The organism is Variovorax sp. 54 (genome assembly GCF_002754375.1).
Taxonomy (GTDB): domain Bacteria; phylum Pseudomonadota; class Gammaproteobacteria; order Burkholderiales; family Burkholderiaceae_C; genus Variovorax.
On record NZ_PEFF01000001.1, the window covers coordinates 5,922,359 to 6,372,518 of the forward strand.

403 protein-coding genes, 9 tRNA genes, 3 pseudogenes and 2 riboswitches (2 of these 417 cut by a window edge) are annotated in these 450,160 nt (G+C 68.1%); of the genes and pseudogenes, 248 read left to right on the plus strand and 167 right to left on the minus strand.

What is annotated here, in order from left to right:
- Positions 1-446: the 5' end (the start) of a D-erythronate dehydrogenase gene (gene denD / locus CLU95_RS27160; protein ID WP_099796462.1), read on the minus strand. Its footprint begins 571 nt before the window's first position; 446 of the gene's 1,017 nt are visible here — the first part of the coding sequence; the start codon lies at positions 444-446; its stop codon lies off the left edge, out of view.
- A 307-nt stretch (positions 447-753) separates the two neighbouring features.
- Between denD and CLU95_RS27165 the strand changes: the two genes are divergently transcribed.
- Positions 754-1,002, plus strand: a complete 249-nt coding sequence (locus CLU95_RS27165; protein WP_099796463.1) for a hypothetical protein — start codon at positions 754-756, stop codon at positions 1,000-1,002.
- Positions 1,003-1,051: 49 nt separating this feature from the next.
- Here CLU95_RS27165 and CLU95_RS27170 read toward each other — a convergent pair whose 3' ends face one another.
- Together CLU95_RS27170 and CLU95_RS27175 are read right to left on the minus strand one after the other, a co-directional pair.
- The gene (locus tag CLU95_RS27170; RefSeq protein WP_099796464.1) at positions 1,052-1,537 is read right to left on the minus strand and encodes a tetratricopeptide repeat protein; all 486 of its coding nucleotides are present in this window, start codon (positions 1,535-1,537) and stop codon (positions 1,052-1,054) included.
- Between the two features lie 161 nt (positions 1,538-1,698).
- On the minus strand, positions 1,699-3,402 hold the full coding sequence (locus tag CLU95_RS27175) for an electron transfer flavoprotein-ubiquinone oxidoreductase (RefSeq protein WP_099796465.1): 1,704 nt from the start codon (positions 3,400-3,402) through the stop codon (positions 1,699-1,701).
- Between the two features lie 141 nt (positions 3,403-3,543).
- On the opposite strand from CLU95_RS27175, the gene CLU95_RS27180 reads away from it, so the two are divergent.
- The 3 genes from CLU95_RS27180 to CLU95_RS27190 all read left to right on the plus strand — a co-directional run bounded on the left by CLU95_RS27180 (position 3,544) and on the right by CLU95_RS27190 (position 5,653).
- The gene (locus tag CLU95_RS27180) at positions 3,544-4,326 is read left to right on the plus strand and encodes an SDR family oxidoreductase (protein ID WP_099796466.1); all 783 of its coding nucleotides are present in this window, start codon (positions 3,544-3,546) and stop codon (positions 4,324-4,326) included.
- A gap of 77 nt (positions 4,327-4,403) precedes the next feature.
- Positions 4,404-5,234 (plus strand): DMT family transporter, encoded by an 831-nt coding sequence (locus CLU95_RS27185; RefSeq protein ID WP_441351514.1) that lies wholly within the window; start codon positions 4,404-4,406, stop codon positions 5,232-5,234.
- Complete coding sequence (locus tag CLU95_RS27190; protein WP_070059373.1) at positions 5,231-5,653, plus strand: acyl-CoA thioesterase; 423 nt, start codon at positions 5,231-5,233, stop codon at positions 5,651-5,653. The genes CLU95_RS27185 and CLU95_RS27190 overlap by 4 nt, the downstream gene beginning before the upstream one ends.
- 25 nt (positions 5,654-5,678) lie before the next feature.
- Here the strand turns inward: CLU95_RS27190 and CLU95_RS27195 are convergent, their stop codons facing one another.
- Positions 5,679-7,073: a sensor histidine kinase gene (locus tag CLU95_RS27195; RefSeq protein WP_099796468.1), complete on the minus strand. Its 1,395-nt coding sequence runs from the start codon at positions 7,071-7,073 to the stop codon at positions 5,679-5,681.
- Positions 7,073-7,747 carry a response regulator gene (locus tag CLU95_RS27200; RefSeq protein WP_099796469.1) on the minus strand — a complete coding sequence of 225 codons (675 nt, stop codon included), beginning with the start codon at positions 7,745-7,747 and terminating at the stop codon, positions 7,073-7,075. The genes CLU95_RS27195 and CLU95_RS27200 overlap by 1 nt, the downstream gene beginning before the upstream one ends.
- Before the next feature lie 144 nt (positions 7,748-7,891).
- Between CLU95_RS27200 and CLU95_RS27205 the strand changes: the two genes are divergently transcribed.
- From CLU95_RS27205 to CLU95_RS27215, 3 genes are all read left to right on the plus strand, one after another.
- Positions 7,892-8,605 (plus strand): phosphatase PAP2 family protein, encoded by a 714-nt coding sequence (locus tag CLU95_RS27205; RefSeq protein ID WP_099796470.1) that lies wholly within the window; start codon positions 7,892-7,894, stop codon positions 8,603-8,605.
- Positions 8,592-9,179 carry a phosphatase PAP2 family protein gene (locus CLU95_RS27210; protein ID WP_099796471.1) on the plus strand — a complete coding sequence of 196 codons (588 nt, stop codon included), beginning with the start codon at positions 8,592-8,594 and terminating at the stop codon, positions 9,177-9,179. Before CLU95_RS27205 ends, CLU95_RS27210 begins: the two co-directional genes overlap by 14 nt.
- A gap of 68 nt (positions 9,180-9,247) precedes the next feature.
- Positions 9,248-11,011: a phosphoethanolamine transferase gene (locus tag CLU95_RS27215; RefSeq protein ID WP_099796472.1), complete on the plus strand. Its 1,764-nt coding sequence runs from the start codon at positions 9,248-9,250 to the stop codon at positions 11,009-11,011.
- Positions 11,012-11,018: 7 nt separating this feature from the next.
- Here CLU95_RS27215 and CLU95_RS27220 read toward each other — a convergent pair whose 3' ends face one another.
- The 6 genes and pseudogenes from CLU95_RS27220 to eat form a co-directional block, all read right to left on the minus strand.
- Positions 11,019-11,600: a peroxidase-related enzyme gene (locus CLU95_RS27220; RefSeq protein WP_099796473.1), complete on the minus strand. Its 582-nt coding sequence runs from the start codon at positions 11,598-11,600 to the stop codon at positions 11,019-11,021.
- A gap of 55 nt (positions 11,601-11,655) precedes the next feature.
- Positions 11,656-12,909, minus strand: a complete 1,254-nt coding sequence (locus CLU95_RS27225) for a type II toxin-antitoxin system HipA family toxin (protein WP_099796474.1) — start codon at positions 12,907-12,909, stop codon at positions 11,656-11,658.
- Complete coding sequence (locus tag CLU95_RS27230; protein WP_099796475.1) at positions 12,899-13,243, minus strand: helix-turn-helix domain-containing protein; 345 nt, start codon at positions 13,241-13,243, stop codon at positions 12,899-12,901. The genes CLU95_RS27225 and CLU95_RS27230 overlap by 11 nt, the downstream gene beginning before the upstream one ends.
- Positions 13,244-13,311: 68 nt before the next feature.
- On the minus strand, positions 13,312-14,103 hold the full coding sequence (gene eutC / locus CLU95_RS27235) for an ethanolamine ammonia-lyase subunit EutC (protein WP_099796476.1): 792 nt from the start codon (positions 14,101-14,103) through the stop codon (positions 13,312-13,314).
- Positions 14,100-15,494, minus strand: coding sequence for an ethanolamine ammonia-lyase subunit EutB (locus tag CLU95_RS27240; RefSeq protein WP_099796477.1), 1,395 nt, complete (start codon positions 15,492-15,494; stop codon positions 14,100-14,102). Before CLU95_RS27240 ends, eutC begins: the two co-directional genes overlap by 4 nt.
- Positions 15,495-15,512: 18 nt before the next feature.
- Positions 15,513-16,920: pseudogene (eat, locus tag CLU95_RS27245) on the minus strand (ethanolamine permease).
- Between the two features lie 135 nt (positions 16,921-17,055).
- Here eat and CLU95_RS27250 point away from each other — a divergent pair.
- Both CLU95_RS27250 and CLU95_RS27255 read left to right on the plus strand, forming a co-directional pair.
- On the plus strand, positions 17,056-17,466 hold the full coding sequence (locus CLU95_RS27250; protein WP_099796478.1) for an FKBP-type peptidyl-prolyl cis-trans isomerase: 411 nt from the start codon (positions 17,056-17,058) through the stop codon (positions 17,464-17,466).
- Positions 17,467-17,752: 286 nt separating this feature from the next.
- Complete coding sequence (locus tag CLU95_RS27255) at positions 17,753-18,247, plus strand: pentapeptide repeat-containing protein (RefSeq protein ID WP_099796479.1); 495 nt, start codon at positions 17,753-17,755, stop codon at positions 18,245-18,247.
- Between the two features lie 28 nt (positions 18,248-18,275).
- Here the strand turns inward: CLU95_RS27255 and CLU95_RS27260 are convergent, their stop codons facing one another.
- Positions 18,276-19,874, minus strand: coding sequence for a glucan biosynthesis protein (locus CLU95_RS27260; protein WP_099796480.1), 1,599 nt, complete (start codon positions 19,872-19,874; stop codon positions 18,276-18,278).
- 237 nt (positions 19,875-20,111) lie between these two features.
- On the opposite strand from CLU95_RS27260, the gene CLU95_RS27265 reads away from it, so the two are divergent.
- Complete coding sequence (locus CLU95_RS27265) at positions 20,112-20,864, plus strand: alpha/beta fold hydrolase (RefSeq protein WP_099796481.1); 753 nt, start codon at positions 20,112-20,114, stop codon at positions 20,862-20,864.
- On the opposite strand, the gene CLU95_RS27270 is transcribed toward CLU95_RS27265, so the two are convergent.
- The 3 genes from CLU95_RS27270 to CLU95_RS27280 form a co-directional block, all read right to left on the minus strand.
- Positions 20,857-21,900: an RNA methyltransferase gene (locus CLU95_RS27270; protein WP_099796482.1), complete on the minus strand. Its 1,044-nt coding sequence runs from the start codon at positions 21,898-21,900 to the stop codon at positions 20,857-20,859. The genes CLU95_RS27265 and CLU95_RS27270 overlap by 8 nt on opposite strands.
- Positions 21,901-22,067: 167 nt before the next feature.
- A complete protein-coding gene (locus tag CLU95_RS27275) occupies positions 22,068-25,238 on the minus strand; it encodes a hypothetical protein (protein WP_099796483.1) in 3,171 nt (1,056 codons plus the stop codon).
- Between the two features lie 220 nt (positions 25,239-25,458).
- Positions 25,459-25,845 (minus strand): DUF4259 domain-containing protein, encoded by a 387-nt coding sequence (locus tag CLU95_RS27280; RefSeq protein WP_099796484.1) that lies wholly within the window; start codon positions 25,843-25,845, stop codon positions 25,459-25,461.
- A 319-nt stretch (positions 25,846-26,164) separates the two neighbouring features.
- Between CLU95_RS27280 and CLU95_RS27285 the strand changes: the two genes are divergently transcribed.
- On the plus strand, positions 26,165-27,166 hold the full coding sequence (locus CLU95_RS27285; protein ID WP_099796485.1) for a hypothetical protein: 1,002 nt from the start codon (positions 26,165-26,167) through the stop codon (positions 27,164-27,166).
- A gap of 12 nt (positions 27,167-27,178) precedes the next feature.
- Here CLU95_RS27285 and CLU95_RS27290 read toward each other — a convergent pair whose 3' ends face one another.
- Both CLU95_RS27290 and CLU95_RS27295 read right to left on the minus strand, forming a co-directional pair.
- Positions 27,179-28,009 carry a class I SAM-dependent methyltransferase gene (locus CLU95_RS27290; protein ID WP_099796486.1) on the minus strand — a complete coding sequence of 277 codons (831 nt, stop codon included), beginning with the start codon at positions 28,007-28,009 and terminating at the stop codon, positions 27,179-27,181.
- Positions 28,010-28,065: 56 nt separating this feature from the next.
- On the minus strand, positions 28,066-29,964 hold the full coding sequence (locus CLU95_RS27295; RefSeq protein WP_099796487.1) for a sigma-54-dependent Fis family transcriptional regulator: 1,899 nt from the start codon (positions 29,962-29,964) through the stop codon (positions 28,066-28,068).
- Between the two features lie 238 nt (positions 29,965-30,202).
- On the opposite strand from CLU95_RS27295, the gene adh reads away from it, so the two are divergent.
- The 3 genes from adh (at position 30,203) to CLU95_RS27310 (ending at position 32,372) form a co-directional block, all read left to right on the plus strand.
- Positions 30,203-31,723, plus strand: coding sequence for an aldehyde dehydrogenase (gene adh, locus CLU95_RS27300; protein ID WP_099796488.1), 1,521 nt, complete (start codon positions 30,203-30,205; stop codon positions 31,721-31,723).
- On the plus strand, positions 31,723-32,100 hold the full coding sequence (locus tag CLU95_RS27305) for a DUF779 domain-containing protein (protein ID WP_099796489.1): 378 nt from the start codon (positions 31,723-31,725) through the stop codon (positions 32,098-32,100). The genes adh and CLU95_RS27305 overlap by 1 nt, the downstream gene beginning before the upstream one ends.
- A 62-nt stretch (positions 32,101-32,162) precedes the next feature.
- Positions 32,163-32,372, plus strand: coding sequence for a TOBE domain-containing protein (locus tag CLU95_RS27310; RefSeq protein ID WP_099796490.1), 210 nt, complete (start codon positions 32,163-32,165; stop codon positions 32,370-32,372).
- A 16-nt stretch (positions 32,373-32,388) separates the two neighbouring features.
- Here the strand turns inward: CLU95_RS27310 and CLU95_RS27315 are convergent, their stop codons facing one another.
- Together CLU95_RS27315 and CLU95_RS27320 are read right to left on the minus strand one after the other, a co-directional pair.
- Complete coding sequence (locus tag CLU95_RS27315) at positions 32,389-32,724, minus strand: hypothetical protein (protein ID WP_099796491.1); 336 nt, start codon at positions 32,722-32,724, stop codon at positions 32,389-32,391.
- Positions 32,725-32,767: 43 nt separating this feature from the next.
- Entirely contained in the window at positions 32,768-33,688 is a 921-nt protein-coding gene (locus CLU95_RS27320; protein WP_099796492.1) for a LysR family transcriptional regulator, read from the minus strand.
- Positions 33,689-33,829: 141 nt separating this feature from the next.
- On the opposite strand from CLU95_RS27320, the gene CLU95_RS27325 reads away from it, so the two are divergent.
- From CLU95_RS27325 to CLU95_RS27385, 13 genes are all read left to right on the plus strand, one after another.
- Positions 33,830-34,246 (plus strand): YjfI family protein, encoded by a 417-nt coding sequence (locus CLU95_RS27325; RefSeq protein WP_099796493.1) that lies wholly within the window; start codon positions 33,830-33,832, stop codon positions 34,244-34,246.
- A 12-nt stretch (positions 34,247-34,258) separates the two neighbouring features.
- The gene (locus CLU95_RS27330; protein ID WP_099796494.1) at positions 34,259-34,972 is read left to right on the plus strand and encodes a PspA/IM30 family protein; all 714 of its coding nucleotides are present in this window, start codon (positions 34,259-34,261) and stop codon (positions 34,970-34,972) included.
- Positions 34,973-34,974: 2 nt separating this feature from the next.
- Positions 34,975-35,334: a hypothetical protein gene (locus tag CLU95_RS27335; protein ID WP_180288682.1), complete on the plus strand. Its 360-nt coding sequence runs from the start codon at positions 34,975-34,977 to the stop codon at positions 35,332-35,334.
- A gap of 42 nt (positions 35,335-35,376) precedes the next feature.
- A complete protein-coding gene (locus CLU95_RS27340; RefSeq protein WP_099796495.1) occupies positions 35,377-36,021 on the plus strand; it encodes an OB-fold-containig protein in 645 nt (214 codons plus the stop codon).
- Positions 36,022-36,088: 67 nt separating this feature from the next.
- On the plus strand, positions 36,089-38,257 hold the full coding sequence (locus CLU95_RS27345; protein WP_099796496.1) for a hypothetical protein: 2,169 nt from the start codon (positions 36,089-36,091) through the stop codon (positions 38,255-38,257).
- Between the two features lie 14 nt (positions 38,258-38,271).
- Positions 38,272-38,817, plus strand: coding sequence for a zf-TFIIB domain-containing protein (locus CLU95_RS27350; protein ID WP_099796497.1), 546 nt, complete (start codon positions 38,272-38,274; stop codon positions 38,815-38,817).
- A 12-nt stretch (positions 38,818-38,829) separates the two neighbouring features.
- Positions 38,830-44,109 (plus strand): DNA repair ATPase, encoded by a 5,280-nt coding sequence (locus tag CLU95_RS27355; RefSeq protein ID WP_099796498.1) that lies wholly within the window; start codon positions 38,830-38,832, stop codon positions 44,107-44,109.
- Positions 44,109-44,807 (plus strand): phospholipase D-like domain-containing protein, encoded by a 699-nt coding sequence (locus tag CLU95_RS27360; RefSeq protein WP_099796499.1) that lies wholly within the window; start codon positions 44,109-44,111, stop codon positions 44,805-44,807. The genes CLU95_RS27355 and CLU95_RS27360 overlap by 1 nt, the downstream gene beginning before the upstream one ends.
- Positions 44,807-45,580, plus strand: a complete 774-nt coding sequence (locus CLU95_RS27365) for a hypothetical protein (protein ID WP_099796500.1) — start codon at positions 44,807-44,809, stop codon at positions 45,578-45,580. Before CLU95_RS27360 ends, CLU95_RS27365 begins: the two co-directional genes overlap by 1 nt.
- A gap of 117 nt (positions 45,581-45,697) precedes the next feature.
- Positions 45,698-46,870 (plus strand): CaiB/BaiF CoA transferase family protein, encoded by a 1,173-nt coding sequence (locus CLU95_RS27370; protein WP_099796501.1) that lies wholly within the window; start codon positions 45,698-45,700, stop codon positions 46,868-46,870.
- Complete coding sequence (locus tag CLU95_RS27375) at positions 46,867-47,850, plus strand: hydroxymethylglutaryl-CoA lyase (RefSeq protein ID WP_099796502.1); 984 nt, start codon at positions 46,867-46,869, stop codon at positions 47,848-47,850. Before CLU95_RS27370 ends, CLU95_RS27375 begins: the two co-directional genes overlap by 4 nt.
- Positions 47,847-48,227 carry a VOC family protein gene (locus tag CLU95_RS27380; RefSeq protein WP_099796503.1) on the plus strand — a complete coding sequence of 127 codons (381 nt, stop codon included), beginning with the start codon at positions 47,847-47,849 and terminating at the stop codon, positions 48,225-48,227. Before CLU95_RS27375 ends, CLU95_RS27380 begins: the two co-directional genes overlap by 4 nt.
- Positions 48,228-48,273: 46 nt before the next feature.
- Positions 48,274-49,242, plus strand: coding sequence for a Bug family tripartite tricarboxylate transporter substrate binding protein (locus CLU95_RS27385; RefSeq protein WP_099796504.1), 969 nt, complete (start codon positions 48,274-48,276; stop codon positions 49,240-49,242).
- Positions 49,243-49,257: 15 nt separating this feature from the next.
- Here CLU95_RS27385 and CLU95_RS30960 read toward each other — a convergent pair whose 3' ends face one another.
- Positions 49,258-49,404, minus strand: a complete 147-nt coding sequence (locus CLU95_RS30960; RefSeq protein WP_172438277.1) for a hypothetical protein — start codon at positions 49,402-49,404, stop codon at positions 49,258-49,260.
- A gap of 204 nt (positions 49,405-49,608) precedes the next feature.
- Between CLU95_RS30960 and CLU95_RS27390 the strand changes: the two genes are divergently transcribed.
- On the plus strand, positions 49,609-50,067 hold the full coding sequence (locus tag CLU95_RS27390) for a GNAT family N-acetyltransferase (RefSeq protein WP_180288683.1): 459 nt from the start codon (positions 49,609-49,611) through the stop codon (positions 50,065-50,067).
- Between the two features lie 279 nt (positions 50,068-50,346).
- On the opposite strand, the gene CLU95_RS27395 is transcribed toward CLU95_RS27390, so the two are convergent.
- A complete protein-coding gene (locus CLU95_RS27395) occupies positions 50,347-50,913 on the minus strand; it encodes a LuxR C-terminal-related transcriptional regulator (protein ID WP_062476432.1) in 567 nt (188 codons plus the stop codon).
- Positions 50,914-51,006: 93 nt separating this feature from the next.
- On the opposite strand from CLU95_RS27395, the gene CLU95_RS27400 reads away from it, so the two are divergent.
- The 4 genes from CLU95_RS27400 (at position 51,007) to CLU95_RS27415 (ending at position 55,028) form a co-directional block, all read left to right on the plus strand.
- Positions 51,007-51,810 (plus strand): CoA transferase subunit A, encoded by an 804-nt coding sequence (locus tag CLU95_RS27400; RefSeq protein WP_099796506.1) that lies wholly within the window; start codon positions 51,007-51,009, stop codon positions 51,808-51,810.
- A gap of 1 nt (position 51,811) precedes the next feature.
- Positions 51,812-52,450: a 3-oxoacid CoA-transferase subunit B gene (locus CLU95_RS27405; protein ID WP_095744909.1), complete on the plus strand. Its 639-nt coding sequence runs from the start codon at positions 51,812-51,814 to the stop codon at positions 52,448-52,450.
- Between the two features lie 106 nt (positions 52,451-52,556).
- Entirely contained in the window at positions 52,557-53,954 is a 1,398-nt protein-coding gene (locus tag CLU95_RS27410; RefSeq protein ID WP_099796507.1) for a CoA transferase, read from the plus strand.
- 12 nt (positions 53,955-53,966) lie between these two features.
- Positions 53,967-55,028, plus strand: a complete 1,062-nt coding sequence (locus tag CLU95_RS27415; protein ID WP_099796508.1) for a DUF4241 domain-containing protein — start codon at positions 53,967-53,969, stop codon at positions 55,026-55,028.
- Between the two features lie 59 nt (positions 55,029-55,087).
- On the opposite strand, the gene CLU95_RS27420 is transcribed toward CLU95_RS27415, so the two are convergent.
- Positions 55,088-55,996, minus strand: a complete 909-nt coding sequence (locus CLU95_RS27420) for a LysR family transcriptional regulator (RefSeq protein ID WP_099796509.1) — start codon at positions 55,994-55,996, stop codon at positions 55,088-55,090.
- Between the two features lie 160 nt (positions 55,997-56,156).
- On the opposite strand from CLU95_RS27420, the gene CLU95_RS27425 reads away from it, so the two are divergent.
- The 5 genes from CLU95_RS27425 to mmsB are packed head-to-tail and all read left to right on the plus strand — an operon-like array spanning position 56,157 to position 61,318.
- Entirely contained in the window at positions 56,157-57,680 is a 1,524-nt protein-coding gene (locus CLU95_RS27425; RefSeq protein ID WP_099796510.1) for a CoA-acylating methylmalonate-semialdehyde dehydrogenase, read from the plus strand.
- A 32-nt stretch (positions 57,681-57,712) separates the two neighbouring features.
- Complete coding sequence (locus tag CLU95_RS27430) at positions 57,713-58,075, plus strand: lysozyme inhibitor LprI family protein (protein WP_099796511.1); 363 nt, start codon at positions 57,713-57,715, stop codon at positions 58,073-58,075.
- Positions 58,072-59,226 (plus strand): acyl-CoA dehydrogenase family protein, encoded by a 1,155-nt coding sequence (locus CLU95_RS27435; protein WP_099796512.1) that lies wholly within the window; start codon positions 58,072-58,074, stop codon positions 59,224-59,226. Before CLU95_RS27430 ends, CLU95_RS27435 begins: the two co-directional genes overlap by 4 nt.
- 36 nt (positions 59,227-59,262) lie before the next feature.
- A complete protein-coding gene (locus CLU95_RS27440; protein ID WP_099796513.1) occupies positions 59,263-60,381 on the plus strand; it encodes an enoyl-CoA hydratase/isomerase family protein in 1,119 nt (372 codons plus the stop codon).
- A 40-nt stretch (positions 60,382-60,421) separates the two neighbouring features.
- Positions 60,422-61,318: a 3-hydroxyisobutyrate dehydrogenase gene (gene mmsB / locus CLU95_RS27445; RefSeq protein ID WP_099796514.1), complete on the plus strand. Its 897-nt coding sequence runs from the start codon at positions 60,422-60,424 to the stop codon at positions 61,316-61,318.
- On the opposite strand, the gene CLU95_RS27450 is transcribed toward mmsB, so the two are convergent.
- Positions 61,303-62,568 carry an MFS transporter gene (locus CLU95_RS27450; protein ID WP_099796515.1) on the minus strand — a complete coding sequence of 422 codons (1,266 nt, stop codon included), beginning with the start codon at positions 62,566-62,568 and terminating at the stop codon, positions 61,303-61,305. The genes mmsB and CLU95_RS27450 overlap by 16 nt on opposite strands.
- 86 nt (positions 62,569-62,654) lie before the next feature.
- Entirely contained in the window at positions 62,655-63,581 is a 927-nt protein-coding gene (locus CLU95_RS27455) for a LysR family transcriptional regulator (RefSeq protein ID WP_099796516.1), read from the minus strand.
- 99 nt (positions 63,582-63,680) lie between these two features.
- Here CLU95_RS27455 and metE point away from each other — a divergent pair, with 99 nt between their 5' ends.
- From metE to CLU95_RS27470, 3 genes are all read left to right on the plus strand, one after another.
- A complete protein-coding gene (gene metE / locus CLU95_RS27460) occupies positions 63,681-66,026 on the plus strand; it encodes a 5-methyltetrahydropteroyltriglutamate--homocysteine S-methyltransferase (RefSeq protein ID WP_099796517.1) in 2,346 nt (781 codons plus the stop codon).
- Between the two features lie 44 nt (positions 66,027-66,070).
- The gene (locus CLU95_RS27465; protein WP_257214746.1) at positions 66,071-66,934 is read left to right on the plus strand and encodes a hypothetical protein; all 864 of its coding nucleotides are present in this window, start codon (positions 66,071-66,073) and stop codon (positions 66,932-66,934) included.
- 201 nt (positions 66,935-67,135) lie between these two features.
- The gene (locus CLU95_RS27470) at positions 67,136-67,480 is read left to right on the plus strand and encodes a hypothetical protein (protein WP_056573774.1); all 345 of its coding nucleotides are present in this window, start codon (positions 67,136-67,138) and stop codon (positions 67,478-67,480) included.
- 98 nt (positions 67,481-67,578) lie between these two features.
- Here CLU95_RS27470 and CLU95_RS27475 read toward each other — a convergent pair whose 3' ends face one another.
- Complete coding sequence (locus CLU95_RS27475) at positions 67,579-68,163, minus strand: DNA-3-methyladenine glycosylase I (protein ID WP_099796519.1); 585 nt, start codon at positions 68,161-68,163, stop codon at positions 67,579-67,581.
- Between the two features lie 48 nt (positions 68,164-68,211).
- On the opposite strand from CLU95_RS27475, the gene CLU95_RS27480 reads away from it, so the two are divergent.
- Entirely contained in the window at positions 68,212-69,951 is a 1,740-nt protein-coding gene (locus CLU95_RS27480) for a dipeptidase (protein ID WP_099797499.1), read from the plus strand.
- 27 nt (positions 69,952-69,978) lie between these two features.
- Here CLU95_RS27480 and CLU95_RS27485 read toward each other — a convergent pair whose 3' ends face one another.
- The 9 genes from CLU95_RS27485 to CLU95_RS27525 all read right to left on the minus strand — a co-directional run bounded on the left by CLU95_RS27485 (position 69,979) and on the right by CLU95_RS27525 (position 78,847).
- Positions 69,979-71,055: a M48 family metalloprotease gene (locus tag CLU95_RS27485; protein ID WP_099796520.1), complete on the minus strand. Its 1,077-nt coding sequence runs from the start codon at positions 71,053-71,055 to the stop codon at positions 69,979-69,981.
- Between the two features lie 252 nt (positions 71,056-71,307).
- Complete coding sequence (locus CLU95_RS27490) at positions 71,308-71,628, minus strand: chaperone modulator CbpM (RefSeq protein ID WP_099796521.1); 321 nt, start codon at positions 71,626-71,628, stop codon at positions 71,308-71,310.
- 2 nt (positions 71,629-71,630) lie between these two features.
- Positions 71,631-72,593, minus strand: coding sequence for a DnaJ C-terminal domain-containing protein (locus CLU95_RS27495; protein WP_099796522.1), 963 nt, complete (start codon positions 72,591-72,593; stop codon positions 71,631-71,633).
- Positions 72,594-72,645: 52 nt separating this feature from the next.
- Positions 72,646-73,302, minus strand: coding sequence for a histidine phosphatase family protein (locus tag CLU95_RS27500; RefSeq protein WP_099796523.1), 657 nt, complete (start codon positions 73,300-73,302; stop codon positions 72,646-72,648).
- Between the two features lie 20 nt (positions 73,303-73,322).
- On the minus strand, positions 73,323-75,719 hold the full coding sequence (locus CLU95_RS27505; RefSeq protein WP_099796524.1) for a penicillin acylase family protein: 2,397 nt from the start codon (positions 75,717-75,719) through the stop codon (positions 73,323-73,325).
- A gap of 101 nt (positions 75,720-75,820) precedes the next feature.
- Complete coding sequence (locus tag CLU95_RS27510; RefSeq protein WP_099796525.1) at positions 75,821-76,402, minus strand: glutathione S-transferase family protein; 582 nt, start codon at positions 76,400-76,402, stop codon at positions 75,821-75,823.
- Between the two features lie 29 nt (positions 76,403-76,431).
- The gene (locus CLU95_RS27515) at positions 76,432-77,070 is read right to left on the minus strand and encodes a CDP-alcohol phosphatidyltransferase family protein (RefSeq protein ID WP_099796526.1); all 639 of its coding nucleotides are present in this window, start codon (positions 77,068-77,070) and stop codon (positions 76,432-76,434) included.
- 88 nt (positions 77,071-77,158) lie between these two features.
- Positions 77,159-77,911: a glutamine amidotransferase gene (locus CLU95_RS27520; RefSeq protein ID WP_099796527.1), complete on the minus strand. Its 753-nt coding sequence runs from the start codon at positions 77,909-77,911 to the stop codon at positions 77,159-77,161.
- A 33-nt stretch (positions 77,912-77,944) separates the two neighbouring features.
- Positions 77,945-78,847: a LysR family transcriptional regulator gene (locus CLU95_RS27525; protein ID WP_180288684.1), complete on the minus strand. Its 903-nt coding sequence runs from the start codon at positions 78,845-78,847 to the stop codon at positions 77,945-77,947.
- Between the two features lie 143 nt (positions 78,848-78,990).
- Between CLU95_RS27525 and CLU95_RS27530 the strand changes: the two genes are divergently transcribed.
- The 6 genes from CLU95_RS27530 (at position 78,991) to CLU95_RS27555 (ending at position 89,215) form a co-directional block, all read left to right on the plus strand.
- Entirely contained in the window at positions 78,991-80,145 is a 1,155-nt protein-coding gene (locus CLU95_RS27530; protein ID WP_099796529.1) for a CaiB/BaiF CoA transferase family protein, read from the plus strand.
- A gap of 54 nt (positions 80,146-80,199) precedes the next feature.
- Positions 80,200-81,171, plus strand: coding sequence for a Bug family tripartite tricarboxylate transporter substrate binding protein (locus tag CLU95_RS27535; RefSeq protein ID WP_099796530.1), 972 nt, complete (start codon positions 80,200-80,202; stop codon positions 81,169-81,171).
- A gap of 8 nt (positions 81,172-81,179) precedes the next feature.
- Entirely contained in the window at positions 81,180-82,979 is a 1,800-nt protein-coding gene (locus tag CLU95_RS27540) for an acyclic terpene utilization AtuA family protein (RefSeq protein ID WP_099796531.1), read from the plus strand.
- A gap of 286 nt (positions 82,980-83,265) precedes the next feature.
- Positions 83,266-85,476 (plus strand): Ig-like domain-containing protein, encoded by a 2,211-nt coding sequence (locus CLU95_RS27545; protein WP_099796532.1) that lies wholly within the window; start codon positions 83,266-83,268, stop codon positions 85,474-85,476.
- Positions 85,470-88,418: an Ig-like domain-containing protein gene (locus tag CLU95_RS27550; protein ID WP_099796533.1), complete on the plus strand. Its 2,949-nt coding sequence runs from the start codon at positions 85,470-85,472 to the stop codon at positions 88,416-88,418. The genes CLU95_RS27545 and CLU95_RS27550 overlap by 7 nt, the downstream gene beginning before the upstream one ends.
- Before the next feature lie 323 nt (positions 88,419-88,741).
- Entirely contained in the window at positions 88,742-89,215 is a 474-nt protein-coding gene (locus tag CLU95_RS27555) for a hypothetical protein (protein WP_143606064.1), read from the plus strand.
- A gap of 39 nt (positions 89,216-89,254) precedes the next feature.
- On the opposite strand, the gene CLU95_RS27560 is transcribed toward CLU95_RS27555, so the two are convergent.
- Positions 89,255-89,800 carry an SRPBCC family protein gene (locus CLU95_RS27560; RefSeq protein WP_373669806.1) on the minus strand — a complete coding sequence of 182 codons (546 nt, stop codon included), beginning with the start codon at positions 89,798-89,800 and terminating at the stop codon, positions 89,255-89,257.
- 42 nt (positions 89,801-89,842) lie between these two features.
- Positions 89,843-90,196 carry an ArsR/SmtB family transcription factor gene (locus CLU95_RS27565; protein ID WP_099796535.1) on the minus strand — a complete coding sequence of 118 codons (354 nt, stop codon included), beginning with the start codon at positions 90,194-90,196 and terminating at the stop codon, positions 89,843-89,845.
- A gap of 175 nt (positions 90,197-90,371) precedes the next feature.
- Here CLU95_RS27565 and bla point away from each other — a divergent pair, with 175 nt between their 5' ends.
- The 5 genes from bla (at position 90,372) to CLU95_RS27590 (ending at position 96,285) form a co-directional block, all read left to right on the plus strand.
- On the plus strand, positions 90,372-91,259 hold the full coding sequence (bla, locus tag CLU95_RS27570; RefSeq protein ID WP_099796536.1) for a class A beta-lactamase: 888 nt from the start codon (positions 90,372-90,374) through the stop codon (positions 91,257-91,259).
- Positions 91,260-91,298: 39 nt separating this feature from the next.
- Positions 91,299-92,294: a LysR family transcriptional regulator gene (locus CLU95_RS27575; RefSeq protein ID WP_099796537.1), complete on the plus strand. Its 996-nt coding sequence runs from the start codon at positions 91,299-91,301 to the stop codon at positions 92,292-92,294.
- 135 nt (positions 92,295-92,429) lie between these two features.
- Positions 92,430-94,001, plus strand: a complete 1,572-nt coding sequence (locus CLU95_RS27580) for an AMP-binding protein (RefSeq protein ID WP_257214747.1) — start codon at positions 92,430-92,432, stop codon at positions 93,999-94,001.
- An 11-nt stretch (positions 94,002-94,012) separates the two neighbouring features.
- Positions 94,013-95,251, plus strand: coding sequence for an acyl-CoA dehydrogenase family protein (locus tag CLU95_RS27585; RefSeq protein ID WP_099796538.1), 1,239 nt, complete (start codon positions 94,013-94,015; stop codon positions 95,249-95,251).
- A 35-nt stretch (positions 95,252-95,286) separates the two neighbouring features.
- Entirely contained in the window at positions 95,287-96,285 is a 999-nt protein-coding gene (locus tag CLU95_RS27590; protein WP_099796539.1) for a tripartite tricarboxylate transporter substrate binding protein, read from the plus strand.
- Between the two features lie 13 nt (positions 96,286-96,298).
- Here the strand turns inward: CLU95_RS27590 and trhA are convergent, their stop codons facing one another.
- Complete coding sequence (gene trhA, locus CLU95_RS27595) at positions 96,299-96,922, minus strand: PAQR family membrane homeostasis protein TrhA (RefSeq protein WP_099796540.1); 624 nt, start codon at positions 96,920-96,922, stop codon at positions 96,299-96,301.
- 200 nt (positions 96,923-97,122) lie between these two features.
- On the opposite strand from trhA, the gene CLU95_RS27600 reads away from it, so the two are divergent.
- Entirely contained in the window at positions 97,123-98,118 is a 996-nt protein-coding gene (locus CLU95_RS27600; RefSeq protein ID WP_099796541.1) for a sialic acid TRAP transporter substrate-binding protein SiaP, read from the plus strand.
- Between the two features lie 7 nt (positions 98,119-98,125).
- Here CLU95_RS27600 and CLU95_RS27605 read toward each other — a convergent pair whose 3' ends face one another.
- Positions 98,126-99,145 (minus strand): AraC family transcriptional regulator, encoded by a 1,020-nt coding sequence (locus CLU95_RS27605; protein ID WP_099796542.1) that lies wholly within the window; start codon positions 99,143-99,145, stop codon positions 98,126-98,128.
- Positions 99,146-99,285: 140 nt separating this feature from the next.
- Here CLU95_RS27605 and CLU95_RS27610 point away from each other — a divergent pair, with 140 nt between their 5' ends.
- A complete protein-coding gene (locus CLU95_RS27610; RefSeq protein WP_257214748.1) occupies positions 99,286-100,077 on the plus strand; it encodes a crotonase/enoyl-CoA hydratase family protein in 792 nt (263 codons plus the stop codon).
- Positions 100,078-100,086: 9 nt separating this feature from the next.
- Here CLU95_RS27610 and CLU95_RS27615 read toward each other — a convergent pair whose 3' ends face one another.
- From CLU95_RS27615 to CLU95_RS30765, 3 genes are all read right to left on the minus strand, one after another.
- Positions 100,087-101,505 (minus strand): GTPase/DUF3482 domain-containing protein, encoded by a 1,419-nt coding sequence (locus CLU95_RS27615; RefSeq protein ID WP_099796544.1) that lies wholly within the window; start codon positions 101,503-101,505, stop codon positions 100,087-100,089.
- Complete coding sequence (locus tag CLU95_RS27620) at positions 101,502-102,887, minus strand: DUF2868 domain-containing protein (RefSeq protein ID WP_099796545.1); 1,386 nt, start codon at positions 102,885-102,887, stop codon at positions 101,502-101,504. The genes CLU95_RS27615 and CLU95_RS27620 overlap by 4 nt, the downstream gene beginning before the upstream one ends.
- Positions 102,888-103,054: 167 nt before the next feature.
- Positions 103,055-103,354 (minus strand): hypothetical protein, encoded by a 300-nt coding sequence (locus tag CLU95_RS30765; RefSeq protein ID WP_143606065.1) that lies wholly within the window; start codon positions 103,352-103,354, stop codon positions 103,055-103,057.
- Between CLU95_RS30765 and tssE the strand changes: the two genes are divergently transcribed.
- The gene (gene tssE / locus CLU95_RS27625) at positions 103,353-103,943 is read left to right on the plus strand and encodes a type VI secretion system baseplate subunit TssE (protein ID WP_099796546.1); all 591 of its coding nucleotides are present in this window, start codon (positions 103,353-103,355) and stop codon (positions 103,941-103,943) included. The genes CLU95_RS30765 and tssE overlap by 2 nt on opposite strands.
- A 65-nt stretch (positions 103,944-104,008) precedes the next feature.
- On the plus strand, positions 104,009-105,889 hold the full coding sequence (gene tssF / locus CLU95_RS27630) for a type VI secretion system baseplate subunit TssF (RefSeq protein WP_099796547.1): 1,881 nt from the start codon (positions 104,009-104,011) through the stop codon (positions 105,887-105,889).
- On the opposite strand, the gene CLU95_RS27635 is transcribed toward tssF, so the two are convergent.
- Positions 105,886-106,479: a TetR/AcrR family transcriptional regulator gene (locus CLU95_RS27635; protein ID WP_099796548.1), complete on the minus strand. Its 594-nt coding sequence runs from the start codon at positions 106,477-106,479 to the stop codon at positions 105,886-105,888. The two genes, tssF and CLU95_RS27635, sit on opposite strands and share 4 nt — an antisense overlap.
- Positions 106,480-106,564: 85 nt before the next feature.
- Here CLU95_RS27635 and CLU95_RS27640 point away from each other — a divergent pair, with 85 nt between their 5' ends.
- On the plus strand, positions 106,565-106,993 hold the full coding sequence (locus CLU95_RS27640) for a VOC family protein (protein WP_099796549.1): 429 nt from the start codon (positions 106,565-106,567) through the stop codon (positions 106,991-106,993).
- A 7-nt stretch (positions 106,994-107,000) separates the two neighbouring features.
- On the opposite strand, the gene CLU95_RS27645 is transcribed toward CLU95_RS27640, so the two are convergent.
- The gene (locus tag CLU95_RS27645; RefSeq protein WP_099797502.1) at positions 107,001-108,902 is read right to left on the minus strand and encodes an ABC transporter ATP-binding protein; all 1,902 of its coding nucleotides are present in this window, start codon (positions 108,900-108,902) and stop codon (positions 107,001-107,003) included.
- A gap of 49 nt (positions 108,903-108,951) precedes the next feature.
- A complete protein-coding gene (locus CLU95_RS27650) occupies positions 108,952-109,887 on the minus strand; it encodes a LysR family transcriptional regulator (protein ID WP_099796550.1) in 936 nt (311 codons plus the stop codon).
- 100 nt (positions 109,888-109,987) lie between these two features.
- Here CLU95_RS27650 and CLU95_RS27655 point away from each other — a divergent pair, with 100 nt between their 5' ends.
- Entirely contained in the window at positions 109,988-110,812 is an 825-nt protein-coding gene (locus CLU95_RS27655; RefSeq protein ID WP_099796551.1) for a DODA-type extradiol aromatic ring-opening family dioxygenase, read from the plus strand.
- Positions 110,813-110,841: 29 nt separating this feature from the next.
- Positions 110,842-111,720, plus strand: a complete 879-nt coding sequence (locus CLU95_RS27660) for an alpha/beta fold hydrolase (RefSeq protein ID WP_099796552.1) — start codon at positions 110,842-110,844, stop codon at positions 111,718-111,720.
- Positions 111,721-111,732: 12 nt separating this feature from the next.
- Here the strand turns inward: CLU95_RS27660 and CLU95_RS27665 are convergent, their stop codons facing one another.
- A complete protein-coding gene (locus CLU95_RS27665) occupies positions 111,733-112,863 on the minus strand; it encodes an ABC transporter substrate-binding protein (RefSeq protein ID WP_099796553.1) in 1,131 nt (376 codons plus the stop codon).
- Between the two features lie 111 nt (positions 112,864-112,974).
- On the opposite strand from CLU95_RS27665, the gene imuA reads away from it, so the two are divergent.
- From imuA to CLU95_RS27685, 4 genes are all read left to right on the plus strand, one after another.
- Positions 112,975-113,775: a translesion DNA synthesis-associated protein ImuA gene (imuA, locus tag CLU95_RS27670; RefSeq protein ID WP_099796554.1), complete on the plus strand. Its 801-nt coding sequence runs from the start codon at positions 112,975-112,977 to the stop codon at positions 113,773-113,775.
- Positions 113,747-115,087 (plus strand): Y-family DNA polymerase, encoded by a 1,341-nt coding sequence (locus CLU95_RS27675; RefSeq protein ID WP_099796555.1) that lies wholly within the window; start codon positions 113,747-113,749, stop codon positions 115,085-115,087. The genes imuA and CLU95_RS27675 overlap by 29 nt, the downstream gene beginning before the upstream one ends.
- The gene (locus tag CLU95_RS27680) at positions 115,080-118,430 is read left to right on the plus strand and encodes an error-prone DNA polymerase (RefSeq protein WP_099796556.1); all 3,351 of its coding nucleotides are present in this window, start codon (positions 115,080-115,082) and stop codon (positions 118,428-118,430) included. Before CLU95_RS27675 ends, CLU95_RS27680 begins: the two co-directional genes overlap by 8 nt.
- Positions 118,431-118,499: 69 nt before the next feature.
- Positions 118,500-119,417, plus strand: coding sequence for a hypothetical protein (locus CLU95_RS27685; protein ID WP_099796557.1), 918 nt, complete (start codon positions 118,500-118,502; stop codon positions 119,415-119,417).
- A 15-nt stretch (positions 119,418-119,432) separates the two neighbouring features.
- On the opposite strand, the gene CLU95_RS27690 is transcribed toward CLU95_RS27685, so the two are convergent.
- From CLU95_RS27690 to CLU95_RS27705, 5 genes are all read right to left on the minus strand, one after another.
- Positions 119,433-120,449, minus strand: a complete 1,017-nt coding sequence (locus CLU95_RS27690) for an aminoglycoside phosphotransferase family protein (RefSeq protein ID WP_099796558.1) — start codon at positions 120,447-120,449, stop codon at positions 119,433-119,435.
- A 78-nt stretch (positions 120,450-120,527) separates the two neighbouring features.
- Entirely contained in the window at positions 120,528-120,935 is a 408-nt protein-coding gene (locus tag CLU95_RS27695; RefSeq protein ID WP_257214750.1) for a 2'-5' RNA ligase family protein, read from the minus strand.
- A 9-nt stretch (positions 120,936-120,944) separates the two neighbouring features.
- Positions 120,945-121,124 carry a hypothetical protein gene (locus tag CLU95_RS31225; RefSeq protein WP_257214751.1) on the minus strand — a complete coding sequence of 60 codons (180 nt, stop codon included), beginning with the start codon at positions 121,122-121,124 and terminating at the stop codon, positions 120,945-120,947.
- A 38-nt stretch (positions 121,125-121,162) separates the two neighbouring features.
- Positions 121,163-121,399 (minus strand): hypothetical protein, encoded by a 237-nt coding sequence (locus tag CLU95_RS27700; protein WP_099796559.1) that lies wholly within the window; start codon positions 121,397-121,399, stop codon positions 121,163-121,165.
- Positions 121,400-121,477: 78 nt separating this feature from the next.
- Positions 121,478-122,746, minus strand: coding sequence for an SGNH/GDSL hydrolase family protein (locus tag CLU95_RS27705; RefSeq protein ID WP_099796560.1), 1,269 nt, complete (start codon positions 122,744-122,746; stop codon positions 121,478-121,480).
- Positions 122,747-122,861: 115 nt separating this feature from the next.
- On the opposite strand from CLU95_RS27705, the gene CLU95_RS27710 reads away from it, so the two are divergent.
- The 4 genes from CLU95_RS27710 (at position 122,862) to CLU95_RS27725 (ending at position 125,275) form a co-directional block, all read left to right on the plus strand.
- On the plus strand, positions 122,862-123,779 hold the full coding sequence (locus CLU95_RS27710) for a LysR family transcriptional regulator (protein WP_099797503.1): 918 nt from the start codon (positions 122,862-122,864) through the stop codon (positions 123,777-123,779).
- Positions 123,780-123,942: 163 nt separating this feature from the next.
- Positions 123,943-124,167, plus strand: a complete 225-nt coding sequence (locus tag CLU95_RS27715; protein WP_099796561.1) for a hypothetical protein — start codon at positions 123,943-123,945, stop codon at positions 124,165-124,167.
- 46 nt (positions 124,168-124,213) lie between these two features.
- A tRNA-Gly gene (locus CLU95_RS27720) sits at positions 124,214-124,287 on the plus strand.
- A gap of 778 nt (positions 124,288-125,065) precedes the next feature.
- Entirely contained in the window at positions 125,066-125,275 is a 210-nt protein-coding gene (locus tag CLU95_RS27725; RefSeq protein ID WP_257214752.1) for a GIY-YIG nuclease family protein, read from the plus strand.
- Between the two features lie 32 nt (positions 125,276-125,307).
- Here the strand turns inward: CLU95_RS27725 and CLU95_RS27730 are convergent, their stop codons facing one another.
- A complete protein-coding gene (locus CLU95_RS27730) occupies positions 125,308-126,114 on the minus strand; it encodes a transglutaminase-like domain-containing protein (RefSeq protein WP_099796563.1) in 807 nt (268 codons plus the stop codon).
- 110 nt (positions 126,115-126,224) lie between these two features.
- Positions 126,225-126,515: a hypothetical protein gene (locus tag CLU95_RS27735; protein ID WP_099797504.1), complete on the minus strand. Its 291-nt coding sequence runs from the start codon at positions 126,513-126,515 to the stop codon at positions 126,225-126,227.
- Between the two features lie 119 nt (positions 126,516-126,634).
- Between CLU95_RS27735 and CLU95_RS27740 the strand changes: the two genes are divergently transcribed.
- Positions 126,635-128,092 carry a GntP family permease gene (locus CLU95_RS27740; protein ID WP_099796564.1) on the plus strand — a complete coding sequence of 486 codons (1,458 nt, stop codon included), beginning with the start codon at positions 126,635-126,637 and terminating at the stop codon, positions 128,090-128,092.
- A 181-nt stretch (positions 128,093-128,273) separates the two neighbouring features.
- On the opposite strand, the gene CLU95_RS27745 is transcribed toward CLU95_RS27740, so the two are convergent.
- Genes CLU95_RS27745 through CLU95_RS27755 form a run of 3 tightly spaced genes read right to left on the minus strand, consistent with a single transcriptional unit; the run spans position 128,274 to position 132,675 of the window.
- On the minus strand, positions 128,274-130,622 hold the full coding sequence (locus tag CLU95_RS27745; RefSeq protein WP_099796565.1) for a CHASE2 domain-containing protein: 2,349 nt from the start codon (positions 130,620-130,622) through the stop codon (positions 128,274-128,276).
- Positions 130,623-130,636: 14 nt separating this feature from the next.
- Positions 130,637-131,932 carry a FecR domain-containing protein gene (locus tag CLU95_RS27750; RefSeq protein WP_099796566.1) on the minus strand — a complete coding sequence of 432 codons (1,296 nt, stop codon included), beginning with the start codon at positions 131,930-131,932 and terminating at the stop codon, positions 130,637-130,639.
- Complete coding sequence (locus CLU95_RS27755; RefSeq protein ID WP_099796567.1) at positions 131,932-132,675, minus strand: response regulator transcription factor; 744 nt, start codon at positions 132,673-132,675, stop codon at positions 131,932-131,934. Before CLU95_RS27755 ends, CLU95_RS27750 begins: the two co-directional genes overlap by 1 nt.
- 313 nt (positions 132,676-132,988) lie before the next feature.
- On the opposite strand from CLU95_RS27755, the gene CLU95_RS27760 reads away from it, so the two are divergent.
- From CLU95_RS27760 to CLU95_RS27770, 3 genes are read left to right on the plus strand one after another with little or no spacing between them, the layout of a single operon-like run.
- Positions 132,989-144,421, plus strand: coding sequence for an ESPR-type extended signal peptide-containing protein (locus CLU95_RS27760; RefSeq protein ID WP_099796568.1), 11,433 nt, complete (start codon positions 132,989-132,991; stop codon positions 144,419-144,421).
- A 26-nt stretch (positions 144,422-144,447) separates the two neighbouring features.
- Complete coding sequence (locus CLU95_RS27765; RefSeq protein ID WP_099797505.1) at positions 144,448-145,308, plus strand: OmpA family protein; 861 nt, start codon at positions 144,448-144,450, stop codon at positions 145,306-145,308.
- Positions 145,309-145,310: 2 nt separating this feature from the next.
- A complete protein-coding gene (locus CLU95_RS27770; protein ID WP_099796569.1) occupies positions 145,311-145,748 on the plus strand; it encodes a hypothetical protein in 438 nt (145 codons plus the stop codon).
- A gap of 39 nt (positions 145,749-145,787) precedes the next feature.
- Here the strand turns inward: CLU95_RS27770 and CLU95_RS27775 are convergent, their stop codons facing one another.
- Positions 145,788-146,582, minus strand: coding sequence for a winged helix-turn-helix domain-containing protein (locus CLU95_RS27775; protein ID WP_099796570.1), 795 nt, complete (start codon positions 146,580-146,582; stop codon positions 145,788-145,790).
- A 3-nt stretch (positions 146,583-146,585) separates the two neighbouring features.
- The gene (locus CLU95_RS27780) at positions 146,586-146,822 is read right to left on the minus strand and encodes a hypothetical protein (RefSeq protein ID WP_099796571.1); all 237 of its coding nucleotides are present in this window, start codon (positions 146,820-146,822) and stop codon (positions 146,586-146,588) included.
- An 88-nt stretch (positions 146,823-146,910) separates the two neighbouring features.
- On the opposite strand from CLU95_RS27780, the gene CLU95_RS30965 reads away from it, so the two are divergent.
- Positions 146,911-147,288 (plus strand): hypothetical protein, encoded by a 378-nt coding sequence (locus CLU95_RS30965; protein WP_180288686.1) that lies wholly within the window; start codon positions 146,911-146,913, stop codon positions 147,286-147,288.
- Positions 147,289-147,625: 337 nt separating this feature from the next.
- On the opposite strand, the gene CLU95_RS27790 is transcribed toward CLU95_RS30965, so the two are convergent.
- Positions 147,626-148,450, minus strand: coding sequence for a ferritin-like domain-containing protein (locus CLU95_RS27790; RefSeq protein ID WP_099796573.1), 825 nt, complete (start codon positions 148,448-148,450; stop codon positions 147,626-147,628).
- 260 nt (positions 148,451-148,710) lie between these two features.
- On the opposite strand from CLU95_RS27790, the gene alaS reads away from it, so the two are divergent.
- From alaS to CLU95_RS27905, 23 genes are all read left to right on the plus strand, one after another.
- Entirely contained in the window at positions 148,711-151,359 is a 2,649-nt protein-coding gene (gene alaS / locus CLU95_RS27795; protein ID WP_099796574.1) for an alanine--tRNA ligase, read from the plus strand.
- A 32-nt stretch (positions 151,360-151,391) separates the two neighbouring features.
- Entirely contained in the window at positions 151,392-152,408 is a 1,017-nt protein-coding gene (locus CLU95_RS27800; protein WP_099796575.1) for a 2-dehydropantoate 2-reductase, read from the plus strand.
- Positions 152,409-152,448: 40 nt separating this feature from the next.
- Entirely contained in the window at positions 152,449-152,979 is a 531-nt protein-coding gene (locus CLU95_RS27805) for a MolR family transcriptional regulator (protein ID WP_099796576.1), read from the plus strand.
- 134 nt (positions 152,980-153,113) lie between these two features.
- Positions 153,114-154,373, plus strand: a complete 1,260-nt coding sequence (locus CLU95_RS27810) for a D-amino acid dehydrogenase (RefSeq protein ID WP_099796577.1) — start codon at positions 153,114-153,116, stop codon at positions 154,371-154,373.
- Positions 154,374-154,565: 192 nt separating this feature from the next.
- The gene (locus tag CLU95_RS27815; RefSeq protein ID WP_099796578.1) at positions 154,566-155,549 is read left to right on the plus strand and encodes a Bug family tripartite tricarboxylate transporter substrate binding protein; all 984 of its coding nucleotides are present in this window, start codon (positions 154,566-154,568) and stop codon (positions 155,547-155,549) included.
- Between the two features lie 29 nt (positions 155,550-155,578).
- Complete coding sequence (locus tag CLU95_RS27820) at positions 155,579-156,394, plus strand: SDR family oxidoreductase (RefSeq protein ID WP_099796579.1); 816 nt, start codon at positions 155,579-155,581, stop codon at positions 156,392-156,394.
- 53 nt (positions 156,395-156,447) lie between these two features.
- Entirely contained in the window at positions 156,448-157,011 is a 564-nt protein-coding gene (locus CLU95_RS27825) for a cupin domain-containing protein (RefSeq protein WP_257214753.1), read from the plus strand.
- A gap of 27 nt (positions 157,012-157,038) precedes the next feature.
- Entirely contained in the window at positions 157,039-157,908 is an 870-nt protein-coding gene (locus CLU95_RS27830; RefSeq protein ID WP_099796580.1) for an alpha/beta fold hydrolase, read from the plus strand.
- A gap of 36 nt (positions 157,909-157,944) precedes the next feature.
- Positions 157,945-158,784 carry an IclR family transcriptional regulator gene (locus CLU95_RS27835; protein ID WP_099796581.1) on the plus strand — a complete coding sequence of 280 codons (840 nt, stop codon included), beginning with the start codon at positions 157,945-157,947 and terminating at the stop codon, positions 158,782-158,784.
- A 16-nt stretch (positions 158,785-158,800) separates the two neighbouring features.
- Positions 158,801-159,640, plus strand: coding sequence for an SDR family oxidoreductase (locus CLU95_RS27840; protein ID WP_099796582.1), 840 nt, complete (start codon positions 158,801-158,803; stop codon positions 159,638-159,640).
- Entirely contained in the window at positions 159,633-161,330 is a 1,698-nt protein-coding gene (locus tag CLU95_RS27845) for a thiamine pyrophosphate-binding protein (RefSeq protein WP_099796583.1), read from the plus strand. The genes CLU95_RS27840 and CLU95_RS27845 overlap by 8 nt, the downstream gene beginning before the upstream one ends.
- A 20-nt stretch (positions 161,331-161,350) precedes the next feature.
- Complete coding sequence (locus tag CLU95_RS27850; protein ID WP_099796584.1) at positions 161,351-162,151, plus strand: aspartate dehydrogenase; 801 nt, start codon at positions 161,351-161,353, stop codon at positions 162,149-162,151.
- A gap of 16 nt (positions 162,152-162,167) precedes the next feature.
- The gene (locus CLU95_RS27855) at positions 162,168-163,643 is read left to right on the plus strand and encodes an aldehyde dehydrogenase (RefSeq protein WP_099796585.1); all 1,476 of its coding nucleotides are present in this window, start codon (positions 162,168-162,170) and stop codon (positions 163,641-163,643) included.
- 16 nt (positions 163,644-163,659) lie between these two features.
- Complete coding sequence (locus CLU95_RS27860; protein WP_099796586.1) at positions 163,660-164,631, plus strand: VOC family protein; 972 nt, start codon at positions 163,660-163,662, stop codon at positions 164,629-164,631.
- Between the two features lie 14 nt (positions 164,632-164,645).
- Positions 164,646-165,632: a Bug family tripartite tricarboxylate transporter substrate binding protein gene (locus CLU95_RS27865; RefSeq protein ID WP_099797507.1), complete on the plus strand. Its 987-nt coding sequence runs from the start codon at positions 164,646-164,648 to the stop codon at positions 165,630-165,632.
- Between the two features lie 28 nt (positions 165,633-165,660).
- On the plus strand, positions 165,661-166,830 hold the full coding sequence (locus CLU95_RS27870) for an FAD-dependent monooxygenase (RefSeq protein WP_099796587.1): 1,170 nt from the start codon (positions 165,661-165,663) through the stop codon (positions 166,828-166,830).
- Between the two features lie 34 nt (positions 166,831-166,864).
- Complete coding sequence (locus tag CLU95_RS27875) at positions 166,865-167,086, plus strand: recombinase-like helix-turn-helix domain-containing protein (RefSeq protein WP_099796588.1); 222 nt, start codon at positions 166,865-166,867, stop codon at positions 167,084-167,086.
- An 11-nt stretch (positions 167,087-167,097) separates the two neighbouring features.
- Positions 167,098-168,120 carry an aromatic ring-hydroxylating oxygenase subunit alpha gene (locus tag CLU95_RS27880; protein WP_099796589.1) on the plus strand — a complete coding sequence of 341 codons (1,023 nt, stop codon included), beginning with the start codon at positions 167,098-167,100 and terminating at the stop codon, positions 168,118-168,120.
- Positions 168,121-168,244: 124 nt separating this feature from the next.
- A complete protein-coding gene (locus CLU95_RS27885) occupies positions 168,245-169,213 on the plus strand; it encodes a PDR/VanB family oxidoreductase (RefSeq protein ID WP_099796590.1) in 969 nt (322 codons plus the stop codon).
- 214 nt (positions 169,214-169,427) lie between these two features.
- A complete protein-coding gene (locus tag CLU95_RS27890) occupies positions 169,428-170,534 on the plus strand; it encodes a porin (protein WP_099796591.1) in 1,107 nt (368 codons plus the stop codon).
- A gap of 47 nt (positions 170,535-170,581) precedes the next feature.
- Positions 170,582-171,898: an MFS transporter gene (locus CLU95_RS27895; RefSeq protein WP_099796592.1), complete on the plus strand. Its 1,317-nt coding sequence runs from the start codon at positions 170,582-170,584 to the stop codon at positions 171,896-171,898.
- A 656-nt stretch (positions 171,899-172,554) separates the two neighbouring features.
- Entirely contained in the window at positions 172,555-174,789 is a 2,235-nt protein-coding gene (locus CLU95_RS27900) for a M1 family metallopeptidase (protein ID WP_099796593.1), read from the plus strand.
- A gap of 92 nt (positions 174,790-174,881) precedes the next feature.
- Positions 174,882-175,289, plus strand: coding sequence for a hypothetical protein (locus CLU95_RS27905; protein WP_099796594.1), 408 nt, complete (start codon positions 174,882-174,884; stop codon positions 175,287-175,289).
- Positions 175,290-175,575: 286 nt separating this feature from the next.
- On the opposite strand, the gene CLU95_RS27910 is transcribed toward CLU95_RS27905, so the two are convergent.
- The 5 genes from CLU95_RS27910 to CLU95_RS27930 form a co-directional block, all read right to left on the minus strand.
- Positions 175,576-176,310 carry a transporter substrate-binding domain-containing protein gene (locus CLU95_RS27910; RefSeq protein WP_099796595.1) on the minus strand — a complete coding sequence of 245 codons (735 nt, stop codon included), beginning with the start codon at positions 176,308-176,310 and terminating at the stop codon, positions 175,576-175,578.
- A gap of 70 nt (positions 176,311-176,380) precedes the next feature.
- Positions 176,381-177,193, minus strand: coding sequence for a substrate-binding domain-containing protein (locus tag CLU95_RS27915; RefSeq protein WP_099796596.1), 813 nt, complete (start codon positions 177,191-177,193; stop codon positions 176,381-176,383).
- An 88-nt stretch (positions 177,194-177,281) separates the two neighbouring features.
- Positions 177,282-177,485, minus strand: a complete 204-nt coding sequence (locus tag CLU95_RS27920; RefSeq protein ID WP_099796597.1) for a hypothetical protein — start codon at positions 177,483-177,485, stop codon at positions 177,282-177,284.
- Between the two features lie 51 nt (positions 177,486-177,536).
- Positions 177,537-178,433, minus strand: coding sequence for an SPFH domain-containing protein (locus CLU95_RS27925; RefSeq protein WP_099796598.1), 897 nt, complete (start codon positions 178,431-178,433; stop codon positions 177,537-177,539).
- 24 nt (positions 178,434-178,457) lie between these two features.
- On the minus strand, positions 178,458-179,378 hold the full coding sequence (locus tag CLU95_RS27930; RefSeq protein WP_099796599.1) for a LysR family transcriptional regulator: 921 nt from the start codon (positions 179,376-179,378) through the stop codon (positions 178,458-178,460).
- Between the two features lie 109 nt (positions 179,379-179,487).
- Between CLU95_RS27930 and CLU95_RS27935 the strand changes: the two genes are divergently transcribed.
- Together CLU95_RS27935 and CLU95_RS27940 are read left to right on the plus strand one after the other, a co-directional pair.
- Positions 179,488-179,919 carry a VOC family protein gene (locus CLU95_RS27935; RefSeq protein ID WP_099796600.1) on the plus strand — a complete coding sequence of 144 codons (432 nt, stop codon included), beginning with the start codon at positions 179,488-179,490 and terminating at the stop codon, positions 179,917-179,919.
- A 10-nt stretch (positions 179,920-179,929) separates the two neighbouring features.
- On the plus strand, positions 179,930-180,844 hold the full coding sequence (locus CLU95_RS27940) for an amino acid ABC transporter substrate-binding protein (RefSeq protein WP_099796601.1): 915 nt from the start codon (positions 179,930-179,932) through the stop codon (positions 180,842-180,844).
- 29 nt (positions 180,845-180,873) lie between these two features.
- Here the strand turns inward: CLU95_RS27940 and CLU95_RS27945 are convergent, their stop codons facing one another.
- The 3 genes from CLU95_RS27945 to CLU95_RS27955 form a co-directional block, all read right to left on the minus strand.
- Entirely contained in the window at positions 180,874-181,644 is a 771-nt protein-coding gene (locus CLU95_RS27945; RefSeq protein WP_099796602.1) for a TIGR04325 family methyltransferase, read from the minus strand.
- A gap of 90 nt (positions 181,645-181,734) precedes the next feature.
- Positions 181,735-182,634, minus strand: coding sequence for a response regulator transcription factor (locus tag CLU95_RS27950; RefSeq protein ID WP_099796603.1), 900 nt, complete (start codon positions 182,632-182,634; stop codon positions 181,735-181,737).
- On the minus strand, positions 182,606-186,001 hold the full coding sequence (locus CLU95_RS27955) for a hybrid sensor histidine kinase/response regulator (protein ID WP_099797508.1): 3,396 nt from the start codon (positions 185,999-186,001) through the stop codon (positions 182,606-182,608). The genes CLU95_RS27950 and CLU95_RS27955 overlap by 29 nt, the downstream gene beginning before the upstream one ends.
- Before the next feature lie 245 nt (positions 186,002-186,246).
- On the opposite strand from CLU95_RS27955, the gene urtA reads away from it, so the two are divergent.
- From urtA to CLU95_RS27995, 8 genes are all read left to right on the plus strand, one after another.
- Complete coding sequence (gene urtA / locus CLU95_RS27960) at positions 186,247-187,515, plus strand: urea ABC transporter substrate-binding protein (protein WP_056582156.1); 1,269 nt, start codon at positions 186,247-186,249, stop codon at positions 187,513-187,515.
- 77 nt (positions 187,516-187,592) lie between these two features.
- Complete coding sequence (gene urtB, locus CLU95_RS27965) at positions 187,593-188,507, plus strand: urea ABC transporter permease subunit UrtB (RefSeq protein ID WP_099796604.1); 915 nt, start codon at positions 187,593-187,595, stop codon at positions 188,505-188,507.
- 31 nt (positions 188,508-188,538) lie between these two features.
- Positions 188,539-189,735 carry an urea ABC transporter permease subunit UrtC gene (gene urtC, locus CLU95_RS27970; protein ID WP_099796605.1) on the plus strand — a complete coding sequence of 399 codons (1,197 nt, stop codon included), beginning with the start codon at positions 188,539-188,541 and terminating at the stop codon, positions 189,733-189,735.
- 22 nt (positions 189,736-189,757) lie between these two features.
- On the plus strand, positions 189,758-190,501 hold the full coding sequence (urtD, locus tag CLU95_RS27975) for an urea ABC transporter ATP-binding protein UrtD (RefSeq protein ID WP_099796606.1): 744 nt from the start codon (positions 189,758-189,760) through the stop codon (positions 190,499-190,501).
- A 186-nt stretch (positions 190,502-190,687) separates the two neighbouring features.
- Complete coding sequence (gene urtE / locus CLU95_RS27980; RefSeq protein WP_099797509.1) at positions 190,688-191,377, plus strand: urea ABC transporter ATP-binding subunit UrtE; 690 nt, start codon at positions 190,688-190,690, stop codon at positions 191,375-191,377.
- Between the two features lie 24 nt (positions 191,378-191,401).
- Positions 191,402-192,634, plus strand: coding sequence for a formamidase (fmdA, locus tag CLU95_RS27985; protein ID WP_099796607.1), 1,233 nt, complete (start codon positions 191,402-191,404; stop codon positions 192,632-192,634).
- 19 nt (positions 192,635-192,653) lie between these two features.
- Positions 192,654-192,998, plus strand: coding sequence for a zinc ribbon domain-containing protein (locus CLU95_RS27990; RefSeq protein WP_062478321.1), 345 nt, complete (start codon positions 192,654-192,656; stop codon positions 192,996-192,998).
- A 231-nt stretch (positions 192,999-193,229) separates the two neighbouring features.
- The gene (locus tag CLU95_RS27995; RefSeq protein WP_099796608.1) at positions 193,230-193,580 is read left to right on the plus strand and encodes an alpha/beta hydrolase; all 351 of its coding nucleotides are present in this window, start codon (positions 193,230-193,232) and stop codon (positions 193,578-193,580) included.
- A gap of 61 nt (positions 193,581-193,641) precedes the next feature.
- Here CLU95_RS27995 and CLU95_RS28000 read toward each other — a convergent pair whose 3' ends face one another.
- The 4 genes from CLU95_RS28000 to CLU95_RS28015 are packed head-to-tail and all read right to left on the minus strand — an operon-like array spanning position 193,642 to position 197,481.
- Positions 193,642-194,766 carry an NAD(P)/FAD-dependent oxidoreductase gene (locus tag CLU95_RS28000; protein ID WP_099796609.1) on the minus strand — a complete coding sequence of 375 codons (1,125 nt, stop codon included), beginning with the start codon at positions 194,764-194,766 and terminating at the stop codon, positions 193,642-193,644.
- Positions 194,767-194,771: 5 nt separating this feature from the next.
- Positions 194,772-195,749 (minus strand): Bug family tripartite tricarboxylate transporter substrate binding protein, encoded by a 978-nt coding sequence (locus CLU95_RS28005; protein ID WP_099796610.1) that lies wholly within the window; start codon positions 195,747-195,749, stop codon positions 194,772-194,774.
- A gap of 41 nt (positions 195,750-195,790) precedes the next feature.
- Positions 195,791-196,483, minus strand: coding sequence for an RraA family protein (locus tag CLU95_RS28010; RefSeq protein ID WP_099796611.1), 693 nt, complete (start codon positions 196,481-196,483; stop codon positions 195,791-195,793).
- On the minus strand, positions 196,480-197,481 hold the full coding sequence (locus CLU95_RS28015; RefSeq protein ID WP_099796612.1) for a hydroxyacid dehydrogenase: 1,002 nt from the start codon (positions 197,479-197,481) through the stop codon (positions 196,480-196,482). The genes CLU95_RS28010 and CLU95_RS28015 overlap by 4 nt, the downstream gene beginning before the upstream one ends.
- A 107-nt stretch (positions 197,482-197,588) precedes the next feature.
- Between CLU95_RS28015 and CLU95_RS28020 the strand changes: the two genes are divergently transcribed.
- Positions 197,589-198,518: a LysR family transcriptional regulator gene (locus tag CLU95_RS28020; RefSeq protein WP_099796613.1), complete on the plus strand. Its 930-nt coding sequence runs from the start codon at positions 197,589-197,591 to the stop codon at positions 198,516-198,518.
- Positions 198,519-198,566: 48 nt separating this feature from the next.
- On the opposite strand, the gene CLU95_RS28025 is transcribed toward CLU95_RS28020, so the two are convergent.
- From CLU95_RS28025 to CLU95_RS28060, 8 genes are all read right to left on the minus strand, one after another.
- Positions 198,567-200,846 carry a glycoside hydrolase family 3 N-terminal domain-containing protein gene (locus CLU95_RS28025; RefSeq protein ID WP_099796614.1) on the minus strand — a complete coding sequence of 760 codons (2,280 nt, stop codon included), beginning with the start codon at positions 200,844-200,846 and terminating at the stop codon, positions 198,567-198,569.
- Between the two features lie 85 nt (positions 200,847-200,931).
- Entirely contained in the window at positions 200,932-201,900 is a 969-nt protein-coding gene (locus tag CLU95_RS28030) for a Bug family tripartite tricarboxylate transporter substrate binding protein (RefSeq protein ID WP_099796615.1), read from the minus strand.
- Between the two features lie 47 nt (positions 201,901-201,947).
- Complete coding sequence (tcuB, locus tag CLU95_RS28035) at positions 201,948-203,186, minus strand: tricarballylate utilization 4Fe-4S protein TcuB (RefSeq protein WP_099796616.1); 1,239 nt, start codon at positions 203,184-203,186, stop codon at positions 201,948-201,950.
- Positions 203,170-204,597: an FAD-dependent tricarballylate dehydrogenase TcuA gene (tcuA, locus tag CLU95_RS28040; protein ID WP_099796617.1), complete on the minus strand. Its 1,428-nt coding sequence runs from the start codon at positions 204,595-204,597 to the stop codon at positions 203,170-203,172. The genes tcuB and tcuA overlap by 17 nt, the downstream gene beginning before the upstream one ends.
- Positions 204,598-204,674: 77 nt before the next feature.
- Positions 204,675-205,601 carry a LysR family transcriptional regulator gene (locus CLU95_RS28045; protein WP_099796618.1) on the minus strand — a complete coding sequence of 309 codons (927 nt, stop codon included), beginning with the start codon at positions 205,599-205,601 and terminating at the stop codon, positions 204,675-204,677.
- Positions 205,602-205,608: 7 nt separating this feature from the next.
- Positions 205,609-206,487 carry a bile acid:sodium symporter family protein gene (locus tag CLU95_RS28050; RefSeq protein WP_099796619.1) on the minus strand — a complete coding sequence of 293 codons (879 nt, stop codon included), beginning with the start codon at positions 206,485-206,487 and terminating at the stop codon, positions 205,609-205,611.
- A gap of 108 nt (positions 206,488-206,595) precedes the next feature.
- Entirely contained in the window at positions 206,596-207,363 is a 768-nt protein-coding gene (locus CLU95_RS28055) for a class II aldolase/adducin family protein (protein ID WP_099796620.1), read from the minus strand.
- 23 nt (positions 207,364-207,386) lie between these two features.
- On the minus strand, positions 207,387-207,977 hold the full coding sequence (locus tag CLU95_RS28060) for an HD domain-containing protein (protein WP_099796621.1): 591 nt from the start codon (positions 207,975-207,977) through the stop codon (positions 207,387-207,389).
- Between the two features lie 131 nt (positions 207,978-208,108).
- Here CLU95_RS28060 and CLU95_RS28065 point away from each other — a divergent pair, with 131 nt between their 5' ends.
- The gene (locus tag CLU95_RS28065) at positions 208,109-208,831 is read left to right on the plus strand and encodes a Crp/Fnr family transcriptional regulator (protein ID WP_099796622.1); all 723 of its coding nucleotides are present in this window, start codon (positions 208,109-208,111) and stop codon (positions 208,829-208,831) included.
- A gap of 110 nt (positions 208,832-208,941) precedes the next feature.
- Positions 208,942-209,631, plus strand: coding sequence for an alpha/beta hydrolase (locus tag CLU95_RS28070; RefSeq protein ID WP_099796623.1), 690 nt, complete (start codon positions 208,942-208,944; stop codon positions 209,629-209,631).
- Positions 209,632-209,637: 6 nt separating this feature from the next.
- Here CLU95_RS28070 and CLU95_RS28075 read toward each other — a convergent pair whose 3' ends face one another.
- Both CLU95_RS28075 and CLU95_RS28080 read right to left on the minus strand, forming a co-directional pair.
- Positions 209,638-211,161, minus strand: coding sequence for an MFS transporter (locus CLU95_RS28075; protein WP_099796624.1), 1,524 nt, complete (start codon positions 211,159-211,161; stop codon positions 209,638-209,640).
- Complete coding sequence (locus CLU95_RS28080; protein ID WP_180288687.1) at positions 211,158-211,733, minus strand: GNAT family N-acetyltransferase; 576 nt, start codon at positions 211,731-211,733, stop codon at positions 211,158-211,160. Before CLU95_RS28080 ends, CLU95_RS28075 begins: the two co-directional genes overlap by 4 nt.
- Before the next feature lie 71 nt (positions 211,734-211,804).
- Here CLU95_RS28080 and CLU95_RS28085 point away from each other — a divergent pair, with 71 nt between their 5' ends.
- Positions 211,805-212,683, plus strand: a complete 879-nt coding sequence (locus CLU95_RS28085; RefSeq protein ID WP_099796626.1) for a LysR family transcriptional regulator — start codon at positions 211,805-211,807, stop codon at positions 212,681-212,683.
- A 6-nt stretch (positions 212,684-212,689) separates the two neighbouring features.
- Here the strand turns inward: CLU95_RS28085 and CLU95_RS28090 are convergent, their stop codons facing one another.
- Positions 212,690-213,862: an ABC transporter substrate-binding protein gene (locus tag CLU95_RS28090; protein ID WP_099796627.1), complete on the minus strand. Its 1,173-nt coding sequence runs from the start codon at positions 213,860-213,862 to the stop codon at positions 212,690-212,692.
- 144 nt (positions 213,863-214,006) lie between these two features.
- On the opposite strand from CLU95_RS28090, the gene CLU95_RS28095 reads away from it, so the two are divergent.
- On the plus strand, positions 214,007-214,507 hold the full coding sequence (locus CLU95_RS28095) for an energy transducer TonB (RefSeq protein WP_180288688.1): 501 nt from the start codon (positions 214,007-214,009) through the stop codon (positions 214,505-214,507).
- 21 nt (positions 214,508-214,528) lie between these two features.
- Here the strand turns inward: CLU95_RS28095 and trmB are convergent, their stop codons facing one another.
- The 4 genes from trmB to CLU95_RS28115 all read right to left on the minus strand — a co-directional run bounded on the left by trmB (position 214,529) and on the right by CLU95_RS28115 (position 218,357).
- Positions 214,529-215,287 carry a tRNA (guanosine(46)-N7)-methyltransferase TrmB gene (gene trmB / locus CLU95_RS28100; RefSeq protein ID WP_099796629.1) on the minus strand — a complete coding sequence of 253 codons (759 nt, stop codon included), beginning with the start codon at positions 215,285-215,287 and terminating at the stop codon, positions 214,529-214,531.
- Entirely contained in the window at positions 215,284-216,189 is a 906-nt protein-coding gene (gene gluQRS, locus CLU95_RS28105; RefSeq protein ID WP_099796630.1) for a tRNA glutamyl-Q(34) synthetase GluQRS, read from the minus strand. The genes trmB and gluQRS overlap by 4 nt, the downstream gene beginning before the upstream one ends.
- Before the next feature lie 6 nt (positions 216,190-216,195).
- Positions 216,196-217,278 carry an NAD(P)/FAD-dependent oxidoreductase gene (locus CLU95_RS28110; RefSeq protein ID WP_099796631.1) on the minus strand — a complete coding sequence of 361 codons (1,083 nt, stop codon included), beginning with the start codon at positions 217,276-217,278 and terminating at the stop codon, positions 216,196-216,198.
- 125 nt (positions 217,279-217,403) lie between these two features.
- Positions 217,404-218,357, minus strand: coding sequence for a LysR substrate-binding domain-containing protein (locus CLU95_RS28115; RefSeq protein WP_099796632.1), 954 nt, complete (start codon positions 218,355-218,357; stop codon positions 217,404-217,406).
- Between the two features lie 163 nt (positions 218,358-218,520).
- On the opposite strand from CLU95_RS28115, the gene CLU95_RS28120 reads away from it, so the two are divergent.
- From CLU95_RS28120 to CLU95_RS28135, 4 genes are all read left to right on the plus strand, one after another.
- Positions 218,521-219,222 carry a pirin family protein gene (locus CLU95_RS28120; protein WP_099796633.1) on the plus strand — a complete coding sequence of 234 codons (702 nt, stop codon included), beginning with the start codon at positions 218,521-218,523 and terminating at the stop codon, positions 219,220-219,222.
- 61 nt (positions 219,223-219,283) lie between these two features.
- On the plus strand, positions 219,284-219,709 hold the full coding sequence (locus CLU95_RS28125) for a DoxX family protein (RefSeq protein ID WP_180288689.1): 426 nt from the start codon (positions 219,284-219,286) through the stop codon (positions 219,707-219,709).
- A 74-nt stretch (positions 219,710-219,783) separates the two neighbouring features.
- On the plus strand, positions 219,784-220,335 hold the full coding sequence (locus CLU95_RS28130) for a flavodoxin family protein (RefSeq protein ID WP_099796634.1): 552 nt from the start codon (positions 219,784-219,786) through the stop codon (positions 220,333-220,335).
- Between the two features lie 34 nt (positions 220,336-220,369).
- Positions 220,370-221,293, plus strand: coding sequence for a pirin family protein (locus tag CLU95_RS28135; RefSeq protein ID WP_099796635.1), 924 nt, complete (start codon positions 220,370-220,372; stop codon positions 221,291-221,293).
- Between the two features lie 9 nt (positions 221,294-221,302).
- Here the strand turns inward: CLU95_RS28135 and CLU95_RS28140 are convergent, their stop codons facing one another.
- Entirely contained in the window at positions 221,303-222,088 is a 786-nt protein-coding gene (locus tag CLU95_RS28140) for a sulfurtransferase (RefSeq protein ID WP_099796636.1), read from the minus strand.
- 61 nt (positions 222,089-222,149) lie between these two features.
- Here CLU95_RS28140 and dnaE point away from each other — a divergent pair, with 61 nt between their 5' ends.
- Complete coding sequence (gene dnaE / locus CLU95_RS28145) at positions 222,150-225,668, plus strand: DNA polymerase III subunit alpha (RefSeq protein ID WP_099796637.1); 3,519 nt, start codon at positions 222,150-222,152, stop codon at positions 225,666-225,668.
- A 97-nt stretch (positions 225,669-225,765) separates the two neighbouring features.
- Positions 225,766-226,137 carry a YgiW/YdeI family stress tolerance OB fold protein gene (locus CLU95_RS28150; RefSeq protein ID WP_099796638.1) on the plus strand — a complete coding sequence of 124 codons (372 nt, stop codon included), beginning with the start codon at positions 225,766-225,768 and terminating at the stop codon, positions 226,135-226,137.
- On the opposite strand, the gene CLU95_RS28155 is transcribed toward CLU95_RS28150, so the two are convergent.
- The 15 genes from CLU95_RS28155 to CLU95_RS28225 form a co-directional block, all read right to left on the minus strand.
- Positions 226,121-231,340, minus strand: coding sequence for an AAA domain-containing protein (locus tag CLU95_RS28155; protein WP_099796639.1), 5,220 nt, complete (start codon positions 231,338-231,340; stop codon positions 226,121-226,123). The two genes, CLU95_RS28150 and CLU95_RS28155, sit on opposite strands and share 17 nt — an antisense overlap.
- Entirely contained in the window at positions 231,337-232,575 is a 1,239-nt protein-coding gene (locus CLU95_RS28160; RefSeq protein WP_099796640.1) for a M48 family metalloprotease, read from the minus strand. The genes CLU95_RS28155 and CLU95_RS28160 overlap by 4 nt, the downstream gene beginning before the upstream one ends.
- A gap of 103 nt (positions 232,576-232,678) precedes the next feature.
- Positions 232,679-233,602: a cell envelope integrity protein TolA gene (gene tolA, locus CLU95_RS28165; protein ID WP_099796641.1), complete on the minus strand. Its 924-nt coding sequence runs from the start codon at positions 233,600-233,602 to the stop codon at positions 232,679-232,681.
- A gap of 3 nt (positions 233,603-233,605) precedes the next feature.
- Complete coding sequence (locus CLU95_RS28170; protein ID WP_070060386.1) at positions 233,606-234,043, minus strand: ExbD/TolR family protein; 438 nt, start codon at positions 234,041-234,043, stop codon at positions 233,606-233,608.
- 34 nt (positions 234,044-234,077) lie between these two features.
- On the minus strand, positions 234,078-234,800 hold the full coding sequence (gene tolQ / locus CLU95_RS28175; protein WP_099796642.1) for a protein TolQ: 723 nt from the start codon (positions 234,798-234,800) through the stop codon (positions 234,078-234,080).
- Positions 234,797-235,255 (minus strand): tol-pal system-associated acyl-CoA thioesterase, encoded by a 459-nt coding sequence (ybgC, locus tag CLU95_RS28180; protein ID WP_099796643.1) that lies wholly within the window; start codon positions 235,253-235,255, stop codon positions 234,797-234,799. Before ybgC ends, tolQ begins: the two co-directional genes overlap by 4 nt.
- Before the next feature lie 61 nt (positions 235,256-235,316).
- Positions 235,317-236,504, minus strand: a complete 1,188-nt coding sequence (locus tag CLU95_RS28185; protein WP_099796644.1) for a pyridoxal phosphate-dependent aminotransferase — start codon at positions 236,502-236,504, stop codon at positions 235,317-235,319.
- The gene (gene nusB / locus CLU95_RS28190) at positions 236,501-237,031 is read right to left on the minus strand and encodes a transcription antitermination factor NusB (protein WP_099796645.1); all 531 of its coding nucleotides are present in this window, start codon (positions 237,029-237,031) and stop codon (positions 236,501-236,503) included. Before nusB ends, CLU95_RS28185 begins: the two co-directional genes overlap by 4 nt.
- Positions 237,028-237,489, minus strand: coding sequence for a 6,7-dimethyl-8-ribityllumazine synthase (gene ribH / locus CLU95_RS28195; RefSeq protein ID WP_099796646.1), 462 nt, complete (start codon positions 237,487-237,489; stop codon positions 237,028-237,030). Before ribH ends, nusB begins: the two co-directional genes overlap by 4 nt.
- Positions 237,490-237,495: 6 nt before the next feature.
- Complete coding sequence (ribBA, locus tag CLU95_RS28200; RefSeq protein ID WP_099796647.1) at positions 237,496-238,650, minus strand: bifunctional 3,4-dihydroxy-2-butanone-4-phosphate synthase/GTP cyclohydrolase II; 1,155 nt, start codon at positions 238,648-238,650, stop codon at positions 237,496-237,498.
- Entirely contained in the window at positions 238,647-239,318 is a 672-nt protein-coding gene (locus CLU95_RS28205) for a riboflavin synthase (protein ID WP_099796648.1), read from the minus strand. The genes ribBA and CLU95_RS28205 overlap by 4 nt, the downstream gene beginning before the upstream one ends.
- A gap of 89 nt (positions 239,319-239,407) precedes the next feature.
- Complete coding sequence (gene ribD / locus CLU95_RS28210; protein WP_099796649.1) at positions 239,408-240,526, minus strand: bifunctional diaminohydroxyphosphoribosylaminopyrimidine deaminase/5-amino-6-(5-phosphoribosylamino)uracil reductase RibD; 1,119 nt, start codon at positions 240,524-240,526, stop codon at positions 239,408-239,410.
- A gap of 49 nt (positions 240,527-240,575) precedes the next feature.
- Positions 240,576-241,019 (minus strand): transcriptional regulator NrdR, encoded by a 444-nt coding sequence (gene nrdR / locus CLU95_RS28215; RefSeq protein ID WP_007836918.1) that lies wholly within the window; start codon positions 241,017-241,019, stop codon positions 240,576-240,578.
- Between the two features lie 39 nt (positions 241,020-241,058).
- Positions 241,059-242,303: a serine hydroxymethyltransferase gene (gene glyA / locus CLU95_RS28220; RefSeq protein WP_099796650.1), complete on the minus strand. Its 1,245-nt coding sequence runs from the start codon at positions 242,301-242,303 to the stop codon at positions 241,059-241,061.
- Between the two features lie 38 nt (positions 242,304-242,341).
- Positions 242,342-242,468: riboswitch (ZMP/ZTP riboswitch) on the minus strand.
- Between the two features lie 39 nt (positions 242,469-242,507).
- A complete protein-coding gene (locus CLU95_RS28225) occupies positions 242,508-243,368 on the minus strand; it encodes a lytic transglycosylase domain-containing protein (RefSeq protein ID WP_099796651.1) in 861 nt (286 codons plus the stop codon).
- Between the two features lie 713 nt (positions 243,369-244,081).
- Between CLU95_RS28225 and CLU95_RS28230 the strand changes: the two genes are divergently transcribed.
- Positions 244,082-247,900: a DUF748 domain-containing protein gene (locus tag CLU95_RS28230; RefSeq protein ID WP_099796652.1), complete on the plus strand. Its 3,819-nt coding sequence runs from the start codon at positions 244,082-244,084 to the stop codon at positions 247,898-247,900.
- Positions 247,901-248,089: 189 nt separating this feature from the next.
- Complete coding sequence (locus CLU95_RS28235) at positions 248,090-250,939, plus strand: DUF349 domain-containing protein (RefSeq protein ID WP_099796653.1); 2,850 nt, start codon at positions 248,090-248,092, stop codon at positions 250,937-250,939.
- 84 nt (positions 250,940-251,023) lie between these two features.
- Here the strand turns inward: CLU95_RS28235 and CLU95_RS28240 are convergent, their stop codons facing one another.
- The 5 genes from CLU95_RS28240 to CLU95_RS28260 all read right to left on the minus strand — a co-directional run bounded on the left by CLU95_RS28240 (position 251,024) and on the right by CLU95_RS28260 (position 254,562).
- Positions 251,024-251,815: a zinc-dependent peptidase gene (locus CLU95_RS28240; protein WP_099796654.1), complete on the minus strand. Its 792-nt coding sequence runs from the start codon at positions 251,813-251,815 to the stop codon at positions 251,024-251,026.
- Positions 251,816-251,830: 15 nt separating this feature from the next.
- Complete coding sequence (locus tag CLU95_RS28245) at positions 251,831-252,607, minus strand: UDP-2,3-diacylglucosamine diphosphatase (protein ID WP_373669850.1); 777 nt, start codon at positions 252,605-252,607, stop codon at positions 251,831-251,833.
- Between the two features lie 112 nt (positions 252,608-252,719).
- A complete protein-coding gene (locus CLU95_RS28250) occupies positions 252,720-253,232 on the minus strand; it encodes a peptidylprolyl isomerase (RefSeq protein ID WP_099796656.1) in 513 nt (170 codons plus the stop codon).
- 27 nt (positions 253,233-253,259) lie between these two features.
- On the minus strand, positions 253,260-253,856 hold the full coding sequence (locus CLU95_RS28255) for a peptidylprolyl isomerase (RefSeq protein WP_099796657.1): 597 nt from the start codon (positions 253,854-253,856) through the stop codon (positions 253,260-253,262).
- 115 nt (positions 253,857-253,971) lie between these two features.
- Complete coding sequence (locus tag CLU95_RS28260) at positions 253,972-254,562, minus strand: tetratricopeptide repeat protein (protein ID WP_099796658.1); 591 nt, start codon at positions 254,560-254,562, stop codon at positions 253,972-253,974.
- A gap of 192 nt (positions 254,563-254,754) precedes the next feature.
- Between CLU95_RS28260 and cysS the strand changes: the two genes are divergently transcribed.
- The 6 genes from cysS (at position 254,755) to CLU95_RS28290 (ending at position 260,241) form a co-directional block, all read left to right on the plus strand.
- Positions 254,755-256,131 carry a cysteine--tRNA ligase gene (cysS, locus tag CLU95_RS28265; RefSeq protein ID WP_099796659.1) on the plus strand — a complete coding sequence of 459 codons (1,377 nt, stop codon included), beginning with the start codon at positions 254,755-254,757 and terminating at the stop codon, positions 256,129-256,131.
- The gene (locus CLU95_RS28270; protein ID WP_099796660.1) at positions 256,128-256,799 is read left to right on the plus strand and encodes a DNA-3-methyladenine glycosylase family protein; all 672 of its coding nucleotides are present in this window, start codon (positions 256,128-256,130) and stop codon (positions 256,797-256,799) included. The genes cysS and CLU95_RS28270 overlap by 4 nt, the downstream gene beginning before the upstream one ends.
- 18 nt (positions 256,800-256,817) lie before the next feature.
- On the plus strand, positions 256,818-257,798 hold the full coding sequence (locus CLU95_RS28275; RefSeq protein ID WP_056582036.1) for an acetyl-CoA carboxylase carboxyltransferase subunit alpha: 981 nt from the start codon (positions 256,818-256,820) through the stop codon (positions 257,796-257,798).
- A 21-nt stretch (positions 257,799-257,819) separates the two neighbouring features.
- Complete coding sequence (gene tilS, locus CLU95_RS28280) at positions 257,820-258,797, plus strand: tRNA lysidine(34) synthetase TilS (RefSeq protein ID WP_099796661.1); 978 nt, start codon at positions 257,820-257,822, stop codon at positions 258,795-258,797.
- Positions 258,798-258,852: 55 nt separating this feature from the next.
- On the plus strand, positions 258,853-260,121 hold the full coding sequence (locus CLU95_RS28285) for an aspartate kinase (protein ID WP_099796662.1): 1,269 nt from the start codon (positions 258,853-258,855) through the stop codon (positions 260,119-260,121).
- Positions 260,122-260,148: 27 nt separating this feature from the next.
- A tRNA-Ser gene (locus tag CLU95_RS28290) sits at positions 260,149-260,241 on the plus strand.
- Positions 260,242-260,361: 120 nt separating this feature from the next.
- On the opposite strand, the gene CLU95_RS28295 is transcribed toward CLU95_RS28290, so the two are convergent.
- From CLU95_RS28295 to CLU95_RS28310, 4 genes and pseudogenes are all read right to left on the minus strand, one after another.
- Positions 260,362-260,583: a hypothetical protein gene (locus CLU95_RS28295; protein WP_099796663.1), complete on the minus strand. Its 222-nt coding sequence runs from the start codon at positions 260,581-260,583 to the stop codon at positions 260,362-260,364.
- 29 nt (positions 260,584-260,612) lie between these two features.
- Positions 260,613-260,888 (minus strand): hypothetical protein, encoded by a 276-nt coding sequence (locus tag CLU95_RS28300; protein WP_099796664.1) that lies wholly within the window; start codon positions 260,886-260,888, stop codon positions 260,613-260,615.
- Between the two features lie 131 nt (positions 260,889-261,019).
- Positions 261,020-261,553, minus strand: a complete 534-nt coding sequence (locus CLU95_RS28305) for a nucleoside 2-deoxyribosyltransferase (protein WP_099796665.1) — start codon at positions 261,551-261,553, stop codon at positions 261,020-261,022.
- 92 nt (positions 261,554-261,645) lie between these two features.
- Positions 261,646-261,831, minus strand: a pseudogene (locus tag CLU95_RS28310) (hypothetical protein); the annotation flags it as partial.
- A gap of 162 nt (positions 261,832-261,993) precedes the next feature.
- Here CLU95_RS28310 and CLU95_RS28315 point away from each other — a divergent pair.
- Together CLU95_RS28315 and CLU95_RS28320 are read left to right on the plus strand one after the other, a co-directional pair.
- On the plus strand, positions 261,994-262,710 hold the full coding sequence (locus tag CLU95_RS28315) for a LuxR C-terminal-related transcriptional regulator (protein WP_257214755.1): 717 nt from the start codon (positions 261,994-261,996) through the stop codon (positions 262,708-262,710).
- Between the two features lie 83 nt (positions 262,711-262,793).
- Entirely contained in the window at positions 262,794-264,578 is a 1,785-nt protein-coding gene (locus CLU95_RS28320; RefSeq protein ID WP_180288690.1) for a sensor histidine kinase, read from the plus strand.
- 18 nt (positions 264,579-264,596) lie between these two features.
- On the opposite strand, the gene CLU95_RS28325 is transcribed toward CLU95_RS28320, so the two are convergent.
- Entirely contained in the window at positions 264,597-265,526 is a 930-nt protein-coding gene (locus CLU95_RS28325) for a LysR family transcriptional regulator (RefSeq protein WP_099796669.1), read from the minus strand.
- A 103-nt stretch (positions 265,527-265,629) separates the two neighbouring features.
- Between CLU95_RS28325 and CLU95_RS28330 the strand changes: the two genes are divergently transcribed.
- The 9 genes from CLU95_RS28330 (at position 265,630) to CLU95_RS30770 (ending at position 272,844) form a co-directional block, all read left to right on the plus strand.
- Entirely contained in the window at positions 265,630-266,625 is a 996-nt protein-coding gene (locus CLU95_RS28330; protein ID WP_180288691.1) for a Bug family tripartite tricarboxylate transporter substrate binding protein, read from the plus strand.
- A gap of 61 nt (positions 266,626-266,686) precedes the next feature.
- Positions 266,687-267,907: a helix-turn-helix domain-containing protein gene (locus CLU95_RS28335; protein WP_099796670.1), complete on the plus strand. Its 1,221-nt coding sequence runs from the start codon at positions 266,687-266,689 to the stop codon at positions 267,905-267,907.
- Positions 267,908-267,955: 48 nt separating this feature from the next.
- Positions 267,956-268,651, plus strand: coding sequence for a Vgb family protein (locus tag CLU95_RS28340; protein ID WP_099796671.1), 696 nt, complete (start codon positions 267,956-267,958; stop codon positions 268,649-268,651).
- A 28-nt stretch (positions 268,652-268,679) separates the two neighbouring features.
- Entirely contained in the window at positions 268,680-269,438 is a 759-nt protein-coding gene (locus CLU95_RS28345) for a DUF899 domain-containing protein (RefSeq protein WP_099796672.1), read from the plus strand.
- A 40-nt stretch (positions 269,439-269,478) separates the two neighbouring features.
- Positions 269,479-270,048: a hypothetical protein gene (locus CLU95_RS28350; RefSeq protein WP_099796673.1), complete on the plus strand. Its 570-nt coding sequence runs from the start codon at positions 269,479-269,481 to the stop codon at positions 270,046-270,048.
- Between the two features lie 104 nt (positions 270,049-270,152).
- Positions 270,153-271,223, plus strand: a complete 1,071-nt coding sequence (locus tag CLU95_RS28355; protein ID WP_099796674.1) for a putative FMN-dependent luciferase-like monooxygenase — start codon at positions 270,153-270,155, stop codon at positions 271,221-271,223.
- Positions 271,224-271,233: 10 nt separating this feature from the next.
- Entirely contained in the window at positions 271,234-271,857 is a 624-nt protein-coding gene (locus CLU95_RS28360) for a CMD domain protein (protein WP_099796675.1), read from the plus strand.
- Positions 271,854-272,477: an alkylhydroperoxidase domain protein gene (locus CLU95_RS28365; protein WP_373669859.1), complete on the plus strand. Its 624-nt coding sequence runs from the start codon at positions 271,854-271,856 to the stop codon at positions 272,475-272,477. The genes CLU95_RS28360 and CLU95_RS28365 overlap by 4 nt, the downstream gene beginning before the upstream one ends.
- A gap of 85 nt (positions 272,478-272,562) precedes the next feature.
- A complete protein-coding gene (locus CLU95_RS30770) occupies positions 272,563-272,844 on the plus strand; it encodes a hypothetical protein (protein ID WP_143606067.1) in 282 nt (93 codons plus the stop codon).
- On the opposite strand, the gene CLU95_RS28370 is transcribed toward CLU95_RS30770, so the two are convergent.
- The gene (locus CLU95_RS28370) at positions 272,841-273,542 is read right to left on the minus strand and encodes a TetR/AcrR family transcriptional regulator (protein ID WP_180288692.1); all 702 of its coding nucleotides are present in this window, start codon (positions 273,540-273,542) and stop codon (positions 272,841-272,843) included. The genes CLU95_RS30770 and CLU95_RS28370 overlap by 4 nt on opposite strands.
- Positions 273,543-273,731: 189 nt before the next feature.
- Here CLU95_RS28370 and CLU95_RS28375 point away from each other — a divergent pair, with 189 nt between their 5' ends.
- The 4 genes from CLU95_RS28375 to CLU95_RS28390 are packed head-to-tail and all read left to right on the plus strand — an operon-like array spanning position 273,732 to position 278,437.
- Positions 273,732-275,579 (plus strand): FAD-dependent monooxygenase, encoded by a 1,848-nt coding sequence (locus tag CLU95_RS28375; protein ID WP_099796677.1) that lies wholly within the window; start codon positions 273,732-273,734, stop codon positions 275,577-275,579.
- A complete protein-coding gene (locus CLU95_RS28380; protein WP_099796678.1) occupies positions 275,576-276,109 on the plus strand; it encodes a VOC family protein in 534 nt (177 codons plus the stop codon). Before CLU95_RS28375 ends, CLU95_RS28380 begins: the two co-directional genes overlap by 4 nt.
- Before the next feature lie 24 nt (positions 276,110-276,133).
- Positions 276,134-277,084, plus strand: coding sequence for a fumarylacetoacetate hydrolase family protein (locus CLU95_RS28385; RefSeq protein ID WP_099796679.1), 951 nt, complete (start codon positions 276,134-276,136; stop codon positions 277,082-277,084).
- Positions 277,085-277,123: 39 nt separating this feature from the next.
- A complete protein-coding gene (locus CLU95_RS28390) occupies positions 277,124-278,437 on the plus strand; it encodes an OmpP1/FadL family transporter (protein WP_099796680.1) in 1,314 nt (437 codons plus the stop codon).
- Between the two features lie 10 nt (positions 278,438-278,447).
- Here CLU95_RS28390 and CLU95_RS28395 read toward each other — a convergent pair whose 3' ends face one another.
- The 3 genes from CLU95_RS28395 to CLU95_RS28405 form a co-directional block, all read right to left on the minus strand.
- Positions 278,448-279,182 carry an AP2 domain-containing protein gene (locus tag CLU95_RS28395; RefSeq protein ID WP_257214756.1) on the minus strand — a complete coding sequence of 245 codons (735 nt, stop codon included), beginning with the start codon at positions 279,180-279,182 and terminating at the stop codon, positions 278,448-278,450.
- A 13-nt stretch (positions 279,183-279,195) separates the two neighbouring features.
- Positions 279,196-279,912, minus strand: a complete 717-nt coding sequence (locus tag CLU95_RS28400) for a Crp/Fnr family transcriptional regulator (RefSeq protein WP_257214757.1) — start codon at positions 279,910-279,912, stop codon at positions 279,196-279,198.
- Positions 279,913-280,064: 152 nt separating this feature from the next.
- Positions 280,065-280,715 (minus strand): hypothetical protein, encoded by a 651-nt coding sequence (locus CLU95_RS28405; protein ID WP_257214758.1) that lies wholly within the window; start codon positions 280,713-280,715, stop codon positions 280,065-280,067.
- A gap of 409 nt (positions 280,716-281,124) precedes the next feature.
- On the opposite strand from CLU95_RS28405, the gene CLU95_RS28410 reads away from it, so the two are divergent.
- A complete protein-coding gene (locus CLU95_RS28410; RefSeq protein WP_099796682.1) occupies positions 281,125-282,156 on the plus strand; it encodes a helix-turn-helix domain-containing protein in 1,032 nt (343 codons plus the stop codon).
- A gap of 274 nt (positions 282,157-282,430) precedes the next feature.
- A complete protein-coding gene (locus tag CLU95_RS28415; protein ID WP_099796683.1) occupies positions 282,431-283,219 on the plus strand; it encodes a winged helix-turn-helix transcriptional regulator in 789 nt (262 codons plus the stop codon).
- 8 nt (positions 283,220-283,227) lie between these two features.
- On the opposite strand, the gene CLU95_RS28420 is transcribed toward CLU95_RS28415, so the two are convergent.
- The gene (locus tag CLU95_RS28420) at positions 283,228-283,536 is read right to left on the minus strand and encodes a c-type cytochrome (protein ID WP_099796684.1); all 309 of its coding nucleotides are present in this window, start codon (positions 283,534-283,536) and stop codon (positions 283,228-283,230) included.
- Between the two features lie 237 nt (positions 283,537-283,773).
- Here CLU95_RS28420 and CLU95_RS28425 point away from each other — a divergent pair, with 237 nt between their 5' ends.
- Entirely contained in the window at positions 283,774-284,454 is a 681-nt protein-coding gene (locus tag CLU95_RS28425) for a hypothetical protein (RefSeq protein WP_099796685.1), read from the plus strand.
- Between the two features lie 28 nt (positions 284,455-284,482).
- Here CLU95_RS28425 and CLU95_RS28430 read toward each other — a convergent pair whose 3' ends face one another.
- Genes CLU95_RS28430 through CLU95_RS28445 form a run of 4 tightly spaced genes read right to left on the minus strand, consistent with a single transcriptional unit; the run spans position 284,483 to position 287,947 of the window.
- On the minus strand, positions 284,483-285,289 hold the full coding sequence (locus CLU95_RS28430) for a PPK2 family polyphosphate kinase (protein ID WP_099796686.1): 807 nt from the start codon (positions 285,287-285,289) through the stop codon (positions 284,483-284,485).
- 48 nt (positions 285,290-285,337) lie between these two features.
- Positions 285,338-285,805 (minus strand): RNA-binding S4 domain-containing protein, encoded by a 468-nt coding sequence (locus CLU95_RS28435; RefSeq protein ID WP_099796687.1) that lies wholly within the window; start codon positions 285,803-285,805, stop codon positions 285,338-285,340.
- 19 nt (positions 285,806-285,824) lie between these two features.
- Positions 285,825-287,246, minus strand: coding sequence for a sensor histidine kinase (locus tag CLU95_RS28440; protein WP_373669868.1), 1,422 nt, complete (start codon positions 287,244-287,246; stop codon positions 285,825-285,827).
- Between the two features lie 17 nt (positions 287,247-287,263).
- Positions 287,264-287,947, minus strand: coding sequence for a response regulator transcription factor (locus CLU95_RS28445; protein WP_099796689.1), 684 nt, complete (start codon positions 287,945-287,947; stop codon positions 287,264-287,266).
- Positions 287,948-288,099: 152 nt separating this feature from the next.
- On the opposite strand from CLU95_RS28445, the gene CLU95_RS28450 reads away from it, so the two are divergent.
- The 6 genes from CLU95_RS28450 (at position 288,100) to CLU95_RS28475 (ending at position 295,483) form a co-directional block, all read left to right on the plus strand.
- Positions 288,100-289,059 carry a tripartite tricarboxylate transporter substrate binding protein gene (locus tag CLU95_RS28450; protein WP_099796690.1) on the plus strand — a complete coding sequence of 320 codons (960 nt, stop codon included), beginning with the start codon at positions 288,100-288,102 and terminating at the stop codon, positions 289,057-289,059.
- 99 nt (positions 289,060-289,158) lie between these two features.
- Positions 289,159-289,710: a tripartite tricarboxylate transporter TctB family protein gene (locus CLU95_RS28455; RefSeq protein ID WP_099796691.1), complete on the plus strand. Its 552-nt coding sequence runs from the start codon at positions 289,159-289,161 to the stop codon at positions 289,708-289,710.
- Position 289,711: 1 nt separating this feature from the next.
- Positions 289,712-291,235 (plus strand): tripartite tricarboxylate transporter permease, encoded by a 1,524-nt coding sequence (locus tag CLU95_RS28460; protein ID WP_099796692.1) that lies wholly within the window; start codon positions 289,712-289,714, stop codon positions 291,233-291,235.
- Positions 291,236-291,391: 156 nt separating this feature from the next.
- Complete coding sequence (locus CLU95_RS28465; RefSeq protein ID WP_099796693.1) at positions 291,392-291,904, plus strand: sigma-70 family RNA polymerase sigma factor; 513 nt, start codon at positions 291,392-291,394, stop codon at positions 291,902-291,904.
- Positions 291,901-292,944 carry a FecR domain-containing protein gene (locus CLU95_RS28470; protein WP_099796694.1) on the plus strand — a complete coding sequence of 348 codons (1,044 nt, stop codon included), beginning with the start codon at positions 291,901-291,903 and terminating at the stop codon, positions 292,942-292,944. Before CLU95_RS28465 ends, CLU95_RS28470 begins: the two co-directional genes overlap by 4 nt.
- Positions 292,945-293,059: 115 nt before the next feature.
- On the plus strand, positions 293,060-295,483 hold the full coding sequence (locus CLU95_RS28475; RefSeq protein WP_099796695.1) for a TonB-dependent receptor: 2,424 nt from the start codon (positions 293,060-293,062) through the stop codon (positions 295,481-295,483).
- A gap of 4 nt (positions 295,484-295,487) precedes the next feature.
- Here the strand turns inward: CLU95_RS28475 and CLU95_RS28480 are convergent, their stop codons facing one another.
- The 4 genes from CLU95_RS28480 to CLU95_RS28495 are packed head-to-tail and all read right to left on the minus strand — an operon-like array spanning position 295,488 to position 302,006.
- The gene (locus CLU95_RS28480; protein ID WP_099796696.1) at positions 295,488-298,610 is read right to left on the minus strand and encodes an efflux RND transporter permease subunit; all 3,123 of its coding nucleotides are present in this window, start codon (positions 298,608-298,610) and stop codon (positions 295,488-295,490) included.
- 20 nt (positions 298,611-298,630) lie between these two features.
- A complete protein-coding gene (locus CLU95_RS28485; RefSeq protein ID WP_099796697.1) occupies positions 298,631-299,803 on the minus strand; it encodes an efflux RND transporter periplasmic adaptor subunit in 1,173 nt (390 codons plus the stop codon).
- Positions 299,800-301,293 (minus strand): efflux transporter outer membrane subunit, encoded by a 1,494-nt coding sequence (locus CLU95_RS28490; protein ID WP_099796698.1) that lies wholly within the window; start codon positions 301,291-301,293, stop codon positions 299,800-299,802. The genes CLU95_RS28485 and CLU95_RS28490 overlap by 4 nt, the downstream gene beginning before the upstream one ends.
- On the minus strand, positions 301,290-302,006 hold the full coding sequence (locus tag CLU95_RS28495) for a TetR/AcrR family transcriptional regulator (protein ID WP_099796699.1): 717 nt from the start codon (positions 302,004-302,006) through the stop codon (positions 301,290-301,292). The genes CLU95_RS28490 and CLU95_RS28495 overlap by 4 nt, the downstream gene beginning before the upstream one ends.
- 138 nt (positions 302,007-302,144) lie before the next feature.
- Between CLU95_RS28495 and CLU95_RS28500 the strand changes: the two genes are divergently transcribed.
- The 10 genes from CLU95_RS28500 (at position 302,145) to CLU95_RS28545 (ending at position 312,297) form a co-directional block, all read left to right on the plus strand.
- Positions 302,145-303,689, plus strand: a complete 1,545-nt coding sequence (locus CLU95_RS28500; RefSeq protein WP_099796700.1) for a sigma-54 interaction domain-containing protein — start codon at positions 302,145-302,147, stop codon at positions 303,687-303,689.
- A complete protein-coding gene (locus tag CLU95_RS28505) occupies positions 303,686-303,952 on the plus strand; it encodes a hypothetical protein (RefSeq protein WP_099796701.1) in 267 nt (88 codons plus the stop codon). The genes CLU95_RS28500 and CLU95_RS28505 overlap by 4 nt, the downstream gene beginning before the upstream one ends.
- Positions 303,953-304,108: 156 nt before the next feature.
- Positions 304,109-305,296 (plus strand): substrate-binding domain-containing protein, encoded by a 1,188-nt coding sequence (locus CLU95_RS28510; protein WP_099796702.1) that lies wholly within the window; start codon positions 304,109-304,111, stop codon positions 305,294-305,296.
- A gap of 175 nt (positions 305,297-305,471) precedes the next feature.
- Positions 305,472-306,929 carry an extracellular catalytic domain type 2 short-chain-length polyhydroxyalkanoate depolymerase gene (locus CLU95_RS28515; protein WP_099796703.1) on the plus strand — a complete coding sequence of 486 codons (1,458 nt, stop codon included), beginning with the start codon at positions 305,472-305,474 and terminating at the stop codon, positions 306,927-306,929.
- 49 nt (positions 306,930-306,978) lie between these two features.
- On the plus strand, positions 306,979-307,746 hold the full coding sequence (locus CLU95_RS28520) for an ABC transporter ATP-binding protein (protein ID WP_099796704.1): 768 nt from the start codon (positions 306,979-306,981) through the stop codon (positions 307,744-307,746).
- Positions 307,747-307,891: 145 nt separating this feature from the next.
- Positions 307,892-308,620 carry an ABC transporter ATP-binding protein gene (locus CLU95_RS28525; RefSeq protein ID WP_099796705.1) on the plus strand — a complete coding sequence of 243 codons (729 nt, stop codon included), beginning with the start codon at positions 307,892-307,894 and terminating at the stop codon, positions 308,618-308,620.
- Positions 308,621-308,777: 157 nt separating this feature from the next.
- On the plus strand, positions 308,778-309,761 hold the full coding sequence (locus tag CLU95_RS28530; RefSeq protein WP_099796706.1) for a branched-chain amino acid ABC transporter permease: 984 nt from the start codon (positions 308,778-308,780) through the stop codon (positions 309,759-309,761).
- 13 nt (positions 309,762-309,774) lie between these two features.
- Positions 309,775-310,842 carry a branched-chain amino acid ABC transporter permease gene (locus CLU95_RS28535; protein WP_099796707.1) on the plus strand — a complete coding sequence of 356 codons (1,068 nt, stop codon included), beginning with the start codon at positions 309,775-309,777 and terminating at the stop codon, positions 310,840-310,842.
- A gap of 23 nt (positions 310,843-310,865) precedes the next feature.
- Positions 310,866-311,738: an alpha/beta fold hydrolase gene (locus CLU95_RS28540; RefSeq protein WP_099797515.1), complete on the plus strand. Its 873-nt coding sequence runs from the start codon at positions 310,866-310,868 to the stop codon at positions 311,736-311,738.
- A gap of 52 nt (positions 311,739-311,790) precedes the next feature.
- Positions 311,791-312,297 (plus strand): DUF1993 domain-containing protein, encoded by a 507-nt coding sequence (locus tag CLU95_RS28545; RefSeq protein WP_099796708.1) that lies wholly within the window; start codon positions 311,791-311,793, stop codon positions 312,295-312,297.
- A 6-nt stretch (positions 312,298-312,303) separates the two neighbouring features.
- On the opposite strand, the gene CLU95_RS28550 is transcribed toward CLU95_RS28545, so the two are convergent.
- Together CLU95_RS28550 and hemH are read right to left on the minus strand one after the other, a co-directional pair.
- Positions 312,304-313,155: a class I SAM-dependent methyltransferase gene (locus CLU95_RS28550; protein WP_099796709.1), complete on the minus strand. Its 852-nt coding sequence runs from the start codon at positions 313,153-313,155 to the stop codon at positions 312,304-312,306.
- The gene (gene hemH / locus CLU95_RS28555) at positions 313,152-314,192 is read right to left on the minus strand and encodes a ferrochelatase (RefSeq protein ID WP_099796710.1); all 1,041 of its coding nucleotides are present in this window, start codon (positions 314,190-314,192) and stop codon (positions 313,152-313,154) included. Before hemH ends, CLU95_RS28550 begins: the two co-directional genes overlap by 4 nt.
- Positions 314,193-314,207: 15 nt before the next feature.
- Between hemH and CLU95_RS28560 the strand changes: the two genes are divergently transcribed.
- Positions 314,208-314,939, plus strand: a complete 732-nt coding sequence (locus CLU95_RS28560; RefSeq protein WP_099796711.1) for an HAD family hydrolase — start codon at positions 314,208-314,210, stop codon at positions 314,937-314,939.
- Positions 314,940-314,951: 12 nt separating this feature from the next.
- Here CLU95_RS28560 and CLU95_RS28565 read toward each other — a convergent pair whose 3' ends face one another.
- Positions 314,952-315,257, minus strand: coding sequence for an NIPSNAP family protein (locus tag CLU95_RS28565; protein WP_062475864.1), 306 nt, complete (start codon positions 315,255-315,257; stop codon positions 314,952-314,954).
- A 108-nt stretch (positions 315,258-315,365) separates the two neighbouring features.
- On the opposite strand from CLU95_RS28565, the gene CLU95_RS28570 reads away from it, so the two are divergent.
- Entirely contained in the window at positions 315,366-316,007 is a 642-nt protein-coding gene (locus CLU95_RS28570; RefSeq protein WP_099796712.1) for a LysE family translocator, read from the plus strand.
- Between the two features lie 15 nt (positions 316,008-316,022).
- On the opposite strand, the gene CLU95_RS28575 is transcribed toward CLU95_RS28570, so the two are convergent.
- The 4 genes from CLU95_RS28575 to hpnC are packed head-to-tail and all read right to left on the minus strand — an operon-like array spanning position 316,023 to position 319,383.
- Positions 316,023-316,331, minus strand: coding sequence for a hypothetical protein (locus CLU95_RS28575; RefSeq protein ID WP_099796713.1), 309 nt, complete (start codon positions 316,329-316,331; stop codon positions 316,023-316,025).
- Between the two features lie 4 nt (positions 316,332-316,335).
- Positions 316,336-317,601, minus strand: a complete 1,266-nt coding sequence (gene hpnE / locus CLU95_RS28580; protein WP_099796714.1) for a hydroxysqualene dehydroxylase HpnE — start codon at positions 317,599-317,601, stop codon at positions 316,336-316,338.
- A 19-nt stretch (positions 317,602-317,620) separates the two neighbouring features.
- Entirely contained in the window at positions 317,621-318,460 is an 840-nt protein-coding gene (gene hpnD, locus CLU95_RS28585; RefSeq protein WP_099796715.1) for a presqualene diphosphate synthase HpnD, read from the minus strand.
- Positions 318,457-319,383: a squalene synthase HpnC gene (gene hpnC / locus CLU95_RS28590; RefSeq protein WP_257214759.1), complete on the minus strand. Its 927-nt coding sequence runs from the start codon at positions 319,381-319,383 to the stop codon at positions 318,457-318,459. The genes hpnD and hpnC overlap by 4 nt, the downstream gene beginning before the upstream one ends.
- A gap of 79 nt (positions 319,384-319,462) precedes the next feature.
- On the opposite strand from hpnC, the gene CLU95_RS28595 reads away from it, so the two are divergent.
- From CLU95_RS28595 to CLU95_RS28655, 13 genes are all read left to right on the plus strand, one after another.
- Positions 319,463-321,385: a potassium transporter Kup gene (locus CLU95_RS28595; RefSeq protein ID WP_441351515.1), complete on the plus strand. Its 1,923-nt coding sequence runs from the start codon at positions 319,463-319,465 to the stop codon at positions 321,383-321,385.
- 121 nt (positions 321,386-321,506) lie between these two features.
- Positions 321,507-322,709 carry an efflux RND transporter periplasmic adaptor subunit gene (locus CLU95_RS28600; protein WP_099796717.1) on the plus strand — a complete coding sequence of 401 codons (1,203 nt, stop codon included), beginning with the start codon at positions 321,507-321,509 and terminating at the stop codon, positions 322,707-322,709.
- On the plus strand, positions 322,706-325,870 hold the full coding sequence (locus CLU95_RS28605; protein WP_099796718.1) for an efflux RND transporter permease subunit: 3,165 nt from the start codon (positions 322,706-322,708) through the stop codon (positions 325,868-325,870). Before CLU95_RS28600 ends, CLU95_RS28605 begins: the two co-directional genes overlap by 4 nt.
- A gap of 205 nt (positions 325,871-326,075) precedes the next feature.
- A tRNA-Leu gene (locus tag CLU95_RS28610) sits at positions 326,076-326,162 on the plus strand.
- Between the two features lie 26 nt (positions 326,163-326,188).
- Positions 326,189-327,502, plus strand: a complete 1,314-nt coding sequence (tig, locus tag CLU95_RS28615) for a trigger factor (RefSeq protein ID WP_099796719.1) — start codon at positions 326,189-326,191, stop codon at positions 327,500-327,502.
- Positions 327,503-327,625: 123 nt separating this feature from the next.
- Complete coding sequence (gene clpP / locus CLU95_RS28620) at positions 327,626-328,234, plus strand: ATP-dependent Clp endopeptidase proteolytic subunit ClpP (protein ID WP_062475843.1); 609 nt, start codon at positions 327,626-327,628, stop codon at positions 328,232-328,234.
- A 110-nt stretch (positions 328,235-328,344) separates the two neighbouring features.
- Complete coding sequence (clpX, locus tag CLU95_RS28625) at positions 328,345-329,613, plus strand: ATP-dependent Clp protease ATP-binding subunit ClpX (RefSeq protein ID WP_099796720.1); 1,269 nt, start codon at positions 328,345-328,347, stop codon at positions 329,611-329,613.
- 15 nt (positions 329,614-329,628) lie between these two features.
- Positions 329,629-332,070: an endopeptidase La gene (gene lon, locus CLU95_RS28630; protein ID WP_099796721.1), complete on the plus strand. Its 2,442-nt coding sequence runs from the start codon at positions 329,629-329,631 to the stop codon at positions 332,068-332,070.
- A 61-nt stretch (positions 332,071-332,131) separates the two neighbouring features.
- Positions 332,132-332,207, plus strand: a tRNA-Gly gene (locus tag CLU95_RS28635).
- 64 nt (positions 332,208-332,271) lie between these two features.
- Positions 332,272-332,345, plus strand: a tRNA-Cys gene (locus tag CLU95_RS28640).
- Positions 332,346-332,443: 98 nt separating this feature from the next.
- A tRNA-Leu gene (locus CLU95_RS28645) sits at positions 332,444-332,535 on the plus strand.
- A 23-nt stretch (positions 332,536-332,558) separates the two neighbouring features.
- Positions 332,559-333,200 carry a DUF6806 family protein gene (locus tag CLU95_RS28650; protein WP_099796722.1) on the plus strand — a complete coding sequence of 214 codons (642 nt, stop codon included), beginning with the start codon at positions 332,559-332,561 and terminating at the stop codon, positions 333,198-333,200.
- A 29-nt stretch (positions 333,201-333,229) separates the two neighbouring features.
- Positions 333,230-334,534: an MFS transporter gene (locus CLU95_RS28655; protein ID WP_099796723.1), complete on the plus strand. Its 1,305-nt coding sequence runs from the start codon at positions 333,230-333,232 to the stop codon at positions 334,532-334,534.
- Between the two features lie 10 nt (positions 334,535-334,544).
- Here CLU95_RS28655 and CLU95_RS28660 read toward each other — a convergent pair whose 3' ends face one another.
- The 7 genes from CLU95_RS28660 to proV form a co-directional block, all read right to left on the minus strand.
- On the minus strand, positions 334,545-336,740 hold the full coding sequence (locus CLU95_RS28660; protein ID WP_099796724.1) for an Ig-like domain-containing protein: 2,196 nt from the start codon (positions 336,738-336,740) through the stop codon (positions 334,545-334,547).
- Positions 336,741-336,829: 89 nt separating this feature from the next.
- Positions 336,830-337,618, minus strand: a complete 789-nt coding sequence (locus CLU95_RS28665) for a hypothetical protein (protein ID WP_099796725.1) — start codon at positions 337,616-337,618, stop codon at positions 336,830-336,832.
- 14 nt (positions 337,619-337,632) lie between these two features.
- Entirely contained in the window at positions 337,633-338,445 is an 813-nt protein-coding gene (gene murI, locus CLU95_RS28670) for a glutamate racemase (RefSeq protein ID WP_099796726.1), read from the minus strand.
- On the minus strand, positions 338,442-339,995 hold the full coding sequence (locus CLU95_RS28675; RefSeq protein ID WP_099796727.1) for a fumarate hydratase: 1,554 nt from the start codon (positions 339,993-339,995) through the stop codon (positions 338,442-338,444). Before CLU95_RS28675 ends, murI begins: the two co-directional genes overlap by 4 nt.
- Before the next feature lie 102 nt (positions 339,996-340,097).
- Complete coding sequence (gene proX, locus CLU95_RS28680) at positions 340,098-341,108, minus strand: glycine betaine/L-proline ABC transporter substrate-binding protein ProX (protein ID WP_099796728.1); 1,011 nt, start codon at positions 341,106-341,108, stop codon at positions 340,098-340,100.
- A gap of 22 nt (positions 341,109-341,130) precedes the next feature.
- Positions 341,131-342,321, minus strand: coding sequence for a glycine betaine/L-proline ABC transporter permease ProW (proW, locus tag CLU95_RS28685; RefSeq protein ID WP_099796729.1), 1,191 nt, complete (start codon positions 342,319-342,321; stop codon positions 341,131-341,133).
- A gap of 21 nt (positions 342,322-342,342) precedes the next feature.
- Entirely contained in the window at positions 342,343-343,596 is a 1,254-nt protein-coding gene (gene proV / locus CLU95_RS28690) for a glycine betaine/L-proline ABC transporter ATP-binding protein ProV (protein WP_099796730.1), read from the minus strand.
- Between the two features lie 557 nt (positions 343,597-344,153).
- Between proV and fumC the strand changes: the two genes are divergently transcribed.
- Positions 344,154-345,551, plus strand: a complete 1,398-nt coding sequence (gene fumC / locus CLU95_RS28695; RefSeq protein ID WP_099796731.1) for a class II fumarate hydratase — start codon at positions 344,154-344,156, stop codon at positions 345,549-345,551.
- A 70-nt stretch (positions 345,552-345,621) separates the two neighbouring features.
- Here fumC and CLU95_RS28700 read toward each other — a convergent pair whose 3' ends face one another.
- Positions 345,622-346,239, minus strand: coding sequence for an NAD(P)-dependent oxidoreductase (locus CLU95_RS28700; protein WP_099796732.1), 618 nt, complete (start codon positions 346,237-346,239; stop codon positions 345,622-345,624).
- Positions 346,240-346,347: 108 nt separating this feature from the next.
- Here CLU95_RS28700 and CLU95_RS28705 point away from each other — a divergent pair, with 108 nt between their 5' ends.
- Positions 346,348-347,259 (plus strand): LysR family transcriptional regulator, encoded by a 912-nt coding sequence (locus tag CLU95_RS28705; protein ID WP_099796733.1) that lies wholly within the window; start codon positions 346,348-346,350, stop codon positions 347,257-347,259.
- Here CLU95_RS28705 and CLU95_RS28710 read toward each other — a convergent pair.
- Entirely contained in the window at positions 347,256-347,891 is a 636-nt protein-coding gene (locus tag CLU95_RS28710) for a YqhA family protein (protein WP_099796734.1), read from the minus strand. The genes CLU95_RS28705 and CLU95_RS28710 overlap by 4 nt on opposite strands.
- 151 nt (positions 347,892-348,042) lie before the next feature.
- On the opposite strand from CLU95_RS28710, the gene acs reads away from it, so the two are divergent.
- Positions 348,043-350,040 (plus strand): acetate--CoA ligase, encoded by a 1,998-nt coding sequence (gene acs, locus CLU95_RS28715; RefSeq protein WP_099796735.1) that lies wholly within the window; start codon positions 348,043-348,045, stop codon positions 350,038-350,040.
- Positions 350,041-350,238: 198 nt separating this feature from the next.
- The gene (locus CLU95_RS28720; protein ID WP_099796736.1) at positions 350,239-350,739 is read left to right on the plus strand and encodes a Signal transduction histidine kinase; all 501 of its coding nucleotides are present in this window, start codon (positions 350,239-350,241) and stop codon (positions 350,737-350,739) included.
- A 25-nt stretch (positions 350,740-350,764) separates the two neighbouring features.
- Here the strand turns inward: CLU95_RS28720 and CLU95_RS28725 are convergent, their stop codons facing one another.
- Entirely contained in the window at positions 350,765-351,070 is a 306-nt protein-coding gene (locus CLU95_RS28725) for a c-type cytochrome (protein WP_062482639.1), read from the minus strand.
- 107 nt (positions 351,071-351,177) lie between these two features.
- On the opposite strand from CLU95_RS28725, the gene CLU95_RS28730 reads away from it, so the two are divergent.
- On the plus strand, positions 351,178-351,435 hold the full coding sequence (locus tag CLU95_RS28730) for a TIGR04438 family Trp-rich protein (protein ID WP_099796737.1): 258 nt from the start codon (positions 351,178-351,180) through the stop codon (positions 351,433-351,435).
- A 49-nt stretch (positions 351,436-351,484) separates the two neighbouring features.
- On the plus strand, positions 351,485-352,303 hold the full coding sequence (locus CLU95_RS28735) for a DUF3592 domain-containing protein (protein ID WP_099796738.1): 819 nt from the start codon (positions 351,485-351,487) through the stop codon (positions 352,301-352,303).
- 7 nt (positions 352,304-352,310) lie between these two features.
- Here CLU95_RS28735 and ilvD read toward each other — a convergent pair whose 3' ends face one another.
- Complete coding sequence (gene ilvD, locus CLU95_RS28740; protein WP_099796739.1) at positions 352,311-354,005, minus strand: dihydroxy-acid dehydratase; 1,695 nt, start codon at positions 354,003-354,005, stop codon at positions 352,311-352,313.
- A gap of 106 nt (positions 354,006-354,111) precedes the next feature.
- On the opposite strand from ilvD, the gene CLU95_RS28745 reads away from it, so the two are divergent.
- The gene (locus tag CLU95_RS28745) at positions 354,112-355,053 is read left to right on the plus strand and encodes a LysR family transcriptional regulator (protein WP_099796740.1); all 942 of its coding nucleotides are present in this window, start codon (positions 354,112-354,114) and stop codon (positions 355,051-355,053) included.
- Positions 355,054-355,056: 3 nt separating this feature from the next.
- On the opposite strand, the gene CLU95_RS28750 is transcribed toward CLU95_RS28745, so the two are convergent.
- Positions 355,057-356,001, minus strand: coding sequence for a LysR family transcriptional regulator (locus CLU95_RS28750; RefSeq protein ID WP_099796741.1), 945 nt, complete (start codon positions 355,999-356,001; stop codon positions 355,057-355,059).
- A 149-nt stretch (positions 356,002-356,150) separates the two neighbouring features.
- Between CLU95_RS28750 and CLU95_RS28755 the strand changes: the two genes are divergently transcribed.
- The 8 genes from CLU95_RS28755 (at position 356,151) to CLU95_RS28790 (ending at position 363,938) form a co-directional block, all read left to right on the plus strand.
- Positions 356,151-356,924, plus strand: a complete 774-nt coding sequence (locus CLU95_RS28755) for an SDR family oxidoreductase (RefSeq protein ID WP_099796742.1) — start codon at positions 356,151-356,153, stop codon at positions 356,922-356,924.
- A gap of 42 nt (positions 356,925-356,966) precedes the next feature.
- Positions 356,967-357,236, plus strand: coding sequence for a hypothetical protein (locus CLU95_RS28760; RefSeq protein WP_099796743.1), 270 nt, complete (start codon positions 356,967-356,969; stop codon positions 357,234-357,236).
- Positions 357,237-357,293: 57 nt separating this feature from the next.
- Positions 357,294-358,124: a prolipoprotein diacylglyceryl transferase gene (gene lgt, locus CLU95_RS28765; protein WP_099796744.1), complete on the plus strand. Its 831-nt coding sequence runs from the start codon at positions 357,294-357,296 to the stop codon at positions 358,122-358,124.
- 201 nt (positions 358,125-358,325) lie between these two features.
- Positions 358,326-358,994 carry a GntR family transcriptional regulator gene (locus CLU95_RS28770; RefSeq protein WP_099796745.1) on the plus strand — a complete coding sequence of 223 codons (669 nt, stop codon included), beginning with the start codon at positions 358,326-358,328 and terminating at the stop codon, positions 358,992-358,994.
- Positions 358,995-359,034: 40 nt separating this feature from the next.
- Entirely contained in the window at positions 359,035-360,501 is a 1,467-nt protein-coding gene (locus CLU95_RS28775; RefSeq protein WP_099796746.1) for a malonyl-CoA decarboxylase, read from the plus strand.
- A 93-nt stretch (positions 360,502-360,594) separates the two neighbouring features.
- Entirely contained in the window at positions 360,595-361,584 is a 990-nt protein-coding gene (locus tag CLU95_RS28780) for a Bug family tripartite tricarboxylate transporter substrate binding protein (protein WP_099796747.1), read from the plus strand.
- Positions 361,581-362,366 carry an enoyl-CoA hydratase/isomerase family protein gene (locus CLU95_RS28785; RefSeq protein ID WP_099796748.1) on the plus strand — a complete coding sequence of 262 codons (786 nt, stop codon included), beginning with the start codon at positions 361,581-361,583 and terminating at the stop codon, positions 362,364-362,366. Before CLU95_RS28780 ends, CLU95_RS28785 begins: the two co-directional genes overlap by 4 nt.
- A gap of 27 nt (positions 362,367-362,393) precedes the next feature.
- Entirely contained in the window at positions 362,394-363,938 is a 1,545-nt protein-coding gene (locus CLU95_RS28790) for a malonate--CoA ligase (protein WP_099797517.1), read from the plus strand.
- Here CLU95_RS28790 and CLU95_RS28795 read toward each other — a convergent pair.
- Entirely contained in the window at positions 363,935-364,945 is a 1,011-nt protein-coding gene (locus CLU95_RS28795; protein ID WP_099796749.1) for a carbon-nitrogen hydrolase family protein, read from the minus strand. The two genes, CLU95_RS28790 and CLU95_RS28795, sit on opposite strands and share 4 nt — an antisense overlap.
- Positions 364,946-365,123: 178 nt before the next feature.
- On the opposite strand from CLU95_RS28795, the gene CLU95_RS28800 reads away from it, so the two are divergent.
- Positions 365,124-366,089, plus strand: coding sequence for a helix-turn-helix domain-containing protein (locus tag CLU95_RS28800; protein ID WP_099796750.1), 966 nt, complete (start codon positions 365,124-365,126; stop codon positions 366,087-366,089).
- A 45-nt stretch (positions 366,090-366,134) separates the two neighbouring features.
- Here the strand turns inward: CLU95_RS28800 and CLU95_RS28805 are convergent, their stop codons facing one another.
- The 4 genes from CLU95_RS28805 to CLU95_RS28820 all read right to left on the minus strand — a co-directional run bounded on the left by CLU95_RS28805 (position 366,135) and on the right by CLU95_RS28820 (position 368,322).
- Complete coding sequence (locus CLU95_RS28805) at positions 366,135-366,560, minus strand: universal stress protein (protein ID WP_099796751.1); 426 nt, start codon at positions 366,558-366,560, stop codon at positions 366,135-366,137.
- Between the two features lie 73 nt (positions 366,561-366,633).
- Positions 366,634-367,461 (minus strand): sulfite exporter TauE/SafE family protein, encoded by an 828-nt coding sequence (locus CLU95_RS28810; RefSeq protein WP_099796752.1) that lies wholly within the window; start codon positions 367,459-367,461, stop codon positions 366,634-366,636.
- A gap of 289 nt (positions 367,462-367,750) precedes the next feature.
- Positions 367,751-368,098 carry a cell division protein ZapA gene (locus CLU95_RS28815; protein ID WP_099796753.1) on the minus strand — a complete coding sequence of 116 codons (348 nt, stop codon included), beginning with the start codon at positions 368,096-368,098 and terminating at the stop codon, positions 367,751-367,753.
- Entirely contained in the window at positions 368,095-368,322 is a 228-nt protein-coding gene (locus tag CLU95_RS28820; RefSeq protein WP_056581479.1) for a hypothetical protein, read from the minus strand. Before CLU95_RS28820 ends, CLU95_RS28815 begins: the two co-directional genes overlap by 4 nt.
- A 131-nt stretch (positions 368,323-368,453) precedes the next feature.
- Positions 368,454-368,694: riboswitch (cobalamin riboswitch) on the plus strand.
- A gap of 72 nt (positions 368,695-368,766) precedes the next feature.
- On the opposite strand from CLU95_RS28820, the gene CLU95_RS28825 reads away from it, so the two are divergent.
- The 17 genes from CLU95_RS28825 to CLU95_RS28905 all read left to right on the plus strand — a co-directional run bounded on the left by CLU95_RS28825 (position 368,767) and on the right by CLU95_RS28905 (position 386,095).
- Positions 368,767-370,719 carry a TonB-dependent receptor domain-containing protein gene (locus CLU95_RS28825; protein WP_099796754.1) on the plus strand — a complete coding sequence of 651 codons (1,953 nt, stop codon included), beginning with the start codon at positions 368,767-368,769 and terminating at the stop codon, positions 370,717-370,719.
- Positions 370,704-372,101 carry a cobyrinate a,c-diamide synthase gene (locus tag CLU95_RS28830; protein WP_099796755.1) on the plus strand — a complete coding sequence of 466 codons (1,398 nt, stop codon included), beginning with the start codon at positions 370,704-370,706 and terminating at the stop codon, positions 372,099-372,101. The genes CLU95_RS28825 and CLU95_RS28830 overlap by 16 nt, the downstream gene beginning before the upstream one ends.
- Positions 372,088-372,669 (plus strand): bifunctional adenosylcobinamide kinase/adenosylcobinamide-phosphate guanylyltransferase, encoded by a 582-nt coding sequence (locus CLU95_RS28835; protein WP_099796756.1) that lies wholly within the window; start codon positions 372,088-372,090, stop codon positions 372,667-372,669. The genes CLU95_RS28830 and CLU95_RS28835 overlap by 14 nt, the downstream gene beginning before the upstream one ends.
- A gap of 11 nt (positions 372,670-372,680) precedes the next feature.
- Positions 372,681-373,547 carry an ABC transporter substrate-binding protein gene (locus CLU95_RS28840; RefSeq protein WP_099796757.1) on the plus strand — a complete coding sequence of 289 codons (867 nt, stop codon included), beginning with the start codon at positions 372,681-372,683 and terminating at the stop codon, positions 373,545-373,547.
- A gap of 5 nt (positions 373,548-373,552) precedes the next feature.
- Positions 373,553-374,563, plus strand: a complete 1,011-nt coding sequence (locus CLU95_RS28845) for a FecCD family ABC transporter permease (RefSeq protein WP_099797518.1) — start codon at positions 373,553-373,555, stop codon at positions 374,561-374,563.
- Complete coding sequence (locus CLU95_RS28850; protein WP_099796758.1) at positions 374,560-375,342, plus strand: ABC transporter ATP-binding protein; 783 nt, start codon at positions 374,560-374,562, stop codon at positions 375,340-375,342. Before CLU95_RS28845 ends, CLU95_RS28850 begins: the two co-directional genes overlap by 4 nt.
- A gap of 309 nt (positions 375,343-375,651) precedes the next feature.
- The gene (gene cobO / locus CLU95_RS28855) at positions 375,652-376,221 is read left to right on the plus strand and encodes a cob(I)yrinic acid a,c-diamide adenosyltransferase (RefSeq protein ID WP_099796759.1); all 570 of its coding nucleotides are present in this window, start codon (positions 375,652-375,654) and stop codon (positions 376,219-376,221) included.
- Positions 376,222-376,226: 5 nt separating this feature from the next.
- Positions 376,227-376,925 (plus strand): 5,6-dimethylbenzimidazole synthase, encoded by a 699-nt coding sequence (bluB, locus tag CLU95_RS28860; RefSeq protein WP_099796760.1) that lies wholly within the window; start codon positions 376,227-376,229, stop codon positions 376,923-376,925.
- Positions 376,925-377,398 carry a MotA/TolQ/ExbB proton channel family protein gene (locus CLU95_RS28865; protein ID WP_095745109.1) on the plus strand — a complete coding sequence of 158 codons (474 nt, stop codon included), beginning with the start codon at positions 376,925-376,927 and terminating at the stop codon, positions 377,396-377,398. The genes bluB and CLU95_RS28865 overlap by 1 nt, the downstream gene beginning before the upstream one ends.
- Positions 377,395-377,748, plus strand: a complete 354-nt coding sequence (locus CLU95_RS28870; protein ID WP_099796761.1) for a DUF2149 domain-containing protein — start codon at positions 377,395-377,397, stop codon at positions 377,746-377,748. Before CLU95_RS28865 ends, CLU95_RS28870 begins: the two co-directional genes overlap by 4 nt.
- Positions 377,745-381,737 (plus strand): cobaltochelatase subunit CobN, encoded by a 3,993-nt coding sequence (cobN, locus tag CLU95_RS28875; RefSeq protein ID WP_306513208.1) that lies wholly within the window; start codon positions 377,745-377,747, stop codon positions 381,735-381,737. The genes CLU95_RS28870 and cobN overlap by 4 nt, the downstream gene beginning before the upstream one ends.
- Positions 381,738-381,755: 18 nt before the next feature.
- On the plus strand, positions 381,756-382,736 hold the full coding sequence (gene cbiB, locus CLU95_RS28880; RefSeq protein WP_099796762.1) for an adenosylcobinamide-phosphate synthase CbiB: 981 nt from the start codon (positions 381,756-381,758) through the stop codon (positions 382,734-382,736).
- A complete protein-coding gene (locus tag CLU95_RS28885) occupies positions 382,733-383,749 on the plus strand; it encodes an aminotransferase class I/II-fold pyridoxal phosphate-dependent enzyme (protein WP_099796763.1) in 1,017 nt (338 codons plus the stop codon). Before cbiB ends, CLU95_RS28885 begins: the two co-directional genes overlap by 4 nt.
- A gap of 53 nt (positions 383,750-383,802) precedes the next feature.
- Entirely contained in the window at positions 383,803-384,156 is a 354-nt protein-coding gene (locus tag CLU95_RS28890; protein WP_099796764.1) for a CidA/LrgA family protein, read from the plus strand.
- Positions 384,153-384,881: an LrgB family protein gene (locus CLU95_RS28895; protein WP_099796765.1), complete on the plus strand. Its 729-nt coding sequence runs from the start codon at positions 384,153-384,155 to the stop codon at positions 384,879-384,881. Before CLU95_RS28890 ends, CLU95_RS28895 begins: the two co-directional genes overlap by 4 nt.
- 39 nt (positions 384,882-384,920) lie before the next feature.
- The gene (locus tag CLU95_RS28900; RefSeq protein WP_099796766.1) at positions 384,921-385,385 is read left to right on the plus strand and encodes an OsmC family protein; all 465 of its coding nucleotides are present in this window, start codon (positions 384,921-384,923) and stop codon (positions 385,383-385,385) included.
- Between the two features lie 83 nt (positions 385,386-385,468).
- Complete coding sequence (locus tag CLU95_RS28905) at positions 385,469-386,095, plus strand: FMN-binding negative transcriptional regulator (protein WP_099796767.1); 627 nt, start codon at positions 385,469-385,471, stop codon at positions 386,093-386,095.
- A 19-nt stretch (positions 386,096-386,114) separates the two neighbouring features.
- Here the strand turns inward: CLU95_RS28905 and CLU95_RS28910 are convergent, their stop codons facing one another.
- Positions 386,115-387,029 (minus strand): LysR family transcriptional regulator, encoded by a 915-nt coding sequence (locus tag CLU95_RS28910; protein WP_099796768.1) that lies wholly within the window; start codon positions 387,027-387,029, stop codon positions 386,115-386,117.
- A 181-nt stretch (positions 387,030-387,210) separates the two neighbouring features.
- Between CLU95_RS28910 and CLU95_RS28915 the strand changes: the two genes are divergently transcribed.
- The 4 genes from CLU95_RS28915 to CLU95_RS28930 all read left to right on the plus strand — a co-directional run bounded on the left by CLU95_RS28915 (position 387,211) and on the right by CLU95_RS28930 (position 394,336).
- Entirely contained in the window at positions 387,211-388,092 is an 882-nt protein-coding gene (locus CLU95_RS28915; RefSeq protein ID WP_099796769.1) for an alpha/beta hydrolase, read from the plus strand.
- 155 nt (positions 388,093-388,247) lie between these two features.
- Entirely contained in the window at positions 388,248-389,504 is a 1,257-nt protein-coding gene (locus CLU95_RS28920) for an efflux RND transporter periplasmic adaptor subunit (protein ID WP_099796770.1), read from the plus strand.
- Between the two features lie 40 nt (positions 389,505-389,544).
- Entirely contained in the window at positions 389,545-392,817 is a 3,273-nt protein-coding gene (locus CLU95_RS28925; RefSeq protein ID WP_099796771.1) for an efflux RND transporter permease subunit, read from the plus strand.
- Positions 392,818-392,842: 25 nt separating this feature from the next.
- Positions 392,843-394,336 carry an efflux transporter outer membrane subunit gene (locus tag CLU95_RS28930; RefSeq protein ID WP_099796772.1) on the plus strand — a complete coding sequence of 498 codons (1,494 nt, stop codon included), beginning with the start codon at positions 392,843-392,845 and terminating at the stop codon, positions 394,334-394,336.
- A 15-nt stretch (positions 394,337-394,351) separates the two neighbouring features.
- On the opposite strand, the gene CLU95_RS28935 is transcribed toward CLU95_RS28930, so the two are convergent.
- A complete protein-coding gene (locus CLU95_RS28935) occupies positions 394,352-394,897 on the minus strand; it encodes a MarR family winged helix-turn-helix transcriptional regulator (protein WP_099796773.1) in 546 nt (181 codons plus the stop codon).
- Between the two features lie 133 nt (positions 394,898-395,030).
- On the opposite strand from CLU95_RS28935, the gene CLU95_RS28940 reads away from it, so the two are divergent.
- Complete coding sequence (locus CLU95_RS28940; RefSeq protein WP_099796774.1) at positions 395,031-396,020, plus strand: tripartite tricarboxylate transporter substrate-binding protein; 990 nt, start codon at positions 395,031-395,033, stop codon at positions 396,018-396,020.
- Positions 396,021-396,030: 10 nt separating this feature from the next.
- Here CLU95_RS28940 and CLU95_RS28945 read toward each other — a convergent pair whose 3' ends face one another.
- The gene (locus CLU95_RS28945; protein WP_099796775.1) at positions 396,031-396,255 is read right to left on the minus strand and encodes a hypothetical protein; all 225 of its coding nucleotides are present in this window, start codon (positions 396,253-396,255) and stop codon (positions 396,031-396,033) included.
- Positions 396,256-396,348: 93 nt separating this feature from the next.
- On the opposite strand from CLU95_RS28945, the gene CLU95_RS28950 reads away from it, so the two are divergent.
- From CLU95_RS28950 to CLU95_RS28965, 4 genes are read left to right on the plus strand one after another with little or no spacing between them, the layout of a single operon-like run.
- Complete coding sequence (locus tag CLU95_RS28950; RefSeq protein ID WP_099796776.1) at positions 396,349-397,815, plus strand: cobyric acid synthase; 1,467 nt, start codon at positions 396,349-396,351, stop codon at positions 397,813-397,815.
- On the plus strand, positions 397,812-398,855 hold the full coding sequence (gene cobT, locus CLU95_RS28955; protein ID WP_099796777.1) for a nicotinate-nucleotide--dimethylbenzimidazole phosphoribosyltransferase: 1,044 nt from the start codon (positions 397,812-397,814) through the stop codon (positions 398,853-398,855). Before CLU95_RS28950 ends, cobT begins: the two co-directional genes overlap by 4 nt.
- A complete protein-coding gene (locus tag CLU95_RS28960; RefSeq protein WP_099796778.1) occupies positions 398,852-399,646 on the plus strand; it encodes an adenosylcobinamide-GDP ribazoletransferase in 795 nt (264 codons plus the stop codon). The genes cobT and CLU95_RS28960 overlap by 4 nt, the downstream gene beginning before the upstream one ends.
- Positions 399,643-400,218 carry a histidine phosphatase family protein gene (locus tag CLU95_RS28965; RefSeq protein ID WP_099796779.1) on the plus strand — a complete coding sequence of 192 codons (576 nt, stop codon included), beginning with the start codon at positions 399,643-399,645 and terminating at the stop codon, positions 400,216-400,218. Before CLU95_RS28960 ends, CLU95_RS28965 begins: the two co-directional genes overlap by 4 nt.
- Before the next feature lie 10 nt (positions 400,219-400,228).
- Here the strand turns inward: CLU95_RS28965 and CLU95_RS28970 are convergent, their stop codons facing one another.
- Genes CLU95_RS28970 through CLU95_RS28985 form a run of 4 tightly spaced genes read right to left on the minus strand, consistent with a single transcriptional unit; the run spans position 400,229 to position 403,368 of the window.
- The gene (locus tag CLU95_RS28970; RefSeq protein ID WP_099796780.1) at positions 400,229-401,083 is read right to left on the minus strand and encodes an Ivy family c-type lysozyme inhibitor; all 855 of its coding nucleotides are present in this window, start codon (positions 401,081-401,083) and stop codon (positions 400,229-400,231) included.
- A 21-nt stretch (positions 401,084-401,104) separates the two neighbouring features.
- Positions 401,105-401,752 (minus strand): endonuclease III, encoded by a 648-nt coding sequence (gene nth, locus CLU95_RS28975; protein WP_099796781.1) that lies wholly within the window; start codon positions 401,750-401,752, stop codon positions 401,105-401,107.
- Positions 401,749-403,101, minus strand: coding sequence for a type II toxin-antitoxin system HipA family toxin (locus CLU95_RS28980; protein WP_099796782.1), 1,353 nt, complete (start codon positions 403,099-403,101; stop codon positions 401,749-401,751). Before CLU95_RS28980 ends, nth begins: the two co-directional genes overlap by 4 nt.
- A gap of 9 nt (positions 403,102-403,110) precedes the next feature.
- Positions 403,111-403,368, minus strand: a complete 258-nt coding sequence (locus tag CLU95_RS28985; protein WP_099796783.1) for a helix-turn-helix domain-containing protein — start codon at positions 403,366-403,368, stop codon at positions 403,111-403,113.
- Positions 403,369-403,510: 142 nt separating this feature from the next.
- Here CLU95_RS28985 and CLU95_RS28990 point away from each other — a divergent pair, with 142 nt between their 5' ends.
- Complete coding sequence (locus CLU95_RS28990) at positions 403,511-404,698, plus strand: aminotransferase-like domain-containing protein (RefSeq protein WP_099796784.1); 1,188 nt, start codon at positions 403,511-403,513, stop codon at positions 404,696-404,698.
- Between the two features lie 10 nt (positions 404,699-404,708).
- Here the strand turns inward: CLU95_RS28990 and CLU95_RS28995 are convergent, their stop codons facing one another.
- A complete protein-coding gene (locus CLU95_RS28995) occupies positions 404,709-404,936 on the minus strand; it encodes a hypothetical protein (protein ID WP_056581383.1) in 228 nt (75 codons plus the stop codon).
- A gap of 111 nt (positions 404,937-405,047) precedes the next feature.
- Here CLU95_RS28995 and CLU95_RS29000 point away from each other — a divergent pair, with 111 nt between their 5' ends.
- Positions 405,048-405,374: a DUF6172 family protein gene (locus tag CLU95_RS29000; RefSeq protein ID WP_099796785.1), complete on the plus strand. Its 327-nt coding sequence runs from the start codon at positions 405,048-405,050 to the stop codon at positions 405,372-405,374.
- Positions 405,375-405,380: 6 nt separating this feature from the next.
- On the opposite strand, the gene CLU95_RS29005 is transcribed toward CLU95_RS29000, so the two are convergent.
- From CLU95_RS29005 to mfd, 3 genes are read right to left on the minus strand one after another with little or no spacing between them, the layout of a single operon-like run.
- Positions 405,381-406,448 carry an Ldh family oxidoreductase gene (locus CLU95_RS29005; protein WP_099796786.1) on the minus strand — a complete coding sequence of 356 codons (1,068 nt, stop codon included), beginning with the start codon at positions 406,446-406,448 and terminating at the stop codon, positions 405,381-405,383.
- A complete protein-coding gene (serB, locus tag CLU95_RS29010; RefSeq protein WP_099796787.1) occupies positions 406,445-407,155 on the minus strand; it encodes a phosphoserine phosphatase SerB in 711 nt (236 codons plus the stop codon). The genes CLU95_RS29005 and serB overlap by 4 nt, the downstream gene beginning before the upstream one ends.
- The gene (gene mfd, locus CLU95_RS29015; RefSeq protein ID WP_099796788.1) at positions 407,152-410,634 is read right to left on the minus strand and encodes a transcription-repair coupling factor; all 3,483 of its coding nucleotides are present in this window, start codon (positions 410,632-410,634) and stop codon (positions 407,152-407,154) included. Before mfd ends, serB begins: the two co-directional genes overlap by 4 nt.
- 129 nt (positions 410,635-410,763) lie before the next feature.
- Between mfd and ispD the strand changes: the two genes are divergently transcribed.
- Both ispD and ispF read left to right on the plus strand, forming a co-directional pair.
- Complete coding sequence (gene ispD, locus CLU95_RS29020) at positions 410,764-411,477, plus strand: 2-C-methyl-D-erythritol 4-phosphate cytidylyltransferase (RefSeq protein ID WP_099796789.1); 714 nt, start codon at positions 410,764-410,766, stop codon at positions 411,475-411,477.
- Positions 411,474-411,965 carry a 2-C-methyl-D-erythritol 2,4-cyclodiphosphate synthase gene (ispF, locus tag CLU95_RS29025; RefSeq protein WP_099796790.1) on the plus strand — a complete coding sequence of 164 codons (492 nt, stop codon included), beginning with the start codon at positions 411,474-411,476 and terminating at the stop codon, positions 411,963-411,965. The genes ispD and ispF overlap by 4 nt, the downstream gene beginning before the upstream one ends.
- A 15-nt stretch (positions 411,966-411,980) precedes the next feature.
- On the opposite strand, the gene CLU95_RS29030 is transcribed toward ispF, so the two are convergent.
- Together CLU95_RS29030 and ompR are read right to left on the minus strand one after the other, a co-directional pair.
- The gene (locus CLU95_RS29030) at positions 411,981-413,405 is read right to left on the minus strand and encodes a sensor histidine kinase (protein WP_099796791.1); all 1,425 of its coding nucleotides are present in this window, start codon (positions 413,403-413,405) and stop codon (positions 411,981-411,983) included.
- A 77-nt stretch (positions 413,406-413,482) separates the two neighbouring features.
- Positions 413,483-414,214 carry an osmolarity response regulator transcription factor OmpR gene (gene ompR, locus CLU95_RS29035; protein WP_007837017.1) on the minus strand — a complete coding sequence of 244 codons (732 nt, stop codon included), beginning with the start codon at positions 414,212-414,214 and terminating at the stop codon, positions 413,483-413,485.
- 95 nt (positions 414,215-414,309) lie between these two features.
- Here ompR and CLU95_RS29040 point away from each other — a divergent pair, with 95 nt between their 5' ends.
- Entirely contained in the window at positions 414,310-414,747 is a 438-nt protein-coding gene (locus CLU95_RS29040; protein WP_257214760.1) for a hypothetical protein, read from the plus strand.
- A 54-nt stretch (positions 414,748-414,801) separates the two neighbouring features.
- The gene (locus CLU95_RS29045) at positions 414,802-415,509 is read left to right on the plus strand and encodes an SIMPL domain-containing protein (protein ID WP_099796793.1); all 708 of its coding nucleotides are present in this window, start codon (positions 414,802-414,804) and stop codon (positions 415,507-415,509) included.
- 58 nt (positions 415,510-415,567) lie between these two features.
- Here CLU95_RS29045 and CLU95_RS29050 read toward each other — a convergent pair whose 3' ends face one another.
- Positions 415,568-416,338, minus strand: coding sequence for a 3-hydroxybutyrate dehydrogenase (locus CLU95_RS29050; protein WP_099797520.1), 771 nt, complete (start codon positions 416,336-416,338; stop codon positions 415,568-415,570).
- Between the two features lie 68 nt (positions 416,339-416,406).
- On the opposite strand from CLU95_RS29050, the gene CLU95_RS29055 reads away from it, so the two are divergent.
- The 6 genes from CLU95_RS29055 (at position 416,407) to rimO (ending at position 422,432) form a co-directional block, all read left to right on the plus strand.
- Positions 416,407-417,360 carry an alpha/beta fold hydrolase gene (locus CLU95_RS29055; RefSeq protein WP_257214761.1) on the plus strand — a complete coding sequence of 318 codons (954 nt, stop codon included), beginning with the start codon at positions 416,407-416,409 and terminating at the stop codon, positions 417,358-417,360.
- A 58-nt stretch (positions 417,361-417,418) separates the two neighbouring features.
- A complete protein-coding gene (locus tag CLU95_RS29060) occupies positions 417,419-419,608 on the plus strand; it encodes a RelA/SpoT family protein (protein ID WP_257214762.1) in 2,190 nt (729 codons plus the stop codon).
- A 38-nt stretch (positions 419,609-419,646) separates the two neighbouring features.
- Positions 419,647-419,723: transfer RNA gene (locus tag CLU95_RS29065), tRNA-Val, on the plus strand.
- Positions 419,724-419,989: 266 nt separating this feature from the next.
- The gene (locus CLU95_RS29070; RefSeq protein ID WP_257214763.1) at positions 419,990-420,313 is read left to right on the plus strand and encodes a hypothetical protein; all 324 of its coding nucleotides are present in this window, start codon (positions 419,990-419,992) and stop codon (positions 420,311-420,313) included.
- Between the two features lie 69 nt (positions 420,314-420,382).
- Positions 420,383-420,943 carry a polyhydroxyalkanoate synthesis repressor PhaR gene (gene phaR, locus CLU95_RS29075; protein WP_099796797.1) on the plus strand — a complete coding sequence of 187 codons (561 nt, stop codon included), beginning with the start codon at positions 420,383-420,385 and terminating at the stop codon, positions 420,941-420,943.
- Between the two features lie 82 nt (positions 420,944-421,025).
- Positions 421,026-422,432 carry a 30S ribosomal protein S12 methylthiotransferase RimO gene (rimO, locus tag CLU95_RS29080; RefSeq protein WP_099796798.1) on the plus strand — a complete coding sequence of 469 codons (1,407 nt, stop codon included), beginning with the start codon at positions 421,026-421,028 and terminating at the stop codon, positions 422,430-422,432.
- 84 nt (positions 422,433-422,516) lie between these two features.
- On the opposite strand, the gene CLU95_RS29085 is transcribed toward rimO, so the two are convergent.
- Both CLU95_RS29085 and CLU95_RS29090 read right to left on the minus strand, forming a co-directional pair.
- Positions 422,517-422,601 (minus strand) — tRNA-Leu (locus CLU95_RS29085).
- Between the two features lie 271 nt (positions 422,602-422,872).
- Positions 422,873-422,957 (minus strand) — tRNA-Leu (locus CLU95_RS29090).
- Positions 422,958-423,038: 81 nt separating this feature from the next.
- On the opposite strand from CLU95_RS29090, the gene rnr reads away from it, so the two are divergent.
- Positions 423,039-425,309 carry a ribonuclease R gene (gene rnr, locus CLU95_RS29095; RefSeq protein WP_373669908.1) on the plus strand — a complete coding sequence of 757 codons (2,271 nt, stop codon included), beginning with the start codon at positions 423,039-423,041 and terminating at the stop codon, positions 425,307-425,309.
- 63 nt (positions 425,310-425,372) lie between these two features.
- The gene (locus CLU95_RS29100; RefSeq protein WP_099796799.1) at positions 425,373-426,137 is read left to right on the plus strand and encodes an SDR family oxidoreductase; all 765 of its coding nucleotides are present in this window, start codon (positions 425,373-425,375) and stop codon (positions 426,135-426,137) included.
- 16 nt (positions 426,138-426,153) lie between these two features.
- On the opposite strand, the gene CLU95_RS29105 is transcribed toward CLU95_RS29100, so the two are convergent.
- Entirely contained in the window at positions 426,154-427,617 is a 1,464-nt protein-coding gene (locus CLU95_RS29105; protein WP_099796800.1) for an NAD(P)H-hydrate dehydratase, read from the minus strand.
- 43 nt (positions 427,618-427,660) lie between these two features.
- Here CLU95_RS29105 and CLU95_RS29110 point away from each other — a divergent pair, with 43 nt between their 5' ends.
- Complete coding sequence (locus tag CLU95_RS29110; RefSeq protein ID WP_099796801.1) at positions 427,661-428,080, plus strand: hypothetical protein; 420 nt, start codon at positions 427,661-427,663, stop codon at positions 428,078-428,080.
- On the opposite strand, the gene CLU95_RS29115 is transcribed toward CLU95_RS29110, so the two are convergent.
- Together CLU95_RS29115 and CLU95_RS29120 are read right to left on the minus strand one after the other, a co-directional pair.
- Positions 428,070-429,323, minus strand: coding sequence for a D-amino acid dehydrogenase (locus tag CLU95_RS29115; protein WP_099796802.1), 1,254 nt, complete (start codon positions 429,321-429,323; stop codon positions 428,070-428,072). The genes CLU95_RS29110 and CLU95_RS29115 overlap by 11 nt on opposite strands.
- 57 nt (positions 429,324-429,380) lie before the next feature.
- A complete protein-coding gene (locus tag CLU95_RS29120; RefSeq protein ID WP_099796803.1) occupies positions 429,381-430,703 on the minus strand; it encodes an amidase in 1,323 nt (440 codons plus the stop codon).
- Between the two features lie 205 nt (positions 430,704-430,908).
- Here CLU95_RS29120 and rpsB point away from each other — a divergent pair, with 205 nt between their 5' ends.
- The 18 genes and pseudogenes from rpsB to carB all read left to right on the plus strand — a co-directional run.
- A complete protein-coding gene (rpsB, locus tag CLU95_RS29125; RefSeq protein WP_095745188.1) occupies positions 430,909-431,664 on the plus strand; it encodes a 30S ribosomal protein S2 in 756 nt (251 codons plus the stop codon).
- A gap of 80 nt (positions 431,665-431,744) precedes the next feature.
- On the plus strand, positions 431,745-432,668 hold the full coding sequence (gene tsf, locus CLU95_RS29130) for a translation elongation factor Ts (RefSeq protein ID WP_099796804.1): 924 nt from the start codon (positions 431,745-431,747) through the stop codon (positions 432,666-432,668).
- A 99-nt stretch (positions 432,669-432,767) separates the two neighbouring features.
- A complete protein-coding gene (pyrH, locus tag CLU95_RS29135) occupies positions 432,768-433,490 on the plus strand; it encodes a UMP kinase (protein ID WP_099796805.1) in 723 nt (240 codons plus the stop codon).
- 11 nt (positions 433,491-433,501) lie between these two features.
- On the plus strand, positions 433,502-434,062 hold the full coding sequence (frr, locus tag CLU95_RS29140) for a ribosome recycling factor (RefSeq protein WP_099796806.1): 561 nt from the start codon (positions 433,502-433,504) through the stop codon (positions 434,060-434,062).
- An 8-nt stretch (positions 434,063-434,070) separates the two neighbouring features.
- The gene (gene uppS / locus CLU95_RS29145; protein WP_099796807.1) at positions 434,071-434,796 is read left to right on the plus strand and encodes a polyprenyl diphosphate synthase; all 726 of its coding nucleotides are present in this window, start codon (positions 434,071-434,073) and stop codon (positions 434,794-434,796) included.
- Between the two features lie 23 nt (positions 434,797-434,819).
- Complete coding sequence (locus CLU95_RS29150) at positions 434,820-435,665, plus strand: phosphatidate cytidylyltransferase (protein ID WP_099796808.1); 846 nt, start codon at positions 434,820-434,822, stop codon at positions 435,663-435,665.
- On the plus strand, positions 435,662-436,849 hold the full coding sequence (ispC, locus tag CLU95_RS29155) for a 1-deoxy-D-xylulose-5-phosphate reductoisomerase (RefSeq protein WP_099796809.1): 1,188 nt from the start codon (positions 435,662-435,664) through the stop codon (positions 436,847-436,849). The genes CLU95_RS29150 and ispC overlap by 4 nt, the downstream gene beginning before the upstream one ends.
- 21 nt (positions 436,850-436,870) lie before the next feature.
- Complete coding sequence (gene rseP / locus CLU95_RS29160; RefSeq protein ID WP_099796810.1) at positions 436,871-438,247, plus strand: RIP metalloprotease RseP; 1,377 nt, start codon at positions 436,871-436,873, stop codon at positions 438,245-438,247.
- A 38-nt stretch (positions 438,248-438,285) separates the two neighbouring features.
- Positions 438,286-440,718, plus strand: a complete 2,433-nt coding sequence (bamA, locus tag CLU95_RS29165; RefSeq protein ID WP_099796811.1) for an outer membrane protein assembly factor BamA — start codon at positions 438,286-438,288, stop codon at positions 440,716-440,718.
- Positions 440,719-441,264 (plus strand): OmpH family outer membrane protein, encoded by a 546-nt coding sequence (locus CLU95_RS29170; protein WP_099796812.1) that lies wholly within the window; start codon positions 440,719-440,721, stop codon positions 441,262-441,264.
- A gap of 14 nt (positions 441,265-441,278) precedes the next feature.
- Positions 441,279-442,256, plus strand: a complete 978-nt coding sequence (gene lpxD / locus CLU95_RS29175; protein ID WP_099796813.1) for a UDP-3-O-(3-hydroxymyristoyl)glucosamine N-acyltransferase — start codon at positions 441,279-441,281, stop codon at positions 442,254-442,256.
- 23 nt (positions 442,257-442,279) lie between these two features.
- Positions 442,280-442,735, plus strand: coding sequence for a 3-hydroxyacyl-ACP dehydratase FabZ (fabZ, locus tag CLU95_RS29180; protein ID WP_099797522.1), 456 nt, complete (start codon positions 442,280-442,282; stop codon positions 442,733-442,735).
- Between the two features lie 25 nt (positions 442,736-442,760).
- Positions 442,761-443,548: pseudogene (gene lpxA / locus CLU95_RS29185) on the plus strand (acyl-ACP--UDP-N-acetylglucosamine O-acyltransferase).
- A 10-nt stretch (positions 443,549-443,558) separates the two neighbouring features.
- Positions 443,559-444,707, plus strand: a complete 1,149-nt coding sequence (gene lpxB / locus CLU95_RS29190) for a lipid-A-disaccharide synthase (RefSeq protein WP_099797524.1) — start codon at positions 443,559-443,561, stop codon at positions 444,705-444,707.
- On the plus strand, positions 444,679-445,410 hold the full coding sequence (gene rnhB, locus CLU95_RS29195) for a ribonuclease HII (RefSeq protein WP_099797523.1): 732 nt from the start codon (positions 444,679-444,681) through the stop codon (positions 445,408-445,410). Before lpxB ends, rnhB begins: the two co-directional genes overlap by 29 nt.
- A gap of 7 nt (positions 445,411-445,417) precedes the next feature.
- Positions 445,418-446,203 (plus strand): TrmH family RNA methyltransferase, encoded by a 786-nt coding sequence (locus CLU95_RS29200; protein ID WP_099796814.1) that lies wholly within the window; start codon positions 445,418-445,420, stop codon positions 446,201-446,203.
- 142 nt (positions 446,204-446,345) lie between these two features.
- Positions 446,346-447,530, plus strand: a complete 1,185-nt coding sequence (gene carA / locus CLU95_RS29205) for a glutamine-hydrolyzing carbamoyl-phosphate synthase small subunit (protein WP_099796815.1) — start codon at positions 446,346-446,348, stop codon at positions 447,528-447,530.
- Positions 447,523-450,160 carry the 5' portion of a carbamoyl-phosphate synthase large subunit gene (carB, locus tag CLU95_RS29210; protein ID WP_099796816.1) on the plus strand. The gene runs 611 nt beyond the window's last position, so 2,638 of the gene's 3,249 nt are visible here — the first part of the coding sequence; it begins with the start codon at positions 447,523-447,525; the stop codon falls past the right edge of the window. The genes carA and carB overlap by 8 nt, the downstream gene beginning before the upstream one ends.

A 450,160-nucleotide genomic window follows, 5' to 3' on the forward strand; every position in this document is an offset into this window, starting at 1 on the left:
GTGTGGTCGTCGATGAGTGCGGGCAGCGGCTGCTCGGGCGAATCGCCGAACACGGCGAGCGAGCTGGAGAACACCAGCACCGGCCGCGTGCCCAGCGCGCGCAGCTTCTCGAGCAGGCCGTGCGTGGCGGCGAAGTTGCTGCGCATGCCGAGGTCGAAGTCGGCCTCGCATTCGCCGCTGACGGCGGCCGCCAGATGGAACACCGCATCGGCCTCGCGCCAGAAGGTGGCGCCGTCGTCGGCCAGCTGGGCGTTGAGGTCGCCGGTGGCGGCTGCGATGCGCGCGTTGGCTGCGAGGTCGGGCGGCGGCGGTGCGCGGTCGACCAGCGTGATGCGTGCGATGTCGCGGGCGGGGGCGCCGGCGAGCGACAGTGGGCCGAGGGCCAGCAGGGTGCGCGCCAGGCGCGCGCCGAGGAAGCCGGCGCCGCCGGTGATGACGATGTGCATGGGGGATGTCTCCTGTGAACGGCGAGGATACGTGCGACCGCGGATCGTGGCTCTTCGGCGCCGGCGCGACCGCTCCGCATCGAATAACCGGTTCTGGGGATAGACGCCATTTGCCACTGAGCGACACTGCGGCCGCTCCACGCCGGCACTGGCCATGCGCCTGCGTGCCCTCGAAGAGCGGACGCGGAACGCTGGCGTTGCAGGACGCCGAAGACGCCGGGCCTCGGACCGCAGTCCCGCTCACCCCCTCCGCGATACAACCATAAGGACATCAGTACCCGTGCTCGGCCCACCCAGGAGCGATGAAATGCCGAGCCCGCCCGCCGCGGCGGCCCTGTCGGTCGATCTCCAGGGCGGCTGGTCATGCGCGTTCCACTTCAGGCAAACGGCCAGCGGCGACTACGCGGGTGTCGCGGAGATCCTGCACCGTGGCGGCCGGCAGGGCGTGCTCGTGATCATGCAGCAGCCCTCGCTGGACGCGGCGGTTGCGCGCACGAGGCTGCGCGCCCGGCAGTTCGTCGGCATGCGCTCACCGGTGGATTCGCAGGCCCCGTAGTTCGGGCAGGTGCTGAAGACGCATCAGGTCACTGCCGTCCGCTGCGGTGTCAGCTCTTCTTGCCGCCGTTGGCCTTGAAGCGCTCAACCGAGGCCTTCAGGTCGCCGTACTCCGGGCAGTTCATGGCACAGGCCTGGCCGAGTGCGGCCAGTCGTTGTTCGGCGCGCGGCAGGTCGCCCAGCGACAGGTACAGCTCGCCCGAGTATTCGAGCGCGCCGCGGTGCTTGGGATCGATGCGCAGCGCGGCGTCGTAGTACTTCTCGGAGGCCGACCACTTGCCCGCGCCCGACTTGCGCAGGCTGTAGCCCATGAGGTTGTTCCAGTCGGCATTGCCGGTGTCGTTGACGCGCTCCAGCTCACTGATGGCGGCGGTCCACTTGCTGTCGGCGATCAGGGCGCGGGCGGCGGCCAGGCTGTTGGCGGGTGCAGCGGTGGCCTTGGGGGCCGGCGCGGGCGCCGGGTCGGCGGCCAGCGCGTGGCCTGCGGTCAAAGCCAGAAGGGCGGCGATCGCGACACGGTGAAGCAGGGTGTTCATGGTGCAAGGTCCTCTGTGAAAAAGGTCGAAAGGGTGGACGGAAGGCGACGCACATCACCATCCTGTTCGCACTTACGCTGCGGCTCCCCGATCGGACGCATCGTCGCAAAAAAAAGGCCCTCCGCGAAGGGAGGGCCTGGTGTCGACACGGGACCGGTGGCTTACATGCCCACGTAGTTCGGACCGCCGCCGCCTTCGGGCGTCACCCAGACGATGTTCTGCGTCGGGTCCTTGATGTCGCAGGTCTTGCAATGCACGCAGTTCTGCGCGTTGATCTGCAGGCGCTCCTTGCCGGCGCTGGCTTCGTCGGGCACGAACTCGTACACGCCGGCCGGGCAGTAGCGGCTTTCGGGGCCGGCGAACTTGGTGAGGTTCACGTTGACCGGCACCGACGCGTCTTTCAGCGTCAGGTGGGCGGGTTGCTGCTCTTCATGGTTCGTGTTGCTGATGAACACGCTCGACAGGCGGTCGAAGGTGAGCTTGCCGTCCGGCTTCGGATAGACGATGGGCTTGCACTCGGCAGCCGGCTTCAGGTACTGGTGGTCGGGCTTGTTGCGGCGCAGGGTCCATGGGATGTGGCCCTTGAGCAGCCACTGCTCGACGCCGTTCATGACGGTCGCGATGCCCAGGCCCTTCTTGAACCAGGCCTTGAAGTTGCGCGCCTTGTTCAGCTCGGTGTAGAGCCAGCTCTTCTCGAACGCGGCCGGGTAGGCCGTGAGTTCGTCGTGCTGGCGGCCGGCCATGACCGCGTCGAATGCGGCCTCGGCGCACAGCATGCCGGTCTTGATGGCGGCGTGGCTGCCCTTGATGCGGCTCACGTTGAGGTAGCCGGCTTCGCAGCCGACCAGCGCGCCGCCAGGGAACACCGTCTTGGGCAGCGACATCAGGCCGCCGGCCGTGATGGCGCGCGCGCCGTAGCCGATGCGCTTGGCGGGCTTGATGCCCTTGGCTTCGTCGCCTTCGAGGTACCAGCGGATGTTGGGGTGCAGCTTCCAGCGCTGCATTTCCTCGAACGGGCTCAGGTACGGGTTGCTGTAGTCCAGACCCGTGATGAAGCCCATCGTGACCTTGTTGTCCTCCATGTGATAGAGGAACGCGCCGCCGTAGGTGTTGTTGTCCATCGGCCAGCCGGCCGTGTGCAACACGAAGCCGGGCTGGTGGCGCTTGGGGTCGATTTCCCAGACTTCCTTGACGCCCAGGCCGTAGGTCTGCGGGTCGCGGCCTTCGTCGAGCTTGAACTTCGCGATGAGCTGGCGGCCCAGGTGGCCGCGTGCGCCTTCGGCGAACACCGTGTACTTGCCCAGCAGCTCCATGCCGAGCTGGAAGTTCTCGGTGGGTTCGCCGTCCTTGCCGACGCCCATGTTGCCGGTGGCGACGCCGCGCACCGAGCCGTTCTCGTTGTAGAGCACTTCGGCGGCCGGGAAGCCCGGGAAGATTTCCACGCCGAGGTTCTCGGCCTGCTGCGCCAGCCACTTGGTGAAGGCACCCAGGCTGATGATGTAGTTGCCGTGGTTCTGGAAGCACGCCGGCAGGAACGCGTTGGGCGTGCGCAGGCCCGACTTTTCGCCGAGGAACACCATGGCGTCGTCGGTCACGGGCTGGTTCAGCGGCGCGCCGAGTTCCTGCCAGTCGGGCAGCAGTTCGTTGAGCGCGCGCGGGTCCATGATGGCGCCCGACAGGATGTGCGCGCCGGGCTCGGAACCCTTCTCGAGCACCACGACGGAGATTTCCTTCTCCTGCTGGGCGGCGAGCTGCTTGAGGCGGATCGCGGTCGAGAGGCCGGCGGGGCCGCCGCCGACCACGACCACGTCGTATTCCATGGCTTCGCGAGGGCCGAACTGGGCGAGGATTTCGTCGTGCGTCATGTGGGTTGGGTCGATAATGATTTTTAGAGGCGCGGGGGCGTCCCGGTTCGCCGGGCATTTTATGCGGCGTCCGGCGGTGGTCCTTGTCACTCGCGGGCGAGGCGCCCTGCGTCACCTGCGCGACTCCACAGGATTCCGTTCATGGCTTACAGCATCGATCTCTCCGGCCGCGTGGCTTTCGTCACCGGCGCCTCCAGCGGACTGGGCGCCCAGTTCGCGAAAACACTGGCCCGTGCCGGCGCCGCCGTGGTGCTGGCCAGCCGCCGCGTCGACAAGCTCAAGGAACTGCGCGCGCGCATCGAAGGCGAGGGCGGCGACGCCCACGTGGTCGAACTCGACGTGACCAATTTCGGCAGCATCAAGGCCGCCGTGGCGCGCGCCGAAACCGAAGTGGGCCCCATCGACGTCCTGGTCAACAACTCGGGCGTGAGCACCACGCAGCGCCTGCAGGACGTCACGCCCGACGACTACGACTACATCTTCGACACCAACGTGAAGGGCTCTTTCTTCGTGGCGCAAGAGGTCGGCAAGCGCATGCTGGCGCGCGCCCAGGGCAAGGCGCCGGGCACCTACATCGGCGGACGCATCATCAACATCGCGTCGTCAGCGGCGCTGAAGGTCATGCCGCAGATCGGCACCTACTGCATGAGCAAGGCCGCGGTGGTGCAGATGACCAAGGCCATGGCGCTCGAGTGGGGCCGCTTCGGCATCAACGTGAATGCGCTGTGCCCGGGCTACATCACGACCGAGCTCAACGAGGAACACTGGAGCACCGAGGGCGGCGCCAAGCTGGTCAGCATGCTGCCACGCAAGCGCGTGGGCAAGCCCGAAGACCTCGACGGCCTGATCGTGCTGCTGGCCAGCGGCGAGAGCCATTTCGTGAACGGCGCGGTCATCGCGGCCGACGACGGGTTCGCGATCTGAGTCCGCGGGCGTGGATCGGCATCGCAGCCGGGCTGGCTGCGGGTGCGCTCTGGGGCCTGGTGTTCGTGGCGCCGCGCATGGTGGGCCACTTCGGCATGGTCGACATCACGGCGGCGCGCTTCGCGGTGTTCGGCGCGGTGTCGGCGCTGGCGGTGTTCGCGCGGCCCGCAGCGGTGCGTTGGCCCACGGGCCGGCAGGCGCTGGCGGCACTCGGGCTCAGCGTGCTCGGCTTCAGCGGCTACTACCTGCTGCTGGCCTTCGGCATTGAAGCGGCTGGTACCGAGGTGCCCAGCCTCATCATCGGCACCATTCCCGTCTGGATGATGCTGCTGGGCCGGCCCGCGGGCCTGCACATGCGGGCCTTGCTGCCCGGCCTGCTGCTCACGGGCGCGGGCATCGCACTCATGATCTGGGGCGCGTGGTCGGCGCACCACGGCGCGGGCGGCGGCGGCGCCCGCTTCGGCTGGGGCATTGCGCTGGCGCTGTGTTCGATGGTGAGCTGGACGGTCTACGGCCTGCTCAATGCCGCCTGGCTGCAACGGCACCGCGAGGTGCACGCGGCCGACTGGGCCAACTGGCTCGGCATTGCCACCGGCCTGGGCGCCTTGCTGCTGTGGGCGGTGGCGGGCAGCGATGCCGCCACGCTGCAGTCGCAGCCCGACGGCATGCTCTTCATCTGGATTGCGCTGGCGAGCGGCTTCGGCTCGTCGTGGCTCGCAACCATTCTCTGGAACATCGCAAGCCAGCGCCTTTCGGCCAGCCTCTGCGGCCAACTGATCGTGAGCGAGACGCTGTTCGCCTTGCTCTATTCCTTCCTCTGGGACGGCCGCTGGCCGCAGGCCACCGAATGGCTGGCGGCGGCGCTGTTCGTCCTGGGCATCCTCGCATCCATCAAGGCCCACCGATGAGAATCGAAATCCCCGAAAAGAAGAAGCTCGTGTATGAAATGTCGATCCCCATCCGCTGGGGCGACATGGACGCCATGGGCCACCTGAACAACGGCACCTACTTTCGCTACCTCGAGACCGCGCGCATCGACTGGATCCGCTCGCTCGGCGTCGAGCCCACGCCGGGCGGCGAGGGCATGGTGATCGTCAACGCCTTTTGCAACTTCTACCGCCAGATCGAGTACCCGGGCAACGTGCGGATCAAGATGTACGTGAGCGACCCGGGGCGCACCACCTTCGAAAGCTGGGCCACCATGGTCCGCGAAGACGCGCCCGACGTGCTCTGCGCGGCCGGCGGCGCCACCACCATCTGGGTCGACTTTCCGAAGCAGAAGGCGCTGGCGCTGCCCGACTGGCTGCGCGAGATCGTCAGCGACTGAAGATGCGCTGACCTCACGGAAAAGCTCAGGCCGGCCGCAGCACGATCCGCGCCTCGAAGCCGCGCGCCGCACCGGGCGGCGGCGAGGCGAGCTCCAGCGTTGCGTTGTGCTTCTCGACGATGGTGCCCACGATCGACATGCCCAGGCCGTAGCCGGCGCGGTCCGAGCTGTGGCGCACATGGCGCTGGCGCAGTGATTGCAACTGCTCGGGGCTGACACCCGGGCCGGCATCGCGCACCACCAGCACGCACGGCGCCGCCACCTCGATGGTCACGCGGCCGTCAACGCTGTAACGCAGCGCGTTTTCGACGAGGTTGCGCAGCGCGATCGCCAGCGCATCGACGTCGCCGAAAGCCACGGGCGCCGCGCTGTCGGGCACCTTGAGCTTCAGGCGCCCGCTGATCTTCGGGTCTTCCCAGAACTCCTGCGCCACCGCGCCCGCCAGCTGCACCAGGTCGACCCGCGCCCGCGTGAGCGAGGCACCCGATTCGGCGCGCGACAGCTGCAGCAGCTTTTCGGCGCGGTGGCTGAGCATCTGCAGCGCCTGCAGCGCGCCTTCGACGTCGGCGCGCTTCAGGTCGTGGTCGAGCGCGGTCTGCAGCCGCAGGCGCGCGGCGGCCAGCGGCGTGCGCAGCTCGTGCGCGGCGTTGGCGGCCAGCGCGCGCTCCACGTCGAGCGATTGCGACAGCCGCTCGAGCAGGCGGTTGACGTGGTCGCCCACCGCGCGCAGTTCCTGCGGCAGGCCGGGCAGGGCGATCGGGCGCAGGTCGGCGCCGTTGCGCTTCTCGATCTCGGCGGCGAGCCGCTGCAGCAGCTGCAGTTCGGTGCGGGCCACGTTGCGCAACACCAGCGCCAGCAGCGGCAGCACCGCGCCCAGCGGAATGATCAGCCCGAACAGGGTCCGGTTCAGTGCCTCGCGGCGTTCGTCGAGCGGGTCGGCCACCTGGATGTACAGCCCGAGCGACGGATGGCGCACGGTGTAGATGCGCCAGTTCTGGTTGCTGGCGAAGCCGGCGGCCAGCGGCACATCGAAGGCATCGATGGGCGCTTCGGCCGAGCGCAGCAGCACGTGCTCGTGGATGTCCACGATCTGGTACATCACCGCGTCTTCCGAGAACAGCTGCTTGGGGGCGATCAGCGGCGCGCTGCTGGCCGACACGCTGCTGACACCGCTGCCGTCGTTGCCGCTGTTGCCCACGCCCGGATGCTGCAGCCTGTCGAGCTCATGCAGCGCCAGCTCGAACATGCGGTGCGACACCTCCACGAGTTCGTTGTCGAAGTTGTGGTTGATCTCGCGGTCCACATACCAGACCACGGCGAACACGCACACCAGCCACACGCCGCCGACCCACAGGATCAGCGTGCGGGTGAGGCGCCCGGCCAGCGAATCGCGGCGGTCGCGCCGCAACGGGCCGCTCATCATTCCTCGTCGTCCGCCGAGAACGACAGCCGGTAGCCCAGGCCGCGCAGCGTCTGGATGTGGCTGCGCCCGAGCTTGCGCCGCAGCCGGCTGATGAACACCTCGAGCGTGTTGCTGTCGGCTTCGTCGCCGAAGCCGTAGAGCGCATCGGCCAGGTTGTCGCGCGTGTGGATGCGCTCGGGCCGCGTGGCCATCACGCGCAGCAGCGCCCATTCCTTCTGCGTGAGCACGACGGGCACGCCGTCCTTGCGCACGCGGTCGTGGGCCAGGTCGATCTCCAGCGTGCCCAGCTGCAGCACCGGCGAGGTGTTGGCGCTGCGCCGGCGCTCCACGGCGCGCAGCCGCGCGAGCAGTTCGGCCGGGTCGTAGGGCTTGATGAGGTAGTCGTCGGCGCCCGCATCGAGGCCGCGGATGCGGTCGGTGACCTGGTCGCGGGCCGTGAGCACGATGACGATGGGCGGCTCGCGCAGCGCGCGCACCTGCGGCAGCAGCGAGAGGCCGTCGCCGTCGCCCAGGTGCAGGTCGAGCAGCACCGCAGCGTACTGCACCGAGAGCAGCGCGCCGCGCGCGTCGGCCAGGCTGGGGGCCACGTCGACCACGAACGCCTTGGCGACCAGGTAGCTGCAGACCGCGTCTGCCAACGAACTGTCATCTTCGACCAGCAAGATTCGCACGCGGTGGCCCTTACAAAAACTCGAAGTCTATAGCGCCGCCCCTGGCCGGAAAACCGAGTCAGGAATCGTTCAGGTCCCTTCAGACTGGGTTCATCCCGCCTGCGTAGGCTCGCGCCAGTCTGTTCAGAGGCCTGTTTCTTCTTCATGACCCGTACCCCGAACCTCCGTCTCGGAGCCTTGACCTTGCTTGCCCTGGCCCTGTTGATGACCTGGGACGCCCTTGGCGGCGACCTGCCGCTGGCGCGTCTGGCCGGCACGCCGATGGGTTTCCCCTGGCGCGAGAACCCTTTCCTGGTCCACGTGATGCACGAGGGCGCGCGAAACCTCAGCTGGTTGCTGGTGATCGGCCTGTTCGCCGCCATCCGCTGGCCCGTGGGCCTGCTGCGGCGCCTGAGCCGGGGTGCCCGGGCGCAGCTCGCGCTGAGCGTGCTGGCCTCGGTGCTGGCCGTGAGCCTGGTCAAGCATGCGAGCGACACCAGCTGCCCCTGGGACCTGAAGGAGTTCGGCGGCGTGGCGCGCTACGTGTCGCATTGGTCCTGGGGCGTGGGCGACGGCGGGCCCGGCGGCTGCTTCCCGGCCGGCCATGCCTCGGCCGCCTTCGCTTACCTCGGCGGGTATTTCGTGCTGCGGCACGTGTCGGCGCGCGCGGCGGCCCTTTGGTTCGGCGTGGCGCTGGTCGCGGGCCTCATGCTGGGCGTGGCGCAGCAGATGCGCGGCGCGCACTACATGAGCCACACGCTGTGGACCGCCTGGGTCTGCTGGACGGTCGGGTTCGTCATCGAACTGGTGGTGACGCGCCGCAAGTCTCGGTCCTCCCTTCCTGTCGAGCGCAGCGCGCCCCTGCATGCAAGCCCTTGATTTCGCACTGTTCGGCTGGATCAACGCCTCGGCCTCGGCGCCGGCGTGGAGCATCCGGTTCGCGGTGTTCGCGTCCAACGTGCTGCCGACGCTGCTGGCACTGTCCATCGCGCTGGCTGCCGCCTTCGACCGCCGCTGGCGCCACGCCTTCTTCACCGCGTTGATCAGCGTGCTCGTGGTGTGGCTGGTGGTGAACACCTTCCGTTCCCTGCTGCCGTTTCCGCGGCCCGCGTTTTATGGCCTGGGCATCCAGTGGGTGCCGCAGGGCGCGCGGCCGGGCTTTCCGAGCCTGCATGCGGCCGGCACCTTTGCCGCGGCCTTCTCGTTGCTGTGGTGCCTGCCATGGCGCGCGCCGGCATGTGCCGCGATCGCGATGGCGGCGCTGGTGGCGTGGAGCCGCCTGTACCTGGGCCTGCACTTTCCGTCCGATGTCGCCGGGGCCGCGATCCTCGGGGCGCTCGTGTCGATGGCCGTGGCACATGCCGGCGCGATCCGGCCGTTCGTGCGATCGTTGCGTGCGTCGCGCTGGGCTCGCCAGGCCCGCTGGCGTGCACGTGCACGGCGCGGCATCTAGGGCGATTTCTTCCCGGTGCGAGGGAGGCGGTTCAGACTCCCTTCAGATGCGTTTTTTACAGTAGGCGGATGCCTCTTTCGCGTATAGAGTCCGCGCCTGTGCCGGGCCACCTCCTGTCTGAAAACTCCTCGTCCGCGTCTCCCGACGCGCGCAGCACTTCCGACTCCTTGTGGGCACGCGTCGATCGCTGGATCTCGCGACCCCGCTCGACGCGGCAGGTGATCCTCTGGCTCAGTGTGTACCTCGGCCTCACGGCCAACTGGCCGCTGCTGAACGACCTGGCCCGCCTGGGCGGGGCGCCCAGCACCTACATGCCGACCGTCTTCGGCCTGGGGATGCTCACCTTCTGCGGCACCGTCGCGATGCTGTCGCTCACGGCCTGGTCGCGCTGGATGAAGCCGCTGTGGCTGGCCGTGGTCGTCATCGCCGCGGTGGCGCAGCACTACATGCTCCAGTACCGCGTGGTGATGGACCCGAGCATGATCGCCAACGCGTTCCAGACCGACCCCAACGAAGCGCGCGACCTCCTGAGTTGGCGCATGGCCTTCAACGTGCTCGTGGTGGTGCTGCCGGCAGCCTGGGCGATCTGGCGCGTGCGCATCGTGCGGATGGGGCTGCTGTCGCACTTCTGGCGCAACGCGCTGCTGCTGGCGCTGGCTGCCATCGTGGCCGTGGGCACGGCCGTGGCCATGAACCGGCAGCTCGCGCCGCTCATGCGCAACAACGTGCAGCTGCGCTACATGATGAACCCGATCGCCAGCCTGTACTCGGCCGGCGCCGTGGTGCTCAAGCCGATGTTCAAACGCAGCAGCAAGCTGATTCCGATCACCGCCGGCACCGCGTTGGGCGCGAGCTACGCGGCGCAGACGCGGCCGCCGCTGTTCATCGTGGTGGTGGGCGAGACCGCGCGCGCCGATCACTTTGGCCTGAACGGCTACGTCCGCGACACCACGCCCGACCTCGCCAAGCGCAACGTGCTGAGCTACCGCGAGGTGCGCTCGTGCGGCACCAACACGCTGGCCTCGGTGCCGTGCATGTTCTCCCCGCTGGGCAAGGACGGCTACGAGTCGCGCAAGGACGAGTACGAGAACCTCATGGACGTGCTGCAGGCCTCGGGTCTGGCGGTGTTTTGGCTCGACAACCAGGCCGGCTGCAAGGGCGTGTGCGCGCGCATCCCGAACGCCTCGGCCTTCGACGGCCTCGACGCCGCCACCAAGAAGGCGCTGTGCGACGGCGAGGAGTGCCTCGACAACGTGATGCTCAAGGGCCTGGACGAACGCATCGCCGCGCTGCCCGCTGAGCGCCGCGCCAAGGGCGTCGTGCTCGTGATGCACCAGATGGGCAGCCATGGCCCGGCCTACTACAAGCGCTCGGCGCCCGAACTGAAGCGCTTCACGCCCGAGTGCAAGACCAACGCGCTGGCCGAGTGCGCGCATGCCGAGCTGATGAACGTCTACGACAACTCGATCGCCCAGACCGACCATTTCCTCGGCCAGACCATCGACTGGCTCAAGACCCAATCGAAGCAGTACGACCCGGCGCTGCTCTACATCAGCGACCACGGCGAGTCGCTGGGCGAGTACGGCCTGTTCCTGCACGGCGTGCCGTACAGCTTCGCGCCCGATGCGCAGAAGCACGTGCCCATGGTCACGTGGTTCGGCGACGGCATGAGCGAGCGCCGCAAGCTCTCGCGCTCGTGCATGGAAGCGGGCCTGGATGCGCCACTCACGCACGACAACCTCTATCACACGGTGCTGGGCCTCATGGACGTGACCACGCCCACCTACAAGCCCGCACTCGACGCGCTGGCCTCGTGCCGCGGCAAGGGTTGAGTCCGTCTTACTTTTTCTCGCGCGGCAGCCGGCCCATCAGGAAGAACTCCGGGTTCGGCTGCATGCCGCTGAAGCTGGCCAGCCGGTTGCTCAGGCCGAAGAAGGCCGTGATGGCCGCGATGTCCCAGATGTCCTCGTCGTCGAAGCCGTGCGCATGCAGCGGCCCGAAGTCGCGGTCGTCGATCTCGTGCGAGCGTTCGCAGACCTTCATCGCAAAGTCGAGCATCGCGCGCTGGCGCTGCGTGATGTCGGCCTTGCGGTAGTTCACCGCCACCTGGTCGGCCACCAGCGGTTTCTTCTCGTAGATGCGCAGCAGCGCGCCGTGCGCCACCACGCAGTACAGGCATTGATTGACCGCGCTGGTGGCGGTGACGATCATCTCGCGGTCGCCCTTGGTGAGCGAGCCTTCTTCCTTCAGCATCAGCGCGTCGTGGTACGCGAAGAAGGCGCGCCATTCGGCAGGGCGGCGCGCAAGGCCGAGGAACACGTTGGGCACGAAGCCGGCCTTTTCCTGCACGGCGAGGATCGCGGTGCGGATGTCGTCGGGCAGGTCTTTCAGTTCGGCAAGGGGGTAGCGGGGGGCGGTCATCTCTTTGTCTCCTGGGTGGAATGACAAGATCATAGGCAAGCGTCCGCCCCTGCGCCTAGGTGCGGATGCGGTCGTGCTGCTGCGCGATGAACGTTGCGACCCGGCGCACCAGATCGCGATTGCCTCCGGCGGCCTCGACACTTGCCGCGGCTTGCACACCGACGGTTTCTTCGATGGTGCGGATGACTTCGTCCGCCTGCGCCGTTGACAGGCCGAAATGAGGCGCCGCGGCGCGCGCCAATCCGAGGCTCGAGGCGTGCTGTCCCGGGAGGATGGCGAGTTCCTGGTAGCCGGTGTGGCCGCCCAGTTGCATGACGAGATCGAAGGCCGGGGCCAGCTGCCAGAGGCCGTCTTCGCCCCGTAGTGCGCCATGGTTCTTGACGTGGTCGTCGCTGTTGCCCACCGCCAGGTTGAACACCAGGCGCCGGAACAGCTCGGCCAGGTCTTCCTGCGGCTGCCGCGAGAGGCGCCGCAGCAGTTGCGCCAGCTCGACGTAGCTGCCCCGGCTGGATTCGTAAGGAACATCGAGCAGTGCCGCGGCCGAGAGGTAGTGAAAGCGCTGCTCGTCGGTGACCGGCCCGGACCGGTCGAAGCGTTCGACCAGCAAGGCGTGCCCGGCGGCAAGAGGTTGCAGCAGGAACGGAGGCACCGCGATGCCACAGGCATCGGCCAGCCAGAGCGTGGCCGCTTCGATCACCTCCACGTCATGGTCGTCGCCGCGCGATGCGAACTTGGCGATGCAGCGCCGGCCTTCGTGCACGAAGGCAGCCTTGGGGCGCGCACCGCCCAGGCTTCCGCCGCGCAGCAGCAGGTGCATGTCGGGACCGATGTCCCTGCCGTCTTCGACCCGGCGCGAGGCCTCGGCAAGCGCCTGCAGCGACCAGAGCGTGACGGGCGGTTCGTCGCTGTGGATGGGCAGCGCTTCGGCGAACACCATCGCGCCGACACGGTCCTCGTTGGTCAGCAGCAGCGCGTCGATGTCGGACAGCGGCTTGCCTTGGCGTATTTCGAGCACCTTGCGGCCCCAGCTGTCGGGCAGGGCATCGCGCAGCGTGAGCGGCATGGCGCCACCGTCGCGGATGCGTTGCTCGGTCAGCACGAACGCCGCGTCGCGCAGCGGCAGGGTCTCGGGGTTCAGCGGCGCAGCCGCCGGGTCTTCGAGGTAGCGCCGGCCGTAGGCGAACTCGCCGGACTCCACGACCCCGCGGCGGACCACCTTCATCAGGCCGGCCGGTTGCACCGGTTCGCCCGTGCGGTGTGCGAGACCGACGTAGATGCGCCGTTCGGCATCGAGCTGATCAGAAGTCACGTTCGCCCTCCGCGATCACGCCCGCAGCGCCGTGTGCGGCCGATCGGCGCACACGGCGCTTCGCCGCCAGTTCAGCGGGAGCCGGCGCCACGCCGTCGAGCGAATCGATCTGGCCCAGCAGCCACAGCGCATGGGCGAGCAGGCCGATGCTGGTGCCTGGCTTACCGGATTCGAGGGCCCGCAGCGTGTTGGGGGAACACATCAGCCGTTCGGCCATTTCGGCGACCGTCCATGCGCGGTGCACCCGGTGCGCGCGCAGGCGCAGGCCCAGGCCCTCAAGAGGCTTGACGGTCTGCGACGGCAGGGCTGAAAGGCTTCGGCTGCTCTTTGGCATCAATAAAGTGACTCTTAAACGGCTTAAAAGTCATTTTATTGCGTATTTATGGATTTTGGAAGCCTGGCCTAACCGGTCAGTCCCGGCGGCTTTGCTTCGGGCGGCTCCAGCACGGCCAGATCGCTCTCGTCCTTGAGCCCCACACCGCTCAGCCCCCGGCGCAGCGATTCGCGCACCAGCCACGCCAGCTTGAAGGCCGCGTGTGCATACGACAGCCCCTCGGGCCGCACGTTCGAGATGCAGTTGCGTTCGGCATCGTGCCTGCCGCGCCGTGGCGCGTGGGTCAGGTAGATGCCGAGGCTGTCGGGGGAGCTCAGGCCCGGGCGTTCGCCGATCAGCATGACCGACAGCGTCGCACCGACCGCTTCGCCCAGTTCGTCGGCCAGCGCGACGCGCGCCTGCGTGGCGATGAACACGGGTGACAGGCGCGTGCCGGGCGGCAGCTGCGGGCGCAGCGCAGCGAGCAGCGGCACGGCGTGGCGCGCCACGGCGAGCGAGGAGAGGCCGTCGCCGATCACGAGGCAGACATCGCAGCCGCCTGCAGGCCGCTCGTCGCGCAGGCGCGCGGCGTCTTCGGCGTCGAGCTGGCGGCCGAGGTCGGGGCGGCGCAGGTAGGTGGTGCGGTCGGGCGCGCGGCTGTGCACGCGGTTCACGTCCCATTGGTCGGCGCGCAGTGCGGTGTCGAGTGCGTCGACGTCGAGCGCCGCATGGATCGCGTCGCGCGCCATCGCGTGGGCCCAGCCGAAGCGCAGCGTTTCGTCGGTGGGCATGCCGGCACCGGCGCGGCCGAGTGCGAGCCGCGCGGGCGTGGCGGCGCGCCATTGGGCCCAGGGGTTGGGGGTGACGGGTGAATCGCTCATGGCGCCAGCGCGGACAGCCCGCCCATGTCGCTCAGCAGCCGGTTGGCCGACGGCGGTGCAAGCCGCCCGGCGGTGTCGGTGATCTGCATGCGCTGCAGCCAGGCCTCGAATTCGGGGGCGCGCTTCAGGCCCAGCGTCTCGCGCAGGAAGAGCGCGTCGTGGAACGAGGTGCTCTGGTAGTTGAGCATCACGTCGTCGGCGCCCGGGATGCCCATGATGAAGTTGATGCCCGCCGTGCCCAGCAGCACGAGCAGCGTGTCCATGTCGTCCTGGTCGGCTTCGGCGTGGTTGGTGTAGCAGATGTCGCAGCCGATCGGCAGTCCCATCAGCTTGCCGCTGAAATGATCTTCGAGCCCGGCGCGGATGATCTGCTTGCCGTCGTACAGGTACTCGGGGCCGATGAAGCCGACCACGGTATTGATGAGCAGCGGCTGGTAGCGCCGCGCGAGCGCATAGGCACGCACCTCGCAGGTCTGCTGGTCGACCCCGAAGTTGGCGTTGGCCGAGAGCGCACTGCCCTGGCCGGTCTCGAAGTACATGAGGTTGTTGCCGACGGTGCCGCGTGCGAGCGATTGCGCAGCGGCGTGCGCCTCGTCGAGCAGCGCGGGCGTCACGCCGAACGACAGGTTCGCCTGCTCGGTGCCGGCAATCGACTGGAATACCAGGTCCACCGGCGCGCCGGCCTCGGCGAGCTTCAGCGTGTTGGTCACATGCGTGAGCACGCAGCTCTGCGTGGGAATCTCGAAGCGCTGGATCACCTCGTCGAGCATGTGCAGCAGGCGCCCGAGCACCGGCAGGCTGTCGGACACGGGGTTGATGCCGATCACCGCATCGCCCGCGCCGTAGAGCAGGCCGTCGAGCGTGGAAGCGGCCACGCCGCGCAGGTCGTCGGTCGGGTGGTTGGGTTGCAGGCGCACGGCCAGATGGCCGGGCAGGCCGATGGTGTCGCGAAAGCGCGTGACCACGTGGCACTTCTTCGCGACCGCGACCAGGTCCTGGTTACGCATGAGCTTGGACACCGCCGCGACCATCTCGGGCGTGAGGCCAGGCGCGAGCGCGGCGAGTGTGGCGGTGGTGGCCTGCTCGGACAGCAGCCAGTTGCGGAAATCGCCGACCGTGAGGTGCGCGACCGGCGCGAAGGCCTGCGCGTCGTGCGTGTCGATGATGAGCCGTGTGATGTTGTCCTGCTCGTAGGGAATCAGCGCCTCGGTGAGGAACTGCTTGAGCGGCGTGTCGGCCAGCACGTGGCGCGCGGCCATGCGTTGCTGCGCGGTGGCCGCGCCGAGGCCCGCGAGGTAGTCGCCCGAGCGCGCGGGGCTGGCGCAGGCGAGCACCTGTCGCAGATCGTCGAAGGTGAAGCCCTGGCCGGCGATGGTGGTGCGATAGCGCATCTTGTCGTTGGATTCTTTTCAGGGCGTGGACGACAGCATCTCGTCCGGCGCGGCGGCATCGCGCTGCGCCGAGGTGAGCAGGAAGTAGCCGTAGGCGGCCGCCATCAGCAGGAGGAAGAGCACCGTCAGCATGGTGTTGAACCAGACCATCGCGCCCAGGCACACCAGGCCCAGGCCGAGTGCGACGGCCGGGAACACCGGGTAGAAGGGCGCGCGGTAGGTGCGCAGCAGGTTCGGTTCGGTGCGCCGCAGCTTGAACAGCGCGGCCATCGAGATCAGGTACATCACGATCGCGCCGAGCACGGCCATGGTCACGATGTTGGCCGTGAGCGTCTGGCCGCCGAACTGCACCCACTCGTCGCTGAAGATGGCGGCGATGCCGATCACGCCGCCGGCCAGCAGCGCGCGGTGCGGCGTGTCGAAGCGCGGGCTCAGGCCGGCGAAGTAGCGCGGCAGGTAGCCGGCGCGCGCGAGCGCAAAAAATCTGGCGCGAGTAGCCCATGAGGATGCCGTGGAACGAGGCGATGAGCCCGAACAGCCCGATCCACACCAGCATGTGCAGCCAGCCGCTGTCGCCGCCCACCACCGCTTTCATGGCCTGTGGCAGCGGGTCGTTGATGTTCGCGAGCTGGCGCCAGTCGCCCACGCCGCCCGCGAAGATCATCACGCCGAAGGCCAGCAGCACCAGCGTGACGATGCCGGTGGTGTAGGCCAGCGGAATAGTGCGGTGCGGGTCGCGCGCCTCTTCGGCCGCCATGGCCGCGCCTTCGATGGCCAGGAAGAACCAGATTGCGAACGGGATCGACGCGAAGATGCCCGACAACGCCGCGCCGTTCAGCACATTGCCCCCGGCCCATCCGTTGGCCACGAAGTTCGCCATCGACCAGCCCGGTGCGACCACGCCCATGAACACCAGCAACTCGAAGATTGCGAGCACCGTGACGAACAGCTCGAACGCCGCCGCAATGCCGATACCGATCCAGTTGAGCCCGATGAAGATCACATACGCGCCCACCGCGAACCACTTCGGATTGATGCCCGGGAACTGCACGTTGAGGTAGGCGCCGATCGCCAGCGCGATGGCCGGCGGCGCGAAGACGAATTCGATCAGCGTCGCAAAGCCCGCCACGAAACCGCCGCGCGGCCCGAAGGCGCGCCGCGCATAGGCGAAGGGGCCGCCCGCGTGGGGGATGGCGGTCGAGAGCTCGGTGAAGCTGAAGATGAAGGTGGTGTACATCGTCGCCACCAGCACCGTGGCGACCAGGAAGCCGAGCGTGCCGGCCGTGTTCCAGCCGTAGCTCCAACCAAAGTACTCACCCGAGATGACGAGGCCGACGGCAATGCCCCACAACTGGATGGGACCGAGGACTTTCTTGAGATGGCCGGTGCCGGCGACGGGGGCCGGCGAAGCGTCGTTGGAGCGCATGGGGCTTCCTCTCTGGGTGGATGGTGACAGTGCGTCTGTCCCAAAGCAAGGGCCGTTCCATCGGATACATCGGCGTACAGGCGGCTTCACGGGGGCTGTCCATAATCGGCAGCTTTTCAACCACCGAGGTGTTTCGTGAAGTCATTTGTCTGTGCCGCGCTCGTGTCCGTCTTTGCCATCCCCGCAGCCTTTGCGCAATCCGCCGCGGTGACCACGCCCAGCGGCCTGATCTACCAGTCGCTCAAGGAAGGCTCCGGCGCATCGCCCGCCGCCACCGACGTGGTCAAGGTGCACTACCGCGGCACCTTCCCCGACACCGGCAAGGAGTTCGACAGCTCGTACAAGCGCGGTGAACCCACCGAGTTCCCGCTCAACGGCGTGATCCCGTGCTGGACGGAAGGCGTGCAGAAGATGAAGCCGGGCGGCAAGGCCAAGCTGACCTGCCCGCCTTCGATTGCCTATGGTGCGCGCGGTGCGGGCGGTGTGATTCCGCCGAATGCAACGCTGAATTTCGAAGTCGAGCTGGTGTCGGTCACGAAGAAATAGTGATCGTGGCCGGTTGGGGCCGGCCCGGGCAATGGGCGGTGCGTGCAGTCCATCACGCTGCTCGCTTCGCAATAGTTGCCCGATTCTTTCCTCTCGTTTTTGCGCACATGGGCCTCCCACAATCCGCCGCCTGACTCCTGATCCACAGGAGCGGGCTCTGGGAGGAACACATGTCCGCATTCAGTGCTGCGCCGACGCGCACGCTTCAAATCACTGGCACCGCCACTCTGGTGTTTCCGGGGCCGCGTGGTGCCCTCATGTGCAGTCGCATTTGTCGAGGTGCACCATGAGCACTAAACAAACCATCGAGGACCACGACAAATGGCGAAAAGGCGCAGGCGGTGCGCTAGCGGGTCTTTCCGGCCAGAGTGACGGCAATGCCTACGCTGGCCTCGACCTCAACCTGATCACCTTCTCGTCCAGCGCTTTCAGTGGCAGCAGCTTCACATCGATCACTTTTCAAGACGCCGTCTGGACCGCATGCCAGTTCAGCGGCTGCACCTTCAGCCAGTGCGACATGGCACGGATCGCGATCAGCGGATGCACCTTCATCGACTGCACTTTCAGCGCCTCACAGTTGAAAGCCAGCACGCTCAGCGATTGCACCTTCACCCGGTGCAACTGGACCGCGCTGAATTTCGACGCGAGCCAGTGGTCGCGTTTGAAGTTGCTCGAATGCCGAGGCACGCAGGTGAGTGCGACCAAGCTGCAGGGCGAGCAGGTCGACTTCACGGGCAGTCAGTTCGAAGACATGCAACTGACCAACGCGCGAATCAACTGAGGAGGCTGCAAGATGCAGCCGCTCCCGCTCACCCCGGCTGGTACTGATACAGCCAGGTCTCCGTCAACGTCTGATCCCCGTTCTTCAGGTACAGCCGCATGTCGACCGGCTCCGTGCCTTCAGGCGTGAAGTCGAACTGCGCGCGCCAGTGGCCTGGCACGCCGTTGGGCACGGCCTCGGCGAATACGTAAGAGAACTTGCCGCGCGGTGCGGTGAGCACCAGTTCGGGCTTCACGCCGAAGGGCACCGTGGTGAGCGGCTGCCCGATGAACTCCACCATGAACTTGCGCACGCCCTGCGGGCGCGGCTGGCCTGGCTGGCCACCGCGGCCGATGCGGGTGGCGACGCAGCGCGCGAGCGGTGACGGAAAGGGTTCCTGGTCGGTCCAGTGCAGCCGGTATTGCAGGCTGTAGCTCGACCCGGCCTTGGCATCGGCCTTGGGCACCCAGAAGGCGACGGTGTTGTCGTGGATCTCGTCGTCGGTCGGGATCTCGATGAGTTGCACCGAGCCTTCGCCCCAGTCGCCGAGCGGTTCGATCCACAGGCTCGGGCGCTTCTCGTAGTTGACGCCGTCCTGGTAGTGGTCGAAGTTGCGGTCGCGCTGCAGCAGGCCGAAGCCGCGCGGTCGGGTGTCGGCGAACGCGGAGGCGCGTGTCTGCGTGGGGTTGTTGAGTGGTCGCCAGATGCGCTCGCCTGCGCCGTTCCAGATCGCGAGGCCGTCGGAGTCGTGCACCTCGGGGCGCCAGTCGATGGCGGTGGGCTTGATGGTTTCCGAATACCAGTACATCGACGTGAGCGGCACCAGGCCCAGGCGCGACACGTCGCGGCGCAGGAACACGCGCGCGTCGATGTCCATTATCACGGCCTTGCCGCGCTGCATGATGAACTTGAACACGCCCGTGACGCTCGGCCCTTCGAGCAGCGCGTAGACGGTCATCGAGGTGGTGTTGCCCGCGGCGGGCGTTTCGAAATAGAAGCGCGTGAAGTTCGGAAACTCCTCGGGCTTGTCGGGCACCGCGACGTCGATCGCAATGCCGCGCGCCGACAGGCCGTACTGGTAGAGCTCGCCGATGGCGCGGAAGTACGAGGCGCCGAGAAAGGCGACCCAGTCGTTCTTCTGCCAGTCGAGCTTGCTTTGATCGCCCAGGCGGCTTTCCTGCAGGCGAAAGCCCGCGAAGCCGGCGCCCTCGGGCAGCGCGCGTGCGGGGCTGTCGGCGGGCATCGAGAAGTACGACGGGCTGTAGAGCACCTCGCGCGCAAAACTGTCGCCGCCGGCGTTCTCCAGCACGTGCATGCGCACCGGGGTCTGGAAGAAGCGGCCGAGGTGAAAGAAGGTGACCGGAAAGGCGCCGGGCCCGTCGCGGAAGAGGGCGTTGGCGGGGTCGAAGCGGATCTTGCCGTGCGCGTCGTAGTCGATGCGCTCCAGCACCTGCGGCGCCAACGGCGCGGCGGCGGTGTAGGGGCGGGCCGCGAGGCGCTTGGCCTGCGCGACGAGTGCATCGAAAGAGAAGGGCGCCGGCTGGCTCAGTTGCAGGCCGTTGGCGGCCAGCGCCTCTTCGGGCAGTCCCAGGGCAGCGAGGGCGGCGGCGGCACTGCCGGCGGCGAGGAAGGATCGGCGATCAAGCATGTGTTCTTGAGGGGCGGCGAAAGCCTTTGGAGGGGAAGGGAAAGGAAGGAGCCAGAGGGGCGACGGGGAAAAACGTCAAGCATGCCCCGAATGAGAGGGTACGGCGCGTCAGCCATTCTGCGCAAACGGGGCCGGACAAGGCCTCGCGCTGTCTTGCGGCAACGGGTGCCGACCAGGCCCTTTTCGGGGCGTCGCCGGGTATTCTCGCGCCATCGGAAGTGCCAGGAGACCACGGACATGTACACGGAACAAGGCGGCGAAGGCCCGGACCTGCTGGTGCTGCTGCACGGCATGGGCGCGACAGGCGCGGTGTGGTCGCCGCTGTGCGCGCAGGCCAGCGCGCAATGGCGCGGTCGTTGGCTGGCGCTCGACCTGCCCGGGCATGGCGCATCGGACCGGCAACCTTCGTATGCCATCGGCCAGCATGCCGCGACCGTGGCGCGTGCGGTGCTGCCGCATCTTCAGCCCGAAGGCCGGCTCGTGGTGCTCGGACATTCGCTGGGCGGTGTGATCGGTCTGGCGCTTGCAACGGGATGGTTCGGCGTCGTGCCGCATGCGGTGTTCGCGGCCGGCATCAAGGTCGCATGGAGCGATGAGGAGGTCCGCCGCATGGAGACACTGGCGACGCAGCCCGCCAAGAAATTCGCGACAGAAGAAGAGGCACGGGACCGCTACCTGAAGGTTTCCGGTCTCGCGGGGATCGTCGATGTGACGGCGCCTGTCGTGGCGCGCGGCGTTGCGCAAGATGCCGAGGGCTGGCGCCTCGCGATGGACCCACGTGCCAATGCTGTGGGCAAGCCGCCGCTGTCCGAACTCGTCGGGTTGGCGCGCTGCCCGATCCGCCTCGGCCAGGGCCGCCACGATGCGCTGGTCACCCTCGAGCAGACCCGCTCCCTCGATCCCGAAGCCCGCGACCTGGGCCCGCACGGCCACAACGTGATGGTCGAGGCGCCCGCTGCGGTCTGGGACTGGATAGCCTCGCTCAGCTGAGCCGGTCGTCGGCGCGGCGGATCGGCACGGTCACCCGCACCTCGGCGGCGCGCGCCCGCAGTTGGCCGCAGCCGCCGTCGACGTCCTGGCCGGCCGAGTAGCGCAGCTTCGTCAGGATGCCGCGCTCGTGCAGCGTGCGGGCCATCTGCTCGCAGCGTTCGCGCGACGGGCGGCCGAAGTCCACGCCCTCCACCGTGTTGAACGGGATCATGTTCAGCACGCCGTACTTGCCGGAGAGCAGCCGCACGATGCCTTCGACTTCATCGGGCCCGTCGTTCACGCCTTCGAGCAGCGTCCACTGGTACTGGATCGGGTAGCCGGTGGCGCGGGCATAGTGCTCGCCCGCGTCGATGAGGGCTTCGGGCGTCAGGTTCGGTGCGCGCGGCAGGAGCTTGCGGCGCAGCGCCGCATCGGTCGTGTGCAGCGAGAGCGCCAGTGCGGGCCGCACGCGCGCCTGCAGCAGCCGCTCGAACACGCGCGGATCGCCCACGGTGGAGAACACCAGGTTCTTGTGGCCGATGTTGCCGACCGTGCCAAGCAGCTCGATGGCTTCGATCACGTTGTCCAGGTTGTGGGCCGGTTCGCCCATTCCCATGAACACCACCTTGCGCACCGGCCGGCGCAGGCGTGCGAGCGCCACCTGGGCAATGATCTCGGCGCTTTCGACCTGGCGCAGCAGGCCGTCGCGGCCCGTCATGCAGAACTGGCACCCGACAGCGCAGCCGACCTGCGACGAGACGCACAGTCCGTCGCGCGGCAGCAGCACGCTTTCCACCGTTTGACCATCGGCCAGCGCAACGAGCAGCCGCTCGGAGCCGTCGGCGCCGGGATGAATCGCGTGGATGCGCGCCAGGCCCGCCAGTTCGGCCTCGATGGCCGGCAGGGCCTCCATCAGCGACGACGGGAAGAAGGTGGCCGGCAGGCGCCTGCCGCTGTTGCGTGGCAGCGCATGCGACCACAGCCGCAGGATGCGCTGCTCGTGGCTGGGGCCGGCCCCGGCCTCGCGGAGTCGTCGTTTCAGTTCGTGGATTCGCATGCGCGGCGTGGGGCAGAAGGGCTCGGAGCTCAGGGACTCGGGGAGCGCCGATTGTGCATGGCAGGCGTGCGAAGGCGCAGCGCGCCGGGGCCGGTGCGCTGCGCCTGCGTGTGCGCGAAAAGGAACAAGAGGGGGAAGGGGCCGTCGCCAGCCCCTCCCGTCCTGGATCAGCCCAGCAGGCCGTGCAGGATGTTCGTCACGGGCGCGAGCGTGGAGCCGCCGGTGCCGTGATCGAGCAGGCTGGTGATCGGGGCCACGACCTCGCACACGAGCGGCGTGACCGCGTGTTCGACGGTGCTCACCACCTGTGCGACCACCGGGGCGACCGCCGCGCCGGCACCGGCCAGGATGTCGGTGGCGGGCGCTGTGGCACCGGACGCGGCTTGCGTGGCCTCGGCCGCGACCGGCTCGATGGCGCCGGTCACATGGCCGAGCACCGACGACACCGGCTCCAGGATGTCCGCGGCCGGGCCCTTGCCTCCCAGCAGGCCGCCGAGCAGGCTGCCGACCAGGCCGTCTTCGCCCACGATGCCGCCGAGCAGGCCGCCTTCGCCACCGCCGAGGACACCGCCCAGCACGCCGTCTTCACCGAGCACACCGCCGAGCAGGCCGCCGTCGCCGCCGAGGACGCCGCCCAGAAGGCCATCGTCGCCCAGCACACCGCCGAGCAAACCGCCATCGCCACCGAGGACTCCACCCAGGAGGCCGTCGTCACCCAACACACCGCCGAGCAAACCGCCATCGCCACCGAGGACGCCACCGAGAAGGCCGTCATCGCCCAGTACGCCGCCGAGCAAGCCACCGTCGCCGCCGAGAACGCCACCCAGCAGGCCGTCATTGCCCAGCACACCGCCGAGCAGACCGCCGTCACCGCCGAGGACGCCACCCAGCAGACCGTCGTCGCCCAGCACACCACCGAGCAAACCGCCATCGCCGCCGAGGACGCCACCGAGGAGGCCGTCGTCACCGAGCACGCCGCCAAGCAAGCCACCGTCGCCGCCGCCAAGAAGGCTGCCCAGCAGGCCTTCATCACCCAGCAAGCCGCCCAGCAGACCGCCCTCACCGCCGAGGACGCCACCCAGCAGGCCGTCGTCACCCAACACGCCGCCCAGCAGGCCGCCTTCACCGCCAAGGACACCGCCCAGCAGGCCGTCATCACCCAGCAATCCACCCAGAAGACCACCGTCACCACCGAGCAGACCGCCTAGCAAACCGTCGTCACCCAGCACACCGCCGAGCAGGCCGCCACCGTCGCCGCCAAGGACGCCATTCAACAGACCGCCGACCGGACCCTCGGCACCGAGGATGCCGTCGTCGCCGAGAACACCGCCCAGCAGACCGTCGTCGCCGAGGAGCCCGCCCAGCAGACCGTCGTCGCCCAACACGCCGCTGAGCAGCCCGTCTTCGCCGCCGAGCAAGCCGGCCAGCGGGGTTGCGCTCAGCAGGGAGCCGACCGCGCCGTCCGGGCCGAGCAGGCTGTCCACGAGCCCATCGCCGCCGAGCAGTCCGCCGGTGAGGCCTTCGCTGCCGAGCAGGCCGGACAGTGCGCCGTCGCCGCCGAGCACGCCACCCAGGATGCCTTCGTCGCCGACGAGGCCGTTGACCAGGCCGCCATCGCCCAGCACGCCGCCGAGCAAGCCACCGTCGCCACCGAGCAAGCCGCCCAGCAGGCCGTCGTCGCCCAGCACACCGCCGAGCAGGCCACCGTCGCCACCGAGGACGCCACCCAGCAGACCGTTGTCACCCAGCACACCGCCAAGCAGGCCACCATCGCCACCGAGCAAGCCGCCCAGCAGGCCGTCGTCGCCCAGCACGCCGCCGAGCAGGCCGCCGTCGCCGCCGAGGACGCCACCCAGCAGGCCATCGTCACCCAGCACACCACCCAACAGGCCGCCGTCGCCACCGAGCAAGCCGCCCAGCAAACCGTCGTCGCCGAGCAGGCCACCGTCGCCACCGAGGACGCCACCCAGCAAGCCACCGTCGCCCAGCACGCCGCCCAGCAGGCCATCGTCTCCCAGCAGCTGTCCGATCAATCCGTCTTCGCCGAGCATGCTGCCCAGCAGGCTGCCGTCACCCAGCAGTCCGTCGAGCACCTGGCCGACGACGCCATCCGTGCCGAGCAGGTCGTCCACGAGGCCGTCCAGGCCCAGCGGAACGGTGACGCCGCCGAGCAGGCCTTCGCTGCCCAGCACGTTCTCGAGCGCATTGCCCAGTGCATCGGTCAGGTAGTCGACCTGGCCGATCAGCGAGCCGACCAGCGCATCGGTCAATCCGTTGCCGAGCAGGCCGTCGACCACCGGGGTCAGCACGCCGCCGACGTGGATGGCGATGTTCCCGACCGCGTTGTCCACGGCCTCGAACTCGTTCGGATCGTTGGGCCGGAACTCCTCGCCGGTAACCGGCGAGAGCAGGTTGTCGACCAGGTCGGTGAGGCCGTCGGCCACGGGCATCAGCGAGGCCAGCGTGCCCGACGAGTCGGACGCGCCGCGTGTGGCCGGGCCGTTCCCGCCGCCCAGGCCCAGGGCGTTGTCGAGCGCGCCGAGCAGGTGGCCGGCGAGGCCGTCGCCCGGGTCGAGCAGGTGGTCGGCGTCGGCATCGGCGTCCGCATCGGCGTCCGCATCAGCGTCTGCATCCGAGTCGGCATCGGCATCCGCATCTGCGTCGGTATCGGCGTCTGCATCCGCATCGGCATCCGCGTCTGCATCGGTGTCCGAGTCGGCGTCCGCATCGCTGTCGCCGATGCCCGAGACGAACAGCGGGAACCCGCCGCCGTCGCCACCGCCACCCCCGCTCAGTGCGGCGCCCAGGCCGATGGCGCCCAGTGCGCCGAGTGCGAATTCACCCAGGCCGATGCCGCTGCCGGCCGCGGTCTTCTTGCTCACGGCGAGTGCCGCGGCTTCCGCGTCGCTGTCGGGCGAGGTGACATCGAGGTTGCCCGAGGCCACGTCGACGTTCACCTGCTCCAGGCCGCTGGACAGCTTGGTCGAGGTGATGGTGGCGTCGGTGCCGCTGGCGAACACGCCGGCCAGTGGTGCCTTGTTGGTGGCCGAGCCGGGGAACAGCACGTTGGCCTGGCCGCCGTCGGGCACGATCACGCGGTCGCCTGCAATGAGGGTCTGGTTGCCGTCCACCGGCATGCGAAATCCGTCGCGCATGACGACCGTGCCGGGCGTGGCGTTGGACAGCGTGCCCAGGCTGGTCGGCGCGGCGGGCGCGGCCATGGGGGCGCTCGAGCCGACGGGGCCCAGGGGCGTGACGCTGGCCTGCGCGAGCACCACGGGAGCACCGCTTTCGGCGGCGGCGGGGATCGAAGCGATCGGCGATACGGTGGTGGTCATGCGGCCTCCTCGTCAAATAAATGACTACAGAGGGCAACATGCGTGCCGCCTTTGTTTTCAGCCGTCAGTGCGTGGCCGAAAACGCCGTATCTCGTTGATTCGAAAAGACTTTTGTACGAATGGCCTCATCGGCCCCGTGGTGCAAAAGAGGCAGCTGTCGCCACTCGTTACGTAACACGGCGCAATTTTTTATCGGAACGTCCGCGGCGTTCAGGGGGGCTCAGCTGCGCAGCCGAGCCTGCAGGCTTTTCAGGTTCGCGAGCCACGCGAGGTAGTCCTCGTCGTCCTCGCCCAGCTCGGCCCAGGTGTCGTGGCCGTCGGCATCAGGGTCGTCGAGGATGGCCAGCAGGGCGTCGGCGGCGGCATGGCGCAAGGCGGCGGGCGGTGCGGCCTTGCCGGCGCACCAGTCGACCGCGTCCGGGTGCGCATCGGCGCTGCCTTGGCCGGCGAGCAGTGCCAGCACTTCGCTCGCGGCGACGGTGCCTTCCGTCGAACCTGAATCCAGCGTCTCCTGGATGAATGCGAGCGCGTCATCGGCTTCCTGCAGTTCAGCCAGCCAATCGAGTGCGTCGTCGTTGCCGAAGCCTGCCGTGGACCATGTACCCATTCGTTTGACTCCCGTGTGTGGCGTGGCCACGGTTTGCAGATTCAGTGATGCTAGCGGCCCGATGGAGTGATCGCGCGCCCTCTCAGAATTCGTCAGAATGCCAAACGACGCTTCCAAGTAGCATGGCCGCGCCTCTGAACAAGGGGCGCGTGATCATCCAGTCCGTGAGCCGCCGGAGCCCTCTCTTGGGGCCGGCATTGCGGCGATGTCCTTGCAGGGCATACCGCGGTCACGACCGATCTGCCGTGCATTGCCAACGGAAGCAGAGGTCGGGCCGCATACCAATTCACATGTCCACGGTTTCAGGGAGAGATTCAGCATGTCATTCGTTTTTTCGTCCTTCAACGATCACCTGGGCGCGCTGCCGCCCGAACGCTCGCGCCACGGCGATGCGTTGCGTGCGCGCGTTCAACAACAGGTGCAGGCACCGCTCCATGCCGACCTGTCGGGCTTCGCCTTCCTGCCTGACCAGACCGACCACCCCGACCATGTCGACGCGCCGCAGGTGTTCGCGCAGGCGGTCGAGCAGATGTACCTGCCAAAGCCTTGGCTGGGCGACGAGATTCCGCTGTTCTTTCTCGGCTACCACGCCATGAACCGGCTCAGCGGCAAGCGCACGTCGCAAGGGCTGCTGCTGACCGACCAGGCCGTGTACGTGCAGGACGACTTCACCGTGCTGTCGGCCGCGCCACCGCCGGCGCAAGGCCACGCCTTGCCGGCACGCGCGGACGACGCGCCTTCGTTCGTCTCGATGCTGCTCACGCGCTACAAGGCGTGGAAAGACTGGTCCGGCGTGGCCGACGAACCCGAGCCGGTGCTGCTCAAGCGTTGCGGCGAGCTGTTGACGCCGGCGGTGGCGGCGGTGCTCGCGTACCACGCGGAGAACGGCAGCCAGCGGCAGGCGCAGCAGCGCGTGTGGACGCTGGCCGAGCTGGTGGCCGACTACGACGCGGCCGACACCTTGCTCGACCCCGCCAACCCGAAGCTGGCCAAGAAGCTCGGCAAGGTGAGCGACAAGTTCCAGATCTCTGCGGGCGAGACGCTGCAGTTTGCGCTGGCCGACTTCCCGCTGTTTGGCGGTCCCTACGGCGTGGCGCTCTCGGCGCAGGCGCTGTACGGCAAGGACCTGATGGAGTCGCCGCTGCGCATCGCGCTGGAGCGCGTGGAGGCGCGTGCGCTGCAGATCGGGGAGAAGGGCGACCAGCTGCTGACCGGCTCGACGCCGCCGATGGCACTGCCCGCGCACATGAAGGAAGCGCTGCGCGCGCCGTTCCTCGCGTTCCTGCAGCAGGAAGTCGTGCGCCTGCAATCGCGGGCCTGATCGGCCTGCATTTCAGTCCGCCACGCTCAGCGCATACACCGCATAGATCGGCACACCAAGAAAGAACAGCACCATCGGCGCAAACAGCGTGTAGGGCAGGCCCATGCCCTCCATCACGCGGTAGGTGCCGTCCAGCTGCAGGCGCGGATGCGGCCGTGTGAGGTCGTCGTAGCGGCGCAGGCCCCATTGGAACTCCGCACCCGTCGCGCGCACCGACGGGTGCTGGCGCGCGCGGCCCACGGCCAGCCAGCACATCGCATCGAAGGCCAGCACCGAACCCGGGGGCGCGCGTTCGCCGAAGGTGGCGAGCACGGCGTTCACCTGCTCGGGCGTGAGGTACATCAGCACGCCCTCGGTGAACAGGAAGACCGGCTGCGCCTGGCGCTTGCGCGGCAGGCCGAGCTGGTCCCACCAGCCGGGCGCTGTCAGGTCGAGTTCGCGAAGGTCGTGGCGCGGATGGGTTTCGGGAATCAACTCGCGGCGCAGCTCGAGCACTTCGGGCAGGTCGGCGTCGGTCATGCGCGACTTGCCGTCGTCCAGCCACTGGAAGTAGTGGCTCAGGCCGCAGCCCATGTTCACGACGCGCGCGCCCGGGTGCAGCTTGAGGAAGTCTTGCGCCAGGCTGCGAAAGCGCCGTGTGCGCGCGAGGATGCCGTAGATGGTCGTGCGGTCGTCGGGCAGGGCGTGGTCGTCGTCCCGGATCTGCTCGAGGATGCCGGCGGCGTAGGCGTCGCGCACGGCCATCTGCGGAAAAAGCGCATCGCCCGAGGCCCGCGCGGCCAGCGGAATCCGCAAGGTGGACGGTACGGCCGAGAGCTTGCGTGCGGGTTTGCCGGTGGTCATGAATGCGGGAACAGGGCCATGCGCAAAGTCTGGCCGGTCCCGCGCGTGCGGGCAAGTCAGTCTTTGGTGTTGCCCGTGGGCGGGCGCTGGCGCGCGAGGTGGCGGTACACGGTGGCGCGGTGCACGCCGAGCCGGCGGGCCGCGCGCGCCACGTCGTGGTCGCAAGCCCGCAGCGCTTCGTCGATGGCGTGACGCGTGATGGTCTGCAGGGGGGCGTTGGGTTGCGACGCGGTGGCTTCGCTGAAGTCGGCAACGGGCGCAGCGTCGTGCAGGTGCGCGGGCAGTGCGTCGGCCGTCACCGCATCGCCCGGGTCGGCCAGCGCGACGAGCGCACGCAGCACGCTGCGCAGCTCGCGCACGTTGCCGGGCCAGCGGTAGGCGGCCAGGCGTTCGAGCGCGTCGTTCTCCAGGCACAGGTGCTTGGCGGCGCCGCCCGATTCGAGAAACAGCCGCGCGATCAGCGCGCGCCGGTCGGCGCGCTCGTGCAGCGCGGGCAGGGCGACGGTGAAGCCGGCCACGCGGTACATCAGGTCGGCGCGGAAACGCCCGGCCTCGACCAGCGCGGGCAGGCCGGCGTGCGTGGCGCAGACCAGGTCGAAATCGACTGCCACGCCCTGGCCACCGCCCAGCGGTGTGACCACGCGGCCTTCGAGCACGCGCAGCAAGCGCGTCTGCAGCGCGAGTGGAATCTCGGCGATCTCGTCGAGAAACAGCACACCGCCGTGCGCCTCACGGATGCGGCCCGGCATGCCCTTGCGGCGCGCGCCGGTGAAGGCGCCTTCTTCGTAGCCGAACAGCTCGGCCTCGATCAGTGTCTCGGGCAACGAGGCGCAATCGACCGCCACGAAGGGGCCCGCGCTGCGGCGGCTGGCCGCGTGCAGGCGGCGCGAGAACACCTCCTTGCCGCTGCCGGTCTCGCCGTTCACCAGCACCGGCACGCCTTCGTTGAGCACGCGCACGGCGCGCGCCAGCAGCGGACGCACCACGTCGTCGTTGTCGACCGGGGCAGCGTTGGCGGCCATCGCCTGCCGCGCACCACCGGTGCGGCCCGTGCCGCTGTTCGTCGTGCCGGTGCGCTCCATGACGGTCGCGATCTGCCGTCCGCCCGGCAGCGTGAGCAGGCTGCGCCGGTGCTCCATGCGCGGCCATTGCGCGCCCAGGAATTCTTCGGCATCGAGGTCGAGCAGGCCCTCCCACGAGCGGCCGAACAGGTCGAGCGCCACGCGGTTGGCCGCGACGATGCGCCCGCCCTCGATCACCATCAGCCCTTCGCGCGCGGTGCCGATCAGCGCGGGCCGCGCATGGAAGCGCAGCACATGGCCCGAGGCCTCGGCCAGCAGCATGCGGTGCTCGACCTGCTGCGCCGCCATGCGCACGAGGCCGAGCGCGTGGTGGTTCACGCGCGCGGTCTCGCCCGAGATGTCGAGCGCGCCGGCCAGTTCGCCGCGTCCGCTGAAGATGGGCGCCGCCGCGCAGCCCAGCCGGCCGTTCTGCGCCAGGTAGTGCTCGCCGCCCAGCACCATCAGCGCCACACGCTCGGCCAGCGCGGTGCCGATGGCGTTGGTGCCGCGGTGACTCTCCGACCATTCCACGCCGGGCTGCAGCGCCACGCGCTGGGCCTTGGGCAGGAAGTCGGGGCTGCCGATTTCTTCGAGGATGAGGCCGCTCGCGTCCGACAGCGCCACGATGCAGCCGTTGCCAACCGCATGCTCGGCGAGCCCGTCGAGCTCGGGCTGCGCGCAGCTGAGCAGGCGCATCGCCTGCTCGCGCCGTTCGTTGAGCAGCGACGGCGCCATCGGCGTGGGGTCGATGCATTGCGGGTCGACCGGCCGGCTGCGCTGCCACGAGCGCGAGATGTGCGGCGCGATCCACGGCGCCGGGTCGCGGCCCTGTGCAAAGAACAGCTCGCGGGCCTGCGCGACGCTGGTCGATGGTGCGGAAGCTTCACTCGTCATGCGTGACTCCGTTGGCGGGATTCCCGGCGATTCGCCTTGTGCGACATGGTAGTCGCCGTATTCGCGCAAACATGTCGCAGATTGCGAATGGAAACCCTCTGCGCAGGCCGCGCCCCTCTGGCGCGGGGCTTGGGGATTGTCCCGATCCCGACGGGTATGCCGCTTGCGGTGCCTGTGCGGGCCGCCGCATGTCGCGGTGCCGCCTGTTCACACCTTACCTACCCAACGGAGACAACCCATGGACATGCTCGAACCGGGCAAATTCGGTACCGCAGTGCCTTTCAAGGCGCGCTACGGCAACTACATCGGCGGCGAATGGGTCGCGCCGGTGGAGAACCAGTATTTCGGCAACATCACGCCCGTCACCGGCAAGGTCTTCTGCGAAGTGCCGCGCTCCAGCGCCGCCGACATCGACCGCGCGCTCGACGCCGCCCACAAGGCCAAGGCCGCCTGGGGCCGCACTTCGACCACCGAGCGCGCCAACATCCTGAACCGCATCGCCGACCGCATGCAGGAAAACCTGGCCATGCTGGCTGCCGCCGAGACCTGGGACAACGGCAAACCCATTCGCGAGACCATGGCCGCCGACCTGCCGCTGGCCATTGACCACTTTCGCTACTTCGCCTCGTGCATCCGCTCGCAGGAAGGCGGCATCAGCGAGATCGACCACGAAACCTTCGCGTACCACTTTCACGAGCCTATCGGCGTGGTCGGCCAGATCATTCCGTGGAACTTTCCGATCCTCATGGCCGTGTGGAAGCTCGCGCCCGCGCTGGCGGCCGGCAACTGCGTGGTGCTCAAGCCGGCCGAGCAGACGCCGGTGTCGATCCTGGTGCTGATGGAGGTCATCGGCGACCTGCTGCCCCCGGGCGTGCTCAACGTGGTCAACGGCTTCGGTGTGGAAGCGGGCAAGCCGCTGGCGTCGAGCAATCGCATCGGCAAGATCGCCTTCACCGGCGAGACCACCACGGGCCGACTGATCTCGCAGTACGCGAGCCAGAACCTCATTCCGGTCACGCTGGAGCTTGGCGGCAAGTCGCCCAACATCTTCTTTGCTGACGTGATGGAGCGCGACGACGCCTTCTTCGACAAGGCGCTCGAAGGCTTCACGATGTTCGCGTTGAACCAGGGCGAGGTCTGCACCTGTCCGAGTCGTGCGCTCATTCAGGAATCGATCTACGACCGCTTCATGGAACGCGCACTGAAGCGCGTGGCCGCGATCAAGCAAGGCAGCCCGCTCGACGCGGCCACCATGATCGGCGCGCAGGCTTCGAGCGAGCAGCTGGAAAAAATCCTGTCGTACCTCGACATCGGCCGGCAGGAGGGCGCGCAGGTGCTGATCGGTGGCGAGCGCCAGCAACTCGAAGGCGACCTGGCCGACGGCTATTACGTGAAGCCGACCGTGTTCCGTGGCCACAACAAGATGCGCATCTTCCAGGAAGAAATCTTCGGCCCGGTCGTGTCGGTCACCACCTTCAAGGACGAGGAAGAAGCACTGTCCATTGCCAACGATACGCTCTACGGCCTGGGCGCCGGCGTGTGGAGCCGCGACATGAACCGCGCCTTCCGTATGGGCCGTGGCATCCAGGCCGGTCGCGTGTGGACCAACTGCTACCACCAGTACCCGGCGCATGCGGCCTTCGGCGGCTACAAGCAGTCGGGCATCGGGCGCGAGAACCACAAGATGATGCTCGACCACTACCAGCAGACCAAGAACCTGCTCGTGAGCTACAGCGAGAACAAGCTGGGCTTCTTCTGATGACCGGCGAGGTCCTGCGCGTGACCGCGACCGACGCGGCGCTCGCGCTCATCGACGACCTCGCCGCCAGGCACGGCCCGCTGATGTTCCATCAGTCGGGCGGCTGCTGCGATGGCAGCGCGCCCATGTGCTACGCGCAGGGCGAGTTCATCGTGGGCGACTACGACCGGCTGCTGGGCCACATCGGCGGCATGCCGTTCTACATCAGCGGGCCGCAGTTCGAGTACTGGCAGCACACGCAGCTGATCATCGACGTGGTGCCGGGGCGCGGCGGCATGTTCTCGCTGGAAGGGCCGCTGGGCGTGCGCTTCCTGACGCGCTCGCGACTGTTCACGGACGCGGAGTGGGCCGTGCTCGAGGCCGAGGCGGCGAAGTAGATCGGCGAGGGCGTTGCGTCGATAAACTGGAGCGCTCGATTCCCCACCCTCAGGAGCATTCCATGAAGATCAGCGCACGCAACGTCCTCTCCGGCAAGGTCATCGCCATCGTTCGCGGCCCCGTCACCACCGAAGTCACGCTGGAGATCGCGCCCGGCGTGCAGATCGTCTCGACCATCACCAGCAGCTCGGCCGAATCGCTGAAGCTCAGCGAAGGCGCGAATGCCTATGCGGTGATCAAGGCGTCGAGTGTGATGGTGGGGACTGATTGAACCTGGGCGTTGGCGCCTAGCGCGGCGAGAGCCTTGACAGCGCCGTGAGCAGAAGCCAGCCGATTACGCTGACGACCGGAATGGCGACTGCGTAGACATTGAGCACCTGCCGCCAGTTCAGTGGGACAGGCTGCTCGTGAAAGACCTGACCGGTGTGTGTGACGTCCCGGCTGTGGAAATGGCTGTGATCGACGGTCTGCTGCTCGGTCATCGGATACACGCGCCATGAGCTCAAGGGCACGAGAGGGATTCCAAAGAGCACGATCCATTTGGTCGTGATGTAGGTCCCGCCGATGTCATGTTCGCGTGCGCCGTAGTAGCGCGTTCCGGTGCCGTTCAATGTGTGTGGCATTTTTCTTTTCCTCCGCCCGGCAGCATACCGGCTCCGTGTGGCGCTACGGTCCGGCTTGCTGCAGCAGCTGTCGCACCAGCAGTTGCGCCGCCGGCGAGAGCGCCGCGCCCGTCTTCGTCGCCATCAACAAGCGCCGTGTGGCCCACGCGTCCTTCAGGTGCACCACCTTCAGATCGAGCGCGGCCACCTGCGCCTTACAGGCGGCCAGCGGCACCACGCCGATGCCGAGGTTGGCCGCGATCATGTGGCACATCGCATCGAAGCTGCGCACCTGCACGCGCAAGCGCATCGGAATGCCGGCTTGCTCGGCGGCACGCGAAGTCAGCTCGAGCAGCGAGCTGCTGCGGTTCAACCCCACGAACTCGTGCGCCAGGCAGGTCTTGAAGTCGACCTTCTTCACGCGCAGGCGGGCCAGCGGGTGTGGTTTGGCGCACAGCACCACGAGCTCGTCGGTCTGGAAGGGCGCGACGTCGAGGCCGTAGGCGGGTGTGTTCTCGGCGAACACGCCCACGTCGGCGAGGCCGTCGACCAGCGCGCGCACGATGTCGCCGCTCAGTTGTTCCTCGACCTCGACGCGGATATCGGGATGCTGCCCGAGGAAGGTCGCCAGCGTGGTCGGCAGGAACTCCGTCAGCGCCGACATGTTGGCCCACAACCGCACATGGCCGCGCACGCCGCTGGCGTAGTCGCCCAGCTCGTTGCTGAACTGCTCGAAGCCCTGGAACAGCCGCATCGCATGCTGCATAGCCACGTGGCCCGCTGGCGTGAGCGCGATGCCCTGGGCGCTGCGTTCGAGCAGCTTCGAGCCTGTGGCGGCTTCGAAGTCGGACAGGCGCCGGCTCGCCGCCGAGAGCGCGAGGTGACACGCCCCCGCGCCCTTGGTGATGCTGCCCGACTGGGCCACTGCGCAGAAGAGGCGCAGCGTCACGAAATCGACACGCGCGGGGTTGATGGTGGGGGGCATCGGCGGATTCTAGAGAGCGCGCCAGTGCCGAAAGTCATGCGCATGGACTAAAAGAATTTTTGACATGTTATGTCGCTGCACCTATAGTGAATCCAGCGAAGCATCGCGCGCTTCCAACGGCAGACAACCCAAAGGAGAGGTATGCAATCACTGCTCGATCAACTCAAGGGGCTCGATGTGCTGGCCGGTGCGGCGATGGGTGGGCTGCCCGTGCAGCTGCAGCCCATTCCGGGCAGCACGCCCGTGGTCCAGGTGAGCATCGAAGGGCGCGATGAGCTGCCGATCTTCGTCACCAGTTCCGACATGCAGATCATCTGCATCTGCTACCTCTGGACCGAGGAAGAGGTGAAGCCCGAGCGGCGCACCGAGCTGCTCGAATCGCTGCTCGACCTCAACCCGTCGGTGCCGCTGTCGTCCTTCGGGCGCGTCGGCGGGCGCTACGTGCTCACCGGGGCGCTCGGGCGCAATGCGAGCGTGGAAGACATCGCACGCGAAGTGGCCGTGCTCAGCGACAACGCGCTCGATGCACTCGACGCCTTGTCCGAATTCCTGAACTAAGCGGAGATCACCATGACAGTCATCAAGAAGCTGGTCACCTTGCTGCGCGGCAGCGCCCGCGAAATCGGCGAGAGCGTGATCGACAGCAACGCCACGCGCATCTACGAGCAGGAAATCATCGACGCCAAGCACAGCATCGAAAAGGCCAAGGGCGACCTCACCGGCGTGATGGCCAAGGAGATGCAGTCGGCCCGCGAAATCGAACGCCTGAAGGGCGAGGTCATGCGCTACGAAGGCCTGGCGCTCGAGGCGCTCAACAAGACGCAAGAAGGCCTGGCGCTCGACGTGGCGTCCAAGGTCGGCACGCTCGAGCAGGAACTCGACGAGCAGGCCAAGGCCCACGCTGCGTATGCGCTGCAGGTGTCGCGGCTCAAGGACCTGATCAAGTCGGCCGAGGCGCGCATCCGCGAGCACGAGCGCGAGATCGGCATCGCCAAGACCACCGAGAGCGTCTACCGCGCCACGCAGTCGATCTCCGAGAACATCGGCAGCGGCGGTTCGCGCCTGGCCAGCGCACGCGAGTCGCTGGAGCGCATCCGCTCGCGTCACGAAGACCTGTCCGACCGCATGACGGCGGGCCAGCAGCTCGAAGACGAGTTCGGTCACAGCGCGCTCGAAAAGAAGCTGGCCGCGGCGGGCATCGGCAACGACGTCGACCGCACCGGCAAGGTGATGGAGCGCATCCGCGCCCGGCAAGCCAAGCCGTCCGAACCGGCTCAGGAGTGACGATGGTGCGGGTCAAGCCGGTTCGCTGGCAGGGCTCGGACGAGGCGATCCGCGCGGTCCAGGTGGCCTTCGACGTGGAGGAGGCCGTGCTCGAGGCCGTGCGCACCGCGGCCTTCGAGCAGCATGTGTCCACGCCCGACCAGATCCGGCAGGTGCTGGGCCTGGCGACCACCTCGAAGCCGAAGCGGCCGCGCCTCACGGTGTCGCTGAACGCGGCCGACTACGAATTTCTGGCAGCGCGTTATGGTCTGGCACCCGACGACCGCCTGGCCATCAAGGAAAAGGCCACGCGCGAACTGATTGCCTTTGCGGGCAAGGCGAACAAGAAGAACACCGGCACAAAGAAGCCGGGCGGCAGGTAAGAAGAAAAGAGAACAACAACCAACCCGCACGCGGGAGGATCAATGGGCGATTTCATGGGAGCGGTGACGGGGTACCCCACCGCGATCTACACGGTGCTGCTCGGCGTCGTGGTGATCTATTGGGTGCTCGCGGTGGTCGGCATGGTCGACTTCGAGAGCAGCGGGATCGACGTCGACCTGCACACGCATGCCGACGGCGACACCAGCGACATGGGCCAGATCGCGAGCTACGTGGTCGCCTTCGGCCTGAACGGCGTGCCGTTCTCGGTGGCCGTGAGCCTGCTGGTGCTGGTGGCCTGGACGCTCTCGTGCCTGGGGGGCGAGTGGCTGCTGCCGCTGGTGCCGACGATGGTGCTCAAGCTGCTGGCCGGCACGGTGCTGCTGGTGGTCAGCGCGGCGCTTGCCATTCCGGTGACGGCGGTGGCGATTCGCCCGCTCAAGGGCCTCTTCGTGAGCCACACGGCCGTGAGCAATGCGGCGCTGGTGGGTCAGGTCTGCCGCGTCGTCACCGGCGTGGTGAACGAGAAGGACGGCCGCGCCGAAGTGGCGCGCCGCGGCGCCAGCCTCAACATCCGCGTCTGGGCGCCCACGCCCAACCCCCTCAAGCGCGGCTCGCACGCGCTCATCCTCGAATACGACGAGGTGGCCGCGCGCTACCTCATCGCGGCGCACGAAGACATCGTCTGAGAAGTTCTGACGGCGCGCATCCCTCACCCAAGTTCGTTCGCTCGCTCTTAAAGCATCTGGAGAAAAAATGGAGCCCATCATCTTTGCCGTGGTCATACTGGCCGTGGTCATCCTCGGCCTGTTCGCGATGTTCGCCAAGTTTTATCGAAAGATCGAACAGGGCCACGCACTCATCGTGAACACGCTGCGCGCCGAGCCCGAGGTCACTTTCACCGGCCGCATGGTCTACCCGATCATCCACAAGGCCGAGCTGATGGACATCTCGGTCAAGACCATCGAGATCGACCGCTCCGGCAACGAAGGCCTCATCTGCCGCGACAACATCCGTGCGGACATCAAGGTGAAGTTCTTCGTGCGCGTCAACAAGACGGCCGACGACGTGCTGAAGGTGGCGCAGGGCATCGGCTGTGCGCGGGCTTCGAACCACGAGACGCTCGAAGAGCTGTTCTCGGCCAAGTTCTCCGAAGCACTGAAGACGGTCGGCAAGTCGATGGACTTCGTCGACCTGTACCAGGCGCGCGACGGCTTCCGTGACCAGATCATCAGCCAGATCGGCAACGACCTCTCGGGCTACGTGCTCGAAGACGCCGCCATCGACTACCTCGAGCAGACCCCGCTGTCGGAGCTCGACGCCAACAACATCCTCGATGCGCAGGGCATCAAGAAGATCACCGAGCTGACGGCGGTCGAGCACGTGCGCACCAACGAGCTGCGCCGCAACGAGGAAATGCAGATCAAGAAGAAGAACGTCGAGACGCAAGAAGCGCTGCTCGAACTCGAGCGCCAGCAGGCCGACGCCACCTCGCGCCAGCATCGCGAAATTGCCAGCGTGCGCGCCCGCGAGGAAGCCGAGACCTCCAAGATCCAGTCCGAAGAACGCACCAAGTCCGAAACTGCGCGCCTGCTCTCGGAGCAGACCGTGGCCGTGCAGCAGGAAAACGTGCAGCGCGAAAAGGAAGTGGCCGAAAACAACCGCAAGCGCGCGGTGGCCGTCGAAGAAGAAAAGGTCACGCGTGCCCGCGACCTCGAAATTGTCGATCGCGAAAAGGAAGTGACCCTGCAGCGCATCGAGAAGGACAAGGCCGTCGAAGTGCAGAAGAAGGCCATTGCCGACGTGATCCGCGAGCGCATCGTGGTCGAGCGCACGGTGGCCGAGCAGGAAGAAGCCATCAAGGAACTGCGCGTCGTGGCCGAGGCCGAGCGCACCAAGAAGTCGGTCGTGATCATGGCCGAGGGCCAGGCCGACGAGAAGATGGTGATCGACGTGAAGGCCGCTGAAACGCAGGAAAAGCGCGCGCGCCACAAGGCGGCCGAAGAACTGACGCTGGCCGATGCCAAGTTGAAGGTGGCCGAGCGCGACGCCGAATCGAAGAAGCGCGAAGCCGAGGGCATGGAAGCCATCTCCGCCGCACCGGGCCTGGCGGCCGCCAAGGTCGAGATCGCCACCGCGCAGGCGCGCCTGGCCACCTTCGAGGCCGAAGCCTCGGGCAAGGAAAAGCTGGGTCTGGCCGACGTGCACGTGCGTCAGGCCGATGCCGACGCCATCCTCAAGGCCGGTCAGGCCGATGCGCAGGTCATCGAAGCCCGCTCGCAGGCCGAAGCCGCCGGCATGCGCGCCAAGTTCGACGCCGAAGCCTCGGGCAAGGAAAAGCTCGGCCTCGCCGATGTGAACGTGCGCACGGCCGATGCCGAAGCCACGCTCAAGTCGGGCCAGGCCGATGCACAGGTGATCGAAGCGCGCTTCAACGCCGAGGCGAAGGGCCTGCACGAGAAGTTCGAGGCCATGAAGTCCATGAGCCCCGAAACCCGCGACCACGAAGAGTTCCGCATGCGCCTGGAAAAGTCGCACATCGAGACCATGAAGGGCATCGACGCGCAGACCTCCATTGCCAAGGAACAGGCCGACGTGCTGGGCACCGCGCTGGCCAACGCCAAGATCGACATCGTCGGCGGCTCGGGCGACTACTTCGACAGCTTCGTGCGCTCGCTGTCGGTGGGCAAGGGCATTGACGGCGTCATCTCCAAGAGCCAGGCGGTGCAGGTCGCCTTCAAGGAACAGCTTTCGGGCGAGCGCGACGTGGTGAAAGACCTGCGCGACATCGTCGGCGCGCTGGGCAACTCGTCGGGCGAAATCCAGAACCTCAGCGTTGCCTCGCTGATGAGCAAGATCGCCAACGACGGCACCGAAAGCCAGAAGTCGGCGCTGCAGAACCTGATCTCCTCCTTCCGCAACTGAGCCGGGAGCGCGCGATGAACCCGAACCTGAAGTGCAGCTGCGTCGCCCATGCCGCGATGCAGCCCGTCGCACTCGCCGCAGCCTTGCTCGGCGTGCAGTGCGGCGACTGCCACGGCATGGTGATGGACATGGACGACTGGCGCGGCTGGAAAGCCGCCGACCCGAAGCGCGTGCCGCATGAGGTCGACGACGAGGTGATCGAGGTGTTCGACCTCGCCGCCGTGCGCCACTGCCCCGAGTGCGAGCGGCTGATGCAGCGCCTGCGCGTGAGCGCCGGGCCCGACTTCCGCATCGACCGCTGCGTGGCCTGCCAGAACCTCTGGTTCGACCAGGGCGAATGGCGCGCCCTCGTGAGCCGCGGCCTGGCCGGCCGGCTCGACGAGCTGCTGTCCGATGGCTGGCAGCGCCGGCTGCAGACCGAGGAGGTGCGCGAGGCGCGCCTTGCCGCGCTGCGCCGCCGCTACGGCGACGACTGCATCGACGAGCTGGACCGCATCCGCACCTGGCTCGACACCCAGCCTCACCGCGACGAATTGCTCGCACTGCTGCGCGCGGACTGACCGCGCCGATCCATGCAACCCACTGACGACACCGGCGCGCCGCCCGGCGCCCAGGCCCCCATCGATGCCACCGAAGCGCTGGTCTCCGGCAGCGGCAGCTACGACCTGCTGAAGAAGCGGCTCGAGACCCAGGGCGAGGGCCTGCTCAAGAAGACGCAGGCGCTCAACGAGCAGCGGCTCGCCGAGTTCGGCCGCTCCGACCAGACGCTGATTCTGCGCACCCGTGCGCGCACCGAGAACAACGCCGTGGCGCGCGACATCGTGCGCATCGGCGACCTGCTGCTGTTCGGCTACAACGTCTTCATCGGCCTGCGCAAGGAAACGGCCGTGGGCGACGTGTTCGGCCTGTACCGGCTCGCGTCGCCGGGCGAGGCGGCCACCGAGAACGACGAGCTGCAGCCCGTGCCGCTGGCCGGCACCTTCCTGGAAGACACGCGCTTCGTCTCCGACTTCCGCGAGCTCTACGCCTACTACAAGCAGGCCACGCTGCTGCAGCTGCGCGTGACGCAGGACAAGCTGCTCGCCTCGTTCCAGATCGGCCAGCAACTGAGCGACGTGCGCGTGTTTCGCTGGGCCATCGAGCGCGACGGCAGCATCCACTACGTCGACAACCGCGGCGAGCGCGACATTGCGCTGCCCGCGAGCCACGACTTCGAGTGGACCGTGGCCACCCGCGAAGACCACGTGGGCGGCAAGCACCCGCACGTGAACGTGCTCGACACCGTGTTCGTCGAGACGCTGGGCGGCGACCTCACGGTCAAGATCGAGAACAACACCGAAACTGGGCTGGGCATCTACAGCGAGCCGGTGGAAGACAAGAGCCAGTCGCTCACCGATGCGGAGATCGCCTGGGCCAAGCTCGGCATGCTGATATTGCTGCGCGTGAAGCCGTACCGCGAGCAGACCACGCGCTACCTGGTGTTCAACATCCGCACGCAGAAGGTCGAGCGCATCGACGCCATCGGCGGCTCCTGTGTGCAGCTGCCCGAAGACCACGGCATCATCTTTCCCGGTGGCTACTACCTGCAGTCGGGCGAGCACAAGCGCTTCGATTTGCCGGCCGAGGTGGTCGAAAGCCTGCGCTTCAAGCGCATGCTGCGCTCGCCCAACGGCGAAGACGTGGCCTATGTGTTCTACGACCGCAAGCCGGGGCGCTACGCGCTCTTCAACTACAACCTGATCGACAAGAAGCTCGCCACGCCGATCATCGCCAACGGCTACGCGCGCTTTGCCGACGGCCGCATCCTGGTGTTCAACGGCGACAACGGCGAGCCCACGCGCGTGCATCCGATGCAGCTGTGGCAGACGCCCTTCGCCAGCGAAGAGCACGTGAGCGCGCAACCGCCCGCCACCGGCTTCTTCGGCAAGATCGGCAATGCCGAGCTGGTGCGCGGCGTGTCCGACCTCATGGGCATTGCCCGCGCGGTGCGCGAGCAGGCGCCCACGCGCGCGGCCTACGACGACCTCATTCGCCAGTGCACCCGCGTGAGCGACGCCTACTTCTGGCTCGACGCGCCTGAGGCCGCCGGCCTCATGGGCGAGCTGCGCAGCATCGCCGAGGTGGCGCGCAGCACGTTGGCCGAGTTCGAAAAGGTCGACACCATCCGCCGCGAAACCGCGCGCGCGCTGGCCCGTGCGGAAGACGAGCAGCACGCGCTGATGGTCGACATTGCCAGCACGCTCTGGCGCGCCCCCGACGATTTCGTGAAGGCGCTGGGCCGCCTGCGCGAACGGCGCGGCGCGCTGCAGATGCTCAAGGAGCTGCGCTACGCCGACCTGCCGCGCATCGCGGCCATGGACGCCGCGCTCGAGGCCGAGCAGCAGCGCATCGGCGAGCGCGCCATGCAGTTCCTGGCGGCCGACACCGCCTTCAACGGCCAGCGCCAGGCACTCGACAAGCTCGCGCTCGAACTGCCCAACCTGGCCACGTCGCCGGCGCTCGGCCAGATGCTGGCCACGCTCGACGAGCAGGCGGCCGGCCTCGACCTGCTGACCGAGCAACTGGGCAGCCTGCCGGGCGGCGATGCGGTGATCCGCACCTCGATCCTGGACCGCATCTCGCTGATCTACGCCGACATCAACCGCATGCGTGCAGATGCACGCATGCGGCGCAAGTCGCTGGGCGCGACCGAGGCGCGTGCCGAGTTCGGCGCGCAGTTCAAGCTCTTCAGCCAGGCGGTCGAAAACGCGCTGGAGTTCGCCGACACGCCCGAGAAGTGCGACGACGCGCTGACGCGCCTGCTGGCCCAGCTCGAAGAGATCGAAGGCCGTTTCGCCGAGCAGGAAGACTTCCTGGCCGACATCGCCGAGAAGCGCGAGACCGTCTACGAAGCGCTGTCCGCGCGCCGCCAGAGCCAGGTGGAAGCACGCCAGCGCCGCGCGCAGGGCGTGGTCGATGCGGCAGGGCGCATCCTCGACGGCATTCCGCGCCGCATTGCGCAGTTCGGCGACCTGACGCAGGTCCACAGCTACTTCGCGGCCGATCCGATGATCGGCAAGCTGCACACGCTGATCGCCGACCTGCGCACGCTGGGCGCCGCGGTGCAGGCCGACGAACTCGACACGCGCCTCAAGACCGCGCGCGACCAGGCCCTGCGCTCCATCCGCGACAAGCGCGAGCTGGTGAGCGAGGGCGGCGACACGCTGCGCCTCGGTCGCCACGCCTTCACCGTGCACCGCCAGCCGGTCGACCTGACGCTCGTGGCCCGCGACGAGGGCATGGCCTACCAGGTCACCGGCACCGACTACCAGAGCCCGGTCGATGAACCGCGGCTGCTGCCGCTGCAGCGCTACTGGAACCAGTCGCTGGTGTCGGAAACGCCCGAGCTGTCGCGCGCCGAGTACCTGGCCGGCCGCCTGCTGGAGGCCTTGCTCGACGGCAAGACCGAGCGCAGCTGGGCCGAGGTGCTCACGCTGCTGGCCGAAGACCCACTGCACCCGCAGCTGCTCGACATGGTCCGCCGCTTTGCCGCGGCGCGGTACCAAGAGGGCTACCAGAAGGGCATCCACGACGACGATGCGATGCGCCTGCTGGGGGCGCTCGTCGGCATGCAGGACCAGGCCGGTCTGCTCGCCTGGGGCCCGACTGAACGTGCGCTGGCCTTGCTCTACTGGCAGCACGGCCACCTGATCGCGCACCGCGAATCGATGCTGCGCCGCGCGCGCGCGGCGATGCAGATGCTGGCGCTGTTTGGCCGGCGCGATGCGTTGGAGCAGCTCGAAGCCGACATCGCACGCGCACTGAACCACTTCGCGCGCGACGTGGTGCCCGACCTGCTGCCTGTGGCCGACACCGCGAGCGACGAAACACGCGACGCGCACGACGGCCGCGTGACCACGCTGTGCGACCAGGCCGCCGCGTACCTCGTGCGCGAACTGGCCAGCGAACATGGCGGCGACACCTGGGCCGTGTCCGGCGCGGGCGAAGACCTGGCGGCCGCGCTGCTGCGCGAGCTGGAACGCGGCGGCCGGCGCGACGCGTGGCAGCACGACCTCGACGCCGCACCGCCGGCCGAACGCTGGCGCCTGGCGCGCGACTGGGTGCGCGCCTACGCGACGCACCAGGCGCCGCAATCGATCGACTGGATCGACGACGCGGCCAGCGTGCTGGCGATGCCGTTGCAGCGCACCCGCGTCAACGCGGCGCTCGACCGCACCGTCGAAGGCCTGCGCGGCGAGCACCCGCGTGTGACTGAGGGCCGGCTCACGCTGAACCTCAACGACTTCTGGCGCCGCTTTCTGTTCCACACCCTGCACGCGGTGCCGGGCTACGAGGCGCTGCACAGCCTGCGCCACGAACTGCTCGAACGCGAGAAGGCGCGGCTCAAGCTCGGCCAGTTCCAGGCCAAGCCGCTGTCGACCTTCGTGCGGAACCAGCTGATCGACGAGCTCTATTTGCCCCTCATCGGCGACAACCTTGCCAAACAGATCGGCTCGGCGGGCGAGGGCAGCCGCACCGACCGCATGGGTTTGCTGCTGTTGATCTCACCGCCCGGCTACGGTAAGACGACGCTGATGGAGTACGTGGCCGACCGCCTCGGCCTGATCTTCGTGCGCATCAACTGTCCGGCGCTGGGCCATGGCGTCACGGCCATCGACCCGGCCAACGCGCCCAACAGTGCCGCGCGGCAGGAGCTGGAGAAGCTCAACCTCGGCCTGGCGATGGGCAGCAACGTGATGCTGTACCTGGACGACATCCAGCACACCAGCCCCGAGTTTCTGCAGAAGTTCATCGCGCTGGCCGACGGCACGCGGCGCATCGAGGGTGTGTGGAACGGCGAGCCGCGCAGCTACGACATGCGCGGCAAGCGCTTCGCGATCGTGATGGCGGGCAACCCCTACACCGAGTCGGGCGACGTGTTCAAGATCCCGGACATGCTGGCCAACCGCGCCGACATCTACAACCTGGGCGACGTGCTCTCGGGCCGCGAGGCGGCGTTCGCGCTCTCGTACATCGAGAACAGCCTGACCTCCAACCCCACGTTGATGCCGCTCGCCTCGCGCGACCCGAAGGACGTGCAGCTGCTGGTGAAGATGGCGCAGGGCCACGACGTGCCGAGCAGCGCGCTGTCACACGCCTACAGCGCGGTCGAGCTGGAAGAGATCAAGGCGCTGCTGCAGCGCCTGTTCCGTGCGCGCGACCTGCTGCTGAAGGTCAACCTGGCCTACATCGCCTCGGCTGCGCAGCAGGAGAACTACCGCACCGCGCCGCCGTTCAAGCTGCAGGGCAGTTACCGCAACATGACCAAGCTCGCGGGCAAGATCACGCCGCTGATGCGCGACGACGAGCTCGACGCGCTGCTGCGCGACCACTACCGCGGCGAGGCCCAGACGCTGACCACGGGCGCCGAAGAAAACCTGTTGCGCCTCGCGCAACTGCTCGGCAGCCCCACGCCGGAAGAAAGCGCGCGCTGGACGGCCATCTGCGACGAGTTCGTGCGCCAGCGCAAGCTCGGCGGTGCCGATGTCGACGGCAGCCAGCGCATCGCGAGCAGCATGCTCGACGTGGCGCGCGCGGTCGATGCGCTCAAGCCCGAGCCCGCGCCGCCAGTTGAAGGCCCGAGCGAAGGCCAGCGCCTGGCCGACGCCATGCTGCAGATCGCCGTGACCTACCGCGAACTGATCCTGCCGCTGGTGACGGCCACCGAGCGCCGGCTCGAACTCGACCGCTCGATCAAGCAGGACATGGAGCGCCTCGCCGCCGAGGTGCAGGCCACGCGGGCGGTGCCCAAACGCGCGCCCCCGCCGCCATCCCCGTCATCGCCGCCCAAAAAAGCAGACAAGGATCACTGATGTCCGCATTGCCCGAACTGCTGGCCCAGCTCGACGCGACGATGGCCGACGCGCGCCTGAGCGACGACGAACGCCGCGTGCTGGTCCACACCCTGCGCGAAGCCTCGCCCCCCGAAGATGGCCTGCGCCAGCTGCGCAACCGCGCTTTCGACCTCGTGCGCTCGCGCACCGCCGACCCCGAGCAGCTGTCGCTTCTCAAGTGGCTCGAGGGCGTGGTGCGCGCGATCGATACCGGCCGCTCGCCCGACAGCGTCACGGTGCGCTCGCAGGCCTACTTCAGCCCCGGCACCGCCTGCTTGCAGGCGATCAACCAACAACTGCGAACGGCCAAGCGCGCGGTCGACCTGTGCGTGTTCACGCTGTCGGACGACCGCATCACCGCCGAGGTGCTGGCGGCGCACCGGCGCGGCGTGACGGTGCGCTTCGTCACCGACAACGACAAGGAGTTCGACCGCGGCAGCGACGTCGGCCAGTTGCGCGCGGCGGGCATTCCGGTGGCGGTGGACCGCACCGAGGCCCACATGCACCACAAGTTCGCGCTCTTCGACGGCGCGCGGCTGCTCAACGGCAGCTACAACTGGACCCGCAGTGCCTGCGAGTACAACGAAGAAAACCTGGTGCTGAGCAACGACCCGCCGCTGGTGCGCCGCTTCGCGGATGAATTCGACACCTTGTGGAAAGAACTGCAGGCCTCCTGATGCCAAGAAGAATCGACTACGACTGGGAACTGCCCGCCGCCATGCAGCAGCGGCTGGGCGGCAGCACCTACGGCGCGCAGCGCATCATCCATGAGCAGGAGCACCTGATGGTGATCCTGCACGAGCCGCCCTCGGGCTCCGGCGCCGAGCGCAAGCCCGTGGTGTTCCTGCGCAAGCCCGACGGCGCGTGGCTGCACAAGGGCAACAACCCCGGCGAGCGCGCGCTCGCCAAGCTGCTCGAAAGCTACCGCGCGGCGTTCAGCACCTTCGAGATCCGCCACCAGGCCGCAGAGACCTCGGAAGACCTGTTCCAGATCCTCGGCCCGCTGATCCCGCTCACCCGCGCTGCGCGGAACATGCAGGACGCCCTGCAGGCCGCGCGCGACGCCGTGAAGGGCGACCTGATGCTCATCGACCAGCGCGACCTCGCGGTCGAAATTGCACGCGGCTTCGAGCTGCTGCTGGCCGACACGCGCATGTCGCTCGACTACCGGCTCGCACGCGCCGCCGAGGCGCAGGCGCACTCGGCCCTCGACATGAGCCGCGCGCAGCACAAGCTCAACACCATCGCTGCGCTGACCTTTCCGCTGATGGCCATCGGCGCGGCCTTCGGCATGAACTTGCACAGCGGCGTGGAGAACCTGCCGTCGTGGGTGTACTGGCTGATCTTCGCGGCCGGCATCTGCCTGGGCGTGATGCTGCGCGGCTGGGTGAAGACGCCGGCCGAGCTGCCGGTTGTTGCCAAGCCTGCGTCCACGCTGAAGAAGAAGTAGCAGCAGGGCGCAGGCATGGCCTTCGCGTTTCGCGAAGGCCTGCTGCCATCAGAGCAATTCCGTTCGTCGCCATCTGTTTCTAGAGTCGGGGCAACCCACTTGGAGACAGAGACAGACATGAACGCACTCGAAGGCCTGAAGGTGCTGGAGCTCGGCCAGCTCATCGCCGGCCCCTTCGCCGGCAAGACGCTCGCCGAGTTCGGCGCCGACGTGATCAAGGTCGAGCCCGCCGGCGTCGGCGACCCGCTGCGCAAGTGGCGGCTGCTGCGCGACGGCACCTCGGTGTGGTGGGAGGTGCAGTCGCGCAACAAGCGCTCGGTGTGCCTCGATCTGCGCAGCGCCGAAGGGCAGGAGGCCGTGCGCGCCCTGGCGCTCGAAGCCGATGTGCTCATCGAGAACTTCAAGCCCGGCACGCTCGAAGGCTGGGGCCTGGGCTGGGAGCAGCTGCATGCGCTGAACCCGCGCCTCATCATGCTGCGCATCTCGGGCTACGGGCAGACCGGCCCCTACCGCGACAAGCCGGGTTTCGGCGTGCTCGGCGAATCGATGGGCGGGCTGCGCTACCTCAGCGGCGAGCCGGGCCGGGTGCCGGTGCGCGTGGGCGTCTCGCTGGGCGACACGCTGGCCGCGCTGCATGGCGTGATCGGCGTGCTCACGGCGCTGCACCACCGCACCGCGCACGGCGGCGAGGGGCAGTTCATCGACGTCGCGCTGTACGAGTCGGTCTTCAACGTGATGGAAAGCCTGCTGCCCGAGTACGACGCCTTCGGTGCCGTGCGCGAGCGGGCCGGCAGCGCATTGCCGGGCATCGCGCCGACCAATGCCTACCGCTGCAGCGACGGCCACTACGTGCTGGTGGCGGGCAACGGCGACAGCATCTTCCGCCGGCTGATGCGCGCCATCGACCGCGCGGACCTGGAGAACGACCCCGGCCTCGCGCACAACGACGGCCGCGTGCTGCGCGTGGAAGAGATCGACGCCGCCATCGAAGCCTGGACCCTGCAGCGCAGCCGCGATGACGTGCTGGCCGTGCTCGACGCGGCGGGCGTGCCGGTCGGGCGCATCTACACGGTGGCCGACATCGCCACCGATCCGCAGTACCTGGCGCGCGAGATGATCGTCGAAGCGCGCGGCTCCGACGGTGCGCTGCTCAAGGTGCCGGGCGTGGTGCCCAAGCTCAGCGCGACACCGGGGCGCATCGCGCATGCGGCGCCGCTGCTGGGTGAACACACGGCGGACCTGAAGGGCGCGGGCTGGCCGGTGCGTGGCGCCGAAAGCGAGGCCGTATGAAAATCGGCAACGGCACGCGGCTGTTCATCAACGAAGTCGCCACGCGTGACGGCTTCCAGATGGAAAGCCGCTTCATTCCCACCGACGACAAGGTCGCGCTGATCGACCGGCTCAGCACACTCGGCTACGCCAAGATCGAGGTCACCTCGTTCACCTCGGCCAAGGCGATCCCTGCGCTGCGCGATGGCGAAGAAGTGATGCAGCGCATCGCACGCCGGCCGGGGGTGGTCTACACCGCGCTCGTGCCCAATGTGCGCGGCGCCGAGCGCGCGCTGGAAAGCCGCATCGACGAGTTCAACATCGTCATGTCGGTCAGCGAGACGCACAACCTCAGCAACCTGCGGATGACGCGCGAGCAGTCGTTTGCGCAGCTGACCGACGTGATCGCGTTGGCGAAGCAGGCGAGGGTGCCGGTGAACGTGTCGCTCTCCTGCGTGTTCGGCTGCCCGATGGAAGGCGATGTGCCGCTTGAGGCAGTGCAGGGCTGGATCGATCGCTTCGCTGCGCTGGGCGTACAGGGCATCACGCTGTGCGACACCACCGGCATGGCGCATCCGACCCAGGTGCAGGCGGTGTGCGAGGCCGTGCGCGCGCGGCATCCGGCGCTGGAATGGACGGCGCACTTTCACAACACGAGGGGCATGGGCCTGGCGAACACCATTGCCGCGGTCGAAGCGGGCATCGAGCGGCTCGACATGTCGCTCGGCGGCATCGGCGGCTGCCCCTATGCGCCGGGCGCGACAGGCAATGTCGCGACCGAGGACGTGGTCCACATGCTGCAGTGCATGGGCTACGACACCGGCATGGACCTCGACGGCCTGATCGGCGCAGCGACCGAACTCGAATCGCTCGTGCAGCACGAGCTATCGAGCCAGGTCTCGCGCGCCGGTCACCGGCTCACGCGGCATGCGCCGCCGGCCGATTTCAACGAGATCGTCGAGCGCGCGAAGGCACGTTCGGCCCAGAAGGAGAACGCATGATCGACCACCTGGATCACCTGGTGCTCACGACCGCGAACGAAGAGGCTTGCGTGCGCTTCTACGTGGAGACGATGGGCATGACGCTGGAAGTCTTCGGCGCCGGCCGCAAGGCCTTTCGCTTCGGTCACCAGAAGATCAACCTGCATGTGAAGGGCCATGAATTCGAGCCGAAGGCCGACGTGCCCACGCCCGGCTCGCTCGACCTGTGCTTCATCGCCAGCGTGCCGCTCGAAGCTGCCATCGCGCGGTTGATCGCGCAGGGCGTGCCGATCATCGAAGGCCCCGTGATGCGCACGGGCGCCACCTCGCGCATCCGCTCGGTCTACGTGCGCGACCCCGACCTGAATCTCATCGAGATTTCGGAGCTGACGCCCTGACGCGCGGCCCGAAGACAGTCCACAAAAAACCACCGGAGACAAATTCATGAACCCCGTTCACCGCCTGCTCGCGGTCGGCCTCGCGCTGGCCGCCACCGCCTCGCATGCCGCAGACACTTGGCCTGCCAGACCCCTGACCTTCGTGGTGCCGACCGCACCCGCGGGCTCGACCGACATCATGGCGCGGCTGGTCGCCGACCCGCTGCAGCGTGCGCTGGGCCAGCCGATCGTCGTCGACAACAAACCCGGCGCCAGCGGCAACATCGGCACCGAGGCCGTGGCCCGCGCCACGCCCGATGGCTACACGCTGTTGATGCAGTACTCGGGCTACCACGTCGGCAACCCGTCGCTGTACCCGAACCTGCGCTGGAGCCCGACCAAAGACTTCGTGCCGGTGGCGATGGTGATGCGCGCGCCGCACGTGGTCGCGGTGAGCGGCAAGCTGCCGGTGACGTCGATGAAGGAACTCATCGAGTACGGCAAGAAGAAGGAGGGCGGCCTGTTCTATGCCTCGTCGGGCAACGGCTCGATCCAGCACATCGCGGGCGAGCTGCTGTCGCGCCAGACGAAGCAGCCGGCCACGCACGTGCCCTACAAGGGCTCGGGGCCGGCCATCAACGACCTGGTGGCGGGCAATGTCGATATCTTCATCACCACGCCGCCCTCGGTCATCGGCCACTTCGCGGGCGGGCGCATCAAGCCGCTCGCGTACACGGGCAGCAAGCGGCACGCATCGATGCCGAACGTGCCGACCTCGGCCGAGGCGGGGTTGCCGGGCTACGAGGTCGAGTCGTGGTTCGCGGTGTTCGCGCCTGCGAAGACGCCGCCCGAGGTGGTGAACAAGCTCAGCGCCGAGATCAAGAAGATCGTCGAGAGCGAGGCCTTCCGCAAGAAGGTGGACGACCAGGGCGCCTTCGCGACCTACATGGACCCGCCGACGCTCGGCAAGTTCGTCGACCAGGAACTCGCGGCCTGGTCGAAGGTGATCAAGGGCGCCGACATCAAGCCGGACTGAGCGAGCTGCTCAGCCTCAGGGCTTGACGCCCAGCACCGACAGGATCACCGCCGCGAGGCCGAGTGCCACGGGCACCTGGTGCCCGGCCAGCGCGCGGGCCTGGGCCACGGACAGCTTGGTCTGCTGAAGGAGGTTCTTTTCCGAATGAAGGGGTGTGGACATGGTGTCTGCTCCTGTGTGGGGCGAACGGTGTGTTCGCGTGGGTTCCACGATAGGCCTCTCAACCTGCGATGACGCACAGGTTTTGTCGACACGGCGTTTCCGTTTTCGCAACGATCCGGCGGCTCTGGCAGGGAACTTCTGCTCAGAACTCAGAATAGGGTCATGCAACGGAGCGCACGCAACACACACACGACGGGTTTGAAGATGCGCAGGGCCACCCCGGCCGATGCGGTGCCCTGGACGCTCCTGTTCGACGCGGACGGCCCGCGCCCCGAAATCGAAAAGTACCTGCTGCGCGGTGAGCAATGGCTGGCCGAACAGGCCGGCGAGGTCGTCGGCCAGATGGTGCTCATGACCACGCGCGTCGACACCTGGGAGATCATGAACATCGCCGTGGCCGAGTCGCACAAGGGCCAGGGCATCGGCACCGCCATGCTGAAGAAGGCGAAGCTGCTCGCCACGCAACGCGGCGCCCACCGGCTCGAAGTCGGCACCGGCAACAGCAGCCTGCGCGAGCTGGCCTTCTACCAGCGCTTCGGCTTTCGCATCGTCGGCGTCGACGTCGACTACTTCGTGCGCCGTTGGGGCAGGGCGACGAAGCAGAACGGCATCCCGCTGCGGGACCTGGTCCGGATGGAGATGGTGCTGTCGCGCGCCTCGTAGTCGGTGCCTGGTTCTTTCAGGGAGCGATCACGCCGACGGGGCACCTTGCTCCGCGAATGTCCCCCGCCTGCGGCTCCTCCTTGATTTCGCTGCGCAAGGCACCCCATCAGCGTGATCGTTGTCAGCGGCAGTCGTTGATCGGCGAGCACCAGCAGCGTGCCCAGGTGCGCAGGGCACTGGGTGCTCCCCGCAGCGAAATCAAGGAGGAGCGAAGCGGGGGACATTTGCGGAGGGGAGTACCCGGTGTCCTGTGCACGCGCCCCGAAAAGAATCGTGCAGCTACCCCGCGATCAGCTTCTGCACCAGCTCCGCAGTCGTAGCCGCCGCGTACTTGCGCATCAACCGCGCCCGATGCAGCTCGACTGTCCGATGGCTGATGCCCAGCGCCTTCCCGATCTCCTTCGACGTCAGCCCGCGCATCACCTGCGCCGCCACCTCGCGCTCGCGCGGCGTGAGCTCGGCCTTCACCGCGCGACGCGAGCCCAGGTCCTCGAAAGTCCAGATACCGGCCTCGTGCGGCGCCGCACGGTTCATCGCGTGGCCGGTGACGTGACACCAGAAGGTCTCGCCGGCCAGCGCGCCGTGCAGGCCACCCAGGCGCTTCATCATGCGGTTGTCGGCATAGTGGCCGCTGGCGTTCAGAAAGGGCTCCATGCGCTTGCCGATGCGCTCGAACTCGGCCACGCTCGGGTACAGGATGCTGAACGAATGCCCGACCAGCGCGGAGGGCTCCGCGCCGAAGATCTCGCACACGCGCTGGTTGCAGGCGACGATGGTGCGGTTGCTCGACACCACCATGCCGACGGGTGCATGCTCAAAAGCCAGCCGGTAATCGATCTCGGGCATCAGGTGTCACCATTACGAAATACTACGTATACGAGTAGGTAGTATCGTTGAAGCCTTTCCCACCCACTCTCCACCACCCATCAAGGAGCCCGAGTGAACAAGATTTTTCCCTCCGCAGAAGCGGCACTCAAGGGGGTCGTGGCCGACGGGCAGACGCTCGCGGTCGGCGGCTTCGGCCTGTGCGGCATTCCCGAAGCGCTGATTGACGCGCTGAAGGATTCCGGCGTGCAGAACCTCACCGTCATCTCGAACAACGCGGGCGTCGACGGTTTCGGCCTCGGCAAGCTGCTCGAGACGCGCCAGATCAAGAAGATGATCGCGTCGTACGTGGGCGAGAACAAGGAGTTCGAGCGCCAGTACCTGGCCGGTGAACTGGCCCTCGAATTCACGCCCCAGGGCACGCTGGCCGAGAAGCTGCGCGCCGGTGGCGCGGGCATTCCGGCCTTCTTCACGAAGACCGGCGTGGGCACGCAAGTGGCCGAAGGCAAGGAACTGCGCGAGTTCGACGGCGAGACCTACGTCATGGAGCACTCGCTGGTGCCCGACGTGGCGCTGGTCAAGGCCGACGTGGCCGACAAGGCCGGCAACCTGCGCTTTCGCCTCACGGCGCGCAACTTCAACCCGGCCGCCGCCATGGCCGGCAAGGTCTGCATCGTTGAGGTCGAGAAGATCGTCGAAGTGGGCGAGCTGGCCCCCGACGACATCCACCTGCCGGGCATCTACGTGCACCGCCTGGTGCTCAACGCCACGCCCGAGAAGCGCATCGAGAAGCGCACCCTGAGCGCATCGGTCGATGCCGCCGCCGCCAAGGTCGAGGCCCAGACCGCCATCGCCCAGGCCGCAGCAACAGGCAGCGAATCGCCCGTGAAGGCCGTCAACAAGAAAGAAGGAGCCTGAGATGCCCTGGACCCAAGACCAGATGGCGGCCCGTGCCGCGCAAGAACTCGAAGACGGCTTCTACGTCAACCTCGGCATCGGCATTCCGACCCTGGTGGCCAACCATACCGGCACCAAGGAAGTGTGGCTGCAGAGCGAAAACGGCATGCTCGGCATCGGCCCGTTCCCGACCGAAGACAACGTCGACGCCGACCTCATCAACGCCGGCAAGCAGACCGTGACCACGCTGCCCGGCTCGGCCATCTTCGGCAGCCATGACAGCTTCGCGATGATCCGCGGCGGCAAGATCAACCTGTCGATCCTCGGTGCGATGCAGGTCAGCGCCAAGGGCGACCTCGCCAACTGGATGATCCCCGGCAAGATGGTCAAGGGCATGGGCGGCGCCATGGACCTCGTGGCCGGCGTGAAGCGCGTGATCGTGCTGATGGAACACGTGGCCAAGAAGAAGGACGGCACCGAAGACCTGAAGATCCTCGAGCAGTGCTCGCTGCCGCTGACCGGCGTGGGTGTGGTCGACCGCATCATCACCGACCTGGCCGTGATGGACGTCGTGCCCGAAGGCCTCAAGGTCGTCGAGCTGGCGCCGGGCGTGAGCTTCGATGCGTTGCAGGCCAAGACCGGTGCGAAGCTGATCCAGTAAGCCATCGGCACAAGGTCGCGAACGCAACGACACACAACACAGGCAGGGCCGCGCAAGCGGACCCTGCCTTTTTCATTGTTTCCTCTTTCCCCTGAAGGGTTGACGCATGGCAACGAGTGAAGAAGTCCTGGCCGGTCTCTGGCAACTGGCGGGGCTGCCCGCCGAAGCGCTGGCTTTCACGCGGCTCACGGGCGCCGACCCGGTGCTGCCGTCGTCCTTCGCGGTCGGCCTCGCGGCGCAGGCCAGCATCGCGGCCGCGGCGCTCGCCGCCTGCGAGCTGGGGCACCGGCGCGGCGTGGCGCGGCAGGAGGTGGCGGTCGACACGCTGCATGCCGCGCTCGACTGCACGGGCTGGTTCAGCCTCGACGGCCGCGTGCCCGAGTTGTGGGACACCTTCTCGGGCATGTACCGCTGCGTCGACGGCTGGGTGCGCATTCACGCCAACTTCAAGCACCACCGCGAAGGCGCGCTGCGCCTCATGAAGCTGGACCCTGCCATCGCCACGCGTGCCGACGCCGAGGCCGCGATGGCCGGCTGGCGCGCGATCGATTTCGAATCGGCCGCCGCCGCGCAAGGCCTGGTGGCCACCGCGCTGCGCCGCTTCGACGCGTGGGACGCCACGCCGCAGGGGCAGGCGGTCGCGGCGCAGCCGCTCTTCACCATCGAGCGCATCGGTGACGCACCGCCGCGCGCGCTGCCACCGTTGCGCGACGACCAGCGCCCGCTCGAAGGCCTGCGCGTGCTCGATCTCACGCGCATCCTCGCAGGGCCGGTCGGTGGAAGGGCGCTGGCCGCCTATGGCGCCGACGTGATGCTGGTCAATTCACCCAACCTGCCGAACATCGAATCCATCGCCGACACCAGCCGCGGCAAGCTCTCGACGCATGTCGACCTGTGCACCGACGCAGGCCGCGCCGTGCTGCACGGCCTCGTCGCCGATGCACACGTCTTCGTACAGGGCTACCGCCCCGGCGGCATCGCAGCACTGGGCTTCGGCCCCGAGGCGCTGGCGCGCGAGCGGCCGGGCATCGTCTGCGTGTCGCTCACGGCCTATGGCACGCAGGGGCCGTGGGCCGATCGGCGTGGCTTCGATTCGCTGGTGCAGACCGCCATGGGCTTCAACGAGGCCGAAGGCGAAGCGGCGGGTGATGGCAAGCCGCGCCCGATGCCGATGCAGATCCTCGATGAGGCCAGCGGCTACCTGATCGCCCTCGGCGCCGCCGCGGCGCTGTGGCGCCAGCAGCAGGAGGGCGGCAGCTGGCATGTGCAGGTGTCGCTGGCGCAGACGGGGCAGTGGTTGCGCGGGCTGGGCCGCGTGGACGGCGGGCTGTCGATCGCGCGGGCCGGTGTCGAGTCGTATGTCGAGACCTCGTCTTCGGGCTTCGGCGAACTGACGGCGGTGCGCCACAGCGCGCAGCTCTCGCGCACGCCGGCCACTTGGCCACGGCCTTCGATGCCGCCGGGCAGCCATCCGCCGGTGTGGCCCCCCGCTGCCGGGGAATGAGAAACTGGGCGCATGGCTTACCTAGACATCGACAACCTCCAGAGCATTTTTCTTGACGACGAGGCGCTGCGCGCACGGCATCTGCAGCGCCAGCCTTGCGGCGCCCTGCACCTCACGAGCGGCCGCATCGTGGCCTGCGATCCGCTGGTGCAGCCCGAGCGCGAGCCTTTTGTTCGCAGCGTGAGCGGGCGCGGCGCATTCCCCGTCGAGGTGCTGCAAGGCGGAGGCCGCCATGCGCTGGCCGTGCTGTGGCTGCGCGAGCGCGGAAGCCTGCAGGCAAGCGATCTGCACTGGGAGGCAGCACTGCTCGAAGGGCAGTCGCAGGACGAACTCGGCAGCAACGAGTTTTACGGCTACCCGGTCGATGCCGGCGTCGGCTGCTTCATGGATGCCGACGGCGCCAAGGCCATGGCCGAGCGCGAGGCGCGCGAGTCCGCCACCAACCCCGAGTACGTCAGCTACTACGACGACGTGCTCGGCGCCGACCTCGCCTCGGCCGACATCGCCGACCACTACCCGTTGGGCGCGGGCAGCGCGAACAACGTGCTGATCTTCAGCGCGGGCTGGGGCGACGGCAGCTACCCGAGCTTCTGGGCGCTCGACGCCGCAGGCGAACCTGTGGCGCTCGTGACCGACTTCATGGTCATGCAGGGCGGCGACGCGCGCGACGAGGACGACAAGCGCAGCGACGCCTACCTGGCCAGCCTTTCGCCCGAGAAACTGGCGGCGCTCGAGGCGCTGGGCGCGGCAGCGGTCGCAGGCGATGCGGCGGCGATCCAGCCCCTGCTCGACGGCGGGCTCGCGCAGCCCAACGAGATCATTCCTTCGCTCGGCGAGACCGCCATCATGAGCGCCATCCGCATGAACCAGCTCGACGCGCTGCGCGTGCTGCTGGCAGCAGTGCCAGGCCCGCTGCCGATGCCGCCGCAGTTCTATCGCATGGACACGGAAGAGAGCTACATCGACTACGCGCGCCGGCTCAAGAAGCCGCGCGTGGAGGGGCTGATCGAGCTGCTGGAAGCGGCTGCGGTGCCGGCGGCCAAGCCTGGATTTCTGAAGCGCCTTTTCTCCTGAACGCGCGAACTTGAACCGTCAATGATTCCTTGACGGTTGCTTCTTCGCTCGCGAACCGGTCATGGGGTGTTCGCCACGCTGTCAGGCAACAGCACCTGCTGTTGCGCCGCAGCCGTCGCGCGCAGAAACTCCCACACCGTCTGCATGCGCGCCAGGTGCTTCGTTTCCGCCGGCATCGACATCCAGAAGGTCCGCGTGAAGTTCGCCGCGTCCGGCAGCACCGGCTTGAGCGCGCGGTCGTCCTGCGCAATGAACGCCGGCAACACCGCAATCCCCGCACCCGCCGCCACTGCCCGGTGCTGCGCCAGCACGCTGGTGCTGCGCAGCGCAAAGCTGTCGGGGCGATGCAGTTCATCGAGGTACTGCAGTTCCTTGCTGAACAGCAGGTCGTCCACGTAGCTGATGAAGGTGTGGCCGCGCAGGTCTTCGCGGGTCTTGATGGGCTTGTGCGCGGCCAGGTATTGCTTCGACGCGTAGAGGCGCAGCGTGTAGTCGGTGAGCTTGGTCACCACCACCGGCCCGCGCGCCGGGCGCTCGAGCGAGATGACGATGTCGGCCTCGCGCCGCGACAGGTGCACCAGCCGTGGCATGGCGAGCAGATCGATCGTGAGCTTGGGGTGCTGCACCGCGAACAGCGCGAGCTGCGGCGCGAGCACCACGGTGCCGAAGCCCTCGGTGGCGCCGATGCGCACCAGCCCCGACAGGCCTTCCTGCGAGGCCGGCGCGGTGCTCTCCACGGCCTGGAAGGCGCTTTCCATCGCCTCGACCTGCGGCTGCAATCGGCGGCCCGCTTCGGTGAGCCGGTGGCCGCCGGATTCGCGCGAGAACAGGGGCGCGCCCACCTCCTTTTCGAGCGCCTGGATGCGCCGCGCGACGGTGGTGTGGTCGACCTCCAGCCGGCGCGCCGCGCTCATCAGCGTGCCCGAGCGGGCGAGTTCGAGAAAGTAGCGCAGGTTGTCCCAGTCCATGTGCGTCCGGCCTTGTGTGCGGTGGGATGCGGCGCTTTGCATTTTTGCAAAGCGATGACGCATATTTGTCTATTGTCATGGCAAATCTGCAAAGCTAGGATGCGGGCTGCACCGGCTCGCGCTGGTACCGAATTTCACAGGATCACAGGAGACAAACCCCATGGACGCCACCACCACCCCCTCGACGCAAGTCGCCACCGTCAAGCTGCTGATCGGCGGCAAGTTCGTCGAATCGAAGACCACCGAATGGCGCGACGTCGTCAACCCGGCCACGCAGCAGGTGCTGGCCCGCGTGCCCTTCGCCACCCAGGCCGAACTCGACGCCGCCGTGGCCTCCGCCAAGGAAGCCTTCAAGACCTGGCGCAAGACTCCCCTGGGCGCGCGCGCCCGCATCTTCCTGAAGCTGCAGCAGCTCATCCGCGAGAACATGGGCGAGCTGGCCGCGATCCTCACGGCCGAGCAGGGCAAGACGCTGCCGGACGCCGAAGGCGACGTGTTCCGCGGCCTCGAAGTGGTCGAGCACGCCTCGAACATCGGCAACCTGCAACTGGGCGAGCTGGCCAACAACGTGGCCAACGGCGTCGACACCTACACGCTGCTGCAGCCGCTGGGCGTGTGCGCCGGCATCACGCCGTTCAACTTCCCCGCCATGATCCCGCTGTGGATGTTCCCGATGGCCATCGTCACCGGCAACACCTTCGTGCTCAAGCCCTCCGAACAAGACCCGATGGTCACGATGCGCCTGTGCGAACTCGCGCTCGAAGCCGGCGTGCCGCCGGGCGTGCTGAACGTGATTCATGGCGGCGAAGCCATCGTCAACGGCATCTGCGACCACGCCGACATCAAGGCGATCAGCTTCGTCGGCTCGACCAAGGTCGGCACGCACGTCTACAACCGCGCCACGCTGGCCGGCAAGCGCGCGCAATGCATGATGGGCGCGAAGAACCACGCCATCGTGATGCCCGACGCCAACAAGGAGCAGACGCTCAACGCACTGGCCGGCGCGAGCTTCGGCGCAGCCGGTCAGCGCTGCATGGCGGTGTCGGTCGCGGTGCTGGTGGGCGAGGCGCGCAACTGGGTGCCCGAGCTGATCGCCAAGGCCAAGACGCTGAAGATTGGCGCCGGTACTGAAAAGGGCGTGGACGTGGGCCCGCTGGTGTCATGCGCCGCCTTCGACCGCGTGAACAGCCTCATCGAACGCGGCGAAGCCGACGGCGCCAAGCTGGCGCTCGACGGTCGCAAGCCGACTGTGCCCGGCTACGAGAAGGGCAACTTCGTCGGCCCGACGATCTTCACCGGCGTGAAGCCCGGCATGACGATTTATGACCAGGAAGTGTTCGGCCCCGTGCTGTGCATTGCCGACGCCGAGACCATCGACGAAGCCATCGAGCTGATCAACAGCAACCCGAACGGCAACGGCACGGCGATCTTCACGCAGTCGGGCGCCGCGGCGCGCCGCTTCCAGGAAGACATCGACGTGGGCCAGGTCGGCATCAACGTGCCGATCCCGGTGCCGGTCCCGATGTTCTCGTTCACCGGTTCGCGCGCCTCGAAGCTCGGCGACCTGGGCCCGTACGGCAAGCAGGTCATCATGTTCTACACGCAGACCAAGACGGTCACGGCGCGCTGGTTCGACGACAGCACTGTGAGCCAGGGCGTCAACACGACGATCAGCCTCAAGTGAGGCAGGGGCTTCGCGTCGCAGCCTGGGCCGCCATGGCGGCGCTTGCCTTGCTGGCCGGCGGGGCGCAGGCGGCCGGCTCTGATGAGCCGGTCGACTGCAACCCCAACGGTAACCAGCAGCAGATGAACGACTGCGCGCTGCGCGATTTCCGCGCGGCCGACGCCGAGCTCAACATCCGCTACGGCGAGGTGATGAAGACGCTCTCACCGCAGATGCGCGTCGCGCTGCGCACCGAACAGCGGACCTGGCTCAAGGGCCGCGACCCCGGTTGCAAGCGGGCCGCGAAGGCGAACGAAGGCGGATCGATCTGGCCGCTGGTGTTCAACGCGTGCCTGGAAAAATCGACCCGCAAACGCACCGCCGAACTGGACCTCTGGAAGGGTCGTCAACAATGAATTTCGAACTGTCCGAAGAACAGAACGCCTTTGCGCAGACCGCACGCGACTTTGCGCAGGCCGAGTTCGCGCCGCACGCCGCGCAGTGGGACGCTGAAGCCATCTTTCCGAAGGAGGCCATCGCCAAGGCGGGCGAGTTGGGCTTCTGCGGCCTGTACGCGCCCGAGCGCATCGGCGGCCTGGGCCTGCCGCGGCTCGACTCGGCGCTGGTGTTCGAGGAAATGGCCGCGGTCGATCCCTCGACCACGGCCTTCATCACGATCCACAACATGGCGACGTGGATGCTCGGCACCTGGGCCACCGACGCGGTGGCGCAGCAGTGGGGCGAAGACCTCACGAGCGGGCGCAAGCTGGCGTCGTACTGCCTGACAGAACCGGGTGCGGGCTCCGACGCCGGCTCGCTGAAGACGCGGGCTGAACTGCAGGGCGCCGAGTACGTCATCAATGGCAACAAGGCCTTCATCTCCGGCGCCGGCTCGACCGACGTGCTGGTGCTCATGGCGCGCACGGGCGGCGCAGGCGCGAGTGGCATCTCGGCCTTCGCGGTGCCGGCCGACGCGCCGGGCGTGAGCTACGGCAAGAAGGAGCACAAGATGGGCTGGAACAGCCAGCCCACGCGCACCATCAACTTCGACAACGTGCGCGTGCCCGCGCAGAACCTGCTGGGCAAGGAAGGCGAGGGCTTTCGCATCGCCATGAAGGGCCTGGACGGCGGGCGCATCAACATCGCGACCTGCTCGGTGGGCGCGGCGCAAGGTGCGCTCGACGCGGCGCGCCGCTACCTGCACGAGCGCCAGCAGTTCGGCAAGCCGATCGCGAGTTTCCAGGCGCTGCAGTTCAAGCTGGCCGACATGGCGACCGAGCTGGTCGCCGCGCGGCAGATGGTGCGGCTGGCTGCGAGCAAGCTCGACGCGGGCCATGTGGATGCGAGCACCTATTGCGCCATGGCCAAGCGCTTCGCGACCGATGCGGGCTTCAACGTCTGCAACGACGCGTTGCAACTGCACGGCGGCTACGGCTACCTGAGCGAGTTCCCGCTCGAGCGTCTGGTGCGCGACACGCGCGTGCACCAGATCCTCGAAGGCACCAACGAAATCATGCGCGTCATCGTTGCGCGAAAATTGCTGGAAGGCGACAGCGACATCCGCTGAACACGCCGTGAACCCGCTCTCCAGGACCTGAAAACAATGACCGACAACGTAGTTCTCTTCAACGAAATCAAGACCGCCGGCGGCCAGCGCTTTGCCGTCGCCACGCTCAATGCACCGGCTTCGCTCAACGCGCTGTCCGTGGACATGGTGCGCCTGCTCACGCCCAAGCTGCGCGAGTGGGCGGCCGACGCCGGCATCGTCGGTGTGCTGCTGGACGCGGCGGGCGAGAAGGCCTTCTGCGCCGGCGGCGACCTGCGCCAGCTCTACCAGACGCTGCTCGACTGCGGCCCCGAGCGCAACACCTACGCCGAAGACTTCTTCCGCGAAGAGTACGAGCTCGACCACCTGATCCACACCTTCCCCAAGCCCTTCCTGTGCTGGGGTCACGGCATCGTGATGGGCGGCGGCGTGGGCCTGCTGGCAGGTGCCTCGCACCGCGTGATGACGCTGCAAAGCCGCATCGCCATGCCCGAGATCAACATCGGCCTGTACCCCGACGTGGGCGGCAGCTGGTTCCTGCGCCGCACGCCGGGCCGCACGGGCCTCTTCCTGGCGCTCACGGCCGCCAACATCAACGCGCACGACACCATCTTCTGCGGCCTGGCCGACGTGCTGGTGCCGCAGGAGCGCAAGGCCGACGTGCTCGCCGCCATCGCGTCCACGCAGTGGGCCGGCGGCGACGCGCGGGCCGACCGCGCCACGCTGTCGCGCATCCTCGCCAAGGCGGGCGAGGGCACCGAGATGCCCGCGTCGAAGGTGCGCGAGCACTACGACACCATCAACGCGCTGATGGCCGGCGACGACCTGCTCGACATCGCGAAACGTCTGCGCGACGTGCAGAGCGACGACGCGTGGCTGCAGACCGCATCGAAGACTTTCACCAAGGGCGCGCCGAGCTCCATCGCGCTGAGCTTCGAGCTCTGGCAGCGCGTGCCGCGCATGTCGCTGGCCGAAGTGTTCCGCCTCGAATACTGGGCCTCGCTGGGCTTCTGCGCGAACAAGGATTTCGCCGAAGGCATCCGCGCCGTGCTGGTCGACAAGGACCGCAACCCGCGCTGGAACCCCGCCACGCTTGAAGAGATCACGCCCGCTTTCGTCGAAGACCACCTGCGCCCGCGCGGCGAGATGCCGGCCGAGCTGGCGTCGTTGACCTGATCCGACCTATTCCCTGCACAGAACAACGGAGACAAGACACATGAAGATCGCATTCATCGGCCTGGGCAACATGGGCGGCCCGATGGCCCTGAACCTGCACAAGGCCGGCCACACGCTCAGCGCCTTCGACCTCTCGGCCGAGGCCTGCAAGAAGTTCGGCGCCGAGGGCCTGCCGATCGCGACCTCGGCCGCCGAGACGGTGGCCGGTGCCGAAGTGGTGATCAGCATGCTGCCCGCCAGCGCGCACGTCGAGGGCCTGTTCCTCGGCGGCGCCGGCAAGCCCGGCCTGCTCGACAGCATCCAGGCCGGCACGCTGGTGATCGACAGCAGCACCATTGCCGCTGCCACCTCGCGCAAGGTGGCCGAGGCCGCCGCTGCCAAGGGCATTGCGATGATCGATGCGCCCGTGTCGGGCGGCACCGGCGGTGCGATTGCCGGCACGCTGACCTTCATGGTCGGCGGTGAAACGGCAGACCTGGAGCGCGCGCGCCCGGTGCTCGAGAAGATGGGCGCCAACATCTTCCACGCCGGCGCGGCCGGTGCGGGCCAGACTGCCAAGATCTGCAACAACATGCTGCTCGGCATCCTGATGATCGGCACCTCGGAAGCGCTCGCGCTGGGCGTGGCCAATGGGCTCGATCCGAAGGTGCTGTCGGAAATCATGCGCCGCAGCTCGGGCGGCAACTGGGCGCTCGAGAAGTACAACCCGATGCCGGGCGTGATGGAGACGTCGCCCGCCTCGAAGAACTACGCGGGCGGTTTCGGCACCGACCTGATGCTCAAGGACCTGGGGCTGGCCCAGGAAAACGCGAGCGCAGTGCGTGCTTCCACGCCGCTGGGCGGCCTGGCGCGCAGCCTGTACGCGGCACACAGCCTTGCGGGCCACGGCGCGCTCGATTTCTCGAGCGTGCTGAAGCTGGTTCAGAAGGCCGGCTGAGCGGCGCGCCGGCCGCGCCGCGCCATCGCGAGCAGCAGGCCGGCCGCCACGAGGTTGGCGCCGATCGCCACGAGGATCGGCAGCAGGTAGCTGCGCGTGAGGTCGAAGGCGAAACCCGCGGCGCTCGGCCCGATCAGCGTGCCGATCGCCACGCTGGTGTACAGGATGCCGATGATCGCGCCGATGTGGCGCCCGCCGAACCAGTCCATCACCAGCGCGGGCAGCAACGCCACGAAGCCACCGTAGAACACGCCGTAGGCGAAGGCGAACAGGGCCAACCCCCAGAACCCGCCTGACACGGCCCACACCACCAGCGACAGCGCCATGCCCGCCGACATCAGCGGCAGCGCGTAGTGCCGGCCCATGCGGTCGGCCAGTCCGCCGAGGAAGAAGCGGCCCGCCGTGCTGCCGACGCCGATCGCACCGAGCAGCAGCACCGCCGATGACGCAGCCACGCCGTGGTCGAGCGCGTAGGGCACCAGGTGCACGAAGGGCACGAACAAGCCGAACGAGCTGATGAGGCAGGCCGCGTACAGCCCGGCGAAACGGCCGGAGCCGATGGCCTCGCGCACCGAGGCGCCGGACGGCAGCGCGGCGGATGCTTGCGCCTTCGGCGGATCGCCGTCAGGGCCGAGGCCGCGTGCGCGCGGATCGTTCTCCACCAGCAGCGCCAGGCCCACGCCGACCACGGCCGCGAGCACGCCGAGCGCCAGGTAGGCATCGCGCCAGCCCAGCGTGTCGATGAGCCACGAGGCCAGCGGCGGCATCGCCAGCGTGCCCACGCCGATGCCGCTCACCGCGAGCCCCGAGGCGAAGCCGCGCTGGCGCACGAACCAGCGCTGCACCGCGCCCAGCACCGGCACGTACGAGGCCCCCACGCCGAGGCCGACACCGAGCCCATACGCCCAGAAGATCTGCGTCAGGCTGCGCGCCTGGCTCGCGAGCGCCAGCCCGAGGCCGACCAGCACCATGCCCGCGACCGCGAGCCGCCGTGCGCCCCAGCGGTCGGCGAGCGGGCCGCTGAACACGCCGAGGCCGAAGTACAGGAAACCCGCGAGCGAGAACACCAGCGACACCTCACCGCGCGACGCGCCGAAGTCGCGCTGCAGTGCGTCGAGGAACGCGCTGAAGGTGTAGGCGCAGCCGAAGCCCACGAACATCACGGCGAAGGCGCCGGCGACCACGAGCCAGCCGTGGAAGAAGCGGGGGCGCGGAATGGCAGGGGTGTCGAGCGTTTTCGGAGATGTCATGGAGCGGTCCGTGGTGGTGGTCGATCTTCAGGCCGTGCACCACCACGCACTGGCCGGATTCGGACGTGATCCTCCCACCCTCGGGCTCACAGCAATTCGATCCCCGGCAGGCTCTTGAAGCAACTCTCGCGCGTGACGCGCACGAAGTCGTCCAGCCAGGGCCGTGCCGACGTCGCCTGCGTGCAGGCCATGTAGAGCCGCCCCGTCAGGCCCTTGGCGCCCACGCGGCGTGCCGTGACGTAGCCGCGGTCGAGGTAATTCTGCACCGCCCACAGCGGCAGCGTTGCCACGCCGCGCCCGCTCGCCACCAGCTGCAGCATCGCCACCGTGAGCTCGGTCGTGCGCCGGTGCGCGGGCTCGACGCCGGCGGGCGCCAGCACCTGCCGCACGATGTCGAGCATCTCGTCGGGCACGGGGTAGGTGATGAGCGTCTGGTCGGCGAAGTGGCGCGCCGTGAGGTGCGGCCTGGCCGTCAGCGCGTGGTCGTTGGCCAGCAGCGCCACGATCTCGAAGCGGAACAGCGCGTGGTAGTCGACCGTTTCATCGGGGTCTTCCTCGGAGACGATCGCCACCTCGGCGCGGTTCTGCATCACGAGCGCGATCGGGTCGGGGTGGAAGCCCGAGACGATGTCGAGTTCGATCTCGGGCCAGCGCTGGCGAAAGGCGTCCATCGCGGGCATCAGCCAGTCGAAGCAGGTGTGGCACTCGACCACGATGCGCAGTTGCCCGCTGCGCCCCAGCGCCAGCCGCGCCACGTCGCGCTCGGCCTCTTCGATGAGCGGCAGCGCGGTGTCGGCCAGCTGCAGCAGCCGCAGCCCCGTGGTGCTGAACTGCGGCGGCACCGACTTGCGCTCGAACAGCTGGGCGCCGTAGCGGTCTTCGAGCAGCTTGATCTGGTGCGACAGCGCCGACTGCGTGAGGTTGAGCAGCTGCGCCGCGCGCACCAGGCTGCCGGTGTCGCGCAACGCGGCCAGCGTGCGCAGGTGGCGGATTTCGAGGATGGACTGCATCATGAAAATGATTCAAGCGAATGGGCAAAAGGTTTCGTTTGAATCATATGCGCCAAACGCCGACCATCATCGGTTTCCAAGATCAGCGACCGGACCACCTGCATGACCACCCGTACCCACATCCTCGGCTTTCCGCGCATGGGCGCCCGCCGGGAACTCAAGTTCGCCCTCGAAAAGCACTGGCGCGGCGAGACCGACCATGCCGCACTCGAAGCCGTCGGCGACACCTTGCGCGCGCGCCACTGGCAGGCGCAGCGCGATGCGGGGCTCGACTTCGTGACCGTGGGCGACTTCGCCTTCTACGACCACGTGGCCAACCACATCCAGCTGCTCGGCTGCGAGCCGGCGCGTTTCGACTTCAGCGGCGACGAGCCCGAGCTGTCGCGCTACTTCAAGATGGCGCGCGGCGTGGAAGACGAGGCGGGCCACGTGCACGGCGACAGCTGCACCCACGGCGCCGAAGGCACCTTCGCGCTCGAGATGACCAAGTGGTTCGACACCAACTACCACTACCTTGTGCCCGAGTTCAAGGCCGACACGCAGTTCAAGCTCGCATCGACGCGCCTGTTCGACGAGGTCGCGCAGGCGCAGCAGGCCGGCCACGCGGTCAAGGCCGTGCTGCTGGGGCCGCTGAGCTTCCTGTACCTGGGCAAGGAGAAGACCGCCGGCTTCGACCGCTTCTCGCTGCTCGATGCGCTGCTGCCGGTGTACGAGCAAGTGCTGAACCGCCTGAAGCAGCAGGGCGTGGAATGGGTGCAGATCGACGAGCCCATCCTCGGCCTGGACCTGCCCGAGGCCTGGCGCAACGCCTTCGAGCGCGCGTACTGGCAACTGGCCCGCAGCGCGCCCAAGCTGATGCTGGCCACGTACTTCTCGCCGCTGTCCGAGAACCTGCGCCTGGCCTGCCAGTTGCCGGTGGCCGGCCTGCACGTCGATGCCGTGCGCGCACCGCAGGAGCTGACCGGCGTGGCCGACTGGCTGCCGGCGCACAAGGTGCTGTCGGTCGGCGTGGTCGATGGTCGCAACATCTGGCGCACCGACGTTGATGTGGCGCTGGGCAAGCTCAGGCCCGTGGCCGAGAAGCACCAAGGCGAGTTGTGGATCGCGCCGTCGTGTTCGTTGCTGCATGTGCCGTTCAGCCTCGCGGCCGAGACGAAGCTCGACACCGAATTGACCTCGTGGCTCGCCTTTGCGATCGAGAAGCTCGATGAGTTGCGCGTGCTGCGCGCCGCCGTCGATGGCGACGAGGCCTCGGTGGCCGCCGAACTCAAGGCCGCGCGTGCTGCCGTGGCCGCGCGCCGCGCCAGCCCGCGCGTGCACCGTGCCGACGTGGCGCTGCGCCTGGCGCGCAGCGTGGTCGGCGACGACCGCCGCGTCTCGGCCTTCCCATTGCGCCAGCAGCTGCAGCGCACGCGCTTCGCATTGCCCGCGCTGCCGACCACCACCATCGGCTCGTTCCCGCAGACCGCCGACATCCGCGCCGCCCGCGCCGCCTTCAAGCGCGGCGAACTCGACGCCGCCGGCTACCGCGAGAAGATGCGCGCGGAGATCGCCCTCGCCGTGCGCAAGCAGGAAGAACTTGGCATCGACGTGCTGGTGCATGGCGAGGCCGAGCGCAACGACATGGTCGAGTACTTCGGCGAGCAGCTCGACGGCTTCGCCTTCACGGCCAACGGCTGGGTGCAGTCGTACGGCTCGCGCTGCGTGAAGCCGCCGGTGATCTTCGGCGACGTGGCACGCCCGGCGCCGATGACGGTCGAATGGACTGCGTATGCGCAGAGCCTCACGAAGCTGCCGATGAAGGGCATGCTGACCGGCCCCGTGACCATCCTGCAGTGGTCCTTCGTGCGCGACGACCAGCCGCGCGCCACCACCTGCGAGCAGATCGCGTGGGCGATCCGCGACGAGGTGAACGACCTCGAGGGCGCGGGCATCGGCATCATCCAGATCGACGAGCCCGCCATCCGCGAAGGCCTGCCGCTGCGCCGCGCGGGCTGGCCGGCGTACCTGAAGGCGGCCACGCGCGCCTTCCGCATCAGCGCCTCGGGCGTGCGCGACCAGACGCAGATCCACACGCACATGTGCTATTCGGAATTCAACGACATCCTGCCGGAGATCGCGGCGATGGACGCCGACGTGATCACCATCGAGACCAGCCGCTCGGACATGGAGCTGCTGCGCGGCTTCGGCGGGGAGAACAATTCAGGGGGCTTCCGCTACCCGAACGAGATCGGCCCCGGCGTGTACGACATCCACTCGCCGCGCGTGCCCTCGGTCGACGAGATCGTGCGCCTCATGCGCAAGGCCGCGCAGGTGGTGCCGGGCGAGAACCTCTGGATCAACCCCGACTGCGGCCTTAAGACCCGTGGCTGGCCCGAGACCGAGGCGGCGCTGTCGAACATGGTGGCGGCTGCGAAGCTGCTGCGCGAGGAGCTGGCGCAGGCCTAAGAACGCGGGAAGGGCGGGGAATGCGGCGGGCCAATAATGGCGCCATGCTGTTGTTCCCCCGCCTGTCTTCGTCTCGTTGCCTCTTGTTGCTGTCGTTGCTGTCATTGCTCCTGGCCCCCTTGACGGGGTGGGCGCAGGACCGCGCGCAAACCCTGCTCCAGTTCGAGGGCGTGCAGGCGCGCTATCAGGCCGCCTATGGCCCGGGCGCCGTGTCGCGCGGTGCGCGCGAGCTGCTGGAGCCGCCGGACCTGGCCATCGCCGACAAGGCCTTGCAGTCGCTCGACGTGGCAGCAGGTCGTGCCTTCGACGTGAACGCCTCGGTGGCCGCGATCCGGCAGGACGTGGCGGCGGCCGGGCAGGGCGCCGCTGCGCCGACGCCTCCGGTGCTGGAAGCCGTGGCGCGCTTTGCCAAGCTGCGCGCCGATTACGCCGCGATGGACGAGCCCGGCAAGGTGACCTTCTTCCATCAGCAGCACGCGCGGCCGGCCGACCCGGCGCGCGTCGAACTGCTGTCGCGCATGACGGTGGCCGAGGCGCGCGAGGTCGATTTTTCGAGCCAGCTGCTCATGAGCGCGGTGGTCAAGCAGCTGGCGCGTGGCAATGCCGCGCAGTTCAGTTCGCTGCCCGATCGCACGCTCGACACGGCGCTCGATTCGCTGTGGTCGCGCGGCGTGACGTCGCCGCGTCCGCGCAACCTGATGACCGTGGCGCGCGAGTTCGAAAAGCTGGTCACGCAGGCGCTGCTTCTGGCCCTGTCCGACGCCGACGTGGCCGCCTTGCTCGCCTGGCGCAACGAACCGCAGGCTGCCGCCGAGCGCGAGGCGCTGCTCGGCAGCTACCGCGCCGAGGTCAAGGGCAGCGGCGCGGTCGCGATCCGCACGCTGGTGCGTACCTGGGGTCGGTCCTGAGGCTTGACGAAAGAGCCCCAAAGTTCCCAAAATCTCTGGGACTTGTACGAAAAAGTTTCGCGCAGAGCCTGCATGTCGGAAAGTTCCCCGTGATTGTTTCAATTCCGTGAACACTGCGATTCAGAATGACTGGGGTTTACCCTAGGAATCTGGCGCACACTTCAGGCCATCCAAAGCCTGAACACACAAGAAGGAATTGAAATGAAGACCTCGAACATCCTCGCCGCCGCCGCTCTCTCCCTGCTCGCCGCCGCTGGCGCCGCCCACGCAGAGACCTACGAAGGCGTTCACGCCGTGACCTCCGGCTACAGCCGTGCCGACGTGGCACCGCAAGCCGTGGCCGCCGCCCGTGCCGGCAATGAATACAGCGACGCCGTGTCGGCCAGCGTGGCCCCCGTGCTGGCCTCGTCGGTGGACCGCGCCACCGTCCGCAACGAAGCCGTGGCCGCTGCCCACGCCCCGGGCCAGAACCTGCGCCGCGAATCCTTCGCTGGCAGCGTGATCCCCTCGCAGGCACGCAGCTTCACGCGTCAAGCCGGCCTGTGATCGACGGCGGCGTGAGCCGCCTCGGTTAGCAAGACCACCACCCGAAAAGACCGGACCGTGCAAAAGCACCGTCCGGTTTTTTCACGTCTGTGCTGCGCTCAGGCGCGGTGGTTGCTGCGGTGGCAGTGGCAGTCGGGCGCATGGTCGTCGACGATGCCCGTGGCCTGCATCCAGGCATAGACGATCACCGGGCCGACGAACTTGAAGCCGCGCTGCTTCAGCGCCTTCGACATCGCTTCGGACAGCGGCGTCTGCGTGGGCACGGTGCCCGTGGTGTTGACGACCGGCTGGCCGCCCGCCAGGCCCCAGACGAAATCGGAAAAATCTTCGCCCGCCGCCTGCATCGCGAGGTAGGCCTTGGCATTGCCGATGGCGGCTTCGATCTTGGCGCGCGAGCGCACGATGCCCGCGTCCTGCATGAGGCGCTCGACGTCGGTCGGCGTGAAGCGCGCCACCGTTTCGGGCACGAAACCCTCGAAGGCCGCGCGGAAGGCGTCGCGCTTGCGCAGGATGGTGAGCCACGACAGGCCGGCCTGGAAGCCGTCGAGCATCAGCTTCTCCCACAGCGCGCGGCTGTCGCGTTCGGGCACGCCCCATTCGGCGTCGTGGTAGCTGGCCAGCAGCGGATCGGTGCGGGCCCAGGCGCATCGCTGGGTCGAAGAATGGCTGTCGTCGTGGGGCATGGCTCGGCTATCGTCGGGGGATGTTTTCGGAATGAGGGGGTGACCCTGATGCAGCAGTTTCGTTTTTCATTGTCGGCGCTTTCGCTGGCCCTCGCGGCGCTCGCCGTCGCTGTTCCGGCCGGTGCCGAGACCCTGAAGAAGCCCGCGCTCGACCAACTCGCCGCCGCCTGGAAGGGCGGTCGCACGGCGCCCGATTTCAAGGCCTTCCTGGCGCAGGCGGCCCAGGCCCAGCCCGCGCTGCAGCCCAGCGTGGCGGCCTACACCGGCGGCAAGGCGCTGGCGGGCGACGACCTCGTCAACATCGCGCGCCTGCTCGGCCTTTACAACCGGCTGCAGAACCAGCAGGCCGTGATCGCCAGCATCGGCACCATGGTGGCGCTGCCCACCGTGCGCAACGTGCAGGTGCCGCCGCACGAGAGCCCGCCGATGGTCGCGTTCGGCCAGCTGGTCGAGAAGATGGCGAAAGATTTCGGGCTCGGCTACCGCAACGTCGACGGCCGCATCTTCGAAGTGAGCCTCAAGGGCCGGGGCAGCGAAGAGTTCGGCATCCTCACGCACGCCGACGTGGTGCCGGCCGTGCTGTCCGAATGGGTGCTCGACGACGGCACGCGCCTCGATCCCTTTGCGATGACGCGCGTGGGCGACTTCCTCTACGGGCGCGGCACCATCGACGACAAGGGCTCCATTGCCGCCGTGCTCTACGCCATGAAGGCCGTGAAGGACAGCGGCCTGCCGGTGGAGCGTGGCGTGCGCCTGATGATCGAGACCACCGAGGAAACCGGCGGCGACGCGATGCAGTACTACCGCAACAAGACGCCGCTGCCGGCGTACAACATCGTGCTCGACAGCAAGTACCCCGCGGTCGTGGCCGAGAAGGGTTCGGGCGCGCTCAAGGTGCTCTTCCCCGCGGAAGCGGCCGACCCCGCTGCAACCGCCATCACCGCGATGAGCGGCGCGGCGTCGGCCAATGCGATTCCGCAGACCGCGACCGCCACGCTCAAGGGCGGTGACCTTGCGGCCGTGGCCGCGAAGCTCGAAGCTGCCAAGGCCGCCTTCGTGCGCAAGTACGAAGGCCAGGGCGGCAAGTTCGCGATCGATATCGCAAGCGGCGCCGAAGCCGTCGAGCTGAAGGTCACAGGCACTTCGGCCCACGGTTCGCGACCGGAAGAGGGCGTGAACCCCGTGCCGCGCCTGGCGCTGTTCCTGAAGGAATCGGGCGTGCCGCTGGCCGCCAACCCCTACCTGCGGGCCGTGCAGTACATCGATGCGCTCTACGGCACCGGCTACCTCGGCGAGAAGATGGGGCTGGGCTACGCGGACGACTTCATGGGTCCGCTCACGATGTCGCCCACGCTGGTGCGCATGGGCGCCGATGGGCGCCTCGAGGTGACGGCCAACGTGCGCATGCCGCGCGGCCGCACGCCCGACGAACTGAAGGCGCAGGTGGCGGCCAAGGTGAACGGCTGGGCCACGGCCAGCCAGGTGAAGCTCGAGCTGGCCTACGACCAAGGCAACTGGATGGCGCGCGACCCGAAGGGCGCGTGGCTCTCGACCCTGCTCAACATCTTCGGCGACACCACCGGCCTCGAGGCCAAGCCCGTGCCCACCGCCGGCAGCACCACGGCCAAGCTGATGCCCAACGCCATCAACTTCGGCCCCGCGATGCCCGGCAAGAAGTACACGGCGCACAACGCCAAGGAATACAAGGAAGTGCCCGACCTCGACGCCGACATGCAGATGTTCACCGAGATGCTGGTGCGCATCGGCAACCTGCAGCAGATGCAGTAGCGGCCGGCGCTGCGCTGCTGCCGCGCGTCAGGACTTCGATTTCGCAAGGGGCACCAACGGTGCCCCGTTCTTCTTCTTGGCCTGGATCTCCGCGATGGTGCGCCGCATCGCGACAAAGCGCCTGGCGGAGGTCGGCGCGGCGCTCACGAAGCTCTTCTTCTTCGTGCCGGCCGTGTGCACCCCGAACTCGCGCCAGATCCGTTCGGCGCCCTCGATGTCGTAGCCCGCGGCGGCCACCATGTAGAGGCCGAGGTAGTCGGCCTCGGCGTCGAACTGCTGCGAGAACGGCGACGACAGCGCCTCTTCCGCCATCCCGGTGCCACCCAGCGCGCCGTCCACGATACCGGCCGCGATGCCCACCGCGCGGCTCTTCCCGCCATGGGACAGCACGCCATTGGCCAGCTCGTGCCCCAGCACGATCGCGAGGTCGCGGTTGTCGGGAAAGAAAGTCATCAGCGCCGAGTTGACGAAAATCTCGTGGCCGTCGTTCTCCGCATGGACCTCGTTCTTCATCCGGGTGATGGCCGTGTAGTTGCACGCCGCGGCATAGGGCAGGCGCAGCGCCGTCGACTGGCCCTCGCGCTGCACCACGGCATCGAGCCAGCCCTCGCGCTTCATGGGCTTGGCGCGCGCGGCATCGAGCAGCACATCGTTGAGCCGATCGATCCCCTTCTCGCCGGCGGGCAGCGGCTTGCCGCCGACAGAGAGCAGGACGTCCCCGGCGCGCAGCGGTGTGGCCGGCGCCTGCTTCCTGTCGAGCGTCCACAGCACGGCCAACCGGTCGTCCAGGTGCAGGGTCTGCTTCACTGTGATGCGCTCCTCCTTCTCGAAGCTCCACACGCTGGCAATGTGCGCACCCAGGCTGGCCCGCACATCGCCGTCGCAGAACGGCGCGCTGTGCTCCATGAGCGGGATCGCCACGTCGTCGAGCCGGCGCTGCAGGGCCATGCGCTGATTCAGCGACATCGACTGCTGCAGGGCCTGTTCCTGGACGACGTCGGGGTCGTCGCTGGACGGCCGGATCGACGTGGCGCAAGCCGTGAGGACAAAGGTGGCTGCGATCGACGCGCAGGCCGGGAAGAAGGAAAAGCGAGGTGTGTTCATCCGCTCAAGAGGTGCTTGAAACCGGTCGCATCCATGCCTGAACGCGATGCCGGATTCGATTCGACCGGGGGAAGAGGGATGTCCCGGCGCCGCTGGCGGCCGGGATTCCCAGGCAAGGCGCGGTGTCACGCCCGGCTGGAATTGTGGGAGCGCAGGCGCGCTCCAAGCTGAAGAGCAAATGAAGGCGGAGGAGGGCGCGGGCTCGGCGAGCGGATCTGGCCGTCACTGCACGGGAGGCCCGCGCGGCGCGTTTCAGCCCACGCTGTGCGCCTGCAGCACCGCCTTGAGCCGCCGCACCTCGTGCTGCAGATCGAGGATCAGCGCGGCAGCGTCGAGGTTCACGCCGAAGTCGCGTTCGAGCCGGCGCGCTTCGAGCGCGTGTTGCAGGTCGGTGCTGGAAAACGCCCAGCGCTCGGGCGGTGCGTCGGCGGTGCCGACCTGCACGATGCCCACCTCGACCAACTGCACGACCCAGGCGGTGTCGGCGCCGCAGGCGTGCGCCAGTTCGTTCGCGGCCAGCGGGTGCGAGACGCCGATGGCCGTGGTGGTGGTGACGGAAGAATAGTTCGCCATGCTCAGACTCCCAGGTGCTGGCGGGGGTTGAACGAGGAGGTTGCCTGCGCGAGCCGTTCGTAGGCCTTGCGTGCCTCGTCGCTGTCGGCGGGCGGCAATGCGATCTCGAGCAGCAGGTACAGGTCGCCGGGCGTCTTGCCCGCGAAGCCGCGGCCCTTGAGCCGCAGCTTCATGCCGCCGCGCGCGTTGGGCGGCACGGTGACCTCGACCACGCCGCCGGTGGGCGTCGGCACCTCCACCTGCGCGCCCAGCGCGGCTTCGGCGGGGGTGATGGGCAGCGTCATGTACAGGTCGCGCTCTTCCACGCGGTACAGCGTGTGCGGCGCGATGCGCACCTCGAGGTACAGGTCGCCGGCCGGCTCCCCGCCGTGGCCGGGCATGCCTTGCCCCGCGAGGCGGATGAACTGGCCGGGGTGCACGCCGGGCGGGATCTTCACGGCGAGCGTGCGGTTCTCCCACTGTGGGCGGCCTTGTGCATCGAGCGTCTGGGCGCGCAGCGTGAGCTCGCGCTCGATGCCGTTCAGCGCGTCTTCGAGCGTGATCTCGATGGCCGCATGGTGGTCTTCGCCGCGTGCGCGGTAGTTCTGCCGCGCGGCCCCGCGCCGCTCGGCGTCGCCGAACATCGACGAGAAGAACTCGCTGAAGTCGGCGTGGTCGGCCGGGCCCTGGCGCGGGCCGCGGTGAAACTCGTAGCCGGTGTCCCAGTCGGGCGGCGGCTGAAAGTTGCCGTCGGGCCGGCCACCGCGTGCGACACGGTCGGCCAGCGCGTCGTAGGCGGCGCGCTTCTCCTTGTCGCCGAGCACGTCCTTGGCCTCGTTGATGTCGCGCATGCGCTGCTCGGCGTCGGGCTCCTTGCTGACGTCGGGGTGGTACTTGCGGGCGAGCTTGCGGTAGGCCTTGCGCACCTCGTCGTCGGACGCGGTGCGTTCGACGCCCAGTGCGCTGTAGTAGTCCTTGAATTCCATGGTGGGTGGGGATTCCTTTCGGGGACGGCGTACAGAGCAACTGGGGCCTGACTCAGGCCAGGGCTGCCCCGCCGCCGTCGGCTGGCCGCTGTTGCAGCGGCGTCACGGCCCATGTGGGGCCGGCACGTGAAAAACGCAACGGCTGGGCGTTGCCGAAGATGCTCGCATCGACCGCCACACCGAGCAGCGCGGCCAGCGCATAGAGCGTGCCGCCGTGCGCCACCACGAGCACCGGCGCGGGCTGCGCGGCGAGCGCGGCGGCCAGCGCCTCGCGCTTGCGGTCGACGAACTGCGCCAGCGTCTCGCCGCCTTCGGGCTCGCAGGCCCAGTCGATGTTCGCCGACGAGGTGCCGATGAGCGCGCCGAAGTTGCGCTCGCGCAGGTTCTCGTGCGCGGTGGGCACGAGGCTCAGCGCGCGTGCCACGGTGTGGGCGGTGTCGAAGGCGCGGCGCGCGTCGCTGCAGACGATGGCGCCGATCGGCTCACCGGCCAGCAGCTCGGCCGCCTGCACGGCTTGCTGCTCGCCGAGTGCGCTCAGGGGCTCGTCGGGCGCCTGGAAGACGCGCAGCGCGTTGCGCCCGGTCTGGCCGTGGCGCAGGAAGTAGAAGTGATCGCAGGCCGGGGCGAGCAGCTGCTCGGCGGCCAGGCGGTTCAGCAGGTCGATGCCTGGGGCGGCGTGGGCGGGGAAGGGGACGGTGGTCGGGGGCATGGGGCCTCGGGGTTCGTTCTTCAGTACGCCAGCTGCAGCGGTTGGCCTTCGCGCTGCGCCTGCACGTCGGCCGGGTGGAACGGCAGCGGGTGCCATTGCTTGGCCGCGAACAGCGGCAGTTGGTCGTAGGCGCGCGGCGAGGCGAGGTCGCTGCTCTGGCCGTAGGTGAGCAGGCCCTGCGCCACCGGACCGCGCGCGTCGAAGGTCACGACCTGCATGTAGCTGCTGCCGTAGTTGACGGCGTAGCCCTTCGGATCGATCTGCGGCTGGCCCTGCGATTCGAGTTTGTTGAGCACGCCTTCGAATTCGTCGCCGCCGTGCAGCGCGATCTTCTGGCCGCGCACGGTGCGCGACTGCGGCACGCCCAGCGCGACGTCGGCCGCGAAGCCCGCGGTGCGGACGATGCCGACCGCGTCGCCCAGCGCCTTGAACACCGCGTCGCGCGTGGCGGCCGTGGCCATGTCCAGGCCGGTCGGCGTGCTCACCGGCTGTGCCGGGTCGAAGGGCACGCGCCACACCTTGGGCAGGTCCTTGGCCTTGCGCCAGAACTCGCGGAACAGCACCGCGCCCTTGGCGTCGGCGTTGCTGGTGCGGTCCCAGGCGGAGAGCACGCGGCAGCCGAGGGCCTGATCGGCATTCAGCGTGGCGCCGGCGGCCGTGCAGGCGGCTTGCAGGTCGTCCATCACCAGCATGCCGGCGAGGTTCCTGTCGCGGAAGATCACGCTGCGCAGCTCGGCCGCGCCCATGCGGTTGCCGGGCATGCCGTCGCTGCCCGCGAGACGGCCGCGGATTTCCATGATCGCGCTGCGCGTGCGCAGCCGCTGCGGCACGCCGACAGGGCCGACCAGCGGCGAGACGCCCGCCATCGGCGCCGTCTCGGGGTTGCTGAGCCAGAAGCTGTCGTTGCTGTTCTGCACGTAGTCGGGCGTGACCACGACCGGCATGCGGGCCGGAGCGATGATGCCGGGCGCGGCGGCGCCGGGGTCGCGGTGCCAGGCGCAGGCGCTGCGCGAGCCGTCGAGCACCGGCAGGCCGGCCGCGTTGAGCAGCGCGGCGGCGGCCGGCGAGGGCGCGCAGGCCTTGAGCATCTCGGCCGACACGTCGGGCACCACCGACAGGTCGGCGTACATCGCGTTGCCGTCGCGGTCGGCCGCAAGGGTGTTGATCCACGGGATGCCCTGGTTGCCCATGGCGGCGCGCAGCTCGCCGACGTTGCGGGCCAGGCCCATCTTCATCCAGCTCTCGGCCGAGCGCACGTTGAGCGTGTTGGCGTCGCGGATCGCATAGGCCTTCTGGGCGGTCCAGCCCAGGCCGGCGCGCGGCAGCGAGACCACGGGGCCCCAGTCGGTGGCATAGAAGGTGTGCTGCACCGGTGCGCCGCCTGCCGTGGCGGCGGCCGGCAGCACCACGGTGCGCGCGACCATCTTGCGGGGCTGGCCGTCGACCCAGTACACGGTCGGGTCGTTGGGGTCGAGCTTGAGTTCGTACAGCGTGAAGCGCTTGCCGGTCGACACGGTGTGGGTCCAGGCCACGTCCTTGTTGAAGCCGATCGACACCACCGGGCTCAGGCCGCCGGTGGCGCCCATCACGTCGAGCTGGCCGGGAATGGTCAGGTGCATCTGCCAGAAGCGGTTGGTGCCGTTCCAGGGGAAATGCGGGTTGCCCAGCAGCAGGCCCTTGCCGTCGGGCGTGGCGTTGCGCCCGAAGGCCCAGCCGTTGGAGCCCAGCTCGCCGCCTTCGGGGTTGGCGTTGAAGCTGTGGCGGCCGATCTCGGCCACGGCGTCATTCAGCGCGACCGGCGCCGCCCCGGTCTTGCTGCCCGGGGCCGGCGGAACGGCGGCCAGCACGGCGCCGGCCAGTGCGCCCAGGCCGCCCTGGATCATCGATTGCTCGGTGGCGCGCGCCAGGTCGGCGGCCGTCATCGGGCGCACCCAGGGCTTGCCGCGGCAGGCCTCGGGCAGGCCGTTGGGGCCCACATCCTGCAGATAGCGGTTGTAGCCCGCCACGTAGCCGCGCAGCGAGGCCTGCACGTCGGCGCTGGTGGTGGCCGCCGCGCGGGCGAGCGCCGCATCGTCCATGTGATAGCGCACGAACAGGTCGATCTGCGTGTTGGGCATGCGGCCCAGGCCGAAGTCGCCGGTGTTCTGCGCGCCGAGGAACTGTGCGCGGTCGCCGCGCAGGGTCAGCAGGTGCTCGGCGGTCTGGCAGACGTTGTCCTGCGCATGTGCGTAGGCGGTGCCGTAGGCCAGGCCTTCGTAGTCGGGCGCCGTGATGTGCGCGATGCCGAAGGTGGTGCGTTCGACCGTCACGCTGCGGCTGCCGGGCGGCGGCGCGCTGGCGCAGGCCGTGAGCAGGGCGACCAGCCCCAGCGAGAGGGCCGTCAACGAGAACCGGGAGCGCGGGGTGTTCGATGTCATGGGGCGGGCGTGGTGGGGAAAAGGGTCGAAAAAGAGGGACCGATTAGAGGATGAACCTCCGCCGCGCACTGTCGCCAGCGCGGCACGCCTTGCCGCCCGCCTCAGCCGAACTTCATGCCTTTGGGCCGCGCCTGCAGCCGGTGGATGTAGGCGTCGAGCTTCGGGCGGTTGCTGCGGCCGCCGAAGGCGCGGTGCCAGATGAGCATCGAGCCGATCATCACGTCGGCCGCCGTGAACTGCGCGCCGAACAGGTAGGGGCCGTCGCCGAGTTCGCGCTCGACGGCGTCCTTGGCGTGTTCGAAATTCGTCCAGCCGCGTGCGCTGTTGTTGCTCTTGATCTTCAGCAGGCTGTCGCCCATCGACGGCTCGAGCTGCGCGGTCGAATAGACCATGAGCGACAGGTAGCGCCCGCGCTCGGGCGTGCCCACGGCCGGTGCCAGGCGCTTGCCGGGGTACTTCTCTGCGATGTACATGCAGATGGCCGCGTTCTCGAAAATGCGCGTGCGGCCGTCGACCAGCGCGGGCAGCTTGCCGGCGGGGTTGATCTTCAGGAACTCGGGGCGCTTGTGGGCGCCCTCCTTGATGAGCGTGGGCACGATCTCATAGTCGACCCCGGCCTCGTCGAGCATCCACTTGGCGACCTGCGCACGGCTGTGCGGGTCGAAATACAGCTTCATCGTCATGCGGGTCTCCTTTGCCTCGGGAGGAACGGTCAGAACTTGGGAATGCGCAGGGTCTTGCTGATCATCAGCGTGCCCGAGAGCGCGAACAGCAGCACCAGCGGGTGCAGCTGCCACGGGCCGAGCACCCACGCGCCGCCCCACAGGTTGGCGCCAAGGGTACCCTTCGAGGCCGCGTAGGCCAGCACACCCACGAGCACCACGCTGGTCGGGATCGGCGTGCCTTCGAAATACTTGACCTTGTCGGCGCCGGCCGAGAGCGCCTCGGCCGTCACGTTGTAGCGTGCGAGCCGGCTCACGCCGCAGCCGACGAAGTAGATGAGCACCGCGCAGTCCCAGCCGCCGTCCATGCCGGCCGCGAAAGCGAGTGCGGCGGGGAGCACGCCGAACGAAATCACGTCGGCCAGCGAATCAAGCTCGCGCCCGAGCGCCGACTGGGTCTGGCGCCAGCGCGCGATGCGGCCGTCGAGCACGTCGAAGATGAAGGCGGCCGGGGCGAGCGCCGCGGCCCAGTAGAAGTGGGCGAGCGACTGGCTGCGCATGAAGGCCATCGCGAAGAACACCGCCCCGACGCCGCAGGCCGCGTTGCCGAGCGTGAACACATCGGCCAAATGAAAGCCGCGGATCATCGAAAAATGCTTGCGGGCCGGCGGGGACGAAGGCGTGGTCATGAGGCGGGGAAAGCTGCGAAAGGAACCGCACCTTAACCCAAGCGCGGCCCGCTCTTTGTAGTCGCGCGCCGACGCCCCGTCGGCAGGGTCAGGCGCCTTGTTGTGCCTGGGCTTTCGCCTCGACGATCCGTGCGAAGCGCCCGAGCAGGCCTGCCGCCGCGCCCGTGGGGCGCACGCCGTCGCGCAGCGCCGCGGCATCGAGGCCGTCCGAGGCGAGGTCGCGGGCCAGCAGGTCGATGTAGCCGCCCATGGTCTCGGCGTCGAACTCGGGGTGGAACTGCAGGCCCCAGGCCTGCGCGCCCACGCGGAAGGCATGAACGGGCTCATGCGCGCTGTGGGCCAGTCGCACGGCGCCCTCGGGCAGGCGCAGCGCGCTCTGCCAGTGGATCGCCTGCGCCGGGAACTGCGCAGGCAGATCGCCCAGCAGGGCGTCGCCGGCGGCAGCTGCGTCGAGCGTGACAGTGACGGTACCGACCTCCGGGCCTTGCGGGTGGTGGCCGGCCTCGCCGCCGAGCGCGTGCGCCAGCAGCTGGTGGCCGTAGCAGATGCCGAGCACGGGCGTGTCGCGCGCGACCAGCTCGGCCAGCCAGACGGCGGTGGTTTCGCTCCAGGGTTCGCGGTGCGACACCATTGCGTGCGAGCCGGTGACGACCACGCCGGCCACCTGGCCGGGCGCGGGCAGCGTGTCGCCGCGGCGCGGGTCGACCACGACGAGGGGCAGGGTCTGCGTGCCGAGGCCGTCGGCGATCCAGTGCTCGAAGTCGCCGCGGCCTTCGCGCAGCGCGTCATGGGTGTCACCGACCTTGACGATGACCAGGGGATACGGGGGCGTGCTGTGCATGGCGTCGATGATGCCGCAGCCGGCGCGCCGAAGTCAGCGCGGGGACGATTCCCGACGGTGCAGCAGGTCCATGAACGCGCGACCCACCGGCGAGGGCGAACGCCCCGCACGCGTGACCAACCCGATGGGCCGCGACATCACCGGTCGCTGCAGCGGCACGGTGGTCAGCTCGTCGTTCTGCGACAGCTGCAGCGCGAGCCGGGGCAGGGCGGTGAGCCCCAGCCCGGCCGCGACCAGCGCACCCGCCACGGCCACGCTCGGGTACTCGAGCGCAGGCTGCACCTGCAGGCCGCGCTGCAGAAAGGCGGCGTCGGTGATCGGCCGGATGCTGCTCTGGAAGCTGCTCGCAATGAAGGGTCGCGTCGCGAACACCGACCACGACACCGAGGCGCGCGCGGCCAGCGGGTCGTCGCGCCGGCACAGCAGCACGAAGGGGTCGTCGCGCAGGTGCCGATAGAGCAAAGGCTCGTGCGGGCCGGGACGCACGCTGAGGCCGAAGTCGGCGCGGCCTTCGTCCACCGCGGCGCGCACCGCGTCGGCCGGCCCTTCGATCAGCGAGAACTCCACCTGCGGATGCTGCTCGCGAAATTCGGCGATGGCACCGGGCAGCAGCGCCACCCCGGTCGAGGGCAGCGCCGCGATCGTCAGGTGGCCGCTGCGGCCTTCGAGGAACTGCGACAGCTCGCTGAACGAGCTGTTGAAGTTTTCCAGGATGCGCAGCGCAATCGGCAGCAACTCGCGCCCGGCCGGCGTGAGTTCCACATGCCGCGTGTCGCGGTCGAACAGGCGCGCGCCCACCAGGTCTTCGACGATGCGCACCGTGCGGCTCAGCGCCGGCTGCGACACATGCAAGGCTTGCGCGGCCGCGCGGAAGTTGGTGGTCTTCGCGACTTCGACGAAGGCCTCGAGCTGCTGCAGCGTGATGTCGACTCGCACGGACGCGGCTCCTCGGGTGGCGGTGGATTGATCCATCCAAGTTATCACAGATATAGGAATATTGTTCTTCACAGATCAATGCGTGGCGCCCAGACTGGCGCCTTCAACGCAACGGAGACAAGGGGCCCCCGAGCCCTCGAGACATGAACCCCCAAATTCTGGAAGGCATCCGGGTGCTCGAACTCGGGCAGGTGCTGGCGGGGCCCTTCGCGGGCGCGATCCTGGCCGACCTCGGCGCCGACGTCGTGAAGCTCGAACGCATCGAAGGCGGCGACGACGCGCGCCACATGGGCCCGGCATTCCGCCACGGCGACGCGCTCAACTTCCACGTGTTCAACCGCGGCAAGCGCTCGGTCGCCATCGACCTGAAGAGCGACGAAGGCATGGCGGCTTTCGAGGTGCTCGCGGCCGGCGCCGACATCCTCATCCACAACCTGCGCCCCGGCGTCACGCAGTCGATGGGCATCGACGGCCCCTCGCTGTGCGCGCGCCATCCGCGGCTCATCTACTGCGAAATCTCGGCCTTCGGCCACACCGGTCCGCTGCGCATGCAACCGGGCTACGAGCCGCTGATCCAGGCCTTCAGCGGGCTGTCGAGCATCAACGGCGGGCCCGACGATCCGCCGATGCGCACCGGCGCCTCGGTCTGCGACCAGGGCACCGGCATGTGGGCCGTGATCGGCGCGCTGGCGCTGCTGCAGCGCCGCCATCTCACGGGCCGGGGCGGCGTGGTGAGCACCTCGCTGCTCGAGACCGCGCTGGTCTGGACCGGGCAGAAGGCCGATGCCTACGTCAACGAAGGGCGGCTGCCCGACCGCCACCGCTCGGGCCACCCGGGCTTCGTGCCCTACGAATCTTTCGATACCGCCGATGCGCCGCTGCTGATCTGCTGCGGCAACGACCGCCTCTTCGCCAAGTTCGCGCACGAACTCGGTCGCGACGACTGGACCACCGACGCGCGCTTTGCCAACAACCGCCAGCGGCTGCAGCACAAGGCCGCGCTGTTCGAACAGATCGGCCCGCTGCTGCGCGCACGCACCCGCGCCGACTGGATGGCGCGCTTCACCGCGGCCGGCGTGCCCTGCGCGCCGGTGCACACCGTGCCCGAAGCCGTCGCGCATCCGCAGGTCGAAGCGCTCGGCATGCTGCAGCCCGTGCCGGGCGAAGACTTCCGCCTGACCGCGCTGCCGATGTCCATCGATGGCGTGCGGCCCGCGCATCGCGCGGTCGCGCCCCGGCTGGGCGAGCACAACGCGGCGCTCGGTGCGCCGCCGGTGCCGCAGCGCGACAGCGCTTGAGCGACCGCACCGATTTCCTTTTCTAAAAACGACAGACCACCGGAGACATCACCCATGCGCACTTCCATCTTCCGCCTCGGCGCGGTCCTGGCCTTCGCTGCGGCAGCGGCGGCAGCACCTGCCCACGCGCAGGACTATCCCGCCAAGCCGCTCACCGTCGTCGTGCCCTTCGCGGCCGGCAGCGGCACCGACCAGCAGGCGCGCAGCTTCGCGCAGGCCTTGACCACCGAATACAAGGTGCCGGTGATCGTGGAAAACCGCGCGGGCGCCAGCGGCTTCCTGGCCGCGCAGTACGTCGCCAAGGCCGCGCCCGACGGCTACACGCTGCTGATGACCACCAACACCACGCACGCCGCCAACGAGCACCTGTACAAGAAGCTGCCCTACGACCCGGTGAAAGACTTCACGCCGGTCGGCCTGCTGTCCAAGGGCCACATGCTGCTGCTGGTGGGCGCCGAATCGCCGATCAAGTCGGTGGCCGACCTCGTGGCGGCGGCGAAGAAGTCGCCGGGCAAGCTCAACTTCGGCAGCGGCAGTTCGTCCAGCCGCGTGGCGAGCGAACTGCTCAAGCAGATGGCGGGCATCGACATGATGAACGTGCCCTACAAGAGCAACCCGATGGCCATCACCGACCTGCTGGGCGGGCAGGTCGACTTCATGTTCGCCGACGCGCCCACCGCGTTGCCGCACGTCAAGAGCGGCAAGCTGCGCGCGCTGGCCGTGAGCGGCGACAAGCGCCTGGCCGCCGTGCCCGCGCTGCCGACCGTGGCCGAGGCCGGCGTGAAGGGCTACGACATGTCGTACTGGACGGCGGTCTATCTGCCGTCGGGCGCGCCCGCGGCCGTCACGCGCAAGCTCAACGAGATGCTGAACAAGGTGTCGGCCTCGCCCGCCATCGTCGCCTACCAGGCCATCTCCAGTGGCGAGGCTGCCACCGGCACGCCCGAGGCGCTCGCGCAGTTCCAGGCTGCTGAATCGCAGAAGTGGGGCCGCGTAATCCGCGCGGCCGGCATCGAGCCCGAGTGAGCCGCGCGATGAGCACCACGGACACACAGACGAAGACCGTGCGCATCGGCGGCGCCTCGGGCTTCTGGGGCGACAGCAGCACCGGCGCGCCGCAGCTCGTGCAGAAGGGCGATATCGACTACCTCGTGTTCGACTACCTCGCCGAACTCACGATGTCGCTGCTGGCCGGCGCGAAGCTGAAGAACCCCGACGCCGGCTACGCCACCGACTTCGTCACCACCGCGATGGCCGCCGTGCTGCCCGACGTGATGCGCCAGGGCATCCGCGTGATCGCCAACGCGGGCGGTGTGAACCCGCGCGCCTGCGCCGCCGCGCTCACGCAGCTGGCGGCCGGCATGGGGCTCGCGCCGCGCATCGCCGTGGTCACCGGCGACGACGCGCTGCCGCATGCCGGCGCGTTGCGCGCGCAGGGCATCGGCCACATGAGCACGGGCGCACCGCTGCCCGAACGCCTCGTGAGCGCCAACGCCTACCTGGGCGCCGTGCCGATCGCGCGGGCGCTCGACGCCGGCGCGCAGATCGTCATTACCGGCCGCTGCGTCGACAGCGCCGTCACGCTCGGCGCGTTGATGCACGAATTCGGCTGGGCCGACAACGACTGGGACCGCCTCGCGGGCGGCAGCCTGGCCGGCCACATCATCGAATGCGGCGCGCAGGCCACCGGCGGCTTGCACACCGACTGGGAACAGGTGCCCGACTGGGCGCACATCGGTTACCCGGTGGTCGAATGCGCGGCCGATGGCAGCTTCATCGTCGGCAAGCCGCCCGGCACCGGCGGGCTCGTGAGCCGGGCCACCGTGGGCGAACAGCTGCTGTACGAAATCGGCGACCCGGCGGCCTACCTGCTGCCCGACGTGACCTGCGACTTTCGCGAGGTGCGCACCGAGAACGTGGGCGTCGACGCGGTGCGCGTCTCGGGCGCACGCGGGCGCGCCCCGTCGGGCCGCTACAAGGTCACGGCCACCTACGCCGCGGGCTACCGCTGCAACGCCGAGCTGCTGATCGTCGGCTTCGATGCCGCCGCCAAGGCGCAGCGCAGCGGCGAGGCCATGCTGCGCCGCACGCGCGACCTGTTCGCGCAGCGCGGCTGGGCCGACTTCTCGGCCACGCACATCGACGTGCTCGGCGCCGAGCAGTGCTACGGCCCGCACGCCACCGACCGGCCGCCGCGCCAGGCGGTGCTGCGCGTGGCCGTGACGCACGCGGACAAGGCGCCGCTCGAACTTTTCGCACGCGAAATTTCCGCGGCTGGCACCTCGTGGGCGCCCGGCACCACGGGCCTGGGCGGCGGGCGGCCGTCGGTGGCGCTGTCGATTCGGCAGTTTCCGCTGCTGGTAGACAAAGCGCTGTTCACGCCCATGGTCGAGATGGCCGGCGAGTCGTGGCCCGTGGCGGTGGCGACGCAGGCGGCGGAGGTTGCGACGGCCGATGACGTGATGCCGCAGGTCGAGACTGCCGACGTGGACGCAGACGACGAATGGCTCGAAGTGCCACTGATCCGCCTGGCCTACGCCCGCAGCGGCGACAAGGGCGATGTCTCCAACATCGGCATCCTCGCCCGCGAACCGCGCTACTTGCCCGTGCTGCGCGAGCAACTCACTGCGCAGGCCGTGCGCGCCTACATGGCGCACCTGGTCGAGGGCGCGGTCACGCGCTACGAACTCCCCGGCATCGGCGCCTTCAACTTCGTCTGTGAAGAAGCGCTGGGCGGTGGCGGCATGGCCTCGCTGCGCACCGACCCACTGGGCAAGAGCATGGCGCAGATCCTGTTGTCGATGCCGGTGCGCATCGCGTCCCGCAGCGTGTAGGCGGGCACAACCGGCGCGCTGCAGCGCTTCGCCGGACCTCTTCATCCTTCCAAGGCCCTCGCGAGTCATCGATTCGCGAGGGCCTTTGCGCTTTGTGTCCTTGCTGCAGGGCTTTGTTCACAGTTTCGCCTTTGGCCTAGTCCTACGGCTTTGGGTTTCAGACTCGTCCGATGGCTCCTTCCAGGTGTTCTTCCTAGAGTGTCCCCATCCCCCCACCGTTTGATCTGGCGCAACGTCTGCGTGCGGCTGCACGGTCCCATTTTTATCTAGCGAGCACAGGAATTCCATGGCATCCAAGAAGACGAAGGTCGTTGTCAACAGCAACGGAAAGAACATTGACCAAGCAGTGGCAGCAGCCGGTCAGGCGCCGCTCAAGATCAAGGTCCAGAAGGGTGCCAAGTACCTGCTCAAGGGCGACGACGGCTTCGCGCCCGAGAACGTGACCCTCACGCGCGTGGGCGCCGACCTGCACGTCACGCTTGAAGGCGAGACGAGCCCGAGCCTGGTGCTCGAGGGCTACTACGCGCAATCGGAGCCCGTGGGCCTGTACGGCGTGGCCGAAGACGGCCAGCTGTATGCGTACACGCCCACCGACGCGTCGAGCGACATCTACGCGCTGACCGAAGGCCAGTCGACGCCCGTGGCGCTCGGCGGCGATTCGTACGGCCCGGGTGCGCCGTACCTTGCGGGCGCCGAAGCCGGCGGCAACGACTTTCTCGGCGGCATGCTGCCGCTGCTGCTGACCGGCGGCCTCGCCGCGCTCGGCGTCGGCCTGATTGCCGCCGCCAGCGGCAGCGACGGCGATCCCCAGCCCGTCGGGCCCGTGGTCCCCGAGCCGCTGCCTCCCGGCAAGCCCGGCTTCGACAGCCTGAGCGCGTACGACGACGTCGGCAAGGTGCAGGGCCCGATCCCGCACAACGGCAAGACCGACGACAAGCGCCCCGATTTCTCGGGCACCGGCGCGACGCCCGGCAACACCGTCACGATCTACGACAACGGCAAGGAAATCGGCAAGGTCGTCGTGGACGGCAACGGCGCGTGGTCCCTCACGCCCTCGAAGGACCTGGGTGAAGGCCAGCATTCGATCACCATCACCGAAAGCGACGCCGGTGGCAAGACGGGTGCGCTGAACAACGGCGACATCACCGACGACAACAAGCCCACCTTCAACGGCAAGGCCGAGCCCGGCAGCACCGTGAACGTGTACGACAACGGCAAGCTGCTCGGCACCGCACCGGTCGGCCCCGATGGCAACTGGAGCTTCACGCCCGGCACGCCGCTGCCGGACGGCGCACACAGCTTCACCACCGAGGTCATCGACCCGGCAGGCAACGGCAGCGGCAAGAGCGACCCGCTGAACGTGACCGTGAACACCGAAGACCTGCTCGTGTCGATCGACACGCTGGTCGACGACCAGGGCGCGATCAAGGGCACCATCGTTCCCGGCGGCGTCACCGACGACACCCGTCCCGAGATCAAGGGCACGGGCAAGGTCGACAGCACCATCCATGTGTACGACGGCGAAGGCGCAGGCAAGACCCTGCTGGGCACCGCGCTGGTTGGTGCGGACGGCAAGTGGAGCTTCACGCCCACGGCCGACCTGAGCCAGGGCGAGCACACCATCACCGCCACGGCCACCGACCTGAGCGGCAACGTGAGCACGCCCACGCCGGTGGTCGGCTTCACCGTGGACACCGCCGCACCGGCGGCCCCCACCATCGTGGCAGCCGAAGACGACGTGGGCGCCAAGCAGGGCGCGCTGGTCAACGGCGGCGTCACCGACGACCCGTCGCCCACCCTGTCGGGCAAGGCTGAAGCCAACAGCACCGTCACCGTGTACGACAACGGCAGGCCGCTGGGCACGGCCACGGCCGACGCCGCCGGCAACTGGGCCTACACCCCCACCACGCCGCTGAACGAAGGCGTGCACAGCTTCACCGTCACCGCCACCGACAAGGCGGGCAACACCAGCGCGCCTTCGGCCGAGTTCGTGCTGACCGCCGACTTCACGCCGCCCGCAGCTTCGGCTGCGGTGCTCAGCGACAACGTGGGTGCCATCCAGGGCGAAATCGCCAGCGGCAGCATCACCGACGACAACACCCCCACCTACGCCGGCAAGACCGAGCCGAACGCCACCGTCGTCATCTACAACGAAGGCAAGGAGATCGGCCGCGTGCCGGCCGATGCCCAGGGCAACTGGAGTTTCACGCCGGCCCCGCTGGACAACGGCAGCTACAGCTTCAGCAACGCCGTGATCGACGCGGCCGGCAATGCCGGCGCGCGCGGCCCGGTGACCGCCTTCACGGTCGCGGGTGAACCCGTGGTCATCCGCATCGACGGCGCAAGCGACGACGTGGGCAAGATCACCGGTGCCATCGCCAAGGGCGGTGTCACCGACGACGCCACCCCGACGCTCACGGGCAAGGCCACCGCCGACGGCATCGTCAAGGTGTACGACGGCGCCACGCTGCTGGGTCAGCCGGCACGGCATTGCTGAGCGACGACGCCGGTGACATCACCGGCCCGATCAACAGCGGCAGCACCACCGACGACAGCACCCCGACCTACACGGGCAAGACCGAGCCGAACGCCACCGTGGTCATCTACGACCACGGCACCGAAATCGGCCGCGTGCCGGCCGACGCCCAGGGCAACTGGAGCTTCACGCCGACCACGCCGCTGCTGGACGGCGCGCACGAACTCGCGCATGCCGTCATCGACGTGGCGGGCAACCTGGGCGCCAAGAGCCCGGCCATCGACTTCACGCTCGACACCCGCGACGTCACGGTGTCCATCACCGGCGCCGAGGACAACGTGGGCAGCGTCATCGGCGCCATCGCCAAGGACGGCGTCACCGACGACACCACCCCGACGCTCAACGGCAAGGCCACGGCCGACGGCATCGTGAAGATCTACAACGGCAAGGTGCTGCTGGGCCAGACCGTGGCCGATGCCAACGGCGACTGGAGCTTCACCCCGTCGACCGAGCTGGGCGATGGCCTGTACAAGCTGAACGCCACCGTGACCACGCAAGCCGGTGGCGAGAGCAAGCCCACGGCGGACTTCGCCCTGACCGTGGACACGCAGGCGCCTACCCGGCCGACCATCGAGTTGGTGGAAGACGACGTGGGCGACATCCGCGGGCCGCTGGCCCATGGCGCATCGACCGACGACTTCACCCCGACCCTGTCGGGCAAGGCCGAGGCCAACAGCACCGTGTCCATCTACAGCGACGGCGGCAACCTGCTGGGCAAGGTCACGGCCGACACCACGGGCAACTGGAGCTTCACGACCACGCAGCTCAACAGCGGCACCTACAACTTCACCGTGGTGAGCGAAGACAAGGCGGGCAACCGCAGCGAGCCCTCGAACCCGTGGGAGGTGACGGTGGACCTGACGCCGCCGGCCAAGCCGACCATCGTGTCGGTGGTCGACGACGTGGGCGGCGTGACCGGCAACCTGACCAGTGGCAGCACCATTCCCACCGACGACACCCAGCCCGACTTCAAGGGCACGGCCGAAGCCAACAGCACCGTGGTCATCCATGACAAGGGTGTGGAGGTTGCACGCGTGCAGGCCGATGCTTCGGGCAACTGGGCGTACACGCCGGCCGCAGGGCTGAACAACGGCGCACACAGCTTCACCGTGACCGCCGTCGACAAGGCGGGCAACGTCAGTGCACCGTCCGCGCCGTTCGACTTCACCGTGGACACCGTGCCGCCGCCCAAGCCGACCATCGTGATGGTGATGGACGACGTGGGCAGCGTGCAGGGCGAGCTGTACAGCGGCGGCGTCACCGACGACACCAAGCCCGTCGTCACGGGCAAGGCCGAGGCGAACAGCACCGTGATCGTCTATGACAACGGGGTGGAAGTGACCCGCGTGCAGGCCAATGCCTCGGGCGACTGGACCTACACGCCGGCTGCGGCACTGGTCGACGGCGGCCACAGCTTCAGCGCGGTGGCGGTGAACAAGGCCGGCACGGCCAGCGTGCCGTCCGCTTCGTTCGGGTTCACGGTGGATACGGTGGCGCCGGCGGCGCCAGCGATCACTGATGCGTACGACGATGTTGGGAACAGTCAGGGGAGCATTGGCAATGGGGCTGTAACCGATGACAAGCGCCCCGTGCTGAACGGCACGGGCGAACCCGGTGCGACGATTGCGCTCAAGGACGGAAGCGCTGTCATCGGCACCACGACTGTGGGCAGCGACGGGAAGTGGTCGTTCCTGCCAAACGGTGATTTGGCTCTAGGCAACCACAGTCTTACGGCGACGCAGACCGATCGGGCGGGGAATCAAAGCTTGAGTTCGAATCCGTTTGAGCTTGGAATCGGGAGTGTTGGAAACCGGTTTGAGGGTTTCGAGTCGATGGCTCTGCAAGTGTTTTCGGAAGGAGTCCAAGTCACCACACCCAACGGGCTTCAGATCACGCCTGTGAAGAGCGGGACATTGGGTGATATGCAGATCCTTGCAACTTCCCCGAGTAACCCTGGGGATGGTAGGCAAGCCCTGGTGTTGAGCACGAACTCAATTACGCGGTTCGACTTCGCGGAAGGAAGTGGCGTGCAGTACAACCTCTTTGCGGTTCATAGCCTTGGAAGCGCCAAGTACTACGACGCACAGGGAGCTCTACTGGGTTCAAGCGATATTAAAACTGGTGTGTCCTCCACCCCCTATTCGTTCACGGCACCCGCCGGCAAGGCCGTGGCCTACATGACTATCACGGTCGGGCCGGAAGGCGTGGGGGATCACGGCATCATGATTGACAGCATCAGCTGGCTCGGAATTGTCGTTCCAAGTACCGTCGTCCTCAACGCGATGTCGACCGAAATCCATGACCAACAGCCGTTCACGGCATTTGGGGCTGTGTCGGAGGATGGGGATCAGACGCACGTCGCGTCCGGAGTTCATGCGGACGACACCGTCATTGCCCGATTCGGCTTCGCAGATCGACTCGAAGGCGGTGCCGGCAACGACACCTTCCTGAATGTCGGCACGGGTGACGTGGTGCATGGCGGCGCAGGCAACGACACCGTCCATGTCAACAGCGGCGACTTCGAACGCATCGACGGCGGCCTGGGCATCGACACCCTGGTGATGGACGGCAAGTCGATGCACATCGACCTGTCGGCCCTCGGCCTGAAGGTGCAGGGCTTTGAGAAGTTCGACCTGGGTGCGGGCGGCAACACGCTGGCGCTGAGCGCGCACGACGTGCTGGCTGGCGGTGCGCGTGACATGGCGATGGCCGACGGCAAGGTGCAGATGCTGGTCAACGGCGCCAACGGCGAAGTCGACCTGCTCGGCGGCACCCATGGCGACGACGGCTGGACCCAGGGCGGCAATGCCACAGTGGGCGGTATGACGTACCACGTCTACACCAACCTCGCCGGCACGGCCGAGCTGCTGGTCGAGGACAAGGTCCACGTGACCATCCTCTAAGCCGGCAGGCCTGCAAGGCGGCGCGACCCCCGCGCCGCCCAGGACGCGACAGCCGCCTGGTGCGGCTGTCGCGCGTTGCCGTGGGGTCCACGGCTTCCACTCTTTTCCTTGTCTCGATTTTTTTGAACGATGCTTCCTTTGGCGGAAGCGTCTGGAGCCTTTCATGTCTTTGTCCCGATTCTTTTCCTTTCACCAGCGCCTGCGTCCGGGTCGCTGGGTGCTCTCGCTGTCGATGGTGGTTGCGGGCTGCGGGCTGCGGGCCCGCCGGGGTCACGGCTTCTGCGCCGCTGCCTGCGCTGCCGCCGCCCTCCGAGCCGATGCTCGTGGCCGCACCGACCGTGGCGCCCGCGCCGGCCTCGCGCAAGGGCGGGGTGTACCGGCCGGCGCCGGCCGTCGTGCCCGAACTGGCGCAGGTGGTGTTCTTCCGCAGTGCCACGTCCACGCCCACCGTGGGCGCCGCGCACGTGTATGTCGACGGCGAGTTCCATGCCGCGCTGATGCCCAACGGCTTCACGCGCCTGTGCGTGAAGCCGGGCGTGCATTCGCTGGAGGCCTATATCGACGATGCGCCGCTGTATGCGGGCAAGTCGCAGCCGAAGACGCAGGCCGTGCTCGAGGGCGGCGCGACGGTCTTCGTGGCGGTGTCGGAGCAGGGCGCCGGCGCGCCCGTGCCGCACGTTCGGGCCGAGGCCGAGCGCATGCTCAAGGGCGCCCGCGAGCAGCGGCACATGATCAGCCGTGCGATCCAGGTGCAGGCCTGCCGCGATCCGGCGCAGGGCGCTGCGCCCAGGGCCTGACGGCCCCCGGCGGCCCTTGCGCCGCCGCCCTTGTCGCTGCTAGCGGATGTGTGTCGCGTAGGCTGCCTCGGCGGCCTCCAGCAGCGTCCAGAAGCCTTGCGGCTGGCGCCCTTGCAGCACCTCGTCGAGCACGCCGAGGTGCGCGTGCCAGCCACTGGCCACGCTCAGCGTTTCCTTGCGGTCGGGCAGTCGGCGGTGCGTGAGCACCAGGTGCGTGGCGTGCTCGCCCTGCGGCGACAGTTCGAAGGTGACTTCGGACGCGTCGTCGTGTTCGTTGCCCCAGCTGATGACGAGCAGGGTCGGTGCTTCGATGCGCAGCACGCGCGAGTTCTGCACGTGGGTCTGGCGGTACGCCGCGAAGCGCTCGGGCGCGACTTCGCCCGACAGCTCGGTGTGCTGGAAGCGCAGCTCGAACACTGCGCCGGGTGCCTGCGTCATCGTGCCGCCGGCCAGCCAGGTGCGGCGCTTCTCGGGATCGACGAGGTAGGTCCACACGCGCTCGACGGGCGCGGGCAGGGTGCGCTCGATGCGCAGCGTGCCGGGCTCGGTCTGCGTGCCCAGGTCGTGTTTCAGGGTCATGGTCATGGGTCGGTGCTCCTTGGATGGATGAAGAGGAGAGAGAAGGGGTCAAGCACGGCCGTTGTCGTCGGCCTCGCGCTGCAGCGCCTGCGCCAATGCGTCCAGGCGGTGGTTCCAGAAGACTTCATACGCGCGCAGCCACGCATCGGCCGTGGCGAGCGCCGCCGGTTCGAGCCGGCACACGTGCGCCCGGCCCTGCACGGTGCGCGACACCAGCCCCGCGCGCTCCAGCGTCTTCACGTGCTTGGAGGCGCCCGCGAAGGACATGCGGAACGGCGCGCCCAGTTCGCCCACGCTGCATTCGCCCTGCGCGAGCAGCTGCAGCATGGTGCGCCGCGTGCTGTCGGCCAGGGCGTGGAACACGGCGTCGAGCCGTTCGTCTTCGATTTCAAGTTCAACCATGAAGTTGAATATAGACCGATGCCAAATTAAATTCAACCGAAAAGTTGAATGAAAAAAATGGCGTTACAGCTGATACACCCGAGACGCCGTGCGCGCACCGGGCGCTGGCAGGCCGGGTGCTGCGCTCCTACGATGCCTTTCATTCCACTCACTCGCGAACGAAAGACACAACCCAATGAACACCCTCATCCAGCGCCGCACCCTGTTGCTCGCCGTCGCCGTGACCCCGCTGGCGGGCGCCTGCAGCGCCTGGCCGAAGAAGGGCGCACAAGCCGACGCCGAAGCACAGCTCGCCGAACTCGAGCGCGCCTGCGGTGGCCGGCTCGGCGTGGCAGGCTTTCACACGGGCAGCGGCACACGCCTGCAGCACCGCGCGCACGAGCGCTTTCCGCTGTGCAGCACCTTCAAGCTGATGCTCGCCGCGGCCGTGCTCGAACGCAGCGCGACCGATGCCAGCCTGCTCGGGCGCCGCATCAGCGTCGGCAAGGGCGACCTGGTGTCGCACTCGCCGGTCGCCGAGAAGCACCTCGCCACCGGCATGACCGTGAACGAGATGTGCGCCGCCACCATGCAGTACAGCGACAACGCCGCGGCCAACCTGCTGCTGAAGGTGCTGGGCGGGCCGGCCGCCGTCACCGCGTTCGCACGGCGCATCGGCGACACCACCTTCCGCCTCGACCGCACCGAGCCCGAGCTGAACACCGCCATCCCCGGCGATCCGCGCGACACGACCACGCCCGCGGCCATGAGCGACACCGTGCAGCGGCTGGCGCTGGGCGATGCGCTCGGTGCCCCGCAGCGTGAGCAGATGCGCGACTGGCTGCTCGGCAACACGACCAGCACCGAGCGCTTCCTGGCCGGTGTGCCCGCCGGCTGGCGTGTGGGCGACAAGACCGGCGCGGGCTCGTACGGCACCACCAACGACGTCGGCGTGCTGTGGCCGCCGTCGGGTGCGCCGCTGGTGCTGTCGGTCTACCTGACCTTCCCCGACAAGGACGCGAAGGGTCGCAACGACGTGGTCGCCTCGGCCACGCGCATCGCGGTGAAGGCCCTCGCGGGCTGAGGCCACAATGGGCGGCTCCCATCTTTCCCTTGCCGCCCCATGGACCTGAGGTCTCTTCGCTATTTCATCGCGGTGCTCGAAGCCGGCAGCCTGTCGCGCGCGGCCGCGTCGCTGTACGTGGCGCAGCCCGCGCTGACCGCGCAGATCAAGAAGCTCGAGGCCGAACTCGGCACGCAGCTGTTCGACCGCTCGCATGTGGGCGTGACGCCGACGGCCGCCGGGCTGCAGCTGTACCAGGATGCGCGGCGCCTGCTGTCGGATGCCGCGGCCATGCGCGAGCGGCTGCAGCGCACGCCCGACGGGCCCGAGGGCTCGGTCACGGTGGCGGTGCCGTTCCTGCTGGCCTCGCTGCTGCTCGGGCCGGTGCTCGCGCGGCTGAAGCAGTCGCACCCGCGCATCCGCGTGTTCGTGATCGACGACCTGAGCCTGATGGTGCGCAAGGCCATGGTCGATCGCCGTGCCGACATCGGCCTGCTGGTCGACACCGCGAGCGTCGAAGGGCTCGATGTGCGTCCCTTCGTGCGCGAAGGCATGTTCCTCTGCGGCTTCGATGCGAAGGGCGAGGTGACGGCACTGCTCGGAAAAAGTGCGAAGGGCGGGCGTGCGAAGAAGGGTGCACCAGTTCGCCCCACAGTGCCTTTCGCGCGCGCCGCGGGCCTGCCGCTGGTGCTGCAGTCGCGCCGCTTCAGCATCCGCCAGCGCGTGGAGGCGGCGGCCGAGGCCGTGGGCGTGGAACTCAACGTGGTGCACGAGCACGATTCGGCGCGCGTGCTGCGCTCGCTCTACCTCGCGGGCGCGGGCTTCACGGTCTCGCCCGCCTGCGCGCTCGCGGACGGGCCGGGCGAACAGCCGAACTGGCTGGTCGCGCGCATCGTCGAGCCCGAGTTGCTGCGCACGTACCACCTGGCCACGCCGGCCGGCAAGGCGCCCGATGCGGCCACGCAGGTCGTGATGCAGGTGCTGGCCGACGAGGCGCGATCGATGATCGCCTCGGGCCGCTGGGACGCGCAGTTCCTGGCTGACGGCAAGCCATAGCGCGCAGACGGATCGCGCGAAGGAGCCATCAACTTTTGTGATGGCCGCGCATCAGCAATCGGTATTTGTTGTGTAGCGGCGTTGCCTGCGACAGTTCTCCCGAAGGTGCACAGGCACCTGCCACAAGGAGACAACTTGCCCTCACTCTCGCCCGAGATCGCCAACGTTGGCGAACTCGCATCCCGCGCCGCCCGCCTGCATGCCCGGCAGGTCGCCGTGACCACGCCGCAGCGCGCCTGCACCTACGAACAGCTCGACCGGCGCGCGAACCGCCTGGCCAATGCCCTGCGCGGGCTCGGCCTGCAGCGCGGCGACCGCGTGGGCGTGTACCTGCCCAACTGCATCGAGATCGTCGAGCTGGAGCTGGCCTGCTACAAGGCCGCGCTGGTGAAGGCGCCGATGAACGCGCGGCTCGCGCCCGTCGAGGTGGCCGAGGTCATCGTGAACAGCGACGCCACGCTGATCGTCACCACCGCCGCGCGCGCCGAGACCTTCCTGCCGTTGCTGAAAGGCGCGGCCCCGAAGCTGCTGCTGCTCGATGCGGCCGAAGGCACGCCCGCTTCGTACGAAGGCCAGCTGGCGCTCGCAAGCGACGCCTTCACCACGGAGCGCGTGCGCGCCGACGAGCTGGCCGTGCTGCACTACACCTCGGGCTCCAGCGGCGTGCTCAAGGCCGCGATGCAGACCTTCGGCAACCGGCTGGCCCAGCTGCGCAAGTTTCTCTCGCGCTCGGAGGGCATGCGCCCCGGTGACCTGCTGGGGCTGGTGGGGCCGATCACGCACGCCTCGGGCATGCAGATCGTGCCGGCGCTGTGCAGCGGCGCGACGATCCGTTTGTTCACCGGCTTCGAGCCCGCGCGCTTCCTGAGCGACATGAAGACAGAGCGCGTGACCCACACCTTCATGGTGCCCACCATGATCAACATGCTGCTGGCCGAGCTGCAGGGCCGCTACCGGCCGTTGCCGGACCTGCAACGCCTGGGCTACGGCGCCGCACCGATGGCGCCCGCGCGGATCATGCAGGCGATGGACGTGTTCGGCCCCGTGCTGTCGCAGGGCTACGGCGCGGGCGAGACCACGTCGGGCGTGTGCGGCCTCTCGGTGGAAGACCACCTGTTCGCGCGCGCCGCCATGCCCGACCGGCTGGCCTCGTGCGGCCGGCCGTTTCTCGAATCGGTGGTGGAGATCGTCGACGACGAAGGCCAACTGGTCGCGCCCGGCGAGGTGGGCGAGATCGTGGTGGGCGGCGAGGACATCTTCGCCGGCTACTGGCGCGCGCCCGAACTCACGGCCGAGGTGCTGAAAGACGGGCGCTATCACACGGGCGACCTCGCGCGCGCCGACGACGAGGGCTACATCTACATCGTCGATCGCAAGAAGGACATGGTCATCAGCGGCGGCTTCAACGTGTACCCCTCGGAGGTCGAGGCCGTGCTGTACCAGCACGCGGCCGTGGCCGAGGCCTGCGTGTTCAGCGTGCCCGACGACAAGTGGGGCGAGGCGGTGGCCGCGCACATCGTGCTGAAGCCAGGCGCCTCGCCCGACACGGCCGGGCTCGACGACTTCTGCGCCGCACGGCTCGCGGGCTTCAAGCGGCCACGCCGCATCGAGTTCGTCGATTCGCTGCTGAAGAACGCCAACGGCAAGGTCGCACGCAAGGCGATCCAGACGCCGTACTGGGCCGGCCACGCGCGCCGCGTCAACTGAAAGAGAACGACATGGACACCACGCTGACACCTTCCGCTGCTGCCACCGAGGCCTCGGCCATCCGCGCGCCATTGTTCGACGGCCCCTTCGAGGGCTCGCCGCGCGCGGCCGAACTGATCGCCCGCATCGGCGATTTTTTGAACGGCGAGCTGGCCGACCTGGTGCGCGAGAAGGGCATCGACCACGAGCACGGCCCCGACCGGGAGACGCTGCGCCATGTCTGGCGCCGCTCGCACGCGATGGGCTTCTACGGCATGACGCTGCCCCAGGCGATGGGCGGGCTGGGCCTGTCGCTGCTCGACCATGTGCTGGTGAAGGAATCGATCTACGCCAGCGGCTCGCCGCTCGCGCCGCATGTGTTCGGCGAACTCAGCGGTCCGCCGCGTGTCGGCGCACTCGCCAAGTTCGCGACGCCGGAGCAGATGGCGAATTTCATCCGTCCCGTGGCGCAGGCCGAGAAGGCGATCTGCTTCGCGCTCACCGAAGCCGAGGCCGGCTCCGATGCCGGCGCGGTGCAGACGACGGCGCGGCGCGAGGGCGATGTGTACGTGCTCGACGGGCGCAAGCGCTTCATCTCGGGCTCGCCGTTCGCGGATTTCGCAGTGCTCATGGCGTCCACTTCGGACGACCCGGCGCGCCGCGAGGTGACGGCCTTCTTCGTCGACCTGACGCAGCCGGGCGTCGAGGTGCAGTCCGGCTACAAGACCATGGCGGGCCAGTCGACCACGGGCGACATCGTGCTCACCGGCTGCCGCGTGCCGGCCGCGAACCTCATCGGCGAACCCGGCAAGGGGCTGGCATTGGCGCTGGGGCGCATCACGGTCAACCGGCTGCTGCATTGCCCGGGCATGGTGGGGCTGGCGACCGTGGCGCTGAAGGACGCGCGCGACTACGCGCGCACCCGCCGCCAGTTCGGCCGCGCCATCGCGCAGTTCCAGGCGATCCAGCATTCGCTGGCCGACATGGCGACCCAGCTGTGCGCGGCGCGCGCGCTGATGCTGTCGACCGCGCGGCAGATCGACGCCGGCGGCGACCCGCGCGCCGAGGCCTCGATGGCCAAGCTGTTCTGCTCGGAGGCCGCGTTCCGCGTGGCCGACGCGGCGGTGCAGATCCACGGCGGCGAAGGCATCGTGCAGGGGCGGCGCGTGGAGTTCCTGTTCCGCATGCTGCGCATGTACCGCGTGCTCACGGGCACCAGCGAGATCCAGAAGAACATCATCGCGCGCGAACTGATCGGCGACGTGGCCTGAAGCCGAACCAAAAAAATCAGGAGACAAGACAAACCATGACGCTCATCAATGCCCATCGCCGCGCGCTGTGCGGCGCGATCGCTGCCTCGGCGCTGCTGCCGGCCGTAGCTCGCGCAGCCGGAGCGACCGCCGCCCCCTGGCGGCCGACCCGCCCGGTCAAGTGGGTCGTACCGTACCTCGCCGGCACCGGCCCGGACAACGGCGCGCGCATCCTCGCGGAAGCACTCGGGCCCTTGCTGGGGCAGCCGGTCGTCATCGAAAACCGCGGCGGCGCGGCCGGCAACATCGGCGCGCGCCAGGTCGCGCGCGCCGCGCCCGACGGCTACACCTGGATCTACTCCAGCGCGCCCATGGCCGCCAACATGCGCATGCAGCAGAACCCGGGCTACGACGCCGTGAAGGACTTCCGCCACATCATGCGGCTCACCACCTCCGACGTGCTGCTGGTGGTGAACGCGGCTTCGGGCATCCAGACGCTGCAGGAACTCGTGGCGCGCGCGCGGGCCAACCCCGGCAAGCTCGACTACGCCTCGGGCGGCGTGGGCACGCCCTCGCACCTGGGCGTGGAGCTGTTCCTGCAGGCGGCGGGCGTGCAGGCCACGCACGTACCGTACAAGGGCGCGTCGGAAATCGTCAACGCGGTGCTGGGCAGCCAGGTGAACTTCGGCATGCCGATCTTCTCGGTGGCGCTGCCGCACGTGCAGGGCGGCAAGCTGCGCGCGCTCGGCGTGGCGGGCAGCAAGCGCAACGCGGCCTTGCCGCAGGTGCAGACGCTGGCCGAGCTGGGGCTGCGCGGCGTCGAGCTCACGTCGTGGGGCGGCGTGTCGGTGCCGGCCGGCACGCCCGACGCCATCGCTGCGCGCATCTACGAGGTGTTCGGCCAGGCGCTGAAGCAGCCGTCGGTGATCACCGCGCTGACGGAGCTGGGCAGCGAGGTGAGCCCGTCGACGCCCGAGGCCTACGTGCAGGGCTTCGCGAGCGAGATGGAACTGACCGAGCGGATGATGAAGACGGCGAAGCTGCAGCCGCTGTAAGGCGCGGGCTTCGTCAGAGAACGAACCAGCCCACGGCCACGTAGTGGCTCGCGGTGCCCGCCAGCACGAACAGGTGCCAAGCGCCGTGCGCGTGGCGCAGCCCCAGCCGGTTGCGATAGAACACCGTGCCCACCGTGTAGAGCACGCCGCCCGCGACCAGCCAGGCCAGGCCCGTGGCGTGCAGCTTGGCCGCCAGCGGCGCGGCGGCCAGCACGCCGAGCCAGCCCATGCCGATGTACAGCGGCAGCGAAGGCTTCTTCGCTGCGCCCGCATCGGCGGGTTTCAGCTCGCGCCAGATGCCGAAGCACGCCGCGCTCCAGATCGCCGCGAGCAGCAGCCAGCCCCAGGGGCCTTGCAGCGTGACGAGCGCGAAGGGCGTGTAGGTGCCCGCGATGAGCAGGTAGATCGCGCAGTGGTCGGCGCGCTCCCACAGGCGCTTGCTTCGGCCGCGCGTGCTGTGAAAGAGCGTGGAGGCCGCGTACAGCGCCACGGCCGAGAGCGAGAACACCAGGCCCCCCGCGATGCGCGCCGGATCGCCGGTGGGCAGCGTCTTGGCGAGCAGCAGCGCGGCGGCCGGCAGCGCGAGCAGCAGGCCGAACAAGTGGCTGTAGCCGTTGAGTCGTTCGCCGGGGTACATGAGGTGCGATGAGGATGGAGGAGGGCGCGTCGGGCGCCCGCGATCCTAGGGAGACGCCATGACGCCGCCGTGACCGGGCAAACCCTCTCTGGCTTCTGGTTGCAAATGTTTACATTCAGCGGCCGGGATGCGTTCCCGACACCCGCCGCGTGCTTTGGCGCACCAGCGCCGGCGGGCCTTCTCACCGTGAGGGACTGCCGATGAAAAAACGTTTGATGTCGTGGCGCCGGGCTACCGCCTTGTGCATTGCCATGGGGTGCGCGGTCACTGCTTCCGCGCAAGTGCAGCAGTTCAAGTGGGGCCACATCTACGAGCCCGCGAGCATCTTTCACCAGCAGGCCGAACTGGCGGCGCGCAAGATCGCCGAGCAGTCGGGCGGCAAGATCAAGATCGAGGTGGTGCCCGCGTCCAAGCTGGGGCAGGAGCGCGACTATGCGCTGATGCTCGCCAACGACTCCATGCAGATCGCCTACGTCGGCCAGGCCACGCTGGCCGAGGGCTATCCGCCGCTGGGCCTAGGCAGCTACCCCTTCGCCTTCAAGGACCTGGACCACGTGCGCAAGTACCTCGCAAGCCCGCTGCTCGCGGACCTGATGAAGGGCTACAACGAGCGCAGCGGCAACCGCATGGTCGCGTCGGTTTATTACGGCGCGCGGCAGGTGACCTCGGGCAAGCCGCTGCAGCGCCCCGAAGACTTTCGCGACCTGCGCCTGTACGTGCCCGACGCCGCGGCCTACCAGCTCTTTGCCACCGCGCTCGACGCCAAGCCCGTGTCGCTGCCGTTCAACAGCCTGTACGGCGCGCTCAAGAAGAACGAGGTCGAGGCGCAGGAGCATCCGCTGGGCACGGTGCGCGCCAAGCAGCTCTACGAAGTGCAGAAGTACGTGCAGCTCACGGGCCATATCTACGACACGCTGGGCATCGTGATCGGCAAGGCCGCCTGGGCTCGCCTTACGCCGCCGCAGCAGGCGATGGTGGAGAAGACCCTGGCCGACACGGCCAAGTGGACCAACGTCGGCGTGATCGCCAGCGAGCTGGAAGACGAGCAGTTCCTGCGCAGCAAGGGCATGACGGTGCAGCCGGTCAACCGGCTGCCGCTGCTGGAGCGCGTGGCGAAACGGTCCACGCCCGAGCAGATGGGCGCGCGGCCGGGTGACTTTGCCAAGTTGCAGGCGCTGGCAGGGGCGGCGAACTGAAGAGGCACTAACCAGCCCGCTGCCGGTAGCCCCGCGGCGTGCTGCCGGTCCAGGTGCGAAAGGCGCGGTGAAAGGCCGGCGTGTTGTCGAAGCCCACCGAGGCGGCAATGCGATCGATGGGCTCGCGCGTCTTCACGAGGCGCTGGATCGCGAGGTCGCGGCGCACTTCTTCCTTCAGCGCACGAAAGCTCGTGCCCTCGGCCGCGAGCTGGCGCGACAGCGCGCGCTCCGACATGTGCACCGCGCGCGCCGCCGCGCCCAGCGTGGCGTCCGAGGCGAGGTGTGCGGCAACGAACTCGCGCACCGTGGCGCTGGTGGTGTCGTGGTCGAAGGTGACAAAAATCCAGTCGTCGGGCGCGCGGCGCACGAAGTCGAGCAGTTCGGCGCGCGTGCGCTGGAAGGTCTGGCGCAGCACCGGTTCGGCAAAGCGCACGGAAGACGTGTCTTGCTCGAACTGCAGCGGGCCGGGGAACAGGTTCGCGTACTCGTCGAAGCGCGCCGGGCGCGGGAACGCAAAGCCGACACCCAGCACCGGCAACTGCCGCCCCATGAGCCACGAGGCGACGCCATGGATCAGCTTGACCATCAGCGCATGGCCGAAGGGCGTGGTGGGCCGCGCGGCGGCTTCGGGGTGCGGCGCGATGGTGATCGTGGCCACGCCGTGGGCGCGCGTCATGCGCAGGCGGTGGTCGTCCAGCAGCAGGTTCCAGAAGCGCGTGAAGCGGTACATGGCGACCATGAGCGAGGGCGCGTCGAGCAGGCTGAGCCCGAGGTACTTGAGCGCGCCCGCGCGGATCGGGCGCGACCACAGGCCCAGCATCTCGTCGCCCATGAAGAGCGACACGCACTCGTACATGCGAACGAACTGCTCGCGCGTGACGCGCGCGCCTTCCTGGCGCAGCAGCTGCGGCGAGAGGCCGGCCTGCGCGGCGAGCGCGTCGATGTCGCGGGGACTGAGCTGGCGGCGCGCACCGCTCAGCAGGTGCTGCAGGAAGCTGACGGCGACGGTGGCGCGTTCGGGCGGCATGGCGGATTCAAAAGACGGTTGGCGGAATCTGCAAATGAATGGGCGCGATCTGCAAGCAATGGCGCGATACCCAAGGCTATCGTAGCCCTGAGCCGCCACATTCTCGTGGCGGAACCCGCAACAACCCAAGGAGCCCTGCCGTGATCGAACGGAACGTCACTCTGCACATGGACGAAGAGGTCGCCGTCGTGACCCTGAACCGTCCCGCCAAGCGCAACGCCATCGACGAGGCCACGCTGGCCGCGCTGGACGCCGTGTTCTCCGCACTCCCGCGCGAGGCCAAGGCCGTGGTGCTGACCGGCGCGGGGCCGCATTTCTGTGCCGGGCTCGACCTCAAGGAGCACCACGACAAGGAACGCACGGCGGTCGACTTCATGCGCGTGTGCCAGCGCTGGCACAGCACCTTCGACAAGATCCAGTACGGCGGCATTCCGGTGGTCGCGGCGCTGCACGGCGCGGTGGTCGGCGGCGGGCTCGAACTGGCGGCGGCCACGCACGTGCGCGTGGCCGACCCGTCGACCTACTTCGCGCTGCCCGAGGGGCAGAAGGGCATCTTCACCGGCGGCGGTGCGACGGTGCGCGTGGCGCGCATCATCACGCCGGGCCGCATGGTCGAGATGATGCTCACCGGCCGCGTGCTCGACGCCCGCGCCGGGAAGACGCTGGGCCTGGCGCACGAGATCGCCGCACCCGGCGAGAGCCTGCGTGCCGCGATGGTGCTGGCCAAGCGCGTGGCGAAGAACGCGGCGCTGTCGAACTACGCGATGGTGACGTCGATCAGCCGCATCGCCGACATGTCGGCCACCGACGGCATGTTCGCCGAGTCGCTGATGGCGGCGGTGGTGCAGACCGGCGGGGAAGTGCAGACGCGGTTGGGGGCGTTCGTCGACAAATCGCTCGCGAAAGTGACCCCCGAGCACGTGTCGGGCTGAGGCCTGGTTTCAAGCGTCGAAGGCGCGCTGCAGTTCGAGCGAGAGCGTGCCGGCCAGCGCCTCGCGCTGCGGCGCGGGGCGCCAGAAGCTGCGCGTGAGGGCGCCGGTCGATTCCCACTCGGGATGGCTGCGCGCGGGTTGCACGGCACGCACGGCGCCTGCGGCGGCGCGCATGAGCGTGTCGTCCTCGTCCGCCGATGGGGCCTCGGCCCGGATGCGTTCCACCGCCGCATGGCCGCGCCGTTCCAGCGCCTGCGCGAGCTGCAGCTGCCACGCGGCGAGCGTGAACAGCACGCTGTCTTCCACCGTGAGTTCGTGCATGTCGCGCAGCTTGTTGGCCAGCTTGCGCCCGAGCGGGCCCCAGCCTTGCGACACCGCACCGCCGATGGCGCCGCCCAGCGCGGCGCCCGCGCCCAGCGACAACCCTGCCAGCGCGAGGTCGGCCACCACGCCCACGGCGGCGCCGATGACTGCGCCCTTGCCCAGGCGCAGGCCCGCGTCCTTCATCGCCTCGGGGTTGAAGAAGTCGAGCGTCCAGCGGCCTTCGATGATCGGCAGCGGCGCTTCGTCGGCGTCGTCCTGGCGAAAGCCGTAGAGGGCGAGCAGGTCGTCGGTGCAGCGCTGGGCCTTGTCGAACACGTCCTTCTGCACGCCGGCGATGAGCGCCTGGCGGTGCGTGGCGTCGGCGAACTCGGCGGCGGGCACGGTGCGGCGGACGGAGGCGGCATCGACCAGCAGGTCCGCGATGCGCGTGCAGGCCGACTGGCGGCGCGCGTCGGCCTCGGCATCGAGCGCGTCGACCACGCCACGCAGCACGTCGCGGCGATCGCGCAGCAGCGTGGCGAGGTCGTTGTAGAGGTCGTGCTCGGCACCCACGAACGGCGCCGCCGCATCGAAGCGCACCTGCACGTGCAGGCCGTAGGCCGAGAGCAGTTCTTTCCAGGCCGGCTCGCGGCTGGCGCCGTCGCGCACGAAGTTGAGCACCGGCAGCACCGGGCGCGCGCAGGAGTTCAAGAGCTCGATCTCGTCACGGAACTTGGGCAGCACCGGCTCGCGCACGTCGATCACGAGAAAGGCGGCGTCGATGTCGAGCATCGCGCGCAGCACCTTGGCTTCCTGCTCGAACACGCCATGCGCCTCGGGGCCCTGCAGAAAGCGGCGGATGCGCTCGGGCGGCGTGGCTTGCGCGGCAGTGTCGAGGCCGGCCAGGTGCTCGCGCAGCGCAACCGCGTCTTCGAGGCCCGGCGTGTCGAAGAAGCGCACGGCCGGCTGGCCGTTCACCTCGAGATCGACCGACTCGACATGGCGCGTGGTGCCCGGGCGCTGCGACACCTCGCCGAAGCTCACGCGCCGCGTGAGCGTGCGCAGCAGCGAGGTCTTGCCCGCGTTGGTGTGGCCGACGACGGCGATGCGGATCGGGGAGGTCATGCGGTGGCGGTGCCTTGGGGGAAGACGGCATCGAGCTGGTCGCTCGCGACCACGTGGGCCAGCCCGGCGTCGTGCAGCCAGTCGCGCCAGCGTTGCGCGGCGGCAGCGTTGGGCGCATCGGCCAGCCAGAGTCGACATTCGCCGCAATGCATCAGCACCTCGCGCAGGAAGCGCTCGGTGCCGCGGTCGGGGCTCGACGCCGCATGGCAGACCAGCAGCACGGTGCGCGGGTGGACCTGCGCGAGCTGGTCGAGCAACGCGCGGCGCGCCGGGGCGCTGCCGTCGATGCGGGCCGCAGAGGTCGGCAGGCCGGCGGGCGGCCAGGGCATGTCGGGCGGCAGTTCGAAGCCGACGACGAACAGGCCGTCGTGCTGCTCGGAGGCCGGCAGGCCGGTGGGCGCGGCGGGGTGCGCGCGGCCCGGGTCGGCATCGACGATGGCGGGCGGCGCCAGTGCGGCGAAGCGGGCCAGCAGCTTGCGGTAGTAGGGCGCCTGCCAATCGGGCTGCAGGGCCGGACGGCGGTGTCGGCAGACGGCGGCGCTGAGCAGCACCAACGCGAGGCGCGGCAGCAGGCCGTAGACCGCGATGCAGCCGGTGAGCCACAGCGCCCAGGTGCGCTGGGCCGCAGCAACCGGCACCGCCGATTGCACCGTCGCCGCATCGGGCACCGGAAACCCGAACTGCGCCGGCAACCAGCCCAGCGCCTGCACCGCGCGCACGAAGAAGGCGGGCTCGAGGATCGTCGTTTCCCAGCTCAGCGTGTAGCTGCGAAAGGCAAGGGCGAACAGCATCGCGGCCAGCACCACGGCGAACGAGAGCGCCCAGATGCCGTGGCTCACGAGCCCGAAGGCCCAGGGCAGCAGGCGGGCACGGGTCAGCAGCCCCGTGGCCGCGCGCACCAGCAGCGGCGCCTGCCCGCGCTGGCCGCCCGCCACGCGCGCCGTGAGCGACAGCCACAGCCAGCCCAGCGAGGCCGTGCCGAAGGTGCCCGAGGGCAGCCACAGGCCAATCAGCCACAGCGCCAGCGTGAGCACATGCAGGCCCAGCAGACTGACGAGCGCGACGATCACGTTGATGTGGCGGTCGTTGCCGCCGACCACCTGGCCCGCGAGGCCCAGCCCCGCGATCACGACCAGCGCCACGAGCGCCAGCAGCACCCACGGCGCCCAGTGCCGGCCACGCGCGAGTTCGGCCTGCAGGCCCATGCGCTCGCCGAGCTGGCGGGCGCGTTCAATGATTCGGGAGTGGCCGTCGGCGCTGCGCGAGGCCGCGGTGCGAAGGGCCGACGCGTCGTCGAGCGGGCCGTTCTGTTCGGTCCATCGGACCGCTTCGGTGATCACCGCATCCGGAAAAGCAGGTTCGCGCAGCGCGGTGGTGGTCAACAGGGTCCCTTCTTCTTCGCCAATGACGCCCCGGCGCAGGAAAGCGGTGGCGGGGCGCGCAAATTATGCCCGGCGCTTCGCGAGGCCCGGCGCACGGCCAACGGGGCCGCGAACGGCCCCGTTGCGCTGCGCGTGCAGCAAAAGAAAGGACGCGCGGTCGGCGGGTTTCAGCGCAGGCCGAAGAACGACAGCACGGCCACGACGACCACGACCAGACCGACGATGTAGATGATGGAATTCACGCGAGGGCTCCTAGTGGTTGGCGATGACCCAGCATCGGCCGCCAATCGGCACGCGGGTGTCGGCAAGGGACGGTGCGTGCTGTAGGACTTGCGAAGCGCGGACGCGACGACAAATGCCCGTTGCGGGCGTGCGCGTGCGCGCCCGACCCGCTGTGTGACCATTGTTTGCAATGAGCGGCGGGCATCCACGCAAGACTCTGCCCCTTCCAGAAAAGGCAAGGTCATGCGGCTCACCGAGCATTCCCCGTTCACAGGTTCCCACCCCGCGCATCCCGGCGCCCGCGCCCCGCGCGGCCCCGATGCACCCGTCCCGCCGCGCGTCAACGCGCAGTTGTTGCCCACGCTGTTCGACCGCCTGCGCGACGAAGCGCCCAGCCGAACCACCGAGCTGCCGTCGGAGTACACGGCCACGCCGGCCCAGATGCGCGAGATCATCCAGCGCGACCTGGCCCTGCTGTTCAACACCACCAATGCCGAAGACCTGATCGACCGCGTGCGCCATGCCGACGCGGCGTCGTCCACCGTGAACTACGGCGTGCCGCCGTTGGCCGGCAGCTACCTGTCGGAGCGCAAGTGGGCGGACATCGAACGCATCATCCGTCGCGCCATCCGCGACTACGAGCCGCGGCTGATTCCCGACAGCGTGCAGGTCGTGCCGCTCATGAAGGAAGACGGTGCGGCCGAGGCCTACAACGTGCTGCTGTTCGAGATCCGCGCGCTCATCCACCTGAAGCCGTACCCGCTGGCGTTCACGGTGCAGAGCGCGGTCGATCTCGAGACCAACCGCATGCGCATCGTCGGCGCGGCGGATTGACGCCACCGCCCATCTTTCGTTTTTCTTCATTTCACTTCACACCACGCCAGGGAAGGCTCACCGTCATGGACCCGCAACTCCTCGAGTACTACAACCGGGAACTCGTCTACATGCGCGAGGCGGCGAGCGAGTTCGCCGCCTCGCACCCCAAGATCGCCCGCCGCCTGGGCATGCACGGCATCGAGGTGGCCGACCCGTATGTGGAGCGGCTCATCGAGTCGTTCAGCTTCATGTCGGCGCGCATGCAGATCAAGCTCGACGCCGAATTTCCGCGCTTCACGCAGCGCCTGCTCGAGGTGCTGTATCCCAACTACCTGAGCCCCACGCCGTCGATGGCCGTGGCGCAGCTGCACCCCAGCGTGAAGGAGGGCGACTTCACGCGCGGCTTCGTGGTGCCGCGCGGCACGGCCTTTCATGCGCGCGTGCCCGCGGGCGAGCAGACGCCGTGCGAGTTCCGCTCCAGCCAGGACGTGACGCTGTGGCCCTTCGAGATCGCCGAGGCGCGGCTCACCGGCGCGCCGCCCGACATCCCGGCGCTGGAGCGCTACGTGCCGCCGCACGTGCAGGTGACGGGCGCGCTGCGCCTGCGGCTGCGCATCGTGGGCGAGATGGGTTTTTCGGCACTGTCGGGGCTCGACCGGCTGCCGATCTACCTGCGCGGCAACGAGCAGGTGGCGTCGCACCTGTTCGAGCTGCTGCACACCTCGGCGGTCGCGACCTTCGTCGGCGAGCCGGGCCAGCTGATGGACCGGCCGCACGTGGTGACCGAAGGCGCGCTGGTGCACGAGGGGCTGGCACCGAGCGAAGGCCTGCTGCCGCTGGCGTGGAACACCTTCCACGGCCACAACCTGCTGCACGAGTACTTCGCGTGCCCCGAGCGCTTTTATTTCTTCACGCTCACGCAGCTCGCGCCGGGGCTGGCGCGCATTCCCGGCAAGGAGGTCGAGATCGTCGTGCTGCTGAGCAAGCCGCCCGGCGCCTTGGGTGCGCTGGTCGATGCGGCGCAGTTCGCGCTGTTCAGCACGCCGGTGGTCAACCTGTTCGAGCGGCGCACCGACCGCATTGAACTCGACAGCGCGCAGACCGAGTTCCACCTCGTGCCCGACCGTTCGCGGCCGATGGATTTCGAGGTGTATTCGGTGCAGCGAATCGCCGGCCAGCAGGCGCGCACCACGGCCGAGATCGACTTTCGCCCGCTCTACCAGACGCTCAACGAAGACGAGGGCAACCACGGCCGTTACTTCTCGGTGCGGCGCGAGCCGCGGCTGGTGTCCGAAACGGCGCGCAAGTACGGCACGCGCACGCCGTACATCGGCACCGAGGTGTTCCTGTCGCTCGTCGACCAGCAGGAGGCGCCGTACCCCGAGAGCCTGCGCTACCTGTCGGTGAAAGCGATGCTCACCAACCGCGACCTGCCGTGCCTCGTGCCGCGCAACGGGCAGTCCGACCTCGCGGTGGCCGATTCGATTCCGGTGTCGGCCGTGGGCCTCATCCGCCCGCCAAGCACGCCCAAGTCGCCGTTCGCGCAGCGCGAGATCGCGTGGCGGTTGATCCGCCAGCTGGGCTTCAACCACCTGCCGCTGGCCGACATGCCGCACCGCGAGGGCGCGCAGGCGCTGCGCGACATGCTGCGGCTGTTTGTCACGGCCGACAACGACGTGCTGCGCCGGCAGATCGACTGCCTCGTCGGCTCGCGCATCGAGCCCGTGACGCGGCGCCTGCCGGGCGCGGGGCCGCTGATCTACGGGCGCGGCGTGCAATGCACGCTGAGCGTCGATGAAGAAGGGTTCTCGGGCACGAGCCCGTACCTGCTGGGGTTGGTGCTGGAGCACTACCTCGCGCGGCACGTGAGCATCAACGTGTTCACGCAGACCACGCTCGAATCGATGCAGCGCGGCACCGTCGCCAAGTGGCCCGTGCGCATGGGCGGACGCGGGGCGGTCTAGCTTCTCTTCGGCGGGAGCGCTTGCTCGAGCAGCCACAGCATGGCGGCCCGCACCTTGGCGGCATCGCCGCCGGCATCGATCTCCAAAGCCGCGCGGTCGAAGGCGGCCGACAGCAGGCGGGCGAGGGCGTCGAGCGACACCTCGCCCCGGCCCATCCCGGCGCGCGCCAGCCCCTGGCGCAACGAGTTCGCCGACGTGGCGTCGTCCATCGACATCATTTCCGCCATGCCCAGCACGGCCGGCCCGTCGATCAGCAGCAGCCGGGTGCGGCCCGGCACCGTCATCGCTTTCAGGTAGGCCTCGCTGCCCACGAGCAGGGCGTCGCGCGGGCCGAGTTCGTCGGGCGTGGCCGCGTCGATGTCGGCTGCGACCGCCTGCGCCTCGAGCAGCAGCACCTGGCGGAACAGGTCGCGCTTGTCGTTGAAGTGGTGGTACAGCGCGCCGCGCGTGATGCCCGCGGCCATGGCGATCTCGGGCGTGGAGGTGTCGCCGTAGCCCTTGCCGACGAAGAGCGTGCGGGCCGCCTCGGTCAGCGCGAGGCGGGTGGTTTCGGTGCGTTCGCGGTTGGTGCGTGCCGGGGTTTTGGCCATGACCCTAATTTACATGCAGTCTGTTTGTGGATTAATATTTAACCTACATGCAGTTTGTATGTTTAATCCATGAAGGAGCCACCCCATGAAAGTGACGAGCTATTACCCGGTGATCATGACCCACGACGTGGCCGGCACCGCGGCCTTCTATCAGGCGCATTTCGGGTTTGCGTCGCTGTTCACGACCGACTGGTACGTGCATCTGCAGCTGGCGGACGATGCCTCGGTGAACCTCGCCGTGCTCGACGGCACGCACAAGACCATTCCTGCCGAAGCGCGCGGGCAGGTGGCGGGCGGGTTGCTGCTGAACTTCGAGGTGGAAGACCCAGACGCAGTGCATGAGCGCCTGAAGGCGGCCGGCCTGCCGATCCTGCTGTCGCTGCGCGACGAGGCCTTCGGCCAGCGCCACTTCATCACGCGCGACCCGAACGGCGTGCTGATCGACATCATCAAGCCGATCCCGCCGTCGGGCGAATTTGTGCAGCAGTACGAAGCCGGCGCGTTGCCGACCTGAAGTCCGCTCAGGCGCGCAGGGCTTCGTCTTCTTCCAGCCCGTCACCCAGGAAGCCGCCGCTCTGGTGCGCCCACAGACGCGCATACAGGCCGCCTTGCGCCATCAGCGTGCGGTGGTCGCCTTCTTCGACCACGCGGCCTTCGTCGAGCACGATGAGCCGGTCCATCGCCGCGATGGTCGACAGCCGGTGCGCGATGGCGATCACGGTCTTGCCTTCCATCAGCGTGTACAGGCTTTGCTGGATCGCGGCCTCGACCTCGGAGTCGAGCGCGCTCGTGGCTTCGTCGAGCAGCAGGATGGGCGCGTCTTTCAGCATCACGCGCGCAATGGCCACGCGCTGGCGCTGGCCGCCCGACAGCTTCACGCCGCGCTCGCCCACGTGCGCCTCGTAGCCGCGCCGACCGCCCGCATCGCCCAGCGTCTGGATGAAGTCGTGCGCTTCGGCGCGCCTGGCGGCGGCTTCGATCTGCGCCAGCGTGGCGTCGGGCCGGCCGTAGGCGATGTTGTCGGCCACCGAGCGGTGCATCAGCGACGTGTCTTGCGTGACCATGCCGATGTGCATGCGCAGTGAATCCTGCGTGACCTTCGAGATGTCTTGGCCGTCGATGAGGATGCGGCCGCTTTCCAGGTCATGGAAGCGCAGCAGCAGGTTCACCAGCGTCGATTTTCCGGCGCCCGAACGGCCGACCAGGCCGATCTTCTCGCCGGGCTTCACCACGAGGTTCAGGTCGTCGATCACGCGGCGGCCCGCGTCGCCGTAGCGGAAGCTCGCATGCTCGAAGCGCACCTCGCCGCGCGGCACGTCGAGCACCGTGGCATCGACCGCGTCGAGCACCGTGCGGGGGCGCGACAGCGTCTTCATGCCGTCCTGCACCGTGCCGATGTTCTCGAACAGGCTGGTCATCTCCCACATGATCCAGTGCGACATGCCCTGCAACCGCAGCGCCATCGCCGTGGCGGCGGCCACCGCGCCCACGCCCACCGTGCCGTGCGACCACAGCCACAGCGCCATGCCCGCCATGCCGGCCGTGAGGCCCATGCTCAGCGTGTGGTTGACGATCTCGAAGGCGCTCACCAGCCGCATCTGGCCGTAGCCGGTGTGCATGAACTCGCGCATCGCGTCGCGCGCAAAGCCCGCCTCGCGCTGCGTGTGCGAGAACAGCTTGACGGTCGCGATGTTGGTGTAGGCGTCGGTCACGCGGCCCGTCATGAGCGCGCGCGCGTCGGCCTGCGCCTTGCCGATCTTGCCCAGGCGCGGCACGAAGTAGACGAGGGCGCAGATGTACAGCGCCAGCCAGATCACGAAGGGCCACACCAGCTGCGCGTCGAGCACGCCCACCAGGATGATCATGGTGGCCACGTACACGCCCATGGCGACCAGCACGTCGGCCAGCACGAACACGGTTTCGCGCACCGCGAGTGCGGTCTGCATCACCTTGGCCGTGATGCGGCCCGCGAACTCGTCCTGGTAGAAGGCCATGCTCTGGCCTAGCATCAGGCGGTGGAAGTTCCAGCGCAGGCGCATCGGCAGGTTCACCGCGAGCGTCTGGTGCTTCACGATCGTCTGCAGCGCCACCACGCCGATGCTGATCACGAGGAACGCGGCCAGCCACATGAGCGTGTCGCCGCGCTCGGCCCACAGCTTGGACGGCACCTGGCCGCCCAGCCAGTCGACGATGCGCCCGAGGATCGCGAACAGCGCGGCCTCGAAGATCGACATCACCGCGGTGAGCGCCGCCATCGCGGCGATCTTGCCGCGCACGCCATGCGTGCAGGCCCACAGGAAGGCAAAGAAGCCCTGGGGCGGCAGCGCGGGTTCGGCGGCGGGATAAGGGGTAAGAAGTTTTTCGAAAAAGCGGAACAAGGAATCGGTCTCCAGGAGAGCCTTCGACTGTAGCCCTGCATGCATGACCTTGCCCCGAAAAGGTGCGTTCGCGGCCGGTGCCTTCAGCAAGCCTTCAGCTGCGTCGTGCCTTGGCGTCGTCGGCGCGTCCTGCCTTTGTTTCCATGCCGCCCAATCGCTCGCTCAGGAAGTCGATGAAAGTTCGCAGCTTGGGCGACATGTACTGCCGGCTCGTGTACACGGCGAACAGCGTGACCGGCATCGCTTCGAACGCGGGCAGCAGCTGCACCAGCCGGCCCTGCGCCAGGTCGTCGTCGATCAGCCACACGGGCAGGTACGCAATGCCCATGTCGGCGCGCACCGCGTGCAGCGTGAGCGTGGTGTCGTCCGAGCGCATCGCGGGCGTGAGCCGCAGCGGAAACATGCGCCCGCCCGGCCCCTTGAGCGCGAGGTTGTCCAGGTTCACGTAGCTCGGCACGATGGCGCCCAGCTTCGCCAGGTCGGCCGGCACCGCGGGGGTGCCGCCGTGGCGCTCCAGGCAGGCCGGCGTGCCGACGAGGTGAAAGGGCACGCGGCACAGCGGCCGTGCGATGAGCGCGGGCGAGGGCTCCTGTGTGGCGCGCAAGGCCAGGTCGTAGCCGTCGGCCGCGAGATCGACCTTGCGGTTTTCGAGGTGCATGTCGACCAGCACCTCGGGATAGGTCTCGCGGTAGTCGGCCAGCACGCGCGCAAAGCGCGGCGTGGCGCACCACACGGGCGCGCTCACCTTGAGCTGGCCGCGCGGCGTGTCGCGCGTCTGGCCGATGGCGGCCTCGGCCGCGTCGAGCAGGTCGAGTGCGCGGCGGCTTTGCTCGTACCAGGCGGTGCCGGCTTCGGTCAGGCTCAGGTGGCGGCTCGAGCGGTGCAGCAGCCGCGCGCCCAGCGATTTTTCGAGCTGCGCCACGTGCTTGCTGGCCATCGGCGCCGACAGGCCCAGGCGCTCGGCCGCGGCCACGAAACTGCCGGCCTCGACGACTTCGCGGAACACGCGCAGGCTGGTCATGCGGTCCATCGATGATTTCCTGTGAAGAAATGATTCGATGCATCGTAGCCTGTCGATTTCCTGAAAGGAAATGTCTACAGTCGATCCAACGCCTTCAAGGAGCATCGACTTGACCCACGACACCACGCTTTCTCGCCTGCCCACGTACTTCATCTCGCACGGCGGCGGCCCCTGGCCCTGGATGAAGAAGGAGATGGGCGCCACCTACGACCAACTCGCCGCTTCGCTGGCCGACATGCCGCGCCAGATCGGCCGCACGCCGAGCGCCATCCTCATGGTCTCGGCGCATTGGGAGGCGCCTGCCTTCACGGTGCAGGGCAACCCCAAGCCGCCCATGATCTACGACTACGGCGGCTTCCCGGCCCACACCTACGAGGTGCGCTACGCCTCGCCCGGCTCGCCCGAACTCGCGCAGCGCGTGCAATCGCTGATCGCCGCGGCCGGCCTGCCGGCGCAGATCGACCCCGAGCGCGGCTACGACCACGGCATGTTCGCGCCGATGGCCGCGATCTACCCGAACGCCGAGGTGCCGGTGGTGCAGCTGTCGCTGCGGCGCGGGCTCGACCCGGCCGAGCACCTCGCGCTGGGCCGCGCCATCGCGCCGCTGCGCGACGAAAACGTGCTCATCGTCGGCAGCGGCTTGAGCTATCACAACCTGCGCAACTTCGGCCCGCAGGCGCACGGCGTGTCGAAGGCCTTCGGCGACTGGCTCGATGAGACCGCTGTGCAGGCCACGCCGCAAGCGCGCGTGCAGCGCCTGCAGGACTGGGCCTCCGCCCCCTCGGCGCGCGTGGCGCATCCGCGCGAGGAGCACCTGATTCCGCTGATGGTTGCTGTCGGCGCGGCCGAAGGCGAGGCCGGCGAACGCGTCTACCACGAGGACGCCTTCATGGGCGGGCTCGTGGTGTCGAGCTACCGCTTCGGCGCGATGTGAAGGGAAAGGGCGCGCGGCAAAATGAAGCCATGCCCACGCCCGCTCTTCCCTCTCCCACCGAATCCGCCGAAGCGCGGCGCCTGATCGCCCGCATCGAAGCCCTGTCCACCTCGCACGACCCCGTGCACGACGGCGTGCGTGTGCGCTGGCGCCGCTTCGGCACCGACACGACGAAGCCGCCCATCGTGCTGCTGCACGGCGGCCACGGCAGCTGGATGCACTGGCTGCGCAATGCCGAGGCCTTGTCGGCCGAACGCACGCTGCTTCTGCCCGACATGCCGGGCTTTCACGATTCCGATGCGCTGCCGCGCGTGGCACCCGGCGAAGACGCGCTGGTGCCGCTGCTGGCTGCGCTTGGCGGCACGCTCGATGCGCTCATCGGCGCCGGCACGCCCATCGACCTCGGTGGTTTCTCTTTCGGCGGACTCACCGCGGCGCGCTTCGCGGTGCGGCGCGGCGCCATCCGCCGGCTGGCGCTGATGGGCAGCGGCGGCCACGGCACCTTGCGCCGCATGACGGTCGAGATGATCAACTGGCGCGCCGCCCCTGACCGCGAGACCGAGCGCGCCGCGCTCATGCACAACCTGGGCGCGCTGATGCTGCACGAGGCGGCGGCCATCGACCCGCTGGCCTTCGAGATCCACGACCTCTCGTGCCACGGCACGCGCTTTCGCAGCAAGGAGGTGTCGCTCTCGGGCGGGCTGCAAACCGCGATCGACACGCTGGCCGTGCCGACGCTGCTGCTGTGGGGCGAGTTCGATGTCACCGCCGATTCGCGTCCGCTGACGGCGCAGCTGGCCAGCGAAGGCCCCGGCCGCGAAGGCGTGGTGATCGACGGCGCGGGGCACTGGGTGCAGTACGAGCGCGCCGACGAGGTCAACGCGCAGCTGCTGCGCTTCCTGGACTGAAGCGGTTCAGCCTCAGCGCAGGTAGCGCCCGTCGGCCTTGAGCATCGACAGCTCGGAGAAGGTCAGCCCGCGGTGCTCGCCGGGCCGGTACGACACGGCGATGCCGCCGAGGTCCAGCGTCTTGAACGACTCCAGGCCCTTCTGCAGCGACTCCGGCGTGGGGTTCGCTCCTGCGCGCTTCAGGCCTTCGACCATGACCTTGGCTGTGACGTAGCCCTCCAGGCTCGCGTAGCTGAACTCGGTCGCGCCGATCTTCTTCATCGCCGCCTGGTACTCGGCGATGACGGGCATCGCGCTGTTCCACGGGTAGGGCACGACCTGCGAAATGACCACGCCGGCCGCGTCCTTCTTGATGTCCTGGAAGAGCTTCTGCCCGTTCAGGAAGGAGAACGAATAGAACGCCGTCTCGCCGCCGGCCGCGCGGTAGGCCGAGATGAACTTGGCCGCCACGTCGTTGGTGGCCGACAGCACCACGGCCTTGGGCTTGAGCTTGGCCAGCTCCGCGGCGCGCTCGGCCGCATCGGAGCCGTCGTTCTTGATGGCCACGCTGCCGACCATCTTGTCGCCGCGTTCGGCAATGAACTTCTGCGTGCTCTCCATCGCCGAGCGCGCGCCGGGGTTGTCGTTGTGCGCGAAGGCGATGCGCGACAGGCCGATCGTGAAGAGGTGGTTCACGATGCGGCTGTATTCCTCGTCGAAGCTGATGCGCACCGGAAAGCCGAATTCGCTGAACTTCACCACCGGGCCCGCGCCCGTGTACGGACCGACGACGGGAATCTTCAGCTCGTTGGCCGCCTTCAGCGCGCCGACCGCCGACGAGGTGCCGATGGGCATCAGCACGCCGACAGCGCCGTCGCGCGCGAAGGCCTTGACGTTCTCGGCGCCCTTGGCGGGGTCGTAGGCGTCGTCGAGCTGGCGCAGCTCGACGGGCCGGCCGTTGATGCCGCCGCTGGCGTTCAGCGCGGTGAACATGGCACGGATGCCGACCAGCGGCTCGGTCGACAGCGACGCGAGCGGGCCGGTCTGCACGTAGGTCTGGCCGATCAGCAGCGGCTTGGCGGTCTGCGCCTGGGCGGCGGGAGCCACCGTGAAGGCGAGGGCGGCGAAGGCCGAAGCCAGCAATTGAATCTTTTTGTGGATCATGGTCACAAATTGTTAACAAAGCGATCTTAAGGCGCTGGCCTTCGCAGGTAAATCGATCTCTGGTTGCGACCCGGGAAATACTGTATAAAAATACAGTTAACAGTTGCAATCATGGGCCTCCCTTTCCTCGACTCCTTTTCCACCGCCGCGGGCCGCGGCGTCTGGCATGCCGACGAACTCGGCCTGGCGGATGCACAGGTCGTGGCCACCGGCCATGCCGCGCTCGACGCCGAGCTGCCCGGCGGCGGCTGGCCCGTGGGCGCGATGACGGAGCTGCTGCAGGCCACGCCCGAGGCCCATGTCTGGCGCCTGCTGCTGCCCGCGCTGGCGCAGGCCGTGGAAGCGCGGGGCGGGCCGGTGGTGCTGGTCGGCGCGCCCTATGAACCCTGCGGTGCCGCGCTGGCGGCGCAGGGCCTGCCGGTGGAAGCGCTGATGTGCGTGCGCAGCGACGCCCCGGCCGCGCGGCTGTGGGCCTGCGAGCAGGCGCTGCGCTGCGCCGAGGTTGCGGCCGTTGTCGCCTGGCTGCCGCAGGCCCGCGTGGGCGAGCTGCGGCGGCTGCAGTTGGCCGCCGCGCAGCACGAGGTGCTGCTGTTCGTGTGCCGGCCCGAGTCGGTGGCGCTGTCGGCCTCGCCCGCGCGCCTGCGCCTGCGCGCCGAACGCTGCGCGGACGACCCGGCGCAGATCGCGCTGCACATCCTCAAGCGCCGGGGGCCGCCGCTGGCCGCGCCGGTGCGGGTGCCGGCGCGCAACGCCCGCATGAGCGCGCTGCTGGCCGCCGCCCGCGTGCGGCGCCAGTTGCGCCTGCAGCCGCAGGCGTCCGTGACACCGGCCGCCGCGCCGTCGGCCACGGTGGTGCGCATCGATGCGTGGAAAGGAGGCCCGGATGCACTGGATCGCCTTGCAGTGGTCTGAGACGGGAGAAGACGACGCACCCGCCATGCCCCCGCCCGAGGCCCTGGGCTGGTGGGCGCTGCGGTTCACGCCGCACGTCGCCTGGCAGGACGAGGCGCTGATGCTCGAAGTCTCGGCCTGCGAACGCCTCTGGGGCGGGCGCGCGCCGCTGATGCGCCAGCTGCTGGCCCTCAACCCCGTGCCCGACGCGCGCATGCTCGGCGCACAGGGCGCCACCAGCCTGATCGCGCTGGCGCGGCTGCGCCTGTTCGCGCGCAACGAGCACCGGCCCGCCGAGGTGCCCGCCGGCCTGCCGCTGGACACGCTGACGGCCGCGCGCGGCCACCTCGATCTGCTTGCGCGCCTGGGCTGCCGCACCTGGGGCGATGTGGCCGCCTTGCCGCGCGGCGGCCTCACGCGGCGCTTCGGCGTGGGGTTGCGAGAGGCGCTCGACACCGCCTGGGGCCTGCGCCCCGAAAGCCACGCCTGGCTCACGCTGCCCGACGTGTTCGAGCAGAAGCTCGAACTGCCCGCGCTGGCCGAGACCGGGCCCGAACTCATGTGGTCGGCCAACCGCCTGCTCTCGGCGCTGCAGATCTGGCTGCGCGCACGCCAGCGCGGCGCGCGTGCGCTCGAGCTGCAATGGACGCTCGACCTGCGGCGCCTCAACGGCGTGACCCTGCCGCCGCACCAGCAGCTCACCGTGCGCACGGCCGAGCCCACGCAGGACATGGCGCACCTGCGCCGCCTGCTGTCCGAAAAACTCGCGCTCACCACGCTGGCCGCGCCCGTGAGCTGGCTGAAGCTGCGCACGCTCGAAACCGATCCGCTGGCCGGCGCCAGCACCAGCTTCCTGCCGGAAGACAACCGCAAGGGCGACAAGCTGCACGAGATGGTCGAACGGCTCAGCGTGCGGCTCGGCGCCGACCAGGTGCGGGTGCCGGTCGCGCAGGCCGACCACCGGCCCGAGCGCCAGCAGCAGTGGCGGCCCGCGCTGCAGAAAGAGAAAACGCCTGCGCCCGACAAGGCCCGCAAAGAAGCGGCCTCGCAACCCGATGCGATCTATCCGCCCTGGCTGCTGCCCGAGCCCTTGCGGCTCGAAATGGATGGCGAGCGCCCGTGCTACTGCGGGCCGCTGCGCAAGCTGGTCGGGCCGCAGCGTGTCGAGGCCGGCTGGTGGGGCGGCGAGGAAGACGGCGGCCAGCCCGCGATGCGCGACTACTACGTGGCCGAAAGCCCCGAGGCCGGTCTGGTGTGGATCTTTCGCGAGCGGCCCGCCACGCGCTTTTCGTCGGGCGAGGTGCGCTGGTACCTGCAAGGCTTCTATGCCTGAGCTGAGCGGCAAGGAGGAGCGCAAGCGCCTGCCCGCCAAGGTGCATGTGCTGCCGCAGCGGCTGCGGCCGGCGCCGGGCCTGCCCGGCTATGCCGAGCTGCACTGCCTCACGAACTTCAGCTTCCAGCGCGGCGCCTCGACGCCCGAAGAGGTGGTCGAGCGCGCCTACCACCTCGGCTACGCGGCGCTGGCCATCACCGACGAGTGCTCGGTGGCCGGCATCGTGCGTGCGCATGTCGCGTTGCGCGACCTGCCGGCGAAGCTGGACGCGCACGAAAGCGAGCACCCGGGCGAACCGCCGATCCCGCGCAACCCCGCCTTCCGCCTGCTGTTCGGCAGCGAGTTCCACTTCGAGCGCTTCAAGCTCGTGGTGATCGCGAACGACACCGAGGGCTGGGGCAACCTCTGCGAGTTCATCACCGCCGCGCGCAACACCGAGCTGCCCAAGGGCGAGTACCGCGTCGATTGGGACACGAGCGACGTCGCCTCGCTGCAGCGCTGCCAGGTGCTTTTCGTGCCGCACCGCCCGCCGGGCGGCATGCCCGATGCGGCCACCGTGCAGGAAGACCTGGCGGCGGCCAGGGCGCTGTACGGCGACAACCTCTGGCTGGCCGTGGAGCTGTTCAACGAACGCGACGACGACCTCTGGTTCGTCACGCTGATGCAGGCGGGCGAGCAGGCCGATGTGCCGCTGGTCGCGGCCGGCGACGTGCACATGCACGCACGCGGCCGCAAGCCGCTGCACGACGTGCTCACGGCAGTGCGCGAAGGCCGCACGGTCGCCGACTGCGGCTTCGCGTTGCAGTCGAATGCCGAGCGGCATCTGCGCCAGCGGGTTCGCTTGGCCCAGCTGTATCTGCCCGCGATGCTGGCGAACACGCTGGAGGTGGCGCAGCGGTGCCGCTTCGATCCCGAGGTGATCCGCGAGACCTACAAGTACCCGCTGGAAACTGTGGGCAGCAGCGAGACGGCGGCGCAGACGCTGGTGCGCAAGACGTGGGACGGCGCGCGGGTGCGCTACCCCGACGGCATTCCCGAGAAGGTGCGCGCGCAGGTGCAGAAAGAGCTCGACCTGATCACCGAGCTCGAGTACGAGATGTTCTTCCTCACGGTGGAAGACATCGTGCGCTATGCACGCTCCCAGGACATCCTCTGCCAGGGCCGCGGTTCGTCGGCCAATTCGGCGGTCTGCTACTGCCTCGGCATCACCGCGATCGCCCCCGACAAAGGCCACCTGCTGTTCGAGCGCTTCCTGAGTCGCTATCGCAAGGAACCGCCCGACATCGACGTCGACTTCGAGCACCAGCGGCGCGAAGAAGTCATCCAGTACATCTACGAAAAGTACGGCCGCGAGCGCGCCGCCATCGCCGCTGTCGTCATCTGCTACCGCTCGCGCAGTGCCTTGCGCGACGTCGGCAAGGCCATCGGCATCGACGAGCGACTGGTCAACGAGTTCGCCAAGGACCACTACTGGTTCGACGACACCGCGCTCGGCGAACAGCTCGACAAGGCCGCCGCGCGCGTCGGCGTGAAGGAAGACCGGCTCAAGCTGGTGCAGTGGATCGAGATGACACAGCGGCTCAAGGGCTTTCCGCGCCACCTGAGCCAGCACGTCGGCGGCTTCGTGCTCACGCACACCAGGCTCACGCGGCTGGTGCCGGTCGAAAAAGCGTCGATGAAAGACCGCTCCGTCATCCAGTGGGAAAAGGACGACCTCGAAGCCATGGGCATGCTCAAGGTCGACGTGCTCGCGCTCGGCATGCTCAGCGCGATCCGCCGCGGGCTCGACCACATGAACCGCTGGCGGGGCTCGATGGTGGCGATGCACCACATCCCCAACGACGACCCCAAAGTGTTCGACATGATCTGCGACGCCGACACCATCGGCGTGTTCCAGATCGAGAGCCGCGCGCAGATGTCGATGCTGCCGCGCCTGAAGCCGCGCACCTACGAAGACCTGGTGATCGAGGTGGCGATCGTGCGGCCCGGACCCATCCAGGGCGGCATGGTGCATCCGTACCTCAAGCAGCGCGAGCGGGTGGCCAAGGGCTTGGAGATCCACTACGAGAAGGAGGCGCTTCGCCCCGCACTGGAGCGCACGCTGGGCATCCCGATCTTTCAGGAGCAGGTGATGCAGATCGCGATGATCGCGGCCGGATTTTCTGCCGACGAAGCCGACCAGCTGCGCCGCGCCATGGCCGCGTGGAAGCGCAAGGGCGGCCTCGGCAAGTTCCACGACAAGCTCGTCAAGGGCATGACCGCCAACGACTACAAGGAAGCCTTCGCCGAAGCCATCTTCAAGCAGATCCTCGGCTTCGGCGACTACGGCTTCCCCGAAAGCCATGCCGCGAGCTTTGCGCTGCTGGTCACCATCAGCAGCTGGCTCAAGAACTACGAGCCCGCCTGCTTCCTCGCCGCGCTGCTCGACTCGCAGCCGATGGGCTTCTACAGCCCCTCGCAGCTGGTGCAGGACGCACGCCGCCATGGCGTCGAGGTGCGGCCGGTCGACGTCACGTGCAGCGAGATCGACACGACGCTCGAAGCCCGCGCGCCCGATGCACCGCGCATGCCCGCAGGCACCGACACGCGCTATGCCGAGCGCCTCGGTAACGACAACCAGCCCGCGGTTCGGCTGGGCCTGAACCGGGTCTTGGGCCTCAGCGACGCCGGCGCCGAGCGCCTGCTGAAAGCCCGCGCGCAAGCGCCTTTCACCAGCACCGAAGACCTGGCCTTGCGTGCCGAACTCGAAGGCAAGGACATGGCGGCGCTCGCCGCAGCCGATGCCTTGATGTCGCTCTCAGGCCATCGACGACAGCAGGTGTGGGACGCTACCGCGCAGCATCGCTCGTCGGCGCTGCTCAAGGGCGTGCCGATCCACGAGCAGGCCTTGCTGCTGCCCGCCGCGCCCGAGGGCGAGGAAATCGTCGGCGACTACGCGGCGCTCGGCCTCACGCTGCGCCGCCATCCACTCGCACTGCTGCGCCCGCGACTGGCGCGCATGCAGCTCATGAGCGCGGTGGAGCTGCGCGCCGCGCGCAGCGGACAGACCGTGCGCGCCTGCGGCATCGTCAAGGGCCGGCAGCGGCCCGGCACCGCCAACGGCACCATCTTCGTCACACTGGAAGACGAGACCGGCAACGTCAACGTGATCGTCTGGAACCACGTCATCGAGGCCTGGCGCGAGCCGCTGCTCAAGTCGCACCTGCTCGCGGTGCAGGGCACCTGGCAGCGCGACGACGACAGCGGCGGCAAGGTGCAGCACCTGATCGCCACCGGCTTCAAGGACCTCACGCCGCTCCTGGGCCGGCTGGCGCAGAGCAACACCAGCCGCGACTTCCACTGACACCGCCGAATGCAACCGATCGTTCCATGCCTCGCGCCGCTCCTCACTTTTCGCTAACCTGTTCCTCCCATGTCCGCACTCGCCGCATTCGCTCCTGCCGATGACGTGGTCGCCACGCCGATCGGCCCGCCGCCGCCCGCGCCCGATGTGCCCATGCCGCCACCGCCGCCGCCCGTGCTGCCGCCCGAAGGCGATCCGCCGCCCGTCGTGCCGCCGGTGACGGACCCCGGTTTTCCACCGCCGGTGACCGACCCGCCACCGCTGCAGACGGCCGTGCCCTTCGGCAAGCTGCACGCACGGCGCCTGCGCGAGATCTACCGCTCGGCCGGCTGGCCCTGCTGCGATCCCATCGAGGTCGAACTGCTCGCGGGCGGCTTCCTGGAACGCGTGCGCAGCGAGCTGGGCCACGAGACGCTGCGCGTGACCGACGCCGGCATTGCGCGTATCGCCACCACGCTCACCGTCAACCGCGCGGCGCTGTCGCCGCACGAGGCGCTGGTGGAGCGCGTGGCGCGCGAGATGACGCGCGGCGGCCGCATCGCCTGGCGCGGCCTCGGCCTGCGCGCCCGCCTGCCGCCGCTCGAAGAGGGTGGCAAGCCGCGCTGGTGCATGGCGCGACCCGACGTGTTCTCGATCCGCAACACCAGCGTCGAGGCCTATGCGCATCCCATCGTGCACGAGGTGAAGGTGAGCCGCGCCGACCTGTTGGGCGACCTGCGCAAGCCCGACAAGCGCGCGGCCTACCTCGACCTGGGCGGCGAGTGCTGGTACGTGCTGGGCAACGACGCCAAGGGCCGCTGCATCGCGTCACCCGACGAAATTCCGGCCGGGTGCGGCGTGATGGTGCTCGAGGGCGAACGCCTCGTGGTGGCGCGCGCCGCGGTGCACCGCGCCTTCGAGCGCATTCCTTTTTCGGTGTGGCTGGCGCTGGCCAAGGCGCAGCCCGTGGCGGGCTTCGAGGACGACGCGCAAGACCTGCTGATCTGACGTCGTCGGTGCCCGTCAGGTGATGGCGTCGTAGTCCCGGTGCGCGACGGCGACCACGTTGCCCGGCTCGAACTGGCTCGCCATCTGACGCAGGCCTTCCTCGCGGTCGTCGCGGCTGGCCTGCGGGTCGAACATCTGGTCGCAGAACTCGAGCAGGTCTCGCACGATGCGCTCGTGGCGGTAGTAGGCGAGGGCGAGCGCATCAATCGCCTGCGCCGTTCCGTAGCCCTGGAAGAAGAGCGCTTCTTCGCGCGGCTGGTTCCACACGCCGCCGACACCGCCGCCGATGAACATCAGGTCGCGCTCCTTCGGCGCGAGGATCAGCGTGTCCCAGTCGACGATGCACAGGCGGTCGTCGTCGCCCAGCAGCACGTTGCCCGCGTGCAGGTCCGAGTGGCACAGCACCTGCGGCAGTGACTTCTCGAGCAGGATCGAGGCGAGCTGTTCGCTGCGGTAGATGAGCGAATCGATCTCTTCGTCGTGCGCGTCCCAGAAGGCCAGGAAGTGCGCCACCAGATCGTCGCCGGCCACGCCGTTGATGAAGCGGCGCTGGTAGCCGCGTACGCCTTCGCGCCCCTGGTGCGAATAGCTTTCACGCGGCAGGCCCGCGCGCAGAGATTCGGGCAGTTCGGCGCGGTGGATGGCGTTCAGTGCCATGCCGAGCGCGGTCCATTGCCGGTCAGTTGGTGTGCGTGTGAAGCCGTCGGCGCCGTTGAAGAAGGGATGGAGGGCCCAGTCGAAATCGTGCGCTTGCACGCTGAGCTGCTGCGTGAGCGTGGGCAGCGGCGCCATCACGGCGTTGATGCCTTGCGTGTGGTGCAAGAAGGCCGGCACATCGACCACGGCCGCACTGAAGCCGCCACGGCGTAGCTTCAGAAAGTACGCGCCGCCGTCCGGTGCCTCGATGCGGAACGCGGCCGAATCGACGTCAGCGCCCAGTGGCAGGAACTCGGCGCGGGTGGCTTCAAGGCCCCAGTGGCTGGCGAGGCAGGAAGGGATGGCGTCGTTCGGCAGGGTGGGTGGTGTCAGCATGCGAGGTGGGCGGTGTCAGGTCGATGGACGCTGAAAATTGTCTCACCCGATGAGGCCACGGAACCCACCCGGCGCGTGTCAGACGTGAGCGTCTTCTTGTGCCTCGTACGAAGCCAGCACTTCGTGCCGGAAGGAGGCTCCGGTGAACGAGCGGACAAGAAGAAATTTCTTCACGCACCAAGGAATCGGCGGCATGTGCCTCGGGTAGGCAGCGCTTGCGGCCTTTCGGGCGATGGTGATGTGGGGCGTGAACTTTGGGGTGCCCGTGAGGATGCCGGCCTGCTGCACCGCGTGGCTGATGTGCTTGTACAGAGCGTGCAGCCCTGCATGCTCGGCGGGTTGGACCACCGCGATGTGGTTGTTCCAGGTGCATGAACGGTCCAGCATGAGTTCCATGGGCTGCACAGGAACCCGGGCGAGCGCATCGCGCAGGCGCTTCTCGACGGGTTGTGTCTGATCGCCGAAGCAATGCAGCGTCAGATGCATTCGCGGGCCTCACGGAAAGTAGTGTCCCTCCGGCCAGAGCCAGTCCTTGCGATGCGCCTCGATCGCAGCCTGCACGGCAGGATCGGGAAACAGTGCAATCAGGAGATGCGAATCTCCCACTGGAGGTGCGGATTCCCATTCTGGTTCGGGGTGATCCGGATAAGCCGAGTCTCGGTTGAAGTCGTCCATTGCTGCACTCCTTGGAAAAGGTGAAGCTGAAAGGCGGTTCAGGGCTCCGGCGGCCACCAATGCGCGGCCGTCGTCCGGATGACGCGCGCCGCCTGAACGCGGATGTCATCCTGTTCGTTGCTGTCGTCGTGGCCGTGCTCGCGGGTCACGCGGAAGGGCCAAGTCGAAATCCGGCCTGTCTTGCCGGTGGTGCGTGGACGCGACTGCAACGGGTGCTGCCGCGAGGAGAAAAAAAGCACCTGCGCGGAGGGCGCAGGCGGGTTGGCGGTGGTCATGGCGTCGCCTCGAATGTTGTTCTTGGAGACGAGCCATTCTAGAGAAAAGACTGTATTTATGTACAGTATATTTGCAGTCTATCGACCATCGATGCCCAGCAAGGCGTCGAGGTCGATGGCTGCGGCCATGGCCTTGTAGCCAGCATCGCCGGGATGCAGGTGATCGCCCGAATCCATGGCGGCCTTCAGGCGGGTCGGCCGGGCCGGGTCGCGCAGCAGTGCGTCGACATCGACCACCGCGTCGAACGCGCCGCTTTCGCGAATCCAGCGGTTCACGGCCTGGCGCACGGTGTCTTTCTCGGGCGAGTGGTGGCCGGCCAGCGGCGTGCCTTCGAGCGCGCGTTCGTTGGATGGAATCGTCGCGCCCACGATGCGCACGTTGTGGGCGTGAGCCATCTCGATCAGCTGACGAAAGCCCTGGATCACGGCGTCGGCGCGCACCGCGGGTTCCTGCGGCGCGAAGGGGCCGCCGGGCCAGCCGATGTCGTTGGTGCCGAGCAGCACGACCATCGCGCGCACGCCGGGCTGCGCGAACACGTCGCGACCCGCGCGTTCGAGCGCCGCGCGGCCCATGCCGTCCTTCAGCAGCCGGCCGCCCGAGATGCCGGCGTTGAGCACGCCCACGCCGCGCGGCGCGAGCCGCTCGGCCAGTGCGTCGGGCCAGCGCGTGTGGGCGCCGGGGGTCGAACCGTTGCCGTCGGTGATCGAGTCGCCCAGCGCGACGACGGTGACGGGCGCCTGGGGCGTCTCGACGATCAGGCCGCTCACGTAGACGCGCGTGCTCCACGAGGTGGCCGCGGCAGGCAGCCGCGCGGCGGCGCTCAGGTCGCCGTCGGCGATGTACAGCGTCTGCCGCGCATCGAAGTGAAAGCCCGCGGGCTGGCTGGGCGTGGGCAGGTAGAGCGACACGGCCACCTCGCTCAGCGCGGGCAGCGCCAGGTCGACGGGGTCGCTCACGAGGCGTGCGCCGGGTGGCACGGTCACGTCGCTGCGGCCGCCGAAGCGCAGCACGCGATCGGTGCCTTCGACGACCGCCGAGCCGCTTGCATGGCGCGCCACGTGGGCGGCGCCGATGTGCAGCGGCGCGGTGCCGCCTTCGTTGCTGATCACCACGCGCAGCCGCGTGCCGCCGATGCTCAGGCGCGCCACCTGGCGCAGCGTCTGCCGCTCGAAGCGGGCGGGAATGCCGAGGGGCAGCACGAAATGCTCGTCCCACAGCGGCTGGGTGGCGGCCATCCAGCTGGGGCTCCAGTGCGTGGGCGCTGCCACGGAAGCGGTGGCGGCAGCGGCGAAGGAGAGGGCGAGTGCGCCCTGGCGCAGGAGGGAGGTGAGTCGCGAAGCGGTCATGTGAAATGTCCTCAGGTGAAAGAAAGAAGCGTCGATGGACGAACTTTCTTTCATTCGAATCGCGAGGGGTAGAAGGCAGAATGGCATGCATCACATTCCCGATTCGAATGACCCGATGGACACCCTTCGCGCACTCTCCGCCTTCGTGCACAGCGTCGAACTCGGCAGCCTCTCGGGCGCGGCCCGCGCGCTCGACACCACGCAGCCCACCGTGAGCAAGCTGGTCGCGGGTCTGGAGCGTTCGCTCGGCGTGCGGCTGCTGCGGCGCGCGGCCACCGGCCTGAGCCTCACGGAGGAGGGCCAGCGCTTTCATGAACGCGCGCGCCGCATGCTCGAGGACTACGGCGACGCCGTGGCCGATGCGCGCGCGCAGGTGCAACAGCCGCGCGGCCTGCTGCGCCTGAGCGCGCCGGTCACGCTGGGGCAGCGGCATCTCAACGCGATGGCGGTCGCGTTCCTGCGGCTGTACCCCGACATCGAACTCGAGCTGGTGCTCGATGACCGCTTCGTCGACCCGCGCGAGGAGCGCATCGACGTCTCGCTGCGCGTCGGCGGCGCGCTGCCGCCCGACCTCGTCGCGCGCCACCTCGGCAGCTGGCCGCGCGTGCTCGTCGCCTCGCCCGACTACGTGGCCGCACGCGGCAAGCCGCGCACGCCGCACGACCTGCTGGCCCACGACTACCTGCGCTATGCCGCAGGCGACGACGGCGTGCTGCTCACGGGCCCCGACGGCCCGGTGACCGTGCCGGTGCGCAGCCGCTACCGCGTCAACAACGCGGTGGCACTGCTCGACAGCGTGTTGGCGGGCGCGGGGGTGTCGCTGCAACCCACGTGGATGGTTGCGGACCTGCTGGCGCAGGGGCGGCTGGTGCGCGTGCTCGCGCGGCACACGGGGCCCGCGCAGGAGCTGCACCTGCTCTACGCGCCGCGCCGCCAGTTGCCGCTGCGGGTGCAGGTGCTGGTCGACTTCCTGGCGCAGCGTGTGGCGGCATTACCAGGGGCGGCGCGAGGGCGGGTGAACGGCGGTCGATGAACGCGCCGCATGAGGGCCCCAGGTGCAAGACGGTGGTGTGTTGTCGTGCGAAAGTTCTCGCGCGGGACGACCTGTTGAATTGGTTACAACAGCAACCCGTCCGGACCGCATTTTCAGGGTCGCAACGACCTAGACTGCGCCTCGTTTCCTGAGGAGCTTTCCCATGCCCATGGACTTTCTGGAGCGCATCGAAGACGCGTCGTTCCCGATGGCGGTCCGCGACGAAGCCGACATCCACTGCGCGACCATGCTGGTCGCCGCACATCTCATCGAAGCCGTCCTGCCACCGGCAGCGAGCGGCACGGGCGGGCGCGTCGCGGTCCTCTTGCTCATCACGCCGAAAGGGCGCGCGGCACTGCGGCTGCGACGGGACGAACTGCAGACCTGATCCCGGGCGGAGCACAAGGGAACTGACGTTAGAATCCGCGCCTGCTGCGGGTGTAGTTCAATGGTAGAACGGCAGCTTCCCAAGCTTCATACGAGGGTTCGATTCCCTTCACCCGCTCCAGCCCCCATTCCCAGGCGTTCCTTGTGACCTCCATGAAGGTCCATCCGAAGGACGCCTGCGCGATCTAGCGAAGCCGGTGCCTCCACGGGGCACAGCACGGGGAACACCGGTGCGTTGGGCTCAGACTCCAAGCCTTGTCCCCCTGCGCTCACAGAACGCACCTGCAAAAACGCTTCGGGTCACTGCGGCAGAAGCGCGCGCGTCATCCGTGATGACGGCAATCTCTTCCTGGAAGTCGCTCCCGTCGAATCAAGGCACAGCTTCGCACCAGCGTGGTGACAACCTGCGCGAAGGTCGCTCGTGAAGCTCACGCACGCAAAGTCCTGATCCGGGCATGGCCGTTGCGTGAGACCATCGCGCGCAAGCCGCGCATCCCGTACGGGAAAACCGGGCTTTCGATTCAGCCCGGTATGGGCAGACTGGAAACATGAGGGCACTGCAGCAAATGCAGGTGGCATTGGGACGAGGGGCCACGTGAGATTTTTCGTTAGCAGTCGGCGGAACAAGGATGGTGTGTGCCGCAGGTTGTACGTTGCGAACCCGTGGCGCCATCGGGGCTGTTGGCATCTCTCGATTCCAGCGGGCTGGTCGCAAGTCAGGCGTAGCCGTTGCCTGGCTGGATTCACGCCGCCTCGCTCACCACCAACTGCACCAACTGCACCGGCGCATCCGCCAGCGGCGCGCGGGCCATGTCGCGGCACAATCCCGCGTGCCTCGAACCTTGCCCGCGCCACCGCCCACCCCCTACTGGCTCTACCTCCTGGAATGCGAGGGGGGCGTGTACTACGCCGGCACCGCCATCGATGTGGAGCAGCGTTTCTTTCAGCATCTCTTCGGTCTGGGCGCCAAGTTCACGCGCGCGCGTCCGCCGGTGCGCGTGCTGGCTGCCCGCTGCTATGCGGACAAGGGCGCGGCGCTGCGGGCGGAAATCAGGGTGAAGGCGTTGCCGCGTGCGCGCAAGCTGTCGTTCTTCGACGCGGAGGACTGACCCGACCGTGTGCGTGCGACAAGCGGTTCAGCTCACTGAACTTCGTCGCACCACACCCTGAACCCATCCAGCTCGTTGGGCCCGAAGGTGCTGGACAACGCGACGTCGCTGGCGTCGCGGCCTTGCGCGATCAGCACACGGCCGATGCGGGGCACGTTGTTGCGGGCATCGAAGGTGTACCAGCGGTCGCCCAGGAAGGCCTCGAACCAGCCCGCGAAGTCCATCGTGCCGTACGGCGGGAGGGTCCCGACATCGCCGAGGTAGCCGGTGCAATAGCGGGCCGGAATGTTCAGGCAGCGGCACAGCGTGAGCGCCAGGTGTGCATAGTCGCGGCATACGCCTTGCCCTTCGTTGAAGGCTTCAAAGGCCGAACGCGTGCGCCGTGCGTGCTGGTAGCCGAACTCGATGTGGTGATGCACGAAATCGCACACCGCCTGCACGCGACCCCAGCCGGTCGGGCCGTTGCCGAAGCGCTGCCAGGCAAAGTCGGACAGCAGATCGGTCTCGCAATAACGGCTGCCCAGCAGGTAGAGCAGGGTGGACTCGGGCAGGTACTCCACCGGCACCTGCGGCGCTGAGGGCACGACAACGTCGGTTGCGCCACTGTCGCGAACCACGGTGTCCGTGCTCAGCACGAAGCGGCCGGTGGGTGCGACCAGGCGTGTACACCAGTTCCCGAACAGGTCGCGGTACGCGGTGGTGGGAACGGCCGGCTGCGTGAGCAGGTGGTCCGGGCGCACGAGGTCCGAGGCGCGCGAGTAGTGAATGCTGAGAGCCAGGATCATCGGCGTCGGCCGGGGAAACTGGTACGCGATCTCAAAGCCGAGGTGGATGTTCATCGGCCCATGATGCGCCTGGATTCGCGGGTGCGCGGGGATTCGCAGTGAGCTTCGCAAACTCTTCTTGCACCTGACCATGGGCAGTCGACCGAGCCAGCGAGCGGTGGGTTTCACGGAGTGTCGCTGGGCACCGACGGGTTGTGGCGTTGCTCGGCATAGGCTTTCAGCGACAGCATGGTCCGAGGAGGCCCCGCCCGAACCTGTTTGGCGACGCCCGGCCCGAACAGAAAGGCAATGCCTTTCTGGGGAACGATCCGGCCTTTTGTGCCCACCGCGAAGGGCCCGTCGAGCCGGGCTTGCCTGGTGTCCGGGTCCCACAGGTGCCATCGGTCGACCTCGCTCCAGACGGTGTCGATGACCCCGGGCGGGACCACGATGTGGACGCGTTCTTCGATGTGCATGGAGTGAAGGGGGGAACGGATCGCGAAGCCCAACGCAGGCGGCGCGCCGCTTTGGCCGACACAGGGATCACCGAGCCATGCCCGGCTGCTAGAGTGACCGCTCCACCACGGGAGCAAGAATGGGCTTGTCGGGCATCCTCGTCGCACTCCTGCTGCTGATCTGGCTGGCGTTTCGCAGCTGGAGCGTGCTGCTGCTGGCACCCGCGGCCGCGGCGCTGGTGGCGCTGCTGAGCGGCGAGCCGGTGCTCGCACACTGGACCCACACCTTCATGGGCAGCGCGGCGCATTTCCTGGCGCAGTACTTTCCGCTGTTCCTGCTGGGCGCCGTGTTCGGCAAGCTCATGGAAGACAGCGGCTCGATCGGCGTCATCGCCGACGTGCTGATGCGTCGCCTCGGCCCGCGCCATGCGGTGCTGGCCGTGGTGCTCGCCGGCGCGCTCGTGACCTACGGCGGGGTGAGTTTGTTCGTCGCCTTCTTCGTGCTCGCGCCGATGGCGCAGCAGCTGTTCCGCGAGGCGGGCGTGCCGCGCCGCCTGATGCCCGCGGCCATCGCGCTGGGCACGTCGACCTTCACGATGTCGGCGCTGCCCGGCACGCCGGCGATCCAGAACGCGATCCCGATGCCGTTCTTCGGCACCACGCCGTTCGCCGCACCGGGGCTGGGGCTCATCGCGTCGGCGGTGATGCTGGCCTTCGGCCTGGCGTGGTTGGGGCGACAGGAGGCAAGGGCGCGCCGTGCGAACGAGGGCTTCGGTGCCGAGGGCGCGCGCGCGGCGCCGGCCGCGCTCGAGAACGACGCCACGCTGCGCGAGCGTGCCAGCGCAGCGCGCGAGTTCGACCCGGCCGAGATGGCGCACAGCCGGCGTGCCGAGGTGGCGCCGCGCGCACTGCTGGCCTTCCTGCCGCTGGCGGTGGTCATTGGCGTGAACCTGCTGATGTCGCTGGTCGTGCTGCCGCGCGCTAACCTGGGCTACCTGGCCGCGCCCGAATGGGGCGGGCTGTCGTTGTCGGCGGTGGGCGGGGTCTGGTCGGTGCTGGTCGCGCTGGCCTGTGCGATTGCGGTGGTGATCGCCACCCAGTGGCGCCGGCTCGATTCGCTGCGCGCCACGCTCGGCGCAGGCGCCAATGCCGCGGCACTGCCGGTGCTCAGCGTGGCGAGCCTCGTCGGCTTCGGCGCGGTGGTGGCGGCGATGCCGGCTTTCGGCGTGGTGCGCGATGCCGTGCTGGGCATCGGCGGCGGGCCGCTGGTGTCGCTGGCGGTGTCGACCAACGTGCTGGCCGCGCTCACGGGCTCGGCCTCGGGCGGGCTGACGATCGCGCTCGATGCGCTGGGCGGTACCTACCTGGCGCGGGCCGCGGCCATCGGGCTCGATCCGGCCCTGTTGCACCGCGTGGCGGTGATCGCCTCGGGCACGCTCGACAGCCTGCCGCACAACGGCGCCGTCGTCACGATGCTGACGGTGTGCGGCTGCACGCACCGCGAGAGCTACCGCGACATCGTGATGGTCAGCATCGTCGGCGCCTTGCTGGCGCTGGCGGCGGTGATCGGGCTGGGCACGGTGTTCGGATCGTTCTGATTCGCCGCCGAAACTGTGGCGGAAACACCGAGAAAAATATTTCCCCGGGTTTTTTGCCTTCGCTGCCTCTTTCGCAGGCACCGTGTTGCAGGCCCCGCCAGGCAAGGGTTTTGAGCGCTGCACACAAGGTTTTCCACAACGTTGTCCCCGTCGGATTGGGAAAACCCGTCACTTCGGTGTGCTAATGCGTAGCGGGCAGAGGCAGCAGCAGCCAGACGGTCGTGCCGGCGCCGGGCGTGCTCTGCGCGCCGAGGGTGCCGTGGTGTTTCTGGACCACTGCGCGTACGACCGAAAAGCCCAGGCCCATGCGCCGTGTGCCCGTTTCCTTCGTGCCGCCGGCAGCGGGTTCCGGGGTGCTCGGTGCGCGTCGGCCGCGCGGGGCATGGAGCAGGGCGTCGAGTTGTTCGGGCGTCATGCCCGAGCCCTGGTCGCCCACGGAAATTCGCACGCGGGCTGCGTCGGTGGCTGCGGCGCCGGGCTCGAGGTCCAGGCGCAGTTCCACGCTGCCTCCGGACGGGCTGTGGCGGATGGCGTTGTTCAGCAGGTTGACGATGGCGCGGGTCAGCAGGGCGCCGTCGGCGTGCAGGAGGGTGTCGCCGGCGGCGTCGTCGATGCGGGCGTCGACGCGCACGCCGTGGGACTGCGCGTAGTGCCAGACCTGGTCTCTTGCATCGAGCAGCACGGCGCCGATGTGCGTGTCCGCAAAGCGGTAGTCGTCCGATTCGGCGAGCGCGAAATCCATGAAACCCTCGGCCATCGCGAGCGTGCGCTCGGCTTCGCGGCCAATGGCCGCGCGCATCCCGGCATCGGCGGCGGCATGCATCGACAGGATGCTGAGGATCGTGACCTGCGGGCTGCGCAGGTCGTGCGACAAAAACTGCCGCCATTCGTCGCGCTGGCGCTGCGCCTCGCGCTCGGCCGTGAGCTCGGGCAGCATCACGACCCAGCCGCGGTCTTCGGGCGCGTCGCCGCTGAAGGCCGCGGCCTCCAGGCGGAACACGCGGGCGTCGGGGGTGGTGTATTCGCCGTGCAGCCGATCGGTCCAGTGGGCGGCGTCGGTGCGTGCCGGCGCGCCGTTGGCGGGCGGCACGGCCAGCGGCGCGATCAGCTCGGGCAGCCGCATGCCGCGCAGTGCGACGGGGGTTCGTTCGTCGTCGTGCGACGGCATGGCACCGCCGCCCAGCAGCCGGAAGGCCGCCGCGTTGCCCGACCCGATGCCCCCGTCTTCGTCGCAGATCAGCATGGCCACGGGCATCGCCTGCATGGCCTTGTCCATGAGCTGCTGCATGCGCCGCAGGCGTGCAATGGCGCGATCGAGCGCCTGCTTGGGATGCTCCGCCGGGTCCGCAGGCGCGGGCACACGGGCCGGCACGACTTCAAAGGTGCCGCCCGGGAGCGCATCGAGCACCTGTGCGCGCTTGCGCAGGTAGATGAACTGCGACTCCAGGCGGCGCCAGCTCCACAGCAGGTAGAGGATGGCCAGGCCGAGCATCGGTGCGGCGGGCGGCAGCCAGTGGTGGCACGCCAGCATGGCAACGCCGCTGATCAGCAGGCACGCGCTCGCCAGGCCGACGGCGATCGGCAGCGCATGCCGGCCCCTGCGCACCAGCAGCCACAGCGCGATCCACAGCGGCACGACGGTCCAGGCCGCATGCCACAGCGGGGGCGACACGCTCACATTGCGCCCGTGCATCAGGTTGTCGATGGCATTGGCGTGCACTTCCACCCCGGGCAGCACGCCGCGGATGCCGGCGTTGGGCGTGAGCGTCTGGTCGCCGAGGCCGGGCGCGGTGGCGCCCACGAGCAGCAGCTTGTCGCGCAGCAGCTCGGCGGGCACTTCGCCCCGCAGCACGCTGGCGTAAGGCACGGTGCGGTAGCTGCCGCGCGGGCCGGCGAACAGCAGGCGCAGCGGGCTCTGGCGCAGCCAGTCGAGCGGCGTCGCGTCGGGGTCGGTCACGGGCGGCGGAACGCGTTGCGCCATCAACGCGCCGACGTAGGGCTGCAGGTGGTCTGGATAGCCCTCGCGCAGGTACAGCGTGCGCGCCACGCCGTCGGAATCGGGCGCGAGGCCGGCGTGTCCCACGCCGCGGGCCCGCGCGGCGAAGTCCGGCAGGGGCGGCAGGAAGCCCGGCCAGTCGTGGCTCGAGAACGCCAGGGGGCTCGCGTGCAGCAGCGGCAGGTACACGGGCAGCAGGCCCATGGCCTGCGCCAGGCGCGCGTCCTCGCGCGGGTCGGCGCTCGGCTCGGTCAAGAAGAGGTCGAGCAGCACCGCGCGCGGCGCCGCCGGTGCGAGCCGTTCGAGCAGGCGCGCGTGGGTCTCGCGGCTCCACGGCCAGCGCCCGAGTTCGCGCAGGCTGTGCTCGTCGATGGCGATGATCAGGATGTCGGGCGACGCCCGGTGCGAGGCCAGGATCAGCAGGCGGTCGTGGATGTACGCATCCAGCTGCAGCAGGCCCGGGCGGTGCGCGAGGCCGAGCATGGCCAGCGGCAGCAGCAGCGCCATCAGCAACCGTTCGAGGACGAGGCGCATGCGCGTGCCCCGCTTCAGCGCACCGGAATGTCGAAGCTTCCGCCGAAGCCAGCCGGGGAGGGCGCGGCGCCGTCGGTGGTGGTGGCCTGGCGCGCACGCCAGTGGTAGCGCCCGCCGAGCGCAAAGGGGCCGACCGTCATGCCGGTGGCGTACACCGAGGGCTCGTTGACCAGCAACACGGCGAAGTCAGGGCTGCGCGAGAGTTCGAAGGTGTAGCGTTGCCCGGAGACGCCCGGCCAGCGGACCTCCACGCGCCCGTCCGAAAGCACGGACGATGTGCCCTGGCCGCCCGCGCCGCCTTCGACCGTGGGCAGGTAGACCGTGCCGTCGCCCGGCAGCCCTTCGAGCCGCGCGGCATCGAAGGCCGTGAGGCGCAGCTGGTAGAGGCCCGATGGCAGTTCTGCCGGCACCGTGAAAGAAGGCCCCGGGCCGCGTTGTTCGTGCACCGGCAGCAGAAAGCGCTCGTCGCGCGCCAGCTGCAGGCGGTAGGTTTGCGCGCCCGCAACGGGCGTGAAGCGGAACGTGCGGTCGTTGCGCGCCGTTGTTTCAGGCACCAGCTGGGGCGCCGGCAGCAGGCCCTTCGCCTCCGACGGGCCGCTCTCCAGCAGCACCGCGCCGCGGCCTTCGCGCAGCACGAGCGGCGGTTCGGACTGCGCCGCTCCCTGCACGACCACTTCGCCCGAAATCACTTCGCCGGTCAGCAGGCCGTCTTCGTCGCGCACGCGGAAGTGCGTGCCCCGCACGCCCAGGCCCATCGACCGCGCGCGGATCTCGAACTGCTGGTTCGGCTGCTGCTTGTGCACCTGCGATTCGACGCGGCCCTCGATCAGCCGCAGTCGCACCGTCGTCGCGTCGATGGCCAGCACCTCGAGCGCGCTGCGCGAGGGCAGCACGACGCGGCTGCCACCCGTCACCCCGAGGGTCACGAAGGCGTCGGTGCCGGTGATGAGCGTGTCGCCGGCCTGGATGGGCATGCCGGGCGTGAGCGCCTGTTCGGGGACGCCCGCGCGCTTGCGCGAGGCCCGGCCTTCGATCGCGGTGACCACCGCCGCGCCCTCGGGCACGAGCCGCCCGTCGGCAAAGTAAAGCACCGTGCCCGGCTGCAGCAGGCGCGGCTCGCCCACCTGGTTGCGCTGCTGCACTTCGGGCCAGCGCAGCGGCGTGTCCAGCTGCTGGCCCGAGATGCCCCACAAGGTCTCGCCGGGCTTCACCACGTGCGGCGACTGCGCGTTCGCGGCCATCGCGGCGACGAGCAGTGCGGCACCGGCCACGAGGCGATGCAGGCGAGGCCTGGTGTCGCGCGTCGCCATCACGCATCCACCTGCGGTTGTTGCGTGGCTTCGAGCCGGTAGCCGCGGCCATAGACCGTGCGCAGGCTCAGCCCGCTTTCGGCTTCGAGGCCGAGCTTGCTGCGCAGCCGGTAGATGTGGCTGTCCAGCGTGCGCGAAGGCAGCTCTTCGGTGCTGTAGCCGGCGCTTTCGAGCAGATGGGCGCGCGACACCACGTCGCCCATGTGCTGGAACAGCGTCAGCGCCAGCTTGAATTCACGGTCGGTGAGGGCATGCCGCTGCGGCGGGGCGTCGTCGCCCGGCGCGGGATGGATCAAGACGCTTTGCGACACCCGTTCGAACTCCCAGCGGCCGAAGCGCTCGCCGTCGGACGGCGCCACCGGCACGCGCCGGGCCATCAGGCGCTGCACGCGCGCACGCAATTCCAGCGGTCGGAAGGGTTTGACGATGTAGTCGTCGGCGCCGAGGGTGAGGGCCTCCACCACGTCGTGCTCGGAGGCACGCGAACTCAGCATGAGCACCGGCACCTTGTCGGTCTGCCACTTGCGCAGCCATTGCAGCAATTCGACGCCCGCCAGCCCCGGCACGTTCCAGTCCAGCACCAGCAGGTCGAAGCTTTCCCGTCGCAGCGCCTGCTGCAAGGTCGACCCATTTGAAAACGTGATGCAAGTCACATTCGTCTCGCCAATTGTTAACAGCTGCTCCAGTGTGCGCACGAGGTGCGAGAGCTGATTCGGGTCGTCTTCAAGGATGGCGATGCGCATGGACTCCAGAGGTGGCGGGGACAATTTTGACAGTGAATCCGCGCCCGAAATCTGACGAATTCCGCAGCGTGAATGTCAGCAACATTGTTGGCGATGGTTATGAAGTAGTAAAGAAATTCACAAATGCAGACAAAAGCTGGCTGCAATTCTGACCAAACCTCACGCGGGCCCCTTGGCCTTCGGAGGCCCCCGACATCATCCGCCCCCTGTAGCGCCACCCGGCGCTCCGATCACTCCACATCTCCGGTTATCTCCGCCCGCCATGTCGCGTTCATGCGGAGCAGTGCCGGGCTGAATTCGAGGAACTGGGGAAATGAACAAGTCTTATCGGTCCATCTGGAATGAGGCGCTTGGCGCCTGGGTTGCCGCGTCGGAAATCGCCTCCGCGCGAGGTAAGAAAAGCCGCAGCGCGCAACGCCAGCTCGCGGCGCTGGGCCTGGGCATGCTCCTGCTGGGCGGACCGGCGCTTGCGCAGGTGGGGGTCATGACGCCGGACCCGGATCCCAGTGCGTGGTTGACGATCGGCCCGGAGCCGGGTGCGGGTGTGCCGAACAAGGGCGTTCTGATGCCGCGTGCCGCCTTGACCGACGCCACGACCTGGGGGCTCGTCGCGCCCACGCCGATCGAAGGCATGGTGGTCTTCAACACCACCGCCGGGACCTCGGCCAATGGCCTCGGCGAGGGGCTGATGACCTGGAAGGGCGGGCGCTGGGTGAATGTCGACGAGACGCCGTACCTGCATGTGAACTCGACCGCAGTCGGCAATTCGACGCAGGCCAATTCGGGCGCCATCGGCGTCAACAGTGTGGCGATCGGGCCGGATGCGAAGGCGATCGCGGACGACACCGTGGCCATGGGCAACGGTGCCGAAGCACACAAGCTGGGCGACATCGCCATCGGCCGTGCTGCGATTGCGAACGGCGGCGACCGCCTGACCGGCCCCACCGAAAACTGGAGTTCCGTGGCGGTGGGCACCTATGCCTCCGCCACCGAAGGCAATTCCGTGGCCCTGGGCGGCTCTGCCAAGGCCGAGGGACGCGGCACCGCGCTGGGTTCGCGCGCCGAAGCCGGCTACGACGCCGTCGCAATCGGCACGTATGCAGGCATGGGCCGCCCCGCCAAGACCGACCCCAACGATTTCAGCAACGGGCTCAACACCTTCGTAGGCAGCGGCTCGGGTGCGAGTGGCAATGGCGCCCGCAATTCGTACGTCGGCAACCAGGCGGGCGTCAATGTCCGAGGCGACGAGAACGCCGGCATGGGCTACGGCGCGGGCGGCCTTTCGGTCGGCAGCCGCAACGTTGCGGTGGGTCAACGCGCGGGCCAGTTCGTGACGGGTGACCAGAACATCAACCAAGGCACGATGGCGGGCCTGCAGTCCAAGGGCAGCAACAACATCGCGCTCGGGACCCTTGCCAGTGCCAACCTGGCGCTGGCCTCGCAAGACCCGAACAGCCCCGTCTCCGCGGCCGCCGTGCAGGCGGCGAGCCTGGCGGCGCAGACCGAGTACATGGGCTTTCTTGCCACGCGCGGCGTGACGGAGGCGGGCCTGGCCGACGGTACCTACACCCTGGACGCCAGCGGCAACGTCATCGAAGCCAGCAGCGGCAACGTCCTGGTCACCGCCACCGAACTGCAGGCCTCGGTCACCAAGGCGTTTCAGCGCAACGGCGTGGCCGGCATCGATGCCAGCCGCACGACGGCCATCGGCCATCAGTCGCGCGCCACCAGCGACGATGCCGTGGCGCTGGGCTCGTCGGCCGTCGCCGGCGACCAGGCCGCCGTGGCCATCGGCAACGCGAGCAAGGCCTTCGGTGTTTCGAGCGTGGCTGTGGGCGACAGCGCCTTCGCACAAGGCGAAACCTCCATTGCCGTCGGCAAGGGCGCGCAGGCCAACGGCGCGCAATCGATCAGCATCGGCACCGGCAACGTCGTCAACGGCAACAACAGCGGCGCCATCGGCGACCCGAGCGTGATCGACGGGGCCAACAGCTACAGCGTGGGCAACAACAACACGCTGGGCGCGGCAGCGACCAATACCTTCGTGCTGGGCAACAACGTGAACGTGAACGTGGCCAATGCCACGGCGCTGGGCGACTCGACCAGCGTGACCGTGGCCGACGGCGTAGCGCTGGGCAGCAAGTCGGTGGCGAGTACGGACAAGGGTGTGGCGGGTTTCGACCCGGCCACAGGCACGGCTTCGACGGACACGTCGGCCACGTGGAAGAGCACGCTGGGCGCGGTGAGCGTGGGCGGGAACGGCCAGACGCGGCAGATCACGAACGTGGCGGCGGGCACGGCGCCCACCGACGCGGTGAACGTGGCCCAACTGAAGGCGGGACAAACGCACTACTACAGCGTGAACTCCACGGTGACTGGCGCTGGCAGTAACTACAACAACGATGGCGCCACGGGCGCGGGCGCCCTCGCCGCAGGTGTTGGAGCCCAGGCCACCGGCACTGATGCCGTCGCCATTGGCGCGGGTGCGGTCTCGTCGGGTGCCAACGGGGCGACGTCCGGCAGCACCGTGGCTGTCGGCGTGAAGTCCAACGCGAATGGTTTCTCGTCGGTGGCGGTGGGCGATCGCGCGATTGCAGCCAATTTTGCCGATGTCTCTCTGGGCTCTGAAGCGGGCTTTTCGGCGGGCACCGGCCAATACAACACGGCCCTGGGTGCCGGGGCCGGCAAGAATGCCTCTGGCGATCACGCTACGGCCGTGGGCAATGGCGCTCTGTCGGACTCGAGCGGTGTCTTCAACACGGCGACGGGTAGCGGGGCGGGCGCGGGCACCGCGGGCGATGCCAACGCCGCGTTCGGCGCGCTTGCCGGAAGCGGCGTCACGGGCAACAACAATGTCGCCGTCGGTGCAGCTGCCGGGTTCGGCGTGACGGCCAGTGACACAGTGAGCGTCGGCGGCGGCGCGTTGGCCGGGAAGGACCGCGCGGTTGCTCTCGGGTACGAAGCCAAGGCCAGCGCGGTCAACAGTGTGGCGCTAGGTGCGGAATCACAGGCTACGCAGGACGCGGCGGCCTTGCAGGCCAAGGCGGCCTACGCACCGCTGACCGCCACCGGCACGCCGGCGGCCGTGGCCGGCACCATGCCGGTGGGCGAGGTGTCAGTAGGCAGCGCGGGCAAGGAACGCCGCATCACCAACCTAGCGGCGGGCGCGGACAACACCGATGCGGTAAACGTGGCACAACTACAGGCTGTATCCAGTACAGCGGCTGCGGGCGCCGTGCATTACTACAGCATCAACTCCACCTCTACCGGCGCGGGGAGCAACTACGATAACAGCGGCGCGACAGGACCTAACGCGATTGCAGCTGGCGTGAATGCCACGTCATCGGGCAGCGGTTCCACGGCGATGGGCTACAACAGCAATGCAACGGGCGCTGGTGCCGTGGCAATTGGTCAAGGCGCTGTTGCGGCCGTAGCTTCGGTGGGAGGTACCGGCGGCGTGGCCGTTGGTAATGGCGCGCAGACCGTCGATGGAGTGGCCCTGGGCGCCAATGCGGTGTCAAAAAGTGGCGTTGCTATCGGCTCCAGCGCGCAGGCACAGACGTCCAATACGGTGTCTATCGGCACACAAGCTGGCACGGGTTCGACCAGCGCGGGTGGCGATATCAACATCGGCATCTTGGCGGGCCAGAATTCTTCTGGCAATGGTCAGAACACGAGCATCGGTGCGGGCGCAGGCAGTGGCTTGAGCGGCCAGCTCAACGTCAGCATCGGCAGCCTGGCGGGACAGGGAATGGTGGGCAACAGCAACACCAACTTCGGTAGCCAAGCGGGCGCGGCATCCAAGGGCAATGTCAACACCAATCTCGGGCTGAACGCCGGTGTGTTGGGCAGTGGCAATCTGAACGTCAATCAAGGCGCGGCGGCGGGCGCTGGGGTGATCGGCAACGGCAATGTGGCAATTGGTGCGGGTGCCAATGCACCTCAATACAGCGTTGATCCGACCACGGGTGCGGCGACACCGGTCAGCGGCAAATCGGCGTTGACGGTCAGCAACACCGTGGCTGTGGGCAATGGCACGGTGGCTGGGGCGAACAACGCCATCGCCATTGGTCAAAACGCACAGGCCACGGGCGCAAGCAGCATCAGCATCGGCACTGGCAACACCGTCAACGGCAACAACAGCGGCGCCATCGGCGACCCGAGCACCATCGACGGCGCCAACAGCTACAGCGTGGGCAATAACAACACGCTGGGTGCGGCGGCCACCAACACCTTCGTGTTGGGCAACAACGTCAACATCAACGTGGCCAATGCCACGGCACTCGGCGACTCGACCAGCGTGACCGTGGCCGACGGCGTGGCACTGGGCAGCCAGTCGGTGGCCAGCACGGACAAGGGCATGGCAGGCTTCGACCCGGCTAAGGGCGCAGCCTCGACGGACTCCTCGGCCACGTGGAAGAGCACGCTGGGCGCCGTGAGCGTGGGCGGCAACGGCCAGACGCGGCAGATCACGAACGTAGCGGCGGGCACGGTAGCAACCGACGCGGTCAATGTGGCCCAACTGCAAGCAGCGCAGACGCACTACTACAGCGTGAACGACAACGGCACGCCAGGTGGAAACTACGCCAACGACGGCGCCACCGGCGTCAACGCACTGGCGGCGGGCGTGGGCACCCAGGCGAACGGCGAGCGCAGTGTGTCCATCGGCTATCTGGCAGGCGAGGGCGCCAGCGCCGGCCTGGCCGGCCAGAACAACGTCAGCGTCGGCAACGAAGCGGGTCGCGGTGTCGTGGGCTCCAGCAACACCGCCGTCGGTTCCGCCGCGGGCAAGGATGTCGTCGGCAGCTCGAATGCGGCGTTCGGCATCGCGGCGGGCCAGAGCGTCCAGGGCGACTACAACCTGGCGATGGGCGTCTACAGTGGCATCGGGACCAAGGGCACCTACAACACCGCGATCGGCGGCAGCGCGGGCCAGTCAGTGACCGGCAACGACAACATCGCCATGGGCGACCTGTCGGGCGCCTCCGTCTCAGGCGATACGAACATCGGCATCGGCGCGGTGGCCGGCGCGGGCACCACAGGCAGCAGCAACATCGCCATCGGCACCTTCGCGGGCATCGTCGATACGACGACGCTTGCCGGCATCACCGCCGACAACACGGTGAGCATCGGCAACAGCGCTGTGGCCAGCAAGAACGATGGCGTTGCCATCGGCCGCCAGGCGCAGGCCAGCGCGGTCAACAGCGTGGCACTAGGGGCCGAATCGCAAGCCACGCAAGATGCGGCTGCCTTGCAGGCCAAGGCGGCGTACGCACCACTCACTGCGGCCGGCACGCCAGCCACGGTGGCCGGCACTGTGCCAGTGGGTGAAGTGTCCGTGGGCAGCGCGGGCAAGGAACGGCGCATTACCAATCTGGCAGCCGGTTCAGACGACACCGATGCGGTGAACGTGAGCCAGCTCAAGGCCGTCGATGCGACCGCCAATGCGGGCTGGAGCGTGGCCGCCAACGGCGAGGCTACGGGTGGCAATGTCGCTCCAGGCGCGAAGGTCGATTTCAGCAACTCGGACAGCAACATCGCGATTACGCGCACGGGCACGGATCTCGACTTCAAGCTGGCGGATGACGTGAAGGTCAACAACAGCGTGACCGTGGGCCAGAGCGTGCTCAACACCACGGGTCTGACCGTGAATGACGGCGCAGGCAGCGTAACGAAGACGTCGGCAACGGGAACCACCGTGACCAACGGCACGACGACCACGGCGGTTGCTGCCGGCGGCGTGACCAGTGGAACGCTCAACCTGAGCGGGGTGACGAACGACCTTCAAGGCCTGAGCAACAAGACGCTGACCGATCCGAGCTTTGCTACGGTGGGGCGTGCAGCTACTGAAGAGCAGCTCAAGATCGTCAACGACACAGCCAGCGCGGGTTGGAACGTGGCCGCAAACGGCGAAGCCACAGGCGGCAATGTCGCACCGGGCGGCAAGGTCGACTTCAGCAACTCCGACAACAACGTCACGATCACGCGAAGCGGCACGAACCTCGACTTCAAGTTGGCTGACGACGTGAAGGTCAACAACAGCGTGACGGTGGGCCAGAGCGTGCTCAACACGACGGGACTGACAGTCAACAACGGCACGACCACCACCGTGGTCGCAGCCGGCGGCGTGACCAGCGGCAACGTGAATCTCAGCGGCGTCACCAACGACATCAAGGGCCTGAGTAACACCACGCTCACTGACTCGAGCTTCGCCACGGTGGGCCGTGGGGCTACCGAAGAACAGCTCAAGATCGTCAACGACACGGCCAGCGCGGGCTGGAATGTCGCGGCCAACGGCGAAGCCACCGGTGGCAACGTCGCGCCGGGCGGCAAGGTCGACTTCAGCAACTCCGACAGCAACATCGCCATCACGCGAAGCGGTACGAACCTGGACTTCAAGCTCGCTGACGACGTCAAGGTCAACAACAGCGTGACGGTGGGGCAGAGCGTGCTCAGCACTACCGGCCTGACCGTCAACAACGGCACCACGACCACGGCTGTTGCGGCCACTGGCGTGACCAGCGGCAACGTGAATCTCAGCGGCGTCACCAACGACATCAAGGGCCTGAGTAACACCACGCTCACTGACCCGAGCTTCGCGACGGTCGGCCGGGGGGCTACCGAAGAGCAACTGAAGGTCGTCAACGACACGGCCAGTGCAGGCTGGAATGTCGCGGCCAACGGCGAAGCCACGGGCGGCAACGTCGCTCCTGGCGGCAAGGTCGACTTCAGCAACTCCGACAGCAACATCGCGATCACGCGCACAGGCACGAATCTCGACGTCAAGCTGGCCGACGACGTGAAGGTCAACAACAGCGTGACGGTGGGGCAGAGCGTGCTCAACACGACGGGCCTCACGGTCAACAACGGCACGACGACCACCTCGGTGGCGGCGGGCGGCGTGACCAGCGGCAATGTGAACCTCAGCGGTGTCACCAACGACATCCAGGGCCTGAGCAACACGACGCTGAGCGATCCGACGTTCGCGACGGTGGGCCGTGGCGCCACCGAAGAGCAACTCAAGCTGGTCAACGACACGGCCAGCGCAGGCTGGAACGTCGCAGCCAACGGCGAAGCCACGGGCGGCAATGTTGCATCGGGCGGCAAGGTCGACTTCAGCAACTCCGACAGCAACATCGCCATCACGCGCACCGGCACGAATCTCGACTTCAAGCTGGCGGACGACGTGAAGGTCAACAACAGCGTGACGGTGGGTCAGAGCGTGCTCAACACCACGGGCCTGACGGTCAACAACGGCACGACGACCACGGCTGTGGCCGCTGGCGGCGTGACCAGTGGGACGGTCAACCTGAGTGGCGTGACGAACGACATCCAAGGTCTGAGCAACAAGACGCTGACCGATCCGACGTTCGCGACCGTGGGCCGTGGCGCCACCGAAGAGCAGCTCAAGCTGGTCAACGACACCGCCAGCGCGGGCTGGAATGTCGCGGCCAACGGCGAAGCCACGGGCGGCAATGTGGCGCCGGGCGGCAAGGTCGACTTCAGCAACTCGGACAGCAATATCGCGATCACGCGCACGGGAACGAACCTGGACTTCAAGCTCGCTGACGACGTCAAGGTCAACAACAGCGTGACGGTGGGGCAGAGCGTGCTCAATACCACCGGCCTGACGGTCAACAACGGCACCACGACCACCGCCGTGGCCGCCGGCGGCGTGACCAGCGGGACAGTCAACCTGAGTGGCGTGACGAACGACATCAAGGGTCTGAGCAACAAGACATTGACCGATCCGAGCTTTGCAACAGTAGGCCGCGCAGCCAGCGAAGAGCAGCTCAAGCTGGTCAACGACACCGCCAGCGCGGGCTGGAATGTCGCGGCCAACGGCGAGGCAACCGGCGGCAACGTCGCACCGGGCGGCAAGGTCGACTTCAGCAATTCGGACAGCAATATCGCGATCACGCGAAGCGGCACGAACCTGGACTTCAAGCTGGCTGACGACGTGAAGGTCAACAACAGCGTGACGGTGGGCCAAAGCGTGCTCAACACCACAGGCCTCACGGTCAACAACGGCACGACGACCACCGCAGTGGCCGCCGGTGGCGTGACCAGCGGCAGCGTGAACCTCAGCGGTGTCACCAATGACATCAAGGGTTTGAGCAACAAGACGCTGACCGATCCGACGTTCGCGACCGTGGGCCGTGGGGCCACCGAAGAGCAGCTCAAGCTGGTCAACGACACGGCCAGCGCAGGTTGGAACGTGGCCGCCAACGGCGAAGCCACGGGCGGCAATGTCGCTCCAGGCGGCAAGGTCGATCTCAGCAACTCCGACAGCAACATCGCCATCACGCGCAACGGCACGGACCTCGACTTCAAGCTGGCTGACGACGTGAAGGTCAACAACAGCGTGACGGTCGGCCAGAGTGTGCTCAACACGACGGGGCTGACGGTGAATGACGGTGCGGGCAACGTCACGAAGACAACGGCCGCCGGTACCACGGTGACCAACGGCACGACGACCACGGTCGTCGCGGCGGGCGGCGTGACCAGCGGCAACGTGAAGCTCAGCGGTGTCACCAATGACATCCAGGGCCTGAGCAACACGACGCTGACCGATCCGAGCTTTGCCACCGTGGGCCGCGCAGCGACCGAAGAGCAGCTCAAGCTGGTCGACACTACGGCCAGCAAGGGCTGGAATGTCGCCGCCAACGGCGAAGCCACAGGCGGCAACGTCGCCCCAGGCGGCAAGGTCGACTTCAGCAACTCGGACAGCAACATCGCGATCACGCGCAGCGGCACGGATCTCGACTTCAAGCTGGCCGACGACGTGAAGGTCAACAACAGCGTGACGGTGGGGCAGAGCGTGCTCAACACCACGGGCCTGACGGTGAACGACGGCGCGGGCAATGTCACGAAGACGTCGGCGGCGGGCACCACGGTGACGAACGGCACGACGACCACGGTCGTCGCAGCGAGCGGCGTGACCAGCGGCACTGTGAACCTCAGTGGCGTCACCAACGACATCCGAGGCCTGAGCAACAAGACGCTGACCGATCCGACTTTCGCAACCGTCGGCCGTGGGGCCACGGAAGAGCAGCTCAAGCTGGTCAATGACACGGCCAGCGCAGGTTGGAACGTGGCGGCCAACGGAGAGGCAACCGGCGGCAATGTCGCTCCAGGCGGCAAGGTCGATTTCAGCAACTCCGACAGCAACATCGCCATCACGCGCAATGGCACGGGCCTCGACTTCAAGCTGGCTGACGACGTGAAGGTCAACAACAGCCTGACCGTGGGCCAGAGCGTGCTCAACACCACAGGCCTGACGGTGAACGACGGCACGGGCAACATCACGAAGACGTCGGCCGCAGGCACCACGGTGACCAATGGCACCACGACCACGGCGGTCGCAGCTGGTGGCGTGACCAGCGGCAGCGTGAACCTCAGCGGTGTCAGCAACGACATCAAGGGCCTGAGCAACAAGACGCTGACCGACCCGAGCTTTGCGACCGTGGGCCGCGCAGCGACCGAAGAGCAGCTCAAGCTGGTCGACGTCACGGCCAGCAAGGGCTGGAACCTGAGCGCGAACGGCGAGGCGAGCCCGCAGAACATCGCACCGGGCGGCACGGCCAACTTCGCCAACGGCGACAACATGGTGGTCACCCGCAACGGCAACACGCTGACCGTGGCGACCGCCAAGGACGTGAAGTTCGACAGCGTGACGACCGGCGACACGGTGATGAACAACGCCGGCGTGACCGTCGGCCCGAACGTCACCCTCGGCGCGACCGGCCTGACCATCGTCGGCGGTCCGAGCGTGACCACGGCGGGCGTCAATGCGGGCGGCAAGGTGATCACCAACGTGGCGCCGGGCGTGGCCAACACCGATGCGGTGAACGTCAGCCAGCTCAAGGACACGGTCGCCGAGAGCAAGACCAAGTACTACAGCGTGAACTCGACCGGCGGCGGCAACGAGAACAACGACGGTGCCACGGGCGCCGACGCAATCGCTGCGGGCAAGGACGCACAGGCGACGGCCGTCAACGCGGTGGCGATGGGCACGGCGGCGCAGGCCGCGGGCATCAGCGCCACGTCGATCGGCAATGCCGCCTGGGCGATGGGCGACCGCAGCACGGCGGTGGGCTACTTCTCGACCGCTAACGGCATCGACAGCGCGGCCTTCGGCGCCTGGGCGCGGGCCATGGGCAACGGCAGCCTGGCCGCAGGTGCGGGTGCCAACGCCGCGGGCGTGGCGAGCCTGGCGGTGGGTGCAGGCAGCACGGCCGTCGCAGACGGCGGCGCGGCATTGGGCGCAGGCTCGGTGGCCGACCGCGCGGCCGGTGCGAAGGGCTACGTGCCGCCGGACGCGACCGCGGCGCAATCGGACGCCATCGCCAAGACCACCAGCACCACGGGTGCAGTGGGCGTGGGCGACGTGGCCAACGGCGTGTTCCGCCAGATCACCGGCGTGGCCGCGGGCTCCGCACCGAGCGACGCGGTCAACGTGGCACAGCTGCAGGCCGTGGCCAGCCAGGCCGCGGCAGCGGGCAACAAGTGGATCACCGGTTCGCCGACGACCTACGTGGCGCCCACGTCCAAGGGCGCCGACAGCACGGCGGTGGGCTCGGGCGCGGTCGTCAACGCCGACAAGGGCGTGGCGGTCGGCACCGGCGCCGTGGTCACGACGAAGAACAGCGTCGCGCTGGGCAACGACTCGAAAACGTCGGACGCCAAGCCCACGGAGAGCGTCACGATCAGGGGCACGACCTACGAGTTCGCCGGCACCAAGCCGGTGGGCGTGGTCAGCGTCGGCGACAAGGGCGCGGAGCGCCAGATCACCAACGTCGCGGCCGGCGAGATCAGCGCCACCAGCACCGATGCGGTGAACGGCAGCCAGCTCAACGCCACGAACCAGGCGATCAACAACCTGACCACGGGCGGCACCGGCATCAAGTACTTCCACGCCAATTCGAAGGAGGCCGACTCGAGCGCCATCGGCGCGGAGAGTGTGGCCATCGGACCGAAGGCGGTCGCCACGGGCAACAACGCCATCGCCACCGGCAACGGTGCGCAGGCCAAGGCGGCCGGCAGCATCGCGCTGGGTGCCAACAGCACGGCCAGCTCGGCCAACAGCGTGGCGCTGGGCGACGGCGCGGTGGCCAACCGCGCCGGCATGAACGGCCAGCGCGAGATGTTCTCGAACACCGTGGTGCAGTCGGCGCAGGGTGCGGTGTCGGTCGGCTCGGCCGGCAACGAGCGCCAGATCACCAACGTGGCCGGCGGCACGCAGGCCACCGACGCGGTGAACGTGCGCCAGCTGCAGGCCGTGCAGCAAAGCGCGGTGCGCTACGACACGAACGTGGACGGCAGCGTCAACTACAACAGCGTGACCATGGGCAACGGCGCCTCCACCGGCCCGGTGACGATGCAGAACGTGGCACCGGGCGTGGCACCGACCGATGCCGTGAACGTGCAGCAGCTCAACCAGTCCGGCGCCGCCAACATGGCCTACACCGACGCGCGTGCCAACGCGCTGGGCGGCGAGATCCGCAACGTGGCGAAGAACGCGTATGCCGGCGTGGCCGCCGCCATGGCCGTGCAGATGCCGGGCACCTCGGTGCCGGGCAAGACGGTGATGCGTGTGGGCTACGGCACCTTCAAGGGCGAGAGCGCGGTGGGCATCAGCTTCCGTCGCACGGCCGAGAACAACGGCTGGAGCATGACCGGCGGCGTGGGCATGAGCCGCGCCGGAGCCGCGGCCACGGTCGGCGCCGAGTGGGTCTTCAATTGAAGCGGGAGAGCAAAAGAATGAACAAGATGAACCGAACCCTGTCCGTCGTCGCCCTGGCGGCGGTGCTTGCGTCCCTTCAAGGCTGCGCCTCGCCCGGCGCCGCCATCGACAAGGACGCGCAGGCGCGCGCCGCGGCCGAGAAGCCGGCGCCGCCCAAGCCCGAGGAGTTTCCCGACCTGGGCAGCGCCAAGTGGAAGCAGGGTGCCTTCCCCGGCGTCGACAAGTTCCAGCGCGTGCGTCCCGGCATGGGCAAGGACCAGCTGCGCGAGCTGCTGGGCTGGCCGCACTTCAGCGAAGGGCTGTGGGGCGTGCGCGAGTGGAACTACATCTTTCACTTCTACACGGGCAAGGGCAGCGACTACACCACCTGCCAGTACATGGTGCGTTTCAACGGCAGCGAGCTGATGACCGGCGGCTGGTGGAAGAACCCCGACTGCGCCTTGCTCGCGCAACCGCCGCTGGCCACGCCGATCCCGGCCAGCACGAAGCTGGCACCGCCGCAGAAGGTCACGCTCAGCGCCGACGGGCTGTTCCGCTTCGACGGCGCCTCGCTCACCGACCTGCAGCCCGCCGGGCGCGCGCGGCTGGAGCACCTGGCCGGCGAGCTGCGCAACAACTTCCGGTCGCTGCACTACATCGTGGTGACGGGCCACACCGACCGGCTGGGCGGCGACGCCTACAACGAGGCGCTGTCGCTGGAGCGCGCCAACACCGTGCGCGATCTGCTGGTGCAGCAGGGCCTGGACCGCAAGCTGATCCGCACCGCGGGCATGGGCAAGCGCCAACCGGTGGTGTCCGATTGCGAAGGCACCCAACGCACGCCGGCGCTGCTGCAATGCCTGCAGCCCAACCGACGGGTCGAGCTCGACATCGCAGGGGAGCAGTGACGATGAACGCGCCCGCTCCTTCGGGGTACCGGATCGCGCTGGTCGATTCCGACGCCCTGCAGCGCGCCTGCACCGGCAACTCGCTGACTGCATTGGGGGCCGACTTCATCCCGTTCGTGCGCATCGCCGACCTGATCCAGGCGCTGGAGGTGGGCCAGCGCTTCGACGGGGTGATCGTCGGGCTGCATGCCGATGCGCAGAAGACGGTGGCGCGCGTGCCCGCCATGCACCAGGCGGCCGACTGGATGCTGCCGCTGCTGTACCTCACGCACCGCTCGGAGCTGCCGAGCGTGGAGGCGGTGCCGGTCGCGGTGCGCGCGCAGCGCTCTTTCGAGCTGCTGCTGACGCCCGTGTCGAACGAGGATCTGGGCGTCTGGCTGGGGTCGCTGGACGGCCGGCTGAAGCCGGCGCGGCTGATTCGCGTGGGGGCGGACGCCTGACGCGTGCCCGGGGCCCGGCCCGATGCAGGGCCGGGCCTGTCAGAAATTCACGGCAAGGGCGGCATGGCGTGGCCGGCCTCGTCGCGTGAACTCCCTCTCCTTGACGGGTTTGGACACGGGCCACACCGGCACCAGCCGGTAGCCCTGCTTGTAGACCGCGCGCAGCTCGTACCCGTTCTCGGCGCACAGGTCCAGGCGCTTGCGGATGTTGGCCGCGCACACGTCGAGCACGCGCGTGCCTTCATAGGGCGTGGTCTTGTCCCATATCGATTGCCACAGCCAGTCGCGCGTGATCACCTGCCCGGCGTTGCGGAACAGGGTGACGGCGAAAGCGTACTGGCGCGGCTGCAGGCGGATGCGCTGGTCGTGCAGCAGCACGGTGTGGGCCATGTCGAGAAAGCGGTAGGGGCCCCAGGTCGGTGGGCCGAGGCTGGCGCTCTGTGCGGCATGTCGGGCGCGCAGCAGCAGGGTGCGCATGCGCCAGGCCAGCTCATTCATCGTGTCTTCGATGCCGGCGCCGTGCAGCTCGATGAAGTCGTCCCAGCCCGGCGCGTCGCGCCAGGGCAGGAGCTGTTCCCAGCGCTTGTCGCGCACGATGAGCAGCGTCTGGATGTTCAGCGCCCGGCAGGCGGCAAAGAGGCTGCGGGAGGCCAGTTCGTTGTCGACCACCACGAGCAGCAGATCGACCTGTCGGCCGCTGTCCAGCGACGCAAAGAAGTCGGCCAGGCTCGAGAACTGGAAGGCGTCGTAGCCCAGGAGGGGCAGGTTGTGCAGCAGCTGCCCGCCGGTCACGCCCTGCTCGTCGAGCAAGGCCACGCGCGTGGTGAGCGGCATGGCTCAGGCCGCCTTCTTGCCGTCCCGGGCCGCCAGGACGACGATGCCCACGGCGCACACCGCGAACAGGATGCCTGTCGGAACGGCGCCGATGCTGCCCAGCAGCCCGCTGTACAGGTCGGTCAGCATGGCGATGAGCCGGTTGCCGCTGGACTGGCGGCTCAGGTCGTTGGCAATGAATGCGTTGAACGACAGCACGGCGAACACCAGTGCCACAAAGCCAGCCACGATCCACTTCACGATGTTTTGCTCCCTTTGGTCCCCGGCGCGGCGCAGGCTGGCCGCCCGGGTCTTTCGATGCTAGTGGCGGCTTCGAGGGAGGAGTCTGATGAATTCTTTCAGCGCCGCGAGCGGCGGCGGCGGCGGCGGCGGCGACGGCGGCGACGACGACGACGACGACGACGACGACGACGACGACGACGACGACGACGGGCGGCTGGCGGACGGCAGGGGTGTGGGGAAACAGCCCGGAAAGATATTTTTCCGGATTTTTTCTGCCCGCTGCCTGTTTCGCAGGCACTGCGTTGCAGGCCCCGCCAGGCAACGGTTTCGCGCGCTGCACACACGGTTTTCCACAACGTTGTCCCCATCGGATTGGGAAAACCCGTCACTTCGGTGTGGTAGCGCGATGGGCGGCCCGGCTGCAGGCAAAAAAATACCCGCCGGAGCGGGTATCTCGAGGGGCCCCCGAAGGGGCGCGCTCTAAGGCAAACAGAGAGCTCTTCTTTTGCGGCCCTGTTGCGTGACAGCAGGTGCATCCTCGGTGAGGACACGCGCTCAGCGTGTCAGCTGAAAAATGTCGTAACCGTAGGACAAGTTAAAAAGTGTGAAGAATTTGGCAGTTTTTCGAACTAGAAGGGATGGCCCCGGCCCGCACGATCGTGCAGAACTGTCGGTGTTGTCTGACAACCCGGCGGCGGCGCTGGCCCTAAATTTTGCGGACTCGCTTCAAGTGCGGGTTCTCTGTGCGTGACAGCAATCCAGAGATTCAGCCCAGCATCGTGCTGGGTTTTTTTTGCCTGTTTTCTGGCGTTTTCGGCCCTTCAGCGCAGGAAGACGTGTTCCATGAACTGCCGGATCGGGTATTGGATCACCGTCTGCAACCGCGCCGGCAGCTCCAGCGGGCGCATCAGCATCTTGAGCGTGGCGCCGGCGCTCAGGTGGGTGCGGATGGTGCTGTTCATGCGCGCGCTGAGCTGCTGCACGTAGGCCGTGTCGCCGGCCCGGTGCGGGGCGCGGGCCTTCACCACGTGGCGGATGGCGCAGTCGGCGTCTTCGCTTTTCAGCTCCAAGGTGCGCCGGCCGATGGTGCCCATCACGCGGAAGCGGTTCAGCCGCTCCTGCGCGCGGTAGCGGCGGAAGAACCGGAAGAAGTGCTTGTAGTGGTTGACCTCGTCGGTCGCGATGCGGGTGGCCAGGTCGCGCAGCACCGGTTCGGTGGTGCTGCGGGCCATGGCGCGGTAGTAGGTGGCGGTGCCGGTCTCGACCACGCAGCGGGCGGTCATTTCCAGGGCGCGGGTCGGAGCCAGCAGCTCGACCTTGCAGTAGGTGGCGTATTCCGCCAGGAAGCCGCGGTAGGCGGTGTCCCAGTCGAACTCGGGCCACACGTGGCGCACGTAGGCGCGCAGGGCCTGGCCGTGCTGCAGCTCTTCCTGCTCCCAATGGTTCGACAGCCACTCGGTGACCTCGTCGTCGCCGCGGAAGAAATCGACCAGGTTCTGCGTGTACAGGTCGGAGCCGCTCTCGATGAAGGAGGCCGACGCCACCAGGTAGAAGAGGTTTTCGTCCGAGCGCACCTGCTCGCGTGCGATGCGGGAGAAATCGAGGTCTTCGATCTTCCAGTGAGGTTCCAACGCCTGACCCGCCATGCGTGCTCCTTGATTCATGTTGCCGATGAAAACAGGGGCGAAACAGGCTGCAGCCGGGGAGGGCGCGCACCGCTTCAGCCGTCCATGTTAGCCCTGGCTTGCGGATCGCGTGCGCGCATGGCCCGCGGCGGGCCCGGGCCCCATGCGCAAACCTATAATCGATTGTTCAAGCAAATCAAGCAGTTAGGCCGGTTCAACGCAGTGGTTTCGACGCAGGGTCGCCATCGCCAGGCCGCCCCGACAGAAGACGAAATCCAAAGATGAGCCAGCCCACATTCACGGTCGCGGACATCCGCAAGACCTTTCTCGATTTCTTCGCCTCCAAGGGCCACACGGTGGTGCCTTCGAGCTCGCTGGTGCCGGGCAACGACCCGACGCTCATGTTCACGAACTCGGGCATGGTCCAGTTCAAGGACGTGTTCCTCGGCGAAGACAAGCGCCCCTACGTGCGCGCCGCCTCGGTGCAGGCCTGCCTGCGTGCCGGCGGCAAGCACAACGACCTCGAGAACGTGGGCTACACCGCACGCCACCACACCTTCTTCGAGATGCTGGGCAACTGGAGCTTCGGCGACTACTTCAAGCGCGATTCGCTGAAGTGGGCCTTCGAGCTGCTGACCCAGGTCTACAAGCTGCCGGCCGAAAAGCTCTGGGCCACCGTCTACATCGAGGACGACGAGGCCTACGACATCTGGACGAAAGAGATCGGCCTGCCGCCCGAGCGCGTGGTGCGCATCGGCGACAACAAGGGCGGCCGCTACATGTCCGACAACTTCTGGATGATGGCCGACACGGGCCCCTGCGGCCCGTGCTCCGAAATCTTCTTCGACCACGGCCCCGAGATCGCCGGCGGCCCGCCCGGCTCGCCCGATGAAGACGGCGACCGCTACATCGAGATCTGGAACAACGTGTTCATGCAGTTCGACATGCAGCCCGACGGCTCGGTCAAGAAACTGCCTGCGCCCTGCGTCGACACCGGCATGGGCCTGGAGCGCCTGGCGGCGATCCTGCAGCACGTGCACAGCAACTACGAAATCGACATCTTCGACGCGCTCATCAAGGCCGCGGCCCGTGAAACGGGTGAGAAAGACCTGTCGAACAACTCGCTGCGCGTGATCGCCGACCACATCCGCGCCACCTCGTTCCTGGTGGCCGACGGCGTCATCCCGTCGAACGAAGGCCGCGGCTACGTGCAGCGCCGCATCATTCGCCGCGCCATCCGCCACGGCTACAAGCTGGGCCAGAAGAAGCCCTTCTTCCACAAGCTGGTGCCCGACCTCGTGAAGCTCATGGGCGACGCGTACCCCAAGCTGGTGGCCGACGAGAAACGCATCATCGACACGCTCAAGGCTGAGGAAGAGCGCTTCTTCGAGACGCTCGCCAACGGCATGGAGATTCTCGAGCGGGAAATGGCTGATCCGAAGGGCGTTGTTGTCTACAACCGGCGTGAAGTTCTGAACGGCGATGTCGCGTTCAAGCTGCACGACACTTTTGGCTTTCCACTGGACCTCACGGCTGATGTGTGTCGGGAGCGCGGCTGGACGGTCGACGAGGCCGGCTTCACCGCCGCCATGGAGAAGCAGAAGGCCGCGGGCCGTGCCGCCGGCAAGTTCAAGATGGACCGCAACGTCGAGTACGCCGGCGCGGGCAACACCTTCACCGGCTACGACCACCTGGAAGAAAACGCCAAGGTCGTCGCGCTGTACCTCGAAGGCGTGGCCGTCAACGAGCTGAAGGAAGGCCAGAGCGGCATCGTGGTGCTCGACACCACGCCGTTCTATTCGGAGAGCGGCGGTCAGGTCGGCGACCAGGGCGTGCTCGTGGCCGAAGGCGTGCAGTTCGGCGTCGACGACACGCAGAAGATCAAGGCCGACGTGTTCGGCCACCACGGCACGCAGACGCAAGGCACGCTGAAGGTCGGCGACGCGGTCAAGGCCGCGGTCGACACCGCGCGCCGCGCCGCCACCATGCGCAACCACTCGGTCACCCACCTGATGCACAAGGCCTTGCGCGAAGTGCTCGGCGACCACGTGCAGCAGAAGGGCTCGCTGGTCGACGCCGACAAGACGCGCTTCGACTTCGCGCACAACGCGCCCGTCACGCGCGATCAGATTCTCGAGATCGAGAAGCGCGTCAACGCCGAGATCCTGGACAACGCGCCGACGCAAGCGCGCGTGATGGACCTCGAATCGGCCCAGAAGACCGGCGCCATGATGCTGTTCGGCGAGAAGTACGGCGAGACCGTGCGCGTGCTCGACATCGGCACCAGTCGCGAACTGTGTGGCGGCACCCACGTGGGCCGCACGGGTGACATCGGCCTGTTCAAGATCGTCAGCGAAGGCGGCGTGGCCGCCGGCGTGCGCCGCATCGAAGCCGTCACGGGCGCCAATGCGCTGTCGTACCTGCAGGACCTCGAATCGACCGTGCACAGCGTGGCCGCCACGCTCAAGTCGCCGGCCGCCGAGCTGCAGGGCCGCCTCTCGCAGGTGCTCGAGCAGGTCAAGACGCTCGAACGCGAAGTGGGTGCGCTCAAGGGCAAGCTCGCGTCGTCCAAGGGTGACGAGCTCATCGCGCAGGCGGTGGACGTCAACGGCATCAAGGTGCTCGCGGCCAAGCTCGACGGCGCCGACGCCAAGACGCTGCGCGACACCATGGACAAGCTCAAGGACAAGCTGAAAACCGCCGCCATCGTGCTGGCTGCTGTCGACGGCGACAAGGTGCAGATCGCAGCCGGCGTCACGGCCGACAGCATCGGCAAGGTCAAGGCCGGCGAGCTGGTCAACTTCGTGGCCCAGCAGGTCGGTGGCAAGGGCGGCGGCAAGGCCGACATGGCCATGGCCGGCGGCACCGATGCCGCGGGCCTGCCGGCTGCGCTGCAATCGGTGCAGGCCTGGGTCGCCCAGCGCACCTGAGTCTTTTCCGCTCACTACCCACACAGCACTTCATGTCCGACACGATCCCCGGTGAAGTGCTCGTGATGGGGGCGGGCACCATCGGCTGTTTCATCGGCGGCAGCCTTGCGGCGGCGGGCGTGCCCGTCACCTTCGTCGGCCGCCCGCGCGTGCTCGACAAGCTCGCACGTCACGGCCTCACGCTCACCGACCTCGACGGCTCCAAACACAAGCTGGCGGCGCCCACGCTGCGCCTGTGCGAGCAGGTGCCGGTGGGGGCGCGGCCCGCGTTGGTGCTGCTGTGCGTGAAGAGCGGTGCCACGGCCGAGGCGGCGCGCGAGCTGGCCTTTGCGCTGCCGGCCGGCACCACGGTCGTTTCGCTGCAGAACGGCATCTCGAACTGCGCCGCCGCGGGGCAGGCCGGCCCCTCGCTCAACATCCGCGCCGGCATGGTGCCGTACAACGTGGCCGAGATCGACGACGGCGCCTTCCATCGCGGCACCCCCGGCCGTCTGGCCGCGGAAGACGATCCCGCACTGCGCGACTGGCTGCCCGTGTTCGAGCGCGCCGGCGTGCCGCTCGACCTGCATGCCGACCTGCTGCCCGTGCAGTGGGGCAAGCTGCTGCTCAACCTCAACAACCCGGTCAACGCACTGTCGGGCCTGCCGCTGCGCGACGAGCTCATGCAGCGCGGCTACCGCCGCTGCTTCGCGGCGCTCATCGATGAAACGCTGGGCGTGCTGCGCACCGGCGGCATCGTGCCCGCGCAGGTAGCGGCCGTGCCGGCGCGGCGGCTGCCGGGGCTGCTGCGCTTGCCCGACTGGCTGTTTCACATCGTCGCAGCACGCATGCTGCGCATCGACGCGAAGGCCCGCTCCAGCATGGCCGACGACCTCGCACTGGGGCGCCGCACCGAGATCGACGCGCTCAGCGGCGAGGTGGTGCGACTCGCGCAGGAGCACGGCTTGAGTGCGCCGCGCAACGCGCGCATGGTCGCGCTGCTCGAGGCCTGGCCGCAAAGCCCCAAGCGCTGGACGGCACGCCAGCTGCAGGACGCACTGGGCCTTTAGGGCCTGTTCATCCGCACCTTCATTCCCCCGGAGCCACCCGATGCCCCACCATTTCGACGACCCCGAAGAAGGCCTTGCCCGCGAGACCAGTCACCCGCGCTTCGTGGCGCTCGCCACCGACGATTTTTACTACGACCTGGCCGATGACTTCAGCCCCTTCGGCAGCGACGACGGCAGCGACACGCTCTCGTTGCTCGAAGACTGGTATCGCGACGGCGGCAAGAACGGCAAGGTCGCGGGCTTTCTCCAAGAGATGCTCGCCGACTGGGACTTCGGCGTGCCGAAATCCATGCACCGAGCCGATGCCGACGTGCGCGAGAAATGGCTGGCAAAGGAAGACATGCACGAGACCTTCCTGCAGTCCGAATGCCGCGCGCGCGTCGCGACGGCCTTCGGGCAGCTCAAGATCACGGGCGAGGTCGATCCTGCGATGCGCGACGAGGCACTGGCCGCCATTGCATGCCAGCTGGCGCTGAACCAGCGCGCCCGCACGCGCCATCCCGCCTGGCCGCACGCCGACGAGAACGAGGCGCGCCTGACCTCGATGCAGGCCGTGTTGAACGCCCTCTGACGCGCGGCATCGGCCCGACTGCCTTCCCCTTTGGGTGAGGCCGTAGACGCGCAAGACCAACGCGATGTTCTGCGCACCGGGTCGCCGACCCTGTACCCTCGGCCCGTGGCGGCTTTCAAGAGGGAGGGGTTGTCATGCAGGTCCTGATTCTCGGCAGCGGTGTCATCGGCACCTCGGTGGCGTACTACCTGGCGCGCGCCGGGCACGCGGTGACGGTGCTGGAGCGCCAGCCGGCGCCCGCGCTCGAAACCAGCTTCGGCAATGCGGGCGAGGTGTCGCCCGGCTATTCGGCGCCCTGGGCCGGGCCCGGCGTGCCGGTCAAGGCGATCAAGTGGATGCTCATGCAGCACAGCCCGCTGGTCATCAAGCCGATGCTCGATCCGGCCATGTGGCGCTGGGGCTTGTCGATGCTGCGCAACTGCACGCAGGCGCGCTACGAACTCAACAAGGGCCGCATGGTGCGGCTCGCCGAATACAGCCGCGACTGCCTGAAGACGCTGCGCGCCGACACCGGCATCCGCTACGACGAGCGCATGCAGGGCACGCTCCAACTCTTTCGCACGCAGGCACAGCTCGACGGCACCGCGAAAGACGTCGAAGTGCTGAAGGCGTCCGGCGTGCCCTACCAGGTGCTCGACCGCGACGGCTGCGTTGTGTATGAGCCCGCGCTCGGCGCCGTGAAGGACAAGTTCGTCGGCGGCCTGCGCCTGCCGGGCGACGAGACCGGCGACTGCTTCAAGTTCACGCAGGCGCTGGCCAAGCTGGCCGAGGCCGAGGGCGTGCAGTTCCGGTTCGGCGTGACCATCGAGGCCCTCGAACACGAAGCGGGGAAGGGCGTGACGGCGGTGCGCACCGACCAAGGCAATTTCACCGCCGACCGCTACGTCGTCGCGCTCGGCAGCTACTCGCCCGCGCTGGTGCGGCCGTTGGGCATCGACCTGCCTGTGTACCCGGTCAAGGGCTTCTCGATCACCGTGCCCATCACCGACGCGAGCGGCGCGCCCGAATCGACCGTGATGGACGAGACCTTCAAGGTCGCCGTCACGCGCCTGGGCGATCGCATCCGCGTGGGCGGCACGGCGCAGCTCTCGGGCTTCGACCTCGCGCTCGATGCGCGGCGACGCGACACGCTCGAACACGTCGTGACCGACCTGTTCCCGCGCGGCGGTTCGGTGCGCGACGCCTCCTTCTGGACCGGCCTGCGCCCCATGACGCCCGACGGCACGCCGGTGATCGGTGCCACCCGCGTGCCCAACCTGCTGCTGAGCACGGGCCACGGCACGCTCGGCTGGACCATGGCGGCCGGCACGGGCCGCGTGATGGCCGACCTGATCGGGGGCAGGGCGCCCGAGATCGACATGGAAGGCCTGACCGTCGCGCGCTACGGCGGGTAGCCAAACCCTGCTCCCACCCTCGAAGGGCGGCCCGAAACGGCCGCCCTTTTTCGTGGGGCGTACACGCCCGGTTGCACGTTGGCTAGGGTTTTTACCTAGTCATGAAGTTGTCTTCCTCGGTATTCTTGCGGCGTTCCATTAATAAATCGTTGTTTCTTTGGTGAAACAAACCACCGATTCCACGGACCCTCGATGACACACACTCGCCGCCTCGCCATCGCCGCTGCCGTCTCCCTGGCCGCCGCTTGCGCTTCCGGACTCGCCTGGGCAGACACCTACCCCAGCAAGCCGATCACGCTGGTCGTTGCCTATCCGGCGGGTGGCGACACCGACGCCCTGGCGCGCCTGTACGCCGAGAAGCTCTCGGCCCGCGTCGGCCAGCCCGTGGTGGTCGACAACCGTCCCGGCGCCAGCGGCATCATCGGCAGCGCGTTCGTGTCGAAGGCCGCGCCCGACGGCTACACGCTGCTGCTCGCGCCCAGCACTTTCTCGATCGCGCAGCTGGTGCTCAAGACCGGCAGCGCCTCGGGCTACGACGTGCTCAATGGCTTCACGCCGATCGTGCAGACCGGCAATCTGCCGCTCTTCCTCGTGGCCAGCGGCGCCAAGGGCTACACCGGCCTGAAGGACGCGGTGGCCGCGGCCAAGGGCGGCAAGTCGCTGAGCTACGCCAGCCCGGGCAGCGGTTCGCCGATGCACATCCTGGGCGAGATGTTCGCCCGCGCCTCGGGCACCAGCCTGGCGCACGTGCCGTACAAGGGCGTGGCGCCCGCCGTCAACGACGTGCTCGGCGGCCACGTGCCGGTGACCTTCATCACCCTCGGCCCGGTGGCGCCCTACATGCCCAACGGCAAGATGGTTCCGCTGGCCGTGGCCTCGCGCGAGCGTTCGCCGCTCGCGCCCAAGGTGCCGACCTTCGCCGAGCTGGGCTACAAGGACGTCGAGCTGACCGCCTGGAACGGCCTGTGGGGCCCGCGCAACCTGCCGCCCGAAATCGTGAAGACGCTCAACGGCCACTTCAACGAGATCCTGAAGATGCCCGACATCGTGTCGCGCATGGCCGTGCTGGGCACCACGCCCGTGGGCGGCGACGCCGACGTGCTCGCCAAGACCAACGCCGCCGACTTCGCGCGCTTCGGCAAGGTCATCAAGGAACTCGGCATCCAGGCCGACTGAACCTCACCCAACCCGACGTGACGCCCGCCATGACCGACCTCAAAGCCATCGCCGATCCCTCCAGCCTGCAGTCGCTGCTGGCCGAGATGCCCGCCAACCTGCTGGCCGGCCGCCGCGTGCTCGTGACCGGTGGCGCGCGCGGGCTGGGCCTGGCGTTTGCGCAGTGCGTGGCCGCGGCGGGTGCGAGCGTGGTGCTGGCCGACATCCTCGGCGAGCTGGCCGAAACTGAGGCGAAGGCGCTGCGCGATGCCGGCCGCACGGCGCACGCGCTGGCGATCGACCTGTCGGACCCGGCCTCCATCGAGGCGGGCGCCGCCGAGGCGGTGCGCCTGCTGGGTGGGCTCGACGGCCTGGTCAACAACGCCGCCATCACCAACTCGGGCGGGCGCGACGCGCACCAGCTCGAGATCGACATGTGGGACCGCGTGATGAACGTCAACGTGCGCGGCAGCTGGCTCATGGGCCGCGCCTGCCGCCCTGCGCTGGCGGCCAGCGGCCGTGGCGCCATCGTCAACCTTGCGTCCGACACGGCGCTGTGGGGCGCACCCAACCTGCTGGCCTATGCATCGAGCAAGGGCGCGGTCATTTCCATGACGCGCTCGCTGGCGCGCGAGTGGGGCGGCGACAACATCACGGTGAACGCCGTGGCGCCCGGCCTCACGCTGGTCGAGGCCACCGAGTACGTGCCGATGGCGCGTCACCAGAAATACCTCGAAGGTCGCGCCATCCCGCGCGAGCAGCAGGCGGCCGACGTCTGCGGCGCCACCGTGTTCCTGCTGTCCGGCCTGGCGCGCTTCGTCACCGGCCAGCTGCTTGCCGTCAACGGCGGCTTCGCGATGCACTGAGCGAATCAGCAAGCGCATCACTGAACGAATTTTCCCGACCAAGGAGTACACCCATGAGCGATTTGTCCGAACAGCAAAAGATCAACAACAACACCGCCGCTGCCGATGTCGGCAGCACCCTGGTGCAGCCCGAGGGCAGCAGCCTGGCCGAGTGGATGAACACCCGCATCGCGCGCTACGAAACGCGCACGTACGACTGGGACGCGCTGAAGTTCCAGGCCGACTTCGACCCCAAGTTCCGCCGCGCGCAGATGCGCTACGTGGGCACCGGCGGCACCGGTGTCGCGGCCGACACCAACACCGTGCCTTCGGAGAACTTCACCTTCTCGACCATGGTGATCCCCGCCGGCCACGAAGGCCCGCCGCACCTGCACACCGACGTGGAAGAAGTGTTCTTCCTCATCCGCGGCAAGCTCAAGGTCGTCATCGAGAAAGACGGCGAGCGCTTCGAAACCATCATGACCGACCGCGACCTGATCTCGGTGCCGCCCGGCGTGTACCGCGAAGAGATCAACATCGGCGACGAAGACGCGCTGATGTGCGTGATGCTCGGCGCACAGAAGCCGATCAAGCCGACGTACCCGGCCGACCATCCGCTGGCCAAGATCAAGCGCTGAGCGAGCGAACGAGCGAGCGAACAGGCCATGGGCACCATCGACATCCCCGCGCAGACCCTGCCGGCTTCCGAGCTGGCGCGGCTCGACGCGCGCTTTCCGGCCCGCGATGTCGCGGTCGGCGGCGGCGCGGTGGTGTCGGTGCGCGAATGCGGACAGGGCCCGGTGATCGTGTGTCTGCATGGCATCGGCTCGGGCGCGGCCTCGTGGCTCGACACCGCGGCGCTGCTGGCGCCGCAGGCCTGCCTCATCGCGTGGGACGCACCGGGCTATGGCCGCTCGACGCCGCTGGCCTCGGCCGCGCCGACCGCTGCCGACTACGCCGCGCGTCTTGAAGAAATGCTCGACGCGCTCTCGATCCGTTCCTGCGTGCTCGTCGGCCATTCGCTGGGCGCCATCACCGCCGCGTCGGCTGCGCGCGAAGACTCGAGCACCAGTGCCCGCATCCGCCGCCTCGTGCTCGTGAGCCCCGCCATCGGTTACGGCGCCCCCGAGCGCATCGACGCCCGCGCCAAGGTGCGCGCCGAACGCCTGGCCACGCTCGACGACCTCGGCATCGCCGGCATGGCCGCCAAGCGCGCGGGCCGGCTCGTGTCCGACGGTGCCTCCGAGCACGCCCGCCAGTGGGTGCGCTGGAACATGGCGCGCCTGAACGACCACGGCTACAGGCAGGCCGTCGAGCTGCTGTGCAACGCCGACCTGCTGGCCGACCTGCCGCCGCCGATGCCCGTGCGCGTGGCCTGCGGCGCGCTCGACGTCGTCACGCCGCCGGCCGCCTGCGAAGAAGTCGCGCGCCGCTGCGGCGTGCCGCTTGAATTGGTGGACGATGCGGGTCACGCCGGCTATGTGGAACAACCGCAGGCCGTCGCCGCCTTGCTGCGCGAATCGCTCGCCGGCTGACCCGACACGAACAAGAGAACCGAGAGGAATCCAGACATGGCCACCGACAACGAAGTGATGGAAGAGGGCGCAGACCGCTACAACGTGCCCGCGCTGGAGCGCGGCCTGCGCGTGCTGTGCGAGTTCAGCCGCGAGAGCCGCACGCTCTCCGCGCCCGAGCTGGCGCGCCGCTTCGACCTGCCGCGCTCGACCGTCTTCCGCCTGCTCACCACGCTGGAGAACATGGGTTTCCTCGAGCGCGCCGAGGGCGGCCGCGACTACCGCCTGGGCCTGGCCGTGCTGCGCCTGGGCTTCGAATACCTGGCCTCGCTGGAACTCACGCAACTGGGCACGCCGCTGCTCAACCGCCTGTGCGACGAACTGCGCACGCCCTGCAACCTCGTGGTGCGCGACGGCCGCTCGATCGTCTACGTCGCCAAGGTGGCGCCGGCCACGCCGTTCGCCAGCTCGGTCACGGTGGGCACGCGCCTGCCGGCCCACGCCACGGTGCTGGGCCGCATCCTGCTGGAAGACCTCACGCTGCCGCAGTTGCGCGCGCTGTACCCCGAAGACAAGCTCGAGACCTTCTCGCCGAGCACGCCCAAGACCGTGAACGAACTGTTCGACATGGTGCAGGCCGACCGCCAGCGCGGCTACGTGCTGGGCGAAGGCTTCTTCGAATCGAACATCTCGACCATTGCCGCGCCGGTGCGCGACCACAGCGGCCACATCGTGGCGGCGCTGGGCGCCACCATCACCTCGGGCCACATCGACGAGAACCGCATGGACGAGATGGTGCTGCGCGTGCGCGGCACGGCCGACGAGATCTCGGGCCTGCTCAATTACTCGCCAGCACGAAACAGCACCGCCAAGGTGGTTCCGCTGCGCAGCGCCTGACACGCTTTTTTCGACCATGACGACCTTCGCCCCTTCCTCCTCTTTCTTCGCCGCCGACGCACTGGCCGGCCGCGTGGCCGTGGTCACGGGCGGCTCGTCGGGCATCGGCCTGGCCACGGTCGAGCTGCTGCTCGGCTGCGGCGCCGCCGTGGCGCTGTGCGGCCGCAACGCCGAACGGCTCGATGCCGCGGTGGCCGGCCTGCGCGCGCAGTACCCCGACGCGAAGCTGTTCGCGCAGACCTGCGACGTCCTCGATGCCGCCTCGGTGCGCGCCTTTGCCGCCGCCAGCGAGGCCGCGCTCGGCCCGGCGTCGATGCTGGTCAACAACGCAGGGCAGGGGCGTGTGTCCACGTTCGCCGACACCGACGATGCGGCCTGGATGGAAGAGCTGCACCTGAAGTTCTTCTCGGTCATCCACCCCACGCGCGCCTTCTTGCCGCAGCTCGCCGCGCAGCGCGCCGCGCTCGGCGATGCCGCCATCGTCTGCGCCAACTCGCTGCTGGCGCGCCAGCCCGAGCCGCACATGGTCGCCACCTCGGCCGCGCGCGCCGGCCTCTTGAACCTCGTGCGCTCCATGGCCACCGAGTTCGCGCCGCAGGGCGTGCGCGTCAACGGCATCCTCATCGGCCTGGTCGAGTCGGGCCAGTGGCGCCGCCGCTTCGAAGCGCGCGAAGACAAGTCGCAGGACTGGGCCGCCTGGAGCCGCCAGCTCGCCACCACCAAACACATCCCGCTGGGTCGCCTGGGGCTTCCGACCGAAGCCGCGCGCGCGATCCTTTTCCTCGCTTCACCGCTCGCGTCGTACACGACCGGCAGCCACATCGATATTTCCGGAGGCCATTCCCGCCATGCATAACCCCAACAACACCGTCACGGTCGGCGCCGTCGTCGCCGCCTTTCTCGAGCAGTGCGGCGTCAAGGCAGCCTTCGGCGTCATCTCGATCCACAACATGCCGATCCTCGATGCCTTCGCGCAGCGCGGCACGGTGCGCTTCATCTCGGCGCGCGGCGAGGCCGGCGCGGGCAACATGGCCGACGCCTATGCGCGCTCCACCGCCAGCCTGGGCGTGTGCATCACCAGCACCGGTCCGGCCGCGGGCAACATCGCTGGCAGCATGGTCGAGGCGCTGACGGCCGGCGCGCCGCTCTTGCACATCACGGGCCAGATCGAGACGCCGTACCTGGACAAGGGCATGTCGTACATCCACGAAGCGCCCGACCAGCTCACGATGCTCAAGGCCGTGTCGAAGGCCGCGCTGCGCGTGCGCAGCGTCGAGACGGTGCTCGGCACGCTCAAGCGCGCGGTGCAACTCGCGATGACGGCGCCGACCGGTCCGGTCAGCGTGGAGATTCCGATCGACATCCAGTCGGCGCTCACGACCATGCCGGCCGACCTGTCGCCGCTGCCCATCGAGCGCCCCGTGCCGTCGGCGGCCGGCCTCGATGCACTGGCCGCACGCCTGGCCACCGCCAAGCGTCCGATGCTGTGGGTCGGCGGCGGTGCCCGCCACGCCCGTTCGGCCATCCAGCGCCTGCAGAAGCTGGGCTTCGGCGTGGTCACGACCACGCAGGGCCGCGGCACGGTGCCGGAAGACGACGCCGGTTCGCTCGGCGCCTACAACATCCAGAAGCCCGTCGAGGCCTTCTATCAGACCTGCGACGCGATGCTCGTGGTCGGTTCGCGCCTGCGCGGCAACGAAACGCTCAAGTACGAACTGAAGCTGCCGCGCACGCTGTACCGCATCGACGCCGATGCGGCTGCCGAAGGCCGCTGCTACGCATCAGAAGCCTTTGTCTGCGGCGATTCCGCGCTGGCCCTCGACGGCCTCGCCGACCGCCTCGAAGCCGCGAAGTACAAGGCCGACCCGCAGTTGCTGGTCGACCTGCGCGCCACGCACGACCAGGCCGTGGCCACGCTGCGCGACGGCCTCGGCCCGTATGCCGAACTCGTGCGCCAGCTGCAGTCGGTGGCCGGCCGCCAGTTCAACTGGGTGCGCGACGTCACGGTGTCCAACAGCACCTGGGGCAACCGCGAGCTGCGCGTGTTCGAACCCAGCGCCGGCGTGCACGCCACGGGCGGCGGCATCGGCCAGGGCATGCCCATGGCCATCGGCGCGGCCATCGGCGCGGCGGTGACGGGCTCGGGCCGCAAGACCTTCTGCCTGGCCGGCGACGGCGGCTTCATCCTGAACCTGGGCGAGCTGGCCTGCATGGTGCAGGAGAAGGCGCCCATGGTCATCGTGCTCATGAACGACAAGAGCTACGGCGTCATCAAGAACATCCAGGACGCGCAGTACGGCGGCCGCCAGTGCTACGCCGAGCTGCACACGCCCGACTACGACCTGCTGTGCCAGTCGATCGCGCTGCCGCATGCCCGCGTGAAAGACCTGGCCGACCTGCCGGCGCACCTGGACAAGGCGCTCGCCGCCAACGGCCCGTTCCTGCTGGAGATCGACATGCTGTCGATCGGCGGTTTCAAGACCACCTTCGCCGGCCCGCCGACCAACACGGTCACGCAGATTCCCGCGCTCGGCGCGGCCCAGTGAGCGAACGCGGAGCCCCACGCATGACCACTGCCATCACGCGCATTGCACTCGTCGGCTGCGGAGCCATCGGCACCTCGGTGCTCGAACTGCTGCGCGGCGATCCCGCCCTGAAGGTGGTGGCCATCGTCGTGCCGGCCGAAGGCGTTGCCGCCGCGCAGAGGGTCGCGCCCGACGTGCAAGTGGGCAGCGCCGTGCCCGCCGACGGCATCGACCTCGTGGTCGAGACCGCCGGCCATGCGGCCATCGAAGAGCACGTGCTGCCCGCGCTGGCACGCGGCACGCCCTGCGTGGTCGCATCGGTCGGCGCGCTGTCGGCCACGGGCTTCGCCGAGAAGCTCGAAGCCGCCGCCGTCGCCGGCCACACGCAGGTGCAACTGATTCCCGGCGCCATCGGCGGCATCGACGCGCTGGCCGCGGCCCGCATCGGCGGCTTGAGCAGCGTGCGCTACACCGGCCGCAAGCCGCCGCAGGCCTGGAAGGGCACGCCGGCCGAGCAGGGCCGCAACCTCGACACGCTGGCCCACGAAACCGTCATCTTCGAAGGCAGCGCGCGCGAAGCGGCCTTGCTCTATCCGAAGAACGCCAACGTGGCGGCCACCGTGTCGCTCGCGGGCCTGGGCCTGGACCAGACGCTGGTGCGCCTCATTGCCGACCCGGCCACCACCGAGAACGTGCACACCGTCGAAGCCGAAGGCGCCTTCGGCAGCTTCGCGCTGACCATGCGCAACAAGCCGCTTGCGGCCAACCCCAAGACCTCGGCCCTGACCGTGTACAGCGCCGTGCGCGCGCTGCGCAACCGCGTCGCGCCCCTTGCTATCTGACCTTTCGAGTCATCCCATGATCTCCACCGAACTCCTTCCGATCTGCATCGCCGGCGAATGGCGCCTGGGCGGCGGCGACGTCTACGAAAGCCTGTACCCGGCCACCGGCGAGCCCATTGCGCGCCTGAAGGCCGCGAGCCTGGCCGACGTCGAAGAAGCCATCACGCGCGCCGACCACGCCTTCCGCACCAGCGGCTGGGCCCAGCGCCTGCCGCACGAGCGCGCCGCCGTGCTGCACCGCGTGGCACAGCTCATTCGCGAAGAGGGCGAGTCGCTCGCGCAGAAGCAGCGCCTGGACAACGGCAAGCCGATCAGCGAAACGCGCAACCTCGTGGCCAGCGCCGCGGCCACCTTCCAGTTCTTTGCCGCCGCGCTCGAGACGCTCGAAGAAACCATCACCCCCTCGCGCGGCGCTTTCGTCACGATGAGCGTGCACGAGCCCATGGGCGTGGTCGCGGCCATCACGCCGTGGAACTCGCCCATCGCGAGCGAAGCCCAGAAGCTGGCGCCCGCGCTGGCGGCCGGCAACGCGGTGGTCGTGAAGCCCGCCGAAGTCACGCCGCTCATGGCGCTGGAACTGGCGCGCATCTGCGAAGCGGCCGGCGTGCCCAAGGGCATCGTGAGCGTGCTGCCGGGCAAGGGCTCGGTGATCGGCGACGCGATCACCAAGCACCCGCTGGTCAAGCGCGTGTCGTTCACCGGCGGCACCACCACCGGCAAGCACATCGCCCACATCGCGGCCGACAAGATGATGCCGGTGTCGCTCGAACTCGGCGGCAAGTCGCCGACCATGGTGCTCGACGACGCCGACCTCGACCACGCGGTGAACGGCGTGCTGTACGGCATCTTCAGTTCGTCGGGCGAGTCGTGCATTGCGGGCTCGCGCCTGTTTGTCGCACGCAGCATCTACGACGAGTTCCTGACGCGGCTGGCCGAAGGCGCCAATGCATTGCGCGTGGGCGACCCGGCCTCGGAGCGCACGCAGATGGGCCCGCTCATCACGGCCAAGCACCGCGAAGGCATCGAGCGTTATGTGGACCTGGGCGTGTCCGAAGGCGGCCGCATCCGCACGGGCGGCGTGCGCCCGCACGGCGCGGACTACGACAAGGGCTACTTCTACCAGCCGACGATTCTCGAAGGCCTGACCAACAGTGCCCGCATCAGCCAGGAAGAAATCTTCGGCCCGGTGCTGGTCGCGATGCCTTTCGACAACGAGGAAGAACTGATCGCGCAGGCCAACGACAGCATCTATGCGCTGGCCGCCGGCGTGTGGAGCCGCGACTTCAAGCGCGCCTGGAAGCTGGGCCGCGCGGTGCAGGCCGGCACGGTCTGGGTCAACACCTACAAGCAGTTCTCCGTCTCGACGCCGTTCGGCGGCTGGCGCGACAGTGGCCTGGGCCGCGAGAAGGGCCGCGAAGGCATCTTCCAGTACATGGAGCAGAAGAGCATGTACTGGGGCACGAACGAACAACCCCTGCCTTGGGCGAACTGAACGAGAGCGAAAAATCATGAGCGTACTTGGCATCGACCAGATCACTTACGGCGCGGACGACCTGCCCGCCTGCCGCCAGTTCTTCCAGGACTGGGGCCTTTCACTCGTGTCCGAAGCCGCCGACGAACTCGTCTTCGAGTGCCTCAACGGCTGCAAAGTGGTCGTTGCGGCGTTGGGCAACGCGAACCTGCCGCCCGCGATGGAAGAGGGCCCGACGCTGCGCGAAGTGGTGTGGGGCGTGGAAAGCGACGCCGACCTGGACCGCTACGCCGCCGCCATCGCGCAAGACCCGGCCTTCGTCGACACCACGGTCGACGGCGCACGCCGCATCGGCTGCACCGACCCCAACGGCCTGGCCGTGCGCCTGCAGGTGAGCCGCAAGCGCGCGGTCGAGGTCGACTGCGGCGCCATGAACACCTGGAACGCCAAGCCGCGCGTGAACCAGCCCGCGCCCATCTACGAACGCGCCACGCCGATCGAGGTGGGCCATGTCGTGTTCTTCGTGAGCGACGTGAAGGGCACGAGCGCGTTCTACGCGCAGCGCTTCGGCTTCGTGTCGTCCGACGGCTATCCGAACCGCGGTGCCTTCATGCGCTGCGCACCCGAGGGCGGCCACCACGACCTGTTCCTGCTGCAGATTCCTTCGGGCAAGCGCGGGCTCAACCACGTGGCCTTCACCGTGCGCGACATCCACGAAGTGTTCGGCGGCGGCCTGCATTTCTCGCGCTGCGGCTGGGACACGCAACTGGGCCCGGGCCGCCACCCGGTGTCGTCCGCGTACTTCTGGTACTTCAAGAACCCGGCCGGCGGCCTCATCGAGTACTACGCCGACGAAGACCAACTGACTGCCGACTGGCAGCCGCGCGAGTTCGAACCCGGCCCGACCGTGTTCGCCGAATGGGCGGTCGATGGCGGCCTCGACGGCCACACGCGCCGCCAGAAGAACGCGGAAGGCCCGAAAGGTGCTTTCCTGACCGAGAAAAAGTGAACCCGGTGAACCTCATGCAACGACGTTTTTCTTTCTCCCTGATGGCTGCCGCCGCGCTGGCCATCGCCTTGCCCGCGCACGCACAGAGCGACGTGCACAAGCAGCTGTCGAGCGATCGCTTCACCATCGTCTCGCCGTTCCCGCCCGGCGGCCCGGTGGACACGCTGGCCCGCGTGCTGTCCGACGGCCTGGCCAAGCGCTACGGTCAGGCGGCCGTGGTCGAAAACCTCGTGGGCGCGGCCGGCAACATCGGCATCGACAAGGTCAAGCGCGCCAAGGGCGACGGCCACACGCTGCTCGTGGTGCCGGCTGGCAACCTCACGATCAACCCGACGCTGATGCCGAACTTCCCGTTCAACATCGAGAAAGACTTCGTGCCCGTCACCATGCTCGCCAAGGCGCCCAACGTGCTGGTGGCGTCGCCGGCCTCGGGCATCAAGAGCGCGAAGGAGCTGGTGGCCATGGCCAAGGCCAAGCCCAACACGCTGTCGTATGCCTCGCCGGGCGTGGGCAGCGGCCTGCACCTGGCGGGCGAGCTGTTCAAGCAGCAGGCCGGCATCGACCTGCTGCACGTGCCCTACAAGGGCACGGCGCCCGCGCTCAACGACGTGCTCGGCGGCTCGGTGCCGCTGATGTTCAGCAACCTGCCCGCGACGATGCCCTTCATCAAGAACGGCAAGCTCATCGCGCTGGGCGTGACCGAAGCCAAGCGCAGCCCCGCCGCACCCGACATTCCCACGCTGGCGGAGCAGGGCATCCAGGGCGTGGCCGTGACCTCGTGGTATGGCCTGCTGGCCCCCAAGGGCACGCCACCCGCCGTGGTCGAGCAGCTCGCGAAAGACGCGGCCGAGATGCTGGCCCAGCCCGATGTGCGCGAACGCCTGAAGGCGCAAGGCATGACCGACGCGGCCATGAAGCCCGCCGAGTTCGCCACCCACATCCGCGATGAGACGGCCGTCTGGGCCCGGATCATCAAGGCCCGCAACATCGTGGCCGAGTGAGCCGCACGCAAGAACAAAGAGAGACAGCATGCAGACAAACGAATCCACCATCGGCATCGTCGGAGCCGGCATCGGCGGCCTGGTCGCCGCCATCGCACTGCGCCGCGCCGGGCACGACGTGGTCGTGTTCGAACAGGCCAGGCAGTTCGCCCGCGTCGGCGCCGACATCAACCTCACGCCGAACGCCGTGCGCGCACTCGACGGCCTGGGCGTGGGCGAAGCGGCCCGCGTGACGGCGGCGCGCCCGTCGCACCGCATCAGCCGCACCTACGACAGCGGCGAAGAAACCTCGCGCCTCGAAATGGCCGACTCGGCCGAACAGCGCTACGGCGCGCCGCAGCTCACCATCCACCGCGCCGACCTGCTGGCTGCGCTGGCCGACATGTTCCCCGCCGAGCGCGTGGCGCTCGGCAAGCGCGCCGAGAGCATCGCGGCCGACGACCAGGGCGTGACCCTGTCGTTCAGCGACGGCACCAGCGCCCGCGTGGGCGTGCTCCTTGGTGCCGATGGCATCCACTCGGGCGTGCGCACCGCGATGTTCGGCGCCGAGAGCCCGCGCTTCACGGGCATCGTCGCCTACCGCGCCGTGGTGCCCGCCGAGCGCGTGGCCGGCGTGCCCAACCTGGGCGCCTTCACCAAGTGGTGGGGCCCGAACCCGCAGAGCCAGATCGTCACGTTCCCGCTGAACCGCGGCAAGGACACCTTCATCTTCGCCACCACGCCGCAGGACACCTGGCACCTCGAATCGTGGACCGCGCCGGGCAGCGTCGACGAGCTGCGCGAGCAGTACGTGGCCTACCACCCCGAGGCGCGCGCGCTGCTCGACGCCTGCGACACGGTGCTGAAGACCGCGCTGTACGAGCGCGAGCCCATGCCCGCCTGGGCGCAGGGCCGCCTGGCGCTGCTGGGCGATGCCGCGCACCCGATGCTGCCCTTCATGGCGCAGGGCGCCGGCATGGCCATCGAAGACGCCGTGGTGCTGTCGCGCCACCTCGACGGCGTGGCGATGGCCGACATTCCCGATGCGCTGCAGGCTTACCAGACGGCCCGCATCGAGCGCGCCAGCCAGGTGCAGCTTGGCTCGCGCGGCAACAACTGGCTGCGCGAAGGCGGCAATGCCGACTGGGTGTACGCCTACGACGCTTGGGCCGTGCCGCTGGGCGTGCCGGCGCAAGGCGCTGTCGCCGCTACTGCCTGACCCCTTTTTCTCCCTCGCTCCACGGAGGCTCACGATGCAACAAGACCGCTTTCTCCAACCGCACCAGGCGCGCCAGCGCCCCGCGACCACCTACGAAGACCTGCTGGGCGACGTGATCGAACGCGCCTATGGCGACGGCATCCATGACCTGCCGGGCCTCGTGCAGCGCCTGAACGACAGCGGCCTGGCCACGCCGGGCGGCCTCGCATGGACCGAGGCGCTGTACCGCAAGGAAATGGCCACGCTGGCCGCCTGAGGAGAACCACCATGACCATCGCCATCACCCCCGTTCCCGCCGATCCGGTCGACCACCTGCTCGAGATCGGCCTGAAAGACCTCTGGTACCCGATCTGCCCCTCGCACTTCGTCAAGGAGAACCCGATCTCCCTGCGCCGCCTCGGCCGCAAGATTGCGCTGTGGCGCGACAGCGAAGGCGTGCTGCACGCGCTGGAAGACCGCTGCCCGCACCGCGGCGCGCCGCTGTCGCAAGGCGTGATCCTGGGTGACCGCCTCTCGTGCCCGTACCACGGCGTCGAAGTGCGCCACGACGGCGTGGTCACGCGCGTGCCCGGCAGCCCGGGCTGCAAGCTCGAAGGCTCGCGCGCCACGCGCCACTTCCACGTGCAGGAGCGCGCGGGCGCCGTGTTTCTCTACAACTCGAAGGAGCCGGTCGATGTGCCGCCGCCGCTGGTGCTGCCCGAGCAGCTGACCGACGAAGCGGAGTATTCCAACTTCCTTTGCTACACGGAGTGGAAGGGCGACTACCGCTACGTGCTGGACAACGTGATGGACCCGATGCACGGCACGTACCTGCACAAGCAGTCGCACTCGATGGCCGAGGGCGACTCGAGCGCCAAGTTCGGCGTTCGCCCGACCGACATCGGCTTCGTGTTCGAGAAGGAAGGCCAGCGCAACGTCAACTTCGACTGGACCGAGTGGGCCGACACCGGCATCCACTGGATGCGCCTGGAAATTCCGTACCCGAAGACCGGCGGCCCCGGCGGCAACTTCATCATCATCGGCGCCTTCTCGCCCATGGCCAACGGCATGACCGCCACCTTCTTCTGGCGCGCGCGCAAGCTGTCGCCGGGCTGGGAGCGCGACACCTGGCGCTTCCTTTACAAGAACCGCCTCGAGGCGCGCCACTGGCACGTGCTGGAACAAGACCGCGTGATGCTCGAAGAGATGGAAGCCGACGCCAACCAGCACGAGAACCTGTACCAGCACGACCTGGGCATCGTCCGCCTGCGCCGCCACATGCGCAACCTCGCGCAGGCACAAATTGGCTAACCCCCAGGCTTGCCCACTTCGTGTGGCCTCCAACCCCCTTGCAGGGGGCAACACCAGCGGCCCGGCAAAGCCGGTTCCGCGGTGTTTCTGGAATGAATCCGGGTCTTTGAAGAGGTAGTTACCAATGTCTTCTCCCACGCTGAACGCCCTCGTGCACACCATGCGCTACGAGGCCGAAGGCATCGTCAGCGTCGAGTTCCGGCCGGCCACGCCGGCGGTGGACTTTCCCGCCTTCGAGGCCGGCTCCCACATCGACCTGCACCTGCCCAACGGGCTGGTGCGCAGCTACTCGCTGTGCAACCCGTCGAGCGACCGCCAGCGCTACGTGGTGGGCGTGCTCAACGACCGCAAGAGCCGCGGCGGTTCGCGCTACGTGCACCAGCAGCTGCGCGTGGGCATGACGCTGCCCATCTCGGCACCGCGCAACAACTTCAAGCTGGAAGAGGGCGCCGAACGCTCGGTGCTCGTGGCCGGGGGCATCGGCGTGACGCCCATCTGGTGCATGCTGCAGCGGCTCATTGCCATCGGCAAGCCGGTCGAAATCGTCTACTGCGCGCGCACCCGCAAAGAGGCCGCCTTCTGCGACGCCATCGAAGCGCTGGCCACCGAAAAATCGGTGCAGCTCACCTGGCACTTCGATGACGAGAAGGGCGCACCGCCCGACCTCGCGGCGTTGCTGGGCGGCAAGGGCGCCACCAGCCATTACTACTGCTGCGGCCCCACGCCGATGCTCGACGCTTTTGAAAAGAGCTGCGAGCAACTGGGCTACGCCAACGCACACATCGAGCGCTTCGCCGCCGTGCATGTGGAGGCGCCCAGCGCCACACAGACCTGCGTGGTGCAGTGCGCCAAGAGCGGCAAGAGCGTCGAGGTGCCTCCGGGCAAATCGATTCTCGACAGCCTGATCGACGCTGGCCTCACCCCCGACCACAGCTGCAAGGAAGGCGTCTGCGGCGCCTGCGAAACAGCGGTGCTCGAGGGCGAAGTCGATCACCACGACGGCATCCTCACCAAGATCGAACGTGCGTCCAACAAAACCATGATGATCTGCGTCTCTCGCTGCAAGGGCGAGCGGCTGGTGCTGGACATCTAAGAAGGTATGAAAGAACCCACCATGCCCGCTCATCCCGCCCAGACACACCCACTCTGCGTTGCAAATGCTCGCCATAGCCCGAGCTATGGCTGCGCTTTGCGCCTTGATTGGGCGCGCCTGGGCGGGCTGCTCGGGCACGTCGGATTCATTCATACCTTCTGACCAAGGCCACACCCCACAAGACGGCCGAGAGAAAAACCAACCGAGACATTCAATGAAAAAGTACTTGATCGCGATGGCTGCGGCCACCGCGGCTGGCGGAGCGCTGGCCCAATCTTCCGTGACGCTGTTCGGCGTGGTCGATGCCTCCGTGATCTACACGCGCGGCAGCGGCGACGGATCGGCCCACAAGACGCAGCTGGGCAACAGCGGCAACATGTTCAGCCGCCTCGGTTTCCGCGGCACCGAAGACCTCGGCGGCGGGCTCTCGGCCAGCTTCTGGCTCGAGATGGGCCTGCAGAACGACAGCGGCACTGGCTTTCCGTCGAACTCGAACAACCAGGCCAGCGGCAACGGCACGCCCGGCGTGATGAGCTTCAACCGCCGCTCGACCGTCAGCCTGGCCGGCCCCTTCGGTGAAGTGCGCCTGGGCCGCGACTACGTGCCCGCCTTCTGGAACACCGCGATCTTCGACCCCTTCGGCACCGGCGGCGGCATCGGCGCCAACCAGATCTACTTCTCGGGCCTGGGCGGTCTCGTGGCCCCCACCGGCACGCGCGCCTCGAACAGCATCGGCTACTTCCTGCCGGCCAACCTGGGCGGCTTCTACGGCCAGGTGATGTACGCAATGGGCGAGAACGACTCGACCTCGGTGCTGCCCGGCACGCAGGTGTCGAACAAGCGCGACGGCCAGCACACGGGCGCGCGCTTCGGCTACCAGAGCGGCGGCCTCAACGTGGCGATTGCCACCGGCCGCACGCGTTATGCGAGCGGCGACCTGCGCGTGACCAACCTCGGCGCGGCCTACACCTTCGGCCCCTCGCTCATGAACCTCAAGCTCACGAGCGAGCTGTACAAGGAGTCGAAGGGCAGCACCGATGCCAAGGGCGTGCTGGTCGGCTTCCAGCTGCCCATCGGTCCGGGCGAGATCAAGGCCTCGTACGCGCGCTACAAGCTGGAGCCGCTCAATGCGGTGCGTGAGCCCACGACGTCGAAGCTGGCCATCGGCTACGTGCACAACCTTTCGAAGCGCACGGCGGTGTACGGAACGATCGCCCGCATCAGCAACAAGAACGGCGCCACGCAGGCGTTGGCCGGCGCCATCACCATGCCCAACCGCGCCTCCAGCGGCGTCGAGTTCGGCATGCGGCACATGTTCTAGGCGCGGCAACATAGCGCGCACCACCCCAGCAAGAGAGAGCACCGGTCATGCAGAGCAAGAACTTCCGTTGGTACGGCGTGATCACGCTGTTCGTGATCGTGGCGATCTCTTACGTGGACCGCATCAACATCGCGGTGCTCATCACCGATGCGGCCTTTCTGAAACACGTGGGCATCGACGCCTCCGACCGCGTGAGCCAGGGCCTGCTGGCCACGGCCTTCATGCTCGGCTACGGCGTGTCGGCCTTCGTGCTCACGCCGTTCTGCTCGGCGCTGTTCGGCGTGCGGCGCAGCCTGATCTACGGCCTCGTCCTGTGGGGCGTGGTGACCTGGGCCTCGCCGATGTTCCACAGCTACGGCCTGCTGCTGGCCTCGCGCGTGCTGCTGGGCGTGTCGGAAGGGCCGCTGTTCTCGCTGGCCTCGTCGTACATCAAGGCGCACTTCAAGAGCGACGAGAACGGCAAGCCCAACGCGCTGGTGAACATGGGCACGGGCCTGGGCCTAGCGGTGGGTTATCCGCTGGTGGGCTACCTGCTCACGCAGTTCGATTGGGACAGCTCGTTCCATGTGCTCGGCGTGCTCAACATCGTGCTGGGCATTCCGCTGGTGCTGGCCTTCGTGCGCATGCCCGCAGGGCACGGCGACGGCATCAAGCCCTCGTCGTTCGGCGATGCGATGTCGCGCGTGGCGGGCATCGTGAAAGGCGCGCTGCACACGCGGCACCTGTTCCTCATCACGCTGCTCACGTCGGCGGCGCTGGCCTACCTCTGGGGCAGCAGCAACTGGCTGCCGACCTACCTGCGCGAAGCGCGCGGCTTCTCGCTGCGCGAGATGGGCTGGATCGCCTCGCTGCCGCAGTACGCCACCGTGCTCGCGGTGTTCACGGGCGGTGTGCTCATCGACAAGCTCGGGCGTGACCGCGTGCCCTTCATCTTCATGGGCGCGAGCGCGGGCGTGGCACTGTCGGTGCTGCTGGCCATCAATGCGCGCGACCCGTACATGGCCGCGACCTGCCTCGTGGCGGCCAACTTCTTCTGGGGCCTGCAGAGCCCGGCCATTCCGAGCACCGTGCAGCACTGCGCGCGGCCCGAGCACACGGCCAGCGCCTTCGGCGTGACCAATGGCGTGGGAAGCCTCGTGGCGGGCTTCATGCCGGCACTGATGGGTGGTGTGATCACCGCGGTGTCGCACAGTGGCGGTGCAGCACACACAACGGTGACAGCGGCCTCGTCCGCGGCAGGTTTCTTCGCGGGCTTTGCGCTGCTCATCGGCACACAGGTCGTCGTGTTCGCGTGCGGCTTTTTGCTGTGGTGGCGCGAGCGCGCGCAACGCACCGCTGCAGTCTCTGGTTCACAGCTTTCGTAGCGTTCGCCGCGGCTTGAACCTTCGTACTGTGGCCGCTTCGTCACAGTGAACGGCCTTCGTTTTTGTCATCTGCGTGAGCAGGTGTTTCGGCCGCAGAACCATCTTCGTATTGCATGGCACGCGTCGCGTGCCATGACGCCATTCGGCCTATCGCGCGCGAACAATTGGAGAGAGAAAAGTTCCGCGAATCGTTGAGCTCATTGCATCGATCAGCTACAACTGCGAGCACTTCAACGGACGAGGGAATGCGCGTGAAATCAACCACAAGAGCCGCAGCCAGTCTTGCCGTCGCCATCGCTTTCGCCATGGCCCCGGCCGTTCACCTGACGGGTGAACGCATCGCGTCGATGCACGGGCACTGAGCCCGGCCCGCGACACCCCACCGCGTTCACACGCTCCCCCCACACCCCCGCGTCTTGACGGGAATGGCGCCGCTCGCCCCGCGCATCCTGGGACCACCGCTGCACACGCGGTGCGGTCCGGCCTGAGCCTGCGTTCCTGACGAACTGGTTGTTCGCCGGGAGGGCGTTGTGCTGCCCGCATTTCCTGTTGATCTGTCGTTCCACTCATCCCGCGCGCGTCACGTGCATCACCGGCTATCCGCCGGTGCCTGCGGTGCGGCGCATGTTCCTTACCAAGAGTACCCAGAGGCGATCATGAAATCACTGAATACACCTGTCGTTCATCGTCTGGCCCTCACGGCCGTGACCCTCGCTGCACTGACGGCCTGCGGCGGCGGCGGAGACAGCGGCGGTGGCGCATCCTTCGGCGGCTCCGGCCTGAACGCACCATCGCTGGCCACGGCGCCCGCGGCCGACAGCGGCGACACCACCAAGAAGACGCCCGACGACGGCGTGCCCGCCGCACCCGAATCGGCAGTGGCTGCGGTCGATCGTTCGGCCCGGCCGATGGAGTTGCCCGACACCGTCTGGCCCGTGAACTACAAGCTGTGGTTCCGCCCCGATGCGGCGCTCAAGACCTTCGTGGGCCGCGCCGATGTGGAGATCGATGTGCGCGAGCCGGTCGATGCCATCGTCGTCGCCGCGCACGACCTCAACTTTGCGCGCGGGCGCACCACGCTGCGCAAGGTGTCCAAGCCGGGCGAAGCGATCCCGCTGATTCCCACGCCGCAGACGCGCGGCGACTTCGTGCAACTGCGCCTGAACGACGGCCAGATCGCCAAGGGCAAGTACTTGCTGCACATGGAGTGGGACGGCAAGATCCAGTTCTCCGATGCCGAGTACTGCACGCCCGACGTGCTGGCGAAGAACCCGCTGTGCTCGGCCGCGTCGGGCATCTTCAAGGTGGGCCTCTCCACGCCCGAGGGCGTGAGCAGCGATGCCATCGTGACGCAGGGCGAAACCAACTTCGCACGCCAGTGGTTCCCCGGCTGGGATGAGCCGGCCTTCCGCCACACCTTCGAGATTTCGGCCGAGGTGCCGGGCGACTGGAAGACCGTGTCGAACGGTGCACAGACCGAGGCCGTGAAACTGCCCGACGGCTACCAGCGCGTGGCCTTCGAGAAGACACCCTCGATGCCGATGTACCTGGCCTTCTTCGGCGGCGGCAAGTTCGACATCCTGGCCGACAAATTCAAGAACCCGCTCGACGGCAGCGACATGGCGCTGCGCTGGTTCACGCCGCCGGGCCGCTCCGACTGGGCCAAGTTCGCGATGGAGTGGACCAAGGTGTCGATGGACTACTACTACAAGTACACCGGCATCCCGTTGCCCTTCAAGAAGTTCGACACCGTGGCCGCCAACGACAGCTACGACAACAAGCCCAACACCGGCTTCGGCGGCATGGAGAACTGGGGCGCGATCTTCGAGTTTGCCGATGCGGTGCTCACCAAGCCCGGCGACAAGCCTTCGCTGTATTCGGTGACCGTGGTCACGCACGAGGTGGCGCACCAGTGGTTCGGCGACCTGGTCACGCTCGACTGGTGGGACAACGTGTGGCTCAACGAGTCGTTTGCGCGCTGGTTCGAACGGCGCACCACGATCAAGTTCCACCCCGAGTACTACAGCTTCTCCGACTACGTGCTCGACAAGCACAACGTGATCGTGGCCGACCTGAAGCCCTCGGCCGTGCCGGTGCAGCGCAACCTGAACGACGCGGGATCGTTCGGCTTCATCAGCCCGTCGATCTTTGTCTACAACAAGGGCAGCCACGTGCTGGAGACGATCCAGAACTACATCGGCGAAGAGGCGATGCAGAAGGGCCTGCAGATCTATCTGAAGGACTATGCGTACGGCAACGTCACGCCCACGCGCTTGTGGACCTCGCTGGAAAAGGCCACGAACAAGAAGGTCGCCGACATCGGCGACAGCCTCATCCGCCAGACGGGCGTGCCGCTGCTCACGGTCGATGCGCAATGCGCCGGCGACCGCACTTACGTCAACATCACGCAGGAGTCGTTCCCCAACCAGAACCAGTTCCCGGCCTCGACGTGGACCATTCCCGTCACGCTGGCGTACGGTGACGCAATGGACAAGCGCGAGACCTTCGTGATGTCGAACAACGCCACGCAGGTCGAGCTGCCGGGCTGCACCGCGGTGCTCGCCGGGCCGACGGGGCAGGACTACTACGTGAGCAACTACAGCGCGCCGTCGTGGAGCAACCTGCTGGCCAAGGTGCAGAACTTCGCGGGCAACAAGCCCTTGCTGCTGAACATCGAGCGCGATGCCTTCCGCCTGCTGGGCGTGGGGCGCATCACGCAGGCGCAGTACGACCAGATCAAGGGCGTGCTCAATCTGCCGGCACCGCTGCTCGCCAAGACGCAGCTGAGCCAGCAGAAGATGGCGGCGGTGGATGCGGGGGGCAAGGAAGAGTACCCGCACGCACTGCGCTTCCAGGGCAAGCTGCCGCTGCGCGAGAACCAGAAGCGTTGAGTCGGGCTGAGTTGAACTGAGCCTTCTTTCGTGAACCCCGCATGCGTCGCCGGGCGTGCCTGGCGGCGCATGCGTCACCTCATTCGAATCCCATGAAAACACTTCTGAATTCTTTGCTGGCAGTGGCCTGCGTGGCACTGCTCTCGGCCTGCGGCGCACGCGGCGGGCCCGAGACCGAACTGGTCGGTGTCTACGCCGTCGAACGCAACGGCGTGCTCAAGGAGGTCGTCAAGATCGAGCGAGACGGCGACCGCTACGTCATGCGCGACAAGGTGCGTACGCCCGAATGGAGCGAACCCAAGATGCAGATGCAGCCTGTGTCACGCGAGCGCTGGAGCCGCATCACCACCGACACGGAGAACACGTCCTTCGTCGGCATCTCGAGCGACCAGCTCGGCATCTTCAAGGTGCCGCCCGGGTGGCAGAAGAACGGCTTCAAGACGCAGACGGGGTACTTCCTGTTTTATTCGCAGGGGCCTGTGGAGGCGCACAAGTTGTGATTCGTGCCGCTGCTGTTCAGGGCGCGATCGTGCCGACGGGGCACCTCGCTCCGCGAATGTCCTCCGCCCTTCGGGCTCCCCCTTGATTTCGCTGCGCAAGGCACCCCATCCGCACGATCGTTGTCGGCTGCGGTCGTTGATCGGTCGCAAGCGCAGAGCGTGCCCAGGTGCGCAGGGCACTGGGTGCTCCTCGCAGCGAAATCAAGGAGGAGGGCGAAGCCCGGGGGACATTCGCGGAGGGGAGTACCCGGTGTCCTGTGCACGCGCCCCGAACGAGAGGACCTGGCTAAGGCGCAACGATCGCGCCTTCGATGCGATGGCGCTTCAACGCATCGGCCACAAAGCCAGAAGCCTTCATCTCCTCGACGAAGGCAGCAAGCAGCGCCTGCGCCTCGGGCCCCCGACTGGCCGGCGTGCCCATGGCTTGCTGGATCACCATGAAGCGCCCCGGCAGCACACGCACGCCCGGCGCACGGGCAGCCTCGCCTTCGAGCAGCTGGCGAATGCCCGCCGCCACCTCGACCTCGCCCGCCCGCAATGCAGCGAGCGCAGGCCCCGCACCCTGAAGGCGCACGATCTCCGCCGCCTTGATCTCGCGTGTGAGAAACAAATCGTAGGCGCTCCCAGAGCCGACCGAGATGCGATGGCCTTCGGCATCGACCTGCGCGTTGTCGGTCAGCGCCGACGATTCAGACACGAGGTAGCTGCCTTCGATCAGCACATAAGGCGCCGTGAAGCGCAGCCCTTCGCTGCGCGCGGGGTCGACCGCGAAGAAGCCGATGTCGGCCTTCTCGTTCTTCACCGCGTCCACCGAAGCCGCGGCCTTCTCGAACACCACCAGCTCGATGCCCACGCCAACGCGCCGCGCGAACTCGCGAGCGAGGTCGATCGACACGCCGACAGGCTCGCCCGTGGCGGCGTCCTTGTTGGCAAGGATCGGGTTGCCGAGGTTGATCGAGGCGCGCAGCGTGCCGCTGGGGGCGAAGGCGGTCACGAGGGCGGAAGAGGGCGATGTGGTCATGGCGTCCGTTCGTCGGAAAGAGGAAGGAGGGGATGAAGGCCGCCAGTTTACGGGCCGTGAGGCCGCTGCTTCAGCGCGCGGAGAGCGGCTCCAGCCCCGTCTTCGCAATCGTCGGCGCCGCGGCCGGCGCGTTGAGATAGCGAATCAGCTGCCGCGCCGCCTCGGGCTGCTTCGATGCTGTGGCAACGCCGGCCGAGAACACCGTCACGCGCTGCACCTCGGCGGGCAGCGGGCCGATGTAGTCGATGCCTTCGATGGGCAGCAGCTCGCTCACTTGTTGCAGGCCCAGCGCCGCATCGCCGCGCGCCACGACTGTGCCCACGCGCTCGCTGAGGATGCGTTTGCTCTTGGGCTTCACCAGGTCTTCGATGCCCAGCTTCTTGAGCAGCTCGGTTTCGTAGTAGGTGCCGCTCGCGCTCGCCGAGTAGGCAATCGACGGTGCCGCGAGCAGCGTGCGCTTGAGCGCATCGACCGTGCCGATGTCCGGCTTGGGCGCGCCCTTGCGCACCGCAAAGCCGATCGACGAACGCACCAGGTCGACCTGGCTGCCCGCCACCACCTGGCCCTGCGCCACCAGCGCATCGAGCGCGGGGCGCGCGAGGATCACGACGTCGGCCGGTTCGTTGCGGCCCAGGCGGCTGGGAATCGAATCGCTGGCGGCGCCCATCGACGCGCCGTAGGCCGTCTTCACGCTGCGGCCACTGCTGCGCTCGAAGCCGGGGCGCAGCTCGTTGTAGGCGGCGGTGAAGCCGCCGGAGGTCATGACGTGGATGTCGCCGGTGGCGGCGGGTGGGGTGCTGACGCAACCGGCGAGGGCGAAGGAGGCGGCCAGCGCCAGGGCGGCGCGGCGGGTCAGGGCGGAACGGAGGGCAAAGGTGGTCACGGCGTGTGTCTCCTGATGAAGGGTGCCGTCCCATCGTAGAGGCCGAGGCTGTCAATCGGCCTTCAGGAAATTCGGGGTTACTACCAGCCTAGCGCGGCGGCTTGGGCGGGGCTGCGTCCTTGGCGGGCGCATCGGCAGCCGGCAGCCGCCCCCGCTTCGCAAGCCCTTCGCGCAGCAGGAACTCGACCTGCGCGTTCGCGCTGCGCAACTCCTGGGCCGCCAGCCGCTCGATCTCGGCCCACAGGGCCGGATCGATGCGCAGCGGATAGGACTTCTTACCGGGACTGGCCATCAGAATCAGAGGAAAACGTGGCGGCGGCAGCAGGGAGGTGCCGTGGATGCATCAGGTGTAGAGCGTGCCCGTGTTGACCACGGGCTGGGTTTCGCGGTCCGAGCACAGTACCACCAGCAGGTTCGACACCATCGAGGCCTTGCGCTCGTCGTCGAGCACGACGAGGTTGCGTTCCGACAGGCCCTTGAGGGCCGCCTCGACCATGCCGACCGCGCCCGCCACGATCTGGTGCCGCGCGCTCACGATGGCCACCGCCTGCTGGCGCCGCAGCATCACCTGGGCAATTTCCGGCGCGTAGGCCAGGTGCGTGAGCTTGGCATCGAGCACCTCGACACCCGCGCTGGCAAAGCGCTGGTTCAGCTCGGCCTTGAGCGCATCAGCCACCACGTCGAGCCCGGCGCGCAGCGTGACCTCGTCGCTTTGCAGATCGTCGCCGCTGTCGTACGCGTAGAGCGTGGCCAGGTGGCGAATCGCGGCTTCAGACTGGATGGCGACGAACTTGTTGTAGTCGTCGATCTCGAACACGGCCTGCGCCGTGTCGTGCACGCGCCAGACCACGGCCGCGCCGATCTCCACCGGGTTGCCGCGCTTGTCGTTCACCTTCAGCGGCGGCGTGTTGAGGTTGCGCGCGCGCAGCGAGATCTTCTGGCCCGACTGGAACGGGTTGGTCCAGCGCAGGCCCTCGCTGCGGTCGGTGCCCTGGTACTTGCCGAAGAGCGTGAGGATGATGCCCTCGTTGGGCTTGAGCATGTACAGCCCCGGCAGCAGCGTGACGCCGACGACGATCAGCAAGATGCTCAGGGGCAGCGGCATCATCCGCCGCACGAGCACCCAGGCGCCGACCGCAAGGATCAGCAGCGCCACGGCGACGATGCCGTATCCGTTGACGGACCGATAGGGCCGCTCCCTGCGAACCTGGCGGGGGATGGACGGGGTCTGCTCGTGCATGAAGGCCTCCTGTTGAAAGTGATATCACTTTAATATCTTTTTGGAGGTCGTCAAGACTTTCTTTCGGCCTGCCTTCGCCGGTTCGGCCGCTTCGCGCAGGCACTGCGCAAACTGCGCGACGAGGGGCGGGCTGGCCCGCGGCTTGCGCTGCAGCAGCCCGACCTCGCGATGGAACGTGGACTCGCCCAGCGACAGCATGCGCACGCCCGGCGGCAGCGGAAGGTGGGCCTCGACCCACGGCACGAGCGCGACGCCCAGGCCTTTCGAGGCCAGGTGGATGAGCCCGGAGATTTCGTCGACCTCGATGGCGTCGCTCACCGCGATGTCTTCGCGCCGCAGGAACCGTTCGACCATGCGCCCGCCGAACGACGCGCGGTCGTAGCGCAGGAACGGCTGTTCGCGCAGCAGGGTGCGCCAGTTCCTGCCCGGCACGTTCGCGGGAGCAATGAGCACATAGGGCTCGCGCACCAGGGTCTGCCACGTCAGCTCCGGAAGAATGCCGAAGGGTGGCCGGATGATCACGGCCGCATCGATGTTGCCGGCGTCCAGGTCGTCCATGAGCCGCATCGACACGCCGGGCGAGATGTGGACGCGCAGCAGCGGGAAGCCGGCGCGCAGTTTCTCGAGTGCGCGCGCCACCAGCGTCGGCTGCGCGGACGCAATGGCGCCGATGCGCAGCAGCCCGGCGTTGGCCGCGTCGTCGGGCAGCTCGCCGAGCTTGGCGTAGAGCGCGCAGATTTCTTCCGCCCGCCCCAGCGTGGTCTCGCCCGCCGTATTCAAGGTGGCGGAGCGGCCCGTGCGATCGAAGAGCGGGAAGCCCAGCGATTCCTCGAGGCGCTTGATCTGGCTGCTGACGGCCGACTGCGTGAGGCCGATGCGCTCTCCCGCCGCGGCAAAGGTGCCGTGGCGGCACACGGCGATGAAGGTGCGAAGCTCAGTGATCATTCTGAATTCATCGAAATTGGTGGTGCTCAGCGATCAAATATATCGTTTTCGGTTATGTGAGTCGCTGCTTAGAGTTCGCTCACCCTGAACTCCTTGAACGATGAACCCCATGAACACGCCCACTGCACGCATCCCGTTCCACCTGGCCTTTCCCGTGCGCGACATCGCCGAGGCACGCGCCTTCTACGGCGAGTTGCTCGAATGTCCCGAAGGCCGCAGCTCGGCCGAGTGGGTCGACTTCAACTTCCACGGCCACCAGATCGTGGCGCACCTGGCACCCGACGAATGCGGCCACAAGACGAACAGCGCCGTGGACGGCCACGACGTGCCCGTGCGCCATTTCGGCGCCGTGCTGCCGATGGACCTGTGGCAGGCAATGGCCGACAAGCTCATCGCACGCCAGACGCAATTCGTGATCGATCCCTACATCCGGTTCAAGGGCGAGCCCGGCGAACAGGCGACGATGTTCTTTCTCGACCCGTCGGGCAACGCCATCGAGCTGAAGTCTTTTGCGGATCTGGATTCGCTGTTCGCCGTCTGAAAGCGCCGACGTGAAAACCCCCCAATGCCTTCTGGCGGCCGCAACGGCCGCCGCGCTCCTGCTGTGCGCCGGGCGTGCATCCGCCCAAACCGACGTGCTGAAGAAGATCAGGGAGTCCGGCGCCATCACCATGGGCGTGCGCGACGCCTCGGGCGCCATGTCCTTCACCCTGGGGCCCGGCAGCTACACGGGCTTTCACGTCGAGGTTTGCGAACGTGTCATTGCCGACATCGGGAAGGCGTTGCAGATCGGCAAGATCCATGTGAAGTACCAGCTCGTCACCCCGCAGAACCGCATGCCGCTCGTGCAGAACGGAACGGTCGACATCGAGTGCGGCACCACGACCAACAATGCGGCGCGCCAGAAAGACGTCGCGTTCGCCCCGACGCTCTATGTCGAAGGGGTTCGCATCGCCGTCAAGGCGACATCCGGCGTTGCTTCTGCGGCCCAGCTTGCCGGCAAGGCAGTGGCCGTGACCACGGGGAGCACCTCCGTCCAGCTGCTGAGAAAACTCAAGCGCGACAACGCCCCTGAGATCGCGGAGGTGTACGCCAAGGACAACAGCGAAGGCTTCCTGCTGCTCGAATCGGGCCGCGCAGAGGGCTTCGTCGCCGACGGCCAGATCCTTGCGACCTTGATTTCAAAGAGCAAGGCGCCGGCGCAATACAGGTTGCTCGACCAGGTGCTCAGCGTCGAGCCGATCGCGATCATGATTCCCAAGGGGGATGCCGCGTTCAAGAAGCTGGTCGATCAAAGCGTCCTGGCGTTGGTAAGGAGCGGGGACGCTGCGCGGATCTACGACAAGTGGTTCATGCAGCCCATTGCGCCGCACGGCGCGAAGGTGGGGCTGCCGGCCAGCGCCCTGACCAAGGCCGCCTGGGCCCACCCCAGCGACAAGCCGATGGAAGACTACGAGGTGCGATAGGGCGGCACCCGCAAGGCGACGAGGTCGAATCAGACGATCAGGTCGAAGCAGCAGCCCGCGTAGTAAGGCTTGTCCCCGCCATCGACGAAGGGCACCTCGATCGGCTTGCCCTCGTTGCGCCACACATCCCGCTTTCGGTAGCCGGAGCGTGCCAGGTCGGCGAGCAGCTCGTCGTGATGCTGGATGCGGTAGGCGCACACGGCCACGCCGATGCTGTTGAGCGTGTAGATCGTGCGCTCGGGGTGCACGGCCGTGGTGTTCATGACGATGCGCCGGGGCTTCACGGCCAGCGAGGAAAGAATCGCGTCCATGCGTGTCGGCAGGTACTGCAGGCTGCCCGAGACATACAGCACGTCGCAGCCGCTCGCATCGCAGTAGTCGGTGGTGAAGCTCAGTTGCGCAGTCGCCTCGCGCTTGACCGCCATCGCGCGGCCGCTCTCGACCACGCCGGGCACGTCGCACACCGTCCAGCGCAGGGTGTCGGGGTAGGTCAGCACGCGGCGGAAGGCGTAGTACTTGATGCCGACATGCCCGCCCAGGTCGAACACGCGCGTCAGGCCCGCATCGATGGAGCGGCCCAGCCAGAAGAGGCCGGGATAGTCGTAGAAATAGATCTGAGGGCTGTAAAGCTCGCCCGCGTCGGCATTGGCATAGCCGACGGCCTTGGTGGGCGGTGCGCCGGCCTCGGCCGCCTCGAAGCTCTCGAACGACCCCATGAAGAGGTTCTCGTCCGTGTTGTTCAGGAACTTGCGCTTGTAGGCGCTTTCGCGGGGCGGGAAGGCCAGCAGGCTTGAAAGCATCTCTGTCTCCGGTGGCATGCCCATTCTGAGCGCATCCGGGGCTTTCGAGGGCGATAGCCCGGCGCCGTTGGGGCGGTTACCCCATGGAGGTTACATACCGCTCGCCAGTGCCGCCGCCGCCGCCCGCGTCTCCACGCCCAGCTTCTCGAAGATGTGCTCCAGGTGCTTGTTCACCGTGCGCGGGCTGGTGCCCAAAATCTCGCCGATGTCGCGGTTGGTCTTGCCCTTGGCGAGCCACGACAGCACCTCGGTCTCGCGCGGCGTGAGGGCCGCGTCGGCCAGGCGTGCGGCCGGGCCTTCGCGCTGGATGGCGAACAGCAGCATGGTCTCGCCGAGCGCCGCCGCACCCAGGTTGCGCACCGACAGGCGCATGGCCGTGGCGGTGCCGATGGCGATCGACGCGCCCGGCGCCAGCGCAGGTTCTACCGAGGCGGGCAGGCGGCCCGGCGCCACCGGGTCTTCGAGCGCATGCAGCCACAGCGCGGCCTGCGGCGAGCGCCAGGCGATGCGCCCGCGCGTGTCGACGAACACGACGCCCATGCCCGCCACGTCGACCGCGTCGCGCGCCATGCGCGTGATGCGGGCGTTGCGCGTGTGGGTGTGCAGGCGCGCCAACACCTCCTGCGCGCGGATCGGCTTCACCACGTAGTCGACGCCGCCGCACTCGAAGCCCTCGACGACGTGCGCGGTTTCCGACAGGCCGGTCATGAACAGCACCGGGATGTGCGCGAGCGCCGGGTTGGCCTTGATGCGCCGGCAGGTCTCGAAGCCCGAGAGGCCGGGCATGAGGCCGTCGAGCAATATCGCGTCGGGCACCACGAGTTCGAGCCGCTGCAGGGCCGACTCGCCGTCGGCCGCCACCAGCACGGTGTAGCCGCTGGCCTCGAGCGTGTCGCACAGCATGCCCAGGCTGCTGGGGGCGTCGTCGACCACCAGCACGACGGGGCGTTCGGACATGGATTCAGTAGGAGGCGAGGGGGGTGTCTGCATCTTCTGCCAGTGCGTTGCGGAGCGTGTCGAGTTCGAAGCGCGTGACCATGCCGCGCAGCCAGGTGCAGGTGGCGGCCGCGGCGGGCGAGGCCGCGGCCAGCCGGTCGAGCGCGGTGTGCAGGCCGCGCACGTGGCCCATCTGCACCAGGCGCATCAGGTCGGCGCGGTCGTCTTCGCTGAGTGCGAGCAGGGGCGGGCGCTGCGGCGTCGCGTCGGGGTCGGCCGGCGGCGGCAGGGCGTCGCCGATGGCCAGCCATTCGAGGCCCAGGTGCCGCTCCAGCGTGGCGATGAGTTCCGACTCGATCACCGGCTTGCCCACGAAGGCCTGACAGCCCGCGGCGCGCAGCCGGTCGGCCTGGTTCTCGAACATGTTGGCCGAGACGATGATGATCGGCAGCTCGGCGAAGCCCGAGGCCCGCACCGAGCGCGCGGTCTGCCAGCCGTCCATGTCGTCCATCGTCAGGTCGAGCAGGATGGCCGAGGGCAGCTCTTCGCGCAGGCTGTCCAGGCACTCGGTGCCGCTGGCCGCCTCGCGCACCGTGAAGCCCAGCGGCGCGAGCATGCCGGCGAGCATCTGGCGCTGCACCGGCTGGTCGTCCACCACCAGCAGCGTGCGGCGCTCGCCCAGGTAGCCCGACACCGGCTCGCGAGAGCCCGCCTGCGGGCCGGGATCGGCCACCTCACGCAGGTACACGCGCACGCTGAAGGTGCTGCCCGCCGACGAGGTCGACGCCAGCTTGAGCTCGCCGCCCATGAGCGAGGTGAGCAGCCCGGTGATGGTCAGGCCCAGCCCCGTGCCCGGCTCGCCGCGCCGGCGGCCCGCAGCGCCGCGCTCGAAAGGCAGGAAGATGCGCTGGCGGTCTTGCGGCGCCACGCCGATGCCGGTGTCGACCACGTCGAAGCGCAGCACCTCGCGCCGCGCGTCCACATGCAGCGTGACAGTGCCGCTGTCGGTGAAGCGCACGGCGTTGGTCAGCAGGTTGATGAGGATCTGCCGCAGCCACTTCACGTCGGCATGCACCCACGGCGGCAGCCGGCCCGCATGCGTGTAGACAAAGGCCAGGCCCTTGGCCTCGGCCTGCGGTCGCACCATCTGCACCACCTGGTCGAGAAAGGCCGGCAGCGCCAGTGGCGAGGGCTCCAGCTGCAGCCGGCCGGCCTCGATGCGCGCGAGGTCGAGCAGGCCGTCGATGAGGCCCAGCATGTGCTCGCCGCTGCGGTGGATGGTCTGCACCGCCTCGCGCGGCGGCAGGGCCGCATCGCCACCCTTGAGCAGGATCTGCGAGTAGCCCAGGATGCTGTTGAGCGGCGTGCGCAATTCGTGCGTCATGCCGGCCACGTAGCGCGTCTTGGCCTGGTTCGCGGCTTCGGCGGCTTCCTTGGCGGTCTGCAGTGCGGCGTCGGTGCGGCGGTGCGCTTCGATTTCGAGCGCGAGCAGGTTGTTGTGGCGGTTCGATTCCTCTTGTGCCATCTGGCGGCTCTCGCTGCCCAGCACCACCCACCATGCGGCCACGGCGGCGATCACCGAGAGCAGCGCGAACACTTTCAGGAATGCTGTCGCCATCGCCGAATCGATGGTGCCGGCGATGGCCTCCTGCGCGTAGACCACGCCCACCACCGTGGCGAGCAGCGCGATCAGCGAAGTGGCGACCAGCAGGTAGTGCGCGACGCGGAAGTTCAGCCGTGCCGACAGGGCAGGCGGCAGCAGCGCCTGCAGCCAGCCGCTCATCTGCTCGGCGGCGCGCGAGTCGGTCTTGCAGCGGTCGTGGCAGCGCGATTCGAGCGTGCAGCACAGCGAGCAGATCGGCGCGCTGTAGGCCGGGCAGTGGGCCATGTCTTCCGACTCGAAGCTGTTGTCGCACACCGAGCATTTCACGCTCTGGCCCGGCGTCCAGCGGTCGATGTCGGTGCGCGCCAGGTAGTAGCGCCCGCGCGTCTTCCACGCCAGCAGCGGCGACACGAGCATCGCCGTGGCGAGCGCGATGAAGGGCGAGAAGGCCCGCGCCCACTGGCCGAGCGCGCCCGAGTAGGCCAGCATCGCCAGCGCCGCCGCCACCAGCATCGCGACCAGGCCCACGGGGTTGATGTCGTACAGGTGCGCGCGCTTGAACTCGATGGTCTTCGGGCTCCAGCCCAGCGGCTTGTTGATGACCAGGTCGGCCACCAGCGCGCCGACCCAGGCGATGGCGATGTTGCTGTAGAAGCCCAGCACGTGCTCCAGCGCCGCGAACACGCCCAGCGCCATCAGCAAGATCGCGATGGCCACGTTGAACACCAGCCACACCACGCGCCCCGGGTGGCTGTGCGTGAGCCGCGCAAAGAAGTTCGACCACGCCAGCGAGCCCGCATAGGCGTTGGTCAGGTTGATCTTCATCTGCGAGACCACGACGAACAGCACCGTGATGCCCAGCACCCACGCCGGGTCGCGCAGCACGTACGAAAAACCCGTGAGGTACATCTGCGTGGGCTCGATCGCATGGTTCGCTGGAATCTCGTGCTGCAGCGCCAGGAACGCGAGGAACGCGCCGCCCATCATCTTCAGCATGCCCGGCACGATCCAGCCCGGGCCCGCAACCAGCACGGCCGTCCACCAGCGCCCACGGTTGGCGGCGGTCTTCTCGGGCAGAAAGCGCAGGTAGTCGACCTGCTCGCCGATCTGCACCACGAGCGAGAAGGCCACCGTGGCCGCCGCACCGAACATCAGCGGATCGAAGCCGCTGCTGTCCGACGTGCGGCCCACCAGGCCGGTGAAGTCGGCATACAGCTCGGGCTTCTTCACCATCACCGCGATGAAGGGGCAGACGAACAGCACGATCCAGATCGGCTGCGTCCACAGCTGCAGCCCCGAAATCAGCGTGATGCCGCGTGCCACCAGCGGAATGATCACGATCGACGACACCAGGTACAGCAGCCACAGCGGCCAGTCCAGGTACATCTGCAGCGCCAGCGCGAGGATGGCCGCCTCGAGCGCGAAGAAGATGAAGGTGAAGCTCGCGTAGATCAGCGAGGTGAGCGTGGAGCCCAGGTAGCCGAAGCCCGCGCCGCGCGTGAGCAGGTCCATGTCGACGCCGTGCCGTGCGGCGTAGTACGAGATGGGCAGGCCCGTGAGGAAGGTGATGAGCCCCACCACCAGGATCGCCCACAGCGCGTTCGAGAAACCGTAGCTCAGCGCGATCGCGCCGCCGATGGCCTCCAGCGCCAGGAACGAGGTGGCGCCGAAGGCCGCGTTGGCCACGCGGAACTCCGACCACTTGCGAAAGCTGCGCGGCGTGTAGCGCAGCGCGTAGTCCTCCAGCGTTTCGTTCGCGACCCAGGCGTTGTAGTCGCGGCGGATGCGAAAGATCTTCTGTCCGGAGACGGATGTCATGGCGGGTTCTCGCGGCGGCGGCAACGGTGGCATGCGGCAGGTACAGCAAGAAGCGCTCCCTGCTGTCTCCTGCGTTGTCTGGCTCGGGAGTCTGCGGGTGGGGCGGGGCACCGCCGCTACGTTGAATGACGTATTCGCGCAGAGGCAAGTGATTTCTAAAGTACCAGCCATGGTGCTAGCGGCACCGTCCGATGCACTGCGATGGTGCGCGGATCTTCTTTTCAACCACCTGCCTGGAGTTCCTGATGTCGCGTGATTCCGATCCTTCCTCTCTCGATGCCATGGCACTGCGCCGCCGCCGCCTGCTGCAGGGCGCCGCCGCGCTGCCCGTGATGGGCCTGAGCGGCCTGAGCTTCGGCCAGGGGCAGTTCCCCACGGCCAAGGTCAACACCACCAAGCTCGCGGTGACCGACACCGAAGTCACGGTGGGCCAGCTGCATTCGTCCACCGGCACCATGGCCATCTCGGAGACCGGCTCCATCCAGGCCGAGCAACTGGCCATCGACCAGATCAACGCCATGGGCGGCATCCTGGGTCGCAAGATCAAGGTCATCAAGGAAGACGGCGCCTCCGACTGGCCCACCTTCGCCGAGAAGTCGAAGAAGCTGTTGGTCAACGACAAGGTCGCCGCCGTGTTCGGCTGCTGGACCAGCGCCTCGCGCAAGGCCGTGCTGCCGGTGTTCGAGAAGGAAAACGGCCTGCTGTACTACCCGACCTTCTACGAAGGCCTGGAGCAGAGCAAGAACGTGATCTACACGGGCCAGGAGGCCACGCAGCAGATCATCTGGGGCCTGGACTGGGGCGCGAAGGAGAAGAAGGCGAAGACCTTCTTCCTGGTCGGCTCCGACTACATCTGGCCGCGCACCTCGATGAAGATCGCGCGCAAGCACATCGAGAATTTCCAGAAGGGCTCGGTCAAGGGCGAGGAGTACTACCCGCTGGGTCACACCAACTTCAACTCGCTGATCAACAAGATCAAGGTCGCCAAGCCCGACTGCATTTTTGCGGCGGTGGTGGGCGGCTCGAACGTGGCGTTCTACAAGCAGCTCAAGGCCGCGGGCATCACCGGCGACAAGCAGTTCCTGCTGACGCTGGCCGTGACCGAAGACGAAATGACCGGCGTGGGCGGCGAGAACTTCGCGGGCTTCTACTCGTCGATGAAGTACTTCCAGTCGCTGGACAACGAGAACAACAAGAAGTTCGTGGCGGCCTTCAAGGCCAAGTACGGCAAGGACGCGGTGATCGGCGACGTGACGCAGGCGGGCTACCTCGGCCCATGGCTGTGGAAGGCCGCGGTGGAGAAGGCGGGCAGCTTCGACATCGACAAGGTCGTGGCCGGTTCGCCGGGCATCGAGCTGAAGACGGCGCCTGAAGGCTACGTGAAGCTGGATGCGAACCACCATCTGTGGAGCAAGGCGCGCATCGGGCAGGGGCAGCTGGATGGCTCCTTCAAGGTGGTCGCTGAATCGGCCGAGCTGATCAAGCCTGATCCGTTCCCGAAGGGCTACCAGTAAACCGGCCGTAGGCCCTCACCCCAACCCTCTCCCGCGTGCGGGAGAGGGAGCAAATCCAACTCTCCGGAACTTCCGCCATGACTTTGTCGGACATGATGAACATCGGCCTGATGCAGGGCTTCGCGGGGCTGAGCCTCTTCGCGGTGCTGCTGCTCATGGGCCTCGGGCTCGCGATCATCTTCGGGCAGATGGGCGTGATCAACATGGCGCATGGCGAGTTCATGACCATCGGCGCCTACTCGATCTTCCTGGCCGCGCAGGTGACCGAGCGCATGGTGCCCTCGTTCATGCCGTACTACTTTCCGATCGCCATCGGGCTGGCCTTCGTGTTCGCCTTCATCGCGGGCTGGCTTGTGGAATGGGCGCTGATCCGCCACCTGTACAAGCGACCGCTCGACACGCTGCTCGCCACCTGGGGCGTGAGCCTGGGCCTGCAGCAGGTTTTTCGCACCTTCATCGGCCCGAAGGAAGTGAGCCCCACGTTGCCCGAGTGGCTCATGGGTTCGTGGACGCCGCACGAAGGCCTCGACATTCCGATCAACGGCCTGTTCGTGCTGGCGCTCACCGCGCTGGCCACGGGCGGCGTGCTCATCGCGTTGCACAAGAGCCGCTGGGGCCTGCGGGTGCGCGCCACCGTGGCCAACCGCACGATGGCCAACGCCACCGGCATCGACACCCAGAAGACCGACCGCCTCACGTTTGCCATCGGCTGCGGCATTGCCGGCGTGGCGGGCGCGGCCTTCACCACCATCGGCTCGACCGGGCCGACCTCGGGCTCGCTGTACATCGTCGACGCCTTCCTGGTCGTCACCTTCGGCGGCGCGGCCAGCCTGCTGGGTACCGTGGTCTCGGCCTTCGGCATTGCGCAGACGCAGTCGATCTCGGAGTTCTTCATGACCGGCTCGATGGCCAAGGTGCTGACGCTGTCGCTGATTGTTCTCATCTTGATGATGCGACCGCAGGGATTGTTCGCCGTCAAGGTCCGCCGCTGATGAACCCGATTTCTTCCTGGAGAACGTTCCGATGAATTTCATCAAGGCCTCGATCCAGCGCTACCAGCTCGGCAGCCTCCTGCTGCTGGTGCTGCTGCTCGCGGTGGTGCTGCCGCTGTCGCTCGACATCTTTCGCCTCAACCTCGTGGGCAAGTACCTTACCTACGCCTTCGTGGCCGTGGGGCTCGTCATGGTGTGGGGCTACGGCGGCGTGCTGAGCCTGGGGCAGGGCGTGTTCTTCGGCATCGGCGGCTATGCGATGGCGATGTTCCTCAAGCTCGAAGCGTCGGACCCCATCACGACCAAGATCCAGTCGACGCCCGGCATCCCGGACTTCATGGACTGGAACCAGATCACCGAGCTGCCCGCGCTGTGGCTGCCGTTCAAGAGCCTGCCGCTGAGCCTCGCGCTGGTGGTGCTCGCACCGATGGCGCTGGCCTGGCTCGTGAGCTTTGCGATGTTCAAGCGCCGCGTGGGCGGCGTGTACTTCGCGATCATCACGCAGGCGGTGGCGCTCATCTGCACCGTGCTCATCATCGGCCAGCAGGGGTATACGGGCGGCGTGAACGGCATGACCGACCTGAAGACCATGCTGGGTTGGGACACGCGCACCGACAGCGCCAAGTACATCCTCTACTACGTCTGCGTGGGCTTGCTGGTGCTGAGCATCCTGCTGTGCCGCTGGGTGCAGACCAGCAAGCTGGGCACGCTGCTGCTCGCCATGCGCGACAAGGAAGACCGCGTGCGCTTCTCGGGCTACGACGTGTCGAACTTCAAGGTCTTCACCTTCTGCCTGGCGGCCGGGCTCTCGGGCATCGGCGGTGCGATGTTCGCGCTGCAGGTGGGCTTCATGTCGCCGAGCTTCGTGGGCATCGTGCCCTCGATCGAGATGGTGATCTTCTGCGCCGTCGGTGGCCGCATGAGCCTGGTGGGCGCGGTGTATGGCGCGCTGCTGGTGAATGCGGGCAAGACGCTGTTCTCCGAAAGCTTCCCTGACCTGTGGCTCTTTTTGATGGCCGCGCTTTTCATCGGCGTGACCATGGCTTTCCCGATGGGCCTGGCGGGCCTGTGGGAAGACACGATCAAGCCCTGGTGGGCCTCGCGCCGCCAGGCCCTGCGCGACGCCGCGGTGAAGCCGCCGCCCGCCGCCGTGTCGGCCCCTTCCCCTGTCGCCGCGCCGCAGGCCGAGCCCGCCTTGCCCGAAGGCATCGGCCGCCAGCGCGCCTGATCGAACCCGGAGCCCCCACCCCATGAGCAACACCGACTTCGCGCTCGCCGTGGAAGACCTCACCGTCTCCTTCGACGGCTTCAAGGCCATCGACGACCTGACGCTGTACATCGACAAGAGCGAGCTGCGCGTGATCATCGGCCCCAACGGCGCCGGCAAGACCACGCTGCTCGACCTGATCTGCGGCAAGACGCGCGCCAGCGCCGGCAGCATCAAGTTCAAGAACACCGAGCTCACGAAGATGGCCGAGCACAAGCGCGTGCGGCTGGGCATCGGCCGCAAGTTCCAGACGCCGTCGATCTACGAGAACCTCAGCGTGTTCCAGAACCTGGAGGTGTCGTTTCCGAAAGGCCGATCGGTGTTCGGCGCGCTGGCGTTCAAGTGCGACGACGAGGTCAAGTCGAAGGTGCAGGCCGTGGCCGAAGACATCGGCCTGGCCGACAAGCTGCGCACCGAAGCGGGCCTCCTGAGCCACGGCCAGAAGCAATGGCTCGAAATCGGCATGCTGCTGATGCAGGAGCCCGAGCTGCTGATGCTCGACGAACCCATTGCGGGCATGAGCGCGCGCGAACGCGAACTCACGGCCGATCTGCTCAAGCGCATCTGCCAGAACCGCGCCGTGATCGTCATCGAGCACGACATGGCCTTCGTGAAGCAGATTGCGCACAAGGTCACGGTGATGCACCAGGGAAAGATCCTGGCCGAAGGGCCGATGGAGAAGGTGCAGGCCGATCCGAAAGTCATCGATGTCTATCTGGGGCACTAGGGTGAAGCCGAGCTTGTGTTGTCCCCTCTCCCGCTTGCGGGAGAGGGCTAGGGTGAGGGTCGCGGGCCTTCGTCACAGCCAGACCTTTTCCACCGCCCAAAGCCCTCACCCCAGCCCTCTCCCGCAAGCGGGAGAGGGAGCAAGACAGATCAACCCCGCGCTGGAGCCTTTGAAATGAGCACCGTCATGCTGAAGGTCGAAGACCTGCACGTCGCCTACGGCCAGAGCGAGGCCTTGCACGGCCTCTCGTTCGAAGGCCATGCGAACGAAACCATCGCCATCATGGGCCGCAACGGCATGGGCAAGACCACGCTGTTCAAGAGCCTCATGGGCATCCTGCCGCTGAAGAGCGGCCGCATCGAGGTGGCGGGGCAGGACGTGTCGCGCGACGAGAGCTTCAGGCGCGTGGCCAAGGGCATCGCCTACGTGCCGCAGGGCCGGATGATCTTCCCGACGCTGACCGTGGAAGAGAACATCCAGACCGGTCTGGAGAACTCGAAGACCCGGCGCATTCCCGAAGAAATCTACGCGTTGTTCCCCGTGCTGTGGGACATGAAAAGCCGCAAGGGCGGCAACCTCTCAGGCGGCCAGCAGCAGCAGCTTGCGATTGCGCGCGCGCTCGTCACCGACCCCAAGGTGCTGCTGCTCGACGAGCCCACCGAGGGCATCCAGCCTTCGATCATCAAGGACATCGCCAAGGCGCTCAACGAGATCCGCAAGCTGCGCGGCATCACCATCGTCGTGTCCGAACAGGTGCTGAGCTTCGCGATGGACGTGGCCGACCGGCTCTTCGTGATCGAAGGCGGCCGGCTCGTGCACGAGACCGCGCGCGACAAGACCGATGTGGAACACATCAAAGCCTATCTCTCTGTCTAACCACAACCCCAGGAGCCACTGCACATGACGGACACGCTGATCAAGGTCGACCTGACCCAATCGCCCACCGAGAACGAGAACATCCACAACCGCTGGCACCCGGACATTCCGATGGCCTGCTGGGTCAACCCGGGTGACGACTTCATCCTCGAGACCTTCGACTGGACCGGCGGCTTCATCAAGAACAACGACAGCGCCGACGACGTGCGCGACATCGACCTGAGCACCGTGCACTACCTCTCGGGCCCGGTGGGCGTGAAGGGCGCCGAGCCCGGTGACCTGCTGGTGGTCGACCTGCTCGATATCGGCGCCAAGCAGGACAGCCTCTGGGGCTTCAACGGCTTCTTCTCGAAGAAGAACGGCGGCGGCTTTCTGACCGATCACTTTCCCGAAGCGCAGAAATCGATCTGGGACTTCAAGGGCATGTTCACGAGTTCGCGCCACATTCCGGGCGTCAACTTCGCGGGGTTGATCCATCCGGGCCTGATCGGCTGCCTGCCCGACAAGCCCATGCTCGATATGTGGAACGAGCGCGAAGGCAAGCTCATCGCCACCGACCCGGACCGCGTGCCCGGCCTCGCGAACCCGCCGTTCGCCGGCACCGCCCACATGGGCAAGATGACCGGTGAAGCACGCGCTAAGGCCGCGGCCGAAGGTGCCCGCACCGTGCCGCCACGCGAGCATGGTGGCAACTGCGACATCAAGGATCTGTCGCGCGGTTCGAAGGTGTTCTTCCCCGTGTACGTCGAGGGCGCGGGCCTCAGCGTGGGCGACCTGCATTTCAGTCAGGGCGACGGCGAGATCACCTTCTGCGGCGCCATCGAGATGGCCGGCTGGGTGCACATGAAGGTCACGCTCATCAAGGGCGGCATGGCCAAGTACGGCATCAAGAACCCGATCTTCAAGCCCAGCCCGATCACGCCGCAGTACAACGACTACCTGATCTTCGAAGGCATCTCGGTCGACGAGAGCGGCAAGCAGCACTACCTGGACGTGAACGTGGCCTACCGCCAGGCGTGCCTGAACGCCATCGAGTACCTGAAGAAGTTCGGCTACTCGGGCGCGCAGGCCTATTCGATTTTGGGCACCGCGCCCGTGCAGGGCCACATCAGTGGCGTGGTCGACGTGCCCAACTCGTGCGCCACGCTGTGGCTGCCCACGGGCATCTTCGACTTCGACATCAACCCGAACGCCTCGGGGCCGGTGAAGTTCATCGACGGCAGCATCGACATGCCGCTGTCGCACGACCTGCGCTGAAGAAGAGAAGGCCCCACGCATGCCGACCTACGACTACGCCTGCGGGCAGTGCGGTGGCTTCGAATCGCTGCGGCCTTCGGGCCAGCGCGACGAGCCCGCCGCATGCCCCGATTGCGGCACGGCCTCGCCGCGCGTGTTCACCGCCGCGCCGCGCCTGGCGCTGATGGCTGCCGACACGCGCCACGCGATGGCCACCAACGAACGCGCGCGGCACGAGCCGTCGAGCTCGCGCGACTATGCGCGGCTGCGGCATCCCTCGGGCTGCGGCTGCTGCTCGGGATCGTCGCGACGCAGTGCCACGCAGACCGCGCCGAACGGTGCGAAATCGGCCCCGTCGCGGCGGCCCTGGATGATCTCGCACTGAGGCTTCGGTGTGCATTCCTTGCATGCGCTGAGCGCATGCAAGGAATGCCGGTGACGAGAACTTTCTCGCGTGTTCCCTCTGGAGGGCAGGGTTCCGGCCACCGCATCGCATGCGCGAGCGGCGCGCGATTGTTTCAATCCCGTGAACGCCGCGATTCCTTTTGCTGCCGTTTTTTTGGGCGCTTCAGGTTCAAACTTCATTCCATCGACACACCACCTGAAGGAGATTGAAATGAATGCCTCGAAGACCCTCGCCGCCGTTGCCCTCTCGCTCCTGGCTGCTGCCGGTGCCCACGCTGAAACCTATGACGGCGTGCACACCGTGAACTCGACGCTCTCGCGTTCGGAAGTCGCGTCGCAAGCCGTGGCTGCCGCCCGTGCCGGCAACGAGTACAGCGACGGCGCCACCGCCGGCGCACAGACCTTCACCTCGACCGCCGACCGCTCGTCGGTCCGCGCTGAAGCCGTCGCCAAGGCCCACGACCCGCTCGCCAGCCTCGACCGCCGCGCGTTCTACCGCGACGAAGTGCCGGCTGCGTACAAGAAGCCCAGCGTGTCGTTCACGCGCCAGGCTGGCCTGTAATTGGTCGACCGCAGTCCCTTCGGGGGCTGACAAGAACGAACGGGCCCTCGGGCCCGTTTTTTCATGCCTGCATCTTCGCGACCAAGTCTGCGACGTGCGCGCCCAGCGCGAGCGACGCTGTCAGCCCCGGCGACTCGATGCCGAACAGGTTGACCAGCCCCGCGATGCCGTGGTCCCGAGACGTCTGGATCACGAAATCCGTCGCCGTGTTGTGCATCGACGAGCCCGGGCCCGCCAATCGTGGGCGGATGCCGGTATAGCCCGGCTGCAACTCACCGTCCTGCAAGGCGGGGTAATAGCGGCGCACCGACTGGTAGAAGGCCGCTTCGCGTGAGGCGTCGAAGCTGTAGTCGATGCCGTCGCGCCAGCTCAGGTCGGGCCCGAACTTGCATTGGCCGCCGAGGTCGAGCGTCACGTGGGCGCGCAAGGCGCCTTCGCGCCCGGTCGGGTACACGAGGTGACGGAAGGGCGATTTGCGCGCGAGCGAGAAATAGTGGCCGATCGCGTAGTACAGCGGCGGCACCTTGTCTGCGGGCATGCCTTCCACGCGTGCGGCGATTTCCTGCGCGCCGAGTCCGGCCGCGTTCACCACCGTGTTGCACAGCACGCTCGTTGCTTCCGCGCCGCCCACCTCGACCACGAGGCCGTCCACCGTAGGCCTCACGGCCTGCACGCGGCTTTGCAGCGCCAGCGAGGCACCCGCACGTTCCGCGTCGCCCAGGTACGACAGCATCAGCGCGTGGCTGTCGACGATGCTCGTCGAGGGCGAATGCAGCGCGCCGACGCAGGCCACCTCGGGCTCCATGTCGCGCGCTTCGGCGGCGCCGAGGAGGCGCAGGTCGGTCACGCCGTGGGCCGCGCCGAGCGCGATGTACTTGTCGAGCTCGGGCAGCTCCGCGTCCTGCACCGCCACGATGAGCTTGCCGATGCGCTGGTGGCCGATGCCGCGTTCGGCGCAGTAGGCGTACAGCGCGGCCTTGCCCGCCACGCACAGCCGGCCCTTGAGCGAGCCGGGTGCGTACGAGATGCCCGCGTGGATCACCTCCGAATTGCGCGCGCTGGTGTGCGTGCCGATGGCGTGCTCGGCTTCGAGGATCACGACCTCGCGCCCGGCCATCGCGAGCGATCGCGCGATGGCCAGGCCCACCACGCCGGCGCCGATCACGACGCAGTCGATCCGGTCCATGCGGCTCAGTCCAGCCGGATGTCGGCTTCGCGGATCAGCGCGCCCCACTTGGCGTGCTCGGCGCGGATGTAGGCGTCGAACTGCTGCGGCGTGCCGCTGGCGGGCACGCTGCCTTCCTGCGCGAGCTTGTCCTGCACGTCCTTGCGCGCCACCGTCTTCACGACGGCCGCGTTGATGCGGTTGATCACGTCGGCGGGCAGGCCGGCCGGGCCGACGAGGCCGACCCAGGTCGTGGCCTCGAAGCCTGCGAAACCCTGTTCGGCCACGGTGGGCACGTTCGGCAGCGCGGGCAGGCGCTTGGCCGAGGTGACGGCCAGCGCGCGGGCGCGGCCGTTCGACAGCTGCGACATCACCGACACGCTGCTGCCGAAGTACAGCGCGATCTGCCCGCTGATCAGGTCGTTCATGGCCGGGCCTGCGCCCTTGTAGGGCACCTGCATGACCTTGATGCCCGCGCGGCGCGCCAGCATTTCGCCGGCCAGGTGCCCCACGGTGCCGTTGCCGGCCTGCGCGATGCTGAACTCGCCCGGCTTCGCCTTCGCAGCTTTGATGAAGTCGGCCAGCGTGCGCAGCGGCGAGTCCGCGCGCACGGCGAGCACGACGGGCTGCGAGGCCACTTCGGCGATGGGCGAAAAATCTTTCAGCGCCTCGAAGGGCATCTTCGAATAGAGCCAGGGGTTGATCGTGAGGTTCGAGGTCTGTCCCATGCCGATCGTGTAGCCGTCGGGCGTGGCCTTGGCCACGGCATCGAGGCCGATGTTGCCGGCCGCGCCGGGCTTGTTGTCGACGACGACGGTCCAGCGCTCGAGCGAGGTGAGGCGCTCTGCAATCAGGCGCGAGGTCGCGTCGGTGCCGCCACCGGGCGTGAAGGGCACCACCAGCTTCACGGGCCGCTGCGGCCAGTCGCCTTGGGCGTAGGCCATGCCCGCCGCTTGGGCGATCGATACGAAGGCGGTGGTCTGCAGAAAGTCTCTACGGTTCATGTCTTGTCTCCTGGGGGTTCTTGTGTTTTCGTGGCTGCCGTTCAGACCGGCAGGCCCTTGGCGCGCAGCACGGCGTCGAAGCGCTCGGGGTCGGCGGTGCCGGTGCGGTTGGTCTCGCGGATCTTGGCTTCGCGGGCCAGGTGGGCCCGCGTCTTGAGGAGCACGTCGGCCGCTTCGGCGGCGGGCACGGCGATGACGCCGTCGGCGTCGCCCACCACCAGGTCGCCCGGCATCACGACCAGGCCCGCGCACGAGACCGGCACGTTCACCTCGCCGGGGCCGTCCTTGCTGGGCCCGCGGTGCGTGTGGCCGCGCGCGAAGATCGGCATGCCGTCTTCGGCCCACTCGCACAGGTCGCGCACCGCGCCGTCGATGACGAGGCCGGCCAGCTGGCGCGCGATGCAGGTGGTGCGCATCAGGCCGCCGACCAGCGCCTGCGTGACGTCGCCGCCGCCATCGATCACGAGCACGTCGCCCGGCGCGACCATCATCAGCGCCTTGTGGATCATCAGGTTGTCGCCGGGCCGCACACGCACGGTGACGGCGGGGCCGCACAGCACGGTGTCGAGCCGCGCGTGGTACTGGCGCAGCCCGACGGTGCCGACATTGCGGCTCATCGCATCGCCGATGGCGGCGACGGGCAGCGTGCGAAAGGCGTCGACGAGGGCGGCGTCGGGGCCGGGCGCGCGCGGGTTGATGCGGTAGCCGGGCGGCCAGGAGAGGGGGGCGGTCATGCGGTGATTCCGTGCAGAAGGGGTGAAGACAAAACCTGCGGGTTCACGCAAGCCGAAGGATCGACCGGGCGGCCTTGCAGCCAGCCCAGCACGTTGCGGGCGGCGCCGCTGGCCATGCCTGCGAGCGCGGCGGGCGTGGAGCCGCCGACATGCGGCGTGAGCACCACGTTGGGCAAGGAAGCCAGCAGGCTGCCGGCGGGCAGGGGTTCGTCGGCCATGGTGTCGAGGCCGGCCGCGTGCAACTGACCGCTTTGCAGCGCGGCGACGAGCGCGGGCTCGTCGATCACCTCGCCGCGCGCCGTGTTGACGACGATCGCGCCGCGCGGCAGTGCCGCGAGTTGCGCGGCGCCGAGCATCTGGCGCGTGTGGCGGTTGAGCGGCACGTGCAGGCTGAGCACATCGCTCAGCGGCAGCAGCGCATCGAACGAAGGCAGCAGGCGCACGCCGGCCACCGGGCTCGGGCCGTTTCCGAGGGCCGGGTCGAACGCGGCCACCTGCATGCCGAGCGCGAGGCCCACCCGGGCGACGCGCTGGCCGATCTGGCCGAAGCCGACCAGGCCCAGCGTCTTGCCATGCAGTTCCACGCCGTCTTGCGCGCGCGACCAGCGGCCGTCGTGCAGTTCGCGGTCCATCCAGCCGATGCGGCGGGCGGCGGCGAGCATCAGGCCGAGCGTCATCTCGGCGACCGATTGCGCATTGGCGCCGGGCGTGACATAGACCGGAATGCCGCGCGCGGTGGCCGCTTCGACGTCGATGTTGCTCACGCCCACGCCGTGCTTGGAGATCACCTTCAGCGTCGGGCATGCGGCGATGGCGCGGGCCGACAGCTGCACGGTGCGCGAGATGACGGCGTCGATGGGTTCGCTCGCCATCAGCTGCTCGACTTCTTCAACGCCGTCTGCGTTGGCAAGGTAGATGACGCGGGCGCCGGCTTCGGCGAGAAGGTCGGCGCCGGCGGTGGCAAGCCGTGGCGCGGTGACCAGGACGGTGGGGTGCATGGAGAAAGAAGAAGGTCGTTCGAGGGTCTGTGTGGGCTGGATTGTGGAAATCGCCATTCATTCCGTCCAATCGATAATGTTCATTCAACGATTCCTCGGAGCTATGAATGGACATCCAGCTGCGCGACCTGAAATATTTCGAGGTGGTCGCCGACACCGGCCACCTGGGCCAGGCTGCCGACAAGCTGGGCCGCACGCAGCCCGCGCTGACCAAGGCGGTGCAGCGGCTCGAGGAGGCCTTCGGCAGCGCGCTGTTCGAGCGCAAGGGCCGGGGCATCCAGCTCACGGCGGTGGGCGAGGTGCTGCTGGCGCGCGCCCGGCTGCTGCGCGGCGCCACCGAAGAGGCGCTGCGCGAGGTGAGCGATTTCGCCAAGGGCAACGCGGGCCACGTGCGCATCGGCAGCGGGCCCATTGCGGCCGACCACGTGCTGCCCGAGGTGTGCAACCTGCTGCTGGCCGAGGCCGGCGACACGCGCATCGACATCACCGTCGCGCCCAGCATGGCGCTGCGCGAGCGGCTGCGTGAAGGCGCCATCGACCTCTTGATCGGCCTCATGCCCGCGCACGACCCGGCCTTCGTCACGCATTCGATCGTCGAGGACGTGGTGGTGGTCGCCGCCAGCCCGCAGCACCCCGTGTTCGACCTGCCGAAGATCACGATGAAGTCGCTGTTGCAATGGCGCTGGGTGCTGCCCGCCGACCCCATTCCCAGCCGCCAGTGGCTCGATGCGGCGTTTCAGTCGCGCGGGCTGCCGTTGCCTGCGGTGCAGGTCAACGCGAACTCGATCCCGCTGCTGCCGCGCCTCATCTCGCGCTCCGACATGTTGAGCTTCCTGTCGCGCCACACGCTCGGTGCGGCCGGGCGCGAAGGCACGCTGCGCGAGGTGCCGCTCAAGGAGACCACGCTGCGCCGCCACCTGGGCGTCACATACCGCAAGGAGGGCTACCTGTCGCCGGCGGCGCGGCGCCTCGTGACCTTGCTGCGCAATGAAGGGGCGCAGCTTTTTTCGTCGGCGTTGGCGCAGCGCGTGCTGTGACCGGTGTGGTGCGACGTCTGCGGCAAGCGAGCTAGCTCGCGCGTCAGCTCACTCCCGCGTCAACACGAAGCGCTTCTGAATCCCGCCCGCAGCAGAAGGCGCCACCCACAGATCGATCTCACCCGGCTCGACCACAGGCTTCATGTCCCGCCCCAGAAACTGCAGATCGTCATCGCCGACAGTGAACTCGACCACCTCCGACGCACCCGGCGCAATCCGCACCTTGCGGAAATTCTTCAGCTCACGCACCGGCCGCGTCACGCTCGCCGCGCGCTGGGCCAGGTACAGCTGCACCACTTCTTCCGCCTCGCGTGTGCCCGTGTTGGTGACCGTGGCGCGCACGCGCAGCGTGTTGCCGATGGCAAGCCGGTCGCTGCTCAGCTCGACCTGGTCGTAGCGCACCGGCGCATAGCCGATGCCGAAACCGAAGGGGTACAGCGCCTCGTTCGTCGCGTCCAGGTAGCGCGTCTTGAAGGCCGTGCCCGGCGCGCTCTCGGGCGAGGGGCGGCCGGTGCGCTTGTGGGCGTAGTAGTAGGGCACCTGGCCAGCAGTCTGAGGAAAGCTCACGGGCAGGCGGCCCGAAGGGTTGGCGTCGCCGAACACCACATCCGCGATCGCGTGGCCGGTCTGCACGCCGAGGAACCAGGTCACGACGATGGCGCGCGCGTTGCGCACCGCACCCTTGAGTGCCATTGCGCGGCCGTTGCTCAGCAGCACGACCACCGGCTTGCCCGTGGCGGCCACGGCCTCGGCCAGGTCTTGCTGCGCCTGCGGCAGGCCGATGTCGCTGCGTGAGCGCGACTCGCCCGACATCTTCTGGCTCTCGCCGATGGCCAGCACCACCACGTCGGCGTCGCGTGCGGCGGCCACGGCGGTTTCGATGCCGCCGGGCAGGGGCGCCTCGACGTTCGTGCCGCGCGTGACGGTCAGCCGCGAGGCCTCGATGCCCAGCGCGGCGTGCAGGCCTTCGTCGATGCCCACGGGCGCGGACTGGCCCGGGAACAGGCTCCAGGAGCCCATCAGGTCCTTGGTGCCTTCGGCGAAGGGGCCGATCAGCGCGATCTTCTGCGGACCGGTCTTGGCCAGCGGCAGCAGCTGGCCCTCGTTCTTCAGCATCACGATCGAGCGACGCGCGCTCTCGCGGGCCAGGGCGATGAACTCGGGGTTCTCCACGCGCTGTTCGGCCGGAGGACCATCGAGGCCGCGCATCGGGTCGTCGAAGAGGCCGAGCTTGAGCTTGACACGCAGCACGCGCCGCACGGCCTCGTCGAGCCGCGCCATCGGCACCTCGCCCGAGGCCACGAGGTCGGGCAGGTGGCGGATGTACAGGCCGCTTTGCATGCTCACGTCGGTGCCAGCCATGAAGGCCAGCTTGGCGGCCTCGCGGCTGTTGGCGGCGTGGCCGTGTTCGATGAGTTCTTCGTCGGCCGTGTAGTCGGACACCACGAAGCCCTTGAACTTCCATTCGTCGCGCAGCACGCCGGTGAGCAGCGCGGGGTTGGCGGTCGAGGGAACGCCGCCGATCTCGTTGAACGCGCTCATGACCGAGAGCGCGCCCGCATCGAGCGCCGCGCGGAACGGAGGCAGGTAGACCTCGCGCAGCGTGCGTTCAGAGATTTCGCTCGTGTTGTAGTCGAGCCCGCCCTCGGCCGCGCCGTAGGCCGCGAAGTGCTTGGGCGTGGCGAGCATCGAATCGGCATTCGAAAGGTTGCTGCCCTGGAAGCCGCGCACGCGCGCCGCTGCGAACTGGCGTGCGAGGTACGGGTCTTCGCCCACGCCTTCGAGGCCGCGGCCCCAGCGCGCGTCGCGCGCGATGTCGACCATCGGCGCGAAGGTCCAGCGAAAGCCGTCGGCCGTGGCCTCGACCGCCGCCGCGCGCGCGGTGCGCTCGGCCAGCGCGGGCTCCCAGCTCGAAGCTTCGGCCAGCGGCATCGGGAAGATGGTGCGAAAGCCGTGGATCACGTCGGCGCCGAAGATCAGCGGAATGCCCAACCGCGATTCGCGCACCGCCACCTGCTGCAACCGCCGCTTGCCTTCGAGGCCGGCGTTGTTGAACAGGCCCGTGAGCCGCCCGTTGCGCACGTCCTCGGTCTCCTGCTGCCCGTTGCGCCAGCCGGCCTGCGGGTTGTTCGGGATGTTGATGTCGGCGGGGCCGTAGAGGCTGAGCTGGCCCGCCTTTTCCTGCGGCGTCATGCGCGCGATCAGCGATTCGATGCGGGCTTCGGCTGCGTCGGAGGGCTTCAGGTCTTTGGGAATGGACGCCGCGATGGCGGGGAGGGAGAGGGTGGACAGGACGAGGGCGAGAGCGGCGGCTTTTCGAACATGCATGGCCGCCTATTCTGCAGACAACACGCGTTGGCCCCGGCCAGCGGGTTTCCGCCCTGGGCGTAGGGCCTTGTCCGACCCGGGCCGCTTACTCGGCGGTGGCGCCGGCGTCCTTCGCCACCTTGACCCACTTGGTCGTCTCGGTGCCGATGAAGGTCGCGAGTTCGGCGGGCTTCATGTTGCCGGCGGTCACGCCCTGTTCTTCGAAGCGCTTGACCACATCGGGCTGCTGCACCGCGCGGGCCAGCTCGGTGTTCAGGCGCTGCACGATCTCGGGCGGCGTGCCGTGCGGCGCCATGAGCGCGAACCACGTCGTCATGTCATAGCCCTTGAGGCCCGCCTCGTCGAGCGTGGGCACGCCGGGGTAGGCGGGCGCGCGCGTCTTCGTCGTCACGGCCAGCGCGTGCACCTTGCCGGCGCGGATGTGCGGCGAGGCCGAGGGGCTGGTCTCGATCGCCATCTGGATCTGCCCGCCCATGAGGTCGGCCATCATCGGCGCGCCGCCCTTGTAGGGCACATGCACGATGTCGGTCTTGGTCATCGAGCGGAACAGCTCGCCCGAAATGTGCTCGGTGCTGCCGCTGCCGGCCGAGCCGAAGTTGACCTTGCCGGGGTTGGCCTTGATGTACGCCACGAGTTCGGCCATCGTCTTCGCGGGCACCTTCTCGTTGACGATCAGCACGTTAGGCGTGGAGGCCGCGAGCGCCACCGGATCGAAGTCGCGCTGGAAGTCGTAGGGCAGCTTCTTGTACAGGCCCGGTGCGATCGCATGCGCGATGGTGGCCAGGAACAGCGTGTAGCCGTCGGCCGGTGCCTTCGCGGCGATGGTCGCGCCCACGGTGCCGCCTGCGCCGCCGCGGTTGTCGACGATCACCGGCTGCTTGAGCGCTTCGGAGAGCTTCTGGCCGATGGTGCGCGCGACGATGTCGGTGGTGCCGCCCGCCACGAAGGGCACGACAAGGGTGATGGGTTTCGCGGGCCAGTCGGCGGCAGAGGCCATGCCTGCGGCGAGCATCAGCATGGCGACGGCGGTGCGAAGAAAGGTGTGGCGTTTCATGGTCGTGAGGTCTCCGTGTCGTTGTGAAAGTGCAGGATTCGGTGCATTCAATCGGCGCCCAGCCGAAGCCGGCTGGGCAGTCGCTTCTCGATGGCGAACTTCAGGAGCGCCGCGCAGCGGAAGATGCCGTGCGCGAACTTGCCGTAGGGCAGCGTGAGAAAGAGCGCCATCACCACGCCCAGGTGCACGGCGAGCAGCAGCGCCATGAAGCGCGTGTCGCGCCACGCGAGCAGTGCCAGGCCGGTGAGGCTGGTGAGCAGCAGCAGCGCGATGAAGCCGCGGTCCATCGGCCGCTGCGCCGCATCGCCGTGCGCGGCGTGGCGACGCAGGTTCAGCCACAGCAAGCCGACGGGGCCGAGCACGAGGCCGATGCCACCCGCGGTGCCCAAGAGCACGGGCAGGCTCGTGAGCGCATAGGGCGCATGCAGGTCGAACAGGTAGTGGTACAGCGTCGCCACGCAGGTGGAGGCGAAGCACAGCATGAAGCCGTAGAAGGTGAAGTGATGAAAACGCCGGCGCCACAGCGTGAAGCGGTCGTCGGCGTTGTTGCAGCCTTCGCCGTGGCCACCGTCCAGGTAGGTCAGGTGCAACGCGTCGTGCGCGGCTTCGGCGCTCGCTGCGCGGCGCACGCCCGGCAGGTCGGGGGCGTTGCCGGGGTCGTTCGCGGGCGACACCTCGCGCCAGAAGCGGCGCGTGCCCATGGCCAAAGCAAACATCACGAACAGGAACACCGTACCGAACACCAGCGCGAGGAAGTTGTGCGGAAAGATCGCGTAGAAGTTGCCCGCGAGCGGCTCGTGCAGCAGCGAGCCCGACATCGTCACGGCCAGCACGAGGAACAGCGCGAGCCCGCCCGCCAGTGCGAGTGCCACGGTGAGCCCGGCCTTCTTGTAGAGCGCGCCCATCGCGGGCGGCCAGGCGTAGTCGTGGTACGTCTGCAGGCGCACCTGCGCCATCGCCTGCGGCACGTTGACCGCGAACTCGTGCGGCGGTGCGTACTGGCAGGCATGCAGGCACGCGCCGCAGTTGTGGCACAGGTTGGCGAGGTAGTGCGTGTCGGCCTTGCCGAATTCGAGCCGGCGCGTCATCGCGGGGAACACGGCGCAGAAGCCTTCGCAGTAGCGGCAGGCGTTGCAGATCTGCAGGATGCGCGCGACCTCGCCCTCGCTGGCGGTCAACGGCAGCGCGGGCTGGATCGGGATCACGCGCTGCGATGGAGACGGGGTGCTGCCGATGCCGTCGGCATCCGCACGGGCGCGTGCGACGAGGTCAGTGAGCTGCTGCAAGGGCGGTCTCCGGGGAATTCTTCGAATGGTTCTTGGCGGCCTTCGCAGCCTGTGTCCCGGCGATGCGCCCGAAGGCCGTGCCGATGCTCATGCCCACGCCGGCCGTGTAGCCCTTGCCCAGCACATTGCCGGCCATCATTTCGCCGGCCACGAACAAGTTGGGGCTCGGCCGTCCGCCGAAGCGCACGGCCGCGGTCTCGTCGACCTTCAGGCCGAGGTAGGTGAAGGTGATGCCGGGGCGCAGCGGGTAGGCGTAGAAGGGCGCCGTGTCGATCGGCCGCGCCCAGTGCGTCTTGGCGGGCGCGAGGCCTTCGGTGTGGCAGTCGTCCAGCGCGGTGTGGTCGAAACGGCCGACGCGGCAGGCGGCGTTGTAGTCCTGCACGGTGCGCACGAAGGTGGCTTCGTCCAGGCCGATCTTCTGCGCGAGTTCGCCGAGCGTGTTCGCCTGCGTGCCGGTGAACACGGGCGGCATGAAGCGGCCCACCGCCTGCTGGTCGATGACCGACCAGGCGATCTGCCCCGGCTGCTGCGCCACGAGCCGGCCCCAGATCGCATAGCGCTTGGGCCAGAAGTCTTCGCCCTCGTCGTAGAAGCGCTGCGCGTCGCGGTTGACCACCACGCCGAGCGACACGCAATCGATGCGCGTGCAGATGCCGCCGTCGTACAGCGGTGCGCGCGCGTCGATGGCGACCATGTGACCCTGCGACGGATCGCCGATGCTGTCGGCGCCCGCGGCGATCATGTGTTTGAGCAGCACGCCCTGGTTGAAGCGCGTGCCGCGAATGAGGAAGTTGTCGGCCGGCCACTCGCCGCGTTCGTTCTGGCCCCAGGCTTCGCGCAGCCATTCGCGGTTCGATTCGAAACCGCCCGAGGCCAGCACGCAGCTCCTGGCTTCGATGCGCTCGCCGGCCTCGGTGCGCACGGCGACGAAGCGGTCGCCGTCGAGTTCGACCGAGGCCACGGGCGTGTCGTAGCGAATCTGCACGCCGAGCGTTTCGGCGCTGCGAAAGTAGGCGTTGACGAGCGCCTTGCCGCCGCCCATGAAGAAGGCGTTGGTGCGCGCCACGTGCAGCGCACCCGACAGTGGCGGCTGGAAGCGCACGCCGTGGCGGCGCATCCAGTCGCGGCAGTTCGACGAAGCGCGGATCACGAGGCGGGCCAGGTGCTCGTCGGTCAGGCCGCCGGTCACCTTCAAGAGGTCTTGCCAGTACTCCTCTTCAGGGTAGGCCTCGACCAGCACGTCCTGCGGCGCGTCGTGCATGCAGCGCAGGTTGCGGGTGTGCTGCGAATTGCCGCCGCGCCATGCTTTCGGCGAGGCCTCCAGCAGCAGCACCGAAGCGCCGGCCTCGCGCGCCATCAGCGCGGCGCACAGCGCGGCATTGCCGCCACCGACAACCAGTACATCTATCACTCGTGGGTCTCCTTGGAATGCAGGAGACTTTAGGGCGCATGGCCTTCACGCGAAAGGCCGAAAGACGCAACAGGTGTTCAGCTTTCGAGAAGACTTGCGCCGGCCCAGCGGCCTTCGCTGACCAGCGTGCGGGCCGTTTCGGTGACCACCACGCGCGCGGCCAGCGCGGCGGGCGAAAGCTCATCGTCCGACAGGCTCACGAGCAGGTTGCGGCGCCCCACGTGGGCGTCGGAAATCTGCGTGAGCTCGAGGTCGTCGCGGTCGTGCCGCGCGGTGGCGGCGCCGGGCTGGATGGTGGCGCCGTGGCCGGCGCGCACCGCGTCCATCAGCAGCGCCAGGCCGTCGACTTCGGCCACGATGCGCGGCGCCACGCGCGCCCGTGCGAAGGCCGCCATCAGCGTGGCGCGCAGGCCGTGGCTGCCGCTGGGCAGGATCAGCGGCACCTCGGCCAGTTGCGACAGCCGCACCTTCGCACCTTTGGGGCGCGGCGTCAGCGTGGGCGAGGCGATCACGAAGAGCTTTTCGGCCAGCAGCGGCGCCACGCTCCAGCGCCGCGGCGTGTCGGTCTGGAACAGCACGGCCAGGTCGAGCTGGCGCGCATGCAGCATCGTCGTGAGGTGGCCCGACAGCGCCTCGACCATGTGCAGCCGCACCTCGGGGTAGCGCGCCTGCATGGCCTGCATGAGCGGCACGCCCAGCACGGTGGCGGTGGTGGGCGCCAGGCCCACGCTCACATGGCCCGACAGGCGCGCTTGCTGCGCCGCACGCACCGCGTCGTCGGCGTGGCGCAAGGTGAGTTGCGCCTGGTGCAGGAAGGCCAGGCCCGCATCGGTGGGCATGACGCCGGTCGAATGGCGGCGCAGCAGCCGTGTCGAGAGTTCGCTCTCGAGCCGGCTGATCTGCTGGCTCAGCGCAGAGGTCACCACCCCCAGCTCCACGGCCGCGCGGCCCATGCTGCGCAGTTCGCAGACCTTGACGAAGTAGCGCAGTTGTCTCAGTTCCATGCGCGCATCATGGCGCAGGCACGACCGCCGGTTGGCCGCGTCGCAGCAGCAACCATCCGAACAGCGGGGCCGTGATGTACATCACCACCGAGTAGATCGCGGCCGGCAGCGCGAGCGGAAAGCTCCCGAGCACGCTCACCGCGATGAAGATGGCGAGCGTGGAGTTGTGGATGCCGATCTCGTAGCTGATGGCGGTGGCCAGCGGCTTGTCCAGGCCGGCCGCGCGGCTCAGGTAGTAGCCCGCCAGCAGGCTCACGAGATTGAACAGCAGCACCGGCACGCCGATCTCGGCGAAGGTGGAGGTGATGGTCTTCCACTCGTTGGCGATGGCGAGCACCGTGACCACCGCGAGCACGACGCCGCTGAAGATCTTGGTCGGCTTTTCCATGCGCGCCGCGAAGCCGGGCTTGCGCGATGCGACGAACATGCCGATGGCCACCGGCACCAGCACGATGGCGATCACCTCGACCAGCTTGCGCGTCTGCAGCGGCACCACCTGGCCGCTCGGCGCGAAGTGGTTGATGGCCCAGTTGGCGATGAGCGGCAGCGTGACGATCGACAGCAGCGTGTTCACGGCGGTGAGCGAAATGTTCATCGCCACGTTGCCGCCGAACAGGTGCGAGAACAGGTTGGCCGAGATGCCGCCCGGCGAGGCCGCCAGCAGCATGAGCCCGATGGCGAACACCGGCGACAGGCCGAAGCCCACGATGATGGCGTAGCAGGCCAGCGGCAGGCCGATGACCTGCAGCACGAGCGCGAGGGTCACGGCCTTCGGGTGCTTGAACAGGCGCCGGAAGTCTTCGAGTGAGAGCGACAGCCCCAGCCCGAACATCACGAGCGCGAGCGCGCCGAACAGGAACCGGGTCACGATGAGCGTGGTGTCCATGGGGTGGTGTCTCCTCTGTCGTTCTTCTTGAACGCGCTTAAAAAAAAGGCTGCCGGCACCCGTCGCGCGGGCGCTGGCAGCCGTGGAAACCGGGACCGACGCGTGGTCTTATTGTTTGTAGCTGTCGTCGATGCGGTCGAGTTTGCGAATCAGCGAAGGCCAGACGAACATGCCGCCGAGGCCGCCGCTTTGCACCTTCATCGCCTGGCCCACGCCCTCGATGATCTTCGGATTCACGTGCGTGAGTTCGCCGCCACCGGCCTGCGCGGCGATCTGGATCTGGCAGGTGTTCTCGAAGGTGTACATCGAAAGGAAGGCGTCGGCAATGGTCTTGCCGCAGGTCAGCAGTCCGTGGTTGCGCAGCATGAGGAAGTTCGCATGGCCCATGTCGGCCTGCAGGCGCGGCTTCTCGTCGTCGCGGAAGGCCACGCCTTCGTAGTCGTGGTAGGCCAGCGAGGCCAGCACGAAGGTCGATTGCTGGCTGATGGGCAGCACGCCGTTCTTCTGCGCGCTCACCGCGATGCCGGCCTTGGTGTGGGTGTGCAGCACGCACTGGATGTCTTCGCGCGCGGCATGCACGGCGCTGTGGATCACGAAGCCGGCCGGGTTCACCGGGTAGGGCGACTCGATGATCTTGTTGCACTGCTGGTCGACCTTGACCAGGCTCGACGCCGTGATCTCGTCGAACATCAAACCGTAGGGGTTGATCAGGAAGTGGTGCTCGGGGCCGGGCACGCGCGCGCTGATGTGCGTGAACACCAGGTCGCTCCAGCCGTACAGCGCCACGAGGCGGTAGCAGGCGGCGAGGTCGACGCGCAGTTGCCATTCTTCGGCGGAGACGAGCTTCTGGATTTCGGAGGCGGAGGTTGCGTTCATGGTCGTGTGTCCTTTGTCGGGGATCAGGCGGTGGCCTGCTCGGTGAGCACGGTCTTGTAGATGCTCTGCTTGGGCTGCGCCATCAGGCGGCGCAGCATGGGTTCGAATTCGCTGATGGGCAGGGTCTCGGCCTTGGGGTTGAAGGCCGGGTTGTCGTAGAGCGCGCAGAACTCGGCGGTGCGCTCGTAGTGCGGGTGGTCCTTGAAGTTGTCGCGCATGTCGCGGTCCAGCCCGATGTGGTGAAAGAAGTAGTGGCCCTGGAAGATGCCGTGGTTCTGCACCATCCAGTGGTTGGCCTCGCTCACGAAGGGCTTGAGGATGGCGGCGGCAATGTCGGGGTGGTTGAAGGTGCCGAGCGTGTCGCCGATGTCGTGCAGCAGCGCGCACACCACGTACTCCTCGTCGCGGCCGTCGCGCAGCGCGCGCGTGGCGGTCTGCAGCGAGTGCGTGTAGCGGTCGACCGGAAAGCCGCCGTAGTCGCCTTCGAGGATCTGCAGGTGCTTGATCACGCGTGCGGGCAGGCCGCCCGTGAACTGCATGAACTCGCCGCCGATCAGTTGCCAGTCTTCGCGCGTGCTTTCCTGCATGCTCTTGAAACTTGCCCGTGCATTCATCGTGTGCGTCTCCGTTCTTGGGGAATGGCGGTCACTGTAGACCTGCGCTTGACCTTCAACTGTCAAGAATTTGACAATGCAGGCTTCTGGTAAACCCGCCTCGGGTGCCCTTCCTCTCCCTTTCCTCCTCCATGGCCACCTCGACCAAGCCGCGCCTTTCGGCCGCGCACCGCACCGCGCTCGACGGCAACCCGTGGTTCACCAGCATGCCGCGCGCGCAGCGCGACGCGCTGGTGGGCGCGGCCGAATTGCTGCACGTGCGGCGCGGCACGATGGTGTTCCGCCAGGGCGACCCGATCCATGCCGCGGGCGGCGGCTTCTACGGGCTGGTGGCGGGCACCATCAAGATCTCGTCGCTGCGCCAGGACGGGCGCGAGGCCATCCTCGCGGTGCTGGAGCCGGGCAACTGGTTCGGCGAGATCACGCTCATCGACGGCTCGCCGCGCACGCACGACGCCACCGCGCTCGAAGCACTCGACCTGCTGGTGGTGTCGCCCGATGCCTTTGCGCGGCAGATGCGCGACGTGGCGTTTTCGAACGCCATCGCCGCCATGCTGGCCGCGCGCGTGCGCATGCTCTACGGCCTGGCCGAAGACGCCACCTTGCGCAGCCTGCGCGCGCGCGTGGCGCACCGGCTGCTGGTGCTGGCGCGCGGCGACGCCACGCAGTCGGTGCACCTGCGGCACGAACTCATGCTGTCGCAGGAGGCGCTGGCCATGATGCTCGGCGTGACGCGCCAGACGCTGTCGAAGGAACTCAACGCGCTGGCGACCGAGGGCGTGGTGTCGCTGGGCTACGGGCGCATCGAGCTGCTGTCGCTCGACGCGCTGCAGGGGCTGGTGCGCACGGGGTGATGGGCTGATGGTCTTGTCACAACGCGGGCAGGGCGCAGGCGTATAAGACCTTCCCGGCCCGCCATTCCGGCGGCTCGGTGTCTTATTTCTTCACTGGAAGGTGGCGAATCATGAGCAACAACCAACCGACGGTCGTGCTGGTCCATGGTTTCTGGGGCGGCGCGGCGCACTGGCACAACGTCATCGTTGAACTCTTGCGCAAGGGCCACACGGCCATCCGCGCGGTCGAGCTGCCGCTGACCTCGCTGGCCGACGACGCCGAGCGCACACGCAAGATGGTGGCGCAGGTTCAGGGGCCGGTGCTGCTGGTCGGCCACTCGTACGGCGGCGCGGTGATCACGCAGGCCGGCGACATGCCCAACGTGGTCGGGCTGGTCTACATCGCCGCCTTCGCACCCGACGCCGGCGAAAGCCCCGGCGGCATCACGCAGGAGCATCCGCCGGTGGCCGTGCCCAACCTGGCGCCCGACAGCGACGGCTATTTGTGGGTGATCCCCGAGAAATACCACGAGAGCTTCTGCCAGGACCTGAGCGCCGAAGAAGGCCTGGTGATGGGCCTCACGCAGAAGGCGCCGCTGGCCAGCACCTTCGGCGACACCATCACGGCGCCGGCCTGGAAGAAGAAGCCGTCGTGGTACCAGATCTCGAGCGAGGACCGCATGATCTCGCCCGTCAATCAGGAGCGCATGTCGGCGCGGCTGGGCGCGAAGAAGGTCATCACGCTGGCAGCCAGCCATGCCTCGCTGGCCTCGCAGCCGCAGGCCGTGGCGGCGCTCATCGACGAAGCCGCGAGCGCCTGAGGCCGGTTAGGCGCAGCGCTCGGTGCGCTGCGCAGCCGTCGGGCGGGCCCGCCAGCCGAGGAAGGCCACGGCGCAGGCCGCCGCAATCACGATCGCCACGGCCACGCCCATCACCGAGAAAAAAGCCTGGTCGAAGGCCGTGTGCGCGAGCGCCACGAGCTGCGTGGCAATCGGCGCGGGCAGCGTCTCTGCGGCCAGCAGCGCGGCGTCGATGCTGTCGCTCGCCGAGGCCGGCACGGCCAGGCCTTCGGGAATGACCAGCGCGGCCGTGTAGCTCGACGAGAGCACGCTGCCCAGCAGCGCGATGCCCAGCACGCCGCCGAGTTCGTACGACACCTCTTCGATCGACGCCGCCATGCCGGCGTGTTCCACGGGCGCGTTGTTCATGACCGCGTTGGACGCCGCCGTGATGGTCGCCCCCACGCCCAGCCCCAGCAGCACCAGGATGGCCGGCTTGAGCAGGCCTGCGGCATCGACCGCCAGTGCCAGCGCGCACAGCGCCAGCGCCGTGGTGACGAGGCCGCCCAGGATGACGGGGCGCGAGCCGATGCGCGCCAGCAGCAGGCCCGCGAGAGGCCCCGACACGAAGGCTGCCAGCGGCAGCGGCAGCAGGGTGAGACCGGCCTGCAGCGGCGTGAGGCCGACCACCAGCTGCAGCCGCTGGCTGAACACCAGCTCGACACCGATCAGCGCCACCGAGGCCACGATGGCCGCGATCACGCCGCCCGAGAAGTACGCGTTGCGGAACAGGCGGAAGTCGATCAGCGGCGCGCTGCTGCGCCGCTGGCGCCGCACGAAGAGGGCCATGGCCACCACGGCGAGCACGCCGGTGATGGCGGCTGTCGTGACCGAGGGAGCGAACTTCGTGAGCTCCTTGATGGTCAGCACGAGGAAGACCAGCCCGACCAGCACCTGCACCGAGCCGATGAAGTCCCACGGGCGCGTGCCGGTGTTCTTCTGCGTCGGCAGCAGCCACAGGGCCAGCACCAGCGCGAGCACCACCACGGGCACGTTGATGAGAAACACCGAACCCCACCAGAAGTATTCGAGCAGCACGCCGCCCACGACCGGCCCGAGCGCCGCGCCGCCCGAGGCCACCGAGGCCCACACGCCGATGGCCACGGCGCGCTCGCGCTCGTCGGTGAACACCAGCCGCAGGATCGCCAGCGTGGCCGGCATCATCATCGACGCGCCCACGCCCAACAGGGCGCGCGCGGCGATGAGGACGGCCGGGTTCGGCGCGTAGGCCGCGCACAGCGAGGCCACGCCGAACACGGCCAGGCCCGCGACGAACATGCGCCGGTAGCCCACGCGGTCGCCCAGCGCGCCCATGCCCAGCAGGAAGCCGGAGACGACCACGGTGTACGCGTTGAGGATCCACAACTTCTCGGTGGCCGATGCGGCCAGGTCGTGCGTGAGCGTGGGCAGCGCCGTGTAGAGCACGGTCATGTCGACCACGATCAGCAACAGCGCCATCGAGACGATGCCGAGCGTGATCCATTTCTTTGCGGTGGGGTTCAAGCCGTTCATAACGTGGCCCTCCGGTCGTGCGACTGTGCGGTGGTGCCGTCCAGTTCCTTGAGCATCGTGACGGAGACGGTCGTGCAGCCGCGTGCGTGGAAGAAGTCGTGCGCGCGGGTGTTGCCGATGCCGCTTTCGAGAAAGAGGCGCTGGATGCCGCGGCGCTGCAGCTCGGCGCAGACCCAGTCGAACAGCTGCCCGCCCAAGCCCATGCCCTGGAAGCGCGCGTCGACGACGAGGTCGTCGAGCGTCGCGAAGCTGCGCGCGGCGCGGCGGGCGTCGTCGATCGAGACCAGCGCGAAGCCGGCCAGTGCGCCGTCGATTCGCGCGACGGCCACACGCGCGGTGGCCGTGGACGGGTCGAGCGCCAGTGTCTCGCGCAGCTGGGTTTCAAAGAGGCTGGGCAGGTCGGGGCGCCATTCGCCGACGGCCACGGCGCGCTGCTCCTGCAGCTCGGCGTGCGAGATGTAGGCGGGAGAAAGTTGCTGCAGGAACAGGGCGGTCATCGCCTGGGCCTGGGAAGGATCGCTGCACCAGCTCAGTTCGAACGCCGGTGTCGTCTTGTTGTTCACATTCGTCATGGCGCCATCTTGCGTCATTGAAATGAATGAATAAAGATGGAATCGATCTGAAAAATAGATGGGTGACCGAAATGGAATGGACCGTCGATCAATTGCGCCAGTTCGTGACGACCGCCGAATGCGGCTCGTTTTCGGCCGCGGCGCGCCATCTGGGCAAGGCCCAGTCGGCCGTGAGCACCGCCATCGGGCTGCTCGAGGTCGACCTCGGCGTGGCGCTGTTCGACCGCTCGCGCCGCAACGCGCAGTTGTCCGACGCGGGCCGGGTGTTGCTGCTCGAGGCGCGCGAGCTGCTGCGGCAGGCCGAGCAACTCGACCAGCGCGCCCGCTCGCTGCACGAGGGCGACGAGGCCGCGCTGTCGCTGGCGCTGGACGAAGCCCTGCCGTACACCGCCATCGGCACGCTGATGCGCGAGATTTCGGCGAAGTTTCCGAGCCTCGAACTCACGCTGCTGAACGGCACCGCGACCGAGGTGGCCGACTATGTCGAGCAGGAGCGCGCCAGCGCGGCCTTTCACTTCGACCGCGGCCCGGTGCACGCCAGCTTCGACCAGCGCCACATCGGCAGCGTGCGCCAGGGCGTGTTCGTGGCCAGCGACCATCCGTTGGCCGACGGCCGCACGGTGCGGCGCCAGGACCTGGCCCGGCAACGGCAGCTGCTGATGCATGCGGACGACGTGCACGAGGTGGCCTACAGCCCGCGCGTGTGGCGCTCCGACAGCTTCTACAGCACGGCGGAGATGGTGGCCGACAACCTGGGCTGGGCCGTGCTGCCCATCAACATCGCGCGCTACGAGGGCTTCAGCAAGGCGCTGAAGGAAGTGCCTTGCCCCTCGCTGGCGTTGCCGCGGCTGTCGGTGCGCATGCTGTGGCTGCCGGGGCGGCCGCTTGGGGCCACGGCGCTGTATGTGCAGCAGCGCTTTACCGAGCTGCTGGGTGACGGTGCTGTGTGAGGTGCTTCAGCGCAGCACGCGGCCGTCGGCCGAGATGCTGATCAGGTCGATGCTGCGCACGTTGTCGCGCAGGCCCGGGCGCAGGTTGATGCGGAAGCCACCCACGTCGTAGTCGGTCATCGCCGTCATCGTGCGCTGCAGCGTTGCGGTGTTGAAGCCACGGCCCGCGCGGCGCACCGCCTCGCCCGCGGCCTTGGCGGCGATGAAGCCTTCGAGCCCTTCGTACGACGCGGTCTGGTCGGAGTTGTCGACCGCCGCGAGGTACTCCTTGACGATCGGAATGGCCGAGGGGCGCGGCGAGGGCACGACCTGCGAGATCACGATGCCGCCGATGTCCTTGCCCAGCTCGGCGTAGAGCGGGTCGATGCCGACGATCGAGAAGGCCATGAAGTTGCCCGTGTAGCCGCTCTTGCGCAGCGTGCGGATGGCGCTGGCCGTGGTGCCCGAGAGCGACACCAGCACGATGGCCTGGGGCGTCTGCTGCTGCACGGTCTTCAGCGCGGCGTCGAGCTTGTCGGCGCCCGCCGGCACCAGCGCGCTCGCAACCAGCGGCGGCAGCTTGAGTTCGGTGACGGCCTGCTGCACGGCGGCCAGGCCGGCGCGGCCCATGGCGTCGTCGTCGCCCACCAGCGCGATGCGCTTTTGCCCCACGGTGGCGCATTGGCGCACGATCTTGAGGGCCTCGTCGATCATGCCGGGGCGCACATGGAACACGTTCGGGTGCTCGGGGCCGCGCAGCGTGTCGGACGCGGCAAAGGGCGCAAACAGCAGGCTGCCCTGCTGCGTGGCGACCTTGGCGCCGGCCTCGCTGCTGGCGGTGCCGACAAAGCCGAACAGCATGTCGGCCTTGTTCGCACCCAGCAGCGTGCGTGCGTTGGTGGTGGCGCGTGCGGCGTCGTAGCCGTCGTCGAGCTGCAGCAGCTTGAGTTGCAGGCCGGTGGCGGCGTTGCGCGTGTTGAAGTCGCTCACGGCAAGGCGGCTGCCCGCCGCGAAGGCGTTGCCGATCTCGTTGGCGCTGCCCGTGAGGGGCACCGACTGGCCGAGCAAAACGACGCGGGCCCCGGCGCCGCCGGCAGGGCGCGGTGTCTGTGCCAGCAGGGGACGGGTGATACCGAGGCCGCTTCCCAGAAGCAGCGTTGCACAGGCCTTGCCCAGCCATGTCCTGCGAGACGCGTTCATTGGCTTCCCTTTGCTAACAATAGTAAAAAAGTGTAGCAATTTCGGGGCCAGGGCGGAAGGCGCGGGTGCTCCAGAATTGCCCTTATGAAAATGACTGTGTCCTGGGTTCTTGGGGGGGTGTGCGTGGTGCTCGCCGGTTGCGTTGTGTCGCCCCCATCGGAGGTGGTGGAAAAGGCGCTGCCCGCGCCGGCGGTCTTCGTGCCCGTGGCTGCACCGCAGCCGCCGCAACCGATGATCGACCCGCCACCCCTGCCGCCGCCATCGATGATCGAGCCGCCACCGCTGCCACTGGCGGGGCCGCCGATGGCATTGCCGTCGGGGCCGACCCTCATGGCAGCGCCGCGCACCGATCGGCAGGAGGCGGCGGACGCGGTCGTGAAAGACCCGGTGATCCGCCAGCGCCGCTATCCCAAGTACCCGTCCGCACTGGCGGAAGAGGGCATCGAGGGCGTGGTGGTCACCACCTTCTTCGTCGGCGTGGACGGCAAGCCCGAAGACATCCGCGTCGAACGCTCGCCGCACCCGCTGTTGTCGCGGGCGGCGACCGATGCGATCAAGGAGTGGCGCTTCGACCCGGCGCGCACGGCGGACGGGCGTGCGGTGCGCGGCGCGATGCGGCTGCCGTTCCGCTTCCAGCTCGAGTGAGCGGGCGGAGATGACGCGCGCTCAGGCGCGTTTTTCGAACACCAGGTCCCACACGCCGTGGCCCAACTTGAGGCCGCGGTTCTCGAACTTGGTGAGCGGGCGATACGCCGGCTTGTCCGCGTAGCCGGTGTCCGGCGCGGTGTTGCGCAGCAGCGGCTCGGCGCCCAGCACTTCGAGCATCTGCTCGGCGTAGGGCTGCCAGTCGGTGGCGCAGTGGATGTAGCCGCCCGGGCGCAGGTGCTGCGCCAGCTTGGTCACGAACTCGGGCTGGATCAGCCGGCGCTTGTTGTGGCGCTTCTTGTGCCACGGATCGGGAAAGAACACATGCACGCCGGCCAGCGTGCCGGGCTGCAGCATGTGGTCGAGCACGTCGACCGCGTCGTGCGCGCAGATGCGGATGTTCGAAATCGACTGCTCGCCGATGCGCTTGAGCAGCGCACCCACGCCGGGCTCGTGCACTTCGCAGCACAGGAAGTTGGTCTCGGGCAGCACGGTGGCGATGTGCGCCGTGGCCTCGCCCATGCCGAAGCCGATCTCCAGCACCGTCGGGCCGGCGCGGCCGCCGAAGGCCGCCGTGAGGTCGAGCGGTTCGGGCGTGTAGGGAATGAGGAACAGCGGGCCCAGCTCGGCGAAGGCGCGGGCCTGGCCGTCGGTGGTGCGGCCGGCGCGCTTCACGAAGCTCTTGAGGCGGCGATGCAGCGGATGCGGCTTGCCGTCGGTGGCGTCGTCTTCGGGAGGCACGGGCGGAAGGTCGTTGGACACGGTGTCGGGAATGTTCATGAGGGCCGCGAATTGTAGAGATCGCGCCATTCGGGCACCCAGCCGGCCAATGCGGCGGTGCAACCGTCGGCTGCCGTGGGGCGCAGGCCGAGGGCGCGCGCGGCGGTGTCGAGCGCGGTCAATGCGGCTTGCGGCGTGGCGGTGTCGATGGCTGTGGCGCCGTTCTGCTTGGAGAGCTTGTCGCCGTCGGCGCCGCGCACCAGCGGCGTGTGCAGGTAGCTCGGCGTGGGCAGGCCGAGCGCCTGCTGCAGCAGGATCTGGCGCGCGGTGTTGTCGGCCAGGTCTTCGCCGCGCACCACGTCGGTCACGCCCTGTTCGGCGTCGTCGACCACGACGGCGAGCTGATAGGCCCAGGGACCGTCGGCGCGTCGCAGCACGAAGTCGCCGACCTCGCGTTGCACGTCCTGTTGCTGCGGGCCGAGGCGGCGGTCGGTCCAGTGCAGATCGCCGGCCGGCATGCGGTGTGCGGCAAAGCGCCAGGCGCGCGCGGGCTTGCCGTGCAGGCCGTCGCGGCAGGTGCCGGGGTAGACGCGCTCGCCGTGGCGTTCATGCGCATGGCCGAGCCGGGCCAGGGCGAGGTCGATGTCCTTGCGCGAGCAGCCGCAGGGATAGGCGAGGCCACACGCCTGCAGCGCGGTCAGCGCCGCCTCGTAGCGGGCGGCGCGCTGCGTCTGCCACTCGGGCGGTTCGTCGGGGAGCAGGGCGCAATCGGCGAGCTGGCGCAGGATGTGCTCGCCCATGCCGGGCAGGCAGCGCTCGGTGTCGGCGTCCTCGATGCGGATCAGCCAGCGCGCCTGGTCGCCGCGCGCGCGCACATCGAGCCAGCTCGCGAGCGCGGCCACCAGCGAGCCGGCATGCAGCGGGCCGGTGGGCGAGGGCGCAAAGCGGCCGGTGGCGCGCATCCTTTCTTAGAGAGCGGCGAGGGCCAGCGAGAGGCCCGAAACAAAGCCATCTTCCACGCGATGGCCGATGCACCAGTCACCGGCAATGCCGATGCGCGCCTTGGCGTCCCACAGGTGGGTCTGGCCGACCGGCACCTGTGTCTGCGCCTCGGGCCAGCAACGCGCCTGCGCATGGCTGGGCGTGGCGTGGATGCCGGTGATCTCCGAGAAGGCGCGCAGCAGCTTGGCCTCGATGCGCGCGGGCGTGTCGCGCAGGTGTTCTTCCGACCAGGTGGCGCTGGCCTGCAGGGTCCAGCGTTCGACGCGCTCGCGGCCGGGCTTGGACGATTCACGCGCCAGCCATGCCACGCGGTGGTGGGTGCTGCGCGCCACGTTCCATTGCGGGCCGAGGTGCGACATGTTGGCCTGGTTGGCCTGGGGGAAGGCGATCATCAGCGTCCAGCAGGGCGCGATGCGCACGCGGTCGATCTTGCGGCTCAGCGTGGCCGAGCGTTCGCCGTCGGCCAGCAGTTCGCGGGTGCGTGCGGGCGGCACGGCCAGCAGCACGGCGTCGAAGCCGGAGTACACGTGCTGCGAATCGTCGGCACCGGCGGTGCGCAGCTGCCAGCGGGTGGCGTCGAGCGCGTCGGGCTCGATGCGGGTGACCTGGGTGCCGGTGACGAGGTGCTCGCCGAGCGGTGCGGCCCAGTGGGCCACGAGGGCGTCCATGCCGGGCTGGGCGACCCAGTGCGGCTCCAGCGAAGGCAACGCCGCTTCGGCCACGCGGCCGTGGGCGTCGAGCACGCGCACGAGGTTGGCGCTCCAGGGGCGGCACAGCGCGGGCGTGGTGGCCAGCACCTGCGCAAAGCGCGGGTCGCGCACGGTGAAGTATTGGGCGCCGCTGTCGAAGCGGCCGAAGGCGGTGTCGATGCTCGCCATCCGCCCGCCCGTCGTGGCCTCGCGTTCGAACACCGTGACACGGTGCCCGGCCTGCATCAGTGTGCGGGCGCAGGCCACGCCGGCAATGCCGGCGCCGATGACGGCGTAGTGGCGGGCGGCGGCGGGAGTTCGGTGGCGGTCGGCGGTGGCGCGGGCTTTGGCTTTGGGCATGGCGGACTCTTTTCTTTTGACAGGGTGATGACGGAGGAGGCCGTACAGACTCTACCTCGGTCTGCGCACGTCGCCGGGCTGGGGCCGACCCTTACGAGGCCCCGCCCTTGCGTTGCATCAGGCGCTCAACGGCCCCGGTGCCGTTCGAGCAGCGCCTTGCGCGTGCCCTCGTGCTCGAACTGCGCGAGCCACCATTCGAGCGCGCGCCCCGGCTTGCCCGCGCTGCGCACGCGCCATGCGCAATGCATGGTGCCGAGCGGCGGCTGACGTTCGGTCTGCAGTTCGACGAGGTGGCCGGCCTCGATGTACGGCCGCGCCATCGGCTCGGGCAAGAAGCCGCCGCCCAGTCCGTGCAACTGCGCGGCGATCTTGGCCTGCATGCTGGGCACGGTGAGCACGTCCTGTCCGCCGACGAGGTTCACCGTCATGCTCGGCCCGCTGCGCACCGAGTCGGCCGCAGCCACCGCGCGGTGCTGGCGCAGCACCGCATCGCTGATCGGCTGCGGCAGGCGCGCGAGCGGATGGTGCGGCGCCACGGCGAACACGAAGCGCAGCTCGCCGATGGGGCGGCTGCGGATGCCGGTGGCGGTGAAGGCCAGGCTCGCGGCATCGAGCACCGCGCCAATCGCCAGGTCGGCCTCGCCGCTGGTCAGCGCCTCAATGGTGCCGAGCAGGGTTTCGTCGCGCAGCTTCAGGCGCGTGGGCGGGTCGAGCGCGAAGAAGGCGGTGCACAGGTCGAGCAGCGGGTCGCGCGCGATCACGCTGTCCACCGCGATGGTCAGCATCGGCTCCCAGCCGGTGGCCACGCGCTTCACGCGGTTGGCCACGGCGTCGATCTCGCCGAGCAGGCGCGCGGCCTCGCGCAGCAGTTCGGCGCCGGCCTCGGTGAGGCGGGCCTGGCGCGCGCTGCGGTCGAACAGCAGCACGTCGAGCGCGTCTTCGATCTGCCGCACGCGGTAGCTCAGCGCGCTGGGCACGAGGCCGAGCGCGCGCGCGGCGGCGGCAAAGCTGCCGGCGGCCGCCACCGTCTGCAGCATGGCCAGCGCGTCGGGGGTCAGTACGTCTCGGGCGCTGGGCATGGGGCGGGCTCCATCGTTCAAATAATTTGAATGATGCCATCAAAACCCAGCGTCTTTCAGCGGGGGATGGAAGCCCAAAATTCTTCTCATCCGCTGCGCATCCGGCGCGGCCCACGACGAAAGCCCCGGCGCCCGAACCGGGTGGGGCAGCAAGGAGTTCGATATGTTGAAGGTACGCAAATCTCAGGAACGCGGTTATGCCGACCATGGCTGGCTGCGTTCGTTCCACAGCTTTTCCTTCGCGGGGTACTACGATCCGGCCTTCATGGGCTTCGGCAACCTGCGGGTGATCAACGAAGACCGCGTGGCGGCGGGCGCCGGCTTCGGCACCCACGGCCACCGCGACATGGAGATCATCAGCTACGTGCTCTCGGGCGAACTCGCGCACAAGGACAGCATGGGCAACATCGAATCCATTCCGCCGGGTGACGTGCAGCGCATGAGCGCCGGGCGCGGCGTGATGCACAGCGAGTTCAACCACAAGGCCGACGAGACCACGCACTTCCTGCAGATCTGGATCGAGCCCAAGGAACGCGGCATTGCCCCCGGCTACGAGCAGAAGCAGTTCAGCGACGCCGAGAAGCGCGGCAACCTGCGCCTCGTGGCCTCGCCCGACGGCCGCGACGGCTCGGTGACGGTGAACGCCGACGCCCGCCTGTTCGCCGGCCTGTTCGACGGCAGCGAGACCGCAAGCCTGGCGCTCGACCCGCAACGCAAGAGCTACGTGCACCTGGTGCGCGGCGAACTCGAAGTCAACGGCCAGAAGCTCGTGGGCGGCGACGCCGCGATGCTCGAAGGCGAATCGCAGCTCACGCTCGGCGCGGGCACGGATGCCGAAGTGCTGGTGTTCGACCTGGCGGCCTGAGACGGCGTCTTTTTCCTTTCTTTGTTCCTTTCGCTTCAATAACCACCGAGGAGTTTTCACCATGGCCATTTCCACCACAACCACCGCCCCCAACGCCGCCCAGGACACGCTGGCACTCATCGGCCGCGTGCTGCTCGCCGCGCTGTTCGTGCCCGCCGGCTTCGGCAAGCTCATGGGCTTTGCCGGCACCGTGGGGTACATCTCCTCGGTGGGCGCACCGCTGCCGCAGGTGGCGGCGGTCATCGCGATCGTCGTGGAGCTGGGGCTCGGCCTGCTGCTGCTGGTCGGCTTCAAGACGCGCGTGTCGGCGATCGTGCTGGCGATCTTCACCGTGGCCGCGGCCGTGCTGTTCCACAACTACTGGGCAATGCCCGCCGACAAGGCCTTCGTGAACCAGCTGATGTTCTTCAAGAACATCGCGATCGCCGGCGGTCTGCTCGCCTTCGCCGCCTTCGGCGCCGGTCGCTTCAGCATCGATAAGAAATAAGCTCGCCCCCTGGCCGCGCGCACTTCGTGGGCGCGGCCTGCTGAATTCATCGCTTCTTTGAGGAAATCCGTTTCATGGCAAACATCGTCGTTGTCTTCCATTCCGGCTACGGCCACACCCAGCGCGTGGCCCAGGCCGTGGCCGACGGGGCGGGCGCGCAGCTGCTCGCCATCGACGCCGACGGCAACCTGACCGCCGATGGCTGGGAGACGCTGGCCGCGGCCGACACCATCATCTTCGGCTCACCGACCTACATGGGCGGCGTGAGCTGGCAGTTCAAGAAATTCGCCGACGCGTCGTCGAAGGTCTGGTACACGCAAGGCTGGAAAGACAAGCTCTTCGCCGGCTTCACCAACAGCGCCACGATGAACGGCGACAAGGTCACGACCATGACCTACCTGTGGACGCTGGCGATGCAGCACAGCGGCATCTGGGTCAGCATGGGCATCCTGCCGACCAACAACAAGGCGGCCACGCGCGACGCGATGAACTACGTCGGCGGCTACGGCGGCCTGCTCACGCAATCGCCTTCGGATGCGAGCCCGGCCGAGATGCCCAAGGGTGACCTCGAGACGGCACGCGCCTTCGGCGAGCGCATCGGCACGGTGGCAAGATCGCGCGCATAACGCCCCCACCGAACCTCGCCCTCAGGAGAACACGATGACCGACACGATCCCCGAAATTCAATTGCTGCGACCCCACGACAAGGACCTGGGCGGTGGCTTCAACGTGCGCCGTGTGCTGCCGGCGGCGCAGCGTCGCTCGGTCGGGCCCTTCGTGTTCTTCGACCACTTCGGTCCGGCCACCGAGCAGCCCGGCAACGCGCACGACGTGCGGCCGCATCCGCACATCGGGCTGGCGACGGTCACCTATCTGTTCGAGGGCGCGATGATGCACCGCGACAGCCTCGGCAGCGTGCAGGAAATCCAGCCCGGCGCCATCAACTGGATGACCGCGGGGCGCGGCATCGTGCACTCCGAGCGCAAGCCCGAGCGCCTGCTGGCCGATACCTTCGTGAACCACGGCCTGCAGCTGTGGGCCGCGCTGCCGCAGGCCCATGAAGAGGTCGAGCCCAGCTTCGAGCACACGCCGGCCGAGGCGATTCCCGAGCTGACGGTGCAGGGCGTGCCGGTGCGCGTGCTGGTGGGCGAGGCCTTCGGCGTGCGCTCGCCGGTGAAGACGCTGGCGCAGACGGTCTACCTCGATATCGCGCTGCCGGCTGGCGGCCGTTTCGAGCTGCCCGTGTTGGCGCCCGAGCTGGCGGTCTACATGGTGGACGGCGATGCGCTGGTGAACGGTGAGCTGGCGCCCGCCCACACGATGGCGGTGCTGCCTGACGGGCAGGGCGCGGTGCTGAGTGCCGACACGGCGGTGCGCCTGATGGTGATCGGCGGCGAGCCGCTCGACGGCCCGCGCTACATCACCTGGAATTTCGTTTCGAGCCGGCGTGAGCGCATCCTCGAGGCCGGTGCCGACTGGGCCGCGCAGCGCATGGGCCAGGTGCCCGGCGAGACCGAGTTCATTCCGCTGCCGGGCAAGCCCTTCGGCGTGCGCGAGCCCGACACGGGCACCACGCCGGTCTGACCCCGCTGTTTACTGCTTGATGCCGATGTCCGGGTCTTCCGAGGCCCGGGCACTGGCATCGGAGGCGCGCGCGCTGAGGTCGGGTGCCAGGGCCCGGCGGCCGTCGAACACGAAGCAGTCGCCGTGGTAGTGCGCGCCGCCGACGTCCTCGAAGTACTTGAGGATGCCGCCTTCGAGCTGCAGCACGTGCTCCACGCCTTCCTCGCGCATGAGGATGGCCGCCTTCTCGCAGCGGATGCCGCCGGTGCAGAAGCTCACCACCGTCTTGCCTTCGAAGTCGGCGCGGTGCGCTTTCAATGCGGGCGGGAACTCGGTGAACTTGGTGATGCGCCAGTCGACCGCGCCGTCGAAGGTGCCTTCGTCGACTTCGAAGTCGTTGCGCGTGTCCAGCATCACGATCTCGCGGCCCTCGTCGTCGTGGCCCTGGTCGAGCCAGCGCTTGAGCGTGGGCGCGTCCACGCCGGGCGCACGGCCGGCGGCGGGCTGGATGGCCGGGTGGTCCATGCGGATGATCTCGCGCTTGAGCTTCACCAGCATGCGCCGGAAGGGCTGCGTGGCCGACCAGCTTTCCTTGGTTTCGAGGTCGGCAAAGCGCGCATCGGCACGCAGGTCGGCCAGGAAGGCGTGGATGGCCTGCGCCGTCCCCGCCAGAAACAGGTTGATACCTTCGGGCGCCAGCAGGATGGTGCCCATGAGGCCCAGGGCCTGCGCGCGGTCGCGCAGGGTCTCACGCAGCACGGGGCTGTCGTTGATGCCCACGAACTTGTAGGCGGCGATATTCAAAATCTCTTGCACGGGGCGGGATTGTAGGGATCACCGCACCACATGGTGGGGTGGCGCTTCCTACAATCGACGGATGTTTGTTCACCTGCGTCTGCACACCGAGTTTTCCGTCGTCGATGGCACGAATCGAATCGACGAAGTCATCAAGGTCGCCGCTGCCGACAAGCAGCCCGCGCTGGCCATCACCGACCTGAACAACCTGTTCGGGACGGTCAAGTTCTACAAGCAGGGCCGGGGCAAGGGCGTCAAGCCCGTCATCGGCGCTGAAATCTTCATCGACGGGCTGGGCAAGGAGCCCGGCGCGCTGACCCGCCTCATCCTGCTGGTGCAGAGCATCGAGGGCTACCTCAACCTGTCGGAGCTGCTGGCCCGCGCCTGGACACAGAACGTGAGCCGCGGCCAGTCGCAGGCGGCCTGCAAGCTCGAATGGCTGCAGGAACTGCAGGGCGGGCTGATCGCGCTGTCGGGCGCACAGGCCGGGCCGCTGGGCCAGCCGCTGCTGCAAGGCCAGGAAGAGCGCGCCGCCGAGCTGGCGCTGCAGCTCGCGGGCATGTTCCCGCACCGTTTCTACATCGAGCTGCAACGCGCCGGCCGCCCTGAAGACGAACCGCACGTGATTGCCGCAGTGAAGCTCGCCGCCCGCCTGAAGCTGCCGGTGGTCGCCACGCACCCGGTGCAGTTCGCCGAACGCCAGGACTACGAAGCGCATGAGGCGCGCGTGTGCATTTCCGAAGGCGAAATTCTGGGCAACCCGCGCCGCGTGCGCAAGTTCACCGAAGAGCAGTACTTCAAGTCGAGCGCCGAGATGCAGGCGCTGTTCGCCGACGTGCCGAGCGCGCTGGCCAACACGGTCGAGATCGCCAAGCGCTGCAACCTGACGCTGGTGCTCGGCAAGCCGCAACTGCCCGACTTCCCGACGCCCTTCATCAGCGAAGGCGTGCGCATGCCGATCGGCGAGTTCTTCCGCCAGGAGTCGTTCGACGGGCTGGAGGTGCGGCTGAAGCACCTGTTCCCCGACGAAGCCAAGCGTGAGGCTGAGCGGGCGCGCTACGTGGAGCGCCTCGAGTTCGAGATCAACACGATCCTGAACATGGGCTTCCCCGGCTACTTCCTGATCGTGGGCGACTTCATCAAGTGGGCCAAGGAAAACGGCTGCCCCGTGGGGCCGGGCCGGGGCTCGGGTGCAGGCTCGCTCGTGGCCTACGCGCTGAAGATCACCGACCTCGACCCGCTCGAATACAAGCTGCTGTTCGAACGTTTCCTGAACCCCGAACGCGTCTCGATGCCCGACTTCGACATCGACTTCTGCCAGGGCAACCGGGACCGCGTGATCGACTACGTGAAGGACAAGTACGGCCGCAACGCCGTGAGCCAGATCGCCACCTTCGGCACCATGGCCGCGCGCGCGGCCATCCGCGACGTGGGCCGCGTGCTCGACATGAGCTACATGTTCTGCGACGGCATCAGCAAGCTGATTCCGAACAAGCCGGGCATGTCGGTCACGCTGCAGTACCCGCCCGCGACCAAGATCGAAGGCGACAAGAACAACTACGCCATCGAGATGGAGCCGCAACTGGCGGAGCGCATCGAGAAGGAAGAAGAAGTCCGCATGCTGGTCGAGCTCGCGCAGAAGCTCGAAGGCATGACCCGCAACATCGGCATGCACGCCGGCGGCGTGCTCATTGCGCCGGGCAAGCTCACCGACTTCTGCCCGCTGTACCAGCAGCCCGGCAGCGAATCGGCCGTGAGCCAGTACGACAAGGACGACGTCGAAGCCATCGGCCTCGTGAAGTTCGACTTCTTGGGTCTTGCGACGCTCACCATCCTGGAGATTGCGCGCGAGTTCATCATGAAGCGCCACAAGAGCCAGGAGAACTTCGCGTTCGAGAACATCCCGCTGAACGACGGACCGACCTACCGCCTGTTCTCCGACGGCAAGACCGAGGCCGTGTTCCAGTTCGAATCCCGCGGCATGCAGGGCATGCTGAAAGATGCGCGGCCCACGCGCCTGGAAGATCTGATCGCGCTGAACGCGCTGTACCGTCCGGGCCCGATGGACCTGATTCCCAGCTTCGTGGCGCGCAAGCACGGCCGCGAAGACGTGGAGTACCCGCACCCGGCCGTGGCCGAAATGCTCTCCGAGACCTACGGGATCATGGTCTACCAGGAGCAGGTGATGCAGACCGCGCAGATCCTGGGCGGTTACTCGCTCGGCGGCGCCGACTTGCTTCGCCGCGCGATGGGCAAGAAGAAGCTCGAGGAAATGGCCGAGCACCGCGAGAAGTTCCGCGCGGGCGCCCTGGCCACGCACGGCATCGTGCAGGACAAGGCCGACGAAATCTTCGACTTGATGGAGAAGTTCGCGGGCTACGGCTTCAACAAGTCGCACGCCGCCGCCTACTCGCTGCTGGCGTACCACACGGGCTGGCTCAAGGTCCATTACACGGCCGAGTTCTTCTGCGCCAATATGACCGTGGAAATGGACGACACGGACAAGCTGAAGCTCTTGTTCGAAGACGCCCAGAAGAACTTCAACATCACCTTCGAGCCGCCGGACGTGAACCGCGGCAACTACCGCTTCGAGCCGGTCACCAACCGGATCATCCGCTACGGCCTGGGCGCCGTGAAGGGCACGGGCCAGCTCGCGGTCGAGGCCGTGGTGCGCGCGCGCGAAGAGGGCGGGCCGTTCAAGAGCCTGTACGACTTCTGCGTGCGCATCGACCGCCAGCGCATCAACAAGCGCACGGTCGAAGCGCTCATCAAGGCCGGCGCGTTCGACGCGATCCAGCAGAACCGCGCGTCGCTCATCGCCTCGGTCGATCGTGCCTTCGAGTTCGCCATTGCCACCGCGGCCAACGCCTCGCAGGTCGATATCTTCGGCGACTGCGAGCACGGTTCGGCCACGCAGGAACCCGACCTGGTCGATGCCACGCCCTGGGGCGTGAAGGAGCGCCTGACCTTCGAGAAGACCGCCGTCGGCTTCTACCTGTCGGGCCACCTGTTCGACGAGGTCTCGCACGAGGTGCGGCGCTTCTGCAAGCGCGAGATCGGCGACCTGCTCGACAGCCGCGACCCGCAGGTCATTGCCGGCATCGTGAGCGACTTCCGCGTCATCAACGGCCAGCGCGGCCGGCTGGCGATCTTCAAGCTCGACGACAAGTCGGAGTCCATCGACGCCACGGCCGACGAGGCGCTCATCAACGCCAACCGCAACACGCTGAAGGACGACGAGCTCGTCATCGTGAGCGGCAAGCTGCAGCCCGCGCGCGGCGGCTTCGAGGCGCGCTTCCAGGTGCAGCAGGTGTGGGACCTGGCTTCGGCGCGCTGCCGCTTCGGCAAGTTCCTGCGCGTGGCGGTCAACGGCAAGGTGCCCGAGATCGCGCGCCTCCTGAAAGACTTTCCGGCGCGCACCGAGCAGACCGAGGTCGGTGACCTGGTGCACGGCCTGCCCGTGCGCCTGTCGATGGCGCGGGGCGGGGCACAGGTCGAGTTGCAACTGGGCGAGCGCGCGAAGTTCTTCCCGACCGATGCGGCGCTCGCGAGCTGGACCGCGCAGGCGGAAGCCGGCAAGGCGCAGGTCATCTACGATTGATCGGATCGCGCGGGCCGGCGGGGAACCTCGGGGCCTTCGTGCGGTCCATCAGTCTGTTGCAACCTGGCCTTGGGCCACTCACAGGAGGAACGACCGCATGCATTTCAAGAAGATCCTCAAGACCACCGCATTGACGTTCGGCCTGGCGCTGCCCATGGCTGCGGCCTGGGCCCAGTACGCCGGCCCGAGTTCGGTGCCCAACCTCACGGTCAAGCAGCTGCTCGAAACCGGGCAGGACGACCAGCACGCCACGGTGCGCGGCTTCATCGTCTCGCACGACGGCGGCGAGCACTACACCTTCGCCGACGACACGGGCCGCCTGAAGGTCGAGATCGACGCCAAGTACTTCCCGCCGGGCGTGAAGATCGATGACAAGGTGCGCGTCGAGCTCAGCGGCGAGTTCGACAAGGACCGGCTCACCGGCAAGACCGAACTCGACGTCAAGCGCGTCATCACCGTCCTGCGCTGACCCCTGCCTTTTTTTCGAGCGCCTGTTCGACCTGGTCGAGCACGGCCTCGGGGGCGTGCAGCCAGTCCTTGGCCAGCACCTGCATCACCTGCCAGCCGAAGGCATCGAGGATGCGCGGACGCGAGACGTAGCGCTCCAGCACGTTGTGGCGGCGGCCGTCCTGCGCCGCGCCGTCCACCAGGATGCCCAGCGCATAGTGGCCCTGGCCCGACGCGCGCACCGCGAGGTCGCAGCGAAAACGCGACTGACCCACCTGTTCGTCCACCGCATGCCCGCGTGCGCGCAGCGCCTGCGCGATCTGCGCCGTGACGTCGTCCGTGCGCGCCTGCCGCGCCACGTGGCCACGGGCGAGCGGGTTCATGCCTTCGAGCACGCGCCGCGCCGTGTCCTCGTCGCCGCGTGACAGGCACTCGGCATAGCGCAGGAAGTTCTTCAGCGCCGCCGCGCCCTCGTTGTGGTCGTTGGTGATCGCCTCGTGGCGGATGGTCGAGACCACCGCCATGTGGTGCTTGGCGCGGCTGAAGATCACGTTCAGCCGCTTCTCGCCGCCGCGCTGGTTGATCGGGCCGAAGTTCATCAGCATGCGGCCCTCGGGGTTGGGGCCGTAGCAGATGCTGAGGATGATGATGTCGCGCTCGTCGCCCTGCACGTTCTCCAGGTTCTTGATGAAGAGGCCGCAGAACTGGTCGTCTTCCTCGCGCACGTACTCGGCCTCGAGCCGCGCCGCAAAGTCGGCATCGACCGCGCCGAGCGCGTTCAGCTCTTCCTCGATCTCGCCCTGTTGCGCCTCGGAGAACGCCACGATGCCCAGGCTGCGCCCGGTCTCGCGCTGGAGCAGTTCGCGCACCAGCTGCGCGATGTGGCGCGCCTCGCCGTCGTTGATGCGGTTCTCGTACACGGCGTCGGCCACGCGGTGGAAGCTGATGGCGCGCGAGAGCAGGGCGTCGACCTGCGCCTTCACGGATTCGTCGGTCGGGCTGCGCGACTGCACCACGATCTCGGCGCGCTCGGGCGCGGGCAGGCTGCGGTCGGGAATGGTGTACAGGTTGCCCGCGTAGAAGGCCGCGTTCGAAAAGCCGATGAGCGACTCGTAGCGGCTGCGGTAGTGCCAGGCCAGCAGCGTGGCCGGCAGGTTGCGCGCACCCTGGTTCAAGAGGCTGTCGGCGTCGAGCACCACGGCGATGCGTTCGGCTTCTTCGCCGTTCTCTGCATCGTCGCCCTCCACGGTGACGGTGTCTTCCTCGGCATCGCGGCCCGACGAGAAGAAGCTGGTCGGCGGCAGCTGCATCTCGTCGCCCACCACGATGATCTGCGACGCGCGGTACAGCGCGGGCACGGCTTCTTCCACTGGAATCTGGCTGGCCTCGTCGAAGATCACCACGTCGAACAGGTCGGCCGCAAGCGGCAGCGTGTCGGACACCGACAGCGGGCTCATGAGCCAGATCGGTTTCATGTCGCGCACCACGCGGCCGGTGTCGCCGCTGGCGAGTTCGCGGATCGCCTTGTAGCGCATGGTCTTGCCGAACTCGTGCTCGAGCTCGCGGCGGCCCGCGTTGTAGCTCTTCTTGAAGACCTTGCCGTCGGCGTCGAGCTGGCTGGCGGGCAGCGCGCTCTTTTGCACATGGTCGCGGAAGCGCTGGCGCACCGCGGCGGCGAGCGTGCGTGCGTTGCGTTCGAGCAGCTTGCGTTCGCCTTCGCCCAGGCGCTGCGCATGGCGCGCGAGCTTGGCGCCGTCGAAGCGCGGCAGCCAGCGTTCGGTGCGGTAGACGCGCTCCAGCCCTTCGCGTGCGACGGCGTACTCGATCGCTTCGGGCGGCAGCGGCAGGGTGCGCAGCGCGGCGGCCACGGCAGGGTCGGCATCGGCCAGTTCCTGCAGCGGCTGCAGCACCGACGGCAGCGCATCGGCCTGGTCGCGCAGCGTGCGGGCCAGCGCGTCGAACGCGTCCAGCGGTTGCGCGCCGGCGTCATGCAGCAGGTCGTGCCAGAGGGCGTCGAGCGTGTCGACGCGCGGCGCGGCGGCGACAAGCTGTTCGACGCTGCGGCGGGCCGCATCGGTGCGCAGGTGGGCCTGGAAGGCCGCGCGCAGGCCGGCGCCGCCGTCGATGCCGCGCATGGCCTGCAGCTGCTGCGCGAAGGCGTCGGCATCGGTGCAGCCGTAGTCGGCTTCGATGCGTGCTGCTTGCTGGTCGAGCGCGGTGCGCGCGGCCTGTTCGGCGCGCAGGTCTTCGAGGATCTGGCTGGGCTGCGGGCGCACGGCATGCGCGGCGAAGTCGTAGCGGCGCTTGAGTTCGCCCGACAGGCGCCACCACGAGGGCTGCAGCCAGCGCAACAGCGAGCCTTGCTGCGTGCGGGCCTGCGCGAGTGCGGCTTCGGTATCGCCGGGCGAGAGCTTGTCGCGCCAGTGGGCGGTGCGTTGCAGCTGCGCGTCGAGCGCTTGTTGCAGCGTGCGCTTCTCGTTCAAGGTGGCGCCGAGCGCGAGGCTGCTCGGGTGCGCGGCGTCGAGCAGCGCCAGCTGGCCGCGCGCGGCCAGCGAGGCGACGCTGCGCGCATCGGCCACCACGGCCCGCGCATCGCGCCACAGCACGCCGGCCTCGGCCAGCGGCGGCCAGGCGTCGACCAGCGCATCGCGGCAAGGCGCGCTCAGGTCGATGGCGCGTTCGCTGCGTTCGACCAGCCGCGCCAGTGGCTTCTCCTGCGCCAGCAGCGACGGTGCGAGCTGCGCGAACACATGCTGCGCGAAGCTGGGCGCACCCAGGCTTTCGGTCACGGCCAGGTGCAGGCGCGACACCAGCTCCGCATGCCGGCGCCAGGCCGCGAAGGCGGGCAATGCTTCGGCCTGCAGCGGCGTGAGCGACGGGTCGCTGGCCTTGAGTGCCACGAGCCGCGAGAGCAGCTCGCGCAGCGTCACCGCGATGTGCTCGGGCACGTCGTGCATGGCGGCGTCGAAGCGTTCGAGGGCGCGCAGGTCGAGGTCCATCGCGTCGAGCACCTGTGTGCGCTCCGTGCTTTCCTGTGCCAGCGTGCCGGGGGCTTCGAGCCACAGCTCGTAGGTCTTGCGCAGGTTCTGCACGAAGGCCTTCTTGTCGCCCTGCGAGTCGTGAATCATGCAGCACAGCTCGTCCAGCCCCTGCTGGCGCAGGCGGTGAAACACGACGTCGATGGCGGCGCGCTTCTCGCAGACGAACAGCACGCGCTGGCCGCGGCCCACGTAGTCGGCGATCAGGTTGGTGATGGTCTGCGACTTCCCCGTGCCCGGTGGGCCCTGGATGATGTAGCTGGTGCCCGTGCGCGCCAGCGCCACCGCAGCGGTCTGCGTGGCGTCGGCCTGCACCACGGGCCACTGGTCGGCCAGCGGCAGGGCGGGCGGCGTCTCGGCGTCGACGCGGCGCGGCTGCAGCGAGAACACGCGGTCGAAGGCCTCGCTCGCCAGGTCGGATTCGGCCAGCCCCGAGTAGTCGCGTACCAGCGACATCTTGCGGTGGTTGAAATTGCCCAGCGTCACGGCCGTGAGGTCGATGTCCCACTGGTAGGGGTTGCCGCTGCTGTCGCGCAGCGCGAAGGTCTTGCGCTCGGTGTCATCGGCAGCCGTGGCCGCCATCTGCGGCGCGCGCGGCTGTGGCGCGCCGCCGACGGCTTCGCGCACCGGCAGCGGCACGGGGCGCACGCGCGCATGGAACAGCTGCAGCCCGCGCGGGCGGAAGTCGTCCTGTGCGTAGCTGAAGTCTTGCGAGGCCACCGGCACCGCCGAGGGCGAGCGCACGCGGGTGCGGCGCTTGAACTGTTCGAGCCGCTGGCGCGCGCGCTGGTGCATCACGGCGATTTCGGGCTGCTTCACGAGCCGCAGCTGCACGCCAGGCTCGCTCTGCGCGATCTGCGCCGACAGCTGCGCGTGGAACTGTTCGAGCGAGGTTTCGCGCAGGTCCACCGTCTCGGGCAGCGCGATGCCGTACAGCTGGCGCAGGTGGTGGCGCAGCGTGGGGTTCACCTGCGCCTCGCTGGCCGAGGCTTCGAGCAGGTACTGGTCGCGCACGCCTTTCTTGCGCGTCAGCTCCACCGGCAGCATCAGCAGCGGTGAGGCGATGCGTTCGGCGCGTTCGGCCTCGCCCTCCTTGAGGTTGTGCCAGCGCAGGAAGGCGACCACCAGCGACAGCTGCGAGAAGCCGTACTCGGCCCGGTCGCGCCGTGCCTCCTGCAGGATGCGGTCGAGCGCGCCCGGCAGGTAGGGCTGGTCTTCGAAGCGCAGCCAGCGCGCCAGCGGCACGGGGTCGCAGCTGGCGATGTCGGCGGCAAAGCGGCTGTCCCATACGCACAGTTGGTCGGTGCGGATGCTGTTCAGGTCGACCACCAGCGGCACGCTGGCGACGGTGAGGTTCACATGCGCCTGCGTCGGCTTGAAGTACAGCAGGCGGTTGCGCCGCGACAGATCGAACAGCCGGTCGCGCAGGTGCAGCTGGATCGCCTGGCGGCGCTGGCCTGCGCCGTCTCTTGCGGGTGCGATGCGGTCCAGGCCGAGGTCGACGGGCTGGTCGCGGTAGGTCTCGAGCCGGCGGATGACCGAGGGCAGGTCGCGCGCACGCTCGTGGCGGTCGAGCGCGGTCATCTCGAAGATCACGGCGGCCACCACCGGGTGCAGCCGGCGGTTCAGTTCGAACAGGTTGCCGCGGTGCGTGGCAAAGCGGGTCAGGTCGTCGCCATCGGTGAAGTCGAGCCCGCACGACAGGCTGGCCAGCACCTGGCCCAGGCAGAGGATGTCGCCGAGCGCGTCGTGGTGGCCCAGGCGCAGTTCCCACGCGGTGTAGCCGGGCAGGTAGACGGGTCGCGTGGGCACCGTGTCGGGCCCGGCATCGGCCATGACCGCGAGGTTTTCGAGCGCGACGCCGGCCTCGGCATCGACGGTCAGGCGCGTTTCGCCGACCACGCGCAGCACGGAGGCGGCGGGTTGTTCGAGCGGCGCGATCGCCTCGGGGTGGCGGCGCGGCGCGGTGCCGTCGGGCTGGGCCAGTGCCAGCGCGGGTTCGGCGGGTGCGTCGGTCACGCGGTAGGCAAACGCGCTGCCGAGCGCGGCAACGTTGCCGAGTTCGTGCAGGGCCGAGACCTCGCGCAGCAGCGGCAGCACGAGCTTGAGCACGTCGTCGGTCTGCAGGCCACCGTGGGCCTCGGCGGTGGCTAGCAGTTGCAGGAGCGGGGCGGGGGCGAGGGTCATGCGGCGGCGGCTTGCGAAGGCGGGTTGGCGGCCTTGTCGAGCAGGGCGGCGGCGTCGCGTTTGACGCGGGTGAAGTTGCGCTTGGACAGACCCAGGTCTTTCAGCACGCGCTGTTCGAAGGGCGTGGCGCAGTCCAGCGCATCGGCCAGGCCCAGCGCGGCGGCGAGGGTGACGTCGTCCATCTCGGGGTCGGCGGCGACGAAGTCGACCAGCACGCTGGCCAGGTAGTCGTGCAGGCCGGCGGGCGCGGGCTCGGGCGGCGGCATCGCCGACGTGGGCGGCACGAAGTCGGGGAAGAAACGGCGCGCATGCGCCAGCAGCGCTTCCGACTGCAGCACGGGCCGTTGCAGCAGCTGCGCGAGGGTGCCGCGCGTGAGCGCGCTCACGCGCTGCTGGCCGAGCATGTCGAGCGTGCCCAGGTCGAGCGGGCCTTCGAGCGCGGCGGCCAGCCATTCGTCGGCGTCGTGCTCGCGGCCGGTCCACAGGCGCAGCGCGCGGGCGCGCACGAACACCTCGGGGTGGCTCACGCCGCGCGTCTGCAGCGCCTTGTTGTTGGGGTCGGCGCAGATCTCCTCGGCCTGCGCCAGGTAGCTCGCCACGTTGACCTGCGTGAGGCCGGTCTCGATCTTGATGAGCGCGCTCACGGCGGGTTCGAGCGCGCCACAGGCCACGCAGCCGCCGCGGTCGGCAAAGGCCTCGGTGTACAGCGCATGGCGCCGCGCGGCCTGCAGGTGGCTCGCATCGGCGCGCGGGTCGGCCGCCGTGGCGTGCAGCAGGCGGTCGACGACGTGGTGCCTGCCGCCGTCGCGTTCCCACAGCAGGTAGTGCGCGAGCTCGTGGCCGAGCACGGCCTGGCGCTCCGGGCCCTGCAGCCGTTCGAGCAGCGGGCCCGAGAGCACGATGTGCGCCTCGCCCGGCACGACGTAGATGGCGGCATTCATGGCCGCGCCGTCGCCGGACGGGGCCTGGTAGAGCGTGATGCGCGCCGTGACGCCCAGCCGCTGCGCGGCCAGGGTCGCATCGGCATGCAGGTCGGGGTGTGCGTCGGCGTCGAGGCGGTAGGCGCTGCGCAGCAGCTCGGCGCGCATGGCGGCCGTGTGTTCTTCGCGCGCTTCGGCGGAGGCGGCCCAGCGCCAGGCCTCGGGTTCGTTCGCCTGGAGGTGAGCGGCCAGTGCCTGCTGGTAGGGCAGCGGCGTCAGGTCTTGGAGGCGAACGGCAGGGAAAGAGTCGACCATGTCAGGAGCGCCAGCAACATTGAGTTGCCGACGATCCTAAACGAGCGGGTGACGTCGCTTGCAATCACCCACGATGTGGGTGATTGCGGCCCCAGCGCTTGGATCAGCGCTTGGGCTTGAGCGTGACGATGAGCGACGGGAAGATGCGCCCGTCGTTGTCGCGCGGCAGCTTGTCGGTCTTGCGCAGGCCGCGTTCGGCGGCTTCGTCCCAGGCCGGCAGGCCGCTGGACTTGGCGAGCTTGACGCCGACGATGGTGCCGTCGGGTGCCAGGTTGACCAGGAACTCGGCCTCGGGGTTGCCGTTCACGCTGTCGGCATCGGGGAAGGTGATGTTCGGGCGCACCTTCTCGGCGATGCGCGCACCGTAGCCACTCGACGGGCCGGTGGTGCGCAGGGCATTGCCCTTCGCGTCTTCGTTGCCGCTGGCGCCGGCCATGCCCTGCATGCGCTTGAGCGTTGCGGCGCGATCCGCGGCCGCCTGCTTGGTGGCCGCTTCAGCCTTCTTCGCTTCAGCCTGCTTGGCCTCGGCCTCCTGCTGCTTTTTCTGGTCGGCCAGTTTCTTCTGTTGCTCTTTCTTGCGCTCGGCTTCGTCTTCGGCGCGCTCCTTGGCCTCGAGCTCTTTCTTCTTTTGCTGCTGGCGCTGCTGTTCGAGCTCGCGCTCTTTTTGCGCTTTCTGTTCCTTGAGCTTCTTCTCGCGCTCCAGCGCGATGTCGGGCGCAGGGGCAGGCGCCGGCTCGGGCGGCTTGACGGCCGGGGGAGGCGGTGGGGGCGGCGCGGGCGCAGGCGGCGGCGGTGCGGGCACGGGGGCCGGCGGCTCCGGCACCGACAGGCGCGGAGCGGCCTGCATCACCGTGGTCGACCACAGCTCGGCATCGACCGCGCCGTCGTCGGCTTCGCTGCGCCAGCGCACCCCCCACGTGAGGGCGGCGATCAGCAGCGCGTGGGCAATGAGCGCGAGCACCACCGCGCGGGGCGTGCCGCGCTGCGGCGGCGGCGCGAACTCGGGGCGATCCAGGGCGAGCGACATGCCTTATTTGCCGCCCGTGGTCGTGACCGACAGCCCCACGCGCTCGATGCCGCTGCGCTTGAGCTGGTTCATCGCCTTCACGACGGTTTCGTACTTCACCGACTTGTCGGCGCTGATGACCACGGGGCGCTGGGCGTCGCCGCCTTGCGCGGCCTTGGCCGCAGAGCCGATTTGCGTCATGGGAATCGACGCGCCGCCGGTGCCGGTGGACGGGTCTTTCTTGATCTGCACTTCGTCGTCGCTCTTGATGACGATCTCGATGGGCTTGTCGGGCTGCTTGTTGGCACGATCGACCGTCGGCAGGTTGATCACGCTCGGCGTGATGAGCGGTGCCGTGACCATGAAGATGATCAGCAGCACCAGCATCACGTCGATGAACGGGACCATGTTGATCTCGTTGATCGTGCGGCGGCCGCGGCCCCGGGATGAAACGGCAGGCATGTCGTCGCGTCCTTTGTCTTGTGCGCGCCGCTCTTCAGCGGTTCGCGGCGGTGACCGAGGCGGCGGGCGTCACGGCGCCGGGGTTGGCCGAGAGGTTGCGCTGCAGGATGTTGGAGAACTCTTCGATGTAGGTCTCCAGGGCGATGGCGATCTTGTCGATCTCGCGCGCGAAGCGGTTGTAGCCGACCACCGCGGGAATGGCGGCGAACAGGCCGATGGCCGTGGCCACCAGCGCTTCGGCAATGCCGGGCGCCACGGTGGCCAGCGTCACCTGCGTGAGGGCGGCCAGGCCGGTGAAGGCATGCATGATCCCCCAGACCGTGCCGAACAGGCCCACGTACGGCGACACCGAACCGACGGTGGCCAGGAACGACAGGTTCTGCTCGGCCGCATCCAGCTCGCGCTGGAAGCTCGCGCGCATGGCGCGGCGGGCGCCGTCGAGCAACGTGGGCGCATCGGTCACGTGGCGCTCGCGCAGCTTCTGGTACTCGCGCATGCCGGAGGCAAAGATGCGCTCCATGGGGCCGGCGAACTTGGCGTTTTGTGCGGCCGAGGCGAACAGCTCGTTCAGGCTGGTGCCCGACCAGAACTCGCGCTCGAAGTCTTCATTGAGCACACGGATGCGCTTGAGGGAAAAGTACTTGCGGATGATGGCGGCCCAGCTGGCGACCGACACGATCACCAGCAGCAGCACGACCAGTTGCACCACGAAGCTGGCGTGGAGCAGGAGATTGATGATGGAGAGATCTTGGTTCATGGCTTGAAAGGTTGAATCATGGAGCCGCTGGAGTGCTCGAGGGTTCCCGAAACTTGGGCCGGAATGCGCGCAGGGCGCAAGGTGGCGGCGTCCACCCAGCCGATGCGGATCGTGCCTTCGCACAGCAAGACCGGTGCCGCAGCGCCGGTGCGCTCTTGCTCTGTCTTTGATAGCACGCGCTGACCGATTGTCAACGACGCAGTGCCCAATTGTCGGAGTTCGGCTGTAACCAGCAGTTCGTCGTCCAGCCGCGAGGGCCGATGGTATTTGAGCTGCGTTTCGCTCACCACGAACTGGCCGCCGGTGGCTTCCTTGAGCTTGCGCTGCTCGACGCCCAGGGAGCGCAGCCACTCGGTGCGCCCGCGCTCCATGAACTTCAGGTAGTTGGCATAGAACACGATGCCGCCGGCGTCGGTGTCTTCCCAGTAAACGCGAATGGGAAACTCGAAAGTCACTGGCATGCCTCCGTGCTTCGCACTGCGGGGCGAGCTTGCTTGGGGCGGCCCGGCGCTACGCTCATTGCGCGATCATGGCCCGCAGGCGCTCGACCGCTTCCTGCAGGTGCGCCATCGAACTGGCGGTGGAGAAGCGCACGAACTTCGCGGTCTCTGCCGTGCCGAAGTCGCGGCCGGGTGTCACGGCCAGGTGGGCGCGCTTCATGGTTTCGAAGGCGAAGTCCCAGCTGCCCGAGATGCCGAGCTTGTCGGCCACGCTGGTGCAGTCGGCCCAGGCGTAGAACGCACCGTCGGGCACCACGGGCACGTTCAGGCCCAGGGCGTTCAGTTGCGGAATGAACCAGTCGCGGCGCGCCTTGAACTCGGCGCGGCGGCGTTCGTACTCGGCGATGCTCTCGGCCTCGAAGCAGGCCAGCGCGGCGTACTGCGACACCGTGCTCGCGCAGATGAAGAGGTTCTGCGCCAGGCGCTCGACCACCGGCACCAGCACTTCGGGCACCACCAGCCAGCCGAGGCGCCAGCCGGTCATGTTGAAGTACTTGCTGAAGCTGTTGATGCTGATGACGTTGTCGTCGATGGCCAGTGCGGTCTGCCCGAAGGCGTCGTCGTACGAGAGGCCAAGGTAGATCTCGTCGATCAGCGTGATGCCGCCGCGCTGCGACACCACCTCGTGGATGCGGCGCAGCTCGTCGGGCGCAATCGAGGTGCCGGTCGGGTTCGAGGGCGAGGCCAGCAACACGCCGCGTGTCTTGTCGGTCCACGCGGCCTCGACCTTGGCGGCGGTGAGCTGAAAGCGCTCTTCGGCCGTGGTCGGCACCAGCACGGCCTTGCCGTCTGCAGCGCTCACGAAGTGGCGGTTGCAGGGGTAGCTCGGGTCGGGCAGCAGGATCTCGTCGCCCGATTCGATGAGCGCGAGGCAGGCCAGCTGCAGCGCAGCCGAGGCGCCGGCCGTGACGACGATGCGGCGGGCCGGCACGTCGACGTTGAAGCGCTGCTTGTACCAGCCGCTGATGCGTTCGCGCAGGTGGTCCAGGCCGGTGGCCTGCGTGTACTGCGTGGCGCCGGCGCGCACGGCGCGGGCGGCGGCTTCCTGCACGAGCGGCGGGGCGGTGAAGTCAGGCTCGCCGATGTTCAGGAAGATCATCGGACGGTCGGTGTGGGCCACTTCGCGGGCGAGCACACCGGCGGCTTTCGCCACCTCCATCACGTAAAACGGTTCGATGCGCTGCGCGCGCGTCGAGATCCTCATGGACGCGCCTTGCCCGACGCCCGGTCGGCTTCCACTTCGAGCGGACGCAGCTGCGGCGCCAGGCCGTTGAGCACCGCGTTCACGTACTTGTGGCCGTCGGTGCCGCCGAATTCCTTGGCGAGTTCGATGCACTCGTTCAGCACCACGCGCCACGGCACGTCGGGGCAGTTCTGGAACTCGTACACGCCGATCCACATCACGGCGTGTTCGATGGGCGAGATTTCGGTGAACTTGCGGTCCAGCAGCGGCAGGATCAGCGCGTCGAGCTGCTCGGCGCCGTTGATCGAGCCGTGCAGCAGCGCGTCGTAGTGCGCCGCGTCGGCCTTGTGGAAGCCCGCGAGGTCGCGCGTGAAGTGGTCGATGTCGGTCGGGTCGTTGCGGCCCACCAGGTGCTGGTAGAGCGCCTGCAGCGCGAACTCGCGCGCGCGGCTGCGGTTTGACTTGGCCGCGGCCTTGCGAACGCCCGTGCTCGTGAGGCCGGTGCGCGACTGGCGGGATTTGGCGGACTTGGAGGTGTCTTCGGTCATGAAAGGGTGGCCAGCAGTTGTGCCATCTCGACCGCCACCTGGGCTGCGTCGCGGCCCTTGTCGGTCTGGCGGGCGACGGCCTGTTCGAGGTTTTCGGTCGTGAGGATCGCGTTGGCGATGGGCAGGCGGTAGTCGAGTGCGACGCGGCTCACGCTCGCGCCCGATTCGTTGGCCACCAGTTCGAAGTGGTAGGTCTCGCCGCGGATGATGCAGCCCAGCGCCACGAGCGCGTGGTAGCCGCCGCGCTCGGCAAGCGCCTGCAGCGCCACCGGCACTTCGAGCGCACCGGGCACCTGCACGTGATGGATGTCGGACGCGGTCACGCCGAGCGCTTCGAGCTCCGACAGGCAGGCCGTGGCCAGTGCGTCTGTGATGTCGGCGTTGAAGCGCGCCTGCACGATGCCGATGCGCAGACCCTTGCCGTTGAGCGTGGTCGCGCCCTTGTTTGAACCTTGCATGGTCGTTCAGTCTTTCGTGAGGTAACCGGCGATTTCGAGGCCGAAGCCGGCGGCCATGCTCGGCATGCGACGCGGCGCGCCGAGCAGGTTCATCTTGTGCACACCGCATTCGCGCAGGATCTGCGCGCCGATGCCGTAGTTGCGCAGGTCCATGCGGCCGCGCTCGGGGGCTTGCGCCGGGCGCGCGGTGCCGTCGAACTGCGACAGCAGCTCGGCCGCGCTTTCGCCGCAGTTCAGCAGCACGGCCACGCCCTTGCCTTCGTTCGCGATGTGCGAAAGGCTGGCGTCCAGGCTCCAGGAGTGCATCGGGCGGTTGACCTCGAGCGCGTCGAGCACCGACAGCGGCTCGTGCACGCGCACCGACACCGTGTCTTCGGGCGCCCACTGGCCGCGCACCAGCGCCAGGTGCACGCCGCGGCTGGGCTTGTCGATGAAGGCGTGGGCCGTGAAGGTGCCCCAGTTGGTCTGGATCTCGCGGCAACCGACTTTTTCGACCAGCGATTCGACGCGGCTGCGGTGCTCGATGAGCGCGGCGATGGTGCCGATCTTGAGGCCGTGCTCGGCCGCGAAGATCTGCAGGTCGGGCAGGCGGGCCATCGTGCCGTCTTCGTTCATCACTTCGCAGATCACCGAGGCGGGCGAGCAGCCGGCCATGGCGGCGAGGTCGCAGCCGGCTTCGGTGTGGCCGGCGCGCATGAGCACGCCGCCGTCCACCGCCTGCAGCGGGAAGATGTGGCCGGGCTGCACGAGGTCGGCGGCCACGGCGTTGCGCGCCACGGCGGCCTGCACGGTGCGCGCGCGGTCGGCGGCCGAGATGCCGGTGGTCACGCCTTCGGCCGCCTCGATGGAGACGGTGAAGGCGGTCGAGTGCTTGGCGCCGTTGCGCTGGACCATCGGCGGCAGCTGCAGCCGCTCGCACATCTCGCGCGAGAGCGTGAGGCAGATCAGGCCGCGCGCGTGGCGTGCCATGAAGTTGATGGATTCGGCGGTGATGTGATCGGCGGCGATGACGATGTCGCCTTCGTTCTCGCGGTCTTCCTCGTCCACGAGGATGACCATGCGGCCGGCGGCCAGTTCGGCCACGATGTCTTCGACCGGGGAGATCGGTGCGGGTGCACGGTCGGCGCGCGAGGCGCCGATCGGCGTGACGGAGGCGTTCATTTCGAAGTGTCCTTGGGAGACGTGGGAGACGTCAAAGAGGGGGTGAGCATGCCGGCCTGAAGCATGCGCTCCACGTAGCGCGCCACGGTGTCGATTTCGAGGTTGACCTTCGAGCCGGTTTTCAGGCCGCCGAGGGAGGTGTTTTCCACGGTGTGCGGGATCAGGTTGATGCTGACCTCGGCGCCGTCGGCAATGTCGGCCACGGTGTTGACCGTGAGACTCACGCCGTTGATGGTGATGGAGCCTTTGTAGGCCAGGAAGCGTGCGAGCGCGGGCGGTGCGACCACGCGCAGCTCCCAGCTTTCGCCGACCGGCGCGAAGAAGCTCACGTGGCCGATGCCGTCCACGTGGCCCGAGACGATGTGGCCGCCGAGGCGGTCGCTCGCTCGCAGGGCCTTCTCGAGGTTGATGCGGCTGCCTTCGTCGGTCAGGCCGGCCGTCTTGTCGAGGGACTCCGCGGAAATGTCGATGGTGAATTGCCCGCGTTCAGGTGCGAGCGTGGTGACCGTCATGCAGGCGCCGTTGAGCGCGATGCTGTCGCCGAGCCCGACGTCGTCGAGGTAGCCGTCGGGCACCTCGATGCTGAGTCGCTTGCCGTAGGAGGAGGAGGTGCCGAGGTCGTGGATGGCGGCGATGCGCCCCACGCCGGTGATGATTCCGGTGAACATTCGCACATTTTCGCAGACATCGAGGGGTCTTCGGCCCGAAGGGCCGGTTTGTTGCGGCGGCGAATGTGCCGCGCCGCCGCGGCGGCGGCTCAGAAGCGGTCGCGGCCGGCAACGCGTGCGACGATGCGCAGGTCGGGCCCGAGCATGTCCACCGACTGGAATTCGAGCGGCAGAGCGCCGGTCAGCGAGGTGAGCGGGCCGTCGGCATGCAGGTGGCTGGCGATGTCGAGCCCGCTGCCGATCAGCTTGGGGGCCAGGTACACCAGCAGCTCGTCCACGCAGCCTTCGCGCAGCAGCGAGCCGTTGAGCTTGTGGCCCGATTCGACGTGCAGCTCATTGACGCCGCGCGCCGCGAGGTCCTGGAGCATCGCGGGCAGGTCGACCTTGCCGTGCAGGTTGGGCAGGCAGGTGATGGTGGCGCCGCGGGCTTCGAGCGCGGCCGCCTTTTCTTCGTTGTGCCGGCTGGCAGCGTAGATCCAGACAGCGCGGCCAGCTATGAAAATGTGAGCGTCGGGCGAGGTCTGGAGGTGGCTGTCGACCACGACGAGGTGCGGCTGGCGCGGCGTGTCGACCAGGCGCACGTCCAGGCGCGGGTTGTCTTCGAGCAGCGTGCCGACACCGGTCAGCATGGCGCCGGTGCGGGCCCGCCAGGCATGGCCGTCGGTGCGCGCGGCCTCGCCGGTGATCCACTGGCTCACGCCGTTCTGCAGGCCGGTGCGGCCGTCGAGCGAGGCCGCAATCTTCATGCGAACCCAGGGCTGCTTGCGGACCATGCGGCTGAAGAAGCCGATGTTGAGCTCGCGGGATTCCTCCGCGCCCGGTCCGACTTCGACCTCGACGCCCGCCGCACGCAGTCGCGCGAAGCCCTGTCCCGCCACGAGCGGATTCGGATCGGCCAGCGAGGCCACGACGCGACGCACGCCGGCGGCGACGAGTGCGTCGCAGCAGGGGCCGGTGCGGCCGTGGTGGGAGCAGGGTTCGAGCGTGACGTAGGCGGTGGCGCCCGCGGTCGAATGGCCCTGGGCCTGCGCGTCGCGCAGCGCCATCACCTCGGCGTGTGGGCCGCCGGCTTGTTGGGTGTGGCCCTGGCCGATCACACGGCCTTCGGCGTCGCAGAGCACGCACCCGACGCGCGGGTTCGGGTCGGTCAGGCGGATCGCGGAGGCGGCGAGCCGCAGAGCGGTTGCGATGTGTTCGGAGGAGGGCATGGGAGCGAAGCGGGAAAAAGGGCGAGGGCGGCGCGAGGCGGCGCCCCGCTCAGATGTCGCGCAGCAGCTGCCGGAACTCGTCCACGTCCTCGAAGCTGCGGTACACCGAGGCAAAGCGCACGTAGGCGACCTTGTCGAGTTTCTTGAGTTCACGCATCACGAGTTCGCCGACCTTGGTCGAATCGATTTCGCGCAGGCCGCTGGCCAGCAGCTTCTGCTCGATGCGCAGCAGGGCGTTGTCGATCTGCTCGATGCTCACGGGGCGCTTGCGCAGCGCTAGCATCATCGAGGCGCGGACCTTGGTCGAGTCGAAGTCGGCGCGGCTGCCGTCCTTCTTGACCACGACGGGGAAGTTGACGTCCGGGCGCTCATACGTGGTGAAGCGCTTGTCGCAGGCGCTGCACTGGCGGCGCCTGCGGACGAAGTCGGCGTCTTCCGAAACGCGGGTCTCGACGACCTGCGTTTCGAGATGACCGCAAAAAGGGCATTTCATGCGGCCAGTGCTTCTCTTCTTCTGTTATTTGCTACGAAATCAACGGTAGACAGGGAAGCGGCTCGTCAAGGCGTGAACCTTGGCGCGCACCGCGTCGATGTTCGCCGCGTCGCGCGGGTTCTCGAGCACGTCGGCCACCAGGTTCGCCGTGATGCGGGCCTCTTCGTCCTTGAAACCGCGCGTGGTCATGGCGGGGGTGCCGATGCGCACGCCGCTGGTGACCATCGGCTTTTCCGGGTCGTTGGGGATCGCGTTCTTGTTGATCGTCATGTGGGCGGCGCCCAGCACGGCTTCGGCTTCCTTGCCGGTGATGCCCTTGGCGCGCAGGTCGACCAGCATGACGTGGCTTTCGGTGCGTCCGCTCACGATGCGCAGGCCGCGCTCAATGAGGGTGTCGGCCACGATCTGGGCGTTCTTGACCACCTGTTGCTGGTAGGCCTTGAACTCGGGCGTCATGGCTTCCTTGAACGCGACGGCCTTGGCGGCAATCACGTGCATCAGCGGGCCGCCTTGCAGGCCGGGGAAGATGGCGCTGTTGATCGCCTTCTCGTGCTGCGACTTCATCAAAATGATGCCGCCGCGCGGGCCGCGCAGGCTCTTGTGCGTGGTCGAGGTCACGATGTCGGCGTGCGGCACCGGGTTGGGGTACACGCCCGCAGCCACGAGGCCTGCGTAATGGGCGATGTCGACCATGAAGATCGCGCCGACGTCCTTGGCCACCTTGGCGAAGCGCTCGAAGTCGATGTGCAGCGAGTAGGCCGAGGCGCCTGCAATGATCAGCTTGGGCATGTGCTCATGCGCCTTGCGTTCCATTGCGTCGTAGTCGATGGCTTCGTTGGCGTCCAGGCCGTAGCTCACCACGTTGAACCACTTGCCGCTCATGTTGAGAGGCATGCCGTGGGTCAGGTGGCCGCCTTCGGCCAGGCTCATGCCCATGATGGTGTCGCCGGGCTTCAGGAAGGCGAGCATCACGGCTTCGTTGGCCGAGGCGCCGCAATGCGGCTGCACGTTGGCGGCATCGGCACCGAATATCTGCTTGACGCGGTCGATGGCCAGTTGCTCGGCCACGTCGACGTGTTCACAGCCGCCGTAGTAGCGCTTGCCCGGGTAGCCTTCGGCGTACTTGTTGGTGAGCTGCGAGCCCTGGGCCTGCATGACGGCCGGCGAGGCGTAGTTCTCGCTGGCGATCAGCTCGATGTGGTGTTCCTGGCGCGCGTTTTCGGCTTGAATCGCGGCCCAGATTTCGGGATCGGTCTGTTCGACCAGGATGTTGCGTTGGTACATGGCAGTCCTTTGAAGACGAGGTCCTTGTTCAACCAAACAAGGGCTGCCCAGGCGAACGGCTGAACGCCTGTTGTGGTCAGGCGGCACGCTTCCCAGTGGTATTCCACGTCAGCGCGTGGCACCTTTTTCAGGGTGCTGCGCCTATCGCCAGTCGCGTACAGGCCGAGTGTAGCGCAGGCCCGGAGGCTTCCGGGCCGCAGGGCTTCAGGAAACTGCGGAGAGCAGGGCGACCTTGGCCGGCTCGCTGCCGGTGGCGGGTTCTTCACGCGCCGGCTTGGCAGGTGCCACGACCGGGATCGGCTGTGCGCGCGCCGTGGTCGGCGGCGGCACGACCATCGTCGACGGCGCACGGCCGGCTGCAACCTGACGCAGGCGCTCGTGCTCGGCCAGCACCTTGGCGGCATAGCCGCCGTCGTCGTCGAGGTTGGCGGCGCCCACGTAGTAGCGCAGGCCGCCTTCGAGCGAGCCGGCGCGGGCGATGCATTCCTGCAGCACCTTCACGCCGACGCGCATGTTGGTCACGGGGTCGAAGGCGGTGAGCGTGCCGCCCGCGCTTTCGTACTTGTCGCCGTGCACGCGAGTCATGACCTGCATCAGGCCCTGGGCGCCGACGTGGCTTTGCGCGAACGGGTTGAAGCTGGACTCGATGGCCATGATGGCCAGGATCAGCGTCGGGTCGAGCTTGGTGCGCTTGCCGATTTGGTAGGCCTCGGAGACCAGCACGCTCAGCGGCTCGGCCGCGACGCGGTACTTCTTGCTGAGCCAGTAAGCCACCGCCGCCTGCTGCTTGGGCAGCTCGTCGGGGCTCGCGGCCGTGGTGCGCTCGATGGCGGTCGGCTCGAGGTCGGTGGCTTCGGGCGCGGGCTTGCGCGACTGCAGCCAGCCCATCAGTTGTTCCTCGCCGGTCTTGCGCAGATCGGGCCGCGCCACGAGGGCGAGGGCCGCGAACACGATGGCCAGACCGACCAGTGCAAACCCGTTGTGGGTGATTTCAAAAAAGCCGTCTGCCACATCGGACACGAAGGTCCGTAGCCCGCGGGCTGTGGCATCAAACGCCTTGCTCATCGCTTTTTTTCCTTTCTGTGCGGCACCTGGCATGCAGCGCCGGAAAGGGCGATGGATGAAGGCAACGGCGCTTGGATTGGTATGTACGAATCAGGCTCCGCGCATGGAGGTTGTGGGGGTAAGGAGCGCGGCGGCCTGATCACGCCGGTGGAATTCGGCAGCGGATTCAGGGAGGCCCTGCTGCGTCCAGCAGCGAGGGCAGGCGGATTCTAGCGTGGCTAAATACACGGTCAAGCATAAGGATTTGGTTTCATATGTTAATAAGTGCTTGAAGAATCCCCTCGTCCGAGGGGGCTCCAGGGGGCACACGCCTACGGGAAATCCCTTGGAAAAAGACATTTGCAAAGGAAGGGAGGGACGCCTAATCTGAACGGGCCTGAGGTTTCAGGCGTTTTTCCGAAGTCAGGCAGTCCGAGGTGCAAGTCAAGGACTCGAACGATGGAGGACTCCACGGCGGCAATCTCTTGCTGCCAGCACGGCGGGAACCATTACTTCCGGTCGCGCGAATCGATGGCATGGGTTTTGAGCCCGCCATCAAGCCCGGTGACAAGACACTTCCGTCGACTCACCGGGCTTTCTTGTTTGTGGCGTTCACACTTTCGGCCTACCGATCCTGTCGAGGGCCGCGCGGGCCTCGCAATGCCTCGCCAAAAGAGAACGCATTCACGTTTCCTTAGACTTTGTTGGCATCTGTTTGCGGCACACTTCTGCGGATGGATGCTGCTTCGATCAAACAAAACAAATGGGTGCGGCGTGGGGTTGTCGCGTTGCTGGTGTTGTTGGCCTTGTGGGTCATCGCCTGGCTGGCGGTGCCGCCAATTGCCAAGAGCCAGCTCCAGAAGATCGCGAGCGAAAAATTGGGCCGGCAGGTCACTGTCGGCAAGATCGACTTCAAGCCCTGGACGCTCGAACTCGCACTGAATGACCTGCGCATTGCCACCGCCGACGGCAAGCAGCCGCAGGTGGCCATCAAGCGCATCTATGCCGATGCCGAACTGCAGTCGCTGTTCCGCCTCGCGCCGGTGATCGACGCGGTGACGGTCGAGGCGCCCGCGGTGCTGCTCACGCACCAGGCCGACGGCAAGTACGACATCGACGACATCCTGGCCAAGCTGTCCTCGGGCCCACCGCCCGACCCGAAGGCCGAGCCCGCGCGCTTTGCGATCTACAACATCTCGATCAAGGACGGCGCGGTCGATTTCGACGACCAGACCGTCAAGCGCCGGCACGAGCTGCTCGGCTTCATGCTGAATGTGCCGTTCCTGAGCAACCTCGCGTCCCAGCGCGAGATCAAGACCGAGCCCAAGCTGGCCTTCATGCTCAACGGCAGCCAGTTCGACTCGGCCGCCTTCACGACCCCGTTCGCACAAAGCCGCAAGACCGACGCCCACGTGCAGTTCAAGGGGCTCGACCTCGTGCCGTACCTGGGCTACATCCCGGGCGGCCTGCCGGTGAAGCTGCAGGCCGGCAGCCTCGACGCCGACCTGAAGATCGATTTCCAGCAGACCGGCACCATCGGCCTGAAGATCACCGGCACCGTCGAGGCCCACGGCGCCAAGCTGGGCGACGCCCGCGGACGTGACCTGTTGGCTTTCGACTCGCTCAAGCTGGCACTGGCCGACGTGCGACCACTGGAGTCCGTGTTCCACCTGAGCGAGGTCGCGCTGACCAAGCCGCAGCTGGTGGTGGCGCGCGATGCCGCCGGCCAGCTCAACCTGATGGCCACGAACCCCGCGACCGGCGCGGCCGAAAAGGCGGCGCCGCTGCCCACGCCCGCGGCCAGTGCCCCGGGCGGCAAGCCGGCGGCCGAGAAGCCCAAGCTCAAGGTGCAGGTCGACAAGATCGCGCTCGGCGGCGGACGCATCGGCTGGCGCGACGAGACCGTCAAGCCCGGCGCGTCCATCGACCTCACCGACCTCGGGATCAACCTCACGGCCGTCACCTGGCCCATGGAAAAGCCCGCGCAGTTCGACGGCAGCACCGCCGTTGCCGGTGCCACGCTGAAGTTCAAGGGCACCGCGACCGACAAGGTCGCCGACGTGCAGACCGAGGTCGAGGCGCTGCCGCTGTCGCTGGCCGCGCCGTACCTGGCGCAGAGCCTGGAGCCCACGCTCGACGGCAAGCTCAGCGGCCAGATCGACGTGTCCTGGGCCCAGCCCGACCTGAAGTTCAAGGCGCGCCGCCTGGCCGCCGATGGCCTGGCGCTGACCCAGGCCAAGACCGCGCTGGCCAGCGTCGGCCGTTTCGAGCTGGTCGATGCCGAGGTCGACATGACCAGGCACACCTTGAACATCGCGTCGTTCACCGCGACCAACCCCAAGGTGAGCGTCGAGCGCGACAACGAGAAGCGCTGGATGTTCGAGCGCTGGCTCAAGACCCCGGCCGGCGGCGCCAAGGTGGCGGCGCCCAAGCCGGCCGACGCCGGCGCGGCGCGCCCCAACAGCGCCAACACCAAGCCCTGGGCGCTGACCCTGGGCACGCTGGCCGTGGACAACGGCAGCCTGTCGTATGCGGACAAGGCCGGCTCGGCGCCGGTGGCGATCGAGGTCACGGCCTTCAAGCTGCACGCCCAGAAGATCGCACCCGACACCAACACCGTCTCGCCGCTGCAGGTGTCGGGCCGCATCGGTGCGGGCCGCCGCGCGGACCCGGGGCGCTTCGACTACAAGGGCACCGTCGTGCTCAAGCCGCTGGCGGCCGAGGGCCGGCTCGAGGTGGCGTCGTTCCCGGCGCATGCCTTCAAGGCCTACTACGCCGACGCGCTCAATGTCGACATCCGCCGCGCCTTCGCGAGCTATCGCGGCACGGTGCGCTATGCGACCGCGCCGGCCGGCATGAGCGTCAAGCTGGCGGGCGACACCGCACTGGACGACTTCCGCGCCAACAGCGTCTCGCTGACCCAGTCGCCGGGCTTCGACCGCAGCAACAGCCAGTTGCTGAGCTGGAAGACGCTGAGCCTGCGCGGTCTGCAGGTCAGCCTGGCGCCCAACGCCGCCCCGACCGTGGATGTGCGCGAAACCACGCTGACCGACTTTTTCGCCCGCGTGATCGTCGACCCCACCGGCCGCCTCAACCTGCTGAGCCTGACCAAGAAGGGCGAGGAAGCGTCGAAGGCCGCCGCTGCTGCCGCCACCGAAGCCAGTACGAAGAAGGGCCCGGGCGGCACGACCACCACGACCCGCGCGCCGGCCTCGGCGCCGCAGCGGGCTTCGGGCGGCGCGCCGGTGTCGGCCGAGGCCATGGTCGGCGGCGCACCCGACGCCGCGCCGGCCGCACCCGCCCCGGTGGTGGCTGCCGCGCCCGCGGCCGACAGCGGCCCCACGCCGGTCATCAACTTCGGTCCGATGAGCCTGGTCAACGGCAAGATCGACTTCACCGACCTGTTCGTCAAGCCCAACTATTCGGCCGACCTGAGCGAGCTGACCGGCAAGCTCAGTTCGTTCTCGTCGAACCCGCCGAACGGGCAGGGCGGCCGTCCGGCGCTGGCCGACCTCGAACTGCGCGGCAAGGCGCAGCAGACCGCGGCGCTCGAAATCACCGGCAAGCTCAACCCGCTGGCCAAGCCGCTCGAACTCGACATCACCGCCAAGATGCGCGACCTCGACCTCGCGCCGCTGTCGCCGTACTCGGTGCGCTACGCGGGCCACGGCATCGAGCGCGGCAAGATGAGCATGGACGTCAACTACAAGATCGCGCCCGACGGCCAGCTCACCGCCACCAACAAGCTGGTGCTCAACCAGCTGAAGTTCGGCGACGAAGTGGCCGGCGCACCCAACAGCCTGCCTGTGCGCCTGGCCGTGACCCTGCTGGCCGACCGCAACGGCGTGATCGACGTCGACCTGCCCCTCAGCGGCTCGCTCAACGACCCGCAATTCAGCATCGGCCCGCTGATCTTCAAGGCCGTGGTCAACCTGATCGTCAAGGCCGTGACCGCGCCGTTCAGCCTGCTGACCGGCGGCCTGGGCGGTGGCGGCAGCGGAGATTCGAGCGCCATCACCTTCGAGTCCGGCAGCTCGGCGCTCAGCACCGGCGCCAAGGAAAGCCTGGACAAGGTCGTGAAGGCCCTGACCGATCGGCCGACCCTGCAGATGACCGTGGTGGGCACTTCCAGCCTCGAAAAGGAACGCGACGCCTACCAGCGCCAGCGCCTGCGCCAGCTGACCCAGGCCGAGAAGCGCCGCGTCGCCGTGCGCGGCGGCGGGACCGGCACCGAGGTGCCGCCGGTGACCGATGCCGAGTACCCGGAGTTGCTGACGGCCGTCTACAAGCGCTCCGACATCACCAAGCCGCGCAACATGGTCGGCCTTGCCAAGGACCTGCCGGTGAAGGAAATGGAAAACCTGCTCCTGGCCAGCGTGCCGGTCGACGAGGAGTCGATGCGCCAGCTCGCGGTGGAGCGTGGCGCCGTGGTGCGCGACTACCTGCTGGCGCAGAAGCTGCCGAGCGAGCGCCTGTTCCTGGGGGCCGTGCGCACGACGGCCAGCGGTGCCGACTGGAAGCCCGGCGCCGAGCTGAGCCTGACCATGAAATAGCCGGCAGGGCTTGGCTTTTCGCCTTGCCTTGCCATATATCTAGCGGGCCCTTTCCAGCCCGCCGAACGGTGCACGCCGCGGTTCCGATACGGAATTCGGCGGGCTGTTCGCCAACTGGGTGAAAATGTCGATGTGCGCCGGCCTTTGCCGGCGCCTTCGCTTTCTCTACCAAGACAACGATTTCGCGCAGTGACCTCTACTTCTTCCAAGCCACACGACCTCCAGGCCCTCGATACGCTCACCGGTGGCGCCTTCACCGCGCCAACCTCGGGCGAGCGTTCCGCGCGCATCCGCGACTGGCTCGCGGGCAACCCCACGTCCGAGCAGATGCAAGAGGTCTTCAAGGAGTTGAGCGGCCGCGACAAGGGCGCCGCGCGCCTGCTGCGCGAAAAGCTCGACGAAATCAAGCGCGCCAAGGGCCAGGAAGCCATCGCCGCCGAATGGGCGCAGAAGGCCGAGACGCTGCTGGCGCAGTCCAAGCTCAACATCGCCGACGCACTGGCCTGGCAGCGTGACGCCGCCAAGGCCGGCGCGCCGCTGTCGCGCGAACCGCTGGCGGGGCTGAAGGCCCAGCTGGCCGAGCGCGTCAAGGGCATCGAAGACCTGCAGCACCGTGCGCAGGTCCACCGCGAAGCCGCCGTCTTGCTGGCACAGCGCTTTGAAGTGCTGTCCACCAAGGGCTGGAAAGACGCCCAGGCCGCCGAGGAATCGCTGCGTGCCGACGTGACCCACTGGCAGCAGCAGGCCGCGGACATCGTGGCCGATGCCAACTGGAACAGCCTCGACGCCAAGTTCGCACCGCAGCTCGATGCTTCCAAGTCGCAGCTGCTCGTGGTGTCCGACTCGTTCCACGGCGCGCTGGCGCAGGCGATTGCCGCCGCGGCCGATGCCGCCGCGCCGCTGCCGCCCGTGCCCGTCTGGGCCGACGAGCTGCGTGCCGCACGCGGCGAAGTGGTGGCCCCCAAGGCTGCCGCACCCGCCCGTCCCGCCGCACCCAAGGTCGACCCGGCCATTCGCGCCGCGGCGCAAGACGCCGTGCAGGCCGCCCTCGCCAAGCTCGAACAGGAAACCGCGGAAGGCCACGGCAAGGCCAGTGCCGGTGCTGCCGCCGCGCTGCGCGCCGTGCTCAAGGAGCATGGCAAGCTGGTCGACGCACCGCTCGAAGCCCGCGTGCATGCCGCATTGGTCGCCGCCGGCGAACTCGAAGGCTGGCAGCGCTGGAGCGCCGACAAGGTCCGCGAAGACCTCGTCGCCAAGGCCGAAGGCCTGCTCAAGCGCCCCGAAGGCCAGGCCCTCGGCGGCCGCAAGATGCAGGAAACCCTGCGCGCCCTGCGCGACCAGTGGAAGCAGGCCGACCAGGGCGGCGTGCCGAACCACGCGCTGTGGAAGCGTTTCGACGAAGCCTGCAACGAAGCCCACAAGGTGGTCGAAGCCTGGCTCGAGAAGGTGCGCGCCGATGCCGCCGAGCACCGCGGCTTGCGCGTTGCGCTGATCGAAGAGGTCAAGGCCTGGGCTGCCGAACATGCCGGCGCCACCGACCTGAAGGCGCACAACCGCGCGCTGCACCAGTTCGCCGACCGCTGGCGCGATGCCGGCCACGTGGGCGAGAAGGTGTTCGCCGAGCTGCAACCGCTGTGGAACGAAGCCTTCGGCGCCGCCCGTGCCCCGTTCGAAACCGCGCAGAAGGCCAGCGTCGAACGTCGCCAGGCCATGATCGCCGAAGCCGCCGAGCTGGGTGCCCAGCCTATGCTGCGCATCGACGCCGTCAAGGCGCTGCAGCAGCGCTGGCAGGCCGAGGCGCAGGGCGTGCCGCTCGATCGCCGCCACGAACAGAAGCTGTGGGACGCCTTCCGCGCGCCCATCGACGAAGCCTTCAACCGCAAGACCGCCGAGCGCGAAAAGGCGTCGTCGGCCATGAGCGAGCACGACCGCTACGTGCTCGATGCGTCCAAGGCGCTCGACGCGGCCAATGCCGGCGGCGACGCACAGAAGATCCGCGCCGCCATCGCCGGCCTCGAAGCCGCGCTGCGCGGTGAAGCACCGGCGCCCGCTCCGGCACCCGCCACCACGAGCGACGGCCCCTCGGTCGGCGCGACCGGTGTCGAAGCCCCCGGCCAGGCCGCCGCCGAGTTCGGCGAAAGCGCCGAGCAGACGCCGGGTTCGAGCGATGCCGAAGCCACGCCGTCCGCACCCGCGGCGGCATCGGCCGACGCGCCCGATCTGGTCGCCCCCGCAGACGGTGCCGATGCATCGGCCCGCAGCGACAGCGCCGCGCACGAAGCGGGTGAGGCTGCAAGCGTCGCACCGGCCGCGCCGCCGAAGCCCGCACCCAAGCCCGTGGTCGCCATGCGTGGCGACGACCGGCCCAGCAGCAAGAAGGGCGAAGCCGCACCGGCCGCTCGCGGCACGGGCCGTTTCGGCGACCGCCGCGACGCCGGCCGTCCCGGTGCCGGTGGCCCCGGTCGTCCGAACGACCGTGGTGGCCCGCGTCCCGATGCACGCGGTGGCGACCGCGGCGCACCGGGCGGAGGTGGCCGTTTCGGCGACCGTCCGCCGCGTGAAGACCGCGGCCCGCGTCTGGGCGATGCCGCCTTCCGCGCGCAGCGCGAAGCGCTTGAGCGCGCCGACTTTGCGCTGCGCAAGCTGGCCGCGCAGGCCCACGGCGAAGCCCTCACGCAGGTGCTCGGCGCCTGGGAGCAGCGCGACGCCGCCCGTCTGCCGAGCGTGCAGGAATTGGGCCGTGCCGTGACGCCGGCCGTGCGCAGCCAGTGGTCGCAAGCCGTGGGTACCGCACCGACGGCCGCTGTGGGTGATGCCGCCGAAGCGCTGCTGCGCCTCGAGATGGCCGCCGAAGTGCCGACGCCCGCCGAGCAGCTCGACGCACGCCGCGCGCTGCAGCTCAAGCTGCTGACGAAGCGCGGCGACCCGACGCCGGCCCAGACCTGGGGCCAGGACGCCGGCAAGGTGCTGGCCGCCGCGCACGACGCCACCACGGCGCGCCGTCTGCAGAACGCGCTGAAGGCGCTGCTGCGCAAGTAAGAGAAGGCAGGGCGGCAATGCGCCGCTCATGTGAAAAAGGGCGCCTCGCTAGGCGCCCTTTTCTTTGCCTGCGCCGATGGCTGCTCAGGGCTTCGCTGGAAGAAAGAAGGCGTCGAACAGCGCCACGACCTGCGGAAAGTCGCGCGCGAAGTTCGGCCGGTTCACGAAGTAGGCCTCGCAGGCCACCGCGAAGAATTCGCTGATCGAGGTCGCACCGTAGTCGTCGAGCCAGGGCGGCTCGGCGCCGAAGCGCTCGGCGAGGATGGTCTTTTCGCGAAAGTCGTCGTAGGCCGACTGCAGCACCGCCCTCCAGGCTGCGCGAGCCTCGCGCGCACTGCGCCGGCCCATGAAGCCCGTCGGCAGCGGCGGGCAGCCGTCGGCGATGCCGTTGCGCATGTCGATCTTGTGGGCGAACTCGTGGATCACGACGTTGTAGCCGCCCTCGCTGGTCACGCTGCTCGCGAGCACGTCCTGCCAGCTCAGCATCACGGGGCCCTGGTCCATCGCCTCGCCGGCGACGACTTCCTCGTACTCGTGCACGACCAGCGCGTCATCGACGACCTTGCGCTGTGCCACCACTTCGGACGGGTGCACCACGATGCCGACGAAATCGTCGTACCAGTCGAGCCCGTCCTTCAGGTGCAGCACCGGCAGCACGGCCTGCGCCGCGACGGCCAGCGCCACCTCGTCGGTGATGGCGAAGCCCTGCGTGCCATGGAATTCCTTGTCACGCAGGAACTCGGCCGCGAGTATGCGCAGCCGTTGTTGCTCCGCGGGCGGCAGTTCGCCCAGGAAGGCGTAGCGCGCAAGCGTGGCGCGCCAGGCGGCATCGGGAATCGGGGGCAGGGTGCGCAGACGGCGCAGCCACTTGAACATCGGCGGACGGTGCGCCTAGCGCAGGTCGACGCGCTGCGCGCCGGCGGCCGACAGGCACAGCAGCTGCGCACGCGGCGGATGGGCGGCGGCATCCCAGTCGCTCAGCACGATGCGACGCAGGCCATGGCCCAGGTCGTGGACGGCGGGGCGATGGGTATGGCCGTGGATCAGCGCACTGGCGCCTGCGTGTTGCAGCCATTGGCGGGCAGCGTCCGCGTCCACGTCGGCCCAGAGGGTGGAAGGATCGCGCTTGCGGTCTTCGCTCTGTGTGCGGATGGCGCGGGCGAGGGCGCGGCGCTCTTCCAGCGGGCGCGCGAGGAACGCGGCCTGCCATTCGGGCGTGCGCACCTGGGCGCGAAACTGGAGGTACTCGGTGTCTTCGAGGCAGAGGGCGTCGCCATGGCTCAGCAGCCAGCGTTCGCCATGCAGCACCAGCACCGTGGGGTCGTCGAGCAGCGTGAGGCCGCATTGCGCCGCAAAGGCCTTGCCGACGAGGAAGTCGCGGTTGCCGTGCATGAAGAACACCGGCATGCGCTGCGCCGTGCGCTGCAGCAACTCGACGCACTGCGCCTCGAAGCCGGGCTGGTCGGCGGCATCGTCGCCCACCCACACCTCGAACAGGTCGCCGAGGATCACCAGCGCATCGGCCGGCGTGGTCTGCAGGTAACCCTGCCAGGCCTCGAAGGTGGCCAGTTCGCTGGCCTGCAGGTGCAGGTCGGAGATCAGGTCGACGGTGCGCCACGCGGGCGGCGCCACCAGCTCGGAGAAAGCCGGGTTCGCCATCGGGGTCATGCCGCGCCGCCGTGCCTGAGATGCGGCGGCTGCCGCCGGGCCGCCCCAAGGCGAGCCGCGCCTCCCCCTTGGGGGTGGCGAAGCACACGAAGTGGCAAGCCGGGGGGCTCATTTACTCGGCGGTGACGACAGCCTTTTCGATCACGACGTCTTCGAGAGGCACGTCGTCATGGAAGCCCTTGCGGCCCGTCTTCACGGCCTTGATCTTGTCGACGACATCGGCGCCGCCCGTGACCTTGCCGAACACCGCGTAGCCCCAGCCTTGGGCCGAAGGCGCCGTGTGGTTCAGGAAGCCGTTGTCGGCCACGTTGATGAAGAACTGGGCGGTGGCCGAGTGCGGTGCGCTCGTGCGGGCCATGGCCACGGTGTAGTTGGCGTTCTTGAGGCCGTTGTTGGCTTCGTTCTCGATCTCCGCGCCGGTGGGCTTTTGCTTCATGCCGGGCTCGAAACCGCCGCCTTGCACCATGAAGCCAGGGATCACGCGGTGGAACACCGTGTTGTCGTAGTGGCCCTTCTTCACGTACTCGATGAAGTTGGCGGCCGACTTCGGCGCCTTCTCGGCGTCGAGTTCGAGCGTGATGACGCCGTAGTTCTTGATGTGCAGTTCGACTTGGGGGTTGCTCATGGGATAGCTCCTTCTACGGAAATGAGATTACTTCGCCAGCGTGGCGGATTGGATGGTGAGGGTTTCGACGGGCACGTTCTGCATGCCGCCCTTGTTGCCGGTCTGCACGGCGCGGATCTTGTCGACCACGTCGGTGCCGGCGACGACCTTGCCGAACACGGTGTAGCCGTAGCCGTCGGGATTGGGGGCGTTGAGCGAGTCGTTGTTCTTCACGTTGATGAAGAACTGCGAGGTGGCCGAGTTCGGGTTGCCGGTGCGGGCCATCGCGATCGTGTACTTGTCGTTCTTCAGGCCGTTGTTGGCCTCGAGCGGGATCGGCGGGCGCGTGGGCTTTTGCTGCAGGTCGGCCGTGAAGCCGCCGCCCTGGATCATGAAGCCGTCGATGACGCGGTGGAACACCGTGCCGTCGTAGTGCTTGTCCTTGACGTACTGCAGGAAGTTTTCGACCGTCTTGGGGGCCTTGGCCGCATCGAGCTCGACCACGATGTCGCCCGCCGAGGTGGCGAGCTTGACGCGTGGTGCGGCCTGCTGGGCGTGCGCGCCGGCGGCAGCGCCAAAGGCCAGGGCCGCAGCCAGCGTGAGGGCGCCGCGGCGGCTGAAGCGGGAAAGTGCAGAGGTCGTCAAATGAGGCTCCGTGTGCGGGTGGAGGAGAGGGCGATGGACCTGCAGTTGCGCAGGTTGGGAGGCAACTGTGTGCGCACCGCCGGATTGCAAGGGGCTGTTGGCCGGAACTTGGCCGCTACTTGGTCGTGCGGCCCACGGGCTTGCGCACTTCGGCAGGCGCCGCAGGCAGCACGGCCGCATCGGCCGTGGCCTTGGGTGTGAAAATCTGGCGGATCAGCGAAAGCTTGGGCGCCACGCTCGCGTTGGTGGTCGCGAACTGCTGGGCGCGCATGTATTCCTGGGCCGCCAGGCGCGCGTACACGTCGCCGAGGTTCTCGTGTGCGGTGGCGTAGTTGGGGCTGAGCTTGAGCGCCGTTTCGAGCGCGGCGCGGGCCTGGTCGAACTTGCTTTGCGAGGCGTACAGCGCCGCGAGGTTGTTGTAGGGCTCGGGCAGTTCCGGGAAGTCTTGCGTGAGCTGCGTGAACGCGGTGATGGCCTCGGCGGTCTTGTTCTGCTCGGTGAGGATCACGCCGCGCAGGAAGCGCATCTGCGGGTCGCGCGGCTTGCCGGCGATGTAGGTGTCGGCCTTGGCCAGCGCCTCGGCGGACTTGCCCTGGCGCAGCAGAAGGTTGACGTCGTCGTAGTCGTTGGCGTGCGCGGCAATGCCCCACAGACCGAACAGCAGTGCAAAGGTAATGGGGAGTTTGGAGAACACGGCGTGCTTCATGAAGTCTCGGCAGGATGGGGGGAGCGGGCCTGGAGAACACCCGGATGCTGCGCGGCGGCAGCCGTTTATACTGCGTCGCATTGTAGCCGAGGGGCCACGTCGAACCCCTCGTAGCCACGCCCCCCGTCACCCCTGAAATACACCGTTGTTCGCCCGTGCCGCACGTGCGCGAATCAACGCTTTCCGAGTCCCATGAGTCTGCGCATCTACAACACGCTGTCGCGTGAATTGGAGGAATTCTCCCCCCTGCAACCTGGGCAGGTTCGCATGTACGTGTGCGGCATGACGGTCTACGACCTGTGCCACATCGGCCACGCCCGCATGATGATGGCGTTCGACGTGGTGCAGCGCTGGCTGCGCGCCAGCGGCTATGCCGTGACCTACGTGCGCAACATCACCGACATCGACGACAAGATCATCGCCCGCGCGGTCCAGCGCGGCATCACCATCCGCGCGCTGACCGACGAGGTGATCGCGGCCATGCACGAGGACATCGGTGCACTGCGCATCGAGCCGCCCACCATCGAGCCGCGCGCCACCGAATACGTGCCGCAGATGCTCGGCATCATCGAGACGCTGGAGCGCAAGGGCCTGGCCTACCGTTCGGACAACGGCGACGTGAACTACGCGGTGCGCAAGTTCCCCGGTTACGGCAAGCTCTCGGGCAAGTCGCTCGACGAACTGCACGCCGGTGAACGCGTCGCGGTGCTCGACGGCAAGCAAGACCCGCTCGACTTCGTGCTCTGGAAATCCGCCAAGCCGACCGAACCCGATGATGCCAAATGGGAAAGCTCCTTCGGCACCGGCCGCCCGGGCTGGCACATCGAGTGCTCGGCCATGAGCTGCGCCACGCTCGGCGAGACCTTCGACATCCACGGTGGCGGCGCCGACCTGCAGTTCCCGCACCACGAGAACGAAATTGCGCAAAGCGAAGGCGCCAACGGCAAGCCGCTCTCGCGCTTCTGGGTGCACAACGGCTTCGTGCGCGTGGACAACGAGAAGATGTCCAAGAGCCTGGGCAACTTCTTCACCATCCGCGAAGTGCTGCAGAAGTACGACGCCGAAAGCCTGCGTTTCTTCCTGGTGCGCACGCATTACCGCAGCGCGCTCAACTACAGCGACGCGCACCTCGACGACGCGCGCAACTCGCTCAAGCGCCTGTACACCGCGCTCGACCTGGTGGCGCCGGTGGCCGTGGCCATCGACTGGACGCAGCCCCACGCCGCACGCTTCAAGGCAGCGATGGACGAAGACTTCGGCACGCCCGAAGCCATTGCCGTGCTGTTCGAGCTGGCTGGCGAGGTCAATCGCACCAAGTCTGCAGAGACCGCGGGCCTTCTCAAGGCGCTGGCCGGAACGCTGGGGTTGCTGCAAGGCGACCCGAAAGCTTTTTTGCAAGCCGGCACCACGCTCGACGAAGCCACCATCCAGTCGAAGATCGATGCACGCGCGGCGGCCAAGGCGGCGAAGAATTTCGCCGAAGCCGATCGCATTCGCCAGGAACTCCTCGAGCAGGGCATCGTGCTCAAGGATTCGCCCACGGGAACGACCTGGGCGGCTGCACAGTGAACGGAACGACGAACCCCGTACCTGCAACCCAGCAGACCAGCGTGCGCATCTACACGCCGGACTATTGGGAGGAAGCCTGCAAGCACCTGGCCAAGAAAGACCGCGTGATGAAGCGGCTCATTCCGAAGTTCGGCGAAGCCTGCCTCGAATCGCGCGGCGACGCTTTCACCACGCTGGCGCGCAGCATCGTGGGCCAGCAGATCTCGGTGAAGGCCGCGCAGTCGACCTGGGACAAGTTCGCGACGCTGCCGCGCAAGCTGACGCCGGCCAACGTGCTCAAGCTCAAGGTCGATGACATGCGCGGCGCCGGGCTGTCGGCACGCAAGATCGAATACCTGGTCGACCTGGCCCTGAATTTCGATTCGGGCACCGTGCATGTCGACCGCTGGCAAGACATGTCGGACGAGCTCATCATCGAAGAGCTCGTGGCCATCCGCGGCATCAGCCGCTGGACCGCCGAGATGTTCCTCATCTTCCACCTGATGCGCCCGAACGTGCTGCCGGTCGACGACCAGGGCCTGCTCAACGGCATCAGCGTGAACTATTTTTCGGGCGATCCGGTCAGCCGCAGCGATGCCCGCGACGTCGCCGTGGCCTGGGCGCCGTATTGCAGCGTGGCGACTTGGTATATTTGGCGATCGCTGGACCCCGTGCCGGTCGCATATTGAACAAAACAGGAGAAGACGTTGGCGAAACGAACCTTCCTCGACTTCGAGCAGCCCATTGCTGAACTCGAAACCAAAATCGAAGAACTGCGCTATGTACAGACCGAATCGGCGGTCGACATCTCGGAAGAAATCGATCAGCTCGGCAAGAAAAGCCAGCAGCTCACCAAGGACATCTACAGCGACCTGACGCCCTGGCAGATCACCAAGATCGCGCGGCATCCGGAGCGCCCGTACACGCTCGACTACGTCAACGAAATCTTCACGGACTTCGTCGAGCTGCATGGCGATCGTCATTTCTCGGACGACCTGTCGATCGTCGGTGGCCTGGCGCGCTTCAACGGTGTGCCCTGCATGGTGCTCGGCCACCAGAAGGGCCGCGACACGAAGGAGCGCACCGCGCGCAACTTCGGCATGAGCAAGCCCGAGGGCTACCGCAAGGCGCTGCGTCTCATGAAGACGGCCGAGAAATTCAAGCTGCCGGTGTTCACCTTCGTGGACACGCCCGGTGCCTACCCCGGCATCGACGCGGAAGAACGCGGCCAGTCGGAAGCCATCGGCCGCAACATCTTCGAGATGGCGCAGCTCGAGGTACCCATCATCGTCACCATCATCGGTGAGGGTGGTTCGGGCGGCGCGCTGGCCATTTCGGTCGGCGACCAGCTCGTGATGCTGCAGTACTCGATCTACTCCGTGATCAGCCCCGAAGGCTGTGCCTCCATTCTCTGGAAGACCAGCGACAAGGCGCAGGAAGCCGCAGATGCACTGGGCATCACGGCGCACCGCCTGAAGGCGCTGGGCCTGGTCGACAAGATCGTCAACGAACCCGTCGGCGGCGCGCACCGCGACCATCGCCAGATGGCCGCGTTTCTCAAGCGCGCGCTCAACGATGCCTTCCGCCAGGTCAGCGACCTGAAGACGAAGGAACTGCTGGACCGCCGCTACGAGCGCCTGCAGAGCTACGGCCGGTTCAACGACACCAAGGCCGACAACAGCCGCTGAGCGGCTTTTCCTTTTTCGATCATGAGCGAAGCCTTCGAACGCGCCATGGCCGCGTTCGAACCGGCGAGCCTGCCACTGGCCGTCGGCTTCAGCGGCGGTGCGGATTCGACCGCCTTGCTCGCGGCCTGCGCGGCGCGATGGCCGGGGCGGGTGATTGCCTTTCACGTGCATCACGGCTTGCAGGCGGCGGCTGACGACTTCGAACGGCAGTGCGCGCAACTCTGCGAACGGCTCGGTGTGCCGTTGGTGACGCACCGGGTCGATGCGCGGCATGCCTCAGGCGACAGTCCCGAAGATGCGGCACGCCGCGCACGCTATCACGCGTATGCAGCCATGGCGCAAGCCGATGGGGCGCGGCCTGCGGTGTCGTCCATCGCGCTCGGGCATCACGCCGATGACCAGGTCGAAACGCTGCTGCTGGCGCTGTCCCGCGGTGCCGGCCTGCCGGGCCTGGCTGCCATGCCCGCGCATGCCGTGCGCGACGGATTGAACATCCACCGGCCGCTGCTCGCGGTGCCCGCGGCCGATATCCGAGACTGGCTTGCGCACAAGCAGTTGCCATGGATCGAAGACCCGAGCAACGCCGACGCGCGCTACTCCCGCAACCGCATTCGCGCCGTGCTGCTCCCCGCATTGGCGGAGGCTTTCCCGCAGTTCCGCGCCACCTTCGCCCGCAGCGTCGGCCACGCGGCGCAGGCGCAGCAACTGCTGGGCGAATTGGCGGCGCAGGACCTCGCTGCAGTGGGCGAGCCGCCGCAGATCCGGCCGTTGCAGGCGCTGTCCCGCGCGCGGCAGGCCAACGTGCTGCGCCACTGGCTGATGCAGGCACACGGCTGCGCACCGAGTGCAGCGCAGCTTGACCAGCTGCTGGACCAGGTCCATGCCTGCACCACGCGCGGGCACCGCATCCACCTCAAGGTGGGCGCAGGCTTCGCCGAGCGCAGGGGAGAGCGGCTGCATTGGTACAATGCCCCGCCCTCGCTGAAGACTTCGCTCTGACGGCTTGCAGGGCGCCGCTTTCCAGGCGGCCCTTTATCTTTCTCTGATTTCATCCATGGCATTGATCGTTCACAAATATGGCGGCACGTCGATGGGCTCGACCGAGCGCATCCGCAATGTCGCCAAGCGCGTCGCCAAATGGGCGCGTGCGGGCCACCAGATGATCGTGGTGCCCAGCGCCATGAGCGGCGAAACCAACCGCCTGCTCGGTCTTGCCAAGGAGCTCTCGCCGGGCAAACCCGGCGTGGCCTATCACCGCGAACTCGACATGCTCGCCGCCACCGGCGAACAGGCCTCGTCGGCGCTGCTGGCGATGGCGCTGCAGGCCGAAGGCGCTGAGTCCGTGAGCTACGCGGGCTGGCAGGTGTCGGTGCGCACCGACAACTCGTACACCAAGGCCCGCATCGAGAGCATCGACGACGCCAAGGTGCGCGCCGACCTCGAGGCCGGCCGCGTCGTGGTCATCACCGGCTTCCAGGGCGTGGACGACGAGGGCAACATCACCACGCTCGGCCGTGGCGGCAGCGACACCTCGGCCGTGGCCATCGCAGCGGCCATGAAGGCCAGCGAGTGCCTGATCTTCACCGACGTCGACGGCGTCTACACCACCGACCCGCGCGTCGAGCCCGATGCGCGTCGCCTGAACACCGTGAGCTTCGAAGAGATGCTCGAGATGGCCAGCTTGGGCTCCAAGGTGCTGCAAATCCGCTCGGTGGAATTCGCCGGCAAGTACAAGGTGCCGCTGCGCGTGCTTTCGAGCTTCACGCCGTGGGACATCGACATCAATGAAGAGGCCAAGTCCGGCACGCTGATCACTTTCGAGGAAGACGAAAACATGGAACAAGCCGTCGTATCCGGCATCGCATTCAATCGCGACGAAGCCAAGATCTCGGTGCTCGGCGTGCCCGACAAGCCGGGCATCGCGTATCACATCCTCGGTGCCGTGGCAGACGCCAACATCGAAGTCGACGTGATCATCCAGAACCTCAGCAAGGACGGCAAGACCGACTTCAGCTTCACCGTGCATCGCAACGAGTTCGCGCGCACGGTCGAGCTGCTCGAGTCGAAGGTGATGCCTTCGCTGGGCGCCACCGAAATCGTGGGCGACACCAAGATCTGCAAGGTCAGCATCGTGGGCATCGGCATGCGCAGCCACGTGGGTGTGGCGAGCAAGATGTTCCGTGTGTTGAGCGAAGAGGGCATCAACATCCAGATGATCTCGACCAGCGAAATCAAGACCTCGGTCGTGATCGACGAAAAATATATGGAATTGGCCGTGCGCGCGCTGCATAAAGCGTTCGATCTGGACCAACCGACCGCTTAAGTAATGGCATAATTGCGGTTGCTTTCAGGAACTGTGACCGAGTGGCCGAAGGTGCTCCCCTGCTAAGGGAGTATGGGGTGTAGAGCCTCATCGAGGGTTCGAATCCCTCCGGTTCCGCCAGGATTGGCTTCCTGATCACTTTGCAGTGATCAAACAGCCCTTAAGAGCCCCGCCAGTCGGGGCTTTTTTGCGTCTGCTCGCAACGCACGGCAGTTCCGCCGAAAAGGCGAGGCGATGTCTTCAGGACGGCTGCGGTCCGAGCGTGGACAGCGTCGCGATCGGCGCTGCGTCCACATGCAATTCGTAAGGATCGCAAGGCACGGAAATCTGCCGCCCGTCGAAGCGCACCCTCACGTGCGGATAGGTCGTTCCGGTGATGATGCCGGGCCGGCCTTCACAGACGACGCGATCCCCGCGGCGGAACGACCGACCGAACCGAAGCCTGATTTTTTCAAAGCTCATTTCAGAGTCTCCTGGAGTGCATCCGATGCTCAGCGCACCGGGTCGGATTCGATCGGTGGCCGGACCAGGGTCGCGGCCGTGTCTTGAAGGATCAGCGCGTGATCCGGGTCGTGGCTGAGGTAGGGGCTGGTCAGCAACTGGCCGATCAGCCGGTCGAAGTGGTAGCGGACCTTCGCCGGCTCGGGGTGCGCGGCGTACAGCGCGCGCAGCATCGAGACGACGGCGCTGGTCTGCGTGGCCAGGACCTCCATGGGGCCCAGGCGGCCTGCCGCTTCGAAAACTGCTTGTGGGTCTGTGGGGGGCATCCTGGCCTCCTTTTTTGGGGCGTTGGGATGCTTAACGAAAAAAGAAGCTTAAAGGACTACTTGTGGAAACATCATCCCCGAAACGGGTGACGTCACGCCCTTTAAATGTGATTTATGTCACGAAAAATTGCCTATTGCTTCCTCTCGGGTACTGACCCCAGCAGTCTGGACAGCATCTGCAGCGCATCGGTCGCCAGGTCCGAAAAGCGCACGGAGCACGCGAGCATGAGGTTCAGCGGCAGCCCGAAGTCTTCGATCAGCGTGCCCTCGGGGTCGCGCAAGGTGCCGTCCGGGCCGCGGCCGACGAGGCCTGCCGTGCCGGCGCGCTGTGCGTAGGTGCCCGGCGGGACGCCGTAGGCGGCCACCGGCAGGCCCAGGGCGATGGCCACGCCGACCTCGAACACCGTGCCCGAGTCCGGCTCCAGGCCGCGAAACGGCGCAAGGTTGGCAATGACGCCATCCACCGACCGCAGCAGCTTCATGTTTTCCTCGTAGATCCGGCGCGCCGGGTCGGGGCCGGCGTGCGTGCCGTCGAACGGTGGCACGGCCGTCATGCCGAGCGCGTCGCAGGCCAGCGCCAGCGCGGCAAAGTACTGCGCGGCGTCTGGCCGGAACACGTCGGGGCCCGCGAGATAGACCCGCGGACGCGTGGGGGAGGAGGGCATCTGTCAAGTATGCGGCCGCCCCCGCGAAGCGCCCACGGGAAGGGCTGCGGCCCGGTGGGTTACTTCTTCATCGCCTTGACTTCGGCCACGCCCTGGCTTTCGTCGGCCTTGGCCAGCTTTTCCTTGCCCTTGGCTTCCTCCACGCAGACGTCCTTGGCGTTGTCCTTCATGGCATCGCAGGCGGTGCGGCCGGTTTTGTAGTCGGCCGAGAGCTTGTCGCGGGCCGCCTTGTATTCGGCCACTGCCGGATCGACCGTGGCCGTGGGCGGTGGGTTCACTTGTCGCTCGCACGCCGCCTGTCTGTAGGCGAAGACCGACTGCCGCCAGAACCCCCAGATCTGGTGATGACAGGAGGCGTGCAGCGAGGGGACACTGCATCTTCACGCGCGAAGCCTGGGTGATGATTCGGGCATGCTTCCCACCTTGTCCGAACCGTCTTGATGTCCGCTTTTTCCCCCCAGTCCGAAGGCCCGGCGATGACGCCGCCGCCCAGTCCCGATTTGCCGGTGCCCGTGCTGATCGTCGAGGACGACGCGCTGATGCAGCGTCGCATCGTCGACATCCTGGCCCAACTGGGCTACGCCCGCGAAGCGCTGGTGCTGGCGGGCACGCTGGCCGATGCCCGCATCGAACTCACGCGGCAGCCGTTCGCGCTCGTGCTGGTCGACCTGGGCCTGCCCGACGGCAACGGGGTGGAGCTGATCGCGCAGATGAGTGCATCGATCCACGCGGACGATGGCCCCGGCATCCTCGTGATCTCCGCCTGGAGTACCGACGACCTCATCCTCAACGCGCTGCGCGCCGGCGCCACCGGCTACGTGCTCAAGGAGCGCGACGACCTGGAGCTGCTGTTGTCGATCCGCAGCGTGCTGCGCGGCGGGGCGCCGATCGATCCGTTCATTGCGCGCCGCATCCTCGACCTGACGCAGGCGCCGCCGGCCACGCCGGGGCGCGTCGGCGAAGATGTGCTGACCTCACGCGAGCTGCAGATCCTCCAGCTGGTGGCCGAAGGCCTGACCAACCGCGAGATAGCCGAGCAGATCTTTCTGTCGCGGCACACCGTCGAATGCCACATCAAGAACATCTACCGCAAGCTCACCGTTTCTTCGCGCACGCGCGCCGTCTTCGCAGCGCGTTCGCGTGGCTTGCTGGCCTGAGCCTGTGGTGGTTGTTCGCGCACGCGGCTTCGGCGGCCGGGGCGGCCGAGGCGTGCGCACCGCGCATCGACACTGTGCGGGCCGTGCCCGCCGCGCCCGGCGCCGGGCCTGAGGCACCGCCCCCGATCGACGGTTGGCAGCCGGTGACGCTGCCCGATCTCTGGAGCGAGCGCTGGCCCGGCTTCGAAGGCACCGTGTGGTACCGCATCGACTGGCAGCGCCCCTGCGCGGGCCGCGACGACGAGCCGCAGCTGGGCGTGGCCTTCGACTACCTGAGCATGGCCGGTGCTATCTCGCTGAACGACAACCTGCTCTGGCGCGACGCCAGCCTCGTGGAGCCGCTGAGCCGCAGCTGGAACACGCCGCGCGTCTTCTTCCTGCCGGCCGCGGCCTTGAACCCCGGCACCAACACGCTGTGGGTGCAGGTGGTGGGCGGCAGCATGTACGGCTCGGGGCTGGGCCGCGTGGTGCTCGGCCCGGCGGACGAGGCGGTGGCGTACCACGACGAGCGCCGCCTGTTCGCGCGCGTGCTGCCCGCGGTCAACCTGGTCATGTCGATCACGCTGGGCTGCTTCTTCCTCGTGCTGTGGCTCATGCGCCGGCAGGAAACCGCCTATGGCTGGTACGCACTCAGCGCCATCGCCTGGCTGGTGTTCGCGAGCAACACGGTGGTCAGCACCTTGCCGTGGCCGTTCGGCTCCACCGACGCCTGGTCGCGCTGGATCACGGCGTGGATGGTTCTGTACGTGAGCTGTTTCTGCATGTTCATGTGGCACTTCGGCGACCAGCGCTTTCCGCGCCTGAGCCGTGTGCTGTGGGCGGTGGCCGCACTGGCCGTGGCGGCGATCGCGCTGCTTGCGCAACCCGCGCTGTCGGTCGCGACGCTGGCGGTGTTCATCGTGTATTCGCTGCTCTTCATGGCCGTCTGCGTGCAGTTCATCCTGCGCGCGCTCGACACGAAGAAGACCGAGCACCTGCTGCTGGCCCTGTGCGCCTTCGGCTTCCTGGTGGCCGCCGTGCACGACGCGCTGATGATCCTGCGCGTCATCGACGACCGCTTCGGCTACACCGTGGTCACGGCGCCGCTGATCATGATCGGGATGTCGCTGATCCTGGCGGGCGGCTTCACGCGCAGCCTGCGCCGCGTCGAGAGCTTCAATGACGACCTGGCGCGCGAAGTGCGCGGGGCGCGCACCGAGCTGGCCGACACGCTCAGCCGCGAACACCGCCTGGAGCTCGACAACGTGCGGCTGCACGAGCGCCTGAGCGTGGCGCACGACCTGCACGACGGCCTGGGCAGTTCGCTGGTGCGCTCGATCGCGCTGGTGGAGCAATCGGGCGAGGCGCTGCGGCGGCCGCAGTACCTGTCGATGTTCAAGTCGTTGCGCGACGACCTGCGCCAGATCATCGACACCCACAGCGGCGGCGCGGCGCCGGTCGCTGCCACGCCTACGCAATGGCTGGCGCCGATGCGCCACCGTTTCGGCCGCCTTTTCGAGGAGATGGGCATGCGCAGCCACTGGCAGACGCCCGCGGCCTGGCCCTGCGCGCTGTCCGCGCGCCAGGTGCTGGGCCTCACGCGCCTGCTCGAAGAAGCGTTGGCCAACGTCGTGAAGCACAGCCGCGCGCACACGCTGCGCGTGCAGCTGATGGCCGACGGCGAGGCCGGTGTGCTGCTGAGCATCGAGGACGATGGCGTGGGCTTCGATGCGGTCGCCGTCGGCTCATCGATCGGCGGACTGGGCCTGCGCAGCATGCAGGCGCGCATGACACGCATCGGCGGCACGCTGCAGATCGATGCGGGCGATGGCGGCACGCGGCTGGAGGCGAGGGTGCGGGCGCCCGTGGCAGGCGCTGGCAGCAGCTGAGGCGCGCTGCCCGCGTGATCAGCGCGCCTTCCGGAACGCGCGAACCTCAGGCGCCGGGTGGTCTTCGATGTGCTGCAGCAGGAAATCCAGAAACTCCTGCGCCGACGGCGAGAGCCCGCGGTCCTTGTTGAGCCACACCTGGAACTTGCGGCTGAGCACGGGCGTGACGAGCGGGCGGAATTCGAGCTTCTGGCGCTGCAGCAGTTCGCCTGCATACGGCAGGCAGGTGGTCACGCCCAGGCCGTGCTCGACCATGCTCAGGGCCGTCGTCAGGAAGGCGACTTCGTGCGTCGGGCTGAATTCGAGCCGGCCCGGCGACGCATACAGCTCGGCGCTGAGCAGCTGCGTGTATTCACCCTGCAGCGAGATCACGGGGTAGCGGACCAGGTCGCTCCAGGCGACCCGCTGCTTCTTGGTGAGCGGATGCCCCGGGGGCAGCACCGCCAGAAAGGGCAGGGTGAAGAGCGTGCGCGCCACCACGTTGGCGGGGGCGTCGCGCTCGGGGCCGATGGCCAGGTCGACGTCGCCGTTGATGAGGCGGCCCAGCACGCTTTCCACCATCGAGTCCTGCAGGCGCACGCGGATGCCGGGGTACTTCTGGGCGAAGGCCGCCATGATTTCCGGCATGACCGTGCACGCCATCACCTGCGGCACCGCGATGCGCACGGTGCCGGTGCGCAGCTCCCGCAGGTCGGACACCGCGTCGAGCGCCATGCCCAGGTCCTGGAGGATGCGTTCGGCCATCGGCAGGAACACCTCGCCTGCACTGGACATCTGCAGCCTGCGCGTCGTGCGGTGAAGCATCTGCACGCCCAGGTTGGACTCCAGGTCCTTGATGAGGCCGCTCAGTGCCGACTGCGTGATGTGCAGCCGCAGGGCCGCCTCGGTCACGCTGCCGGCGCGGGCCACCGCGATGAAGGCGCGCAATTGGCGCAGCGTGACATTCATCGGTTTATCCGATAAGTGGGAAAGAAATATCTGATTGAACCATGAATGAAGCTCGCATCCAATCGCAGCGCCATCACAACAACCACTGCAGGAGACATCGTTCATGCCCGTTTCTTATCGCCTGGCGCGCCGCATCTTCCTTTCACTTGCGGCTGGCATGCTCGCTTTCGGCGGGGGCCACGCGCAAGCGCAGGCGCAGGCCTTTCCGTCCAAGCCGATCAAGTGGATCGTCGGCTACCCCGCCGGCGGCGGCAGCGACTTCCTGGCCCGCACCATCGGCGCGCAGATGTCGATCCAGGCCGGCCAGCCGGTGATCGTCGACAACCGGGCCGGTGCCGGCGCCATCATCGGCGCCGAGGTCACAGCCCGATCGCCGGGCGACGGCTATACCGTGTTCACGGCCGACAACGGCGTGCTCGTGTACAACCCCGCGCTCTACAAGAAGCTGCCCTATGCCGTCGATCGCGACTTCGCGATGCTCGGTCTGATGGCCCGCACGCCCCTCGTGCTGGTGGCGGCGCCATCGACCAACCTCAAGACCATCGGCGCCCTGATGGAGCAGCTCAAGAGCAAGCCGGGCACGCTGTCGTACGCCTCGCCGGGCAACGGCAGCCCGCACCACCTGGCGATGGAGCTGTTCCTGAGCCGCAGCGGCCTGTCGACGATGCATGTGCCGTACCGCGGCGCCGCGCCCGCGCTGCAGGACGTGATGGGCGGACAGGTGCCGCTGATGGTCGTCGACACCTCGTCGGGGCTCAGCGCCATCCAGTCGGGGAAGGTCATTCCGCTGATGGCGTTCAGCGCCAAGCGGCTGCCGATCCTGCCCGCCGTGCCCACGGTGGGCGAGCAGGGCTTCAAGGACTCGGAAGCCTACGCATGGCAGGGGTTGGTGGTGCCCGCCAGCACGCCCGTCGCCATCCAGGAGCGCCTTTCCAAGGAGATGCAGGCGGCGGTGGGCAACGAGGGCGTGCGCAAGAAGCTGCAGGAAGGCGGCTGGGAGCCGGTGCCGAGCGACAGCGTGCTGATGAAGACCTACGCCTTTGCAGAGACGAAGAAGTGGCACGCGCTGATTCGTGAGCGCGGCATCTCGCTGGACTGAAGACGCCGCCTCGCGATGAGGCGGGCCGCGGCGCACCGGCGGTGTTGTAGCCTGTCGCCCCATGGATTCCCTCATCGCCGCCTCCGCGCGCGCGCTCGCTGCCGGCGACGCGCTGGGTGCCCTCAAGCGCGTGGCCCTGCGTGACGACCCGCCGGCGCTTGCGCTGCGCGGCATTGCGATGGCGCAGCTCGGCGAGCATCCGCGTGCGCGCGAGCTGCTGCGGCGTGCCGCGAGCGGCTTCGGATCGCACGAAGAACTGGCCCGAGCGCGCTGCGTCGTCGCCGAGGCCGAGGTGGCACTCGCGATGCGCGACCTGGGCGGATCACCGCGCGCGCTGACCGCGGCGGCCGTCACGCTGGAGGCGCGCGACGACCTGGCCAATGCACTGCAGGCGCGGCTCATCGCAGCGCGCCGGCTGCTGCTGCTCGGCCGGCTCGACGAGGCTGCTGCCGCGCTGTCGCTGCTCGACGGGCACAGCCTGCCGCCGTCGCTGGCGGCGGTGGCCGAGCTGGCGTCGGCGGAGCTCGCCTTGCGTTCGCTGCGCACCGGCACGGCACGGGCAGCGCTCACCCGCGCGCATGACGCGGCGGTGCGTGCGCGCGTGCCGGCGCTGCTGGCCGAGGTGGCGGAGGCACGGGCCGCGCTCGAACGTCCCGCTGCACGGCGCATTGCCGCAGACAGCGAACAGCCCTTGCGCCTGGATGAAGTCGAGGCGCTGCTCGCGTCCGATGCGCTGGTCGTCGATGCCTGCCGCCGCGGTGTCGGCGGCGGCGACACCTGGCGTTCGCTCGCACGCCGGCCCGTGCTGTTCTCGCTGGCGCGCGCACTGGCTGCGGCCTGGCCCGGCGACGTCGACCGCGACGCACTGATCGCCGACGCCTTCCGCACCCGCGACCCCGACGAAACGCACCGCGCGCGGCTGCGCGTCGAGATCGGCCGGCTGCGCGCGCTCGTCAAGCCGATGGCGCGCATCGAGGCCACGCCGCGCGGCTTCATCCTCACGCCGCACGATGCGCACCCGGTCGTGGTGCTGGCGCCGCCCATCGACGGCGACCAGGCCTCGCTGGTGGCGCTGCTGTCGGACGGCGCCGCCTGGTCGACCTCGGCCCTCGCGCTGGCCCTGGGCGCGAGCCAGCGCACCGTGCAGCGCGCGCTGGCCGAGCTCGAGGCGGAACGGCGCGTGCGTGCCATCGGGCAGGCGCGGGCGCGCCGCTGGCTGGCCTCGCCGCTGGCGGGATTCACGACGATCTTGTTACTCCCCGCCGCGCTGCCGATTGAATAGAGTCGGGCTCATGCGCTACCCCCTGTGGCGCACCTACAGGAGCCCACCATGAGCAGCAGCAACAGTCAGAGCAGGAAGGCCGGCAAGGACCGGTTCGAAGGCGCGGTGCAGGCCGCGGAGATCGTGCGCGAGTACGGTCCGTTCGAAGGCGTGGAGCGCATCCACGGCGTGACGCACGACGGCCACCAGGTGTGGGCCGCCACCGGCGGGCAACTGGTTGCCTTCGATCCCGCGAGCGGCAAAGCCACACGCCGGATCGACGTCGCCTGCGACGCCGGCACCGCCTTCGACGGCACCTGCTTCTATCAGATCGTCGAGGCGCGCATCGACAAGATCGATGCCGCCACCGGCAAGGTGCTGGCGTCGATTCCCGCACCCGGCAACGGCTCCGACTCGGGTCTCACCTGGGCCGAAGGCAGCCTCTGGGTGGGTGAGTACCGCGACCGCAAGATCCACCAGATCGACCCGGCGACGGGCGCGATCCGCCGCACCATCGAATCGAACCGCTTCGTCACCGGCGTGACCTGGGTCGACGGCGAGCTGTGGCACGGCACCTGGGAAGGCGACCAGAGCGACATCCGCCGCGTCGACCCCGCCAGCGGCGACGTGATCGCGCGGCTCGAAATGCCCAGCGGCGTCGGCGTGAGCGGCCTCGAATCCGACGGCGCGGGGCTTTTCTACGCCGGCGACGGCCGGGCCAGCAAGGTCCGTGCGGTGCGTCGCCCAAAGGCCGCCACGGCCTGAACGAAACACAAGCCAAGGAGCACACACCATGAACACCACGTTGAATCACCCCGTCGTGACCCCCGACCGCTGGATGGACGCGCGCAAGTCGTTGCTGGCGCGCGAGAAGGAGCTGACCCAGCTGCGCGACCGCATCGCCGAGGAGCGCCGCTCGTTGCCCTGGACGCGCGTCGAAAAAGCCTACGTCTTCGAAACCCCCACAGGCCGCCGCTCGCTGGCCGACCTGTTCGAGGGGCGCCGCCAGTTGCTGGTGCAGCACTTCATGTTCGGCCCCGACTGGGAGCAGGGCTGCCAGAGCTGCTCGTTCATGGCCGACCATTCCGACGGCATGCGCGTGCACCTGGAACACCGCGACGTCACGCTGCTGGCCGTCTCGCGCGCGCCGCTGGCTCGCATCGAGGCCTTCCGCCAGCGCATGGGCTGGCAGTTCCCCTGGGTCTCGTCGCACGACAACGACTTCAACCACGACTTCGGCGTGAGCTTCACGCCCGACGAAATGGCCAGCGGTGCGGTCGCCTACAACTACGTGAAGCAGCCGTTCCCGAGCGAAGAAGCACCCGGCATCAGCGTGTTCTTCAAGGACGATGCCGGCGACGTGTTCCACACCTACTCGACCTACGGTCGCGGCGTGGAAGTGATGATGGGCACGTACAACATGCTCGACCTCGTGCCCAAGGGCCGCGACGAGCACAACCCGTCCTACACGATGGACTGGATTCGTCACCACGACCGCTACGAGCCCGCGCCTGTGGCTGCGGCCGGTGGCTGCTGCCACGCGCAGCCGTAAAAAAGTGCGCGACCTGGCGTGTTGTTGAACGGTCCGCATCATGACAAGCCTCTGGCCCTGGCTGGCGGTCGCGGGAATGGGCGTGCTGCACGGCCTGAACCCCACCACCGGTTGGATGTTCGCTGCTGCGTGGGGCCTGCGCGCGCACGACCGGGGGCAGGCGCTGCGGGCTTTGTGGCCGATCGCGGTCGGGCATATGGCTTCGGTCGCGCTCGTGATCGTCGCGGTGGCCTTCGGCCTGTCGATGGACCGGGGCTTGCTGCAGTGGCTTGCCGGTGGGCCGTTCGCGGTGGTCGCGCTCGTTCACCTGTCGGGCCGGCTGCCTGCCATGGCGCGTGCGCCGGCGGGGCACGCGGGGCTGGCGCTGTGGTCTTTCATGATGTCCACCGCACACGGTGCCGGCCTGATGCTGGTGCCGGCGCTGATCCCGCTGTGCATGGGCGATGCATCGAAGGGTGCGATGAATGGTTCGCTCGTGCTGGCGTTCGCGGCCGTCGCAGTCCATACCGTGGCGATGCTCGCCACCACCGGGCTGATGGCCGTCGGCGTCGGCGCGGGAGTTGGCTGGCTGCGTCGCCTCGCTCGGCGAGCGCCTGCGATGCCGCACTGAACGCGCGATGCGCGCAAAGCGCATAAGCAAGCGCGAAAACCGGATTTCCATTCGACCGGCCTGCGGCGCAACACTCGAAGGCTCTCGATCACGCAGGCCTTCGGATGCCCGGTACCTTCACTTCCCCGCGCAAGCGGCTCGGCTTTTTCAGCCTGCTGCTCGACGATGTCCCCGCCGCCGAGCGCTACCGCCTCGTTACCGCGCAGATCGCCCACGCCGAGGCCTTCGGCTTCGATTCCGCCTGGGTGGCGCAGCACCATTTCCATGAACACGAGGGCGGCCTGCCGTCGCCCTTTGTCTTCCTCGCGCATGTGGCCTCGCGCACGCGGCGCATCCGCCTGGGCACGGGCATCGTCACGCTGCCGTTGGAGAACGCGGTGCGCACGGCCGAAGACGCGATCGTGCTGGACCTGCTCTCGGGCGGCCGGCTCGAGGTGGGTGTCGGCACGGGCGGCACGCCGGCGTCCTTCGCGGCCTTCGGGCTGGACAGCGACGACCGTGCGGCGCTGTTCGAGCGACAGCTCGCCACGGTGCGCGATGCATGGGCTGGCCGGCCGCTGCCCGGTGGCGACACGCTGTACCCGGCTGGCGCACAACTGCTCGGCCGGCTCTGGCAGGCGACGTTCTCGGTGAGCGGCGGCACGCGCGCGGGCACGGCCGGCGACGGGCTGATGCTCTCGCGCACGCAGCCGCGTACGGCGCAAGCGCCCGATGCATCGCTGGCCGACCTGCAGGACCCGATCATCGACGCCTACCTGGCCGCGCTGCCGCCGGGTCGCACGCCGCGCATCGTGGGCTCGCGCAGCGTCTTCGTGGCGGACACCCGCAAGGAGGCGCTGCGCCTCGCCGAGATCGGGCTGCGCCGGTCGGTGGTGCAAGCCGCGGCCACAGGACAGATCGGCCTTGCCGACCGCGTTCGCGCCGATGCACCGCTCGACCAACTGATCGCTGCGTACGACGTGCATGTCGGCGCGCCCGACGACGTCATCGCCTCGCTGCGCGCCGACCGCACGCTCGCGCGCGTGACCGACCTCGTGTGCCAGGTGCATTCGGTCGATCCGCCGCACGCGGCCATCCTGCGTTCCATCGAACTGACCGCCACCGTCGTTGCACCCGCCCTGGGCTGGACGCGCGATGCGGGCGTGCCGGACCTTCAATCGCTTGCGCTTCTCTGAGTTTCTTCCCATGAATGCCGTTGTCTCTTCTTCTCCCGTTCTTCAGACCGTCGACGTGATCGATCAGCTGGTGGGCATCGCGCCCGGCAGTACGCTCGACCGCCTGCGCGCGCAGCGCGAGCAGGCGCGCACGCAGGCGCAGCAGAGCTATCTCGCGCTGTTCGCGCCCGCCGAACCCGTGGCCGGGCACTTCGACATTGCGGACCGTTTCGCCGTCGCGACCTTCGTTGCCGGGTTGCACAAGCAGCCCGACGTGGCGCGCTTCTATGCCGAGGCCTTGGCGGAGCAGGGCGTGGCGAAGGCCATCGAGGCCGAGGTCGCACGCGGGGCCACGCAAGGACCGTACGGTCGCTATCCGGCAGGCCCGCTCAGTGTGGAAGACGAAGCCGGCCCGCTCTACGCCGTCGACGACACACACCGCACGGTGTTCGGCGAACGACTGTCGGCCGGCCTCGCGCATGCACACCTGCTCGTCTTCCACCCGCGCGACGCCAGCCCGGCGGCGCTGCAGGCGCTGCTCGACGCGGGATGGCGCACCACCGAGATCGTCACGTTGTCGCAGCTGGTGGCGTTTCTCGCGTTCCAGATCCGCGTCGTCATCGGCCTGCGCGCGCTGGCCACCACTTCCGCATGAGCGCCCCCATGAGCACCGAATCGACCCTGACCCATCCTGACAACGCACACCCGCGCAGCTTCACGCAGGCGCAGCTCGAGTGGCTGCCCTGGCTCGAGCCGCTGCCCGAGGACGAACTGACCGAGCGCCACTACGCAGGCCTCGTGGATGCCTCGCGTGCCAAGTCGCCGTACTTCCGCCTGCTGGCGCGCGACCCCGACATCCTCGGCGCGCGCACCCGCACCGACAAGGACATCTTCTACAACCCCGAGGCCGGCCTGCCGCGCGCCGAGCGCGAGCTGTCAGCCGCTGCCGCCTCGCGCTTCAACGGCTGCATCTACTGCGCCTCGGTGCATGCGCGCTTTGCCTCGCATTTCTCGCAGCGCACGGACGATGTGCAGCGTCTGCTGGACGAGGGCGTGCAGGCCGACCTGGGCGCACGCTGGAATGCGATCGTCGAAGCGTCGGTTGCGTTGTCGGCCACGCCATCGACCTTCGGGCCCGCGCACGTCGTCAAGCTCCGCGCGCAGGGGCTGGACGATCTGGCGATTGCCGATGTCGTGCATGGCGCGGCTTTCTTCAACTGGGCCAACCGGTTGATGCTGTCGCTGGGCGAGCCGCAGGAGCCCGCTTCCAGCTAGCTTCGCAAGGCCGCGCGCAGCTTTGTTGCGGCGGCAAGTGAGCGGGATCACAGTCCGGCGCGCGGCGCGCCTTCGGGTCGGCACGATGACCCGCATGCACACCGACGCCCCTGGGTACGCAACGACACGCCAAGGCCGCGCTCCCGCGCCCGGCCTGGCTTTCGGCAACCCCTTCGTCCGCTGCCGATGCGGACTGGCCGGCCTGGAGCGCATCCACCGCCGGCTGTGGATGAAGTTCCTGCCCAGCCTGCGTTTCTATCGCTGCAGCAACTGCGGCAAGCCGCAATTGGCGCTGAAGCGTGCGGTGCGCGACGCGGTCATTGCGCACAGGAGCGGGCAGCAGAACCAGCGCCAGGCAGCTGGCTAGCGGTTCTTCTTCCGGGGCGCGTCCGTCAGCATCCCGTGCAGCAGCAGGTCGATGGTCTGCTCGGTGTGCTGCTCGGCCTGTTCGGCGCTCATCGGATCGACGTCGTACAGCCGCTTGATCAGGTGCATGGACGACTGCACCGCCGTCAGCAGGCTCGTCATCATGACGCTCGCATAGGCCCGCGGATAGGGCTTGATCAGACCCTCCGCCTGGCATTCGGCAAGCAGCGCATCGAGCAGCTCGTGGAACGGCCGCATGTAGTGCTCGATGATCCAGTCGAGCCGCGGCCCGGCCTGCGCCACCTCGCGCAGCACCAGCGAATGCGCTGCGGGGTGCAGCACGTTGATGATGGCGAACACCCGCAGCGCGCTGCGCAGCTTGGTGAGCGGATCGGCCGTGTCCTCGTCGACCTGCATCGCATCGATGGATGCCATCGCCTCGGTGTAGGTGCTCTCGACCACGGCGCGCCACAGGCCTTCCTTGCCGCCGAAGTGGTAATTGAGCAGCGGCTGCTTCACGTCCGCGCGCCGCGCGATGGCCAGCACCGACGTGCCCTCGAAACCTTTCTCGGAAAACTCGACGATGGCCGCGTCCATGAGGCGCTGCCGCCCCGAGGTATCGGCCACCGGTTGCGTTGCCTCGGTGCGGGCAGGGGCGGCGGTGCGCTTCGGCGTGGTCTTGCCCGTGGGAGTCTTCATGGATGGCGTGCGCTGGCGGGCCGTGGCTGGTTGACGATGGCCGCATTGTCCAACAGTCGCGCGCATCGTCCGGCCGGAAGACGTGCGCGACTTATATAAGTATAAATACGCATCTCGCATTGACTTATATTTGTATAAATTCGCGTGCATGGCAGCCGTTGGTGCTGCCTTCGGTCGAGAGAGCCACAGATGCACGTTTTGGAAGTTCCCGTTTTGATCGTCGGTGCCGGGCCCGTCGGGCTCACGATGGCGGCCCTGCTGGCCGACCAGGGCATTGCGTCGCTGCTCGTCGAGCAGCGCGACGGTCTGCACCAGGCGCCGCAGGCGCATGTCATCAGCGCGAGGACACGAGAAATCCTGGCCGGCTTGGGCATCGCGGACGAGGCGCTGGCGCGCGTGACCACGCCGCCGGCCGATGCGCGCTACGTGACGTGGCGGCGCAACCTCGCCGAAGAAGACATCGCGCGCATCGAGATCGGCGGCGAGGCGCGTTTCGTGCAGCTGGACGCGGTGAGCGGCAAGCGCAGTGCGAACGTGCCGCAGCACCACCTCGAGCGCGTGCTGTTCGATGCGCTGGCCGGTCGCACGCGCTGCGAGACGCGCTTCGGCCAGACTTGGCTGGGGGCGGAAGAAGAGGGTGACGCCGTCGTCTCGCGCATCGAGGACGCCGCAAGCGGCGAGGTCTATGGCGTGCGCAGCCAGTGGCTGCTGGCGGCGGATGGTGCGAGCAGTTCCGTGCGGCGAGGCGCGGGCATCGCGATGGCCGGCGACACGAACCTGGCCCACATGGTCACGGTGAACTTCGAGGCCGACCTGCGCCCGCTCGTGAAGGACAGCCCGTCGATCCTGTTCTGGACCCTGTCGGCGAAGGCGCCCGGCGCCTTCATCGTCCACGACGCCGCGCGCTACGCGGTGTTCATGACGCCGTACTTCCCGCCGCACGAGCAGCCGCGCGACTTTCCGGTCGCGCGCTGCGAGCGCATGCTGCGCGCCGCGCTGGGCACGGCGGACGTGGCGTTTCGCATCACCTCGCTGTCGCACTGGACGATGCAGGCGCACGTGGCCGACCGCTACCGGCAGGGGCGCACATTGCTGATCGGCGATGCGGCGCACCGCTTTCCGCCCACGGGCGGGCTCGGGCTCAACACGGGCATCGCGGACGCGCACAACCTGGCGTGGAAGCTGGCGCTGGTCCTGCAGGGCCGTGCGGGCGAGGGCCTGATCGACACCTACGGCGCGGAGCGTCGCCCCGTGGCCGTGGCGAACTGCGAGGCCAGCGTGAAGAACTTTCACAAGATGCGCGAGGTCACCGCGGCCATGGGCATCGACGACCGCCGGCTGCCGCTGCTGGGCCGCGTGCGCTCGAGTGCGCCGGCGCGCGCGTTGCCGGGTGCGGTGCGCTCGGCGATCGCCGGGATGCTCGTGGCGCCGGTCGAGTGGCGCACGCGCCGCATCGCGAAGGCGGCGTCCGTGCGCTGTGCGGCCATCCGGCAGCAGGTGCAGTGCGCCGCCGAAGACCAGATGGCGCACTTCAGCACCGTGGGCCTCGACCTGGGCCATGCCTACGAGGGCGCGGCCGTGCGGGGCGACGGCACGACCGCGCCGGTCGCGCCAGATCCCGTGCGGGACGTGTGCCAGTCGCTCACACCCGGCGCGCGCTGGCCGCATTTCCACCTTGCGCCCGATGCGGGCGTTGCGTACCGCACCAGCTCGCACGAGCTTCTGAGGCCCGGGCACTTTCTTCTGGCGGGCACGGGCCGCCACGGCGCGGCATGCGAGCGGCTGGCGGCGGCGTTGGGTGTGGCGACCGTGGGCGTGAACCTGGACCTCGCCGCTTCGCACAAGGCGCTCGCACAACTGATCGCCTGGAACGACGGCCATGCCGACGCAACCCTTCTGGTGCGGCCCGACGGCCACATCGCCTGGCGCTGCACCGCGCCGCAACTGCCAGGCCTGGACGACGTGGCGACGGTGCTGCGCGCCATCCTGCAGATCACTCCCTCTCTCCAACCCCTCGACAACAAGGACATGCAATGACGAACCCCATGGACCGTTTTCCCCTTCCTTCGCCCGATCCGCAAGCGAGATCGCCGCGCAAGCTCGCGCACATCGTGCTGGCGACGCGCCGCTTCGAAGAGTCGATTCGGTGGTGGAGCGTGGTGCTCGGTGCGCGCACGATGTTCCGCAACGAGATGCTGTGCTTTCTGAGCTACGACGACGAGCACCACCGCGTGGCGCTGATCAACGCGCCCACGCACAGCCCCGGAAAAGCCGAGACCGCGGGCGTGGACCACGTCGCCTTCACCTACGGCACGCTCGACGACTTGCGGCACACCTACGCGCGGCTCAAGGGCCACGGCATGCAGCCTGTGTGGAGCATCAACCACGGGCCGACCACGTCGCTGTACTACCTCGACCCCGAGGGCGTGAAGGTCGAGTTGCAGGTCGACAACTTCGAGAGCGCAGCCGAGCTGGACGCGTGGTTCCGCGCCGGCGATTTCGCGACGAACCCCATCGGCGTCGAGTTCGATCCCGAGGTGCTGCTCGCGCAGCACATCGCGGCCTGACGCGCATGAAAGGAGAACCTCACCATGCGCCTGTGCACTTTCTCGACCGATGCGTTCCAGCGGCACGTCGGCCTCGCCCTGCCGGATCAGCGGCTGCTCGATGTCAGCGCTGCGTTGTCCGGCGACCCGCGCTTTGCCACGTTGCTGGGCGTGATCCAGCATGAAGACGAAACACTGCCGATGTTGCGGGCACTGCTCGCGTCGACGCCGATGCCGTCGGGCTGCCTGCATGAGCTGAAGGACGTGCGGATCGAGCTGCCTTACCAGCCGCCGCAGATCCGCTGCTTCAGCGTGTACGAGCAGCACCTGAAGAGTGCCTTCCGGCAGGTCGCGGCGAACGTCTCACCAGCAGCCGGTGCGCCGGCGTGGGCGATGCAGATTCCGGCGGCCTTCTACGAGACACCCGTCTACTACAAGGGCGTGCGGCTCAACCTGTCCGGCCCCGGTGCGTCGGTGCGGCGGCCCGCGCCGGGCACGATGCTCGACTACGAGGCCGAGCTGGCCGTGGTGGTCGGGCGCGGCGGCAAGAACATCGTGGCGTCCGGAGCCATGGCGCATGTCTTCGGCTACGTCGTCTTCAACGATTTCTCCGAGCGCGCGCAGCTCATGAAGGAGCTGCGCAGCGGCGTGGGCACCGGACCGGCGAAGGGCAAGGACTTCGACGGCAGCAACAGCCTCGGACCCTGGATCGTCACGGCCGACGAGATCGTTGATCCGCATGCGCTCGACGTGACGGTGCGCGTGAACGGGCAAGTGCGCGGGCAGGGCAGCACGGCGGGCATGACGCACCGCATCGATCGCATCGTGAGCTTCGCTTCGCAGAACGAGACGCTGCATGCGGGCGAGCTGCTGGCCACGGGCTGCGTGCCCGAGTGCGCCGGCGTCGAGCACTGGCGCTTCCTGGACGACGGCGACCGCGTGGAGGTCGAGATCGCGGGGCTCGGGGTGCTGGAGAACACCGTCATCGCCGCCTGATCGGCTGCACGCTCAAAGAAAACAACAACGGAGACAACGATGACAACGACATGGCGGACCCTGGTGTCTGCAGCTGCGCTGTGCCCGGCGCTTGCCGCGGCCGACAACGGCTACTTTCAGATCGGCTACGGCGCGGAGGCGCGCGGCCTTGCGGGCGCCGCGGCCGCATCGACCCGCGATGCCTTCGGCGGCGCGAGCAACCCCGCCACCACGGTGTGGGTCGGCGACCGGATGGAGGGCAACTTCATTGCCACCCGCGGCGACACGCAGATGGTGCGCACGGCGAACATGCCACCGCCTGCGGCTGGCCTGCTCGACACGCGAACTGACAGCATCGGCCGCTGGGAGCCGCTGGCCGAGCTGGCGGTCAGCCGCGTGATCGCACCGGGGCTGTCGGCCGGCCTCGCGGCCTACAGCAACGGCGCCGGCACCTACTTTCCTGCCGACAGCACGCCGTGTCCGTCGCCCACCGGCGCGGTGCAAATGGCGAACGCGGCCTGCGGCACTGGGCGCAGCATCACGACGATCAAGCAGCTGACGGTGGCACCCACGGTGTCGAAGCAGCTGGGCGAGCGCTGGTCGGTCGGCGCCTCGCTGCTGCTCACGGCGCAGCAGTTCAAGGCCGAGGGCGTGCAGCCGCTGGCACCGCAGTCGGCGGCGCCGCAGCACCTGAGCAACCAGGGTGTGGCGTCGTCGTTCGGCGTGGGCGTGCGCCTCGGGGCGTACTGGAGCGCCACCGACACGCTGAGCCTGGGCGCCGCGTGGTCGCCGCGCACGCGCATGGGACGCATCAAGGCCTACGAAGGCCTGCTCGCAGACCATGGCCGGCTCGATGTGCCGATGAACCTGCTCGTCGGCCTGCAGTGGTCGCCGACCGAAGCGCTGTCGGTGTTGCTGGACTACCAGCGCATCGGCTATGCGGGTGTGTCCGGGCTGGGCAACCGGCCTTTCGAGGGTTCGGTGTTGCGCGGTGCGGCGGGTGGTCCGGGCAATGGCTGGAAGGACATGAACGTCGTCAAGCTCGGCGTGCGCTACCAGGCGACGCCGGCCCTGCGCCTGTCCGCGGGCGTGTCGGCGAACAGCGCCGCCTATGCGGACGCGGCCACCAGCGACAACCTCAATTCGCCGTCCACGTTCCGCCGGCACTTCACGCTGGGGCTGGGCTATGCGACGTCGGCGCGCACCGAATGGTCGGTCTTCTATTCGCTCGCGCCGGCGCACTGCACGAGTGGGCCTTCGGCGCTCGCCGCCGCGGTGGGCGCGCAGCTGAACGGCGTGTCGAACCCCTGGGGCCGGGAGAGCCTGGCCACGCGCCAGCAGAGCCTCGGCGTGCAGTACGCGGTGCGTTTCTAGGGGCTGGCCCTCAGGCGTCGTCGTCGGAGGTCTTCGCCTGCAACTGCTGCTGGCGTTCGGCGATGGCCATGTCGCGCGCCACGTCATGTCCGAGCGTGCGCACCGAGAAGGACTTGCTCACGCTGCCCTGGCCCGCAGTGAAGGTGATCGCCACCCAGTACCCGGGATGGCCCGCACGCGGCGTCTTGAACTGCACGCCGCTGACGCCGCTCGTGTTGTTGCGTCGCACGATCTCCGACTTCGAGCGCTTGGCCGGCAGCTCGGCTTCGTCGTCGGGCGGCGGGCGTTGGCGGATGGCTTCTTCGGCGGGGTGCAGCCGTGCGAGGCCGACCATGCGGCCGAGCTGGCGTTGCCGTTCGCCGATGGCGTGCGCGCGGGCCGCCGGGCCCCAGTCGGCGAGGTCGAATTCGGTGCGCAAGATTTCCTCGTGGCCGAGGTAGGTCTTGGCCAGCCAGGCCACGGGCTTGCCCTGCGCTGAAAGCCGGGGGAAGACGCCGGGCTCGCCCGTGCGGTTGTTGCTGCGCAGGGCCTGCGCGCGTTCCTTGCGCGCGACCGGCGGGTGCTCCTTCACGATGCTGTCGCGCCAGGCCTGGGCGCGCCGCAGCGCCTGTTGGGTGCCGCCGTAGCTGGCGTGGCCGAAGAGGCGCGCGTAGCGCACGCCGTCTCGCACGAGCGACACCTCGAAGCCCCAGGGGCGGGGAGAAATGCCGTACATGTCGACGGGGTTCGGAATTCCTTTGGGCATCGTCAGTGTGGGGTCATGGCGTTTCGGGGCTGTCGCCGCTCCAGGTGCAGAGCTCGTCGGACAGCTCGTGGGCTTCCGGCAGCAGGCTGCCGAAATCGGTCGAGGCGAAGGTCGGCGGTACGTGCACGCCCTGGTCGTCGCGGCGCACCAGCCCGCGGCTTTCCATGTCGCGCATCGTCTTGTTGACGACCTCGCGCGACAGCCCCGAGTACGACGCGATCACCGCTTGCGTGATGCGCTTGTCGTAGCCGCCGGTGGCCGCGGGCGCCAGTTGCGTCAGCTCGTGCAGCACGCGGCTCACCAGGCTTTCGGACGACAGCGACGAGATGCGGCGCAGCTGCCCGCGGACCATGGCGACGCGCTTCATCGCGATTTCCAGCAGGCCCATGGTCACCTCGGGGTACAGCGCGCACAGCCGGCGCACCGCAGCCACGGGCAGGTGGTAGACCGACGAGGGCAGGGCGGCCACCAGCGTCGAGGTGGCCTGGTAGCTGTTCTCGCCGAGCGAGGGGCCGAGGAAGAAATCGCCCCGGCGGATGAAGTCGGTCGTCACGTCCCGGTCGACCGCGCGCAGCAGGCCCGTGGCCACGCAATAGATGCGGTCGGTGGGGGTGTCGGCCTGCAGCACGATCTCGTTGCGCCGGTAGGAATGAAGCGCGCTGCTGCGAATCAAGGCGGCGCGCTCGTCGGGCGGCACGCTGGCGATCAGGGGATGGAGATACATGGCCATGGCGGTTGCGAGACCAGCGGCGGTTCATGCGCATGCGCGAATCCACGGACGGCGGTCAAGGAACAGGACGGTGCGGCGCCCCCGGAGCGGCTCGCCATCGAGCGCCCCTTCGCCGGACCGGGCTGCGACGGGCTGAAGGCAACGAAGCCATCTCAGCCGGGCTGGAGCTGCGCGAACAGCGTGTCGATCCGGGCCCGTTCCTCGGCACCTCGCAGACAGCGCTCGCGCAGCCACAGGGCATCTCCCTGTCGCGCGATGCGCAGGTCGTAGACGTGTTCGATGTCGTCCACCACGACGTCGCCCGCAGGCCGCGCCTTGGCCGTGGGCGCGGGATGCGGTTGTGCGGCCCACAGCGCCAGCTCGATCTCGGCGGGGCTCATCGGCCCGCTGTCGCGCAGCGCGATCCAGTCGGCATGCAGCTGCGGCTGCGCCGCGACGCCTTTCACGAGGATCGGCTCGCGCCCGAGCGCCGCGAGCAAGTCGTCGAGCTGCGCGTGGCGGGTTCGCAGCAGAAAGCAGTCGTCGCGCAGGCAGGTGAGGTCGGTGTCGGCGGCCGGCGATGGCGGAAAGGCCGCAAAGAGCCGGCGCCGGACCTCGCGGCTCACGCCCGCCGCCACCTCGGGGCCGTCGGTGTCGGCGAGCTGCGAAAGGTTGGCAATGAAGACCAACGCGCACACCCGGTCCGGCGGCGGCAGAGGAGGAGAAGGCCGCACCGTTTCGGCATCGCGGCGCGGGCCCGGCAGGCAGGACGCCAGCGCTGCGCGCCATCGTGCGCCGAAAGGTTCGATTTCCGTGAAATACAAGGCAGCCATTTCTTCCCCAGTAGAGAGAGTTCCGGTTGACGTTCGATCCGAAGGGATGCTACGAATCGCGCCCTTCTTTGGCATTCGCTTTCGCGGCGTGGATGTGTCGCGAGTCACATTCGGATGCAATTGCCCGCCGGGTGCCTTGGCTGGGACCAGGCAGCCCCGGATCGATGTCCTGAGCGGGAGGCGGTGGGCCGGGGAATCAGGGGGCGCCGTGCAGCTTGCGCCGGTTCGTGCGCTGTTCCACCCCCTCGAACTCCCGGGCTTCCGCTTCTGTTATCTCTGTTATTGTTTGTAAAAATTATCCAAGGTTCCGAGCGAACCTGTCTGGAAAAATCAGGGAGTTCCCGTTTGTGACCCGCAGCTTTTGGCATTGCGCCGGCTGCATGGAGGAAGGGCGTGCCGCATGTCCGAGACCGACAGTCGTATCCAGCGCTTTCACACGGGCATGGTGCCGCGCAAGGACGGGTTCGCGTTCTGGGCCGACGAGATCGGCCCGCTCGTCGGACGGCTGGACAGCCCCGAGCGCACGGACTTCCAGCAGGAACTCACGATCGTCGACACGGCGGGGCTGGCCTTCATGCGGGTGCACGGCAGCGGCGCCACCATCGAGCGCAAGGGCCCGAGCCAATTGATGGGGGCGGAGGTTTACCCCTATCACCTGCTGCTCAAGCTCGACGGTGGCCTTGCCATCAGCGAACAACGCCGGCGCATCGAGCTCGGCACCGGCGACATGGTGCTGATCGACTCCTGGCAACCCTTGCGCCTGAGTTCGACCGAGGCCACCGACTCCTGGTCGCTGGGCCTGCCGGAAGCGTTGGTGAACCGCTGGCTGCCCCATGCGGACCAGTCGACCGACCTGCTGCTGGCGGCCGGCAAGGGCTGGGCCGGGATGCTGTCGGGCTACCTGCGCGCGCTGGACGTCGACCACCTGTGCAGCATCCAGAGCCCCGCGGAACGCCAGTTGCTGGGCGAGCACCTGATGTCGATGCTGTCGTTCGCGTTGGAACAGAACGGACTGGTGGCGCAGCCGGGCGCGCTGGGCGAGCGGGTGTCACCGCGTGACGGCGACCTGCACGCCCGCATGCGGGCCTGGATCCGGGACCACCACGCCGACACCGAGGTCGACGCGCAGAAGCTGGCCGCCTGCTTCAACGTATCGGTGCGCTACGTGCACAAGGTGTTTGCCAAGGCCGGTCGCGGCATGACCTTCCTGGAAACCCTGCAGGGTGACCGCCTGGAGGCCGCGGCCCAGATGCTTCGCAGCGCGGCAGGGGCGCGCAAGTTCGTTGCCCAGGTCGCCTACGACTGCGGCTTTGCGGACCCGGCCTATTTCGGCCTCGTCTTCCGCAAGAAGTACGGCTGCACGCCGCGCTCCTTTGCCCTGCGGCAGGGGCCGGGGCAGGCCGAGGCGGACAGCGCAGTGCTTGTCTGCTGACCGGCGCGCCGCCGGCGCTTTTCGGGCACCGCCTTGCGGCCGTGCCCGATCTTCATATTTCTGTTCCCTTTACTCATACCTGTGAATTTTATTTGGGAATAAATTCATTGCTTGGGACATTCGGCTGCGCGCCAATGTGTTTGTAAAAAAATGCGTCTGCCTTCAACAATTTAGAGCAATTTATTGTGGGAGGGTTGAATGAATAAGGGTAATTCCTCGGCCAACGAGACAAAAATAGAAGTTTGTAACGCCACGGTGTGCAAGGTAATTTTCAATGTTTGAGCAAAACTCCCCGCACATTGCAGTGTTGGATCCCTCTCCCCGAACGCGGTGGCATGCCAGTCGTGCCGTCAAGATGCTGGGTTATACGCCTGTCGCATTTGCGCATATCGACGAATTGATCGAACAAGTCGCCCCCGGCGGAAATTTCGAGGCGCTGCTGCTTTCAATTCCGTCGGCGCCCGACGATGTGCAAAAACTCGTGGGCCAGGTGCGTGAAATGCTGCGCTACAACACGCCATTGATCATGAGCGCACGCAAACGACAAATCCGCGGGTTGTCGCTGTTGCATGCCGGCCCCGACGACGCCGTGCTGCCGGAGCCGTCCACCTTCGAGGAGATGTACTTCATGCTCGAATTCTTCCTGCGGCAGCGCAATCGGCCGGTGGTGCCCCGCAGCCTCGATTGGCAGGAGTTCAGCCTGTTGTCGCCGTTCGACATGGTCGATGTGGCCGGCACCGAGATTCGCCTGACGCCGATCGAATTTGATCTGGCGGCTGAATTCTTCCGCCACATGAACCGGCCGCTGGGTCGCGAGCACCTGGAAATGATCGGCTGGCAAAGCGGTGTGGCCGCCGGCTCGCGCACGCTGGACGCCAACGTGTCGAAGCTGCGTCGCAAGCTGGGCTTGTATGTCGACCAGCCGCACGGCCTGTCGCTGCACGCGGTCTGGGGCATGGGCTACCAGCTCAGCCAGTTGGGCAAGCGCGATGCGCCTGGTACCTGGACGTTCCCGACGGATTTCCGCGTGGAGTCGGCCGCACCGTCGCAGCTGTCGTCCTGAGCGGCGATTCAGCGTGCGGGCGGCTGCTGCGTTTGCGCCAGCACCCAACGCGCAAGGACCTGCGCCTCGGCCTCCGAGACCAATGACTGGCGCGGCATGATCACTCGGCCCCAGGTGCCGACGCTGCCGTTGCGGATCTTGTCGGCCAGGCGCGCCGGCGCGGTGGCATCGTTCCGGTAGCGGTCGGCGATCTGCGCGAAGCCCGGCCCGACCTGCTTGTGCACCAGCCCGTGGCAGGCCATGCAGGCGTTTTTGCGCGCCAGGTCCACGGGGGAAGGTTGCGGCTGTTGGGCCGCGGCGCCGGAGGATGCGGCCATCAAAAGGCCGGCCAGTGCGAGCGGGAGACGGAGGGGAGCGGGAAGCCGGAAGGTGCGGTGCATGGACGGGAAACTCGGAGCAGGTGAAAACTGTACCTTGCCCCTTCGCGCGCCTAGGGTCGCAGGCTGAATGCCCCCGCCCGGACGCCGTCGCTCATTCGCGACAAGTCGACTCAGAAGTAACTATATGTATGGTTAAATCCCTCGCAACTACCGCGAAGAGGACGAGGGATTCCCATGAAGCTGCCGCTCTGCATTGCATTGGCCACCGTGGTTCTGGCCGGATGCGCCAGCGCACCGCCGACCGGACCCGGCCAGGGCACCGGCATGTCGTACATGCCGATGGTCGCCATGGAAGGCGTGGACAAGGTGCGCTACGACAGCGACGTGGCCGACTGCCGCACGGCGGCCACCCGCATCACCGCGCGCAGCGAATCGGGCGACGCCATGTGGGCTGCGCTGGGCCTGGGCCTGATCACGGTGCACGGCCAGGGCATCGTCGCCGCGGCGTCGTACACCGGCATCAGCGCCGCCGTCATCGACTGGAACACCCGCCCCAGCGGCGCGTTGATCGCCGAGCACCAGCAGATCGCCATCGTCCATTGCATGGCCAAGCGCGGCTACCGCAACCTCGACCCGAACGTGCAGGACACGTTCTACGGCAACACCTTCAACCCCGTGCTCGCGCTCAAGCCGCGCCGCACCGGTGTCGACACCTACAACGTCGAGCGCCTGGCCAAGGCCGGCCGCTGCAACGTGCAGCCGCGCGCCGAGATGACGGCCAAGGGGCCGGGCTACGAGACCTACAGCGTGCCGTGCGCGAGCGGCATGGCCTGGGCCGTGCGCTGCGAGTTCGGCAACTGCCGAGTGCTCGCACAGACGCCGATGCGCCCGGCGGCGCCCGTGCGCCGCTCCTGAGCCAATACCGCCCACAGGGCGGATCGGCTCACTTCACGACCATGCCCTTGAGCGCCGGGTCGGGCGGCGGGGCCTTCAGCTTCATGTCGCGCAGCGTCTTCATGAGCAGCTGCGCGATCATCATGTTGCGGTGCCGCTTGCTGTTGGCCGGGATCACGTGCCACGGGGCGTGGTCGCTCGAGGTGGCAACCAGCGCGTTCTGATACGCCTTCTGGTAATCGGCCCACTTGGTGCGCACTTCGAGGTCGCCCATGCTGAATTTCCACTGCTTGCCGGGCGTGTCGATGCGGGCCTGCAGGCGCTCGCGCTGTTCGTCCTTGTCGATGTGCAGCATGCACTTGACGACGACCGTGCCGGTCTCGGTGAGCAGCCGCTCGAAATCGTTGATCTGCGCGTAGCGGCGGCGGGCTTCGTCGCCGTCGATCCAGCCCTCGACCACGGGTACCAGCACGTCTTCGTAGTGGCTGCGGTTCCACACCATGATCTCGCCGGTGCGCGGCACGGCCGCGTGGCAGCGCCAGAGGTAATCGTGTGCGCGTTCTTCTTCGCTCGGCGCCTTGAAGGCTGTCACCCGCACGCCCAGCGGCGAGGTGCGCGAGAACACCCAGCGCACCGTGCCGTCCTTGCCGCTGGTGTCCATGCCCTGCAGCACCAGCAGCACTTTGCGTCGGCCTTCGGCGTGCAGCACGTCCTGCAGTTCGTCGAGTTCGACGGCCAGGGTGTCGACCTCGGCGCGCTGGCCTGACTCGTCGCCTGTGAGAAAGGGCGTGTCGTCGGGGTCGATGCGCGAGAGCTTGAACTTGCTGCCGACGCGGTACTTCTTGAACTTGGACATCTGCGGGCGCTCCGTCAAAAAAGAAACGAAGCCCGCAGGGTACGCGAATCAGCGCTGCGGGCGACCGCGCGGCGGCGGGTGGTCGTCGTCGCCGTTGCTTTCATCGATCGACGCGCTCCAGCGGTTGTCCCACTCGGCCTGGTGGCGCACGCCGTCGATCTCGCGCCGGTCGCGCTTGGTGGGACGGCCCTGTTCGATGGCCAGTGCCGGCTCGCTGCCCATGCGGCGCTGCTCGCGGAAGGCGGCCTGCGCCGCCAGGCTCTCGGGCGTTTCCTCGTACAGCTGCTGGGCCACGGGCGCCGGGCCGCGCTGGCCGCTGAGGCCGCGCACGGTCACGGTCCGCGTGAGCGGGCCCATGCGCAGCGCGACCGTGTCACCGGCCTTGACCTCGCGCGAGGCCTTGGCGACGTCGCCGTTCACCTGGATGCGGTTCTTGCCGATTTCGTCCGCGGCCAGCGAACGGGTCTTGAAGAAGCGGGCGGCCCAAAGCCACTTGTCGATGCGCAGACGGTCCATGAAGGTCGGAAGTGAAAGGTCAGCCATTGTGGCGCGACAGCGGCAGCCGCACCACGGCGTCGAGCCCGGTCACATAGGTGCTGCCGCCGGCGCCGAGCGCGGTGCGGTTGTCCAGGCTGATGCGCCCGCCCAGCGCCAACACGATCTCGCGGCAGATCGCCAGGCCCAGGCCCGAGCCGCTCGAAGTGTTGCCCGCCGCAAACGGCGCGAACAGGCGCTGGCGCAGTTCGGTCGAAATGCCCGGGCCGTCGTCGCGCACGGTGAGCACGGCCTCGTCGCCTTCGGCCTGCACGCGCACCGAGAGCGGGGCGCCGGTGGGGCTGTGCTTGATGGCGTTGTGCAGCAGGTTGCGCGTGAGCTCCTGCAGCATCCACTGGTGCGCGCGCACCGTCACTGCGTCGTCGGCGGCCAGCTCGAAGTCGAGTGCCTTGTCGGCGACGAGCGGCGACAGGTCGAGCGCGATGTGGCGCACCACGTCGCCCAGGTCGAGCAGCGCCGACTCGGGCTGCTGGCGCAGTTGCTCCACCTTCGCGAGCGACAGCATCTGGTTGGCCAGCGTGGTGGCACGCTCGACGGTCTGGCTGATCTCGACCAGCGCCTGTTCGGGCGCCACGTCGCCGCGGCGCGCCGACTGCACCTGCGCCTTGAGCACCGCCAGCGGCGTGCGCAGCTGGTGGGCGCTGTCGCGCACGAAGCGCTTCTGGTGATCGAGCAGGCGCTGCAGCCGGCCCATGACCTCGGTGGTGGCGTCGATCAGCGGGCGCAGCTCGGCGGGCGCGCCGGGCGCGTCGATGGGCGAAAGGTCGTCTTCGGGGCGCCGCTCGATGGCTTCGCCGAGTTCGCGCACCGGCCGCGTGGCGCGCTGCACCACGACCACGGTGACCAGCGCGATCACGCCCATCAGCAGCAGCTGGCGCCAGAGCATGTCGAGCAGCAGCTTGCGCACCAGCGTCTCGCGCAGCTCCAGCGTTTCGGCGACCTGCACCACGGCCATGCCGCGACCGCGCGCGCTGGCCACGGGCTGCAGCAAGACGGCGACGCGCACCGGCTGGCCGCGAAACTCGGCGTCGTAGAAATCGACCAGCGCCGCATAGGCGCCGCGGTCGGGGATGCGGCCGCGCCAGAACGGCAGCTCGGCAAAGCCCGAGACCATCTCGCCGTCGAGCGCCGAGACGCGATAGAACAGGCGGCTGCGGTTGTCGGCCTCGAAGGCCTCGAGCGCGGAGTAGGGCACGATCGCGCGCAGCCGCGCCATGTCGTCATAGCCTTCCACGTCGAGCTGTTCGCCGATGGTCTTGGCCGAGGCCAGCAGCGTGCGGTCGTAGGCCGTGGTGGCGGCTGCCAGGCTCTGGCGGTACAGGCTCACGCTGTTGATCACCACGAACACCGCCACCGGCACGAGGATGCCGAGCAGCAGCCGTGCGCGCAGGGACGACATCATCTGCCGCATGCCAGCCGTCAACTCTCGGCCCGCAGCAGGTAGCCCAGGCCGCGCATCGTCATCAGCACCGTGCCCGTGCCCACCAGCTTCTTGCGCAGGCGGTATACGACGACTTCGATGGCTTCGTACTGCACGTCGGCCTCGCCCGGAAACACCAGCTCGAACAGGCGCTCCTTGGTGACGGCGTGGCCGGGCTTCATCATCAGCGCCTTGAGCAGCGCGAGTTCACGCGGCGTGACCTCGAGCAGTTCGGCGCGGTGGTAGATGGCGCCGTTGTCGGGCTCGAAGCGCAGGCCGCCAACCTCCATCGGATTCATCGCCGCCGCCTCGGGTCCGGCGCTCTGGCTGCGCCGGCGCAGTGCGCGGATGCGGGCCTCGAGCTCGTCCAGGTCGAAGGGCTTGGGCAGGTAGTCGTCCGCGCCGGCGTTCAGGCCCATGATGCGGTCGCCCACCGTGCCGCGCGCGGTGAGCAGCAGCACCGGCGTGCGCAGGCCCTCGGCGCGCGCCTGGGCCAGCACCTGCAGGCCGTCGACGTTGGGCAGGCTCAGGTCGAGCGCAACCACGTCGGGCTCGATGGCGCGCCATTGCGCCAGCGCCTGCGCGCCGTCGCCGCAGATGCGCACGTCGATGTGCCGGCGCCCGAGCGTGCGCTGCAGGGTGAGTTGCATCGAGGGGTCGTCTTCGACGAGCAGCAGCTTCATACGGGGCGCGGGATCGGGAGGGATCGGAGGGGGGCTTCTTCGGTGTTTTCCCCAGTCTGGTGGACAGCCAACTGACAGCGGGGCGGCGCATGATAGCGGCTCAGGTCCAAGTCAGGTTCCATCCGTTCCCAAGTTCTGAGGAGACACCAACAATGCGTCGCGATACCTTTTTGAAGTCCCTGGCCGCACTGGCCGCTGCCGGCGCCTTGCCGCTGTCGGCGCGCGCTGCCGCCAACGTCAAGATGATGATCCCCGCCAACCCGGGCGGCGGCTGGGACACCACGGGCCGCGCACTGGGCAAGGCCCTGAGCGACGCCAAGGTGGCCGACACCGTCACCTACGACAACAAGGGCGGTGCCGCCGGCGCATTGGGCCTGGCCCAGTTCGTGAACGGTTCCAAGGGCGACGCCAACGCACTCATGGTGATGGGCTCGGTCATGCTGGGCGGCATCATCACCGGCAAGCCGCCGGTCAAGCTCGAACAGGCCACGCCCATCGCGCGCCTGACCACCGAATACAACGTGTTCGTGCTGCCCACCAACTCGCCCTTCAAGACCATGAAGGACGTGGTCGACCAGCTCAAGAAGGACCCGGGCAGCGTCAAGTGGGGCGGCGGTTCGCGCGGTTCCACCGAACACATCGCCGCGGCCATGATCGCGCAGAAGGTCGGTGCCGACCCGTCCAAGATCAACTACGTGGCCTTCCGTGGCGGCGGTGAAGCCACCGCTGCCGTGCTGGGCGGCAACGTCACCATCGGCGGCAGCGGCTACAGCGAATTCGCCGAGTACATCGCCGCCGGCAAGATGAAAGCCATTGCTGTCACCTCCGCCCAGCGCCTGCCGGGCATCAACGTGCCGACCCTGAAGGAACAGGGCATCGATGTCGAGATCGGCAACTGGCGCGGTGTCTACGGCGCCCCCGGCATCTCGCCCGAGCAGCGCAAGGCGCTCACCGACATGGTGCTGGCCGCCATGAAGAGCCCCTCGTGGGCCGAGTCGCTCAAGAAGAACGACTGGACCTCGGCCGTGCTGTCGGGCGAAGCCTTCGCCAAGTTCGTCGACGACGACTTCGCCAGCCTGCGCGCCATCATGACCAAGTCCGGCATGGTGTAAGCGCCCCGGCGCCTGCCTGCCCGCTCAACGGCGCGCTGTCCTCGCAAGAGACGACAGCGTGCCGTTTTCAAATCCAGCACCACATTCCGGGAGCAAAAAATGACAACTCCAGATCCCTCGGTCTCGCCGTCTGACGGGGCCGCGCAAGCCGCGGCCGTATGGCCTCAAACATTGGTCGGCGCCGGCGTGCTGCTGACCGGCCTGGCGCTCGCTTTCGGCGCCATCGGCATTTCTTCCGAAGCCGGCTACGGCGGCGTCGGTCCCAACTTCCTGCCCTGGCTGGTGTCGGTGGTGCTCGTGCTGTGCGGCGCGTGGATCCTGTGGGAGGCACGCACCGGCGGCTTCCGCGAACTCGACGCGCCCACCGGCGCGGACCGCGCCTACTGGCCCGGCTTCATCTGGGTTTCGGCGGGGCTGCTGCTCAACGCCGCGCTCATCACCACGCTGGGCTTCATCCTCAGCTGCACGCTGTGCTACGTGCTGGCCGTGCAGGGCTTGCGCCGCGCGAGCGGGCAGGCCGGCGTGAATGCGCCGCGCACCTGGCTCACCGACTTCATTGCGGGCGCACTCATCTCCGCGCCCGTGTTCTGGATGTTCACCCAATTCCTGGCGATCAACCTGCCGGGCCTGACTTCCACCGGGTGGTTCTGACATGGAAATCTTCAACGCACTCATGGCGGGTTTCGCCACGGCGATCACCCCCATCAATCTGCTCTGGTGCCTGGTCGGCTGTGCCCTGGGCACGGCCGTGGGCGTGCTGCCCGGCATCGGCCCGGCCGTCGCGGTGGCGATGCTGCTGCCCATCACCGGCAAGGTCGACATCACGGCCTCGATGATCTTCTTCTCGGGCATCTACTACGGCGCCATGTACGGCGGCTCGACCACGTCCATCCTGCTGAACACGCCCGGCGAAACCGCCAGCATGGTGACGGCGATGGAGGGCAACAAGATGGCCAAGAGCGGAAGGGCGGGCGCGGCGCTCGCCACGGCCGCCATCGGCTCCTTCGTGGCCGGCACCATCGCCACCGTCATCGTCACGCTGTTCGCGCCCTTCGTGGCCGAGTTCGCGGTCAAGCTCGGCCCGCCCGAGTACTTCCTGTTGATGCTGCTGGCCTTCACCACGGTGAGCGCGGTGCTCGGCAAGAGCACGCTGCGCGGCATGACGGCGCTGTTCGTCGGCCTCGCTGCCGGCTGCGTGGGCCTCGACCAGATCTCGGGTCAGGGCCGCTACACGGGCGGCGTGCCCGAGCTGCTCGACGGCATCGAGATCGTGCTCGTCGCCGTCGGCCTGTTCGCCGTGGCCGAAGTGCTCTATGCCGTGCTCTATGAAGGCAAGGTCACCGAAGGCCAGAACAAGCTGAGCCGCGTGCACATGACCAAGCGCGACTGGAAGCGTTCGATTCCCGCGTGGCTGCGCGGCACCGCCATCGGCACGCCCTTCGGCTGCATCCCGGCCGGCGGCACGGAGATTCCGACCTTCCTGAGCTATGCAATGGAAAAGAAGCTCGCCAAGGACAAGGACGCCAAGGCCGAGTTCGGCACCACCGGCGCCATCGAAGGCGTGGCCGGCCCTGAAGCCGCCAACAACGCCACGGTGACGGCCGCGCTGATCCCGCTGCTCACGCTGGGCATTCCCACGTCCAACACCACCGCCATCCTGCTGGGCGCGTTCCAGAACTACGGCATCCAGCCGGGCCCGCAGCTGTTCACCACCTCGGCCGCGCTGGTGTGGGCGCTGATCGCCTCGCTCTACATCGGCAACGTCATGCTGCTGGTGCTGAACCTGCCGATGGTCGGCCTGTGGGTCAAGCTGCTGAAGATTCCGAAGCCCCAGCTCTACGCCGGCATCCTGATCTTCGCGACGGTCGGTGCCTACGGCATGCGCCAGAGCGCGTTCGACCTGTTCCTGCTCTACGGCATCGGCCTGCTGGGCGTGGTGATGCGGCGCTACGACTTCCCGACCGCCCCCGTGGTGGTCGGCATGATCCTCGGCCCGCTGGCCGAAGCGCAACTGCGCAACGCCATGTCGATCGGCGAGGGCAGTGCGGCCGTGTTCTTCCAGCGTCCCATGTCGATCGCCCTGGTGATCATCGTGGTGGCCGTGCTGGTGCTGCCGCGCCTGGCCAAGCGCATGAGCGAACGCAAGCTGAAGCGACTGGCGCAGCTGGACGCCTGAACGCCCGAACACCTCCGGCTGCCACAGGCGCCGCCTCGCACCTCGCGTGCGGCGCGGCGCCTGTGCACTTTCGGGTTCACGCATCCGTCAACTCCCCATAAAATGAGAACTATTCTTATTTGTCGATGAGTGCCGGGCACTCGTGGGAGAAGTGCCATGGCTGCGGCCGAATCCGTCTTGCATCAGGAAGTGCGCGTCTTGTACGGCGACCATCACGGTTGGCTGCAAGGCTGGCTGCGGCGCAAGCTGGGCAGCACCAGCGATGCGGCCGACCTGGCGCACGACGTGTTCATGCGGCTGATGGTGCGCCGTCAGCCGATCGAGATGAACGAGCCGCGGGCCTACCTGTCGGCCATGGCGCGCGGACTGGTCATCGACCACTGGCGCCGTCGCGAGATCGAGCAGGCCTGGCTCGACACCCTGGCGCTCATGCCCGAGCCGACGGCGCCGTCGCCTGAAAGCCGCCTGCTCGTGCTCGAGACGCTGATCGAGATCGACCGCATGCTCGATGCCCTCAAGCCCGCCGTGCGCACCGCGTTCCTTCTCGCGCAGTTCGACGGCCTGAGTTGCCGCGAGATCGGCGAGCGGCTGGGTGTGTCGCTGGCCACCGCCGAGCGCTACGTGGCCAAGGCGCTGCGCGCCTGCTACGCGTACCGCTTCGAGGCATGAGCGGTCAGGCACTGGGCGCGGGCCCGTTCAACGATGACGATCCCCCGGGCGCCTTGCCCGACAGCGTGGTGGACGCGGCCATCCTCTGGGCGGTCCGGCTCGACCATGGCGAGGCCACGCCTCGCATGCAACGCGCCCACGCGCAATGGCTGCAGGCCGATCCGCGCCATGCGCAGGCCTGGCGGCGCGTCGGTGCGCTCCAGCGCGGTTTTGCCGACGTGCCCGCGGCACCCGCACGCGACGCACTGCAGGCCGCGCAACTGCGGCGCGAGGCACGCGATGCACGCGATGCACTCGCCGGACAGGGCCGGCGCGGCGCGCTCAAGCTGCTGTCGCTGGCCGGCGTGACGCTGGCGGCGGGCTGGGTGGTGCGCGAGCACGCGCCGTGGCAGCGGCTCATGGCGGACGCCAGCACCGGTGTGGGCGAACGGCGCACGCTGCAGCTGGCCGACGGCACACGGATCGTGCTCAACACCGACAGCGCTGTCAGCACCGACCTCAGCGGCGAGCGCCGCCTCATCGTGCTGCGGCGCGGGGAGATCATGGTCAGCACCGGCGCCGACGCCGGCGCGGCCTCGAAGCGGCCGTTCTGGGTGTACACGCCGTTCGGCAGGATGCAGGCGCTGGGCACGCGCTTCGTGGTGCGCATCGACGAACGCCGTGCGCGCGTCAGCGTGCAGGAAGGCGCCGTGGCGCTGCATCCCGGCCACGGGCCGGCGCAGGCCGAGGTGCGCCCCGGCGAGAGTCGCTGGCTGTCGGACGACGGCACCGCGCCCGCCGACAACCGTGGTTTCGACGACGACGGCTGGGTCGACGGCGTCATCGCCGGGCGCGACATCCGCATGGCCGACCTGCTCGCCGAGCTGGGCCGCTACCGGCACGGCGTGGTCGCCTGCGACCCGCGTGTGGCCGACCTGCGCGTGTCGGGTGTGTTCCATGTGCAGGACGGCGACCAGGTGCTGCACTTCCTGGCGCAGACGCAGCCCGTGAGCATCCGGCTGCGCACGCGCTTCTGGGTGTCGGTCGGTCCGCGCGGTTGAGGTGCTGCTGCAGATTTTTTGTGGCCCAGGTGAGGGGATTGTGTTTCTCGTCCGGCCTCCTGGATGAACCCGCTCGGCGACGAGCTTCATCCACCTCTCGAGTCCGTCCAGAACCATGAGCTTCCAACGAATCCGCGCCGCCGGCGCACCGACCTTCGCGCTGCATGCCGCGCTCGCCGGCCTGACACTGGGCGCGGCCGTGCTGCCCGACACCGCACGCGCACAGGCCGCATCGCCGGCCCCTGACGCCCGGGCGTTCAGCGTGCCTGCCGGGGCGCTCGACGCGGCACTGAACCGCTTCGCGCGCACGGCCGGCGTCAACCTCAGCTACGACCCGGCGCTCGTGGCCGGGCTCACCACGCGCGGGCTCGAAGGCCGCCACGGCGTTGCGGGCGGGCTCGCCGCGTTGCTGGCCGGCAGCGACCTCGAAGCGGTGCCGCAGCCTGGCGGTGGCTTCTCGCTGCGCAAGGTCGCGGGCGCAACGGGTGCGGCCGCCGTCTCCGGCGGGGCCGCATTGCCCACCGTGACCGTCTCCGCGGAGGCCGACCCCGCCGCATTGCCCGCACCCTATGCCGGCGGCCAGGTGGCGCGCGGCGGCCGGCTCGGCATGCTGGGCAACGCCGACGTCTTCGAGACGCCGTTCAGCACCAAGGCCTACACGGCCGAACTGGTCCGCAACCAGGGCGCGCGCAACGTCAACGACATGGTCGCCAACGACCCATCGATCCGCACCAGCCTGTCGGCCACGTCGCCGCTGGACCAGAGCTCGATCCGCGGCTTCCTCACCAACAGCGATGCCTACCTGTTCGACGGCCTCGAGGGCCTCTTTGCGTACAGCAACATCCCGATCCAGCACTACGAGCGGCTCGAAGTGCTCAAGGGCCCGGCGGCGGGGCTCGTGGGCGCCTCGGGCTACGGCAGCACGGTGGGCGGCAGCTTCAACCTTGTGCCCAAGCGGGCCACCGACACGCCGGTGCGCTCGGTCACGTTGTCGGCCAACGACCGCTCGCTGATCGGCACGCACATCGACATCGGCCAGCGCTTCGGTACCGACAACCGCTTCGGCGCACGCCTGAACCTGAGCGCTGAAGACGGCAAGCTCTACGACGGTGCCGAGCGCCGCCTCGCGGCCGCGCAGGTCGCACTCGACTACCGCGGCGACAGGTTCCGCGCCGTGCTCGACGCGGGCTACACGCGCCGCAGCTCGTCGCCGTTGTTCAACCACTGGCTGCTGCAGGCCGGCGCCGCGCTGCCGCCGCCGCCCGACCCCAAGGTGCATCCCAAGCCCTCGTGGGAAACGCTCGACGTGCGCCAGCCCTTTGCGCTGCTGAGCGCCGAATGGGACTTCGCTGACCACTGGACCGCCTACGCCCGTGTCGGCAAGCTGCGAGAGCACACGCCCGAGCGCCGGTACATCGACCAGACCACCATCGACGGCCTGGGCCGCGTCACCTACACCAGCGCCGCCAGCCTGCTGTGGACGCAGTCGAACCAGGTCACCGACCTCGGCGTTCGCGGCAGCTTCGACCTCGGCCCGACACGCCACAAGGTGGCGATCAGCACGGTGATGCAGCGCCAGCAGCTGCAGGACCTGCGCTCGCAGCTGCTGGCACTGCCGGTGCGCGTGGTCGGCAGCCTCTACACGACCAACCTCGTGCCGAACCCCTACGCGTACGGCGTGCCGGCCGTGCCGGGTGTCGACAGCCCGGCGCTGAGCCTGGACAGCATCGCCATCGCCGACACGATCTCGGCCTTCGACGAACGCCTGTTCGTCACGCTGGCGGCGCGCGAGCAACGCATCAAGAAATACCCGTACGCGCAGTCCAAGCTCACGCCCACGGTGGCCGCGCTGTGGAAGTTCGACAACGGCATTTCCATCTACGGCAACTACGCGGAGTCGCTCGCGCAGGGCGCGGTGGCGCCGACGAGTGCGCGCAATGCGGGCGAGCAGCTGGCGCCGTACCTGTCGCGCCAGCACGAGTTCGGCCTCAAGTGGGACCGCGGCAGCTACGGCCTCACGGCCGCGTACTTCGACATCCGCAAGACCACGGCCTATGTCGACAGCGACAACTACTTTCGCGCCGCGGGCCTGCAGCGCAACAAGGGCATGGAGATCGAGAGCTTCGGCGAAGTTGCCAAAGGCGTGCGGCTGCTGGGCGGCGTGGCCTGGATCGACGGGCGCATGAGCCGCACGGCCAAGGGCGTGAGCGACGGCAAGAAGGCCATCGGCGTGCCCGAGTTCACCGCCAACCTCGGGCTGGAGTACGACGTGCCCTCGGTGCCCGGACTCACGCTGACCGGACGCTACATCTACACCGACAGCGCCTGGGTCGACCTGGCCAACACGCAGCGCGTGCCGTCGTGGAAGCGCATCGACCTGGGCGCGCGCTATGCCACGCGCATCAACGGCGTGGGCATGACGCTGCGCGCGGGCATCTCGAACCTGCTCGACGACACCTACTGGACCATCGCGGGGCGCAACTTCATCGCGGTCGCGCCGCCGCGCACCTGGCAGCTGCAGGCCAGCTTCGACTTCTGAGCGTTCAGGCCTGGCCGGGGGCCGGCCTGTCTTCGACCAGGTCGTCGTCGATGTGCGGATCGGCCGGCTGCCCGCGCAGCTTGCGCACCGTGCGCCGTATCCAGTGCTCGATGTCGTCCACGTAGGTGAACACCGCCGGCACCACCAGCAAGCTCAGCACCGTGGAGGTGATGAGCCCGCCGATCACCGCCATCGCCATCGGCGAGCGGAAGCTCGAGTCGGCGGCGCCGAAGCCGACGGCAATCGGCAGCATGCCGGCGCCCATGGCGAGCGTGGTCATGATGATGGGCCGCGCGCGCTTGTGGCACGCGTCGCGCAGCGCGTCCCAGCGGCTCATGCCGTGGTCGCGGCGCGCCACGATGGCGTACTCCACCAGAAGAATCGAGTTCTTCGTGGCAATGCCCATCAGCATGATCAGGCCGATCAGCGAGGGCATCGACAGCGCCTTCTGCCCGATCAGCAAGCCCACGAAGGCGCCGCCCAGTGCGAGCGGCAGCGCGCACAGGATGGTCACCGGGTGCAGGAAGTCCTTGAACAGCAGCACCAGCACGATGTAGATGCACAGCACGCCCGTGAGCATCGCCAGGCCGAAGCTGGCGAACAGCTCGGTCATCACTTCGGCGTCGCCCACCTCGGCGATGCGCACGCCGGGCGGCAGCTTCTGGATCGAGGGCAGGGCCTCGACGGCGGTCTTGGCGTCGCCCAGGCCCACGCCCGACAGCTCGATCTCGAAGTTGACGTTGCGCGAGCGGTCGTAGCGGTCGATGACGGCCGGGCCGCCTTCCATCGTGAGCGAGGCCACCTGGCTCAGCATGACGGGGCCGCGCGCGCCCGGCACCGACAGGCGCCCGATCAGGTCGAGGTCTTGCCGCGCCGAGTCTTCGAGCTTCACCACGATCGGCACCTGCCGCTGCGCGAGGTTGAGCTTGGCCAGCGCCTGGTCGTAGTCGCCCAGCGTGGCCACGCGCAGCGTTTCGGCGATGGCCGAGCTGGTCACGCCCAGGTCGGCGGCGCGTGCGAAGTCGGGGCGCACGGCGATCTCGGGGCGGATCAGGCTCGCGGTCGAGGTGATGTTGCCCAGGCCGGGAATGGTGCGCAGGTCTTTTTCGACAGCGCTCGCGGCCGCCGACAGCGCCTGCGGGTCTTCGCCCGTGAGCACCAGGATGTACTTCTCGCCCGAGCCGCCCAGGCCCACGGTGCTGCGCACACCGGGCAGGGTTTCGAGCGCGGTGCGGATCTCTTTCTCGATCACCTGCTTGCGCGGCCGGTCGCCGCGCGCATCGAGCTTGATGGTCAGCGTGGCCTTGCGCGTTTCGGGCGTGCCGAAGTTCGCGAACGGGTCGCCGCCCGCGCTGCCACCCGCCACCGTGGTGTAGACGCTCTTCACGTGGGCGATCTTCATCAGGCGGTGGCGCGTTTCCTCGGCGGCGGCCGTGGTCTGCGCCAGCGTGGAGCCCGGCGGCAGCGACAGGTAGACCTGCGTCTGCGAGTTGTCGTCGGCCGGAATGAAGCCGGTCTTGAGCAGCGGGATCATCGCCAGCGAACCGAAGAAGAAGAGGGTGGCCATCACCATCGTCTTGAAACGGTTGTGCGTGCTCCACGTCACGGCGCGCATGTACCAGCGCAGCCAGCCCGGCTCCTTCTCGGCACCGACGATGGGCTTCAGGATGTAGGCCGCCATCATCGGCGTGAGCACCCGCGCCACCACCAGCGAGGCAAACACCGCGAGCGAGGCGGTCCAGCCGAACTGCTTGAAGAACTTGCCGGCCACCCCGCTCATGAAGGCCGTGGGCAGGAACACCGCAATCAGCGTGAAGGTGGTGGCGATCACGGCCAGGCCGATTTCGTCCGCCGCCTCCATGGCCGCCTGGTAGGGCGACTTGCCCATGCGCAGGTGGCGCACGATGTTCTCTACCTCCACGATGGCGTCGTCCACCAAGATGCCGACCACCAGCGAGAGCGCGAGCAGCGAGATCACGTTGACCGAGAAGCCCAGCAGGTACATGCCGACGAAGGCCGGAATCACCGACATCGGCAGTGCCACAGCGGAGACGAAGGTGGCGCGCCAGTCGCGCAGGAACAGCCACACCACGATCACCGCGAGGATGGCGCCCTCGTACAGCAGGTGCAGCGAGCCGTTGTATTCCTCTTCCACCGGGTCGACGAAATTGAAGGCCTCGGTCAACTCCAGGTCGGGCCGCTGCGCGCGCATGTCGGCCAGCGCCTTTTGAATGGCGTGGCCCACTTCGACCTCGCTGGCGCCGCGGCTGCGGGCCACTTCGAAGCCCACCACGGGCTTGCCGTTGAGCAGCGCGGCGGCGCGCGGCTCGGCAATGGTGTCGCTGATGCGCGCCACCTGGTCCAGACGGATGCGGCGGCCGTCGCTCAGCGCGATCTGCATGTCGGCGAGCTGGTCGGCCGACTGCACGGTGGCCATGGTGCGCACCGGCTGTTCGCTGCCGCCCAGGTCGATGCGTCCGCCCGCGCTTTCGGTCTGCACCTGGCGCAACTGGCGCGAGATGTCGGCCGCCGAGGCGCCCAGCGCCTGCAGCTTGCTCGGGTCGAGGTCGATGTGCACCTGGCGCGTGACGCCGCCCACGCGGCTCACCGCGCCCACGCCGGGCAGCGCGAGCAGCTTCTTGGTGACGTCGTTGTCGACGAACCAGCTCAGCGCCTCGCCGTCCATGCGCGACGACGCGATGGTGAAGGCCAGCACCGGCTGGGCCGCGAAGTCGAGCTTGGTGACGACCGGGTCGCGCACGTCGGCGGGCAGGTCGGCACGCACCTTCTGCACGGCCGAGCGCACGTCGTCCACGGCTTCCTGCACGGGCTTCTCGAGGCGGAACTCGACGATCAGCGTGGCAGCGCCGTCCTGCACCTTGGTCGTGATGTGCTTCAGGCCCTGGATGGTGGCGATGGAGTTCTCGAGCTTGCGCGCGACGTCGGTCTCCAGCTGCGACGGCGCGGCGCCGGGCAGCGAGACCGAGACCGTGACGGTCGGCAGATCGATGTCCGGGAAGTTCTGCACCTTCATGGCGTTGAACGACAGCAGCCCCCCGAAGGTGAGCAGCACGAACAGCATCACCGCCGGAATGGGGTTGCGTATGGACCAGGCGGAAACGTTCATGGCGTGTCCTTTGTGCTTGCTTATTTAGGAGACGGGGCAGATGCCGCCGTCTTTGCTGGCGTCGCCGTGGGCGTGGCATCCACCACACGCACCAGGTCGCCGTCGTTGAGGAAGCCCGCGCCCTGCACCACGATCTGCACGCCCTCGGGCAGTGCGTTGGTGATTTCCACGCGGTCCTTCAGGCGGCGGCCGGTCTGCACCTTGAGCTGCGCCACGCGGCCGTCGGGCAGCAGCGTGAAGACGTTGTTGAAGCCGTCGCGCGGCACGATCGCGCTTTGCGGCACGGTCGGCGCGGAACTGCGGCCCAGTTCGAAGTCGCCGCGCGCGAACATGCCGGCCTTCACGCCGGTGTTCTGCTGCACGTTGGGCAGGTCGACGTAGACCAGCGCCGCGCGCGTCTGCGGATCGACCGTGGGCGCGATGCTGCGCACCATGCCCTTCACCTGCGCGCCGCTGGCGCTGACCACGAAGGCCGGCGTGCCCACGGCGATGCGGCCCAGCTCGGCCGAGGTGACTTCGGCACGCCATTCGAGCCGGCCCTGGCGGATCAGTCGGAACAGCTCGGTGCCGGCGCTCACCACGCTGCCGACCGTGGCGGTGCGCGCGGAGATCACGCCGTCGTCCGGTGCCAGCACCTGCGTGTTGCGACCGCGCACCTGCTGTGCGGCCAGCACGGCCTCGGCCGCTTCGGCGCGCGCCTTGGCGGTCTGCTCGGTGGTCTGGTACTGGTTGATCTGCTGCTGGCTCAGCGCGCCCGTGGCTTGCAGCGTGCGGGCGCGCGCGGCGTTGCCGGCGGCGTCGGCGGCCGAGGCGCGGGCCTCGGCGAGCGAGGCCCGCGCCTGCGCGATGTCGGCTTGCACCGTCTCGGGCGAGAACACCGCGAGCACCTGGCCCTTCTTCACGGTGTCGCCCACGTTGACGCGCACCTCGGCCAGCTTCAGGCCGTTCGATTCGGAGCCGATCACGGCCTCCTGCCAGGCCGCCACGTTGCCGTTGGCCGCCAGTGTGACGGTCAGTTCGGTGGCCTCGGGCTTGGCGACCGAGACGGTCAGCGCGGGGCGCTGCGCTGGGCCTTTTGCCGCGGGTGCGGCTTTGTCATCGGCCGGCTTGCGCGTGAGCCACAGGCCGGCGGCAACGACGACGATCAGCGCCAGCAGCGCGATGAGGAGGGTGGAACGCTTCATTGTTTTCATGGCGACGTCGCGACCTTGGCGGCCGGGGTAGAGGTCATTGGGGACGATGCTTCGGCGGGGCGGCTCCAGCCGCCGCCCATCGAGCGGTACAGCGAAACCCAGGCTTCGGTGCTCTCGCGCTGCAGCGAGACGCGCGCGGTCTGTGCGGCGAACAGCGTGCGCCGCGAGTCCTCGAGCTCGAACAGGCTGGCCAGGCCGCTGCTGAAGCGGGCCTGGGTGGCGTCGAACGAGGCCTGGTAGTTCTTCACCGCGCTGTCGGCGTCGGTGCTGCGCGCGGTGGTGGCGTCGAGGTTCACCAGCGCTTCTTCGACCTCGCGCACGGCCTGGCGCACGCTGGCGCGGTAGAGCGACACGGCCTCGGTGTAGCGCGCCTTGGCGGCCTCGGTGTTGGCGGCGCGGGCGCCGCCGTCGAGCAGCGGCACGGTGAGCGACAGCGGCCCGACCGTCCAGGTGTCGAGCGATTCGCGAAAGCCGCTGGTGCGGATCTGCATGCGGCCGATCGAGCCCGAGAGCGTGAGCTTGGGGTAGCGCTCGGCCTCGGCCGAGCCCACCTCGGCGCTGGCCGAGGCCACGCCGAGTTCGGCCGCGTACACGTCGGGCCGCTGCGAGAGCGCCTGCGCCGGCACGCTGGCGATGGCACCGACCACCGGCAGCGCGCGCTGCGTGGGCGAGGCCGCGAGCTTCTGCACGAGCGTGGGTTCGTCGAGCCCGCTGAGTGCGACCAGCGCCTTGCGCTGCACCGCGCATAGGGCGCGCTGTTGCGTGAGGCGGCCGGAGGCGTCGGAGGCGCTGGCACGCGCGAGTGCCGCATCGGCTGGCGCGGTGAAGCCGGCGCGCGCCGACAGGTCGGTGAGCCGCGCCGTTTCGCTGCGCGATTTCGCATCCGATTCGGACACGGTCAATTGCAGCTGGCAAGCGCGCTCGGCGAAGTAGGCATTGGCCGTTTCGGCCGCCACGGCGACGCGGGCGTCGTGCCACTTGGCGGTGGCGCTGTCCAGCTTCTGCTGGGCCGCATCGCGGTCGGCGCGCAGGCGGCCGAACAGGTCGATCTCCCACTTCGATTGCAGGCCGGCCTGCAGCGTGGTGACGGGCGCGATGGCGGTGCTGGAGCTGCTGCTACTCGAAGACCCGCCCGATCCGAACGACGATCCCGAGACGCCCCGGCTGGCCGACGCCGTGCCGTCCAGGCTGGGCAGCAGCGCCGCGCCGGCCTGCACGCGCGTGAAGCGCGCCTCGGTGACGCGCGCGGCGGCGCTCGCGAGGTTGGGGCTGGCGGTTTCGGCGGCGGCGATCAGCTCGACCAGCAGCGGGTCGTCGAGCTGGCGCCACCAGTCGGCCAGCGCGGTGAGCGAGCCGCCGTGGGGCAGGGGCGCGTGCCACTGCGCGGGGAAGGGCGCCTGCACGGAGGCAGGCGGGCGCGTCAGGCCGCAGCCGGCAAGGCCGAGGCTCAGCGGCAGGCAGAGAAGGGCAATCCGTCGGAGTCGTCTCATGGCTTCTTTCTTTGCTCGGTGGCCGCCCGGCGACGGCGTGTGGCTTCGGCCTGGACCAGCGCCATCGCGTAGCCCGTGAGCCGGTCGGCCCAGGTGTCGATGGCGCGCGGCGTGCGCAGCAGCGACGGGCGCAGGGCCTCGATGAAATCCTGGCTCACGTACAGCTGCATCGACAGCCCCGTGATCGCGAAGGTCAGGCGGTGGATGTCGTCGTCGGCGCGCGCCACCTGCAGGTGGCGGCACAGCAGCTCGGCGATGGCGCGGTGCGGGCCCTTGATGTCGCGCTCCAGCTCTTTGGCCCATTGGCTGGTGGGCTCCAGCATCTCCCGCATGTGCAGCTGGATGCACTGGCGCACGATCTCGCCCTGCTTGAGCGGATCGATCATGGCCGCCATGCAGATGCGCAGCGTGTCCTCGAGCGACTGGCCGGGCACGTTGCAGGCGGCCACCAGGTCGTTCGAATCGCTGCCCATCGGCTCGTTGAAGGTGGCGGAGTACAGCCCCTCCTTGTCGCCGAAGTAGTAGCTGATGGCCGAGACGTTCACGCCGGCCTCGCGCGCGATCTCGCGGATCGAGGTCTTGGCGAAACCGTTCTGGGCGAACAGCCGCAGCGCGGTGTGCAGCAGGCGGTGGCGCGCCTCGGCACCGTCGCTGCGGGGGGCGCGGCGCGGGGGCGACGAGGGCGCTGGCGTGAGGGGGTCCCTGGCGTTCATCGGCGCGATTAGAGCACGGTCGAAATCAAACGATTGATTTACTTAAGGCTTGCTGAAGGCTTTTGTTTTGGTTGCATTTCGGGGGTGAGCGAGGGCGGCCCGTGCAGGGCAGGGCGCCGCACACAGTACGATCCGCGCATGCCCGTTGCTCCCTCCGCCGCCGCACCGCCGCCCGCCTTGCCCCTGGACGCCGAAGGCATCCTCGCGCTCGCCGCGCGCTCGATGTTTCATTTGTTTTCGAGCATCAGCCAGGGCATGTTCCTGGTCGACCGCAGCGGGCGCATCGTCTGGGTGAACGAGGGCTACCGGCGCTTCCTGCCGGCGCTGGGTTTCTCGTCGATCGACGAGTTCATGGGGCACATGGTCGAGGACGTGATTCCCAACACCATGATGCGCCGCGTGCTGGAAACGGGCGAGCCGATCCTCATCGACCTGCTGACCAACAAGGCGGGCACCTTCGTCGTGAGCCGCATCCCGCTGCGCGAAGAACGTGAGGACGGCGACCGGGGCCTGGGCGACGTGATCGGCGCCATCGGCATCGTGCTGTTCGACCAGCCCGAGACCACGCTGCAGCCGCTCATCAGCAAGTTCGCGCTGCTGCAGCGCGACCTCGACGACGCGCGGCGCGAGCTGGCCAGCCAGCGCAACAACCCGCTGTACCAGCACGCACCCGACGGCCAGCGCCGTTCCAAGTACACCTTCGCGAGCTTCATCGGCAGCAGCCCGGCGGCCGTGGAGGTGAAGCGCCACGCGCGCCGCGCCGCGCAGTCCACCAGCCCGGTGCTGCTGCTCGGCGAGACCGGCACTGGCAAGGAGCTGCTGGCGCATGCGATCCATGCCTCGTCCACGCGCGCCAAGGGGCAGTTCGTCAGCGTCAACATCGCGGCCGTGCCCGACACGCTGCTCGAGGCCGAGTTCTTCGGCTTCGCCCCCGGCGCCTTCACCGGTGCCGACAAGCGCGGGCGCGAAGGCAAGTTCAAGCTGGCCGACGGCGGCAGCCTGTTCCTCGACGAGATCGGCGACATGCCGCTGGGCCTGCAGGCCAAGCTGCTGCGCGCGTTGCAGGAAGGCGAGATCGAGCCGCTGGGTTCCAACAAGCTGATCCCGTTCGATGCCCGCGTGATCGCCGCCACCTCGCGCGACCTGCCCGAGCTGGTGCGGCGCGGGCTGTTCCGCGAAGACTTGTATTACCGCCTCAACGTGCTGCCGCTGCGCGTGCCGCCGCTGCGCGAGCGGCGCAGCGACATCCCGGCGCTGGTCGAGGCACTGGGCGAAGACATGGCGCTGCGCAGCGGCGAGGCGCCGCCCGAACTCACGCCCGACGCGCTCGCGCTGCTGGCCGGCCAGCACTGGCGCGGCAACATCCGCGAGCTGCGCAATGTGCTGGAACAGGTGACGATGCGCAGCGACTCGCAGCGCATCGACGCGGCGCAGCTCGAACGCATCCTGCGGGAGGCGGGGCTGGAACAGATCGAGGCGCCCGACACCTCGCACAGCCTGCGCGACATCGACCAGGAAGCTGCGCTGCTGCGCCCGCTGTCGCAGCAGGTGGCCGAGCTGGAGCGCAAGGCGATCGCCGCCGCGCTCGAAAGCACGGGCGGCAACAAGCTCGCGACCTCACGGCTGCTGGGAATCTCGCGCGCCACGCTCTACGAGCGCATGACCGGGATGGGCTTGTCATGAGCGTGAAGGCATTGCGTTCCACCTTCGGCCCGAACTGCCATTGGTGCGGTCTGCCGATGGACTTCGACGAACCGCATGGGCGGCCCGAGTCGGCCACCATCGAACACCTGCTCGACGCCACGCTCGGCGGCGTGCGGCAGCAGAAGCACCGGCGCCTCGCGCACGCGGTGTGCAACCACACGCGCAACGAGTTGCGGATGCGGGCCGAACGCGAGTTCGAAGGCTGGCTCGCGGCGCGCCGCGACTCTGCTGGGAAACCCTGACTGATCAACAGACAGTTGTCTGAAAACAAGACAATACGAATGCACTGAAATCAGGCGAAACCGGTTGCGCCCGAGTGAGGAAGCCTTTGTTATCAATGGCTTAGGTGGGTGGCACGAACTGTGCAATATTCAGTCACCTTTATCAGGAGACAAGACATGCACCGTCGCCACCTCATCGCCCTGGCCGCCCTGGGCGCCACCGCCGCAACCCTGCCCGCCTGGGCCCAATCGAACGAGATCCGCATCGCCCACGTCTACAGCAAGACCGGCGCGCTGGAAGCCTACGGCAAGCAGACGCAGACCGGCCTGATGATGGGCCTGAACTACGCCACCGGCGGCACGATGATGGTCAACGGCAAGAAGCTCGTGGTCCTCGAGAAGGACGACCAGGGCAAGCCCGACCTGGGCAAGTCGCTGCTGGCCGCCGCGTACTCCGACGACAAGGCCGCGCTCGCGGTCGGCCCGACCGCTTCGGGCGTGGCACTGGCGATGCTGCCGGTGGCCGAGGAATACAAGAAGATCCTGATCGTCGAGCCCGCCGTGGCCGACTCGATCACCGGCGACAAGTGGAACAAGTACATCTTCCGCACCGGCCGCAACTCGAGCCAGGACGCCATCTCCAACGCCGTGGCCATCGACAAGGCCGGCGTCACCGTTGCCACGCTGGCGCAGGACAACGCCTTCGGCCGTGACGGCGTGAAGGCCTTCGGCGCCGCGCTGAAGAAAGCCAAGCTCGCGCACGAGGAATACCTGCCGCCCACGACCACCGACTTCACGGCCGGCGCGCAGCGCCTGATCGACAAGCTGAAGGACCAGCCGGGCCGCAAGATCATCTGGATCGTCTGGGCCGGCGCGGGCAACCCGTTCAAGATCGTCGACCTCGACCTGAAGCGCTACGGCATCGAGATCGCCACCGGCGGCAACATCCTGCCGGCCATGGCGGCCTACAAGTCGCTGCCGGGCATGGAGGGCGCGGCGTACTACTACTTCGGCATCCCGAAGAACCCGGTGAACGAGGCGCTGGTCGCGGCCCACTACAAGGAATTCAAGACGCCGCCGGACTTCTTCACGGCCGGTGGTTTCTCGGCCGCGATGGCGGTGGTGACGGCGCTGAAGAAGACCAACGGCGACACCAACACCAACAAGCTCATCAGCACCATGGAAGGCATGAGCTTCGACACGCCCAAGGGCAAGATGACCTTCCGCAAGGAAGACCACCAGGCGATGCAGTCGATGTACCACTTCAAGATCAAGGTCGACCCCGCCTTCGCGTGGGGCGTGCCGGAGCTGGTGCGCGAGATCAAGCCGGAAGAGATGGACATCCCCATCAAGAACAAGCGCTGAACACGGCGCTGGTCACCCCCTGAACCCGCGGCGCGCATGCAGGCGCCGCCCCCTTTTCGCCCCGGATGGCCGCCGGGCGAAGCGCCAGCCTGCGTCCGCGCCAGCTGTCGTGCGCCACGGTCGATTCGTCAGTCTGCAAGCAAGCGTTCGATACATAAACCAACAGGAGACAGCGATGCCAGCGATGCGAAGAAATGCGATGTGGAAGGGGTGGGCCGCCGCGGCGGTCATGGCTTGGGCGGCGCAGGCCGCCACAGCGGCCGTGCCGCTGCCGGCGCTCGGCGCCAACCCGGCCGAGGTGAGCGTGTCCGGCCTGTCGGCGGGCGGCTTCATGGCGGTGCAGCTGCACGTGGCGTATTCGGCCACCTTCAAGCGCGGCGCGGGCGTGGTCGCCGGCGGTCCGTACTACTGCGCCGAGGGTTCGGTGACCAACGCCACCGGGCGCTGCATGACGCACAGCACCAGCATTCCGGTGTCGACGCTCGTGAGCACCACCAACAGCTGGGCCGCCAGCGGTGCGATCGACCCGGTGTCGAACCTCACCAACTCGAAGGTCTACCTGTTCTCGGGCACCTCCGACAACACCGTCAAGCAGCCGGTGATGGACGACCTGAAGACGTATTACCAGAGCTTCGTGCCGGCCGCCAACACGGTCTACAAGAACAACCTCGGCGCGGGCCATGCGATGGTCACCGACGACTACGGCGGCGCCTGCAGCACCACGGCCGCGCCGTACATCAACAACTGCGGCTTCGATCTCGCGGGCGAGATCCTCACGCAGCTGTACGGCCCGCTGAACCCGCGCAACAACGGCACGCTCGGCGGCACCTTCACCGAGTTCAACCAGTCGGAGTTCGTCTCCGGCCACGGCGTGGCCGCCACCGGCTGGCTCTACGTGCCGCAGGCCTGCACCACCACCTCGTGCCGCGTGCACCTGGTGCTGCACGGCTGCAAGCAGAACTACACCGACGTGAGCGACCAGTACGTCAAGAAGACGGGCTACAACCGTTGGGCCGACACCAACAACATCATCCTGATCTACCCGCAGACCAGCACCGCGGCCACCAACAGCTGCTGGGACTGGTGGGGCTACGACAGCGCCAACTACGCCAAGAAGTCGGGCCCGCAGATGGCGGCCATGAAGGCCATGATCGACCGCGTCACCGGCACGGCCGGCGGCGGCGGGCTGCCGGCGCCCACGGGCGTGGGCACCTCGGGCGCGACCAGCAGCAGCATGGTCGTCGGATGGGCCGGCGTCTCGGGCGCCAGTGGCTACAACGTGTACCGCGGCGGCAGCAAGGTCAACGCCTCGCCCGTGACGGCCACCAGCTACACCGACACCGGCCTGGCAGCGTCGACCAGCTACAGCTGGACCGTGGCCGCGCTGAACGCGGCCAACGTCGAAGGCGCGATGTCGGCGGCCGCCACGGGCGCGACCACGGCGGGTTCGGGCGGCGGCGGCACCTGCTACACCGCGAGCAACTACACGCACACCATCGCCGGGCGCGCCTATGCGCTGTGGGGCCTGACCTATGCCAACGGCTCGGGCCAGTCGATGGGCCTGTGGAACATCTACGCCATGACCACGCTGAAGCAGACGGGCACCAACTACTACGTGATCGGTACCTGTTGAGGCCGCTCACCCACTTCTGATTTTTTCGATTCGCAAGGACCTTTCCACAATGCTTGAGACCCGGGATCTGACCATCCGCTTCGGAGGGCACGTGGCCGTCAACGGCGTGAGCTGCGCATTCGCGCCAGGCACGCTGACGGCCATCGTCGGCCCCAACGGCGCGGGCAAGACCACTTACTTCAACCTGATCTCCGGGCAGCTCAAGGCCACGGCCGGCACGGTGTCGCTCGACGGGCAACCGTTGTCGCACCTGTCGCCGTCGGCGCGCACGCACGCCGGGCTGGGGCGCGCGTTCCAGCTCACCAACCTGTTCCCGAACCTCACGGTGCTGGAGAACGTGCGGCTCGCCGTGCAGGCCACGCGTGCCGGCGCGCACCGCCACGGGCTCAACCTGTGGAGCATCTGGAGCGACCACAAGGCGCTGACCGAACGCGCCGACCAGATCCTGACCGACGTGGCGCTGGAGCCGCGCGCCCACGCCACCGTGGCCAGCCTGCCGCACGGTGACCAGCGCAAGCTCGAGGTGGCGCTGTTGATGGCGCTCGAACCCAAGGTCTTCATGTTCGACGAGCCCACGGCCGGCATGCATGCGGCCGAGGCGCCCGTCATCCTCGACCTGATCCGCAAACTGAAGCAGGACAAGACCAAGACCATCCTCTTGGTGGAACACAAGATGGACGTGGTGCGCGAACTCGCGGACCGCATCATCGTGCTGCACAACGGCACGCTCGTGGCCGACGGCGAACCGGCCGAGGTGATCGCCTCGCCCGTGGTGCAAGAGGCCTACCTGGGCATCGCGAAGGAGGCCGCTGCATGAAGACGGCCCCGATGAATTCGAATGTCTCCCTCCCCTCCCGGGGGAGGGCAGGGGTGGGGGCTCGCGGCCTCCACACCACCGCAGCCTTGCAAGCGCCGCTTGCCCCCATCCCAGCCTTCCCCCGGAAGGGGAAGGAGCAAGACCTATGAGCACTCCGAACCTCCTGACCCTCGAAGGCGTGCAGACGCACATCGGGGCGTACCACATCCTGCACGGCGTCGACCTCGCCGTGCCCCGGGGCCAGCTCACCATGCTGCTGGGCCGCAACGGCGCGGGTAAGACCACCACGCTGCGAACCATCATGGGCCTGTGGCATGCGTCGCAGGGCAGGGTGCAGTTCGACGGCAAGGACATCACGGCCATGCACACGCCGCAGATCGCTGGGCTCGGCGTGGCCTACGTGCCTGAGAACATGGGCATCTTTTCCGACCTCACGGTGAAGGAGAACATGGTGCTGGCCGCGCGCGGCGCGAAGAACGCCGACGCCATCGACGACACGCGGCTGAAGTGGATCTTCAAGCTCTTCCCCGCGGTCGAGAAGTTCTGGAACCACCCGGCCGGCAAGCTGTCGGGCGGGCAGAAGCAGATGCTGGCCGTGTCGCGCGCCATCGTCGAGCCGCGCCAGCTGCTCATCATCGACGAGCCCAGCAAGGGCCTGGCGCCCGTGATGATCAACAACATGATCGAAGCCTTCGGCGAGCTCAAGGCGAGCGGCGTGACGATCCTGCTGGTCGAACAGAACATCCACTTCGCCCAGCGCCTGGGCGACACCGTCGCGGTGATGGACAACGGCCGCGTGGTGCACAGCGGCTCGATGGCCGCGTTTTCTGCGGATGCGCAATTGCAGCAATCTCTCTTGGGTCTCGCGCTATGACGAATTCAATGTCTTGTTCCCTCTCCCGCTTGCGGGAGAGGGCTAGGGTGAGGGTGAACGGCCTGTGCAATGGCCACGCCCTCTTTTCGGTGCCGCTGGCCCTCACCCCAACCCTCTCCCGCAAGCGGGAGAGGGGGCAAGAAAAAGGAGCGCAGCAATGAAGGCACTCGATTTCGACTGGAAGCCGCTGCTGCTCGCACCGGTACTCGCCCTCATCGCGCTGCCGCTCACCGGCTCCTTCTCCACCTGGCTCACGCTCACCGTTGCCGGCCTGGCGATGGGCATGATCATCTTCATCATCGCCTCGGGCCTCACGCTGGTGTTCGGGCTGATGGACGTGCTGAACTTCGGCCACGGCGTGTTCATTGCGCTGGGCGCCTTCGTGGCCAGCAGCGTGCTCGGCCTCATGGGCGACTGGACCGGCTCGGGCGAGCTGTGGCGCAACCTCGTGGCCGTGTTCCCGGCCATGCTGGCCGCGATGGCGGTGGCCGGCGCCATCGGCCTGGCCTTCGAGCGCTTCATCGTGCGGCCGGTGTACGGCCAGCACCTGAAGCAGATCCTCATCACGATGGGCGGCATGATCATCGGCGAAGAGCTCATCAAGGTGATCTGGGGCCCGGCGCAGATTCCGCTGCCGCTGCCCGAGGCGCTGCGCGGTTCGCTGCTGATCGGCGACGCCGCCATCAGCAAGTACCGCCTGCTCGCCGTTGCGGTCGGCGTGGTGGTGTTCGGCGTGCTCGCCTGGACGCTGGGCCGCACCAAGATCGGCCTGCTCATCCGCGCCGGTGTTCAAGACCGCGAGATGGTCGAGTCGCTGGGCTACCGCATCGGACGCCTGTTCGTCGGCGTGTTCGTGGTGGGCAGTGCGTTGGCCGGCCTGGGCGGCGTGATGTGGGGCCTGTTCCAGCAGAACCTGGTGCCGCAGATGGGCGCGCAGGTCAACGTGCTGATCTTCATCGTGATCATCATCGGCGGGCTGGGTTCGACCGGCGGCGCGCTGCTCGGCGCGGTGCTCGTGGGGCTCATGACCAACTACATCGGCTTTTTGCTGCCCACGCTCACGCAGTTCGCGAGCATCTTCCTCATGGTGGCCGTGCTGCTGTGGCGCCCGCAGGGCGTGTACCCCGTGGCGAACCGTTGAGGAGAAAGCCGTCATGTTCCTGAAACGACTTCTCTCCAACGACATGCCGCGCAGCCGCCTGCTGGCGCTGCTGCTGGTGGCGCTGTTCCTGGCGCTGGCCTTTGCGCCGTTCCTGTTCCCGGGCGTGAAGGCGCTCAGCGTCGCGGCCAAGATCCTGGTGTTCGTGGTGCTGGTCGCGAGCTTCGACCTGCTGCTGGGCTACACCGGCATCGTAAGCTTTGCGCACACGATGTTCTTCGGCATCGGCGCCTACGGCATCGCCATCTCGGCCTCGCGGCTCGGGCCCAACTGGGGTGCGGTGCTGGTGGGGCTGGGTGCGTCGCTCGCCATCTCGCTCGTGCTCTCGCTGGCCATCGGCCTGTTCTCGCTGCGGGTGCGCGCGATCTTCTTCGCGATGATCACGCTGGCCGTGGCCTCGGCGTTCCAGACGCTGGCCTCGCAGCTCTCGGACTTCACCGGCGGCGAAGACGGCCTGACCTTCAAGTTGCCCGAACTGATCTCGCCGAGCTTCGAGTTCGCCGAAGAGCCGTTCCTCGGCGTCTCGCTCGACGGTCGGCTGCTGTGCTACTACCTGCTGTTCGTGGCGGCGGTGGTGCTGGTGCTGGCGATGCTGCGCATCGTGAACTCGCCCTTCGGGCGCGTGCTGCAGGCCATCCGCGAGAACGAGTTCCGCGCCGAGGCCATCGGCTACCGCGTGGTGGTGTACCGCACCACGGCGGCCGTGCTGTCGGCGCTGTTCGCCACGCTGGCCGGCGCGATGCTCGCCATCTGGCTGCGCTACAACGGACCCGACACCTCGCTGAGCTTCGAGATCATGATCGACGTGCTGCTCATCGTGGTGATCGGCGGCATGGGCACGATCTACGGCGCGGCCATCGGCGCGGTGCTGTTCGTGGTGGCGCAGAGCTACCTGCAGGACCTGCTGCGCCTGGGCAACGAGGCCGCAAGCGGCCTGCCATGGCTCGCAGCGCTGCTGTCGCCCGACCGCTGGCTGCTGTGGCTGGGCGTGCTGTTCGTGCTGTCGGTGTATTACTTTCCCACGGGCATCGTCGGCAAGCTGCGGGCGAGGGCGGCGAGATGAGCGACGGCAACAACAACAGCACCATGACGCCGACATCGCACTACGCCCAGCTCTGCGGCCGTGAAATCCACTGGCTCGATTGGGGCGCCGCCAACGCGCCCGTCGTCATCGCCTGGCACGGCCTGGCGCGCACCAGCCGCGACATGGACGAGCTGGCGCAGCACTTCGCGGCGCGCGGCTTCCGCGTGATCTGCCCTGACACACTGGGGCGCGGCCTGAGCCAATGGAGCCCGGCACCCGACGACGAATACACGCTCGCGTTCTACGCGCGCCTGGCCAATGCGCTGTGCGACGAGTTGCGGCTGGGCCGCGTGCATTGGGTGGGCACGTCGATGGGCGGCGCGATCGGCACGGTCTGCGCGTCGGGCCTGTTCGAGCCGCGCATGAAGGCGCGCATCGCCAGCCTCACGCTCAACGACAACGCACCGCAGCTCGCGCAGGCCGCCATCGAGCGCATCCGCGCCTATGCCGGCGACCCGCCGGCCTTCGACACCGTGGCCGAGCTCGAGGCTTTCTTCCGCACGGTCTACAAGCCCTATGGCTGGCTCAGCGATGCGCAGTGGCGCCGGCTGACCGAAAGCTCCACGCGCCGCCTGGCCGACGGCCGCGTCACGCCGCACTACGACCCGGCGATGGTCAAACAGTTCAGCGCGCACGACAACGACTACCTGATCTGGCCGCACTACGACGTGATCGAGGCGCCGGTGCTCTGTCTGCGCGGCGCCGAGTCCGACCTCGTGCTGCCCGAGGTGATCGACGAGATGCACCGGCGCGGGCCGGGTGCGGCCGGGCGCCTGCAGGTGATCGAGGTTGCGGGCTGTGGCCACGCGCCCGCGCTCAACGTGGCGGAACAACTGGACCCGATCGAAGGGTTTATTCGCGCGGCGGGTCGTTGAAGGCGCGGCCGGATCACAATCCGGCCGACTTCAACTCCAAGATCACCTCGCCATGGCCCTCTCGATGTACGACCTGTCCGTGCCGGTTTTCACCCGCGGACTCGGCCAACTCACCCACCTGCTCGACAAGGGCCTCGCGCATGCGAAGGCCCAGGGCATCGATCCGGCGACGCTGGTCGACGCGCGCCTCGCGCCCGACATGCTCACGCTGGCCGGCCAGATCCAGCGTGCGAGCGACGCCTCGAAGCTGGGCACGGCGCGCATCGCGGGCATCACCGCGCCGAGCTTTCCCGACGAGGAAAAGACCTGGGACGATCTGCTGGCCCGCATCGCGAAGACGCAGGATTTCCTGGCGACCGTGGACCGCGCGCTCATCGACGGCCAGGAAGAACGCCCCGTGACCATCAAGGCGCGCGAAGGCGAGGCGCACTTCACCGCGCAGCGCTACCTGCTGCAGTTCGCACTGCCGAACTTCTTCTTCCACGTGACCACCGCCTACGACGTGCTGCGCCACAAGGGCGTGCCGGTCGGCAAGATGGACTTCCTCGGCCGCTTCTGAGTTCGTTCAGGCGCGGCGTGCCGCCAGCGCGTACATCAGCGGAATGCGCGGCATGCCTTCGGGCGGTGCCATGCGGCGTCCGCCCATGTCGCGCATGCCCTCGAAGGGCTTCCAGCCGTTCGTGTACGGGTACTCCTCGAAACGCTCGATGGCCAGGCCCGCCTGCGCGAGCGCGGTCGTCACCTGGCCCACGCCCCAGGTGAACTCGAAACTCGGGTGCGGGTTGCGAAAGCCCTGCACGCCGGGCACCGGGCGATCGTCCGGCACGAGGCCGTCGCCGGATTCGGCCACGTAGTCGCCCACGCCTTCCTCGGGCACGGGCGCGTCGTTGAAGTAGTCGTAGTGGAACTGCCACTGCGGGTCGAACACCAGCGCAAACGGGTGGAACTCGACGATCACGAAGCGCCCGCCGGGCTTGAGCAACTGCGCCACGCCGCGCGCCCAGGCACCGAGGTCGGACAGCCAGCACAGCGTGCCGTACGAACAGAACACGAGGTCATGGCGCTCGCCGCGCGCGGCGGCGGCCTCGAAGTAGTCGTAGACGTCCGCACGCTCGAAGCGCGCCGCAACGCCCGAGTCGGCCGAGAGCCGGGTGGCGAAGTCGATGGCTTCGTCGGAGATGTCGACGCCCGTCACGCGTGCGCCGCGGCGCGCGATGCTCAGGCTGTCCTGTCCCGCGTTGCATTGCAGGTGCAGCACCGAGAGGCCGTTCACGTCGCCGAGCAGGGCGCTTTCCTCGGGGAACAGCGTGGAGCCGCCCGCGCGGAAGAAGGCGGCCTGGTCGCCCTTGTGGCTGTTGTGTGCGACCGTGGCTGCGTTCCACGACTGGCGGTTGGCTTCGTGCAGGTCTTTCTTCATGGTGTGGTCGTGTGGGGTCGGGTGGGCCAGCCCGCCAGGTGGCGTTCGGCGATGCCCGCGAGCGCGGTGATCCACGCCGGGCTGTCGTTGAGGCAGGGGATGTAGCCGAAGCGTTCACCGCCCGCGTGCAGGAAGGCTTCGCGACCTTCCATCGCGATTTCTTCGAGCGTTTCGAGGCAGTCGGCCGGAAAGCCGGGGCACACCACGTCGACGTGCTTCACGCCGCTGGCGCCGAGTTCGCGCAAGGTCGGCTCGGTGTAGGGCTCCAGCCACTTGGCGCGGCCGAAGCGCGACTGGAAGGTCGTGCGGTACTGCGTGGACGCCAGGCCCAGCCGCGCCGCGAGCAGGCGCGCGGTCTCGAGGCACTGCGCCTCGTAGGGATCGCCGAGCGCGATGTTGCGTGCGGGAATGCCGTGGAAGCTCATCACCAGCAGCTCGCCGCGGCCTTCGGTCTTCCAGTGCTTCTCGATGCCTTGCGCGAGCGCCTCGATGTAGGCCGGGTCGTCGTGGTACTGGTTGACGAAGCGGAACTCGGGCACGCGGCGCTGGCGGCGGCTCCACGCGTTCACCGCGTCGATCACGCTGGCCGTGGTGGTGGCCGAGTACTGCGGATAGGCCTGCAGCACCAGCACGCGCGTCGCGCCCTCGGCTTGCAGCGCATCGAGCCGCGAGGCGATCGACGGGTTGGCGTAGCGCATCGCGTCGCGCACCGTCACGCGATGGCCGCGTTCGCCGAGCCAGCCGGCCAGCAGGGTGGCCTGCTTCTGCGTCCAGACCTTGAGCGGCGAGCCCTCGGGCAGCCAGATGCTCGCGTACTTGGCGGCCGACTTCGCAGGCCGCGTGCGCAGGATGATGCCGTGCAGGATCAGCGCCCACAGCACCCTGGGGATCTCGACCACGCGCGGGTCGCCGAGAAATTCGGCGAGGTAGGGGCGCACCGCGGCGGCGGTGGGGGCATCGGGCGAACCGAGGTTGCACCAGAGCACGGCGGTGCGGTCGTTCTTGCTGTTCTGACTGTCTTGGGGGGCGAGAGGCATGCGATATTCTCAGGCATGACTTCCGCTTCCCCGGCGCCCGGCGGCGCCACGCCGCTCGACATCTCGCGCATTTCGGCGATCTCGCTCGACCTCGACGACACCCTGTGGCCGATCTGGCCGACCATCGAACGCGCCGAGCGCGTGCTGCACGAATGGCTGCTGCGCGAGGCGCCCAAGACGGCCTCGCTGCTGCTTACGCCGGGCGTGCTGCGCGAGTTGCGCGAAGCCACCGCCAAGGAGCGCTCCGACCTCGCGCACGACCTGAGCGCGCTGCGCCGCGAGTCGATCCGCACGGCGCTCACGCGCGCGGGCGAAGACCCGGCGCTGGCGGACCCGGCCTTCGACGCTTTCTTTGAAGAGCGCCAGCGCGTCACGCTGTACGACGACGCGCTGCCGGCGCTGAAGTGGCTCAGCGAGCGCTATCCGCTGGTGGCGGTGTCGAACGGCAATGCCGACATCCACAAGACCGGCGTCGGCCGGTGGTTCCGCACCGCCTTCAATGCGCGCGCCTTCGGCAGCGGCAAGCCGCACGCGCCGATCTTCCGCGCCGCGGCGGCCTCGGTCGGCCTGCTGCCGAAAGACGTGCTGCACGTGGGCGACGACGCCGCGCTCGACGTGGTGGGCGCGCTCAACGCCGGCATGCAGGCGGCGTGGCTGGTGCGCGACGAGCGCCCGTGGGAACACGGCGCGCGTCCGCAGCTGATCGTGCCCAACCTGCACGCGCTGTGCATCGCGCTGGGCGCCTGAGCTTTCTTCGGGTCAGCGGAACACGGGTCGGAAGAAGCTGCGCTCGTAGCTGACGATGCAGCGGGTTTCCTCCGCGTAGCGGAAGGCGGCCTGGCAGTCGGCGTCCTGCATCGAATCGGCGCGGTAGGTTTCGTACGCAGCCAGGCTCGGGAAGCTGAACATCGCCAGCGCCACGTTGTTCGCGCCTTCGGACGGCAGGAAGTAGCCGTGGTGCTGGCCGCCGAACTTCTCGACCAGTGGAATCCAGAGCTTGCCGTAGTGCTCGAATTCCTTGAGCTTGAAGGGATCGACGATGTAGCGCAGGTAGCAGGTGATCATGGGTGACGGGGGTCTAGGGACTATCGGCGCGGCCCGAGCGGCACGCGGCTGCCCGGACTATAGTTTTGCGGCTGCCTCCTTTCACTGCTTTCACGCGAATTTCCTCCCATGCATCTTTCCACCTGGCTTCTCTTTTGCGGCGTGACCCTGCTCGTCGCCTTCACGCCCGGCCCGGCCGTGCTGCTCGCGGTCTCCAATGCCATCACTGTCGGCCCGCGCCGCGCGATGATCAGTTCGCTGGGCAACGCCTGCGGGCTCTTCCTGGTGTCGGCCGCCGCGATGGGCGGGCTGGGCGTGGTGCTCAACACCTCGGCCACGGCCTTCATGGTGCTGAAGGTGGCGGGCGCGGGCTACCTCGTCTACCTGGGCATCCGGCAGTGGCGCAGCCGAACGAGCGTGTTCGCCGAGCTGCAGCCTTCGGGCGCACCGGCACCTTCGCGTTCCGCACGCCGGCTGTTCGGGCATGGCGTGACGGTGGCGTTGACCAACCCCAAGGGCATCCTGTTCTTCTCGGCGCTGTTCCCGCAGTTCCTCACGCACGACGCGCCGATCCTCACGCAGTTCGCCGTGCTCACCACGACCTTCGCGGCCGGCTCGGTGTTGGCGCATGGGTCGTACGTGGTGCTGGCGCGCCTGCTGAAGAAGCAGTTCGCGAACCCGAAGCGCGCGAAGCTGTTCAACCGCGTGTCGGGCGGCGCCTTCGTGCTGCTGGGGTTGAGCCTGCTGCGCCTGCGCAACAAGACGGCCTGAGTCGGCTGTAGCTTTTCAGTCGAGCCCGAAGCGCTCGCGCAGCGCCGCGCAGAAGTCGGCGGTGCCGCTGAGCGAGAGCGTGAGGGTGTCCAGGCGCGGGTTCTCTTCCCGCGTGCGCTGCACGTCGCAATCCCACATCGCACCTTCGTCGAGCGCGCCGCGCGCGCCCGGGAAGGTGGCCTCGGCCCAGGCCAGCACCAGTGCGATCTCGGCTTCCACCTCGGGCGTGCGCTCGGGCGGGGTCGAGGCCATGGCGTCGAAGGTGCCGTGGTCTTCGGTGTCTTCGCTGTAGTCGAAATCGAGGTAACGCAGGGTCGTCGTCATAGGGTCAGGGCGTGGCAAGCGAGCGCGCGACGGCCAGTCCGTTGAGGACGGCGCCTTCGAGCGTGGCGGGATAGGGGCCTTCGGTGTAATCGCCGCAGGCCAGCAGCCCCGGCGCGATGGCGGCCGGCGGGCGTGCCAGGCCGGGCGTGCAGGCGAAGGTGGCGCGCTTCTCGACCACGGTCTGGATCGGCGTCAGCCCCGGTTGGCCGAGCTGCGTGCCGGCTTGGGCGAGCACCTGTTTCTCGAGCGTCTCGCGCGACGTTTCATTGGCGCTCACGACAAAGGCGAGCACGCCTGCTGGTCCGCCGAGCTGGCCGCGATCGAACACGAACTGGGCCGGTGCGCTGCCCGGCTGGCTGCGCAGCGCGAGCATCGGCTCGGCCAGCGGCGCGGCGCCGCGCACGTAGACCGTGGCGATCGCCTCGAAGCGCAGCGATTCGGTGACGTTGCACCAGCGCGAAGCAGCAGGCAGGCCGGTGGCGCGCGCGAGCCGTGCGGCGTCCCAGGGCGCGCCGGCGAGCACGGCCTGGTCGAAGACTTCGTCGTCGACGCGCCACTGCTCACCTTCGGGCGCGATGGCGCGCACGCGGTGGCCGATGCGCACGGTGGCGCCATGCTGGGTGAGCCACGCCAGCGCGGCGTCGGGCAGCAGGGCGCCGAGGTCGACGCGCGGCAGCAGCAGGTCGGCACCGCCGCGTCCGCTGAACAGCGCGTCGTGCAGCACGCGCAGGAACACCTGGCCGCTCGACTGCGAAACCGGCGTGTTGAGCGCGGAGACGCACAGCGGCTCGATCAGCTCCTGCATCACGCGCGGCGTGAGGCCGGTGCAGAGCGTGGCGACGCTGGTGCCGGGCGCGCAGCGAAAGCCCGCGAGGCGCCAGCGCACGGCGGTCGACAGCAGCGCGGCCTTGTCGCGCCAGCGCCAGCCGCGCGCGGTGAAGATGCCGATGAGCAGATCGAGCGGCGGCGGCCGGCCCGCGGGCAGCTGCAGCCCGCCGCCGTCGGCAAAGCGCAGCGAGAGCGGCAGGCGCTGCAGGGCGATGTCGACCTCCACACCCACGTCGCGCATGAGCGCCAGCGTGGCGGTGTAGGCGCCGATCAGGATGTGCTGCCCGTTGTCGAGCGCCATGCCATGCATGTGATCGACCCGCCGCGCGCGCCCGCCGGCCATCGGCGCGGCTTCGAACAGGGTGACGGCGTGGCCGAGGCGCGTGGCCTCGACGGCGCAGGCGAGGCCGGCCCAGCCGGCGCCGATGACGGCGAGCCTCATGGGCACGAAGGGTGGGGCGTCATATCCGGCCGAGGGCCTGGACTTTCCACGCCAGCCAGAGCTTGCGCACCGGCGTCAGGCTGACGCGCTGGTTCAGCACCTGGAAGTCGTCGCTTTCGATCTCGCGCAGCAGCGTGCGGTAGATGCTGGCCATCATCAGGCCGGGCTTCTGGGTGCGGCGGTCGGCCAGCGGGAGCAGGGCCAGCGCTTCGTCGTAGGCGGCGTGGGCGCGTTGGGCCTGGAACTTCATGAGCGCGACAAAACGGTCGGAATGGATGCGGTTGAGGATCTCGTGCGCCTTCACGTCGAACTGCTGCAGCTCGTTGACCGGCAGGTAGATGCGACCGCGCAGCGCGTCTTCGCCGACGTCGCGCAGGATGTTGGTGAGCTGCAGCGCCAGGCCGAGCTTGTGGGCGTAGGCGGTGGTCTGCGGATCGGTCTGGCCGAAGATGCGCGCCGCGACTTCGCCGACCACGCCGGCCACCAGATGGCAGTAGCGCGCGAGGCCGGGAAAGTCGAGGTAGCGGGTCTGGTCCAGGTCCATCTGGCAGCCGTCGATCACCTCGTGGAGCTGGCGGGCCTCGATGCCGTAGGCCGCGGCATGCGGCATGAGCGCCTGCATGACCGGGTGGCGCGGCGTGCCGGCAAAGGCCTGGGCGACCTCGGTGCGCCACCAGGCGAGCTTGGTGGCGGCCACGCCGGGGTCGTGGACCTCGTCGACCACGTCGTCGACCTCGCGGCAGAAGGCATAAAAAGCCGTGATCGCGGCGCGCCGCGGCTTGGGAAGGAACAGGAAGGCGTAATAGAAACTGCTGCCCGAAGCGGCGGCCTTGTCTTGCACGTATTGCTCGGGGTTCATCGGGGAGGCGCTGCTTTCATGGGGCGTGATTGTCTCCGCATCCGCCATGCCTTCCAGAGCAGCACGGGCGCGTCGGCCTTGCCGACGGTGGGGCGCTGCGAGAAGGTGTCGAAGCCCAGGTCCTCGATCTTGTCGAGGATGCGCAGGCCGCCCTGCACGACAAGGCGCAGCTCCCAGCCCACGCGGCCCCGCAGGCGGTGCACGAGCGGTGCGCCTTCGGTCATGAGCTCGCGCGCCCAGAAAGCCACCACCGCTATCAGATTGATAGCTTCCTGCGGCGGCGGTGCCGGCGACAGCGGTTCGAAAACCTTGAAGTGCTCCGACGTCAGGCCGCGCCTTTCGCAGTCGGTGCGCGGAAAGTAGAAGCGCCCGCGCGGCAGGTCGACGCTCGGGTCCTGCCAGAAATTGATGAGCTGCAGCGCGCTGCAGATGGCATCGCTCTGGGCCAGCGCCTGCGCATCGGTCACGCCGTACAGGTGCAGCAGCAGCCGGCCGACCGGGTTGGCGGAGCGGCGGCAGTAGTCGAGCAGCTCGGCGCGGTCGGCATACGTGCCGCGGTCGCGGGTTTTTTCGATGTCCTGCATGAAGGCGCTGAGCAGGTCGGCGAGCAGGTCTTCGGGCAGGCGGTACTCGGTGATGGCCCAGGCCAGCGGGCCGAACACATGGGGCCAGCGCGAGTCGGGCAGCGCTTCGCCGCGCGCGGCGGCGGCCAGTTCCTCGCGGTAGGCGCGCAGCTCGGCCAGGCGCGCATCGGGCGAGGCGTCGCCTTCGTCGGCGATGTCGTCGGCGGTGCGGGCAAAGTGGTAGATCGCGGCGATCGGCGGGCGCAGGTGCGGCGGGCACAGCCACGAGGCCACGGGGAAGTTTTCGTAATGGGCCGGCGCGGCGGCATGACGGGGATTGGCGGGGGGAGTGGCGGACACGCCACGATTGTCGGCGACGTCATGTCCGGGCACTATGCTCATGGCGTCGCCACTTTCCATCACTCTTTCGCCCATGACGATGAAAGCAACTGCCGCGGCTTCCGGGACTTTGCCTCCCGCTTCGGGCGACACGGCACATCCGGCCGGGCCGGGTCTGATGATCGCGGCGCTGGGCGTCGTCTTCGGCGACATCGGCACCTCGCCGCTGTACGCCTTCAAGGAGACGATGAACCCCGAGCACGGCGTGCCGTTCTCGCCCGATGCGGTGCTGGGCCTGCTCTCGCTGATCTTCTGGGGCCTGATGTTCGTGGTGACGCTCAAGTACGTGGTGTTCGTGCTGCGCGCCGACCACGACGGCGAAGGCGGCATCCTGGCGCTGCAGGCGCTGGCGCGCAATGCGGTGTCGGGCCCGAAGACCCGGCCCTGGGTGTGGCGCGGGATCGGGCTGCTGGGCCTGGTCGGCGCGGCCATGTTCTACGGCGACAGCCTGATCACGCCGGCCATCTCGGTGCTGTCGGCGGTCGAGGGCCTGGAGGTGCAGGCGCCGGTGCTGCAGCGCGCGGTGATCCCGATCACGGTGGCGATCCTGATCGGGCTGTTCATGGTGCAGAAGAAGGGCACGGGCGTGGTCGGCAAGATCTTCGGGCCGGTGATGCTGCTGTGGTTCCTGGTGCTGGGCCTGGCCGGCCTCTGGCAGGTGCTGCAGCAGCCGCAGGTGCTGGCGGCGCTCGATCCGCGCCGGGCGGTGGGCTTCCTGGTCGAGCACCGGGCGCAGTCTCTGGCGGTGCTGGGCGCGGTGTTCCTGGCGTTCACAGGCGGCGAGGCGCTGTATGCCGACATGGGGCACTTCGGCGCCAAGCCGATCCGGCTGGCGTGGATCTTCATCGCGCTGCCGGGGCTGGTGCTCAACTACTTCGGGCAGGGCGCGCTGGTGCTGGGCAACCCGGCGGCCATCGACAACCCGTTCTTCCGGCTCTTTCCGTCGTGGGGCGTGCTGCCGATGGTGGTGCTGGCCGCGATGGCGACGGTGATCGCCTCGCAGGCGGTGATCTCGGGTGCTTTCTCGCTCACCGCGCAGGCGATGCGCATGGGCTACCTGCCGCGCATGCGCGTGGTGCAGACCTCGGGCACGGCCATCGGGCAGATCTACGTGCCGGCAGTCAACTGGCTGCTGATGGTCGGGGTCCTGTTGCTGGTGCTCGGCTTCCGCAGCTCGGGCGCGCTGTCGGCGGCGTATGGCATCGCCGTGTCGATCACCATGGTGACGACCACGTTGCTGGCCGGCATCGTGGCTTGGGGCCTGTGGCGCTGGAACAAGGTGGCGGTGGTGGTCGGCGTGCTGGCCTTCGCGGCGGTCGACCTGACCTTCGTGGTGTCCAACAGCCTCAAGGTGGCCGAGGGCGGCTGGCTCACGCTGGCGGTGGCGGCCGGGGTGATGGTGCTGTTCACCACCTGGGCCAAGGGCCGGCGCCTGGGCCTGGAAGCGGCCGAGGCCGACAGCCTGCCGCTGCGGCCCTTCGTCGAGTCGCTGGCGCTGAACATGCCGCACAGGGTGAGCGGCACGGCGGTGTTCCTGAACCCCGACGCCACGGCGGTGCCGCACGCGCTGCTGCACAACCTCAAGCACAACCAGGTGCTGCACGAGCAGGTGATCGTGCTGCGCGTGCTCTCGTGCGACACGCCGCGCGTGGACGCGCGCCTGCGCATCGAGGCCGACCAGCTCATGGACGGCATCTGGGTGGTCACCGCGCGGCACGGCTTCATGGAGCGGCCCGACGTGCCCGAGTTCATCCGCATCCTGGCCTACCAGAAGACCCTGGCTATCGACTCGATGAAGACCTCGTACTTTGTCTCCCGCGCCTCGGTGGGCGAGGAGAACCTGCCGGGCATGAACCCGGTGCGACGGGTGCTGTTCGGCTGGCTGCAGCGCAACGCGGGCCGGGCCTCCGATTACTTCGAGCTTCCGGACAACCGGCTGGTCGAAATGGGGCAGAGAACTTAGCGCAGACATTGCTGCGGACAGGGTCAACTGACCGGCGGGTCATTGACACTGTTTAACGTTTACCCTAGATTACTAACCGGTGGGTCATTAATGACCCGGTTCCTCTCTTCTTGGGTGTCTCATGACCGCCTCCGCCGCCTCACTCCGTGCCCGCAGCGCCGCCTGGCTGCTGCTTCCCGCCATCTTTTTGGCCGGCTGTTCGCCGAAACCGCCTGCCCAGGAGCCCGTGAGGGCGGTCAAGTTCGTGACCGTCGGCACCAGCGACTACGACGCCCAGCCCGAGTTTTCGGCCGAGGTGCGGGCCCGCGTCGAATCGCGTCTCGGGTTCCGCGTCGCCGGAAAAATCACCAGACGCCAGGCCGAACTCGGCCAGCACGTGCAGGCCGGCCAGGTGCTGGCGCAGCTCGATCCGCAGGACTACCGCCTGGCCGCCGAGGCTGCCCGTGCACAGCAGGCCGCCGCGCAGACCAACCGCGACCTTGCCGCCGCCGACCTGAAGCGCTACACCGAGCTGCGTTCGCAGAACTTCATCAGCGGCGCCGAACTGGAACGCCGCGAAACCACCTGGAAGGCCGCGCAAGCGCAGTTTGAACAGGCGCAGGCGCAACTGGCCTCCCAAGGCAACCAGGCCAGCTACACGACGCTGGTGGCCGATGTGGCGGGCGTCATCACCGCCATCGAGGCCGAGCCGGGCCAGGTGGTGCAGGCCGGCACGCCGGTCGTGCGCATCGCCCAGGACGGCGCGCGCGACGTGGTGTTCGCGGTGCCTGAAGATCGCGCCGCGCTGATCAAGTCCGGCTCGCCGGTCGCGGTGCGCGGCTGGTCCGGCGGCGAGGTGCTGCAGGGCAAGGTGCGCGAGGTGGCGGCCAGTGCCGATGCGGTCACGCGCACCTATTCGGTCAAGGTGTCGATCGACGCGGCCACGTCGCCGGCGCTCGGCGCCACGGTCTACGCAAGGCCGCAGGCCCTGGCGCGCACCGACGTCGCGGTGATCAAGCTGCCGACCAGCGCGCTGCGCCAGGAAGGCAAGGGCTCGGCGGTCTGGGTACTCGAAAAAGACAGCATGACCGTGCGCTCGCAGCCGGTGCAGGTGGTCACGGCCGACGGCAATGAAGCGGTGATCGGCGCGGGCCTGGCGCCCGGCATGATGGTCGTGGCCGCGGGCGTGCACGTGCTGTCGCCGGGGCAGAAGGTCACGGTCTACCAGTCGAAGGAGGCCATGGCGGCCGCCGCCAACGGCCAGCAGCAGGCGCAGGCGCAGCAGCGGGCCGTCGAGGCCGTGGCCGCGACCAAGAAGGAGATCGCAACGGGTGCCGCCAAATGACGGAAGGCCCTGCGACCCCTGAAACTCCCGTGACGCCTGAGCACAAACCCGCCGGCTTCAATCTTTCCAAATGGGCGCTGGACCACGCGCCCCTCACGCGCTACCTGATGGTGGTGCTGATGGTGCTGGGCGCGTTTGCGTACTTCCAGCTCGGCCAGGACGAAGACCCGCCGTTCACCTTCCGCGCGATGGTCGTGCGCACCTACTGGCCCGGCGCGACCGCGCAGCAGGTGGCCGAGCAGGTCACCGACAAGCTGGAGCGCACGCTGCAGGAAGCGCCGTACGCCGACAAGATCCGCAGCTATTCGAAGCCGGGCGAGTCGCAGATCATTTTCCAGATCAAGGATTCGTCGAAGGCCGCCGAGGTGGCCAACGTCTGGTACACGGTGCGCAAGAAGATCGGCGACATGCGCGGCACCTTGCCCGCGGGTGTGCAGGGGCCGTTCTTCAATGACGATTTCGGCGATGTCTACGGCGTGATCTACGCGCTGGAGAGCGAAGGCTTCAGCTACGCCGAATTGAAGACGCTGGCTGACGACGTGCGCCAGCAATTGCTGCGCGTGAAGGACGTGGCCAAGGTCGACCAGTTCGGCGTGCAGGACGAAAAAGTCTTCATCGAGATTTCGCAGAAGCGCCTGGCGCAACTGGGGCTCGACTTCAACGCCGTGCTGGCGCAGCTCGGCTCGCAGAACGCGGTGGAAAGTGCCGGCACCATCCAGTCGCCGCTCGATGTGGTGCAGGTGCGCGTGGGCGGCCAGTTCACCAGCGTCGAGCAGCTGCGCGACATGCCGATCCGCGGCAGCTCGGGCAACCAGATCAAGCTCGGCGACATCGCCGAGATTCGCCGCGGCTATGTCGATCCGCCGGCCGTCAAGGTGCACCACCAGGGCAAGGAAGTGATCGCGCTCGGCGTGTCGATGACCAAGGGCGGCGACATCATTGCGCTGGGCAAGGCGCTGAGGGCCACCACCGCCACCATCGACCAGCGCCTGCCGGCCGGCGTGAAGCTGGCGCAGGTGCAGGACCAGCCGGTGTCGGTGGCCAGCTCGGTCAACGAATTCGTCGGCGTGCTCATCGAGGCCGTGGCCATCGTGCTGGCCGTGAGCATCATCGCGCTCGGCCTGCACAAGGGCGGGCGCTTCGGCTGGTACATCGACATGCGACCGGGGCTGGTGGTGGCGATCACCATTCCGCTGGTGCTGGCCGTGACCTTCCTGGCCATGAACTACTTCGGCATCGGGCTGCACAAGATATCGCTGGGGTCGCTGATCATCGCGCTCGGCCTCCTGGTCGACGACGCGATCATCGCGGTCGAGATGATGGTGCGGAAGATGGAAGAGGGCTACGACAAGGTCCGCGCCGCCACATTCGCCTACGACGTGACCGCCAAGCCGATGCTCACGGGCACGCTCATCACGGCGGCGGGCTTTTTGCCGATCGGCATCGCCAAGTCGGTGACGGGCGAGTACACCTTCGCGATCTTTGCGGTGACGGTGATTGCGCTGGTGCTGTCGTGGATCGTGTCGGTGTATTTCGTGCCGTACCTGGGCACGCTGCTGCTCAAGGTGAAGCCGCACGACCCCGACGCGCCGCCGCACGAGCTGTTCGACACGCCGTTCTACAACGGCTTCCGTCGCGCGGTGAACTGGTGCGTGCAGCACCGCTGGCTGACCATCGGCGCCACCGTGCTGATCTTCGCGCTCGGCATCGTCGGCATGGGCAAGGTGCAGCAGCAGTTCTTCCCCGATTCGAGCCGGCCCGAGATCATGGTGGACATCTGGTTCCCCGAAGGCACCTCGTTCGCGGCCAACGAAGAAGTGGCCAAACGCGTCGAACAGCGCGTGATGAAGGAAGAGGGCGTGAAGACCGTCAGCACCTGGATCGGCTCCGGCGTGCCGCGCTTCTACCTGCCGCTGGACCAGGTCTTTCCGCAGACCAACGTGTCGCAGCTCATCGTGCTGGCGCAGGACCTGAAGGTGCGCGAGCGACTGCGCCTGCGCCTGCCCGCATTGCTGGCCGAAGAATTCCCCGAGGTGCGCGGCCGCGTCAAGCTGCTGCCCAACGGCCCGCCGGTGCCGTACCCGGTCCAGTTCCGCGTGATCGGCACCGAGCCCGCCCAACTGCGCGCCCGCGCCGACGAGGTGAAGGCCGTGCTGCGCGAGAGCGCCAACATGCGCGGCGTGAACGACAACTGGAACGAGTCGGTCAAGGTGATCCGCCTCGAGATCGACCAGGCCAAGGCGCGAGCGCTCGGCGTGACCAGCCAGGCGATCGCCCAAGCCTCGCGCACCATGTTCAGCGGCACCACGGTCGGCCAGTACCGCGAGAACGATTTGCTGATCGACATCGTGCTGCGCCAGTCGGCCGACGAGCGCGAGGCCATCTCGGACATCGGCAACGCCTACATCCCGACGACCACGGGCCGTTCGATCCCGCTCACGCAGATCGCCCGTCCGGTGTTCACCTGGGAGCCCGGCGTGATGTGGCGCGAGAACCGCGACTACGCGATCACCGTGCAGGGCGACGTGGTGGAAGGCCTGCAGGGCGCCACCGTGACCGAACAACTGCTGCCGCAACTGCGCAAGCTCGAGGCCGGCTGGCATGCGGCCGGGCAGGGCGGCTACCGCATCGAGGTGGCGGGCGCGGTCGAGGAAAGCAGCAAGGGCTCGGCCTCGATCGTGGCGGGCGTGCCGATCATGCTGTTCCTGGTGTTCACGCTGCTGATGCTGCAGCTGCACAGTTTCAGCCGCTCGCTGCTGGTGTTCATCACCGGCCCCATGGGCATCGCCGGCGTGGCCGCCGCGCTGCTGCTGCTGAACCGGCCTTTCGGCTTCGTCGCGCTGCTCGGCGTGATCGCGCTGATGGGCATGATCCAGCGCAACGCCGTGATCCTGATCGACCAGATCGAGAGCGACCGCGCGGCCGGCGTGCCGGCCTGGGACGCGATCGTCGAGTCGGCCGTGCGACGCCTGCGCCCCATCGTGCTGACCGCTGCGGCGGCGGTGCTGGCGATGATTCCGCTGTCGCGCAGCGTGTTCTGGGGGCCGATGGCCGTGGCCATCATGGGCGGGCTGATCGTGGCCACCGTGCTGACACTGCTGGCGCTGCCGGCGATGTATGCCGCGGCCTTCCGCATCAAGCGGGAGCCGCAGACGGCCTGAAAAGGCGCTTTCCACGGGCCGTTTTCGGGCGGCCCGTATCCCTTGCGCGAGAGTGGGTGAAATCCCCAAAAGGGGGAAGCCGGAAGGCCCCCATTCTTGCGTTTAAAATGCGCGGTTGACCGATTTCAGGCGGACGGTCTTGGGCCAGCGGTTTTTCCGCAGCGCCGAGGCCGTCCGCCTTTGCATTCACCTGAAATTTGGCATCGCGCGGGTGGCGAAATTGGTAGACGCACCAGGTTTAGGTCCTGACGTTCGCAAGAACGTGCCGGTTCGAGTCCGGCCCCGCGCACCAGCCACACCCCTCACAAGGAAGACACCATGACCGTGAACGTTGAAACTCTCGAGAAGCTCGAACGCAAGATCACGCTGACCCTGCCGGTCGGCACCATCCAGAACGAAGTCGATTCGCGCCTCAAGAAGCTCGCGCGCACCGTCAAGATGGACGGCTTCCGTCCCGGCAAGGTGCCGATGAACGTCGTGGCCCAGCGCTACGGCTACTCGGTGCACTACGAAGTCATGAACGACAAGGTCGGTGAGGCCTTCTCGCAAGCCGCGAACGAAGCCAAGCTGCGCGTCGCCGGCCAGCCCCGCATCACCGAGAAGGAAGAGTCGCCCGAAGGCCAGCTCGCCTTCGACGCGGTCTTCGAAGTGTTCCCCGAAGTCAAGATCAACGACCTGTCGGGCGCTGAAGTCGAGAAGCTGTCGGCCGAAGTCGGCGACGAAGCCATCGACAAGACCCTGGACATCCTGCGCAAGCAGCGTCGCACCTTCGCCCAGCGCGCCCAAGACGCCGTGGCCGAAGACAACGACCGCGTGACGGTCGACTTCGAAGGCAAGATCGACGGCGAGCCCTTCCAGGGCGGCAAGGCCGAAGACTTCCAGTTCGTCGTCGGCGAAGGCCAGATGCTCAAGGAATTCGAAGACGCCGTGCGCGGCATGAAGTCCGGCGACAGCCGCACCTTCCCGCTGTCGTTCCCGGCCGATTACCACGGCAAGGACGTGGCCGGCAAGCAAGCCGACTTCATGGTCACCGTGAAGAAGATCGAAGCGTCGCACCTGCCCGAAGTCAACGAACAGCTGGCCAAGTCGCTCGGCATCGCAGAAGCCACCGTGGAAGGCCTGCGCGCCGACATCAAGCGCAACCTCGAGCGCGAAGTGAAGTTCCGCCTGCTGGCCCGCAACAAGAACGCCGTGATGGACGCTCTGGTGGCCAATGCCGAGCTCGACCTGCCGAACGCCAGCGTGCAGTCGGAAGTCGCCCGCATGATCGAAGGCGCCCGCGCCGAGCTCAAGCAGCGCGGCATCAAGGACGCCGACAAGGCCCCGATCCCCGAAGAAGTGTTCCGTCCGCAAGCCGAGCGCCGCGTGCGCCTGGGCCTGGTGGTGGCCGAACTGGTGCGTGCCAACGAACTGCAGGCCAAGCCCGAGCAGATCAAGGCCCACATCGACGAGCTGGCCGCCAGCTACGAGAAGCCGCAAGACGTCGTGCGTTGGTACTTCAGCGACAACAACCGCCTGGCGGAAGTCGAAGCCGTGGTCATCGAGAACAACGTGACCGACTTCGTGCTGGCCAAGGCGAAGGTCACCGAAAAGTCGGTGTCGTTCGACGAACTGATGGCGCAGCAGCAGTAAGCTGGTTTCCGTCGCTGCATGCAGCAACGCCGATGGGGCTTGTGCTTTGCGGCACGAGCCCCATTTCACTCAGGCGTACAGTTCAATCAGAGCGAACGAATCCATTTTCCGGAGAGCAAATTCATGAGCGCACAGGAAATTCAAGGCCTCGGCATGATCCCGATGGTCGTCGAGCAGTCGGGCCGCGGCGAGCGGTCGTATGACATCTACTCGCGTCTCCTCAAGGAACGCATCATCTTCCTGGTGGGCGAGGTCAACGACCAGACCGCCAACCTCGTGGTGGCCCAGTTGCTGTTCCTCGAGAGCGAGAACCCGGACAAGGACATTTCGTTCTACATCAACTCCCCGGGCGGCAGCGTGAGCGCCGGCATGGCGATCTACGACACGATGCAGTTCATCAAGCCGTCGGTGTCGACCATGTGCCTGGGCTTCGCAGCCAGCATGGGCGCCTTTCTGCTGGCGGCCGGCGAGAAGGGCAAGCGTTTCTCGCTGCCCAACTCGAAGATCATGATTCACCAGGTGCTGGGCGGCGCACGCGGCCAGGCCACCGACATCGAAATCCATGCGCGCGACATCCTGCGCACCAAGGACCAGATGAACCGCATCCTGGCCGAACGCACCGGCCAGCCGCTGGAAAAAGTCAAGTCGGACACCGAGCGCGACTACTTCCTGACGGCCGACGAGGCCAAGGATTACGGTCTGGTCGACCAGGTTGTCTCCCAGCGCGGTTAATGCCGCCCGGCGCCTCGGGCGCCAGAATGGCAAAAACGGCGTTTCCCACACGGGAAACGCCGTTTTTGTTTAGTTATCATTGTCCATACCCTGTCACGAGGCAAAAGTCCATGGCCGAAAAAAAAGGCACCTCCAGCGAAAAAACGCTTTATTGCTCGTTCTGCGGCAAGAGCCAGCACGAGGTCAAGAAGCTGATCGCGGGCCCTTCGGTCTTCATCTGCGACGAATGCATCGACCTGTGCAACGAGATCATCCGTGACGAGCTGCCGGCCGGTGAGGAAGCACGCGACGCGCGCAGCGACCTGCCCACGCCGCTGGAGATCAAGACCAACCTCGACAACTACGTGATCGGCCAAGAGCCGGCCAAGCGCATGCTGTCGGTGGCCGTTTACAACCACTACAAGCGCCTGCGCCACAAGGAAAAGAACACCAAGGGCGACGAGGTCGAGCTCAGCAAGAGCAACATCCTCTTGATCGGCCCCACGGGTTCGGGCAAGACGCTGCTGGCGCAAACGCTCGCGCGCATGCTCGACGTGCCTTTCGTGATGGCCGACGCCACCACGCTGACCGAAGCCGGCTACGTGGGCGAGGACGTCGAGAACATCATCCAGAAGCTGCTGCAAAGCTGCAACTACGAGGTCGAGCGCGCCCAGCGCGGCATCGTCTACATCGACGAAATCGACAAGATCTCGCGCAAGTCCGACAACCCCTCGATCACGCGCGACGTGTCGGGCGAGGGTGTGCAGCAGGCGCTGCTGAAGCTCATCGAAGGCACCATGGCCAGCGTGCCGCCCCAGGGCGGGCGCAAGCACCCGAACCAGGACTTCCTGCAGATCGACACGACCAACATCCTGTTCATCTGCGGCGGCGCCTTTTCGGGCCTCGAGAAGGTCATCGAAAACCGCACCGAGGCCTCGGGTATCGGCTTCGGCGCCGCGGTCAAGAGCAAGGCCCAGCGCAGCATCACCGAGGTGTTCCGCGAAGTCGAGCCCGAAGACCTGATCAAATTCGGCCTGATCCCCGAACTCGTGGGCCGCATGCCCGTGGTCGCCTCGCTGGCCGAACTGAGCGAAGACGCGCTGGTGCAGATCCTGACCGAGCCCAAGAATGCGGTGGTGAAGCAGTTCACCAAGCTGCTGCAAATGGAAGGCGTGGACCTCGAAATTCGTCCCGCGGCGCTCAAGGCGATCGCACGCAAGGCCCTGGCCCGCAAGACCGGCGCGCGCGGCCTGCGCTCGATCCTTGAACAGTCGCTGATCGACACCATGTTCGAATTGCCGAACGCGACCAATGTCGACAAGGTGGTGGTCGAGGAATCGACCATCGACGAAAACAAGCCCCCGCTGCTCGTGTACCGCGAAACGGCGAAAAAGGCCTAAAGGACAAGGACGCTCATGTCTGGTCATACCCCATTGCCCCCCGAGGCCCTCGACCTGCCGCTGCTGCCGCTGCGCGACGTCGTGGTGTTTCCCCACATGGTGATCCCGCTCTTCGTGGGTCGCCCGAAGAGCATCAAGGCGCTCGAGCTGGCGATGGAAGCCGAGCGCCGCATCATGCTGGTAGCCCAGAAGGCCGCCGCCAAGGACGAGCCCTCGGTCGAGGACATGTTCGAGGTCGGCTGCGTCTCGACCATCCTGCAGATGCTCAAGCTGCCCGACGGCACCGTGAAGGTGCTGGTCGAAGGCCAGCAGCGCGCCCGCGTGAACCGCATCGATGACGGCGAAACCCATTTCTCGGCCAACGTGACGCCCGTCGAGGCGCTCGAAGGCGGCGAGAAGGGCACCGAGGTCGAGGCGCTGCGCCGCGCGGTGATGCAGCAGTTCGACCAGTACGTCAAACTGAACAAGAAGATTCCGCCCGAGATCCTGACCTCGATCTCGAGCATCGACGACGCCGGCCGCCTGGCCGACACCATCGCCGCCCACCTGCCGCTCAAGCTCGACAACAAGCAGGCCGTGCTCGACCTCGACGACGTCAAGGCGCGCCTGGAAAACCTGTTCGGCCAGCTCGAGCGCGAAGTCGACATCCTGAACGTCGACAAGAAGATCCGTGGCCGCGTGAAGCGCCAGATGGAGAAGAACCAGCGCGACTTCTATCTCAACGAGCAGGTCAAGGCCATCCAGAAGGAGCTCGGCGAAGGCGAAGAGGGCGCGGACATCGAGGAGATCGAGAAGAAGATCAAGCTCGCCAAGATGTCCAAGGAAGGCCTGAAGAAGGCCGAGGGCGAGCTCAAGAAGCTCAAGCTCATGTCGCCCATGTCGGCCGAAGCCACGGTGGTGCGCAACTACATCGACGTGCTCATCGCCCTGCCGTGGAGCAAGAAGACCAAGATCAAGCACGACCTGGCGAACGCCGAGGCCGTGCTCAATGCCGACCACTACGGCCTCGAGAAGGTCAAGGACCGCATCCTTGAATATCTTGCGGTGCAGCAACGCGTCGACAAGGTGAAGGCACCCATCCTGTGCCTCGTGGGCCCACCGGGTGTCGGCAAGACCTCGCTGGGGCAGTCGATCGCGAAAGCGACCGGCCGCAAGTACACCCGCATGGCGCTGGGCGGCATGCGCGACGAAGCCGAGATTCGCGGCCACCGCCGCACCTACATCGGCGCGCTGCCGGGCAAGGTGCTGCAGGGGCTGAGCAAGATTGGCACGCGCAACCCGCTGTTCCTGCTCGACGAAATCGACAAGCTGGGCACCGACTTCCGCGGCGACCCATCGAGCGCGCTGCTCGAGGTGCTCGATCCGGAGCAGAACCACACCTTCGGCGACCACTACGTGGAAGTCGACTTCGACCTGAGCGACGTCATGTTCGTCGCCACCTCGAACTCGATGAACATCCCGCCGGCGCTGCTGGACCGCATGGAAGTCATCCGCCTCTCGGGCTACACCGAGGACGAGAAGACCAACATCGCGATCAAGTACCTGCTGCCCAAGCAGCTGAAGAACAACGGCGTGAAGGACGACGAGCTGGCCGTCACCGAATCCGCTGTGCGCGACATCGTGCGCTACTACACGCGTGAAGCCGGCGTGCGTTCGCTCGAGCGCGAGCTGTCCAAGATCTGCCGCAAGGTGGTGAAGGGCCTGCTGCTCAAGCAACTGACGCCCAAGGTCACGGTCGACGGCGAGAACCTCAACGAGTTCCTCGGCGTGCGCAAGTACAGCTTCGGCCTGGCCGAGAAGCAGAACCAGGTCGGCCAGGTGGTCGGCCTTGCGTGGACCGAAGTCGGCGGCGATCTGCTGACGATCGAAGCGGTCACCATGCCCGGCAAGGGCGTGATCAGCCGCACGGGTTCGCTCGGCGACGTGATGAAGGAATCGGTCGAGGCTGCACGCACCGTGGTGCGCAGCCGCTCGCGCCGCCTGGGCATCAAGGACGAGGTGTTCGAGAAGCGCGACATCCACATCCACGTGCCCGACGGCGCGACACCCAAGGACGGTCCGAGCGCGGGCGCGGCGATGACGACGGCCTTCGTGTCGGCGCTCACCGGCATCCCGGTGCGTGCCGACGTCGCGATGACCGGCGAGATCACGCTGCGCGGCGAAGTCACGGCCATCGGTGGTCTGAAGGAAAAGCTGCTGGCCGCACTGCGCGGCGGCATCAAGACCGTGCTGATCCCCGAAGAGAACGCCAAGGACCTGCAGGACATTCCCGAGAACGTGAAGAACGGCCTCGAGATCGTGCCGGTGAAGTGGATCGACAAGGTGCTCGAGATCGCACTCGAGAAGATGCCCGAGCCGCTGTCCGACGAAGAGGTGGCCGCATCGGCTGCTGCGGTGGCCGAACTGGCCAAGCAGCGGGCGGGGTCACCGGCTTCCGAAGGCTCGGTCAAGCATTGATCGATTGATTGCAGAACTTGTGAAGCCTCGAAAAACTGGTATATAATTTGAGGCTCGAAACGCGGGAATAGCTCAGTTGGTAGAGCGCAACCTTGCCAAGGTTGAGGTCGAGAGTTCGAGACTCTTTTCCCGCTCCAGTTTTTGAAAAAGGGAAGCAACCAGCTTCCCTTTTTTTCGCAGTTCGATTTCGTTATTCAGCGTGGCGCGATAGCAAAGCGGTTATGCAACGGATTGCAAATCCGTGTAGCCCGGTTCGACTCCGGGTCGCGCCTCCACTCTCTCATCAAGACCGATCGGCTCCGATACACAAGCCCCGCCAACCGACGTTGCCGGGGCTTGTTTCATTTGGGTTATCGTCGATGTTCAACCTGTGGCCCGGATGGTGAAATTGGTAGACACATCGGACTTAAAATCCGCCGCTTCCTTGATCGGGGCATACGGGTTCGACCCCCGTTCCGGGTACCACCATATTTACAAGGGAGTATTTGATGCCTCGCTACAACGCTCCATTTGAGATCCATGTGCATGGCGATGTGCCGCTGCGCGCGGACGCGAGCTTCGAGCAAATCCAGGAGGCGCTGAAGCCGCTCTGGAAATACGCGGGCGCCAAATCGCTGGCCGACGGTGCCACCAGCACCTACGAAGAAGAACCCGGCATTCGTTTCGAGCAAAAGGATCACACGCTGCAGATCTGCTGGACCGTGCCGGGCGACGAAGACTTCCGCCAGGCGCTCGACGAGATGTGCATGGCCCTGAACGAACTCTCCGAACGCGGCGCCGCGATCGAAGTCACCTTCTACGACACCGATTTCGACGAGGAAGAGGGCGACCCCGACGAAGAATCGCGCGACGATTTCCTGATGCTGTTCGTGGGCCCCAACCCCGCCGCGATCATGCAGGTGCAGCGCGACCTGCTGGTCGAAGACGTGGTCAACCTCATGGAACGCCACTTCGACGGCGCCGAGTTGGGCGGTGTGGTCGCCGAGATCGATCGCCTCTTCAGCGACCGTTTCGACGCCCTCGTGAACTCGCTCGAAATCGGCAAGCGTCCGCGCGGTGCCGGTGGGGCCGGCGGCGGCAGCGGTGGGGGTGGTCACGGCGGTGGCCGTCGTCCGCGCCACCTGCACTGATCCTTCTCTTCGCCCGGCGCTAAGGCCGCATGGCCCTGTTTCCAGCCTCCGCGTTGCGCCCCGGCGTGCGCAAGCGCGAGGTGTTCGGCTGGGCGATGTACGACTTCGCGAACTCGGGCTACACCACGGTCGTGATCACGGCGGTGTTTGCCGCCTACTTCGTCGGTGGCATCGCCAAGGGCGCGCCATGGGCCACCTTTGCGTGGACCGCGGCCCTCAGCACCTCGTACGCCATCGTGATGTTCACGATGCCCGCCATCGGCGCCTGGGCCGACCTGCACGGCGCCAAGAAGCGCGTGCTGGTCATGACGACCACAGGCTGCGTGCTCGCCACTGCGGCGCTCGCACTCACGCCAGGCTTTGCGGGCGGTGCGATCGGCGTCGCGTTCGCGATGACGCTGGTGATCGTCTCCAATGCGTTCTATTCCTACGGCGAGTCGCTGACAGGCGCGTTCCTGCCCGAGCTGGCGACGGCCGAAGGCATGGGCAAGGTGAGCGGCTGGGGCTGGGCCTTCGGCTATGTCGGCGGCATGCTGGCGCTGGGGCTGTGCCTGGCCTACGTGCTGTGGTCGCAAGCGCGCGGGTTGCCCGCGGCGCACTTCGTGCCGGTCACGATGCTGATCACGGCGGCGATCTATGGCGTGGCCGCCTGCGCGACTTTCGCCTTGCTGCCTGAACGCGCCGTGCCGCAGGCGAGTCGCGGCCAGGACAGCGCCTGGAGGCAGCTGCGCGCCACCTTCCAGCAGGCCCGCGCCTACCGCGACTTCATGTGGCTGCTGGTCTGCACCGTCTGCTACCAGGGCGGTGTGGCGGTGGCGATCACGCTGGCGGCGATCTACGCGGAGCAGGTGATCGGCTTCGTCGCGAGCGAGACGATGGTGCTGATCTTCGTGCTCAACCTCGCGGCTGCGCTCGGCGCCTTCAGCTTTGGCTACGTGCAGGACCGCATCGGCCACAAGGTGTCGCTGGCCGCGACGCTGCTCGCGTGGATCGCGGTGTGCGTGATTGCCGCGTGGGTCACGACCAAGGGCGGCTTCTGGTGGGCCGCCGCCATCGCGGGGCTGGCGATGGGCTCGAGCCAATCGGCCGGTCGCGCGATGACGGGCTACCTTGCGCCGCCGCAGCAGCTTGCCGAGTTCTTCGGGCTCTGGACCTTCGCCACGCGCCTGGCCAGCATCATCGGCCCGTTGAGCTTCGGTGCGATCACCTGGGCCACCGGCGGCAACCAGCGCATCGCGATCCTCTCGACCGCGGTGCTGTTCATCGGCGGGCTGTTGCTGCTGCTGCCGATCGACATGCAGCGCGGCCGCAAGGCCGCACTGCAGGCTCGCTAGCCCACGACGCTCAGGGCAGCTTGTCGCCGAACAGGCTGTCGCGGGTTAGCGGGTAGCCGGCTTCCGGCGCGTAGCGCTGGACCCAGTTGGCCGGGTTCTTCACGCGTGCCGCGAAAGCGCCCAGGTCCGAGCGATCGAGCGAGCCGTTGTAGATCGCATTGGTCTGGTTGGCCGGGCTCACCGTGAAGCTGAACGCCGTTCCCGCCGCCGTGAGCGCATCGGGAATGGTGCCTGCGGCGCCGCCGAGCGTGATGCTCGCGAGGTAGTTGCCGACCGCCGTGATCTTGCCCGCCTTGCCTTCGCCGACGCCTTCGATGGTGCCGCCCGCGATGGCGTAGACCGTCTCCGACTTGCCGATGCCGCCCGGCGAGCCGAGCGTGTAGCCGATGTCCGCGATCGGGCTGCCCACGACATCGGTCTGGATCGTCACGATGGTGCCGGCCGGCAGGTTCTGGTTCGCGGTCCAGAAAAAGGCGGTTTCGTTGGTGATGTCGGTGAACTCGGCCGCGTCCTTCTTGCGGTCGCGGTCTGTGAACAGCACCTGCGTCCCACCGTTCACTGCCTTCAGCAGCACGAAGGCATAGGCGTCGGGCGTCTCGGCGTTGGCGGCCATGAAGAGCAGGTCGCCGGCTGCCAGCGGCGTCGGCACGCCGGCCGTCGTGAAGCCCAGCGACGTCGTGTCGTTGATGCCCGCGAAGGCATTGCCGGCTGCGTCGGTGATGGCGTTGGCATCGACCGTGACGTAGTAGCCGGCGTTCATCGCGAGCTTGGCCGTCGGCACCAGCGTGAGCACGTTGAACGCCACCTGCACGCGCGCGGCGGGGCTGTTGGCGTGGAAGGTCTCGACCACGGCACCGTCGGCCGCGTGCAGCACGATGCGCCCGGACCCGAGGCGCACGGCCTCGTTGAACGACAGGATGACCGAGGTGTCGAGGTTGACGCCCACGCGGCCGGCCGGCGGCGAGGCCTTCTTCAGCTTCGGTGCGGCCGTGTCGACCCACGGGGCGCCCAGGCGCACCACAAAACCGTCGAACTTCTGCTCGGCGGCGGGCAGGTCCTTCGAGGCGGTCTTGCCGTCCCACTTCGTGTCGCCGTTGTCCAGCAGCAGCTGCACCTGTGTGCCGGCCTTCACCGGGCCCGGCACTTCGACGACGGATTCGAAGCTGCCGCCCGTGGCCTTGCGCAACGCGTCGAGGTCGTTCGACAGTTCGACCGGTGCGCTGCTTGGGTTGCCGTCCCAGGCGAACAGCGCGAAGTTGCGGTCCACGTCCGGCACCGCGGCGCCCGCAGGGCCCGCGACGATCAGGTAGTTGCCGTCGGTGCCCTTGTCGATCGAGCGGATGCCGCGGCCTCCCAGCTCCAGTTCGATGGGCGCGCCGAAGACGGCTTGCGTGGCAGTGCCGGCCATCAACGCGGCGTGGTTCTGCAGCGGCACGATCAGCGCCTTGGCGCGCACCGAGGCACCGGTCTGTGGTGCGCGGAAGCCCAGCCACAGAGCGGTGTCGTCCGGCGCGCTGGTCATGCCTTCGATCGAGAAGCCGTCGATGCGCTCCGGCACGATGCCGGCGGCGGCCGACGCGGCAAAGCCGAAGTGGCTGGCGCCGAGTCCATGGGCGTTGCTGGTGTCCCAGGCGATGAGCTGCGCTTCGAGCAGCGAGAACTGGCCCACGTAGTCGAAGGTGGTGGCCGCGCCCGTGCCGCCGACCTTCACTGCGAAGAGGTGCGAGCGGTCGGCTGCTGCGTCGCCGCCGTCCTTCTTGTTGCTGTTGGAGCCGGTGAAGTACAGCGTGTCGCCGATGCGCGTGCCGGCTTCGAGGTCGAGTTCCTTGGCGAGCTTCGGGCCTTCGTCCTTGTAGCTCCATTCCTTCACCGCGGCGCCGCCGGCGCGCGGGTACACGCGCAGCACGTTCGCTTCGTCGTCAGCCACGAGCATGAAGTCGCCGGGCAGGGCGATGGCGGTCGATGCGTCGGACGAGCCTTCGGTAGTGCCTGCGTTGGGCGTGAACTGCGCCTTCGACACGAGCTGGTCGGGCTCGGGGTGCACCACGGCCGGCGGCGTGGTCGGCGGGTTGGCCGTGGGCGGGGAGAAGCCGTTGAAGCCGCCGCCGTCACTGCCGCCGCCGCAGGCAGCGAGCAACAACGAGAGGGCGCCGGCGAGCAGCATGGGTTGGAAGGGAATGCGGGACGGGAGGGAAAGCGAACTCATGGTACGTGGCCGTTCTTGGGAACAAACCGCGCATGCTGTTACTTTCGTATGACGGGTCCATGAAAGACCAGCCAGGTTTCAAGTGCTCGTCAGGGCATCTGCTGCAGCGACTTCGGCACCTTGTAGCGCTCGCCGTCATAGCGCAGCGTCACGGTGCTGAACTTCGCGGGCAACGCCTTCTCGACGCAGCCCTGGTCTTCCTGTTCCTGCGCACGGCTTTGCACCAGCGTGCGCGACAGCTGCAGGTCGGCGAAGCCGTTGCTCGTCGTGCGCGCGACCGACAGCATGGTGCGCAGCTTCTCGAAGTGGCCGGTGCAGGTGGCGTCCCAGCCGCCGTTGTCGTGGTCGAGCTCGACCTCCTGCAGCACCTGGCGCAGCTTGTTGCCGTGCTGCACGTAGAGGCGCACGGTCTCGCTGGCCTGCGGGCCCGAGGTCGGGCTGTTGCCGCGGTAGCGCACGCGCAGGCCGAAGGCGCGCGTGTCGGACGACAGCACGTAGCGCGAGGTGTCGACGCGGATCTCCTGGATCGCGGTGGTGGCGTCTTCGTCGAGCGCCTCGGGCAGGAAGATCCGCCCGATCACCGTGTCGCGGTCGGTGTTGCCGTTGTCGGGCCGCTGGATCAGCAGCAGCGCGAGGTCGAAGACCTTGGCGCCCTTGTCGGTGGTTTCGCGCGGCATCGGCAGCACCACGATGCTGCGGCCGGGAAACGCCGGCCAGACCTTGCAGGCCGCGAGCCGTTCGTCGAGCGGCTGCTTGGGGTAAAGCTTGGCATGCATGCGCTCGGCCAGCCCGCTTTCGCAGGCGGCGTGGCTCAGGCCGACGGCCGAGGCCAGGCCCAGCAGGAGCAGCGCATGACGCAGGAAGAAGAGGGCGCGCATTGCCAGTCGTGAGGTCAGGCGGCGTTTGCCGCAGGCACTGCAGCGGGTTGCGAACGTGCGGGAAGCCAACGCGTGGCGGCTGCTTCGAGCACTGCCAGATTGCCGCTGCTCTCGAGCACCAGGCCGCCTTCGCTGCGTTCATCTGCCAGCCGGCCGAGCGAGGTCAGCACGCGGCGGGTCTGCTGCGCGACCGGCGCGCCGGTGTCGATGAAGCGCAGCGTCGGCGGTGCGTGGCGCTGCAGTTCGTCTTTCACGAGCGGGTAGTGCGTACAGCCGAGCACCACGGTATCGACCTGGCCTGGGCCCTCGCCGAAGGGGCCTGCTTCCGCCATGTAGCGCTCGCACAGCGCTGCGATGGTGGCACTGTCGAAGCCTTCGATGGCCTTCACGAGCCCATCGCACGGCACGGGCCGCACGGTCGTCGCGCCTGCAAAGGAATCGCGCAGCGCCGCGTACCGGGCGCTGGCGAGTGTGCCGCGCGTGGCCAGCACCGCGATGTTGCCGGTGCGACTCGTCGCCACAGCGGGCTTGAGCGCCGGCTCCAGACCCACGATGGGCAGGGCGGGGAATTCGGCGCGCAGCACATGGATCGCCGCCGTGGTGGCCGTGTTGCAGGCCACCACCAGCGCCTTGATGTCGTGCGCGCGCAGCAGGTGTTCGACCACCTGGCGCGAGTGCGCGATGACGTAGGCGTCGCCGCGCTCGCCATACGGCGCGTTCGCGGTGTCGGCGAAGTAGACGAAGCGTTCGGTCGGCAGCTCGGCCTGCAGCGCGGCGAGCGTGCTCAGCCCGCCGACGCCGCTGTCGAACACGCCGACCGGGTTCAAGCGACTTCCAGCGGAATGGTCTTGAACTCGCCGCTGGCAATGCGCTTTTGCCACTCGGCCGGGCCGGTGATGTGCGCGCTGGTGCCGCCGGCATCGACCGCCACGGTTACCGGCATGTCGACCACGTCGAATTCGTAGATGGCTTCCATGCCCAGGTCCGCAAAGCCCACGACCTTGGCGGTCTTGATGGCTTTGCTCACGAGGTAGGCGGCGCCGCCCACGGCCATGAGGTAAGCGCTCTTGTGCTTCTTGATGGCCTCGATGGCGACCGGGCCGCGCTCGGCCTTGCCGATCATGGCGATCAGGCCGGTTTGCGCCAGCATCATCTCGGTGAAGCCGTCCATGCGCGTGGCGGTGGTCGGGCCGGCGGGGCCCACGGCTTCGTTGCCGACCGGATCGACCGGGCCGACGTAGTAGATGACGCGGTTCGTGAAGTCCACCGGCAGCTTCTCGCCCTTGGCCAGCATGTCCTGGATGCGCTTGTGCGCGGCGTCGCGGCCGGTGAGCATCTTGCCGTTCAGCAGGATCGTGTCGCCCGGCTTCCAGCTGGCGACTTCGGCGGGCGTGAGCTTGTTCAGGTCGACGCGCTTGCTCTTCTTTTCGTCGGGCGCCCAGTTCACGTCGGGCCACAGGTCGAGCGACGGCGGATCGAGGTAGACCGCGCCGCTGCCGTCCATCACGAAGTGCGCGTGGCGCGTGGCCGCGCAGTTGGGGATCATCGCCACGGGCTTGCTCGCCGCGTGCGTGGGGTACATCTTGATCTTGACGTCGAGCACGGTGGCCAGGCCGCCCAGGCCCTGCGCGCCGATGCCCAGGGCATTGACCTTCTCGAACAGCTCCAGGCGCAGCGCCTCGACCTTGCTCAGCTCGGCGCCCGAGGCGGCCTTGGCCTGCAGCTCGTGCATGTCCAGGTCGTCCATCAGGCTTTCCTTTGCCATGAGCGCGGCCTTCTCGGCGGTGCCGCCGATGCCGATGCCCAGCATGCCCGGCGGGCACCAGCCGGCGCCCATGGTGGGCACGGTCTTGAGCACCCAGTCGACCACGCTGTCGCCGGGGTTCAGCATGACCAGCTTGCTCTTGTTCTCGCTGCCGCCGCCCTTGGCGGCCACCGTCACTTCGACGGTGTTGCCGGGCACGATCTCGGTGAAGATCACCGCGGGCGTGTTGTCCTTGGTGTTCTTGCGATCGAACTGCGGATCGCCCACGACCGAGGCGCGCAGCGTGTTGTCGGGGTGGTTGTAGCCGCGGCGCACGCCTTCGTTGATGGCGTCGTCCAGCGAACCGGTGAAGCCGCCCCAGCGCACGTCCATGCCCACCTTGAGGAACACGTTGACGATGCCGGTGTCCTGGCAGATCGGGCGGTGACCCGTGGCGCTCATCTTGCTGTTGGTCAGGATCTGCGCAATGGCGTCCTTGGCGGCGGGACTCTGCTCGCGCTCGTAGGCCTTCGCCAGGTGGGCAATGTAGTCCGCGGGGTGGTAGTAGCTGATGTACTGGAGCGCGGCGCTGATCGATTCGATCAGGTCGGCCTGCTGGATCGTGGTCGTCATGGTGGGGAGTCTTATTGGAGGGGAACGCCCTCGATTATCTCAGCCACCAATACCGCAGGCCGGCGCCGGGCGAAAGGGCGCCGGCGCGGGTGTGAGTCGGTGTTACCGGGCGGCGGCGCGCGCCTCTGCAATCCACCCGTCGAAGGTCGCCTGGTGCACCCGAATCCAGCCGTCGGTGTGGCGCGTCACGTCCTGCATGCTGTTCGCGCCTTCGCTCATGCGCAGGTTCTGCGCGTTGATGTCGGCGATCGGCAGCTTCATCACCTCGAACAGGCGGCCGGCGGCGGGGTTCTTCTCGATGAAGGCCCGGTTGGCAACGATGCGCTGCTGGTTGGCCAGGAAGCCGTAGTTGCGGCCGTTCGACAGCCGCGTGTTCACCGGCTCGCCGGCCTGCGGCGGCGAGAACGGCACCTGCAGCCAGACCACGTCAGCGCCCGGACGCAGCACGGCGCTGACCCAGTAGGGCGTCCAGGTGTAGTAAAGGATTGGCTTGTCCTGCTTGAAGCGCGCGATGGTGTCGGCCATGAGCGCGGCGTAGCTGCCCTGCTTGTGGGTCACGCTGTCGCGCAGCTGGTAGGCGCTCAGGTGGCCCTCGATGGCCAGCTCGCAGCCCCAGCCGGGGTTGCAGCCGGTGAGGTCGGCCTTGCCGTCGCCGTCGGCATCGAACAGCTTGGCGATGGCCGGGTCTTTCAGCTGCGCGAGGCTGGTGATGTTGTACTGCTCAGCGGTCTTGCGGTCGATCAGGTAGCCCTGCACCGCGCCGTCGGAGTACACGCCCTGGTGCCACAGCTTGGCGTCGCCGCCGCTGTTCTTGTAGAAGTCGGCGTGCAGCAGGCTCCAGTGGTTGGCCATGAACGTGGCGTCGCCATTGGCAATGGCCAGGTGCTCGGTGGCGGGCTCGAGGTCCTTCATCGGCTCGACGGTGTAACCGAGCTTCTCGAGCGCGCGCATCACCAGCAGCGTCTGGAAGGCTTCCTCGGCGAGCGAGCTTTTCAGCGGCTGCACGGTGACGCCCTGGCCGGGCAGGTCATTGGCGGCCTGTGCGGTCGCACCGAAGGCGACGAAGCCCAGCGCCAGGAGGCCGCGGGCGAAGAAAAGGCGGGTTGTCTTCATGCGTGGATGTCCTCCGTGACGGTCAGTGCGCTTGCGTGGAAAGGGCGGGCACGGCGTCGTCGGCGTGCGAGCCGCGCGAGGGCGTGCCGACAAGGCGCTGCAGCGTGCGCAGCGCAAGGCCGGCCGGTCCCGTGTACCACCAGCGGTGGCCGGCGCTGCGGCGCGACTTGCCCATGGCCTGCGTCAGGCGGTCCAGCGTGATCGCCAGCAGCACGATGCCCAGGCCGCCGACGGTGGCCAGGCCCATGTCGAGCCGGCCGATGCCGCGCAACACCATCTGGCCGAGGCCACCCACCGCGATCATCGAGGCGATCACCACCATCGACAGCGACAGCATCAGCGCCTGGTTGATGCCGGCCATGATCGATGGCATGGCCAGCGGCAGCTTCACCTTCAGCAGCATCTGCCAGGGCGAGGCGCCGTAGGCGCGCGCGGCCTCGATGAGGTCGGGCCGCACCTGGCGCAGGCCAAGGTTGGTCAGGCGCACCAGCGGGGCGAGCGCGAAGACGATGGTCACGATCACGCCCGGCACGTTGCCGATGCCGAACAGCATCACCACCGGCACGAGGTACACGAAGGCCGGCGTGGTCTGCATCGCGTCGAGCACCGGGCGCATCACGCGCTGGGCGCGGTCGTTGCTGGCCAGCAGCACGCCCAGCGGCAGGCCGATGACCATGCAGAACACCAGCGAGGTCAGCACCAGCGACAGCGTGACCATGGCCTCGGGCCAGATGCCGAGCATGGTCACCAGCATCAGCGACACGACGGTGCCGATGGCCAGCGCGCGGCCGGCGAACTGCCAGGCGAGCAGGCCGATGATCGCAATCATCGGCAGCGCGGGCAGGGCGGTGAGCAGGCTTTGTACCGAGTTGAGCGTGCTGTCGATGGGCAGGCGCACGGTCTGGAAGAAGGGGCGGAAATGCTCGACCACCCAGCCCAGGCCCTGGTTGATCCAGGCCTCGACGGGCAGCGAGCCGTCCCACAGGCGGTGCAGCGAGAAGCCACTGGTGGCGGTGTCGGCTTGGCCCGCGAGGGCGTGTGCGGTGTTCGCCGGCGCATCGAGCCAGGCGCTGGCGGTCGAGGTGTCAGGCGCGGCCGAGATCGCTTCCCACGGGTCGAGGGCAGGGGTGGGCGCGGGCGCGGCGGGCGTGTCCAGAATGGGTGCGTCCATCAGGGGCGCGTTCAGGTCGGAAGGCAATGTGGTGTCGTTCATCGTTCAAGGTCCTTCGTGAATTCAGTGCGGCTCGGCGGCGAGTGCGGGGGCGGCGTGCGGCGAGACGGGTTCGATCGGCGGCGTGTCGCGGTCCAGGAACTTGAGCAGCGTCGTCTTGCTGATCGCGCCGCAGAAGCGGCCGTCGCCGGCCACCACCGGCAGGGCGCACGGCGCCTGCGCGAGCTGGCCGATGAGGCCGGCCACGGGGGCTTCGGCGTCGATGCGCGGCAGTTCGTCGAGAAAGGCGTGGTGCAGTCCGAGCGGGCCCGAATGCCCGTCGAGCGCGCCGCGCAGCGTGTCGGCCGAGACCACGCCCAGGAAGCGCTTGGTCGGGCTGGTCACGTAGGCGAAGTCGCGGTCCTGGTCTTCGAGCAGCTTGAGCGCCGCGTGCGCGCCGCGCTCGGGGTGCTCGCACACCACGGTGAGCGATTTGCGCGCGATGTCGGCCGCCTTGAACACCGCCGCCGCGTCCACGCCGCGCACGAAGCTGCGCACGTAGTCGTCGGCCGGCCTGCGCAGAATCTCGTCGGGCGTGCCGACCTGGATCACGTGGCCGTCCTTCATGATCGCGATGCGGTCGCCGATGCGCATGGCTTCGTCCAGATCGTGCGAAATGAACACGATGGTGCGGCGCTGCACCTGCTGCAGTCGCAGCAGCTCCGACTGCATCTCGGTGCGGATGATCGGGTCGAGCGCCGAAAAGGCCTCGTCCATCAGCAGGATCGACGGGTCAGACGCCAGCGCGCGCGCCAGGCCCACGCGCTGCTGCATGCCGCCCGAGAGCTCGTCGGGGTAGCTGTCGCCCCAGCCCGAAAGGCCCACCTGCGCCAGCGCGAGGTCGGCCTGCGCGAGGCGGTCTTTCTTGCGCGTGCCCGACAGCTCCAGGCCGAAGGCGGTGTTCTCGCGCACCGTCATGTGCGGCATCAGCGCGAACGACTGGAACACCATGCTGATGTCCTTGCGGCGCAGCGCGCGCAGCTTGCTGTCGGAATGCTCGTTGATGTCGGCGCCATCGATCACGATGCGCCCGGCGGTCGGCTCGATCAGGCGGTTGAGCAGCCGCACCAGCGTCGACTTGCCCGAGCCCGACAGGCCCATGATCACGAAGATCTCGCCGGCCTGGATCTCGAAGGTGGCGTCGAACACGCCGATCGACTGGCCGGTTTGCGCCAGGATTTCCTTTTTCGAAAAACCTTGGCGGACCAGCTCCAGGGCTTGTTCGGGCGAATCGCCGAACACCTTGAAGACATGGTCGATGAGAATTCCTTTGGCCATATGCCGGGGCTCCTTGAGTGAAGGGTGGACACAGCACCGCCCCGAAGGACGGCAACGGCCACGCCATCAGCCCGATGAGGGAGCTGCCCGACAGCGCGCATGAAGATTGCGCATGCGCATGCAATGGCCCGGCGAGCCCCGAGGGCTGCCGACAGGCACTGAAAACGACGTGGCGACGAAGCCAGTGCCCGCCGGATGCTTCATTCGCAGACAACGGGCCTGGTCGAGGGGCGCCGCCTGGATGAGCGTGACGTGGCAATGGGGCCGGAAAAAGATCCGGCCGGTTTGCCGGGCTGGGCCCGGCGTGGAGGGCCTTGCACCGCGACGGGATTCACAGATCCGCGAGTAGTGCAAGGGTGACCAACATGACTTGTTGGTCGTCGGAAGCCCATGATTATAACTTTTTGGCATGATGCGAGTCAACCCACGGGCGTATCGTGTCTGTGGGATTCGGGCTAAAGGCCTCGTCAGATGCGAGCTATTCTTATCGAGCCGATACTCGGGCCCGCGCCCGACCAGGCGGCGCAACCATCCAAGACTGCGGAGCCATTTTTCTCATGACGACTTCTCCCAAGACCCGTGCCGAGCGCGACACCTTCGGCCCGATCGACGTGCCGGCCGACAAGCTGTGGGGCGCGCAAACGCAGCGCTCGCTGCAGAACTTCGACATCTCCGGCGAGCAGCAGCCGCGCGAGATCATCAAGGCGCTGGCCCAGGTCAAGCGCGCGTCGGCCGTGGTCAATCACGCGCTGGGTCTGCAGGACGAAAAGAAGACCCAGGCCATCGTGGCCGCGGCCGACGAGGTCATTGCCGGCAAGCACCCGGGCGAGTTCCCGCTCGTGGTCTGGCAGACCGGCTCGGGCACGCAGAGCAACATGAACGTCAACGAGGTGCTGGCCAACCGCGCCAGCGAAATCCTCGGCGGCGAGCGCGGGGAAGGGCGCCTCGTGCACCCGAACGACGACGTGAACCGCAGCCAGTCGAGCAACGACGTGTTCCCGACCGCCATGCACGTGGCGGCCGTCGAGGCCATCACGCACAAGCTGCTGCCCGCCATCGCCAAGCTGCGCGGCACGCTGGCGAAGAAGGCCGAAGACTTCGCCGACATCGTGAAGATCGGCCGCACCCACCTGCAGGACGCCACGCCGCTCACGCTGGGCCAGGAGTTCTCGGGCTACGTGGCGCAGTTGGCGCACGGCGAGGCGCATGTGCGCGCCGCGCTGCCGCACCTGTGCGAACTGGCGCTGGGCGGCACGGCCGTCGGCACCGGGCTCAATGCGCCCAAGGGCTACGCGGAGCAGGTCGCGGCCGAACTGGCGAGACTCACCAGCCTGCCGTTCGTCACCGCGCCGAACAAGTTCGAAGCCATGGCCAGCGTCGATGCGTTGGTGCATGCCCACGGCGCGCTGAAGACGCTCGCCGCCAGCATGAACAAGATCGCCAACGACGTGCGCTGGCTCGCCAGCGGCCCGCGCAGCGGCATCGGCGAACTGAGCATTCCCGAGAACGAACCCGGCTCGTCGATCATGCCGGGCAAGGTCAACCCGACCCAGAGCGAGGCCGTCACGATGCTGGCCGCGCAGGTGTTCGGCAACGACGTCGCCATCAACATCGGCGGCGCGTCGGGCAACTTCGAGCTGAACGTGTTCCGCCCGATGGTGGCGCACAACTTCCTGCAGAGCGTGCGCCTGCTGGCCGACGGCATGGTGAGCTTCAATGACCACTGCGCCGTGGGCATCGAGCCGAACCGCGAGCGCATCACCGAGCTGGTGCAGCGTTCGCTGATGCTGGTGACGGCGCTGAACACGCACATCGGTTACGACAAGTCGGCCTACATCGCGAAGAAGGCGCACAAGGAAGGCACGAGCCTGCGCGAGGCTGCGATTGCGTCGGGGCACCTGACGGCCGAGCAGTTCGATGCGTGGGTGGTGCCGGAGAACATGACCGGTCGCTGATCGGTTCGGCACCCCCCCCATGAAAAAAGGACCCGCGAGGGTCCTTTTTCGTTGGCGCTTGATCGATCGATCAGTAGCCGATCGTGTAGCGCTGGCGCGAATGCGCGGGCTTCTCGAGTTCGTCGATGAACGCGATTGCGTAGTCCTCGAACGTGATCCAGCTGCGGCCTTCCGCGCTCACCAGCAGGTCGTCGGTGCCGAGGCGGAACTTGCCCGTGCGCTCACCTTCGACGAACTCGGCGGAGGGCGACAGGAAGGTCCAGTCGAGGTCCTTCTCGTTGCGCAGCGCGTCCAGGAACACGCCGCCGGCCGTGGCTTCGGCGCGGTAGGCATCGGGGAAGTTCGGCGTGTCGATCACCTTCAGGCCGGGCGCCGCGAACAGGCTGCCGGCGCCGCCGACCACCAGCAGGCGCTTCACGCCCGCGCGCTTGACCGGCTCGATGACGGCCGCGGGCGGCACGGTGGCGAAATGCGCGGCGCTGAACACGGCGTCATGGCCGGCCACGGCCTTTTCGAGGGCGGCGGCGTCGAGCGCGTCGACATCGACAGCCTTCACGTTGGCGCGGCCCGACAGCTTTTCGCTGGCCTGGCGCGCGATGGCGGTGACGGTGTGCCCGCGGCGCAGCGCTTCTTCGAGAAGGCGGCTGCCGGCGCGTCCAGTGGCTCCGATGATGGCGATGTGGCTCATGAGGGACTCCAGTCAAAAGGTTGGGAAGGGGATGAACCGCATCTTAGGTTTCTGGTTTCGAAAGAAATACCTCGAATTCCGCGCTTCTTTATTCCTAAAATCGTTCGAATGGATCGATTGAATGCAATGCGAGTGTTCGTCACCGTCGTGGATGCGGGCAGCCTTTCGGCCGCGGCCGACAAGCTCGACATGTCTCGCCCGGTGGTCACGCGCTACGTGGCCGAGCTGGAGCAATGGACCGGCGCACGCCTGCTGCACCGCACGACGCGGCGCCTCAGCCTCACGGCGGCGGGCGAGGAACTGCTGCCGCGCTGCCGCCAGGTGCTGGAACTCGCGGGCGACATGCAGGCGGCGGTGCGCCATCCGGCCGAGGCGCCGAGCGGGCAGCTGCGCATCACCGCCAGCACCTCGTTCGCGCAGGCGCAGCTGGCCCGCGCGGTGGCCGATTACGTGCGGCGCTACCCGGGCGTGGCGGTCGACCTGGTGCTGCTCGATCGCGCGGTCAACCTGGTGGACGAGCGCATCGACCTCGCGATCCGCGTGTCAGCCGAGATCGATCCGAACCTCATTGCGCGCCGCCTCTCGGTGTGCCGCTCGGTGGTTTGCGCGACGCCCGATTACCTGAAGGTGCACGGCCAGCCGCAGCGCGTGGAAGAGCTGGCGCAGCGCAACTGCCTCACGCATTCGTATTTCGGCCGCAGCCTCTGGAACTTCACGCGCAAGGCCGACGGCCTGCCGGTTTCGGTGGCGGTGGCAGGCAACCTGTCGACCAACGACGCGGCCAGCCTGATGGCGCTGGCGCAGGCCGGGGCGGGCATCGCGATGCTGCCCACCTATCTGACGTCGGGGTTGCTGCAATCGGGCGAACTGGTGTCGCTCTTTCCCGATCACGAGCCGCAGGTGCTGGGGGTGTATGCGGTGTACGCCTCGCGCAAGCACATGCCGTCTGCGCTGCGCACCTTGCTCGATTTTCTGGCCGAGCGCTTCACCGAAGTGCCGGCCTGGGATACGCCGTCTTAGTGGCGCGTGTTGGCGGCGGCCGCCTCGTTCATGAGCTTGTCGGTGTAGGCGATGGCCATGGCCGAGAACAGGAACGCGATGTGGATCACGGTCTGCGCGATCAGCACCTTGTCGGTGTAGTTGTCCGCGTTGATGAAGGTCTTGAGCAGGTGGATCGAGCTGATGCCAATGATGGCGGTGGCCAGCTTCACCTTCAGCACCGAGGCGTTCACGTGGCTCAGCCACTCGGGCTGGTCCTGGTGGCCTTCGAGGTCCATGCGGCTCACGAAGGTCTCGTAGCCGCCCACGATCACCATGATCAGCAGGTTGGAGATCATCACCACGTCGATCAGCGCCAGCACCACCAGCATGATCACCGTCTCGTTGAGCGCGCCGACCGGGGCGGTGGTCTTGTAGCCGATGCTCGCGATGAGGGCCTGCAGCGCGTCCTTGTTGCCGAAGGCGGCTTCGACCAGGTGCAGCAGCTCGACCAGGAAGTGCACCACGTACACACCCTGCGCCACGATCAGCCCCAGGTACAGCGGCAGCTGCAGCCAGCGGCTCGCGAAGATGAGCCGGGGCAGGGGCTTCAGCGGGGAACTGCGCGCTGGTACGGGCGCGTTCCGGGCGTCGAAAGGATCGGGGGCGGACATGAAGTAAGAAGACAGATGTAAAAAGTCGGGCGATTTTAGAGGTCTCCCAGTGACGCACTCGTGATAACCCTGCGAACTAACATCGACCCCGTCAGTGGCCCGTAAGTGCGTGCCCCGACATTACGGCCGCATTCAATCAGGAGACAAGAGCATGAGCAGCGCATCGAAGAACATTGAATCCGTCCTCGTGGAGAACCGTGTGTTCCCGCCCGACGCCCGCGCCACCGAAGGCGCCCGCATTGCCAGCATGGCCGCCTACGAGGCATTGTGCAAGGAAGCCGAACAGGACTTCGAAGGCTTCTGGACCCGGCTGGCCAAGGACAACCTCCAGTGGACCAAGCCCTTCACCCGCACCCTCGACGAATCGAAGGCGCCGTTCTACGAATGGTTCGGTGACGGCGAGCTCAATGCCAGCGCCAACTGCCTGGACAAGCACATCGGCACCCCCGTCGAAAACAAGACCGCCATCGTCTTCGAAGCCGACGACGGCGCCGTCACCCGCGTCACCTACAAGGAACTGCTGGCCCGCGTGAGCCAGTTCGCCAACGCGCTCAAGGCGCAGGGCATCCAGAAGGGCGACCGCGTCATCATCTACATGCCGATGACCATCGAAGGCGTGGTCGCCATGCAGGCCTGCGCGCGCATCGGCGCCACCCACAGCGTGGTGTTCGGCGGCTTCTCGGCCAAGGCGCTGCAGGAACGCATCATCGACGCGGGCGCCGTGGCCGTCATCACCGCCAACTACCAGCTGCGCGGCGGCAAGGAACTGCCGCTGAAAGCCATCGTCGACGACGGCATCGCGCTGGGCGGCTGCGACACGCTCAAGACCGTGCTCGTGTACGAGCGCACGCCCACCACGTGGAACCGCGTCGAGGGCCGCGACAAGACCTTCACCGAAGCGATGGCAGGGCAGAGCACCGAGTGCGCGCCCGTGCCGGTCAATGCCGAGCACCCGCTGTTCATCCTCTACACCTCGGGCTCCACCGGCAAGCCCAAGGGCGTGCAACACGCCACCGGCGGCTACCTGCTGTGGGCCAAGCTCACGATGGACTGGACCTTCGACATCCGCCCCGAAGACGTGTTCTGGTGCACCGCCGACATCGGCTGGATCACCGGCCACACCTACGTCGCCTACGGCCCGCTCGCGGCCGGCGCCACGCAGGTCGTGTTCGAGGGCATTCCGACCTTCCCGCACGCGGGCCGCTTCTGGGAAATGATCGAGAAGCACAAGGTCTCGATCTTCTATACCGCGCCCACCGCGATCCGCTCGCTCATCAAGGCGGCCGAAGGCGACGAAAAAGTGCACCCGAAGAACTGGGACCTGACCAGCCTGCGCATCCTCGGTTCGGTCGGCGAGCCGATCAACCCCGAAGCCTGGATGTGGTACCACCGCAATATCGGTGGCGAGCGCTGCCCGATCGTCGACACCTTCTGGCAGACCGAAACGGGCGGCCACGTCATCACGCCGCTGCCGGGCGCCACACCGCTGGTGCCGGGTTCGTGCACCTTGCCGCTGCCGGGCATCATGGCCGCCATCGTCGACGAGACCGGCAAGGACCTGCCCAACGGCGCAGGCGGCATGCTGGTCATCAAGCGGCCCTGGCCCTCGATGATCCGCACCATCTGGAACGATCCCGAGCGCTTCAAGAAGAGCTACTTCCCTGAGGAAATGGGCGGCACCATTTACCTGGCCGGCGACGGCGCGGTGCGCAGTGCCGACCGCGGCTACTTCCGCATCACGGGCCGCATCGACGACGTGCTGAATGTGTCGGGCCACCGCCTGGGCACGATGGAAATCGAATCGGCGCTGGTGTCCAAGACCGACCTCGTGGCCGAAGCCGCGGTGGTGGGCCGCCCCGACGACGTGACCGGCGAGGCCGTGTGCGCCTTCGTCGTGCTCAAGCGCTCGCGCCCGACCGGCGAAGAGGCCAAGCAGATCGCCAACGAACTGCGCGCCTGGGTCGCCAAGGAAATCGGCCCCATCGCCAAGCCCAAGGACATCCGCTTCGGCGACAACCTGCCCAAGACGCGCAGCGGGAAGATCATGCGGCGTTTGTTGCGCAGCATTGCAAAGGGTGAGGCGATCACGCAGGACACGTCGACGCTCGAAAATCCGGCGATCCTCGATCAGTTGTCGGAGACGAACTGACCCACGGATTGGTCGAATCCGGCCAATCCGGAACAGTTGTCACGAACCGGCTGTTGAGAGGTGTAGGACATGGCCGTTTGTGCGGCCGTGTGCACCAAAGCGGGCTCTTTGCTGAGGTAAAACCGATGTCGTCACCGCGCGCCATGACAGGCGCGCGGCTTTTGTCATCGTGACCGGCTGTTTGCAAGGAGGCGCCACATGGGCGTGAGATCCGCTTTTCTTTTTGTCATCGTGCTGCTCATCGCGGGGCTTGCCGCGCTGAACTGGGGCACGCTGTCGGCCCCCACCGACGTGTGGCTCGGCTTCATGAGCGTGTCGGCGCCGCTGGGGCTGATCATGCTGGGGCTCACGGCCGTGCTCGCGGCCTTCTTCCTCGTGTATGTGCTGTACCTGCACAGCTCGGTGCTGCTGGAGACCAAGCGCCACACGAAGGAAATGCAGACCCAGCGCGACCTCGCCGACAAGGCCGAGGCCTCGCGCTTCACCGAACTGCGCAACTTCCTGGAAGCGCAGGAGAAGCAGCACATGTCGCACAACGCCGACCGGCACACGGCGCTGCTGGCCCGGATGGAGCAGCTGGAACGCGCGGTCAAGCTGCGTTCGGACCAGACCGACAACACGGTGGCGGCGCACATCGGGCAGCTCGAAGACCGCATCGAACGCCGTCCGCTGCCCAGCGACATCAACCCGACGCTCTGACCGAGCGCGTCGGGCGTTTCTTTTCTTACTTCGTCGACAACACCCAGGCTGCGAGCTTCTTCGCATCGGCTTCGCTGACCTGGTTGTTGGCCGGCATCGGCACCGGGCCCCACACGCCGGAGCCGCCCTTGATGATCTTGGTGGCCAGCGTGTTGGCTGCACCCTTGTCGTCCTTGTATTTGGCCGCGATGTCCTTGAACGACGGCCCGAGCACCTTGCGTTCGACCGCGTGGCAGCTCATGCAGTTCTTCGACGTGGCAAGGGCCAGGTCGGCAAAGGCGGGCGCCGCGAGGCCGAGGCCCAGGGCTGCCATCAACATCGTTCTTTTCATGGGGACTGTTTTCGTAAGGGCTGAGTTACATTCGATCCAACGCGATTGTAGGTAGCGCGGTGCACACGCACCGGCGGCGATACCGACCAACTCGGAGGGTATTCGCGATGTGGTTTCTGCTCTTGGGCCTGCTTGGCATAGCCCTCAGATATTTCGAAGTGGGCATGGTCGCCGGCTGGAGCTGGTGGATCGTGCTGAGCCCGTTCGCGCTGGCCCTGGCATGGTGGGCCTGGGCCGATTCGTCGGGTTACACGAAGCGCAAAGTTATTGAGCGCGAAGAGCGCCGCAAGCAGGCGCGCATCGACCGCCAGAAGACCAACATGGGCCTTCGCACCAGCAACGGGCAACAGCGCCCGCGCCGCTGACCACGCGGCTCCGTCACCCCCCGCGCTGCATGCCGACAGGACGCGCGCCATGGACGACGAAGCCGCCACCCACGCCTTGCTCGTCTTCGGGCTGTCGCTGCTGGTCGGGCCGGCCGTCGGCGCATTGGTCGGGCGCTTCAAGACCTTCTTTTGGGGTGCTGGTGTCGGCGCACTGCTGATCGGCTGCGCCGGCCTGTACGGCGCGATCACGGTGGGCTGGCAGCGCTACCAGTCGATCGCGGGCACGGCCCCCACGCAAGGCAGCCTGGTCGAGTTCGTGGAAGAGCGCAGCAAGGACAGCAAGGGCGACGTCATCACCACGCGCGCGCCCGTCGTCGAGTACACCGCCGGCGATGGGCAGAAACGCCGCGTCAAAGGGCTCGGCGGCAGCCTGTCGGAGAAAGAGTGGGGCGACGCGGTCGAGGTGCGCTACAGCACCGCCGACCCGGCCCAGGCCCTGGTGGCCGACTTCCAGAACATGTGGGGCATCGTCTGGGGGCTGGGCCTCTTCGGCGGCTTTCCGACGATGTTCGGCCTGTTCTTCACCGGCCTGGCGCTCAAGGAAGGCCGCAAGGGCCAGCCGGCGCCGGTGCGCGAGCCGACACCCCTGCAGAAGAGATGGCGCACGCGCGGCACGGTGCTGGCGAACGTGGTGTTCCTTGCCGGCTTCGCGCTGGTGTTTCTCTACCCCGATGCGAGCGCGATGAAGCAGTTCGGTGCGGGTTTTCTCACCATCGGCGCGGGGGCGCTGCTGCACTTCGTCGTGCAGAGCTTTCCCCCGGCGATGGACTTCGAAGCCCGGGCCATCTTTGCGATCGTCGGCCTGGGCTTCATGGCCTTCGGCTACGGCGCGTGGATGATGGGCTGAGTTCGTCTTAGAACTTGTCGAGCACCGCGCCCGAGCTCGCGCTCGAGGCGTTGAACGCGAACTTGGCCTGCACGCCGCGCGTGTAGCGCGGGGCCGGCGCCTTCCAGCCTTCGCGGCGCTTGGCAATTTCGGCTTCGGGTACGTTCAGTTCGAGCACCAGCTTGTGCGCGTCGATGGTGATCGAGTCGCCTTCGTTCACGAACGCAATGGTGCCGCCCGCTGCCGCTTCCGGTGCGACGTGGCCGACCACCATGCCCCAGGTGCCACCCGAGAAGCGGCCGTCGGTGATGAGGCCGACGCTTTCGCCCAGGCCCGCGCCGATCAGCGCGCCCGTCGGGGCCAGCATTTCCGGCATGCCCGGGCCGCCCTTGGGGCCGAGGTAGCGCAGCACCATCACGTCGCCGGCGACGATCTTGCCGGCCAGGATGGCCTGCAGCGCCGACTGCTCGTCGTCGAACACGCGGGCCGGGCCGGTGATGACAGGGTTCTTCAGGCCAGTGATCTTGGCCACGGCGCCTTCGGGCGACAGGTTGCCCTTCAGGATGGCCAGGTGGCCTTCGTCGTACATCGGCTTGTCGATCGGGCGGATCACGTCCTGATCGGCGCGCGGCACGTCGGGCACGTCCTTCAGCACTTCTTCGATGGTCTGCCCGCTGATGGTGATGCAGTCGCCGTGCAGCAGGCCGGCTTTCAGCAGCACCTTCATGACCTGCGGAATGCCGCCGGCCTGGTGCAGGTCGACCGCGAGGTACTTGCCCGAGGGCTTCAGGTCGCACAGCACCGGCACCTTCTTGCGCATGCGCTCGAAGTCGTCGATGGTCCATTCGACTTCGGCCGCGTGCGCAATCGCCAGGAAGTGCAGCACCGCGTTGGTCGAGCCGCCGGTGGCCATGATGACGGCCACGGCGTTCTCGATGGCCTTCTTGGTCACGATGTCGCGCGGCTTCAGGTCTTTCTTGATCGCCTCGATCAGCACCTTGGCCGACTCCTTGGCCGAGTTGGCCTTCTCGTCGTGCGGATTCGCCATGGTCGACGAGTAGGGCAGCGAGATGCCGAGCGCTTCGAACGCGCTGGACATGGTGTTGGCCGTGTACATGCCGCCGCAGGAGCCCGTGCCGGGAATGGCGCGCTTCTCGATCTCGTGCAGGTCTTCGTCGCTCATGTTGCCGGCGGCGTTCTGGCCCACGGCCTCGAACACGCTCACGATGTTCAGGTCCTGCCCCTTGTAGCGGCCCGGCAGGATGGTGCCGCCGTAGACGTAGATGGCCGGCACGTTGGCGCGCAACATGCCCATGAGGCCGCCGGGCATGTTCTTGTCGCAGCCGCCGACCACCAACACGCCGTCCATCCACTGGCCGCCGACGCAGGTCTCGATGCAGTCGGAGATCACCTCGCGGCTCACCAGCGAGTACTTCATGCCTTCGGTGCCCATGGCCATGCCGTCGGAGATGGTGGGGGTGCCGAACACCTGCGCGTTGCCGCCGGCTTCCTCGATGCCCTCGATGGCCGCGTCGGCCAGCTTCTGCAGGCCCGAGTTGCAGGGCGTGATCGTGCTGTGGCCGTTGGCGACGCCGACCATCGGCTTCTTGAAGTCGCCTTCCTCGTAGCCCATGGCGTAGAACATCGAGCGGTTGGGGGCGCGGCTCTTGCCTTCGGTGATGTTCGCGCTGCGGCGATTGATCTGGATGGTCTTGGTGTCCATGGTGTCTCTTCTGTCGTGGGGAGATCGTGAGGGGAAGCGCCAAGTATCGGACTTCTGATTGATTGGTTCCAATCCAATTTGACGCATGGATTGATATGCTCGGCGTATGAATGAAGCCCTCATCGACCTGCGCGCCTGGCGCCAGTTCGTGGCCGTGGCCGAAGAACTGCACTTCGGCCGTGCCGCCCTGCGCCTGCACATGACGCAGCCGCCGGTCACGCAAGCCATCGCCCAGCTCGAGAAAACGCTGGGCGTGGTGCTGTTCGACCGCACGCGCCGCCGCGTGGCCCTCACGCCGGCCGGCGAGGCGCTGCTGCCCGACGTGCGCGAACTGCTGGCACGCGCCCAGGCGCTGCCGGCGCGGGCGCGCGCGGCGGCGGCGGGGCAGGTGGGGCGCGTGCGCATCGCCTTTGTTTCGACCGTCGGCTTCGAGCAGCTGCCGGCCTGGGTGCGCGAGTTCCGCGTGCTGTGCCCCGAGGTGGCGCTGGAGCTGGTCGAGGCCACCGGCGACGTGCAGCTCGAAGCCTTTGCGCGCGGCGAGATCGACGCCGGCCTGATGCTGCATTCGCCGGGCGCCGCGCCGCCGGGGCTGGCCTGCCTGCCGGTCGAGGTGGAGCCGCTGGTGCTCGCGCTGCCTGCCCAGCACCGGCTGGCCGAGGCGCGGCCCGTGCCGCTGGCCGAGGTGCTGGACGAGCCGCTGGTGATCTTTCCGCGCCGCATCGTGCCCTCGCTGCACGACGCGATCTTCGACCTGTACCACGCGGCCGGGCGCACGCCGCAGGTGGCGCAGGAGGCGATCCAGATGCAGACCATCGTCAACCTCGTGTCCGGTGGCATCGGCGCGGCCTGGGTGCCGCACAGCGTGATGCAGTTCCGGCGCGCGGGCGTGGTCTACCGGCAGGTCCATGAGTTCAAGGGCGTGGGGCGCCGCCGCGTGACCTTGCCGGTGTGCGAGACCAGCCTCGTGTGGCCCGCGCAGGCGGCGCACCCGGCACTGGCGCGCTTCGTGGCCTTCGTGCGCGAGCGGGCCGGGCGCGTGCCGGCCTAAGGCTCAGGGGCTGCGCGACGCGCGGCCGGCGGGTGAGGGCAAGGGTGCATCGAGCGAGGCGGTCAGCAACGCGTCGAGCCAGCCGGCGAAGGCCTGCACCCGTCGCGACAGGTTGCGCCGGTGCGGGTACACAAGGTGCACCGGCAGTGGCTCGGCACGCGCATCGGGCAGCACCTCGACCAGCTCGCCGGCCGCCAGGTGCGCGCGCACGTCGTAGGCCGGGATCTGGATCATCCCCAGCCCCGCCAGGGCGCACGCGATGTAGGTCTCGGCGTTGTTCGCCGCCACGCGGCTGCGCAGCCGCAGCGTCTGGGTTTCGCCGTCGCGCAGCTGCCATTCCCAGGGCGCGGCGCGGCCGCTGGTCGGCGAGGCGTAGTTGATCGCGAAGTGCTGCGGCAGGTCGGCCGGCGTGCGCGGCGTGCCGTGCTGTGCGAGGTAGGCCGGGCTCGCGCAGTTGATGAGCGTGAAATGCCCCAGCGGCCGGGCCACGAGGCTGCTGCTGGCGAGCGGGCCGACGCGCAGGGCGCAGTCCACGCCTTCGAGCACGAGGTCGACCGCGCGGTCGCTGGAACCGAGTTCCAGTTCGACCGCCGGGTGGCGCGCAAAGAAGTCCGGCAGCGCCGGCGCGATCAGCAGGCGCGCGATGCGACTGGGCACATCGACCTTGAGCCGTCCGCTCACGCTGCTGTGCGCGGGCTGGAACTGCTGCTCCATGTCTTCCATGTCGGCCACCAGTGCGCGGGCCCGCTCGAGCAGCACCTCGCCGTCGGGCGTGAGGCCCACGCGGCGGGTGGTGCGGTGCAGCAGGCGCGAGCCCAGGCGGGCTTCGAGCTGCTGGATGGCGGTCGAGATGGTGGCGCGCGGCAGGGCGAGCCGGTCGGCGGCGCGCGTGAAGCTGCCGGTTTCGGCCACGCGCAGGAAAACCTGGAGGAGTTCGATGCGGTCCATGGCTGCGGGCTGATTGTTCGTGGTTTTCAGAACAGTCTAGCCTTCAATGAATGATTTATCTGCAACTTGGCGATCAATAGACTGGCGGCTCGGTCACACATCCCGACCCGGGTCGTTCGGGTTTTTCATTCATCCAGAGGAGTTCATCCATGTCCGCACGCACGCTCACGAACAAGGTCGCCGTCATCGCCGGCGGTGGCAAGAACCTCGGTGCCCTCATCGCCCATCTGCTGGTCGACGGCGGCGCCCGCGGCATCGCCATCCACTACAACAGCGACAGCTCGCGCGCCGAGGCCGAGCAGACCGCCGCCGCGCTGAAGGCCAAGGGGGCAGACACGCTGCTGGTGCAGGGCGACCTCGCCGTGGTCGAGAACAACGTCAAGCTGTTCGACCAGGCCGTGAAGCACTTCGGCCAGGTCGACCTGGCGATCAACACGGCGGGCGTGGTGATCAAGAAGCCGATCCTCGACATCACCGAGGCCGACTACGACAAGAGCTTCGACGCCAATTCCAAGGCGGCCTTCTTCTTCATCCAGCAGGCCGGCCGCACGATGGCCGACGGCGGCAGCATCGTGACGCTGGTGAGCTCGCTGCTCGCCGCCTACACGCCGTTCTATGCGATCTACCCGGCGGCCAAGGCGGCGGTGGAGCACTTCACGCGCGCGGCCTCCAAGGAGTTCGGCGAGCGCGGCATCTCGGTGAATGCCATCGGCCCGGGCCCGATGGACACGCCGTTCTTCTACGGCCAGGAAAGCCCCGAGGCCGTGGCGTACCACAGCACCGCCGCCGCGCTCAGCAAGTACTCGAAGAAGGGCCTCACCGACATCGAGGACATCGCGCCCATCGTGCGCTTCCTGGTCACCGAGGGCTGGTGGATCACGGGCCAGACGATCTTCGCCAACGGTGGCTACACCACGCGCTGATCCGGCAACATCCGGCAAGATGCCTTCAGGAGGACAACGCAGATGCACACAGTCATGGTGATGGGCGGCGGCTTCGCGCTGCTGGTGGTGTTTCTTCTGGCCGGCCGCTTCATGGGCGACGGCTCGTCGATGGCGCTGGCTGCGGCGGCCAAGTGGTTCATTCCGGCGTGGTTCGTCGGCGCGGGCATCAACATGGCCGTGGGCGTGCTCAAGGCCGGGTACTCGGTGGCCGAGGAGCTGCCGATCTTCCTGTTCATCTTCGCGGTGCCGGCCGTGGTGGCGGGGTTGCTCTGGTGGAAGTTCGGGCGCTGACATTGCCCTGAATGCCCCCGTGCCGGCGGCGTCATGGCGCCACGGCACAATCGTCGGATGCTCATGTATCCGCAGATCAATCCCGTCGCCTTGCAGCTGGGGCCGGTGGCCATTCACTGGTACGGCCTGACCTACCTGGCGGCCTTCGCGCTGTTTTACTTTCTTGGCACGCGCCGCCTGCGCCACGAGCCGTTCCGCTCGCTGGCCACGGCCGGCGTGTGGCAACGCAAGGACATTGAGGACATCCTGTTCCTCGGCGTCATGGGCGTGATCGTCGGTGGCCGGCTCGGCTACTGCCTGTTCTACAAGCCCGGGTACTACCTCACGCACCCGCTCGAGATCCTGTATGTGTGGCAGGGCGGCATGAGCTTCCACGGCGGCCTGCTCGGCGTGGTCGGCGCCATGGTGTGGTTCTCGCGCTCGCGTGCGCGGCCGTTCTGGCAGGTGATGGACTTCGTTGCGCCCTGCGTGCCGACCGGCCTGGCCGCGGGCCGCGTGGGCAACTTCATCAACGGCGAGCTGTGGGGCCGCTTCAGCAGCCCCGACCTGCCGTGGGGCATGGTGTTCCCACAAAGCGGCTCGACGCTGCCGCGCCATCCGTCGCAGGTCTACCAGTTCCTGCTCGAAGGGCTGCTGCTGTTCGTCGTGATGTGGCTCTACGCGCGCAAGGAGCGCAAGCAGGGGCAGGTCGCCGCCGTGTTCCTCATCGGCTATGGCGTGCTGCGCTTCGTGGCCGAGTACTTCCGCGAGCCCGACGATTTCCTGGGTCTGCGCGCGCTCAGCCTGAGCCAGGGCCAGTGGCTCAGCGTGCCGATGGTGATCGGCGGCATCGCGCTGTGGATCTGGTTCGGCCGGGCCGGCAAGACCGGCAGCACCGCGCGCGCCTGACGCTCCACACACCCGCGATACACCCGCGAAACGCGGCGCAGCACCTTCGGGTGCACGCCGCTTTTTTTCGTCCGTCTCAGGGTAATTCCGGGCCGCAAGGGCAGGGCGTGGCCCTTGCATTGCGTTAACTGTCCACTCACAATTATGCGTAATTACAGGAAATTACGCGAAACGCCCACCGACTTTCCGAGTCTTCAACGCATGCGCCTGGTCCCCAATTCCCTCCACGACGAAGTCGCCGCCACCCTGCGCGAGCAGATCTTCGACGGCACGCTGGCGCCCGGCAGCTTCGTGGACGAGGTGACCCTGTGCGAGCGGCTGTCGATCTCGCGCACGCCGCTGCGCGAAGCGCTGAAGGTGCTCACGGCTGAAGGCCTGCTGCGCCATGAGCCGCGCCGCGGCTGCTTCGTGAACGAGGTGACGGAGCGCGACCTCGACGAGATCTTTCCGGTCATTGCGCTGCTCGAAGGGCGCTGCGCCTACGAGGCTGCGCGCAACGCCAGCGACGCCGAGCTGAACGAGCTCGACGCGTTGCACGAGCGCCTGGTGCGCTATGCCAAGGCGCGGCGCATCAACGACTACTACGCCACCAACCACATCATTCACGAGGCGATCATCAAGCTCGCCGACAACAAGTGGCTGGCGCTGGTGATCGGCGACCTGCGCAAGATTCTCAAACTCGCGCGGCTGCAGCAGCTGCACGCGCCGGGGCGGCTCGACCAGAGCCTGTCGGAGCACCTGGCCGTGTTCGCGGCGCTCAAGGCGCGCGACAGCGAAGGCGCCGACGCCGCCATGCGCACCCACATGACGCGCCAGCGCGAAGCATTGCGCGAAGTCATGCAACAGCAGAAATCCCGGGTGATGCCGTGAGAGGCACCGCCCATATAGCCAACGGCACAGGAGCAGATCGATGAGTGCGACCGAGTGGTTCCAGGCGCGCCTGCGCATGGGCGAATCGTCCAAGGTCCCCGTGGCGAGCAACGGCGCCACGAAGGGCTCGGCCCGCCACACGCCCAAGCCCAGCGCCCGCACCACCGCCGAGCGGCTGCTGGCCACGCTGCGCAAGGCCGACGAGGCGCTGTCGCCGCGCACACTGCGCCGCGTGCTGGCCGAGTTGCAGGCCGTGATCGATCCGCGCGTGAGCGAGGTCGAGGGCGGCCGCCGCGCCCATGCCATCGCGCAGGCCTACGCCGGCGCTTCGCCTGAAGAGCGCCGCGACTACTGGGCGCTCATGAGCGAGCATTTCGCCGCCGACGCGGGCAAGCTCAACAGCGCGCGCGACCAGCACCAGACCGCCGTCGGCACGCCCGACGAAGGGCAGGCCGAGCTGCGCCTGCGCCGCGCGCTGGTGTCGCCGCGCATGCGGCTGCTGCAGCGCTTCGCGGTCGAGCCTGGTGGCATGCGCTTTCTGGTCGACCTGCGCGCCGACCTGCTGCCGTGCCTGAAGTCCGACAAGCGCCTGCTCGCGCTCGAGGCCGAGCTGGAGCACCTGTTTTCCACCTGGTTCGACGTGGCGTTCCTTGAGCTGCGCCGCATCGACTGGAACTCGCCGGCGTCGCTGATCGAGAAGCTCATCCGCTACGAGGCGGTGCATGACATCAAGAGCTGGTCCGATGTGAAGAACCGGCTCGACGACAGCGACCGCCGCTGCTACGGCTTCTTCCATCCGCGCCTGCCGAACGAACCGCTCATCTTTGTCGAGGTGGCGCTGGTCGACCGCATCAGCGAAGGCATCATGCCGCTGCTCGACGAGGCCGCCGTGCCGGTGCAGCCGGCCAAGGCGACCACCGCGATCTTCTATTCGATCAGCAACACGCAGACCGGCCTGCGCGGCGTGAGCTTTGGCGACTCGCTCATCAAGCGCGTGGTCGAGACCCTGCAGGACGAGCTGCCGCGCCTGAAGACCTTCGCCACGCTGTCGCCCATTCCGGGCCTGCGCGCGTGGCTCGCCAAGAACGCCGCCGAGCTGCTGCCGCGCCTGGACGAGAAGCGCGAAGCCGAACTCGGCCGCCTCGTCGGCTCGGTGCCGCCGACGGCCGAGCGCTTGCTGGCCGCGGTCGATGCGGCCGCAGAGCTCGACGCGAAATCGCCGCTGCGCCAGTGGCTGCTGCAGGCCGCTGCCGAGTACCTGGGCCGCACGCTGGTCGACGGCACGCCGGCCGACCCGGTGGCGCGCTTCCACCTTGGCAATGGCGCGCGCGTCGAACGGCTCAACTGGGCCGGCGACCCGTCGGCCAAGGGGCTCAAGCAGTCGTATGGCCTCATGGTCAACTACCTGTACGACCTCAAGCGCCTGGACCGCCATCGCACCTGGCTGGCCGAAGGCAAGATCGCGGTTTCGGGAGACATCGAAGGCCTGTTCCTCAAAAAAGGCTGAGTCCGTTCGCTTCGCCGCGGCAGCGCTGCGGCCCGCACCTTGACCGCCGGAGGGCGGCAACTTCCACAACGACGACGACAGGAGACGAGACAGATGACGCAACAGAGTTTTCAACGACGCGATGTGCTGCGCGTCGCCGCCGCTGCCGGGGCCGTGGCCCTTTGCGGTGGTGCGCGCGCCCAAGGCTGGCCGACCAAGCCGGTGACCATGGTGGTGCCGTTCCCGGCCGGCGGAGGCACCGACGCCTTTGCGCGCCCGCTGTCGGCCCAGTTCTCACGCGCTGCAGGCCAGACGCTGGTCATCGACAACCGCGGCGGCGCCGGCGGCACCGTGGGCGCGAGCATTGCAGCCAAGCTGCCGGCCGACGGCTACTCGCTCTTCATGGGCGCCGTGCACCACGCCATCGCACCGTCGATCTACCCCAAGCTCGACTACGACCTCGAGAAAGACTTCGTGCCCCTGATGCTGCTGGCCAACGTGCCGCAGGTGGTGGTGGTCAACCCGAAGCGGGTGCAGGCCGCGACCATCCAGGAATTCATTGCCACCGCCAAGCGCAACCCCGGCAAGCTCAACTACGGTTCGGCCGGCTCGGGCACGTCGCACCACCTGGCGGGCGAGCTGTTCAAGCTGCAGACCGGCACCTTCATCACCCACATTCCGTACCGCGGCGCGGGCCCGGCGCTGTCCGACCTGATCGCGGGCAACGTCGACCTGATGTTCGACGGCCTCGGTTCTTCCGCGCAGCATATCAAGGGCGGGCGCGTCAAGGCGCTGATGGTCGCCGGCGCCAAGCGCAACCCCGCCTTCCCCGACGTGCCCTGCGCCGCCGAGGTCGGCTTGCCCGACTACACCGTCACCACCTGGTATGGCCTGTGGGCGCCCAAGGGCACGCCGGCCGAAGCGCAGACGCAGATCATCGAGACGATGAAGAAGGCGCTCGGCACCGACGAGCTGAAAGCCATCTGGGCCCAGAACGGCTCCGAGATTCCGAACGTCACGAACGCCGCCTACGGTCGCTTCGTCAACGCCGAGATCAAGCGATGGGCGACCGTCGTGAAGGCCTCGGGCGCCAAGCTCGAATGAGCGATCGGCAGGTCTCGCTGCGCCGCGAAGGCGCCGTGGCGGTCGTCACGCTGTCGAACCCGGGGCGTCTCAATGCGATGACGCGCGCCATGTGGCGCGAGTTGCGCGCGGTGTTCGACGGCTTGCGTGCCGACGACGGCGCGTTGCGCTGCGTCGTCGTGCGCGGGGAGGGCGGTGCCTTCTGCGCGGGCGGCGACATCTCCGAGTACCCCTCGTTCCGCTTCGAGGAAGCGAGCCTGCGCGAATTCCACGAAAACGAAGTCTGGGCCGCGCTGCAGGCGATGCTCGACTACCCGCTGCCGCTGGTGGCCCAGATCGAAGGTGCCTGCATGGGCGCCGGCGTCGAGATCGCCAGCTGCTGCGACATCCGCCTGGCCGGCGCGTCGTCGAAGTTCGGCGCGCCGATCGCGAAGCTGGGCTTCCCGATGGCGCCGCGCGAAGCCGCGCTGGTGCATGGCGCCATCGGCGACGTGCTGGCGCGCGACATGCTGCTGGCCGCCGGTGTGCATGGCGCGCAGCGGCTGTACGACGCCGGCTTTCTCTTGCACGTGCTGCCCGACGCCGAAGTGCCCGCCGCCGCGCAGGCGCATGCCGCGCGCATCGCGGCGCTGTCGCCGCAGGCCGCGCGCCTGCACAAGGCCACCTTCACCGCACTGAAGAGCGGCGGTGCGGCGGCGCAGCAGTTGCTGGCCACCGCGTATGACTACGCCGACACCGCCGAGCACCGCGAAGGCATCGATGCCTTCCTGGCCAAGCGCCCTCCGAATTTCCGCTCTTCCTGAGCCTGCCGTTCGATGATGACGAAGATGATGAAGACGAAGTCCTCCCCCAACGCCAACCTGTTCGCCGCCTTGCGCGCGGCCTTTCCCGCCGACCTCGACGCCATCGCGGTCGAGACCGAGAACGGCCTGCATTACTCGTGGCGCGACCTCGACCGCGCCAGCGCGATGATCGCCAACCTGCTCGACGGCCTGAAGCTCGAGAAGGGCGCACGCGTCGCCGTGCAGGTCGAGAAATCGGTCGAAGCCATGCTGCTGTACCTCGCGACCCTGCGCGCGGGCTACGTGTTCCTGCCGCTCAACACGGCCTACCAGAGCGCAGAGATCGAGTACTTCATCGGCAACGCCGAGCCCGCCGTGGTCGTGTGCACCGGCCGCAACGCGGCCTGGGTGCGCCCGATTGCCGAAGCGGCCGGCACGCGCCATGTGTTCACGCTGGACGACGACCGCACCGGCACGCTGCTCGATGCTGCAGCGCGCTGCAGCGACCGCCACACCGTCGCCATCAAGAAGCCCGACGACCTCGCCGCCATCCTGTACACCAGCGGCACCACGGGCCGCAGCAAGGGCGCGATGCTCACGCACCGCAACCTGCTGTCGAACGCCGAAGTGCTCAAGACCTATTGGGGCTGGAAGAAGGGCGACGTGCTCATTCACGCGCTGCCCATCTTCCACGTGCATGGGCTGTTCGTGGCGCTGCACGGCGCGCTGCTCAACGGCAGCAAGATCATCTGGTTCTCGAAGTTCGACCCGAAGCGCATCGTCGCCAAGCTGCCCGAGGCCACCGTGTTCATGGGCGTGCCCACGCTCTACGTGCGTCTGCTGGCCGAGCCGGGCCTCACGCGCGAGGCGGTGCGCACCATGCGCCTGTTCGTCGCGGGCTCGGCGCCGCTGCTCATCGAGACCTTTGACGAATGGCGCGAGCGCACCGGCCACACGATCCTCGAACGCTACGGCATGAGCGAGACCGCGATGCTCACGTCCAACCCGTACGACGCGAAGAAGGGCGAGCGCCGCGGCGGCACCGTCGGCTTCGCGCTGCCCGGCGTGCAGCTGCGCGTGCGCGACGACGAGGGCAAGGACCTGCCGGTCGACGAAATCGGCGGCATCCAGGTGAAGGGCCCCAACGTGTTCGCCGGCTACTGGCGCATGCCCGAGAAGACGAAGGAAGAGTTCACCGCCGACGGTTTCTTCAAGACCGGCGACGTGGGCAAGATCGATGCACGCGGCTACATCACCATCGTGGGGCGCAGCAAGGACCTGATCATCAGCGGCGGCTACAACGTCTACCCGGCCGAGATCGAGGGCTACATCAACGAGATGGCCGGCGTGGCCGAAAGCGCCGTCATCGGCGTGCCGCACCCCGATTTTGGCGAGGTGGGCGTGGCCATCGTGATCCCCAAGGCCGGCGCCGCGATCGACGCTGACGCCATCGTGGCCGAACTCAAGGCCAAGCTCGCGAACTTCAAGATTCCGAAGCGCTGCTTCGTCGTGCCGGAACTGCCGCGCAACACGATGGGGAAGGTGCAGAAGGCGCTGCTGCGGGCGGAGCACAAGGAACTGTTCGCAGGCTAGGCCTGGACAGTCGCAGGCTCGGGCACGCTGCCCTCAGGCTCCGGCGTGAGCTGCACCACCACGGGCGTGCGCCGCGTCTTGTTCAGCAGCAGCTGCGTGACGTCGGGCCGCGCATAGTGGCCGCTCGGGTCGGCCGCCGCCTTGGCGAGCGCGATCATGCCGAGGTCGATGTCGGCGATCACCAGGCCTTCGGCGTCCTCGGCCAGCGGCGTGCCCAGCGGCGAACCGTCCGGACCGTAGATGCGCGCATGCCCGCCGCCGACGCCCAGCATCTGCCGCTTGCCGTCGTCGGTGCACATCAGCTCGCTCATGGCCTTCGACACCGTGGCGCAGGGCGCGATGACGAAGCAGCCGCCCTCGACCGCATACACCTGGCTCGCGGCGTTGTTGACCTCATGGCCCAGCGCGTAGGCCGCGCCGCGGTAGAGCGAAAAGCTCGGCCATGCGCCGCAGTGGATCTGCTCGTTCTGCGAATACATCGCGTACTTGCTCAGCGGCTGCAGATGCTCCCAGCAGCACAGCGAGCCGATGTTGCCCAGCGGCGTCTCGACCACATGCAGGTCGGCGCCGTCGCCTTCGCCGAACACGGTGCGCTCCACGTGCGTGGGCTTGAGCTTGCGGCGCGTCTGCACCGTGCGGCCCTGGTCGTCGATCAGCGCCTGCGCGATGTACAGGCTGCCCGCGGCTTTCTCGCTGTAGCCGAGCGACAGCCAGATCTTGTGCTGGCGCGCCGCGGCCTGCAGGCGCTCGAACTCGGGCGAGCCGATGACCAGCGAGTTGTCGTGGTAGCGCTGCACGAACTGCATGCCCCACGCCGGCGAATCGAGCCAGACCCACCACGGGTAGCCGGGCACCCAGGTCTCGGGAAAGGCGATGAGCTGCACGCCCTGTTGCGCGGCCTGCGCCATCAGCTCGATGGTCTTGTCGATGGTGGCGTCGAGGTCGAGGAACACGGGTGCGGCCTGCACGGCGGCGACGCGGAGCTTGGGGTGGACGGTGGTCGGCATGGGGTGTTCTCCAGGGGCAATGAACGTAACGAAATCCCCGCCGTGCGCACCGGGTTTGCGCGGTGGCATGCGGGTTGCATGAAGCGTAGATTCGCGCCGCCGGAACGCCTTGACCCGGATTGGCGGCGTTCTTGTTCCAGCGTTGCATGTGCCTTGCGAAGGCCTTCCGAGGACCCCGATGACCCATCTGCTCAGCACCGATGCCGTTTCGCGCGACCAGCGGCTCGCGTACTGGACCGACATGATCTGCAACGTCTACGTGCAGCTCGAATGCGATGCGGTGCGCCCCGGTGACGGCGGCGACTTCGAGGGCAGCATCCGCCAGCACGCGCTGCCCGGCCTCGGCATGTCGGTCGTGACCTCGCGGGCGCAGAAGGTGGTGCGCACGCCGCGCCACATCGCCGCGTCGAGCGACGACTGCTTTCTTGTCAGCATCCAGGCGCGCGGGCAAGGCGTGGTGCGCCAGGACGGGCGCGACGCCGTGCTCGGCGCCGGCGACTTCGCGCTGTACGACAGCACGCGGCCTTACGAGCTGCTGTTCGACCAGCCCTTCGAGCAGATCGTGCTCAAGCTGCCCGGCGAGCGGCTGCGCAGCGAGCTGCGCGACACCGAGGCGCTCACGGCCACCACCGTGTCAGGGCGCGAGGGTGCGGGGCACCTGCTGCTGGGCATGATCCGCACGCTGCGCGAGGACTTCGACGCGCTGCAGCCGGCCTCGGCGCTGGCGGTGGCGCATGGCGTGCAGAACATCCTCGTGGCCGGCCTGCAGACGCTGCCCGCGGCGCACGCACCGGCGCTCAGCAACCTCACGGCGTACCACCTGGGGCGCGTGAAGCAGCGCATCGACGAGCAGCTGGCCGACCCGACGCTGTCGGTGGGCACGCTGGCGGCGCAGCTGGGCATGTCGGTGAGCCATATCCACCGCGTGTTCAAGAGCGAGCCGCTGACGCCCTCGCAGTACATCTGGGAGCGCCGGCTTGACGCGTGCAGCCGCGACCTGCTGGAGCCGCGCCTGGCAGGGCGGCCGGTGGGGGAGATCGCGTATGGGAGGGGGTTCAACGACGCGGCGCATTTCAGCCGCGCGTTTCGCGAGCGCTTCGGATGTTCGCCGCGCGAATGGCGGCGGCAGCGCTCGCAACCATGACCGCGGCCACGGCGCATCGGCCGTCGCCGGGGTGACCGGGTCTTCTTACTGGACCAGCAGCACCGAGATGTTGGTCTCTGCCACGACCTTGGTCGCGACCGAACCCATCAGCGCGCGGCCCAGGATGCCGTGGCCGTGCGTGCCGAGCACGATCAGCTCGGCCTTCGATTCGGTGGCCGACTTGAGGATTTCTTCAGACGCGTGGCCGTGGCGTGCGTCGGCTTTGTAGTTGGTCACGCCCTTGTCGGCGAACCAGGCCTTCACCGGGTCGAGCACCTTGGCGTTTTCCTCGGCGTAGTAGTCGGCGACGATCTCCTTGCTGAGGTGTCGCGCCACGTGGCCGGAGATGCCCGTGCAGACATTCACCACCACCAGCTCATGGCCGTCCACGAACATGGCGCGGTTGGCGAGCAGGTAGTTGAGGGCTTTTTGCGTGTAGGCGCTGCCGTCGACGGCGATGAGGATTTTCATGGCTTTCCTTATACGACTGTGAAGAACTGCCGCATAGGATGGCACAGGAAAGCCGGGGAGTGTTTGATATGCCTCAGCCCCGCAGGCCCTTCCAGAGCATGTAGGCGGCCAGCAGGTACAGGATGCTCGCGAACACGCGCTTGAGCTTCTTCACCGGCAGGCTGTGCGCGGCCTTGGCGCCCAGCGGCGCGGTGAACACGCTGCAGGCCGCGATCACCACGAGCGCGGGCAGCCAGATGTAGCCGAAGGCGCCGGCCGGCAGGCCCTGCACCGACTGGCCGCTGAGCACATAGCCCAGCACGTTGGCCACCGCAATCGGAAAGCCCAGCGCCGCGCTGGTTGCCACCGCGTTGTGGATCGCGACGTTGCACCAGGTCATGAACGGCACGCTGATGAAGCCGCCGCCCGCGCCCACCAGGCCCGAGATGAAACCGATGGTGCCGCCCGCCGCGAGCTGGCCGCCGGTGCCCGGCATCTGGCGTGTCGGCTTGGGCTTCTTGTCGAGGAACATCTGCGTGGCCGAGAAGCCCACGAACAGCGCGAAGAAGATGGCCAGCGCCGTGCCCTTGAGCAGCGCGAACACGCCCAGGCTGCCCGCGAGGCTGCCGATGACGATGCCGGGTGCCAGGCGTTGCACGATGTCCCAGCGCACCGCGCCGCGCTTGTGGTGCGCGCGCACGCTGGACACCGACGTGAAGATGATCGTCGCCATCGAGGTCGCGATCGCCATCTTCACCGCGAGGTCGGCCGGCACGCCGCGCTGGCCCATGATGATCGTGATGAACGGCACCATCAGCATGCCGCCGCCGATGCCCAGGAGGCCCGCGAGGAAACCGGTGCCCAGGCCGAGCGCGGCGAGTTCGGCGATCAGGAGCGGGTCGAGCAGGGCGGTGAAGTTCACGGGGTGTTTGGAAAAAGAGCGGCTGAAAAAGCAACGGCCCCGTGCGGTGAAGCAGGGGGCCGTGGCGGGAAAAGGTGTCTGCAGATGGTGTGCCGGACCCGCATCCTGAACCAGGGTTCAGGTGGGCGAGGGCAGCAAGACTTCGGGTTCATCTGACGCGAGATGATCACGCCCGTCTAGCGATGTACCAAGCCCGGCTCCGGAGAGCATTGGAACAAGGAAATATTAAGCCCGACACGTCTGCAGACGAAGTGGATTTTACGCCCCGTCTGCGTCGTGCCGCGTGCCTTCAGAGCAAATGTCCATCGCCCGCCAGGGCTTGATCGAGTCTTTGAATGAGCTGGGCGGCCTGCGGGTCGGTGTCCCCGGAGGTTTCGCCGGTGCTGGCGGTGGCTGCGACGGCAACCGCAGGGGCCGGTGCGGCGGCAGCAGCGGCCTGCTGTGCCGCGAGATCGAAAGCCAGGTTCAGCGAGGCGAGCACGGCGATGCGGTCGCGGGCCTTCACCTTGCCTGCGTCGCGGATCTTGCACATGGCCGCGTCCACGCGGTCGACGGCCTCGCGCAGTTGCGCCTCGCCGCCGTCGGGACAGCCGAGCAAATAGCTCTGGCCCATGATCTGTACTTCAATCTGCTTCATGCGTGATGGGAATCTTCGGAAGGGGGTTCGGCCGGCAGCCGTTCCAGCAGGGCATCGAGGCGGGTGCGGGCCGCGGCGAGCCGCGACTTCAGGCCGTCGCGTTCACGCGTGAGCGCATCGACCTGTTCCTGCAGCAGCGCATTGGTGCGCTGCACCTCTTCGTGACGCACGAGCAGGCGTTCCACACGCTCGGCGATCTGGTCGATGGGGCTGGAGGCGGGCATGGTTGGCGATTGTAGTTTCCCGGGAATTCGGAAGGTCTGGCGCACCGCGCGGGCGCGCGCCGGACGTGGCCGAGATTCTGGGGCCTGCGCCGCCGGTGATCAAACCCGGTGTGGCGTGCGCGCCCCGTGGGCCTAAAATCCTGTCCGTTGGTGCTCGCGGCGTGGTTCGCACGGCGCAGTTCAACGGGAAGCAGGAGTGGACGCCCCCCGGGGCCGAAGCCGCCTGCGCTGCCCCCGCAACGGTCAAGCAGACGACGCCGCAAGGCGTCACCCCTTTCCATCCAGCCACTGGGCGCTCTGAAACAGGCGCCTGGGAAGGCGGCAAAGGGTCGATCTGCCAGCCCGGATACCGGCCAACAAGGCGGCTGCCGCATCGGCAGCCATGACGCCCATGGCGCCGGCGGGGAAGCCGGCCAGGGCATAGAAGTTCGTTCGGTTCACCCCATGATTTCCTGTGTTTCCCTCTCCAGCGGCCGCGCCAGCGCGCGCCGCAACCGTCCCGCGTGCCTGCCGCTGACACTTGCCCTGGCCTCGGCCTTCGGCGGCCTGGCCCTGGTGCCGCTGGCTGCGCAGGCGCAAGCCGCCGCAGCAGCATCTGCCACGCTCGACGAGACCGTCGTCACCGCCAACCGCACGCCGCAGGCGCTGTCGGACCTGGTGGGCGATGTCTCCATCGTCGACCGCAAGACCATCGAGCGCAGCGGCGCGACCGGCGTGGCCGACGTGCTGGCGCGCCTGCCCGGCATGGAGCTCTCGCGCAGCGGCGGCGTGGGCAACGCCACCAGCCTGTTCATCCGCGGCGCCGAATCGCGCTTCACCGCGGTCTACCTCGACGGCGTGCGCATCGACTCGCAATCGACCGGCGGCGCCGGCTGGGAAGGCATTCCGCTGTCGCAGATCGATCGCATCGAAGTGCTGCGCGGCCCGGCCGCCGCGGTGTACGGCTCGGACGCCGTGGGCGGCGTGATCCAGCTCTTCACCAAGCGCGGCGAAGAGGGCGTGTCGCCCTACGCCGGCATCGGCTTCGGCAGCCACGGCCTGCGCCGCATCGAAGGCGGCGTGAGCGGCAAGTCGGGCCTGCTTGATTACTCGTTTGGCGTGGCACATGAAGAAAGCAAGGGCTTCAACATCCAGCCCATCGCCAAGCGCACGCCCTCGAAAGACGGCTTCACCAACCCCGACCGCGACGGCTACCGCAGCACCTCGGGCAACCTGAAGCTGGGTTTCCAGATCACGCCCGACCAGCGCATCGACGCCACCTTGCTCACCAGCAACACCGAAGCGGCCTACGACCCGTCGGTGAGCTTTCGCACCAAGCTGCCGATCACCTTCCGCGACGATGTGTCGACCAACGAGCTGCGCACCGCCGGCCTGACCTGGTCGGCCAAGTGGAACGACATCTACAGCACCCGCCTGCAGGTGACCGATTCGCAGACCGTCTACAAGACCCAGCCTTCGTTCTATCGCACCGAAACCCGCCTGCGCGGCTACCTGTTCCAGAACGAATTCCGCTTTGGCGCGCACCTGGTGACCGCCACGCTCGAGCGCCGCGAAGACGCGCTCGAAAACGCGCCGACCACCTCGGCCAAGCTGTTCTCGCGCGACCGTTCGCAGAACGCCGCCGCACTGGGCTACGGCTACGTGAAGGGCCCGCATTCGCTGCAGCTGCACGTGCGCCACGACGACGACAGCGAGTTCGGCGGCAAGACCACCGGCAGCGCCGCCTACGGCTACGCCATCACGCCGAGCCTGCGCGCCACCGTGTCGGCCGGCACCGCGTTCCGCGCGCCCACGCTGTACCAGCGCTTCAGCGAGTACGGCCTGGCAAGCCTGCAGCCCGAATCGAGCCGCAACGTCGAGCTGGGCCTGCAGTACACGGCCGGCGCCACGCAGGCCGGCATCGTGCTGTACCGCAACCGCGTGCAGAACCTCATCGTGTTCGACGGCAGCGCCAAGGGTTGCCAGTCGTCGTTCGGCTGCTACGCCAGCACGGCCCGCGCGCGCTACCAGGGCGTGACGCTCACGGGCGGCCACCGCATCGGCGACGTCACCTTGCGCGCCTCGCTCGACTACCAGGACCCGCGCGACCTCGCCACCGACAACCTGCTGGCACGCCGCGCCCGGGCCCACGGCACGCTGGGTGCCGACTGGCGCGTCGCCGGCTGGACGCTGGGCGCCGAGATCCAGAGCTCGGGCAAGCGTTTCGACGACGCCGCCAACACCGTCAAGCTCGGCGGCTACACGCTGCTGAACCTGTCGGCCAGCACGCAGATCACGCGTGACCTGAACCTCGTGGCGCGCGTGGACAATGTGGGCGACAAGGACTACCAGTTCGCACGGCTCTACGCCAACGGGGGCCGCACCGCGTACGTCGGACTCAAGTGGACTCCGCAGTAAACAACCGCCGTTTCCCGCCTGGCGCCGCTGCCACCTGCGCCGCGGTGCTCGTGGCCGCCCCGGCTTCGGGGCAGGGCAAGACGACCGTCGCAGCCGCGCTCGCGCGGCTGCACGTGCGCCAGGGCCGCCGCGTGCGGGCCTTCAAGTGCGGGCCCGACTTCCTCGATCCGCACTGGCTCGCGCTGGCGACCGGCGCGCCGGTGCATTCGCTCGACCTGTGGATGACCGGCGAGGCCGACTGCCGCGCGCGCCTGCATGCCGCCGCGTGCGAGGCCGACCTGGTCATCGTCGAAGGCGTGATGGGCCTGTTCGACGGCACGCCCAGCGCGGCCGAACTGGCCGCGCGCCTGGGCCTGCCCGTGCTGGCCGTGATCGACGCGCAGGCCATGACCGGCACCTTCGGCGCACTGGCCTACGGCCTGCAGAACTTCCAGCCGGGCCTGCCCTGGGCCGGCGTGCTCGCGAATCGCGTGGCCAGCGAGCGCCATGCCGACATGCTGAAGGACGCGTTGCGCGAGCCCGCCGATTGGCTCGGCGCCTTGCCGCGCAGCGCCGACTTCGCATTGCCCGAACGCCACCTCGGGCTGGTCGGCGCGGCCGAACTCGGCGACGCGATGGAGCGGCTCGACGCTGCGGCCGACGTGCTCGCCACCACGCCGCTCGGACAGCGCACGCCAGAGCAGTTGCCGCAGTTGCGCTTCGAGCCGGAGGCCGCAGTGCCCATCGCGCCGCTGCTGGCCGGACGCACCATCGCCATCGCGCGCGACGCGGCGTTCTCGTTCATCTACCCGGCCAACCTCGACGTGCTCGAAGCCCTCGGTGCGCGGCTCGCGTTCTTCTCGCCGCTGGCGGATGAGCCGCTGCCGCCTTGCGACGCGGCCTGGTTCCCCGGCGGCTATCCCGAGCTGCACGCCGAAGTGCTGTCGGCCAGCGACCGGTTGCGGCTTTCGCTCGCGAACCATGTGACGTCCGGCAAGCCCATCTGGGCCGAGTGCGGCGGCATGATGGCGCTGTTCGACGAACTCGCCACGCGCGACGACGCCGAGCCGCACGACGTGCACCGCCTCTGGGGCGTGCTGCCGGGACGGGCGGTCATGCAGAAGCGGCTGGCCGGCCTCGGCCCGCAGCAGCTCGACCTCGGCGTGCATGCCTTGCGCGGCCACACCTTCCACTACTCGCGCTGCGAGACGCCGCTCGCGCCCGCCGCGCGCACCGTCGGCACGCGCGGCGGCGAGGCGCTGTACGTGCACGGCCCCGTGCGCGCGAGCTACTTCCATGCGTGGTTCGCGTCCAGCCCGGAGGCGACCGCGCGGCTCTTCGGCGCCATGCCCCTCGAACTCGACAGCCGCGCCGTACAGGCGTCTTCCGATGCCCCTCATTGAGCACGAATTCATCCTCGGCGGCCAGAAAAGCGGCAAGTCGCGCCGCGCCGAACAGCGCGCCGCCGACTGGCTCGCCGCCGCGCCCACATCGCGCCGCGCGGTGCTGATCGCCACCGCACAGGCCCACGACGACGAGATGCGCGATCGCATCGCGCGCCACCAGAGCGACCGCGCCGAGCGCGTGCCGGGCCTGCAGACCCTCGAGGAGCCGATCGAGCTGGCGCGTGCCATCGTCACGCAGAGCGCGCCCGACACGCTCGTGGTGGTCGACTGCCTCACGCTGTGGCTCACCAACCTGCTGATGCCGCTGCGCACCGAAGGTGCCGCCGTGGTCACGCGCACGCCCTCGGCGCACGCCACGCTGCTGCTGATCGCGCTGCGCGAGGCGCGCGGACCGGTGGTGCTGGTCGGCAACGAGATCGGCCTCGGCGTGATCCCGCTGGGCCGCGAGACCCGCGCCTTCGTCGATGTGCTCGGCCGGCTGAACCAGGACGTGGCGGCCGCGTGCCACCGCGCGACGCTGATGGTCGCCGGCCTGCCGCTGACGCTGAAGGCGCCCGTCGCATGAGGTTCGAACCCATGAAGACGTGGCTGCGTGCGTCGCTGTTTGGCCTTGCGTTGGTGGTGTGCGCACAGGCTGCGCAGGCCATCGATGTGGTCGACGAGCGCGGCGTCACCGTGCACCTGGCGCAACCGCCGCAGCGCATCGTCTCGCTGCTGCCATCGCTCACTGAAGGCGTCTGCGCGCTCGGTGCCTGCGACCGGTTGATCGGCGTCGACCGTTACTCCAACTCGCCCGCGCAGGTGCGTGCGCTGCCGCAGCTTGGCGGCGGGATCGATCCGAATGTCGAAGCCGTCGTCGCGCTCAAGCCCGACGTGGTGCTGCTCGCCAAGTCGTCGCGCGTGACGCAGCGACTCGAGGCGCTGGGCCTGAAGGTGATCGTGCTCGAACCCAAAAGCCATGCCGACGTGCGTCGCGTACTCAGCGCACTCGACCAGGTGCTCGGCACGCACGAGGCGCCGGCCGTCTGGCGCGCGATCGATGCGGCCGTGTCCGCCGCAGCGCAGTCGCTGCCCGCCAGTGCCAAGGGCCTGCGCGTGTACTTCGAAGTCAACACCGGCCCCTACGCGGCGGGCGATTCGTCCTTCATCGGCGAGACGCTCGCGCGGCTCGGCGTGAAGAACATCGTGCCGGCGTCGCTCGGCCCCTTTCCCAAGCTCAACCCCGAGTTTGTCGTGCGTGCGAACCCCGACCTCATCATGGTCAGCGTGCGCAGCGCGATGGGGCTGGAACAGCGCCCCGGTTGGGGCGGCATCCGCGCGGTGCGCGAAGGGCGCGTGTGCCGCTTCGACGCCGAACAGACCGACGTGGTCGTGCGCCCCGGTCCGCGCATGGACGAGGCCGCGCGCCTGATGGCGCAGTGCCTGTCGGACAAGGGCCGGTGAGCGGCATGCATTCCGCCCATCTGCGTCGCGTGCTGCTGCTCGGTGCCGGCTTGCTGCTGCTGGGCGCGGCGTTGCTGCTCTTCGGCCTCGGCATCGGCAGCACCGGTTTCCAGAGCCTGCTGTCCGCGCGGCACGATCCGGTGGCGCTGCAGATCGTCTGGGACATCCGCCTGCCGCGCACCCTCGGCGCATGGCTCGCGGGCGCGCTGCTCGGGCTCGCTGGCGCGGTGGCGCAGGGCTTGTTCCGCAATCCGCTGGCCGACCCGTACCTGCTGGGCAGTGCTTCGGGTGCGTCACTCGGCGTGGCGTTGGCGCTGATGCTGTTCGGCGGCTCCGTCACCAGCACGCAATGGGTGATGCGCATCGGGCTCACCGGCGCGGCTTTCGTCGGCGCCGTGGCCGCGGTGCTGCTCACGCTCACGCTGGCGCGTGGCGTGCAGCAGACCTTGCGGTTGCTGCTCGCCGGCGTGATCGTCGGCGTGGTGCTGGGCGCCGCCAAAGACCTCATCACCATCGCCTCGGCCGACATCCTGCAGGCGCTGCAGGGCTTCGTGCTCGGCAGCACCGGACTGGTCGGCTGGACCGCCTGCGCCGTGATGGCGGCGGTCGGTGCGGTCTGCCTGCTGCTGGCCTGGGCGCTCGCGCCGGTGCTCGACGGGCTCGCGCTCGGCGAGGCCACGGCGCGCAGCCTCGGGTTGCCACTCGGCGGCATGCGCGCCGCGCTGGTGGCGGTGCTGGCGCTGGCGACCGGCGCCGCCGTCGCGCAGACCGGCCTGATCGCTTTCGTCGGCCTGGCCGCACCGCACCTGGTGCGCTCGGTGGTCAAGACCACGCATGCGCGCCTGATCGTGCTGTCGGCGTTGATGGGCGGGTTGCTGCTGATGGCGGCTGACCTGCTGGCGCGCTGGCTGATTGCGCCGCAGGAACTGCCGGTGGGCGTGCTCACGGCCGTGCTCGGCGGCAGCTACCTGCTGTGGCTGATGCACCGGCGCGGCGCGAAGGGAGGCGGACTGTGAGCCGCACCCCATCCGCCGCGCTCGAAGCGCACGGCCTCAGCGCCACGCTCGGGTCGGTCGAGGTGCTGCACAGCATCGACCTGTCGCTCGCCGCCGGCCGCTGGACCAGCATCGTCGGACCGAACGGGGCCGGCAAGTCGACGTTGTTGAAGGCGTTGGCTGGCTTGCTCGCACACCGCGGCGAGGTGCGGCTCTTCGGCGACGCACAGGCTGCCGTGCCGGCCCGCGTGCGCGCACGACGCCTGTCGTGGCTCGGCCAGAGCGGCACGGGCGAGGGCAGTGCCGACGACCTGATGGTCTACGACGTCGCCATGCTCGGTCGCCTGCCGCATCAGCGATGGCTCGCGGCACCTAGCGAAGCCGACCGCGACGCCGTCGAACGCGCACTGCGCAGCACCCAGGCCTGGGATTGGCGCGACCGTCCGTTGGGGCAGCTCTCGGGTGGCGAACGTCAGCGTGTGCTGCTGGCGCGGGCGCTGGCCGTCGAGGCCGAGTTGTTGCTGATGGACGAGCCGCTGGCCAACCTCGATCCGCCGCATCAGGCGGACTGGATGAAGACGGCGCGCGAACTGGTGGCGCAAGGCCGCACCGTGGTCAGCGTGTTGCATGAATTGCCGATGGCGTTGGCTGCAGACGAATTGGTAGTGATGAATCGGGGGAGGGTGGTGCATCACGGTGCGTGTTCCGATCCAGTGACTCACGAGGCGCTCGAGCAAGTCTTCGACCATCGGATTCGCGTTCACCGCGTCGCGGATCAGTGGATCGCGTTGCCGCTATGACACCTCGCGCATCGAGTCATTCAGGGCGCGCTCCCGCCGACGAGGCACCTTGCTCCGCGAATGTCCCCCGGCCTGCGGCCTCCTCCTTGATTTCGCTGCGCAAGGCACCCCATCAGCGTGATCGTTGTTCGCAGCGGTGGTCGATCGGCCGCAAACGCAGAGCGTGCCGTCGTGCGCAGGGCACTGGGTGCTTCCCGCAGCGAAATAAAGGAGGAGCGAAGCGGGGGACATTCGCGGAGGGAAGTACCCGGTGTCCTGTGCACACGCCCTGAACGACCGCGCCAAGAACACAAGCAAACGGAAAACCTCATGCAAATAGAAACCCCTCCCAGCGAAAAGCCCTACGAGAAGCCCGAAGGCGAACGCCGCGGCATCGTCATCGTCAACACCGGCGACGGCAAGGGCAAGAGCACCGCTGCCTTCGGCCTCGCGCTGCGCGCACACGGCCGCGGCAAGGCCGTGAAGATCTACCAGTTCATGAAGGTGCCTTCGGCGCGCTTCGGCGAGCACCGCATGTTCGAGCAGATTGGCATTCCCATCGAAGGCCTCGGCGACGGCTTCAGCTGGAAGAGCCAGGACCTCGAGCGCTCGGGTCAGCTGGCGCGCGACGGCTGGGAAAAGGCCAAGGCCGCGATCCTGTCGGGCGACTTTTTCCTCGTGGTGCTCGACGAGATCACCTATCCGCTGATCTACGGCTGGCTGCCGCTCGAAGGCGTGCTCGAGACCCTGCGCGCACGCCCGAAGCACGTGCACGTTGTGCTCACCGGCCGCCGCTGCCCGCCCGAGCTCATCGAGCTGGCCGACACCGTCACCGAGATGCAGATGGTCAAGCATGCGTTCAAGGCCGGTATTCCGGCGCAGCGCGGCATCGAGGACTGAACCCGATGGTGGCGCATGCGTTCGCGGCCGACGAGGCCAAGGCGGTGTACCGCGCCATCCACGAGCGGCGCGACATGCGCCACTTTGCAGGGGGTGAGGTGCCGCCCGACGTGCTGCGCCGCCTGCTCGACGCCGCGCACCATGCGCCCAGCGTCGGCTTCATGCAGCCGTGGCGCTTCATCCGTGTGCGCGGCGAAGAACTGCGCCGACAGTTGCACGAGGTGGTCGAGCGCGAACGCGTGCTCACTGCCCGCGCGCTCGGCCAGCGCGAAGACGAGTTCATGCGCCTCAAGGTGCAGGGCGTGCTCGACGCGGCCGAGCTGTTGGTGGTGACGCTGGCCGACGGTCGCGAGCAGCATGTGTTCGGTCGCCGCACCCTGCCGCAGATGGACCTGGCCTCGGCCTCCTGCGCGATCCAGAACCTCTGGCTCGCGGCGCGTGCCGAAGGGCTGGGCATGGGCTGGGTGTCGCTGTTCGAGCCCGCCGAGCTGAGCGTGCTGCTCGGCCTGCCCGAAGGCGCCGAGCCGATCGCCTTGCTGTGCCTGGGGCCGGTGCATGCGTTCTACGAAGAGCCGATGCTGCAGCGCGAACGCTGGGCCAGGCGTGCGCCGCTTGCCTCGCTGGTGTTCGACGAACGCTGGGGCCGTCCGTCGGACCTGTTCGATCCTTCTTCCACTTCATCTTCTTCCGTGGAGCCCACCTGATGCTGGCCTTCGACACCGTTCTCTTCGAACTCGCGCGCCTGTTCCTCTGGCCCGTGACGCTCGGCGTGCTGCTGTCTTTCGTCTACGCGGTGTACTGCCTCGGCGCCTTCGGCATCGAGTGGTGGCAGCGCCGCCGCGATCCGTCGCGCGCGCTGGTGCTGCAGCGCCATGCGCAGGCCAGCCAGGAGCAGATGGAGCTGGTCGTGCTCAAGCAGCTCGAAGGCGTGCGCCTGTGCAGCCGCGTGGCGCCGATGCTCGGGCTGATCGCCACCATGATCCCCATGGGCCCGGCGCTCGTGGCCGTGGCCTCGGGCGAATCGCAGGGCGTGGCGCAGAGCCTGGCGCCCGCGTTCGCGGCCGTGATCGTGGCGCTGGCTTCGGCCTCGATCACCTTCGTGGTCTACACGGTGCGCCGCCGCTGGCTCATGCGCGAGTTGGTGATGCTGCTCGACGCGCGGGATCGGCTGTCATGAGCCGCAGGCAGTTCTCGATTTTGAGCAGTCTCGACAGCGATGACGACGACCCGGTGCTCTCGACCATCAACCTGATCGACGTCTTTATGGTCGTGATCGGCATGCTGATGATCGCGGTCATCAACAACCCGGTGAATCCGTTCTCGCAGGACAAGGTGACGGTCATTCGCCACGAGGGCCAGCCCGACATGGAGATCATCACGCGCGAAGGCCAGAAGGTCACGCGCTTCAAGGCCAGCGGCGCGACGGGGCAGGGCGACGGTGAAAAGGCGGGCACCGCCTGGCGCCTGAAGGACGGCACGATGATCTACGTGCCGGCGGACGCGGTGCCGGCGTCGGGCGGGAAGTGACGCGGATTTTCGCGCTTCTGCTCTGCCTCCTGTGCCTGGCGGCGCAGCCTGTGATGGCGGCCGAGTCTCGCGTGGTGGTGTTGAGCACGGCGCTGGTGTCGCCCGCGCGCGTGGTGCGGTTGCAGACGGCGGCGCACACGGCTGGTGTGCCGCTGCAGGTGGTGTCGGCCGCGCAGGACACGCCCGATGCGCTGGCTGCCGCGCTCGACGGTGCGCGCCTGCTGGTCATCGATGCGCCGCACCTCAGTGTCGCCCAGTCGGTGGCGGCGCGCTTCGGCGACGTCATCGCACGCAGCGCCGTTCCCTATGTGCAGATCGGTGAATTCGCGCTCGTGGCGAAAGGCCAGAAGCCGCCCGAGGTGCCACCGCTCGCGGCCGAGCGCGGCGTCGATGCGGCCTGGGCGCAGCGGCTGCGCGCCTACTGGCGTTTTCCGGGCGAAGCGAACCTGAAGGCCTCGGTCCAGGCTATGGCACGCGCCGGCGATCTAGCCGGGCTGCCCGACCCCGTGCCGCTGCCACTCGCCGGCTTCTATCACCCCGACTGGCCGCGCGTCGAAAGCAGCATCGCGGCCGTCGAAGCACTGCCGGGCGGACAGGGCACCGTCGCCATCGCGGTCAACAGCGCCACGCTCACCGGCGACGACACCGACTGGCTCGACCGCCTGATCGGCACGCTCGCGCAGCGCGGCCTGCGCGCCTACGCCTTCTACGGCCCGCGCCAGCAGAAGGACCTGTTCTTCCGCATGACCCACGCCAACGAGGGCGAGCGCCGCGTGGCCGACCTCCTCATCAACGCCGCGCTGGTGTTCAGCCCGAACGAACGCAAGGCCGAACTCGAACGCATCGGCGTGCCAGTGCTGCAGACGCTGCCGTCGCTCGCCATGGACGCGGCGCAATGGGCGCGCAGCAAGGACGGCCTCGCGCAGACCGACATCGCCGCTTACTACAGCCCGAGCGAACTCGCGGGCATGACCGACCCGATGCTCGTCACCGCGCGCGACGCTGCCACCGGCAGCCTGCAGCCGCTGCCCGCGCAGATCGATGCCGTGGCCGACAAGGCCGCCGCGCTGCTGCGCCTGCGGCGCACGCCTGCCGCTGAGCGCCGCGTGGCGATGCTGGTCTACAACTACCCGCCGGGAGAGGCCAACTTCGGTGCGTCGTTCCTCAATGTGCCGCGCAGCGTCGACCGGATGCTGTCCGCGATGCAGGCCGCCGGCTACCGCACCGAGGCGCCGGGCGCGGACAAGGTGATCGCGCAGGTGCAGGCCACGATGAAGGCCTACTACCCGACGGCACAAGGCGGTGATGCGCTGCAGCCGCTGCTCGACCAGGGGCTGGCCGACACGCTGCCGCTGTCGCAATACCTCGCGTGGTTCCGCGCGCTGCCCGTGGAGACGCAACGCCGCATCGAAACCTACTGGGGCCCGCCCGAAGCCTCGGCCATGCTGCGGCCCGTGGCCGGCGCACCGGCCTTCGTGGTGCCGCGCGTGCAGTTCGGTCAGGTGGTCGTGCTGCGCCAGCCGCCGCGCTTCGAGCCCGGCACGCAGGTGGCCGACAAGGCGCAGCAGGTCTATCACCGCGCGGCCGTGCCGCTGAGCCACGGCTACCTCGCGACCTACCTCTGGCTGCGCAGCCGCTTCGGTGCCGATGCGCTCGTGCATGTGGGCACGCACGGCACGGTCGAGTGGTCGGCGGGCAAGGAGCGCGGGCTCTCGGTGCAAGACGATCCGCTGCTCGCGCTGGGCGACGTGCCCAACGTCTACCCTTACATCATGGACAACCTCGGCGAGGCGACGACTGCGAAGCGCCGCGGTCGCGCGACGATGGTGAGCCATTCGACGCCGATGTTCGCGCCTGCGGGCTTTCGCCCCGGCGTGCGGGACATGCACGACCGCCTGCACGACTGGGAAACGCTGGCGCCCGGCGCAGTGAAGACGGCGATGGAACGGCGCCTCACCGCCGACTTCGTTGCCCAGCACTACGACCGCGACCTGCAATGGACGCCCGCGCGCATCCGCGCCGACTTCGCCGGCTTCATCGCCGTGCTGCATCCGTACCTCGACGAGCTCGCGCAGACCGCGCAGCCGCTGGGCCTGGCGACCTTCGGCGAGGCGCCCGATGCGCAGCGGCGACGTCAGACCATCCTGCAGATCCTCGGCAAGCCCGTGGCGCAGGCGATGGGCGAAGACCTCGACGAGATGTTCCTCACCGATGCGCAAGGCATTGCCGCGTCGAAGCCTGCGCGTTGGCTGGAAGCCGTGCTGGCGGGCCAGGACACGGCCGACGCTGAGCCTTTGCGCGCCCTGGCCGCACGGGCCCGCGCGCTCGACGCGGTGCTGGCCCACAACGAGGAGATCGAAGGCCTGCTCACCGCGCTCGACGGCCGCTACCTGAAATCGCGCTACGGCGGCGACCCGGTGCGCGACCCCGACAGCCTGCCGACCGGCCGCAACCTCTACGGCTTCGATCCCAGCCGCGTGCCCACGCGCGCCGCCTGGGACACCGGCGTCGCCGCGATGGACGACTGGATCGCTGCACACGTCCGCACCCACGGTGGCCGTCCGCCGCAAAAGATCGCCTTCACGCTCTGGGCCGGCGAGGCCTCGCGCCACCAGGGCGTGACCGAGAGCCAGGCCTTTCATGCGCTGGGCGTGAAGCCGCGCTGGGACGAGGCCGGGCGCATGGTCGGCATCGAGATCGTGCCGGCCGCGGTGCTGAAACGGCCGCGCATGGACGTGCTGATCAGCGTCACCGGTTCCTACCGCGACCAGTTCCCGCACGTGATGCGCTGGCTCGACGAGGCCGTGCAGCAGGTGGCCACGCTCGACGAGCCCGGCAACGCCGTCGCGCAGCACAGCGAGGCGATGGCGCGCACGCTGCGTGGGGAGGGCGCGACGGCGGCCGAGGCGCGGCGCTGGTCGACCGCGCGTGTGTTCTCGAACGAGCAGGGCAGCTATGGCGCCGGGCTCGAGGAAGCGGTACTCGCGACCGAGCTCTGGAAAGGCCAGCAGCGCGGCGGCGGCGACGCCCAGATGGCCGGGCTCTACATGGACCGCATGGGCCACGCTTACGGGCGCGGCCTCGACGGCGCCACGCGCACGGGCGCCTTCGCGGGCAACCTCGCGCAGGTCGATGCCGCGCTGATGGCGCGCACCTCCAACCTCTACGGCGTGCTGACCAACGACGACCCGTTCCAGTACCTGGGCGGCATCGCGCTCGCCGTGCGCCACCTCACGGGCAAGGACCCGGCGTTGTACGTGCAGAACCTGCGCGACGGCGCGGCCGTGCGCACCGACACCGCCGCCGGCGCCATCGCGCGCGAGATGCAGACGCGCTACCTGCACCCCCAGTGGATCGAGGCGCAGAAGGCCGAGGGCTACAGCGGCGCGCTGCAGGTGCTCAAGACCGCGCAGTTCCTCTGGGGCTGGCAGGCGACCGCGCCCGCGGCCGTGCGCGCGGACCACTGGCAGTCGCTGCACGAGGTCTATGTGCGCGACACCTACAGGCTCGGCACGCGGCAGTGGCTGGAGCGCGAGAACCGCGCCGCCTTCGCGCAGACGCTGGAGCGCATGCTCGATGCCGTCCGGCTGAACTACTGGAAGCCCGATGCCACGACGCGGCGCGAACTGGCGCAGGCCTACACGGAAGCAGCAAGCGCCACTGGGCTGCGCGAGCGGAACGAGGCGGTGCAGCGGTTTGCGCAGGCTGCGTTGGTGCCTTCGCCGTCGGCGGTGACTGCCCCTGCGCCGGTCGTTGCTGCGCCGCCCATCGCGCCCGTTGAGGCGGCGGCGCCCGCACCCGAGTCGCCCACGGCAGATCTGGCGCAGTCGGTGACCGGCCTCCAGCTGAAGCCCATCACTGACACCGCATCGCCCCCGCCGCCATCCGCCGTGCTGCCGCGCCTGCTCGCCGCGTTCGGCGCTGCTTTGCTGCTGGCCGTCGGCGCGCTGGTGCAATGGCGGCGCGGCCGGGCCGTGCCTGCCGCCTGATTCACGAGAATGCCTGCCATGCCTGCGCTAGATCCCTTCACTGTCTTCGCCCTCGCGCTGGTCGCCGCCCTGTGGCTGGCGCTGGCCGTCGACCGCTGGCTGGGCGAGCCGCCCGCGCCGCTGCACCCTGTCGTGTGGATGGGCGGCTACCTGGAATGGATCGGCAGCCGCCTCGCACCGCGCGCCGCCGACGCGAAGCCACGCGACCTGCCGGGCTTCGCGATGGGCGCGCTCGGCTGGTGCGTGGGCGCGATGGCCGCATTCGCCGTCGCGTCGGCGGTGCAGAGCCTGGCGATGCAATGGCTGCCGGTGTGGGCCATGGCCGTGGTGCTTGGGCTCGCGTTCAAGCCGCTATTTGCATGGCGCATGCTGCGCAACGAAGTGCTGGCGGTCGAGGCCGCGCTGGGCGAATCGCTGGACGCGGGCCGCGCACGGCTCGCGCGCCTCGTGAGCCGCGACGTCTCGGTACTGAGCGAGCGCGAGGTGCGCGAAAGCGCCATCGAGTCGCTGGCCGAGAACCTCAACGACTCGCTGGTGGCGCCCGTGTTCTGGTTCGTGCTGTTCGGCCTGCCGGGTGCGGCGCTCTACCGCTTCGCCAACACCGCCGACGCCATGTGGGGTTATCGCGGCGAACGCGGCGGGCGCGACTGGACCTGGTTCGGCAAGTGGGCCGCACGCGCCGACGACGTGCTCTCGTGGCTGCCCGCGCGCCTCACCGTGCTGCTGCTGGCGCTTGCGGCGGCCCGCTGGCCGCGCGGCGTGGTCCGTGAGGCGCGCCGCACGCCATCGCCCAACAGCGGCTGGCCGATGGGTGCGATGGCGCTGCTGCTGGGGGTGCGGCTTGCGAAGCCGGGCGTCTATGCGCTGAACGGGGAAGGGCGCGCGGCCACGTCTGCCGACACCGCGCGCACCGCGCAGCTCGGCGAACGGGCGGCGTGGGGGCTGGCGGTGATCGCTTCGCTCGCGATGCTGTCGCCGCTGCTGGCGAGGTGGGCATGACGAATCACGCGATGGTGCACGGCGGCCCCGACGAGACGGGCGCTGCGCCGCACGACTTCTCGACCAACGGCAACGCGGTCGGCTCGTGTCCCGTGGTGCTGGCCGCACTGCGCGAGGCCGACGCGGCGCACTATCCCGACCCGCGCTACACCGCGCTGCGCGCCGCGCTCGCTGCCTTCCACGGTGTGGCCGTGGAGCGCGTCGCGATCGCTGCGAGCGCGAGTGAATTCATCCACCGCATCAGCGCCGCTGTGGCGCAGGGCGGCGGTGGAGATGTCTGGCTGCCCGCACACAGCTATGGCGACTACGAGCGCGCCGCCGGGGCCTGGGGCCTCGGCGTGCGACGCGCACCCGAAGAGGCCGAAGGCGCCGCGTTGCGCTGGTGTTGCGAACCATCGAGCCCGTTCGGCCAGCCGCAGCCCGACATCGCGCAGCATGCCGCGAGCGATGCGGTCTGCGTGCTCGACATGGCCTACGAACCGCTGCGCCTCGAAGGCCAGCCCTCGCACGACGACGCGCAGCGCGACCGCGTCTGGCAGCTGTGGACACCGAACAAGGCCATGGGCCTCACGGGCATCCGCGCCGCCTACGCCATCGCGCCGGCGAACAGCGACGTGGCCGGCCCGCTGCTGGAGCGGCTCGAACGCCTCGCGCCCTCGTGGCCGCTGGGCACGCACGGCGTGGCGCTGCTCACGACATGGACCACCGACGAAGCGCAAGGCTGGCTCGCGCGCAGCCTCGACATCCTGCGCGACTGGAAGGCGCGGCAGCGCGCCGTCTGCGAATCGCTCGGTTGGGAGGTGCTGCGAGGCGACGCCAACTTCTTCGGCGCGCGGCCCGACACGCCATACCCGCCCCGCGCCGCCGCACTGCGCGCCGAGGGCATCAAGCTGCGCGACTGCGCCTCTTTCGGTCTGCCGGGGCACCTGCGCCTGGGCGTGCTGTCGCCGGCCAGCCAGCAGGCATTGAAGGCCGCGTGGGCGAGGGCCAGCGCCGCACGACACAGCGGCTGAACGCACCTCGCACCACAATAGGGCCGTCGCAAAAAAGGAAAACAACGAGGCCCATGCTCTACGCCATCACCACGCTCTTTCTGTGCCAGCTCGCGGGCGAACTGCTCGTGCAGTGGCTGTCGCTGCCGATCCCCGGTCCGCTGATCGGCATGCTGCTGCTCTTCGTCGGCCTGCTCGTGCGCGGCGGCGTGCCGGAAGCGCTGACCGACACCTCGGGCCATCTGCTGCGCAACCTGATGCTGTTGTTCATCCCGGCGGTGACCGGCGTCATGCTGCACTTCGAGCGCGTGGGGCGCGAGTGGCTGCCGTTCCTTGCGGCCGGTGTCGTGGGCGGCGCCTTCACCATGGCGGTGACCGCGCTCACGCTGCGCTGGATGATCCGCATCACCGGCAAGGACGCTGAATGAACGCGCCCGCCAAACTCTCCGAGATCTGGGTCTTTCTCGCCCAGTCGCCGCTGCTGTGGCTGTCACTCACGCTGCTGGCCTATCTGGGCGCGCTGTGGCTGCACGCGCGCAGCGGGCGCAACCCGATGGTCAACCCGGTGCTTGTGTCGGTGATCGTCATCGTGGGCGTGCTGCTGCTCACGCGCACGCCGTACGACACCTACTTCGAAGGCGCCAAGTTCGTCCACTTCCTGATCGGCCCGGCCACCGTGGCGCTGGCCGTGCCGCTGTACAGCCAGGTCGGTCGCCTGCGGCGCCTGTGGCTGCCGATCGGCGTGGCGCTGCTGGTGGGCTCGGTCGCAGCCATCGTCTCGGCCATCGGCATCGGCTGGGTGCTCGGCGGTTCGCACGAGCTCTTGATGTCGCTCGCGCCCAAGTCGGCCACCATGCCGATCGCGATGGGCGTGGCCGAAAAGATCGGCGGCCTGCCGTCACTGGCGGCCGTGGCTGCGGCCATCGCCGGCATCTCGGGCGCGATCATGGCGACGGGCTTGCTGAACCTGCTGCGCATCAAGGAACCCGCGGTGCGCGGCTTTGCCGTCGGCATGGCGGCGCACGGCATCGGCACCGCGCGGGCCATCCAGGTGAACGAAACCGCAGGCGCGTTCTCGGCGTTGGCGATGGGGCTCAACGGCATCGCGACCGCGCTGCTGGTGCCGCTGATCGTGAAGCTGATGAGCGTCTGACATCCATTCATTCATTCCATCCATCGAGGAGCACGACCCATGTCCGAGTACACCGCCGAAATCGTTTGGGAGCGAGGTGACCAGGACTTCCTGGCCAACACCTACAGCCGCCACCACGTGCTGCGCTTCGACGGTGGCGCAGAGGTGCCGGGCTCTTCGTCACCGCATGTGGTGCCGCTGCCGTTCTCCGATGCGTCGGCCGTCGACCCGGAAGAGATGTTCGTGGCCTCGCTGTCCAGCTGCCACATGCTGTGGTTCCTCACCATGGCGGTGAAGCGCAAGTTCGTGGTCGACCGCTATGTCGACGCGGCCACGGGCGTGATGGAAAAGAACGCCGAAGGAAAGATGGCGATGACTGTCGTCACGCTGCGTCCGCAGGTGAGCTTTTCGGGCGAGAACCTGCCGACGCGGGAGCAGGTCGAACACATGCACCATCGGGCGCATGAGGAGTGCTTCATTGCGAATTCGGTGAAGACTGAGGTGCGGTGCGAGCCGGTCTACTGACGCCGGGGTGACCTCCATGCGACTGTGATGGAGGGGCGGGAGCGCAATACTCGACGGGCATCGATCCCCCGAAAGGCTTCCCCGTGCACATCCAGCCCCTTTTCGCCATCGAGGCGCGCGACGAGCTTCACCGGCTCATGCGTGCCTACCCGTTGGCCACGCTCTTCACGGTCGCGGGCAGCTCGGTCGATGCCAACCTGCTGCCGCTGGAGGTGATTGATCGCGGCCCGCACGGCACGCTGGCAGGCCATGTGGCCCGCAACCATTCGCTGTGGACCAGCGAGGTGCGAGGCGGTTGCGACGTCACGGTCGTGTTCCAGAGTCCGAACGCGTTCATCTCCCCGCGCTGGTACGTCAACGGCCAGCGCAGCGGGCGCTTGGCGCCGAGCTGGAACTACATCGCGGTGCAGGCTACAGGCCGGTTGCGGTTCATTGAAGACCGCGTCTGGCTGCGGTCGCACCTCGAAGCGCTGACGCAGTCGCAGGAAGCAAATCGCGACGATCCCTGGTCCCTCGCCGATGCATCGCCCGAGTTCGTCGATGACGCGCTGCAGCGGCTGGTCGGCTTCGAGATCGACATCCTCGCGCTGACCGGCAAGCGCTTTCTCTCGCAGCAGCGCACCGAGGCCGACCGGCGCAGCCTGGTCGAGCACCTGGGCCGGGAAACATCACCCTCGGCACATGCTCTGGCCGCGTTGATCCAGCCCTGAAGAGACGGAAAGAGCTCCCTCAGCGCCGCTGCAACCGCGGATTCTTCGCAAACAGATCCGCCGCCCAGTCCACAAACGCCCGCACCTTCGCACTCAGGTGCCGGTTCGGCGGGTACACCACGTGGATCGGCAGCGGGTCGCGATGCCAGTCGGCCAGCACCTCGACGAGCTCGCCGGTTTCCAGCAGCGGCTCGGCCGAGAAGGTGATGCACTGCGACAGGCCGAAGCCCGCGAGCACGGCCGTCATGTGCGCGTTGCTCTCGTTGACCGACACGCGGTAGGGGCCGTTGAGCTCGATGTACTCGTCGCCCTTCTTGAACTCGTGCGGGTACACGCGCCGGGTGGTGCCCGAGAAGTAGCTCACGACGTGGTGCCGCTTCTCGATGTCGTTGGGATGTTGCGGCGCACCATAGCGCTTGATGTAGGCCGGCGAGGCCACGGTGACGAAGTGCAGGGTGCCGATGCGGCGCGCCACCAGCGACTGGTCGTTCAGCTCGCCGGCGCGGATCACGCAGTCGACGTTGTCGCTGATCAGGTCCACCGTACGGTCGCTCACGCCCAGGTCGACCTGGATGTCGGGGTAGCGGTCGCAGAAGCTGGCCAGGTTGGGCAGGATGATCTGCTGCGCCACCGAGGTGCCCACGTCGATGCGCAGCCGCCCCGTGGGGTTGGCCTGCGCATTCGTCATGCTGGCTTCCATGTCGTCGAAGTCGTTCAGCAGCCGCGCCGCGCGCTCGAAGTAGGCGGCGCCGTCGGGCGTGACGGTGACGCGCCGCGTCGTGCGGTTGAGCAGCTTCACGTGCAGGCGCGCTTCCAGCGCCTGGATCTGCTTGGTGACGGTGCCCTTGGGCAGGGCCAGAGAGTCGGCGGCACGGGTGAAGGTGCCGGCTTCCACCACGCGGACAAAGATCCGCATTGCCTGGATTTGATCCATCGAATGCCTGTTCAGGGAGACCGGCGTATGCCGGAAGGAGGCGGATTCTCACACAAGGAATGCGTCCCTACGGTGTGCCTGATTGTTCTCCGTTTGGAAACAGAGTAGGGCTGTGTTTCCTGTTTCAACGCGCAGGTAGCGCCTTATATTTCAACCATCGCCTAAATCCCTGAGGTCGCCCATGTCACCCCGTCCATCGTCCCGGTCCGCTGAAGCTGCTGCGCTTGCCGCGGCACAAGGCGTGGAGTCCGATCTGTTGATCGAGCTGCCCGGCCGCGAGCCCGTGGCTGCCCGTGTCTACGGACAGCGTCCACGGGGCGAGACCGTGCCGCTGGTGCTGCACTTCCATGGCGGCACCTTCATCTGCGGCAATCTCGACAACGGCCGCAACGTGGCCCGGCTGCTGGCCGGTGCGGGTGCGGTGGTGGTGTCGCTCGATTACCCGCTGGCCCCGGCGGCCCCGTTCCCGGAGCCGGTCGAGGTGGGTTATGCGGCGCTCGAGTGGCTCTACAAGCAGCGCGTGAAGCTCGGCGGCAAGGGCGCCCAGGTGTACCTGGCCGGCGAAGAAGCCGGCGGCAACCTGGCGGCCAGCGTGGCCCTGGTGGCCCGTGACCGCGCCCATCCGCCGCTGGCAGGCCAGATCCTGCTGTCGCCCATGCTCGACCCGTGCGCCGGCACCGCCTCGCTGCGCAATGCCACGAACGATGCCGCCGAGTGCCGTTGGGCCACGGGCTGGGCCAAGTATTTGAGCTGTCCGTCGAACGCCACGCACCCCTATGCGGTGCCGAGCGGATCGCTGCGGCTGGCCGCCCTGGCACCGGCGCTGGTGCTGGTGGGGCCCGACGACGCGATGCGCGACGAGGCCATGACCTTCGCAGCCCGGCTGCGCTCGGCCGGCATCGAGGTCACGAGCAGCGTGCTGACCGGCGCCGACAACTGGCCCAAGGCGCTGTACGACACCGAGGCCGTGGGATGCGCATCCTGCGAAGCCAGCGTGCAGCAGCACTTCCGCGAGTTCTTCAGCGCCACCACACCGCCCCCGGCGGTCCCTGAGCCCAGCTAGGCCCGCGAGGGTCCGCTCCGCCCCCTGAAACAAGCCGCCGCCTCCACAGAGGCGGGTGGCAGGGCTTTCTGTTCTCTGAATTCCGCCTCCTGACGCCGCCGGCGCCGGGATGGCCTGTTGCATCCCGAAAAAGTCATCGAGAAGGACGAACCATCATGTCGAACAAGAACGAACAAGCGCTGTCTTCCACCGCCCGCAAGGGTCTGTGGCCCGCCGTGACCGGCCTCACCGCGGTGCTGGCTGTGGCCGCCGCGGTGGTGGGCATGTACAGCTTCAAGGCCGAGGCCACCGCCCCGGTCGCCGCGCAACAGGGCACGCCGGTGTCGGTCGCCACCGTGGCGTCGAGCGAGATCAACGCCTGGGACGAGTTCTCGGGCCGCCTCGAAGCCGTGCAGCGCGTCGATGTGCGCTCCCGCGTGGCAGGCGCCGTGCAGGCGGTGCACTTCCGCGAAGGCGCGCTGGTGAAGCAGGGCGACCTGCTCATCACCATCGACCCCGCACCGTACGCCGCCGAGGTGGAGCGTGCCGAAGCGCAGGTCGCGTCGGCACAAGCCCGCCAGGCCTTCAGCCGCAGCGAGCAGGAACGCGCCAAGCGCCTGTGGGACGAGCAGGCCATCGCGCAGCGTGAACTCGACGAGCGCGTGAACGCCGGCCGCGAAGCCGAAGCCAACCTGCGCGCCGCGCAGGCCTCGCTGCAGACCGCACGCCTGAGCCTGGGCTACACCCAGGTGCGCGCACCGGTGTCGGGCCGCATCGGCAAGCTCGAAGTGACCGTGGGCAACCTGGTGGCCGCCGGCCCCGGCGCACCGGTACTGACCACGCTGGTGTCGGTGAGCCCGATCTACGCGAGCTTCGATGCCGACGAGCAGGTCATCACCCGCGCGCTGAAGGACCTGCCGGCCAACGCCGGCGCCCGCGGCCAGATCGACACCATCCCCGTGCAGATGGGCACCGCCGGCCTCGAAGGCACGCCCTTCACCGGCAAGCTGCAGCTGATCGACAACCAGGTCGACGCCCGCAGCGGCACCGTGCGTGTGCGTGCTTCGTTCGACAACAAGGACGGCGCGCTCATTCCCGGCCAGTTCGCCCGCATCCGCATGGGCCAGGCCCGCAACGACACCGCGCTGCTGGTGAGCGAGCGCGCCATCGGCACCGACCAGAACAAGAAGTTCGTGATGGTCGTGGGTGAAGACAACAAGGCGGTCTACCGCGAGGTGACGCTGGGTGCGCCCATCAACGGCCTGCGCGTGGTGAGCAAAGGCTTGAAGGCCGGCGACCGCGTGGTGGTGAACGGCCTGCAGCACATCCGCCCGGGTGCGCTGGTGGTGCCGCAGCAAGTGACCATGGACGCCAAGGCCGACACGAAGCAACAACAACCGGAACGCGTGGCCGAGGAGGCCGCGAAGTCCTGATTTCGGAGGAGGGCGCCCTGGCGCCCGCCGGAGAACCAACATGAATCTCTCAAAATTCTTCATCGACAGGCCGATCTTTGCCGGCGTGCTGTCGCTCTTGATGCTGATCGCAGGCCTGATTGCGCTGCGCGGCCTGCCGATCTCGGAGTACCCCGAAGTCGCGCCGCCTTCGGTGGTGGTGCGCGCAACGTACCCGGGCGCCAACCCGAAGGTGATTGCTGAAACGGTGGCCACGCCGCTCGAAGAGCAGATCAACGGCGTCGAAGGCATGCTCTACATGGGCAGCCAGGCGACGACCGACGGCGTGATGACGCTGACCGTCACCTTCCGCCTCGGCACCGATCCCGACAAGGCCCAGCAGCTCGTGCAGAACCGCGTCTCGCAAGCCGAGCCGCGCCTGCCCGAAGAAGTGCGGCGTCTCGGCATCACGACCGTCAAGAGCGCGCCCGACCTGACGATGGTGGTCCACCTCGTCTCGCCGAACAACCGCTACGACATCAACTACCTGCGCAACTACGCGGTGCTGAATGTGAAGGACCCGCTCGCGCGCATCGAAGGCGTGGGACAGGTCCAGATCTTCGGCGGCGGCGACTACTCGATGCGCGTGTGGCTCGACCCGCAGAAGGTCGCGCAGCGTGGCCTGTCGGCCAGCGACGTGGTGGCAGCGATTCGCGGCCAGAACGTGCAGGCCGCGGCCGGCGTGGTCGGCGCATCGCCGGGCCTGTCGGACGTGGACATGCAGCTGTCGATCAATGCGCAAGGGCGCCTGCAGAGCGAAGAAGAGTTCGGCGACATCATCGTCAAGAGCGGTACCGACGGCGCCGTCACGCGCCTTCGCGACATCGGCCGCCTCGAAATGGGCGCCGCCGACTACTCGCTGCGTTCGCTGCTGAACAACGACCCGGCCGTCGGCATGGGCGTGTTCCAGGCACCGGGCTCCAACGCGCTCGACATCTCGTCCAACGTCCGCAAGACGATGAACGAGCTGAACAAGAACATGCCCGAAGGCCTGGAATACCGCATCGCCTATGACCCGACTCAGTTCGTGCGTGCGTCGATCGAATCGGTGATCCACACGCTGCTCGAAGCCATCGCGCTGGTGGTGCTCGTGGTGATCCTGTTCCTGCAAACGTGGCGCGCCTCCATCATTCCGCTGCTGGCCGTGCCGGTGTCGGTGATCGGTACCTTCGCGGTGCTGCATGTCCTCGGTTTCTCGATCAACGCACTGAGCCTGTTCGGGCTGGTGCTGGCCATCGGCATCGTGGTGGACGACGCCATCGTGGTGGTGGAGAACGTCGAGCGCAACATCGAAGCCGGGCTCACGCCGCGTGAAGCCACGTACCGCGCCATGCGCGAAGTGTCGGGCCCCATCATCGCGATCGCGCTGGTGCTGGTGGCCGTGTTTGTGCCGCTGGCTTTCATCAGTGGTCTCACGGGCCAGTTCTACAAGCAGTTCGCGGTGACCATCGCGATCTCGACGGTGATCTCGGCCATCAACTCGCTGACGCTGTCGCCCGCGCTCGCCGCACTGCTGCTGCGCGGCCACGACCAGCCCAAGGACGCCCTGACGCGCGGCATGGACAAGGCCTTCGGCTGGCTGTTCCGCGGCTTCAACAAGTTCTTCCATCGCGGCTCCGAGGCCTACAGCGGCGGCGTCAAGCGCGTGATCTCGCGCAAGACGCTGATGCTGGTGATCTACCTCGCGCTGGTCGGCGTGACCTTCGGCCTCTTCAAGGCGGTGCCCAGCGGCTTCGTGCCGGCGCAGGACAAGCAGTACCTCATCGGTTTTGCCCAGCTGCCCGACGGCGCCACGCTCGACCGCACGGAAGAGGTGATCACCCGCATGGGCGAGATCATGAAGAAGAACCCGAACGTGGAAGACGCGATTGCCTTCCCGGGCCTGTCGATCAATGGCTTCACCAACAGCTCGAACTCGGGCATCGTGTTCGCCACGCTCAAGCCCTTCGACCAGCGCAAGCGCGAAGACCAGAGCGGCGGTGCGGTGGCCGGCCAGCTCAACGGTGCGTTCTCGAGCATCCAGGATGCGTTCATCGTGATGTTCCCGCCGCCGCCGGTGGCAGGCCTGGGCACGACCGGCGGCTTCAAGCTGCAGATCGAAGACCGCGCCTCGGTCGGCTACGACCAGATGGACGTCGCGGTGAAGGCCTTCATGGCCAAGGCGTATGCAGCGCCCGAACTGACGGGCATGTTCACGAGCTGGCAGGTCAACGTGCCGCAGCTGTATGCCGACATCGACCGCACCAAGGCGCGCCAGCTCGGCGTGCCCGTGACGGACATCTTCGACACGATGCAGATCTACCTCGGTAGCCTGTACGCCAACGACTTCAACAAGTTCGGCCGCACGTACTCCGTGCGCGTTCAGGCCGATGCGCCGTACCGCGCCCGTGCCGAAGACGTGGGTATGCTGAAGGTGCGCTCGACCTCGGGTGAGATGGTGCCGCTGGCTGCGCTGATGAAGGTCAACTCGACCTTCGGCCCGGAACGCGCCATGCGCTACAACGGCTACCTCGCCGCTGACATCAACGGCGGCCCAGCCCCCGGCTATTCGTCGGGCCAGGCGCAGGACGTGATCACCAAGATCGCGGCCGAGACGCTGCCCAAGGGTGTGAGCTTCGAGTGGACCGAGCTGACGTACCAGGAAATCCTGGCCGGCAACTCCGCCTTCCTGGTGTTCCCGCTGGCGATCCTGCTGGTGTTCCTGGTGCTGGCCGCGCAGTACGAAAGCCTGACGCTGCCGATCGCGATCATCCTGATCGTGCCGATGGGCATCATGGCCGCGATGGCGGGCGTATGGATCTCGGGAGGCGACAACAACGTCTTCACGCAGATCGGGTTGATCGTGCTGGTGGGGCTGAGTGCGAAGAACGCGATCCTGATCGTGGAGTTCGCACGGGAGCTGGAGTTCGCCGGACGCACGCCCATTCAGGCTGCGATCGAAGCCAGCCGCCTGCGCCTGCGCCCGATTTTGATGACCTCGCTGGCCTTCGTGATGGGCGTGCTGCCCCTGGTGCTCTCGACCGGTGCCGGCTCCGAGATGCGCAAGGCGATGGGTGTGGCGGTGTTCGCCGGAATGATCGGCGTGACGGCCTTCGGCCTGTTCCTGACGCCGGTGTTCTACGTGCTGATGCGCCGCCTGGCGGGCAACCGGCCGCTCAAGCTGCATGGCGAAGTGCCGCACGGCGACGACTTCGTGTCGGCCGACCATCCTGCGACCCCTTCGCACGGTGGTGGTGGTGGTGGTCTGCACCCGGTGCCGGCCTCGCCGCGCCCTTCGCATGGCGCGCATGACTGATCGACAAGAAGAAAGAAGGTTTTCCATGACATTCGGAATCCCCACCCTGATGCGCCCATTGCGCACCGCCATGCTGCCGCTGGTGGCGGCCCTCGTGCTGGCCGGTTGCGCCAGCGTGCCCTCGGGCATGCCCTCGGTGCCGACCGCGGCCCAGTTCAAGGAACAGCCGCAGCAGCAACCGGGCGCCACGGCGCCGGCCGGCTTCACCCGGGCCACGCCCGCCGAGGCGCAACCGCGCGGCGAATGGTGGCTGGCGTTCAACGACCCGGTGCTCAACACGCTGGTCGAGCGCGCCGCGGTCGACAACGCCAACATCCAGGCCGCCGCCGCACGGCTGGCCGAGGCCCGTGCGCTGGCGCGCAGCGCGCAGGCCGACCGCCTGCCGCAGATCGGCCTGGGCGCCGGCGCCAACCGCGGTGCGGGCCTGGACAAGGCCACGGCCAGCACCCGGCCCGGCACCATGACCAACATCGGCGCCACGTTCTCGTACGAGGTTGACCTGTTCGGTCGTCTCTCGGGCGCGGCCGATGCGGCCAAGCTCGACGCGGCGGGCCGCGAGGCGCTGCTGCAGAGCACCCGGCTCGCGGTGCAGGCCGAAGTGGCGCAGACCTACCTGCAACTGCGCGCGCTCGACGCCGAGCGCGTGCTGGTGCGCGAATCGGTCGCCGCCTACCGCGACACGCTGCGCCTGACGCAGCGCCGCCAGCAGGCCGGCGACATCGCCGAGCTCGACGTGGCGCGCGTGCAGACCGAGGTGTCATCCACCGAATCGGACGCGCTTGCGCTCGACCGCCAGCGTGCGCAGGTCGAACATGCGCTGGCCGTGCTGGTGGGCGATTCGGCCTCCAGCTTCGGCATGCGGCCCGACGACTGGGCGACCGCGCTGCCGGTGATTCCGCCGGGCGTGCCGTCTACCGTGCTCACGCGCCGGCCCGACGTGTCGGCCGCGCAGAGTGCCGTCATGGCGGCGCAGGCCCGCGTGGGCGTGGCGCAGACCGCGTGGTTCCCGAACATCTCGCTGACCGGCGCGGCCGGCTACGCCTCGCCCGAGATTGGCGACCTCTTCAAGTGGTCGGCCCGCTCGTGGGGCGTGGGCGCACTGCTGTCGCTGCCGATCTTCGACGGCGGCCGCCGCGAGGCCGGCGTGCAGGGCGCCAATGCCCAGCTCGACGGCGCGCTCGCCAGCTACCGCTCGCAGGTGCTGGTGGCGTTCCAGGAGGTCGAAGACCAGCTGGCCGCCATCCGCATCCTGCAGGAGCAGTCGGTGGTGCAGGCGCAGGCCGTGACCTCGGCGCAGCGTGCCACCAGCCTGTCGGACACGCGCTACCGCAACGGCTACGTGAGCCAGCTCGACCTGCTCGACGCGCGCCGCAGCGAGCTGCGCAACCGGCGCCAGGCGCTGCAGGTGAAGTCGGCCCAGTACCAGGCGACGGTGGGGCTGATCCGCGCGATCGGCGGCGGCTGGGACGTGCCGGGCGCCGTGGCGTCGGCCGACGCACCGCGCGGCCCGCAGAGCTGAGCGGGCCGGCAGGCCCTACGCGCCCCGCATCGGCCAGCGGTGGCGCGTGCCGCCCGAACGGCGGTCGGCCTTCTCGGGCACCAGGCCTTGCGCGCTCAGCGCGCTGCCGCGTTGCTCGAGCCGCTGCAGGCATTGCAGCAGGATCTCGATGTCTGCCGGGGCCATACCTTCGAGCAGGCCCGTGTTGAGGTCGGCGACCCGCGAGAACAGGTCGTCATAGAGCTGGCGTCCTGCCGGGCTCAGCCGCACGTGCACTTCGCGGCGGTCCTTGGCGTCGCGGCGCCGTTCCACCAACTGCTTTTCGACCAGGCTGCCCAGTCCGCGCGAGGTGCGCACGCGGTCCAGGTTCAGTTGTTCCGACAGCATGGAGGAGGTGATCTCTCCGGTCTGCGCGAGCGTGCCGATCATTCCCCATTCGCGGCGCGTGATGCCGAAACCGCCTTCGACGAGGCGCGTGGCCATGCCGCTGCCGGCGCGCGCGGCGCGCGAGAGCCGGTAAAGCAGCAGGTCGTCGAGGGAGCGGGGCGCGAGCAGCGCGGCCGCGTCGGGGAAGGCTGGCACGGAAGAACTCACGGGTGCAGGGTGTGGTGGCGCCGCCTCGGCGGGCAATGATGGATTAGATCAACTATTTGTTACCTGAATATAAACAACGTAACAAAGCTGGCCGCCTGCCGCCGGCGATACAGGAGATCCCATGCCCTTTCTTTGGTCCCGGCGAAGCCTCGCCGCCCGCTGCCTCGCGCTCGCGATCGGCGGCGCCGTGGTGCCCGCGCAGGCACAGACGCCCGCGCCAGTGCTCGAGGGCCCGCTCACGCTGGTCGTCGGCTATGCGCCCGGCGGCAGCACCGACCGCATCGCGCGGCTGATCGCCGAGCGGCTCGGCCCCCAGCTCGGCGTGGCGGTGACGGTGGAGAACCGTGCAGGCGAGGGCGGCCGTCTCGCGGCCAAGCAATTGCGGCGCGCGCCCGCGAGCGAGAACGTGCTGATGCTCGGCAACCCCGCCGTGATGATGGTGGCGCCGCTCGTGCTCAAGGACGCCGGCTACGACCCCGACAAGGACTTCGTGCCGGTCACGCAGGTCAGCAGCTACGACTTCGCGCTGGCCGTGGGTCAGAAGCTGCAGCTGGACCGCGCGATGTTCCTCGTGGGCCGGCTCTGGGCCCACCCCGAGGAGGCGGTGTTCGGCGTGCCGGCAACCGGCAGCCTGCCGCACTTCTTCGGCCTGATGGTGGGCGATGCCTTGAGCGTGCAGCCGCAGATCAAGGGCTATGGCGGTTCGGCGCCGCTGCTGGCCGACCTGAGCGGCGGATCGCTGCCGATCGCCATCGACACGCTGGACTCGCTCTACGCGCAGCACGTGGCCGGCAAGATTCGCATCCTGGCCGTGTCGGGCAAGAAGCGCGCGAGCTTCGCGCCCGCCGTGCCGACCTTCCGCGAGGCCGGCATGAAGATCGATGCCGACGGCTGGAACACCTTCTTCGCGCCGAGCAGCATGCCGCCGGCCAAGGTGCAGTTGCTGGCCGGCAAGATCCGCGAGGTGATGCAGGACCCGGGGCTGCAGAAGGCGGCCATCGCGCTCTACATCCAGCCGGTGGTCAGCAGCAATGCCGAGACCGTGCAGATGCTCAAGGCCTACCGCCAGCAGTGGGAGCCGGTGGTGCGGCGCTCGGGCTTCTCGCCCTGACGGAGCAGGCTCAGTCGCCGATGTCGGGTGAGGCCTTGGCGCTGAGCTTCTGCAGCTGCGCCACGCCCATTGCCAGCGCGTTCGAATAGCTGCCTTCGGCGCGCACGGCCCGGCGGTGGACGCGGTAGTCGAGCGCATCGGCGTCGCCGTTGTCCCCTGCTTTGAGCAGGACCCAGTGGAACCGGCCCGGTTCGGTTTCTTCGACGGTGAGCGCCAGGTCGTTGAGGGCGGACATGAGGTTCCAGGGTTCGGCCTTGAGGGGCCCTACCCACTAGTTCGTCTGATCGGCCCATTCGGTTTCAGTTCGGCGCTCAACGACAATCCCCGGATGAGTTCTAGAGCGACAAGCGGACCGGCGCGCTGCGTCATGGTCCTGGGCACCACGAGCGGCGCCGGCAAGAGCTGGCTGGCCACCGCGCTGTGCCGGTGGTATGCCCGCCAGGGGTTGCGGGTGGCGCCTTTCAAGGCGCAGAACATGAGCAACAACGCCCGCGTGGTCGAGGGCGGCGAGATCGGCAGCGCCCAGTACTTCCAGGCCCTGGCCGCCAACGCCGTGCCCGACGTGCGCATGAATCCGCTGCTGCTCAAGCCCGAGCGCGACACCCACAGCCAGGTGGTGCTGATGGGGCAGGTGAGCGAGTCGCTCTCGACCCTGCCGTGGCGCGGGCGCAGCGAGCGCGTCTGGCCGCAGATCGTGCAGGCCTTCGACGACCTGCGCGCCGAGAACGACGTGGTCGTGATCGAAGGCGCGGGCTCTCCGGCCGAGATCAACCTCATGGCTAGCGACATCGTCAACATGCGCGTCGCGCGCCACGCGCGGGCGCGCTGCCTGCTGGCAACCGACATCGACCGCGGCGGCGCCTTTGCCCACCTGTACGGCACCTGGGCGCTGCTGCCCGAGGCCGACCGGGTGCTCATCAACGGCTTCGTGCTCAACAAATTCCGTGGCGATGCCTCGCTGCTGGCGCCCGCGCCGCAGCAACTGCAGGAACTGACTGGCGTGCCCACCGTGGCGACGCTGCCGATGTGGTGGCAGCACGGCCTGCCCGAGGAAGACGGCGTGTTCGACGACCGCAGCCGCGCCAGCGGCGTGGTCACGCGCACTGTGGCGGTGGTCGCGTACCCGCGCCTGAGCAACCTCGATGAATTCCAGGCGCTGAAGAACGTGCCCGGCGTGCGCCTGGTCTGGGCTCGCACGCCCGCCGATGTGGCCGGTGCCGACTGGATCGTGCTGCCCGGCTCCAAGCACACGAGCGGTGACCTTGCCTGGCTGCGCGCGCAGGGGCTGGACCGCGCGGTGGCCGAGCACGCGGGGCGCGGCGGCGCGGTGCTGGGCGTCTGCGGCGGGCTGCAGATGCTGGGCGAGGCGCTGGTCGATCCGCACGGCATCGATGGAAACGCGCCGGGGCTCGGGCTGCTGCCGCTGGTGACGGTGTTCGAGCGCGAGAAGACCGTGCGGCACCGCGAGGCGACCTTTGCTGGTGACCTCGTGGCCGGCCCCTGGGCCGCGCTGTCGGGCGTGCGCATTGCCGGCTACGAAATCCACCACGGCCAGACCGCGGCCCACCCGCAACTGGCCCATGACGGCCGCGCCGTGATGCCCGAGGGCCTGGCCTGGCAGAACGCGCGCGGCAACGTGCTGGGCCTCTATTTGCATGGCCTGTTCGAAGACCGGGCCGCGCTGCAGGCGCTGTTCGGTACCACGGCGCCCACGTTGGACGCCACCTTCGACGGCCTGGCCGACTTCATCGACACCCACTTCGACGCCGGCGTGCTCGCCGGCCTGATCGCATGACCGACACCGACCTGATTCCCTCCGTTCCAGACATTGCCGACGCCGCACTCGCGGCGCGTCTGCAGGCCGCGCTCGACAACAAGACCAAGCCGGTCGGCGCGCTGGGCCGCCTCGAAGCGCTGGCGTTGCGCATCGGCACCATCCTCGGCACCGAGCAGCCCGTGCTCGACGCGCCGCAGATGCTCGTGTGCGCGGGCGACCACGGGCTGGCGGCGCGCGGCGTGTCGGCCTATCCGAGCGACGTGACCTGGCAGATGGTCGAGAACTTCCTGGCCGGCGGCGCGGCGGTCAGCGTGCTGGCGCGCCAGCATGGCTTGGCTCTCACTGTGGTCGATTGCGGCGTGCGGCGCGACTTCCAGCCGCGCCCCGGTCTGGTGTCGCGGCGCATCGGCGCCGGCACGGCCGACGCGTCGGCTGGCCCCGCCATGACGCCCGAACAGTGCGCCCAGGCCATCGCCAACGGCCGCGAGGTCGTGCGCGCGCTGCCGGGCAACGCGCTGCTGCTCGGCGAAATGGGCATCGGCAACAGCTCGTCCGCGGCGCTGCTGTTGTCGCGTCTGGCCGGGCTGGACATCGGCCTGTGCACCGGCGCCGGCACGGGGCTCGACGCCGACGGCCTCGCACGCAAGCGCGAGGTGCTGCGCGAAGTGCTCGCCCTGCACGCGGGCGCAACCGCGCCGCTCGAGGCACTGGCCGCGTTCGGCGGCTTCGAGGTGGCGACGCTGGTCGGCGCGGTGCTGCAGGCGGCGCAGGAGCGGCGCGTGATCGTGGTCGATGGCTTCATCGCCAGCGCCGCCGTGCTGGTCGCGCAGGCAATCCGCCCGCAGGTGACGCAGCGCTGCGTGGCGGCGCACAGTTCGGCCGAGCCGGGGCACACGCTGCTCCTGAAGTACCTCGGGCTCGAGCCGCTGCTGAACCTCGACCTGCGCCTGGGCGAAGGCTCGGGCGGTGCGCTGGCGTGGCCTCTGCTCGAATCGGCCTGCCGCATCCTGCGCGAGATGGCGAGCTTCGAATCGGCGGGCGTGTCGCGCCAGCAATGAACGGCGTGCGCCACTTCCTGCTGGCCGTCCAGTTCTTCACCCGCGTGCCGGTGACGGGAAAACTCGCCGCCTGGGTCGGCTTCAGCCCGCAGATGCTCCGCGCTGCCGCGGCGCACCTGCCGGCCATCGGCTGGATCGCGGGCGGTGTGGCTGCAGCCGTGTTCGTCGCTGTGGGCGCCGGCCTGCCGGGCGTCGGCGGGGCCTTTGCGGCGGCCGTGCTGAGCACTGTCGCCACCGTGATGCTCACGGGCGCCTTCCACGAAGACGGCCTGGCCGACGTGGCCGACGGCCTCGGCGGTTCGGCCAGCCGCGAGCGGGCGCTGGAAATCATGAAGGACTCGCGCATCGGCGCCTTCGGCGCGGTCGCGCTGGTGCTGGCGCTGGGCCTGAAATTCGGCCTGCTGGCCGCGCTGGCTGCGCGCGGGCTGGACGTGGTGGCCGTGTCCATCGTCGGCGCGCATGTGCTGTCGCGGCTGGCGCCGCTGTTCCTGATCCGCTGGTTGCCTTATGTGGGCGACAGCAGCGGCAGCAAGGCCAAGCCGCTGGCCGACGCGATCAGCGGCGGTGCGCTGCTCGTCGCCGTGCTCTGGGCCGCGCCTGCCGTGGCGCTGCTGCTGTGCGCGCACGACGCGGTGCATGTGGGCGCGGCGCTCGTGGCGCTGGTGCTGGCCGGGGGCTGGATGGCACGGCTCTTCGTGCGTCGGTTGCAGGGCTTCACGGGCGACGGGCTCGGCGCCACGCAGCAGGTGTGCGAACTGGCGATCTACCTCGCATTGGCGTGGAAGGCATGAGCAACAAGGGCACGGCCCAGCTCTGGCTGCAGCGCCACGCGCCGGTGATCGCGCCGGCGGGCCTGTGCTACGGCGCGACCGACCTCGACGCGCACGCCGACGGTACGCAGGCCGCCGCCGAGCGCATCGCGTCGGTGCTGCCGGCCGGCATCGTGCTGTGGAGTTCGCCGCTGCGGCGTTGCGCCATGCTGGCCGACGCCATTGCTGCGCTACGGCCCGATCTGTCGGTGCGCCGCGATGTGCGGCTGGCCGAAATGAATTTCGGCGCCTGGGAAGGGCGCCTGTGGTCTGCTGTGGCCCGCGAAGAATTCGAAGCGTGGACAACCCGTTTTGCCGACGCCCCGGCCGGCGGCGATGGCGAGAGTGTGCGCGCCTTCATGCAGCGCGTGGCTTCAGCCCATGCCGACTGGCTGGCGACCGGCGCCGATGCGCTGTGGGTCACGCATGCCGGCGTGCTGCGGGCGGTGCAGCTGCTGTCGCAGGGTGTGTCGTGCCCCGAGCGGGCGGATCAATGGCCCAACGACGCGGCGGCTTTCGGCGACTGGCGCGTGGTCGCGGCGCCGGTCGCCTGACGAGGCATCGTCAGTTCTTGGCGCGCCACTGCTCGCGCCAGAGCCGGTCGAGCTGCCCCGCGAACTGCGGCGAAGGCCCGCCCACGAGCTGGTTCTGCCCGTTGCGCTGCACCAGGCCGTAGAGCCGGCCCGAGCCCTGGTCGTAGAGCGCGATGGCGTTGTGGTCGTGGCAGTCGTGCGGCTTGCAGAAGGCGTGCAGCAGATAGCGCGTGCCGTCCACTGTCACCCATTGCGGCTCGGGCGCCGGGCCTTCGCGGCGCACCAGCCACGGTTCGGTCTCGCGCGTGCCCAGTGCGGCGCGCCAGGCCTTGTCCATCGCCGGGCCCCGGGCGAGGGCGGCCGGGCTGCCCGTCGCCGGTGCCGGCGGCTTGGCCGTGGCAACAGGTTCGGTGGGCGGCGTCGCGGCGCGAGCCGGGCCGTCGCATCGCCAGTAGCGCTGCTTCATCAGCTCCGGGCCCAGCTGGCCGATGACCGGCTTGTCGGCCTTCAGCGTGATCGACTGGCCGCGCGCTTCGCGAAAGACCAGGAAATTCATCGTCGCGTTGTCGCCCTTGCCCACGCGGCTGATCAGCGCCACGTCGAAGTTCGGCGGGGGCGGCTGGTTGCCGAAGAAGCTGTGCGCCGTGTCCGGCTGGCGGCCCACGACGCGGCGCTTGCCGCGCTCGGCGATCAGCATGTCTTCGCGCACCTGCAGCGTTGGTGCCGCTGCGTCGGCGCAGTTGGTGGACCAGCGCCCGCCGTAGAGCGCCATCGTCTCCGGCGGCAGCACGCCGTCGCGCGACCAGGCGGTGCCCGCGCTGCACAGCGCTGCGAGCAGGAGGAGCGCGGCGGGCGTTGTCTTCTTGAAAATCGTCGTTGTTGTCATGTGCGATGTGTGTGGTGCCGCTCAGGCGGTCTTGGGCGCCGGCGTCTTGGGCTTGAACGAGCAGAAGGTGGAGACCGCGCATTCCCAGCAGCGCGGCTTGCGCGCCACGCAGACATAGCGCCCGTGCAGGATCAGCCAGTGGTGCGCGTGCAGGCGGAATTCGGGTGGGATGCGCTTTTCGAGCTTGAGTTCCACATCCAGCGGCGTCTTGCCGGGCGCAAGCCCGGTGCGGTTGCCGATGCGGAAGATGTGCGTATCGACCGCGATGGTCTCCTCGCCGAAGGCCACGTTGAGCACCACGTTCGCCGTCTTGCGCCCGACGCCCGGCAGCGCCTCGAGCTCGGCGCGCGTGCGCGGCACCTCGCCGCCGTGCAGCTCGACCAGCATCCGGCAGGCCTCGATCAGGTGCTTGGCCTTGCTGCGATACAGCCCGATCGTCTTGATGTACGACTCCAGCCCTTCGACCCCGAGGTCGAGGATCGCCTGCGGCGTGTTCGCCACCGGATAGAGCCGGCGCGTCGCCTTGTTCACGCCCACGTCAGTGGCCTGCGCCGACAGCAGCACCGCGGCCAGCAGCTCGAAGGGCGTGGTGTATTCGAGCTCCGTGCGCGGCTCGGGGTTGGCGGCCTGCAGGGTTGCAAAGAAGAGGGGGATGTCGGTTTTTTTCATGGGGTCTTCGTGGAATTCTGTGCCTGGTCGAGGCCGGCTTCGAAGCGCACGCATTGCGCCCGCACGCCCGCCTCGACGGCGCGCCAGACCGGCTCGGGGAAGTCCGGCGGCAGTTCCTGCTCGACCTGCTGCAAGGCGAGCGGCGCATGTGCGACGAGGCTGCACAAGGTGTCGAAGGCATCGGGCACGCCCGATTGGGCTGCGAGCGCGTGCCAGTGCCGCGTCTGGATGCTCTGCAGCGTGTAGTGGGCGTTCTTGCCGCGCAGGGCCATCGCAAGGCGCGCCTTGTGCGCGGACACGAGGTTGGGCCCGTGGCCGATGATGGGCCACATCGACAGCATGTCGTACAGCGGCGTCATGTCGTAGCCGCCCCCTCGGCGCAGGAAGATCGAGTAGTTCTTGGCGTGCCCGTCCGTCGCGGCCAGCAGCCAGAACGCGAGCTGCACGCGTGCAAAGGTGGCCTTGTCCTTGCGCGCATCGCTGCTGCCCGCAAGCAGCGACAGGCACTGTCGGATGCCCGGTCCGCCGTCGCTTTCGTACTTGATTGCCGCAGGCAGTCCGTTGGCCTGGCAGAAGTCTTCTTGCGGCAGGCGTGCGATCCAGCGGCCCTGGTCCATCCAGCGACGGTCGAAACGCTCGACCACCAGCACCTTCTGGTCGCCGAAACGGCCGATGGCGGTCGGGGCCACGTCGAAGCCGAAGGCCGTCATCAGGCGCGCACAGAGCCACTCGTTCTCCACGGAGTGCGTCATGTCTGCGCGCATGTTGCCGACCAGCCCGAGCGGCAGTTTGAGGATGTGCGTGGTCGGCGTGGCGCCGTGCGGACGGTGCCATTGGTCGCCGATGCGCAGCAGCGCTGTCTTTTCCTGTGCGCCCGCGATCGAGATGCGAAAGTCGTCGTCGGTATCGCTGCGTTGTCCAAGCACCGGGTCGCTCGTGACATTGCGCAGCAACTGCGCCACGCGGTCTTCGGTCAGGGCTTCACTGTCGACGCGGTCGAAGGGCTCTGGTGCCTGGCCGGCAGGGAGTAACTGCACGGCCCCGATGCAGTCGCGCCCGATGGCCGCGAGCAGGTCGGCGGCTTCGATGCTGGCCGTGCGAAAACGCCGGCGCAGACGTTCGCGGATGCGGTCGCTGTCGGGCAGGAGGTTGTCGAAGTAGTTCTCGACCGCGGGACCCCGCAGTTCCTTCTCGCCGTGCGGGATCGGCAGCGACAGCGACAGCGCGCGCACGTTGGGCGAGCGCAGCCACGCGTCGTCGTAGCGCAGGGCCGGCACGCCGGTTCGTGTCCAGAACCAGGCGCCGACGTACTCGCCGTTCATCCAGATGTCGAGCGCGGGATGGGCCATGGGCAGCGGCTACCAGTCGGCGGCGCCCGGTGCGGCGCTGGGGGAGGTCTTGTCGGCGGAGGTCAGCAGCAGGCGCGTGTCGAGCGCATGCAGCACTTCGAGCAGTTGGGCCACGTTGACCGCGCCCGGGTTCTTTTCGATGTCGGCCACGCGGGCCTGGCCGACGCCGATCAGCGCGCCGAGCTGCGCCTGTGTCAGCCGGCGGGCCTTGCGCAGCGACTTCAGGTGCGCGGAAAGCTGGGCCGGGGAATGTATGAGGGAGTCCATCGTTTACCGCCTTGAGGTGGCAAATACAAATTATCGTCTTTGGGCGATATTGTCAATATATCGTTGAAAGGCGATAAATCTACGCAGTTTTATTGCCTGCTGCTTTCGCGACAATGACGCCCAGAAAGTGAGACTGACCATCATGCAATTCGCCTCCCGCCTCGACAACGTCGAAACCTCCGCCATCCGCGAACTCTTCAAGCTGCTGGGCAAGCCCGGCATCATCAGTTTTGCGGGCGGTTTTCCCGACAGCGCCATGTTCGACGTCGAGGGCCTGAAGGAGGCGAGCCAGAAAGCGCTCACCGAAGAGGCCGGCGCGGCCCTGCAGTACGGCGCCACCGAAGGCTACGAGCCGCTGCGCCACCAGCTCTCCGATTTCATGAAGCCCAAGGGCGTCGATGTCGACCCCAGCGGCCTGATCGTCACCACCGGCAGCCAGCAGGCGCTCGACCTGCTGGGCAAGACCATGATCTCGCCCGGCGACAAGGTGATCGTCGAAGGCCCGACCTTCCTGGCGACCATCCAGTGCTTCCGCCTGTACGGCGCGCAGCTCATCAGCGCGCCCATCGACGCCAACGGCGTGAAGACCGACGAGCTCGAAAAGCTCATCGCCGAGCACAAGCCCAAGTTCGTCTACCTGATCCCGACCTTCGGCAACCCCAGCGGCGCGATGCTGACGCTGGAGCGTCGCAAGAAGGTGCTCGAGCTGGCCGTGAAGTACCAGACGCTGATCGTCGAGGACGACCCCTACGGCGACCTGTACTTCGGCGAAGCGCCGCCGCCGTCGATCATGTCGCTCAGCAAGGACGTGCCCGGCAGTCGCGAGCTGCTGGCGCACTGCGGCAGCCTGAGCAAGGTGCTGAGCCCGGGCCTGCGCATCGGCTGGATGATCGCGCCGCCCGAGTTGCTGGCCAAGGCGACGATGTGCAAGCAGTTCAGCGACGCCCATACCAGCACGTTCGCGCAGGCCACGGCCGCGCAGTACCTCAAGAGCGGCCGCATGCCCGGCACGCTGGCGCATGTGCGCGAGGTTTACGGCCAACGCGCCCAGGCCATGGGCGCGGCGCTGACGCGCGAGCTGGGCGATGCGGTGAGCTTCACGCAGCCCAACGGCGGCCTGTTCTTCTGGGCCCGCCTCACGGGCGCCAACGGCAAGCTGGCCGATGCCAACGAGCTGGCCAAGCGTGCGATCGAGAAGCTGGTGGCCTTCGTGCCCGGCGCGCCGTTCTTCGCCGAGAAGCCCGATGTGGCGACCTTGCGCCTGAGTTTTGCGACGGCCGACATCGCGAAGATCGAAGAAGGCGTGAAGCGCCTCGGCCAGGCCCTGTAAACGCTGACGTTCAGGGGGACCGGTGCAGGCGGGGTGCCGCCAGCAGGTCCAGGTTCTCTGAAATGGCCGCATCCACGTTCGGATAGCGGCCTTTCATTTTGGAGAGCGTCATGATGGTCTGAAGCGCCTTCAGGTCCTTGACCGAGGGCGCGACCTTGATCTGCGCAATGGCCGCAGGGGCGTTGCCGCCGTTCACCAATGCCATCACCTTGCTTGCCCAGTCGTTTGCGCGTGCCATGCTTTCACCTGTAATCCGTTGAATGCGCCGACTGTACACAGCGGCCAGACCCCTGAAGGGCCTGCCATCGCCGCCGGGCCGCCCCAAGGCGGGGCCGGGTTACCATCGACCATGAGAAAAACCTTCCAGCTTCAGGTCGAGGGCAAGCACCCCGACCGTCACCTCGAAGCCGTCAAGCACGAGATCCGCAAGTACATCAAGCGCGAGCGCCGCCGCGACCTGCCTGAAGGCGCCGACTTCTGGGACTTCGACTGCAAGTTCGGCACCGCCCAGGAATCCGCCGAAACCACCCACCTCACGGCCATCACCGGCCTCATCGACGGTGTGGTGAAAGAGGGCGGCAAGCAGTTCTACATCGAGATCCTGGCCAAGCCCGGCAAGCGCCAGCCGCGGCCCGCAGGCGCGCCCGAGCACACCGAGAACGACGACGAGGAATAAACCCCGTCAGATGATCAGCGCCTGCGCCAGCCGCAGGCCATGCCGCTGCTCCGCCTCCTGCAGCGAGCGCGCAATCGACGGGTGCAGCCGCACCCCGTTCGCCGATTGCGCTTCCCGACGCTTCAACCCGCCTTCACCCGGCAGCCGCACAGGCCTGGCCGGGTCGACGGGCGTGTTGTCGCGGCATTTCGCGGCCACGTGGTCCATCTGGCGCAGGAAGGCCTCCTTGCCGCCGAAGGCGTTCAGGTCGTGCAGCGTGAGGTGCACCGTCGCGCCCCAGCCTTCGGGCGGGTCGGCGCGGCCGTGGCCTGCGAGGCCGGCCGTGAGCGTCTCGACCAAGAGCGCCATGCCGTAACCCTTGTGGCCATGGCTCAGGCCGCCCACGGGCAGCAGCGTGCCCGGGGGCTGGTCGAACAGCACCTGCGGGTTGTTCGACGGCTGGCCCGATGCGTCGATCAGCCACTCTTCGGCGAAGGTCTCGCCGGCCGCGCGCTTGCGGTTGCTCATGCCGTTGGTGGTGATCGAGGCCGAGATGTCGACCATCACGCCGCCCTGAGACAGCGGAAAGCCCATCGCCAGCGGATTCGGCGTGAACACGGCCTGCGTGCCGCCGAAGGGCGCGACGCTGGCGGTGTTGGGGTCGGAGCAGGCCAGCAGCATCAGCATGTCTTCCTGCAGCGCACGCAGCATGTAGACCGCGAGGCAGGCGATGTGGTGGCTGCGACGGATCACGAGCGAGGCGGTGCCCAGTTCGCGCGCACGCGGCACCAGCAGGTCCATGCCCTGGTCCATGAGCCAGGGGCCGGGCAGGCGCTTGCCGTCCCACAGCACGGCGGCGGGGCGGTCGGACAGCACCTCTGGCGCGCCGTCGCGGGTCATGCCGCCCGATTCGATTTCTTTCACGTAGCCGGCGAGCAGCGCAAGGCCGTGCGTGTCATGGCCCAGCAGGTCGCCTTCGACCAGCGTGCGTGCCACGCTGTCGGCCATCGAGGCCGCGAGGCCCGCTTTCTGCAGCAGGGCGCTGGCGTAGTCGCGCAGCGCGTCGGCGCGGTAGAGCGGGGCGGCGTCTGTCATTTCATGATCTCCAGCACGCGGTCGAGCCCGCCTTCGTTGATCGCCACCATGGCCTTCTCGCGCACCTTCGGCTTGGCGTGATAGGCCACCGAAAGCCCGGCCTCGCCCATCATCGGCAGGTCGTTGGCGCCGTCGCCCACGGCGATGGTCTCCTGCGGCGAGATGCCCATGAGCGACGCCACTTCGAGCAGCGTGCGGCGCTTTTCGGCGCCGTCGCAGATGTCGCCCCAGCTTTGCGTCACGACCTGGCCGGTGAGCTGGCCATCGGCCTCATCGAGCAGGTTGGAGCGTGCGAAGTCGATGCCCAGTCGGTCCTTCACGCGGTTCGCGAAGAAGGTGAAGCCGCCCGACACCAGCAGCACCTTGAGGCCCGCCGCCTTGCAGGCCGCGACCAGTTCGGTGGCGCCCGGGTTGAGCTGCAGGCGCTCGTCGTACACCTGCTGCAGCGCGGCTACGGGCACGCCCTGCAGCAGCGCCACGCGGCGGCGCAGGCTTTCCTTGAAGTCCTTGATCTCGCCGCGCATCGTGGCCTCGGTGATCGCGGCCACCTCGGCCTTCTTGCCGACGGCATCGGCGATCTCGTCGATGCATTCGATGTTGATGAGCGTCGAGTCCATGTCGAACGCGATCAGCTTGAAGTCGGCGAGCCGCAGCGGCGGCTTCACGCGCTGGAGGACGAGGCCGGGGGAAAATTCTGTAGCGCTCATGCGGGGGCGATTTCCTTGACGAGGGGTTGTCCGAGGCTGCGCAGCACGTCGCGCACCATCTGCGCGCGGTCCTTCGGCTCTTTCAGCTCGCGCTCGATGCGCAGCTTCTCGTTGCCGGCGAGCTTGATGTGCTTGTTCTTCTGGATCAACTGGATGATGGCCATGCCGTCGACCGGCGCGTCCTTCTTGAAGGTGATGTTGATGATGCCCGGCGCGGCATCGACCTTGATCACGCCGTAGGGCCGCGCAAGCACGCGCAGGCGGTGCGTGTCGATCAGCGTCTGGGCCTGCGGCGGCAGCTTGCCGAAGCGGTCGACGATTTCCTCGAGCAGCATGTCGATCTGGTCGGGCGTCTTCGCGGTGGCGAGCTTCTTGTAGAACGACAGGCGCAGGTGCACGTCGCCGCAGTAGTCGTCGGGCAGCAGGGCAGGCGCGTGCAGGTTGATCTCGGTCGTGACCGACAGCGGCGACAGCAGGTCGGGCTCCTGCCCGGCCTTCAGCGAGCGCACGGCTTCGCTGAGCATCTCGTTGTAGAGCTGGAAGCCGATTTCCATCATGTTGCCGCTCTGGTTCTCGCCGAGCACTTCGCCCGTGCCGCGAATCTCCAGGTCGTGCATCGCGAGGTAGAAGCCCGAGCCCAGTTCTTCCATCTGCTGGATCGCCTCGAGCCGCTGCGCAGCGTGCTTGGTCAGGCCTTCGGTGTCCGGCACCATGAGGTAGGCGTAGGCTTGGTGGTGCGAGCGCCCGACGCGGCCGCGCAGCTGGTGCAACTGCGCCAGGCCGAACTTGTCGGCGCGGCTCATCACGATGGTGTTGGCAGTCGGCACGTCGATGCCGGTCTCGATGATGGTCGAGCACAGCAGCATGTTGTAGCGCTGCGCAACGAAGTCGCGCATGACGCGCTCCAGCTCGCGCTCGGGCATCTGGCCGTGGGCCACGGCGATGCGGGCCTCGGGCAGGATTTCTTCGAGCTTCTGGCGCCGGTTCTGGATGGTCTCGACCTCGTTGTGCAGAAAGTACACCTGCCCGCCGCGCTTCAGCTCGCGCAGCACGGCTTCGCGGATCACGCCCGTGCCCTCGTTGCGCACGAAGGTCTTGATGGCCAGCCGGCGCTGTGGCGCGGTGGCGATCACGCTGAGGTCGCGCAGGCCTTCGAGCGCCATGCCCAGCGTGCGCGGAATCGGCGTGGCGGTGAGCGTGAGCACGTCGACCTCGGCGCGCATGGCCTTCATCGCCTCCTTGTGGCGCACGCCGAAACGGTGCTCCTCGTCGATGATGAGCAGACCCAGGTTCTTGAACTTGATCGACGGCGACAGCAGCTTGTGCGTGCCGACCACGATGTCGACCTGGCCCTCGGCCAGGCCCTTGGCGGCGGCCGTGATTTCCTTGGCCGAGCGGAAGCGGCTCATCTCGGCGACCTTCACCGGCCACTTGGCGAAGCGGTCGACCAGCGTCTGGTAGTGCTGCTCGGCCAGCAGCGTGGTGGGCGCGAGAAACGCCACCTGCTTGCCGCCGGTGACGGCAATGAAGGCGGCGCGCAGCGCAACTTCGGTCTTGCCGAAGCCCACGTCGCCGCACACGAGGCGGTCCATCGGCTGGGGCGAGATCATGTCCTGCACCACGGCGTGGATCGCGGCCTTCTGGTCGGCGGTTTCCTGGAAGCCGAAGTCGTTGGCGAACACCTCGTAGTCGGCCGGCGAGTAGCGGAAGGCGTGGCCTTCGCGCGCGGCGCGGCGGGCGTAGATGTTGAGCAGCTCGGCGGCCGAGTCGCGCACCTGTTCGGCGGCCTTGCGCTTGGCTTTTTCCCACTGGCCGGAGCCCAGCTTGTGCAGCGGCGCCTCGTCGGCGCTCACGCCGGTGTAGCGGCTGATCTGGTGCAGCTGCGACACGGGCACGTAGAGCGTGGCCTTGTCGGCGTACTCCAGGTGCAGCATTTCCTGCAGCAGCGGCTTGCCTGCTTCGTCGACGCCCTGGCCCAGGTCCATGTGGATCAGGCCGCGGTAGCGGCCGATGCCGTGCGCGGAGTGCACCACCGGGTCGCCCACGTTGAGCTCGGACAGGTCCTTGATCAGCGCCTCGACGTCGCTGACCTGTTCCTGCTTCTTGTTGCGCCGGCGCGTGGTGGGCGCGGTGGCGAACAGCTCGGTCTCGGTGACGAAGTCGATCGCCTGTTCGCGCCACGCAAAGCCCGAGGCCAGCGCGGCGGTGGCGATGCCGATCTTCTCGTCGCCCGAGGCTTCGAACTCGGCCAGCGAGTCGAAGGCCGGCGGGTTCACGCCGCTGGCGCGCAGGAAGTCGAGCAGGCTCTCGCGGCGGCCGTCGCTCTCGGCGATGAGCAACACGCGGTGTGGCGTGGCGGCAATGTGGGCCTTCAGGCCGACCAGCGGGTCTTCGGCGCCGCGCACCACGGCAAAGGGCGGCAGCTTGTCGAACTCGGCATAGGGCGCGTCGGTGGCGATGTCGCCGCGAATGGCGAGCTGCGCATGCGGTTTGGCGCGCTGGTAGAACTGCTCGGCGTTGAGGAACAGCGCCTCGGGCGGGAGCGCGGGGCGCTCGGGGTCGCCCTGCACCAGGCGGTAGCGCTCGTTGGTGTCCTGCCAGAAGTGCTGGAACGCGGGTTCGAGGTCGCCGTGCAGCACCACGGTGGCGTCGGCGCCGAGGTAGTCGAACACCGTGGCCGTCTCGTCGAAGAACAGCGGCAGGTAGTACTCGATCCCGGCGGTGGCCACGCCGTTGCCCATGTCCTTGTAGATGCGGCTCTTGGTCGGGTCGCCTTCGAGCAGTTCGCGCCAGCGGCTGCGAAAGCGCGCGCGGGCGTCGTCGTCCATCGGGAACTCGCGGCCCGGCAGCAGGCGCACCTCGGGCACGGGATAGAGGCTGCGCTGGGTGTCGGGGTCGAAGGTGCGGATGGAGTCGATCTCGTCGTCGAACAGGTCGACGCGGAACGGCACCGGCGAGCCCATCGGGAACAGGTCGATCAGGCCGCCGCGCACGGCGTATTCGCCCGGGCTCACGACCTGCGTCACGTGGCTGTAGCCGGCCAGCGTGAGCTGGGCCTTGAGTTTGGACTCCTGCAGCTTCTGCTTGGCCTTGAACTGGAAGGTGTAGCCGGCCAGAAAGGCCGGCGGCGCCAGCCGGTACAGCGCGGTGGTGGCGGGCACCAGCACCACGTCGGCCTCTTTCTGGCTGATGCGCCACAGCGTGGCCAGGCGCTCGCTGATCAGGTCCTGGTGCGGCGAAAAGCTGTCGTAGGGCAGCGTTTCCCAGTCGGGGAAGAGGGCGCAGCGCAGCTCGGGCGCGAAGAAGGCGATTTCGTCGATGAGCCGCTGCGCGTCGTTCGCGTCGGCGGTGAACATCGCGGTGGCGCGGCCCGCGGCCTTCTCGCGCATGCCGAGCTGGGCCAGCATCAGCGCATCGGCGGACAACGGGGGACGCGGCAGCGTGAATCGCTTGCCCGCCGGGAGAAGGGGGAGGTCCATGGAGCGGCTCGAAAAATGCACGACACCCCGCGCCGGACGGCGAGGGGTGTGCGAATGTCAATTCTAGAATGGCGGCCCTTTTCCTGTTTATCTGCTTGTCGGCCATTGGCCCGTGCCGCACCACCCCTCATGTCATCTTCCCGTTTCTACGTGCTGATCCCCTGTGCCGGCTCCGGCCACCGTGCCGGCGGCACGCAGCCCAAGCAGCACCGGCGCCTGGCGGGCCAGTCGATGGTGGCCCACACGGTGGACGCGTTTCGCGCGCTGGCCGGGCGTTTTGCGGGCGTGGCCGTGGTGGTGTCCCCCGACGATCGCGAGGTGCAGACGGCGCTGCCGCGCTTTCCCGCGACCGGCGAGCACCTGCTGCGCGTGGGCGGCCTGACGCGCGCCGCCTCGGTGCGCAACGGGCTGGCGGCACTGCGCCAGAAGGGCGCGGGCGCGCACGACTGGGTGCTGGTGCACGACGCGGCGCGCTGCCTCGTCACCTCCAGCCAGATCGAGGCGCTGATTGCCGCTTGCGAGCACGACGCCGTCGGCGGCCTGCTGGCGCAGCGGCTGGCCGACACGCTGAAGGTCTCGTCGACCGACAGCCGCTCGACCCAGACCCTGCCGCGCGCCGACAAGTGGCTCGCGCAGACGCCGCAGATGTTCCGCATCGGCATGCTGCTCGACGCGCTGGAGCGCGTGGGCGACGTGGTGACCGACGAGGCCAGCGCCATCGAAACCATCGGCCTGGCACCGTTGCTGGTGCCCGGCAGCGCGCAGAACTTCAAGGTCACGTTCCCCGAAGATTTCGCACTGGCCGAGGCGATTCTGCTCGGCCGCAAGAAGGCCATGGCATGACGACGACCCCGTTCAACATCCGCATCGGCGAAGGCTGGGACGTTCACCAACTGGTGGCGGGGCGCAAGCTCATCCTGGGCGGCATCGAGGTGCCGCACACCACCGGCCTGCTTGGGCATTCGGACGCCGACGTGCTGCTGCACGCCATCACCGACGCGCTGCTCGGCGGGGCCGGGCTGGGCGACATCGGCCGGCATTTCCCCGACACCGACGCCCAGTTCCGCGGCGCCGATTCGGCCGTGCTGCTGGCCGAGGCGGCGCGCCGCGTGCGTGCGGCGGGCTGGGAAATCGGCAACGTCGACAGCACCGTGATCGCGCAGGCGCCCAAGCTGGCGCCGCACATCCCGGCCATGTGCCAGCGCATTGCCGACACGCTGGGCATTACGCTCGATCAGGTCAATGTGAAGGCCAAGACGGCCGAGAAGCTCGGCCCGGTGGGCGAGGGGCGGGCGATGGAAGCCCGCGCCGCGGTGCTGCTGCACCGCTGACGCGCCGCGTCTTTCTCAGGCCGCTTGCTGCTTCTTGCCCGGCACGTCGCTGGGCTTGTGGCTGCCCGCCGGCATCGCGCGCGGCATCCGGATGTGGGCCGCGAGGCCCCGGCCCGGCGTGCTGGTGAGCGCAAAGGTGCCGCCCATGCGCTCGATGTTCTTCGCCACGATCGACAGCCCCAGGCCGGCGCCGGCCGCCGAGGTGCGTGCCGCGTCGCCGCGGAAGAAGGGCTTGGTCAGCTGCACGAGCAGGGCGGGCTCGACGCCCGCGCCATGGTCGCGCACCTTGATCAGCACCGCGTCGTTGTTGGCCTGCGCCTGGATCGTGACGTCGGCCACGCCGGTCGACGGCGTCTTGCCGTAGCGCCGCGCGTTCTCGACCAGGTTGGAGATCACGCGCGTGAGCTCCACCTCGTCGCCCATCACCTTCAGGTCGGCGGGCACATCGACGTGGATGTTCATCTCTTCGTAGTCCTGCACGGCGTAGGTGCAGGCGTCGATCACGTCGCGCAGCAGCACGGGGCGCTGGTCGACGTGGTCGGGGCGGGCGTAGTCGAGGAACTTGTCGATGATCGCGTCGAGCTGCGCGATGTCGGCGGCCATGTGGTCGCGCGCGTCTTCGTCGGCCACGCTCATCTCGGTTTCGAGCCGCAGCCGCGCCAGCGGCGTGCGCAGGTCGTGCGAGATGCCGGCCAGCATGATGGCGCGGTCCTGCTCGATCTTGGCAAGCTGGTCGGCCATGCGGTTGAAGCCGATGTTCACCGCGCGGATTTCGTTGGTGCGGGCGCGCTCGTCGAGCCGGTGCGCCTCGTACTCGCCCTCGCGCACCTGCAAGGTGGCGCGCGACAGCTGCTTGAGCGGCAGGTTGATGAGCCGCGTGATCAGCGCCGCGCCGGCGAGCGACAGCGCCATCGCCGTGCTGAGCCAGACCAGCCAGGTGCGCCCGCCCACGCGGCTGAAGCGCGTGGGGTCGAGCAGCAGCCAGTAGGTGTCGCTCTCGATGGTGAAGCCGATCCACAGGCCGGCCTCGTCGTTCACGCGGCTGGCCACGGTGGTGCCTTCGCCGAGTTGGGCGATCAGCTCTTCGGTGACGCGCTCGTCGAGCGCGCCGCTGGTGTAGGGCTGGAAGCGGTCGTTGGGTTCGCGCGGCAGGATGCGCACGCCTTCCTGGTCGGCCAGCGTCTTGATCAGCGAGACCCGCGTGATCGCGTCCGAATACACGAGCGCCGCGCGCGTGAGGTTCACGAGCGAGGCGATCTGGTGTCCGGTCTGGATGGCGCGCGGCTCGTACTCGAGCGAGCGGAAGGTCTGCAGCCAGGCGACCGTGCAACCGATCAGCAGCAGGGCGAGCAGGAAGAAGGTGCGCCAGAAAAGGCTGAAGCCCAGCTTGAGGCCGGGGCGGCGGTCACGTTGCGCGCTCGCTTCGAGCGGGCTCGGCATCGTGACCTGCGCGCCGTCCTCCTGGGCCGGGTCAGGTCGGGCGGAATGGAGGCCGATGGCCACCTCTCAGCGGGGCGTCAGGCCGTGCCGTCCGGCACGAACACGTAGCCCACGCCCCAGACGGTCTGGATGTAGCGCGGTGCCGCGGCGTCGGACTCGACCAGCTTGCGCAGGCGCGAGATCTGCACGTCCAGGCTGCGGTCGAAGGGTTCGAATTCGCGGCCGCGTGCCAGCTGGGCCAGCTTTTCGCGCGACAGCGGCTGGCGCGGGTGGCGCACCAGCGCCTTCAGCATCGCGAACTCGCCGGTGGTCAGCGAGAGTTCTTCGCCGTCCTTCTTCAGGGTGCGCGAGCCGAGGTCGAAGGCGAACGGGCCGAAGGTGACGGTCTCGTTCTCGGTGGAGGGGGCACCCGGCGCTTCGAGCGGCGGACGGCGGCGCAGCACGGCGTGCACGCGGGCCAGCAGTTCGCGCGGGTTGAAGGGCTTGCCGAGGTAGTCGTCGGCGCCGACTTCGAGACCGACGATGCGGTCCACGTCTTCACCCTTGGCGGTGAGCATGATGATCGGCGTGCGGTCGTTGGCGGCACGCAGGCGGCGGCACACCGAGAGACCGTCTTCGCCGGGCATCATCAGGTCGAGCACGATCAGGTCGACCGTGTCGCGCAACAGGATGCGGTTGAGCGCCTTGCCGTCCTCGGCCACGATCACTTCGAATCCTTCCTGTGTCAGGTAGCGGCGCAGGAGGTCGCGGATGCGGGCGTCGTCGTCGACGATCACGATCTTGTCGGTGCGAGCGGGAACTTGAGTCATTTCTACAACGTTGAATTTGTAACAGCGCCGATTCTGAAGGCGTTAGCACCCCATTGCTGCCGAATTCCGTAGTGGTTGACACTAAGTTACACAACTTGCGGACGCTCGCCGTCTGGTCATCCGGGCTTTGCCCGGCGGTGGCACAGTCCGTGCTGCCTTATGACGATTGTTCGATGAGACCTTCTTTTTCTGCCTTGCCTCTGCTTTTTTTCGCTTGCGCTTGTGGTGCGACGTCCGCCGTTCCCGAAGGGTTTTTACGGGTCAGTGAAGGACGCCGCAGCGAAGTGCGCGATGCCGTGGCCGCGCACCGGGCGGCCCAGCGGGAAGAGCAGCGCCGAGGCGAAGCGATCGCCGGGCGCCGTCTCACGGCGGGCGAATTGTTCGAACTGCGGCAGCAGGTCAGGGGGCAGTGGGTGCCCGTGGGAACGGGTGTCCTTTTGAATTCGGCAGAATCACAGCCTGCCGAGCGCATCGTGCCGGCACCGCAGCCCGTCGCCAGTCCGCAAACCGCGCCGCGCAGCCTGCGCCACTGAAGAAGACGGCGCAGGCGAGGGCTTTTCCTCGCATCCACCAGGGAGAAATCTGTCTTGAAGACTGTTCAATTGATCGCGGCCTGCGCCGCGCTGACCTTTGCCGGTGCCACCTTGGCCCAGAATGCCGTCATGCCTGCTCCACAAAACGTGCTCCAGCTGTCGGTCTCCGGCACCGTCGAAGTTCAGCAAGACCTGCTGAGCATGACCCTCGTGACCACGCGCGATGCCGCCGAGGCGGGCACCGTGCAAACCCAGCTCAAGACCGCGCTCGACGCCGCGCTGGCCGAAGCCAAGAAGAATGCACAGCCGGGCCAGCTCGACGTGCGCACCGGCAACTTCAGCCTCTCGCCGCGCTACACCAAGGACGGCAAGATCAACGGCTGGCAAGGTTCGACCGAACTGGTGCTCGAAGGTCGCGACTTCGCACGCATCACCCAGACGGCCGGGCGCATCAGCACGCTCAGCGTGGGCAACGTCGGCTTCGGCCTGAGCCGCGAGCAGCGCGCCAAGACCGAGACCGAGGCACAGAACATCGCCATCGACAACTTCAAGCAGAAGGCCACCGAACTGGCCAAGGGCTTCGGCTTCGGCGGCTACACGCTGCGCGAGGTGTCGGTGAACGCGAACGACAGCGGCCCGATCCGTCCGCGCGTGATGGCCATGCAGGCCAAGTCGTTCTCGGCCGCCGACTCGGCCGTGCCGGTGGAAGCGGGCAAGACCAGCGTGGTCGTGAACGTTTCCGGCTCGGTGCAGCTCAAGTAAGAGGCGTGCAGCGCCGGCGGGCGAGTGCCGCCGGCGTTTTTTGAATGCCTCTGTCTATTTACTGAGCCGTCCAGCCGCCGTCCATGGCCCAGGCGACGCCCCGCACCTGATCGGCTGCGGGAGAGCTCAGGAAGACGGCCAGCCCGCCCAGTTGCTCGACCGTCGTGAACTGCAGCGAGGGCTGTTTTTCCCCCAGCAATTCGTTCTGCGCCTGGAGGGCCGAAATGCCTTCGCGTGCCGCGCGGTCGTCGATCTGCTTTTGCACCAGCGCCGTGAGCACCCAGCCCGGGCAGATCGCGTTGCAGGTGACGCCGGTAGTGGCGGTTTCGAGCGCCACCGACTTGGTCAGGCCGACGATGCCGTGCTTGGCCGCAACATACGCCGACTTCTGCGCCGAGGCCACGAGCCCGTGCGCCGACGCCACGTTGATGATGCGGCCCCAGTTGGCCTCGCGCATCGCGGGAATCGCCAGGCGTGTCGTGTGGAAGGCGCTCGTGAGGTTGATCGCGATGATTGCGTCCCAACGTTCGGTCGGAAAGTCTTCGACCTTGGCGACGTGCTGGATGCCGGCGTTGTTGACGAGGATGTCGACGCGGCCGAACTTCGACGCGGCGAACTTCATCATGTCCTCGATCTGGTCGGGCTTGCTCATGTCGGCCCCGTGGTATTCGGCACGCACGCCGAGCGCCTCGATCTGGGCCTTGGGGGTTTCGGCGTCGCCGAAACCGTTGAGCACGATGTGTGCGCCCTGTTGGGCCAGCGCGGTGGCGATGGCGAAGCCAATGCCACTGGTGGACCCCGTGACAAGCGCGGTTTTGCCTTTGAGCATGAAGATCAATCTCCGGATGAATTAGGATGCAACGAGACCATTATCCGCACCTGAACCCCTCCGTTTCCATGACAGAACCGACCCTTCACGACGTGGCCTGCAACGACGCCCAGGGCGGTCATCGCATGGCCTATTGGCAATGGGGCAACGCGCACAGCGCGCATGTCGTGGTCTGCGTGCATGGGTTGACCCGGCAGGGGCGCGACTTCGACGTGCTCGCGCAGGCCATCGTGGCGCGCGCGGGCGGCGATGTGCGCGTGGTCTGTCCCGATGTTGTCGGGCGCGGGCGCAGCGACTGGCTTCGCGACCCTTCCTTCTATCAAGTGCCGGTGTATGCCGCGGACATGGTGACGCTGATCGCGCAGTTGCACGGCGAGCATCCCATCGACACGCTCGACTACGTCGGCACCAGCATGGGCGGGCTGATCGGCTTCGTGCTGGCCGGCCACAAGGAACTGCCGCTGCCACGGCCCATTCGCCGTTTCGTCGCGAACGATGTCGGCCCCACGGTCGAGCCCGCTGCCATCCAGCGCATCGGCGCGTATGTGGGAAAGAGCGGCCAGTTTCCGAGCGTGCAGGCTGCGGCCGACGCGATGTGGGCCCTGTCGACCACCTTCGGGCCGCACACGCCGGAACAGTGGCGGGCGCTGTCGCAGCACATGGTGGTGCCGGCGTCCGAACGCAGCGCCGACGGTGCCGCCAAGACCGCCAGCGCCAGCCCGGTGGGCGAGGGCGCCTGGGTGCTGCACTACGACCCGGCCATCGGCGTGCCGCTGCGCGCCATCACGCCCGAAATCGCAGCGCAGGGCGGGGCCGTGATGTGGAGCCTGTACGACGCCATCGAAGCGCGCACGCTGCTCACGCGCGGTGCGGTGTCCGACCTGCTGTCCCCCGAGACGGCGGCGGCGATGACGCAGCGCGGGCCGCGTGCCACGCTCGTCGAGTTCGAGGGCGTGGGCCACGCGCCGACTTTCGTCGATCCCGCACAGGTCGCCGTCGTCACGAATTTCCTGTTCGATTGAGGGCATCGTGAAGCGAGAGTCTGGGAACCTTCAGACGGCACCCCTGTCCGACGGCGTCATGGTTGATTACCCGCTGTCGGCCGCCACGGCCGACCGCTCGCCGGTCATGGAGAACATGCTGGCGCGCGCCCGCGCGTTCGCCGAGCCGCTGATCGCCGATGAAAAACTCGACACCGGCGAGAACACGCTGGCGCACGCCGATGCCGTGGCCGCCATCGTCGCGAAGATGGGCGGCTCCGAGGCAATGCAGGCCGCGAGCTACCTCGTGTATTCGTGCCAGCACCTGAACCGCCCGCAGGAGGTGATCGCCAAGGTCTTCGGCGACAACTTCGCGGCGCTCGCGGTTGAGACCACCAAGCTCGTGCGCGTGCAGGAGCAGGCGCGCACGGCCTCGCAAGGGCACCATGGCGAAGGCGCCGGTGCGCAGACCGAGAACGTGCGCAAGATGCTGCTCGCGTTTTCGCGCGACCTGCGCGTCGTGATGCTGCGGCTGGCCTCGCGCCTGCAGACGCTGCGACACGCGGCGGCCAGCAAGCAGCCCGCGCCCGAGAGTGTGGCGCGCGAGTCGCTGCAGGTGTTTGCGCCGCTCGCGAACCGGCTGGGCATCTGGCAGGTGAAGTGGGAGATCGAAGACCTCTCGTTCCGCTTTCTGGAGCCTGACACCTACAAGCTGATCGCGCGGCTGCTCGACGAGAAGCGCATCGAGCGCGAAGGCCACGTCGAGCAGTTGCGCTCGCAGCTGGAGCACGAACTGCAGGCCGAGGGCGTCAAGGCCACGGTGCAGGGGCGCCCGAAGAACATCTACAGCATCGTCAAGAAGATGCGCGGCAAGTCGCTCGATTTCGAGCAGGTCTTCGACATCCTCGCGCTGCGCGTGGTGGTGCAGGACGTGAAGGACTGCTATGCCGCGCTGGCCTGGGTGCACTCGCACTTCCAGCCCATCGACGAAGAATTCGACGACTACATCGCGCGGCCCAAGCCGAACGGTTATCAGTCGCTGCACACGGTGGTGCGCGAGATCGTCGACGGCAAGGTGGGCAAGCCGATCGAGATCCAGATTCGCACCGAGGAAATGCACGACCATGCCGAACATGGCGTGGCCGCGCACTGGGCCTACAAGGAAGCGGGTCACAAGGGCTACGCCGGTGTCTGGGCGAGCGGCGAGTACGACGCCAAGATTGCGGTGTTGCGCCAACTGTTGGCCTGGGAGCGCGATCTGTCGGGCGGGCTGCAGGGGCAGGGCTTGTTCGACGACCGCATCTATGTGCTCACGCCCGATGCCGCCATCGTCGAACTGCCGCAGGGCGCGACGCCGGTCGACTTCGCCTACACGGTGCACACGACATTGGGGCATCGCTGCCGCGGTGCGCGTGTCGATGGCGCGATGGTGCCGCTCAACACGCCGCTGTCGAATGGGCAGACCGTCGAGATCATGGCGGCCAAGGAAGGCGGGCCGTCGCGCGACTGGCTGAATGCAGAGCTGGGTTATCTCGCGAGCCATCGTGCGCGCGCCAAGGTGCGCGCCTGGTTCAACGCGCAGATCACGCACGAGACCGTGGCGCGCGGACGCGAAGCCGTCGAGAAGCTGCTGCAGCGCGAAGGCAAGACGGCCATGCGGCTCGAAGACCTGGCCTCGCAGCTCGGCTTCAAGTCGGCGGACCATCTGTTCGAGGTGGTCGGCAAGGACGAGTTCTCGCTGCGCAACATCGAGACGCTGCTGCGTCCGCCCGAGCCGGCGCTGAATCCCGACGACGGCGTGCAGATCAAGAAGGCGCGCGGCAGCGAGAAGTCGGGCAAGGGCGGCGTGCTCGTGGTGGGCGTGTCGTCGCTGATGACGCAGCTCGCCAAGTGCTGCAAGCCGGCGCCGCCGGATGCCATCCGCGGCTTCGTCACGCGCGGCCATGGCGTCAGCGTGCATCGTGCGGACTGCAGCAACTTCCGCACGATGGCCGCGAAGGATGGCGAGCGCGTGATCGATGTCGAATGGGGCCTGCCGAAGAAGGGCGCCGATGCACCGGTCTACGCGGTGGACGTGGCGGTGGAAGCTGCCGACCGTCAGGGCCTGCTGCGCGATATCTCTGATGTGTTTGCGCGCGAGAAGATGAACGTGATCGGCGTGCAGACGCAGTCGATCAAGGGCACGGCCTGGATGACTTTCACCGTGGAAATCGCCGATGCCGCGCGCCTGACGCAAGTGCTCGGCGTGGTGACGGCAGTGACTGGTGTGCGATCTGCACGTCGGCGCTGAAAAGAGCCATTTCTCCTGCTATACTCGATGCTTCTCTTAGGCGCGTAGCTCAGTTGGTTAGAGCACCACCTTGACATGGTGGGGGTCGTTGGTTCGAATCCAATCGCGCCTACCAAATCAAACACGGGTTGCAGCGATTTCGCTGCAACCCGTTCGTCGTTTGGACGACGTGTTTGTCTTTGGTTCAGCCCGGTCGCCATGAGTGATCGACACAAGCGAAAACCCCTTTCACGGGCGGCCCTTCGCGCGGTACAGGCAACGTCCCTGGGCCATGTGGTTGTGCTACCTTGAGCGGTCTGCCAACCTTCTCGAATTTCCTTGATAAGCGATCTGATGAATACGCGATCAACGTCAGTTGATCGGGCGCACGCCGACCACCGCGTGGCCGCATTGCTCAAGCAAGCCCCTCTCGAATTTGCACGCGCGGTTTACGGCATCAATGACCTTGCTGCTGGCCGCACCGACACCATGGCCGCGCGCGAAGTGGCGCGTGCACAACGACAGGGCATGCCGGTGACCGAAGAGCGCGCCGAGCAGCGCGCGCGCGCCTACCTTCCGACGGTGGGGCAGGAGCATTGCCCTCGGTGCTGGGTTGTCTACGGGCAGAAGATCCCGCTGCGATTCAGGTTGTCGACTCCGGAGCGTCCTGAAACTGCGGCGTGTCATGCGTGTGGCGCCGAGTACGCGACAGCGCAGGACGCGTGAAGAAAAATCGCGGTCAGGGTAAACCTTGTCGCGATGCAGCAAAACCGCTCCCTAGAATCATCCGATGACATGGGCGTCCATGTGAAGGAGTCTGTAGTGCAGAGCAAGAAGTCCGGGGTGAAGCCGGTACAGCGTGTGATCAAGAAGTACCCCAACCGACGGCTCTACGATACGGAGACATCCACGTACATCACGCTGACCGAGGTCAAGCAGCTGGTCATCGCGAACGCGCAGTTCGTGGTGCGCGACGCCAAGACCGGCGACGACCTCACGCGCAGCATCCTGCTGCAGATCATTCTGGAAGAAGAAGCGGGTGGCGCGCCGATGTTCACCGAGCAGGTGCTGGCCAACATCATCCGTTTCTACGGGCAGGCCATGCAGGGCTACATGGGCCCCTACCTCGAGAAGAACATCCAGGCCATGACCGAGGTGCAGGCCCAGCTCACCGAAAAGGCCGAGGGCCTGACGCCCGAGATGTGGTCGCGCTTCATGACCATGCAGTCGCCGATGATCCAGGGGCTGATGGGCAATTACGTCGAGCAATCGAAGAACGTCTTCCTGCAGATGCAGGAGCAGATGCAGAAAAACACCGAGCAGGTGCTGGGCGCCTTTGGCATCAAGCGGCCCTGAGCGCCGCGCGGCGGGCCGCCCGAATGGGGCGACTGTCCGATGAATGCCCCGCTGTCACCGATAGCTGGGACAATAGAGGCCTATGAGCGAAGTTGCCTCCCCTGAACGTACTGTCACGCCGACCGCCCCCAAGGTCGGCTTCGTGAGCCTTGGCTGCCCCAAGGCTCTCACCGATTCCGAATTGATCCTGACCCGGCTGAGTGCCGAGGGATATCAAACCTCCAAGACTTTCGAGGGCGCCGACCTCGTGATCGTCAACACCTGCGGCTTCATCGACGATGCCGTGAAGGAAAGCCTGGACACCATCGGCGAAGCGCTCGCCGAGAACGGTCGCGTCATCGTCACCGGCTGCCTGGGCGCCAAGACCGGCGACCAGGGCGGCAATCTGGTGCGCCAGATGCACCCGAGCGTGCTGGCCGTCACCGGCCCGCATGCCACGCAGGAGGTGATGGATGCCGTGCACGCCAACCTGCCGAAGCCGCACGATCCGTTCATCGACCTCGTGCCGAACACCTTTGGTGTGGCCGGCCTCAAGCTGACGCCGCGGCACTACGCCTATTTGAAGATCAGCGAAGGCTGCAACCACCGTTGCACCTTCTGCATCATTCCCTCGATGCGCGGCGACCTCGTCTCGCGCCCGGTGGGCGATGTGCTCAGCGAAGCCAAGGCCTTGTTCGAAGGCGGCGTGAAGGAGCTGCTGGTGATCAGCCAGGACACTTCGGCCTATGGCGTCGATGTGAAGTACCGCACCGGTTTCTGGGACGGCAAGCCGGTCAAGACCCGCATGCTCGAACTCGTCCGCACGCTGGGCGAGATCGCCGAGCCGTACGGCGCCTGGGTGCGCCTGCACTACGTGTACCCGTACCCGAGCGTCGACGAAATCATTCCGTTGATGGCGAGCGGCCAAGTACTGCCATACCTCGACGTGCCGCTGCAGCACAGCCACCCTGACGTGCTCAAGCGCATGAAGCGGCCGGCCAGCGGCGAAAAGAACCTGGAGCGAATCGCGCGTTGGCGCGAGACCTGCCCCGAACTCGTGATCCGAAGCACCTTCATTGCCGGCTTCCCGGGCGAGACGGAGCAGGAGTTCGAGCACCTGCTCGACTTCATTCGCGAAGCCGAGATCGATCGTGCAGGTTGCTTTGCCTACAGCCCGGTCGAGGGCGCAACCGCCAACGACATTCCGGGCATGCTGCCCGAGGCTGAGCGTGAAGCTCGCCGCGCCCGCTTCATGGAAGTGGCCGAGGCCGTGTCGATCGCCAAGCTGCAAAAGCGCATTGGCTCGACGATGCAAGTGCTGGTCGATTCAGCGCCGGCACTGGGTCGCAAGGGTGGAGTGGGGCGCACGTACGCCGATGCACCGGAGATCGACGGCACCGTTCGCCTCCTGCCGCCCGAGAAGATCAGCAAGACGATGAAGGTCGGTGAGTTCACGCGTGCCCGCATCGTGGGCGCCGAAGGCCACGACCTGATCGCGTTGCCCGTTTGATGCACCTGATTCAAACGGCCAAGAAAAAAGCCACCGGAGGCCGGTGGCTTTTTAAAGAAGACCTGGTAAGGGTCTGTTCAATATTGGTGCCCAGAAGAGGACTCGAACCTCCACGATGTTACTCGCTAGTACCTGAAACTAGTGCGTCTACCAATTCCGCCATCTGGGCTAATTTTGCTTTTCAGCAAAGACTACGATTATATCCACAAATTTGGCGCGATCTTTTCGGTGCGTCGAAATTTCAGCTTCTGCGCGACATGGCTCGTGCAGTGGGTGCATTGCCGAAGGCGGGTGGGTGCAATCGTGCGCGCATGGCCGGCATCGAAGGGCGTGATCTGATGATCACGTCGCCCGTTTGATGCAGTTTCGAGCGGCCATGAAAAAAGCCACCGGAGACCGGTGGCTTCAATCGGATGACCTGGTAAAGGTCTGTTTAAACTTGGTGCCCAGAAGAGGACTCGAACCTCCACGATGTTACTCGCTAGTACCTGAAACTAGTGCGTCTACCAATTCCGCCATCTGGGCCCACATGACTGCAGAAGCAGCCACGTTTTGAATTTCAGGAAAGAAGGAGATCATATCAAAAATAATGTCACTTCCAGCAGCTTGTTGGACGAAATCGAAGGAACTGTTCAAGGACATCGCGACGGACACGGCTTCGTGCAGCGCGACGACGGCGAGGCGGACATCTACCTCCCGCCGAACGAAATGCGCGCGGTGCTGCACAAGGATCGCGTCAAGGCGCGCATCGTGCGACAGGACCGCCGCGGCCGCCCCGAAGGGCGCGTGGTCGAGATCGTCGAGCGACCCGAGCAGCCGATCATCGGCCGCTTGCTGCACGAAGGCGGGATCTGGCTCGTTGCACCGGAAGACAAGCGCTACGGCCAGGATGTCCTGATCCCGAAGGGCGCTACCGGCCCGGCCAAGGTGGGCCAGGTCGTGGTCGTGCAACTCACCGAGCCGCCGGCCTTGTTCGGTCAGCCCGTGGGCCGCGTGAGAGAAGTGCTGGGCGAGATCGACGACCCCGGCATGGAAATCGAAATCGCCGTGCGCAAGTACGGCGTGCCGCATGAGTTTTCTGCGGAGTGCCTGGCACTGGCCAAGGCCCTGCCCGAGAAGGTGCGCCCCGCCGACAAGAAGGGCCGCATCGACCTCACCGACGTGCCGCTCGTCACCATCGACGGCGAAGACGCCCGCGACTTCGACGACGCCGTGTATTGCGAGCCCGCGAAGGTGGGTCGCGGCAAGGGTTGGCGCCTGCTGGTGGCCATTGCCGACGTCAGTGCCTATGTGCAGACCGGCTCGGCCATCGACATCGATGCCTACGACCGCGCGACCAGCGTCTACTTCCCGCGCCGCGTGATTCCGATGCTGCCCGAGAAGCTGTCGAACGGCCTGTGCTCGCTCAACCCCGAAGTCGAGCGCCTGTGCATGGTGTGCGACATGCTGGTCGCGGCCGACGGCGAGATCTACGCCTACCAGTTCTATCCGGCTGTGATGTTCAGCCATGCGCGCTTCACGTACACCGAGGTGGCTGCCATCCTCGGCAACACGCGCGGCCCCGAGGCCGCCAAGCGCAAGGACCGCGTCAAGGACCTGCTGAACCTTGCCGACGTCTACAAGGCGCTGCTCAAGCAGCGCGGCAAGCGTGGCGCGGTCGACTTCGAAACCACCGAGACGCAGATCATCTGCGACGACGCCGGCCGCATCGAGAAGATCGTGCCGCGCACGCGCAACGAGGCGCACAAGATCATCGAAGAGGCGATGCTGGCCGCCAACGTCTGCAGCGCCGACTTCATCTCCGAAGGCAAGCACCCGGGCCTGTTCCGTGTGCACGAAGGCCCGACGCCGGAGAAGAAAGAAATCCTGCGCGGCTACCTGAAGGCCATGGGCGTGGGCTTGAGCATCACCGACGATCCGCGTCCCGGTGAGTTCCAGGCGATCGCCGAAGCCACCAAGGAGCGCCCCGACTCGCAGCAGATCCACACCATGCTGCTGCGCTCAATGCAGCAGGCGATCTACACGCCGTTCAACAGCGGCCACTTCGGCCTGGCCTACGAGGCCTACACGCACTTCACGAGCCCGATCCGTCGCTACCCCGACCTGTTAGTGCACCGCGTGATCAAGGCGATCCTCGGCAAGACGCGCTACCAGTTGCCGATGCTGCCGACACCGGGCGAGGCGCATGCCAAGCTGGCCAAGCGCCTGGCTTCGCGCGTGAAAGCGCCGACGACGAAGCCGCAAAAAGCCACGATCGCACCGACCAAGGAAGTGTTGGCATGGGAAGCGGCGGGCCTGCATTGCAGCGCCAACGAGCGCCGCGCCGACGAAGCCAGCCGCGACGTCGAGGCCTGGCTCAAGTGCAAGTACATGCGCGAGCACCTCGGCGAGGAGTATGGCGGCGTGGTCTCCGCGGCCACCACCTTCGGCATCTTCGTCACGCTCGATGCGATGTACGTCGAGGGCCTGGTCCACATCACCGAGCTCGGCGGCGAATACTTCAAGTTCGACGAGATGCGCCAGGAGCTGCGCGGCGAGCGCACCGGCATTCGCTACGCCATCGGCACGCGGGTGCGGGTGCAGGTGAGCCGCGTCGACCTGGACGGTCGCAAGATCGACTTCCGCCTCGTGCGCGAAGGCGAAGACCTGACCTCGCGGGCCATGAAGGACAAGGGCAGCGCACCGGTGAAAGCGTCGGCCAAGCGGAGCGCCCGCCACAAGGCGGAGGCTGGTGGCGAGTCGCGCTCGGAGCATGGTGGCGGCGGCGCTGCCGTGGCGCCCGCCGGCCCGCAATCGGCGATGCAGGCCTTCAAATCGGCGGTGAAGAAAGCCGCCAACAAGATGCAGGGCAAAGGGCGCAAGCCGCGCCGTGGATGAAATGCGCCGTGCACACTACCGGTTTACCGTGTGTACGGACTCGCTGAAAAGGAGACATGAAGCATGAGCGTGGAAAACAACAAGGGTCGCATCGCGATCGTCACGGGCGCCGGGTCGGGCATCGGCCGCGCGGCCGCGCTGGCCTTGCTGGCGGACGGCTGGAGCGTGGCCCTGGCGGGGCGCCGCCTCGAGCCGCTGGAGCAGGTGGCGGAAGAGTCGGGCGCGGGTGCACGCGCCTTCGCGGTGCCCACCGACGTGGCCAATGCCGACTCGGTGCAGGCGCTGTTCGGTGCCACGGTCGACCGCTTCGGGCGCGTCGACCTGCTGTTCAACAACGCCGGCGTGGGCAACCCGCCGGGCCCGTTCGAGGACTGGACGCCCGAGCAGTGGAAGGGCGTGGTGGACATCAACCTCACCGGCATGTTCTTTTGCATCCAGCAGGCCTTCCGCACGATGAAGGCGCAGACGCCGCGGGGCGGCCGCATCATCAACAACGGTTCGATCTCGGCGACCACGCCGCGGCCGAATTCCGCGGCCTACACCTCGACCAAGCACGCGGTCGAAGGGTTGACCAAGACGGCGTCGCTCGATGGCCGCAAGTACGACATCGCCGTGGGGCAGGTGGACGTGGGCAATGCCATGACCGAGCTGGCCGCGCGCATGGCCACCGGCGTGCCGCAGGCCAGCGGCGAGCTGGCAATCGAGCCGCTGATCGACGTCAAGATCGTCGGCCAGTCGGTGCTCTACATGGCGAACCTGCCGCTGGAGGCCAACGTGCTCTTCCACACCATCATGGCGACGAAGATGCCCTTTGTCGGGCGCGGCTAAGCCCTGCGCACTGCGCTCAGGCGGGCGCGCGGCGCGCCAATGCGCCTGCCGTGAGCGGCGCCGCATCGGCCGGCCATGTGTCGGCGATGTGGCCGTGCTGCCAGGCGGCTTCGCAGGCCGCCTCGAATGCGGGCTGACGCATCGCGAGCGCCGCGCCGATCATGCCGGCGAGTACATCGCCTGTGCCTGCGGTGGCAAGGCGGGCATTGCCGGTCGGGTTGATGGCCGGCGGCTTGTCGCCCGCATCGGCAATCACCGTTCCCGAACCTTTGAGCACCGTCACCGCACCGAAGCGCAACGCCAGCGCGCGGGCTGCAGCCAGGCGGTTGGCCTGCACACCGCCCGTCGTGTCGCCGAGCAGGCGCGCGGCTTCCAATGGATGCGGCGTGAGCACGGTGGGGGTGCCAGTCTGGCCTCTCGCGATCAGTTGCGTTTGAAGCGACGAGTCGGCGGCGATGGCGTTGAGCGCATCGGCGTCGAGCAGCACTGCAGCGGCCGTCGACAGCACGCGCGGCAGCAGCTCGCGCACGGCATCGCCGCCACCGCAGCCGCACACGACCGTCATGCCCGCGAGGTCCAGCGCATGGGCGTCGCGCAGCATCAACTCGGGCTGCGACGTGTCGACCGGCGCTGCGCGGGGATCGAGCAATCCGACGAACACGCGTCCCGCGCCCGCATGGAGGGCCGCCGAGCCGGCCAGCAGCGCGGCGCCGGCCATGCCTGAAGCGCCACCGATCACCGCGACATCGCCGTAGCTTCCCTTGTGCGAGGCGTGGGTGCGCGGCCGGGTATCGGGCGTGCCTGCAAGGCGGGCTGTCGGTCGCTCCTGGACGAAAGCACTGCAGCCCAGGTCATCGAACCACACCGTGCCGGCCGCATCGCGGCCTTGGGCCGTGAACAGGCCGGGCTTCAGCGTGAGGAAGGTGAGGGTGGCGCGGACCGATTGCGATGGGTGATCGGTGCCGGAAGGCAGCGTGCCGGTGTCTGCACCAAGGCCGGAAGGCACATCGAGACTGAGCACCGGCTGCGCGCCTGCATGCATCCGCGCAATCCATTCGGCCATCGTGCCGGAGGGCGGGCGGGTAGATCCGATGCCGAGCAGCGCATCCACTGCCAGTTCGAAGCTCGACGGTGGCTCCGAAGCGAAGGTGACGCCCGCATCGCGCGCACGTTGCAGCGATGCCTTGGCATCCGGCGGCAGCCGGCTTTCATCGCCCACGAAAGTGACGACCGGAAAGAAGCCCCGGTGCCGCAACTGCGCCGCAGCTTCAAAGCCGTCGCCGCCGTTGTTCCCGGGGCCGCACGCGATCCAGATCGTTCGCGCGTGCGGCGCAAGCGCCATCGCAAGCCGTGCCGCCGCGAGGCCTGCGCCCTGCATCAGCGTGTGAGCGGGCAGGGCGGAGGCTGCTGCCTGCTCGATGCGGCGCGTGGCGGCGATGTCGAACAGATCGGCGGCGCTTGCAGACGTGATGCGATGCATCGATCCATTGTGCCGCTGACGCCGTGCCTCCTATCATCGACCGATGACGCTCAAGACCTTTGGCTGGTTGTTTGTTCTGCTGCTGGCGTGTCTTGCCGGCTTCATCGCCACGGCCGCGGCGACGATCGCCGGTGCGGCCTGGGCGGTCGGCCTGCTGATCGTGGTGTGGGCGCTGCTCCTGCTGGCCGAGGTGTTGCGCCGGGTGCCGCTGCGCGACGTCGCCTGGGCGCTGGGCGTGGGCTACGGCGTCGGCGTGATCCGGTGGCTCGATGTGCCGGTCGAGGCGGGTTCCGGCACGCAGTGGCTGATGCTGGGCGTGGACCTGCTGGTGCTGGTGTTCTTCGGACTGATTGCGCCGGCTGTCCTGGGGTTGATCGCCCAACGATGGGCGCCCCGGCCCGAACTGCCGACGGAAAAACCGGCCAGCCCGGAGCAACTGCGCCGTTGGGGTCCTAAAGACTGAGGCGTTCGATCCCCAGGCCTTCGAGGTCGATGCCGGGGTCTTGTCCTGCGATCAGGTCGCCGAGCACGCGCGCGCTGCCGCACGACAGCGCCCAGCCGCTCGACCCGTGGCCCAGGTTGAGCCACACGCCGGGGATGCCGCTGGCACCCAGCACCGGCGGGCCGTCGGGCAGCATCGGTCGGGCGCCTTTCCATTGCTGGATGCCCGATTGCAGCGTGGCCGCGCCCGGAAACCAGTCGTGCAGCACCTTGTAGAGCGTCTGGATCGCGGCCGGGCTCATGGCGTCGGGCGAGCCGCCGATCTCGGCGCTGCCGGCCACGCGCACGCGCTGGCCCAGGCGGGAGATCGCGACCTTGTAGCGCTCGTCCATCACTGCGCTGCGCGGCGCGTTGAGCGGCTCGCGCACCGGGGCGCTGACCGAGTGGCCGTAGACCGGCGCCAGCGGAATGCGCAGCCCCAGCGGACGCAGAAGCGCGGCGGACGACAGGCCGGCGCACACCACGATGGCGTCGAACTGCAGCGCGTCCGAACCACTGGCGAGCGTCAGCGACGTGGGGGCCGCGCGGCTCAGCGGTGCGATGTCGCAATTGAAATGAAACTGCGCGCCCAGCGCCTCGGCCTCCCACTTGAGCAGCAGCGCGAACTGACGGCAGTTCGCGACCTCGTCTTCCGGCAGGTGGATCGCGCCTGCCAGCGGGGTGTCGGGGTTGAGCGCGGGCTCGATCAGGCGGGCCTCGTCGGCGTCGACCTCGCGGAACACGCTGCCGGCCGAGCGCAGCACTTCCAGGCCGGGCTGGATCAGTTTTTTCTCGCGCTTGGAGCGCAGCAGCACCAGGTAGCCGTCGCTGCGTTCGTAGCTCAGCTCGCGCGCTTCGGTCACCGCGTGCAGCCGGGTGCGGCTGTAGAAGGCCAGCCGCTGCATGCGGGCGCGGTTGGCCAGGTAGGTTTCGAGCTTGCAGGCCTTCTGCCAGCGTGACATCCAGCCGAGGTCGCGTGTGCTCAGCGGCCAGCGCAGCTTGATGGCGCCGTGCGAGGACAGCAGCGAGCGCAGCACCTTGCCGCGCATGCCCGGTGCGGCCCACGGTGTGACGTAGCCGGGGGCCACCACGCCGGCGTTGGCGAAGCTGGCCTCCTCGGCGGCGGCGCCGCGGCGCTCGAACACGGTCACTTCATGGCCGTCGGAAACCAGTTCCCAGGCGGTGGTGACGCCGACGATGCCGGCGCCCACGATCGCGATTTTCATTGAAATGTTCTAGATAAAAGAGGCGGCTGACGCCCGCGGGACGGGCGGTGACAGCTGTTATTTCTGTAGCACGCGTTCGGCCTGGAGCGCCACCGCGAGCACGGCGTCGTCGTGCATCGCGCCGTGCCACAGCATCAGGCCGACCGGCAGTTCGTCGGCGACGTGGCAGGGCAGCGAGATGGCGCAGCCGTCGAGCATGTTGACGATCGACGGGTTGCGCAGCAGCAGCGCATTGACGCGGAAGAACTCGTCGTCGCGCTCGGCGCCCGGTGCCACGCTGGCGATCGGCGGCGCAGTAATCGGCACGGTCGGCGACAGCACGGCGTCGAACGACGCCAGCGCCTTTTCGACGCGGGCGATCCAGTCGCGGCGGGCGTGGATCAGGTCGATGTACTCGTGCGCCTTCATGCCGGCGCCGCGCAGGATGCGCTGCGCCACGCGCGGGTCGTAGCCAGCGCCGCTGCGCTCCAGCAGCAGCCGGTGCCAGGCGTACGACTCGGCCGCCGAGAAGCCACCGGTGGCATTGATGGTCTGCAGATCGGCCAGCTCGGGCAGGTCGATCTCCTGGATATGGGCGCCCGTGGCGCGCAGGGTGGCCAGGGTGCGCTCGAAGGCTGTGGCCACGGCGGGCTCGACGTCGTCGAGGAAGACGTTCTTCACGACGGCCAGCCGGTAGCCCGACAGCGGCACCGAGCCGGGCGTCACCGGCCGCGCCGAAAGGATTTCGTGCGCGGTGATGGCGTCTCGCACCGAGCGGGTCATGGCGCAGACGGTGTCGAGCGTGGTCGACAGCGGCAGGGCGCCGTCGGCCGGCGTGAGGCGGGCGGTGTTCTTGAAGCCGACGATGCCGTTCAGCGCGGCCGGAATGCGGATCGAGCCGCCTGTGTCGGAGCCCAGGCCGATGAAGGCCGCGCCGCTCGCCACCGAGATCGCCGCGCCGGACGATGAGCCGCCCGGAATGCGCGGCGTGGCGGTGTCGCTCACGTTGGCTGGCGTGCCGTGGTGCGGATTGACGCCGACGCCGGAAAAGGCGAACTCCGTCATGTTGGTGCGCCCGGTCAGCACGCCGCCGGCGGCGCGCAGTCGCGCCACGGCGAGCGAATCGGTCGGGGCGGCCGGCGCATGCGAGAGAACGGCCGAACCGGCGGGTGTCGGCTGGCCGGCGACATCGAACAGGTCCTTGCTGGTGAAGGCGAGCCCGGCGAGGTGGCTTTCGGGCGCCGATGCGGCGGCGGCCACGCGCGCTTCGTCGAACATCGTGCGGGTGAAAACGTGGGCGCAGGCCGGGGATTCGGAGAGGGCGATGGCGCGCTCCATTTCGGTGCGCGCATCGGAATCGCCAGCCAGAAGGGTGAGACGGGTGGCGTGAAGGTCGTTCATGGCTTCGAGGGTACCTTGGAACGGCTCGGTTCGAGGGAGGAGGGGGTGGCCGCCGTGCTATACTCTTTGGGTTTCGCTGGTTATGCGACAGTTTTGTCGCCGCCAGTCAAGCACATCCGCAAACCGGCCCAATCAAGGTGTTGCGACCCCGTCGAAGGGGCGCAAAACGGGCTGGATTTTAGACCCAACCTTTGGAGTAAATTCAATGTCGACCACCATGCGCGAAATGCTGGAAGCCGGTGTCCACTTCGGTCACCAAACCCGCTTCTGGAACCCCAAGATGGCTCCGTTCATCTTCGGTCACCGCAACAAGATTCACATCATCAACCTGGAAAAGTCGCTCCCGATGTTCCAGGATGCGATGAAGTACGCCAAGCAACTCACGGCCAACCGCGGCACGATCCTGATGGTCGGCACGAAGCGCCAGGCCCGTGAAATCGTTGCTGCAGAAGCTCGCCGCGCCGGCGTGCCTTTCGTCGACACCCGCTGGCTCGGCGGCATGCTGACCAACTTCAAGACCGTCAAGACCTCGATCAAGCGTCTGAAGGACATGAAGGCCCAGCAAGAAGCCGGCCTCGACAGCCTGAGCAAGAAGGAGCAGCTCACGTTCTCGCGCGAAATCGCGAAGCTTGAGAAGGACATCGGCGGCATCCAGGACATGGCTGCGCTGCCGGACGCGATCTTCGTGATCGACGTGGGCTTCCACAAGATCGCCGTGGCCGAAGCCAAGAAGCTCGGCATTCCGCTGATCGGCGTGGTTGACTCCAACCACTCGCCCGAAGGCATCGACTACGTGATCCCCGGCAACGACGACTCGTCGAAGGCTGTCACGCTGTACGCCCGCGGCATCGCCGACGCCATCATCGAAGGCCGCAACAGCGCCGGCGGTGACGTGGTCAAGGCCGTTGCCGAAGGCAATGGCGACGAATTCGTCGAAGTCGAAGAAGGCGCTTCGGCCTGATTGGTGCTCTCGCGAGCCTGAAGAAGGGGCTTTGGTGCCCCTTTTTTTAACCTGATTTTTGGATTTACGGAGATACACAAATGGCTGCAATCACCGCAAGCATGGTCGGCGAACTGCGCGCGAAGACCGATGCGCCCATGATGGAATGCAAGAAGGCCCTGACGGAGGCCGACGGCAACATGGAAAAGGCCGAAGAGCTGCTGCGCATCAAGCTCGGCAACAAGGCTGGCAAGGCATCGGGTCGTGTCACCGCTGAAGGCGTGGTCACGGCTTTCGTCGACGGCGCTGCCGGCGGCATGATCGAAATCAACTGCGAAACCGACTTCGTCACCAAGAACGACAGCTTCCTGGCCCTGGCCAATGCTGCTGCGATGCTGGTGGCCAAGAACAACCCCGCAGACATCGCTGCACTGGGTGCGCTGGCCTACGAGCAAGACGGTTTCGGCCCCACGCTCGAAGACGTGCGCAAGAGTCTGATCGGCAAGATCGGCGAGAACATGAGCTTCCGCCGCTTCAAGCACTTCACGGGCAACGGCAAGCTGGCGTCGTACCTGCACGGCACGCGCATCGGCGTGATGGTCGAGTTCGAAGGCGACGACACGTCGGCCAAGGACGTGGCAATGCACATCGCCGCCATGAAGCCGGTCGCCATCCAGGCATCGGACGTGCCTGCCGAGCTGATCGAAAAAGAGCGCGCCGTGGCCGCTGGCAAGGCTGAAGAAGACCGCAAGGTCGCCGAAGCCGAAGGCAAGAAGCCGCAGCCGGCCGACATCGTTGCCAAGCGCATCGAAGGCGGCGTGCAGAAGTACCTCAAGGAAGTCTCGCTGCACAACCAGCCGTTCGTGAAGAACGACAAGCAGACCGTCGAGCAGATGCTCAAGGCCGCCGACACCACGATCAAGGGCTTCACCCTGTACGTGGTCGGCGAAGGCATCGAGAAGAAGGTCGACGACTTCGCCGCAGAAGTCGCCGCCCAAGTCGCTGCTGCCAAGGCTGCCGCCTGATCCGGCTGTCCTGCAAGCGGCGGTGCGCAACAGCGTGCCGCCGCTTTTTCACCGCCACGTTTTACACTCGCCCCCGCCAACCCTCTAAGGAAAATGCCCATGTCTGATGCCCGCCCAGCCCACAAGCGAATCTTGTTGAAGCTGTCGGGTGAGGCACTGATGGGCGATGACGCCTTCGGCATCAACCGCGCGACCATCGTTCGCATGGTCGAAGAGGTGGCCGAGGTCGTGCACATGGGCGTCCAGGTGGCGGTCGTGATCGGCGGCGGCAACATCTTCCGCGGTGTCGCGGGAGGCTCTGTCGGCATGGACCGCGCCACGGCCGACTACATGGGCATGCTGGCCACCGTCATGAACTCGCTGGCACTCGCCGACGCGATGGACAAGCAGGGCCTCGTGGCCCGCGTGATGTCCGCCATTGCCATCGAGCAGGTGGTCGAGCCCTACGTGCGCCCCAAGGCCCTGCAGTACCTCGAAGAGGGCAAGGTCGTGGTGTTCGCAGCCGGCACCGGCAACCCCTTCTTCACGACCGACACGGCCGCTGCGCTGCGCGGTGCCGAAATCGGCGCCGAGCTGGTGCTCAAGGCGACCAAGGTGGACGGCGTGTACACGGCCGACCCGAAAATCGACCCGCATGCAACCCGCTACGCTTCGTTGACTTTCGACGAGGCGATTGCCAAGAACCTCGGCATCATGGACGCCACGGCCTTCGCGCTGTGCCGCGACCAGAAGCTACCGATCAAGGTGTTCTCGATCCTCAAGAACGGCGCCCTCAAGCGCGTCGTGATGGGCGAGGACGAGGGCACGCTGGTGCATGCCTAGGAGTAAATGAGATGACCATTGCAGACATTCGCAGTGCGACCGACGCGAAGATGAACCAGTCGCTCGCCGCCTTCCAGAACAACCTCACCAAGATCCGTACGGGCCGTGCCAATTCGGCGCTGCTCGACTCGATCCACGTCGACTACTACGGCTCGCAAGTACCGCTGAGCCAGGTGGCGAACGTGTCGGTGCTCGACTCGCGCACCATCAGCGTCCAGCCCTGGGAAAAGGGCATGGGCGCCAAGATCGAGAAGGCCATCCGCGAAAGCGACCTGGGCCTGAACCCGGCCTCGATGGGCGACCTGATCCGCGTGCCGCTGCCCGCCATGAGCGAAGAGCGTCGCAAGGAAATGACCAAGCTGGTCCGCAACGAAGGCGAAAGCGCCAAGATCGCCACGCGCAACCTGCGCCGTGACGCGAACGAAGCGGTCAAGAAGCTCGTGAAGGACAAGCTGGCCTCGGAAGACGACCAGAAGCGCGCCGAAGCCGACATCCAGAAGGTCACCGACAAGCACATCGCGGACATCGACCGTCTGGTCACCGCGAAAGAAGCGGAGATCATGGCCGTTTGAGGCTCCGCATGGCCTCCTCGCCGCAGACGACGACCCCTCCGCACCACGTTGCCATCGTCATGGATGGCAACGGCCGGTGGGCCACCAAGCGCTTCCTGCCTCGCGTGGCGGGGCACAAGCAGGGCGTGGAGTCGCTGCGGCGCTGCGTCAAGGCCTGCGCCGACCGCGGCGTGGGCGTGCTTACGGTGTTCGCGTTCTCCTCGGAGAACTGGAACCGTCCCCCTGAAGAAGTCTCCGGCCTGATGCAGCTGATGGTCGGGGCGCTGGCGCGCGAAGTGCCGCGGCTCAATGCCGATGGCGTGCGGCTGCATTTCGTGGGCGAACGCGCTGGCCTGTCCGACAAGATGGTGGCCGGCCTCGTGTCGGCCGAGCAGACCACGGCCCACAACACGCGTCTGATTCTCAACATCTGCTTCAACTACGGCGGGCGTTGGGACATCGCGCGCGCCGCGGCCAAGCTCGCCGAGCAGGGCCTGCCCATGACCGAGATGAACCTCGATCGCGCCATGGCGCTGGCCCACGTGCCCGACCCCGACCTGTTCATCCGCACGGGCGGGGAGCAGCGGCTGTCGAATTTCCTGCTTTGGCAGAGTGCCTACGCCGAGCTGTTCTTCAGCGACAAGCTGTGGCCCGAGTTCGACGAAGCCGCATTGGACGAGGCCATCGCCGCGTTCCAGGGCCGCGAGCGGCGCTTCGGCCAGACCTCGGCACAGGTTTCGGCTTCCGCGGCCTGACACGGCCCGACACCACCTTCCGCATGCTCAAACAACGCATCCTCACGGCGATCGTGCTGCTCGCGATCCTGCTGCCAGCGCTGTTCTACCGAAACTACATCCCCTTTGCCTGCGTGATGCTGGTGCTGATCGGCGCCGCTGCGTGGGAGTGGGGGCGCCTGAACGGCTACGGGCAGGGCATGTCGCTGTTCCTGGGCGCCGAGATGGTGGCGCTGTGCGGACTGTCGTGGTGGCTGGGCTTGCTGGAGCAGCGCCTGTTCCTGATGTGGATGCTGGCCAGTGCGGCCTGGGTGCTTGGCGGCGCGGCGCTGCTGCGCGTCGCGGTGCCCGGCTGGCCCCGTATCCCGCGTGGGCTTCGGCTGGTGGGCGGCTTGCTGGCGCTGTGGGTCGCGTGGCTCGCGGCGGTGCAGGCGCGCATGGTCGGCATCAACTTCCTGCTGTCGATCCTGGTGCTGGTCTGGGTGGCGGACGTGTTCGCCTATTTCGCCGGCCGCGCCTTCGGCCTGAAATTCACGCGCGCCAAGCTGGCGCCCGCCATCAGCCCCGGCAAGAGCTGGGAAGGTGTCTGGGGCGGCATGGCCGGCGTGGTCGTGCTGGCGTTCGCTTGGGTCTGGGCCGACAAGAGCCTGGGCGCGACGGTGCCCAGCCTCTACACCCGCCTGCACGAGCGCGGCTGGTGGCTGCTGCTGATCGGTGCGGTGTTCCTGGCAGCGATGAGCGTCGTCGGCGACCTCGTCGAATCGCTGATCAAGCGCAGCGCCGGCGCCAAGGACAGCAGCCGCCTGCTGCCGGGCCACGGCGGCGTGCTCGACCGCGTGGATGCCCTCTTGCCGGCACTTCCCATTGCCATGATGCTGGCTTTCCTGTGAACACTCCCAAACAACGTGTCACGGTGCTCGGCTCGACCGGTTCGGTCGGGGTCAGCACGCTCGACGTCATGGCCCGTCACCCCGAGCGATTCGAGGTGTTCGCGCTGTCGGCTGCCACCAAGGTCGATGAGCTGCTGGCCCAATGCGCGCGCTTCTCGCCGCGCTTCGCCGTCATGGCGAGCGCGCCGCATGCTGCGCTGCTGGCTGAAAAGCTCAAGCAGAACAACTTCCCGACCCGCGTCCTGATAGGCGACGACGCTCTCGAAAGAATAGCGTCCGACGACGAAGTCGATGCCGTGATGGCCGCCATCGTCGGCGCAGCCGGCCTGGCGCCATGCCTGGCCGCCGCGCGCGCCGGCAAGCGCCTGCTGCTGGCCAACAAGGAGGCCCTGGTCGTCGGCGGCGAGCTGTTCATGCGCACGGTGCAAGAGGGCGGCGCCACGCTGCTGCCCATCGACAGCGAGCATTCGGCCATCTTCCAGTCGCTGCCTGAAGACCCGTCCACCTGGGCGCGGCGCATCGACAAGATCATCCTGACGGCATCGGGCGGCCCGTTCCGCACCCGTGCGCCCGACACGCTGGGCGCCGTGACGCCCGAGCAGGCCTGCGCCCACCCCAACTGGGTCATGGGCCGAAAGATCTCGGTCGACTCGGCCACGATGATGAACAAGGCGCTCGAGGTGATCGAGGCGCGCCACCTGTTCGGCGTGACGCCGGAGCAGATCGAGGTCGTCATCCATCCGCAGAGCGTGGTCCATTCGATGGTGCAGTTCACCGACGCCTCCGTCATTGCCCAGCTCGGCACGCCCGACATGCGGGTGCCGATTGCTGTTGGCCTGGCCTGGCCGGAGCGCATCGAGAGCGGGGCGGCCCGGCTCGATTTCCGCCAGATGGGCTCGCTGACCTTCGACACGCCCGATCCGGCGCTGTTCCCCGGGCTGGGACTGGCATGGCACGCCCTGCGCGCCGCCTCGGGCACCACGGCGGTGCTGAACGCGGCCAACGAGGTGGCGGTGGCCGCTTTTCTCGACCGGCGCCTGCGTTTCGATCGCATTCATGCGGTCAACCTGGAAACTTTGGAGGCGGTCATGCCCTCCAAGCCGGGATCGCTGGCCGACCTGCTGGCGCTCGATGCCAGCGCCCGTGAGGCGGCCAATGCCGCCGCGGCACGTTTCGCGGCCTGATTCCCTACTGCGCAGAGGACCCTGATGCTCACCGTCATAGCTTTTGTGGTCGCCCTCGGCGTCCTCATCGCGGTCCACGAATACGGCCACTACCGCGTCGCCGTGGCCTGCGGTGTCAAGGTGGAGCGTTTCTCGGTCGGCTTCGGCAAGGTCATCTTCCGCTGGCAGCCCAAGCGGCAGCACCCGGGGCAGCAGACCGAGTTCGTGATCGGCGCTTTTCCGTTCGGCGGCTACGTCAAGATGCTCGACGAGCGCGAAGGCCCCGTCGCACCCGAGGAGCGGCACCGCGCCTTCAATACCCAGCCGCTGCGTTCGCGCGCAGCCATCGTGGCCGCCGGCCCGATCGCCAACCTGTTGCTGGCGGTCGTGCTGTACACGGCGGTCAACTGGATCGGCGTCGACGAGCCCGTGGCCAAGTTGGCCCGGCCGGTGGCGGCGTCGCTGGCCGAGGCGGCCGGCCTGCGCGGCGGCGAGCACATCACCCAGGCCGGTTTCGACGGCGACCTGTCGCCGGTCCAGTCCTTCGAAGACCTGCGCTGGCGCATGACGCGCGGCGCACTCGACGGCCGCGACCTCACGCTCGAAGTGGCGGGCGAGGGCGGCCGGCCCGGTCGGCAGCTGGTCCTGCCGCTGAGCCGGATGGAGGCCAAGGACGCCGATCCGCAGATGTTCCGCAAGATCGGCGTGGTCTCGCCGCTGACCCGTCCCGAAATCGGCGAAGTCATGGCAGGCAGCGCGGCCGAGCGTTCGGGCCTTCGCCACGGCGACCTGGTCCTCACCGTTGGCGACACCCCCATCCTCGACGGGCAGCAGCTGCGCGAAGTCATTCGCGCCTCGCTCGATGCCACCGGCCAGGCGCGCACGCAGACCTGGCAGCTCCAACGCGACGGCCAGCCGCTCTCGCTCGAGGTCAAGCCCGAAGTGCGCGAGGAGGGCGCCACCAAGGTCGCGCGCATCGGTGCCTATGTCGGTGCGCCGCCCGAGATGGTCACGGTGCGCCAGGGCGTGGTCGACGGCGTCTGGCGTGGCGTGGTGCGCACCTGGGAGGTGTCCGCGCTCACGGTCCGCATGATGGGCAAGATGCTGATCGGCGAGGCGTCGATCAAGAACCTGAGCGGTCCCTTAACAATTGCTGACTACGCGGGCAAGTCCGCGAGCCTCGGTTTGACGCAGTATCTGGTCTTTCTCGCTCTCATCAGCGTGAGTCTCGGGGTGCTCAACCTGATGCCGCTGCCGGTCCTCGATGGGGGGCACCTGATGTATTATCTTTGGGAGGGCCTGACCGGGAAAAGCGTCTCCGACGCCTGGATGGAACGGCTGCAGCGCGGCGGTGTCGCCTTGCTGCTGGTGATGATGTCGGTTGCACTCTTCAACGACGTCACACGGCTCTTTGGTTAACTTTCTGCCGGCCCTTTCCGTGCCGGCTCAATTCACAGATGAACACAAACTTCAGTCGCTTTCGCCTGCGTAGCGTTGCCGCGGTGGTGGCCAGCGCGCTGGCAGCCACGGCCGCCTGGGCCGTCGAGCCTTTCACGGTGCGCGATATCCGCGTCGAAGGCTTGCAACGCGTCGAGGCCGGCACGATCTTCGCGTCGCTGCCCCTGCGTGTGGGCGACACCTACAGCGACGATCGCGGCTCGGCCGCGATCCGTGCGTTGTTCGACCTGGGGTTGTTCAAGGACGTCCGCATCGACGTGAACGGCAACGTGCTGGTGGTGATCGTGGAAGAGCGTCCCACCATCGCCGACGTCGACTTCGTCGGCGCCAAGGAATTCGACAAGGCGGCGCTGCAGAAGGCGCTGCGCGAAATCGGCCTGGCCGATGGCCGCCCGTACGACAAGGCACTGGCCGACCGCGCCGAGCAGGAGCTCAAGCGCCAGTACGTGAGCCGCAGCCTCTATAACGCGAACGTCGTGACCACCGTCACGCCCATCGAGCGCAACCGCGTGAACCTCACGTTCACCGTGACCGAAGGCGAGTCCGCCCGCATCAGCGAAGTGCACGTGGTCGGCAACAAGGCCTTCAGCGAATCGACGCTGTTGAGCCTCTTCGACCAGGACAGCGGCGGCTTCATGAGCTGGTACACCAAGTCGAACCAGTACTCGCGCGCCAAGCTCAACGCCGACCTTGAAACCCTGCGCTCGTACTACATCACGCGCGGCTACCTCGAGTTCCGCATCGATTCGACCCAGGTCGCCATTTCGCCGGACCGCAAGGACCTGACCGTCACGGTCAACATCACCGAAGGCGAGAAGTTCGTGGTGGCGGGCATCAAGCTCGACGGCAACTACCTCGGCCGCGACGATGAGTTCAAGTCGCTCATCACGATCAAGCCCGGCGAGCCGTACAACGGCGAGCAGGTCACCGAGACCACCAAGGCCTTCAGCGACTACTTCGGCACCTTCGGCTACGCCTTCGCCCGTGTGCAGGCGCGCCCGGACATCGACCGCGTGAACAACCGCGTCACGCTGACGTTGCAGGCCGAGCCCGCGCGCCGCGTGTACGTGCGTCGCGTGTCGGTCGGTGGCAACAACAAGACCCGCGACGAAGTCATTCGCCGCGAGTTCCGCCAGTTCGAAGCCTCCTGGTACGACGGCGACAAGATCAAGGTCTCGCGCGACCGCGTGGACCGCCTGGGCTTCTTCACCGAAGTGAACGTTGAAACGCAAGAAGTGCCCGGCTCGCCCGACCAGGTCGACCTGACCGTCAACGTGGCCGAAAAGCCCACCGGCACGCTGCAGCTGGGTGCCGGCTACTCGAGCGCGGAAAAGGTCGCACTGACCTTCGGCATCTCGCAAGAGAACGTGTTCGGCTCGGGCAACTTCCTGGGCGTGCAGGTCAACACCAGCAAGTACAACCGTACGCTGTCGCTGACCACCACCGATCCGTACTTCACGAAGGACGGCATCTCGCGCACCATCAGCGTCTACCACACGACGACGCGTCCGTACTCCACGAACGAGGACGGCGACTACAAGCTGGTGAACCAGGGCGCGTCGATCCGTTTCGGCGTGCCGTTCAGCGAACTCGACACCGTCTTCTTCGGCGTCGGCCTGGAGCGCTACGCGTTCGAACCGAACCGCTCGGCACTCGCCGGCATCACCACGCCGCAGTCGTACCTCAACTACTTCGACTGCAAGCGGGACGCGTCCGGCTGGTTCGTCACAGGCTGCGACCAGAAGAGCGTCTGGGGTGTGCCGCTGACCGTGGGCTGGGGCCGCGACAGCCGCGACAGCGCGCTGGTCCCGACCACTGGCCGCCTGCAGCGTGCCAACCTCGAGCTGGGCGTGGGTGGGGACATGAAGTACCTCAAGAGCAGCTACCAGTACCAGCAGTTCTTCGCGATCAACAAGCAGTACACCTTCGCCATCAACGGCGAGGTCGGCTACGCCAAGGCCTTCGGCGGCAAGACCTACCCGATCTTCAAGAATTTCTACGCCGGTGGCCTGGGTTCGATCCGCGGCTTCGAGCAGAACTCGCTGGGCCCGCGCGACCAGCCACTGCTCGGCCAGACCGAAGGTGCGGCGCTGGGTGGTACCAAGAAAGCTATCTTCAACGCCGAACTGAGCACGCCGTTCCCCGGCGCCGGCAACGACCGCACGCTGCGCTTGTACGGCTTCTTCGACGCCGGCAACGTGTTCGGCTCCCGTGCGCCCAACGTGACAGACGAGCAGTGGAAAGCCCAGAAGAAGCTGCGCGCCTCGGTCGGCCTCGGCATCAGCTGGATCTCGCCGCTGGGTCCGCTGCGCCTGGCCTACGCCTTCCCCATCAAGTCCCAGAAGGAAGTGCTGGACGCCAACACCGGGCTCGTCCTGATCCCGAAGGATAGAATTCAGCGCCTCCAATTCCAGATCGGAACGTCTTTCTAAATGAAGCAATTGATTCGTGCCGCAGCCGGCGCGTTCCTGATTCCCGCTTTTGCCCTGGTGGCTGCGCCCGCGCAGGCCCAGGACAGCTTTCGCATCGGCTTCGTGAACCCCGACCGCGTGCTGCGTGAAGCGCAGCCGGCCAAGGCCGCGCAAGCCAAGCTCGAGGCCGAGTTCCTCAAGCGCGAGAAAGACCTGACCGTGCAGGGCGAAGCGCTGAAGACGGCCTCGGAAAAGTTCGAGCGCGAGGCACCGACCCTGTCGGAAAGCCAGCGCGTCTCGCGCCAGCGTTCGCTGGTCGACCAGGACCGCGATTTCCAGCGCAAGCGCCGAGAGTTTCAGGAAGACCTGAACGCGCGCAAGAACGAAGAGCTCCAGCAGGTCTATGAGCGCGCCAACCGCGTGGTCAAGCAGGTCGCCGAAACCGAAAAGTACGACGCCATCCTCCAGGAAGCGATCTACATCAACCCGAAGCACGACATCACCGACAAGGTGATCAAGGCGCTGAACGCGTCGGTCGGCTCCTCTGCGCCTGCGGCCGGCAAGTAACGCCGCGAACCGGCGTGTCGCTGCAGCTCGGAGCCATCGTTGACGCCCTCGGGGGCGAGCTTCATGGAGATGCCACGCTGTCCATCGAGCGGCTCGCGCCGCTTCAGAATGCACAGCCCGATGCGCTCAGCTTCCTGAGCCATCCCAAATACCAGCAGGAACTGGCCGCCTCCAAGGCGGCCTGTGTCATCGTGTCGCCCGCCATGCGCGAGGCGGCCGCGGCGCGTGGTGCTTACATCGTCACGCCCGACCCGTACTACTACTTTGCGCGCCTGACGCAACTCTGGAAAGCGCACCACGCGCGCCCGGAGGCCGACCGCATCCATCCGTCCGCCGTGATCCATCCCGAAGCCCAGGTCGACGCCACCGCGCGTGTCGGCGCGCTGTGCGTGGTGGAGCGGGGCGCGCGCATCGGTGCGGGCACGGTGCTGAAGTCGCGCGTCACGGTCAGCGAAGACTGCACCATCGGCGAGCGCTGCCTGCTGCACCCCGGCGTGGTGATCGGGGCCGACGGCTTCGGCCTCGCGCCGCACCAGGGCGCGTGGGTCAAGATCGAGCAATTGGGTGCGGTGCGCATCGGCAACGACGTCGAGATCGGCGCCAACACCTGCATCGACCGCGGCGCGCTCGACGACACCGTCATCGAAGACGGCGTGAAGCTCGACAACCTGATCCAGATCGGCCACAACGTGCGCGTCGGCAAGCACACCGCCATGGCGGGCTGCGTCGGCGTGGCGGGCAGCGCCACCATCGGCGCGAATTGCACCTTCGGCGGCGGCGCCATCGTGCTGGGTCACCTCACGGTGGCCGACGGCGTGCACGTGTCGGCGGCGACCGTGGTGACACGCTCCATCCGCAAGGCCGGCCAGTACACCGGCATGTTTCCGATCGATGACAATGCGAACTGGGAAAAGAACGCGGCAACACTCAAGCAGTTGCACAGCCTGCGCGAACGACTGAAGGCGCTGGAAAAAGCCCCCTCGAACAAATGAAGACGATGCAGGAACAGAACACCATGACGGACACGACGCTCGATATCCACCAAATTCTCAAGTTGCTGCCGCATCGCTACCCGTTTCTCCTTGTGGACCGGGTGTTGAGCATGGAGAAGGGCAAGCGCATCACGGCACTCAAAAACGTGACGATCAACGAGCCCTTCTTCAACGGCCACTTCCCGCACCGTCCGGTGATGCCGGGCGTGCTGATGCTCGAAGCCATGGCGCAGGCCGCTGCGTTGCTGTCGTTCCGTTCGCTGGACATCGTGCCCGACGACAACACGGTTTACTACTTTGCGGCCATCGACGGCGCGCGCTTCAAGCGCCCCGTGGAGCCGGGCGATCAGCTCACGCTGGAAGTCGAGATCGAGCGCATGAAGGCCGGCATTTCGAAGTTCAAGGGCCGTGCGCTCGTGGGCAGCGAACTGGCGTGCGAAGCCACGCTGATGTGCGCCATGCGCCAGATCAACAGCTGATCCGGCGCATCGTCTTCTGCAAGGCATGACCCAGGTTCATTCGACCGCGATCGTCGATCCGAAGGCCCAGCTCGACGCCTCGGTGTCGGTCGGTCCCTACACCGTGATCGGCCCGCACGTGCGGATCGGCGCAGGCACCACCATCGGCCCGCACTGCGTGATCGAAGGGCGCACCACCATCGGCCGCGGCAACAGGATCTTCCAGTTCTCGTCGCTCGGTGCAATTCCGCAAGACAAGAAGTACGCGGGCGAGCCGACCGAGCTGACCATCGGCGACCGCAACGTGATCCGCGAGTTCTGCACCTTCAACCTCGGCGTACCCGGGGCGGGGGCATCACGCGCGTGGGCAACGACAACTGGATCATGGCGTACACGCACATCGCGCACGACTGCCAGGTCGACAACCACACCACGCTGTCCAACAACACCACGCTGGCAGGGCATGTGCACCTCGCCGACTGGGTCACCATCGGCGGCCTGACCGGTATCCACCAGTTCGTGTCGATCGGTGCGCACGCCATGGTCGGCTTCGCGAGCGCGGTGACGCAGGACGTGCCACCCTTCATGCTGGTCGACGGCAATCCGCTGGCGGTTCGCGGCTTCAACGTCGTGGGCCTGCGCCGGCGCGATTTCTCGGCGCAGCGGCTCGCGGCGGTCAAGCAGATGCACCGCTTGCTGTACCGGCAGGGCAAGACGTTCGAAGAGGCGCGCGCGGGCATTGCCGCGCTCACCGCGGAAATGCCCGAGGCCGCCGGCGATGTCGCGCTGATGGAGGCCTTCCTCGCCCATTCAACGCGCGGCATCGCGCGCTGACATGGGCGCGATGAGCACGAACGAACAGCGCCGCTTCGCGCTGGTCGCGGGCGAAGCGTCCGGCGATCTGCTGGCGGGCCTGCTGCTCGATGGCCTCGAAGCCCGCTGGCCTGCGCTGCAGACCGCCGGCATCGGCGGTCCACGCATGCTGGCCCACGGTTTCCAGAGTTGGTGGCCGCAGGAAAAGCTGGCGGTGCGCGGCTACATCGAAGTCTTGCGGCACTACGCCGAAATCGCCGGTATCCGCCGCCAGCTCAAGGCCCGGCTGCTGCGCGAGCGCCCCGAGCTGTTCATCGGCGTGGATGCGCCCGATTTCAACCTCGATCTCGAAGCCGGCCTGCGCCGCGAGGGCATCAAGACGGTTCATTTCGTCTGCCCCTCGATCTGGGCCTGGCGCGCCGACCGCATCGACAAGATCCGGGCCGCGGCCGACCACGTGCTGTGCATCTTCCCGTTCGAGCCCGAGCTGCTCGAAAAGCAGGGGGTCGCCGCGAGCTACGTGGGCCATCCGGTTGCCGACGTGATCCCGATGACGCCCGACCGCGCGGCTGCCCGTGCTGCGCTGGGGCTGGACCCCGAGGCGCAGGTCGTCGCGCTGCTGCCCGGCAGCCGCCGCTCCGAAATCCGTTACCTCGCAGCCCGTTTCTTCGCCGCTGCGGCGCTGATGTTGAAGGCGAAGCCGAAGCTGCAGCTCATTGCACCGATCCTGCCGGGGCTGCGCGCCGAGGTCGAAGGTCTGCTGCAGGCTGCCGGCATGGCGGGGCAGGTGACGCTGCTCCATGGCCAGTCGCACGCCGCGCTTGCCGCCTGCGACGTCACGCTGATCGCCAGCGGCACGGCCACGCTCGAGGCCGCGCTGTTCAAGCGGCCGATGGTCATTGCGTACAACATGAATGGCCTCTCGTGGCGCCTGATGCAGCGCAAGCAGCTGCAACCCTGGGTCGGACTGCCGAACATCCTGTGCCGCGAGTTCGTGGTGCCCGAACTGCTGCAGGAAGCCGCCTCGCCCGAGGCGTTGGCACAGGCCACGCTCGAATGGCTCGACGCGCCCGCGAAGACGCAGGCGCTGCAACAAAGATTTTCAGCGCTGCATGTGCAATTGCAGCGCGACACGCCCACACTCTGCGCCGATGCGATCCAGAAAGTTCTTGAAGGCTGAACAGGTCCCGCTCGTGTGGGACGCGCCCGGCCTGATGGCGGGCGTGGACGAAGCCGGACGCGGACCCCTGGCCGGCCCCGTGGTGGCCGCGGCCGTGATCCTGGACGATCTGCGCCCGATCCGCGGCCTGGCCGACTCCAAGACGCTCACGGCGCTGCAGCGCGAACGCCTGCACGACCAGATCCTCGCCAAGGCGCTGTGCTGTTCCATTGCCCAGGCCTCGGTCGAGGAGATCGACAGCCTCAACATCCTGCAGGCCACCATGCTCGCGATGCGTCGCGCGGTCGAGGGCCTGCGGCTCAAGCCGGTCAAGGTGCTGGTGGACGGCAATCGGCTGCCCCGGCTCGATGTGCTGGCCGAGGCCATCGTCAAGGGCGATGCGCGGGTCAAGGCGATTTCGGCTGCGTCCATCCTGGCCAAGGTGCACCGCGACCGGCTCTGCACGCAGCTGCACGACGAATTTCCGAACTATGGCTTTGCCGGCCACAAGGGCTACGGCACGCGCGAGCACCTCGAGGCGCTTCGGCGCCACGGCGCCTGCGTGCACCACCGCCGGTCGTTCAGCCCGGTGGCGGCGGCGCTGGCGCGCACGGCTGCGGCCACCTCAGGCGCCACCGTTGTGACCGGCGAGGTGCCTGCGACCCTCGTGATCGGCACCGCCGAGAACCACGGCGCACGCCTCGGTCCGCGCGCCGCACCCTGAGCCCGCCATGACCACCGACACCGGCCCGAGCCACATCAGCTCGCGTGACAACCCTTTGCTCAAGGACCTGCGAAAGCTCGCGCAGGACCCGGGCGCCTATCGCAAGCTGGGCCGCCTCTGGCTGGAGGGCGATCACCTGTGCCGCGCGGCGCTGGCCCGTGGCGTGAAGCCGGCGGTGGCGGTGTTCTCGGAGGCATTCTGGCCTTCGGCGCCCACCGAATGGGCGCAAAGCGCTATCAAAACGGTAGTGGTTGCCGACGATCTGTTGCGTGCGGTCAGCGGCCTGGAGTCGCCGGCACCGATGGGTTTCGTGCTCGATTTGCCGGCGCGGCCCGAAATCCTGCCCGACGCGCCGACCGTGGTGCTCGACCGCCTGCAGGACGCCGGCAACGCCGGTTCCATCCTGCGCAGCGCGGCGGCTTTCGGCTTCACCCAGGTGATCGCGCTCAAGGGCACGGCCGCGCTGTGGGCGCCGAAGGTGCTGCGTGCCGGCATGGGAGCGCACTTTGGCCTGAGGCTGGTCGAAGGCGTGGACATCGATGCCCTCGACGTACTCCGGGTGCCGCTGGTGGCCACCAGTTCGCACCGCGGTGAATGGCTGCACAAGGCCGAATTGCCGCATCCCTGCGCCTGGCTGATGGGCCACGAAGGGCAGGGCGTCTCGGCCGCGCTGGAGGCTCGGGCCAGCCACCACATCCGCATCGCGCAGCCGGGTGGCGAGGAGTCGCTCAACGTGGCGGCGGCCGCCGCCATCTGCCTGCACGCAAGCGGCGCGGCCCGACAGGCCAAATAACACACCCAGTCCGAGCTACAATCGGGGGCTTACTCGCAAATCAGCGTCGCCCGGCCGCCTTCAACGCCAAAATCCCCTTAAGCAGCAGTCCGCAGGCAACGCGCCTGGGGCTCCGGGCGACCGTAACCATCCGGAGAACCCAGTGCTTTTGTCTCTCAAGGGAAGTTTCCCGCCCGCCATCCTGGCGCTCGCAGACGGCACGGTCTTTCTCGGCAACTCGATCGGAGCCGCCGGCTCCACGACCGGTGAAGTGGTGTTCAACACCGCGATGACCGGTTACCAGGAAATCCTCACCGACCCCAGCTACTGCCAGCAGATCGTCACCCTGACGTATCCGCACATCGGCAACTACGGCGTCAACGGCGAGGACATCGAAGCCGACAAGATCCATGCCGCGGGCCTGATCATCAAGGACCTGCCCCTCGTCGCGTCCAACTTCCGCAAGACCGCCACGCTGACCGAGTACCTCGTGTCCGGCAATACGGTGGCCATCGCGAACATCGATACCCGCAAGCTCACGCGCCATCTGCGCACCCACGGCGCGCAGAACGGCTGCATCCTGGGCCTGGCCGCGGGCGAGACCGTGACGCAGGCGCTGGTCGACAAGGCCATCGCCGCCGCCAAGGCCGCGCCGAGCATGGCCGGCCTCGACCTCGCCAAGGTGGTGTCGGTCAAGCAGACCTACGAATGGACCGAAACCGAGTGGAAGCTCGGTGCGGGCTACGGCGTGCAGATCACGCCCAAGTTCCACGTCGTCGCTTTCGACTACGGCGTCAAGAAGAACATCCTGCGCATGATCGCGCAGCGCGGTGCGCGCATCACCGTGGTGCCGGCGCAGACGCCCGCAGCCGACGTGCTCAAGCTCAAACCCGATGGCATCTTCCTGGCCAACGGCCCCGGCGACCCGGAGCCTTGCGACTACGCCATCAGCGCCGTCAAGGAACTGATCGAAACGGGCATTCCCACGTTCGGCATCTGCCTGGGTCACCAGATCATGGCGCTCGCCTCGGGCGCCAAGACCTTCAAGATGAAATTCGGCCACCACGGCGCGAACCATCCGGTGAAGGACCTCGACAACGGCCGCGTGAGCATCACCAGCCAGAACCACGGCTTCGCGGTCGACGCGAAGTCGCTGCCGGCCCACCTGCGCCCCACCCACATCAGCCTGTTCGACAACACGCTGCAGGGCCTTGCGCGCACCGACAAGCCCGCGTTCTGCTTCCAGGGCCACCCGGAAGCCTCGCCGGGCCCGCATGACATCGGCTATTTGTTCGATCGCTTCACGGCACTCATGGAAAAGCACAAGACGGAGAACAAGAATGCCTAAGCGCACCGACCTCAAATCGATCCTCATCATCGGCGCCGGCCCGATCATCATCGGCCAGGCCTGCGAGTTCGACTATTCCGGCGTGCAAGCCTGCAAGGCGCTGCGCGAAGAGGGCTACAAGGTCATCCTGATCAACAGCAACCCCGCCACGATCATGACCGACCCGGCCACGGCCGACGTCACCTACATCGAGCCCATCACCTGGCAGACGGTTGAAAAAATCATCGCGAAGGAGCGTCCCGACGCGATCCTGCCGACGATGGGCGGCCAGACCGCGCTGAACTGCGCGCTCGACCTGTGGCGCAACGGCGTGCTCGACAAGTACACGGGCGCGGCCACCAACAAGCCGGTCGAACTCATCGGCGCGACACCCGAAGCCATCGACAAGGCCGAAGACCGCCTGAAGTTCAAGGACGCGATGACCAAGATCGGTCTCGGTTCGGCGCGCTCGGGCATTGCCCACACGATGGACGAAGCCTGGGCCGTGCAGAAGACGCTCGGCTTCCCGACCGTGATCCGCCCCAGCTTCACGCTCGGCGGCACCGGCGGCGGCATCGCCTACAACCCGGACGAATTCGAGACCATCTGCAAGCGCGGCATCGAAGCCTCGCCCACCAACGAGCTGCTGATCGAAGAATCGCTGCTCGGCTGGAAAGAGTACGAGATGGAAGTCGTGCGCGACAAGGCCGACAACTGCATCATCGTCTGCTCGATCGAAAACCTCGACCCGATGGGCGTGCACACCGGCGACTCGATCACCGTGGCACCCGCGCAGACGCTCTCCGACAAGGAATACCAGATCCTGCGCAACGCCTCGCTGGCCGTGCTGCGCGAGATCGGCGTCGACACTGGCGGCTCGAACGTGCAGTTCTCGATCAACCCGAAGGACGGCCGCATGGTCGTCATCGAGATGAACCCGCGCGTGTCGCGTTCGTCGGCACTGGCCTCCAAGGCCACGGGTTTCCCGATCGCCAAGGTCGCGGCCAAGCTGGCCGTGGGCTACACGCTCGACGAGCTGCGCAACGAAATCACCGGTGGAGCCACGCCCGCGTCGTTCGAACCGTCGATCGACTACGTGGTCACCAAGATCCCGCGTTTTGCGTTCGAGAAATTCCCGCAGGCCGACTCGCGTCTCACGACGCAGATGAAGTCGGTGGGCGAGGTGATGGCCATGGGCCGCACCTTCCAGGAGTCGTTCCAGAAGGCCCTGCGCGGCCTCGAAGTGGGCGTCGACGGCCTGAACGAGAAGACACAAGACCGCGAAGTGCTCGAGAAGGAACTGGGCGAGCCCGGTCCCGAGCGCATCTGGTACGTGGGCGATGCCTTCGCCATGGGCCTGAGCGTCGATGAAGTGTTCGCATTGACCAAGATCGACCCGTGGTTCCTGGTGCAGATCGAGGAGATCGTGAAGATCGAGCTCGAACTGGAAACCAAGTCGCTGGACGACATCGACAAGGACACGCTGCTCGCGCTCAAGAAGAAGGGCTTCTCCGACCGGCGCCTGGCCAAGCAGCTCAAGACCACCGACACGGCCGTGCGCGAGAAGCGCCGCGCCCTGGGCGTGCGCCCGGTCTACAAGCGCGTGGACACCTGCGCAGCCGAGTTCGCGACCAACACCGCCTACATGTACTCGACCTACGAGGACGAGTGCGAAGCCGACCCGACGGACAAGAAGAAGATCATGGTGCTCGGCGGCGGTCCCAACCGCATCGGCCAGGGCATCGAGTTCGACTACTGCTGCGTGCACGCCGCGCTCGCCATGCGGGAAGACGGCTACGAGACCATCATGGTCAACTGCAACCCCGAGACCGTGTCGACCGACTACGACACCTCGGACCGCCTGTACTTCGAGCCGCTCACGCTCGAAGACGTGCTCGAGATCGTCGACAAGGAAAAGCCGCTCGGCGTGATCGTGCAGTACGGCGGCCAGACGCCTTTGAAGCTCGCGCTCGATCTCGAAGCCAACGGCGTGCCGATCATCGGCACCTCGCCCGACATGATCGACGCGGCCGAAGACCGTGAGCGCTTCCAGAAGCTGCTGCACGAGCTGGGCCTGCGCCAGCCGCCGAACGCCACCGCGCGCACCGAACCCGAAGCCCTCGAAAAGGCTGCGGCACTGGGCTATCCGCTGGTGGTGCGCCCGAGCTACGTGCTCGGCGGCCGCGCGATGGAAATCGTGCACGAGCAACGCGACCTCGAGCGCTACATGCGTGAAGCGGTCAAGGTGAGCAACGACTCGCCGGTGCTGCTCGACCGCTTCCTGAACGACGCTGTCGAATGCGACGTCGACTGCATCCGCGACGCCGAAGGCGGCACGCTGATCGGCGGCGTGATGGAACACATCGAACAGGCCGGCGTGCACTCGGGTGACTCCGCCTGCTCGCTGCCGCCTTACAGCCTGAACGCCGACACCATCGCCGAACTGAAGCGCCAGAGCGCCGCCATGGCGAAGGCGCTGAACGTGGTCGGCCTGATGAACGTGCAGTTCGCGATCCAGCAGAAGGATGGCAAGGACGTCATCTACGTGCTCGAAGTGAACCCGCGTGCGTCGCGCACCGTGCCTTACGTGAGCAAGGCCACGGGCATCCAGCTCGCCAAGGTGGCGGCACGCTGCATGGCCGGCCAGTCGC

What these genes read in the sequence shown, in the direction of transcription:
- CLU95_RS27165 (WP_099796463.1), top strand. Translation starts at nt 754, where the DNA reads ATGCCGAGCCCGCCCGCCGCGGCGGCCCTGTCGGTCGATCTCCAGGGC.
- CLU95_RS27170 (WP_099796464.1), bottom strand. Translation starts at nt 1,537, where the DNA reads ATGAACACCCTGCTTCACCGTGTCGCGATCGCCGCCCTTCTGGCTTTG.
- CLU95_RS27175 (WP_099796465.1), bottom strand. Translation starts at nt 3,402, where the DNA reads ATGACGCACGACGAAATCCTCGCCCAGTTCGGCCCTCGCGAAGCCATG.
- CLU95_RS27180 (WP_099796466.1), top strand. Translation starts at nt 3,544, where the DNA reads ATGGCTTACAGCATCGATCTCTCCGGCCGCGTGGCTTTCGTCACCGGC.
- CLU95_RS27185 (WP_441351514.1), top strand. Translation starts at nt 4,404, where the DNA reads ATGGTGGGCCACTTCGGCATGGTCGACATCACGGCGGCGCGCTTCGCG.
- CLU95_RS27190 (WP_070059373.1), top strand. Translation starts at nt 5,231, where the DNA reads ATGAGAATCGAAATCCCCGAAAAGAAGAAGCTCGTGTATGAAATGTCG.
- CLU95_RS27195 (WP_099796468.1), bottom strand. Translation starts at nt 7,073, where the DNA reads ATGAGCGGCCCGTTGCGGCGCGACCGCCGCGATTCGCTGGCCGGGCGC.
- CLU95_RS27205 (WP_099796470.1), top strand. Translation starts at nt 7,892, where the DNA reads ATGACCCGTACCCCGAACCTCCGTCTCGGAGCCTTGACCTTGCTTGCC.
- CLU95_RS27210 (WP_099796471.1), top strand. Translation starts at nt 8,592, where the DNA reads ATGCAAGCCCTTGATTTCGCACTGTTCGGCTGGATCAACGCCTCGGCC.
- CLU95_RS27215 (WP_099796472.1), top strand. Translation starts at nt 9,248, where the DNA reads ATGCCTCTTTCGCGTATAGAGTCCGCGCCTGTGCCGGGCCACCTCCTG.
- CLU95_RS27220 (WP_099796473.1), bottom strand. Translation starts at nt 11,600, where the DNA reads ATGACCGCCCCCCGCTACCCCCTTGCCGAACTGAAAGACCTGCCCGAC.
- CLU95_RS27230 (WP_099796475.1), bottom strand. Translation starts at nt 13,243, where the DNA reads ATGCCAAAGAGCAGCCGAAGCCTTTCAGCCCTGCCGTCGCAGACCGTC.
- eutC (WP_099796476.1), bottom strand. Translation starts at nt 14,103, where the DNA reads ATGAGCGATTCACCCGTCACCCCCAACCCCTGGGCCCAATGGCGCGCC.
- CLU95_RS27240 (WP_099796477.1), bottom strand. Translation starts at nt 15,494, where the DNA reads ATGCGCTATCGCACCACCATCGCCGGCCAGGGCTTCACCTTCGACGAT.
- CLU95_RS27255 (WP_099796479.1), top strand. Translation starts at nt 17,753, where the DNA reads ATGAGCACTAAACAAACCATCGAGGACCACGACAAATGGCGAAAAGGC.
- CLU95_RS27260 (WP_099796480.1), bottom strand. Translation starts at nt 19,874, where the DNA reads ATGCTTGATCGCCGATCCTTCCTCGCCGCCGGCAGTGCCGCCGCCGCC.
- CLU95_RS27265 (WP_099796481.1), top strand. Translation starts at nt 20,112, where the DNA reads ATGTACACGGAACAAGGCGGCGAAGGCCCGGACCTGCTGGTGCTGCTG.
- CLU95_RS27270 (WP_099796482.1), bottom strand. Translation starts at nt 21,900, where the DNA reads ATGCGAATCCACGAACTGAAACGACGACTCCGCGAGGCCGGGGCCGGC.
- CLU95_RS27275 (WP_099796483.1), bottom strand. Translation starts at nt 25,238, where the DNA reads ATGACCACCACCGTATCGCCGATCGCTTCGATCCCCGCCGCCGCCGAA.
- CLU95_RS27280 (WP_099796484.1), bottom strand. Translation starts at nt 25,845, where the DNA reads ATGGGTACATGGTCCACGGCAGGCTTCGGCAACGACGACGCACTCGAT.
- CLU95_RS27285 (WP_099796485.1), top strand. Translation starts at nt 26,165, where the DNA reads ATGTCATTCGTTTTTTCGTCCTTCAACGATCACCTGGGCGCGCTGCCG.
- CLU95_RS27290 (WP_099796486.1), bottom strand. Translation starts at nt 28,009, where the DNA reads ATGACCACCGGCAAACCCGCACGCAAGCTCTCGGCCGTACCGTCCACC.
- CLU95_RS27295 (WP_099796487.1), bottom strand. Translation starts at nt 29,964, where the DNA reads ATGACGAGTGAAGCTTCCGCACCATCGACCAGCGTCGCGCAGGCCCGC.
- adh (WP_099796488.1), top strand. Translation starts at nt 30,203, where the DNA reads ATGGACATGCTCGAACCGGGCAAATTCGGTACCGCAGTGCCTTTCAAG.
- CLU95_RS27305 (WP_099796489.1), top strand. Translation starts at nt 31,723, where the DNA reads ATGACCGGCGAGGTCCTGCGCGTGACCGCGACCGACGCGGCGCTCGCG.
- CLU95_RS27310 (WP_099796490.1), top strand. Translation starts at nt 32,163, where the DNA reads ATGAAGATCAGCGCACGCAACGTCCTCTCCGGCAAGGTCATCGCCATC.
- CLU95_RS27315 (WP_099796491.1), bottom strand. Translation starts at nt 32,724, where the DNA reads ATGCCACACACATTGAACGGCACCGGAACGCGCTACTACGGCGCACGC.
- CLU95_RS27320 (WP_099796492.1), bottom strand. Translation starts at nt 33,688, where the DNA reads ATGCCCCCCACCATCAACCCCGCGCGTGTCGATTTCGTGACGCTGCGC.
- CLU95_RS27325 (WP_099796493.1), top strand. Translation starts at nt 33,830, where the DNA reads ATGCAATCACTGCTCGATCAACTCAAGGGGCTCGATGTGCTGGCCGGT.
- CLU95_RS27330 (WP_099796494.1), top strand. Translation starts at nt 34,259, where the DNA reads ATGACAGTCATCAAGAAGCTGGTCACCTTGCTGCGCGGCAGCGCCCGC.
- CLU95_RS27335 (WP_180288682.1), top strand. Translation starts at nt 34,975, where the DNA reads ATGGTGCGGGTCAAGCCGGTTCGCTGGCAGGGCTCGGACGAGGCGATC.
- CLU95_RS27340 (WP_099796495.1), top strand. Translation starts at nt 35,377, where the DNA reads ATGGGCGATTTCATGGGAGCGGTGACGGGGTACCCCACCGCGATCTAC.
- CLU95_RS27345 (WP_099796496.1), top strand. Translation starts at nt 36,089, where the DNA reads ATGGAGCCCATCATCTTTGCCGTGGTCATACTGGCCGTGGTCATCCTC.
- CLU95_RS27350 (WP_099796497.1), top strand. Translation starts at nt 38,272, where the DNA reads ATGAACCCGAACCTGAAGTGCAGCTGCGTCGCCCATGCCGCGATGCAG.
- CLU95_RS27355 (WP_099796498.1), top strand. Translation starts at nt 38,830, where the DNA reads ATGCAACCCACTGACGACACCGGCGCGCCGCCCGGCGCCCAGGCCCCC.
- CLU95_RS27360 (WP_099796499.1), top strand. Translation starts at nt 44,109, where the DNA reads ATGTCCGCATTGCCCGAACTGCTGGCCCAGCTCGACGCGACGATGGCC.
- CLU95_RS27365 (WP_099796500.1), top strand. Translation starts at nt 44,807, where the DNA reads ATGCCAAGAAGAATCGACTACGACTGGGAACTGCCCGCCGCCATGCAG.
- CLU95_RS27370 (WP_099796501.1), top strand. Translation starts at nt 45,698, where the DNA reads ATGAACGCACTCGAAGGCCTGAAGGTGCTGGAGCTCGGCCAGCTCATC.
- CLU95_RS27375 (WP_099796502.1), top strand. Translation starts at nt 46,867, where the DNA reads ATGAAAATCGGCAACGGCACGCGGCTGTTCATCAACGAAGTCGCCACG.
- CLU95_RS27380 (WP_099796503.1), top strand. Translation starts at nt 47,847, where the DNA reads ATGATCGACCACCTGGATCACCTGGTGCTCACGACCGCGAACGAAGAG.
- CLU95_RS27385 (WP_099796504.1), top strand. Translation starts at nt 48,274, where the DNA reads ATGAACCCCGTTCACCGCCTGCTCGCGGTCGGCCTCGCGCTGGCCGCC.
- CLU95_RS30960 (WP_172438277.1), bottom strand. Translation starts at nt 49,404, where the DNA reads ATGTCCACACCCCTTCATTCGGAAAAGAACCTCCTTCAGCAGACCAAG.
- CLU95_RS27390 (WP_180288683.1), top strand. Translation starts at nt 49,609, where the DNA reads ATGCGCAGGGCCACCCCGGCCGATGCGGTGCCCTGGACGCTCCTGTTC.
- CLU95_RS27395 (WP_062476432.1), bottom strand. Translation starts at nt 50,913, where the DNA reads ATGCCCGAGATCGATTACCGGCTGGCTTTTGAGCATGCACCCGTCGGC.
- CLU95_RS27405 (WP_095744909.1), top strand. Translation starts at nt 51,812, where the DNA reads ATGCCCTGGACCCAAGACCAGATGGCGGCCCGTGCCGCGCAAGAACTC.
- CLU95_RS27410 (WP_099796507.1), top strand. Translation starts at nt 52,557, where the DNA reads ATGGCAACGAGTGAAGAAGTCCTGGCCGGTCTCTGGCAACTGGCGGGG.
- CLU95_RS27415 (WP_099796508.1), top strand. Translation starts at nt 53,967, where the DNA reads ATGGCTTACCTAGACATCGACAACCTCCAGAGCATTTTTCTTGACGAC.
- CLU95_RS27420 (WP_099796509.1), bottom strand. Translation starts at nt 55,996, where the DNA reads ATGGACTGGGACAACCTGCGCTACTTTCTCGAACTCGCCCGCTCGGGC.
- CLU95_RS27425 (WP_099796510.1), top strand. Translation starts at nt 56,157, where the DNA reads ATGGACGCCACCACCACCCCCTCGACGCAAGTCGCCACCGTCAAGCTG.
- CLU95_RS27430 (WP_099796511.1), top strand. Translation starts at nt 57,713, where the DNA reads ATGGCGGCGCTTGCCTTGCTGGCCGGCGGGGCGCAGGCGGCCGGCTCT.
- CLU95_RS27435 (WP_099796512.1), top strand. Translation starts at nt 58,072, where the DNA reads ATGAATTTCGAACTGTCCGAAGAACAGAACGCCTTTGCGCAGACCGCA.
- CLU95_RS27440 (WP_099796513.1), top strand. Translation starts at nt 59,263, where the DNA reads ATGACCGACAACGTAGTTCTCTTCAACGAAATCAAGACCGCCGGCGGC.
- mmsB (WP_099796514.1), top strand. Translation starts at nt 60,422, where the DNA reads ATGAAGATCGCATTCATCGGCCTGGGCAACATGGGCGGCCCGATGGCC.
- CLU95_RS27450 (WP_099796515.1), bottom strand. Translation starts at nt 62,568, where the DNA reads ATGACATCTCCGAAAACGCTCGACACCCCTGCCATTCCGCGCCCCCGC.
- CLU95_RS27455 (WP_099796516.1), bottom strand. Translation starts at nt 63,581, where the DNA reads ATGATGCAGTCCATCCTCGAAATCCGCCACCTGCGCACGCTGGCCGCG.
- metE (WP_099796517.1), top strand. Translation starts at nt 63,681, where the DNA reads ATGACCACCCGTACCCACATCCTCGGCTTTCCGCGCATGGGCGCCCGC.
- CLU95_RS27465 (WP_257214746.1), top strand. Translation starts at nt 66,071, where the DNA reads ATGCTGTTGTTCCCCCGCCTGTCTTCGTCTCGTTGCCTCTTGTTGCTG.
- CLU95_RS27470 (WP_056573774.1), top strand. Translation starts at nt 67,136, where the DNA reads ATGAAGACCTCGAACATCCTCGCCGCCGCCGCTCTCTCCCTGCTCGCC.
- CLU95_RS27475 (WP_099796519.1), bottom strand. Translation starts at nt 68,163, where the DNA reads ATGCCCCACGACGACAGCCATTCTTCGACCCAGCGATGCGCCTGGGCC.
- CLU95_RS27480 (WP_099797499.1), top strand. Translation starts at nt 68,212, where the DNA reads ATGCAGCAGTTTCGTTTTTCATTGTCGGCGCTTTCGCTGGCCCTCGCG.
- CLU95_RS27485 (WP_099796520.1), bottom strand. Translation starts at nt 71,055, where the DNA reads ATGAACACACCTCGCTTTTCCTTCTTCCCGGCCTGCGCGTCGATCGCA.
- CLU95_RS27490 (WP_099796521.1), bottom strand. Translation starts at nt 71,628, where the DNA reads ATGGCGAACTATTCTTCCGTCACCACCACCACGGCCATCGGCGTCTCG.
- CLU95_RS27495 (WP_099796522.1), bottom strand. Translation starts at nt 72,593, where the DNA reads ATGGAATTCAAGGACTACTACAGCGCACTGGGCGTCGAACGCACCGCG.
- CLU95_RS27500 (WP_099796523.1), bottom strand. Translation starts at nt 73,302, where the DNA reads ATGCCCCCGACCACCGTCCCCTTCCCCGCCCACGCCGCCCCAGGCATC.
- CLU95_RS27505 (WP_099796524.1), bottom strand. Translation starts at nt 75,719, where the DNA reads ATGACATCGAACACCCCGCGCTCCCGGTTCTCGTTGACGGCCCTCTCG.
- CLU95_RS27510 (WP_099796525.1), bottom strand. Translation starts at nt 76,402, where the DNA reads ATGACGATGAAGCTGTATTTCGACCCGCACAGCCGTGCGCAGGTCGCC.
- CLU95_RS27515 (WP_099796526.1), bottom strand. Translation starts at nt 77,070, where the DNA reads ATGACCACGCCTTCGTCCCCGCCGGCCCGCAAGCATTTTTCGATGATC.
- CLU95_RS27520 (WP_099796527.1), bottom strand. Translation starts at nt 77,911, where the DNA reads ATGCACAGCACGCCCCCGTATCCCCTGGTCATCGTCAAGGTCGGTGAC.
- CLU95_RS27530 (WP_099796529.1), top strand. Translation starts at nt 78,991, where the DNA reads ATGAACCCCCAAATTCTGGAAGGCATCCGGGTGCTCGAACTCGGGCAG.
- CLU95_RS27535 (WP_099796530.1), top strand. Translation starts at nt 80,200, where the DNA reads ATGCGCACTTCCATCTTCCGCCTCGGCGCGGTCCTGGCCTTCGCTGCG.
- CLU95_RS27540 (WP_099796531.1), top strand. Translation starts at nt 81,180, where the DNA reads ATGAGCACCACGGACACACAGACGAAGACCGTGCGCATCGGCGGCGCC.
- CLU95_RS27545 (WP_099796532.1), top strand. Translation starts at nt 83,266, where the DNA reads ATGGCATCCAAGAAGACGAAGGTCGTTGTCAACAGCAACGGAAAGAAC.
- CLU95_RS27560 (WP_373669806.1), bottom strand. Translation starts at nt 89,800, where the DNA reads ATGACCATGACCCTGAAACACGACCTGGGCACGCAGACCGAGCCCGGC.
- CLU95_RS27565 (WP_099796535.1), bottom strand. Translation starts at nt 90,196, where the DNA reads ATGGTTGAACTTGAAATCGAAGACGAACGGCTCGACGCCGTGTTCCAC.
- bla (WP_099796536.1), top strand. Translation starts at nt 90,372, where the DNA reads ATGAACACCCTCATCCAGCGCCGCACCCTGTTGCTCGCCGTCGCCGTG.
- CLU95_RS27575 (WP_099796537.1), top strand. Translation starts at nt 91,299, where the DNA reads ATGGACCTGAGGTCTCTTCGCTATTTCATCGCGGTGCTCGAAGCCGGC.
- CLU95_RS27585 (WP_099796538.1), top strand. Translation starts at nt 94,013, where the DNA reads ATGGACACCACGCTGACACCTTCCGCTGCTGCCACCGAGGCCTCGGCC.
- CLU95_RS27590 (WP_099796539.1), top strand. Translation starts at nt 95,287, where the DNA reads ATGACGCTCATCAATGCCCATCGCCGCGCGCTGTGCGGCGCGATCGCT.
- trhA (WP_099796540.1), bottom strand. Translation starts at nt 96,922, where the DNA reads ATGTACCCCGGCGAACGACTCAACGGCTACAGCCACTTGTTCGGCCTG.
- CLU95_RS27600 (WP_099796541.1), top strand. Translation starts at nt 97,123, where the DNA reads ATGAAAAAACGTTTGATGTCGTGGCGCCGGGCTACCGCCTTGTGCATT.
- CLU95_RS27605 (WP_099796542.1), bottom strand. Translation starts at nt 99,145, where the DNA reads ATGCCGCCCGAACGCGCCACCGTCGCCGTCAGCTTCCTGCAGCACCTG.
- CLU95_RS27615 (WP_099796544.1), bottom strand. Translation starts at nt 101,505, where the DNA reads ATGACCTCCCCGATCCGCATCGCCGTCGTCGGCCACACCAACGCGGGC.
- tssE (WP_099796546.1), top strand. Translation starts at nt 103,353, where the DNA reads ATGCGGCTCACCGAGCATTCCCCGTTCACAGGTTCCCACCCCGCGCAT.
- CLU95_RS30765 (WP_143606065.1), bottom strand. Translation starts at nt 103,354, where the DNA reads ATGACCTTGCCTTTTCTGGAAGGGGCAGAGTCTTGCGTGGATGCCCGC.
- tssF (WP_099796547.1), top strand. Translation starts at nt 104,009, where the DNA reads ATGGACCCGCAACTCCTCGAGTACTACAACCGGGAACTCGTCTACATG.
- CLU95_RS27635 (WP_099796548.1), bottom strand. Translation starts at nt 106,479, where the DNA reads ATGGCCAAAACCCCGGCACGCACCAACCGCGAACGCACCGAAACCACC.
- CLU95_RS27640 (WP_099796549.1), top strand. Translation starts at nt 106,565, where the DNA reads ATGAAAGTGACGAGCTATTACCCGGTGATCATGACCCACGACGTGGCC.
- CLU95_RS27645 (WP_099797502.1), bottom strand. Translation starts at nt 108,902, where the DNA reads ATGCATGCAGGGCTACAGTCGAAGGCTCTCCTGGAGACCGATTCCTTG.
- CLU95_RS27650 (WP_099796550.1), bottom strand. Translation starts at nt 109,887, where the DNA reads ATGGACCGCATGACCAGCCTGCGCGTGTTCCGCGAAGTCGTCGAGGCC.
- CLU95_RS27660 (WP_099796552.1), top strand. Translation starts at nt 110,842, where the DNA reads ATGCCCACGCCCGCTCTTCCCTCTCCCACCGAATCCGCCGAAGCGCGG.
- CLU95_RS27665 (WP_099796553.1), bottom strand. Translation starts at nt 112,863, where the DNA reads ATGATCCACAAAAAGATTCAATTGCTGGCTTCGGCCTTCGCCGCCCTC.
- imuA (WP_099796554.1), top strand. Translation starts at nt 112,975, where the DNA reads ATGGGCCTCCCTTTCCTCGACTCCTTTTCCACCGCCGCGGGCCGCGGC.
- CLU95_RS27675 (WP_099796555.1), top strand. Translation starts at nt 113,747, where the DNA reads ATGCACTGGATCGCCTTGCAGTGGTCTGAGACGGGAGAAGACGACGCA.
- CLU95_RS27680 (WP_099796556.1), top strand. Translation starts at nt 115,080, where the DNA reads ATGCCTGAGCTGAGCGGCAAGGAGGAGCGCAAGCGCCTGCCCGCCAAG.
- CLU95_RS27685 (WP_099796557.1), top strand. Translation starts at nt 118,500, where the DNA reads ATGTCCGCACTCGCCGCATTCGCTCCTGCCGATGACGTGGTCGCCACG.
- CLU95_RS27690 (WP_099796558.1), bottom strand. Translation starts at nt 120,449, where the DNA reads ATGCTGACACCACCCACCCTGCCGAACGACGCCATCCCTTCCTGCCTC.
- CLU95_RS27695 (WP_257214750.1), bottom strand. Translation starts at nt 120,935, where the DNA reads ATGCATCTGACGCTGCATTGCTTCGGCGATCAGACACAACCCGTCGAG.
- CLU95_RS31225 (WP_257214751.1), bottom strand. Translation starts at nt 121,124, where the DNA reads ATGGACGACTTCAACCGAGACTCGGCTTATCCGGATCACCCCGAACCA.
- CLU95_RS27700 (WP_099796559.1), bottom strand. Translation starts at nt 121,399, where the DNA reads ATGACCACCGCCAACCCGCCTGCGCCCTCCGCGCAGGTGCTTTTTTTC.
- CLU95_RS27705 (WP_099796560.1), bottom strand. Translation starts at nt 122,746, where the DNA reads ATGACCGCTTCGCGACTCACCTCCCTCCTGCGCCAGGGCGCACTCGCC.
- CLU95_RS27710 (WP_099797503.1), top strand. Translation starts at nt 122,862, where the DNA reads ATGGACACCCTTCGCGCACTCTCCGCCTTCGTGCACAGCGTCGAACTC.
- CLU95_RS27715 (WP_099796561.1), top strand. Translation starts at nt 123,943, where the DNA reads ATGCCCATGGACTTTCTGGAGCGCATCGAAGACGCGTCGTTCCCGATG.
- CLU95_RS27730 (WP_099796563.1), bottom strand. Translation starts at nt 126,114, where the DNA reads ATGAACATCCACCTCGGCTTTGAGATCGCGTACCAGTTTCCCCGGCCG.
- CLU95_RS27735 (WP_099797504.1), bottom strand. Translation starts at nt 126,515, where the DNA reads ATGCACATCGAAGAACGCGTCCACATCGTGGTCCCGCCCGGGGTCATC.
- CLU95_RS27740 (WP_099796564.1), top strand. Translation starts at nt 126,635, where the DNA reads ATGGGCTTGTCGGGCATCCTCGTCGCACTCCTGCTGCTGATCTGGCTG.
- CLU95_RS27745 (WP_099796565.1), bottom strand. Translation starts at nt 130,622, where the DNA reads ATGCGCCTCGTCCTCGAACGGTTGCTGATGGCGCTGCTGCTGCCGCTG.
- CLU95_RS27750 (WP_099796566.1), bottom strand. Translation starts at nt 131,932, where the DNA reads ATGGCGACGCGCGACACCAGGCCTCGCCTGCATCGCCTCGTGGCCGGT.
- CLU95_RS27755 (WP_099796567.1), bottom strand. Translation starts at nt 132,675, where the DNA reads ATGCGCATCGCCATCCTTGAAGACGACCCGAATCAGCTCTCGCACCTC.
- CLU95_RS27760 (WP_099796568.1), top strand. Translation starts at nt 132,989, where the DNA reads ATGAACAAGTCTTATCGGTCCATCTGGAATGAGGCGCTTGGCGCCTGG.
- CLU95_RS27765 (WP_099797505.1), top strand. Translation starts at nt 144,448, where the DNA reads ATGAACCGAACCCTGTCCGTCGTCGCCCTGGCGGCGGTGCTTGCGTCC.
- CLU95_RS27770 (WP_099796569.1), top strand. Translation starts at nt 145,311, where the DNA reads ATGAACGCGCCCGCTCCTTCGGGGTACCGGATCGCGCTGGTCGATTCC.
- CLU95_RS27775 (WP_099796570.1), bottom strand. Translation starts at nt 146,582, where the DNA reads ATGCCGCTCACCACGCGCGTGGCCTTGCTCGACGAGCAGGGCGTGACC.
- CLU95_RS30965 (WP_180288686.1), top strand. Translation starts at nt 146,911, where the DNA reads ATGAATTCTTTCAGCGCCGCGAGCGGCGGCGGCGGCGGCGGCGGCGAC.
- CLU95_RS27790 (WP_099796573.1), bottom strand. Translation starts at nt 148,450, where the DNA reads ATGGCGGGTCAGGCGTTGGAACCTCACTGGAAGATCGAAGACCTCGAT.
- alaS (WP_099796574.1), top strand. Translation starts at nt 148,711, where the DNA reads ATGAGCCAGCCCACATTCACGGTCGCGGACATCCGCAAGACCTTTCTC.
- CLU95_RS27800 (WP_099796575.1), top strand. Translation starts at nt 151,392, where the DNA reads ATGTCCGACACGATCCCCGGTGAAGTGCTCGTGATGGGGGCGGGCACC.
- CLU95_RS27805 (WP_099796576.1), top strand. Translation starts at nt 152,449, where the DNA reads ATGCCCCACCATTTCGACGACCCCGAAGAAGGCCTTGCCCGCGAGACC.
- CLU95_RS27810 (WP_099796577.1), top strand. Translation starts at nt 153,114, where the DNA reads ATGCAGGTCCTGATTCTCGGCAGCGGTGTCATCGGCACCTCGGTGGCG.
- CLU95_RS27815 (WP_099796578.1), top strand. Translation starts at nt 154,566, where the DNA reads ATGACACACACTCGCCGCCTCGCCATCGCCGCTGCCGTCTCCCTGGCC.
- CLU95_RS27820 (WP_099796579.1), top strand. Translation starts at nt 155,579, where the DNA reads ATGACCGACCTCAAAGCCATCGCCGATCCCTCCAGCCTGCAGTCGCTG.
- CLU95_RS27825 (WP_257214753.1), top strand. Translation starts at nt 156,448, where the DNA reads ATGAGCGATTTGTCCGAACAGCAAAAGATCAACAACAACACCGCCGCT.
- CLU95_RS27830 (WP_099796580.1), top strand. Translation starts at nt 157,039, where the DNA reads ATGGGCACCATCGACATCCCCGCGCAGACCCTGCCGGCTTCCGAGCTG.
- CLU95_RS27835 (WP_099796581.1), top strand. Translation starts at nt 157,945, where the DNA reads ATGGCCACCGACAACGAAGTGATGGAAGAGGGCGCAGACCGCTACAAC.
- CLU95_RS27840 (WP_099796582.1), top strand. Translation starts at nt 158,801, where the DNA reads ATGACGACCTTCGCCCCTTCCTCCTCTTTCTTCGCCGCCGACGCACTG.
- CLU95_RS27845 (WP_099796583.1), top strand. Translation starts at nt 159,633, where the DNA reads ATGCATAACCCCAACAACACCGTCACGGTCGGCGCCGTCGTCGCCGCC.
- CLU95_RS27850 (WP_099796584.1), top strand. Translation starts at nt 161,351, where the DNA reads ATGACCACTGCCATCACGCGCATTGCACTCGTCGGCTGCGGAGCCATC.
- CLU95_RS27855 (WP_099796585.1), top strand. Translation starts at nt 162,168, where the DNA reads ATGATCTCCACCGAACTCCTTCCGATCTGCATCGCCGGCGAATGGCGC.
- CLU95_RS27860 (WP_099796586.1), top strand. Translation starts at nt 163,660, where the DNA reads ATGAGCGTACTTGGCATCGACCAGATCACTTACGGCGCGGACGACCTG.
- CLU95_RS27865 (WP_099797507.1), top strand. Translation starts at nt 164,646, where the DNA reads ATGCAACGACGTTTTTCTTTCTCCCTGATGGCTGCCGCCGCGCTGGCC.
- CLU95_RS27870 (WP_099796587.1), top strand. Translation starts at nt 165,661, where the DNA reads ATGCAGACAAACGAATCCACCATCGGCATCGTCGGAGCCGGCATCGGC.
- CLU95_RS27875 (WP_099796588.1), top strand. Translation starts at nt 166,865, where the DNA reads ATGCAACAAGACCGCTTTCTCCAACCGCACCAGGCGCGCCAGCGCCCC.
- CLU95_RS27880 (WP_099796589.1), top strand. Translation starts at nt 167,098, where the DNA reads ATGACCATCGCCATCACCCCCGTTCCCGCCGATCCGGTCGACCACCTG.
- CLU95_RS27885 (WP_099796590.1), top strand. Translation starts at nt 168,245, where the DNA reads ATGTCTTCTCCCACGCTGAACGCCCTCGTGCACACCATGCGCTACGAG.
- CLU95_RS27890 (WP_099796591.1), top strand. Translation starts at nt 169,428, where the DNA reads ATGAAAAAGTACTTGATCGCGATGGCTGCGGCCACCGCGGCTGGCGGA.
- CLU95_RS27895 (WP_099796592.1), top strand. Translation starts at nt 170,582, where the DNA reads ATGCAGAGCAAGAACTTCCGTTGGTACGGCGTGATCACGCTGTTCGTG.
- CLU95_RS27900 (WP_099796593.1), top strand. Translation starts at nt 172,555, where the DNA reads ATGAAATCACTGAATACACCTGTCGTTCATCGTCTGGCCCTCACGGCC.
- CLU95_RS27905 (WP_099796594.1), top strand. Translation starts at nt 174,882, where the DNA reads ATGAAAACACTTCTGAATTCTTTGCTGGCAGTGGCCTGCGTGGCACTG.
- CLU95_RS27910 (WP_099796595.1), bottom strand. Translation starts at nt 176,310, where the DNA reads ATGACCACATCGCCCTCTTCCGCCCTCGTGACCGCCTTCGCCCCCAGC.
- CLU95_RS27920 (WP_099796597.1), bottom strand. Translation starts at nt 177,485, where the DNA reads ATGGCCAGTCCCGGTAAGAAGTCCTATCCGCTGCGCATCGATCCGGCC.
- CLU95_RS27925 (WP_099796598.1), bottom strand. Translation starts at nt 178,433, where the DNA reads ATGCACGAGCAGACCCCGTCCATCCCCCGCCAGGTTCGCAGGGAGCGG.
- CLU95_RS27930 (WP_099796599.1), bottom strand. Translation starts at nt 179,378, where the DNA reads ATGATCACTGAGCTTCGCACCTTCATCGCCGTGTGCCGCCACGGCACC.
- CLU95_RS27935 (WP_099796600.1), top strand. Translation starts at nt 179,488, where the DNA reads ATGAACACGCCCACTGCACGCATCCCGTTCCACCTGGCCTTTCCCGTG.
- CLU95_RS27945 (WP_099796602.1), bottom strand. Translation starts at nt 181,644, where the DNA reads ATGCTTTCAAGCCTGCTGGCCTTCCCGCCCCGCGAAAGCGCCTACAAG.
- CLU95_RS27950 (WP_099796603.1), bottom strand. Translation starts at nt 182,634, where the DNA reads ATGCAGACACCCCCCTCGCCTCCTACTGAATCCATGTCCGAACGCCCC.
- CLU95_RS27955 (WP_099797508.1), bottom strand. Translation starts at nt 186,001, where the DNA reads ATGACATCCGTCTCCGGACAGAAGATCTTTCGCATCCGCCGCGACTAC.
- urtA (WP_056582156.1), top strand. Translation starts at nt 186,247, where the DNA reads ATGTCGCGTGATTCCGATCCTTCCTCTCTCGATGCCATGGCACTGCGC.
- urtB (WP_099796604.1), top strand. Translation starts at nt 187,593, where the DNA reads ATGACTTTGTCGGACATGATGAACATCGGCCTGATGCAGGGCTTCGCG.
- urtC (WP_099796605.1), top strand. Translation starts at nt 188,539, where the DNA reads ATGAATTTCATCAAGGCCTCGATCCAGCGCTACCAGCTCGGCAGCCTC.
- urtD (WP_099796606.1), top strand. Translation starts at nt 189,758, where the DNA reads ATGAGCAACACCGACTTCGCGCTCGCCGTGGAAGACCTCACCGTCTCC.
- urtE (WP_099797509.1), top strand. Translation starts at nt 190,688, where the DNA reads ATGCTGAAGGTCGAAGACCTGCACGTCGCCTACGGCCAGAGCGAGGCC.
- fmdA (WP_099796607.1), top strand. Translation starts at nt 191,402, where the DNA reads ATGACGGACACGCTGATCAAGGTCGACCTGACCCAATCGCCCACCGAG.
- CLU95_RS27990 (WP_062478321.1), top strand. Translation starts at nt 192,654, where the DNA reads ATGCCGACCTACGACTACGCCTGCGGGCAGTGCGGTGGCTTCGAATCG.
- CLU95_RS27995 (WP_099796608.1), top strand. Translation starts at nt 193,230, where the DNA reads ATGAATGCCTCGAAGACCCTCGCCGCCGTTGCCCTCTCGCTCCTGGCT.
- CLU95_RS28000 (WP_099796609.1), bottom strand. Translation starts at nt 194,766, where the DNA reads ATGGACCGGATCGACTGCGTCGTGATCGGCGCCGGCGTGGTGGGCCTG.
- CLU95_RS28005 (WP_099796610.1), bottom strand. Translation starts at nt 195,749, where the DNA reads ATGAACCGTAGAGACTTTCTGCAGACCACCGCCTTCGTATCGATCGCC.
- CLU95_RS28010 (WP_099796611.1), bottom strand. Translation starts at nt 196,483, where the DNA reads ATGACCGCCCCCCTCTCCTGGCCGCCCGGCTACCGCATCAACCCGCGC.
- CLU95_RS28015 (WP_099796612.1), bottom strand. Translation starts at nt 197,481, where the DNA reads ATGCACCCCACCGTCCTGGTCACCGCGCCACGGCTTGCCACCGCCGGC.
- CLU95_RS28020 (WP_099796613.1), top strand. Translation starts at nt 197,589, where the DNA reads ATGGACATCCAGCTGCGCGACCTGAAATATTTCGAGGTGGTCGCCGAC.
- CLU95_RS28025 (WP_099796614.1), bottom strand. Translation starts at nt 200,846, where the DNA reads ATGCATGTTCGAAAAGCCGCCGCTCTCGCCCTCGTCCTGTCCACCCTC.
- CLU95_RS28030 (WP_099796615.1), bottom strand. Translation starts at nt 201,900, where the DNA reads ATGAAACGCCACACCTTTCTTCGCACCGCCGTCGCCATGCTGATGCTC.
- CLU95_RS28045 (WP_099796618.1), bottom strand. Translation starts at nt 205,601, where the DNA reads ATGGAACTGAGACAACTGCGCTACTTCGTCAAGGTCTGCGAACTGCGC.
- CLU95_RS28050 (WP_099796619.1), bottom strand. Translation starts at nt 206,487, where the DNA reads ATGGACACCACGCTCATCGTGACCCGGTTCCTGTTCGGCGCGCTCGCG.
- CLU95_RS28055 (WP_099796620.1), bottom strand. Translation starts at nt 207,363, where the DNA reads ATGAACGCAACCTCCGCCTCCGAAATCCAGAAGCTCGTCTCCGCCGAA.
- CLU95_RS28060 (WP_099796621.1), bottom strand. Translation starts at nt 207,977, where the DNA reads ATGAATGCACGGGCAAGTTTCAAGAGCATGCAGGAAAGCACGCGCGAA.
- CLU95_RS28065 (WP_099796622.1), top strand. Translation starts at nt 208,109, where the DNA reads ATGGCCACCTCGACCAAGCCGCGCCTTTCGGCCGCGCACCGCACCGCG.
- CLU95_RS28070 (WP_099796623.1), top strand. Translation starts at nt 208,942, where the DNA reads ATGAGCAACAACCAACCGACGGTCGTGCTGGTCCATGGTTTCTGGGGC.
- CLU95_RS28075 (WP_099796624.1), bottom strand. Translation starts at nt 211,161, where the DNA reads ATGAACGGCTTGAACCCCACCGCAAAGAAATGGATCACGCTCGGCATC.
- CLU95_RS28080 (WP_180288687.1), bottom strand. Translation starts at nt 211,733, where the DNA reads ATGACGAATGTGAACAACAAGACGACACCGGCGTTCGAACTGAGCTGG.
- CLU95_RS28085 (WP_099796626.1), top strand. Translation starts at nt 211,805, where the DNA reads ATGGAATGGACCGTCGATCAATTGCGCCAGTTCGTGACGACCGCCGAA.
- CLU95_RS28090 (WP_099796627.1), bottom strand. Translation starts at nt 213,862, where the DNA reads ATGAACGCGTCTCGCAGGACATGGCTGGGCAAGGCCTGTGCAACGCTG.
- trmB (WP_099796629.1), bottom strand. Translation starts at nt 215,287, where the DNA reads ATGAACATTCCCGACACCGTGTCCAACGACCTTCCGCCCGTGCCTCCC.
- gluQRS (WP_099796630.1), bottom strand. Translation starts at nt 216,189, where the DNA reads ATGCGCGCCACCGGCCGCTTTGCGCCCTCGCCCACCGGCCCGCTGCAT.
- CLU95_RS28110 (WP_099796631.1), bottom strand. Translation starts at nt 217,278, where the DNA reads ATGCCCAAAGCCAAAGCCCGCGCCACCGCCGACCGCCACCGAACTCCC.
- CLU95_RS28115 (WP_099796632.1), bottom strand. Translation starts at nt 218,357, where the DNA reads ATGCCCAGCGCCCGAGACGTACTGACCCCCGACGCGCTGGCCATGCTG.
- CLU95_RS28120 (WP_099796633.1), top strand. Translation starts at nt 218,521, where the DNA reads ATGTTGAAGGTACGCAAATCTCAGGAACGCGGTTATGCCGACCATGGC.
- CLU95_RS28125 (WP_180288689.1), top strand. Translation starts at nt 219,284, where the DNA reads ATGGCCATTTCCACCACAACCACCGCCCCCAACGCCGCCCAGGACACG.
- CLU95_RS28130 (WP_099796634.1), top strand. Translation starts at nt 219,784, where the DNA reads ATGGCAAACATCGTCGTTGTCTTCCATTCCGGCTACGGCCACACCCAG.
- CLU95_RS28135 (WP_099796635.1), top strand. Translation starts at nt 220,370, where the DNA reads ATGACCGACACGATCCCCGAAATTCAATTGCTGCGACCCCACGACAAG.
- dnaE (WP_099796637.1), top strand. Translation starts at nt 222,150, where the DNA reads ATGTTTGTTCACCTGCGTCTGCACACCGAGTTTTCCGTCGTCGATGGC.
- CLU95_RS28150 (WP_099796638.1), top strand. Translation starts at nt 225,766, where the DNA reads ATGCATTTCAAGAAGATCCTCAAGACCACCGCATTGACGTTCGGCCTG.
- CLU95_RS28155 (WP_099796639.1), bottom strand. Translation starts at nt 231,340, where the DNA reads ATGACCCTCGCCCCCGCCCCGCTCCTGCAACTGCTAGCCACCGCCGAG.
- CLU95_RS28160 (WP_099796640.1), bottom strand. Translation starts at nt 232,575, where the DNA reads ATGGTCGACTCTTTCCCTGCCGTTCGCCTCCAAGACCTGACGCCGCTG.
- tolA (WP_099796641.1), bottom strand. Translation starts at nt 233,602, where the DNA reads ATGTCGCTCGCCCTGGATCGCCCCGAGTTCGCGCCGCCGCCGCAGCGC.
- CLU95_RS28170 (WP_070060386.1), bottom strand. Translation starts at nt 234,043, where the DNA reads ATGCCTGCCGTTTCATCCCGGGGCCGCGGCCGCCGCACGATCAACGAG.
- tolQ (WP_099796642.1), bottom strand. Translation starts at nt 234,800, where the DNA reads ATGAACCAAGATCTCTCCATCATCAATCTCCTGCTCCACGCCAGCTTC.
- CLU95_RS28185 (WP_099796644.1), bottom strand. Translation starts at nt 236,504, where the DNA reads ATGAGGATCTCGACGCGCGCGCAGCGCATCGAACCGTTTTACGTGATG.
- nusB (WP_099796645.1), bottom strand. Translation starts at nt 237,031, where the DNA reads ATGACCGAAGACACCTCCAAGTCCGCCAAATCCCGCCAGTCGCGCACC.
- ribH (WP_099796646.1), bottom strand. Translation starts at nt 237,489, where the DNA reads ATGCAAGGTTCAAACAAGGGCGCGACCACGCTCAACGGCAAGGGTCTG.
- ribBA (WP_099796647.1), bottom strand. Translation starts at nt 238,650, where the DNA reads ATGAACGCCTCCGTCACGCCGATCGGCGCCTCGCGCGCCGACCGTGCA.
- CLU95_RS28205 (WP_099796648.1), bottom strand. Translation starts at nt 239,318, where the DNA reads ATGTTCACCGGAATCATCACCGGCGTGGGGCGCATCGCCGCCATCCAC.
- ribD (WP_099796649.1), bottom strand. Translation starts at nt 240,526, where the DNA reads ATGCCCTCCTCCGAACACATCGCAACCGCTCTGCGGCTCGCCGCCTCC.
- nrdR (WP_007836918.1), bottom strand. Translation starts at nt 241,019, where the DNA reads ATGAAATGCCCTTTTTGCGGTCATCTCGAAACGCAGGTCGTCGAGACC.
- glyA (WP_099796650.1), bottom strand. Translation starts at nt 242,303, where the DNA reads ATGTACCAACGCAACATCCTGGTCGAACAGACCGATCCCGAAATCTGG.
- CLU95_RS28225 (WP_099796651.1), bottom strand. Translation starts at nt 243,368, where the DNA reads ATGAGCAAGGCGTTTGATGCCACAGCCCGCGGGCTACGGACCTTCGTG.
- CLU95_RS28230 (WP_099796652.1), top strand. Translation starts at nt 244,082, where the DNA reads ATGGATGCTGCTTCGATCAAACAAAACAAATGGGTGCGGCGTGGGGTT.
- CLU95_RS28240 (WP_099796654.1), bottom strand. Translation starts at nt 251,815, where the DNA reads ATGTTCAAGTGGCTGCGCCGTCTGCGCACCCTGCCCCCGATTCCCGAT.
- CLU95_RS28245 (WP_373669850.1), bottom strand. Translation starts at nt 252,607, where the DNA reads ATGACCCCGATGGCGAACCCGGCTTTCTCCGAGCTGGTGGCGCCGCCC.
- CLU95_RS28250 (WP_099796656.1), bottom strand. Translation starts at nt 253,232, where the DNA reads ATGAGCAACCCCCAAGTCGAACTGCACATCAAGAACTACGGCGTCATC.
- CLU95_RS28260 (WP_099796658.1), bottom strand. Translation starts at nt 254,562, where the DNA reads ATGAAGCACGCCGTGTTCTCCAAACTCCCCATTACCTTTGCACTGCTG.
- cysS (WP_099796659.1), top strand. Translation starts at nt 254,755, where the DNA reads ATGAGTCTGCGCATCTACAACACGCTGTCGCGTGAATTGGAGGAATTC.
- tilS (WP_099796661.1), top strand. Translation starts at nt 257,820, where the DNA reads ATGAGCGAAGCCTTCGAACGCGCCATGGCCGCGTTCGAACCGGCGAGC.
- CLU95_RS28285 (WP_099796662.1), top strand. Translation starts at nt 258,853, where the DNA reads ATGGCATTGATCGTTCACAAATATGGCGGCACGTCGATGGGCTCGACC.
- CLU95_RS28295 (WP_099796663.1), bottom strand. Translation starts at nt 260,583, where the DNA reads ATGAGCTTTGAAAAAATCAGGCTTCGGTTCGGTCGGTCGTTCCGCCGC.
- CLU95_RS28300 (WP_099796664.1), bottom strand. Translation starts at nt 260,888, where the DNA reads ATGCCCCCCACAGACCCACAAGCAGTTTTCGAAGCGGCAGGCCGCCTG.
- CLU95_RS28305 (WP_099796665.1), bottom strand. Translation starts at nt 261,553, where the DNA reads ATGCCCTCCTCCCCCACGCGTCCGCGGGTCTATCTCGCGGGCCCCGAC.
- CLU95_RS28315 (WP_257214755.1), top strand. Translation starts at nt 261,994, where the DNA reads ATGTCCGCTTTTTCCCCCCAGTCCGAAGGCCCGGCGATGACGCCGCCG.
- CLU95_RS28325 (WP_099796669.1), bottom strand. Translation starts at nt 265,526, where the DNA reads ATGAATGTCACGCTGCGCCAATTGCGCGCCTTCATCGCGGTGGCCCGC.
- CLU95_RS28330 (WP_180288691.1), top strand. Translation starts at nt 265,630, where the DNA reads ATGCCCGTTTCTTATCGCCTGGCGCGCCGCATCTTCCTTTCACTTGCG.
- CLU95_RS28335 (WP_099796670.1), top strand. Translation starts at nt 266,687, where the DNA reads ATGGATTCCCTCATCGCCGCCTCCGCGCGCGCGCTCGCTGCCGGCGAC.
- CLU95_RS28340 (WP_099796671.1), top strand. Translation starts at nt 267,956, where the DNA reads ATGAGCAGCAGCAACAGTCAGAGCAGGAAGGCCGGCAAGGACCGGTTC.
- CLU95_RS28345 (WP_099796672.1), top strand. Translation starts at nt 268,680, where the DNA reads ATGAACACCACGTTGAATCACCCCGTCGTGACCCCCGACCGCTGGATG.
- CLU95_RS28350 (WP_099796673.1), top strand. Translation starts at nt 269,479, where the DNA reads ATGACAAGCCTCTGGCCCTGGCTGGCGGTCGCGGGAATGGGCGTGCTG.
- CLU95_RS28355 (WP_099796674.1), top strand. Translation starts at nt 270,153, where the DNA reads ATGCCCGGTACCTTCACTTCCCCGCGCAAGCGGCTCGGCTTTTTCAGC.
- CLU95_RS28360 (WP_099796675.1), top strand. Translation starts at nt 271,234, where the DNA reads ATGAATGCCGTTGTCTCTTCTTCTCCCGTTCTTCAGACCGTCGACGTG.
- CLU95_RS28365 (WP_373669859.1), top strand. Translation starts at nt 271,854, where the DNA reads ATGAGCGCCCCCATGAGCACCGAATCGACCCTGACCCATCCTGACAAC.
- CLU95_RS30770 (WP_143606067.1), top strand. Translation starts at nt 272,563, where the DNA reads ATGACCCGCATGCACACCGACGCCCCTGGGTACGCAACGACACGCCAA.
- CLU95_RS28370 (WP_180288692.1), bottom strand. Translation starts at nt 273,542, where the DNA reads ATGAAGACTCCCACGGGCAAGACCACGCCGAAGCGCACCGCCGCCCCT.
- CLU95_RS28375 (WP_099796677.1), top strand. Translation starts at nt 273,732, where the DNA reads ATGCACGTTTTGGAAGTTCCCGTTTTGATCGTCGGTGCCGGGCCCGTC.
- CLU95_RS28380 (WP_099796678.1), top strand. Translation starts at nt 275,576, where the DNA reads ATGACGAACCCCATGGACCGTTTTCCCCTTCCTTCGCCCGATCCGCAA.
- CLU95_RS28385 (WP_099796679.1), top strand. Translation starts at nt 276,134, where the DNA reads ATGCGCCTGTGCACTTTCTCGACCGATGCGTTCCAGCGGCACGTCGGC.
- CLU95_RS28390 (WP_099796680.1), top strand. Translation starts at nt 277,124, where the DNA reads ATGACAACGACATGGCGGACCCTGGTGTCTGCAGCTGCGCTGTGCCCG.
- CLU95_RS28395 (WP_257214756.1), bottom strand. Translation starts at nt 279,182, where the DNA reads ATGCCCAAAGGAATTCCGAACCCCGTCGACATGTACGGCATTTCTCCC.
- CLU95_RS28400 (WP_257214757.1), bottom strand. Translation starts at nt 279,912, where the DNA reads ATGGCCATGTATCTCCATCCCCTGATCGCCAGCGTGCCGCCCGACGAG.
- CLU95_RS28410 (WP_099796682.1), top strand. Translation starts at nt 281,125, where the DNA reads ATGTCCGAGACCGACAGTCGTATCCAGCGCTTTCACACGGGCATGGTG.
- CLU95_RS28415 (WP_099796683.1), top strand. Translation starts at nt 282,431, where the DNA reads ATGTTTGAGCAAAACTCCCCGCACATTGCAGTGTTGGATCCCTCTCCC.
- CLU95_RS28420 (WP_099796684.1), bottom strand. Translation starts at nt 283,536, where the DNA reads ATGGCCGCATCCTCCGGCGCCGCGGCCCAACAGCCGCAACCTTCCCCC.
- CLU95_RS28425 (WP_099796685.1), top strand. Translation starts at nt 283,774, where the DNA reads ATGAAGCTGCCGCTCTGCATTGCATTGGCCACCGTGGTTCTGGCCGGA.
- CLU95_RS28430 (WP_099796686.1), bottom strand. Translation starts at nt 285,289, where the DNA reads ATGTCCAAGTTCAAGAAGTACCGCGTCGGCAGCAAGTTCAAGCTCTCG.
- CLU95_RS28435 (WP_099796687.1), bottom strand. Translation starts at nt 285,805, where the DNA reads ATGGACCGTCTGCGCATCGACAAGTGGCTTTGGGCCGCCCGCTTCTTC.
- CLU95_RS28440 (WP_373669868.1), bottom strand. Translation starts at nt 287,246, where the DNA reads ATGATGTCGTCCCTGCGCGCACGGCTGCTGCTCGGCATCCTCGTGCCG.
- CLU95_RS28445 (WP_099796689.1), bottom strand. Translation starts at nt 287,947, where the DNA reads ATGAAGCTGCTGCTCGTCGAAGACGACCCCTCGATGCAACTCACCCTG.
- CLU95_RS28450 (WP_099796690.1), top strand. Translation starts at nt 288,100, where the DNA reads ATGCGTCGCGATACCTTTTTGAAGTCCCTGGCCGCACTGGCCGCTGCC.
- CLU95_RS28455 (WP_099796691.1), top strand. Translation starts at nt 289,159, where the DNA reads ATGACAACTCCAGATCCCTCGGTCTCGCCGTCTGACGGGGCCGCGCAA.
- CLU95_RS28460 (WP_099796692.1), top strand. Translation starts at nt 289,712, where the DNA reads ATGGAAATCTTCAACGCACTCATGGCGGGTTTCGCCACGGCGATCACC.
- CLU95_RS28465 (WP_099796693.1), top strand. Translation starts at nt 291,392, where the DNA reads ATGGCTGCGGCCGAATCCGTCTTGCATCAGGAAGTGCGCGTCTTGTAC.
- CLU95_RS28470 (WP_099796694.1), top strand. Translation starts at nt 291,901, where the DNA reads ATGAGCGGTCAGGCACTGGGCGCGGGCCCGTTCAACGATGACGATCCC.
- CLU95_RS28475 (WP_099796695.1), top strand. Translation starts at nt 293,060, where the DNA reads ATGAGCTTCCAACGAATCCGCGCCGCCGGCGCACCGACCTTCGCGCTG.
- CLU95_RS28480 (WP_099796696.1), bottom strand. Translation starts at nt 298,610, where the DNA reads ATGAACGTTTCCGCCTGGTCCATACGCAACCCCATTCCGGCGGTGATG.
- CLU95_RS28485 (WP_099796697.1), bottom strand. Translation starts at nt 299,803, where the DNA reads ATGAAAACAATGAAGCGTTCCACCCTCCTCATCGCGCTGCTGGCGCTG.
- CLU95_RS28490 (WP_099796698.1), bottom strand. Translation starts at nt 301,293, where the DNA reads ATGAGACGACTCCGACGGATTGCCCTTCTCTGCCTGCCGCTGAGCCTC.
- CLU95_RS28495 (WP_099796699.1), bottom strand. Translation starts at nt 302,006, where the DNA reads ATGAACGCCAGGGACCCCCTCACGCCAGCGCCCTCGTCGCCCCCGCGC.
- CLU95_RS28500 (WP_099796700.1), top strand. Translation starts at nt 302,145, where the DNA reads ATGCCCGTTGCTCCCTCCGCCGCCGCACCGCCGCCCGCCTTGCCCCTG.
- CLU95_RS28505 (WP_099796701.1), top strand. Translation starts at nt 303,686, where the DNA reads ATGAGCGTGAAGGCATTGCGTTCCACCTTCGGCCCGAACTGCCATTGG.
- CLU95_RS28510 (WP_099796702.1), top strand. Translation starts at nt 304,109, where the DNA reads ATGCACCGTCGCCACCTCATCGCCCTGGCCGCCCTGGGCGCCACCGCC.
- CLU95_RS28515 (WP_099796703.1), top strand. Translation starts at nt 305,472, where the DNA reads ATGCCAGCGATGCGAAGAAATGCGATGTGGAAGGGGTGGGCCGCCGCG.
- CLU95_RS28520 (WP_099796704.1), top strand. Translation starts at nt 306,979, where the DNA reads ATGCTTGAGACCCGGGATCTGACCATCCGCTTCGGAGGGCACGTGGCC.
- CLU95_RS28525 (WP_099796705.1), top strand. Translation starts at nt 307,892, where the DNA reads ATGAGCACTCCGAACCTCCTGACCCTCGAAGGCGTGCAGACGCACATC.
- CLU95_RS28530 (WP_099796706.1), top strand. Translation starts at nt 308,778, where the DNA reads ATGAAGGCACTCGATTTCGACTGGAAGCCGCTGCTGCTCGCACCGGTA.
- CLU95_RS28535 (WP_099796707.1), top strand. Translation starts at nt 309,775, where the DNA reads ATGTTCCTGAAACGACTTCTCTCCAACGACATGCCGCGCAGCCGCCTG.
- CLU95_RS28540 (WP_099797515.1), top strand. Translation starts at nt 310,866, where the DNA reads ATGACGCCGACATCGCACTACGCCCAGCTCTGCGGCCGTGAAATCCAC.
- CLU95_RS28545 (WP_099796708.1), top strand. Translation starts at nt 311,791, where the DNA reads ATGGCCCTCTCGATGTACGACCTGTCCGTGCCGGTTTTCACCCGCGGA.
- CLU95_RS28550 (WP_099796709.1), bottom strand. Translation starts at nt 313,155, where the DNA reads ATGAAGAAAGACCTGCACGAAGCCAACCGCCAGTCGTGGAACGCAGCC.
- hemH (WP_099796710.1), bottom strand. Translation starts at nt 314,192, where the DNA reads ATGCCTCTCGCCCCCCAAGACAGTCAGAACAGCAAGAACGACCGCACC.
- CLU95_RS28560 (WP_099796711.1), top strand. Translation starts at nt 314,208, where the DNA reads ATGACTTCCGCTTCCCCGGCGCCCGGCGGCGCCACGCCGCTCGACATC.
- CLU95_RS28565 (WP_062475864.1), bottom strand. Translation starts at nt 315,257, where the DNA reads ATGATCACCTGCTACCTGCGCTACATCGTCGATCCCTTCAAGCTCAAG.
- CLU95_RS28570 (WP_099796712.1), top strand. Translation starts at nt 315,366, where the DNA reads ATGCATCTTTCCACCTGGCTTCTCTTTTGCGGCGTGACCCTGCTCGTC.
- CLU95_RS28575 (WP_099796713.1), bottom strand. Translation starts at nt 316,331, where the DNA reads ATGACGACGACCCTGCGTTACCTCGATTTCGACTACAGCGAAGACACC.
- hpnE (WP_099796714.1), bottom strand. Translation starts at nt 317,601, where the DNA reads ATGAGGCTCGCCGTCATCGGCGCCGGCTGGGCCGGCCTCGCCTGCGCC.
- hpnD (WP_099796715.1), bottom strand. Translation starts at nt 318,460, where the DNA reads ATGAACCCCGAGCAATACGTGCAAGACAAGGCCGCCGCTTCGGGCAGC.
- CLU95_RS28595 (WP_441351515.1), top strand. Translation starts at nt 319,463, where the DNA reads ATGAAAGCAACTGCCGCGGCTTCCGGGACTTTGCCTCCCGCTTCGGGC.
- CLU95_RS28600 (WP_099796717.1), top strand. Translation starts at nt 321,507, where the DNA reads ATGACCGCCTCCGCCGCCTCACTCCGTGCCCGCAGCGCCGCCTGGCTG.
- CLU95_RS28605 (WP_099796718.1), top strand. Translation starts at nt 322,706, where the DNA reads ATGACGGAAGGCCCTGCGACCCCTGAAACTCCCGTGACGCCTGAGCAC.
- tig (WP_099796719.1), top strand. Translation starts at nt 326,189, where the DNA reads ATGACCGTGAACGTTGAAACTCTCGAGAAGCTCGAACGCAAGATCACG.
- clpP (WP_062475843.1), top strand. Translation starts at nt 327,626, where the DNA reads ATGAGCGCACAGGAAATTCAAGGCCTCGGCATGATCCCGATGGTCGTC.
- clpX (WP_099796720.1), top strand. Translation starts at nt 328,345, where the DNA reads ATGGCCGAAAAAAAAGGCACCTCCAGCGAAAAAACGCTTTATTGCTCG.
- lon (WP_099796721.1), top strand. Translation starts at nt 329,629, where the DNA reads ATGTCTGGTCATACCCCATTGCCCCCCGAGGCCCTCGACCTGCCGCTG.
- CLU95_RS28650 (WP_099796722.1), top strand. Translation starts at nt 332,559, where the DNA reads ATGCCTCGCTACAACGCTCCATTTGAGATCCATGTGCATGGCGATGTG.
- CLU95_RS28655 (WP_099796723.1), top strand. Translation starts at nt 333,230, where the DNA reads ATGGCCCTGTTTCCAGCCTCCGCGTTGCGCCCCGGCGTGCGCAAGCGC.
- CLU95_RS28660 (WP_099796724.1), bottom strand. Translation starts at nt 336,740, where the DNA reads ATGAGTTCGCTTTCCCTCCCGTCCCGCATTCCCTTCCAACCCATGCTG.
- CLU95_RS28665 (WP_099796725.1), bottom strand. Translation starts at nt 337,618, where the DNA reads ATGCGCGCCCTCTTCTTCCTGCGTCATGCGCTGCTCCTGCTGGGCCTG.
- CLU95_RS28675 (WP_099796727.1), bottom strand. Translation starts at nt 339,995, where the DNA reads ATGACGACCACGATCCAGCAGGCCGACCTGATCGAATCGATCAGCGCC.
- proX (WP_099796728.1), bottom strand. Translation starts at nt 341,108, where the DNA reads ATGAAGACAACCCGCCTTTTCTTCGCCCGCGGCCTCCTGGCGCTGGGC.
- proW (WP_099796729.1), bottom strand. Translation starts at nt 342,321, where the DNA reads ATGAACGACACCACATTGCCTTCCGACCTGAACGCGCCCCTGATGGAC.
- proV (WP_099796730.1), bottom strand. Translation starts at nt 343,596, where the DNA reads ATGGCCAAAGGAATTCTCATCGACCATGTCTTCAAGGTGTTCGGCGAT.
- fumC (WP_099796731.1), top strand. Translation starts at nt 344,154, where the DNA reads ATGACGACTTCTCCCAAGACCCGTGCCGAGCGCGACACCTTCGGCCCG.
- CLU95_RS28700 (WP_099796732.1), bottom strand. Translation starts at nt 346,239, where the DNA reads ATGAGCCACATCGCCATCATCGGAGCCACTGGACGCGCCGGCAGCCGC.
- CLU95_RS28705 (WP_099796733.1), top strand. Translation starts at nt 346,348, where the DNA reads ATGGATCGATTGAATGCAATGCGAGTGTTCGTCACCGTCGTGGATGCG.
- CLU95_RS28710 (WP_099796734.1), bottom strand. Translation starts at nt 347,891, where the DNA reads ATGTCCGCCCCCGATCCTTTCGACGCCCGGAACGCGCCCGTACCAGCG.
- acs (WP_099796735.1), top strand. Translation starts at nt 348,043, where the DNA reads ATGAGCAGCGCATCGAAGAACATTGAATCCGTCCTCGTGGAGAACCGT.
- CLU95_RS28720 (WP_099796736.1), top strand. Translation starts at nt 350,239, where the DNA reads ATGGGCGTGAGATCCGCTTTTCTTTTTGTCATCGTGCTGCTCATCGCG.
- CLU95_RS28725 (WP_062482639.1), bottom strand. Translation starts at nt 351,070, where the DNA reads ATGAAAAGAACGATGTTGATGGCAGCCCTGGGCCTCGGCCTCGCGGCG.
- CLU95_RS28730 (WP_099796737.1), top strand. Translation starts at nt 351,178, where the DNA reads ATGTGGTTTCTGCTCTTGGGCCTGCTTGGCATAGCCCTCAGATATTTC.
- CLU95_RS28735 (WP_099796738.1), top strand. Translation starts at nt 351,485, where the DNA reads ATGGACGACGAAGCCGCCACCCACGCCTTGCTCGTCTTCGGGCTGTCG.
- ilvD (WP_099796739.1), bottom strand. Translation starts at nt 354,005, where the DNA reads ATGGACACCAAGACCATCCAGATCAATCGCCGCAGCGCGAACATCACC.
- CLU95_RS28745 (WP_099796740.1), top strand. Translation starts at nt 354,112, where the DNA reads ATGAATGAAGCCCTCATCGACCTGCGCGCCTGGCGCCAGTTCGTGGCC.
- CLU95_RS28750 (WP_099796741.1), bottom strand. Translation starts at nt 356,001, where the DNA reads ATGGACCGCATCGAACTCCTCCAGGTTTTCCTGCGCGTGGCCGAAACC.
- CLU95_RS28755 (WP_099796742.1), top strand. Translation starts at nt 356,151, where the DNA reads ATGTCCGCACGCACGCTCACGAACAAGGTCGCCGTCATCGCCGGCGGT.
- CLU95_RS28760 (WP_099796743.1), top strand. Translation starts at nt 356,967, where the DNA reads ATGCACACAGTCATGGTGATGGGCGGCGGCTTCGCGCTGCTGGTGGTG.
- lgt (WP_099796744.1), top strand. Translation starts at nt 357,294, where the DNA reads ATGCTCATGTATCCGCAGATCAATCCCGTCGCCTTGCAGCTGGGGCCG.
- CLU95_RS28770 (WP_099796745.1), top strand. Translation starts at nt 358,326, where the DNA reads ATGCGCCTGGTCCCCAATTCCCTCCACGACGAAGTCGCCGCCACCCTG.
- CLU95_RS28775 (WP_099796746.1), top strand. Translation starts at nt 359,035, where the DNA reads ATGAGTGCGACCGAGTGGTTCCAGGCGCGCCTGCGCATGGGCGAATCG.
- CLU95_RS28780 (WP_099796747.1), top strand. Translation starts at nt 360,595, where the DNA reads ATGACGCAACAGAGTTTTCAACGACGCGATGTGCTGCGCGTCGCCGCC.
- CLU95_RS28785 (WP_099796748.1), top strand. Translation starts at nt 361,581, where the DNA reads ATGAGCGATCGGCAGGTCTCGCTGCGCCGCGAAGGCGCCGTGGCGGTC.
- CLU95_RS28790 (WP_099797517.1), top strand. Translation starts at nt 362,394, where the DNA reads ATGAAGACGAAGTCCTCCCCCAACGCCAACCTGTTCGCCGCCTTGCGC.
- CLU95_RS28795 (WP_099796749.1), bottom strand. Translation starts at nt 364,945, where the DNA reads ATGCCGACCACCGTCCACCCCAAGCTCCGCGTCGCCGCCGTGCAGGCC.
- CLU95_RS28800 (WP_099796750.1), top strand. Translation starts at nt 365,124, where the DNA reads ATGACCCATCTGCTCAGCACCGATGCCGTTTCGCGCGACCAGCGGCTC.
- CLU95_RS28805 (WP_099796751.1), bottom strand. Translation starts at nt 366,560, where the DNA reads ATGAAAATCCTCATCGCCGTCGACGGCAGCGCCTACACGCAAAAAGCC.
- CLU95_RS28815 (WP_099796753.1), bottom strand. Translation starts at nt 368,098, where the DNA reads ATGAAGCAGATTGAAGTACAGATCATGGGCCAGAGCTATTTGCTCGGC.
- CLU95_RS28820 (WP_056581479.1), bottom strand. Translation starts at nt 368,322, where the DNA reads ATGCCCGCCTCCAGCCCCATCGACCAGATCGCCGAGCGTGTGGAACGC.
- CLU95_RS28825 (WP_099796754.1), top strand. Translation starts at nt 368,767, where the DNA reads ATGATTTCCTGTGTTTCCCTCTCCAGCGGCCGCGCCAGCGCGCGCCGC.
- CLU95_RS28835 (WP_099796756.1), top strand. Translation starts at nt 372,088, where the DNA reads ATGCCCCTCATTGAGCACGAATTCATCCTCGGCGGCCAGAAAAGCGGC.
- CLU95_RS28840 (WP_099796757.1), top strand. Translation starts at nt 372,681, where the DNA reads ATGAAGACGTGGCTGCGTGCGTCGCTGTTTGGCCTTGCGTTGGTGGTG.
- CLU95_RS28845 (WP_099797518.1), top strand. Translation starts at nt 373,553, where the DNA reads ATGCATTCCGCCCATCTGCGTCGCGTGCTGCTGCTCGGTGCCGGCTTG.
- cobO (WP_099796759.1), top strand. Translation starts at nt 375,652, where the DNA reads ATGCAAATAGAAACCCCTCCCAGCGAAAAGCCCTACGAGAAGCCCGAA.
- bluB (WP_099796760.1), top strand. Translation starts at nt 376,227, where the DNA reads ATGGTGGCGCATGCGTTCGCGGCCGACGAGGCCAAGGCGGTGTACCGC.
- CLU95_RS28865 (WP_095745109.1), top strand. Translation starts at nt 376,925, where the DNA reads ATGCTGGCCTTCGACACCGTTCTCTTCGAACTCGCGCGCCTGTTCCTC.
- CLU95_RS28870 (WP_099796761.1), top strand. Translation starts at nt 377,395, where the DNA reads ATGAGCCGCAGGCAGTTCTCGATTTTGAGCAGTCTCGACAGCGATGAC.
- cbiB (WP_099796762.1), top strand. Translation starts at nt 381,756, where the DNA reads ATGCCTGCGCTAGATCCCTTCACTGTCTTCGCCCTCGCGCTGGTCGCC.
- CLU95_RS28885 (WP_099796763.1), top strand. Translation starts at nt 382,733, where the DNA reads ATGACGAATCACGCGATGGTGCACGGCGGCCCCGACGAGACGGGCGCT.
- CLU95_RS28890 (WP_099796764.1), top strand. Translation starts at nt 383,803, where the DNA reads ATGCTCTACGCCATCACCACGCTCTTTCTGTGCCAGCTCGCGGGCGAA.
- CLU95_RS28895 (WP_099796765.1), top strand. Translation starts at nt 384,153, where the DNA reads ATGAACGCGCCCGCCAAACTCTCCGAGATCTGGGTCTTTCTCGCCCAG.
- CLU95_RS28900 (WP_099796766.1), top strand. Translation starts at nt 384,921, where the DNA reads ATGTCCGAGTACACCGCCGAAATCGTTTGGGAGCGAGGTGACCAGGAC.
- CLU95_RS28910 (WP_099796768.1), bottom strand. Translation starts at nt 387,029, where the DNA reads ATGGATCAAATCCAGGCAATGCGGATCTTTGTCCGCGTGGTGGAAGCC.
- CLU95_RS28915 (WP_099796769.1), top strand. Translation starts at nt 387,211, where the DNA reads ATGTCACCCCGTCCATCGTCCCGGTCCGCTGAAGCTGCTGCGCTTGCC.
- CLU95_RS28920 (WP_099796770.1), top strand. Translation starts at nt 388,248, where the DNA reads ATGTCGAACAAGAACGAACAAGCGCTGTCTTCCACCGCCCGCAAGGGT.
- CLU95_RS28925 (WP_099796771.1), top strand. Translation starts at nt 389,545, where the DNA reads ATGAATCTCTCAAAATTCTTCATCGACAGGCCGATCTTTGCCGGCGTG.
- CLU95_RS28930 (WP_099796772.1), top strand. Translation starts at nt 392,843, where the DNA reads ATGACATTCGGAATCCCCACCCTGATGCGCCCATTGCGCACCGCCATG.
- CLU95_RS28940 (WP_099796774.1), top strand. Translation starts at nt 395,031, where the DNA reads ATGCCCTTTCTTTGGTCCCGGCGAAGCCTCGCCGCCCGCTGCCTCGCG.
- CLU95_RS28945 (WP_099796775.1), bottom strand. Translation starts at nt 396,255, where the DNA reads ATGTCCGCCCTCAACGACCTGGCGCTCACCGTCGAAGAAACCGAACCG.
- CLU95_RS28950 (WP_099796776.1), top strand. Translation starts at nt 396,349, where the DNA reads ATGAGTTCTAGAGCGACAAGCGGACCGGCGCGCTGCGTCATGGTCCTG.
- cobT (WP_099796777.1), top strand. Translation starts at nt 397,812, where the DNA reads ATGACCGACACCGACCTGATTCCCTCCGTTCCAGACATTGCCGACGCC.
- CLU95_RS28960 (WP_099796778.1), top strand. Translation starts at nt 398,852, where the DNA reads ATGAACGGCGTGCGCCACTTCCTGCTGGCCGTCCAGTTCTTCACCCGC.
- CLU95_RS28965 (WP_099796779.1), top strand. Translation starts at nt 399,643, where the DNA reads ATGAGCAACAAGGGCACGGCCCAGCTCTGGCTGCAGCGCCACGCGCCG.
- CLU95_RS28970 (WP_099796780.1), bottom strand. Translation starts at nt 401,083, where the DNA reads ATGACAACAACGACGATTTTCAAGAAGACAACGCCCGCCGCGCTCCTC.
- nth (WP_099796781.1), bottom strand. Translation starts at nt 401,752, where the DNA reads ATGAAAAAAACCGACATCCCCCTCTTCTTTGCAACCCTGCAGGCCGCC.
- CLU95_RS28980 (WP_099796782.1), bottom strand. Translation starts at nt 403,101, where the DNA reads ATGGCCCATCCCGCGCTCGACATCTGGATGAACGGCGAGTACGTCGGC.
- CLU95_RS28985 (WP_099796783.1), bottom strand. Translation starts at nt 403,368, where the DNA reads ATGGACTCCCTCATACATTCCCCGGCCCAGCTTTCCGCGCACCTGAAG.
- CLU95_RS28990 (WP_099796784.1), top strand. Translation starts at nt 403,511, where the DNA reads ATGCAATTCGCCTCCCGCCTCGACAACGTCGAAACCTCCGCCATCCGC.
- CLU95_RS28995 (WP_056581383.1), bottom strand. Translation starts at nt 404,936, where the DNA reads ATGGCACGCGCAAACGACTGGGCAAGCAAGGTGATGGCATTGGTGAAC.
- CLU95_RS29000 (WP_099796785.1), top strand. Translation starts at nt 405,048, where the DNA reads ATGAGAAAAACCTTCCAGCTTCAGGTCGAGGGCAAGCACCCCGACCGT.
- CLU95_RS29005 (WP_099796786.1), bottom strand. Translation starts at nt 406,448, where the DNA reads ATGACAGACGCCGCCCCGCTCTACCGCGCCGACGCGCTGCGCGACTAC.
- serB (WP_099796787.1), bottom strand. Translation starts at nt 407,155, where the DNA reads ATGAGCGCTACAGAATTTTCCCCCGGCCTCGTCCTCCAGCGCGTGAAG.
- mfd (WP_099796788.1), bottom strand. Translation starts at nt 410,634, where the DNA reads ATGGACCTCCCCCTTCTCCCGGCGGGCAAGCGATTCACGCTGCCGCGT.
- ispD (WP_099796789.1), top strand. Translation starts at nt 410,764, where the DNA reads ATGTCATCTTCCCGTTTCTACGTGCTGATCCCCTGTGCCGGCTCCGGC.
- ispF (WP_099796790.1), top strand. Translation starts at nt 411,474, where the DNA reads ATGACGACGACCCCGTTCAACATCCGCATCGGCGAAGGCTGGGACGTT.
- CLU95_RS29030 (WP_099796791.1), bottom strand. Translation starts at nt 413,405, where the DNA reads ATGCCGAGCCCGCTCGAAGCGAGCGCGCAACGTGACCGCCGCCCCGGC.
- ompR (WP_007837017.1), bottom strand. Translation starts at nt 414,214, where the DNA reads ATGACTCAAGTTCCCGCTCGCACCGACAAGATCGTGATCGTCGACGAC.
- CLU95_RS29050 (WP_099797520.1), bottom strand. Translation starts at nt 416,338, where the DNA reads ATGCTCAAAGGCAAAACCGCGCTTGTCACGGGGTCCACCAGTGGCATT.
- CLU95_RS29055 (WP_257214761.1), top strand. Translation starts at nt 416,407, where the DNA reads ATGACAGAACCGACCCTTCACGACGTGGCCTGCAACGACGCCCAGGGC.
- CLU95_RS29060 (WP_257214762.1), top strand. Translation starts at nt 417,419, where the DNA reads ATGGTTGATTACCCGCTGTCGGCCGCCACGGCCGACCGCTCGCCGGTC.
- phaR (WP_099796797.1), top strand. Translation starts at nt 420,383, where the DNA reads ATGGGCGTCCATGTGAAGGAGTCTGTAGTGCAGAGCAAGAAGTCCGGG.
- rimO (WP_099796798.1), top strand. Translation starts at nt 421,026, where the DNA reads ATGAGCGAAGTTGCCTCCCCTGAACGTACTGTCACGCCGACCGCCCCC.
- CLU95_RS29100 (WP_099796799.1), top strand. Translation starts at nt 425,373, where the DNA reads ATGAGCGTGGAAAACAACAAGGGTCGCATCGCGATCGTCACGGGCGCC.
- CLU95_RS29105 (WP_099796800.1), bottom strand. Translation starts at nt 427,617, where the DNA reads ATGCATCGCATCACGTCTGCAAGCGCCGCCGATCTGTTCGACATCGCC.
- CLU95_RS29110 (WP_099796801.1), top strand. Translation starts at nt 427,661, where the DNA reads ATGACGCTCAAGACCTTTGGCTGGTTGTTTGTTCTGCTGCTGGCGTGT.
- CLU95_RS29115 (WP_099796802.1), bottom strand. Translation starts at nt 429,323, where the DNA reads ATGAAAATCGCGATCGTGGGCGCCGGCATCGTCGGCGTCACCACCGCC.
- CLU95_RS29120 (WP_099796803.1), bottom strand. Translation starts at nt 430,703, where the DNA reads ATGAACGACCTTCACGCCACCCGTCTCACCCTTCTGGCTGGCGATTCC.
- rpsB (WP_095745188.1), top strand. Translation starts at nt 430,909, where the DNA reads ATGTCGACCACCATGCGCGAAATGCTGGAAGCCGGTGTCCACTTCGGT.
- tsf (WP_099796804.1), top strand. Translation starts at nt 431,745, where the DNA reads ATGGCTGCAATCACCGCAAGCATGGTCGGCGAACTGCGCGCGAAGACC.
- pyrH (WP_099796805.1), top strand. Translation starts at nt 432,768, where the DNA reads ATGTCTGATGCCCGCCCAGCCCACAAGCGAATCTTGTTGAAGCTGTCG.
- frr (WP_099796806.1), top strand. Translation starts at nt 433,502, where the DNA reads ATGACCATTGCAGACATTCGCAGTGCGACCGACGCGAAGATGAACCAG.
- uppS (WP_099796807.1), top strand. Translation starts at nt 434,071, where the DNA reads ATGGCCTCCTCGCCGCAGACGACGACCCCTCCGCACCACGTTGCCATC.
- CLU95_RS29150 (WP_099796808.1), top strand. Translation starts at nt 434,820, where the DNA reads ATGCTCAAACAACGCATCCTCACGGCGATCGTGCTGCTCGCGATCCTG.
- bamA (WP_099796811.1), top strand. Translation starts at nt 438,286, where the DNA reads ATGAACACAAACTTCAGTCGCTTTCGCCTGCGTAGCGTTGCCGCGGTG.
- CLU95_RS29170 (WP_099796812.1), top strand. Translation starts at nt 440,719, where the DNA reads ATGAAGCAATTGATTCGTGCCGCAGCCGGCGCGTTCCTGATTCCCGCT.
- fabZ (WP_099797522.1), top strand. Translation starts at nt 442,280, where the DNA reads ATGACGGACACGACGCTCGATATCCACCAAATTCTCAAGTTGCTGCCG.
- lpxB (WP_099797524.1), top strand. Translation starts at nt 443,559, where the DNA reads ATGAGCACGAACGAACAGCGCCGCTTCGCGCTGGTCGCGGGCGAAGCG.
- rnhB (WP_099797523.1), top strand. Translation starts at nt 444,679, where the DNA reads ATGCGATCCAGAAAGTTCTTGAAGGCTGAACAGGTCCCGCTCGTGTGG.
- CLU95_RS29200 (WP_099796814.1), top strand. Translation starts at nt 445,418, where the DNA reads ATGACCACCGACACCGGCCCGAGCCACATCAGCTCGCGTGACAACCCT.